Genomic DNA, 461,373 nt, shown 5'->3' with positions numbered 1-461,373 from the left:
TTAACAGCATACCGATCATATGCTCACCGACGGCATCGCGGTTTCCTTCGTTAGCTGCGATCAATTGAATGCCTCGCTTTTGGGCGGCAACTTCGTCGATATTGTCCATGCCTGCGCCTGCCCGTCCAATAAAACGAAGTTTGGGAGCACGCGCCAGAAAGTCTTCGTCTACGAAGAACTTCGAACGAATAATTAATCCGTCTGCATTATTCACTAGCTCCTCGGCTTCTTGTCGGGTGCTATCTGGTTTGTACACTAACTCCACATTAGCCGCTTGGAATTTCTCTAGTAATATCGGATGTATATCGTCTACAATAAGGATACGTAGGGTTGTCATAGAGAGGAATTAATAGTCAAAAAATCTTGCTTTAATAATTTATTGAGCGATGCCTCGCTCCATTTGGCCGGCATTGCACGCATCATGGCATTGCGGATTGGGACGAGGATAGGGTTAGACCATTGTGCGATCTTTCCAATTTGCCAGGAAGTGTCCGTGATGTAGCGCGTGCGCGCTAATCTTCGGCGCTCGAAGTGGATAAACGCCAACTCGGCGCTCTGGCTCTTCTTTAGCTCATCGGTTAATACGGCGACATCTTCCAAAGCCTGGCAAGCTCCCTGTCCCATATTTGGCGTCGTGGCATGCGCCGCATCACCGATCAGTAAGATCGGTCCATAAGCGAATTGCGAGAGCGGTTTGATATCTATAATATCATTCCAGATCAGATCTTCCTGTGCCGTCTGCCGAATGATTTCCGGAATAGGAGCATGGTAATCCCCGAAATGCCGGAGCAGGTTATCTGGCGTATAATTTTTGAATGTATCGTCTTGTGCCTTCGCATTGATACAAGCATACCAATACACCCGATTATGCACGAGCGGTGTCATGCCAAAGCGACCTTTTGTTCCCCAGGTTTCTGAACCATGTTGCAGTCCAATGCCTGTGTTATCAATGGTGGCTCGCCAGCAGGTGTATCCTGCATAGCGTGGTTTAGAAGCAGGAATAAGTTGTTGGCGAATGGGCGATTTCACGCCATCGGCCACGATAAGGTATCGACAATGGTAAGTGCTACCATCTTGAAAGAATAAGCTTATGCTATCCTTTTGCTGCTCATAACGTTGGACTCGTTTTCCAAGCAATAGTTGATCGTCTTGTATTTTTGATTGAAGAAAGCGGTGCAAATCGGCGCGATGTACCGTCAAGTTCTTTTGGTTGTACTGCGTGCCCAGGCGCTCGGTGTCTGGCGCAATTAATACGCGTCCTCGATCATCAAGTATATTATAGGTTTCCGTATAAAAGCCAATCTGCTCTGCCTCTTGCCGTAATCCCAAATAGTCGAAAGCTCGCATGGCATTGGCCGCAAGGCCAAATCCGGCTCCTATGCCACGAAGCACTTCTGCCTGCTCAAAAATGAGAAAATCTTTCGCTATGGAGCTTAATGCAATGCCCATGCTTAATCCTGCTACTCCGCCGCCAATGATGGCAAATTCACAGTCTATGCTTTTCATAATGCCGCGCCAATCTCGTTGGTGAGATCTTCAAAGTCCGACACACTCAAGCGCTCCGCCCGCAATTCATAGAGGGGATTATCGCTCATACGATCTTTTGGGATAACAGCAGAAAGGGCATTGCGAAGGGTTTTGCGGCGTTGATTAAAACCCGCTTTCACCACACGCCAAAACAATTTTTCATCACAGTCCAGCGTGGCTCGTTCGTTACGCGTCATGCGCATCACACCCGAAAGTACTTTAGGTGGCGGGGTGAAAGCACCTGCTTTTACCGTGAAAAGGTATTCTACGTTGTAGTATGCCTGTAAAAAGACACTCAAAATGCCATATTCTTTTCCACCGGGTTTGGCCACACAACGTTCGGCCACTTCCTTCTGAAACATACCGACCATTTGCACCACTTTATGGCGCTCGTCCAAAATCTTAAATAGAATCTGGGAAGAGATGTTGTACGGGAAGTTTCCAATGATAGCCAGACTTCCTGGGAAATGCTGATTGAAATCCAAGGCCAAGAAGTCGCCGTGCACCAAACGCTCTCCCAAATCTGGATACTGATTGGCGAGGTAGCTGATGGATTCGTCGTCGACATCGATGAGCCACGTTTGATAGTTTTCGTCGCGTGTTAATAAAATGTCGGATAAGACACCCATACCCGGCCCCACCTCCAGCACCTGCTGAAACCCCAACTCGGGTTGCAAGCCGTCGACAATACGCAAGGCTGCAGATTTGTCGTTTAGGAAATGTTGACCAAGGTGTTTTTTTGCGCGTACTGTACTCATAATGCTCGTTTGACGAACCAAAAGTAAGCAAAAAACTCCGGCACACCGATTTTAAATAGTTGTCATTTCCCCTTTTACTGATTACTTTTGAGGCATAAGCGCTATAAGCATTACAGGATGAAGGATAAGCTAAAAATTGGTATTACGGTAGGAGATATAAACGGAATTGGGTTGGAAGTGATCATCAAATCGCTACAAGATAGCCGCATATTGGAGTATTTCACACCGGTTGTGTATGGTAATACAAAGGTGGCTTCTTTCCACCGCAAAGCGATCAATGCCAATGAGTTTAATTTCCACGTGATTGCTTCTGCCGAGGAGGCCAATCCTAAAAAGGCAAACATGATTAATTGCTGGCAGGAAGATGTAAAGATCACTTTGGGAGAAGAAAATGAAACAGGCGGTAAATATGCCTTCATATCTTTGGAGAAGGCCTGCGAGGATTTATTAGCAGGACATATCGATGCATTGGTTACAGCGCCTATCAATAAGCATAATATACAGCAGGAAGGTTTTGAATTTCCAGGACATACAGAATATCTACAGGCCAAGTCTGGTGCTAAAGATGTGTTGATGTTTATGGTAAGTGACGAATTGAAGGTAGGCGTCGTAACGGGGCATATTCCCGTGAAAGATGTCGCTAGCTCACTCAGTCAGGATGCGATCTTGCAGAAATTACGGATGATGCATGCCAGTCTCAAGACAGATTTTTGGATTCAGAAACCAAAGATCGCGGTATTGGGGCTGAATCCTCATGCGGGGGATAATGGGCTGATCGGACTGGAAGATGGAGAAATCATTGCACCAGCAATCGAAAAGGCTAAGGCGGAAGGCATGCTTTGTTTTGGCCCCTATCCTGGAGATGGTTTTTTTGCTAGTGATGCGTATACCAAGTTTGATGCGGTATTAGCCATGTATCACGATCAAGGATTGATTCCATTCAAACATATTGCTTCTCGAGCAGGAGTAAACTACACTGCGGGCTTGCCTTTTGTACGGACTTCGCCCGACCATGGCACCGGCTATGATATCGCCGGACAAAATAGTGCTTCTGCAGACTCCTTCATGGAAGCGCTATTTTCTGCTGTGCATATTGTAGAGCGCCGCCGGGAGCAAAAGGAGCTCTCTGCAAATCCATTGACGTTTAGACGGCTTTCACGAGACCGCGATTAATAGAACGTACTATATTTTCGATCTTCTCCAAGCGTCGTCACACTTGGAGAAAAAATCGTATTTTTGCGCCTTGCAACTATGGATGATAATTTACAACACCCTATTTTTCAAATCATTGGCCAATTAGCTGATCAGGAAATGGTTTCCTGTTATGTGATTGGTGGCTATGTGCGCGATCGCCTAATGGGTAGAGCGTTTAAAAATGATGTGGATGTCGTGGTCTTGGGTAGCGGTATCGATTTTGCCACCAAGGTTGGGCTGGCATTAGGGACTAAAGTGACCATTTTCAAATCTTTTGGCACAGCTATGCTCATGCACGAAGATTTGCAGATAGAATTTGTAGGTGCTCGCAAAGAATCTTACCGCGGCGACTCTCGTAAGCCAATCGTGGAAGATGGGACATTGGAAGATGATCAAAATCGCAGAGATTTTACCATTAATGCGATGGCGTTTTCTCTAAACAAAGAGCGCTATGGGCAGTTATTGGATCCATTTAACGGATTAGATGATGTACAATCACAACTAGTACGTACACCCCTAGATCCAGATATCACGTTTTCTGACGACCCGCTCCGTATGATGCGCGCGATTCGCTTTGCTACTCAGCTTGGTTTCACGATAGATACTTCTGCTATAGAAGCCATCGAGCGCAATGTAGAACGGATACGAATTATCTCCAAAGAGCGTATTATCGATGAGTTAAACAAAATTGTGCTTTCTCCGAAGCCATCGATCGGTTTCAACTACCTGTTTGATACGGGTTTGTTACAGGAAATTTTTCCGGTCATGTGCCAGTTATATGGAGTAGAATACATCGATGGCAAAGGCCATAAAGACAATTTTTATCATACGCTAGAAGTATTGGATAATGTAGCCGATCTTTCCCACGACCTGTGGTTGCGCTGGGCGGCCATTATGCACGATATTGCAAAGCCGCCAACCAAGCGCTTCGACCCTAAAATCGGTTGGACATTTCATGGCCATGAAGATAAGGGAGCGCGAATGGTGCCTAAGCTATTTGCTGAATTGAAATTACCCCAAAATGAGAAGATGAAATTTGTTCAAAAGCTCGTTCAATTGCATTTGAGGCCTATTGTTTTGGTAAAAGATATCGTTACAGATTCTGCGGTACGAAGATTGCTGTTTGAAGCGGGAGATGATATAGATGCGCTGATGATGCTATGCTATGCAGACGTCACCACCAAAAACGAGTATAAGAAAAAGCGATATCGTGACAATTTTGAGCTGGTCAAACAAAAGCTCAAAGATGTAGAAGAACGAGACCACATTCGCAATTGGCAACCACCGGTATCCGGTGAAGATATTATGCAGACGTTTGGCGTGGAACCTGGTAGGATGGTTGGCAAGATAAAGAATGCCATTCGTGAAGCGATCTTGGAAGGAGATATCGCCAACTCACGAGAGGAAGCCATCAACTATATGAAAGCTCAGGGACAGGCGCTTGGCTTGCCCATTCAATCTGGAAACGAAGAGAAATAAATTATAATCGCTAAAATAAAAAAGAGTAGTACACCATGGCAATTTATAGATTTAAGGTAACTTTTGAAGATTACGAAGACATATATCGTGAAGTGGATATGCAATCCAAAAGTACTTTCCTCGAATTACATGAAGTTATTCACAGTACAACGGGTTATGAAGTGGATCGTTCCTCATCTTTCTACGTAAGCAACGATCAGTGGAAAAAAGGGACAGAGATCGCTCATCTTCCTAACGAAAGGAAGAAAAATAATCAGGTGCTGCTCATGGCAGATATCAAACTCAGTAAGTTTATTGATGATCCTCATCAAAAATTCTATTATGTATACAACTTTGATAGGCCTTACGATTTTCATGTAGAATTGGTCAAGATTCTTAAAGAGGAAGAAGGTAAGACATACCCAGCTGTTTTCAAATCGATTGGACAAGCGCCGAAGAATGTTGCAGCGGCTAATTTCCCGGTTACTGACGATGTAGATGAGGAAGACGAGGATTTCATTCAAGAAGGAGCGGAGGAGTATGGTGTAGACGAAGAAGATGATTTTGATAACTTCGACGAAGAAGGCGAGAAGTCCGAAGGCGGAGAAGATACTGAAAAAAGTGCTTCTGGCTACAGAGACGATTATTAGAAGCTAGTCGTCAGCGGCTGAGGAAGCACCATGAGAAAAACGCTTATATCTGTTGTAGGGCCTACTGCTGTTGGTAAAACAGCAATGGCTATTCAGCTAGCAACCTACTTCAATACTGAAATTGTATCGGCAGATTCCAGGCAGTTTTATCGGGAACTGAATATTGGCACGGCAAAGCCCGATCTGGAAGAACTTGATCAGGTGCCTCATCATTTCATTAACTCCCATCCGGTAGAGACGATATATTCTGCGGGCGATTTTGAAAGAGATGCGCTATCTGTAGTCCATGCGCTATTTCAAAAGCATGATGTGGTCGTATTGGTCGGCGGATCAGGATTGTTTGTGAGAGCGCTTACCGAAGGATTGGATGATCTTCCACAGGCACCGGCATCTATTCGTGAGCGACTGAATGCTGCTTTGATGGAGGAAGGATTATCTTCGTTACAAGAACGGTTAAAGGAAATAGATCCTGTGCACTACGCACAGATGGATTTTCAAAACCCTCAGCGCGTGGTGCGTGCGTTGGAAGTGTATGAAACTACGGGTAAATCTATCGCCGAGTACCAACAGCGAAAACAAGCAGTCCGTACATTCGACGTCATTACTATCGGACTTAACAGAGAGCGAGAAGCGCTTTATAACAGAATCAATCAACGCGTGGATAATATGATGGCGAGCGGCTTATTGGACGAAGTACAATCCTTATCCTCTTATCGACATCATCCGGCGCTGCGCACCGTTGGATATGTGGAAATTTTTGACTTTTTAGACGGAAAATGCACACGGGAAGAGGCCGTAGAAAAGATCAAGCAAAACTCGCGTCGCTATGCTAAACGACAGATTACCTGGTTTAAAAAGTACGGCAATACCCATTGGTTTGATCCAACTGAGTTCCGTAAAATACAGCGCTTTTTGCACGATTCTGGTATAGCAACTCCTCAAAATAGCTAAACTTATTCCAATACCGACTGTTGCTATAGTATGTTAGTCAGAATTTACGAAGAGAACCCGAATCCCAAAGCAATCCAGCAGGCGGTAGATATACTGAAAAGTGGTGGCGTAATTATCTACCCGACGGATACCGTGTATGGTATTGGCTGTGATATCACAAACCAGAAGGCGATTGAGCGAGTTTGTCAGATCCGAGGTCTGCAAACGCAGAAGGCCAATCTATCATTCATCTGTTATGACCTTACCGATATTTCTCAATATACTAAACCCTTTGATACGTCGGTTTTTCGTTTATTGAAAAAGGCGCTTCCCGGGCCATTTACATTTATCTTCAATGCCAGCGGGCAAGTGCCTAAATTGCTGAGCTCGAAAAAGAAAACAGTAGGTATTCGTGTGCCGGATAATAGTATTGTGCGCGAGATCGTCAGAGAATTAGGGAATCCTATAGTCACCACATCGATTCATGATGATGATGAGATTATAGAATATTCTACCGATCCAGAGTTGATTTATGAGAAGTACGGCGAAAAGGTCGATATGGTGATCGATGGAGGGTACGGCGACAATGTCGCATCTACCGTGGTAGATCTTACCAATGGCGAATTTGAAGTCATTCGTGACGGGAAAGGTGATCTGGACGCCTATTTATAGAAAAGCTATTGTTACTGCGGAATTATTGGTGGCGGTTCTGATAGCTCTTCCGCTTTTTCTTTTTTAGGTTTTTGGAAATACAATAGATTGAACCATAGTACAGACAGTAAAATCATACCATAAGCGACCATCTGTAAACTGGTGATCGGTTCGCCGAAATAGGTAATCGCCAGCGTGAAGCTGAGCAGCGGGTTGATGTATAGGAGTATGCCTACTAGAGAAGAACTCAAACCTTTTAATGCATATGCGTTCAAGAAAAGAGGAATGATCGTGAATACAATTGCGATAACCATCACCAATTCATAAAACAGCATAGATTTATTCCCACCCAACCCAACAATTCCAAATAGGGGCAGAAGTATAATGGTGCTCAGCGTGATGTGGATCGCCAAAGAAAATAGTTTGTCGATTTTTGTGTTGCTTTTTTGCAAAATCAGATATACTGCGTACGTCAATGCGATCATTAGACTATAAAACAAGTCTATAAAATGGCCAATGGATAACAGGATGCAGCTAAAGGCGCTCATCCCAACAGCCACCCATTGTCCTATCTTTAAACGCTCTCCTAAAAAGGTAGCAGCCAACGCAGTCGTGAGGATGGGGCATATCAGGTAAGCTAAGGAGGTGGCGTTGATGCTTACGGTATTCATCACATAGATAAAAACAAACCAGTTGAGCGAGAGCATGAGCGCACTCACGATGTAGTTTGCAAAAATTTTACGCTTCTCGCTGCTATTTAGTTGAGAAATAGTTCGAATAGAATCTTTGATGTACCTGCGACGGAATACCAAGTTGACGACCCAGATGCTGGCTGTGGCAAATAGCACACGGTACAGGAGAATTTCTAGCGCCGCATAATCTTGGAGAGGACGAAGTACTAAACTAAAAAGACCCCATATGACAAATCCCAGAAGGGCTGATGCATAATATTTGATATTCACTGCAATAACTGAAAAAAGGGATTAAAGGATCACAAACTCTTCGACCATCACATAACCGACATGCTCATTAATACGGCCTAATATCTGACGGCGCATCATCGCCAATTCATTTTTAATGACGGCAGATTCTACAGAAACAAATAATTTTTTGTCTCGAATATAGATGCGTTCCGTCCTGTTGGCGATCGCATTGCCAATGATCTGTGGCCAGGCATTGACAATCGAGGTCTCATCAAACTTCTGACGAAGTCGATAAACTTCCAGCATTTTCTCTACCGCTTGTTTGATCGAAATATCATCATTTCGCCGGATTTCTTCACCTCTATATTTTCTCATTTGCCGCACCTTCTTTGACATCAAAGATACGAATAGGCTTGCCGATATCTTGAAAAATCTGACTAATTCGATCGGCATCTGTATCAGTCACGAAGATTTGCCCGAAAGCATCATCAGATACCATCTGCATGATTTTTTTTGTTCGTTTATCATCGAGCTTGTCGAAGATGTCGTCTAGTAAAAGGAGTGGGGAAAAGCCCTTCTTCTCTTTGAAAAAAGAATATTGAGCCAACTTCAGTGCGATGAGAAAAGATTTCTGCTGCCCCTGCGATCCAAATTTTTTAAGGGGCATCCCTTCATGAATACTGAAATTCAAATCGTCTTTATGGATTCCTTGACTGGTGCGCTCCAAGGCGCGATCTTTATCTTGATTTGTCTCGAGCAGGTGCGCAAAGGTATCATGCAGCAAAGGTGATTCGTAGTGCAGTTCTACCATTTCCGCATGATCTGAAATATAGTCGTAATGCTTCTTGAAAAAAGGGGAAAACTCCTGCATAAATGCCTTACGTTTCGCAAAGATCTGATTGCCGACCTCTACGAGCTGACTATTGAATATCTCTAACAATCCCAAATCCAGCTGCCTGCTGGCGGCGGCCGATTTTAAAAACTGGTTACGCTGTAGGATGATTCGATTATACTGAATCAACGTATCCAGGTACCGGTTGTCGGTTTGCGAAATGACGTTGTCAATAAATTTACGCCGCTCTTCGCTGCCGTCTAGAATGATGCCTACATCATTGGGTGTGATCATTACTAGCGGGTATTGCCCGATATGATCCGCCAATCTAGGGTAATCCTTCTTATTTTTTCGAAACTGTTTCTTCTGATTTTTCTTTAAGCTACAGGAGATGCTATCCGCGACGTCGACTGTTTTTTCAAAGAGGCCTTGTACCATAAACCAGTCTTCACCCTTTTTGATATGCTGGGAGTCGATCGGGTTGAAATAAGATTTACAAAGAGATAAGTAATGAATAGCATCCAGCAAATTTGTCTTGCCAGCACCGTTATATCCGGTAAAGGCGTTCGTTGCTGGAGAAAACTCCAAAGTAGATTCCGTGTAATTTTTAAAATGAAGTAAAGAGAGCTGTTTTAGCCACATAAAGACGCGCAGTACTGGCTACTTAACTTCTTCAAAATCCACGAATTCGCCCGCAGTAGCAGGGCCACTACGCGCATCCTCTTTTGGCGGAACGTAGGCTACTTTAACCTTTCCTGTACCTTTATCTTGTCTGGTATCTTGCTGTTGTCCAAATCCCTGATATTGGAAAGGTCCATTTTGCGTATTGAAGTTTCCCTGCTGGGTCTTTTTCATGATTTTCTCCGCCATTTTTTTCATGGCATAGGGCAGCAAAAGCCGGACCCCCAACTTGAATGCATAGTAGCATGCAACTAAAATAACTACGACTTTTAAAAATTCCATGATAAATCGCTTTGTTCAAATTTAGTAAATTTCGATTGGAAAGTCCTGCAAGAATGTCAGGCCAGGATCACTTAACAAAATTTCACCCTTTTGCAGCGAGTACCGCACTAGCTAATTCTTTAGGACGCTGCGTACCGATCACATAAGTCAATCCATCTAGATCAGTTAGCCAGACCGCATGTTTACCCCCAGAATAAAAACGAATTTTTCCGTTTTTGTGCAGGTTGTACACGGGGTTATTGAACATAAAGGTGCTGTAAGGCTTTACCTCTACTTTGGAAATAGATCGCAGATCTATTTTGACCAAACTGGTTGTCCACAAGCCGCTCAGTGTGAGCTTGGTATCCTGTACCAATGTTCGGTAGCTAATCATGTAAAGCATGAGGATCGATACCAAAAGTATGCCTGCTCCAGTAATGAAGAAGAGCTGACTGGATACGATGTGATCCAGATTGAGGTAATATGCAATAAAACAGAACAGTGCCAGAATAAGACGCACACTCACCCAGGTCATATCACGCCCTAAATACTGCTTTTCTTCAAATGCAAATTGCTCTCCCATACCATCCATTAACGATACACGAATGTAGCTACTTTCTTTGTATTTTCCTTAATTCTATACCTATTATCTAACTGATAGCCGACTATCCATATGATTTCTCCATTTCCGTTAATTAACACGGGCACACGTTCTTTTTCGAGTAAAGGAACCTTTCTTTGAATAAAAAAATCGCTTAATTTCTTGGAAGAATTCATGCCTAAAGGGATAAAGCGGTCGCCCGGCATCCAACGACGAATCATTAAGGGGAAGATCAGTGCTTCGAGATCGACTTTTGCGGTATGTGGCGCAGCATCTCTTGTAGTATCTGTACTAATCGAAAAGGAAAGCGTTCTGCCTGAGATCGCTAAATAGGCATCGCCTTGCTCCAAATACTGGGTTTCCACTGGTGTATGATTGCTGCTGTAGAGCAAGAGGTGGGTTCGGTCAACCATCAGGAGGTGGCTTTCTGATTCGAACTGCGATCCCGTTTTATGGAGTCCCGACTCCGCTAGATCTGCAAGTACATTTTTTTCAAAATTATAGGGTCTAAATAACTCGAAAAGGAGTGAAGTATCATTCAAATATGGTTCTAATAGTATTTTTTCTATTTCAATACGCCCATCAATAGATATAAAAAGCTTCTCGCGCATGGCGCCTGTGAGTCGCTGCAACAGGTCATAACTGTCAGTAAACCGTTCGATATTGTCCAGCATGATCTGATCGAAATTGGCATTCAATACCCGAAATTGGGGTAGAATATCCAGTCGGACTTTGTTACGCACGTATTTATTGGAAAAATTGCTTTGGTCATCTCGATAAGGAACCTGATAGGTAGCTACTGCCTGTGCAATTTCCTGACTTGACATCCACAGAATTGGACGGATGATCTGATCTCTTTTAGAAGCGATTCCCCGTAATCCACGTAACCCGGTGCCGCGTGCCAAGTTGATGAAAACAGTCTCAATATGATCTTGCTGATGGTGTGCGACGGCAATAGCATCGAAATGATGCGTTTGGCGTAAGTTTTCGAACCATTGATAACGCAGTTCGCGGGCACTCATTTGTATGGATAACTTATGCTCCTCTGCGTGAAGTTTCGTGTCGAAATGTGTGGTGTAGTATGGAATATGATGCGTCTCCGAGAATTCACGAACCAATTGTTCGTCCAATTCGGATTCGACTCCTCGCAGTTTAAAATTGCAATGCGCAATAGCGATAGAATATCCCAGTTTCCAAAGAAGAAAAGCCATTAGCATGGAATCTTTCCCTCCGCTCACGCCCAGCAGGAGTCTATCTTGCGAAGTAAATAACTTTTCACGAAGAATGTATTGCGTGAGCCGCTCCATCGTTTCCATATCCAAAGTTAGCAAGCACAAGACGAAATTTTGTGGAATAAATCAGATAGTTTCTAGGTAAAACCCTATTGACGGTTTATTGCTCGATATTAAGCATGCTTTTTTAACATTTTTTTGGGGATTAAATGTCTATTTTTGCGCTTGTGAAACCAGTATTTGTCCTTATTATCTACCTCTTTTCTATTGCAGCGTTGCAAGCGCAGCAAGTGGGTACGTCGGCACCTGCGGATGCGATGCGTCTGGTTTCTTCCACTCGAGGTGTTATTATTGAGCAACGGGTAATGCGCCATTATAATCCGGTATACGAGCATAAAAGTAACACACTAATGGCCGACAGTGGCGATTTTTGGCGAGATGAGGTAGGTAGAGAGTTTTTTGAGGCATATGGTAATGTAGTGATCACGCAGCCCTCGGGAACGGTTATTTACGGAGACCGTTTGCATTACGAAGCGGCTACGCAGCATGCCGTGCTTACACGCAATGTGCGGGTAGTTGACCAGCAATCTGTACTCACTACGAACTATCTCACCTATAGTTTTCGGGATCAACGTGGTACATATACTGGGGGAGGTAGAATTGTTAGCGGCTTAGATACTATTACTTCGCGCAATGCCTATTACTTTGAACGTACCAAAGACTCCTATTTTAGAGAGAAGGTAGTGGTGCGATCCCCAGATGTCGTGATTTATACGGATACGATGCGTTACAACTCCATCACGCGTGACAATTATTTTTTCGGACCCACCAATATAAAAGGTCGGTCGGGAGAAAACTTGTACACGGAGCGTGGCGTTTATAACACCGGTACCGGTATTGCCAAATTCAACCTGAATAATCTGTATACCGAAGGTTCTAAGTTTCTGAAGGGAGATAGTCTGTATTACGATCGGTCTATAGGCGATGGGGAAGCCTTTCGAAACGTGGTTTTTGTAGATACCTTGGAGAAGTTTTATGCCAATGGCGGCTATGGGAAATATCGAAGTCGGGAAGAATCGATCACGATGGCCGACAAACCTTTGGTAAAGATGGTCGTAGATAACGATACGACATCGAGGACGCCTACCGATAGCATCGCTAATACAGCGCCCGATGAAGATGAAAAGTTATCTCGTCGGGAGCGAAGACAGCAGCGCCAAAGGGAACAGGCAGAACAGGAAAGTTTGGAATTGCTAACAGATTCGCTTTCCGATGCGGTCTTGCTAGATACCGTGCAAGTCGCTACGGTAAAAAATCCTGTAGATACCGTTTACTTGACGGCCGACACGATATTTTCCAGAACAATCCCCAGGGCAGAATATATTGCGCTTGATTTGGGGTTGAGTCGAGATGGTGGTCAGCTGATCGTGGATGAGGATGTCGACTATGGTGATGACGACGATATTTCGGCCAATGATAGCAATGATGCACTTGATCCAGCGATTCCTCCAGTGTCGGGTGCAGATAGTGTGACGACAAGCAATTTGGAGAATGCGGTAATCGATACGATCCCGGCAAAAGTGCCACCGCGAACAACCATTCGACCGCCAGATTTGACGAAGAAAACGGATTCACTCACCATTGCGAATACATTGAAAGCCGATAGCACGCTCCGGGATCGGGTCGTGATTCCGCAAGGAAATGAAGCTGGTAAACGCGTAGATGTTGCGATGGAGACCGTCATGCGGCCTGATTCTTTGGCTTCACCAGATTCTGTGATGGCACTTTCTGATACCGTGCGAACGCGTATTGTGAAAGCCTATCGGAAGGTGCGCATGTTTAAATCTGATTTGCAGGCGGTGGCCGATTCTGTGTATTATGGAATGCAAGATTCGATGTTTCGGTTTATGGGTAAACCCATGATCTGGTCGGACGGATCCCAGATTTCAGCAGATACCATTTTTATGCAAATGGTAAACCGGAAGTTGGACAATGCGCTGCTTAAAGACAATGCATTTATGGTCAATGCAGTGTTAGACTCCGTCAAATTTAACCAGTTGAAGGGGCGCAAAATAACCGCATTTTTTGATAAAAATTATATCGAGCGTTTATTCGTTGATGGTAATGCAGAAAATCTGGTATTCAACGTAGATGAGCCGACCGGAATTATCCGCGATATGTTTCACGATCGTGGTGCGCGGATTAAGATTGTATTTTTAGATAGAAAGGTGTTTACTTATAATACCTTTAAACCCAACCAACAGCTTTATCCGCTTAAATTAGTTACCCAGGAGAACGAAATTCTACCGGGATTTCTCTGGCGTCCTCAAGATCGACCTAAATCGTTAGAAGATATGATGATTCGTACTCGGGATACGACCACCCCGGTTACCGAGGAAAAACCATCGGAAGATGAGGGGCGCCCAATCCAACGTACAGAAAACACATCCGACGGTACAGAATAAAACATTTCGTTTATAGATTTTTTTTAAACCATTTTAGGTTTTTCGTTGTTGTGTGAGAAGACCCATCATGAGCAACTTTAAAACGATGATAAGATATATGAAAATTGCCGTAGCTGCTGCTTACGGATTATTACTATCGGCCAGTATCTATGGCTGTAATTCCAGTAACACCTCTTCCGGAGGTGATCAACAGGTGACGGATTCCACTGATGTAGTACATGAATATGGCGAGGCTATTGTGCCTCAGGAGCCTTTCGCCACCGAACCAACAAATAAATTCGCCACGATCGTTGGATGGAAAGATGGCGAGACCCCGAAAGCGCCGGCTGGTTATAAAGTCGTTAAGTTTGCGGATGGACTTAACAGCCCCAGAAATATCTATGTAGCCAAGAACGGTGATATCTTTGTGGCGCAATCTCGTACCGAAGAAGATGGTCAAAGCGATGAGTATGTCAAAGCACGCAACATCTTTAGAAGCCCCAGCCCCGACGAAATTCTCGTCTTTAAAGATAATAACGGAGACGGCACAGCGGATGACAAGAAAGTTTTCCTGAGTGGTTTGAAGCAACCTTACGGTATGCTTATTCTTGGTGATCATTTTTATGTTGGTAATACAGACGCATTGATGCGATACCCGTATAGTAGCCAAAAGGGCACGCTTTCTTCCCAGAAAGGAGAGAAGTTAGTGACCTTGCCCGCTGGCGGCTACAACAATCACTGGACACGTAATCTGATCACGAACAAAGCGGGTAATAAAATTTTTATTTCGGTAGGTTCCGGGAGTGATGTGGGCGAGAATGGTATGGAGCATGAGGTTCGTCGTGCTGTGATTCTTGAAGTCAACCCAGACGGTTCGGGTGAAAGAACGTATGGATCGGGTTTGCGAAATGCTGTAGGTATGGATATGGAACCACAGACTAATATGTTGTGGACTGCTGTAAACGAACGCGACGAATTAGGAGATGAGCTGGTGCCCGATTACATTACTTCGGTACAGGCAGAGAAATTCTATGGATGGCCCTATTATTATTGGGGGATGCACATAGAACCACGTTGGAAAGACCGCATGCCGAAAAACTTGCCAGAATCACAGACCCCTGATTATGCCGTTGGTGCGCATACGGCATCGCTGGGATTCGCGTTTAATAAAGCGCCTGGCTTTGAGACTGGAGCATTTATCGGACAGCATGGGTCGTGGAATCGTTCTGAATTCGTAGGGTATAAAGTGGCTTTTGTTCCATTCGCAAATGGCGAACCAAATGGTCCGGTTCAGGATTTCCTAACAGGCTTTATTGCCAATAAGGATAAGAAAGAAGTTAGAGGAAGACCTTGTGGTATCGCGTTTACTAAAAACTATATGTTAGTAGCGGATGATGCGGCCAATGTTATCTGGGCTATCATTCCAGAGAAAACAAACTAAGCGCATACAGCGTAAGAATGGGGCATTGTTATCTTTCACCATGGCTCAATAATACTAAAAGCGCGACCGATATCCTGGTCGCGCTTTTGGTATACATATCGTAGCAGCAACATTTTTAAAAGCCCTGGTAGTTCCTATTGAAGCCTTTTTATTGCTAACCTGAGAAACGTAAGGTGTGGCTATAGAAGAGTTATATGACGTCTTGCTTCATATATTGAGATTGCCACGTCGTACCTCCTCGCAAGAACGGTAACGTGCATACAACCGCATATTAAAGTAGCTTACGGACGATTGCCTAATTAATCTTGATGCTGTAGGTAATATCTACGCCGCCAGCAGCAAGCATATCATGTACTGAACAGTATTTTTTGACGGCTAACTCTGCTGCCTTCGCTGCTTTATCTGCGTCAACCTGGCCCTTTAATAAAAATTCTATATGAATGTTAGTGAAAATAGTGGGGACCTCATCTCTACGTTTTCCTTCGACCTGCACCTGAATATCTTCAATCTCCTGACGTTGTTTCTTCAAGATGACGGATAGGTCAAAGACGCTGCAGGAACCTAGTGCAAATAAAACCAACTCCATCGGGCGAACGCCCAAACCTTCTCCTCCAATCTCAGGAGAGCCATCTATGTGTACTTTCACGTCAGACGTGGTACTGCTGCCAGCAAAGTGCATGGCGTCATTTTCGCGTTGTAATGTTACTTTCATCGTAATACAAATATACACAATAAGCTATGAAGCAAAAAAACGCGTTAGTCTGTACAGACTAACGCGTTGCAATAAATAAATAACCTTAATTTCAGTACAATTTCTAGTTTGGCATGCGTACGCCAGAATACTGTGTAACATCTATCCTAGGGATAGAACTATTGTATTTGCTATTGATTGCTTCAATAAATGTGTTCGCTACGATCGCGTTTCCTAGTGGAGTAAGGTGTACTCCGTCTAGCGAAAAGGCATTACCACGAATGAATAGAGAACTAATCGGAATACTGTTGTATATGAAACCATCTCTTACTTGATTTAAGAAATCATGCATATCTACCAAGGCTAAGTCTTTGGTTTCTGCCATTCGCCTGATTACGGCATTGTATTGGTTTACTCTTTCTCTTACTTGTACCACTTCATCACGGTCCAGTACCATATTGTCGGGAATAGGAGAAGCAGGGTGTAGCCCGAAAGGTGCGGTCAGCGGTTGTCCCAATCTTTCCCGAGGGAATGTCAAGAAAAAATAATCTTCAGAAGTAGCTGGTCTTACTCCCGTTTTTGTGGTAATGAATATATTTTGTACCGTTGGGGCTTGCGCCTGTACCCCAGCCAAGATGGCGGCGTAGGTAACGGTAGTAAAGAAAGGAATACTGGTTACATCCGGAATGGTCGCCACAATACCCTTTCGGTTGTTGGTTGTTAGGGCATCGATATAGTTGTTATATGCTCCCGTAAAAGTTGGTACAGCTGTTAACGTCGTCGTGGGACCGGCAGCGACAGCGCCATTCATGGCGTAGCCAAGTACATCGTTATTCCCCAACCAAAAGGAAAAGAAGGTATGTTGTCTGTTAGATGTAAATCCGAAGTAAGTAGTTTGTACATCATTACCTTCAAGCAGGCGTTCAAAGTAGGGGTTGCCTGCGACAGAGCCAAAGCCTGGTGCAAACGCTAAGTCTAAGCGCATACCGGGCACGCCATAATTATGATATTCTGCTCCTTCGTATTTCGTGTATAATGGCCCACCCGTAACAGGACTTTGTCCGCGAATGGCTAAATTATTTGTGACTGGAGCGGTTACAGGATTCCCTCCTTCCAAACTAGTCAGGCGGATATAACCTGATCCATTGGCCTGATCTTCTCTAAAGAAAGGCGAGGTAAAACCTGATGCTCCACCAATCTGCTGCATCTGTGCAGAGATCAGGTTTGGGAAGGCTACACGTTGGCCTTCCAGATAGAGCCCACCGTCTGCAAAACCAGCAGTTAAGGAGTTTCCAATAGCAATGTATTTGCTGAAATCGGCCGTGGAAGTGCGTACTTCAACGTCATCGAAAGTTGGCGCGCAGGAAGCTACCGAAAAGAGCGAGGCCAGCGCGATGATATAGTTGTTAGAAATCTTTTTCATAATTGTTGGGTTTACCATTTATAGCTTAGTGAAACGCCTGGCGCATGAATGTAAGTTTCATAACGCCCTCTCAAACCTGTCGCCACGTTGGTGGTTGTACGCGGTAGAATATGCTGGAATGCGTAGGCCGCATTCAACTCCCATTTTGGAGAGATGTCATACGTAACACCTGCCGAAACGACCATTCTGTCATTATCTGGCGTTTCTGGATATACAAATCCGCCTCGTACCGGTGTACGAACATAGCCTACACCTGTACGTAGTGCCAAGCGGTCGCTCACTTGATAATTGATACCTACACGGCCAGCATAGGCGTTCTCGTAATTTTTTTCAGAAACCGTGTTGGGGATAAGGTCGGTTTCATATTCGAAGGCCAGTTGTTTGTAAATACTGTAGTTCAATATCGAACCATCAATAGCCATATCCACTTTTTCGCCTAATGGGAAAGCAATACCTAAGTTCAGAGAAGAGGGTAGGGGTAACTCAGAAGAGAATTGGGTGTCAGGGAAGTTAGCGGATACAGCATCTGGCATATCGAACCTTGCATCACCATTATTCAATCTGGTAATTACTTTTGAGCGATAACTGATACTTAAAGCAAACTGATCTTCTAGATTATAGTGTATACCCAAATTGTACCCTGTACCTGTTCCAGTGCCTGATAGGTTGGCACGCCCAGGGCTACCGTCTGGGTAGAAGGCTGGTAATGAACGGCTCAAGTCTACTGATCCAATATTATACACAAAACCACCACCGACGGAAAATTGATCCGTCAACTTAAAACTAACGGTAGGTTGGATATAGATCGCACGTAAGGATAGATGATTTAACTCGTAACGCCCTGGCCAATCATTTCCCCAATCTACGCCACCTCCAAATGGAGTATATACTGCTAGACCTGCTTTCCAGAAAGAGTTTCGTGGACCGAATGTCGCATAAGCAGCAAATGGTGGAGAGACCTGAAATCGTGTGTTGTAAGTATCCATTGATCCGGCTTCTTGGAAAGCAGATCGGAACATAATAGCACTCGCGCCTATTTGTACGGCATTATGATCCATTTTGGCCAAAGCTCCAGGGCTGTACACCATGGAGGCTTCATCGATAAACAAGGCGCTACCTGCCCCGGCCATACCTACAATCTTCTGATTCTGGGTATTGACTTGGGATCCTTGCGCAAACACTAATGCAGGTGATGCCAGCAAAAGGCCGAGTAGTAATCTTTTCATACGCTTTTATTTATACTTGGTTAGATTGTGATCTATAAATTTAATATGCTAACATAATATTTTTATCCGAAAAAACAATAATTTATTTATGATCTATTTATAGGTATAACCCTTAGTCGAATAATAATGTTTCGCGAGCCATTCTTAAATCGCTATCTTGTTGTCAACAAAAAATAATCAAAATATGGCTACAGTAACATTTAAAGGAAACGAAGTTCATACACAGGGTTCTCTACCTCAAGTTGGAGATAATGCTCCAGACTTTTCTTTGACAGGAAGTGATCTTTCGCAAAAATCATTAGCTGATTTTAAAGGAAAACATGTGGTATTGAACATCTTTCCTAGCGTAGATACCGGTACATGTGCTGCTTCTGTAAGAAAATTCAATGAGGAGCTATCGAATTTGCAAGACACGGTTGTATTATGTATCTCCCGCGACTTACCTTTTGCACAAGGTCGTTTTTGTGCTGCGGAAGGTTTGGAACAGGTTATTTCACTATCGGAATACAAGGATTCTTCTTTCTCCGATGCATATGGTGTGAAATTCTCTGATGGTCCATTGGCCGGTTTGTTGAGCCGTTCCGTTGTGGTGATCAGTCCAGAGGGCAAAATCAAATATATTGAACAGGTTGCGGAGGTTACCGAAGAGCCGAATTATCAGGCTGCTTTAGGAGCGATTTAGTAAATCATTTTATAAATACAAAGGGGATCTAAATTACTTTAGATCCCCTTTTTGTATGATGATTTGAAATTTTATAACCTTAGTCTTCGCGCTGAGCCACCTGCTCATCGTCTCCCTTCTTCAACCACATTTCCAGGTCATCGCAGGTAGCAAAATCTTGATTTACGTGAATATAAGTAGATGCGGTACGCTTTTCAAACCACTCACTTAGATATCTATTCACCTTATCCTGTTGTGCAGCTTCTTGTATCTTGGCAAAGTCTTGTCCCATATTTGCCTGATGTGGAGCTACACGTGTTTTTAAGAAATTAAACTTGTACGATTTAATCCCGTCGCGATGTGCATCGGTGACATGGGAGAACTGATATGGCTTAGAATATTGGCCTGCTTTCAACGTATCAATTGCTGCGAAAAGATCTCTTTCCAATCCGTCTACAGAAATCATTGTGGTACGCGTATAAGAGTTTTGGTCGAATACCATACCGCCATTGAATTTGGTTTCCTTTGCATCAGAATAAATTGATGCTGCCGTGTGAAAACTCATTTTACCTGTAGAAACTAGATTATAGACACTGTCGATTTTAGACTTTGCACGATCTAGACTCGCTTGCGTAGGCTTAGTCGTAATTAACAAATGTCGTACGTTTACTTCCTCTCCACGTCTTTCCAATACTTGCAAAAAGTGAAATCCAAATGGTGTTTCGAATACTTCGGATACTTCTCCTGGCTTCAATTTGAAAGCAACTGCAGAAAACTCCTTCACGTAATTATCACGGGTAGCAAAGCCTAAATCACCCCCATTAGGAGCAGATGGGCAATCGGAGTAAAAGCGAGCGACTGTACCAAAGTCTGATCCTGCCAAGACCTGTTGACGGTATACTTCCGCTTTATTTTTAAATTGTTCTTTTTCTGATTTGGTCAATACGGGCTCAATAACGATCTCACCTACCTCAATTTCAGTGTTGAAATAAGGTAGACTGTCTTTATTTAACCCTTCGAAGTAGCGATTAACTTCCTGAGGTGTAACGCTAATTTTTTGAACGATATTCCCTTGCAGGCGCTCGGCACGCATTTGCTCGGATAGTGTTGGACGAATTTCTTCTTTGTATTGCAGAACAGATCGTTTTAAGAAGCCTTCTAGGCGTTCTTGGTTACCTGCCTGGCGAACCATGCTACGCATTCTGCGGTTTAATTCGTCATCTACCTCTGCTTCAGACACTTCCACAGAGTCGATTACAGCCTGTTGCGCTAACAGTTTGGTCATTATCAGCTGTTGCAGGGCTTGGCATTTAAAATTAGGATCTGCCGGACCACCATTTGCTAAATACTGTGTGTATTGCATATCCACATCTGATTGCAAGATGATATTAGACCCTACCGTTGCCACCACTCTGTCGATTAACTTATCTTGACCATGCGCGAATTGCACCAAGGATAGCGCAAAGACAATAAATAAAACCGCGTATTTATTCATTTTTGTTGTTGATTTATTCATCCAAAGGTATTTCCCTTGTTATTAAATACAAAGGTATGGAATTAATTGCACTAAATATTAAGGACGAAGTTAGCTGTTTTTAGAGGTCTAAAATGATGCTTTAACCCTTTTTAACGTTATCGGAAGAGCTCTACGACTATTCCGTCGTTTCTTCACTGTCAGCTATTTGTCCATTAGAAGAATCCGTTTCTGGAGGGTTTTCTGCTTCTGCTTCTTCCGGATCACTTTTCAGCTCATGTGTTTCTTTGTTGTACATACCGTGCAATTCGTCAATAACGGTTTCTTTCCATAATGGTGTGCCTGTGATGTAGGCTGTTCGTGCAATCATGTGTGCTGCTACCGGTGCCGTAATGATTAGAAAGAAGATAATAGCAATCGCTTTTGTGGTTACAGATATATCATTTGGAAACATGATAGCAGCACAAATCAAAAAGAGTCCAACACCTAACGTAGAAGCCTTGACAGTGACCGATAAGCGCAAGTAAAAATCTGGCATACGGATGAGACCAATAGAAGCAAATAAGATCGATAGTGCACCGATTGTGCTCAAAAAACCTAATATAATGTTAATCATCTTTTTGTTTTTCTATGTAATACGAAAAGGCGATGGTGCCGAGAAAGGCAATGAGAGCCAGGATAATCGCTACATCCAGCAATACTTCTTCATTTTGCCGGATACTATAAATAGTAATAATACCGATACCAATAGTGATCATCACATCCAGCGCAACCACACGATCCACCACCGAAGGGCCTTTCGCGATCCGGACAAATACCAATAACACCGATAGGGTGAGAATTGGCAAGATCACGTAATCAAAATAGGTGCCTAATGTCATCGTAATACCTCCATCAATCTGCGTTCTACGCCCATTTTTAGACCATTAATAAATGTTTCTGGATCATCTAAATACATCACATGTATGTATAATGCTTTTTTGTCTTCGCTTACATCCAGAATCAGGGTGCCCGGTGTCAATGAAATAAACGTAGACAATACATTGATTTCCAAATCAGTTTTGGCACTTAGCGGAAAACGAACAACACCCGGACGGAAAAAGTATTTTGGAGTCATCACATCGTAAGCCACCTGTAGATTGGCCTTTATCATTTCGTAAATGAAATATAAAAGGAAACCAATAATCTTCGGCACGCGGTAAAAGTAACGCTGATCATACTCATTGCGACTCATGATCCAAAGCACAAAGAAGCCCAGCAGCAGGCCGAAGATGAAATTGGAATAAGAAAGTGAACCTGTAAGTGCTACCCAAATAAAGGATAATAAAAGGTTCATCAAGAAATACTTAATCATACCATGTTATCTTTTAGGCCCTAATACCGACTCGATATAAGGGGTAGTGTCTATTAATTCATTGGAAATGCGATCCGCCACTTGTACTACGCCTTCAGCATGCAATCCAATATACAGAGAAGCGCCAGCAAGTATTCCAACAGGCAATATCAACAAGATCTTTTTAAACAACGGCATGGGCTCAAACTTGTTCTCCAAGACCGATTGATCTGGTGCATCCTTCCAAAATACTTCGGTCCACATATAGGCAATGACGTATAAGGTAGCTAAACTTCCCACGATCAAAGCTGCCACGAATACATATTGTCCTTGTGCAAAAGCTTCCTGAAATAGAAATATTTTAGGCCAAAATCCTGATAAAGGAGGGATACCTACTAGCGAGAACAATACGATAGCGATCAGTAGTGATATTTTGGGGTATTCGCCATAAATGCCACCCAGTTTTCCGAGATCCATCGATCCGCGTAACTGCCGTATAACTCCCGCGATCAAAAACATATTCGTTTTCACCATGATATCGTGAATCAGATAGAAAATAGTTCCCATCAGAGCGACTTTGGTGAACATGGCTAAACCACCCATCATGAATCCAATATGACATACGATTAGATAAGAAAAAAGCCTTCGTACATTGGTTTTTACCAAAGCGCCTAACGATCCGGTAAGGATAGTCATTACCGCAATAATCAGTAATAATTGCTTAGTAAAATCATCAGGGATAAAGATCAAGCTAAATACGCGTAGCATGGCATAAATTCCTACTTTGGTAAGCAAACCACCAAAGGTAGCCGCAACAGCGGACGGCGGTGTGTGGTAGGAGGAAGGAAGCCAATAATACAAGGGAAACACCGCGGATTTGATGCCAAATCCCAAAATAAAGAAAATGGAGGTAATACCGATTAAGGTTTGATTTTTAACACCTTGGATTTTCAAAGCCAGATCAGCCATATTGAGTGATCCCGTAATGCCATACAGAATACCAATACCCGTTAGGAAAAACATCGAAGCCAGAATGTTGAGTGCCATGTACTTAATGGCACCTTCCAGTTGCGCTTTTCGTCCTCCCAAGGTCATGAGTACAAAAGAAGAGATGATGATTACCTCAAACCAAACATAAAGGTTAAAGATGTCGCCCGTTAGGAATGCTCCGATTAGGCCCATCAAAAGGAAGTGAAAAATCGGGAAATAGCCATACATCATCCGTTGCCGACTCAAACCAGTAGTCGAGAATATGGATACAGCAAAACCTGCAATAGAGGTCAATAAAACAAGGGTCACCGCCAATAAGTCGGCCACGAATACAATCCCAAATGGGGCTTCCCAATTCGATGCATTCAACGTGAGCGTACCTTCCGAATACACTTTTTCAAAGAGTCTAATCGCTACAATCAATGCCAAAAAGGTTCCTCCTACAGATAGAAAACGCTGTGTAGTAGTCTTACGCCAGGCGATTAACTGTATGATAGCAGTAATCAGGTGAACGAAAATAGCGGCTAAAATATGGTTATCTATCATATATCTTCTTCTTCGGGGGTATTGAGGTCGTCCAAATCATCCTTCTGCAACAACGCATAGGCACGCTTGAGTAATACGATCGCAAACGCAGACAAGGCAAAGCTGATGACAATTGCCGTCAATATCAACGCTTGCGGAATTGGATCAGCATAAATGTCCTGAAAGATGTTGTGATTTGGGTTGATGACCGGTGGCTTTCCTTTGGTGATGGAACCCATCACAAAGATCAAAATATTGGTGCCATTTCCCATCATCATGATGCCTAGAAGCAGCTTGATCATGCTGCGCCGAAGGATCAAGTATACCCCTGCTGCATACATCAGGCCAAGGACTAATATCAGTAATAATTCCATATGCTTAGTCTTGGTTAAGGGATATGGTAAATAAGATAGTCAATACGACACCCACTACAACGAGGTAAACGCCGATATCGAAGAATAAAGCAGTTCCGACCGAGCCAATTACGGGGAACTTCTCTTCCAGCCACAACCCCGTCATGGGTGGGTAGCCAAAAAAGGTAGGCACGATAACGCTAAAAACAGCTAAGCCTAATCCCATCGGAATGAGCGAAAGCGGTTTTCTGCGCATAATCTTCATGGATGCTTCGGCACCATTGGCAAAGCTGTGAAGCACAAAGGCAATCGAAGCGACCAATCCGCCGACAAAGCCACCTCCAGGGAAGTAGTGCCCGCGCAAAAGCAAGAACACGGAAAACAGGAGCAGTATAGGGAGCAAATACCGCGTTGCGGTTTGTAAGATCGTACTTCTCATATCAGATTATTCTTTTTCAGAAGATTTTAAACGTAATTTCAATAAACTGTACACGCCGATGGCTGCGATACTCAACACCACTGTTTCGAACATGGTGTCTATTCCTCTAAAGTCGACCAGGATGACATTTACCACATTCTTGCCTTTTGCCAACAGGTACGCATTCTCTCCGTAAAACTGACTAATGCTTTTATCAATAGGTTCGTTGATTACTTTGAGCGCAATGAGTGAAAGTATTGTTCCGAAGCCCAAGGCTACAGCAATATCTCGATAGCGACGCGTTGAACTTTCCAATTTCAGGAATGGAGGCAGTTTATATAGTACCAATACGAACAATACGGTGGTTAAGGTGTCGATCGTAAACTGCGTCATGGCTAGATCGGGCGCGCTGTAGAATACAAACATCAAACAGATACAATAGCCCACCACCGTCATCGACAAAACCGCAGTAAGTAGGTATGGTGTAGACAAGACAATCCCCATAGCACCAATCAAAATCAACACAACAGCCACTTCGTAGATCGATACCGCCGTTAAACTGGCCAAATCAAGATTGATTGGACCGCTAAGCCATAGCTTGTAAGCCAATAATGCTTCAGCAAAAAGAATGATCTTTAAATGATAAGAGCGGAGGTAACCATTGTGAACGACACTCGTATAGCTTTGTGATAGTTTCAGAAGTCCCTGCCCCAATAGGTCAAAGAAATGCTGTGGCGAAAGCACATTTAAGCGTTCAATGGCATGTAGTTTTTTACTACTTGGTTTGTTGATGAGATAGACTAGTAAGCCAGTGCCCAGCGTAGCTAAACTGAGAATTAATACCGTGTTGACGCCATGCCAGAGCGCGAGATGAAGATCTGTATTACCGCCAAAAATAGCATCTGCAGCTTGCAGAGAAAAGTAATTGCCAGTAGCACCTGGAATGATTCCGGAAATTAGACCTAGTATTCCAAGAACCAAAGGTGGTACCCAGAGTGATGCATACGGCCGATGGGTATCTTTCAGTGTTTCTGGCAGCGCGCCTGTAAAAGGTTTGATTCCTGCCATAAAACCAGCAGCAACCAAAGCGATATTAGTGCCTACTGCTAAACCGGTTAATATGATGGAGAGCGTATCGCCTCCTTTAAGGGTGGCTTCATAAATTAAATCCTTGCCGATAAATCCGAAGGTAATCGGCAATCCGGCGCTCGACAAAGCCGCAAGCATTCCTGCAACAGCAACCCAAGGCATTACTTTTCTTAATCCGGATAATTTGCTGATGTCACGCGTACCTGTCTCGTGATCGATGATACCTGTTACCATGAACAACGTCGCTTTGTATAGGGCGTGTACCAAAATAAATACGACTACTGCGATGATTGCTTCCTTGGTACCTAATCCAATTAAAAAGGTCAATACACCTAGCGCAGAGATGGTGGAATAGGCTAAAATTCCCTTAAGATCTACTCTGAATAGTGCATGAAAGGCCGCGAAGATCATGGTAAATCCACCAACAATCATCAGAGTGTAACTCCATAATTCGGTGTTGCCCAGCACGGGATTGAAACGTGCTAGTAAGTAAATACCAGCCTTTACCATGGTGGCCGAATGCAAATAAGCAGACACCGGCGTAGGAGCTTTCATCGCACCTGGAAGCCAAAAATGAAAAGGAAATTGGGCTGATTTCGTAAAGGCACCTAAGCAAATCAATGCTACGATAAGGGGGTACAACGCATGATCTATAATAAGGTCTCGTGCTGCTACCAGCTCAGAAATCTGATAGGTTCCGGCGATGTTTCCCAGTAAAGCCAAACCCGCTAAAAGAAAGAATCCTCCCATTCCGGTGACCGTCAGCGCACGAAGTGCACTTTTGCGAGAATCATCATTATCGTTGTTGAACCCAATCAAAAAGAAGGAGCTGATACTCGTAAGTTCCCAAAAAATGAATAAGGAAAAAATATTGTCTGATAGCACCACGCCTAGCATGGCTGCCATAAATAAACATAGATAGCCGAAAAAACGATCGAAATACGGATGCCCTTGAAGGTACTTGACTGCGTAGACAAATATCGCTGTGCCGATGCCAGAGATTAATAGCGCAAAAAGCAGTGATAATCCATCCAGTCTGAAGGCAAAGTTAATATCCATGGACGGTACCCAAGGAAGAATCTGGGTGTAGATCGTTCCTGTTGCTACAGCAGGAACATATTGGAGGTAATACAAGAAAATGATGGCTGGCACGAACGTCAGTAAGACGCTCCATCTTGTCTTAATTTTATTGCCAAAAGGCAACATCAGCAAAGCGCTGATTAATCCCAGAATTACCGTTAAAAGCATGTATCCGACCTAAAATGTGATGGTTGCGGATAAAATTACTAAAAATACTGCGTTTTTTTGCGTTAAACGTAGGGTTGTTTGAAGTTTCAGGTTTTTATATTATAATTGTGTTAACTAACAGTACTAATTGTTAACATCGGCGTGCAAGCGCCATCTGAAGGAGAATAATCGGATGAGATCACTCGCGATTGAGGAGGTGTTGTTTAAGAAATATTACAAACCACTATGCCATTTTGCTTGGCAGCTACTGCATGATGACGAGTCGGCAAAGGACATCGTCCAAGATGCGTTCATGATTTATTTCGATCGAAAGCATAAAATCTCGGCGAAAGATGAGGTTATTCGGCAGTTTTTGTATTCCACGGTAAAGTTTTCGAGCTTAAATCAACTTCGTCATGCAAAAGTAGATGCTAAGTATATGCTCAGCTTACCTTCTTTCGAAGATTGGTGCGATGAGGATCTTGAACTTAAATATATTCGATCCGAGGTGTTGGCCGAAGTGTATAAAGTTGTGGAAACAATGCCGGATGCCTGTAAAACCATATTTAAAAAAGGGTATTTGGAAGGGTTGTCTACGAAAGAAATTGCTGAAGAGCTTAATATTAGTGTGAATACAGTAAAAACACAGAAAAGACGCGCAATGAGAGTATTGTTTGATAAACTTGATCCAGAAGTTTTAGTGGCTTTATTCACGATTTCAAAATTTATTTAAGTTTTTTTTAATTTTTCTGTCACCCATTTTTTCGAATTAGGTTTCTTATGTATAAGAAACCATGAACAATAAGCAACCTCCTATTTCAAAGCTCATCATTAAGTTCCTTCAAGACGAACTTAATGATCAATTGGAACAGCAACAGCTCGATAGCTGGTTAGATTCGAATAGCAAAAACCGTCAATTTATTGAGGAACTAAAACGCTATGCGAATGTAGAGGAGGATGTACAAAGCATGGCTCGCTTCGATGAGGATCACGCTTGGCAAAAGCTGAATCAAACCCGCCAAAAGAGAAACTCTCGCCGTCTTTATCATTTTACATCTCGTGTGGCAGTGCTGTTGATATTCTTGTTGGCTGCTACAGCAATTTCTTACCAAGCCTGGTTTGGGAATACTAATGTTATATCGAACAAAAAGATTATAGCCGATAAAACAGGTATTTATAAAAACGATGTGTTGCCTGCCGATACTTCGGCGCAGTTGATTCTGGCAGATGGTAGCGTGATCTCTTTAGGCAATACCAATATGCACATTCAAGATGGTACTATTCATCTAGAAGACGATCATGGTATAGTTTTAAATGAAGAACTGTCTCATGATACGCCAGTATATCATACACTTTCTGTACCGCGGGCCTCTTTTTTCAAAATGATATTGCCTGATGGTACTAAAGTGTGGCTCAACGCCATGTCTCAACTACATTTTCCTGCTCAATTTCCTCAGAATGAAAGACGTGTCGTGCTAGAAGGCGAAGGTTATTTTGAAGTGGCAAAAGATGCTGAAAAACCTTTTTATGTAGAAGCGTCTGGAACCTCAATTCGCGTGCTAGGGACACATTTTAATGTTAATTCTTACAGAGGTCGCACACGCGCAACATTGATAGAAGGGAGTGTCGAAGTGCATAGTGGCGATCAGCTAGCAAGATTACTGCCAGGGGAAGAGGCAGATGTACAGCGCAACGGAATTAAAGTGTCGCTAGCGGATATCGATAAAGTTGTCGCTTGGAAAGAAGGAGAATTTCGATTTAAAGGGGATAACATTGCGACGATCGTGACTCAACTAGGGAGATGGTACGATTTGGATATCAAGTTTTCACGATCGGTAGATCTCAATAAACATTACAGTGGAAGTATTAGTCGCAAATCTACGCTAACCGAAGTGCTCGCCATGTTGACTCATGTGAGTAGCCTTCATTTCGAAGTCAATGACAAACAATTGCTAATTCATTAAAGTACATTATACCAAACACTGATCTTCAACTTATGAATAATCTACGGAACAAACCAACTTAATCGTTTTAGTGCAAAATGACTGAGACAAATTCTCAGCACCCTATTTCTAACCTGTAAAGCAGAACACTTTTGTTCGCCATTTAACTTATTAATTTTTATGAATAACAACTATAATCGATTGTTGGCATTCAAGCTCTGTGTGGTTATTATACTAACCATGATTACCGGAGCCTATGCCGCCGGTTTTGCGCAGAAAGTCTCCCTTTCTGTCAACAAGGCTAATCTGGAAGAGGTTTTCAACACGATCTCTCGTCAGACAAATTATCGTTTTTTATACAACGACGACGTGATCAGGTCTGCTGAACCTGTATCTATTAATGTAAAAGATGCTGCGGTGGAAGATGTGTTAAAAAAGGTGCTGAACAGCAACCTATACACATTCAAAGTGATCGCCGAGACCATCACAATCAATGTGAAACCAGGAGTCACTACTCCGACACCTAACAGAGCCAATCTAGAATCATGGCAAGGTACCGTCCGGGGTACGGTCAAAGGGCCAAACGGTCTGGTGTTGTCAGGTGCTACGATCAAGATATTACGTACAGGTCTGGTGCGTACGGCCGATCAAGACGGAAATTTCCAAATCGCTGCCGCTGGCAATGATGTGTTAGAGATTTCCTTTGTGGGCTATCAGAAAGCCACTGTTCGTGTGGAGAACAGACAAACGATTGCTGTCGTCTTGCAAGAGTTATCTGCTGAAATCGAAGCAGTTAATGTGATCTCTACCGGATATCAAACACTCGATAGAAAGCACTTTACGGGTGCAACTTCCCGTGTAAGTGCGGAAGAAGCAGAGCGTTTTGGCGTGCCAGACGTGTCGCGAATGCTAGAAGGACAGGCAGCAGGTGTATCTGTACAGAACGTATCGGGTACATTTGGGGCAGCACCTAAAATTCGTGTTCGTGGAGCAACTTCTATCACTGGTGACAACAAGCCGCTGTGGGTAATTGACGGTGTTATCTTAGATGACTTAGTGAATGTCTCTAACGAAGCTTTATCTTCTGGAGATCCCAATACCTTATTAGGTTCATCCGTAGCAGGTCTAAATCCAGATGATATTGAATCGTTCACCGTACTAAAAGATGCTGCCGCAACGGCCTTGTATGGAGCTGCCGCAATGAATGGGGTAGTCGTCGTAACTACTAAGAAAGGACGCAACACAGAAGGTGCAGTCAATGTAAACTACTCTGGGAACTATTCCACCTATATCAAGCCCAATTATCGTCAATTCGACATTATGAACTCTGCCGAGCAGATGTCTATGTTGATCGATATGGAGAATATGGGCTATTTCAACCACTCTGGAGTATCTCGTGCCAATACTACTGGCGTTTTTGGAAAGATGTACAACCAAATGTATGACTACAATCCAACGAATGATACATTTGCTTTGCGCAATGATGCACCATCGCGTTATGCCTTTCTACAACGCTATGCGAATGCTAATACCGATTGGTTTGATTTATTATTTCAATCGAGATTGATTCACGATCACTCCTTGAGCATCAGTGGTGGTACGGCAAAATCGCAGAACTATGTGTCCACCAGTTTTATGCATGATAAAGGTTTTACGATCGGTAATGAAGCTAAGCGCTTTACTGCTAACGTGCGTAATAACTACAATTTTAATGATAAATTGAGGGGAGAGCTATTATTTACTGGAATGATCCGAGACCAAATGGCGCCGGGAACATTGACACGAGCATCAGACCCCGTTTATGGTAGTTTCTCTAGAGATTTTGATATCAATCCCTATTCTTATGCTTTAAATACCAGCCGTATCATTACTCCTTACAACGAAGATGGTTCGCTAGAATATTTTACCAGAGAATATGCGCCATTCAATATTCTAAATGAGTTAGATAATAATTACATGCACCTCAAGCAGATGGATATCAAGGTACAGGGAGGTTTGCGGTACGATATATTGCCACAGCTTACCTATTCCGTAGATGGTATGTATCGGTATGTAAATAACGAAAACCAACATATCATGACGGAATATTCCAATGCTGCACAAGCTTATCGGGCCAATCAGGATCAAACCATCAATGGGGCTAACCGATTCTTGTATGCCGATCCAGATTTTCCAAATACAGATAGATTCGTCGTACTGCCGAACGGTGGATTTTTCAATACGAGGAATGATAATATGATCAGTTACTATGTACGTAACAACTTGGAGTACAATCAGCAGTTTGGAGATCACTCTGTACAAGGATTTGCGACATTAGAAATCCGTAAAAATGACCGTCAAAACCACAACTTTACCGGGCCGGGAATGGAATTCGATAATGGTAACTTAGTTTTGGGTAACTCGCGCTTTTACAAAAGATTATTCGAAAGTGGCGGTGCACCATTTGGTATGTGGTATGCCTTTGATCGTCAAGTAGGTTTAGCATTCCGCGGAGCGTACAACTACAAAGAAAAATACTCTTTAAACTTTACTACACGATACGATGGATCTAACAGAATGGGTAAGTCTACCACGGCACGCTGGTTGCCAACTTGGAACCTTTCAGGTGCTTGGGACATTGATCGCGAAAACTTCTTCAATCAAGATAATGGCGTGGTTTCCAGTTTGAGACTTCGCGGTACTTATGGATTAACAGCAGTAATGGGTAACGCATCTAATGCCATTGCCTATTTTCAGAACGGCCTTACCTATCGCCCGTATGAAGATGAGCGCGAAGGGAAGATCACGATTGCTGGTTTAGAAAATTCGGAATTGACTTGGGAAAAAATGTACGAAAGTAACTTCGGTACAGATATCGGGCTCTTCGATAACCGCTTGGATGTTCACGTAGATTATTATCGTCGTAACATGTTTGACCTTATCGGAGCTGTACGTACCAGTGGTATTGGCGGACAATTTATAAAGACCGCAAATTACTCCGATATGATAGGCCAAGGTGTGGATGCGGAAATTGGAGGATTTCCAATTCGCAAAGAAAACTTCCGTTGGAGAACCTCTTTAACTTACGGGTATAATAAAACAGAAATTACTAGGCTAGATGTCAATTCTAATATTTGGGATTTAGTCCGTGCAGAAGGTGGTGCTTTATTAGGTGGTCCTCACCGTGGTATGTATTCCTTGAATTTCGAAAAATTATCTGCAGAGCGGGGTTACCCGATGTTTACCGGTCCAGACGGTAGACCCGGACAGACGTATTTCTGGTTGCAGGATACCGATACCGAATTTTTGGAATATCACGGTCCAGTTGATCCGGTGCACATGGGAGGATTTTACAATAGATTTGAATACAAAAACTTCTCGCTATCCTTCTTAATGAAATTCTCATTCGGAAACTATGTTCGCTTACAACCGGCGTACTCAGCACAGTATTCTGACATATACAACGTATCAAAGGATCTGATCAATCGCTGGCTTTATAAAGGTGATGAGCGCTTAGTCGTTATACCGTCTATTATCGATGCCTATGCAAACAATGCAGAGCTGATCAGTGAAACGGGATCGCAAAATGGGGCATCTTACACGTACAATGCCTATAACTACTCGACGGAACGTGTAGCAAAAGGAGATTACATCCGCTTATCGCAAGTCACATTTGGTTATGCGTTGCCGCGTAGCGTGCTGAATACATTGAGGATGCGTACGGGAGCCGTGAATTTTGTGGCCAATAACCTATTCATTCTCTATGCGGACAAGAAGTTAAATGGTGTGGATCCTGAATTTTACAGTACAGGTGGTGTGGCGTTGCCTGTGCCGCGTCAGCTTACGCTTTCCGTAAAATTGGGCTTTTAAAAGAAAACGATATGAAAAAGAAACTAATAGCAGCTTGGAGTTGCGGAGTGATACTCCTTTCACTCTTCTCTTCATGTGAGAAATATTTGGATCAGAATCCGGATATGCGAGCCGAGTTGAATACCACAGATAAAATTAAACGCTTGGTGACTAATGCTTATCCTGGTCAAAATTACTTGGCCATGATGGAGACCTATTCCGACAATGTGGAGGATAAAGGCGTGGGTGATCTAAACGATCCTGTTAGATCGCTGTACTTTTGGGAAGATATAGCGGATAATGGCACCTCGACACCCACTTCCTACTGGAATGCGTGTTATTCGGCCATTGCGTCAGCAAATCATGCCTTGCGAGCCATAGAGCAGCAGCCAGACTTAGGCGCAGCCGTATTGCCTTATAAAGGCGAAGCGCTTGTGGCTAGGGCTTATGCGCACTTTATGTTGGTCAATTTGTTTGCGAAGGTGTACGAAATCGGTGGTGCTAATAATTCTCCCGGTATCCCCTATGCGACAGATCCTGAAACAAGCGTAATCCAAGAATACGACCGTGGTACCGTCGCTAGCGTATATGCAGCGATACGGGCAGATTTGGAAGAGGGTATTCCTCTTTTAAATGGTGGTACTTGGGAAGTGCCTAAATACCACTTCACTCCAGCGGCAGCGCACGCATTCGCTTCTCGATTCTACCTGTTTACAGGCGAGTGGGAGAAAGTAGTTTCTCACGCCAGCGCCATTTTTGCAGGTGGTGACTTTACCGGTCGTATCCGCCCGTACAATTCCACTTTCAGAACGATGTCGTTTGAAGAAACTAGAATTGCCTATACTCGGGCCAATCAACCTTTTAACTTATTGATCAACGAAACGTATTCCAATTACCAACGATTCACAGGTTCACGCTATGCAATGGGTGTTCGGATTTTTAACGAAGTGTATAACGGACAGACTGCCGCAGGAAACAGTTTCTATAATTTCGGACTTTCTTACGGGCCGCCGCACTATACTACTTACATCTGGCGAGAACACTTCCACGTAACGGATGCAGCGGCAAACATTGGATTCCCGCAATTGATGGTACCCGTACTCGTGACGGATGAAGCTTTGCTGAGCCGCGCAGAAGCGCACTTAGAGTTGGGCAATAATGCTGCGGCCTTGGCAGATTTGAACCTGATAGCAAGCAATCGCGTGAGAGACTACAATCCTTCAGCGCACGCCGTTACCGCAGAAAAATCGAAAGTACATTTCAACCTTACCGATGACAAGCAAGCGCTGATTGAAACGACATTAGAATTTAAGCGTTTGGCGTTTATTGATGAGGGCTTGCGTTGGTTAGATATCATTCGCAAGAAGCTTCCCGTACGACACAATGTAATTGATGCGCAAGAAAGAGAATCATTTATAGACTTGGGGCCTGAAGATCCTAGACGTGTGTTTCAAATTCCAGTAGATGCTAATTTATCTAATATTGCACCTAATCCAAGATAATCAATGAAAAGTATATATATAAAAGGATTTGCACTAGTAAGTATTTTGTTGCTTGGTGCTTGTCGCGACAACGAACAACTAGATATCGATTTATCAAACTACGATACGTTTGCTCCGGGGCCTGTTGATGATTGGATTCGGACCAATTTAACCGATCATTATAATATCGATGTAGTATACCGCTATCAGCGTAATATGCACGACGTGGATCGAAATGTTTCTCCTCCAGATCAAGGTAGAGTGATCCCGCAGATGTCTATCGTATTAGAAGGCTTTTTGAAACTCTACGAAAAAGTGGGCGGTACGACTTTTATCAAAACCTACACCCCGAAACAATTTGCCCTATTTGGAAGCGGTAATTACCGCCCAGATGGCGTGGTGATTGCCGGAACGGCGGATGCCGGAAGACGCATTACTTTGTATGGGTTGAATGGATTGAATGAAACCAATGCAGGATCTGTTTTGGGCAATTTGGGTGTGGTGCATCATGAGTTTGTGCACATCTTAAATCAAATTCGTTTCATCCCACCTAGTTTTGAGCAAGTCAGTCGCGGAGATTACTTCTCTAACTGGAATAGTCCTGATAATCCAGAGTCTCTGAGCCGCTCTTTGGGGTTTGTTTCTCAGTATGCGCGGCAAAACATTGGCGAGGATTTCGCTGAAACAATGTCGTCGCTGATTGTCAACGGACAGATCGGGTACAATAAGTATGCAGCAGAATCTGGAGAAGTCGGGCAAGATCGCCTAAAGCGTAAAGAAGCCGTGGTCAGAGATTATATGGAGCAAAATTTTGAGATCAATCTTACAGAGCTTCAATACGAGTTTGCGAAAATAATGAGCGAGAAGTATAATAGCTCGGCATTTACATTCAATAGCGCGTTAGCTTCTAATGCGGTTTCACATATTGTAGTGAACAACACCGCTTCGTATCACAATGAACACGGACGTTCTCAAGCATTTCAGGATCAGGTTTATGGTCCATCTAGTGCAAGTTTTGCGGCTAGTGGTCAGCCATTAAATAGATTTGAGGTACATTTTCAATCTAGCACCAAGATGACGATACGTGTTAGTTTCGGCGGATTTATGGCGTATTACGATTTTGATATTGCCAATTCAAATGGTCGTTACACCTTTACTTTTTCCGAAACGCAGGGCACTGGAACCGTGTATAACAACGGTAATGTAGGGTGGGTACTTCTTGGTGCATTCCCTATATTGGAGTATTTCTCAAACAATACTTTTATTCCTGATTGGTTCCCCCGGAATGTGGATCCAACGGTGGATACGTACTTAAAATATGCTGGATTTTCTACAGTCAGTGACCCAGCGAGTTATTTTTACGGTGAATTTATATCAAGATAAGGAGTTATGAAGAGATTATTATATATACTTGGAGCGATCATTTTCCTTTCCAGTTGTGATCGGTCAAACGAAGTCGAGTTAGTCATTGGAGAACCATCTGAACGAATAAGTGACACGTTGGCACGTGTACAATCTACTTTAATTGGCGCTCCGAATGGTTGGGTCGCCTACACGACAACGGAACGTAACGGTGGTTACGGATTTTACTTCAATTTTCAAGAAGACAATAAGCTACAGATGGTAGCGGATTTGACCAATGCTTCGGCGACAGAAATAAAAGAGTCTACTTATCGTGTGCGACAGATTATGGCTGCTACATTGGTATTCGACACCTACACCTACCTCACGATGTTACAGGATCCTGATCCAGGAAGCTTTGGTGGTACTGCAGGGCAGGGAATGGGAAGTGACGTGGAATACGAATACCAGCGCATGACCAGTGATAGTATGTTTTTTACGGGTAGAAGGTTCAAAAAAGAGCTTGTATTGGTGAAGGCCACTAGCGCGCAGCAGCAGAGCTATATGGGCGGAGAGTATTTGAGTGCAATCAATAAATTTCGCGAGTTTTTTGCTAATACACCAAATCCATATATCCCACTCGATGGATTGCGCTATGCATTGACCTCCAATCACAATAACAAGGCGATAAGTATCACCGCTTTGAATAATGGCGATGTGCTGCAGTCTGTGGAGAAATTTTATTATACGCTACAAGGAGCTGCACCAACACATACACTAGTGAGCGGCGATTTGCGCGTGAAGAATTTGTTTTTCCAAGGGAATGATTTGTACGCTACGCTGTATACTGGCGAGAATATCAAGGTAGAAAGTTCTAGCACGCCAATCCTTCCGCTACACTTAACCATGGGAATTGGTTATGTTGGAATTAGAAGCCCATGGCTGACATACTTTCAGGGAACGTCTCCTAAGGGATTGGATATTCTTAAAAGATATCACGACGGTATAGTTACCTATGCTACAGGTTATGTGCTGAATTATGGCTATCTCGATATATCTTGGAATGTGAATAATCGTCGGATTACAATTGCTGGATATTCCAGTAATGATGGCGGAGTCAATAATTTTTGGGCAACTAATGTAGTGTATGATTATGAATTGGATAATGAGACAGGTGTCTATACGCTAACATTCCGTTCGGGTCCATCTGGAGGTTATACAGCTCGCGTTCTAGATCAACTTATGACTTTCTTAAATAGTAGTCGTATACGTTTAGATTATTACGTTTCAGGCGGAGATTTGTATGGGCAAATAATTGGTGTTGATGATACGGATGTTGTTATGACATTTCAGTTGCGCTAAACAGAAACTAAATAGTGGCAAGGTAGCTATTGGAAAGTTCATCTTGCTACTATCGATTACTCCAATAACGGAGTGATCTTTAAACTTAAAAAAATACTAATATGGCATTTAGAACAATATTTTTCATTCTAGCGATGTTAATATCGCTACTCTTTGGCTGTGCCAAAGATGACTCGCCCGATTCCTCTCTAGTAGGAGAGTGGACGGCAAACGATACCCATAAAATCACGATCAATGGAGATCAAACTACGCATACTTCAGATGTCGTGAATAGGGATTTCCGCCCGAGGATAGTTTTCAATGCAAATGGTACCGGAACAAAATATCTGTTCGATGAAGCCAATGCTTCTATTCAGGAGACATTTACTTACTCTGTGAATGGAGATCACATGACCTTAGTGGAGGGGACTACAAGTTCTAATGTGATGTATTCAATTCAAACGTATAATTCTATTGTTAGATTGATTATCACCACCAATGTGGAAGAACCCAACGGTGTGAAGATCGAAACCCGAGAGCATTACATTAGAAAATAGAGCTAACTTTTTTGTATAGTTATAGATAACCCTTAGACCAATTTGGTCTAAGGGTTTCATTTTGGTGGTTAATCTACCATGTAATTGAAATTGAGTTGGATTTTTTCGTTTTCGAAAAACGAATTAAAATGCTAGAACCATTTTTAATTGTTTAAAAATGGAAGATGTGTACTTGGATAGAAGTGTTCCAAACACCTGAATGGATCTGTATTATTTGCTAACGCAACCAGAATTGGCTTGCCATTAGAAACTTGTACAAACTTCCACAGATTGTTTGATCCGAAGTGAGTAGAAGGAACGTAATAGCCGTCTGGTAAAAGTTTTTGGAGAGAAATATCCATGTAGTATCTCTGATTGGTGGGGTTATAGAATACTTGTGTAGATGGAAATGGGACATAGTGTTCACTACTTCCATTATATCTTCCGATATGACTGTGGTAGGCGGTGTAATAATAAACAGTTGATGTTAGTAGTTCTAAGCTCTCATTTAACCCTGTATTATTCACTAAGTGATTACAATTTATAGAGTGCTGTGTTACCATGCACTCTACAAATCTATATACCATGAGTGCAGTACCATAGGGGGTAGCAATGCCAATTATTAGATCGGCTAATTCTTTACCCATTGCTATAGCCTGATCTCTCGATACACCGTTCGACTTTCCGTCGAGTGCGTCCATTGCCTCTTGCATGATTGTACAAGGAATAGCAGCTTTCAGTAGACAAGTAACAAGTTTAGATGTTTGATCGCATGGTGTAGATGAACTTGTATTAGGTAGGAGTTCATATGCATTGTAAGCTGTGATTATAACTCCAAGTGCACCTATCGATGGATTGTCAAGCGAACCAAACGCATCGATGATCTGTTGATTGGTGTAGCCATAGTTGTTTCTTAATAAATTTAGTGAGTTACTTATTATGTTTTGCCCAATCAAAGTTTGCTGTTGGTAACTCAAGTTAGGAAAGTCGACACCATTTAATTGACCAAAGTTGAGAACAGCGTTCGTGATAACCTGATCATCATTGTTTGGAGGAACGGGGATGTTTGCATTGGGATCGTCGAGGTTTTTTGTATTTGAAGATGTTTCTTCTTGATTTGTAAAGTTTCCACTTTCTAGTGTTTCTCGTGAACAAGAGTTCCAGGTGATTAATAGAATGGATAATATTAAGACTTTTGGCAAGATTTTTTTCAAAACATTCATATTTGGCTATTATTTTTAAGGGGCTAGTTTTGTTAGAAATGTTAATCATTTTTCTATTTTAAATTTCAATTTAAAATTGATCAAGGCGGTATTTTTTGTAATGACGTTGTCATTTTTTTAAGTTGTTAGGTGAAGTTTAGTTTTTGACGGATAATTAGTTTTTCATTTAAAGAGGTAGCTGTTTGTTGGTTTCAATGATTTCATTTTCAGCGTCTTTTATAAATATAGGGAATTTTTCACTACTTGGGTATAAAATTTATTTTGAGAACTTTGTAGCTTTTTTACCAGATGGTTTTACTGGATTGCAAATAATCTTCGTATTCATTTTAGGCGGCAAGACTTTGTTGTCCATTGTGTAACTGGGGTAATTATTGCACGATTAAAGTAAAGGTTAAATCAATACGATGAGATCTCATACATGAATGAGATCTCACAGGATGAATACAATCTATTACTTTTAAGAACAAAGCCACCGTGTTTTTTCACGGTGGCTTTGTGTTACAGAAAGATCTACTGGATTACTCAAAATCTGGCGGTGTTTCGGTTTGCAGTTCAGCATAATTTTTAAAATTATCCAAAATGGCTTGCCAACCTGCACGCTGGAATTCTGGTTCGTGTATATCCTCAGGATCGAAAATGGTCGTCACCAAAACACCTTCGGCTGTTTCAGAGAAATGTGTATTTACCTTGCGTCCGTCGGTGATCGTATACGCTAGGTGATCTGGTGCCGATACGTCTGTGTACACCGCTTCAAAGTCAAAGCCTGTTGTCCCATCTTTTGCCTCCATACGTGCTTTGTATTCACCGCCCGGCTGTAGATCTACTGTTGCGCTTGGACAGGTCCAGTCGTCGGAAGCAAAATTCCAATAAATAATATGCTCGGGATTGGTGTAAAAATTCCAAGCTGCTTCCAGTGTGGTGTTGACGGTAGTGGAAATGGTAATAGCCGTTGTGCTCATGTCTTTTTTAAATTAATATCTTGTTCTTTTTTTCTAAAGCGAATGATACGTTCGATTAAAGCAAGGGGTAAATTATCCTTTAACGGAAATTGGACGGAGCCTTTTCCTCGCTTATAGACCGCTAAGTCTTTCGCAAAAGCTTCATGTCCGCTAGGCGTAGCATAAAATCCTATGTGATTTTTAAATGCAGCAAAATAGATCAAAGGCTTGCCATGCAATTTATAGGCCGGCATGCCATATGAAATACTTTCATCTGCATCAGGTGCTATGGTGTGAATTAAGCGACGAATCTCCGATAGCCTATTTTGTACTTCGGTAGGAAACGAGGCGATGTATTCATCCACATTAGCCCACACGGGTGTGTTCATATTGCTTTATATCTTGTGTAAAATAAGCGTGTCGAATATCATGCCTAAAATTAATTCTTATAAAAAAATAAGCCTCCCCATCTAGGGAAGGCTTATGATAAATCTAAATGGTCGATCAGGGGATATTAGACTTCGCAGATCGCCTTTAGTATTTCTAAAGCTTTTGGCCAGGTTTTGTTCATATGATCCGCATACTCGCCATCATCGCTAACCTCAACGCGTACCGTAGTTACCCCATCCTTTTGTTCGTAATAGTAGTTTTCAAATGCGTCATCCCATCCAGCGACTTCCGGACCTTCCGTGATTTTCTTTCCATTTTGCAACATACCATAATGATGAATAGAGATAAATTCATTCGGATCGTGTTCAACTATTTCGGCGAGCATGCCGTGTTTTTCACCATTCCTGTCCAATGATGTGAAGCAAATTTTGTCACCCTTATTCCAACCGCCTTCGAAGTCAGATGTCGAGCTAAAGGGCTTTGTCCATTCCTGATACGTTTTTCTGTCGATCATTGTTGCTGCGACCTTATCGATCGGCGCATGAATGTCTATAGTATAGTTTAATCTGTCCATGATCTTCTATTTTTGATATCTTTTATAGGTTAAATCGGAAAATTAATCATCCAGCGTACGCCAAATTTGTCGGTGAAAGATCCAAAATAATCGCCCCAAAACATGTCTTCCATAGGCATTTCAACTTCGCCTTCGGCGGAAAGACCAGCAAATAGGCGATCCGCTTCTTCGCGGCTGTCGGGCGTAATGGAGATATAATGGTTATTGCCTTGGTGCAGGACGTGTCCAGCACTTTTTAAGCAGTCTGATGCCATTAGGTATTGCTGCTTACCGAGCGGTATGGATGCGTGCATCACATAATTCTTTTCTTCGTCTGGGATGTCTGCATTAGGCACATCCCGCATAAACTGTAAAGTAAGTTCGCCACCGAAAACAGACTGGTAAAAGCGGAAAGCTTCTTCGGTTTTACCTTCAAAATTGAGATAAGGATTTGCAATCATTTTTTTAGGGTTTTATCGTATTTGCACTAGTGTAAAATAGGCAATCATATGTTATCTGGACAAAACTAAGCGTTTCCGAATCTTTCCCACTTGTCCTATGACAAGAAATAAATTCAACCGATGTCTTTACGGATTCGACTTAGGGAGGTGTCTGTAACGCCAAGATAGCTAGCAATTTGTTTTAGGGGGGCGTATTTGATCACCTGAGGTTTGTTTGCGATAATGTTTAAATACCGTGCTCGGGCTGACAGGGTGATGATATCGATGGATCGTTGCTTGAACTGAAAGAGTTTATTGGTCATCCACAGGCGACCCCATTCACTAAAACCGGGGATGGCATGAAATAACTCTTGAAAAATGCCGTAAGGCAACACCCATCCGCTGCCATCGGTTATCGCTTGCATATCCTCTTGAAGTGGCGTTCACTGAAATAGGGAAAGTACTTCAATAACGACTTCATGATCGCCAAAAAAATCCGTAGTTATCTCATCTCCATGGTAATCATGTGTGAAAGAACGAATGAGCCCACTTTCCAACACTAAATATTCGTTTAGCACTTTGCCGCGTTCGTAAAGCACTTCCCCCTTCGTGAAATGCCTTGGCTGATGTGCATCCATCAGCCGCTGAATATCTTCCGGATTAAGCAGGGGATGTTGATACACTTGTGATAAAATACGCTCTTTCATCTTCTTAATGGATAGTGGATTATACGAATATAAAAAAGCCTGTCCATTATTTTTGGACAGGCTTTGATAAGTTTTGAAAAACTAGCTACGCATACGAGAAAATGGCATCTTTAGACTCTAGTTCCGAATAACCCATCAGGTATTCATCCACTTTTCTGGCGCATTCGCGGCCCTCTGAAATGGCCCAAACAACCAAAGATTGACCTCTGCGCATATCGCCCGCAGCGAAATATTTAGTTTTAGAAGTCTGATATTCTCCTTCTTTTGCATTCACGTTTCCGCGTTCGTCGTAAGAGATACCAGCTTGGTCTAATAAGCCTTCGTGTTGAGGATGCAAGAAGCCCATTGCTAAGGTCACCAGCTCACAAGGAATCTCTCGCTCCGATCCTTCCACCTCGTTGAATTTGGTTGGTCGGCCATTAGCATCGGTTTCCCACGCTAAGTCGACGACTAAAGCCGCGCGCAGATTGCCCTGCTCATCACCTAAAAATTCCTTCGTGCTTACACTCCAATATCTGTCACAGCCTTCCTCGTGCGAGGTTGTCGTCTTTAACAGCATAGGGTAGGTTGGCCATGGCATTGCTGCGGTACGCTCCTTCGGAGGTTGTGGCATCAATTCAAATTGGGAAACGCTTTTAGCTCCTTGACGATTCGATGTGCCGACGCAGTCGGAACCTGTATCGCCACCACCAATGACCAATACATTTTTCCCGGTAGCCGTGATTTCTTCTACTTCGATAGGGGAGCTGCCTACTCGTTTGTTTTGTTGCTTCAAGAACTCCATGGCGTAGTGTACACCTTTCAATTCCCTTCCTGGAATGTTGAGGTTACGAGGAATAGTCGATCCGCCGGATAGTACTACGGCATCGTACTCTTCCAACTCACTCGTCGGTACGTTTTTGCCTACTTCTGCATTCGTTCTAAATTCAATGCCCGACTGCTGCATGATATCCACCCGACGGTCAATGATCGATTTGTCCAATTTAAAATCAGGTATGCCGTAGCGTAGGAGACCGCCCACTTTATCATCTCTTTCATAAACCACGACATCGTGCCCTGCTTTATTGAGCTGCGCTGCTGCAGCTAGGCCAGCAGGCCCTCCGCCTACAACAGCTACTTTTTTTCCTGTTTTCAGATAGCTCTTAAGCGGTTGCACATAACCTTTCTTAAAGGCGATTTCAATGATGTGTTTTTCAATCTCTTCTATAGAAACCGGTGGTTTGTTGATGCCTAATACGCAGGCAGCCTCACAAGGTGCCGGACAGATCCTTCCGGTAAACTCCGGGAAGTTATTGGTAGAAACTAGTATTTGGTAGGCTTCTTCCCACTTGGCATCATATACCGCATCATTGAATTCGGGGATTACATTGCCCAGTGGGCAACCGGAGTGACAAAATGGAATGCCACAATTCATGCATCGAGCCGCCTGATCATTGAGCTGCTTATCGGAATAAGGTTGTACAAATTCCTCATAGTTTTTTACGCGATTGCCTGCCGCATCTTTCTGTGGAGCGACTCTATCATATTCTAAAAATCCTGTTGGTTTTCCCATAACTTTTCCTCCGCTAAGCGACCACTAATTTTTTATTTAACACATTTTTGTATTCTCTTGGGAATACTTTAATGAACTTGTATTTTTCATTTGCCCAATGCTGCAAGATATAAGATGCTCGCGCACTATTGGTGAGATGGATATGTTTCTTCAAGAGCACGATGATCTCGTTTTCATCTTCGGTATCTAAAGGATCCAGATCCACCATCTCTTGATTACAATTATCTCGGAAGGTTTCATTGATGTCGTAAATCCAAGCGATTCCTCCGCTCATACCTGCCGCAAAGTTTCGACCGGTAGCGCCTAAGATCAATGCTCTACCTCCCGTCATGTACTCACATCCGTGATCGCCAATACCTTCTACCACTGCCGTAGCTCCAGAGTTACGCACCGCGAAGCGCTCGCCCGCTAAACCATTTATGTATAGATGTCCGGTTGTGGCACCGTAGAGTGCTACATTGCCAATGATGATATTATCTTCCGGCGTGAGTGTGCTTTCCTTGGCCGGGTAAATTGCTAGCTGAGCACCTGACAGACCCTTACCTACATAATCGTTGGCTTCGCCTTCCAGTTCGAATGAAAGCCCTTTAGCAGCAAATGCACCAAATGATTGTCCGGCAGATCCTTCAAATTTGAAATTGATGGTGTCATCAGGCAGACCTTTTGAACCATAAATTTTAGAGATCTCATTGGATAGCATGGTGCCGATTGTACGATCGGTATTCTTCACTTTGAAAGTGCCGAATACAGGATCTTTGACTTCTAAAGCGCGTTCTGCTTGCTTAAGCAATGCCCAATCCAGGATCATGCTCATGCCATGATCTTGCTCTTCGGTATTATATAATGAGTCTTCAGAGAAATTTCTGGCAACATACAGGATACCGGAAAAATCGACTTTTTGTGCTTTCCAGTGTGGGATATCTTCGCGTTTTTTCAAGAATTGTGCTTTTCCTACCATCTCATTGATAGTGCGGAAGCCTAATTCGGCCATGGTTTCCCGCATTTCTTCTGCTAAGAAGTGGAATAAATGCACCACATCTTCTGGCTTGCCAGAGAAGAGCTTGCGTAGTTCTGGATCTTGCGTAGCAACGCCTACTGGACAGGTGTTAAGGTGGCACTTGCGCATCATGATACAGCCACCCGCAATTAACGCTGCGGTAGCCACTCCCCATTCTTCAGCGCCTAATAATGTCGCGATGACCAAGTCCCGCCCGGTTTTCATCTGTCCGTCTGCCTGCAATACAATCCGGCTACGTAATCTGTTTTGCACCAAGGTTTGGTGCGCTTCTGCTAAACCAAGTTCCCACGGTAATCCAGCGTGTTTCACGGAGCTTAGCGGCGATGCACCTGTACCGCCATCATATCCAGCGATTAAGATCACATCGGCATGTGCTTTGGCTACACCCGCTGCAATAGTACCTACACCGGCTTTAGAAACCAACTTTACATTGATCCTTGCCGTGCGGTTGGCATTCTTTAAGTCGAAGATGAGCTGTGCTAAATCTTCAATAGAGTAAATATCGTGATGAGGAGGAGGAGATATGAGTCCAACGCCGGGTGTAGAGTGACGTACTTTGGCGATCCATTCATCCACTTTGTGGCCAGGTAGCTGTCCACCTTCTCCTGGTTTGGCTCCTTGAGCCATTTTGATCTGAATTTCATCGGCCTGCGTGAGGTAATTGGATGTGACACCAAAACGGGCAGAGGCTACTTGTTTTATAGCCGAGCGCATGGAATCGCCATTCTCTAAAGGAGTGTAGCGTACTTCATCTTCACCTCCCTCGCCTGTATTTGATTTACCACCAACGCGGTTCATCGCAATTGCTAAAGTACTGTGCGCTTCATGAGAAATGGATCCGAAAGACATGGCACCTGTCGCAAAACGTTTCAGAATCTCACTAGCTGGCTCTACTTCATCTAGTGGTACAGGTATGCGATGCTTCGCAAAGTCTAGTAAACCACGTAGGGTAAACATACGCTCCTGCTGATTATTGATTAAGGAAGCATATTTCTTATAAGAGGAATAGTCATTGTTACGACAAGCTTGCTGCAATAAGTGTACAGTTTGTGGGTTCCACAAATGGCCTTCTCCACGTCGTTTCCACTGGTAAATGCCGCCTTCTGGTAAAATTTCCTTTGGTACGCGACCTTGTTCGAAACTTTTGGCGTGTTTAGATAACGCCTCGCGGGCGATATCATCTAAGGTCAGTCCTCCGATCCGGGATACGGATCCACAGAAGTAGGTGTCTACCACTTCCTTATCAATACCTAATATTTCGAAAATCTGTGCACCATGATAGGATTGTAAAGTCGAAATTCCCATTTTAGAAAAGATCTTTAACAGTCCTGCACATACTGCTTTTACATAGTTTTTGCGCAGCTCATCCCAAGAAAGATCGGTATCCAGTTGTTTCTCTTCTTTCATGGTGCGAATACTGGCCAAGGCCATGTATGGATTGATTGCGGTAGCACCGAATGCTAACAGACAGGCAAAATGATGTACTTCCCAAGCATCCCCCGCTTCGACCACTAAGCCTACCGCACCACGATTACCTGTTTTGATCAGGTGATGGTGCACGGCAGATACAGCGAGTATCGATGGAATTGCTGCATGCTGAGAATCTATCGCGCGATCAGATAAGATCAATACCTCGAAACCATCTTTCACGGCATCATCCGCGTAGCGGCAAAGGCGTTCTATACCTGCTTCCAGCGAACCGGGTTGTCCGTCTGCTTTAAAATAAGTTTGCAGTGTCTTCGCTTGAAATACACCAGTATCAATAGAGCGTAATTTCTCTAATTCGCCTGATGTAATGATGGGATGCTCCAGCATTACACAGTGGCAAAACTTTTTGTCCTCAATCAAGATATTGCCGGCATTACCGATAAACGTGGCTAAGCTCATCACCAAACGCTCCCTGATAGGATCGATGGGTGGATTGGTTACTTGTGCAAAGAATTGCTTGAAATAGCTAGATAAATGCTGTGGCTGATCGGAAAGTACGGCTAAAGGCACATCAGTACCCATAGAGCCAATTGGCTCATAGCCGGTAAGCGCCATTGGGGCGATTATCGTTTCTAGATCTTCCCGTGTATACCCAAATGATTGTTGGTATTTGAAGACAGATTCTTTGGATAAATAGGTGAAAGTTACACGCGGTTCCGCTAATTCCTTCAACTTGATTTTATAGTTATCCAGCCATTCGCCGTACGGTTGCTGGCGCACTAATTCTCCCTTGACCTCTTCGTCCGTGCGCACTCGTCCTGCTTCCATATCCACTACGAAGATTTTTCCCGGCTGTTGTCTACCTTTTTCGATGATCAATTCTTCTGGAATGGGTAAGGCACCGGCTTCGGAAGATGCGACAACGCGATCGTCTGAAGTAATCGCATAGCGAAGTGGGCGCAATCCATTACGGTCTAAGGTGGCGCCGATAATTTTTCCGTCGGTGAAACATAGTGCAGCAGGACCATCCCATGGTTCCATCAACGTAGCGTGGTATTCGTAAAATGCGCGTTTCAACGGATCCATCTGTGTATTGCCATCCCAAGCTTCGGGTACCAACATCAGCATGACATGAGGAAGACTACGGCCAGAATGCAATAGCAATTCGACTACATTGTCCAAGCAGGCAGAATCAGATTGTCCTTTATCCACTACTGGAAGAAGGATATCCATCTCCTCTTTGGTAAAATAGGGAGAAGACAAGGCTCTAGCGCCGGCGTAGAACCAATTTAGGTTTCCGGTCAAGGTGTTGATCTCTCCATTATGCGCCATCATACGGAATGGCTGCGCCAAAGCCCATGAAGGGAAAGTATTCGTAGAAAAACGGGAGTGTACCAACCCGAAGGCAGATATCACGCGCGCATCATGTAAATCGGTGTAATAGGTGCCTACCTGATAGGTTGTGAGTTGTCCTTTGTAAATGATCGTTTTGCAGGATAATGACGCAAAATATAGGGGTAGGGGATATTCTTGATGTTCTTTTACCTTCTGCACAATCAGGCGGCGAAGGACATACAATTTTCTCTCGAAATCTTCTGTGTTCTTGATGCCCTCCGGGCGAGAAACGAAAAATTGCACAATCTCTGGCTCCGCGCTTAATGCCGTAGGGCCGATGCCATCCCGGTTCACCGGAACATCACGAAAGCCAAGAAATTCCATTCCTCGCTCTTTCGTTGCCTCTTCAATAAGGGATCGGCAAAGTGCATTCAGCTTCTGTTCTTTTGGTAAAAATACCATACCGGCGCCATAGTAGCCCGGTTCCTGTAACTGTATGCCCAGGCTAATACATTCCTCCCACAAGAACTCGTGTGGTAACTGAATCATAATCCCCGCACCGTCACCGCTCTCTGGATCACAACCACAGGCACCGCGGTGTTCCATGTTTTCTAACATGGTTAATGCATCTGCAACCTGATTATGCGATTTTAATCCTTTTATATGTGCAACAAATCCTACACCGCAGGCATCATGCTCAAACTCCGGATTATATAACCCGGATGCCTGCAAACTATCGTACATCATACTTCCTCTATTATTTAGTCTGCTAATATAATAATAAATCCAATATTATTTTAATCAATTTTCATTTTTAGGCTCGTTATGTTGATACAAATTTAAACAAGAACTGATTATATCGTATTATTTGTATTTTATGGTTGATTTATTGATAAAATTGAAATGACAATAAATCTCCCTCTTCTCCATGAAGTACCTGCCATATTCGCGCCAAAGCAGTTGGAGTAGGGTAGATTTTATGTATCGACAAGCTTTTCATCAAAAAAGGCTACCTTTGTTTAAAAGGATTTACCATCTTAATTTTTAATAGATCATGACGAAAAACAGAGGTCCTATTTCTCAATTTATAGAGAAAAACTACCTTCACTTCAACGCTGCGGCTCTGGTAGATGCAGCTAAAGGCTATGAAACACATTTGGACGAAGGGGGAAAGATGTTGGTTTCATTGGCTGGTGCGATGAGTACGGCAGAGTTGGGTATTTCTCTGGCAGAGATGATTCGCCAGGATAAAGTGGCCATCATTTCTTGTACAGGTGCCAACCTGGAAGAGGATGTAATGAACTTGGTGGCGCATTCGCACTATAAACGTGTACCAAACTACCGCGATCTGACTCCGCAAGACGAATGGGATTTGTTGGAAAATCACTATAATCGCGTTACGGATACTTGTATTCCAGAAGAGGAAGCTTTCCGCCGTTTGCAATCTCATTTGGAAGCGGCCTGGAAGAAGGCAGAAGCGAATGGCGAACGTTATTTTCCACACGAATTTCTGTATCAGGTGGTGCGCTCCGGTGATTTAGAGCAGTATTATGAAATCGATCCAAAGAACTCTTGGATCTTGGCAGCCGCGGAAAAAAATATTCCTATTGTCGTACCAGGATGGGAAGATTCTACTACCGGTAATATCTTCGCATCTTATGTGATCAAAGGGCAGTTGCAGGCATCTACCGTAAAATCGGGTATTGAATACATGGTTTACTTGACAGAGTGGTATCGCGAGAACTCTGGTGGTAAAGGTGTTGGCTTTTTCCAAATTGGTGGAGGTATTGCGGGCGATTTTCCTATCTGTGTAGTGCCTATGATGTATCAAGATTTGGAATGGCACGATGTTCCTTTCTGGTCGTATTTCTGTCAGATCTCTGATTCCACGACTTCGTATGGCTCTTATTCTGGTGCTGTACCAAACGAAAAGATTACGTGGGGTAAGCTTGATATCAATACACCGAAGTTTATTGTAGAATCGGATGCAACGATTGTAGCACCATTGATTTTTGCCTGGATTTTAGGTCAATAATTTTACGATGTCTAACCTGCTGACAAATAACCCCATTGCGCTAAATGCGCTGATGAGTGAAACGCTTTTCTCTGTGGATTTTACCGCGGAACAGGAGGCGTCAAATAGTTTTCAGCAGGCCGAGGCACAGCAATTCAGTACTCCTCCGGCTGGTATCACCCCGGTGATCGTTCCGGAGGAGTTTATTTACCAGGGATCGGTTGAAAAGCAGATTCTTTTTATCTTACGCTATCCCGATTACGATTACTTCTCTCCTGGAGCGCAGGACGCTTTTGAGCGAATTCTATCTGCAGTAGACCTTCGCATGGAAGATGTTGCCGTGGTCAATCTAGCCAACGCGCACAACCCTAATGATTTCAAACGAATCATGCAGTTCTTCCAGCCTACACGGATTACTTTGCTGGGTGTAGAGCCTTCTTCGTTGGTGTTGCCTCCGATTCCGCACAATGCGTATATGAAAGGAAGGGTAGCTACCGTTTTCAATACCTACAGCTTTGAAGAGATGTTTACCAATGTCGAGAAGAAAAAATCGTTCTGGCTGGAATTCAAAAAATTTATAACGAATGACTAAACTGGTATTTGCCACCAATAATGCCCACAAGCTGGAAGAAGTAAAGGCGATGTTAGGGGCAGAGTTCGATTTGCTGTCACTGGCAGATATTGGCTGTACAGCTGATATTCCAGAAACAGGAGATACGTTTGAGCACAATGCGAAGCAGAAAAGTGATTATATCCTTACGCATTTCCAAATGGATTGCTTTGCTGACGATTCGGGTTTAGAAATCGATGCGCTGGATGGGGAGCCCGGTGTATATTCTGCGCACTATAGTGGTACGAGGGATATGGAGCAGAACATTGCCCTGGTATTGGAGAATTTAGGAGATAATCTGTATCGAACAGCACGTTTTCGTACAGTCATCTCTCTTTCTATTAATGGCCAACAGCATTTCTTTGAAGGGAGTGTAGAAGGTAATATTATCAGTGATGAACGTGGTGGAGCGGGCTTTGGTTATGATCCTATCTTTATACCAAAAGGCTATGAAGAGACATTTGCCCAGATGAGTGCCGAGCAGAAGAATAAAATCAGTCATCGCGCGGTAGCAGTCAAGAAGTTGGTCGCTTTTTTACGCAGTCAACAATAATTTCAATTTCTTTTCAACGCTATTTCAGCGATAGTTTGGACGTTAATACGACGGTTTTATAGGGCATATCTTCTTTCTGTTCCATTGCTTCAAACAAAATTTCAGTAGCCTTTAGGCCTTGTTCACCGGGATACTGCTCAATACTTCCCATGGGTGGGTTGTCCATATATTGCCACAAAGGATAGTTTGCGAAGCTGATGAAAAAGATATCCTGATTTAGTGCTAATCCTTTTGTTTTAACGTAGCGAATAACGTCTAGCGTCACGAAATCGTTAAAGGAAACTACTGCGGATGGTCGATCGGGCAAATTGCAAAGTGTTTCCATCGCAGTCTCATTCCCTTCCAATGTAAGATCCGTATGAACGGTGTAGTTAGGATCAAATGGGATACCTTGTTTTTTCAAGGCCATCTCAAAACTATGTAGCCGTTGCTTTGAGGCAATCATGGTATCAGGGCCGTTGATCAAGGCTATTTTTTGATGTCCGCGACTTACAAAGGCTTCAATAGCTTCTTCCATTCCTGTCGCAAGATCGCTAAATACGCGATGTACATCGGTACGCTCGGGCACGCGGTCGAAGAATACTACGGGGATATTCGACTGGCGAAGGGAATCAACGAATGTTAAATCCGCTGTGTTTTTACTGAGGGAAATTAATAAACCATCTACCCGGTGTTTCTTAAATGTCTGGACAATGTTTAACTCCCTTTGTTCATCATCTAGGGACTGACCCAAAATGACGGTATAATCTCTTTCGCTTGCGTACTGTTCGATGGAGCTGATCGCCTCCGTAAAAAAAGGTTCGACTAACATAGGCAGTATGACGCCTATTGTGAAAGTTTTCCGTTGTTTAAAGAAGATAGCTGTTTGGTTCGGTTCGTATTTTAATTCTTCGGCCATCTTTTTCACGCGCATAGTCGTCACTAAGCCAATACTTGGATGGTCATTTAGCGCGCGAGATACCGTTGACGTTGAAATGTTTAGTTTTCGCGCTATTTCCTTAATGGTCGCTGGTTTTTTATTAGCCATGAGCTAAATTAGATATAATTATTTATATTTTTTTAACTCGCGCGGCGCTCTGGGATGCAATTCTTTTACGATTTCTATTCCGTTACTATTTCCTGTCGTATTGCGAGCTGCGCGAGCTTGTGTCGTAGCTGGGTAGGCGTTATTCAAGCTATGAAAAAGTGCAGTGAACGTCATGGACTCTCTCGGATCTCCAAAATTATACAAAATGTTGTCTTGTATAGGCGTAGGATACGTGGCAGGAATACCATCCCAATAATCTGTATAACCTCTGGCGTTGATGATTTTAAACGAAGCTGCCCAAAGATCCACTCTATTCATGATGGTCTCTGGAAAGAAGCCCATGGGTTTGCCATAGGTGCTAGGGGTTGAAGTGCCTGGTTTTACAGCCTGCTGACTGCCAATAATCTCCATCCTGCGTGATCCAGCGTCTTGGTTGCCATTTGGGTTGTAGTATGCCTGCAGCGCACTAATGACTAACTCACTGGCTGAAGCGGTATTGTTACCAATCAAAAAATAGAGTTTCCGGGGATTAAGTGTTGTGCTTTTAACAAAGTTGACATCATCGAACTCTCTAGCATATCGCCCTTGACGGAGCGCTGGGTTGGTGTCGGATTTGTACATTAATTGGCGGTCGCCTTCGGTATTGATCAAATGATTGGCCAAGTATTCTGCTGCATGCACATAACCGCCTACATTGTACCGAAAATCTACGATAATATCCTGCACCTGCTCACTATTAAAACGCGAAAATATGCCATCTAATTTTGCTCTAAATGGTGTGCCTGTTCCAGAACTGGTTCGCGTTTGTTCGAAAGATGACAGCGCGAAGTATCCGATTTTACGACCTTGCAACGTATAAATGGTGTCGGCTACTAATGGGTCTATCTCGTAATTGCCATATTGCAATTCGTGGCTAATTATCACGCCTGCACGCTCCACCACAATCGTAAAAGATGGACTTTCCAGTGCTTCGGCAACCAGATTAATAGCAGTTCGGCTTAAAATGGTACCATCATTTGATAAAGGAACTTCCAAATTTCGATTCTCGTTGATCCCAACAATCTTGTCGCCGCGTTGAATGCCTACTCGCGCAGCGGGCGAACCACCTTCTACAAAACTGATATAGATGTGTGCAACCGGCGCAGCATCAACCCGAGCCAGTGTTTCGAAGATGCCATATCCATCCGATCGGTCTGCCCGCAGGTTGGTGCCGCCTGCTGATGTTTCTTCGACAAAAGAAAATCGATCAAGTGGGCCATTATATCCCGCGTGAAAAGGCGTTTGTGCTTTCATGGCATTTAAAATGCTGCGCGCATTGGTGATCAAGTCTGCATTAGTAGCAAAAAAACGGTCAGTAAATGCACTGATCGGGTTTGCATTCTCTACAGAACTGGTCCAGTAGGATTGTTGCTTAAAATAGAAGTAAATGCTGTCCGACACCAATTGTTCTGTGGTACGTGGAACAGTGGGCTCAGGCGGTGCTGTCGGAGCAACTTCTTTTTTACAGGAAGAGGCGAAGAAGAACCCATATATCAATAGCAGAAGATAGAAGGCAAATGGGCGTACCCTCGTTAGTGGGATGAGCTGCTTCCTATCAGCTTGCAGGGTTCTCAATGGTATTGTCTTCATGTCGTTTTGGCCAGATTGCTATAGAGGTATTTACGAAAAAAAGTGATTTATGGATTTAGATGATACAAACCCTGGACCTGTTGATCCAATAGAATTTCCAGGCCATTCGCCGTATTCAAGGGAGTATTAACTCGGCCGATCCGCGCCTGTGCCGATGTCGAAGCGCTGCGGTATACACCATTTGAAATATGGTACAGCGCATCGCTGAACATTTGCTCATTTTCGCTCCCTAAGGCATCAAGATATCCATCGCGGGAGTTACTTTTTTGTCCTATAAGTCCATTATAGTAATCACCCTGTCCGGCTGCATTGGTCATCTTGAAAGACGTGATATAGAGTCTAGCTGCGTTGCTCATAACGGCGCGACCAAAAGATCCTACAGGCTTCCCGTAGGTTCCGCGGCCTTGCGTCGAGATGATTTGTACATCCATATATGGTTTTAGCGCATTGATAACCAGTTCACTGGCCGAGGCGCTGGACGACGTCACCAAAAAATACACGCGATTCAGACTGAGATTATTAGTTTTATTAATCTTGATCGGCTGAAATGGTGCGTTAGTACGGGATGGATCTGTAAAACCACCAGCCGTTAGGATATCGTTCATCACATAGCTATACATGATCTGGCCGTTATGACCGGACGGTACAATCAGATTGGTCAATAGCTGGGCAGCGCTGGTTTCGCCACCACCATTGTATCGTAAATCTACCACGAGCTCTTGAATACCTGCATTGCTAAAATCGGCAAAGGCCGCTGTTAGATCTCTATGAAAGCTGTTGGGTTGTTGATTACTGATTACGTTGATAAAGGAGGTGTACGCGAGGTAACCAACTTTCTTGCCATTGGCGGGTAGTTCAATCACTTTGTTTTCCAGAATAGGATTGAGCGTGTAGCTCGTGGTTCCGTTGATGGCCACATCTTGTTCGGCTCCCGTACTCAGGTTGCGTACCCGAACCCGAGAGACATTTCCCGTGTATAATTTGTTGACTACGTCGATATTTCCGCTAATAGAATTGTTTGCGGCTGCAGTAAGATTCAGTGCTACACCATCTACACTCAACACACGCAAGCCTCTTATTAACCCGCTTTGTGCCGCCGGAGAATTCTTTTGTACAAGGCGAATCAAAATGCCGACTTTTCTGGAGGTTTCGTCAAAAAGAATAGCCTGTAAGCTTAACCCTAGGTCGCGATAAACGCCCTGTCCAATCTGTTCTCCAACGCGGTTGGTGCGGTCGATAAAACTAAAACGATCCACGGCATTGTTGTTTGGTCCGATCGGTGGAGTCAGAGCCATTAAGGCCGAAAGAACTTCTTCAGCATTGCTGTAAGTTCTAGTAAAGTTTCTGAGATCGGCGGTTGTTTTTGGCTCCGGCATGTTTTTATTCCAGAGCGAATAAGTATAGGTGAATAAATAGGTGGAGTCCTTAAGCAAAAGCTCTTGTTCTTCGGGTTGCCCGGTGATTTCCTCATCCGGGTTGATTGATTGTTCTTTTTTACACGATTGAAAAGTAAGCCCTGCAAGAGCAAGTGCCACGAGGAAGTGAAGTGTTTTTTTCATGACAATATCCGTAATAGTTTGCGTTGATGAAATGGGGGACCAACGCTATCGGATATATTCAATCTCTGCAGTATCCACACCAAACTCATCTGCAATATAAGCAAAAGGGTCTAAATTTCTGAATACCAATTCGTCTGTAAAATAAATTTTTATTTGCCGATCCCAGCCATCCCAATCCACATGTTTCAATTTATTCAATTGCAAAATCGGATTACCTTCCGTCAGGATTGCCAATTGCTTGCCGGCACTAATCAATGTCTGGAAGTTTTCTTTGATTTCATCCAATAACAAAAGCTTCAACGGTAGATGCGCATTGGCCTGCAAACGTTCGAAATTTTCAGTATAATCTTCGTTTAATCCGAATTCCTTTTGTATGGCTTGCAGCAGTCCATCGGTCTTATTGGCTTCGAATTGCGCTTTCATGAATTGCGTGATTGCTGCTGCAACAGGCTTAGACTCTGTAAATTCTACAAACTGACCAAAGAGGTAGTAAATCTGTAAGATAAAGTCGCGCTTTGCATACAGCACATCATCCACCTCAAATAGATATAAGTGTTTATCCGTCGCTGGAGTAATTCTTTTCATATTTAGCCTTTAGATAATTACGGGTAACCATGTGTCTGCCGCTAAGGCATATACCCCGTTTTGTACCATTTCGGGTGTTGGAGTTTTATCCAATAACGAATGGCCACCGTGTGCGATCAGTAGGGGAGTGTCAGACGGGATGTGTTGTGCTATTTTTTGTTGCGCACTAATGGAAGGTCGCAGGATGGTAATACCGTACTCTTCAAACAGGATGATGGATGCGCTGAGCACCTCTATTTCGGCGACTCCCAAAGGTAGCACCAAATCGATGTTCTTATCCAGACAAAGTTTCAGTATTTCGTGTGCAAATACAGGGTTGGCGGGATTAGGGATGGATTTGTAGGTGTTAGATAATACTGTTGGGATCTCCTCATTGGAGGCTAGAACAATGCTATGGTGTGGACTCAATGCCTTGGCAATGCGCTGCGCAATAGGTCTCGTCCCATAAGTAAGTAGAATGGTCGGCATAACTATTTTTTTATTCGTAGATCAGTCCGTCTCGCATATGGATTGTGCGATCGGATATGCTGGCCAGCTCTTCATTATGTGTTACGATGATAAAGGTTTGTTGCATCGTATCACGAAGGTCGAAGAACAGGCGGTGCAAAGACGCGGCATTTTCCGAATCTAGGTTTCCCGAGGGCTCATCAGCCAGTATAATCGCCGGATTATTGATGAGTGCTCGCGCCACAGAAATTCGTTGTTGCTCGCCTCCGGATAAGGCTCCAGGTTTGTGAGAGGCACGATCAGCAATGCCGAGTCGTTCCAATAATTCCATTGCCCGTTTTTCCACCACTTTTTGTGGTGCTCCCGCAATATACCCTGGAATAGATACATTCTCCAATGCTGTAAATTCAGGTAGGAGGTGATGAAACTGAAACACAAAGCCAATGTTGCGGTTACGGAAGTCACTTAATTTTTTTTCGTTGAGCTTGTGGAGTTCCTGTCCGTTGATGAAAAGCCCGCCTTTATCGGGCCGATCCAGCGTGCCTATGATATGCAATAATGTACTTTTACCTGCTCCGGAAGCTCCCACAATTGATACGACCTCTCCTTTCTGTACCTCTAGGCTTACGCCTTTTAATATCTGAAGTTCGCCATACGTTTTATAAATGTCTTTGGCCTGTAGTATCATACTGCGAAGTTACATAAAATAGCGTGAATATGATTCGGTAAGCAATAGGCAAAATTGTCGTTTACATAACAATAACTTGCCCCTTACAAATAAAAAAACTACTTTTACTGGAAATATTGAATCAATGAATATTCACGAATATCAAGGAAAAGAAATACTTAAAAGTTTCGGAGTACGCATACAAGAAGGTATTGTAGCCGAAACCCCTGAGCAAGCCTTAGATGCTGCAAAGAGATTGAAAGAAGAGTATAACTCGGACTGGGTGGTTGTAAAAGCCCAGATTCATGCCGGAGGCCGCGGAAAAGGTGGTGGTGTGAAGCTGGCTAAAAACCATGACGAGGTAGTACAACGTGCTACTGATATCATCGGGATGCAGTTGGTTACACCTCAGACAGGTCCAGAAGGTAAGAAAGTAAGCAAAGTATTGGTAGCACAGGATGTGTATTACCCTGGAGAAAGCGAAACCAAAGAGTTCTATATGTCAGTTCTTTTGGATCGTGCTTCTGGTCGTAATATGATCATGTACTCTACCGAAGGTGGAATGGATATTGAAGAAGTAGCGGAGAAAACACCGCACCTGATCTTCAAAGAAGAAATCGATCCTAAAGTAGGTCTTCAAGGTTTTCAGGCTCGTAAGATTGCGTTTAACTTAGGCCTTTCTGGCGGAGCATTAAAAGAGATGGTGAAATTCGTGTCTGCTTTGTATAAAGCATACGACTCGATCGATTCTTCTATGTTCGAGATTAATCCAGTATTGAAAACTTCAGACGATAAGATCTTAGCAGTAGATGCGAAAGTGAACTTGGATGAAAATGCGTTGTATCGCCACGCTGATTATGCAGCATTGCGTGACTTAGCAGAAGAGGATCCTACCGAAGTAGAAGCCGGTAAATCTAACTTGAACTACGTGAAGTTGGACGGAAACGTGGGTTGTATGGTGAATGGTGCAGGTTTGGCGATGGCTACTATGGACATCATTAAATTGGCGGGCGGTGAGCCAGCTAACTTCTTAGATGTAGGTGGTACTGCAAATGCAGAAACTGTAAAAGCAGGATTCAATATCATTCTTCAAGACCCTAATGTAAAAGCAATCCTAATCAATATCTTTGGTGGTATCGTTCGTTGTGACCGTGTTGCGCAAGGTGTGATTGATGCTTACCAAGAAATTGGTGATATTCCAGTGCCAATTATTGTTCGCTTACAAGGAACGAATGCAGAAGAAGCGAAAAAACTGATTGATGGATCTGGTTTAAAAGTGTATTCAGCTATTGCTTTGAAAGAAGCGGCAGACTTAGTATCTGAAGTGTTAGAAGGTTAAGTTTAGCTTACTCAGCATATATAAAAAGCCTTTCGGAATTCCGAAAGGCTTTTTTGTGTTTTGATATTTCTCCTTCTCGCAAGGAGGTTCTATACAAGTCTCTGAAAAAGATTCAACAAATAGAAGATTAAAAATTAATCCCTTTTGTCAGGCTCTATTCCCAAATAATTATAGTGAATTTCTGTTTTGCCATGCGGCGTAGGTGTCCCCTCCTCATTTAGATTAACGAATACCAGTTTATCAATGGAAAGAATAGTTTTGCGAGTGATCTTATTGCGAACCTCGCAGCGCATCGTCAACGATGTTCTACCAAAATCAATCGCCTCGATGCCCATCTCGATGATGTCTCCGGTACGAGCTGAACTGACGAAGTTAATCTCGGAAATGTATTTGGTCACGATGTTTGGATTGCCTAACTGAACGATGGCATATATTACTGCTTCTTCATCGATCCAACGAAGTAGTGTGCCTCCAAAAAGAGATCCGTTGGGATTGAGGTCTTCGGGTTTAATCCATTTTCGGGTGTAAAAATTCATATGTTAAGTGCTTGTTAGTTTTGGTAATTATTTCATCAGCATATACTGTCTGTGGTAACACTGGATATTTCGATACGAGCCACTTACAGAAAGTTAATGTGTGTAACTGCGTCGTTGTGAAAGAATAGGCTAGAACCTTTTCTAGCTAATTAGCTAAAAAGAAAGGGAAACAATGCGTTGTTTCCCTTTCTTTATTTCTTAAAACTAAGCGTGTATTGCTCGATTGTCTGTAGCGGCCAATGCAGCTTCCTTAAAGGCTTCGGTGTACGTAGGGTGCGCATGACAAATACGACCGATATCCTCTGCTGAGGCACGATATTCCAATGCCATTACTGCTTCTGCAATCATATCTGCTGCGCGAGGACCAATCATGTGTACGCCTAAAACTTCATCGGTCTCCGCATCTGCTAATACTTTCACAAAGCCATCTGTATCGCCCGATGCTTTTGCGCGGCCTGATGCTTTGAATGAAAAGCTTCCTGTTTTATATTTCTTGCCGGCTTCCTTCAGTTGCTCCTCTGTCTGTCCGACAGCGGCTACTTCTGGCCAAGTGTATACTACACCCGGAATGGCGTTGTAATCAATATGTGGTTTTTGTCCTGCAATGCGTTCTGCTACAAAAATACCTTCATCTTCTGCTTTGTGCGCTAGCATGGCACCTTTAATGACATCGCCGATAGCATATACGCCTTCTACAGAAGTCTCCAAATGCTCATTTACCGGAATTTTGTTGCCACGCTCTTCGGTCTCGATACCAATCTTATCTAAGCCTAAGCCCTCTGTATAAGCTGTACGACCTACAGCTACGATGCAGTAATCACCTTGGAAAGATACTTCTTTGCCTTTTGCATCTTCTGCGGTTACGGTAACCTCATCACCTTTAGTGGTGGCACCCGTAACTTTATGCCCTAGGAAAAACTCAAACCCAAGATGTTTTTTCAACACACGTTGTAATTCTTTACCTAAGGAAGCATCCATAGTAGGGATGATAGATTTCGCATACTCTACGACAGAAACCTTCGAGCCTAGGCGTGCGTATACCGATCCCAACTCCAATCCGATAACGCCGCCGCCAATAACGATCAGGCTTTTCGGAATTTCTTCTAGTTGTAAAGCTTCGGTAGATGTAATGATTCGCTTCTTGTCGATAGGTAGGAACGGCAAAGCAGTTGGTTTTGAGCCGGTCGCGATGATGATATTCTTCCCTTTTATCTCTTGTGCATCTGCACCTTCTTTTTCAATTTTAATCGTGTTTTTATCCACGAAGGAACCTAAGCCCTCGAAGCTATCAATCTTATTTTTCTTGAATAAGTAAGTAATTCCGGCGGTGTTTTGCGAAATCACATCATTTTTGCGATCGATCATCTTTTTGACGTCGATTTTCAAGCTGTCTAGGCTGATGCCGTGATCCGCAAAATTGTGTGCGGCATTATGATAGTGCTCTGATGTGTCCAATAAGGCTTTGGAGGGGATACAGCCTACATTAAGACAGGTTCCACCAAAGGTGCTGTATTTTTCAATAACAGCGGTTTTTAGTCCGAGTTGAGCGCAACGGATAGCAGCTACATAGCCGCCTGGCCCACTTCCGATTACAATTACGTCATACTGCATATAGTCGTGTTTTTTCTCTGTTCAAAAATACGATTAAATTAAGAATGATCGTGTCGTATACGCATAAAATTACGCTATAATTAAAAAAAACCGACAATCTGCAGAGATTGTCGGTTTTTCGATCGTTGAGATACTACTCAGCGACGATTTTTCCTTGCATGATCCCGAAATGACCTGGGAAGCTACAAATATATGGATACACTCCAGGCTCTAGGGTGAAGCTAATCTTGTCTTCCTGTCCTGGGCCTAATAGTTTTGTATGTGCTACGATGGAGCTTAGAGACGATTTTGGAATGTAATCGTTATCTGGCGCACCAGCCGCTTCACCGCCAAACGTAGGGATATCTACACCCGATTTCAAAACAACAAGATTATGTCCCATTGATTCGATCGGCAATTCGCCTACATTTTTTAACGTAATCTCAACAGGCTCACCGGCTTTTACACGAATCAAATTAACATCAAATTTCATTTGATCATTGCCTTGAACAGTCCAACTGTTAGATAGTTCCACGTTTTCAATGCCAGGTACTGTTGCCGCTTCTGAAACAGGAGCCGCTTCTTCAGAAGGAGTATTATCTTTTTTGTCTGAATCAGTGTTGCCTCCACAAGATGCTAAGCCAAATGCTAATGCTGCGATAGGGGCAATAAATAATTTTTTCATAGTCTATTTATGTTTGTATTTCAATACGAATTTACATATTATTCATCAGAATGCACTCAAATCGCTACTGTCTAAAGTAAATTCTCTGTCTTGTTTTGCTGTACCAAACTAGCGATCTTACTGTATAAGTCGATTGGATCAAATGGTTTAACAATCACATAGCGTGCGCCCACCTCGTAAGCTGCCGCTTGCTCATGCGCCAGTACTGAAGCAGATATCGTGATAATGGGCATGCTATTTTTTTCCGGATCATCCATTGCTTTAATAGCTTTAATAGCATCGAAACCACTCATGATCGGCATGTGAGTATCCATCAAGATCAAGTCATAGGTGGTCTGCTGTACAAAATCCAAAGCCTCCTGTCCATTCTTAACGATGTCTACTTCGCACCCCCAAGCTTTGAGCATGTGGGCAAGCATAAACGCGTTCAGCTCATTATCTTCGGCTACCAGGATATGTACACCATTCAATTTTGGAAAATTGATGTAAGGTTCATTAGGCTTTTGAGTCTGTATGGCCTCGCTTTTCTGAAGCCATGCTTCAAAATAAAAACTAGAACCTTTACCGAGATCACTCTCGGATCCAACTTCTCCATTCAATAGCTCGGCAAGGCGCTTAACGATGGCCAGTCCAAGTCCTGTACCGCCATATCGTTTGGTGATTGCGCCATCGCCTTGTTCGAAAGGTTGAAATATCTTCGGAAGATGATCTGGACGAATGCCGACACCGGTGTCGATTACTGTAAAGCGAATACGGTATCCTTTTGGGCCAATTTCCATTAGCTTAATGAGGAAGGTAACCGTGCCCTGCTCCGTAAATTTGAGGCTATTAGAAATAAAATTGGTAATAATTTGCTGTAACCGTAGGGCATCAAATACGACGTTTTCGGGCAAATCTCCTTGCTTCTCTATGACAAATCTAAGGTCTTTATGATCCGCTTTAAGTTTAAACATGCGGTCCATATTATCTATAAACTTCGTGAGCGAGAAGTCTTCCATTTCGATCTTAAACTTTCCAGAGTCGATACGAGAAAGATCCAGAATGTCATTGATAATCACCAGTAAAGACTGAGAAGCATTGTCCAAAATACTCAACCATTCCAGTTGCTCACTATTCAATGGTGAGGTTTTCAACACATGAATCACGCTCATGATGCCATTAATGGGTGTCCGTATTTCGTGACTCATATTAGCCAGAAAAATCTCTTTAGATTTCCTAGCGTGTTCTGCTTCTTCCTTGGCAAGCAATAGCTCCTTTCCGGAAAGTTCCAGCGCCATTTTTTTTTGCTTTACCTCTTCCTGCAAGCGGACTTGATCTACAAAAGATTTCACTTTGGCGCGCGTAATTTCAGGATTCAGCGGCTTATATAAATAGTCAACAGCGCCACTTCGCAGGCCTTCCAGAAGGTAACGATCTTCTTTCGAGATAGCTGTAACCATGATGGCCATGATGTGGCTGGTCTTGGGATTGGATTTAAGTAAGGATACAAACTCGAAACCATTCATCTGTGGCATTTGTACATCTACCATCGCAATGGTAATATCGTGGTGCCAACAAACCTTTAACGCCTCGTTGGGGTCGGTGAGCGCTATAATATGTATGCCTTCCAACTCTTCTAACAAAGCACGAAGACTAATAATATTTTCTTCCCGATCGTCTAGAATAAGTAGATTAATTTTTTTCATGCTTAGCACTCACTGTTTGATGCGACAAAAATAATCAATTATTTTACTTTTGCTATTTACTTGCCCGCAGACAGCTGGTTTTCAAAGTGATTTGATCTGTCACGTTACTTGTTATTTGATTTTTTGGTATATGTTGTATTTCCGACTTACCACCCGGAATTTGTCTTTAATGTCGTGCTTTATCAAACTTTCTTTTGTACCCAGACAGAGAAAGCCGAAAGGAGATAATGAATCGTAAAGCAACTGGAATACCCGGTGTTGCAAGTCGAGGTCAAAATAGATCAAGACATTTCTACAGGTGATCAATTGAAACTCGTTGAAGACAGCATCGGTCGCTAGATTATGAGTGGAAAACAAGATGTTTTTACGTAAGATATTGGACATGATAGCCATATCATATTTAACCGTGTAGTAGTGACCAAAAGAACTCTCTCCATTAAATCGATTGAAATTTTCGGTATAAGTTTTGATTTTCTGTAACGGAAAAATCCCTTTCCTCGCAGTCTCAATAATGGCAGAGTTTACGTCTGTACCATAAATAAAAGAGCGGTCATATAATTTGTTTTCTGAAAGCAAAATTGCCAAGGAATAGGCTTCTTCTCCACTAGAACAGCCCGCGCTCCAAACCTTTACTCTAGGAAAAGTACGTAGGTAGGAGATCACCGATGAGTTGAGTTCATGATAAAATTCGGGGTCTCTAAACATCTCCGTAACGTTTACCGTGATCTCATGCATCAAGTAGGTCTGAAAACCGGATACATTGGTGAGAGCATTTTTGAGGTCAATGAAGTCCATGTTATCCAAGCCCATAATACGCTCCATTCGCCTTTTAAGAGATGAACGAGTGTATCCAGAAAGGTCAAATCCAGAAACCTGTTTTAGCAATACGATTATTTCCTCTATCTCCTCAAATGATATGTGAGAAGATTCGCCATCTAACTTAACCATACCTGCATCAGCGCTATTAGTTTACGAATATCTATTGGCTTGCTCACATAATCGTTAGCCCCAAGTTCTATCAATTTTTCGTGATCGCCCTTCATTGCTTTGGCAGTTACCGCTATAATAGGCAACTTCGCGTATTTACGATTGCTCCTGATGTGTTCGATGGCTTCATAGCCATCCATTTCAGGCATCATAATGTCCATCAACACGATATCAAATGCGTTATTTTCATCATAAATCAAATCCAAGGCCTCTTGGCCGTTGTTGGCGATTTCAATCTGTAGATCGTGCTCCTTTAGTGCGGTAGTTAGTGCAAACACATTGCGCATATCATCATCAACCACTAAGACACGTTTTCCTTGAAGGTTATTAAGACCTGTATACGCCGCATTGTCCAATTTTTTAATATTTCTGATCGGCTGGTAGTCGGCATCGTTAATCTTATTTAAAAACAAGTTGACTTCATCAATAAGCCGGTTTGTCGATTTGCCATCTTTATGGATCATCGATTTCGTGTAGCGTGCAATGCGTTCGGTCTGTTCGACCGTCAATTCTTGTGCGGTATTGATGATTACGGGTATGTGTTTAAGCGCCACGTCTTCTTTAATCTGTTCCAGCAAATCCAATCCAGATCCGTCAGGAAGAGAAATATCTAAAATGATACAATCAATATTTTCTTCTGTTTGTAATTTTTCTAAAGCAGATTTCTTGGTAAATGCTTGCAGTATATTGATGTTTTGCTCGGCAAAAGTGTTTTTGATGAAGTAGCTCATTACCTCTTGGTCTTCTACCAGGAGCACTTTTTTTACATCTTTGTCAATGTTGATAATAATATTGGAAAATACCCTTTCGATGTCTTTCTTGGATACTGGTTTTGAAAGAAAACCGATAGCACCTTTCTCCAATGTATCACGTTGATTGAAGTTGGCGGCAGACATCATGTGTACCGGGATGATTTGGGTGACTGGATCGGACTTGAGTGCGCTTAGTACTTTCCATCCATCAGAAATCGGCAACATCACATCCAGAATAATTGCATCTGGAAGATGGGTTTTGGCCATCTCTAAACCTTCGGCACCATCATGAGCCAACAATACGTGGAAGGTGTATTGCTCTGCGAAGTCTTTCAAAATATGGGCAAAGTTAATATCGTCTTCCACAATCAAAATCGTACGTGCCTTCCCTACATCTTCCGCAAGCTCTGTGATCTCGGGACTAATGGGCTCTTGGGATTGCTGAACGATAGCGGTTGGTAGGTATTGCTTTCCCTCTACCCGAGATTCTTCGAATGGAATCGTGAGGGTAAAAATACTACCTTTATCAAGCTCGCTTTCTAAACTAATAGTTCCCCCGAGCAGTAAAGCAATTTCACGGCTAATGGACAATCCAAGTCCTGTTCCACCATATTTTCTACTAGTGGAACCATCTTCTTGCCGGAAGGCCTCGAAGATAAGTTGCCTTTTCTCTTCAGGAATTCCCTTGCCGGAATCTTTCACAGAAAAATGCAGTTGTTCGTCACTTTGGGTCAGCTCAAGATCAATTTTCCCATTCGGGTTGGTGAATTTGAAGGCATTAGACAAAAAGTTGCGGAGTACCTGCTCCAAACGGGATTCGTCGGAGATGAAGTGTGCAGGAAAATCAGGTGCTTTTATATTGAATTGAATATTCTTCGATGTAGCGGTCTGCTTAAATAAGTTTTCCATGTTTTGTACCAGTGCGGAGGTGTTGATTTTATCAACCATCATATCCACCTTGCCTGATTCTATTTTAGCCAGGTCTAGCAATTGATTGATCAATTCTAACAGATCGGATCCGGCACTGTAGATCACAGAAGCATATTTGCGCTGATCGTCTGTCAGATTTTGAAGCTTATTATCCTGCAGTAGCTTTGCGAGAATCAATATGCTATTCAGCGGTGTACGTAGTTCATGGCTCATGTTGGCCATGAATTCCGACTTGTACATGCTGGCTTGCTCTACTTCCGCTATTTTTAATTCGATGTCTTTTTGTGCTTTTTTAAGATCCTCGTTACGGTGTTCTAGTTCCAGCGCTTTCGCATTCAACTCATTGTTTGATTGAGAGAGCTCTTCCTGTTGTACGCGCAATTCTTCCTCCGAAGATTCTAAGAGATTGGTCTTGTACACCAACTCTTCGTTAGTCATTCTTAATTCTTCTTGCTGCGTACCCAACTCCTCCGCCTGCTTTTGTGTGGTAACGAGTAGTTTTTGTACCACAGCATGGTGGTGTCCGGATTGGATAGCGGATGCAATCGTTCGCGTTGCTCGACTGAGGTATTCCGTTGTTCGTTCTAGGTTTTCTGGATCCGATTTTACGGCTAACTCAAGTAAGCCAATCACATCCAAATCAAGGGCAATCGGTACCAAAACAATCTGAGGATTGATCCGGTCGATAAAGGTAGTATAGAGCTTTATATGCTGTGCATCATCCGCTTCATAAAGTGTCTGCGAGCCATGTTGTACGGCCATCCCCAAGATGCCTTGTCCCGCTTCAAAACTGGCAACTGTATGTGCCTCCTCAAAACCCAAGGTGGAGGTTCGTATAAAGGTATTACTCTGATCGTCTTTAACGTAAATTGCTCCAGCATAAAAAGATTGCCCCATGGAGCGCATGATATTTTGAAGCGCAATACTGCCAATATCTGTTAGTTTATCAATGCCAATTAGTTCATCGTATATTTTATTGGTCCGTTCGAGAACCCAATTGATGCCTTCGAAGCGTTTGTTGGCATGTGTTAACTCTGCTTTAATATGTTTTTGTTCTCTAGCATATAAGCGCAGGTCTTCACTAATTTTGTAAGTGCTGTATAGTACATATAAGACAGCCAGTAAGGCTACTATTCCTAGTGGAAGCACGATATGAATCGCATCACTCAGTGATTTTGCCTCTTGCTCGACTTTCGCTTTCTCTAGTTGGAAAATTGCCGCAATGATCTGATCACAGGTATTGCGAATATCTTGCTCTTCACCAGCGAGTATAAAGATCTTTTCTTCGAGCGTCTTATTTTCTAACAAGGGTTGCAGCGAATCTAGATGGCTGACCTGCTTCAGCAGATCTCTCAGATTTTTTATCTCTGGTAAGCTCGCGTCATAAATCGGATTTTCTTGCACAAAGTCATTAAGATAGCCGTGTGCTCTCTGTGCAAACTCGTTGATCTGCACGATGCTATGAGATGAACCTCGCGTAATAAAATCAGATTTCAAGCGATTTATATTCAACAATTCATTCTCAAAGCTGCTTAAGATATCGGATTTTTCACGAAATACCTCGCTGAAATGCATGGTATTTTTAGCATAATCATTTTGTCTATTTAGGTAATAGATAAATGCGCCAATCAAAATGGCGTAGGCAGTAATGACACCAGTTAAAAACTGTATCTTCAAAATTTGATGCCTTCTCATAAAAATTTCTGGTAATGATTGCTAAATGATGCTCCAAATATGGATAAAATGATTTAGATGTTGAAATTAATTTGGGAATGATTAAGAATAATCAAGGTATTGGGAAAGGAACATATGTTAATCAAGTTGTGGATTGTTTTTTATATCTTTAGGTAAAATACATTTAATCTAATTATGGGATCTGAAATACAAATTGTTTTGATCATCGTAGGAGCAGTAGTTGCACTATTTTTGTTACTATATCTTTTGCCGGTCAACTTGTGGTTTACGGCACAATTATCCAACGTAAAAATAAGCTTATTAAACTTGGTGCTCATGCGTTTACGGAAAGTGCCGCCAGCACTTATTTCTAATGCGATGATTATTTCCACAAAAGCGGGTTTAAGAATTACCACTAATGAGATTGAGACACATTACTTGGCTGGAGGAAACGTAAATAAGGTGATTAAAGCCTTGATCTCGGCTGATAAAGCCAATATACCATTGGATTTCAAGTTGGCCACAGCCATTGATTTGGCAGGTAGAGATGTGTTTGATGCGGTGCAGTTATCTGTAAATCCGAATGTAATCAACACACCGCCAGTGGCTGCAGTAGCCAAAGATGGTATCCAACTGATTGCGAAGGCTCGTGTTACTGTTCGTGCTAATATTAATCAGCTCGTTGGTGGTGCAGGCGAAGAAACTATTCTAGCGCGAGTAGGAGAGGGTATTGTAACGACTATCGGTTCATCTATCGATCATAAGCACGTACTGGAAAATCCAGATCGTATTTCTAAGACGGTATTGTCCAAGGGATTGGATTCGGGTACTGCCTTTGAGATCTTATCCATTGATATTGCCGATATTGATATTGGTGAAAACGTAGGTGCCAAATTGCAAACAGACCAAGCTGAGGCCGATTTGAAGGTGGCCAATGCTCGAGCAGAAGAGCGTCGTGCGATGGCCGTAGCCAATGAGCAGGAGATGCGTGCCAAAGCACAGGAGGCGAGAGCCAAGGTGATTGAAGCCGAGGCACAAGTGCCTTTGGCTATGGCCGAAGCATTCCGTAGTGGGAACCTCGGTATTATGGATTACTATAAAATGCAAAACATACAGGCGGATACTGACATGCGTACATCTATATCCAAACCTGGCGAATCCAACAAGAAATAGTCATCACGAAAATTGATGTAAAGGCTTCCTATTAGGAAGCCTTTCTTGTTTATCGGGGAAATCTATAATCCGGCATTTATCCCTACTTTTGGATCAATATGATTTTGAGAGATTTTCAACACATTAAAGTCGTTGTGCTGGATGTGGACGGCGTGCTAACCGATGGGACTATTTTAGTGACCGAAGATGGAGATCAGCTCCGTACGTTTCACGTGCGAGACGGGTTTGCTATTCAGGCAGCTGTGCAGGCAGGTATTCAAATTTTCGTCATTAGTGGAGGTAGTTCTAGTGGTGTGGAAAAACGACTACGTGCGTTGGGTATAGAACATATCCATCTTGGAGTGGTGGATAAAAGAGCCTTATTTTTGCAGTTATGTGAGCAGTTTGCTATTGATCGCCAATGTGTGCTATATATGGGAGATGATATTCCAGACATGGAAGCGATGTTGCAGGTAGGTCTGCCGGTATGTCCAAAAGATGCTGCGGAAGAGATCAAGGCGATAAGTCGGTATATGTCTCCGAGCTGCGGTGGGCAGGGAGCTGTTCGCGATGTGTTGGAAAAAGTATTGAAAACTCAAAACAAATGGCCTGTATCATCCGCATTAAAAAGTATATAACTTCATGATATTTATCGAAAAATTAAAAGATACTCCTATTATATTAGGCTCTCAATCTCCGAGAAGGCAAGAATTACTACGAAGGTTAGACCTGGATTTCACGGTGGAGATTCCGGAGGTGGACGAGTATATCGACACCACGCTTACTCCGGAAGAAATTGTTTCTGCCATTGCGGCGGCTAAATTGACAGCCTTTTCTGCCGATGTGTATCGGGATCGGTTAGTCATTGTTGCCGATACGCTTGTCGCTGATGAGCACGGCACTATGCTAGGTAAACCGGCAGACGTGGCGGAAGCAAAAGCGGTACTTGCTAGATTATCTGGGCGCGAACATGCGGTGTATACGGGTGTTACTTTAGCATTGCGCGGGCGCGTACACCAGTTTGTGGAGCGCACTGCTGTATGGTTCGTAAAGCTGGAAGAAGAAGAGATTGATTACTATGTAGCCAACTACAACCCAATGGATAAAGCGGGGTCTTATGGTATTCAAGAGTGGATTGGTCGCATTGCCGTTGAGCGTATTGATGGTTCTTATGAGAATGTGATGGGGCTGCCAACAGCTCGTTTATATAGTGAACTCAAGCAATTTCTTTCTTAAGATCTGCCCGATTAGAATGCTTAAATAAAAAGTCCCTGAGAAGTATTTATCTTTTTCCCAGGGACTTTTGTTTGCTATTGCACCACAGCGCTATTTTATATGATACCGGATTCCAGTGTAAAACATTCTTCCGGTTATTGGGCCCCACAGCATATTGGTGTCAAAGTTGCTTCCAAAAGGCTGATCAAAAGCTAGAATAGGATCTTGCTGGAAGAAATTGCTTAGATTCTCTCCGCCAACATACACATCGAAATTCTTGTTCTTGCCAAATGTTTTAGATACTTGCGCATTCATCGTCACATAAGCTCTGGAGCGATCTTCTAATTGATATTGGATAGGGTTGCCAGTCGTTGGCGGAATCCTTTTCTGTCCGACCACATTCAGTGTGTAATCGAACGACCATCCTCCATGTGTATTGTATCCCAAATTCATAAACCCACGGTGTTTGGCGATAAGGGGTTTTTGCAAACGCCCGGTTTGATAATCTGTCTGTACATCTAAATAACGGTAGGAAAAGCGCGCTTCCAAATGTCGTGTAGGCATAAAGCGCAACTCTGTTTGAAGACTGTTAGAGAAAGATTTTCCTTCTAAGTTGTAGAAGGCTACCTCGCGTGGGTTTTCCCAATCGATGACGACCTGATTCTGGAAATTGTTGTGGAATAGTTCCACAGATACGCCAGCCTCCCGGCCAAATAATTGAAAATCCTGATCTACACTTAGTCCCGTGTTCCAAGACACCTCTGGCCGAAGGCCATAAGCGCCCGCTCCATTGACAATACCACCAAGGTTAGCAATACTTCTGCTGGATGCAAAGATCCCTAGATTTTCGGCAAAGATATTTGCGGTACGCTGTCCGCGACCAGAGCTTAAGCGCAATGTTGTATTCATTGCCGGTTGGTAGCGTACTACTGCGCGTGGCGTGGTAAACCAGCCGTATAGGTTATTGTGGTCTTGGCGTAAGCCCAAGACTACATCCAGATTATCTGCCGGGCTGTAGGTGTACTCTCCAAACACACCGGCCACACGCTCTTGCCGGCCCATTTGATATGTTATACCCGGAGAGGTATACAGCAGGTCTTCCCGGTATTTGTCGTACTGAAGTGATGCTCCCACCTTGTATTTATGTGATTCGCTACCAATCACATCTTGAAAAATTAAGTTGGCATAGCCGGATGAGTGATTGTTGTTGTACCCTGTTAAACCAAAGAAACTTTCCTGGTCATAGTTGCTGGCCGACAGTTGCAAGCCAATGCTTCGGTGTAAGTTTGTTGGAAATACATAGCCTACCTTAGCAAAACCTTCAATTCGTTTATTAATAAAGCCCAATCCATATCGGTTTGTCGTGAATTGGTCGCTACCTTTGTCAAAATCGATTTCACCACCTATGCGGTTATCATTTAGGTATTTAACTCCAAATTGTAGGATTACACCATTGTCATTCTGATAGTGCCAACGATTAACACCACTGAATAAGTTGCCGACAGGAATGTCGCGAAAACCGTTGTTACTAAAGTTCATGTGGCGATTGTACATGAAATTATCATGTAATAAAAAACCCACAGACCAATTGTCGCTTAGTTGCTGCGAGACATTGAGGTTTATATCTGTACGCCCCATGTTATTTCCATAGGCATTGAAATACAGACGATCCGTATTGTTTGGTTTCTTGAGCTCGACATTGATCTGTCCGGCCATGTTCTCAAAACCATTTACTACAGAGCCAATACCTTTGCTGATGTTGATCGACTCAATCCAGCTACCAGAAATACTATTCAAGCCTAAAGGAATGGCAAAACCTCTGGGTCCTGGCAATCCCTCTACGGTGAGTTGCGTATAAATCCCGCTGAGACCCAGCATTTGGATCTGTTTGCTACCCGTCACGGCATCGCTACTTACCACATCTACAGACGCGTTTGTCTCAAAGCTTTCACTTAGGTCGCAGCACGCTGCTTTAAATAGTTCCCGTGCAGTCAATGTTTCGACGCGAGTAGCGTTCATCCGGGAGATGTAGTTTGACTTTTGCTGACGAGACACGACTACTTCTTTTAATACGTTATTTTTCGATTGCACAACAAGCACCTCGTGCATATTCGTCACTTCCAGTGTGTCCGCTTGCATTGCTGTGTGAGAAACCACTAAACGCTTATAATCTTGCTCGTGCATGATTTTAAAAATTCCGTCTTTGTCCGTTTGTACCTTCTTCTCTTGATTTTCCAGCCAGTAAACAGTAGCACCCTGAATAGGTTTTAGACTGCCATTATCAGTTTCGTTGACCACTACGCCACGTACTTCGTGGTCATGATCATGATGCTCTGGATCGTCCGGATTAACTTGACTAGGTTTATGTTCGTGCACATCGCCCTCTTCTCCTACGCGATCGTACAGGCAGCAGGTGTGAAGAGCATTATAGACTGCATCTGGTGCTCGGAATTCGTCTGTGTCATGTCCCGCAGCTGCAATAGCTTCTTTTAATTTCGAAACGTCAGTTTTTTTTGGATCGAATGTTACTTCGGCTTTTCCGGTTTTTGGATCCCAGACGATTTGTGAGGCACCAGCGTCTTTACCAGCTTTCTCGATGCGTTGTTTACACATGCCGCAATTGCCGGCCACATCAAAAGTAGTTGTGGTCGCTTCTTGCGCGTATGCCCATTGTATCGCCGTGAAGAAAATAGCGATACAGAGATATTGTATGTTTTTCATAAATGTATTTTAATGTAGGATGAATGACACTACCAAATAGTGGTAGAATAATAGACTACACTAAAATCAAATACGGAAATTACAATGTACTAAATAAGGATTAGGGAAAGTGCCCGAAGGGGTTAAAGAGGAAAAAGATGTCTGTGCTGTCTCAGGAACTTCCAGCCAGGAATGGTGAAATACCATAATCCATGGAATAATAAATTCTGCCGGCGAAAGGGTGTTAAAATCCTTTAATAAATTGGTAACGGCCTGGTTATCGCCATTATTTAACTCCACCTCGACGTCTGTACAACAGCTATCTTTTTGCTCGCAGGAGTGATCGGATTGTTCGCAATGTTGACGCTCTTGTGAAGAAGGTTTTTCTTCACCACTACAAAAAATGCAAGAACGAACGTTCTCTTTTTTTATGGAAAGTGAAATTTGCGAATTCTGTCCACAGGTATGATAATACACCGTTGCACCTGTACTGGTCAGCGTGTATATGCACAATAGAAGTAGGGACAAAATTCTAATCATCTATCTACAAAGGTCAAGAATAAATTGCGTAACCGCAAATCTTGGGATCTTAAGGTTACTTTATCGTGTTTTGTTTAACGCGTTGGTGACATCTTCGATGATATCGTCTTTGTCTTCTAGACCCACCGAAAGGCGGATAGAGCCTGGCTTTATACCTAGATTAAGCCTTTCTTCTTCCGACAATTTGGAGTGTGTTGTAGAAGCAGGATGTGTTACGATAGAGCGATTGTCGCCCAGGTTAGAGGTACAAAGGATCATTTCTAAATGATCAATGAAGTTTTTCGCACGTTCGAATCCGCCTTTGACAACGAAGGTGACAATTCCTCCGCCTGCTTTCATTTGCTTTTTTGCCAATTCGTACTGTGGGTGCGAAGGCAAGAAAGGGTATTTGACATCTTCAATTTCTGGATTATTTTCCAACGCCGCTGCCAAAGCCAGTGCATTAGAACAGTGGCGGTCCATGCGTAAGCCCAGTGTATCTAAGCTTTTAGAAATCAACCATGCGTTAAACGGAGACATGGATGGTCCGGTATGGCGAATGAAGAACATCATAGTGTCTATGAGTTCTTTCTTACCAACGGCTACTCCGCCAAGTACGCGGCCTTGTCCGTCCATGTATTTGGTGGCCGAATGGATAGACAGGTCAAAACCATACCGCAAAGGTTTCTGCAAATATGGTGTGGCAAAGCAGTTGTCTATCATCAGTAAAATATGTGGGTATTTCTCCTTGAATTTGCCCAACCATTCTAGGTCTACTAGCTCGAGACCAGGATTAGAAGGTGATTCCAGAAATATAATTTTTGTATTTTCTTGAATGGCTTGTTCCCACTCTTCTTGGTTTACGCCATCTACATAGGTGGTGGTAACACCCCAGCGTGGGAAAAGTTGCGTAAATAGTTGATGGGTGGATCCAAAGATTGCCCGGCTAGATACAATATGATCTCCACTATGAATAAAGGCTGCGAAAGAGGCAAATACGGCGGCCATACCAGAAGAAAAGGACAGGCCAGCTTCTGCTTCCTCCATTATGCATACTTTCTGAATAAACTCATCGGTGTTTGGATTCGAATACCTGGAATATACCATACCTTCTTCCTCTTCCGCAAAGATCGCGCGTCCTTGTTCTGCGCTATCAAATATAAAGCTGGAGGTCAGGTACAAAGGCGCCGAATGTTCCCTTTTATCGGAGCGAGGAACCTGATTACGGATAATTTTGGATTCGTCTTTATGCATAGTTCGCAAATGTACATAAATGTGGTAGTCATTTCCAATGGTTAAGTGATAATTGTAGACAGATACTTATTTCAAAAAGAATATGTTAAGAATTGTAAGGGTGGGTATTTCGTAGTGCTTTATTTTTTACATTTGTAATAGTTAAAAAAGTTTGAAGCATGAAAGTTTGGAGTCGGTTGGTTTTTCTGGGAGTTGTTCTAATTACATTGGCGGGATGTCTGCGAGATGATGATGAGCCAATTGCTCCAACACGTCCGATAAGCAGACTATATATATCCACTTCGAATTTTAGCACGAATCCCGAGGTGGAGGTGATTGAAAATGTATATATAGTAGATCCTGCAGATGCAGAAGGTTTCAGTACAACCGCATTTCGTTACCGTACTGGAGCAATTGGTGGCTCTGCGATTTCTTATAGTCCCGATGCGCAGTTGCTATTCCAATCTGGGCTAAATGTTGATGTTAACTTCGCGGATAATAGCGTCCAAGTATTAAGTATTGATACATTGAGAGGTTCCCTGTCTCCGCAAGGACAGGTGAACAATGTATTGATAACGTCCGTTCGGGGTATAGCTTATCATCCTAGTAGTGATCTACTTTTTCTAGCGAATACCCGTCCTGCCGCCCAGCCTATTCCTCCTGCTATCAACCCACCCGGTATTAGCCCAACGTCGGTAATGGCTACAGTCGGACCTACCCAATCTGATGTATTTGTATATAGACGTCCTCGTGCAAGAAATCAACCCGCTTTGCCAAATTTTCGAATTCCATTTACAGACAAGATGGTAAGGGCTGTATTTATACATGATATCAGCATACAGCAAAATGATCGAAGAAACAGGATTTATTTTTCTACCGTGTCGCCAGAAAATGCACAGGCCACGATAGGTGAAGTTTTAGTATATAACGATCTTCCAGATCGATTGCTAAATAGTCCGGATTCCGTGCGAAGAATTAACCCCGATTTTACTCTTACAATTCCTACTGCTCGAAGTTTAACAGGTATGGCTTATTCTCCACGGTTAGATTTAATGGTTGCAACAGAAGCCCCACCAGCATCGGGTGCTGTGCAGGGACAAGGTAGAATTTTAATTTTCGAGAACTTCTCTACACATAGTGCTAATGCTCAAATAGCACCAGACCGTATTATTACGGGAACCCAAACACGATTAACTAATGCAGTAAGCATAGCCATTGACAATCGAGAGCGAGGAAAGTACATGTATGTCGCAGATTCAGGTTCTGGTACAGTAGGCGGCGTTGTGCTACGCTTCTTGATTACCAACGAAGGAAATGTAGAACCTGACGGCGTTTTAACTATTCCAAACCGAGTACCTGTAAGTATATCGCTTGACGCACGTGGTACAATTCCGGTGGATACTATAGCCACAAACGGAAGCAGCGGGGGATCGGCCAGAATTGGTCGGAGATAAAAAATAAAAAAGCATACATATGCTACGCAGAGCTATTATTGAATCAGTTCTAAAAGAAGCGATATGTCGTTGCGTTTCGTGCCGTTATCAATATGCTCGTACGCCGAGATCAGATTTCGGAGTACACGTTTAATAATGGCAGGATTGTCGCAAGGGAGTGTATATTCTCCAGATATTGGCAAATTCAGCTGTCTTAGAAAAGCTTGTATATCTTCCTCTTTCATGATTTGCCCACGATTAAATACGTTAATGTAGAACAACGCTTTTTGTGGCGTAGAATCATCCATGTAGGCCAACACAAAGTGTTTTGGTAAGTTTACTCCATATATAGGTAGATCCAACTTTTGAGCAACCAAAGCATAGATACAAGCCAGCGATATAGGGCTACCTTTTTTTGTCTCTAATACCTGATTGATGAAAGAATTCTGTGGGTCGTGGTAGTTACTGGTATTGCCAGATAGACCAAATTCCCGGAAGATAATGTTATTTAAAAATCTAACCTTTTCTACCGGACTCATGTCGTAGATCATCCCCATCCAAGCTGTTCTCCGCAGTTCCGCTAACTGATAGTACACCTGATCTTCATTCATATTAGGATACTGATAACGATTGATAATCATCAGGCCATCGAGTAGATCATCGCTATTATTTAGTTGCCAAAGCTGTAGTTCGTTTTTAATTTCATCGAACTGAATTTTATGTACGATGTTTTCAATGCGAGATTGAGCAAGCGGGTCAAAGGATTCTTCCCAAGATTCTTCGAGCAAAGGAATTACATCCGGTCCGCATGTAATTAGCTTGTGTTCAACTTGCTGAAAGATGTCTTGATCTGGATCGTCCAACAAGGATAATAAAGCGTTAAATTCTTTGTTGGTCATGCGTTGTGCTGTTTAGATTATTTCGGAGATACCAGCTTAAATCCTACGCCATAGACATTCTCGATCTTTACGCTATTGGATTTAGATAACACTTTCCTTAATCTAGAGATAAAGACATCCAAACTGCGACCTAGAAAATAATCATTGTCGCCCCAGATATGTATAAGAATCTCTTCTCGCTTCACAATTTGATTACGCTGTTTATATAAATACGTAAACAATTCCATCTCCCGTAGGGTTAGTGTGGTCGTAAAACCGTCTCCGATTGATATCGACAGCAATTTTAAGTCCACTTTTACATCATCGATGAAAATTTCGTTCGAAGGATGTTGCTGAGCAGCGTTTGCGTAACGCAATTGTCTATTCACAAAGTTGCGGATGCGTAACACCAACTCATCTACATCGAATGGTTTGGTCATATAATCAAAAGCCCCTAATTGCAGCCCTTGAATCTTATCTTCTTTCATATTTCTTGCCGTGAGAAATAGAAAATGAGCTTGCTCGTTAATTTGTCCGATTTGCTTGGCCAAGGTGAATCCATCGGTATCAGGCAATTGTATATCGATGATGCTGATATCATATTGCTCCTGTCCATACGCTTTCAATGCAGAGGCTCCATCCAAAGCCCAATTTACTTCGAAGCCCATCATTTCAAGGTATTGTTTGGTTACATTCCCTAGATCCGACTCGTCCTCCACATACAAAATGCGTGTTTTCATGCCTCTATATTACGAATTTTTAGGAATATCAATGACAAATTTACTGCCGACTTCGAGTACGCTTTCAACCTCGATTGACCAGCCATGTGCGATAACGCATTGTCTCACATAATATAAACCCAAACCCAGGCCACTTTTCGTGTTGGAAGCCGAACGGTAAAATTTTTGAAACACCAGTTTTAGTTCCTTATCTGCGATACCTTCCCCATTGTCTGATAAATGAATTCGCCAATAATTACCGTTATCGCTCAGCCCGACCTTAATAGATTTAGAGTTTTTATGGTTGTGCTTTTCGGCATTTTCCATTAGATTAGAAATCATTGTGGTAAAGAAAAATGGGTTCATCATAGCAGTACTTTCTTGATTCGTAAAATCAGAAAATTCGATATCCACCGCGCAATCACTGGTTTTTAATCGATAGTCATCCACCATTTCCTGAAGTAAGTTCCCAATATTTGTAGGTTCTTTCTGTAACGCATACCCGCTCATCGAAGTGATATCTAAAACCTGGGCAAATAAGCGTTGCAAGCGGCTCGATTGCCGTTGGATAACATCGGTTAGTGACAATAATGGTTTATTTTCTTGTATCATCGGCTGAGATTTCAATGTCTTATTCGCCACCTGTATGGTGGCAATTGGCGTGTTGAATTCATGCGTAATGCTATTGATAAAGTCCGACTTCATGTCGGCGAGACGTTTCTGTCTAATCCAGTTTCTGTAGGTAGCCAGATAAATTAAAATGATGGTAATAATCGCAAAAATTCCTAATAAAAATACCGGAGCGATCAGTTGGAGCAAGGCAATGGTACGGTTTTTTCGATCTGCAAAAAGTGCGAAAGATACTTGATAGCTAAAATCTTGCGTGCTGCTTACATTGATTTCGGATACCACGTTCTGTTTACGTAGCTGCTTCAGTTCGCCCCCGATACGGAACCCTTTCATACTTGGGATAGTACTTCGGTCTCCGGCAGTGATTGGCTCCGGACTATAAATATCCACCTTTCGGTCTCCCGTTAGGTTAACTCTCACCCGATTTACTACAAGGGCATATTCCCAATCGTTCCCTAGTTGAAAGGTTGTCTTGATTTGCTCGAAAACACTATCCATCGTATTGTTAGCCTTAAGATCCAACTCTAAATTATGTAATAGCGTGGCTACTGTATCTTCTAATTCTCGCTTATGGTGGCTTTCCAGGCTATCCAGCAGGTTTAGCTTAGGGTTAATGTGTGCATCGAAGATGTTTTGTCCGCCTGGATAAAGCTTATCATTACGAATCGCATTAGAATAAAACTCTTTGATTAATAGCTTCTCCGTGTTTTGATACTGCTGATCGTTAAGTATAAAGGTATTATAGGTAAGGTAAACAAGCAGGCTGATCAAGGTAATGAAACTAAAGACAGCCGCGATCTTATAAACCAGATAAATGGATGTGAATTTCATGTTCGCGTATAGCAATGTATGAAGGGAAATTATATCTGAAAACAGGCTGAATATACACAAAATCAATGGGTAATGATCTGGTGTTTAGTTTTTGTTAACAATTTGTTGGGGTTTCATTAACATCGGGATTAGGTAAATCCGATTACTTTTATTTCCAGATAGTTCACAGAACAATATCTTATCAGACACCTACATCTAAACCCATGTTAAATTATTTTAAACGCCAATCTGCGCTAAGCACCCTAACCTTAGGATTGTTTGCTGCGCTATTTCTGCCTGTTGTACTCCATGCGCAACAAATTCAAACAATTACAAAAAAAGGTTATACGCTACATTTTCTTGCGCAGAACCCTGATTTTGATATTGCACAACAAAAGCGACTGCAGGAAGTGTTTTTTACTAATTATCCTAAGTTGGTAAAAGATTATAATAAGAACTCGTTTAAGGAAGTATACATCACGATTGATACAGCTTATGATGGCGTTGCATATGCTCATAATGGTAAAATTGTGATTGCTCAAGCCTGGATGGAAAAGATGCCAGAAGATATTGACGTCGTAACGCATGAAGTGATGCACATCGTACAGGCCTATCCACCTCGAAGTGGACCAGGCTGGTTGGTAGAGGGAGTAGCAGACTACGTGCGCTATAAGTATGGTGTGAACAATAAGGCAGCCAACTGGTCTTTGCCAGCGCTTAAGGAAGACCACCGCTACACCAGTAGTTATCGGATAGCAGCACGCTTTCTGGATTGGGTAGAGACCGATAAGAAAAAAGGTGCAGTAAAGCTGTTAGATGCTGCCATGCGCAACAAAACGTATACACCAGAGATTTGGGTAAGCCTTACCGGTATGGAGCTGGATGCGCTTTGGGATGCGTATGTGGCAGCTAATAAAGTATAGAACAATTTTTTAGTATCTTCGAAATATGAACCTTCGTTATTTATTTTATTCCCTATCATTCTTGTTTTCGATAGGGGCATTATCTGCCCAACAAATTGACCAGGTGGAAAGACCTGAAGAATGGGTGAATACCTTGATGGGAACCGATTCTAAACCATCCATGTCGAATGGAAATACCTATCCGGCCATTGCTGTGCCTTGGGGCATGAACTTTTGGAGCCCGCAAACCGGTAAAATGGGTGACGGATGGATGTATACCTATGCTGCTGACAAATTACGCGGCTTCAAGCAAACACATCAACCTTCTCCTTGGATGAACGACTACGGTCAGTTTTCCATTATGCCAGGAAGTGGTACACCAGAAATCGATCAAGATAAGCGCGCTAGTTGGTTTTCGCATAAATCTGAAACGGCTAAACCTTATTACTATAGTGTTTACCTAGCCGATGCGGATGTTACGACAGAGATTACGCCAACCGAACGTGCGGCGGTATTTCGTTTTACCTTTCCAGAGAGTGATAGCTCTTTCGTTGCTATCGATGCTTTTGATAAAGGATCGGAGATTAAATTCATTCCAGAAGAGAATAAAATTGTAGGTTACTCCAGCCGCTATAGCCGTGGTAAATACGAGAACTTCAAAAACTACTTTGTGATCTACTTCGATAAAGAGGTTACCTTCACCAAGATTTGGAAAGACAGTGTTTACCAAGCTTCGTCTGCGCATGAAGCTGCGGGAAACCATACGGGTGCTATTGTAGGTTTCAAAACGAAACGCGGTGAGCAAGTGAACATGCGCGTCGCATCGTCGTTTATTAGTTATGATCAGGCGGAACTAAATCTTTCTCGTGAAGTCGGAGCTAAATCGTTTGTGACTGTTCATGATGAAGCAAAAGAGGCTTGGCATCAAACCTTGAGTCGTGTAAAAGTAGGTGGTGGTACACAGGATCAGTTGAAAACGTTTTATTCGTGTTTGTACAGAACGGTTTTGTTTCCGAATAAGTTATATGAGATCGACGCTAATAATGAACCGGTACATTGGAGTCCTTATAATGGTCAGATTCTCGCCGGCCGTATGTTTGGCGGAACCGGCTTCTGGGATACATTCCGTGCGCTATATCCATTCCTGAATCTGGTATATCCAGAGATCAACGTAGAAATGCAAGAGGGCTTAGCCAACGCGTATAAAGAAGGCGGATGGTTGCCCGAGTGGAGCAGTCCGGGTTATGCCAACATTATGGTCGGTAACAACTCTGCGTCTGTGGTATCGGATGCGCATATCAAAGGATTGCGCGGTTATGATATTGAGACCCTGTACGAAGCCTTGTTAAATGGTGCAAACAATGAAGGCCCAATGACCGCTGTTGGTCGTGCAGGTGCGCCGTACTACATTGATTTGGGTTATGTACCTTACGATGTCGGAATCAATGAAAATGCGGCCAGAACTTTGGAATATGCCTACGATGATTTTGCGATTTATCAATTAGCAAAAGCCTTGAAAAAGCCAAAAAAAGAGATCGAATTGTACCGCAAACGCAGTATGAACTATAAGCACTTATTTGATCCGGCAACTGGATTGATGCGTGGTAAAAATAAAGATGGTTCTTTCCAGTCGCCATTTAACCCATTTACATGGGGAGATGCATTTACTGAAGGAAATAGCTGGCACTATACCTGGTCGGTCTTCCATGATGTGGAAGGGTTGGCACGTTTGATGGGTGGACACCAATCATTTACCACTAAGTTGGATTCTGTATTCTCTCTTCCGCCGATTTTCGACGAAAGCTATTATGGTGGTGTGATCCACGAGATTCGTGAAATGCAAGTGGCCAATATGGGGCAGTATGCACATGGTAATCAGCCAATCCAGCATATGATCTATCTATATAATTATGCAGGCGAGCCTTGGAAAACGCAATACTGGGCACGTGAAACGATGGATCGTATGTATACACCTTATCCAGATGGATACTGTGGTGATGAAGACAATGGACAAACATCTGCTTGGTATGTATTCTCGGCATTAGGTTTCTACCCCGTGTGTCCGGCTACAAATGAGTACATCTTTGGTGCACCACTGTTCGATAAGGCAGAGATTACGCTCGCCAATGGAAATACCATATCGATAGCAGGAAAGGACAATAGTGCTGAAAACCGCTATGTACAGCAATTAAATGTAGATGGTAAAGCCCATGCGAAGAACTTTATTACACACGAACAATTGCTAAAAGGTTCGAAAATTGATTTCTCTATGGGAGCGCAACCGAATACACAACGAGGAACGGCTGCAGCGGATTTTCCTTATTCGTTGACGTTAGAAATGGAAGGAAAATATAAATAATGATAAACTTAGGTTTAGCTAAAAGAGTGCGCTGGCAGGAATGCCTGCGCACTCTTGGTGTTTTGAGCTTGCTGCACCTTGGTGGTTCGGCACAAGCGCAAGAGAAAAGATTGGTGGATTATGTAGATCCGATGATCGGGACGGCGAAGATGGGGCATACTTACCCCGGACCGACGGTACCGTTTGGTTCGGTACAGCTCAGTCCGGATACAGATACCATACCGTATGCCATGAATGGAAAATACAATGGTGATGTGTATAAATATTGTGCAGGCTACCAGTACAGTGACCCTACTATCGTCGGTTTTAGTCATACGCACTTTAGCGGTACAGGCCATTCAGATTTGGGAGATTTCTTGTTGATGCCCACCAGTGGTGCGCTCAAATTGAATCCAGGTACCGCAGATAAACCCGGTAGCGGCTATCGCTCGGCGTACAGCCATGACAACGAACATGCTGCGGCCAATTACTACAAAGTAAAACTGGATGCGCACGATATTACAGCGGAGCTGACGACCAGCGCACGGGTAGGACATCACAAGTATACTTTCAGTAAGGCAGGTGAAAGTCATATCATCTTTGATTTAATGCATGGCATCTATAACTACGATGAGAAGAATGTGTGGACGGTAGCGCGTGTGCTAGATGACCATACCATCGTAGGATATCGGCAGACGCACGGATGGGCGCGTACGCGCGTCGTACATTTTGCGATGAAATTTTCCAAGCCATTCCGTAATTATGGTACCAAGAACTTTGAGAAAGAGCAAGTTTATAAGGGATTTTGGCGCAAGTTCGACCAGACGGACAACTTCCCAGACATTGCCGGTACTAAAATTCGGATGCACTTCGACTTTGATGTCACGGCTGGTGAAGAAGTTCAGGTGAAATTGGCCATATCTCCCGTAAGTATGGACAATGCCTTAGCCAATATGGAAGCGGAAGTACCCCATTGGGACTTCGAACGTACGAAACGCGAAGGACAGGATTTGTGGGAGAAGGAACTAGAGCGTATTCAAGCTATATTGCCTTCGAAAGCCGATTATGTCAATTTCTACACCGCGATGTATCACGCGGCGCTGATGCCTACGGAATACATGGATGTGAATGGGCAGTATCGTGGTTTGGACCATCAGGTTCACCAAGCCGATGGTTTCACGAACTATTCGTCGTTCTCCTTGTGGGATACTTTCCGGGCTTTTCACCCGTATATGAACTTGATCAATCCTTCCCGAAACGCGGATATGGTGGCTTCGATGATGGCACATTATGATCAGAGCACATTGAAAATGCTACCAATCTGGTCGCATTACGGTAACGATAATTGGTGTATGAGCGGCTATCACAGCGTTTCGGTCATTGCAGATGCGGTATTGAAAGGTGTTTATAAAGGCGATGCTAATGCCGCGCTAGATGCGTGTATTGCGACCGCTAATTACCGCCGCTACGAGGGTATCGGAGATTACATCGATTTGGGTTATATACCCGATGAGAAAAATGGTACATCGGTATCCAACACCTTGGAATATGCCTACGATGATTGGTGCATTGCGCAGTTAGCCAAACACCTGAATAGGGATGCCGACTACCAAACATTTGCTAAACGCGCGGAGAACTGGCGCAATATGTTTGATCCATCTATCGGTTTTATGCGACCAAAAAATGTCGAAGGAAAATTCCGAGAGAAATTTGATGTCTTGGAAACTCATGGGCAGGGTTTTATAGAAGGGAATACCTGGAATTACAGCCTGTATGTACCGCATAATCCAGAAGGATTAATGGAATTGATCGGTGGCAAGAAGAAGCTTGCTACCTATCTGGATTCTTTGTTTACGATGCACTTGCCAGATGAGTTTTTTGCACATACAGAAGACATTACCCGGGAGGGAATTATTGGTAATTATGTGCACGGCAACGAGCCGGCGCATCACGTCGTATACCTTTATCAGTTAGCCGGTGAAGGATGGAAATCTCAAGAATGGATTCGTAAGATTCTGAAAGATCAGTATCATAATGGTGCAGATGGTCTCGGTGGAAATGATGACTGCGGTCAGATGAGTGCCTGGTATTTATTTTCCAGCATGGGCTTCTATCCGGTAGCTCCAGGTTCTCAAGATTATTGGTTAGGCAGCCCCTTGGTAAAATCTGCATCTGTGAAATTAGAAAATGGGAAAACCTTTGAGGTAACGGCTACCAATCAAAGCGATAAAAACGTATACGTACAGGAAGTACGCTTAAATGGTAAGCCTTTAAAAGGGTATATCCTCAAGCATGCCGATATCGTGAATGGAGGTAAGCTTGAATTTAAAATGGGAGCAAAGCCCAACAAAAAGGCATAGTACGATTAACTAGTTCTAAGAATGCAGGAAGCGGCATGAGATTTACTATTTCATGCCGCTTTTTTATACCATACTCGGTAAAAATACTGGTTTCCCGGGATACGATAGAAAAGCGTTTTCTTATCTATAAGCCTTATCTTAGGGTCTTAAACTGTTCCAGAGGATACTACTCCTCTTTAACCTTAAAAAAATAGATACCAATAGATATGAAAAAGATCATTTTTTTGACTGTCCTTGTTGGCTTGGCATATGGCTCGCAAGCACAGGTATTGAAAAAAGTACAACGAAGATTAGAAAATAAAGCAGAAAAAAAGATCGACGAGATGCTGGATTCGAAGAAAACCAAGCCTGCCGCTGGGTCAACGAATACGCAATTAGAAGGTGTGTTGGGCGGATTAAACCCCGGCGAACCATTTTTACGGGGCACGCAACTTATCTTTTCAGACGATTTGGCAAATGATGCGCCCGGTAGTATGCCTCGATATTGGCAGACCAATAGCACAGGGGCTGTGGTATCACTCAATGGTGTATCAGGCAAATGGCTTCAGCTTGCCGCACGTGCATCTTATCAATTAGACACCTTGCTTCAGCTACCGAAGAAATTTACACTTGAGTTTGATCTGCTCACACGCGCCAGCGAGGCCAGCGATTTGCGCGATATAGACTTTGGGTTTTCGAAGAACAATAGTACAAAAAGCTATATCTATGGCGTGGGCAAAGAGGTGAGTGTATATAGCAGTCTAAAGTATTATTATGAAACTATCACCACGGATGCGGGAAATAATAGCAGTACACTGCCATTTCCTTTGAGCAATTATGCGAATGCGACTATGCATATCTCGATATCGGTGGATGGTGAACAGATGCAGCTGTTTATAGATAGCCAAAAGGTACTAGATGCAGCGGTAATCGATATAAATGCACCCAAGCACTTCTTTCTATCCACTGATAAATACCGTAATGGTGCTCAGGCTTTTATTAGCAATTTCCGGGTATCGAGTTTTTAAGGATACGCCTACAAAAAAGCGCTATGAAGAGTGAACTTCATAGCGCTTTTTTAATGCTTTCTATTTAGTGACAGCTATTAATCTGCCTTTAACTGTCCATCCAACAAGTTGATGATACGATTGCCGTACTCTGCATTCTTCTCTGAGTGAGTTACCTGAATAATGGTGACACCTTCTTCATTGAGCTTTTTAAATAATTTCATAACGTCTTCGCCTTGTTGCGAGTTAAGATTTCCGGTAGGCTCATCTGCTAAGATGAGTTTCGGAGATCCCGCCAAAGCTCGGGCAATGCCTACAATCTGCTGCTGTCCGCCTGATAATTGATTAGGAAATAGATCTTTCTTGCCAACAATGCCAAAGCGGTCGAGCATATCGCCAACAATAGCTTTGCGCTCTGAGCCTGAAATGTTTTTATATATCAGTGGCGTCTCAATGTTTTCATACACCGTGAGCTCATCAATGAGGTGGTAGGACTGAAATACAAAGCCTACGCGCGATTGAAAAAGCTCCGCTCTTTTTCGGCTTTTAAGGGCATAAACATCTTCTTCCAAAAAATGGTAAGTACCTTCATCTGGCATATCTAAATTCCCCAATATATGCAATAGGGTAGATTTTCCAGATCCGGAAGGCCCCATTATAGAGATGAATTCTCCTTGTTCAATACGTAGGTTGATGTCTTTCAGTACAAAAGTCTTGGTACCTCCGACATTATACCATTTGAAAATATGCTTTAGTTCGATCATGTATGCAATGGCTTGTTTTGTAAAACATTTCCAAGGATGTGCCAGTGTCTTAACTCGTTGTAATACAGCGGAAAGAAGAAGGGTGTGATGTGGTTAATGTTCGGAATTGAACAGTAAATTGTCCAATTCCGAACAGCTAACGACTTTAGCGTGCCTTGTATTCTTCTAAACGATAAGCGATATATCCAAAATAGTTACCGCATAGTCGAAAGCGTGCGAAGCTCCTATTTCAGGGGGTGACTAACTCCTTCGAAGGTCATCTTGACCGGCTTAATCAAGCCTTGTTCATCAAAATGTAATTCTTCTACGCAGGTTACGCGGTCATGAGCACTGGTTTTTCCCAATGGACGACGGTGGTATACGATATAATATTTTTCTTCATTCGGCACTTTGATGACCGAGTGATGGCCTGCGCCAGTCGCAATTTCTGGATCCTGTTCTAAGATGGTGTTCACACGTTTGAATGGCCCAAATGGTGAATCAGCAATAGCATAAGCAACTTTATAATCTGGACCTGTCCAACCGCCTTCAGACCACATGAAGTAGTATTTTCCGTCTTTTATAAACATGAATGGACCTTCTACATAGTTCTCCGGGGTGACTTCTTTATAGTAGGTTCCGTCATCGAAAGGTAGTAGTCCGGTAAAGTCAGGCTTTAACTTCACCATATTACAATGTTTCCATCCTCCGTAGTACATATAGTAAGTACCGTCTTTGTCTTTGAATACAAATTGATCGATGGGCTGTGCACCGTTTACATTTTCTTGGATTAATGGTTTGCCGATCAAATCCTTGTAGGGCCCTTCGGGTTTATCTGCTACAGCCACGCCGATACCACCCACTTCACCAGGGTGTACGTCGTTTGCGCCAAAGAAAATATAGTATTTACCGTCTTTCTCCAGTACGGCTGGCGCCCACATGGCTTTGTTTGCCCACTTTACCTCATTATTGTCCAGAATACGGGAATGTTTTTCCCAGTTTACTAAATCTTTCGAAGAGAATGCGTCGAAGAATATTTGCTCCTCATAGGGAGCAGAATAGGTTGGGAAAATCCAGTACGTGTTGTTGTATACAATTCCCTCTGGATCGGCATAATTGCCCGGAAAAACAGGGTTTTGTTGTGCCAGAGCAAATGAGCTGCAACTGAGCAAAGCAGCCGCCATTAGAGAACTTAATTTATTCATGCTTTTTCGATTTAGCGTTTATATCATATAGGTAATTGTCTTCTAATATAACGCTTTTTTTTTGGATTGATGTATCGCATCTGCATGCAATGGAGATGGATTATATAGATTGTTTTCCTTCGGCGATTGCCGGGCCGCACTTGAAATGGACTTGATGAGCCTCCATAGCAAACGCGAAGCATGATAGTGCAGTACTAAACCTCCAGGTTTCGTCATTGCGAACCTGAGAGACGAAGGTGCGGCAATCCATCACCGAAGATAGTAAGTGCATGATCCATCAGGTTGTAAGGATTGCCACGTCGTACCTCCTCGCAATGACGGGCATATTCTAACTTATCCTTACCAGTGTTTTACTTCCGTCTCATATAAGTCGGACCAATTTGGATTAACCTCATTTATTAACGATTCTTTTTTTGCTCTACTACCTGCTTTAATTCTTTTTTCCTCTGCAATCGCATCTTCAATAGTGGAGAAGAAGTTGTAATATACCAGTTTATAGAGCTTATACTTTTTAGAAAATGAATTAGGAAATAAGCCGTGGATGTGCGCATATATTCTGCCTTGCAAATCGGAAGTCACCCCTGTGTATAATGTCGTGTGGGTATAATTAGTTATGATGTAAACGCAGCCGCCTCGTTCCATGATTAAAGATATTAATTTCTATTCTTTTTTCAGATCAGTTCTCTTCGAAGGTGCGGCAATCCATCATCAAAGATAGTAAGTGCATTAATCTATCAGGTTGTAAAGATTGCCGCGTCGTACCTCCTCGCAATGACGATGAGTATTAAACCTCCAGGCTTCATCCTTGCGACCCTGGGGTACGAAGGTGTGACAATCCATCACCAATGACGTAGGTCGGGCGATCCATCAGGTTGTAAAGATTGCCACGTCGTACCTCCTCGCAATGACGGTGAGTACTAAACCTCCAGACTTCGTCATTGCGAACCGGAGGGACGAAGGTGCGGCAATCTTTTAATCATCACGAAGACTACGCGTTGGATTCATCAAAGCCGCTTTTACCGATTCGTATCCTATCGTTAATAATGCAATGGTCAGAGCGATGGCAGATGCCAAGGCCGCAATCCAAATACTCATATCAATTCGATAAGCAAAGCCATTCAGCCATTGCACAGCGCCATACCAAGCGATTGGAATCGCAATAAGGATGGCTAACGCCAAGAGTCCAATGAAGTTTGTGCTTAAAAGTGTAATGATACCTACAATAGACGAACCTAACACTTTCCGGATACCAATTTCTTTAAAACGTTGTTCGGCCATGAATGCCGACAAACCGTACAAACCTAAACAAGAAATGAATATACCAAGTGCTGCAAATACCGCAAATAACTTACTTAGACGTTGTTCGCTCTCGTACAGCCGAGACAGTTCTTCATCGAAAAAGCCATAATTAAAAGGGTAGTCTGGATTTAATTCGGTATTCAGTGCTTTGACAGCAGCCAAAGTGGCTTCTAGCTTCCCGGGCTGTGTACGTATTACCGCCATCCCACCCCACTCGTTGTATTGCAACATCAGTGGCCCAACCGATTGACTAACCGGTTTGAAGTTGAAGTCCTTCACGACACCTACAATATTTCCTTTTTTGCTCCACACTGTAAAAGGCCTTCCGATAGCTTCCTCGGGCGTTAATCCCATTACTACAGCCATGCTTTCATTGATCATATAGCTGCTAGAATCCGTAAAAAGCTTAGAGAAAGTACGTCCTGCCAACAGTTCCATTCCAAAAACGGTAATAAAATCTCCGTCGACATCCATCATTGGCACTATTAATTCAGAATTGGGATCTTTGCCTTCCCACCAGTAATCTATTGTTCCACTGACCAAGTTCGAGGGCAGTGCATCGGTGATCGTGAAATTACTGGTTAAAGGATTTGCTGCTAAAGCATTCTTCCAAGTTTCTTGTTTTCTCCAAATCTCGCCACTCATGCTGACGTACAGAAGATTGGATTGATCAAAACCGTTGTCTCGGTTTTTAATGAACTCCAACTGTTTGTAAATAACGAGAGTGCCCACGAGTAAAAAGATAGACACCACAAACTGTAATACGACCAAACCATTTCTAAAAAGGCGATGACCGCTCTGTTGAGCCGTTAGAATTCCTTTTAAAATGTTGAGTGGTTGAAAGCCAGATAGGTAGATTGCCGGATAGCTGCCCGCAAATAGACCGGTAAAAATAACAATAGCTAGTAAGTACCACGCTATTTCTGAACTGAATAGCGAGATCGATAAATCTTTGCCTACCAAGACCTCGAATACCGGCAATAATAACATGACTAGTGCCAGGGCGATGATCACGGAAAGGGTAGTGATAAATAAGGATTCTCCTAAAAATTGTGTGATCAATTGCCGCCGCTCTGCGCCTACTATTTTCCGAAGACCTACCTCTCTGGCACGCCTCGCGGAACGTGCGGTAGATAGGTTCATGAAATTGATGCAGGCCACAATCAGAATAAACAGACCCACCAAGGATAGCGTGCTGACATACTGATAATGTCCATGTACGGCTACATCTACCTGAAAGTTTTGAGAATGCAAATGAATAGCTGACAATGGTTGGAGTGTGAAAATAGTTTTTGATATGGCGCCATCCACATGCGTTCTGTATTGACGGGTAATGTCTGCCGTTAAACTGGATAGAGCATCTTCCGAAGGCGTAAGATGTTCATCCAGTTGCAAATAGGTGTAGTAAATGAAATTACTCCAATTTTGACTCGGAAATTTCCAGTCACCCTCGTTCAAAGCCGAAATCGGTAGAATGTAGTCAAATTGTAAGTGAGAGTTACTTGGAAGGTCGGCTAATACTGCCGATACTTTAAAAGTTGTTTTATTATCCCGGGTCAATGTTTTACCCACTACATCTGTACTCCCGAAGTATTTGGTGGCCATCTTTTCCGTGAGCAGGATGGCGTCCGGATTTTGCAATGCGGTAGCGGGATCGCCCTTCAGCACGGTAAATGAGAAGAACGAGAGAAAGTTGGAATCGGCATAAAAACCTTCTTTCTCTTCAAACTTTTTTCCTTCGTTTTCGAATAAATGACTTACTCTATGCGTGAGGCGTAGGTAATCTTTTATGCCAGGAATTTTAGTCGCCAAGTCCTCACCTAATGGTGGAGGAGTAGTTGCGGCCACAAAATCCTTTGACACACCACTGGTCAATCGGTAGGTTTGTACGGCGCTTTCGTGGAATTGGTCGTAACTGCGCTCGTGGTTTACCCACAATAGAATCATAAAAGTGGAAGCTAACCCGATCGAAAGCCCCAGAATGTTGAGCAAAGAATAAGCTTTGTACCGCCAAAGGTTCCGATACATGATTTTGAGGTAGTTATTCCACATAGGTAGTACGTATTTCGATTTGACTATTTAGTAGCTAGTATTTATGCATGAGGTGTGTGTTGCGATTCCGCAGGATAAGCATACCTGCGGATGATTTCTTGCTTCCTATTTCTCACTTCTTTACTCATCTCTCAAACTCTTCACTGGATTTTGCAGACCCGCGCGAATGGCTTGTCCACTAACCGTTACGAGTGCAATAACCAAAGAAATAATGCCTGCAAGCGCAAAGATCCACCAGGAAATATCTATTCGGTAGGCAAATCCATCCAACCAGCGATGCATACCCCACCAAGCCAGTGGAGATGCGATTAGTAAGGCCACTAATACCAATAGGACAAAATCTTTTGATAACAATAGCACAATGCCAGATACACTAGAACCCAATACCTTCCGGATACCGATCTCTTTCACCCGTTGATTGATACTTAAAAGTGCGATCGCAAATAATCCCATGCACGATATTACGATGGCAATGACTGCTCCGCCTACGATAATATGAGCAAAGCGACGATCTCTTTTGTATAAATTTTCAGTGTTTTCATCCAGATAGGAAGCTTCACTGGACGCCTTCGGATTGATGTTTTTCCAAACTTGTTCTACCTCACGCAAAGCCACCGCCAAATTGTCGGTTTGCACGCGCACGAAGATGTATTCTATATCAAAACCAGTACTTGGATTTATGGACATAGTTAATGGCTCGATACGTTGTCTGAGGTCTTTAAAGTTAAAATCTTTGACTACACCGATTATGGTTGGTGTGCCGTCAATGTCGATCTTTTTCCCAATAATATCATTTATTCCACCTAGTGATGCCGCCATTTGTTCATTGATAATGATAGCACTCGTATCCGTTCCAAACGTGCGTGAAAAATCTCGTCCAGCCAATAAATCGATATCTAGCGCATCCAAATAGTCGTAATCGACCCGCAGAAAATGCGTAGTAACTCCGCGGCCTTCGTGGTCGAACCCAATCTTTGAATTGGAAGTACTACCATCTCGGCCACGCCCCATGTTGATATCTGTACCTGTGACATGAGTTACAAAAGGAACTTTTGCTAAGTCGGCTCGCATCCTTTCCAGCGCTTGTTGATGGTCGATGCCACTACCTATAGGTATGCTGATCACTTCTGTTTTATTGTATCCAAGCGAACGATTGGATAGGTAGCTCAACTGTGTGCTGATTACAATCGTACCAATGATCATAAACGTGGCAATGGCAAATTGTACTACGGTTAGGGTGTTTCGCAGGCCATGCTTGGTGCTGCCCGATGAGGTTCCTTTCAAAGCCTCGATCACATTAGATTGTGCATTTTTCCAGGCTGGATAGCCTCCGGCAATCAATGCAATCAATAGAAAGGTCAACGTAAATAAAGTGAGGTTGACGGAATTAAACAATTCTGCCATCTTCAGGCTGTATCCCATGTTCGCATTGTATTGGGGTAGTATTACCCAGGCCAGTAGCAACCCAAAGAGTAGCGCAGCAGCAGTTATCAAAAGAGATTCCACCCAAAATTGCGTAATTAACTGTCCATTAGTACTACCGAGCGTTTTTCTAGTGCCTACTTCGCGTTTACGAGTGATGGAATTGGCTAAAGATAAGTTGATAAAATTGGAACAGGCGATGAAAACCATCAATCCGGCAATTCCGATCAACATCCAAGGGAAAGTGGTCGATCCAGCGTCCCCTAAACCAAGATCATTCAAGTGATAATCACTAAAAGGAAGGGCTTGCAACGTGATATAATCTCCGTTTACATCCGCGGTGGCACCGTCTCTTTTCAATTCATCTGTTTGTGTTTTAAAATGGCTGTCGATAAATGGTCTGGCTTGGCTACCAAATACAGCGGTTTCTTTTATTGGCAAACCCGTCTTCACAAACACTTTGTGATCATTATGATTCCAATGTTCTATGTTATTTATGTAGTTTGGCTTGTGTTCAAAACGGATTAAAGAAGAAAATTGTAGGCTAGAATTCTTTGGGATGTCCGCTAGTAAGGCAGATATGATCTTGGTGGTCCAGGCGCCGTTGAGGTATACCTCAACGGATTGCCCTACCACATTACTTTTGCCGAATAACGAGTTGGCCAGCTTATCAGTGATTACGATGTTATCCAAATCCTTCAGTGCATTGTCTGAGCCTGACTCCAAGGCGAAGTCGAAGATGGTTAGAAAGTCGGGGTCAACAAATTTGCTATCAGAGCTTAGTTGCTTATCTCCATTCCGAAAGAGAAGCCCACCATTGTAACAGCGGGATACGCCTTCCAAACCTGTGATCTCCGCCTTTAATGTTGGAGCCAATGGCGTAGGCATGGGATCAGCGTGGGTCAAACCCTCTACAGGATTTGACTGGAAGTAAAGCATACCGATGCGATCACGATCTTGATGCTGATCGTCGAAAGACAACTCAAACATAGCCGTTAAAAACAATAGGGTAGCCACTCCAATAGCTACTCCCATGCCAAGTACATGGATCGCAGCAAAGCTTTTTTGGCGCCGAATGTTTCGCCAGGCTGTTTTGAGGTAATTTTGCATGTTGATACGGGTTTTTATAGCCAGTTTAGGTTCACTGATCCGGCAGAAGTAGTCGCCGTCACACTGTGTCCACCTCCATTTACACTGCCTTTTACTTTATCTCTTTTAGTACTTCCTGAAAAGTTTTGCAAGTTGTCGATATTCACTTTGTTGCCGCTCAAGTCCAAGTCATAGCCGCCTTTTGGCAAACTCAGGTTAATGCTTCCTGCGCTCGTGCTTAATCTCACCGGATTCGTTATTTTAGTAAGTGATGCGGTAACGCTGCCACCCGATGTAGCCGCCTGAATATCTCCTTCTGAATTTTCTAATTTGATGGATCCTCCGGAAGTAGAAGCGTCTAGCTTTCCTACGACTTGCTTTCCGGTAATTGATCCGCCAGAGGTTTTTGCTACGATAGTACCGTTCAATTGCTCCATCGTGATCGATCCTCCTGAAGTAGAAATTTGAATAGTGCCTTTTGAAGATTTTGCAGTAATGCTTCCACCAGATGTTCTGCCGTTTATGTTACCATTCAGACTGGTCAACGTTAAGCTACCTCCGGAAGTAGCGAAATTCTGGTCACCGGTTAGGTTGCTCATGCTAATGCTACCGCCAGCGGTTTTTACCTGTGAAGTCACTTTGGTAGGTACATGGATTATGTACGATACTGATAGCGGGTTGTTGCCACTACGGCCAGATTTGCGTTTCACCTTCGCGACTAATGTGCCGCCTTTCATGCCCAACTCCAGGTCGTATTCTTTTTCAAATAAAGATTTTAGATCTCCGTTTCCAGAAAGCAGCTTATTGCCGTTGGGATTCAAGATAACATCTACAGAAGCTTCTCCACTGGTGCCTTCTACACGGATGGAGCCGCCAACCGTGCTGGCGTCAAGTGATTTAATGCTTGATGCAGAAAATTTCTTCTGCGTGTAAGACAGGTTTTTTTGTTGTGCTTGTAATCCGAAAAGACTAACAAAGAAAAGCGTGGTTAAGATAAGGTAACGCATAATTTGGTGGTGTTTGTTTGAATAAAATAGTTGTTATTTATACTGATAAGTTATATGTGTTTTATTTGTCTTTCAGAGGCCATATAGAATATTCATCGGTGTTTGTGCTTGCAGAACGTGAATATTTTACTTGATGTGCCTACTCATTACGTAAGCTTTGGATTGGATTCGTGAGGGCTGCACGAAGTGCCTGCCCACTGATGGTTAATAATGCTATTAGCAAAGCAGCGAGTCCTGCTACGCCGAATACCCACCATTCTAATTGGATACGGTACGAAAAATCGGATAACCAATTGTGCATCGCCCACCAGGATATTGGTGTGGCGATGACAATTGATAAACACACCAATTTAATGAAATCTTTTGAGAGTAAGAGTACGACGCTACTTACGCTGGAACCCAATACCTTACGGATTCCAATTTCCTTGATACGCTGCTCGGCGGTAGAACTGGCCAGGCCAAATAAGCCTAGGCAGGAGATCAAAATAGCTAGTCCGGAGAACAGCCCTGTGATATTGGCCGTGCGTGTTTCATCTTTATACATGCGAGCTACATGTTCATCTGTAAATTCATACACAAATGCGCCATCTGGTACATGCTGCTTGAACACCTCTTGCACCTGATCCAAAAAAGTACTGACCTGTGCTGCCTGAAAACGAACGAATAGATATTGTTGGGACTCTGATGGCCGATTCATACGATAATAAAGGTAGCCACCAACTGATTCTTTTAGCGAAGTATAGTTGAAGTCTGTCGATACACCAGATATGATGGAACTATTAGGCCGCATTTCTGTAATGATTGGCTGGCCGATCGCATCTTCGGGATTGGCGTAGCCTAAATATTTTGATACGGTCTCATTAATTATTACATAGCAGTTGGTATCAGTCGGCGATAAATTTGCTGGCAAATCTTTTCCTGCTAAAAGGGCTAATTGGAAGGTTCCTGCTATCGGTCCATTGACACTATTTGTCAATACATCCAAGCCGTTTTTATCGGTAACTCTTTTGGAGACATTTTTTCCACTCTCGCGCATACCCATCAAGCTTTGTGCCGCTACCAAATCAGTCGTAGAAGCCAGACTACGAAGCCCGTCGCTTAAAGATTGGAATTGTGCTTTGGAAGAGACAGAATTGATGGAGACAGCAACCATCCCTTCAGGCTTGTAACCCAGGTCTTTCTGTTGAACATAGCGCATTTGCTGTGCTATGATAATAATGGAAGCTAATAGAATAATAGAAGCCGTGAATTGGCACACTACCAAAATACGGCGCATGCGATTAGCAAATACATTCTTTAGGGCGCTTTTGTTCATCAAGATGAGAGGACTAATCCTATTCATATAATAAGCAGGGTAACTACCTGCCAATAGTGTGATGCCTATCCAAAGTGCGAAGGTAATACCCAATAATTGTGGATTCCATAATGCCTGATAACTCCAGCTTGTTTGCGTAATTTTTTCGAAATAAGGAGCCAACAATAGCGCCATTCCGTACCCCAGTACAATAGCCAATAGCGTTACCAAGGCTGCTTCAGTATAGAATCTCGCAACGACCTGTTTGCCCGTAGCACCCAACACTTTAGATACACCGACATCTTTCGCATTTTTGGAAGAACGCGCTGTAGCCAAATTCATATAATTGATGCAGGCAATAAGTAATGTAATTGCAGCGAGAAGTACTGCTAGCTTTATGGTAACATGATTTCCAGAGCGTACGGAGTCCCAATCTTGTAAATCAGTGGAATACAGATGCACATTTGCCAATGGCTGTAAGAAGAGCCGCTTTAGAAAACGATTGTCTGACATGTATTTATCCAGTAAGGCATCGGTTTGCTGCTCCACTAGGCTTGGATCTGCAGTAGGGTCCAACAAGCAGTACGTGTCATAGCTGGCATTAGACCAGTACACGTTTTGGCCCATCCAGCTATCCATAATGTTGTATACCATATTGCAGTTCAAGGTGCTATTTTCTGGAAGATCCTGAAATACGCCTGCCACACGCATGGTATCTTGATTATTGATAGTCAATAGTTCATCTACTACCAAACGTTCTCCAAAAATTTTATCACGCGTGGATGCAGAAATTACTATATTTTTTGGATTATCAAACACCTGGCGTGCATCGCCCTCAATGAAATGGAAGTCGAAAATCTGGAATAGGCTAGAGTCCGCTAAATACAACGCAGACTCACTAAAGGTCTGGTCGCCTACACGAATAGAAGCAATCGTGCCGAAATCGCGTTTTACTAAGCGTGTGGTATTTTTTACTCCCGGTACTTCGGCCAGCATGGCGGGCGCAACAGAGTTGGGTAATTGAGGCGTTTTGATATTGTTGTACTCTGAATCGAATTCTGTATTTACGCGATAGATATGTCGCCAATTGTTGTGAAACTTATCGTAGCTTGTTTCTTTCCAAACAAAGGACAGGAGTAGAATCGTAACTGCAAAAGCCGTAGCCAAACCAACTATATTTAATAGACTGAAGAGTTTATTGTTGATGATATTGCGCCAGGCTGTTTTGATATGCGATGTCATGCGTCGTTATTTTCTGGTTTTTAAGTGGACGTTGCTAACTACACTTCTCGTGCAGCGCTACGCCGATAAGGTCGTACCAAATTTGACACCTAATATTTAAATAGTTGATAATTAGTTTTTTGTGTAATTTTATGGGGTTGAATAGTGTTCGATACCGGACAAATTTTCGTTCGATACCGAACAGCTGTTTGATCTCTGCCAATAATTCTGTATCTTATAGTCAATACCTAAAAAATATATGAAAGTACTCAACTTAGTAGTGATTGTAGTAGTAGCTATTGGAATCATCTTGGGATTAATGTTTGGTTTGCCACGATATAATGTATGGCAACAGGAAATGGCAGGCCGGGCTCGTTTAGCAGAAGCTACGCAATCCCGTCAGATTCTAATTGAGCAGGCGCGCGCAGAAAAGGATGCCGCACTCTTGCAGGCAGAAGCGATCAAAATCATGGGCGAGGCGGCACAGCGCTACCCCGAATACCGTAAACAAGAATTTATTGGTGCATTTGGTGAAGCCCTAAAGGCGGGCAAGATCAACCAAGTTATCTACGTGCCAACCGAAGCCAATATTCCAATTTTGGAAGCTGGTACGCGTGCCGATAGATAACTTCATGGAGTCCGTAGGTTAAGGTTTAGCTTCGCAGAGCGCCATATTGACCATGGCGCCTGCTAAGTTACCCGTATATACAGCACTAGCTACCGAACGCATTGGGTTGGAAATATCCCCACATGCATATACACCAGAAGCAGTTGTTTTTTGGAAAGCATCGACTTGTAGCAGTCCCATCTCGGTTTTACTGCAGCCGAGTTGCTCTCCAATTGTATGATGTAGATCAAATGGCACTCGTGCATACAGCGCGTCTAATGCAATCATTTCTCCATTTTCTAACCGTAACTGTTGCAAATTGCCATCTTGATGCTGAATTTTACTGATTTTTTGCGTGTTAACCTTGATATTAAGCTCCTCAAAATTCATTAGCTGCGTTGCATCAAACGGAGTGTTGCCATTGGTGAATAGGGTGACATACGAAGTAAGATTTTTGACCAAACCAGACAGATGAATGGCAGCTGTTGGATCCTCGGGCACAAGAATACCCGTGCGTTTTCTGCGAAACTCATATCCATGACAGTAAGGACAATGAATCACCGATACTCCCCAACATTCAGAGAAACCAGGGATCTCTGGCATAATGTCCCGGATACCTGTAGCTAGGATTAGCTTCCGTGTTTGATAGTGTAATCCATTCGCTGTATCAACTACAAAAAGCCCATTCAATTGGCTAGCTGTGACTACGGAGTCGGACGCAAACTCAATGGTATTATACTGTGCTACCTGTTCTCTCGCTATTGCCGAGATTTCTGCAGGAGTCTTACCGTCCTGTGTTAGAAAATTGTGAGAATGTGGCGTTTGGCGATTACAGGGCCTCCCGTTGTCAATAATTAAAACATTTCTCAACGACCTGCCTAATGCCATAGCCGCAGATAGTCCTGCATAACTTCCGCCTATTATGATGGTGTCGAATACCTGATCGTGTGTCATAATTGTTGAATTTTAACGTTTTTCGTAGTGCATCAAAGATATTCTGAATAACCATCAAATGCAATTAAATTGCTTTTATATTTTACAGGCAATTGTCATAATATGATGTATGTAGACGATTTTTTTAAATAACTCCGGTAGTTGAATGTTGAGTAGCATTTTAACAACACAAAAAAAGGATAGTCTCTTTAGAACTATCCTCTTTTTGTACCTTCATAAAGTAAGGTGCACTTATGCATGCTGACCTTTATGCTTGCCTTCGGCATACTCTTCTACAATTTTTTTGTTGAATGCCGGAAGGTCTTCCGGTGTGCGGCTGGTTACTAAACCTTGATCCGTCACTACCTCACTGTCTTCCCACTGTGCTCCTGCATTGATCAAATCTCTTTTAATTGCACCAACAGAGGTGATTTTACGTCCTTCGACTACTTCGGCATCAATTAGTACCTGCGGACCATGGCAAATGGCAGATACCGGTTTTCCTGCCGCGAAGAAGGCTTTTACAAAAGATAAGGCTGATTCATTTACTCTTAATTTATCAGGATTAATGACTCCACCCGGAATCAGCAGTCCATCGTAGTCATCGGCTGAAGCACTGTCGAGCGCTTTGTCTACTTTATAGTCTCCTTTCCATTCATCGCCTTCTTTTGCTCGTACGGAATCGCTTTTTGGAGATATAATGTGTACTGTTGCGCCTGCTTGTTCCAAAGCCTCTTTTGGACTCGTCAACTCAATCTCTTCAAAACCATCTTCTGTCAATATCGCTATTTTTTTATCTGTCAATTTTCCCATAATGTCTTATTGTTTTTAATATATACTGATCGTATTCCAATGTATCCTCAAAGGATATTTTATCTGTATTAATACTGATTTTACCGTATGCCTTTTTATGGCTATACATGTGTGATAGGCATTTATGCCTAATAACCTGATAAATTATACTAACAGCTATGGCGTAACTGGTGTTTCCGTCATCGGATTCAGAGAGTCTTCCGATAACGTGTCTCTAGCTGAAGTGTCGGTCATAGGCATGGGATTTACCTCATTTGGTGTGTGATCTAAATTATCTCCACGTTGTGCTTCGGGATTAGCGCATGATATAGCACCAAAAATACCCGTTGCTGCTATTGCTAATAAATATGATTTCTTCATAACATTCCTTGCTTTGTTTATGTATAGAACAGGAAGCGGAAAGAAATGTTACCCCCAAATTTCAATTTGGGGGTTTGTACTCAGGTGGTTACCGTATTTAGCGATGAATACTGCGTGACCTACGAAGATGCAGGATTAGGTCTCGCTTTAAGCTAAGAGGTGGTAAATGGTACCGCAATTTCCAGATTTTCCCACAGCATTTTGACGACTCCATTTTGTTCATCGATAGCTTCAATTACGTATGTAAGTCTCGGGGTCGCCTCGTGAGATTTTGGACGAATGGTCGTGCGTAGTACATCCTCATCCTCACTGTAATCATCTGCCAGATGTTGTTCGTAATTTTTATTTAGGATAAAGGTCCAGTCTTCTTTTTCAGGAATAGTAAAAATAGCATATGTGCCGGCTGGTACTGTGTGCCCATCAATCACAATGTCCGAACTAAATAGGATGCTGGTGGCCATATGGGCTCCTGTCACCCAAACCTGTCCATACGGTACTAAACCTCCCCAGATCACCCGATCCTTCACGCCGGGCGACTGATACGTGAGGTGTACATGTGTAGTCCCCACATTGGTCATGGTAACGCGTTTTGGACTTCCCTTCAACGTGTCTGGAGCGATTAAGCCTCGGTTTAAGCTATCCACATATCCTTGACTGCTGCTGGATACGGAACTTTGATGATGCTTATGAGCGTCTGCTTGGGCATCTGTATCGTTTTTTTTCTGTTCTCCGCAACTAGAAGAAAGTAAAATTAACAGAGCTGCTTGGCTAAATAGAATGGATTTATTGTAAAACATATATAAATAAGGGGTTAAGATTCTTGTTTACGGTAGCGCTCCGGAGATGCACCGGCACCTTTTTTGAAAAAAGTGTTGAAGTAGGAGGGGCTTTCAAACCCTAAGCTATAAGCAATTTCCGCAATAGAGCTGCTGGTGTATATTAGAAGCCTTTTTGCCTCCAGCAAGATACGTTGTTTAATGATCTGTCCGCTAGTTAATGCTTGTTGTCCTTTGCACAGTTTGTTCAGATAGCTCTGTGAGATATGTAATTTTGCTGCATAATAAGATGGGTTTTTATGCTGAACGTAATGTTGATCTACCAACTGTATAAACTGCATCACCTTTTCATTGTACTGCATTAACTCATTATTCTGGGCTGCTGTGCCATAACATTTTTGGGTTTCGTGAAGCAAAATATTCAAGTACGATCGTAGTGCATTTTTTCGCTGTATATCAAGCTTCTTCTCTTGCAACATAAAGGTCAGCAGGGTTCGCCACTTATACTGATTCTCTTTAGGAATTTCAAAATGATAGATTTGCCGTGTCTGGTAAAAGGCAAACTGCCGTAGCACATTGCTATTGTAGCGCAAGGAGAAAAAGCTTTCTGTAAAGCAAATCAAATAGCCTTTAGTGCCAGTCTTTAATTGCATACTGTTGACTACTAATGGTCGATTGACTAAGACATGGTAACTATTCAGTTGAATATGCTGACCTTCAGTATGTATCATAGCAGTACCTTGTAACAGCAGTAAAATGATAAAAAAGTTTGGTCGATGTACCTGCTCAAACTGCAACAAAGCATCTATCTCAACACTTAGGTCAACAAGGCAAAAGTGATCAGCACCTTGCTGTACGTTGTTAATTTCCAGTATGGGTAATGTTGGTTCCATAGCCCGTTTTTGCTCCGTATGGATTTAGTATGGTAAAAGGATTTTCCTGGCAATATTTGCCGGAGCCTTTCCTGTGTAATAAAAATAAAAAGAGGTATGTGTTATCAGAGAAATTTAAGCCAATGGCGGGCGAAATAGTCTGCTGTGAAAAGAAAATGCATACTGCGATGGAGACCACAATGACACCTCATCTTGAGGTTGATCAATGTGTTCCGGAGTAGGTAAATAGAAGTCGAATGGAGGCAAAATGTAGGTGGATACCTGCATTAGATGATTAAGTGCCTCGTCTTGCTGCTCTTGTGCCTGTTTCAATTTTTTCATCAGAATACATTCGCCGCCGCAAGCAGAATTTTTTACGTTGCGGTACGTACAAAGATTTTGTGAGATGTAATCTCTGTTCGCATAGAAGCCTGCATACACCCCCAACACAGATATACTCTGTGCAAAAAGTAGTACACTCATAATGATTACAATGCAACGCTTCACGACTACAAAGGTATTGTTTCGGCAGGAGATTTAATAATGCATACCAGAAGTTAATAAACACTCGAATGATGGGGGATGGTGTCGCGACTACTCGTGACGCAAACTTTTTACTGGATTAGCCAGTGCCGCTTTAATGGCTTGAAAGCTAACTGTTGCCAAGGTAACAGCTATCGCTAGCAGACCGATTCCCGCAAACACCCACCATGCTATCGCTATTCTGTAGCTGTAATCACTCAGCCATTGATCCATGGTATACCAGGCAATAGGAGATGCGATCAAAAATGACAATAGAATCAACAGGAGAAACTCTTTAGATAACAATACAGTAATATCTGGAACCGAGGCACCCAATACTTTTCGTACTCCAATTTCTTTCGTGCGGCTTTCGGCCGTGTAGGTAGCCAGACCAAAAAGACCGAGGCAGGAGATAACTACCGTTAACGCTGAAAATAATAAGACTAATTTATAGGTGCGTTCGGCACTGCCAAACTTTTTGGCATATTGTTGATCTACAAAATAATAGTCAAATGGATAGTCGGGGTTGTAGGTATTTAATACTTCTTCTATGGTTGCTAGGTTTGCGGCAGCGGTATGGATTGGATTTAACCGGAAGTGCATCACATTGGCGTAATAGTTTGCCGGACCACTAATCATTAACGGTGCTATCCTACTTTGAAACGGAGATTCAAATATAAAATCTTGCACGACGCCTACGATATGCATGGCACTATCCTCGCCCTTTTTCCGAACGGTTTTCCCAATGGGATCTTCTAATCGCATGGCTTTTGCCGCGGACTCATTAATGAGCAACGCCGTACTGTCTGTGGGAAATTTCCGGATATCAATATCCCGACCCGCAACAAGCGTAATTCCCATAGTGGAAACAAAGTCTGCATCGGATCCAAATAGAATGAAACTCGCGCGTTCGTCGTCGGTAGTGCTGCCATCCCATAAAAAGCCCATATTGTCGCTCCGACGCTGGGTAATAGGGCTTAAACTTTTGGTCAGGCTCAAAATGGCTTCTTTTTCCTGAAGATCATGACGGATAAGATCGGTCTTCGCATCTAGCTCACCTTCCATAAATACATAAATCAGCTGATCCCGGTCGTACCCTGCTTCGCGATCCAGACCGTATCGAATTTGCTGCGCAATAATAGCCGTAGAAATCATCAATGTAATAGCGAAAGTAAATTGCAAGGTAACCAGCACTTTCCTTGGGTTTAAAGATGACTTTGGCGCACGAAACGTGCCTTTCAGTACCTTCACCGGATTAAATGAAGAGAGATAAAATGCTGGGTAGCTGCCCGCAAGAAGTCCGGTGAATAGGACAAATCCCAATCCACCTAACCAGAAACGTATATTTTGCAACGGAAGAGTTAGCTCTTCTTGTACAAGACCATTGTAATAAGGCAGTACAAACGAAACCAAAATTATTGCAAATAAACCAGAAATTGTGCTTAAGAAAAGACTCTCTCCCAAGAATTGCGCAATTAGACCACTCCGTTTTACACCGGCTACCTTGCGAATGCCTACTTCCTTGGCGCGTCGTTCACTGCGTGCTGTGCTGAGGTTCATAAAATTGATACAAGCAATCAACAGAATAAATGCAGCAATGATGATAAACATGCGTACGGTAACTATGTTGCCTGCTACCAAGCGGCCATTCTCCGATTTGCCGTAAAGATAGTCACGGTAAAATGGCTGGGTAAAGACTTCTTGCGTAGAAGGCATGGCTGCTTCCTTGGTATGGTCTATTTTTATGGTTCTACTCTTTTGATCAAATGCGGCTTGTGACGCTCCGGACTTAAGTAATACATAGGTCTGAATGGAATTGATTCCCCAATGTTCATCATCCCAACCGAGTGTTTTCATATAAGACCAGGGAAGTAGATAGTCAAATTTAATTGAGGTGTTGGCAGGCAAATCTTCGAGAATACCACTTACAGTAAATTGATGTACACTATCAATACGAACTGTTTTTCCTACCACTGAGGCTTCACCAAATAACCGTTCGGCAAATTCTTTAGTTAGCACAATCTGTTCGGGTTTCGCTAATACATTTTCTGCATTTCCTTCCAGCAAGGGGAAGGAGAAAATCTGTAAAAATGCAGGATCTACTAAGGAACCAGAGGATTTTAGTTTCTTCTCACCGACTGTTAGTAAAAAATCGGCATCTGTTCTACGTGTAAACGCTTCTACATCTTGATAATCTGTGGCCAGCGTTGGCCCCAGAATCTTTGGTGTGGAGCTCCAGGCAAACAATTCTCCCTGATAATGATCCCGGTTATATATCAGGTACGTACGATCTGCTTTCTCGTGAAAACGATCCATGCTTAGCTCATTTTGTATCCACAAAATAATCAGTATAGCCGCCGCCATGCCGATGGAAAGACCAACGATATTGATAAAGGTATACCCCTTATTGCTAGTGAGGGTTCGAAGTGTGACTTTTAAATAATTTCTTAACATAAGTTATACAAATTAAGGCCTATTCGTCTCGCAAGCTATCTACGGGATTGGCTATTGCGGCTTGCAGCGACTGTATACTGATGGTAATTAACATCACGACTACTAAACTTATTGCCGAGATGATAAAGGGCCAGGGACTTAAATTAATTTGGTAAGCAAAGTTTTCCAACCAGCGCTTCAATAAGAAGTAACCGATGGGTATGGCCACAAGATTGGCCACGACGAAAACTTTGAGGAACGGCTTGTTGAGTAAAAAAAACAATTGCAAAATACTCGCCCCAAGTACTTTCCGGATACTTACTTCCTTTCTTTTAGAAGTGACATGGTAGGCAGTCAAGTTAAATAATCCCAACGCGGCTATGACAATGGCAATCGTAGCAAATGCACTCGACACATTTTTCAGCTGTTCTTCTTTTGCTTGTAGTTGTGCGTAGTTGTTATCCATAAAGGTGTAGTCGAGTGGTAATCTTTCGGAATTCGGGTTTTTCTTCCATTCCACATCCATAGCCGCAAGCGCTTCTTTTGTTTTACCTTTTTCAGCACGAATTAGTACATCAAGCTTGTACGAGCTAGCACCACATTCATCTTTAAAACTATAAACTGCTGGAGCTACTTTGTTTTCAAAGCCATACGCTTTGTAGTCTTTTACCACACCGATAATGGTAAAATGCGTGTCGCAGCCACTTATTTTTTGTCCGAGCGGCTGGTCGATGTCCATGGCTTTTGCCATGCTTTCATTGATTACCGCGAAATGGTTGATCGTATCCTGTTCAAATTCTACAGGCGTTAATGTATTTCTGCCAGTAACGAGCGGAATGGACAATAAGTCAAAATAATCCAGATCTACACCCACCAAATCCACTTCAGTAGTTCTCTTCGGCCCATGAAATTGCTTTTTGACGGGCGGTTGTCCTTCTGCAGGACTGTTCGAAGTAGTGGCCACATGCGTAATACTGCCACTATTTATCAAACGACTACGAAAGTCATTTTTCCAATCGTTGCCTACTTCGAAAACCAGAGACATACCCTTGAAACTAATCACTTGCTCGGTCTCAAATCCCCGTTCGGATGAACGCATATAGTCGAGTTGGCTATTGATGATGATAATGCCAGAGATAAAGATGCTGGCAATAACAAATTGAAAGGTGAGCAATACGGTGCGAAAGCCAATGCGTGTATGGGCGGTTTGCCTATTACCTCGTAACATGGCAATTGGCTTGAAGCCCGATAAAAATAAAGCGGGATAGATCCCTGCTATCGCTGTAGTCATCACGATTGCTATTCCGAGCTGCCATAGGGTATTGGTATGATAGAGGTACTCAGATAAGTCGTCATTAAACCATTTTTGCAAGGCATTGCTAGAAATAATCAATACAAACCAAGCTATCCCTGCGGCAATGAGGCACTGTATAAATACCTCCACCATAAACTGAACAATCAAAGCACTTCTCCGTACCCCGAATAACTTTTTAATACCAATTTCTTTTGCCCGATTTTCAGACTGCGCAATGACCAGATTGGTAAAGTTGATAGCCGACAAAATCAGAATGATGACCGATAATCCACCTAATACCCAGATGGTAATGTATGGCAGGGTGGAGCCATGTTTTGGTTGCAGATGAAGATTGGTCAATGGGTCCAAATACACCTTGCCATTTGCAAAGGCAGAAGATTTTACTAGATGATGTTGGGCGGTATTTTGTTCATAATAGCGGCTGATTTTTTCTGTTAATGCAGCAATATCAGTCTTATGTTCAACCTGAATATAGGTTTGAAAGGTAAAAGAGTTGCCGTGCTCTACTTCATCGTAAACAGGCTTGACTAGCAACATGTCGTATGCTAACACCGAGGGTTTACGTCTTTCTGTTATTCCATAAAATGTTTCGTAAAAACTTTGCTCTAGTGAAAGTGCTTTAAACTCAATTGGTGCTTCTGCTGTGGGCAGAGAATCTTTGTGAAACAGTAGGGCCGAAATCTCCTCATTAGCGATCGTGCCTTCTATTTTGTCCAATTCCGTAAACAATCTGCCATCCTGTGTTTTCATTTGGAAGATGGTTGCGGCGGCAGAATCCACTAAGAGGGCATTCTTTACGCGTGCGGTTTCTTTTCCGAAAATAGGATAGGAGCCATACATGTATGGCACTGCTCTACCGGCTAGCACGATTTCAGAAAATTCTTCCATAATGGCGGGCGCTAATGAAGGTGGCGTTTGATCCGTGTAATCTCCATTGTACGTTAATCCAACTAGATAGATGTTCTCCCTATTTGGATTCCAGGTATCATAGCTTGTCTCCCGATTGATGTATTGATAGGATAATATAAAACCCGCAAATCCAATGGACAATCCCAGGATATTTATCCCTGAAAAAAGACTATTTTTCTTAAAGTTACGCCAGGCAGTTTTTAGATAGCTCGTTATCATTTTTTAGCATTTAGCATTAATTACTAACTTATTCCCAAATCATCAAATCGCACTTCTCATTTCCCACCTCTTCACTCGTCTCGCAAACTATCCACGGGATTGGCTATTGCGGCTCGGATCGCTTGGTAACTAACAGTTGCTAATGCTACCAGCACAGCTAATATACCTGCGATGGCAAACATCCACCATTGAATCTCGATGCGGTACGCGAAATCTTCTAGCCATTTATTCATCGCCCACCAGGCAATAGGGGAGGCAATCAAAATAGCAATCAGTACTACTTTCATAAAATCCTTAGATAACATCGTTACAATGCCGGCAACGGAAGCGCCAAGTACTTTGCGTATGCCGATTTCTTGAATACGTAAACTGACCATATTTATCATTAAACCAAGAATCCCTAAGGCTGCTAAGAATAATGTTAATGCACTAGAGGCAGTAAATATTTGCTTTAGCTTTTCTTCTTTTTGATATTGAGCCTGTAGGGTTTCTTTTACTAGATTCATCTCTAATAATTTTTCTGGATAGAGGTCTTTCCAGACCTGTGTAATGTATCGCATTACTTGATCTTCTGCACCAGCACGGCTACGTATCAAAACAGCACTATGACGAGGGTTTTTGTAACCCACGATGACTGTTGGTACAATCGCTTTGTGTAGTGATTCGGAACTAAAGTCCTCTGTTATACCTACAGGAAGCAACGTTCTTATGCGCGGGATAACCTCACCTAAGTTAGGGTTGTCTAATAAAGTGGCGGTAGTAGCGGTCATTAGACACGGTCTCATCGCTTCGCTCTCGGCAATGAAATCATCTGCGTCAATCACATCGGTAGGCAACGATTGTTGAAGCCATCGGCCTTCACGCAATTTTAAACCTAATGTTTCGGCTAGGTTTGGTTCGCCTGCAATGTACCATAACTCGAATTTATTTTGTGGGTTTTTCGGATCTTCCACCAACCTTGTCATGTAACCTGGTCCATCAGTAGGCAACCAACTGGATAGGCTAAGGTGCATGATATTAGGATGTTCGTATAACTTATTTTTGAAGGCCTCCAGCTGGTTGTCGAAGGAAATTCCCCCAATGCTGATCAGTCCTTCGGTATCAATTCCGGTTTCCTTATTTTTCATAAAGTACACTTGACTCTGCACCACTAGCATAGCAACAAGTATAATGATGGAGAGACTGAATTGTGTGATAACCAAAGTCGAACGTAAATAGCTTTTGGAAGATTTATTTGTTTTAAGTGATTTTTTAAGTACACCGTTGGCAGCTAACCTAGTTATAAACCAAGCGGGGTATAAACCAGAAAGTAAGCTGATGACGATGACAATTAATACCATGCCCACAAAATGTGTTAGACGGTATGCAGAAGCTATTTTGTTTCCAATAAAGTGTTCTACATAGGGTAATGCGATTAGATAAAACACTATTGATATAGCCAAAGCGGCGGCAAACATAAGGAGGGATTCCAATAAGAATTGTGCTATTAGGCTATGTTTTGAAGCTCCGAGTACTTTTCTTATGCCTGTAATCTTTAATCTACTCGATGCTTGTGCCGTACTCAAATTCACATAGTTGATGCATGCCATTAACAACACTAATACGGCGATACCTGCGTAGATATAGAGATTTTGTTGGCTACCTCTGATGATCTGATAGGCACCAAAATCACTTTTTAGATAGCTGTCGCGGATGGACTGGAGCTCAAATTGGGTAGGTTTTTTGACCTCAACAAATTGAGCATACCATTGATTGATTTTTTCCTGAAAGGCAAGCTGATCGGTGCCCGGTTTTAAAAGTAAGTAATGACGGATGTACATGCCACTATCATCCTTACGAAGTTCCCTCTCTATTCTATTTTCCACGATGATCACATCGGTACGTAGATGTGAATTTGTGGGAAGATCTTGCATAATGCCGGCAATAATATACTCATTCGACCCATCGTCGTATCTGGGTACATCATAAATGGTTTTCCCGATAGCTTCTTGCCCTTTAAAATAGGTATTGGCGAAGGTTTTTGAGATGATAATCTTCGTGGCATCTTTACTGGGTGTGAGATTATCACTTTTTATGAGACGTATATCTAATAACCGTTGCACTGCAGTATCGGTGTATAAAGCGGTCACATTAATGGCAATATCTTCGTTTTTTTGCAGCTTAAAATCAATGGGACTTAGGTACAATGTGCTGTATTCTTCTATTTCTGGAAAGTTGCTTTTCAAGGCTGGCGCTACACCGCCAAATGCAGCACCATTCTTTTTTGAAAGTAAGTCTCTTTCGTCTGGTGGGATGGATATCAGACGATATAGGTCGTCTGCTCGAGCCCAGTGCTTATCATAGGACAGCTCGTCGGTCACAACCGCAGCGAGCAGCATACTTACGACAATACCTATGGAAAGTCCACCGATAGCAATTAGCGTGTTCGTTTTTCCCTGAAGCAATGTTCGTAAAGCAATTTTTAAAGCGTACATCATGGCGTTTGGTTAAATAACTTTTTTATCAGCATAAATTACTCGTCTCGCAAACTATCGACAGGATTCGCTATTGCGGCTCGGATCGCTTGGTAGCTAATAGTTGCCAATGCCACCAGCACAGCTAATAGGCCAGCGATAGCAAACATCCACCATTGGATCTCGATGCGGTACGCAAAATCTTCTAACCATTTGTTCATCGCCCACCAGGCAATAGGGGAGGCTATAAGGATAGCGATTAGTACGACTTTCAGAAAATCCTTAGACAACATCGTCACTATGCCTGACCCGGAAGCTCCTAATACCTTACGTATGCCGATTTCTTTAACCCGATTTTTCACGATAAAAGTGGTGAGTCCTAGTAAGCCTAAGCAAGCGATTAGGATCGCCAGAACAGAAAACGTCAGTGCAACAGCGCCCACTCGTTGTTCAGTACGATATATGCTATCAAAGGCGTCGTCTAAGAAATAGTAGCTAAATGGCATCGTTGCAGAAAGAGACCCCCATTTTGTATTAATCTGCTTTAGTGTTTCGGTCACTTCTGAAGCAGCTATCCGGAAAGCGCTCGCTCCGCGATTGTAGCCTAAGCGCATGCAAAGCGGACCCACTTGCTCACGTAATGAGCTGTAGTGAAAGTCTTCTATCACTCCCAAAATAGTATAGGTAGTTGCTGAGCCATCTGTATCTAACATATACATCTTTTCTCCAAGGGGATCAAGACTACCAAATAGTTTTGCCGCGGTTTCGTTGATAATAATACCGGTAGAGTCAGACCCGAGGGCTGGTGAAAAATTTCGTCCTTGAGTCATTGTCATTCCCAATGTAGGGATGTAGTTGTAGTCAATGTTCCAAATCTGTGCATTGAACACACTTTCATCATTCGAAGTCATATTTCTAGAGAATGGCATGTCACTTCTTGCCGAATTGGCAACGGGTAGGTAACCAGCAAAGCTGGCGGATTCTACGGCACTCATTTCAGATACCGTATGGCGGAATGTTTCTGCATTAGTTCCTAAAGCATTTGTATTATTTACAATCAATACTTGCTCTTTATCAAAACCTATTTTTTTCTGTTGAATAAAGTGCAATTGCTGATAAATTACGATAGTTGCACAGATAAGAACAATAGAGGTGATAAACTGGAAGATAACCAGTGAGTTTCTAAAACTATGCTTGCGCCTTCTCCCACCTACTTTTCCTTTAAGCGCCGCTATAGGATTAAAAGCCGATAGGAAGAGTGCTGGATATAGCCCCGCCAGTATACCAGCGATAACTGTAAACAGCATAAAGGGAACTAGTAGTTGTGGTCGGAAGAGATCAACCGTCTGTAGCATTTTTCCAGAGAGTGTATTAAATGCGGTAAGGGCAATGGGGGCAGCAACAAGGGCTATGACAAAGGAAATACTAATCACGAGAATTGACTCGATTAGAAACTGTATGATTAAGCGTTTCTTTTTGCTACCCAATATTTTTTGAATTGAGACCTCTTTTGATCGTGAGGTTGCCTGTGCAATGGTCAAATTCGTGAAATTTACACAGGCTAAAACCAGTATGAAAATAGCCACTAGGGAAAACATCCACACGTATTTTATATCCCCGTTTTGCCCCAGCTCGGGGTGTCGATTGGATTGCAAGTGAATGTCGGTGAGCGGCATGAATGAATAATCCAGTTTGTTGCCGGTCCGTTCAAATTCCTCCATCGAAGAAATATCCATGAGCTGCTGTGCCTGAGGGACGATATGTTTTTGGATCACTTGCGAGAAATTGTCCTGAAATTTCTGATAGTCAGTGCCATCACGCAATAGCACGTAGGTTTGGAAATTATGGCTCAAAAAATTGCCCCATGGATAGCTTATATCTAACATGGGAAAGATAAAGTCAAAATGGAAGTGCGAGGTTCGTGGCATATCTTCGAACACCGCGGTAATTCGATGCAATGGATGTGCTGGATCGTTCGTTTCTATAGATTTTCCAAGTACTTCTGTAGATCCGAAGTATTTTTTTGCAGATGATGCACTGATGATTACCGTATTCGGCTCTCGAAGCGTGGTGGCCGTATTACCTGATAACAAGGGAATGGAGAAAATATCCAGTAAAGTAGAATCTGCATATATAGTGGCCGTTTCTTCCACGAAATTACTTCCTTGCCTGAAAAGTTTTGACCGACTGGGTGTGTAAAATCGCACGAAATTCTCTACCTGTGGATATTCGCTTTTTAAGGTGGGACCCATTGGGTCACTACAAGTCGCTAAATGTAGATCTGAACCGCCAATTTTTAAGTCACTATTAATCCGATAAATACGATTAGCGTTTTTATGATGTAGATCGTACTGCCATTCGTCCATAACATATAAGCAAATCAGCAAAAAGCTGACTAAGCCTATGGCTAACCCCACGACATTAATTAATGTAAGCATTTTTTGCTTTTTTAGACTTCGCCAAGCCATTTTAAAGTGATTTCCAATCATCTGATTCTCGTTAAGATTCTACAAAAACTAACCGCATATTTTTCGTTTATATCCCTCCATTATTCATCCCGTAGGCTATCCACAGGATTGGCTATCGCGACTCGTATCGCTTGGTAACTAACAGTCGCTAAGGCCACCAGTACTGCCAGCAAGCCTGCCAAAGCAAACATCCACCATTGGATTTCGATGCGGTAGGCAAAATCTTCCAGCCATTTGTTCATCGCCCACCAGGCAATTGGTGAAGCAATTAGTATGGCTATCAACACAATCTTTACAAAATCTTTTGATAGTAAGCTGACAATGCCTGCCACAGAGGCGCCGAGTACCTTACGTATGCCAATCTCTTTGGTGCGTTGAAATGCCGTTAAGGTCGCTAATCCAAAAAGGCCTAAACAACTGATAAAAATGGTTACACCAGTCGCTAAATCAATCAATTTTGCCGTTCGATGCTCACGCTCATATAAATTTTTAATCTTCTCATCGGCAAATTGATATCCGAAAGGCGCATTTGGATAAAGTTGTTTCCATTCTCGCTCCATCACAGCAAAAGTTTTTTGCCATTGAGTTCTGTCTTTCGGAAGTTTAATATGAAAGGTTTGTAACTGACCAGACTGATTCGAGGATACCAATAGTAGGGGTTCAATCTTAGCGCGTAACGATTTTTGGTGGAAGTCCTTGAATACACCTACTATAGGAAATGAGATATTTTCGCCTTGCAGGAGGTGTTGACCAATCGCCTGCTCTGGAGACTTCAAGCCCAAGGCTTTAACACCGGCCTCACTGATTAAGACATCGCGCATTGTGTCTGTTTGCTGCAAATTGCGGCCAGCTAACAATTCAATCTCGTATAGGTCTAAAAAATCATGATCAATATATTTTCGAGGAGAGGCCAATTGGATCCGACCAGTGTCAGCTGCGAAATCATACATATTCCCCCAATGATTTTGGTTTTGGGGCTCGTGCCCCTGAGCGATTTGAACTACCTCTGGATGTTTTTGTAAGGCCTGCTTATATAACAATGGATCCACATCGGCGTTCTGGTACGATTTGTACGGCATGCGTACGGTGACTACTGCGTCGTGCGAAAAGCCCAGATCTTTCGTAAGCGTATAGTTCAGTTGATACGCCATAATTAGCGCACCAACGATAAAGAATTGAGCAATAATGAATTGAAAGACAATAAGCCCTTTGCGTAACGTTAAGCGAGTGCCTTGAATACGTGTTTCCAACTTACCTTTTAAGGTTTCTATGGCACGTAACTTATTGATTAAGTACGATGGATAAAGCCCTGCAAAAGCGGTTATAAGTAGGATAAGACCAAGAAGAAATAGGGCAATAGTCCAGAGATTGCTGTAGGTTTCTATCGCTGCAGGTAAAAACTCTGGATACAAATGACGAAAGGCAACCACCATCGGCCAGGATAGTAGGAGCGACAATAAAGAGATACAAAAGGTTTCTATCAGAAAGTTGAAGGTTAATACCGTAGGTCTTGCGCCGAGCGTTTTGCGGATGCCGATCTCCTTTGCGCGTTGTGGTACCTGTGCAGTACTCAAGTTGATGTAGTTGATACAAGCCAACGTCAATAAAAAACCTCCTATGGCAATCAGACCATAGATTACTTTTTTTTCCACCACCAATCCGTGAGTGTCGTATTGCGGTTCAAAATGTTTCTCTTGCAAAGGGAAAGAAATAAAATTCGCTTTTAATCCCATTTTTGCATGCATTTCTCCAGCAAGTTCTTGATAGCGTGTTTGTCCCACTTTTAATAGAAAATCCAAAGAAGCCTTATTACTTGTTTTGACAAATACAGTATGATTTGAGTTCATGTTTGTCCAACCTTGGTCGATCCATTCCTGATCTGCCATAGGCATAAATATTTTCGCGGGAAAACTGCTTGGGAATGGGAGGTCTTTGACAACTCCAGAGATAACATACTGCACGGTATCGGCCAGAATTACCCTGCCAGACAAGGCTGAAGGGTCATCCTTTGGGAAAAACTCTTTTGCTTTGCTCTCTGTCAACACCATACTGTGCGGATTCGAAAATGCGTTATGAGTGTTTCCAGATAACCATTGATAAGGTAGTAGATCAAAATAGCTGCTTCGTGTACTTACTACGTCTTCAGCTTCTTCCAAAATGACCGTTTCGTCGCGGTCGCTTTGCAGGGTTGATAGCCGTTCAAAATAATTACTGTAGATGGGTACAACGAGCGCATCATTTAGTGCTTGGTCTTCCATTAGTGGAGCTAGACCAAGTGGTACCCCAGCAAGTCCCGTTTCTTCCCCATGTTCTTTGCCGTGCATGACAATTTGGTATACATTTTTATATTCGGGGATGTTCTTATCGAAGGAAAGCTCATGTTGTACAATGCTAAATACCAACCAACAGGCGCTGATGCCAATGGATAGGCCAATTACATTAAGGGAGGTAAAGAGTCGGTTTCGCCAAAGATACCGAAGCGTCATTTTAATGTTATGTCTCATCATAGGTAGGATTTCTTGTAAAGGTTAATAGGTGTTATTATTATTATTATTATTATTCATCTCGCAAACTATTTACGGGGTTGGCCAGTGCTGCTCTTATCGCCTGATAACTAACTGTTGCCAATGCCACTGAAACGGAGATAAAGCCCGCTAAGGCAAACATCCACCATTGCATCTCAATGCGGTAGGCAAAGTCTTGCAGCCATTTGTTCATCGCCCACCAAGCAATCGGAGATGCGATAAGGATAGCAAGGAAAACCACTTTTAAGAAATCTTTGGATAGCAAGGTGGCGATACTTGATACGGAAGCCCCCAATACTTTGCGTACGCCGATTTCTTTTACCTTGGTTTCGGCCACGTAAGCGATCATGCCGAATAAGCCCAAGCAGGAAAGGAAAATCGCTAACAGGGAAAATGTTAAAGACAGGGAAGCGGTTTGTTTCTGATCTTTAAACTTTTCGGCATAACGTTCATCGACAAAACGATAATTAAAGGGATAGGCCGGATTATACTTTTTAAGTGTATGCTCTAATTGAACCAGCCGGTCTGTCGTACTATGCCGTCCGTCTGTCCGTACAATCATATTAAACATCCAGTCATTGGAAGCATAAATCATTAATGGCGCTACATCATCATAGGGAGATCCTGTAATGAAATCGGAAACCACACCGGTAATCACAAAGTTCGAGTCGCCCCAATTGAAGGGTTGGCCAATGGGGTTTTCCAGCCCCATCATTTTTATAGCAGCTTCATTTAATAAAATCGCATTGCTATCTGCGGCAAGTTGTGGATATTGAATGTCTCTGCCGTCTATTAATTTCAGTCCTAATGTTGGAATCATATCGGCTTGCGAACGAATCACTCGGAAAGTGGTGTTTTTGGATTGTTCAGGCGTGGCTCCAGGCCAGGAAAAATTCCCGGAAGAAGACGATCCATTCTGCGTTATTGTTGTTCCAGTGCGGGTAACGCCCGTTATCATTCCGCTGCTCAATAACTCGTCTTTGATCAATTCGTAGCGCTCGCCAGCATCTCCTTCCAATGCGATTTCTAATAATTGCGAAGTCTCATATCCTGCATTTCGTTCGCTGGCATGCTTAATTTGCATGCGCACCACCAGAGTGGAGATTATCAAGATCATCGCAATGCTAAATTGAAGTACGACTAATACGCTACGCATATTGAAACGCGATAGTGGAATAGCGCGAAGCCCTTGCAGGCTTTTTATTGGCTTGAAGGAGGATAGTACGAATGCGGGATATATTCCGGCAAATAGCCCGGTGGCCAGAACAAATGTAAACAGAGCTAACCAAATTGCATAGCCTGTCCCCGAAATAGTCAATTGCGTATTTAATAGATGATTAAAAACTGGCAAAAATAAGATACCAAGCAATACGGCAAATAATCCAGCAGCTAGGCATATAAGCATCGATTCTGTCAGAAATTGTCCAATTAAATTTCCTTTTTTAGCGCCGATTACCTTTCGAACGCCTACCTCTTTAGCACGTTTTTGACCGCGAGCGGTGCTCAGATTCACAAAGTTTATTCCGGCGACCACCAAGATTAAAAGGCCAATGATACCCACCAGACGTACCTCTTCAATTTTTCCTCCTACGGGCACACCGTTTTCAAACTTCCCATGTAAATGTTGTTTGGACAGGGGATAGAGGAAGTGATACAAGTTCTTTAAATCAGGCGCTTCGGTGGATAGCAATGACGCTATTTTTGCATTCAGGGGAGATAGATCGACATGCTTCTTCAGTCGGACATACGTATTGTAGGTGAAGGTATTCCAATTGGAAGGGTCATTTTCCAGCGGAATAAGAAATGAAAAGGTAAAATGGGTGTAAGCCGGTAAATCAGCTAATACAGCAGTCACCACATGCGGATTTTTATTGTCCACTATAATCGTCTTACCAATAGGCTCGTCATCTTTAAAGAGACTCTTTGCTAAACTTTGTGTGATCACTATACTAGATTTTTGCTTCAGTGCATCGCTGCCTTGTCCCTGAAGCAATGGAAAATCAAATACCTCTAAGAACGTCGGATCCACTCCGTTACCGATTACTTTAATACTTTCTCTGTCTTCTGCTTTCAGTAGTGTTTCAGCCGGCCAGTAGACACGAGCGGCCGCAGCCACCTCTGGGTATTGTGCTACTAGTGCATCTGCCGCGGGATAAGAGGTTACATCATGCGCACCACCTTCCGTAAAACTGGTCCATAGTTTGTAAATCTCGGATTGGTCGCGATGAAAGCTATCGTAGCGAAACTGATGTTGCACCCATAAAGCAATTAACAAGGTCGCAGTAAGGCCTATCGCCAACCCTAGAACATTGATCGCTGCAAACCCTTTGTTTTTCCAAAGATTGCGTAAAGCGGATTTTATGTAGTTCTTAATCATGTTTTTAGCACTAAATATTAATCATCAAATTCCCAAATCATTAAATTCTCCCCCTTCTTCACTCATCCCGCAGGCTATTTACCGGATTTGCAAGCGCTGCACGGATCGCCTGCCCGCTTACCGTTAGTAAGGCGATAATTAAGGCGGCTAAGTCCGCCAATGCAAACATCCACCATTGAATCTCAATGCGGTAAGCAAAGTCTTCCAGCCATTTATTCATCGCCCACCAGGCGATCGGAGACGCGATTACGATAGAAATTAGTACTAGCTTGACAAAATCTTTGGAAAGCAAGGCTACAATGCCTGATACGGAAGCACCCAGTACTTTGCGAATGCCAATTTCTTTCGTGCGTTGAAGCGCGGTTAGCGTAGCGAGGCCAAACAGACCAAGGCAACTGATAAATATCGTGATGCCTGTAGCGGCATTGACTAAGGTTTGCGTATTTCTTTCCGACTCATACAATGAGGCGATCACCTCATCATAAAATTTGTATGAGAACGGTACATCGGTATACACGCGATTCCAAGCGGTCTCGATTTGTTCAATTGCCGCAGGCCATTGTTTTGAATCACGCGGCAATTTAATGTTAAAAGCATGCAATGACTCCTTTCTTGAATAAAGCGTTGTGGGGTATATTTCTGTCTGTACGCCGAATTGATGAAAATCTGTCACTACCCCAACGATAGGGTAGGCTTTAGCTTTATTGTGCGTAAATAACAATTGCCCAATGGCTTCTTGTGGTGTATCAAAGCCGTACCCTTCTAGTGCTTTCTCGGTGATGATCAATTCACTGACGGTGTCTGAATAGTGTATATTTCTTCCTGCCAGCAATTCCATGCCGTAAAGATTGAGATAGGCTGTATCAATGTATTTAATCAATAATGACTGTTCTACTTCGGTCGTGTCCTGGCGATGAATATATCCACTCATTAACATTTTATTATGCATGGGCTTGTCGCCTAATGATACACCGCGAAGAGAGGGAACCTGCGTCAATTCGTTTTTAAGTATGGTTTCTTTTCCTTTGTTAACAGCTTGGTTGTATACTTTATAGGGCACATCTACGGTAAGAATGGCATCCTTGTCAAACCCCAAATCACTGTGTATCGAAAAATAAAGTTGCTGGCCAATGATCACAGCACAGATGACAAATACTTGAGCAACCAAAAATTGAAATACGATCAGTCCTTTGCGAAAGGATAGCCCCCCGCGTCCCACCAACTTTTCCGTTTGTCCTTTCAGAATTTTGACTGTCTGTATTTGTGTAGAGAGAAATGCAGGGTAAAGTCCTGATATAATGGAGATCGTTAGGATAAGCACAAGAATAAATACGATCATGCGTGCATAATGGATATGCTCAAACATGCCCTCAGGTAAAAACGGTTCAAAAACCTTGCTCGCGACGAAGGTCAAGACTATAGAAAAAGCAGCCGCCAGGAGGGTAACTATAAAAGTCTCGACGATGAATCGATAGACTAGGTGCTTAGGCGTACTACCCAATGTCTTGTGTACACCGATCTCTTTCGCTCGCTGCGGAAGCAATGCCGTGCTTAGGTTGATGTAGTTGATGCAGGCAAGTAACAGTAAGAATCCGCCTACAGCCATTAGACCGTACAACGTAGTTTTGCTTGCCACCCGTGTTTGTGCGCTAAATTCTGTCCCCGCGAAATGTTTTTCCGCTAAAGGCAAAGCCTCATACCAGCTTTCGTACTGATATTTTTTAAAGATTTCTGCTGAATGATCTCGATGTACTGTGTTTAAATGCGCCATAATTGGTGCAGGACTTGTCCCCCTCATTGTTTTGAAGAAAATCAGGTCAGAAGAACTTTTACTGGTCCACCAATCGTTATTCAGATCAGCATCCGATACACGACGAAATTCCAGATTGTCATGATTGAAGCTATTGGCGTAATCTAAATTAGCGACCACACCAGAAATTTGGAAAGAAACGGTATCATCATAAATAATCGTTCGACCTAAAATTTCTGCCGCCGGCAATTTTCCGAAATACTCTTTAGCCTTGCTCGTGGTAAGGACAATCTTATCTGGCGCATCCAGTGCAGTCTTCTTGTCTCCAGCCAACCAGCGATATTCGATCATGTCGAAATACTCCGGCAAAGTGGTTACGTGAGCCAACTCAACATCAAATTCTTTCGGTTTATTTGTCCTTTCATTCGGTATTTTTACGCTATTGTGATAGCGATAAAACATCGGAACCACCAATTCGACTCCACTTGTTTCATGAAGTAGCAAATTGACCGCAGGTTGAGATACGCCGCCAAATCCGCTTATCTCCGTCTCACCCTCCTCTTGATCCAGACTGATAACCTGATAGATCCGATCTGCTTCCGGTATATTTTTATCAAAACTATGCTCATAATCCGCTATCTGATAGATAATCCAGCAGGCGCTGATTCCTATCGCTAAACCCAATACATTCAACAACGTGAACAGTTTGCTTCTCCAGAGATATCGGAGCGTAGTTTTTAAGTGGTGTGTATTCATAATTTTTTTTCTAAAATAATAGGTTACTCATCCCGCAGGCTATTTACCGGATTGGCAAGCGCTGCACGGATCGCCTGCCCGCTTACCGTTAGTAAGGCGATAATTAAGGCGGCTAAGCCCGCCAATGCAAACATCCACCATTGAATCTCGATGCGGTAAGCAAAGTCTTCCAGCCATTTATTCATCGCCCACCAGGCAAATGGACCCGCAATAAATATGGAGATGGTAACTAGTTGCAAGAAATCGATGGATAGCAAGCTTACGATACTAAATGTGGACGCACCCAATACCTTACGTACACCTATTTCTTTTGTCCGTTGCTGCGCAGTGTAGGCCGCCAATCCCAGCAGTCCGAGACATGCGATAAAAAGTGCAAGCCCAGAGAAAGCGGAGAATAATCGTCTAAAGCGATAATCTGCTTCATATTGGCGATTAAAGCTATCGTCTAAGAAACTATATAGAAAAGGACGGTGTGGAGCTACGCTAGTCCAAATGTCGGCCAGTTTGGCGAGCGTTTCTGACGCGCCTGCATTTCGGATTTTAAGCGTTATGAACTTACTGCTTCGAGGTTCCAACCGTAAAGTAAGTGCTTCTATCTTTTGATGAAGAGATAGGTAGTTAAAGTCTTTTACAACACCTATGACCTGTCCTTCGCGATCCCATTGGGCAAAGCGTTTGCCAATAATCTTTTCTGGATCGGAATAGCCCCAAAGCTTGGCCGCCGCTTCGTTGATGACCAATGAATGTATAGTATCTACCGGGAATTCTCTGGAATAAGGACGACCAGCCGCCATCTGAATTTCATAGTTCGGTATAAAGTCAACATCGACCTCAAATATGGATTGAATAAATACTTTCATCTCCCCGTCGGGCAACTCTATTGCTGTGCCTGCGTCTGGGAAGTAGGAGCCAGGTATGCTGCGCGACGAGGAAACCGACACCACATCCTTCTGCTGAGCAAAAGTTTGCTTTATAGCTTCCAAATTCTGCAAAACTTGATTATCGTAATTGAAATCAACGACCAACATTTGCGTTTTCTCAAACCCAAGATCCTTTTGCTGTAAGTGACCCAACTGTGAAAACACGATATACGTGCCAGCGATCAAGGCGATTGACAAACCGAACTGGAAAACCACCAATCCTTTTCTTAGCCAAACGCTGCCAGAAGTTGCCCCGGAAGAGCCTTTAAAAACCTTGACGGGTTTGAAATTAGCCAATACAAATGCAGGATAGCTAGCTGCGACAAGGGCTGTCGTTGACACGATGACGATAAAGAAGATCAGGGTAGTGAGGTTGAATAAACTGGAAAGATCGAAGTTTTTTCCAACAAACATGCTCATAAAAGGAAATAGACAGAGTACCAGTATTACACCCGATATACTCGCGAAGAGCACCAGCAATAAGGATTCGCTCATAAACTGCAAGACGAGGTCTTTTCTGCTGGCGCCTACTACCTTGCGAACTCCAACTTCCTTTGCACGTTCCATTGATCGGGAGGTCGCAAGATTCATAAAGTTGACGCAGGCAATACATAGGATGAAAGCACCGATAACGACGAAAATATAGATATTTTGCATGCTGCCTACTGGCCCGGGTTGCCGATCTGCTTTTGAGTTTAGATACGCGCCCAGCATAGGTTCAAGATGAATGCTGTATTTACCCTCTTGTGAGGCGTGATGTCGCGCAATGAAATCCGGAAGTTGTTTTTCCAGTTTCTGGATTTCGTAGTCTTCCGGTAGTAACAGGTAGGTGTAAAAATCGACGTACTCCCATGTGTCAAATACTTCTGACCACGACTGCCGAAAAGAACTCATGGAGAGTAAAGCATCGAACGAGAAGTGAGAATTAGACGGAAGATCTTCGATAACGGCAGTAACGGTATATGTGCCCGGCGCAGCACGGCCGCCGGTCACACCACCTTCCAACGTTTGACCGATCGGATTGGTATCTCCGAAGTATTTTTTTGAAAGCTTTTCGGTCAATACAATAGAGTATGGTGCCGTTAGCGACGTATGCGGATCGCCAGCGAGAAATTGCCAACTGAATACGTCGAAAGCTGTGGAGTCCATGCAGAAAATATTTTCCTCTTGAAACGCTTTTTCGCCGTGCTTCAGTAAGATAGAGATCTGTCCTGAAAATTGTACCACCTTTTGCACCTCTGGAAAATCGGCTTTCAGAGCCGCGCCAACAGGAGCATTCCCCCAAATTTGATGTGTTTCTGAACCATCTTTTTCCTTCCAATCGTGAACTACACGATAGATTCGCTCTTTCTTTATATGATAATGGTCGAAAGAAAGCTCATCTTGAATATACAAAGCAATCAATAGGCAGCATGCAAGACCAATAGCTAGACCAAGGATGTTGATCGACGAATAACCCTTGTTTTTAATAAGATTTCGCCAAGCGATTTTCATATAGTTTTTGATCATGACTTTAGGTGTTTAGTTCTGAAATTGGGGTTGATTCTTTTCTATTCATCTCGCAAGCTTTTAACCGGATTGGCCATTGCCGCTTGGATAGCGCGTAATCCAATAGTGAGATAAGCTAATACGATGGCAATTAGTCCTCCGATAACGAATATGCTCAAGTTGACATTGGTACGATAGGAAAAACTGCTCAACCATTCATTCATTAAATACCAGGCGATTGGACTGGCTACAACGATGGAAATACAAACCAAGGCAATAAACTCTTTGCTCAATAAATGTACAAGACCTAATACGCTTGCACCAAGTACTTTTCGAATGCCAATCTCTTTGATACGAATTTGTGCAGAATAGGTGGTCAGAGCAAAAAGGCCTAAAGCAGAAATAAAGATCGCAATGCCCGAAAATATATTGAAAAGTAAACCGGTGCGATTGTCTGATTTATACAACTCATCAAACTTCGCATCTAGAAAAGAATATTTAAACGGAAAATCACTTGGGTATTTTTTGTATTGGGTCTCTACAGCCGCAATAGCCTGTTCGGCCATGCCTGGTTGCGCTTTTACGTAAAGTGCCCCACGATACCAGTGCGTCCACATCAGCATAGGGCCGATTTTCTCCTTCAACGATTTGTAATGGAAATCTTTTACCACACCAATGATTTGACCATCCATTCCATGGAAATTAAGTGTTTGCCCAGTGTAAGGCAACTTTAGACCGATTTGTTTTGCCAACGCTTCATTGATGATAAAGGACGAAGAGTCACTTGGCAGGCCGGTGAAATTATGTCCTTCCAAAAGTTCTAAATTAAGTAGTGGGAGGAAGTTTTTATCTACGTTTGCCTGCGTGACGATAATCGATTCACCAGCACTTTTGCCCGCCCATTCTAAATCGCCCGTGGCCTCGCCATGGTCAGCTAGGTTGTACACACCGGTCAACGCTGTGCTTTGAATAGCGGTAGAAGTGGCTAGTTCGTTGCTTATGGCATCATAGGCTTGCACAGCATCCCAGTCTAAATTAACCGTAAATATCTGTTCTTTGTCGTAACCCAGGTTTTTATCGCGTATGTAGTGCAATTGGTTTTTAATGACCAATGTAGCGATGATTAGCGTGATGGATATCGTGAATTGAAAGATCACCAATCCTTTTCTTAACACAGACGCGGAACTATGCTTGTTGAGTTGACCTTTAAGTGATCGAAGCGCAGAAAATGAAGTAAGTTGTAATGCGGGGTAGACACTCGCCAAAAGTAGCGTACCTCCGATAGCCATACCGATGTACCACCAGACATTGAGATTGCCGAGCGAAAAAGTCAACGATTTTCCGGCAATGCTATTGTAGCCAGGAATTAGCGCCCAAACGAATACTATGGCTAATGAAAGTGCGATGGCAAATATAAGCGTCGTCTCGAGAGCAAAGGTAGTATACAACTGGATTCGGCTGGCTCCGATTACTTTACGAATACCTACATCTTTGGCACGCTCCAATGATCGTGCAGTAGAAAGGTTGACGTAATTGATGGCTCCGATAACGAGCAGTAAGACAATAATGATGGTGAAGACTTGTACTAAACGTAACGCAGATTTGTTTCCGTCAGCAGAAACTAAATGTAGTTCCGAGAGCCTGTCCATGGAAAATAGTGTAGATGATTCGCCGTCCCTTAATTTCTTATATCCTTCAGATATCTTACCGCTAACAATGGAGTGATCGGCACCGGACTGCAATTTCACATATGTATTAAATGCATAATTTCCCAAATCTTCGTCGATGGTTTTCCAATTCATGTTGCCACCATTTTTGGTGAATTGGGCAGCATGATAGGATAGCGGTATCAATGCATCGAAATTAATGCTCGAATTTTGCGGAGCATGATCAACGATTCCAGTGACCGTAAAAGGTTCGCCTTGCCATTCCAGTGTTTCGCCGACGATGTCTTCGTTGCCGAACAGCTCGATAGCCATTTTAGGCGTAAGCAAGATATGACGTTGATCGGCAAGAAATGTAGATGACTGACCTTCTACTAAAGGGAAGTTAAAAATGGAAAAGAAGGATTCGTCCACGAAAGCGACTTTGCTGCCGAAGGACTTTGCTTTCGTTTTCCTATTTTCCAGAACACCACCGGCGTTGTATGTCACTCTGGATGCACTTTCTACCTCAGGAATAGCTCGAGCCAGTAGCGCAATTGGTCCGGGAGCACCTTCCCATACGGTGGGCGAATCACCAAACTGCATGTGAGAGCTTATTTTATAGATGCGCTCGGAATCAGGATGGAATTGATCAAAACTTCGTTCATCCTGAACCCATAGAATAATCATGATGGCAGTTGCCAAGCTTACCGAAAGTCCAAGAATGTTGACGAACGTGTAAAACTTGTTGTTCTTTAGTCTTCGCCAGGCAGTTTTGATGTTTTCCATAATAAGCTTTCCATTTTTAAGGTTCATAAAATTCAGAAGGTCGGTAGCGTTAATACGGCTACTATCCTTTTTTCCTCCTTTGGTATTCTAAATACTTATATCTTAATACTAATATCTCCATACTAAATACTATTTCTCGAGATCTTTACTCATCCCTCAAGCTATCTACAGGATTCGCTAACGCAGCTTTAATAGCCTGAAAGCTTACCGTGAGAAATGCAATGCTGATGGTTACTCCGCCTGCCAAGAGGAACATCCACCAATCTATGCTGATGCGATAGGTAAACTCCTGTAGCCAATGATGCATAATCCACCAGGTTATAGGAATACTAATGCATAATGCAATGCATACTAAAGACACAAAATCTATGGTGAGCAAGGCGACGATTCGAGCGATAGACGCTCCCAATACTTTTCGGATGCCAATTTCTTTAATCCGCCGCTGCGCAGCATAAGCAGACAAGGCGAATAGTCCTAAACAGGCAATGCAGATCGTAATAGCAGAAAATAGCCCCATTATTTTAGCGGTTTGGCGCTCATGCTTGTAAAGGGCCGCGTAGTCTTCGTCTAGAAAGTGCGATTCAAAAGGAATATCTGGTTTAATTGTTTTCCAGACGGTTCCGATAGCAACCAATGTACTGGCCATATTAGCATGTCGATCTATTTTGATGAAGATATTCCCAAAATAGTCGTACTCCGGAAATAGCACTATCGGCTGCACTTCTTCTTTCAGAGAGGCGAAATTAAAGTTTTCTACGACGGTGGTGATTTTTCCTAAACGACCATTTAAGTTCATGTGTTTGCCGATGGCCTCCTCAGGCACAAAGCCCATCGCATTTGCCGCTAGTTTATTAATAATGAAGGGGTACTCTTGAGCAGAACTGGTGTCGCGTGTACGAAGGATGTCTGCGTCGGTCAGATTTTGTCCAGCTACAATAGGAATTTCAAACACAGACAGAAAATCTTTTTCTATTGGAATGGCCGTAACGCTTATTTCTAAATCGCCGCCTTTGCCTTCTATATCAAAAGCAGTATATCCACCTTGTACTGAGACAGGAGAGTCGTAAGAAGCGGTTACCCCTTTTACAGCAGGGAGACGGAGTAGATTATTCTTCAGCGTCGTGCGGTCCGCGTCTTTAAGTACGCTACCATTTAATATAATTACTTGTTCGCGATTTAGCCCTGTATTGGTTTCCTGTAGAAATTGTAGCTGACGGGTAGCAAAAAGAGTACAGGTGATAAAGAGTAAAGAGATGCAAAATTGCAGGACGACTAATACTTTGCCCGAACCAAAACCCTCTCCAGCAGTTGCGCCTTTTACTTTTAATATCTGCAGAGGGCGAAGTTTGGATATTAACCAAGCTGGCCAGCCTCCGCCGAGGAGTGACATGAATAGAGTAAATACCAAAATGGCTAGATAGAATAGTGGTTGATTCCAAAAGTGCAAATGCATCTCCACACCAATGTACTGGCTGAATGCAGGAAGTAACAACCAAGCGCAAACTACAGCTATTGCAGTCGCTATTCCGATCATCAGTGCACATTCCAACAGAAATTGGTAAAAAATAGCATAACGAGCAGCACCCAATACTTTCTTTACGCCTACTTCTTTGGCGCGCTCAGAAGAACGAGCCAAAATTAAATTGGTAAAGTTTACGCTGGCCAGTACAATAATAGCCACAGCCAAGGCTGCGAAGATATACATGTACATTAAATTGCCCCGGCCTGCTTCTGAAAACAAATGGACCTCGGCTAGCCTTTCGATATTTACCTTGATTTGTGCAGCTTTATCCGGAGAATTTTTAAATCTTTTGTCAATAAAGGATGTAACGTGCTCTTGTAAGGGACCAAAGCTGTTCACATTGTTTAATAATAACAGCGTAACATCATTCGCCGAATGCCATACTTGCTCTTGATATCGTTTCAGGTGTTTGTTGGATAAGACGGCATGAAAGGCAAAGCGCGTATTGGTAGGAGGATTCTCTATCACACCGGTAACCTTCCAGGGTTGATCATCGATAACTAGCGTCTGCCCTAAAGCAGACTGATCATGGAAGTATTTTTTAGCTAAATTTTCTGTGATTACAATTTGGTACGGCTGTGATAACAATTCATCATGTAGTGTACCTTCTGTAAAAGGATAGTTCAGTACACGGAAAAATCCTTCGTCCCCGTATAATAATTTGGTCTCCACTACCGTTTGCGTACCTGTTTTCACGACCGATTCGCCAGAATATTCGGCTAAGCGAACCGCCTCTTCTACCTCTGCAAATTCGTTTTTTAGGGTGGGAGCAACCGCCGTTGGAGTAGTAGGAATATATTGGTACTCCGTTTCCGAATCCCCTTTGTACCCATAAGATACCCACGCGAGTCGATCGATGTTTGGATGAAAACGATCGTAATTCCATTCGTGGACGAGGTAAGCCGACAGCAGCATAAAGCAGGTGATGCCCATGGCTAATCCAAAGATATTTAACAACGTAAACCCTTTGTTTTTACGAATGGCTCGCCAAGCGGTTTTAAAGTAGGAATTGGTCATCGCGGTTCTTTTTAAACCCTTATAATTAAACGGTAGTTGTTTCCATAATCACCTGTCCGTCCAACATGCGGATCACGCGATCAGAGAATTTAGCATCATGCTCACTGTGTGTTACCATCACGATCGTTGTGCCTGCCTCGTTCAATTCCGTTAGCAGGTTCATCACCTCATTACCGTTCGAGGAATCCAGGTTACCTGTAGGCTCATCGGCCAGAATCAGTTTAGGATTATTTACCACGGCGCGTGCTACGGCCACACGCTGTTGCTGACCGCCAGATAGCTGTTGCGGGAAGTGATTCCGGCGATGCATGATCTGCACTTTCTCCAATACTTCTTCCACCCGTTTTTTGCGTTCTGCGGCTGGTACATTGGTGTAGATCAAAGGCAGCTCCACGTTCTCAAATACCGTCAGTTCATCAATCAGGTTGAAACTTTGAAACACAAAGCCGATGTTGTGCTTGCGTAAATCTGAACGCTTGCGCTCATTGAATTTGGCTACTTCAACACTGTTAAATACATAGCTGCCTTCGTCCAAATCATCTAATAATCCGATAATATTTAACAGGGTGGACTTGCCACATCCCGACGGGCCCATCACAGCGACAAACTCTCCTTCTTGCACATGGATATTCAAGTCATTCAAGGCTACCGTTTCTACCTCTTCGGTACGGTAAAATTTTTGGAGGTTAGTTATTTTAATCATTTTTTTTCAGAGTTAGTATTGAGATATGAGTATTTAGTATTTAGATGTTAGTATTTAGATGTGCGGATTGCGATATAAGTATTTAGATATAAAATATTCATGTTCTTCCAACACAAACATCCATGAATATTCCATATGACTTGTCTTTTTCTTGCTCTTATGTCTCATATCGCACTTCGATGATTGCACCTCTTCTTTATTCATTTTTCAGGGTTTTCGTTGGGTTGGCTGTCGCCGCACGTAATGCTTGTGTGCTTACCGTTAATATGGCAATTGCGATCGCTAATCCCGCTGCCAAGGCAAATACGATCCAGCTTATGTCAATCCGGTATTTGTAGTTGCCCAGCCAATCGTGCATAAACCACCAGCCCAACGGAAAGGCAATCAGACAAGATAATCCGACTAAAACGACAAATTCGCGATTCAGCATGCTGACCAAACGCGTGATGGATGCCCCTAATACTTTACGGATGCTGATTTCTTTGGCGCGTTGCTGCGCGGAAAAAGAAGCTAGTCCAAATAAGCCCAGACAAGAAATAATAATGGACAGTACCGCAAACACGGTCGCCAAATGTTGGATCATCATCACAGAGCTAAATTGGCGATCAAAGGTCTCATCGAGGAACTTATATTCAACGGGATAAGCCGGGTTATTCGCTTTTATGATCTTTTCCATTCGAACTAACATTTCAGGTAAATCAATGCCTGCCTTTGTTTTCATATAAAGCTGGCCGTAAGCGTAATCCGTAGGACTGATGATCAATGGTTCGGGACTACTGGAAAATACATCGTTGTACACGAAGTCTTTAACCACACCCACAATCATACGTGCTTCATTGTTCCAATGCAAAGTTTGCCCAGCGACCAGTCCATCCCGCTTAATCATTCGAGCCAGTGTTTCGTTAATAATTAGCGCAGTACTGTCGCCTACAAGTTGTGGTTTAAAGTTTCTCCCATCGTGCAGTTGCATGCTGAGGCTAGGAATCAAACCCTCATCACCATTTAAAATGCTAATAAGTACCTGGCTGTCTTTCGCTTTGCCATCCCAATCAAAGCCGCTGGCATTGGATCCGATATTCATGATATTGTTGTCACTCACGCCCACACTTTCGATGTCGCCCGTTGCAATAAGTTGATCTTTGATAAGATGGATCTTTTTGGCCATATCGCCCTGAAGCGACGTCGTAATGACCTGGCTACGTTCGAAACCTATATCCCGGTTTTTGGTATGCTGTATTTGCTGATAGATAATCACCGTGCAGATGACGAGTAGGATAGAGGCGGTGTATTGTACAATCACTAATCCACGGCGGATAAGTCCAGCGGTGCCTGCGTTTTGCTTCGCCCCTTTCAGTGTTTTCAACGGGTTGAACGAAGACAAGTAAAAAGCGGGGTAGCTGCCGGCCAGCAGCCCGCAAATCACCACAATCCCTAGCAAAAAATACAGATGTAAAGGTTCAAATAACCGCACTGATAAATCTGTTTTTAGCATCGTGTTGAAAGGGCCTATGGCGAGGTAAATCAAACCGATCGCAAATAGCACGGCAAAAAATGCACTGATCATAGATTCGCTTAAGAATTGTAAAATCAGCGTGTGTCTCTTGGCACCTACGACTTTTCGCATGCCGACTTCTTTGGCGCGTTTCTCCGAACGTGCTGTTGCCAGATTCATAAAGTTAATACAGGCTATCAGCAACACTACCCAGGCGATGATGCTGAATAGGCGAATGTTTTTAATGGCGCCTTCGCGCTCCATGCCATCGTTATCAAAGGAGTTATACAGTGTCCAGCGGCTCATAGGATAGAGGAAGTTTTGATAATAAGCAGTTTCGCCACTGGTTTTTAATTTTGCAAAATCTAACAGCGTGGCATTTACCGCCGACAAGGAGGCCTCAGGCTGTAATTGAACGATGGTACGTAAGCCGTTAGCATTCCAATTTTCCAACCACGGATTGGCCAGCTCGAATTTTTTAAAATTAATCAGCCAATCAAATTTGAAGCTGCTATTTTTAGGAAGATCTTTTATCACACCGGTGACGGTGTAACTCTCCTCATTATTTACCCGAACGGTTTGGCCAACAGCAGCCCCGTTTCCGAATAAGCGTTTGGCGGCCGACTCGCTTAGCACAACGTTATTTAATTCAGAAAGCGCCTGGCGTTTATCACCAGCTTTAAATTCTACGGACAGAATGTCCAATAGGCTAGGATCAGCATAATGTCCCGATTGAGAGATTCCGTTATCATCTACGGAAAATAAAAGCCAGTTGCCCCAGTCTGTGCGCGCGATATGCTTAATGCCAGAAATATCTTCTGCAGCTGCTTGAGCAAAAGGGCCTGGTGTGGACTCAAAGATGTTGGTCGCGCCATCATACTTCTGAATAGATTTGACCACATAGATATCCTTCTTGTCGGGAAAGTGGTCGTCTTTAGTTATTTGGCTTTCCACCCAAAGAAAGATGAGTGCTGCAGCTGTGACCCCTACAGCCAGGCCGAAAATGTTCAGAAAACTGTAGCCTTTGGTTTTCCAAAGATTTCGAAACGCCGATTTGAAAAAATTCCTGATCATAATAGGGAGGTCTGTTCTATTTTTTAATATTTAGTTCCTGTACTTTATCATATGTCTCGTAGCTGGATACAACCACCTTGTCTCCTGGTTTCAGGCCACCGATCACTTCGTAGTATTCTGGGTTTTGTCGGCCTAATTGTATATCCATTCTGTATGCCGTCTGTCCATCCTTGTCTAACTTAAAGATCCAATTGCCACCTGTTTGTTGATAGAAGCCGCCTTTAGCTAATAGAATGCCCTTGGTTTCGTCACTAAGCGCCAGACGTGTTTGTAAGGTCTGCCCTCTACGGATACCGGCAGGTACCTCGTCGACAAACTCCATATCTACTTGAAAACGCCCGTCTTTCACTTGTGTATATACTTTCTTAATCTCCAAACGGTAAGGTTTGCCACTGATCGTGAATTGACCTTCCAAGCCTGGGAAGATGCGGTTGATATAATGCTCATCAATATCTGCACGAACCTTAAAGCCTGTCAGCACATCTAGTTGACCGAGCCGCTCGCCCGAATTTTTATTCTGTCCGATCTCCGCATCGAAGGAGGTCAATTGCCCGTCAACCGGCGATCGTACGATCAAGTCGCCCACTTTCTGCCGCATCAATTCCAGCGCACTTTGAGTACGTTCGTAGGTTTTACGATCTTGGCCAGCCTTTTGGTTATTGGATACCTCATCTTGTTTAAGAATTTGCCGAGTAAGGTCAATACGTTGTTTCTGGTAATTGTAGTCATTTACCGATTTCTGGTAATCTTGGGAACCGATGGCTTTCTCGTCATATAATTTCTTATTCAGCGTGTACAACCGCTCCGCTTCTTTTACGGCCAGTTCTACATCGGCCATTTGGTTTCTGTTAGAAATGGTGACTTGTTGTGCGTTAGTCTGCGCGATCTGCGCTTGTGTTAATAAGTTAAGCACTTGTGTTTCCTGGTTTACCAAGCTTAACTCCAAATCGGTATTGGAAAGGCGCATAATCGGATCGCCTTTTCTCAAATGTGCTCCATCCTCTACAAACTTTTCTTCGACACGGCCACCTACAGAAGCATCTAAGTAAATACTGCTAATTGGGAGCACCGTACCGTTGATCGGAATAAATTCCTGAAAAGTCCCTTCTTTTACCTCGAAGATGCTAATACGCTCGCTATCCACGTTTAGTCGGCTGTTGCCACTAGTATAGTAGTAGCTTGCGCCGATTAATCCAACCAAAGCCAACACGCCAACGATGGTAAGTATGCGTTTAGTTCCCCACTTTTTTTTCTCAATTGCTCTGTCCATTAGTACAGCAAAAATTTAAATGTATAATATAATGTCTGCGTATTGATCGCTACTCACTTATATACAATGATGTGCCAAAAAATTAAATAGCTGATTTGGTGTGTTTTATAGTGTGATATGAGACTTTTCCTGTTCGATATCGTACACTTATTGTGCGAAGATGGACAATTGTGTTGTTGTTCAGTAGTGAACAAATATTGTTCGGAAACGAACACTATATGCTTTGTAATAAATATATAGACTTTGATAATCAGCGGGTTGTGATTTTGGCACTTGCTATGGATTGATGGATACAAACAAAAACATCCATGTGGTACAAACTTATACTTCTTATTGTCTCTATAATCACTTACGTTGCCCAGGCATTTGGTCAGCAGGATTCTGTACGGAGCCTTTCTGAATGTCTGGAACTGGCAGTGGCCAACAACCCAACCTTGGGCAGATCTGCTTTGCAACTTCGAGAAAACGAATTACAATATAGACAATCCTGGCAAAGCTTGTTGCCCAGCTTAAACGGTGATATATCGCACAGCATTAATACGGGAAGGACGATAAATCCAACCACCAACCTTTTTGTAGAGGAAATTGTAAATGCCGGGAATCTGAATCTGATTTCTAACCTTAATCTTCAGAACGGATTTCGCATACTTCACGATATTCGCCGTCGTTCTTCTGCGCGAGAAGCCGGTAAACTGGAGTTTGATGGACAAATAAATGTGTTAAAACTAGATGTGATTACGGCGTATATCAAAGTGCTTACGGGCGAAGACCTGATCATCCAGTCTCAACAGCAATTTGAGGTTACGAAAGAACGCCTACGCAATGCAGAAGTGCTTTTTCGGGAGGGGGCTGTTTCGCCAGGAGATTATTACGATATCAAGGGAGAGTATAGCCTAAACTTAAATACGATCGAACAAAACAGGCAGCTGGCCAATAACGCGCGTGCGGAATTGGCTGGTCTATTAAATATTTCGGTGGAGGAAATAGGTAGTTTGCACCGCATCGACATTCCAGCGCAAATGCAGGTGTTAGACAATAAACGTCTATACGAGCTAGCGCGTGTTCATTTGCCACAGTTTCAGGCTTGGGAATGGCGGAAAAAGGAGGCAGAGAGTTTTATCAAAGCAGAAAGATCCGGATTGTATCCAGGACTGCGTTTTGGAGCGGGCTTTAACACGTTCTACTCCAGCATCAATCCGCAATCTTACCCTATTCAGGCGCGTGATTTCTTAGGGCGTTTTGTGTCTGTTGGTTTAAGTATTCCGATATTTAACCAATTTCAGGTGCGGAATCGGATCAATCAGGCCAAGATCGATCTGGAGCGTGTGAAATGGGAAGAAGATATTGCCCTGAATGAGTTGCGCGAAAATACAGCCAAAGCGGTCTTTGATTTAGAAGTAGCGCGTAAAAATGTAGACAACTTACAGCAGCAAGAACAGAGTTATGCCGAAGCTTTTCGTGTAGCGCAGGTCCAGTTTGATTTAGGGGCAACGAACTCGGTTATTTATTTAACTGCCAAAAATAAGTTGGAAAATGCGCAAAACCAGTTAGTAGTCAGGCGATATGAATGGCTTCTGCAAAAATATGTCAATGATTTTTACTCCGGGTCGTTAGATTTATAGCTATATTTATCCTGCGCTGCATGAAATTGTGCCATGCCACTAATTACCAATACATAGTATAGCTCCGGATGATCTTTTGAGCTGACAAATATTAAATATGAAAAAGGCTTCCATACTGGTTGTTGATGATGATCAGGATCTGCTGACTGCCGTGCGGATTCTATTGCGTCCCAAAGTACAGCAGGTATTTATTGAATCTAATCCTGAACATTTATTGCATGTGCTTGCCAAAGAGCACATCGATCTGGTTTTGCTAGATATGAATTTTAAAAGTACCATTCATACCGGTAATGAGGGATTGTATTGGCTTTCTGCCATTAAAGAGAAGTATCCACAGATTCGTGTAGTGATGATTACCGCTTATGGTGCGGTAGATCTGGCAGTGAAAGCGCTAAAGCTCGGTGCTTCCGACTTTATTGTAAAACCTTGGCATAATGAGTTACTGCTTGAAACGCTGCAAAGCGCTCTTTCCGAAATAAAAGTGGCTTCCCGTCGAAGTAAGTTAGTCGATAAAAAGTCCACCGACGAGAATCCACTTATTGGAAGTTCTGCGGTGATGGAAGACCTGCAGTATAAGATGAATAAGGTGGCACCCACGGACGCCAATATTTTGATCATGGGTGAAAATGGAACCGGCAAAGATGTCATTGCGCAGGTACTACACAAGAAGTCGTTGCGGCAGGCTATGCCTTACATAAAAGTAGATGTGGGTTCGCTAACAGAAACTTTGTTTGAAAGTGAACTCTTTGGCTATAAGAAAGGTGCTTTTACCGATGCGCGTGAAGACCGCAAAGGACGTTTTGAACATGCTAACGGAGGCACATTGTTTTTGGACGAAATCGGAAATATTGGCTTACACCAACAGGCCAAGCTATTAAGCGTATTACAAAACAGACAAGTATTACCGCTGGGATCCTCTCAGCCACTACCGGTAGATATCCGACTATTGTCGGCTACCAATGTGCCCATTCGTTCATTAGCAGATGAAACACGATTTCGTAAAGATTTGATTTATCGCATTAATACCGTTGAGATCCAAGTGCCACCCTTGCGCGAGCGAGGAGATGACGTGGTTTTATTGGCCGAATATTTTCTTGCTCATTATATCACCAAATACCATAAGACGATAGAGGGTTTTGAGTCAGATGCCCTACAGAAATTGAGGCAATATCATTTTCCAGGCAATGTGCGAGAACTGCAATATAGCATTGAGCGTGCGGTGATTATGTCGGAGTATAGTGGGTTGCGTGCCTCAGATCTTTTGTTTTCACCGATAGAATCTCCTCCGCCTGTAGAAAGCGGTGTCACTGATCAGCCTCGCAATTTAGAAGAAATGGAACGCAAAGCCATTCAACAAGCTATGGATCGCTATAGTGGTAACATTAGTAAGGCTGCCCGTGAGTTGGGTTTGACACGCGCAGCGCTATATCGGAGGATGGAAAAATACGGTATATAGCGTATAGGAAAGGTTAGTATGGGGAATCTTCAATTCAAAGAATTCGTTCGGGCATTGCTACTGATGGGACTGTGCTCCGCCGCTGGCTATTTATTTTTTGCACAAGCGCTATCTTATGCTATTATAGCTGCTATACTCGCTTTAATATTAGTTTTCCAATGGTTCAACCGACATATCTGGTTACAGAAACAGATCGATGAGTTTTCGGAAGCGGTGAAATACCGCGATTTCACCCGCCGTTATGCTGTCAAAAAAACGCGTAATATCGAAAATCAGCTGTATGCTTCTTTCAATAGGATCAATGAGGCTTTCAAAGATGTGAGTGCCAAACGCGAAATTCAACATCAATACCTGACCAAAGTGATCAACATGCTCGACTCCGCACTGATTTTTTACCATGCGGATAGCGGTAAGGTGGAGTGGATAAATAGTGCATTTAAGGAAATGTTTGAGACGCCTCACTTGGGTAATATAAGGGGTTTGAAGAAGCGTCGTACGGAGCTTTATGAGAAGACCATGCAGCTCAAAATTGGTCAGCAACATATAGAAACGGCTCACTCTAGTAAGGGCCGAATTAAATTGTTGATCCAAGTATCGGAGTTTGAGACGGAAGATGGTTTGTATCGTATCGTGATGTACCAAAATGTAAACGACGCCATGGATGAAACTGAAAACCGTGCTTGGCATAAATTATTGCGGGTGCTTACCCACGAAATCATGAATTCCATCGCGCCGATATCATCCATTGCTGAAACGCTGCACGGTCGTTTGGAGCAGACCGCTTACAGCGATGAGCTGGAAGATGTAAAAGTAGGCGTTCATACGATCAAAAAGCGCAGCGAAGGTCTGCTCAAATTTGCTAAAAGCTACCGGCTAATCAATAAAGTGGACAAACCTAAGTTTACGGAAATAGCAGTCGTGCAGCTTTTTGAGAATATTTATAATTTGTTAGAGCCGTCCTTTCTCCAAAAAGGCGTGGATGTGGATATTATTCTAAAAAATACCCGAGCCGTCATACAAGCAGATCTACACTTGATTGAGCAGGTAGTGATTAACCTAATGCTTAATGCAATGGAAGCGGTTAAAGATGCGGAAAACCCGTATATCAGCATGTCGGCGTTAGAAGAAAATGGACGTGTGCAGCTTAAAATATCGGACAATGGAGAGGGAATGGAGGCAGAGATTCAGGAACAAATTTTTACGCCCTTCTTTACCACCAAAAAAACGGGTAGCGGCATCGGCTTAACACTCAGCAAACAGATTATGCTGGTTCATAATGGTAATATCTTTGTATACAGCGAGCTGGGAAAAGGTAGCACGTTTACGTTACAGTTCTAGGTTAACATGTGATTAAGCATTTCCCAGTATCTCGTATATTTGCCCGGATGTTTACTTTTTTTCAGCAACTAATACATTTCCTGCGAGCAAACAGCCGCCATGGTACACATTCTCCTTTTGTATATGCTTTAGCAGATCAAGCGGTGTACCGGTCTTCGTTGCCCGATTCGAAAGAATTAGAGGGTTTACACAAAATACCCTTGCGCTATCGCCAAGTTTTGTGGCGTCTGCTAGGGTATTGGAATAAGAAAAAGGTATATGCTAGCGAAGAAGAGCAGTCTCTTGGTGATGTGTGTTTTATTAAAGCCGAAGAACTTTCAAAAAAGATTATTTGCCAGCACCTCAACGATAAGGTGCTAATTGTTGTGGATGGGATTTATAGGAGTAAACGTACACGGCACGCTTGGCGATGTGCGCAGCAAGAAAATCAGGTAACGGTGAGCATCGACTTGTTTCATTTTGGCGTATTGATTTCTCGATCGGGTCAGGTGAAAGAAAATTTTACGCTTCGTTATCCATTTTGGATCAAGTAGCTTTTATACCTTATTTTGAATAATCTCTCAGCTAAAACGCTTCTGATAAACTCAGATAGAAACCTTTTTGTCTTTGTTCGCCGGGGCGTTTCTCCCCAATAGCGTAATCAAAACGTACCGTGGTACGGTGTTCCAGATCAAAGAAATAACGTAATCCTGCGCCAAAGCTAGGCACGAGCCGTACCTTCTGTGTATTGGAGAAGGTGCTGCCGGTACCGGCAAAAGCAGTAATGCCTACGCGCGGATGGAAGCGATAGCGTGCCTCCGTTTGCGCTCCAATAAAATTCTTATCCCGATACCTTCCCAGGTAATAGCCACGTAACATATTATCTCCTCCCAACTCATTATACACATAAAAAGGGGTATTGGGTCCATAGCTGCCACGATAGTCTAGCTGAGACGCCAGAGCGAATTTGCTAGAGAATGCATGGTAGTGCCTGAAATCAGTTTCCAATTGGTGCCCGTTGAAATTCTCACCACCGAAGAAATTAGGTGCATAACCGTATTTAATTCTACCGTACCAGCCTTGAGTGGTATATGTAGTATAATCGCGCGTATCATACAGCACAGAGGTTCCTAATATCAAATGCTTTCCGCCGGGCTTTCCGGTAAATGATTCACGTTGAAAGACACCGTCAGGTTCAGAACTCTCAAACTGGAAGTTTTCGAAGTTAGCATTCAGACCCGCATATAAGGCTGAAAATACTTTGCGCTCTACATCTACCCTTGCTCTAAATAGACGCTGTCCTAGAAACTCTTCTGCAGAATGTTGTGTCGTATTGCCTATACCATAAAAATTAAATGGCCAATCGCGGTATCGAATTTCGGACAAAATATGGTATTGATTGTCGCGTGTCCATATATCGGTATTGAGCTTTACATTTCTTTGTTTTTCTGTGGTAGCCGTTCCCATTAATGTAATGGTGGAGGTTCTGCTATTTGGATCTGTACGATCAGTGTAGAAGTTGTAAGAACTGGCAACGCCAAACTCGAGTCCGGTTTCCTGTGCGTAACCCAAAGCTGGAAGTACAAAGAAGCTCGCTGCTCTGGTAGTGTCGGTTTGTTTCGCAGCAAAAAATTTATTGAAAGTACGCCTAACCAACCCTACGTCTTGTACCTGTGCAGAGATTAGCGAGGGGAAAAACGCGATCAAAAAGAGTAATAAATATTGCCAGTAACTACAGTTCATATGTATATAAATATTTCATGAGCTCACCACGCTCGACTTACCTTTTGTAGACGATATGAAATACTCATGTGTGATTGTGCTCGAAGAATAGGAGTATTTCATACCTGTTTAAATGTGTCCAAATATAGGCAAAGATTCAAGCATACGATTAGGGTTTATTGCGATAGATATTTTATTGTGTTGCGAATCAGGAGGATGCATAAATCAGTCCAAAAAAAGGTAAAATATTTTTTGATATATCCACGCAGTCGCTATCTTTGCACCATTGAAAACGCAAACAGTTGCACGTTCAATAGTTCTTTAAAAGAAAAGTGAAATAAAATTTGCAGAAGTCAATTTAAAGTAAGATTTTTGCACACGCTATCTGAAAAGATAGTTGTCTAAATAAGCCTCCTTAGCTCAGCTGGTAGAGCAACTGACTTGTAATCAGTAGGTCATTGGTTCGATCCCGATAGGAGGCTCAAATGCGACAATACGTTGCAGGTCTGGAGGGGTTCCAGAGCGGTCAAATGGGACGGACTGTAAATCCGTTGCTTCGGCTTCGAAGGTTCGAATCCTTCTCCCTCCACCATAATTGGGTCTGTATAAAGTAATTTAATTGCCTTATACAGACTTTCAAGCGGAAGTAGCTCAGTTGGTAGAGCGATAGCCTTCCAAGCTATAGGTCGCGAGTTCGAACCTCGTCTTCCGCTCCATTTATAGAACAATGTAATGTCTCTGTCTTTATTTAGTGTAATGATCTAAAAGAGGTAGGGGCATATATCTGTAAATGAGCTTTTAGGATTGAAAGCCGAAGTAGCTCAGGGGTAGAGCACTTCCTTGGTAAGGAAGAGGTCGTGGGTTCAAATCCCATCTTTGGCTCATTTAAATAAGTTTGTTACTTTTGTAAATACAATTTAATTAAGAAATAATTTATAATTACTAATTCGCATAAACATGGCAAAAGAGAAATTTGACCGGAGTAAACCACACTTAAACATTGGTACAATCGGTCACGTTGACCACGGTAAAACAACAACTACTGCAGCTATTACTAAAGTTTTGGCTGACAAAGGTTTTTCGGAAGCTCGTTCATTTGATTCAATTGACTCTGCTCCTGAAGAGAAAGAGCGTGGTATCACAATTAATACAGCACACGTAGAATACCAAACAGAAAACCGTCACTATGCGCACGTTGACTGTCCAGGTCACGCTGACTATGTGAAAAACATGGTTACTGGAGCTGCACAGATGGACGGTGCTATCATCGTAGTTGCTGCTACTGATGGTCCTATGCCTCAAACTCGCGAGCACATCTTATTAGGTCGTCAAGTAGGTATCCCTGCTTTAGTTGTTTTCTTGAACAAAACTGACTTAGTAGATGATGAGGAATTATTAGACCTAGTTGAAATGGAAGTTCGTGAATTGTTATCATTCTACGATTATCCAGGAGATGATGTTCCAGTAATTAAAGGTTCTGCTTTAGGTGCTTTGAACGGTGAAGAGCAGTGGATTGAGTCTATCATGGAGTTAATGAATGCAGTAGATAACTATATTCCAATTCCTCCACGTTTGACAGAACTTCCTTTCTTGATGCCTGTAGAGGACGTATTCTCGATCACAGGTCGTGGTACTGTTGCTACAGGACGTATCGAAAGAGGTGTAATCAACTCTGGAGATCCAGTTGAGATCTTAGGTATGGGTGCTGAGAACTTGAAATCTACTGTTACTGGTGTAGAGATGTTCCGTAAAATCTTAGATTACGGTGAAGCTGGTGATAACGTGGGTCTATTGTTGCGTGGTATTGAGAAAACTGATATCCGTCGTGGTATGGTTATCGTAAAACCAGGTTCGGTAACTCCTCACTCTGATTTCAAAGCAGAGGTATACGTATTGTCTAAAGCTGAAGGTGGCCGTCACACGCCTTTCTTCAACAAATACCGTCCTCAGTTTTACTTCCGTACAACAGACGTAACTGGAGAGATCTCTTTGGAAGAAGGAACTGAAATGGTTATGCCAGGTGATAATGTTACGATCACTGTAAAATTGATCAACTCTATCGCGATGGAAAAAGGTCTACGTTTCGCTATCCGTGAAGGTGGCAGAACAGTAGGTGCTGGTCAGGTAACTGAAATCATTAAATAATCTATTCGATTACCGTATAGTATATTAGATAAGCTAACCAGTTATGCTGGTTAGCTTATTTTTTCAATACCTATACTTTCTTTATGTCCTGAATCACTTCTTTCGATTAGAATTTCTTCAAGTCGAAGGTCGTTTTTAAAGGCAAAAAAAGCAAATAACATTTGCTGTAATGATAGCTAAAGCCTATATTTGCAGCATTCAAAAACAAATTCTACGGGCATAGTTCAATGGTAGAATAGAGGTCTCCAAAACCTTTGATCTGGGTTCGAATCCTAGTGCCCGTGCTAAGTAACTCTTAACACAAGTAAACTAACAAATGGCAAAAGTACTTGATTTTTTTAAAGACTCTTATGTCGAGGTTACCGAAAAGGTAACTTGGCCTACATGGGCGCAATTGCAAAATCATGCGGTCATTGTGCTTGTTGCTTCTGTCATCATAGCTTTGGTGATCTTCGCCATGGATAAGGTGTCGAGTAACGTGCTAGAGCTTTTATACGGAATAAACTCTTAAATTTACAGGAATCATAAAGTATGGCGGATCAAAGTCTGAAGTGGTACGTAGTTCGTGCTGTAAGTGGTAAAGAGAAAAAAGTGAAGCAATATGTGGAGGCGGAGATCAACAGACTCGGCATTCAACATTTAGTCACACAGGTACTCATTCCCATGGAAAAGTATTATCAAATGCGCGATGGCAAGAAAGTGGCCAAAGAGCGTAACTACTACCCTGGATATGTGTTGATCGAAGCAGCGTTGGACGGAGAGATCGAGCACGCAATCAAAAACGTAAATAGTGTAATTGGATTCCTTGGTGACAAAGCTGGTAATGCTATTCCTTTACGTCCATCTGAAGTAAATCGCATCTTAGGTAAAGTAGATGAGATGGCTGAGCAAGGCGAAACCATTAATGTACCATACTATGTCGGCGAAACTGTAAAGGTAAACGACGGTCCATTCAACGGCTTTACAGGTGAGATTGAAGAGGTTCACGAGGATAAAAAGAAACTGATTGTGATGGTGAAAGTTTTTGGTCGTAAAACACCTTTAGAACTTAACTATATGCAAGTGGAAAAAGAATAACTTATATCCACAAAAATATACCAAAGCCCTTTTGCTCTTAGCAGAAGGGCTTTTTTGTTAGATTCATGCTTATCACGCTCGATATGCTTATTGATGTTTACCCCGGAATGTTCTCCCATATAATTTTTGATTTGCTGTTTTAACCCTAAACCAAAAGGCCGAGAAGTAGTGAATACTTCTCGGCCTTTCCGATTGTAATATCAATAGGAGGAGTTACATTAACTGCTTCAATAAACTTGTCCAACTTACGTTTTGTTGAATAATTTGCTGAAGCTGATCCACGCTTACACGCTCTTGCTCCATGCTATCACGATGGCGAATCGTAACGGTATTGTCTTCTAACGTTTGGTAGTCAACAGTAATACAGTAAGGTGTTCCAATAGCATCTTGACGACGATAACGCTTACCAATTGCGTCCTTCTCATCGTATTGGGTGTTGAACTCCAGCTTTAACATTGATAGTATTTCACGTGCTTTGTCTGGCAAGCCATCTTTTTTGGTCAGCGGCAATACGGCTGCTTTCACCGGAGCAATGGCCGGGTGGAATTTCAACACCACGCGGGAATCTTGCTTCTCGTCGGTAGATAGGTCTTCATGCATCAAAGAGTTGGCAAAGACCGTGAGAAACAAACGATCTAAACCAATAGAGGTTTCGATGACGTAAGGCACGTAGTTCTGATTGATCTCCGGATCAAAATATTGCAACTTCTTACCAGAAAATTTCTGATGTTGGCTCAGGTCAAAATCTGTTCTGGAGTGAATACCTTCCACCTCTTTAAAGCCGAATGGAAAATCGTATTCTATATCTACCGCTGCATTGGCATAGTGTGCTAGCTTAGCGTGATCATGATAACGGTATTTGGCGGCATCTGGGCCTAAGGCTAAATGCCACTTCAATCGAAGCGCTTTCCACTTATCATACCATTCCATCTCCGTGCCCGGGCGAACGAAGAATTGCATCTCCATCTGCTCGAATTCGCGCATACGTATAATGAATTGACGTGCTATGACTTCGTTACGAAAAGCTTTTCCGATTTGCGCAATACCGAAAGGAATCTTCATGCGGCCAGTCTTCTGTACATTCAGGAAGTTGACGAAGATACCTTGAGCTGTTTCTGGGCGAAGGTAAACCTGTTCAGCTCCGTCGGCCATAGCGCCCATCTGTGTGGCAAACATCAGGTTAAACTGGCGTACATCCGTCCAGTTTTTTGTACCAGACATCGGGCAGACGATATTATGCTCTTCAATAAGTGCCTTAAGTTTAGCTAGATCATCCGCATTCAAGGCTGCATCCAGGGCCTCTTGCAGTTGCGCTGCCTTATCGCTCTTGCCGTCTTTTTCGTAACGATCTATTTTATCCTCAATCAGTTGATCGGCACGGTATCTTTTCTTAGAATCTTTGTTATCAATCATCGGATCGCTAAAGCCATCGACGTGGCCGGAAGCTTTCCAAGTGGTAGGGTGCATGAAAATAGCCGCGTCAATACCGACTATGTTGTCATTTAATTGCACCATAGATTTCCACCAGTAGGTTTTTAAATTGTTCTTCAATTCAGAACCCAGTTGCCCATAGTCGTAGACAGCGCTGAGGCCATCATAGATCTCGCTAGACGGAAATACGAAGCCATACTCCTTTGCATGCGAAATGATATTCTTGAAAAAATCGTCTATCTGTTTGCTCATAAGAGGCAAATATAATTATTTAACGCATGGAAATCTGCATACGTGTATTTTTGTAAAGTAGTCTCTATTTATACAGGTCTCTGATCTGCTCAGCAGCATTTTTATTGTCCACTTTTTTGATGATGTGTGCGATCTTACCCTGCTCGTCAATTAAAAAGGTAGTCCTTGCCGTACCCATATATTTTTTACCATACATGTTTTTCTCCACCCAAACACCATAGTCGTTGACGATCTTTTGATCTTCATCGGCCAGTAGGTTGAAAGGTAGTTCATACTTGGCAATAAACTTTTGGTGTGATTGTTCGCCATCGATACTTACACCAACTACTTCAAAACCCTCGCTTAAAAGGCTCTGGTAATTATCTCTAAAGTTGCAGGCTTCCGTGGTGCAACCAGGCGTATTATCTTTCGGGTAAAAATATAAGATTACGCGTTTTCCTGTAAAGTCTGACAGGTGAATGGTTTCGCCTTGTTGATTCTTTGCGGTGATCGCTGGTGCTGTATCACCCACTTGTAGTGTGCTCATAACTTTTTATTTATCGTGTAAAATCTGCTTGATATACTCGCTCATTGTCTTTCCAATCCCTCACTACCAATCGAAACTGGTGCTTTCCCTTACTTAATGAGGCTTGGAAAGTATGCCAAAGATGTCTGTTTTTGGGGTCGTACTCCATCAATACCCATTCCCCGTCAATATAACCGTTGAAAGATTGGATGCCAGAAAAATTATCAGAGATCGTGAAATCAATTCTAGATTGTTGTGCTACATTTTTACCTTGACTTAGGTTTCGCGGTGTAATGTTTGGCGCCACTGTATCTACAGCCACATAGAAGGAGCCCAGGTTGCGCGTGTTTACAACTACCCAGCCATCTTCGAACTTGCCGCCTTCGGATCCAGACTGTGTGGAAGCAATAAGCGCTTTATCGCGTAATCTTTCCGGCAAGTTCGTTGGTTTAATCCGTAACTGGTATGTTGTAAATAAAGATGTCAGCTGATTGTGTACATGATGAACTTCCGAATAGCCACCTGTAGGTTTGACACTGTTGCTATAGACGAAGTCTAGATCCGTGTATAGCACGCCCTTTGGAATATCAAGCTGAATGTTTTCATTGGCAAATTTATTGTTCTTGCTATGAGGCATTAGTTGTCCTTTCACAGCATTGGCTGTTGGCCGATAGTTAGCCGAATTCTGAATCTGAAAGTTCAGTTCAGAACAATTGCCTTTCACATCTTTAATCACATACTTTACGTCATGCACTTGATCATCTTGCAACTCCAGAATACCGTCGTTTGGCAGGTGGTGAAAGATCTCAATCGGATTTCCCGGGTCTTTAAAGCTTTTCTGATATTTTGCTTTCGAACGTTTCCAATGCGCATAATCAATGTATGAATGAATGCCTCGAGAGGTGTTGAAATCTAATTCCTCAAACAATATTGTAGACATCGGCTTTCCATCTATAAACAGCTCGATGGAGTATACGCCGTTTTGAAATCCTCCGGCCCGATGCCGATCAATCGCATTAATACCCAATCCGAATTTTCCATTCACTTGTACCACAGCGTTATTGCTTAGTTTATAATCCGTAGTGCTCACAGCACGTACTGATACCGGTCGGCGAAAGGTGTGTTCATTGAAAATACCATCTTCCATATCGTACACCATCAAACCTTGTATAGTAGGCGCAAAACGATCGACAAATTGAAGGCCAAAGAGCTGCGTGTTTAAGGGGTGCTGACTTTTTGTATCTCTAATTTCGAAGTGCAAATGCGGCCCTCCAGAAGCCCCAGTATTGCCAGAATTCGCAATGACATCGCCTTTTTTGAAGCTCACGACACCTTTATCGACCATTACATCCACATCAAAGCGCTTTTGCTTGTACTGTTCAGCTCGGATTACATTTGTTAGGGCATCATTGAAGGTTTCTAGGTGTAGATATACCGATGTATAACCATTGGGATGGTCTATATAAACCGAATTTCCACCACCACCAATCTGCACGCGCACACGAGATACCTGCCCATCTGCAACAGCGTAAACGGGTAGTCCGGTGCGTTGCTGTGTACGATAATCATCTCCTGCATGAAAATGTGTGGATCGCAGTTCTCCGAAAGTGCCAGAAGCGTCTGGTGTAATGTTTAATGGCGAGCGAAAATAATTTTGAGGGTAGTCTCGCGTCGTGATGATGTCTTTGTTTTGAGCTTGTACTGCCGTACTTCCGATGAGGCAACCAAGCACACTAGTCAATATTTTTCGCATTGTTTATTTTATAGAGCAGCTGAACATTTTTTTATCCGCTAAGTAGCCGATTAGTTGATCGCCAATTTGTACCGGCCCAACGCCCTCGGGAGTACCTGTGTAGATTAAATCTCCTTTTCTTAGCGTAATGCGCGCAGATATATAAGCAATAAGCTGATCAAAGTTAAAAATAACATCTTTCGTGTTTCCGACCTGCACTATTTCACCATTCTTCTGTAGCGAAAAGGATAGGTTTGATACATTTCCCAATTCTTCTTTGGGAACCATCGGACTAATTACTGCAGATTGGTCAAAGGCTTTGGCCAATTCCCAAGGCAGACCTTTTTCTTTGTGTTTTTGTTGAATATCGCGCGCTGTGAAATCAATACCAAGGCCAATGGCATCATAATACTTGTGGGCAAACTTTTCCGCGACATGTTTTCCCTCATTGCAGATTCGTAAGACTACTTCTACTTCGTAATGAACGTCCTTAGAAAACTCTGGATAATAAAAGTCTTTGTTATCTCGCAACACGGCAGTGTCTGGTTTCAAAAATATTACCGGCTCTTCGGGAATCGGATTGTTAAGTTCTTTAGCGTGATTTATATAATTACGTCCTATAGCGACTATTTTCATGGGGTATTATTTAAATGTGATGTATGCGTTAGGTTTATGACTTAATCTCCCCTCAGAACAAATATAAACAAATCAGTTGCCAGCACAAGGACGAATGTGGGGCGTACTGTTACAAATAAGGATAGTATCGTAAAAAATACATAGAAGATTATCGATGTTGTAGGGCGGTATTTATACGGTTTTTTGTGCTTTATAGGGGGGGTGAGAACAATTTCAGGTATATAGGCTTTATAAACATTGAAAAAGTTACTACTATTGTGTAATCACTAACAATATTCGGAGACTTTTACCTAAAAACTCTTCTACTTTTATTGAATACACTAATTGCGTTTTTAAATACAAACACACACAACTACACTAACTATCTATCATGAGTAAAAAACTATTTAGTTTTCTTTTGTCGTGGCTATTTCTGGTGGGAATAGGCTACGCGCAAACCCGAACAATTACTGGGAATGTCGTTTCTGCACGAACTGGCGATGTTTTGGCAGGAGCCACTGTTCGAGTTACAGGAACCGATGTGGCAACACAAACTAATGCGCAGGGGAAATTCACTATTGATGTTCCCAGTGGCAGTTCAACGCTTACTGTTGACTTTGTAGGGATGCAGGAGCGAATCTTTACCATCGGCTCGCAAGACAATATCAATATTCAATTGGATGACGACGACCAAAGTGTAGGTGAAGTCATTGTAACGGCTTTAGGAGTTCAACGAACGAGAAACTCTTTAGGATATAGCGTACAAGCTATCAAAGGGGAAGATTTGACGATGGTACGTCAGCCCGATCTAAATACGGCTTTAGCTGGTAAAATTGCGGGTGTGCAAGTACAATCTACATCTGGTGCAGCCTTCGGTACATCTACCATCCGTATTCGCGGTATCAATTCACTCTCTGGTGGAAACCCGATTTACGTAGTTGATGGGATGATTACTGATCCGGAAGCGGTCAATATGGATGATGTGGCAGACCTTACCGTGCTGAAAGGCCCAGCGGCGACCGCATTATACGGTCAGCGTGGATCGGAAGGTGCAGTCGTTATTAAAACATTAGGAGGACGCACACGCGACGGGATTGGCGTTAACTTTAATCAGGCAACTTCTTTCGAAAGTGTTTATCTGTTGCCTAAGTATCAAAATGAATACGCGGGTGGATACTCACAAGAATGGAGTACGTATAACCACAATCCAAATATTGCTCCAGACTATCTGGCACCCTACGATGGTGTTAATATCCTGAACTATGGAGCCGACGAAAGTTGGGGTCCACGTATGGATGGAACGATGTATATGCCATTCTATGGCTGGGATCCGTCACATCCACAATTTGGTCAGTTAACGCCTTTGGTCGCTCAACCAAACAATGTACGCGACTTTTACAATACTGGCGTAAGTGCCAATACCAACGTGGCTTTTGATAAAGCAGGCGATAATTACCAAACTCGGTTCTCTTTCACCAATGTATCACGTACCGGTATTGTGCCAAATAGTAAGTTGGGAAGAAATTGGTTGTCAACTAATTCATCACTGAACCTTACCGACAGGCTGACGGTTTCTGCCAATGTGAACTTCCAGCATGAAGTGTATAATAACCGTCCGAAGGATGGATACAGCTCACAAACGACAGGCTCTTTCAATCAGTGGTTCCAGCGCCAGTTAGACATGAACACTTTACGTGACTATAAACGCCCGGATGGTACCTTCAGAAGCTGGAATATTGTTAGTCCAACCAATCCAAATCCAGCGTACTGGGATAATCCTTATACAGAAGTATTTGAGAACACACAATTTGATACATACCAGCGAATCTATGGTAATATTACTGCAAATTATCAACTGACAAATGCTTTGAGTGCAGCAGTAATAGCTAGGGGAAACTTTTTGCAGGTGGAGGAAACGGGACGTATTGCTAGTGGTACACTGCAGCAAGACAGCTACTCACAGTACATGAATAACCAAGATGAGGTAAACTACGTCGGTACATTAGCCTTCAAAGAACAATATGGAGACTTCACCGTAGATGCAGCCGCCTTTGGTGAATATCGCCGTAATCAACGTCGTTTCACGGATGCAGCTACCGCTGGCGGATTAGCTGTTCCGGGTTTATATACCTTGGAAGCGTCGATTGACAGACCAACGGTGCAAACTCGGTACTTTGACCAACGGGTCAATTCCTTGTATGGTTATGCAGCAGTCGGATATAAAGAATTTTTATATTTAGAAGGTAATATCCGTAATGATTGGTCTTCCACCTTGCCAAGAGATAATAATTCCTTCTTATACGGAGGTCTATCTACTTCATTTATCTTTAGCCACTTTATTGAGCCTAACGAGTTTTTCTCCTTTGGTAAGTTGAGAGCATCATTTGCGAAAGTGGGTACAGATACCGATCCTTATCAGATTTTACAAACGTACAGTATCCGCAACGCATATGGCAGTAATCCTTTGTTGACGGTGCCAGATGTTATTCCAAATGCGAATCTTTTGCCAACCTTATCTACCTCGTATGAGATCGGTACAGAGTTGCGGTTCTTCAACAGCCGGTTATTGTTCGATTTTAACTACTACACGCGTAGCGCTACCAATCAAATCCTTAATCTACCAGTATCCGGTACAAGTGGTTTCGCACAAAGCTTAATTAACGCGGGTCGGATTGATAACCATGGTTACGAATTCACTTTGGGAGGTACACCAATTCGCAATAGCAACTTTAAGTGGGATCTGAATGCCAATATAGGTATCAACAGAAATCAAGTCGTCCGTCTGGATGAGCAAGTAAGCAACCTGCAAATTGAGTTAGATAATACACCTTCCTCGTTTGGTTTCGTAGGTTCTCCGTTGATCACTTTAAATGCGTATGAAGGGCAGCCTTATGGTCAGTTGATCGGTATGGGTATTGTAAAAGACGAAAACGGTAACCGCGTCGTAGGTGAAGATGGTTATTACTTACGCGAAGACAACATGAATCTTGGGAGTATTATTCCAGACTTCACCGGAGGTCTTACTTCGTCCTTCTCCTACAAAAATTTCCGCGCCGGGTTTTCACTGGATTTCCAAAAGGGTGGTAAATACATGTCTATTTCTTCCATGTTTGGTAATTATACAGGCGTATTGGCGGAAACTGCTGGCTTGAACGAAAATGGCGTTCCGCGTCGCGATCCTGTCGAAAACCGCGGTGGAACCTTGTTGCCTGGTGTGAAAGAAAATGGCGAAGTCAATGACATCTTTGTAGATACGCAAAATCTCTATGAGAACGATATGTTTTCTCTGTGGGAAGAATGGGTGTACGACCGTAGTTTTATCAAATTACGCGAGGTGAACATTGGTTACGATCTTCCAACTAGATTTTTCCAAAATACACCGTTTAAATCCGCGAGTTTCTCGCTTATTGCGACTAATCCTTGGTTGATCTATGCAAAAAACCGCAATGTGGATCCCTCTATTTTAGAAACATCTTGGTTTGAAGGCGGACAGTTACCAAGCACACGTTCTTGGGGTTTTAGCCTACGTGTTGGTCTGTAAGCACAACGTGAATAATAAAATATATTAAAAAGCTCAATAACCATGAAAAGATATATAAAACAACTGAGTGCTTGTGTGATGGCTGCCACTGTACTAAGTAGCTGTACCAAGAACTTTGAATCCATCAATACAAGTCCGAACGACGCATTAAATCCGAACACCACACTATTGTTGTCTAATGCGTTGCGCTCTTTGGGCAGCCAAACGGAAGGTGTAGCCGGCTGGGCTAAAGACTTGTATCCACAGTACATGTCCGAAATTCAGTACACCAGTGAATCTCGGTTTCAAAATACGATCTACAATTTTTATCCTATCTACAATGTGCCATTGCAGGATTTGCAAACCATTATTGCACTAAACATGGATCCTGTAGCTTCTACCCAGGCTTATGTGACCGATGGTGGAGATAGCGAGAGTCAGATTGGTGTTGCTCGCGTATTAAAAGCATTCTATTTTATGCACATGACGGATCGCTGGGGCATGATCCCATATAGTGAAGCCTTGCAAGGTAGAGCAAATCTAACTCCGAGTTATGACTCACAAGAATCTGTATATAATGCATTATTTGTAGAATTGACAGAAGCACAAGAGCAGTTGGGCGGCGGTGGACCGGTTAGAGGCGACATTCTATTTAATGGTAACGTAGGCCTTTGGGCAAAATGGGCAAACACCTTACGTATGGCTGCCGCTTTGCATATCCGCAAAGTAAACCCTGAAAAAGCTCGTACAGAATTCCTAGCTGCATATGAGGCAGGAGCCATGACTACCAATGCAGATAATGCGTTATTCCGCTACCTAAACGACGCCAATAACCAAAGTCCTTTATTCAATAATTATGAAGTAACAGGTCGTGTAGATTATGCGGTTAGTGAGTATATGATCGAGCAGCTGGAATTACACAATGATCCAAGGTTACCTATTTTTGCGCTTCCTGCATTAAGTACGGGTACCTATGTTGGTATGCCATTTGGACTGATTCAAGGGCAAACTGGAGCATACAACCGAGAAAATGTTTCTTTAATTGGAGATCGTTTTACAGCACAAAATTCGGTACTACCACTTAGTACTTATGCTCAGGTAGAGTTTATGTTGGCAGAAGCCGCATTTCTAGGATGGATTCCAGATGCACAAACGCATTATTTGAATGGAATACGAGCGTCATTTTCTCAATATGAAGTGGAAGATCTAGAAGAAGCTTACACAGCGTATGTCGCTCAGCCATCAGTGGCCTACAGTACAGCTAATGGTTTAGAACGAATTATCACACAAAAATGGTTTGCTAACTATATGGCTAACGGGTATGAATCATGGACCGATTGGAGACGTACCGGTTTTCCTGTGTTAGATCCTGGGCCTGCACCGCAAAATACCAACGGCAGCTTGCCACGAAGACAGGGTTATACCACCGAGGAAGCAGGTCGTAATAGTCAAAGCTATCAAGCTGCGATAGGCCAACAAGGTCCAGACGCGCTGACTACACGTGTGTGGTGGGACGTAGAAGACTAAAGAAAGAGGTTGCCAATAGTTAGAATTGGCTATGTAAAAGGGATTACGTAAGTAATCCCTTTTGTTTTTAATATAAAGTCTGTTATAACCTAGTTTGATGCAAAATAATCGGTTTAGCTTATTGCTCTTTCAATTTTATTTGTAAATTGGGCAAATCAATTATATACATACACACAACATGAAAAGAAGAGAGGTCATCAAACAAATGTTTGTGATGGCGGGTGGTATATTGATCGCTAGTTCCTGCGATTTTAGTGGTAAGAAAGCATCCATCACCCTTCATAATGTCGATTTTTCGGCAGACGATGAAGTACTTTTGGGAAGATTAGTCGACGTCATTATTCCGGAAGATGATTCGCCAGGCGGTAAATGCCTCAATTTGCACTTGTTTGTGATGAAAATGCTGGACGATTGTGCATCTCCAGAGCAACAAGAAGCTTTTACGGTTGGTCTCAAGAAGTGCCATAGGGCAGATAAAGGAGATGATGCCGAGCTATTGAACTATCTGAAAGGTCTATCCGACGAAGATCAGTTTGCTACTATCTTGAAGGCGCGCACACTACAAGGTTACCTTAATTCGGAGTACGTGATGACGAACAAATTGATCTATGAATTAGTGCCGGGAAGATACGATGGTGCTGTGAAAATAAATGCGTAAGACAGTTATGGCAAATATAAATATTGACTCCGTCAAAGATAGAACGTACGATGCAATTGTGATTGGTTCGGGAATCAGTGGTGGCTGGTCAGCAAAAGAGTTGTGCGAAAAGGGGCTGAAAACGTTGGTACTGGAGCGCGGTCGGGATGTGAAACATATCAAAGATTATCCCACCACGAATATGAATCCTTGGGAGTTTGAGCATCGAAATGAAATGCCCTACGAAAATAAGAAGGAGAATCCAATCGTTAGCCGTTGCTATGCGTACCATGAGGATGCCGCGCATTTCTTCGTGAAAGACCAAGAACACCCCTACGTACAAGATAAACCATTTGATTGGATCCGTGGCTATCAGGTTGGTGGTAAGTCGCTACTTTGGGCGCGGCAAACCCAGCGCTGGTCAGACTTCGATTTCGAAGGGCCACAGCGTGATGGTTTTGCTGTGGATTGGCCCATTCGTTATGCTGATCTAAAACCGTGGTATGATTATGTAGAGCGGTTTGCAGGCATTTCGGGTGACAAGGATGGCCTACCCGAACTGCCAGATGGAGAGTTCCTGCCAGGCTATCCACTCAACGTGGTCGAAAAATATTTTAAACAAAAAGTGGAAGGGAAATATCCGGAGCGTAAAGTTATATCGGCTCGCTGTGCACATATCTCGAAGCCACAACCTATCCATATTGAGCAAGGACGTACACAGTGTCAGAATCGTACATTGTGCCAGCGTGGCTGTCCATTTGGAGGGTATTTTAGTTCAAATGCTTCCACACTGCCCTGGGCTGCGAAGACCGGTAATATGACCTTGCGCCCCGATGCGGTTGTGCACTCCATTCTATACGATAAAGATAAGAATAGAGCTATCGGCGTTAAAGTGATTGATAGAAATACAAAAGAGGAGATTGATTTCTTCGCTAAAGTGATTTTCGTTAATGCCGCAGCGATTAATACCAACCTAATTTTATTAAATTCCAAATCCGAACGTTTTCCAAACGGGTTGGGTAATGATAGTGGTACATTGGGCAAATACGTCGCATTTCACAATTACAGTGCGAGAATCTATGCAGAATATGAAGGATTGTTGGATTACGCTACAGCAGGCCGTAACCCGGCTGGTGGTGGTTACATACCTCGATTTCGGAACTTACACAAACAAGAAACGGATTACCTCCGTGGCTATGCTGCCGGATTTGGCGCTTGGCGATCTCAACATTCCGATCGGACTGGCTGGGGAGATGATTTGAAAAACTCCCTGCTTAATCCAGAATGGGGAAATTGGGGTGTAGGTTCACATATGATGGGAGAGACCATTCCTAAGGAGGCAAGTTATGTCGCATTAGATAAAACAAAAAATGATGACTGGGGCATTCCTTTGCTACATATCTCGGTAGATTATGATGATAATGACGCCAAGATGAAGAAGGATTATCTGGACACTATGGAAGACATGTTTACAGAAGCCGGTTTTACCAATATTCGTAGAGATGAAAACTCACAAGCGCCCGGTCTAGATATCCACGAAATGGGCGGTGCTCGCATGGGACATGATCCAAAAACTTCAGTACTCAATAAATGGAACCAAATGCACGATGTTTCCAACGTTTTCGTTACAGATGGTGCAGCCATGACCTCTACATCTACCCAAAATCCATCGTTAACTTATATGGCGTTCTCAGCCAGATCTGTTGATTATGCCGTAAAAGAACTGAAGAAAGGCGCTATTTAGCGCTTTTCTTCTTACGTATAAATCCTTTTGTACGAGGTATATTCCTAAATTAATCCAAGTATTTTTCAAAAACATTTCGCTAAATCGTTAAAGTTTTGTTAATTGCTTCGAGAACAATACAATTATAAACATCGGAGGCTTAGCTTATTCTTCACACGGTAAGCGTTTTTACCGGCCAACGTTAAAACGATTTAGCACAATTTTAAATTTTATGATGTATGAAAAACATTAACAATCCTGATGGCCGTCTGTGGACTGCGCTACTGGCTGTTGCTGCGCTAAGCTTCAATACGCTGCAAGCGGTTCCACTTAAACGCGATGGCGAGCGATTACAGATTACGCAACGTCAGGAGACGATACTGGGCCGTGTAAACGACGCCAGTACCAACGAACCAATTAGTGGTGTTACTATTACCGTTAGGGGAACCAATGTGAGTACCCAAACAGACGAAAACGGGCAATTTAGCATTGAGGCTCAAACTGGGCAAACACTGGTCGCTTCCTTTTTAGGCTACAAAAAAGCGGAGATGCGGGTTAGCTCTTCCACTGTTAATTTCTCTTTAGATACTGAAGGGGAAGATCTGGAAGAGGTCGTAGTCGTAGGTTACGGTACCATGCGTAAGTCTGACGTGACTGGATCCATTTCTGTTGCTAAAGGCGAGGAAATGGTCAAAGCACAGAACTTTAGTGCACTGGACAACTTACGCGGACAAGCTGCCGGGGTAAATGTGTATTCCAACTCTAGTCAACCAGGTGCCTATGCCAATCGTGTAGTAATCCGCGGTACGGCTACCATCAATTCGGCCTCCAATCCTTTATATGTTGTTGATGGAGTAGTGATGGAAAATTTCCACTTACTCAACCCGAACGATATTGAGCGCATGGAAGTCTTGAAAGATGCTTCTTCTGCCGCGATATATGGTGCGCGTGGTGCCAATGGTGTTATCTTGGTGACTACCAAACGAGGTAGCAAAGATGGTCGCAGAACCTTGAGCTATCAAGGATCGACCAGTATCAGCTCCCCTCAACGTTACATGGATCTCCTGAATGCCGAAGAGTGGGTACAGACCTTCATGATTGGTTTGGAAAACGAAAATCGTTACCAACCGGATACATACAATTGGTCATTAGATCGTAGGGATTGGTTCAATGACCCGAATTACTTCGATGGAAACGGAAATCCTTTATTCGATACCGATTGGCAACGTGAGGCAACCCGCACGGCTATCTCTCAAAATCACCAGTTGAATATTCAGCAGGGCGATGAAAATTCGTCTATGGGTGCCTTTATCAACTATACGGATCAGCAAGGTATTGTCAACAATACTTTTAATAAGCGTTTGAATGGTAAGTTGGCTTATGATACCAAAGTAAAAGAATGGCTTTCTGCAAGTATTAATTTAACAGCTAACCATACGTTCGGTCGTTTTACGCCAGAAGATGGCGGTGGTCAGGAAGCACGTCGTACCATGATTGAGATGCTACCTTGGTTGCCGATTTATCAACCAGATGGACAGTATTCATTTTCTGGCTCATCTAGTATCAATGGTGTTCTTGGATTTGAGGGAATGTCTAATCCCGTATCTATTCTGGATCTGCAGGAGAGAAGACGTGCCAACACCCAGATTTTTGGTAATGCAGCGCTGACTTTTCATCTGGCGGATGGATTAGATTTGAAAACTCAGTACGGTGTAGATAAGCAAAGAAGATTGTACAATGGTTATTCTTCTATTTTGTTACATAACATTTCTCGACCAAATGGTTGGGCGGAGATCGAAAACGAAGATACTTTTTACTGGCAACAAGAGACCTATTTAACGTATAACAAGCAGTTTGATAACCACCGTATCAATGCGATGGCGGGTTTGTCTTGGCAGGAACGCACACGCGATTTCAGCTTTAACCGTACAGAGGGTTTTACGAACGACTTCTTTAAGTGGAACAATATGGGAGCTGGTTCTCTACCACAGGCGCCAGAATCTGCTTACGATCGTTGGGCAATGAATTCCTACTTTATGAGAGCATCGTATACCTTAAACGATAAGTATACCGCAACGGTGACAGGTCGTTACGACGGATCATCTAGATTTGGTGCGAATAACAAGTATGCCTTCTTCCCATCTATGGGTCTTGCTTGGATTGCTTCCAATGAATCGTTTTTACAAGGAGTTTCTTGGTTGAATAATTTGAAATTCCGTAGTAGCTTCGGTATTACAGGTAACTCGGAGATTAATCCTTATCAAGCGATAGCGAGAGCATTGAATGGTACACAGGTATTAAATAACACGCGCGTACCTTATTCCTACCTACAATTCCTACCTAACCCAGACCTTCGCTGGGAAAAAACAGCTACCATCGATGGTGGTTTCGAAATGGGCTTATTTCAGAACCGTTTGAACTTTGATGTATCTTACTATAATCGTAGAACGACAGACTTATTGTTAGAAGATCCTCTTCCTTATGCATCTGGATTTAATTTCGTGATGCGCAATATTGGTGCAGTAAATAACAAAGGTCTGGATATTATGATTAGTGGATCGCCAGTGCGGAATGATAACTTCCAATGGACATCTACCTTAAACATGAATTACAACAAGAACGAGGTAATTCGTCTGGGAGACGATAATGCAGATATTTTGTTAAATAACTTCGTAGGAGCGCCAAACAGTATTATCCGTGTTGGCGAAAACTTAAATAGCTTCTATGGATACCGTCGCGATGGCATCTTTACGGTAGAAGATTTTGAGAATGGCTTGATTACCGAAGAGCAAATCGGTAGACCGAATCGTTCGGCAAACCAAGAGATCTTAGGTAAAGGTATTCCAGACTGGTCAGGAAGTTTTATCAATACGTTTGCCTATAAAGGTTTTGATATGACGGTAGATATGCAAGTGGTCTATGGCGTAGAAACATTACAACAGTTTTATCACTCTACCTACGACCGTTTTGGTATTACCAATGGCTTGCGTGATATCTTAACAGACGCGTACAGCCCATCGAATCCGAATACAATGCAACAGGCGATCTTCCTGACGAACAACGGCCATGCCGGACAAGATACTCGGGTAGACTCTTCTTGGATTGTCGACGGTTCTTTCCTTCGTTTCAATCTAGTCCAGTTGGGATATACGTTTGATTCAGAATGGGCACAGCGTTTAGGTATCTCTGCTTTGCGTGTATACGCGAGTGCAAACAACCCTTGGGTAATTACTTCTAAAGCTTTTAGAGGCTATGATCCGGAAAGTACGTCTACGGGAGATGAGAACAAATTCGGACAGAACGTTACCTTCTTCTCTTACCCAAGAGCGAAGACCTTTACGTTTGGTTTGAATCTTACCCTGTAATTTTACCACATAATATTTGACAGCGATGAACATTAAATATATAGTATTAGGCCTTTGTGGATCAGCATTGCTGACCATGAGTGCCTGTAAAGACTTCTTAGATGAAAATCCAAGAACGGAGGTTGGCGGGGATAGTTACTATCAAACGCAAGCCCAAGCATTAGAGAATATCAATAGCTTATACCGTATTGGCGGACCATCTTTGTATGGGAATGCCAACGGTGCTTACCAAGCACCATTTGCTTCTATCCCTGTAATGCTTACCGGTTATTTTACCAACAGCTACGAAGGGCAGGAGCAGATCAATCAATACTCCCGTTTGCTTACCCGTCAACAAAATACACGTGTGGTTTCCGGGCGCATGAATGATATTTGGAATAGCTCTTTTTTGGCCATTAATATTGCCAATGGAGCGATCAAAAATATTCCAAACATCGAAATGGCCGAAGATTTAAAAACACGTTATGTTGCAGAGGCCAGATTTTTTAGAGCCTTCAACTACTTCTATCTGGTAAAAATGTTCGGAGCATTACCGCTGTCCACAGAAGCTTATGATTCATTGGATCGTGATTTCTTCTTGAAGCGTAGCTCTGTTGAAGAAGTATATGCCGTGATCGAAGAAGATTTGATTGCCGCAGTAGAAGCCCTGCCGGATGGCATTTTTAACACCAGTGGACGGCGCGTTAACAGAAATGTAGCCGCTATGGCTTTGGCGAATGTGTATTTGCAACAAAGCAAATATGCGGAAGCTGTAGAGTACATCGACATCGTAATTGCATCCGGGCATACACTGGAACCGAATACCGATCTTGCAGCAAACAGTGCTTACAACAAGCTACGTACGTCTGACAATTTAGCAGAAACGATCTATTCATTTGAGTTTGATCCCGTCATTAATCCGGGAGGCTCTTGGCCGACCTATGGGTTCACGGCGTCAGCTAACTCCGTATTCGATAAGTATACCATTTTTGAACGTGCGTATGGACCGACCAATCGCTTCTTAAATATATATGAAGATGATGACCTCCGTATTAAGCCTAATCAATTTTATCATTGGACCTATACCAATCCAGATAATGGAGAAACCTGGAACGGCGGAAATGTAGCTGGTGTGTGGTATTTCGTTGAAGAAGATGCTCTTTTAAACACAGGTCGTTCTATTAAAGATCGTAATATCTACCGCTATGCGGAGGCTTTGTTGATTGCTGCAGAAGCAAAGGCCAGAGCAACTGGAGTAGCTACAGCGGCAGGTCATTTGGCTGAAATCAAAGCCAGAGCGAGCACGACCGGCGAAACGGTTGCCACGATTACTAGTCAACTACAAGGCCTGTCCGTGGAGCAGTTTGTACAGGAAGTGTGGAAAGAGCGCTTGCGCGAACTACCTTTAGAGTTTAAGATGTGGGATGATTGTTTACGTACGGGTTTATTCCCTAACATCTCTGCCACGGTAAGAGGACAAGTTACATTCCAACCATTAGTAGGTGCTGCAAACGGTTCTAATGCTGTCTTTAAACAGTCAGATTTAGTTTTCCCAATCTCTATGGATGAGTTGCAACGTAATAGAAACCTCGAACAAAATCCAGAATATCAGACGAATTAATCTTTTTGATACTATTTTAGTAAAGCCACAGCACATATGCTGTGGCTTTTTGTTTTTTCCTACTGGGTTTAATAAAGGTCGTCGTCGAAGACCAACAGTCTGCCCTGAGACATTAGATTGCATCCGATTGAAATTGGTGAACAAAGTATATAGCCGAAGTAAATATTAATCTTTGCTAAATATTTTTTGTATAATGGTGCAAATAATATCACTTCTCGAACCAACAAACTGCGTATTTTAAAAACAATGTTTGAGAAGATGACTGTGTTCAGAAGATCGTTATGAGCGTAGAGAAACAGAAATTGTACTGGCTTTCCGGACTGATAGGTACACTTATAGGTTTAGGGATAAGCAGATTTGCGTATACTGCATTGATTCCATTGGTTATTGAAGACTCTTGGGTTTCCTCATTTGATGCTGCGCAACTGGGTGTGGCTGCTCTGGTAGGATATATGATTGGTCCTATCTTTATAAACGTAACAAAAAATCTATTTAAAAGTGCTCAGCTCATTAAGGCTTCCCTGATCATTTGCTCTCTCAGTTATATCATGTTCTCGATAAATAGTTTTGGCTTTCACTGGATGTATTTCTGGCGCTTTATGGCAGGTTTTGGAGGCGCTTTGCTGATGGTTTTATCTCCGACACTGGTATTGCCATACTACCGAAATGCCGCTAACAAGGGTTTAATTTTCGGGATTGTATTTTCAGGAATAGGCATAGGTATACTCATTTCGGGCGTAGTCATTCCATTTCTTTATGAAAGGCTGGGCTTATGGTATGTTTTGTGGTTTCTGGCCCTGCTTACTTTCCTGTTGACGATGGTCACGTGGAAGAGTTGGAGTTTTCTCCAGCATGAGCAAGACAGGCAAATCGCCAATATTGCAGGAAGCCCTAAACTCTCATTTATCAGCAAGAATTTTTTGTTCCTATTATTTGCCTATTGTTTTCAGGCGATTGGGTATTTGCCGCATACGTTGTTTTGGGTGGACTTCTTGGTACGACAGATGAACAAATCATTTGCTTTTGGCGGATTTTGCTGGGCAATTTTTGGAATAGGTGCTTTATCTGGCCCCATTCTTCTAGGTAAGTTGTCCGATTTCATAGGAATAAAGCAAACTATTTTACTAGGATTTGCTTTGGAAAGCTTTGCTGTTTTTATGCCGATTTTTTTTCAAAGCGATCCGGCATTTTACATTTCCTCCTTTATCGTAGGGGTATTCACTCCCGGAATGGTGGCGCTGACCTCAGCCTATGCGCTAAGTCTTTTCGGAGATATTAATTACAAGATGGCCTGGAGTAATATAACGTTAGGGTTTTCTATCTTTCAAGCCGCAGGAGGCATGATGATGTCTATACTTGTTAAAAATGACGATTATATACCGCTATTTTATATCGGAGGCGGTCTTCTGTTGATCTCTTTCGTGTTGATTTTGGCTACTAATAACAAAAAGACATATCAACGCGATTAAAGCAACGTATCCCCGAAGTTTACATGCTAAGATTGAATAATAGGTGCAATCTGCAATTTTTAGGGTGAGCGATGTCTATTATTGATCGAATTAAAATGCCCTACATTCGCATCCAATGTAGGGCATTTTAATCATTATGATTCGCTAGGCTGTTCGACTAAACAAATGCGTTAAATGTCTACTGTAGCGTCCATTTCAAAATCTTCGTGCATTAAGTGTACAATTTCTGTCGCTTTCTCGTAGTTGGTTGATTTTTTAGAAAAGAAGTCGTGCTGTGTAGTCTCTGTACTTAATCCATTCAACACAATAGGGTTTACCTGCTTCACCTCAAAGATTGGCTCAAAAGCCAAGTTCATTAAGGCTTTATTGCCATTATAACGCACGTACTCCTTTACTTCAGCGGTAAGACCTACTACCGTATAGAGTTCTTCTGTATACTTCAACTCGTTCTCATATAAGTCATTTAAGAGCGTCAAGAAACGTGCTTTTACGGCTTCTTTATTTGGTAAACGATTAAAGACCTCTTGCGCCATTAAACCCACGAATACACCGTGAATTGACTCATCTGCGATAATCTTCTTGATAATGTCAGCAGAAGCAACCATTTGCCCTTGGCCACACAACCATAGTGGTAGGAAGAAGCCAGAGTAGAATAAGAAAGACTCTAACAATACCGATGCACCCAAGGCCATAAAAAGCTCTTCGTCCGTCACATTTTCTTTATCGATCGCACGATAGTACTGGTCAATAGTAGATGCTTTGTATTGTAAGAATTTATTTTCCGAAACCCAACCAAACACGTCATTGATCTCATTAGTAGTAGACACGGTCGTAAAGATCGTGGAGTAAGATTTGGCATGAATGGCCTCCATCATACACATGTAGGATAACACTGCCTTGTTTTGCAAAGAATTGATATGATCAATAATCTTGGGCATACCTGTATGACTTTGCAAAGTATCCAACAAAGTAAGACCGCCTAAAGCTTTCTTATAACACTCTTTCATGTCCCAGCTCAATCCCTTCCAGCTATCAATATCTTTAGAGGGAATGTATTCGGTGTCTATCCAGAACTGTCTGATATTCTGCTCCCAGAACATTAATGCGTAATCGTTATCGGGTGTGTTCCAGTTTACTGCCGTATATTGTTTGCTCATGGTTGGGTATTTAACTTAAAGAAACTGAATCGGTAAACTATGAAAGTAGTTCCGATTCAGTTCCGATTGGGATTGAATTATACTATAATAATAAATATGCTATGCCGAACACGAGATACATTCCTCGATGGTCGATTTACGCGTACGGGTATAATACAAGGATTTGAGCCCTAGTTTGTGCGCATAAATATAATACTTCGCTAAGTCGCGGGTACTGTCTTTTGAATTGGTGTGTAAGATCGTAGACACACCCTGATCAATGTGGCGCTGAATCACGGAGATCATTTTCAAGACCTTCATCTGATCCATATCGTACGCCGATTTGAAGTAGAAGTAATTGTCATTCGTCAAGTAAGGCATCGGATAGTAGGTAGTACTATCTCCGTACTCGCGTACTTCGATAATGTCTACGATAGGCATTACCGATGCTGTGGCATTCATGATGTAAGAGGTAGATTGATTAGGTGCAATCGCTAGTCGGTAAGCGTGGTAGATACCGTGCTCTTTGACCTGAGCTTTCAGGTTGTTCCAATCTTCGATAGTAGGAATGTGCACGCCTTCGAATAATTCCTTCACCTTATCTGTTTTAGGAAGGTAATCGCGATCCAAGTATTTATCGAAATACGAACCATCTGCATAAGCAGATTTTTCGAAACCGACGAAAGTACGTTGACGCTCTTTCGCAATCTCCATCGATGCTTCTAATGAATAGAAGTTCATGGTCATAAAGAAGGTATTTGCAAAATCCAAGGCTTCGGTAGATTCATACATGATGAAACTCTTAGCTAAGAAGCCATGTAGGTTCATAGCACCTAATCCTACAGAATGTAACTCACGGTTTGCTTTGGCAATAGTGGGCACCATCTCAATATCGGTGACATCTGTCACTACCGTCAACGCGCGCATAGCCGTTTTTACGGTTTCCTTGATCCGCTTGTTGTCCATAACTGTAGCTACATTTAGCGACCCAAGGTTGCAGGAAATACCGTATCGAATGGTGTCTTCTTTGCCGTAAATATTGATGTCCGACACCTCAGAGACCTGCATGATCTCCGTACATAGATTAGAGAATTTTACGTTACCCACTCCTTTTAAGGCGTGTTCTCTATTCGCGTTTTCCTTATAGAAGATATATGGATAACCCGATTCTTTCTGCGTCTGTGCGATTTTCACCAATAGGTGACGGGCATTTATCTTCTTCTTTTTAATATTCGGATTGGTGATTAGCTCATCGTACATGGCATCCATGTCCAATTCATCCAAGTATTTGCCATACTCCTGCATCACGGTGTGGGGATAAATCAAATAGCAAGCTTCATCTTTTTCCGCCAATTCCATAAATTTGTCTGGAACGATAATGCCGATAGATAGCGACTTGATCCTCACTTTCTCGTCTGCGTTGATTTTCTTGCAATCTAAGAATTCCTCAATGTCGGAGTGGAATATGTTCAAATAAACAGCACCGGCACCGGGACGTTGCCCCAATTGGTTGGCATAAGAGAAGGTATCTTCCATGATTTTCATGATCGGTAATACGCCTCCAGCACGTCCTTCTACTCCTTTAATGGCTTCGCCACGAGCACGAATTTTCGAGATGTTGAAAGATACACCTCCACCAATAGAAGACAGCTTCATCGCGGAGTCAATTGCATAGCCGATACCATTTAGGTTATCGCCAACTTCGTCTAAGAAGCAGGATACCAACTCTCCAGAACGTTTCTTGCCTGCATTTAGGAAGGTAGGTGTAGCCGGTTGATATTCTTGGCTGATCATAATTTCAGCATACTCAATCGCTTTCTTTACACCTTCTTCGCGTGCCAAGAATAAGGAAACCGCCATCACGCGATCTTCATAGCGCTCTAAGAATTTTTCACCAGAATCGTCACGCAACGCATAACTTTGAAAAAACTTAAATGCCGCCATGAATGACTGGAAGCGGAATTTTTTGGCGTATACATAATCGTACACTTCTTGGATTTCCTCGAACGTGAACCATTGATAGAAATCAATGTAGTAGTTGTTTTCGATCAGGTAATCTACCTTTTCTTTTAGGTTGTAAAAGAAAACCGTATTCTTATTGACATACTCCAGGAAGTATGCTCTAACGGCATCTTTGTCTTTATGTAAGCTAAACTCGTCATCATGTTTGATCATGATTTCGTTGTTAAGCAATATCCAGTTTTTCGCTACGTCGTTTGCTATCATAATATTGATTTTTTATAATGTCAATAAAGGCATTAATGTCTACTAGTGTCCCCGAAAGTTCGAACTTTAAACCAATGGGGAGGTCGAAGTTTTCCGCGAGTTTATCTGCTGCAACGGCGAAGTTTCTTCCCCAATTGCGGTTGCCACTTGCACTGACCGAATGGATCATATGGCTGTATTTGTCTATGAAGGCTTGTGTCTTTTCAGGCACTTTGCCAAAGTTGATGGTGTAGGTCACCAAATGTCCCATATGCGAAGGTACCGTGTCCTCTTGGATACGGGTGGCTTCCCAACCCGTTATCTGGATCACTTTACTGATAAAGCGATCTACATTTCCTGTCTTTGAATCGTAATAAATATGAATCATGGATCGTGTTTAGAGGGTCTGCGATACGGTTTACAACGCGATATGATCTAGTTCCTCTGGTTTGAATCCAATGATTCTATGTTTGATTTCGTCTTCTTCTAGTACCAATACCGTAGGCACGGTGCGTACTTTGAATTTTACAGCCAATTCTGGCTCATCAAACGGATTGATTGTTTCGTAAGATACACCCTTGTTGTCCAAGTAGGAAGATACCTGTGCACATGGTGCACAGTCATTCTTTTCAAATTTAATGATTCTTGCCATGTCTATTTAAAATCTTTTGGAGGGTAACTTTAAGCTGACTTTAGAGAGTCAACTTATGTTTGCCATAAATAAATATTCTATTGAATCGGGACTGTCATGATCCCTTTGTCTTAAACAAAGATCATATATTTTATCTCCGTGAGTGAGTCGTACTTTTCCACATGTTCCGAACAGATGGGGGTTAAAGTTCGCTTCTCGAATGCCTGATTTGGTAATCTGCTGATAGACAGGGATCGTGGTATGTGGATAACTTTGAAAAGCCGCTAATATTTTCTCTTAATATCGTTTAAATATACCTATATTTTGACCGAAAAATAACAAGAAGATGTATGGTTTTTAGTTGGTTTTTTTGAATTAATTACGTAAGGTAAATTAAAGCAGTTTTGGTGTAAGGTCATTAGGTTCAAATAGAAATTCCTCCGGAAAGTGATACCGGAGGAATTTTCGTATTTTCAAATAAGTTGTGTTGTCGCAACTAGTTATCAATAACCCGGATTTTGGTTGTAGTTCATGTTCCCGAGCTGAGTCTGCGGGATTGGAAACAACAATGCCCGAGGATCCGATGCTGGCTTTTCCTGCCAGGTATCCAGATACCTTCCAAAGCGGATGAGATCTGTGCGCCGCCGTCCCTCCCAGTAGAATTCGCGACCCAGTTCGTCCAGCATGTCATCTAGCGAGAGGCTAGTCATGACCGAGGCTTGTCGTCGTGTCCTGACCATGTTGACATATTGCAAAGCCTGTGCCTGATTGTTCATCCGTAACAGAGCCTCGGCTTTCATAAGCAAGACATCCGAATAGCGATAGAATACCCAGTCGTTATTCGCAAAGTTAGAGCCGATATTGTCGTAGTCTGGCACGTATTTTACTACGCGTATACCGGTTAATTCTAGGTTGTTACCACGTTCAATAATACTTACTTCGGGAGTAAAGATTAGGGGGTTGCTACGACGATCTTGCAATATTTCACCTGCTGAATTAAACTGCTGACCGACTATAAAGCCCATGTGCAGACCGGATCTTTCGGTCACACCTGGATAGGGGCCACCTCGGCGTTGGTCTTGCGGTTCAAATTTATCGTAAAAATTAGAGAGGGTAGTCCAGCCATTATTGCCGCTTGGGTTCATAGAATAGTGTAAAGGGATTCTGATAAAGTTAAATATTGGTCCCGAATTTGACCCACCTGTGTTAGCCCCTAAAAAGATGTTTTCTGAAGCACCACGGTTGTTTGGTGAAAAGCTATCGAAGTAGTTGTCGGTCAAGGAAAATCGACCGGAACCAATAATTTGATCGGCCAGCTCAATGACATTCTGCATATCGCTATTGTCGAAAGCGGGTTGTGCACGATTTAGGTAAACAGCCCTGTTCAGGTAGACTTTCATCAGCAGTACTCTGCCAGCATCCTGATTTGCAAATACGCTATTATTGACAGTCCATACCGGCAAGTTTGGTATGATCTCCGTAAGCTCTGCTATCAAATAGTCTAACTGCTCTTGGGCGTTGCGGACAATCGGTAAAGTGGCGATACCATCTCCAGGTTCACGGTAGGGGACTTGCCCCCAGCCGTCTAGCACGAAGTTCTGGGCAAAGGCGCGTAAGAAGCGTGCTTGCGCCGCTTGTTGTGTGTCAGGATTGTACCGCAAGATATCCGTAGCAGCATAGCTGATAGCATTAATGTCGCGGAATACTTGATTCATACGTATGTGATCTGGTTGCCAAAGATGTAGAAACAGAGCTCGCCAGGCACCATTGTCGTCCCAGTCGCCTCCCCGGGTCGGCGCGATTGCCTCGTCGGTGGTAAGTTCTTGCAATGCCCACCACGACTCGGGTGTCTGTAACGCTGCGCGTGTAGAAAAGTAGGCCCCCTGCAAAAGGGAAGGGATATCGATGTTGCCCTCATCTCGATCTGTAATCTGTCCGAAAAGCTGTTCTTCCAGCCGGGTACAGCCGCTCAGTGCGATGCTGCCAACCAGCAATATCATGGGTAAAAAATTATTTTTCATGTTGCTGAATGTATTATTTATAGTGAGAAATTTATACCAAAGTTGAATATCCTAGCCGGAGGGTATCCGATGTAGTCGATGCCTAGTGAGCCGGTTTCATTCACCCCTTTGTTGGTATTTACTTCCGGGTCGAATCCAGAATAGTTCGTAAATACGAGTAGATTGACACCGTTTAAAAACACATTTAGGTTTTTTATAGTGGAACCTACATTGCCGACCTTATAACCTATGGTGGCATTGGCCAATTTGATATAAGAGCCATTTTCAATAAAGCGTGAGGAGGGCGAGGCTGGGTTGGTGAGTAATTCTCTCGGTAGACTGTTTGCCTGATCTGCCATGGTATTTCTAAATGCGCCTAGGTTCGTGATCGGCAGTACGGAGTTTACGGTGTTGTTGTAGATATCTCCCCCCAAAAGACCATTGAAATTAGCGGAGAAAGTTAATCTCTTGTAGCTCAGCTCGGTGCTAAATCCGATTAACGCATTAGGATTGGGATTGCCTAGATATAGAAAATTAAACCCGTCATCCGTGTACATCGAGATACCTTCGGGATCTATACCCAAATACTCTCTGGTTACAATTGCAAACATCGGTAGGCCGGCTTGGATAACCTGTACGGTAGCATCGGATACGCCTTGCCCACTAAGCATGCCGGTCTGGATGATGTCGGTCGTGTTACTTACTTGGTTTCTGAGAAAAGTCACGTTGCCTTGCACGTTCCAGGTGAGGTTTTCATTTTGGATAAGCACGGAATTTAGAGCTAGCTCTATACCTTGATTGCGGACTCGCCCATCAAGGTTGGTCCACACAATAGGTGCGTTAGGCGCATTAGGGTAAAATGGAATAGTAGGGAAGATCAAATCTGTGGTTACCTTATCAAACACATCAATCGAACCGCTCAGCTTAGATCCGAATAAGCCAAAATCCATACCAATATTCCATTGTTCATCGCTTTGCCAACGTAGGTTTGGATTTCCATTGTTAACTGGGACAATGACGTTGTCATTTTCAAAACCGTATCGATTGATCGAGGCTCCAGAAGGAAATTCCTGATTACCGGTACGTCCCCAGCCTACGCGCAACCGTAGTTCCGTAAGCCAGTCCGCATCCTGCATAAAGCGTTCATTCTTAATGTTCCATGCTCCAGAGAATGAAGGGAAGTTTCCATATCGGTTGTTCTCACCGAACTTTGTGGAACCATCCCGCCGTACGGTGGCGGTCAGTAGGTAGCGACTGTCGTAATTGAAAATGGCTCGAAAGAAATAGGATTGCAGTTCGGCACTCGGATCAACAAATGAGTTGACTGTTCTGGCACCGCTGGATCCGGCCTGCAGGGCGTCGGTGTAGTCTACATCAATATCGCCATAGTTGATCCCTTGGAAGCTCATGCCGCGATACCTGAAATTCATGTATTCGTAACCTGCGATGGCATTCAAGTTCAATTTGTGGGCAATCTCGCGGTTAAATGTCAACGTATGTGTCAGTTGGCTCGTCATCAATTCGTTGTTGGCATAAGAAGCCTCGCCACCCAAAAAGTCTCCGTCTGGATCAAACTGGATGTTCATCATATTGATCCAACTTCTTGTGGAGGCACGGCGTATACCGGTGCTGTAGTTGATCGAACCCAGCATCCGGTACTCCAGCCAGTCATTAAATTTATAGTAAGGCGATATGTTAGCGAGTATGGTGCTTACGCGTGCGTGGTCGTTATTGGCTTCACTCATGCCGACTGGATTGATAAGGGATGTGCCATATTTAATATTGAAGGATCCGTCTTGATTGTATAACGGCTCTGTAGGGTTCCAAGTCAGCGCCTGCCCCACTAGACTGCCTTGAAAACCCGCGTCTTCGGTTACGGGTGCAATTTGCTCATTCGTTTGCGTCACAAACATACCCATGTCCAAACCTAATTTCTTGCTCTCCAACATGCGGAAGTTGGCATTGACTGATCCTGCAACTTTCGTGAAGCCACTGTTGATAAGGATACCTTCCATATTTTGATAGCCGATGGAGGTGCGAAACCGAGCGTCTTCACTACCACCGCTCATGGAGATGGAGTAGTCTTGGTTGATGGCTCGTCGCGTGATTGCATCCATGGCATTCACATTGCTCCCTAAGTCGCCTACCTCGGCGTCAAGCCCGTAATTGGCCAGAGCGGCGCGAAACTGGTTGGCATCTAAGATGTCGATGTTTCGCATGAGCGAACTTACGCCCGTAGTCGCGTTGACATTAACTTGTAGAGGCTGTGCTTTACCTCGTTTGGTATTAATTAAAATAACACCATATGCTCCGCGAGAACCATATATTGCCGCGGCGGAAGCATCTTTCAATACCTCCATGCTTTCAATATCATTCGGATTGAGAAAGGCAAGTGGGTTGCCTCCGGGCGAGGAACCAAATTCTGCCTGCCGCTCGGGTCGTGGTGTCCGTCCGTCTAAGGCCATTCCATCTACCACATACAAAGGACGTCCTGTGCCTGTAACGGCCGAGTTACCCCGTATCCTTACCGTGGTCTCGCCTCCGGGCTGGCCACTGTTGTTAATCATTTGGACGCCTGGAGCCTTGCCTTGAATGAGTTGATCTGGTGCTGTAAAAGGACCTTGATTAAAGTCTTTTTCGCTGACACGAGAGACCGCACCTGTCAGGTCTTTGCGTTGTACAGATGCATAGCCTACCACTTGTATTTCGCCAATATCTTCTCCTGTGGATGGCTGCAAGCTAATATTCAACGGAGGCATATTAGCGTTAACGCGGATGGTTTCCCGGTACGTTTCAAAGCCTAGGAAAGCAACGGTAAGGGTATAGCTGCCCGGGGCTATGTTCGAAAAGCTGAACGATCCGGTAGCATCCGTACCAGCGGTGCGTTCCAGCTCTATGATGGTTAACGTCGCACCTGATATGGCCTGTCCATCGCCGGTTACTCGACCATTAAACGTAGCTGTTTGTGCGTAAACGCTGTTTCCATTTAGTAGGAAAAGTACCAGTGCAAACAGCAGCATGTGAATACCTAAAAAAGGTAATTTCTGTTTCATGTTTGGTGTTTTTAAGTTTATAAAAGAGTTAATTAATGGCTATTAACCAACATGTAGTTATTATGTTGTTAATAGATATTTACTTTTGTAATTGTGTAAAATTTATAAATGGTAATCAAAATTAGAAAAAAAATAATATTTAAAAATATATTTCATATTTTTTATTTCTTTTTGAGATAATTTATAATTAAAAATGAAAATAATACTACGTATTAATTCCGATAAAAAATGAAAGCACGAGAGGGAGTAAAAACCGGCATTTTCTAGAACGTAACTGCGGGTTTGTTTAGTGGTTTTGTCTTACAATCGTAAGAAAAGAAATATTGCTCTAATGAGTAGGAAAGCAGGCTTTTAGTAGATCACAATTAAAAAAATAGCTAATCATTTAGCCGCGAAGTAATTAAGGTTTTATTGGGTTGAACCACATCAATCTTTGTTGTTTTTTCTGTGGTTTCATCGATTTCAAAGCGGATTGCAAAATCAGTAAGGTCTTTGATTTTGAAATAGTGGTTGATTTGTATTATTGTTTCCTTAAGGATGATGAAGTTAGTCGACAGCGCTAAACAAAAAACTCCTCCGGACAATGAAGCCGGAGGAGTTTTTGTGTTTTCGGATAAGCACAGCTGCAGCAGCTAGTTATTAATAACCCGGATTCTGTGGTAAATTGGTGTTACCTGATTGGTTAATCGGTATTGGGAAGACCAGATTCCGAGGGTCCGATGCTGGCTTTTCCTGCCAAGCATCCAGGTATTTGCCAAAGCGGATGAGATCTGTACGTCGACGTCCCTCCCAGTAGAATTCGCGGCCTAGTTCGTCCAGCATGTTATCCAGCGTGAGGCTAGTCATGACGGAGGCCCCTCGTTGTGTTCTGACCATATTGACATATTGTAAAGCCTGTGCCTGATCGTTCATTCTCAACAGAGCCTCGGCTTTCATCAGCAAGACATCCGCATAGCGATAAAACACCCAGTCGTTATTTGCTAAGTTAGAGCCGATGTTGTCGTAGTCTGGTACGTATTTTACCACGCGTATGCCGGTGACTTCCAGGTTATTGCCTTGTTCAATGATACTTACCTCTGGAGTTAATGCCAACGGATTGCCACTGCGGTCTTGTAACGCCACGCCTTGGAAATCAAACTGTTGACCGACTATAAAGCCCATGTGCAAACCGGATCTTTCCGTGACGCCGGCACGGGGGCCACCCCGGCGTTGGTCTTGCGGTTCAAATTTATTATAAAAATTGGACAAGGTAGCCCAGCCGTTAAAACCGCTTGGGTTCATTGCATAGTGTAAGGTGATTCTAATAAAGGTAAATATCGGCCCCGAATTTGACCCACCTGTGTTAGCTCCTAAAAAGATGTTCTCTGATGCTCCGCGGTTGTTTGGAGCAAAGCTATCGAAGTAGTTGTCGGCCAGTGCGTAGTTTCCCCCCATCTGATCTGCAAGCTGGATGACATGCTGCATATCGCTATTGTCAAAAGTAGGTTGTGCACGATTTAGGTATGCACCCCTGTTTAGGTATACTTTCATTAGTAGCACTCTGGCAGCATCTTGATTTGCTAATACCCTTGTATTAACATTCGATACCGGCAAATTTGGAATAATCTCTGTAAGCTCTGCTATCAAATAATCTAACTGCTCTTGGGCGTTGCGGACGGGAGGTATATTGGTGATGTCATCTCCAGGTTCGCGGTACGGTACTTGACCCCAACCATCTAGGATGAAGTATTGGGCGAAGGCGCGTAAGAAGCGTGCTTGCGCGGCTTGTTGTGTATCAGGATTGTACCTTAATATATCCGTAGCCGCATAGCTAATTGCATTGATGTCGCGGAATGCTTGGTTTACTCGTATGTGATCCGGCTGCCACTGATGGAGAAATAAGGCGCGCCAAGCACCATTATCGTCCCAGTCGCCGCCTCGGGTCGGCGGGATTGCCTCGTCGGTGGTAAGTTCTTGCAAGGCCCACCAAGTGTCAGGCGTCTGTAAAGCTGCACGTGTAGAAAAGTAGGCCCCCTGTAAAAGAGAAGGGATATCGATGTTGCCCTCATCTCGATCTGTAATCTGTCCGAAAAGCTGTTCTTCCAGCCGGGTACAGCCGCTCAGTGCGATGCTGCCAACCAGCAATATCATGGGTAAAAAATTATTTTTCATGTTGCTGAATGTATTATTTATAGTGAAAAATTTACGCCAAAGTTGAATATCCTAGCCGGAGGGTATCCAATATAATCAATACCTAGTGAACCGGTTTCATTCACTCCTTTGTTAGTGTTTACTTCCGGGTCGAATCCAGAATAGTTCGTGAATAAAAGCAGGTTGACACCGTTCAAAAACACATTTAGGTTTTTTATAGTGGAACCTACGTTGCCGACTTTGTAGCCAATTGTAGCATTAGCCAATTTCAGGTAGCTCCCATCTTCTATGTAGCGGGAGGACGGTGATGGTGGATTTGACAACGACTCCTGTGGGGATGTGCCTACGTATCTTGAAGCTACATTCCTGAAACCACCCAAGTTGCCGATCGGTACGACGGTATTAAATGTGTTATTGTAAATATCTCCTCCCAAAAGACCATTGAAATTAGCTGAGAAAGTAAATCTCTTGTAGCTCAGATCGGTGCTAAATCCGATCAACGCATTAGGATTGGGATTCCCAACATAAAGAAGATTAAACCCATCATCTGTATATCTAGACATACCTTCGGCATCTAAGCCCAAATACTCTCTGGTGACCATCGCAAACATCGGTAGGCCAGCTTGGATAACCTGTACGGTAGCATCGGATACGCCTTGCCCACTGAGCTGACCAGTCTGGATGATGTTTGTCATGTTACTTACCTGATTTCTGAGCAAAGTCACGTTGCCATTAACATTCCAGGTTAGATTTTCATTTTGGATGAGCACGGAATTTAAAGCTAGCTCTATACCCTGATTGCGGACTCGTCCATCAAGGTTAGTCCACACAATAGGTGCGTTAGGCGCGTTGGGATAAAGTGGAATGGTCGGGAAAAGCAAATCTGTGGTTACCTTGTCAAACACATCAATGGAACCGCTTAGTTTGGACCCGAACAAGCCAAAGTCCATACCGATGTTCCATTGCTCATCGCTTTGCCAACGTAGGTTTGGGTTTCCATTGTTTACTGGTACAATGACGTTGTCATTTTCAAAACCGTATCTATTGATCGAGGCTCCAGCAGGAAATTCCTGATTACCGGTACGTCCCCAGCCTACACGTAGTCGTAGTTCTGTAAGCCAGTCCACATCCTGCATAAAACTTTCATTTTTTATGCTCCACGCTCCAGAGAATGAGGGAAAGTTTCCATACCGGTTGTTTTCACCGAACTTTGTGGAACCGTCTCGACGCACAGTAGCGGTCAAAAGGTAACGGCTGTCGTAATTGAAAATGGCTCGAAAGAAATAGGATTGCAGTTCGGTGCTTGGGTCAGCGAAGGAGTTGACTGTTCTGGCGCCACTGGATCCTGCTTGCAGGGCGTCGGTGTAGTCTACATCAATGTCGCCATAGTTGATCCCTTGGAAATTCATGCCACGATACCTGAAATTCATGTATTCGTAACCTGCAACCGCGTTCAAGTTTAATTTGTCGGCAATCTCACGATTGAAGGTTAATGTGTGTGTTAACTGGCTTGTCATCAATTCGTTGTTGGCATAAGAAGCCTCGCCACCCAAAAAATCTCCGCTTGGATCAAACTGGATGTTTGGAATATTGATCCAGCTTCTGGTTGAAGCACGGCGTATACCGGTGCTGTAATTAATCGAACCCAACATGCGGTACTCTAACCAGTCATTAAATTTATAATAAGGTGATATATTCGCGAGTACGGTACTTACACGAGCATGGTCATTATTGGCTTCGCTCATAGCTACCGGATTAATGATGGATGTACCGTATAATATATTGAGGCGACCATCTTGATGACGCAAAGGTAATGTGGGGTTCCAGTTTAGCGCTTGACCCACTATACTTCCTTGGAAACCCGCATCTTCAGTTACCGGCGCTAATTGCTCATTTGTTTGTGTCACAAACAGCCCCATGTCCAAGCCCAATTTTTTGCTCTCCAGCATACGAAAGTTGGCATTGATTGATCCGGCAACTTTCGTGAAGCCACTGTTGATAAGAATGCCTTCCATATTTTGGTAACCAATAGACGTACGAAACCGAGCGTCTTCACTACCGCCGCTCATGGAGATGGCGTAGTCTTGGTTGATGGCTCGTCGCGTGATTGCACTCATAGCATCCACATTACTCCCTAAGTCGCCTAACTCGGCGTTTAGCCCGTAGTTGGCCAGGGCAGCGCGAAACTGGTTGGCATCCAGGATATCGATGTTTCGCAGGAGTGAACCCACACCGGTAGTCGCGTTGACATTGACTTGTAGGGGCTGTGCTTTACCTCGTTTGGTGTTGATCAACACAACACCATATGCCCCGCGAGAACCATATATCGCGGCTGCAGAAGCATCTTTCAACACTTCCATACTTTCAATATCATTGGGGTTGAGAAAGGCAAGTGGATTGCCTCCAGGCGAAGATCCAAATTCTGCCTGTCGTTCGGGGCGCGGTGTGCGGCCGTCTAAGGCCATTCCATCTACCACATACAAGGGCCGTCCTGTACCGGTCACCGCCGAGTTACCCCGTATCCTTACCGTGGTCTCGCCTCCGGGCTGGCCACTGTTGTTAATCATTTGTACGCCTGGAGCCTTGCCTTGAATGAGTTGGTCTGGTGCCGTAAAAGGGCCTTGATTGAACTCTTTTTCGCTAATACGAGAGACCGCACCTGTCAAATCTTTGCGTTGTACAGATGCATAGCCTACCACTTGTATTTCGCCAATGTCTTCGCCAGTCGAGGGCAGTAGGCTAATGTTAATGGGAGCCATGTCTGTCGTAATCCGGATTGTTTCCCGGTACGTTTCAAAGCCCAAAAAAGACACCGTAAGGGTGTAGCTGCCAGGTTTCACATTTGCAAAGTTGAAGGATCCACTTGCATCCGTACCGGCGGTGCGCTCCAGCTCTATGATGGTTAACGTTGCACCTGATATGGCCTGCCCCTCGCCGGTAACTCGACCATTAAACGTAGCTGTTTGAGCATAGGCAATAATGTTTCCATGTACTAGGAAAAGTGCGACTACCAAAAACAGCATGCGCACGCCGAAAAATGGTAATTTTTGTTTCATGTTTAGTGTGTTTAAGTTTATAATAAGTTATCGTTATACGATTGTGTATACTACTCTATTGGATTATTTTGAGTCGATATTTAAGCCTATAGTATTATAAATGGTATTCAAAGTTAATAAAAAAACTATTTGAGAAATATATTTATTTACGTTGTTTCCTGTATCAATAACTTATTGTTTTTTGTTTATACGGTTTTTATGCTGATGGCGCTTAATCAGTTTTAGCTCTCATTTATGTTAACTAAACCGATTTAAATTGTAATGAAATTTGTTACAATAATAAAAATATCATTAACTCACACTTATGAAAATCGTGTAAAAGTTACACGAACCCCTTGTAACTTTTTTGTTTCAAAATCCTCAGGATTGTGTAATAATAGCTGGAGGATCCAAAAAAGAACAGCGGACAAAGGATTGTCTGTGTTTCTGATTCAGCCAAAGGGCAGGTACGTCATCGGGTAAAGAGGATTTGAGCCATCTTCTTTCGATATTTTCATTCTGCTTTTTCTGGAATTTCATCTATCTCAAAGTGAATAGAAAAAGAAGGAAGATCCTTGATCTCGAAAAAGTAATTGAATTGTATTATTGTTTCCTTAAGGATGATGAAGTTAGTCGACAGCGCTAAATAAAAAACTCCTCCGGACAATGAAGCCGGAGGAGTTTTTGTGTTTTTAAATACGTTAGGTTGTTGTAACCTGTTATTAATAGCCAGGGTTTTGGGTTAGATTGGTGTTGCCCAACTGATTCAACGGTATCGGGAATAGGAGTGCTCGCGGATCAGACGCTGGTTTTTCCTGCCAAGCATCCAGGTACTTTCCAAAGCGAATTAAATCTGTACGACGGTGCGACTCCCAGAAGAATTCTCGACCAAGTTCATCCAATAGATTGTCTAAGGTGAGCGTAGTCAACGCTGAAGCATTGCGTTTGGTGCGCACTTCGTTGACCAGCGGTAGCCCTGCACCAGCTTGTCCCATACGAAGCAAAGCCTCTGCCTTCATGAGTAGCACATCCGAATAACGGTAAAATACCCAATCATTCTCTGCATGCCCAGCACCAAGGTTGGCATAATCTGGCACATATTTTACTACGCGGATACCAGTGACTTCCAGGTTGTTGCCTCGTTCAATAATACTTACTTCTCGAGTGAAACTCAATGGGTTGTTGCGGCGATCTACTAAGGCCGTGCCTGCTGCATTCACTTGCTGTCCTTCCAGGAAGCCCATTCGTAATCCAGAAACACTTGTAACACCCGGGTAGGTAGAGCTTCGGCGCTGATCGGTTTCTTCATATTTATCATAGAAGTCCGATAAGGTCGCAAAACCATTCCATCCACTCGGGTTCAAGTTGTAGTGCAGTGTCGTTCTGATCAAAGAATAAATATCTCCAGAATTGCTTCCTCCTGTGTTAGCACCTAAAAAGATATTCTCGGGAGACTGGTGATTATTCAGGTTGAAATTATCGAAATAATTGTCGGCCAGTGCGTAGTTGCCACTTATCTGATCCGCGAGCGTAACCACCATTTGTAGGTCGGCATTATCAAATACCGGTGTCGCCCGGTTTAGGAATGTAGCCTTATTCAGGTACACTTTCATTAGCAACATTCTTGCAGCATCTTGGTTAGCAACCTGCGGATTACCCGTCGGCAGATTGGGAATAATCTCCGTTAATTCACTAATCAAGTAGTCAATCTCTGTTTGTGCGTCGCGTACCTGAGGCATTAGTAAGATGTCGTCTCCAGGTTCACGGTATGGTACCTGTCCCCAACCATCTAATATAGAAAACTGTGCAAATGCCCGAATAAAACGCGCTTCGGCGGCTTGCGTGGATGTGGGATTGTAGCGAAGTAAATCTGTGGCTGCATAACTCACTGCGTTCAGATTCCGAAACACATCGTGGATACGCACGTGATCGGCCTGCCACTGATGCAAGAAGAGTGCACGCCAAGCACCATTGTCATCCCAATCACCTCCGCGAGTAGGCGTAATCGTTTCATCAGTGGTAGTTTGTTGTAGCGCCCACCAGCCACCGTTCCCTTGATAAGGAGAACGCATAGAGATGTAAGCTCCCTGTAATAGCGAAGTGGCATTTACTGCGCCCGGATCGCTATCCGAAATTTGACCGTTGAGCGTTTCATCGAGTTTGGTACAGCCGGTTAGTGCAATGCATCCAACCAGTAGTATGGTATATAAATTTTTTTTCATGTTGTCGAAAATTATAAAGAGAAGTTAACGCCTAGGTTAAAGGTTCTTATCGGAGGGTAGCCGATGTAATCAATGCCTGCTGACCCGGTGTTACCCACGCCTTTTGCCGTATTGACTTCTGGATCAAATCCAGAATATTTGGTAAATAGCAACAAGTTGGTGCCATTGATAAACACATTTAGGTTTTTTAAGGAAGCGCCGATATTACCTACACGGTATCCTATGGTGGCATTCGCTAGTTTGATATAGCTACCATCTTCGATAAAGCGTGAAGATGGCGCAGCGGAATTGGTCAATGATTCCTGGATAGGAGAGTCTAACAATCCGGCGGCAATATTTCTGAAGCCACCCAAGTTCGTGATCGGCAGTACCGTATTGGCGGTGTTATTATACAAATCTTGCCCCAGGGCGCCATTGAAATTAGCAGTCAGTGTGAATCGTTTATACATTACATCCGTGCTGAAACCCACCAGTACATTAGGGTTTGGGTTGCCCACGTATAGCATAGAGAAGCCATCGTCGGTATAGGTAGAAAACCCTTCCGGGCTTAAGCCTAAGTACTCTCTCGTCATCATGGCATACATTGGAAGCCCTGATTGAATGACCTCCACGGTAGCACCCGATACGCCCTGACCGCTCAATGCACCTGTTAGGATGACGTTGTTCATATTGCTTACATCATTTCTCAATAGCGTTAGGTTTCCGCCCACATTCCAGGTTAAGTGCTCTTTTTGGAGCAGTGTAGAATGCAAAGCAAGCTCAATACCTTGATTACGCACTATGCCATCGAGGTTACTCCAGATGATTGGTGCATCGGGAGCATTCGGGTAGAGTGGAATCGTCGGAAACAACAAATCTGTCGTTTTCTTTTGGAATACGTCGATGGATCCGGTCAGTTTCGTGCCGAATAAGCCGAAATCTACCCCAATATTGGTTTGCTCATCACTTTGCCAGCGTAGATCCGGGTTTCCGTTGTTAATAGGGCGAACGGCATTGTCATTGATAAACCCGTAACGGTTGCTGGAAGATCCCGCCGGAAACTCCTGATTTCCGGTACGACCCCATCCAGCGCGTAAACGCAATTCGCTTAACCATGCCACATCCTGCATAAAGCTTTCGTTGCGGATATTCCATGCTGCAGAAAATGAGGGGAAGTTTCCGTACTTATTGTTGTCCCCGAATTTAGTAGAACCGTCACGACGTACAGTACCTGTAAATAGGTATCTGTTATCGTAATTGAAAATCGCGCGGAAAAAGTAGGATTGCAATTCGGTTTTAGGATCAGCAAAGGAGTTTACGACACGGTTGCCGCTGGAACCCGCTTGAAGGGCATCTGTGTAATCGATGTTGATATCTCCATAATTGACACCCCGGAAGTCCATTCCACGATATATAAAGTTCATGTATTCGTAACCGGCGACGGCATTTAAGTTCAGCTTGTTAGCAATCTCCCGGTTGAAAGTTAGTGTGTGAGTCAATTGACTGGTAATGAGTTCGTTGTTGGCATACGATGCTTCACCACCTAGCGCACCACCAGCCTGGTCGGCCTGAATGCCTGGTATGTTGATCCAACTCTTCGTGGAAGCACGACGGATACCAGTACTATAATTTACCGCTCCGAGTACACGGTACTCCAGCCAGTCATTGAACTTATAGTATGGGGATACGCTACCAATGACTGTTGTAATCCGTGCATGGTCATTGTTTGCCTCCGACATGGCCAAGGGGTTAATGATGGATGTGCCGTATTTAATATTTAAAGATCCGTCTTCGTTGCGTAACCGCTCGGTTGGATTCCAGCTGAGTGCCTGACCCACTAGGCTGCCTTCGAAGCCGGCGTCGTTAGTGATTGGCGCGAATTGTTCATTGGTTTGGGTACCGATGAGCCCCAGATCTAATCCTAGCTTTTTACTTTCTAGCATCTTGAAGTTTCCATTCACGGAAGCGGCCACTTTTTTTAGACCGCTTTTATTCAAAATACCCTCTATGTCTTGGTAACCGATAGAAGCCCTAAACTTCGCATCCTCGGTACCACCGGCCATGGAAACTGCATAATCTTGCACGATGGAATTACGCGTAATCGCTCCTAATGCATCTACATTATCACCGAGATCACCTCCGGTGATACCATACTTATTCAACGCGCCGCGGAATTGGTTTCCATCTAGAATATCTATTCGGCGCATTAAAGATGCCACACCCGTAGAAGCATTGACATTAACCTGCAAAGGGCCGGCTTTACCGCGTTTTGTGTTGATCAACACAACACCGTATGCTGCTCTGGCACCATATATTGCTGTAGCAGAGGCGTCCTTTAATATCTCCATGCTCTCAATGTCGGGCGTATTTAAGAAGATTAGTGGGTTTCCTCCTGGAGCTGATCCCAGATTTGCGCTTCTGCCAGGAAGCGCCGTACGCCCATCTAACGCGATACCATCTACCACAAATAAGGGCTGTCCGCCGCCACTTACCGCGGAGTTACCACGTATGCGAAAAGTCGTGGCAGCACCTGGTTGTCCACTGTTGTTAATCATTTGGACACCGGGAGCTTTACCCTGAACCAACTGATCGGGAGAGGTAAAAGGCCCTTGGTTAAAGTCTTTTTCACTCACCCGTGTTACTGCACCTGTTAAGTCTTTCCGTTGTACGGAAGCATATCCTACGATGGTAATTTCACCGATATCTTCTCCGGTAGATGGTTGCAGACTAATATTCATCGGCGTCATATCTGCTGTCACACGAATCGTCTCGCGGTAGGTTTCAAAGCCTAGGAAAGATGCTGTTAGCGTGTAGCTACCCGCGGCCACATTAGGGAAGCTGAACGAACCGGTTGCATCCGTACCAGCGGTACGTTCCAGCTCTACGATAGTTAGTGTTGCACCGGATATGGGCTGTCCATCGCCGGTAACCCTACCATTAAACGTAGCTGTTTGGGCATAGGCAATGTTTCCATGTAATAGGAAAAGTACCACTGCCGACAATAGCATACGCATACCTAAAAAAGGTAATTTTTGTTTCATGTTTAGTGTGTTTTAAGTTTATAAAAAGTTGTTTTTCACCAGTTAAAGGAAACAGCTTGATTATACTGCTCCTTGATGTTCATTTTCTAAGTTTATATTTTTTACAAGTGGTGATCAAAATTAACAAAAAATGCTACGTTTGGAATATAAATCTGGTTTTTATTCCGTTTTGAGAAAATTTATTTTTAAAAATAAGGAGTTTTTTATCGACTAACCTGCGAGGAAAAATATAGCTGCAAAAGGTAGTATGCCTGTTGTTTTTGTGGGGTAAACACAGGTCTTTATAGGTGTATTATTGTCACTAATTTGAGAAATTTACTTGATTTTGTAAACTACGAATGAGGGGTATTTGATTGTTCCGTATCAGAAGATCTAACTAATCATTTATCCGAGCAGCGGAAAAGGTTCCGTTTGGTTGAATTAAGTTAATCTTTGTTGCTTTTTCCGTGGTTTCATCGATTTCAAAACGGATTGCAAAACCAGTAAGGTCTTTGATTTTGAAATAGTGATCGCCTTGCGCTATTGTTTCATAATTTTTTTGGCCGGGTACATCCATATAGACGATGTCGTTGCTTACCGTGATCTTAATTTTCATATTGCCTACGGAATACCTACCCACATAAGCACTTAAATCTTTAGTGCTTACTTTCTTGGCAGGTGCTTGTCGTGCAAATTCAAACGACTCTGGAAGCTCTAACTCTGCACTTTTGATATCTCCATCGAAGCTGGTATGAAAAGTGATTTTCTGCCCTTCGTCATCTTTTTCCTTCTCTTTGTCTGTACCCAGTTCTCGTAGAACAAATGTGTCATAATGATAATGTTCTAAACACAGATTCTTTGTCGCTAAATGTGTTTTAAGCGTATCATTTTCAAGACGTATTTCGAACTGTCCATATGCTGAATGATGATATTGTCCAACATAATCCGCCAACAGGTGTGATGGCTTAGTGCCTTTCACCTGTCTTAAATCTTCTGTAGCAGGCTTTACTGCCGTTTCAACACTATCTTTTTCCACACCACGGGTATTCCAATTCACGAAAGATAACCCCAATAATTCATCGGAAAGGACGTTACGGACTACGCCGGGAACTTCAGAGCCATTTTGATTAGTCAGCACGACGATTCCTAAAGAATCGGTAGGGAAGAATGCTACTGAAGCGGAAAACCCATCTATATTGCCACCGTGCTCTACCTGATAGTGGCCTCGATAGGAACCGATCATCCAACCTAAACCATAATTTTTCAAATGTACATCTGGTTGCTTGACAGAGGGTAAGGCTGATGCGATCACCATCTGTGAACTTAATGCTTCTTGTACATAATTTGCTGGTAGAACCTGCTGGCCTTTGAACTTTCCATTGTTCAACCAGGCTTTCACCCAATTGGCCATCTCCGCTACACTGCTATTGATGCTGCCTGCTGGCCCCATACCTCTGATATGATAATAGGGAATATATTGGATATTCTTTTCTCCATCTACCATATATCCAAGTGAAGCGTCTTTATTTTGCAGCATATCAGCAATAGTGAGGTTGCTCTGCTTCATTCCCAGAGGATTCATAAAATGCGTGCGAATATTGTCCTCCCAGGATTTTCCAGTTAACTTTTCGGCGATCATTCCTTGTGCCAGATACATAAAGTTGTTATATAGCCAGGAAGCGCGCAGATCAGAACTTGGTTTCATATGTTGCACGCGCGCAATTAAGCTGTCGCGGGAATCGGTGTTAAAGAGATACCAAGAAAAGTCGTAACGGGAAAGACCGGTGCGGTGTGCCATTAAATCTCGTACGGTGACTTGACTTTCACGCCCATCCTGAAAACGTAAGGCAGGCAGATGTTGCGTTATTTTGTCATCTAAAGAAAGGCTATCTCCAAAGAGTTTGCCTATTAATCCTGCTGTGAAGGCTTTGGTCGAAGAGCCAATAGCATACAAAGTTTGAGGAGTAGCGGGCAGCTTTTGCTCATAATTGCGATAGCCATACCCTTTGCTATACAACAAGCTATCTTTGTGTACTACAGCCACAGAAAAGCCAGCTACTTGGTAATCTACTCTTACTTTTTCAAGTAGAGAATCGATTTTTGTCCAATCGATGGAAGCTTTGTTTTGTGCCGTTGTTAATTGTACGGATACGTTCAATAATAGCAGCAATATGGTAATAGATTTACGCATAAGAATAGATTCTTGGTATAGCACTAAGGGCTAAAGTATCGGTTTGTAATAAATTCTTCTTAAAGATACGAACTTATTCAATTCCGCTAGGCTTTTTGGAGGTTTTGCCTAGCGGAATTAATTTAGAGCATGGTATTACACCAAATACTCAAACAAAGTCTGATCTTTATTGATTTCAATAAAATCAAACTTATAGGCTTTGAGCCGCCCTATCAGGCTGGTGTAATCTTTAGCGGTACCTAGCTCGACACCAATGAGTGCCGGGCCGCGTTCGCGTTCGGTCTTTTTAATGTACTCAAACCGGGTAATATCATCTTTCGGCCCCAACACTTCGGTCACCAAAAGCCTTAACGCGCCAGGGCGCTGTGGGAAGCGAACGATGAAGTAGTGCTTAATACCTTCGTACAGTAAGGACATCTCTTTGATTTCGCCCATACGATCAATATCGTTGTTTCCACCGGATACGATACAGACGACTTTTTTTCCGCGGATTTCGTCTTGGTGAAAATCTAAGGCAGCGATGGATAAGGCTCCTGCTGGTTCGGCGACAATGGCATCTTTATTATATAATTCCAGAATAGTGGTACATATTTTACCTTCTGGAACGGATCGAACGCTGTCTAGCAATTGGCTACTAATGGCGAATGGCAGAACTCCGATTTTCTTTACCGCGGCGCCGTCTACGAACTTATTAATAGTTTGTAGTTCTATTGGTCCGCCATTGTTCATGGCGGCTTGCATAGAAGCGGCTCCTTCGGGTTCTACGCCATACAATTTGGCATGTGGTGCATGTTGTTTCATGTAGAAGCTTAATCCGGAGGATAGACCACCACCACCTATAGGCATAATGACGGCTTCCACATCCGGGAGGTCTTCCAATATCTCTACGGCAACAGTACCTTGCCCTTCAATGATCTTAATGTCGTCGAATGGTGGAATAAATACCATACCATGTTCAGCGGCGTACTCTAATGCTGCCATCTGGCAGTCGTCAAAAGTATCACCAGTCAGTACAATTTCAATATTGCCATTGCCCCACATTTCGGTTTGTGTAATCTTTTGCCGTGGAGTTGGTCCGGGCATAAAAATCACACCTTTGATATCTAATTTTTTGCACGATAATGCCACCCCTTGTGCGTGATTGCCTGCACTGGCACAGACCACACCACGCTTCAAATCATCCGCCGATAGGCTACTAATCTTATTGAATGCGCCCCGCAATTTGTAAGAGCGCACGACTTGCAGATCTTCACGTTTTAGGTAAATCTCCGCACCGTACTTTTCAGACAAGTGATGATTGTATTGTAAGGGCGTACGAAAAACGACCTCTTTTATGCGTTCTTTTGCTGCTAAGCAGTCGATTTCCAACGTGGATAAATTCATCAATCGTTTATGTTGTTTAGGTGTGATGGGATTATTTGACTAATGTCAACAAATCCTCATCCGCGATGTCTTTTTTGGCATCTGCCAGCACGAGAAAACGCTCGTAAGTAGATGCTAATGCTTCTTTATCTAGTGTGTAACCCAAGCGCTCCAGATGATGTTTTAAGGCATGGCGACCGGAGCGAGCGGTCAAGATGATACCGGCTTCATGTAAACCTACGTCTTCGGGGCGAATAATTTCGTAATTCTCCCGGTGTTTCAAGAACCCATCTTGGTGAATGCCAGAGCTGTGTGCAAAGGCATTTTTACCGACTATGGCCTTGTTCGGTTGTACCGGCATACGCATCATAGCGCTCACCTTTTGAGAGATCGCCGTAAAAAGCTTGCTGTTGATGTTAGAGGTAAGACCAGGGAAGTGCGCTGCGTGTACTTTCAAAATCATCGCTACTTCTTCCAAAGAGGTGTTTCCAGCGCGTTCGCCAATACCGTTGATCGTACACTCTACCTGACGGGCACCATTTTGAATAGCGGCAATGGAATTAGCTGTAGCCAAACCCAGATCATTATGGCAATGTGCCGAAATGATTGCTTGATCGATGTTTTTGACATGCTCCTTCAGGTACTTGATTTTCGCGCCGTACTGATCGGCCAGACAATATCCGTTGGTGTCTGGAATATTTACGACAGTCGCGCCCGCCGCAATAACGGCTTCGATCATCTGTGCCAGATAGGGTAGGTCGGCACGGCCGGCATCTTCTGCATAGAATTCTACGTCTTCCACATGGCTTTTAGCATGTTTTACAGCGGCTACTGCACGGTCCAAGATTTCTTCGCGCGTGCTATTGAACTTGTATTTGATATGCATGTCGGACGCACCGATGCCAGTGTGAATGCGCGGACGTTTTGCGTATTTTAGGGCTTCGGCGGCGACGTTGATGTCATTTTCATTGGCGCGCGTTAGCGCACAGATAATCACGTTGTCTACCGCTTTGGAAAGCTCCACGACAGACTGAAAATCGCCAGGACTGGATACCGGAAAACCCGCTTCAATAATATCCACGCCTAGTGTTTCCAGATCTCTGGCTATTTCGATTTTTTCCGGAGTGGTTAGTTGGCAGCCGGGTACTTGTTCGCCATCTCTTAGCGTGGTGTCGAAAATGTACAAATGATTCGGATCGTGTAACATAACTATTAAATTAAAAAGTTAAAATTAAAAAGTCAAAAACCAATGCTATGTAATCGCATTGCTGACTTCCCTTGTTTTACATGATTATTTCTTCAAAAAATCAATGACCTTTTGTCCCATGGCCACCGTGCCTAAAATGCGATCAGTAGCTGTATTTTTATCGGCAATATCGGAAGTTCTCCAACCTGCTTTCAGTGTCTGATCTACCGCGTCAGTTACTGCTTTCGCTTCGTCTTGCAAGCCAAAAGCAATATCTAACATAAGCGCAGCAGATAGGATAGATGCCAGCGGATTGGCTTTGTCCTGGCCAGCGATATCGTGTGCAGATCCATGAATCGGCTCAAAAAAACCAGTACCATCACCAATAGAAGCAGAAGCCAACATACCCATCGAGCCCGCAATCTGAGAAGCTTCATCCGTGAGGATATCTCCAAATAGATTTGCAGTTAAGACCACATCAAATTTCTTTGGATTCTTAACCAACTGCATCGCAGCGTTATCAATAAACATGTGTTCCGTTTCCACGTCCGGATATTCTGTAGCTAGCTCCTGTACCACCTCTCTCCAAAGGCGAGATGTTTCTAATACGTTGGCTTTGTCTACCGAACAAAGGCGCTTTCCGCGTGTTTGTGCCGCCTCAAAGGCTTTGCGAGCGATACGTTCTACTTCGTAGCGGTGGTAGTTCATCAGGTCGGAGGCAAAGGTATTGTCTGCGTTGCGTAGCTTCTCTCCGAAATAGACGTCGCCAGTCAACTCCCGGAAGAATAGAATATCTGTACCACGAAGAATTTCTGGCTTCAAGCTAGAGGCATCCAACAACTCATCGAATAACAGGATTGGGCGTAGATTAGCATATAATCCAAGCTCTTTACGGATTTTTAGCAGACCCTGCTCTGGACGCACTTTGGCAGACGGATCATTGTCGTATTTGGCGTGACCAATCGCCCCAAATAAGATCGCATCGGATGCTTTGGCTTTTTCCAATGTTTCATCGGGCAATGGATTGCCTGTAGCTTCAATGGCTGTATGCCCCATGATGGCTTCATCGAAAGCGAATTCGTGATCAAATTCGGCCGCAATAACTTCCAACACTTGCTTACCCCATTGGGTTACCTCTTGCCCGATACCATCTCCGGGGATGATTAATATATTCTTCTTCATGTTATGTCGTTGCTTGTCGAGTTTTATACTCGCTCTTCTAGTATGTGTTTATGTTGTGTCTTAATTACTTGGCCTTTCTCTAGCACCAAACGATGATCTATGCATTTGGGTAGTTGACTCTCGTAATGTCCGACATATAGTAGCGTTTTTCCGTATGCACACAACTCGTCTACGACGTCGTTGAAATACTGTGTTTGGGCTTGATCTAGGCCTTGGCAGGGTTCGTCTAACACCAATAAAGGCGGGTTTTTGATGACCGTTCTGGCAAGTAATGCTAGCCGTTGTTTGCCCAATGGCAATGTTTGTAATAATTCGTTTCTATCCGTAAATAGATCGAAAAAGTGCAGTAGCTCGTCCACCTGCTTTCTCTGCTGAAAAGATGTTTGTGAAAATAAGCCGATGCTATCGAAAAAGCCGGAAGCGACGGTATGCCATACGGTAGCACTTTGGTCGAAATACCAGTGCATTTCGGGGGATATTAATCCAATCTTTTGTTTGATGTCCCAGATGCTTTCGCCGGATCCACGTTGGTTGCCAAATAAGCGTATATCCATCCCGTAAGCTTGCGGATGATCACCATTGATGAGACTGAGCAAGGTAGATTTTCCCGATCCATTAGATCCCTGTATCACCCATTTGTCGCCTCGGTTTACTGTCCACGATATATCTTCCAGCACGGTCTTATCCCCATAGCGCACCTTCACCTGATTCATTTGAATGATTTGGTCACCGATTGATTCAGGATCAGCTTTCAGAAAAGAAGGTAAAGTACCTGATTGACGCGGTTGATTGGTGATAAAATCTTCAACGCTCTCTACTGCTTTTAACTGACCGTCCTGTATACATGCGAAAGCGCTAATACATTTCGGTAGGTTGGGGTCATTAGTTAGCAAAATTAGGTGTACTCCTGTATCCGCTAATTCGTCGATGCACTTGTTTAGCGCTATTCTCGAGGCTTTATCTAGGCCGGTGTACGGCTCATCGATGATCAAGAGCTGCGGTTTGCGCCATAAAGCTTTTACCAGCTGCAACTTCTTGTGCTCGCCGCTGGAAAGTTCAATAAGCTGTGAATCCATTTGCCCCTCAAGACCTAAGACTTGCACATAGGGTAATGACTCGTTGAGCGATAGGTTTTCCTGTTCCGCAAAGTGTGCCAGTTCGCCAGCTACTGTTCTCGTATCTCTTCCCTGATGTGTGTTATAGCGTTGCTGATAATAAAAGTTACGATCGCCTTCTAAGTTAGTAAACTGATACCAATTGGGTATGTAGAGAACGGATTGCCGCTTAGATCCACTTTCTGCAGATTTGTAACTCGGCAAATTTAGGGCGATCGATCCCTGATATGGGATTTGTTTGGCTAAGGCGCGCGCTAACGATGTTTTACCGGATCCGCTTTCTCCGCCGATAGCCCAATTTATTCCCTCTTGATAGGTCCACGCCAAGTCTTGCAATACCGTTTTTGAACCGTATTGCACACATAAATCTTGTATGTGGACCAAGGGTTTAGACATAGCTAAATGGGCGGGTTTTTTCGAAGTCTTCGACCTCTGATCGGTGACTTAATATATAATCTATGTCGTCATAGCCATTAATCAGGCAAGACTTTTTATACGCATTGATCTCGAAAGTGAACGATTCATTGGTGTCTAGAATGGTCACTGTCTGTGCCTCCAAATCTACCGATAGTTTGGAGGTAGGGTTTTGAAAAGTGGCAGCAAATATTTTTTCGAGAAACTCTTCCGTTACCTGAATAGGTAGTACACCATTATTCAGCGCATTGCCTTTAAAAATGTCAGCAAAAAAAGAGCTAATAACCACGTCAAAACCATAATCTTGAATAGCCCATGCGGCATGCTCACGGGAGGAGCCACAGCCAAAGTTTTTACCTGCGGCCAGCACTTTGCCGGAGTAGGTAGCATCATTCATTACGAAATCTGCTTTAGGTTGATTTTCGCCATCAAAGCGCCAGTCGCGGAATAGGTTGTCGCCAAAGCCATCCCGGGTAGTCGCTTTTAGAAAACGAGCCGGAATGATCTGATCGGTGTCAATATTTTCTATCGGCAATGGTACTACCGTAGAGGTTAAAGTTTCAAATTTTTTCATATTATGATTTTAATATTGCTCTTACTTCTCTCAGTTTCATGGTCATGCTGATAGCATCGTGATCAGTCCAATGATTATAATCTTGAATGGCTTCTAAACGGTTTTGTTCGGAAATATAACCTTCGTCAACCATTTGTTTGGAACTGGCTACCTGCGACCAAACTTTGATTTTGTCTATATGCAAAGGATTGTTGCCTTCGTAATGTTCATCGGCGTTAATAACCTCAATTTGTCCGAATCCATGTTCTTCCAGCAATTCTGCCAGATCATAAGCAATTCTATTGTTCATACCAGCATCTTTTCTCCACATCAAAAACATATGATAGAAGTTGTCCATACTCTTTGGAATGGGTGGATTCCAGCTGATGGCTTCGTGATTATAATCAAGAATAGAAACCTGTCCGTTAGGTTTTAGTAAGTGCTTTAGTTTATCAATAGCTGTATTTAAAGTTGAAATCCATTGAAATGTGCGTGCCGATACGATGAGATCAAATTGTTGATCGCTCTCAAAATCTAACAAATCGCAGTGTAGGAGTTCCAGATTTTGAATATCAGCATACTGTTTTTTTCCGTCTTCAATAAATGATGCGGTATTGTCAATTCCGACAACATAGCCAGTAGGTCCTACGATATTAGCAATGTCTTTTGTGATTGCTCCAGTGGAACATCCGATATCTAAGACACGCAAACCTGGTCTCAAGGCCGATTTTAACGTTCGATAATCTTGTTCGAGTGTTCTTCGGTTGAAAACTGTAGTTGCACCTTGCGATGCTCTATCGATTATTTTATTTTCTGAGGCTGTCGCGGTCTCGCAGATATTACACATATTTCGAAGTCTAAAAAATAAAAGATCTATACGACCTCTTCTGCACCTAAAAACTCGCGTACATCTGTAATCTTACCGGTAATCGCAGCAGCAGCAGCCGTCAGTGGACTGGCCAGCAAAGTACGCGCATCTGGTCCTTGTCTGCCTTCAAAGTTTCTGTTGGAGGTGGATATACAATATTTTCCGGCGGGAATTTTATCTTCATTCATCCCTAAACAAGCGGAACAACCGGGTTCACGCAATATAAAACCTGCTGATTCTAACACCTTATCGATACCTTCTGCTTTGGCCTGCGCTTCTACCTGTTTTGATCCTGGAACAATCCACACTTCTACCTGCTCGGCTTTTTGCTTGCCACGCACGAAGTTGGCTACTTCGCGTAAGTCTTCAATACGGGAGTTGGTACAACTACCGATAAATACATAGTCGATTGGGCGACCTAAAAGCGGCTGATCGTCTTCAAATCCCATGTAGTTCAAGGCTTTTTTGTAAGAAGGTCGTTCGGATTCTGGCTGTGCCTCTATGGCTGGAATGTGCTCGGTTACGCCCATGCCCATGCCCGGGTTGGTACCGTACGTTACCATGGGCTCGATATCTTCTGCTGCAAATTCCAATACTGCATCAAAAGTGGCATCCTTGTCAGAATACAAGGTTTTCCAATACGCTAGTGCCTCGTCCCATTTTTTATCTTTAGGTGCAAATTCACGTCCTTTGATATAGTCAAACGTGATATCATCGGGAGCAATCAATCCTCCACGGGCACCCATTTCAATGCTCATGTTACAGATCGTCATCCGTGCTTCCATACTCAATTCACGAATGGCAGAACCAGCATATTCAATGAAATAACCAGTACCACCAGCAGCAGAGATTTTGGCGATAATGTATAAAATAATGTCTTTGGCACCTACGCCCGCGCCTAGCGTTCCGTTTACCTCAATCTTCATGGTTTTCGGTGCTTGTTGCAACAGACACTGTGTAGCGAATACTTGTTCTACCTGCGATGTGCCAATCCCGAAAGCAATCGCACCAAATGCACCATGTGTAGAAGTGTGGCTATCGCCACAAACCATGGTTTTGCCTGGTAAGGTGATGCCCAATTCTGGACCGATGACGTGTACGATGCCTTGGTAAGGATGGCCTAGTCCGTAAAGCTCCACACCAAATTCGCTGGTGTTTTTGCTCAGCATATCCACCTGGTATCTTGACAACTCTTCTTTGATCGGTAAGTGCTGATCTATTGTTGGCACATTATGATCTGCTGTGGCCACCGTCTGATTCGGTCTGAACACGGGTAAATTGCGCTTACGTAAGCCGTCGAAGGCTTGTGGCGAAGTTACCTCGTGGATAAGGTGTGTATCGATATACAGGATGTCTGGAAAACCTTCCTGCCGTTTCACAACGTGCGCATCCCAAATTTTTTCTACTAATGTTTTTCCCATTATGCTCTCTCAAATTGTGGTATTATGGATACGGGTCAAATTAACATATCGTCAATTTGACCCGTGATATGTCTATCAAAATTACGAAAATTTTAACGGATTATCCTGTTTTTGCGTTTAGGCAGTTTTAATCGTTTTCATGGCCTTCATTGCCTTACGAAGTTCACGTCCAACGACTTCCACCGGATGGTTGCGTAGCTTTTCGTTGATAGAAACCAATTTTACATTGTCTACTGCACCGTCTTTGCCCTCGTTGAAATTTCTTCCAACTACGTCTGTATCTATCGTTCTAATAAAGTCTGCCAACAAAGGTTTACACGCTTGATCGAATAGGTAACAGCCGTATTCTGCGGTGTCGGAAATCACGCGGTTCATCTCGAACAATTTCTTGCGAGCAATGGTGTTGGCGATTAATGGGGTTTCGTGCAATGATTCGTAATAGGCACTTTCTGGTTTGATACCTGCTTCTACCATCACTTCGAAGGCCAATTCTACACCAGCACGTACAAAAGCGACCATCAGGGTATAATTGTCAAAATATTCTTGCTCATTGATGTTTACATCGCCAGCAGGCGTTTTCTCAAAAGCCGTTTCTCCGGTTTCAGCGCGCCATTTCAAAAGGTTGGCATCGCCATTTGCCCAGTCTTCCATCATGGTTTTGCTGAACTGGCCTGAGATGATATCATCCTGGTGTTTTTCGAACAAAGGACGCATGATGTCTTTTAGCTCTTCGGATAGTTCGAAGGCTTTTACTTTTGCCGGGTTGCTTAAGCGATCTAACATACCGCTAACACCACCGTGCTTCAAGGCTTCGGTAATTACCTCAACGCCATATTGTACGAGTTTGGAAGCATATCCTGCATCAATGCCTTTTTCTACCATTTTATCGAACGATAGGATAGACCCAGTTTGTAATAAACCACATAAGATGGTTTGCTCACCCATTAAATCGGATTTTACTTCGGCTACGAAAGAAGATTTTAATACACCGGCTTTATGTCCCCCTGTTCCTACACAATATGCTTTTGCTTCTGCCCAACCTTTTCCTTGCGGGTCGTTTTCTGGGTGTACGGCAATCAGCGTAGGTACGCCAAAACCACGTAAGAATTCGGCACGTACTTCAGAACCTGGAGATTTAGGTGCAACCATAATGACGGTCAGGTCTTTACGTACCTGTAATCCTTCTTCTACAATGTTAAAACCGTGAGAATAAGACAAGGTAGCGCCTTCTTTCATGAGTGGTTGTACAGCGTTTACTACATTGGTATGTTGCTTATCCGGTGTCAGGTTAATGACTAAATCTGCCGTGGGAATCAATTCCTCATAGGTGCCTACGACAAAGTTGTTATCGGTGGCATTTTTCCAAGAGTCTCTTTTCTGTTCGATGGCTTCCTTACGCAAGGCGTAAGAAACATCTAAACCACTATCGCGCAGATTCAAACCTTGGTTTAAACCTTGTGCACCAGCACCCACAATAACGATTTTTTTGCCTTTCAAAGCATCTACACCATCATTGAAATCGGCGGCATCCATAAATTCAGCCTGACCTAATTGGGTTAACTGCTCTCTGAGCGATAGGGTATTAAAGTAATTTGCCATTGTTATTTATTTATATTTTTTTGATATCAATTGGGTTTATTTAATTAATCTTTTCTGTGCGATAGCATAGCCAAAATGTAAGTTGTCGTGTCCGGCCGTTGTGATGATGACTTCTTCAATGCTGCTCAACGTAGATTTGTAGGTACTGGTCTCAAATGGCTGAAAGCCTTCGAAAGCGTTTGCTTCGTAGTCCTGCTCTATCACCTCTATAGTGCTTAATGCCAGCCCTTTTAAAGCGTCTACTTCCGCCTGGTCTACGAAATAACTGGGCTTGCTGCCTTTGGCATAAGCAGATAAATAGGAGATTTGACTGCTGTCTGGTCGAACACCCGGGCGGACATAACATAGCCCTTGTGTTGAGACAACGATATGGCCAAAATTCCAGATAATGTTGTTGTTAAAGCCTGTCGGAATTTCGTTGAGTTGTTCCAGCGTTAGCGTATCTAAAAGTTCAATAAATGCACGGCGTGCATCGCGGATAAAGTGAAAAACATCCTTCATATCTGTTCTTTAATTACATGGTGAAAACGCCATCTTGCTGATCAAGGAATTCATTTTCCACGACGTCAGGTGATGGTTCTTGTTTTTCAAACTCTTTCAGTTTTTGGTGGAAACCGGCGCTTTCTTTGATAATAGCGATGCGCGCTCCGCGCACAAACTCGATCAAATTGTATTTGGTGAGCTCGGCTGTCAATCGATCTATTTCTTCGCGATGGCCTGCCGTTTCAAACACGATGTAATCATTGCGGATCGCTACCGCTGTGGCGCCGTATTGTCTGAGCAAACGCTCTACGTAAGCTTTCTCGGCAATCACATCGGCAGGCACTTTGTAAAGCGCTTGTTCTTGCCATACCAACTCATCGTTGGTATTATAATAGGCTTTCAATACTTCCACTTGCTTTTCGATCTGCCGGCACAACTTACGCACTACCTCTTCGCTTTCGCTGATTACAATGGTAAAACGGTGTATGCCTTCCACTTCAGAAGGGGAGGTGTTGAGACTCTCTATGTTGATCTTACGTCTCGAGAAGATGATCGAGATACGTCCGATCATCCCGATGGAATTTTCGGTATATAACGTGATGGTGTATTCTTGCTTTTCCATTTTAAAAAATTAATTCAGAAGTTAGAATTAAGAAGTGAGAAATCCTTTCAGAATTCTTAATTCTGACTTTTAACTTCTAAATTCTTACTTCTAAGTATAATTGCTACTAATATTCTTATTATCTCATCCGTTTCTTTCAGTAAAGAGTTTATATCAGAATGCTCCTCAACCACTAATGTTTCTTTAATAAGTTTCAACCAATATTCTGTTTCGTTGGCTGATTTTAGGGCTATGATGTAAAACTTTAAAAAGTCGTTTTTAGAAGAGCCTGCTTTTCCTTCTGTAATATTTGCGCCAATAGATGTGGCACTTCTTATCAATTGGTCGAACAAGGAGTGAAAGATACGGTTGAATTTGAAGTCCTTGACATACAGAATTACACTTTTGGAAAACTCAAAAGTTCGTTCCTTTATGTCGTATATCTTTCTTTCGTTTTCCATTTCCTACTTCTAATTTCTCACTTCTCACTTCTCACTTCTCACTTTTATTTCAAACGTATTTCTGAGACCGACGTGCCTTGCGCTACCATAGGGAAAACATTGTTTTCTTTGCCTACCATCACTTCGAGTAGGTAAGCGCCATCGTGATCCAACATCGTCTTCAGTGCAGGTTTCAGGTCTTTCCGTTCTGATATTTTGTTTCCGTCGATGTAGTATCCTTTCGCTACCGCCACAAAATCTGGACTAGTGATGTCTACAAATGAATAGCGACGCTGATGGAAGAGTTGTTGCCATTGGCGCACCATACCTAGAAACTCATTGTTCAGGATCATGATTTTTACCTTAGCGCCAAACTGCATGATCGTGCCCAGTTCCTGGATAGTCATTTGGATGCCGCCATCACCGATAATAGCGACTACATCGCGATGAGGAGCACCATACCAGGCGCCAATAGCGGCTGGTAGGCCAAAACCCATGGTGCCTAAGCCTCCAGAGGTTACATTGGATCGGCTGGAGTTAAACTTGGCGTAACGACAGGAAACCATTTGGTGCTGGCCGACGTCGGTTACAATAATCGCATCGCCACCGGTCAATTCATTTAAGGTTTTCAATACTTCTCCCATTGTCATGATATCTGTCGTAGGGTTCAGCTCGTCTTGGATCACTTCTTTGATCTCTTCCTTCTCCAATTCTCGGAACTCTGTCACCCAAGCGTTATGATCTTTTTCTTGCAACAGCTCGGTGAGCAAGGGAAGGGTTTCCTTACAATCTCCCCAAACAGGAACCGTTGTTTTAACATTTTTATCAATTTCCGCCGGGTCAATGTCCAGGTGTACGATTTTCGCCTGTTTTGCATATTTATCGAGTCTTCCGGTTACGCGGTCATCGAAACGCATTCCGATAGCGATTAGTACATCGCACTCGTTGGTCATCACGTTGGGCGCGTAGTTGCCATGCATGCCTAGCATACCTACGTTTAAGGGGTGATCAGTTTCTAATGCACTTAATCCCATCACAGTCCAGGCTGCCGGAAAACCACCTTTTTCAATAAAGGCTTTGAATTCGGCCTCGGCTTTGCCCAGTATAACGCCCTGTCCAAATAAGACAAAAGGTTTTTTCGCTTGATTAATGACTTCTGCAGCTTGTGTGATATATTCTTTACGGATGACTGGCTTCGGACGATAGCTGCGAATATGATCACATTTTTTATATCCTAGGAAATCAAAAAGTTGCAATTGCGCATTCTTTGTAATGTCAACTAACACAGGTCCTGGACGGCCTGTTTTGGCGATATAAAATGCTTTCGCCATGACTTCTGGTATTTCGTTTGCATCCGTTACCTGATAGTTCCACTTCGTAACTGGTGTAGTAATGTTAATGACGTCTGTTTCCTGAAAAGCATCGGTACCTAATAGTGCGGCGAACACCTGTCCAGTGACACACACTAGTGGAGTACTATCAATCATCGCATCGGCCAGACCTGTTACGAGGTTAGTGGCGCCTGGTCCGCTGGTAGCGAAAGCTACGCCTACGTTGCCAGAGGTACGTGCATAGCCTTGCGCGGCGTGGATGCCACCCTGTTCGTGACGTACGAGGATGTGCGTTAATTTTTCGCTATAGTCATACAAGGCATCGTAGATCGGCATGATCGCGCCACCTGGATAACCGAAAATAGTGTCTACTCCCTCTTGAAGCAAAGCTTCTAGCACTGCCTGCGAACCGCTAAGCTGTGTGGTTGTAGACGTTTCTTTTTCTAACTCCGTTTTTTCTAATGTGCTCATTGTTTTTAAGTCAAAAGTAAAAAGCAAAAAGTCAAAAAACTGGTTGACGTTCTACCATTTAAATTTTATTTTTTGCCTTTTAATATTTTACAAATCCGTTACACAGCCTTCGGAAGCGTCGGCCACTGTCTTTGCATATTTATATAATACTCCTTTGGATACTTTTAATGCAGGTTGTTGCCAACGTGCTCTACGCTCGGCAATCACTTCGTCCGATAGCAATACATTAATCGTGTTGTTTACCGCATCAAGCACGATATGATCATTGTCTTCTATCAGACCAATCAAGCCACCAGCATACGATTCTGGCGTGATGTGTCCAACTACAAAGCCATGCGTGCCACCAGAGAAGCGACCGTCGGTTATTAAGGCTACCGATTTCCCTAAGCCAGCGCCAATAATAGCGGACGTCGGCTTTAGCATTTCGGGCATACCTGGTGCGCCCTTGGGTCCAGCATTGGTAATAACCACGACATCGCCCGGCTTTACTCTTCCAGAAGAAATACCCTGAATAAGGTTTTGTTCGCCATCGAATACGCGCGCAGGTCCTTCAAAACGTTCTCCTTCCTTGCCGGAAATTTTTGCTACAGAGCCTTTTTCTGCGATGTTTCCATACAATATCTGCAGATGGCCGGTCGCTTTGATCGGATTATCCAACGTGTGGATAATGGGTTGATCGTAATCCATAATGGACTTCACGTCTGCTAAATTCTCGGCTACTGTTTTTCCGGTCACGGTGAGGCAATCTCCATGAATTAAACCTTGATCAAGCAGGTATCGCATAACAGCTGGCGTACCACCATATTGATGTAAATCTTGCATCAGGTACTTACCACTAGGCTTAAAATCTGCCAGTACTGGTGTTTCATCGCTCATGCGTTGAAAATCATCTTGCGAAATATCAACGCCTATAGCTTTACCAATGGCAATGAAGTGCAATACGGCATTTGTACTACCTCCTAATATGACGATGCTACGTATGGCGTTCTCAAATGCCTTGCGCGTCATGATATCGGATGGTTTGATATTTTTTTCCAGTAGGATACGGATGTATTTTCCGGCATCCAGACACTCTTGTTTTTTCTCCTCACTTACGGCAGGGTTAGAAGAAGAATAGGGTAGGCTCATTCCCAGTGCTTCAATAGCAGATGCCATCGTGTTAGCTGTATACATGCCACCGCAAGCGCCGGCACCTGGGCACGTGTTTTTTATCACTCCTTCGTAATCTTCATCCGAGATATTGCCACAGATTTTCTGTCCCAGAGCTTCAAAAGCAGACACGATATTGAGTTCTTCTCCTTTGTAATGTCCTGGCGCGATCGTGCCGCCATACACCATCAAGGAAGGACGATCCAATCGTGCCATGGCCATGATGGCACCGGGCATATTTTTGTCGCAACCTGGAATAGCGATTACACCGTCGTAATATTGTCCACCACAAATGGTTTCAATACTATCTGCAATAACATCTCGGCTTACTAAGGAATAACGCATGCCATCGGTTCCATTACTCATACCATCACTTACTCCGATGGTGTTGAAAATCAATCCTACCAAATCTTCCGACCAAACACCTTTTTTTACCTGTTTTGCCAGATCATTGAGATGCATATTACAGGTGTTGCCATCATATCCCATGCTGGCGATGCCGACCTGTGCCTTTGCCATGTCCTGGTCTGTTAATCCGATACCATAAAGCATCGCTTTGGCGGCTGGCTGTGTGGCATCTTGCGTGAAGATGCGGCTATATCTGTTTAACGTGTGCTCGTTCTCAGATGATGACTTCATAATTCTCTTGCTCTAATACTAATTTTTTGTATGTACGTTGTATGGACGAACCTATCGTATTTTCCCAATCTTCTGGATAGGTTGTGTCGTCAATTTGTTTAATCCCAATAATGCCTGCTGCGGTGCCACATAAAAAGGCACTATCTGCTTCATATAAATCCGATACAGTTAGACGCTTTTCGACGACCTCGAAGTTTAAATCTTTACAGATGTCGATCACCGTCTGGCGTGTAATTCCAGGGAAAACATGTTGCATCGGGGGAGTATATATCTTGAAATCTTTTTCTAAAAATAGATTTTCACTGGCAGCTTGCGCAACGAAACCGTCCTGGTCTAGCATCAATGCTTCGTCAAATCCGTTGCGTATCGCGTCGCTGGTAGCGCGAATGGCATTGATGTATTGGCCAGAAATTTTGGCATCAATTTGAAAGGCTTTAGGGTGAGGTCTGCGAATATCAGAAAGACATACATTCAGCAAATTTTGACCAAGAAATGGTCCCCATTCCCATGCAGCGATCATGATGTTAGCAGACGACGCAGCCGTAAGGTGCATATTGGTTCCGGACGATACTAAAGGACGGATATAAGCTGCGCGCATGTTATTACGTTCCAATAGTTCATAGGTTCGTTCCACCAATTCGCGTGTAGACCATGGGAAAGGAAGGTTAATCGATTCGCATGATTTTCGTAAACGATCAAAATGTGCTTCAGCTTTGAATATACGAACGCCATTGTGTGTGCTGTAAGCACGCAAGCCCTCGAAGGCGCCATAGCCGTAATGCAAAGCCTGTCCGAAAAAATCCGTGCCGGCCTCATTTGCTTTCACAAACTCTCCATCCAAAAATATGTAGGTGTCCTGATTATAATACTGCATAGCTATTCCGATTTTGTTGTCCTCTGTTTGGTATCATCATCACAACAGAGACAGGTCTTCTCATTTTGTTTCTGTAAGATAAAGCGAATCCAATTTTTAAACAATAGCGAGTATAAAAATTTTGTAAAAGTTTTTTATTTTGAATACATGCAAAACATGGCTATATGTTGTTAATTAATATGATTATTTCAAATTTTAATTTGGCGTAAAGTAGACTGATATTAAAATTAGTCTACCCTTGCGGAATTCATATTTTTTGCTAGGCGAGCAGTTTTCTGCTTAAAACACCTGTTTTGGGTATTAAGCTTATAAAAAAAGCCTCTTAAAACTAGACGTTTTAAGAGGCTTTTGACTGGTTGTTCTTTTCAGATACTAACTCTCAGCGATACCCTCTGCCAAGACAATAATAATATTGTCTTTAGCTTCCACTACACCACCTTTGATTTGGAATACCTCTTCTGAAGTACCCGTATTAATGCTTACTTTACCATCTTCCAATGTAGATACGATAGCGGCATGGTCTTTCAAGATCTGAAAAGAACCAGCACTGCCAGGAACGGTAACTGCCGTCACTTCGCCTTCGTATGCTAACTTATCGGGAGTTATGATTGTTAATTTCATATTAAACAGCTTCTGCTATTAGTTTTTTACCTTTTTCAATAGCATCTTCAATGGTACCGACCAAGTTGAAAGATGCTTCCGGATATTCATCTACCTCACCATCAATAATCATATTAAAACCTTTGATCGTGTCCTTGATATCTACCAACACACCTTTTAGACCGGTGAACTGCTCTGCTACGTGGAAAGGTTGTGACAAGAAACGTTGTACACGACGAGCGCGTGTAACGGTTAACTTATCTTCGTCAGATAGCTCATCCATACCTAGGATGGCAATGATATCCTGTAGTTCTTTGTAGCGTTGCAAAATTTCTTTCACACGTTGTGCGGTATTGTAATGCTCATCACCTAATACTGCTGGCGAAAGGATACGGGAAGTAGAGTCCAAAGGATCTACCGCTGGATAAATACCTAATTCCGCAATTTTACGAGACAATACAGTAGTAGCATCTAAGTGAGCAAAAGTTGTTGCTGGTGCCGGGTCAGTTAAGTCATCGGCAGGTACATAAACTGCTTGCACTGAGGTGATAGATCCGTTTTTAGTTGATGTAATACGCTCTTGCATCAAACCCATCTCTGTAGCCAACGTAGGTTGGTAACCTACTGCTGATGGCATACGGCCTAAAAGAGCAGATACTTCAGAACCAGCTTGTGTAAAACGGAAGATATTGTCGATAAAGAAAAGAACGTCACGACCTTGGCCTTCACCTTCTCCATCGCGGAAATACTCTGCGATAGTAAGACCAGAAAGGGCTACACGTGCACGTGCACCTGGAGGCTCGTTCATTTGTCCGAAAACGAAAGTACATTTAGACTCTTTCATCAACTCATGATCAACCTGGTCCAATGGCCATTGACCTTTTTCCATGCCTTCCATGAAATGGTCGCCATATTTGATAATGCCAGACTCTAGCATCTCACGGAGTAAGTCATTTCCTTCACGTGTACGCTCACCGACACCTGCAAATACAGATAGACCACCGTGTCCTTTTGCGATATTGTTGATCAATTCTTGAATTAATACAGTTTTACCAACACCGGCACCACCGAATAAACCAATTTTACCACCTTTTGCATAGGGCTCTAGTAAGTCGATTACTTTAATACCTGTAAATAGCACTTCTGTTTCTGTCGACAAATCTTCGAAACGAGGAGGTACATTATGGATACTGCGACCGTTTTCTTTATCGACATTTTGGATACCATCGATAGCATCTCCAACGACGTTAAATACACGACCTTTAATACCTTCTCCAATAGGCATTTTAATTGGCGCTCCGGTGTCAATTACTTGCATACCACGAACCAAACCTTCTGTAGCATCCATCGCAATGGTACGAACACGTTCTTCACCTAAGTGTTTTTGAACTTCCAAAACTACACGCTGACCATTTTCTTTCTCAATGTACAGAGCGTCAAAAATTTTCGGAAGATTTTCATTGTCGGCGAAGTTGACGTCAACAACAGGGCCGATAATCTGCGCTATTTTACCAATATTGGGCATATTAACAGGACTAAATATAATTATTCATTCATATACAGCCACTTCTATCGTGGTGTATTTTGGTTTGCAAAAATAGCTTTTATCCGTTGAAAACCAAAACATAAAAAAAGAAAATAGTACTTTGAGGCTGCTGCGTGAAAAATGGCTAATACACGGACTGTTAGGTTACGATGTGCAAGCAAAACCAATCCATATCGCGAGAAGACTTATTAAGACGCTGCTAAGAACGTAAATGATAGCCATTAGTATTTGGCCGGATTGCAGAAGGGCCAAGTTTTCGGCTGTGAAGGCAGAAAAAGTAGTAAATCCGCCACAAAAACCAGTCATCAAAAATAGACGCCACTCGGGAGAATCTGCCTGATGATGATTGAATGTAGACAAGATGATTCCTGCGAAAAAAGAACCGATAACATTAACGGCAAATGTACCCCAAGGAAATGGAGAGGAAAGATAACGGCCTACTCCGAGAGAAATAAGAAAGCGGAGGATGCTTCCTGCACCTCCGCCAATACCTATAAGTAGCAAAGTTCGCCACATAATGTTTCAGTTATCTGCTTGTAGACAGACTAAGAGTTTCTTTTAAGTTGCTCATCGAGTAATTGTCTTTTAAGCAATTGCTCTTTCTCCATCGATTTCTTTTTGAATGATTGCAATTCATCTTGTAATTCATTGGCAGTTTTCTGATGCTCTACCGTATCTATTTTAGATTTTTTGTAGGCAAAGAAGCTGGCGATGAATGCAATGGCAAATACAAAGATCATGACCCACACCATGGTGTGATACGTGCTTTTTTGAAAATCTATGCCCAAAAATGAGATGCTATCCGTACGATCACGTTCCACACGTAAGTCGCTTTCTAAGGTGCTAACCGAATCCCGTAAGCTTTGCGTCGTCGATACGGAGGAAGAACTAGCCTCATTAAGGTTGGTTATTTCCTGTTTTAAACGATTGATCGTATCAGAAGTGTTTTTACGCAGGATCTCTAAGTTTGTTTTTCGAATTAATTTAGTGTCAGCATCCTGATTACGCGACAAGGTGTTGATAAAATAAAACTGAGAATCTATAGCACCTTTTAATGCATAAGGTAACATTGGTCTATTTTGTCCAAACGAAAAGAAAACGCAAAAAAGAAGGGCTGTAGTAAGAAAGGCTTTAGACATAATTCGATAAAACTTTTTGATGTTTTTATGTATGATAAAGTCAATTTTAGTCATAATATTGAACATAAACAAGATTTCTGTTTATAAAGAGGTCCTCTTTTCATACCTTTATTAAGGGTTTTAACTCAAAAATTATAAACTTTATGACAGATAAAACGGTGTCAAGCGCGCTTGAGGCCATACATGATGTACAATCGGGTATGACCATTGCCGTCGGAGGTTTTGGCCTTTGCGGAATTCCAGAAAATTTAATACAAGCATTAATTGAAAGCAATGTAAAGGATTTAACCTGTATTAGTAACAATGCAGGGGTTGATGACTTTGGACTTGGCCTTCTACTACAACGTAAACAAATTAAAAAAATGATCGCTTCCTACGTGGGTGAAAATGCGGAGTTTGAAAGGCAGATGTTGAGTGGTGAGCTTGAAGTAGAGTTAGTACCGCAAGGCACACTGGCTACACGTCTAATGGCCGCCGGCTATGGTATGCCCGTTATTTATACACCCACTGGAGTGGGTACAGAAGTAGCCGAAGGTAAGGAAGTACGACGGTTTACCTTTCACGGGGTAGAAAAAGATTACTTAATGGAGTACGCCTTTGAGCCAGACTTTGCTTTCGTGAAGGCTTGGAAAGGTGATCGTATGGGGAACCTTGTTTTTAGAGGTACGGCGAACAATTTTAATCACGCTATGGCGCTGTGCGGTAAGATCACTATCGCAGAGGTAGAGGAGTTGGTAGAGCCGGGAGAATTAGATCCGAATTACATTCATACCCCAGGTATTTACATTAGCCGAATTTTTCAGGGGGAACGTTATGAAAAGCGAATAGAACAACGTACATACAGCACAAAAGAAAATTAATAGCATGCAGAACACAACAAAAAAAGTATTTATCGTAGCGGCTAAGCGTACACCGATTGGTGGCTTTGGCGGTGGGCTATCATCACTAGCAGCGCCCGAATTAGGGGCAAAAGCCATTGATGCGGCATTAAAGCAGAGTGGTGTGGCTCCAGATCAGGTAGATGAGATTCTGATGGGAAATGTATTGTCGGCTAATCTAGGTCAAGCACCAGCACGCCAGGCATCCCGGAAGGCGGGGCTTCCAGACCATGTACCTGCTACGACTATTAATAAAGTATGTGCAAGTGGTATGAAAGCGGTATCTCTTGGTGTACAGCAAATTTTATTGGGAGATGCCGACATCGTCATTGCTGGCGGAATGGAAAGTATGAGCCAAGTGCCCTACTATGATGCCTCAGCACGTTGGGGTGCTAAATATGGACACCAAAACTTAGTAGATGGTTTGCAAAAAGATGGACTGACAGACGCTTATTCCGAGCAGGCTATGGGCAATTGTGGCGAATCGTGCGCAGCTAAGTATGCTTTTAGTCGGGAGCAACAAGATGAATATGCAATTTCTTCTTACCAACGCAGCAAACAGGCGTGGGACGGAGGGAAGTTTTCATCGGAAGTAGTGGAAATAACAGTGCCCGGAAGAAGGGGAGATACCATTATTTCGGAAGATGAAGAATTCCGCCAGGTCAATATTGATAAAATTCCACAACTCAGACCATCATTTAATAAGGAGGGAACGATTACGGCGGCAAATGCTTCCACACTGAGCGATGGTGCTGCTGCATTGGTATTGGCGAGTGAAGAGAAAGTAAAAGAACTCGGACTACAGCCTATTGCAGAAGTGATTGCTTATGCAGATGCAGAACAAGATCCAGAGTGGTTTACCACAACACCAAGCATTGCAACGGAGAAGGTGCTTAAAAAAGCGAATCTAACCAAGGAAGATATTGATTACTTCGAGTTCAATGAAGCTTTTTCTGTCGTTGCATTGGCCAATTCGAAAATATTGGGGTTATCTACCGAACGGATCAATGTATACGGCGGTGCAGTTGCGCTAGGACATCCACTAGGTTGCAGCGGTGCACGTATACTGGTCACATTGAGTAATGTGCTACATCAAGAAGGGGGCACTTACGGCCTTGCTGCGATCTGTAATGGCGGTGGAGGTGCGAGTGCGATGATCATCAAAAAATGCAAATAATATGCTGGATAAATATGGAATTGCAAAACGGATTGCCAAAGAGGTAAAGGATGGCTATTACGTGAATTTGGGAATAGGAATACCGACGTTAGTCGCTAATTATATACCTGATGAGATTGATGTGGTATTGCAAAGTGAAAATGGACTGCTAGGTATGGGGCCATTCCCCTTCGAAGGAGAGGAAGATGCTGATTATATCAATGCCGGTAAGCAAACGATCACAACCTTGCCGGGTTCCGCTTTCTTTGACTCCGCGATGAGCTTTGGCATGATTCGCTCCCGCAAGGTCGATTTGACCATTCTCGGTGCAATGGAGGTATCTGAATATGGCGACATTGCCAACTGGAAAATTCCTGGAAAGATGGTGAAAGGGATGGGTGGTGCGATGGATTTGGTGGCGAGCGCTCAAAATATTATTGTAGCTATGCAGCACGTTAACCGCCAAGGTGAATCCAAACTGCTTCCTTCTTGCTCGCTTCCGTTAACCGGTTTGCGTTGCGTCAAAAAGATTGTGACAGAGTTGGGCGTTTTTGATGTAGTACCCGAAGGTGGCTTTAAGATTGTAGAACTGCACGAAGGAGTAACGCTAGAACAAGTGCGCACCAGTACAAAAGGAAAGCTGATTGAGTAATTAAATGCATTGGATAGGTAGAATGGTTTTTGCTATCCAAACGAATTCACATATAAAAGAGGGAAAGCATATGCTTTCCCTCTTTTATATGTGAATTAATCCTCGAAAGCCACGGGCCGCGTAATACGATTCTGCACCATTGTGATAGACAAATACGCGACCAAAACGATAATCTCCAAATAAGGCCCCTCCCAGATCGCGCACTTCAGCAGGTGTGCGGAGCCAGCTGGAAGTTTTTGTATCAAACTTACCGACTCGCTGGAGTTGGCGGTACGCTTCCTCGTCTAAGATTTCAACTCCCATGCCGCGCGCTACTTCTACCACGTTATCAGCAGGTTTATTTTGTTTTCGGGATTCCAACGCCTCTTGATCGTAACAGAGACTGCGCCTGCCTTTTGGACTTTCGGCAGCACAATCGCAAAAGATAAAAGCTTTGGTTTTTAAATCGATACCGATGACATCTGGTTCACCTTCGCTTTCTTCCATGGTGAATAAAGCATAGATTGCTTTTTCGGTCGCCTTCTCCAAACGTATTAACACATCTTTCCAGGAAATAGTAGCATGTCTTACTTCATTTGCCTTAAATCGTTTTTCGAGACTTTCTAACAAGTGTTCTTTCTGCTCTTTCGTTACTGTTTTCATGATGAGAATTAGGAATCTTTAGCATTTCTTTTAACCATCTCTTCTATCCAGATCGGGGCAAATGGCGAGGTACACCCTTTGGAAACGGGATAATCTCGGTATAGCCCCATATTTTCACCCAAGTTTATTGCACGTTGTCTGAGTGTAGGGTAGTGGATACCAATCTGAGCCAAGGTGCCATTCATAGTCCACTGCACTTCAGGAACAGCTGTAGGAAGCATGTCGGAAATATCTGCCAGGATTTTATCGAGATCAAAATCATATTCTTTTCTGGTCAGAAATCCAGATAACAAGCTCCAGGCAGCCCGTTGTGCCCACGTGTTTTCATATTCAATCCAGCGTTTGTACAAGGATAATTTATCGGTACGATCTTTCAGTATATAAGCTTGGAACCAATCAGCCACTTGCGAAAAATGAATCGTCTGAACCATATTATCCAGTTCATCTTCCGTGAATTCTTTGGGTTTGGAGATCAAAGTACCTAGTAGTTGTGCTTCGGCGATGCCGGTATTCCATAGTAGCAGGGCTGTAGCATTATCTTTTCTAACAGAATTTGCAATTTTACGAATATCCCCCAGTTTCACTCCATACTGCTTTGTAGCGCCGTATTTGGTGTTGTGCGCATAGGTGGTTTCGTTGCGCAGCGATTCTAATGAATGTAATAACTCTTGCATAGACCTGTTGCATTTTACAGATTTTGCTGTGCTAATAAAATAGCATAGCAAACGAAATTACAGATATTTTATGAATATTTTTTCCATAGAAAAGGGGCAAGTATTTAGTGCTTGCCCCTTTTCTATGGAAACGCAAAATTTAAATTTGTGCGTCACTTGCATGAATAAAATATATATTATCGACGCGCAGGATATTGTTTAAATATTCCATGGACAATTTCTGGCAATCTATTGATGGCACGTTCCGGGTTACGAACTTCTCTGGATCCACGTGCTTGCCACACAACTGCATCAGCCTGGCGATCTACTGCCTCGACGATGATGTGAGCATAGCGATAGCCTTCGCGACCAACTGGTTGTGACCAGCCGCCTCCCCAGCCCATGCCCCAGCCCCAGCCGCCGCCCCAACCCCAGGGACCCATTCCCCAGCCGCCGCCCCAACCTGGATTAGACCATATTAGACGACTTTTATTATTGACAATGGCTATATAACGAAATAGAATATCTGGATTCTCTTTAGAATAGGTAAGACCCAGCTTTTCGATTTCAGTATTTGCGGCGATCATGATATTCTCGCGAGCGATGTCGTTAGAAAAATAATCTTTTGATAAAGAATCAATTGGTTCCAACCAGCCGTAAGTACGGAACTGTGAAAAATCTTTATTCATCACCTTCGTGGTGTTGAATTTATTGGTCCGGCACGCTGAAAATAATAACGTGACCGCCAATAAAAGGCTAATGTGAAGTAAATATCTTTTCATGACTTCTATATGCTAACAAGTGTTTATCTGTGCTATTTGACAAATTAGGGTACAAAAGGTTTAATAGTTATGCCGTAAATTATTAGCGCATAAGTGGGAAGGGTAAAACTTGAATCCACCTCTTTAGTAGATTTAGCTGTTTTCTCGTATCCCAATTCATTAAAAAGCCTAACAGACTATGAGATAAATAGTTTGTTAGGCTTGTTGGCATGTAATTATCGAACGGCTTATCTTAAGCTTTATACACCTGCTACTGAGAAGTGACAGAGCTTGAAAGTCTAGAGGCTGCCGCCTGATCTACCAGAAACAATACATCTCCCGCTGTAGGGCTTAGTAATTGAGAAGGATATTCTTCTGGGTTACGTGCGCCCTCCAACACCTCGCGCAATGCCGGTGCTTTTTTTTCACCAAAGGTAATGACGATAATTTGTTTTGCTTTGTTAATCAAAGGAGCCGTCAGCGTAATACGATGCATCTGCTGCGGAGTAAGATAATAGGCATCCACCCATTTGGTTTTCTCCTGTAGTACTTCCGTATGGGGGAATAAAGATGCTGTATGACCATCGTCGCCCATGCCTAGTAGGATCAAATCAAATTGTCCTTCAGCGCCAAGTACGTCACGCAACTGCTGCTCGTAGATGGCTGCAAATTCTTTTGGAGAGCGATCTATGTCGTACATTGGGAAGATATGATCTTCCGGTAGCGGAACCTGATGCAGCAATGTTTCGAAAGCCATCTTGGCATTGCTTAAGGAGTCGGAAAGTGGTACCCAACGTTCGTCGCCCCAAAACACGAAAACTTTGGTCCAGTCTAACTGATCGATATAAGTTGGCGTAGCCAGAAGTTTGTAAAGCTCCACTGGCGAAGATCCGCCAGTAAGCGCCACGGTAAAGCTTCCTTTTTCTGCTATCGCTTTTTTTGCTGCTGCGACAAAAAGATCGGCAGCTATAGGATGAATATCGGATGGTTGTGGATATATCTTAATCACAGTTTTCTTCTTTTGATTTTGGTTTGTGTAAGGCATTGATCGCCCACACATGTCCTTGTTGTGCGACCAACACTTCTGCTGTTTCTGGCCCCCAGGTGCCAGAAGCGTAATTAGGAAAATCCAGAGAATCGCGACTTTCCCAAGCTTCTTGTATTGGCGTGATTACGTCCCAAGCTTCATCCACCTGATCGGAGCGCATAAATAGTGTTGCATCACCATTCAAGGCATCTAATAGCAACGTTTCATAAGCTTCTGGAGATTGCGTGGAGCACGTGTCGTAGTCGAAGATCATCTCTGAAGGATTCAAGCTCATGCTCAAGCCAGGCTTCTTGGTCATAAACCGCAGGCGGATGTCCATCTGTGGTTGTATATTGATGGTTAACCGATTTGGCATCAGGTTATCTGCTTGTCCATTAGAAAAAGTAGAATGCGGCACCGGCTTAAATTGTATGGTAATAGACGAATGTTTCTCCTGCATGCGTTTGCCGGTGCGCAGGTAGAAAGGTACTCCCTGCCAGCGCCAATTATCCAGATAGAACTTGATAGCAGCATAAGTTTCCGTATTGGATTGCGGGTTTACACCCAGTTCTTCGCGATAACCGGGCACTTTTTTGCCTTGCATCCAACCTTCGTGGTATTGCCCGCGCACCGCATAACGAGATACTTCATCAGGTTTGATACGACGGATCGCACGTAGTACGTCTACCTTGCGGTTACGGATTTCTTCTGCTTTGAAAGAGGCTGGTGCTTCCATCGCAACCATACAAAGAATCTGCAGCAGATGGTTTTGAATCATATCTCGGAGTGCACCCGCGCCTTCATAGTATTCGCCCCGATTTTCTACACCTACTTGTTCTGCAACCGTGATTTGTACGGAGTCAATGTAGTTACGGTTCCATAATGGCTCGAAGAGCGCATTACCAAAACGAAATGCGAGAATATTCTGTACCGTTTCCTTGCCCAGATAGTGGTCAATTCGATAGATTTGATGTTCCTGGAAAGTTTGCGTGAGCAGTTGATTTAATTCTACCGCTGTTTTTTTGTTGTAGCCAAATGGCTTTTCGATCACGATACGATCTTGCTCAGGCATGTTGGCCAAGCCAGCAGCATTGATGTTTAAAGTGGCAGCACCAATGAAGCGCGGCGCAACCGACAGATAAAACAAGCGGTTTGCCCGCTCGCCCCATTCGGCATCCAAAGCATCCAGCTGCGTAGCCAGGCTATGATAAGATTCCGGCGTGTCAATATTGGACTGGAAGTAAGTCACATTTGGGTTGAATACGGCCCATTTATCTGCTTCGGGCGCACCCGTCCGTGAAAAGGAGGTGAGACCTTCCTTCAAATGCTCGCGGTATGCATCATTATCAAGGGGTGTTCTTCCTAAGCCAATGATCGCAAACTTCTCTGGCATCCAGTTGTCTATAAAAAGATTATAGAAAGCGGGAATTAATTTCCGCTTAGCCAGATCGCCAGTCCCTCCAAATATGACGATAATCGCTGGTTTCGCTTTTTTGCTAGTTTTCATGTGTAGACGGATAAAACAGGTAGCGTTAGCCCCATTGTGTATGGAAGGTGCCTTCCTGATCAATACGTTCGTAGGTGTGCGCTCCAAAATAATCGCGTTGTGCTTGTATCAGGTTCGTCGGTAAGTTGGCCGAACGGTATGCGTCAAAATAGACCAAAGCATTCATCAGCCCAGCAATCGGAATACCTTTCGCCACGGCGAAGCCAATCACCGAGCGAAAATTGTGCTGTAACGCTAATAATTGTTCTCCAATTTTTGGGTCTAACAAGATGTTGCGTAATGCCGGATCGCGTTGATATGCCTGTCTGAAATCTTCTAAAGCTGCCGCACGAATAATACACCCACCGCGCCAGATTTTAGTGACTGTTTCCAACTCCAACCCGTAGTTGTAGGTGTCTGATGCCACTGTAAGCTGTGCTAATCCTTGCGCGTAGGTGATGAGCATGGCAAAATGAAACGCATCTTTCAATTGCTTCAATAACTGATCTTCTGCAACATCGGAAGAGGAAGAAGCTTCCCAAGGTAATTGCTTAGCTGCTTCGATACGTTCTGGCTTGTATTTAGAGATGTCACGCATGTTTACCGCGGCATCAATGACCGGCACAGGCACTTGCAAATCCATCGCATTTTGGGAGGTCCATTTTCCAGTACCTTTAGATTTTGCCCAATCGGAGATTGCATGGATGAGTGGGGTGCCGTCTTCGTCTTTTTGTTTAAGGATCTGGCCTGTAATCTCGACCAGAAAGGATTGCAGCTCAGTTTCGTTCCACTGTGTAAAAGTCTGCTGAATTGTTTCATCTGCAATACCTGCTCCACGTTTCATCAAGTCATACACTTCTGCCAGTAATTGCATAATGCCATACTCGATACCATTGTGCACCATTTTTACATAATTGCCGGCAGAGCCACTACCTAGATAGGCTACGCAGGGATCGTCGTTCACTTTTGCGGAGATGGCTTCGAAGATGGGGCGCAAACGTTCATAAGCTACCTTATCTCCGCCAGGCATCATGCTCGGTCCGAATCGGGCACCTTTCTCTCCGCCAGAGATTCCCATTCCAAAGAAATGGATATTCTTTTCCGAAAGGTATGTATAGCGTCTTTCGGTATCCGGAAAGTAAGAGTTTCCGCCATCAACCAAGATGTCGCCTTCTTCCAAGTGCGGTAGCAGACTGTCGATCACGCTATCAACAGGCTTGCCTGCAGGAACTAATAACATGATGGCTCGTGGCTTGCGAATAGCAGCTACGAATGTAGCCGCATCGGTGGTGGCTTTGATTTGGTGTTCTGCTGCAGCTTCAGCTTGTAGAGAAGCTGCCTTCTCGGCGTCTAAGTCTAAGCCAGCCACGGCAAAAGAATGATCGGCCATGTTCAGCAACAGGTTTCTTCCCATTACTCCAAGGCCTACTATACCAAAATCGTATGATTCCATAAACTATGTTCTGTTTTTGATGAGGATATATGTTTCTCATTTTGTGCCTAATGCCCACTCAGGCGTACACAAAAGCAAACGTGGTTTCAAAGATAAAATTTTTCCTAAAAAACAGATGGTTAATCTGTTGAAATGACTTGCGATTAACGGAGTTAGGATATGCTTAGTGTATGTAGTGGGCTGTATTCAATAAATAACAGCCCTTAAAATGTAACCCAAATAGGTGCCAAACGCAGCTATTGTGCACTAAACATTGCTAACAGCTTTAAAATGTAGCACTGTCAGCAAGGTTTGGTTATGCCGGATATTTAGCAACTAAAGGAATAGCCCGACCGGGACCAAATGCTTTTGGACTTACCCGTAGAATAGGTGGTGCCTGGAAACGCTTGAATTCTGCTCCGTTGAGCAACTTAGCAACACGCTTGACCATTTCTTCTTCGAAGCCCAGTTGTATCACCTCTTGGCCGGATTTCTCCTGTTCTATGAATTGATACAGAATACTGTCTAAAAGCTCATAATCGGGTAGGGAGTCGGAGTCTTTTTGATCAGGCCTTAACTCCGCCGAAGGCGGTTTCACGATCGTGTTGGTCGGAATGATTTCATGATGGCGATTGATGTGTTCGGCTAGCTGATACGCTTGCGTTTTGTATACATCACCTATAACGCTGATGGCACCCGCCATATCACCATACAAGGTACCATAGCCTACAGATGCTTCACTTTTATTGGAAGTGTTGAGCAAGATATGACCAAATTTATTAGCTGTGGCCATCAATACGGTGGCACGAATGCGCGCCTGTATATTTTCTTCGGCAATATCGGGTTTTAAGCCACTGAAAAGATCGCCTAAGGCTTCATCATACGCATCAACCATGCTATGTATGGGCACAATCTGATGACTGCATCCGGTATTGGATACTAAATCTAAGGCATCTTTCAACGAATGATCAGAGGAATATTTGGAAGGAAGCAATATTGCCAATACATTATCTGCTCCCAACGCTTCGCAAGCCAAAGCAGCTACAATTGCGGAGTCCAATCCTCCGGATAGACCCAACACTGCTTTTTTGAATCCTGATTTAGTGAAATATTCTTTTATACCAAAGACCAGTGCATCATGGATCTGGGCTATTTCCGATCCTGGTTGATACTTTTCTCGATCGCCTTTTAGATGAAAAATATCCTTATCTAAGGTTAACTCTGCAAAATCTTCTTCAAAGGCATGCATTACCATTACGACATCACCATTCTTGTCCAACACAAACGATCTTCCATCGAAGATAATATCTGCGTGCGCTCCCAGCTGATTCAGATAGATTAGTGGTGCATGTGTTCTCAACACAGCGCGTCTCATAATGTCTAAACGCGTTTGATGATGGGTGTAGGAAAAGGGAGATGCAGCGATATTAATAATCAAATCCGGTTTCTCTAAAGCCAAATCCTGAATAATGTCGCCCATATAGGTGTTGTCTACACCATTGTCCCACAAATCTTCACAGATAGTAAGTGCAATTTTTGTGTCGCCTACCATGACACAATGAACATCCTTATTCGGTTCGAAATAGCGATATTCATCAAAAACATCGTAATCCGGAAGATACGTTTTCTTGACAGTATGCTTGATCTCGCCATGCTCGATGACCAGCGCTGCATTGAAAAGGTGCTTTCCTTTCGAATGATTTCGGATCGGTGCACCAATAACGCACGCAATATCACAACATGCACCTGCAATTTCGTGCAAGGCTTTTTCGCAATTATTTAGATAGGTCTGATTTCGCAGTAAATCCTTTGCCGGATAGCCGCCAATAGCGAGTTCCGCGAAGATAATCAGTTCAACGCCATGCTTTTTGGCTTTTTGAATGGACTCGATAATCTTTGCCGTATCCGTTTCAAAGTCTCCAATATGATAGTTGAGTTGAGCTAATGCGATTTTCATGTGTAGTATGTTAAAATAATAGACCGATCTGGAGTGCTACGTACGATATCTTGGGCTCACCACCGTTTCGGATAGCACGAGTAAAGCCATTATTGTACGAGGCGCCCGTCAGCAATCCAAGATTTCCTCCCAAATTCCATTCCACTCCTGTGCCGATCTGTAATCCTAACCGGACTAAATCAGTGCCAGAAAGTGATTGGAAGTCTGCATCAGGCAGTTCTCTTCTTTCTCTGGCCGACACCCGCACACCCGCTGTCACGCCAAACTGACCGTATATCCGACCAAAGTTTCTTTCTTCGGTCTTCAGTTTAATCGTAAGGGGTACTTCGGCATATTTCAGGCTTACGGTGTTGTTTACAGTGGAAATAATATCACCACTTTCAACCTGGTGCATTTCCTGCGCTCTCAGATCATTAATGATCAATCCGGTGGAGAAGTAATAATTTCTGGCAAATCCAAAATCTGCTAATAGACCGTAACCAAATCGATACCCCGGGTTGCCACTGTATTGTGCATTATCAAAATTAAACCAGCTGATATTAGGATTGATGACCAATCCTAACCGCATATTTCGCTCGTAAGGATACCCTCCGTATTGTGCTTGTGTAGTTAATGTCGTGCAGATAAAAGCGAGAATACATATTGCGGCCTTCGAACTTTTTCGAAGAAGTGGATGGGATAGTCTAAGCATGAGTTATTGTTTAAAAGAAAAGCACCTATCGAGGTGCTTTTCTTCTTGTTAATATCGATTTATCGTTTTTCAAGTTCTACGACGTCTCTCTTCGTTTCGCCAGTATAAATTTGTCTTGGGCGACCAATAGGCTCTTTATTTTCGCGCATTTCTTTCCACTGTGCAATCCATCCCGGTAAACGGCCTAATGCAAATAATACCGTAAACATCTCCGGCTTGAAGTTCAGGGCACGGTAGATGATACCTGAATAAAAATCTACGTTTGGATATAGTTTACGATCAATAAAGTACTGATCGTTCAAAGCTGCTTCCTCCAAACGGATAGCGATATCTAAAACGGGATCATCAATACCTAACTTCTCTAAAATATCGTCACATGCTTTTTTGATGATCTTGGCTCGTGGATCAAAGTTTTTGTACACACGGTGTCCGAAGCCCATCAAACGGAAAGGATCATTTTTGTCTTTTGCTTTCGCTAAATATTTGTCTGCATCTCCGCCATCATCCTTGATTGCTTCCAACATTTCAATTACTGCCTGGTTTGCACCGCCGTGCAATGGTCCCCAAAGGGCGTTTATACCAGAAGCAATAGAAGCATATAGGTTTGCATTAGAAGAACCTACCATACGTACGGTCGATGTAGAACAGTTCTGCTCGTGATCCGCATGCAGGATCAGTAGCTTTTGCATCGCACTGACGATAGCTGGGTCGAACGAACTTTCTGCCGTCACATCGGAGAATAACATGTTCATGAAATTCTCTACGTAGTTCAGGTTTTTCTTAGGGTATACTATTGGATGGCCAATAGATTTTTTGTGAATCCAAGAAACGATCGTAGGCATTTTTGCCAATAGGTTGATAATGGTTTTATTATCTTCCTCTTTCGTCGCATTTGGATTCAATGACTCTGGGTAGAAGGCGGATAATGCTCCTACTAGACAAGATAGCTGTCCCATTGGATGAGATTTCGAAGGGAAACCTGCGAAGAAATTTTTCATGTCTTCGTGAATCAATGTTTGCTCTTTGATCTCGGCGCGGAAGCTTTCTAACTCCTGCTTAGTTGGCAATTCGCCATATATTAACAAATAGGCAACTTCTAGAAATAAACATTTTTCTGCGAGTTGCTCAATTGGATAACCGCGGTAATGTAATATACCGTTTTCACCATCTAAATACGTGATTGCACTTTTAGTAGCGCCCGTGTTTTTATAACCTGGGTCTAATGTGATGAATTCGGATTGATCTCGCAGTTTGGAGATATCTATTGCTTTCTCATTTTCGGTTCCCACGATTACGGGAAGCTCGTAGGATTGCCCATTTAAGTTTATTGAAGCTTTATTATCTGACATAATTTTCTGACTCGATTTCTACAAATGTATAAAAAATCAAAAACAGTTCGGCTGTCGATAAGCATTAAATTAACATGAAATCGTCATTTATGATGAGGTACACAAACTTCGCGAAAAGCGAAAAAAGGCACATCTACGATTTTTTCGTAAAAAAATTCAAAAAGGTTTTTTGTTTCTACGAACTTTTCGTAACATTGTCTAATCGATTGATACAGATATGGAAAAACTGACAATACAAGAGGAAGAAGCGATGCGCGCAATATGGGATTCAGAAGGCGGATTTATCCGAGACATCCTGGCTAATTTGCAGTCTATAGAAGAAATGCCTTACACTACGTTAGCATCAACCGTTCGCAACCTGGAAAAAAAAGGCTATGTAAAAGCGGTGAAATCGGGTAATGCAAAACGCTACGAACCGCTTATTTCAGCGCAGGAATATAAAGGGAAGTTTATGAATAGTTTTGTGGGAGACTACTTTCATAATTCCTATAAGGATATGGTTTCTTTTTTCATCAAAGAGGAACGCTTGTCTTCTGCGGAGTTAGAAGAGATTTTGGATATGATCAAAAACAATAAAAGCTCGTAGCATGGAAAATCTATTAATCTATATTCTTCAGGTAAACGTATTGTTGAGTATCGTCTACCTTGGTTATTTGGTATTACTGAAAGGGCTTACGTTTTACAATCTGAATCGCAGTTACTTCATTATCGGTATGCTCTTTAGTTTTATATATCCTTTTCTGGATATTAAAAGTTGGTTTGTGCGAAATATAGAGCCGATTGGCGAATTAATGGACTATTTGCCTTTTTATGAACCAGCTCCGGTTCAAGACGATTTGTATAGCGTCAATAATTTGTTTCTTGCCTTTATGGCGGCGGGTGCTACTTTCTTCTTTTTGCGTTTGCTGATGCAATCCGCCAGTGTATTACGTATTCATTGGAATTCTTCTTCCGCATTATGGCATACCTTTTCGTACCGTAATGTTCGCTTTCCAGTCGCGCCATTCTCTTTTCTGCGCCAGATCTATCTGTATCGCAAACAGCATGATGAGCAAGAGCTTACTCATATTTTTAAGCACGAGTTGGTACATACCAATGGTTTGCATTCGCTGGATGTGTTATTGACAGAGTTAGTGCATATCATCTGTTGGTACAATCCCCTCGTGCATCTTATGCGTAAGGCTATTCACCAAAACCTGGAATTTTTGACCGATCAGCAGGTGCTTGATTTAGGAATTGATCGGCAATCTTACCAATACAATCTATTGCATGTTAACAGAACGGGATTAGCTACCCCGATCACTAATAAGTTTAATTTTAAAATGTTAAAACAAAGAATTATGATGATGAACAAAAAGCGCTCCTCCAAAATAGAGTTGAGCAAATATGCCATGCTTATACCCGTTCTGGTGCTGGCATCCGCTGCCTTTACTATAAATCAGGTAGAAGCCAATATTCAAGATGTGGTAGAAAAAGGGAAAATGTCTCTCTCTATCAGCGAAGTTTCTATGGAGAGAAATGCTATTGAATCGGATACCATTAAACCGGATACCACTGAAGTGGTTCTAGAAGCTTTAAAAGCAGATACCACTAATCCAGTATTTGTATCCGACGGTGAAAATCCAAAAGAGATAAGACTTGTTAAATCACAGTCCCGAGACACCACGAAAAATGATTTAAAAGGCGAAGTCAAAGGCGTAGTAGTTAGGGGTGTGAAAGGAGATAGTTCGACAGTCTATTACAAGTTCGATAAGAATGCGATAGAAAGACAAAGAAGTGGCCCACAGCCTTTAATGATTGTGGATGGAGTACCGCAGGACGAAGACTCAATGGCGAAAATAAACCCGAATCAAATAGAGTCGGTATCAGTGCTTAAAGATAAGAGCGCGGAAGCGTTGTATGGCGAAAAAGGAAAAAATGGCGTGGTTTTAATTACCACGAAGAAGTTTGCCGATCATTTGGATCATCCGGTGGAAAAATTAGATAATCGCCCGTCTGAAATCATCATTAGGGGGGTCGCGAATACAACAAAGTCAGGCAAACATCCGTTAGTTATAGTTGACGGAGTGGTTAAAAAAGAGGGGTTTGATGTAAAGACACTTGATCCGAATACAATAGAGTCTATGAATGTATGGAAAGCCGAGACTGCTACAGATAAATATGGAGAAAAAGGAGCAAACGGTGTTGTTGAAATAACGACCAATGCTAAAGTTGCGGCAGAAAAAAGCGACAACAAAAAATAACCCTAGAACATCACCACATCTACTACCAACGGATCAACGCCGATCCCCACGTAAAGCCAGCACCAAAGGCTGCAAAGCATACGAGATCGCCCTCTTTGATTAACCCTTCCTGCCACGCTTCTGAAAGCGCAATCGGGATGGAGGCGGCCGTGGTATTGCCATAACGTTGGATATTGCTGTAGATTTTTTCATCAGGCAAGCCGAGTGTCTTCTGCACAAATTGCGAGATACGAAGGTTTGCCTGATGTGGTATTAGCAGGTCGATGTCCGAAGTTTTCAGGTTGTTTTTTGCCAGAGCCTCGTGAATTACTTCTGGAAACTTTACTACCGCCTTTTTGAAGACTGCTTGACCATCCATGTTTGGGTATGCCGTGCCATCTTCCAGCATTTTTGAGGTCATCAACATGCCACCTAATTCCTGATCCGGCCATTCGGGTGGGTTTTCCAAACCAAAGCCTGCCGAAGCTCCCGGGTAATACATGGCTAACTTCTCTGCTTCCGCTCCATCGGAATGCAGGTGTGTGCTCAACACTCCTTTTCCAATTTCTGTAGTTGGCTGCATCACCACGGCACCAGCGCCATCTCCGAATATCACGGATACGTGGCGGCTTCGCGTCGAAAAATCCATCGCGAACGATTGCTTCTCCGACCCTACAACCAAAATGTTTTTATACATCCCAGTTTTGATAAATTGATCTGCTACTGAAAGTGCATAGACAAAACCCGAACATTGATTGCGGATGTCCAACGCGCCAATCTCAGCCATACCCATTTCTCGTTGCAATAACACACCACATCCGGGGAAGTAATAATCTGGCGACAACGTCGCAAAGATGATGAAGTCTACATCGGCGGCTGTGATACCTGCTCGCTCTAAAGCAATTTTGCTGGCCTCAACCCCCATAGAGGTAGTTGTCTCGCCGATGCGATCGGCATAGCGACGCTCCTGAATGCCGGTGCGCTCCTGAATCCAGGCATCACTGGTGTCCATGAACCGAAGCAAATCTTCGTTTTTATAAATATTCTTTGGAACGTAATGCCCTATGCCTGCAATCTTTGACTGATACATACTTGTGTTTTTCTTGCAAATGAAATCCCGACAAAAGTAGCCAATTTTCTAAAATTTACCTTATTTTTGCTGCTATGGGCACGGAGACGGCAACAGAAACATTTACACTCGAAGAGATTTTAGCAGCGGCTAAAGACGGGCATAGGCTAATCTTATGGAACGACGATACCAATACCTTCGATCATGTTATCCATTGCATGATGCATCATTTGCAATACTCCGAGGGAGAGGCCTCCAGGATTGCATTTAAAGTTCACACAGAAGGGAAGTGTGCCGTTCTAGAAGGTTCCTACACCGAAATGGAAATCTATCGGAAAATTCTCAAGTCTGAAGGTCTTTCGGTTAGCGTAGAATAGCAGAATCCGGCAAGGTAATAATACGGTTACGTGTACCTAGTTTCGATAGCAAATCCTCACATTTGCTTTACGAAACTTTATCCGCATGCTTTTGAAAAAAATTCTTGGCGCTAGCTTATTACTTCTACCGATCTTATTACAAGCGCAACAAAAGGCGCAAATACAAGGCATTGTTGTCGATGCAGCAACAAAACAACCTGTGTCTGGCGCAAGCATCAATATACTCACCCAAACAACTAAAGCGTATTTACGTGGACAACAAAGTCAGGAGGATGGAAAATTTCGGGTGGAGAACCTGGATGCTTCAACCTATGCGTTGCGTGTTACTAACGTAGGGTATGACGAATACCTGCAAGAAAATATCACCCTAGCGCAAGGTCGACAACTCACTGTAGATACGATCTTCCTTCAAACGGAAAATCGAGTAATCGAAGACGTAGTAGTTAACGCCAGAACACCCGACATGCAAATTGGTATTGACCGGAAAATTTTTGATGTATCTCAATCCTTAGTTAGTGCGGGCGGTACAGCAAGTGAATTGCTAGCCAACGTGCCCACACTTCAGGTAGATCAGGAAGGTACCGTTAGCCTACGTGGATCATCCAATGTACGCATATTGATCGATGGCAAAGAGTCTGCGATGGCCGGTTCGGATATTGGGGCGCTCCTGCAAACGCTACCTGCGGAAGTCATCGATAAGGTGGAAATTATGACTAATCCTTCTTCAAAATATGATGCGGAAGGTCAGTCTGGTATTATAAACATCGTGCTGAAAAAGAATGCACGGATTGGTTTTAATGGCTCTGTGAATGCATCTGGCGGCTCTTTTGGCAACGCGATGGCAGGCGCAACATTAAACTACCGTAATGATAAATTCAATCATTTTGGAAACTATAACTTCAACCGCCGCGTAAATCGTGGCGATGGGTTCAACGAAAACATTATCTATCGCGACACCTCAGGTATACTAGATCCATCGCGTCGGATATTTTCTACTAACGACACTCGTCGGGCGGGTAATAATCATACACTTCGCTTAGGAACAGACTACTTTCTATCTGAAAAGACGACCCTAAGTCTAGCAGGTAATCTAAGTCTGCGGGAAAATGATCGTCGCCAAACATTGATGTACGAGTACCGAAATGTACCGGGCAATGGCCCTACCGGTGATCGCATTTCCCAGCAATTTGAGGATGATCTGGGCTTAGATCTGCAATTCGACTTTCGGCAAAGACTACGCAAGGAAGGGGAGGAGCTAACTGCTAATGTGTCCTTTGGTTACGATACAGAAGAGGGAACGAACGACTTTAACGAAACATTTGCTGGATCGCGCGCCGATATCTTGCGAAACAACCAGACTAGCGAGATGGGTAGAAACTGGAATATGCAATTGGATTATGTATTGCCGTTAGGAGAGAATCATAAATTTGAAACCGGATATCGGTCTATCATACGTACATCAGAAGATGCGCAGTACTCTTTTGTAAGTCGAGATGGTTCGGGAAATCTGTTGCCTGATTACTTTTTGAGTAACGAGTTTGATTTGAAAAATGAAGTACACGCTTTGTATGTAAACTACCAACGTATGTTGACTTCCAGATTGGGAGCACAGTTTGGTTTACGCGGGGAGCAAATGAACCTAACCTCCACTTACTATAACCTAGATCCTGCTGCGCCAGTCGATCAGCGCGCAACAGATGGTGGCTACGATTTTCTGCGACTCTTCCCGAGTGCTTACTTAACCTACGAAATCGGAAATCAGGGCGATAAAATTCAACTGAGTTACTCTCGCCGTGTTCAGCGCCCAAGAGGCTGGCAGGTAAATCCATTTATCAGTGCCGCCGATGAATCGAACTTACGTCAGGGTAACCCCAACCTCCGGCCAGAGGATATTCATGCTGCTGAGATGGCCTACTCCAAATCGTATAATCGTTGGAACTTTGTGAGTACTTTATTCTACCGTCGTACCAACGACATGATTAATCCTTTGCAGGTTGATCCGTCCACGGCAGATTTACCCATTGAGTTTCAAAATGCGTCTTACTTCCTTTGGGAAAATGTAGGTACCTCCAATGATCTCGGTCTGGAGTTGATCTCAAAAGTAGACCTGGCGAGTTGGTGGGATATCACGGCCAACGTAAATATCTTTAATAATCGCATATCGCCTACAATAGAAGGAGTTGGGTTAAATCGTGTAAACACGGTAAACTGGGATGGAAATTTGATGACCAATGTCAAGTTTATGCCAACCTTATCATTACAGGCGCGGGGTGATTACCGTAGTGGTCGTGAGCGTCCGCAGGGGAATATGAAGGCTATGTACGGGATGGATCTTGCGTTAAAGAAAGACATACTACGTAATCGCGCGAGTATCTTATTTAATGTGCGAGACGTGTTTAATTCCCGTCGATTTGAAATGGAAAGCTTTTTGCCAGATCGTTACATTGGTATGGCCAACCGTTGGAACCGTCGTATGTTGACATTAACCTTTACTTATCGTTTTGGTATTCAGGATCTTTTTAAACGAGATGAAAAAAGAAGTGATGCGCCTACTGGTGATATGGGTGGTGGAGAGTTTTAAGTTTAATTTCCTTTTTCGGATCGCTTTCCTTACTTTAAATAAAATTTTAAGAATCTATGAATAAGACCAAGATTTTCGGTGTATTGGGAGCCGTAGTTATGATGATGTCGCATTCGGCATGTTCATCTAAGAAAAGTATGACAGGCAATGAAAATGTGCCGGAGTATGAGGTACTCGATTTGCCGATGGTAAATATTAAGTCGTTCAAGAAAAATTCTGATGGCGCACATGTTATCTTTGATGGCGCCTCATTGGAAGGATGGCGTGGGTATGCAAAAGATCATGTGCCAAGCAAATGGACTATTGACAATGGTACTTTACATTTTAATCCAAAGCCTGATGGCGTACAAAATCCTGAAGGTGGCGATATCATTTTCGCATCTGACTTAAAGAACTTCGAGTTCGAATTTGAGTGGAAAGTGGCAAAATCAGGTAACTCTGGTGCATTCTTCCTGGCGAAAGAAGTAAAGGGACAACCCATTTACATCTCTTCTCCAGAATATCAATTGTTGGATAATGAAAACCATCCAGATGCAAAAATGGGCGTAGACGGCAATAGAAAGTCTGGTTCGTTGTATGATATGATCCCTGCAAAACCGCAAAATGGTTTTCCGTTCGAACAGTGGAACAGAGCTAAAATTGTGGTAAACAAAGGTAAGGTAACGCATTACCAGAACGATGAAAAAGTCGTAGAATATTCATTATGGACTCCAGAGTGGACACAAATGCTGCAAGCGAGCAAATTTAGTCAAGAGAAATGGCCTTTGGCATTTCATCTGTTGAATAATGTTGGCGGTAAAACTAAGTCTGGTGTTGTTGGTTTCCAAGACCATGGCGATAAAGTATGGATGAGAAACATTACCGTAAAAGTATTGTAATCCTCCGATAAAAATCATAAAAGAGGCCTCTTCATCCTAGAATGAAGAGGCCTCTTTTATGATATAAGTTAGCTCTTCGCTTTACTAAAGAAGTGCTTGTAGGTCTTTCAAATCAGAGATACTATGCACAATATCATTAGGCACAACTGCTGCAAGTGGATTGAAAAATACAGCATCCATACCGAAGTTTTGCGCACCGCGCACATCGGCGTCTAAATTGTCGCCGATCATCATGGAAGTGCTTTTGCTCGCATTTCCTTCTCGCAGAGCATGTTCGAAAATTCGTGAATCCGGTTTATTAATCCCTACTATTTCAGATATGGTGATGGTGTCGAAATATCGCGATAGCTGACTTCCAGCTAATTTACGCTCGCAGGCTTCCTGAAAACCGTTAGAAATAAGGTGCAGGGTATAACGCTCTTTTAAATAAGCTAGTGTTTCATGGGCGTGCGGGAACAAGTGTGTTTTATTTGGGCAAGATGCGAGGTATTCTTCCTCAAAATCCCATGGAAACAAATTTGGATCTATACCCAACTGCGTAAATGTATCTTCAAATCGTAATCGTCGTAGCGTAGGTTTATCAATTTTATGATGATGATACAAACCCCAAAGTCGATGATTATTGCTGGTGTAAGCGCTGATAAAGGCATCGGGAGTAGCCTGTCCACACAGTTCTTCGAATTTATATTTTAGATACAGCTCTTCTAGAGTCTCGGTCGCGTTGCGGTCGAAATCCCAGATGGTATGATCCAGATCAAAGAAGATGTCTTTTTTATTCATAAACATAGTGCAAAGATACATCAGTCGTGCAAAATGCACGATGTTGCTATCTGTTCTTTCTGTCATAAAGCGTGGCTGATTTTCTTATGATCGCATATTTAAGTATTTTTGTAACTGTTCAATTATTTAGATGAAGAGAGCTCTTTTTTGGTTGTATGTATTAGCCTTTTATGCCTTGTGCCAGCTCATTAGCTGGGGCTATATTTTTACTAAATATGTACCCGAGCGTATGGGGATGATTATTGGAGAAGGCATGATCTTTCTGGCCATCTTTATTATGGCGGTTATTCGTCTCAAAAATCATCTGGAACGTGAGCGTAATTATCAGCAGCAACAGCAAAATTTTTTACTATCCGTCACGCATGAACTGAAGTCGCCTTTAGCTTCTGTCAAGCTTTATTTGCAGACTATCCTTAAAAGAGATCTGGACAGGGAGCAACAACAAGTTTTTCTGGGTAATTCTTTAAAAGATATTGAACGACTCGATTATTTGGTAGAAAATGTATTGTTGGCCACGAAGTTGGAAAGCAGGACATTCAGTTTTCCAAAAGAGAATTTTGAGCTTACCGAGATTGTAAATAATGTGGTAGATCGTTTGCAAAAGAATGCCTGTAAGTCGCAGCAAGCAATCGTAGCGACAGTAGAGCCTAATCTGATGATCTATGCGGATAAATTTGCTATCACGAATGTGGTGAGCAATCTGGTGGAAAATGCCATCAAGTATTCTCCACCATGTGCGCATATCAATGTGATATTAGAGAAAAGGGAGGAAGGTATTGTATTTGAGGTGGCTGATTTTGGAGAAGGTATCTCCGACACTGAAAAGAAGTTGATATTCAATAAGTTCTATCGGGTGGGTAATGAGGCGACTCGTAAAACCAAAGGAACCGGATTGGGTTTATATATAGTGAAATCGGTATTGCAGAAGCATGAAGCTAGCATCCGTGTGAAAGACAATATACCGAATGGAAGTGTTTTTGAAGTAAATTTTGGGAATTATGCAAGTTAAGCAACGTATATTATTGGTCGAAGACGAAGAGCATTTGTTGGAAGCTATCAAACTAAACCTGGAATTGGAAGGGTACCGGGTTACTACCGCTACAGATGGAAAAAAAGCGTTGAAGATCTTCAAAGAAGAACGATTCAATCTTATTATTTTAGACGTCATGATTCCGGAAATCGATGGTTTTCAGGTAGCGGAGACTATTCGCCTGCAAAACACCGTGGTGCCAATTATGTTTCTTACCGCAAAAAATAGCAGTGAAGACCGCGTAACAGGATTAAAAAAAGGTGCCGATGATTATTTGGTAAAACCGTTTAATTTGGAGGAGCTTATTCTTCGTGTTGGCAATTTGATCCGTCGGGTGATGAAAGGAGACGATCTGAAAGAACTAAATTCTTATGTGATCGGCGACAAGACTATCTATTTCAATTCGTACGAATTGCACCATGCGGATGGTAGCATTACCTCGTTGACCAAGAAAGAAACGATGTTGCTTAAGTTATTGATCGAGCGTCGTAATGAAGCGGTATCTAGGGAGCAGATCTTGGAGACGGTATGGAATTACGACGTGTATCCATCTACGCGTACGATTGATAATTTTATCCTGACTTTCCGTAAATATTTTGAGCCAGATCAGAAACGTCCAACATACTTTCACTCTATCCGTGGGGTAGGGTACAAGTTTATGGATCAATAAGCTACAAAGGTTATTTATGAATACCAGAGGGAGGCTAATCGCTGCGGGAATCGTATTCACATTTATCGTGTATGCGATCGCGGTGCAGCAATACAACATTATTGTATACTTGGCAGGGGCATTGGCTTATCTGCTATGGAGTCATTTGCGTGAGGGAACAGTATATCTGGCTACGCAGGCTTTTCACCGCCAAGATTACGAAACAACAAAAGCATTACTCGCCGAGATTGATAACCCAGATCGGCTACGCAAAGGCCGTCGCAATTTCTACGAATTTATGATGGGTAATATCGCACTGAAGGAAGAGCGCTATGAAGAGGCAGAATATCACTTTCAACTGGCCTCTCGCTTGCCTTGGAGAAAGGATTACGAGAAAGGCATGGTGTTGGTAAATCTGGCCAACATCAACTTGCGAAAAAAAGAATATGAACGCGTTGTTACCTACTTGGATATAGCGGAAGAATTGAAACTGACCGCACGCCAAAAAAGTATTGTAGAAAAAATAAGAATCGAAGTTAATAAACATATATAAGTGAAAGACACCTTACAAAACGATTTGCTAATCCGTGCTGCATGGTCGCAGCAAACTGAACGTCCACCCGTGTGGATGATGCGCCAAGCTGGGCGATTTATGAAAGAATACTGGGCGATTAAGAACAAGTATTCATTTCTGGAAATGTGCAAGACACCGGAAATCGCTGCCGATGTGACGATGTTGCCGGTAGATTTATTAGGTATAGACGGCGCTATTCTATTTTCCGACATCTTAGTTACAGCAGAAGCGATGGGTGGAGATTTATCATTTGAACAAGGTGTAGGTCCACGATTTGCGAATCCTGTACGCTCTGTAGCAGATATGGAACGCTTATCGGTAGATTGTCTGGATCGTTTACAATATGTAGCAGATGCCATCAAGGTGATTCAACAGCGCTTAGATAAACGTATTCCATTGATTGGTTTTGCAGGGGCTCCGTTCACTATTTTGAGCTACTTGGTGGAGGGTGCTTCCTCCAAAGATTTTAAAAGAACCAAGTTAATGCTTAATAACGAGCCGGAATTGGCGCATGCTATTTTGCAAAAGGTGGCCGATGTAACGGTAGAATACCTGAATATGCAGATCGCAGCTGGGGTAAATGCCATCCAACTTTTTGATAGCTGGGCACAGGCACTGTCGTGGAATGATTATCATGAATTCTCTCACCATTACAACAAATACATTATCTCTAGACTGAACAGACAGGATATACCCGTTATTTCTTTCTGTAAGGGCAGTTCGGTGTTTGCGCCAGTGATGGCAGAAGCACAGCCGGATGTAATCTCTGTAGATTGGAATGCTGACTTGTTAAATATTAAGCAAGCCCTACCTGCTAATATTGCGGTGCAAGGTAACTTAGATCCATTCGTATTGTATGCGGACAAGAAAGTGATTCGCGAGAAAATCTTGCAACTTTTCGAACGCATGCGTGGAGTGGATGGCTTTATCTTCAATCTAGGACATGGCATTATGCCTGATATTCCATTTGATAATGTGAAATACGCTATCGAAGTCGTTAAAGAATTTAGATATTAGGCGTTTCGTACAAACGACTTTTTAAAATTATTGTTATACCAACGTGGGGTGCTTGTGTGATTGGCCGGCCGATTAGTGTACATAAGCACCCCACGTTGCACTTTGAAACAGGGTCATGATATACCTTTACGCTAAGTCGATACACATTATCTTCGTGGTTTGCTGGATGGCGGGCTTGTTTTACATGCCACGTCTATTTATCTATCATACGGAAGCGAAGGCGCAACCGACTGATGCCTATGGCGTTTTGCACCAGCAATTTCAAATCATGGAGCGAAGGCTATGGTGGGTGATTACCACGCCGGCGATGTATATCGTACTTGCCTCTGCTTTAGTAATGCTTTGGGCAAATCCAGGGCTGCTTTCCATGGGCTGGATGCAGATAAAGCTTGCTTTTGTCGGTGGCTTGGCTGTGTATCATTTTACTTGCCAGCGTATGATGTATGCTTTGGCGAGTGAAAAGCTGACTTGGACGTCGGCACAGTTGCGTTTGTGGAATGAGGTATCTACGGTATTTCTGTTTGCAATCGTATTTTTGGTTGTGCTTAAATCTGCATTTCAGTGGCTGTATGGTGTAGTAGGCTTGGTGGGACTGGCCATTTTACTCATGATCGGCATAAAAACTTATAAAAGATATCTGGCGCGGAAAGCACAAGATAAAAACTAAATAACATGAAAAAAATAATACTACTATTGGTCGCTATTGCGGCATTTTCGACGGTGCAAGCACAGGAGCACGATTGGGCTTTTGGCTTTTACGGAGATATGAATCTACAAGCACCAGAATTTGGCGAGCGGGGTAGAGGTAGCTTTGGTATTCAGGGTAAATACGATTTTGCACTTCATCATGGCGTGCAAGCTTTGGTACACGGGCAAAAAGATTTCGTAGCTTTTGGAGCGGATTATATTTATACCTTTTTAGATCGTACGGCAAACAACTGGAATGTGTTTGCTGGAGGCGGTGCATCTAGTGAATATGATCGTATCCTTAGCTTTGATGAAAATAATATTCGTAACGAAGATTTTAACCAACGTACGACGCTCAATGCACAGGCTGGCGTGAGTTATTACGTTCCTGATGTTGCTCTATCGCTGTACGCAGGTTATAAAATAAAATCAGAAGTGCGATTTAAAGATGATCGGCCGCATTTCGTGATGGTTGGCTTAAGATACCATATTTGGTAAAAAAGAAAAACACCTTTTTGGTGTTTTTCTTTTTTATTTCCCATAGCTAATGTATTTTACTTCAAGGTACTCATCCAAACCGTGGTGAGAACCTTCTCTTCCAACGCCGGACTGTTTCACGCCACCAAATGGCGCGGATGCATCAGAAATTACTCCGGTATTTATTCCCACCATTCCTGATTCTAATTGCTCGCTTACACGATGGCACCGCCTTACATTTTCACTATAGAAATAGGCCGCTAGTCCGAATGGTGTATCATTGGCTGCATCTATTGCTTCCGCTTCAGTGGCAAAACGGAATAGGGCACATACGGGGCCAAATGTTTCCTCAGTTGCGATTAGACTATCTGGATGCACATCTATCAGCACGGTAGGGGAAAAGAAGTTGCCTTCCAGATGAGATCCTCCGGTTTGTATTTTTGCACCGCGACCTACCGCATCTTCCACATGTTTTTTTACTTTCTCTACCGCTTTCTCATTGATTAAGGGGCCTACTTTCACACCGTCGTCCATGCCATTTCCGACTTTCAACTGGCTTACCTCTTTCGTAAGTGCCTCGGCAAACTGTTCATATACATCGTCATGCACATAGAAACGATTGACTGAAACACAGGTTTGTCCGGCATTTCTGAATTTTGCGGCAACGGCACCTGATACCGCCGCTGAAATATCGGCGTCATCAAATACGATGAAGGGAGCGTTTCCACCTAACTCCATCGAGGTACGTTTGATCGTGCTTGCGGCCTGTTCCATCAGCGTTCTGCCGACAGCGGTAGAGCCAGTAAAGGAAATTTTGCGGATAAGCTCACTGGTGGCCAATAATTTGCCGACACCTTGGCTGTTGGTAGAGGTGATTACCTGAAATACACCTCCTGGAATGCCGGCATGCTGTGCTAATTTGGCGAATGCCAAGGCCGTGAATGGTGTTTGGGAAGCTGGCTTAAGTATAACTGAACAGCCCGCGGCTAATGCAGGGGCTACTTTTCGCGTCAGCATCGCGAGTGGGAAATTCCATGGGGTGATGGCGGCTACCACACCCACGCTTTGTTTGATCGTGAATAGCTTATTTTCACTGCTCACAGCGGGAATGGTATCCCCATATGCACGTTTCCCTTCTTCTGCAAACCATAGGATAAAAGAAGCGGCGTAATCTACTTCGACTAACGATTCCTGCAAAGGCTTGCCACTCTCTAACGTCATCACGTGTGCAAGCTGCTCACGATGCTCTAGCGTGAGCTGATACAATTTCTGCAATAGCTTGCTACGTTCGCCAATTGGTGTGGTTTTCCATGAATTCCATGTTTTATCCGCATAAACGATTGCTTGTTCCACCTGTGCCAACGGTATATCTGGCACCTTGCCGATAGAATCGTTCGTAGCGGGATTGAGCACATCAAACTTTTTTTCGGCATCTATAAATTCACCACGTAAGTAGGCTTTTTCAATTAACCATGTGTTATCCATCTTCATTTTTCTATTATTTTATGGTTCCAATAAGCCGCAGGTTCTATAGCATCGGTATGCATCGGCTATAAATTAAAAAAGGACGCTAGCGTCCTTTTTGTTTTGATTATATATTTTTTAGGCTGTGCCCCATACGGTCTCGCTTTGTTTTGAGATAGAATTCATTATGCGAATTAGGTTCTATTTCGATGGCTACATTTTCTACTACCTCTAGACCATATCCAATCAGACCAGCACGTTTGGTGGGGTTGTTAGACAACAACCGCATTTTTGTTACCCCCAAAGAGCGTAGAATCTGCGCACCAATTCCGTAATCTCGAAGATCAGGCTTAAAGCCGAGTTGCAGATTAGCATCTACGGTGTCAATACCTTGTTCCTGCAATTTGTAGGCATGAAGCTTATTGATGAGGCCAATGCCACGCCCTTCCTGGTTCATATATACGATGACGCCTTTCCCTTCTTGTTCGATGAGTTCCATCGATTTATGTAATTGCGGGCCACAATCACAGCGGCAGGATCCGAAGATGTCTCCCGTAATGCAGGAGCTATGTACTCGTACCAGAATTGATTCATCCGATTCCCACGTACCTTTGATTAATGCAAGATGTTCTTCGCCTGTGTTTTTTTGACGATATGCCTGTAGCTGAAAATCTCCCCAAGCAGTCGGCATCTGTACTTCCACAACTTCTTCGATGAGGGAATCATGTTTCAAACGGTACTCTATAAGGTCTTCAATGCTGATGATTTTCAGATCGAAGCGTTTAGCCACTTCAATAAGATCTGGCAGGCGAGCCATCTCACCGTCGTCTTTCAGTACTTCTACTAAGACACCTGCTGGTTCGAAGCCTGCTAGACGCGCTAAATCTACCGCGGCTTCTGTATGACCGGTACGGCGAAGTACACCACCATCTTTGGCGATCAATGGAAAAATATGACCCGGACGGCCCAATTCTTCATTTTTAATATCGGGGTTGATGAGAGCAAGTATTGTTTTGGAACGATCTGAAGAAGAAATACCGGTGGTACATCCGTAGCCTTGTAAATCTACAGACACGGTGAAATTCGTCTCATACACTGCGGTATTGTTATTTACCATTAAATGTAGGTCGAGCTCCTTGCAACGTTCTTCCGTAAGTGGTGCACATATTAGTCCGCGACCATGTGTAGCCATGAAATTAATTATCTCTGGAGTAGCATTACGCGCTGCTGTCACGAAATCACCTTCATTTTCACGGTCTTCATCATCCACAACGATAATGACTTTGCCAGCTTGGATATCCGCAATGGCCTCCTCTATGGTATTTAATTGTACTTTCATGTTGTCGATTAAAAAAAAGGCAGTTAGGGCGGAATCGCACCTCTTTAGCCTATACACACAAAGTTAGTAGTAATTCGAAGATATTCTATAAGGATGCTGTCATAATCTTTAATGCGATGTTTTCGCACCAGAGGTTGGCTTATTTCTATCCTGAAATTTCTCCACCTTTTCTTTCAGTCGGTTGAAGATTTTCTGTGCTTTAATTTTGTACTGATCAACATCGAATAGCGCGGAGTCACTAGTAGATTTATAGGTGAGGAATATTGCCAACGGTGTTAGAACGATGATCGCCATCCACATGCCTATCAGTGGCTCGAGACTGCCATCTTTTGCTGCTTTCTCCGAAATAGTGAAAATTACATGATAGATCAGGAAAAATACAATGGCCATGACGACTGGAAGTCCTAATCCGCCTTTACGGATAATAGCACCTAGCGGTGCACCAATTCCGAAGAGTAGTAAACAGGATGCTGCCAACGTAAATTTGCGGTGCCATTCTATATCATATCGGATATCTTTCTCTATATACAGCTTGTATTCCTGTCCTCTGTTTTGTGCAATATCTTTCACATAGTTTACTTGGCTACTGGCATTGCTAATGATGTTACGTTTATTGCTATTCATGGTCTGCAAATCAAGATCAGGATAGCTGTAATCGCCGGTAGCGACCAATGTTGTCTTCAAAGAATCTCGCTTCTGATTATAATAGTTGGTGAAGTAGTTGATGTTCCGTTTGGCATCTGCAGCGATTGTACGACCAATACTATCCAACTGCATATGGTTAGAATCTGAGTAGTGTTTCAATTGCTTCAAATTAAGCATCTGATGATGGGATTTGAATAGGCTGGCATCCGTTTTTTGCGCTCCGAAAGACTCCATGCTAAATTTTTTTGTGGATTCTTTAAAGCGGAAACGGGTAAACTGCTGCCGTTCATCGTAGCGCTTGGCATTCTTCGCTCTGGCATCTTCATATTGGACACCATCTTTGAGCTGCAGTACCATGTATTTATTGTCTACTGAGTTGTGCATATATCCTTCCTTGGCAATAAGGATGTTAGTAGCTTTGCTACTGGTGGTATGATTGTAGATCAGTAGGTCGTGCAAGACCGTGCCATCGGCGCTCTTGCTTCTTGCTCGGATTGAATAACCGGGAATGCTGTTATTGAATACCCCAGGTTTGATCAGGAAATCGGCTTTTTGGTTTCTAATGTCCAATAGCATAGTTCCCATTTTTAGATTTACGACAGGAAGGGTATAGTCTGAAAATATAAAAGAAGCACCCGCAAAGATACCTACGAGAACAAATAATGGTGCCATGGCATTTCTCAGCGATACACCGGCAGCCTTGATGGCCACGAGTTCGTAGCTTTCCCCCAGATTTCCAAAAGTCATGATAGAAGACAATAACATGGAAAGTGGCAAAGCCATGGTCAGTTGGACAATACATTGATAACCTAGTAATTCTAGAATCGTATACCATTCTAGCCCTTTACCGATAAGATCATCGATGTACTTAAACAAAAAAAGCATCAATAAGACAAACATCACAATCGTAAATGTGACGAGAAATGGTCTTATAAATGCATGTAATATGAGTAAGTGTATCTTCTTCATTCTCTACCAACCGCCTAACATTCTTAATAGACTATGCGAATAGCTAAAAGTAAAGACAAAGGTACAGAAATTTAGGCGCCAATCACACTTTGCAGATAGCTGATCGAATTATTCCAAATCATCTTACGCTCCTCCAGATTGTCCTCCTTTACGTAGTCTGTAATACTAAGCGCAACGTCATTGGTCAGTTCATCTAAAACAATTTCAATCTCGAAATAATAAGGTTCGTCTTCCAACCATTTGTATTTTACACACTTGTTTTCTTTGGAATAAATGAGTTTTGCTTTGAAGGCTTCATCGTCCCAAACAAATTCGTAAATCCCTTCAGAATAGTTTACATCGTCGGCAAACCATTGCGCCAACTCATTCGGTTCAGAAAGGTATGGGAATAATATTCTAGGGGATGAATTAACTACATATTCTAAGGTTAACTTTGATTTTTCTGCCATATACTCGGATAAATTATTTAATACACTTTAGCGAACGGTTATCAATCAGATTTTTCGATCGAAGGCATGGTCGTGTCCGCCCGTAATAATACACAAATAATCTGTTAAACAAAATATATTGTATGCGATATTATTGCTATTAGAGCTTTAATATCGGAAATTATTACATGAGCCCAATTTGTGCTAAGAAGTATTGAAATTTGCGAATTTTGCTTTGATAATAATTCCTAATTACTATATTTGCATCACGAAAACGGCGGGGTAGCTCAGATGGTTAGAGCGCAGGATTCATAACCCTGAGGTCGGCAGTTCGATCCTGCTCCCCGCTACCAAAAAAGCTTCAAGGAAACTTGAAGCTTTTTGCTTTTAGAGCCATTCCAGCTACTTTTTTTAGTTATTGTACCTCTTCTGTCGGTAACAAGGCAGCCGCTACACCGATCGCGCCCAATACTAAAACAGTGCCAACAACAGCTCCTGTATTACTTGTCTCACTAAATCCACTCATATCCGAGCGTGTGTCCAGCATTCTTCTAAAACTCTTTGATCCAACATCTCGGATTCGAGTAATATTGGAGGTGTAGAAATTTTGGACATTAATTGCATGATGCAATGGTTTATTTTCACGATCCAGCATCGCGTAGCTTATATGGCTACGTAACTTCAATGGTGAATTTACGGCATTGTATTCCATGAATTTTGCTGGGAAATAAGCGGTTTCTATAAATATTTGACTCTTTTTGCCCTCAAAATTCTCCTTAAATAGGTGTCTTACGTCAGTATGCATCCCCAAATAAGAGCCTTCAGCAAAAGATTTTGCAGGAATAAAGATGGCATCTTCATCTTTATAAATTGTACCACTGTAACCGCCACGAATAGTGCTCTCCTGAAAACTGCCATTATTGGAGAGATCGATTGTAGTTGCTTGGGCTCCCAATCGTCCTTGAACGAATGATTTTCCGTCGATGAATCCATAGGATCGTCCATTTACAATTAACGCTGATTTTGATAAATCTACCATCATGGGTTGTTCGGTGTAATTTTCGAAACGTATTCGTACGGAGCCATCCTGATTGTTGAATGCATAGGACATACCAAGCGTGTCAGTTCCGCTATAAAACGTGCTATCTGTCTCATTTTTTTCCATATCGAGACTTTGCATTGTGGCTAGATAGTGTGTAGAACAGCTAAAGAACAAAGGAAGAATGAGCATGGCAATCCAGCGTTGTCTGATCAGAATAGTCATATTTCGAAAGTTTTTGGAGTTATTGGCGTAATTGTTAATAGGTACTGATTTGATCGATTGGAAGATGGCTATAGCGCAGCTTAGGACTAGCCTTTGATTCGAATAACTTGCGACTAATAGGGTAATTGATGAATATCCTCGACATAGTATTTGTACTTGATTCTTTTCCTAAGATAGCGAATAAATTAGATTTATACTGAAGGGTTCGCATACTTAGTTTTATTTTTTTTGCGCCGATAATATGTGCTAAATGATGCTCATAATGCCAAGCGTAAATTCCTATGTTGGTTTTTAAGGACACTTTCTGCTGATTTTCCGCGTGTAGGAATTCTTTTTCAAATTCTTTGTCGGCTAGGTTTTTCATCAAATCAACCCATCGCTGGTGCAAACCTTCAATAATTTTTAGAGAACTTTCAATTGGGGTAGCTTTGGGAATCATATAATTCTGCCCACAGATTTTCCAATCGCGTATTGTAGTTTTTTGATGTTTGTGGGCATTTGTTGATTATTTGAAGTATATTCTTCAGGACAAATTCTGGTCTTGTGGTAATATCCCTCCAAATCTAAAGTATGGATACAGATCTAGCCATAATCAAGTTGTGTTTTCTGCGAGATGTAACTTTAGAATGAATATCTACCACGTGTTGTGTACGTCATCAATTGGGTTACTAAAAATTAGTGTAGTAAAGAAGACGTCTCATTCCTCAAATACATGGCGTGCAGTCCCATTTCTTGATTCGTGGATACAGCCACGGAAAAGGATTGATCAGCTGCTTCAAAAATGTACATATCGCCAATCTTTCCGGACAGCCGGTATCGTTCGGCATAAAACCGAGCAACGTCCGATGCGATGTCCAGCTCCTGCATATTAAACATGAGGATGCATGATTTCAATTCTCCATCCTGAAACGCGTAAAGTAATTCTTTCTCTTTCACACTTTGGCCAGCATACAAAATACCACCTGCATTCTCGCGCAAAAGGCCTCTGGTCTCAAAAGATTTGATGTGACACTTTCCATGGCCGAAGTCTACGAAAGGTTCCATAATATCATAGACTTTTTGCTGAACCGCTATTTTTGCCATAATCTTATTTTTATGCTATTTATTTAATTGCTTTGGCAGGGCGCAGCCCCATTGTGTTTGTTTTTATGAACTAATCAGCTCTTTTTGTTCCTATTTCTAGTAATCGCCGGATATTATAGAGATGAGCCGGCGTTTGATATTATTCATGCAATTTATTCAGAAGGAATGTGAGCTATGCCTTTTGCCAGAATGGAATCGGGTAAACTTAAAAACGAAGTTTGAGCTTATTACGCGTCTTACTTAATCGCGTATCACTTTTACCTGTTCGTAAGAATTTATTTTTTCAAAAAGGTTTAATTAAATGTTTAAACTTTTTTTGATAATCAAGATAATCCGTGTAAAAATACGCTACAGCGGCTTTGAGTCAACAATTCTTATTTGTAACAATTAAGTCAACTCGTACCTATCTATACTACGTTTCGGTGTTCAAAATTATCGTTTGAGCTATCTTATGAAGTATAATTATATCCCCTATGTTGATCTTTGTAGTAGTATAAAAAATATTTTTAGATATGAATTGGTTAGCTTTGGTCTTTGCAGGACTTTTCGAAATAGGGTGGCCCATTGGCCTCAAGATGGCACAAAACCCTGGTGCCAACAAACTTCCCTGGATATTCTTGGCGGTGTTTTCTATGGCGGTGAGTGGCACACTACTGTTTATGGCACAGAAGACGATCCCAATCGGCACGGCATACGCCGTATGGACCGGCATTGGTGCAGTAGGTACACTTATCGTAGGCGTACTGTTCTTTGGTGATTCGGCCAGTATACCTCGCATGTTGTCGGCGATATTTATTGTGGCCGGTATTATAGGTTTAAAGTTGTTTTAGCACAGCATATAGCCAAAAATAAAAGCGGCTTATCGTTGTAACGATAAGCCGCTTTTAAGCGTAAGACAGCAGTAGGTATTATGCACCCAACTGTACGCGTTTGAAAGCAGTAACTGTCAAACCTTTGTTTACGCTATCTAAGAATTGCGCGATTGATTTCGAAGAATCTTTCACAAACTCTTGATTCAACAAGGTGTTGTCTTTGTAGAATTTATTCAATTTTCCAGCAGCGATTTTTTCAATCATTTCCTCTGGTTTACCTTCTGCGCGGATTTGCTCTTTTGCAATTTCCAATTCGCGCTCAATTGTTTTAGAATCTACACCATCTTTATCGATCGCTACCGGATTCATTGCTGCGATTTGCATGGCTACATCTCTACCAGCTTCGTCAACACCAGCAGCATCAGCAGAAAGTCCTACCAATACGCCCAAACGATAGTTTCCGTGGATGTAAGCAACTACTTTATCAGCAGACACTAACTCATATTTAGAAACGTCGATTTTTTCGCCAATTACACCAGTTTGTTCGATCAAGTATTCGGCTACTGTACGTCCTTCCAATTCAAGACCTTTCAACTCTTCTGTAGAAGCAGGTTGACTAGTCAATGCCAAGTCAGCAATTTTTTCAGCAAAGGCTACGAAGTCTGCATTCTTAGCTACGAAGTCAGTCTCACAGTTTACTTCTACGACGATACCTGATTTACCATCAGCGGTAGATTTAGCAATGATGACACCTTCGTTAGAATCACGATCCTGACGGCTTGCAGCTACTTTAGCACCTTTTTTACGAAGGTAATCTACTGCAGCTTCGAAGTCACCGTTAGCCTCTACTAAAGCTTTTTTACAATCCATCATACCTGCGCCGGTTTGTTGACGCAATTTGTTTACATCTGATGCAGAAATTTGTACTGACATGATATGTTTATTTTTAAGTTATAGACATTTTTCGAAGCTAACAAAATAGTCTATTGGTATAAACTGATTGTTAGCCTAACAATAAATAAGTAAAAACCGGAGAGGCAAGCTAGTTTAAAGAAGCAGAAGCTTCCAGAAACGAGCACTTGTCTGTCCGGCTTTAGTCGGTAGAATATTATTCTACGTCTTTTGCTTTACGAGTGCGTTTTCCGGCAGTTGCTTCTTCAGCAACTTCTGCGCCGTTGTCGATTGCCGCTTTAGAAGCTGCTGCTTCTTTTTCAGCCTCGTCTTCTTTATCGCGTTTACGCTCATCAAGACCTTCTTGGATTGCTTTACCAATTACTTCTGCAATTAGGTTGATCGACTTAGTCGCATCATCATTCGCAGGGATTGGGAAATCAATGTTAGTAGGGTCAGAGTTGGTATCTACCATCGCAAAAGTAGGAATGTTCAATTTCATTGCTTCTGCAACTGCAATGTGCTCTTTCTTAACATCTACGATGAATAATGCCGCAGGCAAACGATTTAGGTCAGCAATACCTCCTAGAAGGTTTTCTAACTTGATACGCTCGCGCTGAATCATTAATTTCTCTTTTTTAGATAGTACGTCGTAAGTACCGTCTTTTTGCATCTTGTCGATGTTACCCATCTTCTTGATAGACTTACGTACTGTTGCGAAGTTGGTAAGCATACCACCTAGCCAACGCTCTGTAACGAAAGGCATACTAACATCTTTCGCTTGTTGTGCGATGATTTCTTTAGCCTGTTTTTTAGTCGCTACGAATAGTACTTTACGACCTGATTTTACGATTTGTTTGATAGCTGAAGCAGCTTCTTCCAATTTCGTAAGTGTTTTGTTCAAGTCAATGATGTGGATGCCATTACGCTCCATGAAAATGTACTTAGACATTTTCGGATCCCATTTACGGGTAAGGTGACCAAAGTGCACACCTGCATCCAATAAATCTTGATATGTTGTTCTTGCCATTTTGTGATCCTCCTTTGATTAACGTTTACTGAATTGGAATCTTCTACGAGCTTTGCGACGTCCTGGTTTCTTACGCTCAACCATACGGTCGTCACGTGTCATTAAACCTTTAGCACGTAAAGCCGGTTTTACTTCCGGGTCTAACTCTACCAATGCTTTAGCAATTGCCAGACGCACAGCCTCTGCTTGTCCTTTAACGCCTCCACCTTGTACGTTTACTTTAACATCAAAGTTGGCCAATGATTCTGCTACATTCAAAGATTGAGTAGCAATGTATTGCAATGGCAATGTCGGAAAATATACCGTGTAGTCTTTACCATTCACGGTAATGTTACCGCTACCAGCAGCTAAGTAGATGCGGGCAACAGCCGTTTTTCTTCTGCCTGAAGTATTAGTTGTTGACATAATGAATCTCCTTAAAATTTAACAGTTTTTGGATTTTGTGCCTCATGTTTGTGCTCAGAACCAGCATAAACAAAAAGGTTTCTAAATAGCTCACGGCCCAAACGGTTTTTAGGCAACATACCACGTACCGCTTTCTCAATGATGCGCTCTGGGTGCTTAGCCATTAATTCTTTTGGAGAAACAAAACGCTGACCACCTGGGTAGCCTGTGTAGCGAACATATACTTTGTCGCCCAATTTGTTTCCTGTCAACTTAATTTTGTCTGCGTTGATAACGATTACATTATCGCCACAGTCTACGTGTGGGGTGAATGTAGGCTTGTGTTTACCACGGATTACTTTCGCAATCTGGCTTGCCAAGCGCCCCAAAATCTCTCCTTCAGCGTCAACAACGATCCATTCCTTGTTTACGGTGTTTTTGTTAGCAGAGACAGTTTTGTAACTTAACGTATTCACTTGCTTTTGTTTTTATAAATTAATTAATAAACCTGTCCTTTTTGTACTCTCTACAATAAGGTCTGCAAAGGTAAGTAATATTTATCATACCATATAATGAATTTTTCATTTCGACATTTAGAGATAATATAACAAACTATTTACAACAATTAATTCAATGAACGATATGAAATATTGAATCCGTATTATTATATTGGTTTAATTTATTAATCCTAGCTTACATAAGTCGTTGATGTAGGCTATGCTAATTATATGCCGTATTAATTGCGAGTGATATAGATTACACCTCGCGTCTAACTAGGTAAAAGTAACCAAAGCTATAAAATATGAAGTTTATTATTAGTGCTTTATTTGTGGTCTTTGCATGCCAAATCAGTTTTGGACAAGGATCCTCAGAGTATGAATCCGGATTTAAATACAACCTAAACGATGACGGAACGAAGTTTATGCGTTTTGTCATTTGGAATCAAATCTGGGCTAGATCCACCCAGAATAATCCCGGCTCCATGATCAACGGCGAAGAGGCAGATCATAGTATGGATATTGGCAATCGCCGGTTGCGTATGTTAATATACGCACAGATATCGCCACGCTATATGATTTTTACTCACGTAGGAATCAATAATCAGACTTTCGTAAACGGCGGTGCTGCTGGTTCGCAAGGTACCGGAGCAAACGGTGCTGGTAAGAAGCCAGGCTTATTTTTCCATGATGCTTGGAATGAATACGCCGTGGTATTACCCGATAAAGATAAGAAATTCAGCCTCTCTGTAGGTGGTGGTTTACATTACTTTATGGGCTTGTCCCGACTCACGATGACATCCACGCTAAATATCCTAACTATCGATGCGCCGATTTTCAATTGGCCTCTGATCGAGAATTCCGATCAGTTTGCTCGACAGATGGGACTTTTTGCCAAAGGTAAGTATGGACAGTTGGAATATCGATTTAGTGTTAATAAACCTTTTGCAACAAATTTGACCCCGGTTGATGTTGTAAACGCTGATCAAGCCATTGCAGTAGATAATAATGGAAATAGCCGTTTATCTACTGCGGGCTATGTAGAGTACCAGTTTTTTGACAACGAATCCAATCTACTGCCATTCAAAGTCGGATCTTATTTAGGTACTAAGAAAATGTTTAATGTGGGAGTTGGGTTTTTTAATTCTCCGAAAGCGACGCGTAGTGCAGTAGGAGGGAATATTCGACGACACGACATGAGTTTGTATTCGGCGGATGCTTACCTAGATTTGCCAGTTGGAACCCCTCATCGTAGAGCTGCCCTAACTGCTTACTCGGTATTTTATAATTATAATATGGGGCCAAATTATCTGCGTAATATAGGTATTATGAATTTGGCAGTAAATGATGAAAACTATTCCGGACCACGTGCACTCGCCGGCCCTGGTAATGCGCAAGCAGTCATTGGTACAGGTAACATATGGTACACGCAGGCAGGTTATCTTTTGCCAACAAGTAGAGAAAAGCCTAAAACCCGATGGCAGCCATTTGCTGCTTACACCTACAAAGATTTTGAAAAGCTACAGTCGCCCAGTTCGCAGTTCGACATAGGTGCAAACTTGTTTTTAGATGGTCAACATGCAAAGGTTACTGGTCAATATTCAACACGTCCCGTATATCATGGTGTAGGAGATAGAGATGGTTCACGTGGCGAATTTATTCTTCAATTGCATATTTATCTATAAAATTCGCGGAATACACCATAAAGATTTAATAACTTTATAATAACCAAAAACTAAATTTTATGAACACCAGCAATCCGCAAAAGCCTAGTGGAATATGGAGCGTTATCACGGCTTCTTCTATGGGTACTTTAATCGAATGGTATGATTTTTATATATTCGGGAGTCTGGCCGTAGTTCTTTCTACCAAATTTTTTCCATCAGATAACCCTACCGCCGCATTTCTCTCCACCTTAGCCACCTTTGCTGCGGGCTTTGTTGTTCGCCCCTTTGGAGCTTTATTTTTCGGACGGTTAGGTGATATCATCGGTAGAAAGTACACTTTTATGGTCACTTTATTATTGATGGGAGGAGCAACCTTTGTAATCGGTTGTGTGCCTAGTTTCGAAACGATCGGATATGCGGCTCCTGTTGTAGTGCTTATTATGAGGCTTTTACAAGGCTTGGCTTTAGGAGGAGAGTATGGTGGTGCCGCTACATATGTGGCAGAGCATGCGCCCAAAGGACAAAGGGGATTTTGGACATCCTGGATTCAAACAACTGCTACCGTCGGTTTATTTATCTCACTTTTAGTGATTTTATTTACCAGAACGATGCTTACACCAGAGCAGTTTGATTTGTGGGGGTGGCGTATCCCTTTTTGGGTGTCGATTCTGATGGTGTATGTGTCGTATTTGATTCGTAAAAACATGAGTGAATCTCCAGCGTTCGCCAAAGCAAAATCCGAAGGCAAAACATCATCCAATCCGCTCAAAGAAAGTTTCGGAAATCGTTATAACCTAAAGTTTGTACTGTTGGCATTGTTTGGTGCGGCTATGGGTCAGGGCGTGATCTGGTATACCGGACAGTTTTATGCGATGAGCTTCTTAGAGCGTGTTATGTCGGTTAATCCGGAGCAGGTAATTACCATTTTGGTACTTGCGCTGTTGGGCGGTACGCCTTTTTTCATATTCTTTGGGTGGTTAAGTGACAAGATTGGCCGAAAGGCGGTGATGATGTCAGGCATGCTTATCGCTATTTTATCGTATCGTACCATTTATGAAAAGATGTATCAAACTACGAATCTCGAGCATAAAGTGGAAATGGTGGAACGCCGAACGGAAACAGCCACACTCAAGCAGCTGGGGGCTGTTCAGGATTCGGTGTTCACTACGATTCGGTATTTTGAGGATGGAACTCAGGTCAAAGAAATTGAAACCCTACACCTGGAACACGGTGTAGCGAAAATAGTCAGCGGCAAAACACAAATTGCACAGTCTAAATCTATCGAAGTGAATACTGCGGACAAATGGCGATTGACTTTTCTAGTGTTTATACAAGTGCTATTTGTGACGATGGTATATGGCCCTATTGCGGCCTTCTTGGTCGAGCTTTTTCCGGTACGTATCCGTTATACATCCATGTCGCTACCATACCATATTGGTAATGGCATCTTTGGTGGGTTATTGCCGGCTATATCTACTTATTTTGTTTCTAATGCGCAGAGCGAAGGCAAGAGTGATTTTTATCTAGAAGGGCTTTGGTATCCGATCATAATTGCAACCATTTGTTTTGTAATCGGTGTTATTTATATCACCAAAAAGATGACTACGCGGTATACGGATTAGCCAAATGCTATTATTAATTGTTGAATTTTAAGAAATTGATATGAATACGATAAAGAGAATTTTAGGTATAGTTTGGATTCTTCTGGCACTAGGTATGGGCTACTTCTTGGTTAGTTTTGGCTGGCCAAAATTCGTGTCTGGTACGCAGGATGGTCTCGTATTCGGGATTATCATTCTATTTGTGCTTCTGCCGTTAATTGTAATTGGTCTGGGGGTATTCGGCTATTACGCACTGATTGGAGAGTACACCCAGGAAGAGTGAGTGAATCGGGTGCAGCACCAATCGCGGTGTTGCACCCAATTTTCTTCTTAAGGATAACGTGCCTATGCGAATCCAGTGCATTGTTAAACACGTATTTTTAGGCTATTTGTTAATTTTTTGCTAAACCAAAAAACAGTCCGTTTTTTAGAACATTATTATTTTACTTTTGTTTAAACTATCTTTAAGATGTTTTAATTAGCAAGATTCCCACATCATTAGTTTATTCAAATATGTTTTCAAATTCTTTTCAGAGAATTCTTCTGTTATCGTTCCTGTTCGTGTTTTCCTTATTCACCCGGTTGGGAGCGCAGCAAGTGTCTCCAGATACTGCTTATCAACAGAAGTTAATCGAATTTCAACAATTACTGCAAAGTGGGCAGGTGAATGAGGGTGCTGAATTTTTGGATAACCTTATTAAAGAATATCCAGATTACTCAGAAGCCTATTATGCAAAATCGTTATTGTATGCGCAATTGGGAGATTTGGAGACCAGTCTGCCACTGGCCAAAGAGGCGATACGCTTAAAACCTAAAGATCTCACCTATAATAATCACCTCTTAGGTTTGTATAAATCTATGGGAGATGGAGAATCTATTGTACGTACACTGAACGAGCTTTTACAATATTATCCTAATAATCCTGTGATTCTTCGTGAAAAGATCTTGATGTTACATGCTTCCAATCAGTCGGAGCAGGCATTGGCTGTATATGATGAGGCCATACAGACGATTGGCGATTCTGATACGCTCGATGTAGTAAAGGCAGAGGTATTGATTGATATGGGCAAGCTCAAAGAAGCGCGTACTTTACTGGAGAAATGGTATCGACAGCGTTCGCCTATTCGTGAGGTTTATGGCACATTGGGTTTTTTACATAATAACCTAGGACAGCCAAAGCAAGCAGTACAAGTAATAGAGGATGGTTTAGCATCTACTAAAAATGACTATTTGTATTTTGATCTTGCGGATGTTTACAATAATCAGAAGAAGCCTGAGCGTGCCTATATGGCGTTACAGCAAGCATTTCGTTCTGAAAGTATTCCATATCCTGAGAAACATCGGGTTATGGCGCAAATTGCTGCCAGTCCAGATATGCTTAGTTTGCCGCAAAAACAAGATCTGGCAAACCTATTAGTACTGAAATACCCACGTATTGCGGAGAATTATAATTTCAAAGCAGATATCCTCTGGCAAGGACAAAATCTGGCGGAAGCCAAATCCTTATACCTTACTTCGCTGGGCATAAACCCACGACAGGCGGATACCTGGAGAAAATTGATTAATGTAGAGTTGGCTGCGAATCAACTCAGTGAGAGTATTTTACACGGGCAGGAAGCTTTGATTCATTTTCCAGACAATGCCATCCTTTTTTACTTCACGGGTGTAGCTTACTTTCTTAACAACGATACGACGGAAGCACGTGAGTACTTGGAGGCAGCGCTGGATAATAGCGAGAACGAAAACGATTATGTCAAGTCAATGATCTATGGTTCTTTGGGAGATTTGTATCACTCGTTAAATATGGTAAAAGTTTCCGATGCGGCCTATCAAGAGGCAATATCGCTAGATAGTACCAATTCATCGGCATTAAATAATCTAGCATATTACTGGTCGCTTCGAAAACAAAATTTGGATCAAGCTGCAGAATATGCTCGCCAGGCAACGGAGCTAGATCCTGCATCCACTACCTTTATGGATACCTATGCATGGGTACTATTTCAGCAGGGAGAATATCAACAGGCACAAACTTGGATGGAGAAAGCCATGAGAGGTGAAAAACCTTCTGCTGTGATGCTGGAGCATTACGGTGATATCTTATCTAAACAAGGTAAAACTAAGAATGCAATAACACAGTGGCAAAAAGCATTAAACCTAGTCAATGGCGACAAGTCTGTAGATGTAGATAAATTAAAAGAAAAGATTCGTGAGAAAAAGTTTATTGAGTAAATACCTTTGCGCGCTATTGGCTGTAGCCTTGGTCGCATCCTCGTGTTCATCACGCCGTAAGACAGTTAAAGGTGGGCAAGCGCCAGCTACGGAGATCTCGGCCGATAATTCGATCAAGACTTTCGAGATGAGTAATCTCGATTATTTTACATTTTCTGGTAGGGCAAAAGCAAAAGTGACGATGGATAAAAGCACCCACGATGCAACGGCTCATATCCGGATACAACGGGATAAGGCGATTTGGATTTCTGTTACAGCATTGTTGAACATTGAGGTGGCGCGTGTATTGATTACACCCGATAGTATCAAGATACAAACCAAGTATCCTAAAAAGGAACTGATCGCCCGTCCATTTTCTTATATATATAATTACATCAATCCTAGTCTTACATTTAAATCGCTGCAAGACATTCTGGTAGGCAATCTTTCTGCCGAGCTTTTGCGTTCGTCACAAGTACAGGTCGCCAGTAGTGGAGATGATGTGGTGGTTGTCGGTGTTAAAGATAATCTGATGTTTCAATACGGGATGAATCCTCAGAATCGACCTTATGCTACAAAAATTGAAGACAAACAGTTAGGTCAATTGCTGGATGCAGCTTACGACCAGTACGCATCTTTTGAAGGACATATTTTCCCTCAGCGTTTTATCCTCAACGTGCAGGGAGACGGATTGCAAGTGAAAGCAGATTTGCAATACAATAGGCTGATGTTCAATGAAAAGGTAGAAATGCCTTTCTAAACAGCCTACAGATGCGTTGTGTTAAATTTCGTAAAATGTCAAAAAAAGAAGGGACGCTTTGTCAGCTTAACTGATTAATATCCTTAATTTTGCCTCTTTACAAATGATTGGATAGCTAGTTCCGGTAAACTCTTATGATCAAAAAAATAATCTTCAGTATCGCTTTCGTCTGTTTCGCAGTAGTCATGTCTTTCGGGCAGAGTAGTGCTGAGCTGAAGAAGCAAAGAGAAAGAATAGATGCTGAAATTGCCGCTTTGCAGAAGGGATTGCGTGCCAAATTGCAGGAGAAGTTACTTTCACAAAATGAAGTATCTGCTTTGAGTAAACAGTTGAACTTGCGGGAAGATAAAATTGGAACAATCAATAAGGAGCTGCAACTTATCAGTAACCAAATATCTAAAAATACACGCGATGTTGCTGCCCTGGAAGCAGAGTTAGAAAAGATGCGTCGTGATTATGAGAAGATGGTGCTGTTCGCATTCCGTAATAAGAATGCTTATAATAAGATGATGTTTATCTTTGCTTCCAGAGATTTCAACCAAGGTTTTAAGCGTGTGAAATACCTCCAGCAATTCAATGATGCCCGAAAAATAAAGGCTGCTGAGATTGAAGAAACGCAAAAGCAAATTCAGCTGAAGCTTGCACAATTAGAGCGGGATAAAGAAACACAAGCGAAGCTGTTGAAGGAGCAACGTGCCGAGCGCGATGTGATTTCTAAAGATAGATCCAATCACCAGCAAGAATTAAGTAAACTGGTGCGTGAGGAACGCGGCTTCCAAAGTCAATTAACAGGTAAGCAGCAGGAGAAAAAACGACTGGATGCCGCGATACGTAATGCCATTGCACGGGAAGTAGCCGCTGCAAAACGTTTGGAAGAAGAGCGCCGCCGCAAGCTGGCAGAAGAAGAAGCGAAGCGATCAGGAACCACGGTGGTAGAGGCAGAGAAAAAAATCGAAGCAAAAACAGGGTCAAATGTGTTGAACAGCACGCCAGAGGCTACCCGTCTTTCTGCTGACTTTAAATCTAATCGTGGTCGCCTTCCTTGGCCAGTAGGGCAGGGTAATATCATCAGCGCTTTTGGTCGGAAAACGGTAGAGCGCGGGGTAACGGTAGATGATTTGGATGTCGGCATTCGTACAGGGTCTAATGCATCTGTACGAGCAGTCTTCGACGGAGAAGTGGCACAAGCACTGCCAGGACTCGTAGTAATCCGGCATGGAGAATTCTTTACCACATACTCTAACTTGAAATCGCTTTCTGTGCGTCGAGGAGAGAAAATCTCACGCGGACAGACGATTGGTACGGTAGATGATGATCCCGATCGCGGATTCCCAGTATTAAACTTTGGAGTGTACCAAGGGCAGAATCCACAGGATCCTTCCGGATGGTTGGCACGGTAGAAAATTGACCTCGAGTAACAAATTAATTGAAATATTAGTATTATTCCCTGATAGTGACTACATTTGGGAATAGTGTTATGGGTATTTAGGAACAGATATTATGTATACAGCACAGTTAGCGTTTATAGGAACGCAGGAAATCATTATTATTGTCGTCATCATTCTACTTCTATTTGGAGGTAAGAAAATTCCTGAGTTGATGCGGGGTTTGGGTAGAGGAGTAAAGGAATTTAAAGAGGGGCAGCGTGACGAGCCTACTGCTGAGGATACTGATCCTAATCCAGGTCAACCAAGAAGAAATGACTCGATCAACGATCCAAGATAATCGGATCCTTCGATAGATAACGACCAGAAAGTTCTGCTAGCAAATCGCTAGCAGAACTTTCTGGTTTTTTTATATACGGTGTTAGCATATATGATTATGTCGCTTCACCGATTGAAATTCATCATATTGATTCACGATGGACAATAAGATAAGTCTACTACTATTGGTATTGGCGATGGTCTTCCAAACGACTACGGCGCAAAAAAGAACAAGAAATGTATTGCGAAAGCCGATGCAGCAATCCATACAAAAGCAGCTCGAACAGGAGAGAGAATCGGTTGTTATCCATCTCGATTCCATCAAAGGTATACCAGGGAATCAAGTCGAATTTTCATACGATGATGTATTGATCGGACAGCGTATTCAGCGCATGCAGAAGACAATTCCATTAGAGTACAACCATCTAGTTAAAGCTTATTTGGATAAGTACATCTCGAGAAACTATAAGCCATATATGGAAAAACTGCTTGGCTTGAGCCAGTATTATTTTCCTATCTACGAACAGATCTTTGAAGAAACTCAAGTGCCTGATGAAATCAAATACTTATCTGTCGTAGAGTCATCACTGAATCCGCACACCTTATCTACTTCTGGAGCGCTGGGGCCATGGCAGTTTATCTATGGCACGGCTAAGGGATACAATCTCGCTATGGATAGCTATATAGACGAGCGAAAAGATGTATATCTATCCACCTATGCTGTCTCTAAGTATCTAAGTGATGCCCATGACGAATTCAATGATTGGCTATTGGCACTGGCATCATACAATTGCGGTCGCGGCTGTGTACGTCGCGCTATACAACGATCTGGAATGACGACGCCTACCTTCTGGGAGTTGTCGCCCTATTTACCACAAGAGACGCGCAATTACATTCCCAAATATATTGCCATGTCTTATGCTTTAAAATATGCAGAAGCGCATCAGTTATCTGCACAGGCAACAGATCTACAGTCTCCTTACCGCATAATGATGGTAGATAGGTATGTCGACCTAAATCAAGTGGCACAAGCAGTAGACTGTTCTATGGAAGTCATGGAGGCCTACAATCCAGCATTCAAGAGAAAGCAAATAAATGGCTCGCTAGAATATCCAAAGAGACTTATTGTACCTATTCAGGGCAATATGAATGATTCCCTACTTTATGCAGCATTGCATCAGCAAGTAGCACCACCTATCGAAAAAAAATTAGCCGGGGTACATTATACGGTTAAAGCTGGAGAAACACTCGCCACCATTGCAAGAAAACACGATGTATCCGTTTCAGAATTACTCGCGTGGAATGATCTTTTGTCCAAGAGTGTGACTGCGGGAAAGACGCTGTGGATTGAAAAAGAAGAAGCTCAGCGCGTCGATACGCGATTGGCATCGAATGTCGGCAAAGCAAAAGCAACTGTTGCGCCGGTGAAGCAAACTGCTTATGTGGTGCATACGGTGAAGAAAGGAGATACTTTAACGGGTATTGCGTCACGTTATAAAGGCGCATCTATTACGCGTTTGAAAGCAGATAATAACATTAAAAGCAATCACCTGTCGATTGGTCAGAAAATCAAAGTTTCACAGACTACAGGTAGTATATAATCGATGTTACGATAGGTAAGCGGCATCAGCCGTCACCCCATCATGCTCCTCAAATTTTACCTCCACGTGTTCTTTCAGAATGGTCGAAAGCTTTACGCCATAATAATCGCTAAAGATTGGGAATGAATGATGGCTGCGGTCTATTAATACGGCCGTGCGCATCTTTTTCAATGGGATATTTAAGAATAAACCTAAGCCGTAGGCTAATGTTCGGCCACTATTTAGGACATCATCCACCAATATGATCACCTTATCTTGTGCGATCGTAATATCTTGATCTGTACTCGCGTCCAGCTGGCGTTTAAGCTTATTAATCTCCACCCGCATTAGCTGAATGTTTATTTGAGGTGCAATCTCAATCAGTAGCTTCTGTAGACGCTGCGCAAAAATATATCCTCTATCGGCAATTCCAACAAGTACAATATCCGTTTCATCAAAATTATCTTCAATGATCTGATAAGCGATACGCTTAGATTTTTGGTGAATCTGTTCTTTGTTTAAAATTAGGGTCTTCGTTGCCGACATAGTGTATATGGTATTGAAGCTATAAAAATAGCAAATCTTTCAAATAAAAAAGTCTGAATGTGATGTACATTCAGACTTAACATATTTTAAAAAAACTCCGAGGGAGAGTAGTTTAGTTTAAGTTGTCTTCTTCTTCGCTACCCATGTTAGCCATCATCACGCGATCTTGATCTACTTTAGGGCGTCCGCCACTGAAGTAATAACGACGCCAATATGCTTCTCCAAGGTTGCTTACCATCACACCTTTACTAGATGAGGCGTGAGCAAATTGATCATCTCCTAAGTAAACACCTACATGTGTAATGCTTTTACTGCGAATCTTGAAGAATACTAAATCACCTGGTTGCAAGTCATTTTTTTGTACCGTCGTCACATTGGCATACTGATTGCGACTATTATAACCGATGGTCGTATTGAATACGTTTTCATACACCGCTAACGAAAACTTAGAACAATCGATACCACGTTTGGAGTCACCGCCTAATCGATAAGGCGTGCCGATCCATTCGTATACGAATTGATAAAGCTTGGTGTTGGTAGTAGCATTTACAGCGACGCCCATAATTTGTGAAAAGTACTCTTTCGCCAGATTATCGGGGTCAGAGGATTTTGTTTGATTGGTTTGTGCCTGCGACACTAGACATAAGCCTATGAAAAGCATTACTGCTACTAGTTTCTTTGTTTTCATTAAATCGCGTTTTCGCTGATGCATAAATGGATTGCCAGGTGTAAATCCCCTAACTCTCTATGTATTTATCACAAATGTAATGTATAGATACGCGAGTTCCAAGGGAAATTATTTCATTTCTATGATAATTCTTGCAAACAGGTAGTTATCCCGAATCCATGCTAAAAAGAATTAGTTAGAGCCAGTGTGTTAAGTAATTGTTTATTTTTACGTTATATGTTTGGATTATTTAAAATAATATCCTTTATTTGTTGTAAGAATTTTATTTGACATGCAATCATCGATCACAATTATTACAATTACCACCACCGGGATTAGGTCTCCGGAGGAAGTTTTTGTATGGTAACGATCGAACGTACTTAATTATACAGAAGCCTTCCTCCAATACGGGGAAGGCTTTTTTTATGGTGTTATTTATCACATATTTATATGAAAGTTTTAAAATTTGGAGGTACATCTGTAGGCTCGATAGAAAGTATCCGCTCCGTTCTGGCGATTATCAAAAGATCTCACGAAAATGGGGAAAACCCACTCGTTGTCTTATCGGCGATGTCTGGAATCACTAATACTTTGCAAGCGATGGCGGAAGATGCTGCTTCAGGAAATTCTTTCGAGGCTGGATTATCTGAGATGGAATCCCGTCATTTTGAAGTGGTAAAAAACCTAATACCTGTCAAGTTTCAAAACCCTGTACTGACCCGTTTGAAGCTTTTGTTTAATGAAATTGATGCGCTGTTACAGGGAGTTGCCGTGCTGCAGGAACTCAGTTTGCAAAGTAAAGACTTATTGATTTCCTATGGTGAGCGGTGTGCCAGCTATATGGTGTCTAAAATAATGGAACTAGAGATTCCGCAAGTAGCTTTTATCGATGCATCATTGTACATCAAGACCGATTCGAAATTTGGACAAGCTAATGTCGATCAGGAACGGACAATTCCATTAATTCAGGCATTGAACTACACCCATGCCGATGAGTTGCTCTTTGTGACGGGTTTCATCGGCTCGAACGAAGCCGGCCGTGTCACGACCTTGGGTCGCGGGGGTTCCGATTACACGGCGGCTATTTTTGGTGCCGCACTAGATGCCGAGCGCATTGAGATCTGGACAGATGTAGATGGTATGCTCACCGCAGACCCTCGCATTGTATCCAAAGCCTTCTCCTTATCAACGCTATCCTACACCGAAGCGATGGAGCTTTCCTACTTCGGAGCCAAAGTCATTTATCCGCCAACCATGTTGCCGGCCTTTACGAAGAAAATACCAATCGTAATTCGTAATACTTTCACGCCAGAATTTGCAGGTACGGTTATTCAGTTCGAAAGCGAAAAATCAGCTTATCCTATAAAGGGAATTTCATCTATTGGAGATATCTCGGTGATCAATATGATCGGCAGCGGCATGATCGGCCGAACAGGTTTCAGTGGCAGATTATTCAGCTTACTGGCGCGCGAACAAATTAATGTCATACTGATCACGCAATCCTCTTCAGAACATAGCATTACCTTTGCGGTGAGCCCGCAAGACTCGCGAAAAGCAAAGCAATTGATCTATCAGGAATTTGAGTTGGAGATAGGAGCAGGCAAGCTGGTGTTGCCAGAGCCGGAAGGAGGTCTTTCTGTACTTGCCATCGTAGGCGAGAATATGAAACGTACCCCAGGTATGTCTGGAAAGCTTTTTCAGGCCTTGGCACGTAATGGAATCAATGTGCGAGCAATCGCTCAGGGATCTTCGGAGTTAAATATTTCTGTCATCATTGATAAGGAAGATTTAGGAAAAGCATTGAATGCAGTACACGACGCATTCTTTGCAACACTGAATAAGACATTACACGTCTTTAGTCTTGGCACAGGCAATATCGGTGCAACGTTGTATAGGCAACTTCGCGAGCAGCATGATTTTCTGGTAGAACACAATGATATTGACATCAAAGTAGTGGGCATCGCGAATTCAAGAAAGATGCATTTCGATATTGCCGGCATCGATCTTTCCCAATGGCAGTGTGCGTTGGAGGAGCAGGGAGAGGTGTCTGATTTGGCTGTTTTTGTGGAGCGGATGAAGCTGCTTAACCTACCAAACTGTGTTTTTATTGATAATACCGCCAGTGCCTTGCCAGCAACTTACTATGAAGATATTTTTAAATCCAGCATCTCTGTAGTAACCTGTAATAAGATTGCGAACTCAGGTTCCTTCGCGAATTACAAGCTGTTGCGAGATACCGCGCGTCGCTTTGGTGTGGATTTCTACTATGAAACCAATGTCGGTGCTGGTTTACCTATTGTGCGCGTGCTCAAAGATTTGATGATGAGTGGCGACCGACTGCTAAAAATTGAAGCTATTCTTTCGGGTACGATCTCTTATATCTTTAACAATTTTGTGGACGGCTCTTCTTTCTACGATGTGGTCAAACAAGCGCAGGAGCTAGGCTATACCGAGCCGGATCCGAGAGATGACTTAGGAGGAGTAGATTTTATGCGGAAGATGCTGATCCTCGCTCGCGACGCCGGACATGAAATCGAGCCTACCGACGTAGTCCTAGGAAATATCCTGCCAGAATCCTGCCTTGCAGCGACTTCGGTGGCAGATTTTTATGAAGAACTTCAAAAATCAGAAGCTTATTTCAATGCGTTGCGCGATCGTGCGACATCCGAAAACAAAGTATTGCGCTACATCGGTAAGTTGGCGCAAGGCAAGGTACTTATCGAGTTGGAAATGGTCGGTGCCGATCACCCGTTTTACTCCCTGTCTGGTAGCGACAATATTATTTCCTTTACCACGGAGAGGTACAAGGTGCGCCCTTTAGTGGTAAAAGGACCGGGGGCAGGTGCGGAAGTGACTGCCGCAGGTGTGTTTTCGGACTTGGTGAATATTGGTGCATAAATTAGAAGAGTAAAATTGATACTATAAAATAAACGATATGAACGATGATAGAAGTGCTGAGCCAATGATCGATCAGCGGATAAATAGGGATAATATATTAGAGCAAGTACGCGTATTCGCGCCGGCGACTGTCGCCAATATGATCTGTGGATTTGATGTATTGGGCTTTGCCGTGGACGCACCAGGAGATGAGGTAACGATGACTAAGGTAGATCGTCCGGGCGTGCGTATTAACTCTATTGAAGGCGACGATGGCCGCCTTCCGCTAGATCCAGACCAGAATACGGTGAGTGCCTGCGCGATGAAAGTATTGGAAGATCTGGGACTTGCCGATGAGTTTGGGATTGAAATAGAATTGGTAAAGCACATGCCAATAGGGAGTGGATTGGGATCTAGTTCGGCGAGTACCGTTGCCGGAGTTTATGCGATCAATGCCTTGCTAGGAAATCCATTGAGTAAAGAAGAATTGTTGCCATATTGCATTGAAGGTGAAAAGATTGCATGTGGACACGGCCATGCAGACAATGTAGCGCCAGCACTGATGGGGGGGATTACCCTAATCCGATCCTACGATCCGTTGGATATTATCGCTTTGCCCGTGCCGGAAGGAATGTATGCTGGAATAGTATTCCCGCATGTAGATGTACCAACTAGAGATGCTCGCCAATTAATTAAGGAGCGCATAGCACTCAAAGACGCGGTGGTGCAATGGGGCAATGTAGCAGGTTTAATTGCAGGGCTTTATCGGAACGATTTTTCGCTTATAGGTCGCAGTATGCAAGATGTAATTATTGAGCCCGTGCGGGCTATCTTGATTCCGCAGTTTGCAGAGATGAAAGAAATTGCCATGGCAAATGGTGCTTTGAGTTTTGGTATTTCTGGATCCGGACCTTCTGTAGTTGCCATTACGCAGAGCGAAGAAGTAGCACAGACAATTACCAATGAAATTAAGAAACATCTTGATAAGCAAGAGATAGAATCTAATACCTATGTTTCATCCGTGAATGTAGAAGGCCCAAGAATATTAAATTAACACGATCGAAGATGAAATTTTATAGTACAAATAATAAAGCGCTGCGTACCGACTTTAAAAATGCCGTATTCAATTCCCTACCGGCAGATAAAGGATTGTATATGCCGGAGGAGATTCCGAAACTAGATCCGCTATTCATTAAAAATATCACGCACTATTCACTGCAAGAAATTGCATTAGAAATTGCCAAAATCTATGTTGGTGACGATATTCCTGCAGCGGCGTTGAAAAACATCGTCGAAGATGCGATCAACTTTGAAGCTCCGATTCGATTTTTAGATAGCGAAACAGGCGTGCTAGAACTGTTTCACGGACCATCCTTCGCATTTAAAGATTTTGGAGCACGCTTCATGAGTAGGATCATGGGATACTTCTCCCGAGAGGATGATCAGCTTTTGGACGTATTAGTAGCCACATCGGGCGATACAGGCGGTGCCGTCGCATTGGGTTTTCTCGGCGTCCCCGGCACTCGCGTAACGATTTTATATCCAAAGGGTAAAGTCTCTAAAGTACAAGAACAGCAATTGACCACCAATGGACAAAATATTCGAGCCATAGAAGTAGAAGGAACTTTTGACGATTGCCAAGCATTGGTAAAGCAAGCGTTCAATGATCCAGAAGTCAATAAACAAATGCGGCTTACTTCGGCAAATTCCATTAATATCTCTCGGCTTATTCCACAAACATTTTATTATTTCTGGGCCTATGCGCAATTGCGTGCGCAGGGCATATCGGATGTGGTATTCACGGTGCCAAGTGGTAACTATGGAAATATCGGAGCAGGATTGCTAGCCTATAAAATGGGTTTGCCCGTTACAAATTTTGTTGCGGCCACCAATGCCAACGATACCGTGCCGCGATTCCTCACTTCGGGAACATACGAGCCTAAGCCGTCTGTGCAGACATTGGCAAATGCCATGGATGTAGGAGATCCAAGCAATTGGGTACGGATTCAGGATCTTTTCAATTATGATCTTTCCGCTTTGCAACATCTTATTTGCACCTACACCTATGATGATGAAGCTACATTGGCAGGAGTACAGGAAATGTATGACCAATATGGTTACGTAGCATGTCCGCATACGGCGATCGCGTATTTGGCATCCAAAGCGTATCGGGCAGCACATCCAGGCACATATGCATCCATTCTGTTGTCTACCGCACATCCTTGCAAATTTCCAGATGCCATACCACCAGCATTATTTAAGCAGGTAAAGGTACCGGCAGGAGCAGATTATTTAGCACGTGGGGAAAAGCAGGCAGTGCCTATGCAAGCAAATTACGACGCATTCAAAACGTATTTGATTGCGCATAAATAACAGGATGGTTTGAAATTATGGTGACGCCAGCTGCATCAATAAGGCCGTAAGCCATCCGGCATACGTGCCTATGGCGTAGCTGAAAACGCATAGAAGAACCGCCGCAGAGATCAAGGAAGGGTGGAAAGCCGAAGCCGTAACGGAGGCAGAAGCTACGCCACCGACATTCGCCATACTGCCTAACGCAAAATAGAAGAACGGTATTTTAAAATACCGGCCAACGAAAAACAGCAGCAGCGCATGAAAAAATAGCCAAAGAAAGCCCACAAGGAATAATCCAGGATTGTCACTGATTGCCAGAATATCCATTTGCATGCCGATCGTAACGATAAGCATGTACAACAAAACGGTGGCTAGCTTAGACGCTCCCGCGAATTCCAAACGCCGAGCCGCGGTGAAGGAAAGTCCGATGCCGATAAGGGTAGCAAATAATATAATCCAAAAGTAGGTGTTAGTTAAAGATAAATTGGCTAATGATGGATGGTGAATTTGAATATACTCGGCAATCGGCTCGGCCAAAAAGGTGGCCAAACCCGTGCCGCCAAGTGCAAAACTTAGCATAAGAATAAAATCCTTTACCTCTGGGCTGCGCTTATTTTTCAGCTCCTTTTGCTGCATTTTTGTAGTAAGTAATGCTACATCGGCACTATCGGCACGGAACCAACGATCTACCTGCTCAAATCGTGAAGCACCATACAGCAGCAGCGCCATCCATAGATAGGCAACAAACACATCTACTGCAATGATAGCAGAAAAAAGTTTCGTAGAAGGCTGTACAATTTCCCGAACAGCTAGCTGATTGGCACTGCCACCAATCCACGAGCCGGCTAATGTACCCAATCCACGCCAAACAGCATCCGGCCCAGCTCCACCTACGGTTTCTGGAGAGATCATTGCGGTAATCCAGACGGCGATCGGCCCGCCTAATACAATACCTATAGTTCCGGTAATAAACATGATGCCGGCCCTTTTTCGTAAAGACCAAAGCTCCTTAAGGTCGAGATTTAGTAAAAAAAGAATGAGACATGATGGCAACAAATATCTACTACCCACCTGAGCTAGTGGCGAGTTGGCTCCGTCAAACACGCCCGCAGAATTAAATATACCAGGCAAAAAATAACATAATAGCAGTGGTGGAATCACCTTGAAAAATCCCAGAACGTATTTGTTCTGTAGTGCAGCCGTATAAAAAACGAATCCCAGAATCGTCATTAATATTCCCAGAATGACCACTTGATCAGTAATGATTGGTGCCGCGTGTAGAATCGGGTATTGCATGGGTAGCAGAATTTAGCTAATTTGTTCTGAATGTAAGCATTTCTGTCGATTTCTTCCCGTATGATTCGGCTTACAACAATGAAAATCACATAAAATTCGAAGGATATGAAGAAAGTATTTATTACCAAGGATATTCCGGCAAGAGGTATTGAAGTATTAGAAGAGGCTGGTTTGAAAGTTATCGTACACCCGGAAGATACGACACTTTCCGAGGCCGAATTGATAGACGCTTGTCAAGATGTGGATCTGCTCCTGAACGTTGGACAACTGCCTATGCAGAAATCATTTCTGGAAGCTTGTTCACATTTGAAAGGAATTGCATTAGCCAGCGTAGGATACGACCACATCGACTTAGAAACAGCTACTGCCTTAGGCATTCCGGTATCCAATACGCCAGATGTGTTGAGCGGTGCTACAGCCGATGTGGCTTTTCTATTGATGTTGGCGGTATCGCGAAAAGCATTCTACCGATCACGAGAAGTGGTGAATGACCAATGGAAAGGGTTTGGATTCACACAAGAATTGGGTGTAGAATTAAACGGGAAAACGCTGGGAATCTTGGGACTTGGACGTATTGGTGTCGAACTGGCCAAAAAAGCGAAAGGCGCTTATAATATGGATATCATCTACCACAACAGAAATCGTAATACAGAAGCCGAAGAGGTATTGGATGCCAAATACGTTGATTTCGACGAGTTGTTGGCACAAAGCGATGTGCTTTCAGTACACACTAATCTTTCGGATGAAACAAGGCACAAATTTAATAAGGACGTATTTGAAAAAATGAAATCATCGGCCATTTTTATCAATACTGCTCGCGGGGCGATCCATCATGAAGGAGATCTTACAGATGCCTTACGTAGTGGCCAGATTTGGGGCGCAGGCCTTGATGTTACTGATCCAGAGCCCATGTCGGCAGATAGTCCGCTATTACAGATGTCAAATGTTTGCGTTTTACCTCACATCGGGTCTGCTACCATCGAAACACGGACAGCGATGGCCGAGATGGCGGCAACAAACTTGTTAGCAGCATTGCACGGTGAGCCTATGCCGCAGATTGTAAATTCAGATATTTACAAATAAAGTTTAAAAATAAATTATAAAGAAATATATTTACGCAATTATTAATTTCGTGAATTATGTTTCGCCTGCTAGCTTTTCTGCTTTCTATATCGCGAATCGCGGCGCAATCATTTCAAACTCCTGCGCTGCTGGGCATGGGAAATACGATGGCTGCGCATCCCGGTGTGTACAGTGCTATGGGCAATCCAGCGGGCATCGCTGGCATACATACCTTTTCAACGGGTAGTGCCTATCAAATGCACTACCTACAGTCAGATCTTTATACATACGGTATTTATGCTGTGTTGCCCACCTTCAAACTGGGAGCTCTAGGGCTGCAATTCCATCAATACAATAGCGCAAACCTCTTACAGCAAACGGTCTGGCAATTAAACTATGCCTATCCAATTACAAGATACTGGAGCGCTGCTTTAGGTTTGCAACGACACCGAGTACGGTGGGAGGTAGACACGTTTCCTAGCGCTATCAGGATAAATATAGGTGTTCAGTATCATAGAGAAAACCTCTCCATAGGTGGATTTGTCAAACAGTTCAGTTTGGCAAATTCGGAAAATGTGCTCTTGCCTTCGTCCGATTTTGAAATGGCTTTAGGTGTGAATTACTTATTTTCCGAACAAATCTATTTAGCAACAGATATCTTCTGGGATGGCCGCGAAAGACCTGATCTGCGCACCGGTATGGAATACCGTCTACTCCGTAATTTCCGTCTGCGTGGTGGTGTTTCATCTTTTCCACTCCAATATTATTTGGGGCTAGGCTTGCTTCGAAAGAAGATGCACATCGACCTAGCAGCTTCCATACATCGTGAATTAGGCCCCTCGCCGCAACTTGGTATAGCCTATGTATTCTAGGCGAATCACACTCTGGGCGCTATTTATAATATTGCTGCCAATCACTACGCAGGCACAGGTATTGGAAGAAGCTTTTATGGAAGAGCAGTTGCTGGAATTGTTGGTCGAGGACCTCGCACCCGACTTAGACGTAAGCGAAATCTTGGAAAGGCTTCGGCAATACCTGATCCATCCGCTTGATCTCAATCGGGCAACGGAGCAAGACTTTGCTGCCTTGGTTTTTCTGAGTCCACTGCAAATCAATAACCTGTTGAACCATCGTAAACAAAGCGGTCACTATCTTTCGGTATTGGAACTGCAGGCGGTAGAAGGATTTGATATACAGGCGGTGCGTTTGTTGCAACGATTTGTCCGTGTGGGTGTGCAAAGCGATGGAAAGAGACTCTCTGTCCGTGATGTCGTACAGAAAAGTCGTTATGAAGTCATGGTGCGGTATGGTCGTATTTTGGAATCGCAACAGGGCTATCAGATTACCGATGAAAGTCGTTCAAGGTACTTAGGATCGCCTGATCGGGTGGCCACGCGCATCCGCATAAATTACGATAATCGCCTGGAGATAGCCGTAAATATGAATAAGCAAGCTGGTGAACCATTCTTCCGGTATGCGCAGCGCTATGGCTTTGATTTCTACTCAGGTAGTATCCTCCTCAAAGATGTGGGAATTTTCAAACGCATCATTGTTGGTGATTATGCACTACAACTGGGGCAAGGTTTGATCTTGTGGAATGGACTTCAATTTGGTAAGGGTGCTTGGATCGGTAGTGTGGCCCGGCAGGGAGTTGGTTTATTACAGTACAAATCACTCAATGAGAGCAATTTTATGCGAGGAACATCCGCCGTGATCGCACATAGGAATTGGTATGTCATTCCTTTTGTAGCTTGGAATAAACTTTCTGGTAATGTCATGGAGGTAGATGATCAAAGAGAGATTCGTACTATTAACTATTCTGGAAACCACCGCACTCCCACAGAGCAAAATTACCGACGAGCGATTAATCAGTATGTGTATGGAGTAAGTACCTATTATCAACGAGATCGTTTTAAATTGGGGGCTACTTGGCTATCGACCACATTCGATGGCTACATTCGTCCTAATAATGAATTGAGAAATCTTTTTTCTTTCGAAGGAAGACAGCTCAATAATATGGGAATTTTCTATAATTATACCTATCGCAACACCTACTTATACGGGGAGGTTGCGCAAAGCGTGGGCAGCGGATATGCTACCAATAATGGGTTAATGGCTAGTCTGCATCCCAAACTCACGGTGCTCATCAACCACCGTTATTATGCGGCAGATTATTATCACTTCTTTGCACAATCTATCGGAGAACAATCTGGTTTGGGTAACGAACGGGGACTGTACACTGGTTTGATGTACCATCCATCACGTAAGATAGAATGGGTAAACTATCTAGATGCTTTTAGCTTCCCTTGGTTACGATTTCGAGCGGATGCACCATCTTCAGGAATGGATTTTCTGTCTCAGTTTTCTTATATCTGGTACAGAAAAGGTCGTTTGATTTTTCGCTTCAGGCACCGCCTTCGGCCAGAAAATTTCACGGATCCAGCTCGGTCAGAAAATCTGCAGGCCGATATGATACGCAATCAAGGACGTGTAGATTTTCAGTACAAGCTCAATGAGAACTGGTCAATAAGATCCCGAGCCGAGCTTTCCTATTATTTTAAAGAACTTACCTCCCGGGAATTTGGCGTGTTGCTTTTTCAGGATGTATTGTGGAGCAGTCGAAGTAGTAAAATTTCCGGTAACACACGCATTGCTTATTTTTCTACAGAATCTTACGACTCGCGTATCTACGCCTATGAACAAGATGTGCTCTATGCTGCTTCCTTTCCATTGTATTATGGAATAGGTTGGCGCAGCTATGCCAATGTACGTTGGCAGCTTTCTCGAAAGGTAGATCTTTGGGCACGATATGCAATCACCAAGCTGCCTGGCGTGGAAAGTATCGGTTCGCAATTGGATAGGATTGACGGTGATAAGCGTAGTGAAATGCGTTTACAAATACGCTTCAGATGGTAATTCGGCCAGTTATATCATTGGAAGTCGGTTTTATGCCGTTTTTGAAGGTGCTGTTGGGATACTTGACGGGAATTATTCTTGCAAAGGTATTTTCGTGGAATTACGCATTAGTTATTTTCATGACTGGGGTTTCTTTTAGCTTCCTGTTGCTACTACTGGTCGCACTAGTTCATCAGCTTCCTTCCAAAGCAATAATTCTTTTTTTATACGGGAGTTGGATTTCTATAGGCCTTTTGCAATATGGCCAATCGCTGCCAGAAGCGAAGAGAGAATACTTAGCAGATCGAGATTTTAGTCAATTAATCGGAGATGTGGTAGAAGAACCTTTGCATAAAGAGCGTTCTACTCGGCTGCGTATAAAATTGCAGGCTGGAATTGATTCTTTGCACACGACGCATGAGGTATCGGGGTATTTGTTACTTACGGTGTATACCGATAGCAGTATTTCCCACTTGGTACAATATGGAGATCGGGTGCAGTTTCCAGCAAATGTACAGCGCGTGTCGCCACCGTATAACCCGAACGAATTTGATTACCGGCAATATCTGGCAAACCGGGGTATTTACCATCAACAACGACTGCCAGCCGCGCAGCTTATCGTGCTTGAAACACAAACAAATTGGTATACTTATATATTGAATTTAAAAGAACGCGTTGTAACGCAGTTTCGATCGAATATCTCCGATCAAACTGCTTTTTCCGTGGCGTCAGCACTAGTTTTTGGCTATCGTGCGGAGATGGATCCAGAGGTAAACACCGCATTTACCAACACAGGAACCATACATATCCTCAGTGTTTCGGGAATGCATGTCAGTATGGTCTTTCTATTGCTCACCTTTCTTTTGAGGCCGCTGGATCGGTGGACTTATGGCAAATCATTCCGCTTCGTGATAGTATTGTTTTTTATTTGGATGTATGTCATGCTGACCGGAATGGCCCCACCTATACTTCGAGCTGGAATCATGATTAGCTTTTTTGTATTCAGTCAATGGATTGGCCGACGACAACAAGGGTTAAATGCGCTTTTTGCATCGGGATTCTGCATTCTATGCTACGATCCAAGTATGCTATTCGATGTGGGGTTCCAGCTGTCGTATCTAGCTATGTTGGGTATATTTCTAATTTTTCCTCTGCTGCGGTCGTTGTATCTTCCCCGAAATCGCTGGCTAAGAATCATGACAGAGTATAGCTATATCTCCATTGCAGCTCAGTTGGTTACGACACCACTCACCTTGTATTACTTTGGTCAGTTTCCTAACTACTTCCTGTTGGCCAATCTACTCATTACGATTCCGGCTACGGTAGTGATGTATCTTGGTGTAGCACTCATGGTACTGCCGATTCCTCAGATTGCTCCACTAATCGGGGTGTTGGAAAATATGGCGGTCAATAGTATGGTATCCATGTTAAAACGGATTGCTAACCTACCTGGGGCGACCTCGCAAGGCATTACATTTATTCTGCCTCAAGTGATTATCCTGTTTTTTGCGCTGGGATCATTTTTTGTCGCCTTGAATTATCGGTTGAAATATGCGTTATACAGCCTGTTTGCGGCATTGTTTTTTCTTGTTAGCACAAGTCTTTTGCGATGGAATACACGCGTACACTATCGTGGATTGCATATCTACCAGCTAAGGCAACATATTGCGATAGCCTGGTACGAGAAAGGTCATGTTTTCCTTTTTAGTACATTAGATTCACTAACGCATCCTAGCATTCAGTATGCCGTGATGCCAGATATAAAATCCTATCGCGCACTACATCAAATGAAACTGGTAAAGATTCCCCAGCAGCAGAACTACCTATTGACAATAGGCAACAAGGTGTTGTATGTATGGAATGAAGGAGATTATGAGCCGCCCGAAGACGTTGGGCTAGTACTCGTGCGAAACAATCGGAGATTACCGCAACCGCATCAATGGAAAAATACCATGCATGTGCTTGACGGTAGCAGTAGTGCGTATTATGTAGAGAGGAATTCCGCTGAACTAGATGCTCAACAGGTCGCCCACTATACCTTAAAGGATAATTTTGCTTATGTTTGGAAGACAGAATAAATGAATCCTACCAGCCTTTCCATATTAAAACAGTATTGGGGATACGACCAATTCAGACCACTTCAAGAGGAAGTTATCCATGCCGTAATGTTGCGGCAAGATACCCTTGCGCTAATGCCTACCGGCGGCGGCAAATCCATTTGCTTTCAGGTTCCTGCGATGCTTCAGGAAGGAATATGTGTTGTCATCTCTCCTTTAATAGCACTGATGAAAGATCAGGTGGAGCGACTGCGTAAGCAAGATATTTCTGCAGTGGCGATCTATTCTGGAATGACTAAGCGTGAGGTAGATATCACATTGGACAATTGTATCTTCGGAAATATCAAATTCTTGTACCTATCGCCCGAACGGTTGTATTCGGATATCGTTTGGGAACGGCTTCGCCATATGAAAGTGAACCTTTTCGCTATAGACGAAGCTCATTGTATATCGGAATGGGGATACGACTTTCGACCTTCTTATCTGCAACTGCATCGGCTTCGGGAGCTGCATCCTGAAATACCCTTTCTGGCATTGACAGCGACGGCTACTGAACGCGTGATCGTGGATATTCAGGAGAAGCTTTTGTTTGCGAAACCAAATGTATTAACTAAAAGTTTTCGCCGCGAAAACCTGGGCTATATGGTGTTGCCTGAGGAAGACAAGATGGGAAGGATGTTGCGGGTGATTCAAAAGATTGGTGGCAGCGGAATTGTCTATGTACGTAACAGGCGCGAAACGCAAGAAGTGTCTCGGTATTTGATGAATCAAGGTATTTCGGCCGATTTTTATCATGCGGGCTTAGACATGCTCACGCGTGCCGACAAGCAAGAACGATGGGCCAGCAATGCTATCCGCGTCATTGTTGCCACCAACGCTTTTGGTATGGGCATTGATAAGTCTGATGTGCGATTTGTCATTCATCTGGATATTCCTGATTCGTTGGAAGCCTATTATCAGGAAGCAGGTAGGGCAGGTCGCGATGGCAAGAAGGCTTTTCCGGTGCTTTTATATAATCAAGAAGATCGAGATCGACTATGGGCAAATCTGGAAGCTTCTTTTCCGGATGTCGCTTTTATTCAACAAGTGTATCATCAGCTAGCTAACTATTTTCAGATTGCCTATGGTGCAGGCATGGCTACGGTACTGTCTTTTGACGTAGTCGACTTTGCTAAAAAATATCAATTTGGCGTATTGCCCACTTTAAGCGCTTTGAAGTTTTTGGAGCGGGATGGATGGTTGAGTCTTTCCGAAGCCGTGTTTATCCCCTCCCGATTGAAGTTCGAAGTGGATTATCAGGAATTATACAAATTTCAAGTACAATCTTCCAAGTTTGATCCGCTCATAAAACGTATACTAAGAAGCTACGGCGGAGCTTTTGACTTATTTGTTCCGATTAATGAATATGAATTTGCGAAGGCTCTGCGTGTACCTTATCAGGAAGTTGTGCATATGCTGCAAACGATGCAACAAATGGAACTGCTCACCTATATGCCGAAAACAGACGCGCCGCAATTGCAGTTTTTGCGACCTAGGATTGATCGGAAAAACCTACACGTTGATACCTCGTTTATCAGAGAACGACGCCGTATCAAGGAAGAACAGACTAAGGCAATTTATCATTATTTGGATACGGAAAACTGTCGCAGTATCGCTTTGCTAACCTACTTTGGTGAGTCAAAATCGGCACCCTGCGGTGTATGCGATCTCTGTTTGGTACGTGCTCATCGCGGAAAGGTGTCGACACAGGTTGCGCTTCAGATCAAAGAATTGCTATTGGACAAACCATTACCTCTGAAGGAGCTGATCGATCAAATCAGTATAGGTTCCGAAAATGCAAAACTCGAAGCATTCAGAACCTTACTGGATGAAGAGCAGATCATTGTGAAGGAGAATCTCTACTATTGGAACGTAGGATTTTAATTTTTCATAATCCTAGATCCCGATTACCTGTTTCAATCTTGCATAACCGGATTTGCTGATATTTACCTTGTCGCCCGAATGCAGAATGGCAATGTAACTGTCCTTCTCCATCGGCTCGATCTTCGCCAATTGATCTACTTTTATCATAAAAGAGCGATGTATACGGACAAATTGTTTCGCATCTAGCTGTTTCTCAAACGAACTCATCGTTTTATTCTTTAAAAACATGCCATCGGTCGTGTGGATCTTTACATAGTCGTCGTAAGCTTCTAAGAAATTGATCTGCTGTATCGGGATGATTTTAATCTGTGAACCATTTTTCACCACAATTCTTTCTAGGCTTTGCTCTTCCATAGATTCCTGCAACTGCTCACTGGTTTTCTTGATTTTGGTTTCCGTTGAACCGGTAAAGTTACTTTTAAATTTATCCAAACTTTTCTCGAACCGGTCAGGACTAATCGGTTTCAGCAAGTAATCTATGGCATTTTTTTCAAAAGCTTTGATCGCAAACTCATCAAAAGCCGTTGTAAATATGATTTGAGGTTGATCATCCAGTAACTCCAACATTTCAAAACCGGTCAATTTGGGCATTTGAATGTCCAAAAAAACCAGATCTGGCTTATGTTGTTGTATCGCTTTGACGCCCTCAAACCCATCATTACACTCTGCTACTACATCAAAATCTGGGTGTGATTGCAAGTATTCTAATAAAATGCTTCTTGCTAAAGGTTCGTCGTCAATTAAAATAGTTTTAATCATATTGAGGTATTCTAAGGGTTGATATAAAGGTGGTATTATCGGTACTTGTAGTTAGCAGATCGGTTCGGCCAAATAATAGGTATAGCCGTCTTTGTATACTGGTAAGACCAAATCCGGTGCCTCTCTTATTTTCAAATTGATCCACATCAAAGGGGTTGGTAATTACAATAACCAGCATGTTTTCTTCTTTATACGCATCGATGGTAATCAACACGTCGCCGGTCACATTATACAAACCAAATTTGATGGCATTCTCCAGTAAAGGCTGAATGATCATGACCGGTACTTGCGACAATAAAATCGACTCGTCATAGTCGAAGATCGTCTTAAGTCGATGGCCAAAACGCACTTTTTCTATATCCAGATAAAGACGTAGATGTTTTAGTTCATCTTCCAATAGGATAAATTGCTTCTCATCCTTTCGCATCGTACCGCGTAGAAAATCAGATAGTTGAAAGGTCATGCTCCTGGCTTCCTGCGGTTTGCTGCCGATCAAAGCAATAATAGAATTCAAGCTGTTAAATAAGAAATGTGGTTGCAATTGCTGCCGTAAGTTGTAGAGCTCGGCGTCGCGCACCATGCGCTCCGACTGCTGTTTGCGCTCCTTGTTCTCTTCGTATTCTTCCTGAATATTCCAGAATATGTTAATGATCATGATACAAGTAATAACCAGAAAATTAATCACGAAACGAAATGGCATACTGAACGTCAGGTAGATCACCTGCTCCGGAGAAAATACCTGTAGCAAGCAAAACCGTGTGCAAAATACACTAAGAGCACTAAATATAATGGCGAAGCTAAACAGTTTCCAAAACTGCTTATTCTTCGGGAGATAGTATTGTAGAGAGGTATAGATTAAGTAAGAAGTTCCGGTAATTACCAATGCGCTGATGGCTCCATCGTAAAGAATCGTCTCATATGGAACTTTCACCCACCACAGTAATCCATAAACGACCAGGAAATACAAAACACAAATAATCCACGATGAAGTGTGGATCAGCCATTTTTTCGATTTAGGGTACTGCGTTTGCGTCATAAGAGGTTATTATCAGTTATTCTTAATCGTCAATCCGCCAAAAATGGAAGTTCCAGTGATATAAATCTTTTTGTTCTTATCGGTTGTAATATCGAACATTGGTCTGCGATCATCCAGCTCACCAAAGATAGAAGCCACATTGCTCGAAACTTGCCAATGCGGTGGAATAATAATTTTGGTGCTGCCAAAAAGTTGGAAGGTATCTAACACGACAGCCTGTTTGATGTCGGCCTGCAAGAAGTTGACTTTAGTGCTGCCAAAAACACTTGTAATAGTACCGCCAAGGAAATTAGTGGTTAACAACGATTTTTTTGTGTCGCTGAAAAACGTGTCTACTTTCAGGTAGCTATCGTGCTGTGCGCTGTAATTGGCATAAGGACCAGAACCTGTAGACGCCGAGGCGTTTACAGGTTGCGTGTCTTTTGGGTTGCCACTATCAGCGGTGTAATCGTTGTCTACCGTATAAAAATGATCTACTCGTTTATCCCAGTCGTACTCATCATCCGGACGAGTAGGGTCCTCGGGTGGGAGTGGTGGCACAACGCGGTTGCGTTTGATTAAGTAAATACCCATCGCGATTACCATAGCTGGGATAAAAAACTTTCCGAAAGACATGCCAACTAGGTCTTTTAGTAAGAAAATAGAGCCGATGGCGATTAGAATGACAGAAGATTTTTTTTGAAACCTGGAGTTAACTCCGATTACCAAACCGATGACAATCAGGATCATTTCCCAACCAAAGATCCAGCGAGGGAAGATGTCTAGACGCATATTCTTCATGAGAAGAGCGAGTCCAAATAGAATAATAAACGCACCAGCGAAATTTGTCGTGTTGTTTGACTTTGGCGGTCGACTGTCGTTATTTGTGTTTTGTGTATTCATGACGTTGTGTTTTTGTTCCTTTGATGATTCGAAAGTAGATCGAAATATTCAGCTAAACGAGCTGAAATAGGCATCTTAGGCAATTTTTTCGGTGAACGAGCGCTATTACTCGGTGAAACAAATTTCACCTTGTCATTCACCAAAGTCATTTCAATAACGCGAATATGTAAAAATTTATTTACTTTTTTTCTGACGAAATTTGGGCTGATGATTTTATTTATTATATATTTATAACAGAAAATAGAGCATAAACTTAATTTATTGACTAATCCAATGGGAGATTTTGAAAACAAAGAACGCGAAGAGGTATTTTCAAAAAAGGTGAGAGCAGGAAAACGTACTTATTTTTTTGATGTCAAAGCAACTCGGTCCAACGACTATTATGTGACCATTACAGAAAGTAAGAAACGTTTTGAGGATGGGCAGTTCATTAAGCACAAGATTTTCCTGTACAAAGAGGATTTTGAAAAATTTGCAGAAGGTTTACAAGATGTCGTAAGTTATATCAAAAATAACCAAGATGTAGTCGAGAAAAGGTATGAGGGAGGTCAGGAAGAAGGTGTGTACGAAAGAACGGGCACTTTTGGCGATACCAAAGAAAACTTTTCCTTTTAAGACATGATTTTGAAAAATATATAGCCACACCTTCTACGTGTGGCTTTTTTTGTGTAACTATATTTAGGCAATGCCTACCGCAGTGCCATATTTTTTCTATTTTCGTAGCAGAACGTAAAATCTCATTATGTACAAATTGTCTTCGATAGCGGCAGTCATGCTGTGTTTTCTTGCTGTTGGTAAAACTGAAGCCCAAACGCGGAAACTAAATTATGCACAATCCTGGGGTCAAGAAGCTTCCCTCACCAATCCAATACGGCAGTACAGGGGTTGGGCAGATGCTGATCACTATATTGTGAGTGAGAAGAATGTGCTTTCTAAAGTAAACGTAAAAACTGGAGCGGAAGCTGCTTATAGCTATCCTGCTGATGAATCTACCAAAGTATCGGTTGACAAAAAAGATGTAGTCATCACTTTTGCTGACGGCCAATCGCGGCAACTTACCCAATCGCCCGATATCGAAGAGAAGAACCCTACTTTATCTCCCGACGGCAAGTTTGTTGCCTTCACCAGAGACAATGATCTATATGCAGTTGAGGTAGAATCTGGTAAAGAAATGCGGTATACAACGGATGGTTCTGACGTCGTTTACAACGGTTGGTCGTCTTGGGTATATTACGAAGAGATTTTAGGTCGATCTACAAATTACAAGGCATTTTGGTGGTCGCCTGATAGTAAGCGTTTGGCTTTTATGCGATTTGATGATTCACAAGTGCCTATGTTCCCAATCTATGCATCACCAGGGCAGCACGGCTATGTAGAGAAAACACGTTATCCTAAAGCCGGTGACAAAAATCCTGCTGTGCGTGTTGGGTTTGTAGAAGTAGCGGGCTCTCCAGTGGTTTGGGCTGCCTTCAATGAGGAGGATGATCAGTACTTTGGTCAACCGTATTGGAGCTTCAACAGCCAATCGATTATGGTACAGTGGATGAATCGGGATCAGACAAATCTGAAATTCTATCAGGTAAATCCAATAGACGGTTCCAAAGTAGCCACATACGATGAGATGCAGCCAACTTGGATCAACCTAGATCACGATGAGCGGATCACCTACCTAGCCGATAACAAGCACTATATACTGAAATCCGATAAGACCGGATGGGCACATTACTACCTGTATAACCTAGATGGGAAGCTGGTGAATGCCCTTACTAATGGCGACTGGCAGGTAAGCAGCATCGCACATATTGATGAGAAGAATAAAGTATTCTACTTTACGGCTCGAAAAGAAAATTCAGCGACCTCTGATCTGTATCGAGTGAATTTCAACGGGAAGAATTTCAAACGCTTAACCTTTGGCAACTATACACACCGGGTTAAAGTATCACCAAATGGCAAGCATTTCATCACAGAATATTCTAATGTGGAGACGCCGACTAAGGTGGCTTTGGTAGATATGAACGGCAAAATGATTCGGGAGTTGGAAGATAGCAAGTCGGCAGATTTTGACCAATATACTATCGGTAAAACGGCTTATTTTACCATCCCATCTGCAGATGGGCAATATGACTTGCCTGTTATTGTGACTTATCCGACAGACTTTGATGAAACCAAAGAATACCCTGTTATTATGAGTATCTATGGCGGTCCGGATGCCGGTAGCGTGCGCAATACTTGGAAAGGCACTGCAAAGCAATACTGGGCAAATGAAGGTATTATCCAAATTGAGTGTGACCACCGCGCTTCGGGTCATTTTGGAAAAGAAGGGGTCGCGTTGATGCACCGTAAATTGGGACATTGGGAATTGATTGACTATGGTACTATCGCTCAATGGCTGAAAGCCAAACCTTGGGTGGCCAAAAACAAACTTCTGATTACAGGACACAGTTATGGTGGCTATGTCGTGTGTATGGCCTTGACCAAGGGTTCTTCTGATTTTGATTATGGTATCGCTGGTGCACCTGTTACGAGCTGGGAATTGTATGATTCGCATTACACCGAGCGTTGGATGGATACGCCGCAAGATAATCCTGAAGGTTATAAGGATGGATCGGTGTTGACGCATGTGAATGGATACAAAGGTGTTCTGCGTTTGATGCACGGTGACTTGGACGATAACGTACATTTGCAAAACTCCATCCAATTGGTAGACGCATTGACCGATCGGGATATACCGTTTGAGTTTATGATCTATCCTGGAAGCAGACATGGTTTTGAACGTCGCAAGTCAGCGTATGACTTCAAAGAACGCGTTCGTTTTTATTATGAATATTTATTGGAAAAACCAGTTCCAAAAGAACTGAAATAGCCCACGATTAGACGTCAATTATGTCTATGTTACAATTTTTAAAGGAGAGCACTTTTCGTGCTAACGATGTCTTTACTCGTAGTATTGGTATCTTGAGCCGGCATTATATCTCTATTGCGGGCTTGTGTCTGTTATTGTTTTTGGTATCCAACCTTTCTACTCTTTTATCGATTTATTTTGATGGATACGCAAACTTACTAAAAGTAGGTATGCTGCTGCTATTTGTATTTTTATATTTCAGCCTGCAGCTTGTCTTATTAAAGCGGGCAGTTCATCTCGTAAAAGAGGAGCCATCTATTGGTGTTTGGAAATACCTGCCCTCATTTTGGCAGTTTTCGCAATATATCGGCGGCTTAATCGTGTATTCTATATTAGCAGGCTTTGTTTACCTATTGATGTATGTACTGTGCTTTCCACTGTTATATCTAGGAATAGATATAGATACCGTAAGAAATGAGATACACCCTTTCCTTACTGGTATTGTAATGCTTATCGTCGTGCTGCGTACGATATTTTACCCATTTTTTATCATCGAACAACAGGCAGGGACGTTCAAAGCATATAAGTTTAGCGTGGCACTCACTCGAGGTAATGTTTTTCGTTTAGCGATGATCGTTTTTACGGTAGCCTTTACACACTTATTAATGGTGAGTGCAGAGTATTTCGATTATTTTTTGATTGCTAAAATTTTCAGTGTGATTAACTCTTTTGTTATGATTCCTATGGTGAGTGTTGTCATGTCTGTAGTATATGTAGATATGATGAAAAATTATGCAGGAAGTGACGATCCTTCGTTGATCGATAATTTAATTTAGTGTTGGACGATTTGAAGAATAAAAATATTGCCATTTTAGGCTCAACCGGCAGTATAGGCACACAAGCACTAGAAGTCGTGGATGCATTTCCCGATTATTTTACAGTAAGTGTACTTACGGGTGGTCGCAACATTGACTTATTAGTTACACAAGCTATACGGTACAAGCCTAAATATGTGGTTGTATCACAGGCTGATGCGGTACATCAAGTGAAAGCAAATCTTTCTGGTTTGGATATCATCGTTCTTTCCGGGAAAGAAGGGTTGATAGAGGTAGTACAAGATCCTGCTATAGATTTGGTGCTGAATGCCATTGTAGGATCAGCCGGCTTGGAACCGACGTGTAAAGCCATTTGTAGCGGCAAAGATATCGCACTGGCCAATAAAGAAACGCTGGTCGTAGCAGGAGAGCTGGTGATGGGTTTGGTCAGAGAACACGGCGTACGCATGTTGCCTGTAGATTCGGAGCACTCGGCCATTTTCCAATGTTTAGTAGGAGAAGCAATGAATCCGGTAGAGAAGATTTACCTTACGGCTTCAGGAGGCCCATTCCGAGGTAAAGACCGTACTTTCTTGGAGCAAGTAACGAAAGAACAAGCGCTGAAACATCCGAACTGGAGCATGGGTGCAAAAATCACCATTGATTCAGCTTCGCTGATGAATAAAGGACTGGAAGTAATCGAAGCCAAATGGCTGTTTGATCTTAACGCTGATCAAATCGACGTGGTCGTACATCCGCAATCCATCATTCATTCTATGGTGCAATTTCAAGATGGCTCTATTAAAGCACAACTAGGGCTGCCCGATATGAAGCTACCCATCCAATACGCGATGACTTTTCCCGTTCGGGCAAGTAACAATTTCGAACGATTTGACTTTGCTAAATACGGATGTTTGGATTTTCATAAGCCGGATATGGAAACGTTTCGTAACTTGCAACTGGCTTTTACCGCTATGGAAAATGGAGGTAATCAGCCCTGTGTATTAAATGCAGCAAATGAAGTAGTGGTTGAAGCTTTTCTGCAAGATCGCATCTCATTTTTGGGTATGAGTGACGTAATCGCAAACACCTTGTCTAAAATTGGAAATCAATCTACAACCACGCTGGAGGATTATCTATTATGTGATCAGGAAGCAAGACGAGTAGCACATACCTTTTTAGATTAAAATACGTTATTAATGTTGATTCGGCCTTACGAGTAGGTTACAATATGATTTTAAATTTTCAATGGGAGTATTAGTAATGATCGGACAAGTCCTTTTAGGGCTGTCTTTGTTAATTGTGTTGCATGAGTTAGGACATTTCCTTGCTGCACGTGCATTTGGTATCAAAGTAGAAAAGTTCTACTTATTTTTTGATGCTTGGGGAGTTAAATTATTCAAGTTCAATTATAAAGGCTGTGAGTACGGGATCGGATGGCTTCCACTGGGCGGATATGTGAAGATCGCCGGCATGGTGGATGAGTCAATGGATACAGAGCAGTTAAAGCAAGATCCGCAACCTTGGGAATTTCGATCTAAACCAGCTTGGCAACGTCTTATTGTGATGTTAGGTGGTATCATTGTCAATGTGATTGTCGGTGTGTTTGTATTCTGGATGCTTACTTTTCATTATGGAATATCGGATATTGACAATACAAAATTGGTTGATGGTGTGGTGCCCGGTATTGTTGGGAAAGCGGTTGGCATTGAGCCTGGTGATCGCATTTTGAAAGTAAATGGGCAAGTGCCTCAGCACTTCAACCAAGATTTGCTGAACACAGATGTATTGTTTGGCGGCGCTTTACTTACTGTGGAGCGTGGAGGGAAAACGATAGATATACCCATGCCAGCTGATATGGGTAATATGGTGGCAGAGTATAAGAAGAATGAGTTTGTGCAGCCGCGTGTCCGCATTACGGCAGTCGATCAGGTTGTTGCAGATTACCCCGCTGCAAAAATGGGAATCTTGGCAGGTGACAGCATTATAAGTCTGAACAATAAAGCAGTTCTCTACCAAGATGAAGTGCTCAGTACGCTGAAAGCGTTAGCCAACAAACCGGTCCAAGTAGGTGTCTTTAGAAGTGGTCAAGAACTTGCTTTGTCTGGAACTGTATCTGAGGAAGGGACGTTAGGTATACAATACAATATGAACTCAATTTCATTGCCTTTCGTGAAGTATAATTATGGCTTCTGGGAGGCATTACCTATAGGTTCGCAAAAGGCATTCGGTGTGATTACTGACAACATCAAAGGTTTTGGAAAAATCTTCCGTGGCGATTTGAAGGCCGACAAAGCATTATCTGGTCCAGTTGGTATTGCAACTATGTTTGGTACCGAGGTAGATTGGGCACGTTTCTGGAGTTTAGTTGGTCTGATTTCTATGGCGCTGGCTTTTATGAATTTGCTTCCTATTCCAGCTTTAGATGGCGGGCACGTAGTCTTCTTATTGGTTGAGATGATTCAGGGCAAACCATTAAGTGATGCTTTTCTAGAGCGAGCACAAATGGTTGGCTTCTTTATCTTGGTAGCCTTGATGATCTTCGTGTTCGGGAATGATATCTTTAAACTAACTCAGTAGACAAATGTTCGCCTTTGTTTGAAGGCGTGATCTTTACCGTAACAAAAAAGTGCCGATCTTAATCGAAGATCGGCACTTTTTTGTTACTAGTCATCTAGTAAATCTGGTCTTCGTTCGGTGGTACGCTGCAGCTGTTGCTCGTGGCGCCAGGTGGTGATCTTCGCCTCATTGCCACTTAATAGAATATCCGGTACCCGGTGTCCGCGCCACTCGGCCGGGCGAGTATAGATCGGAGCATCCAATAATCCGTCTTGAAAAGAATCAGAGAGAGCGGAAGTTTCGTCTGATAACACTCCGGGGAGCAACCGCACTACAGCATCTACCACAATAGCTGCCGGAAGTTCGCCGCCTGATAATACATAATCTCCAATAGATATTTCCTGCGTTACAAAAATATCTCGAATCCGTTGGTCTATCCCCTTATAGTGACCACACAAAAGCATCAGATTCTTTTTAGCAGAAAATGAATTGGCCATATCCTGATTTAGGGTCTTACCATCTGGCGTCATGTAGATAATCTCATCGTAGGTGCGCTCTGCCTGTAACTTCTCTATACAGTTAGCAAAAGGTTCAATTTGCATCACCATACCCGATCCGCCTCCGTAGGGATAGTCATCTACCGATTTCTGTTTATTGCTGGAGTAGTCACGAAGATTGTGCACGTGGATCTCAGCCAAACCTTTTTTCTGTGCACGTTGTAAAATAGAGTGTGCAAAAGGACTGTCTAGTAAACTAGGTAATACAGTGATGATATCAAATCGCATGTTGCAAAGGTAGATCAAATATGCAGTAAAAAAAGGTGTGAAAATAAGTTTTGTTACAGAAATAGTAATGGATTTTGAGAGAAATAAAAAAATAATTTATTTAAACATTCAATCCGACATTCAATGGAATTTTGAATCTAATGCCGCTTTAGTGGCTGATATGACCAATTGGAACTTACCACATTGTTGTTTTTGACTTTTTGATAAACAACGTTGAAAAGAAAGCAACGTGTTTAACATTTTTTTACAAATTTAATTTTTCCTATAATTGCACAATTCTAACTATTAAATAATACAAATACACACTAATCACACGATGAAGCAAAAATTACTCAGCTTTCTTGTGCTGTGTTCGATCTTTATTGGATCAGCAATAGCACAAAACCGAACGGTGTCGGGTAGAGTGACGGCAGTGTCAGGCGGAGATGCCCTGGGCGCAGTGACGGTCACAGTCGTTGGATCGACTACTTCCACACAAACAGACGGCAATGGAAACTATTCCATTAACGTATCAAATGGCGCGATGTTGCGCTTTTCACTAATTGGCTATTCTACGCAAACTGTCTCTACTGGAGATCGTAGCGCCATCAACATCCAGCTTGCTGGCGAAGATGAATCTATTGAAGAAGTTGTAGTTACTGCTCAAGGTATTCAAAGGACAGCAAAATCCATTGGATACGCTACACAACGCGTTGGAGGAGATGATTTGGTGCAAAAATCTGAAACGAATGTCCTAAATTCTATGCAAGGTAAAGTAGCTGGTGTTAATATCTCCAGTTCTTCTGGTCAGCCGGGATCCTCTACGAACATCAATATTCGTGGTATTACTTCATTCGGAGGAAACAATCAACCACTTATTGTAGTAGACGGAATTATCTTTAGTAACGATACGGATAATAGCCAGAATACCCTTTTTGGTTCTCAGCCATCTAACCGTTTAAACGATATTCCACCCGATAATATCGAGTCAATCTCTGTATTAAAAGGACCAGCGGCATCGGCTTTATATGGTTCTCGTGCTTCAGCGGGCGTCTTGATGATAACAACTAAAACTGGTAAAGGTATGCAAGGAAAAACAGAAGTAACTTTAAACTCTTCTGCCAACTTTCAAAATGTAGCTTACTTACCAAAGTTTCAATCTTTGTATGGACAGGGTACCCAGAACATCTACAATAACCAAAGCACCAATTCTTGGGGACCTGCTTTTGGTAGTTTAGATCAGGTAGTACAGGGAGGTACTGGTTTAACAGTTCCTTATCAAGCTTACCCAAATAACATTCGTGATTTTTATAATACCGGCGCTTTTTATCAAAACTCGGTCAATCTAGCTGGAGGTGATGAGAAAAGTAACTTTACAGCAGGCGTATCCAGTACAATTCAAAATGGTGTGGTGCCAAATAGTAAGTACAATAGACATACTGCGAATGTAGGCGGTAATCGCTCGTTGAATAATGGCGTAAAGATCGGCGGTACATTAACGTATTCCAAAACAAGTCAACGTGGTGCAACCATGGGTAACGGAGGTAGTGCTTTTGGTCAGATTACCCGTATTCCAGTCTCTTATGATTTAAATGGTACGCCACTTTTGAATGAAGCTGGTGAGCGGCAATATTTCTTGCCTGGACAAAATAGTCCATTGTGGAGTGTTGAGAATGAGTTCTTCGAATCGGACGTAGATCGTGTATTCGGTAATTTAAATATTGGTTACGATTTCACAGATTGGTTAAATGTAAGCTACCGGGTGACTGGTGATACTTATTTTGATCAGCGGAATCAAATTTTAAGAAATGGTTCAGCACGTGCACCCCTGGGAGCAATTGATGCAGACAACCGATTCCGTTCAGAGCTAAATGGTGACTTGATGATCACTGCTAAGCAAGAGGACATATTTTTTGATGGATTGAATGCCACTTTACTCTTAGGGCAGAATATCAATAGCAGAGATTTCCGTGAGTCTGGTATCGTATCCAGTGGTCTATCTATGTTTGGGTTTGACAATGTTGCAAATGCTTCTGTCTTTACAGGATCTTATTCTAATAGATTTCAAAGAAGATTGATAGGTCATTACGCACAGTTAAGCTTGGGTTATAACGATTATCTATTCTTGGAGTTAACAGGTCGTGCGGATAAATCTTCGACATTGCCGACATCTAATAACACCTATTTTTACCCATCGGCTTCATTGAGTTTCGTTCCGACATCTGCCTGGGAAGGTCTTCGTTCGGACGTATTATCGTACTGGAAGTTGAGAGCGAATGCTGCTCGGGTAGGTCGTGATGCAGATCCTTATTTATTAAGTACCTTGTACAGTATTGGATCATTCGGTAACAATACGGCAAGTATTCAATTTCCGCTTAATGTAGGCGGTTCTAGTATCCCTGGGTTTGCTATTGGCAGTCGCATTGGTAATCCAGATTTGAGACCGGAATTTGTATCTTCTTTCGAGATCGGTACACAGTTTGGATTGTTTAACAATCGTATTGATTTAGACTTTACCTATTTCAGCACACGTAGCTCAAGTCAAATATTTGATGTAGCTGTTTCTAATTCATCAGGTTTCAATACACGTACATCTAATATTGGTGAGATGACAAACAGAGGTATTGAGGTTTTATTGAGTGGTTATCCAATTCGTAACTCTAACTTCAGCTGGAATGTTAACTTAAACTTTACCCGTATTCGTAACAATGTGGTGTCGATATTTGGTGATCAACCAGTTGGTGGTGATGAGCTGACAAGTAGTGTAATTCCTGGTATCAACTCCTTCATCGGTATCGCACCATCTATTGCAGAAGGATTCCCGTACGGCGTAATCGTTGGAGCTCAAACTCCTAGAAATGAAAACGGAGATCTTTTAATTAATCCAAATACAGGTTTGTTTATGCCAGGTATTGGTAATCGTGTGATTTCAAATCCTCAAAAAGATTATACTTTAGGAATTTCAAATACCTTTACTTATAAAGGCGTCAGTCTCATGGCTTTGGTAGATATTCAAAAAGGCGGTCAAATTTTCTCTTTCTCCCAAGTAGATATGCGCTCCGGCGGGATGGTAGACATTACAGGTGTGGATCGCACGCAGCCAAGAATACTGCCTGGTGTAATTGATAATGGTGATGGCACTTACCGTCCCAATGATATTCAAGTATCGGCTCAATCATATTGGCAAGGTTTAGGTGGTATCGGCTCAGAAGCGGCAGTTTTCGATGCTACATCTTATCGGTTGAGAGAGCTTACTATTAACTACAGCCTTCCGCAGAGCTTATTGCAAAACTCGCCATTTGGTCAGATTTCAGTAGGATTTAGTGGACGTAACCTATTTATGTTTGCCCCTGGATTCCCTGGTGATCCAGAGGTCAATACGCAAGGCGCTGGAAATGTACAAGGCATGGATCTTAACGGCGTGCCTACTACAAGAAACTATGGATTCAACCTTCGGGCGTCATTTTAATCTGAATAGAAATGAAAATTATAAAACACAATATATTTAAGCTGTCCATCGTGGCGTTAGCACTTTCCGCTACATCTTGTAATAAATTTCTAGATGTAAACGATACCCCTAACAACCCACTAGAAGTGCCTGCGGCCACGTTATTGCCTGTTGGCCTTTCTGGGACAGCCTTTGCTAATTCGAATGAATTAAATCGCTTTGCTTCCACCATTATGAGTGTCACGGCAGGTGTGTCTGGTAGTCCGGCAGGATATGATATTTACGAAGTATTTGGGGATGATTTTGGTAATCAATGGAACTTCGAAATCTACGGAGGAGCGCTAATCAACTACAAGAAGATGCTCGAGGAAGCTGAAAAAGCAAATAGTCCAGTGTATGCTGGCGTGGGCAAGATTATGATGGCTTTTACCTTTGCTATGGCTACCGATGCGTGGGGAAATGTGCCATACTCCGAAGCTTTGTTGGGAGATATGGAGCTGACCAGCCCACGGTTAGATAGCCAACAGGATATCTATTTAGGAAATGAGGCTCAAGGTATACAAAGTCTATTTGATCTGATTAGAGAAGGTTTGGAAGACTTGGATGGTGAAAGTATATTGACCATTGGAAGTGATGATATCGTATATGGCGGTGACTTGGCTAAATGGAAGAGAGCAGGAAATTCACTAATGTTGCGCTTAGCGATGCAGATTAGCTCTGTTGAGCCACAAATCGCGACACAGGTTATACAAGAAGTGATGAATCGCAATATGTACATCAATGCAAATGATCAAAATTTGGCCGTTCGATTTGGAGGGCAAGTTGGTAGTCAAGCTCCATTGTGGACCTTGACACGTAATTCTTCTTTTCAAAATGAATTATTGATCAGTACACGTTTTGTGAATAAGCTTCAAACTCTAAATGATCCTCGTTTACCATTGTTTGTGACACGTCCAACAGGTCAGTATGTAACTATTGATAATGGATTTAGAGGTACGCCACCCGCTGTTGCCGGTCGCTCTGTTTATAATTCTTATGCGATAGGTATAGGAGGTGAGGGACCAGTGAGATTGTTAACTAATGCACAGACTGCTTTTATATTAGCAGAAGCAGTAGTTCGTTTGGGTGTTGCTGGCAATGCGTCTGAATTATATCAAAGAGGTATTCGTGCTTCAATGCAGGATGCCGGCGTGGCTTCTGCCGATATTGATGCCTATTTTACAGCCAATCCTACTGTTGTGACATTGACCGGTACATCTGATCAGCAGATTGAGCAAATCATTAATCAGAAGTACATATCCTTGTTTTCTAATGGTTTAGAACAGTGGAATGACTGGAGACGTACAGGATATCCAACATTGGCGGATCATCAGAATGCGCAGGGTATCGACGGAACAAGGCCAGTAAGATTGATCTATTTGTTCACAGAACAACAACGAAATCCTAATTTCCCTCAAGGCGATAATGCACCTCAGTCCAATGTGCCTGTATGGTGGGATATAAACTAATAACATAAGAGATAACATGAGAAATTTAATCATAACACTTACAGCTCTTTTGGTAATTCTTATGAGTTCATGCGAAAAGGACTACACGGAATTCTATTCAGATAATAGACCAGAGATACCGGTCACATTTGAGGGAGCAACTACCCATGGATTTAATCCGTATATAATTGTACCATTGAGTAATGGCAACATCAGTTTCACTCTGACAATACCCGAAACTTCTGGTAGAACAATTGCTTCGATATCACGTGTGCATGCTGGTGCAACTAGTATCAATGCCGGAGGAGTACGTGCTGCGACTTATCTAACGGAACCTATCGCAGGTAACGGTACGAGAGCAACATTTACCACGTCGATAGACGAATTTCGTTCAAAGAGCGCTGCGAATAATACGTTAATTCAAAATTTTATTAACAATGCAACGCTTACTCAGTTAGAAATCGCATACATGTTTTTAGTAACATTAGATAATGGACAGGAAATTATCCCTGTTCAGACTCGAGTATGGATTCGCAAATAATTCTTACATATCAAGTGTAAATCGTTCCTTTGGAAGGATTTAACCTACCGTTTTAAATAGAGCTGCTTCTTCATGAAGCAGCTCTATCTGTTTTATGGTCACTCATCGGAAGCTTCACACAAACAAGCGGCATCTTGAGATTGATTTTATAGTTTTAACTTTTCCTTTAGTCGACAAGCGTCAAAATTGCCTTATCAATTTTGATGTGGGTAAATGATTGAACAAATCATGACAATTTAAGTTCGAATTATATTTAAAAAATCTAGAAATATCGTTTTAGCAATATATAAGTATAAATTAAGTCTTGCCTTGTGGTTATCTTATTGTGGTTTTAATTAGAAGGCCTAGTTGGATTCCTCCTTGATTATTTTTCACCTCCCCAAATAGGAAATTATTAAATTATTTGACTCTATTTTGTTAAAAGTTGAATTTAGTGTCTGTGTTAATATATTTATATTAATATCTATCTGTTTGAACACGATGTTGACGTGACATAAACACCAGATTTAATAAAAAAGTAAAAAAAAATATATCAATTAAAATAAATTTTTAGTTTTTAATTTTAACTAAAAGGAGTGTTTTGCTTGTGAAAATGCAATTTATGTGTCGTCAAAAAAATGATTTTGAAACTTATGCAATAAGTGTTCCAAAAATACCCGATAATGAGTATTTAACACTTTTTTGCATTATTAATTTTAATGTCTACTATTGGCCATTATTAACTAAACACACACACACTTATGAAAAAACATTTACTCAGTTTTTTTGTGCTTTTTACATTCCTTACCGGAGCGGTATTTGCACAAAATCGAACAGTGACGGGGAAGGTGACATCGGCAATTGACGGATCGGCGCTCAGTGGTGTCACAGTATTGGTTGACGGAACAAGTCAGGGGACCCAAACCAGAAGCGATGGAACGTATACAATACTTGCTACTCAAGGTTCTACGCTGAACTTTCGATACATTGGTTATACGGGGCGCAGTGTAAAAGTTGGCGCAACAACAACATTAGATGTTGAGCTATCTTTAGACGAAAGTTTAGAAGAGGTTATTGTTACCGGTTATGCCAATATTACGAAAGAGAAATTCACGGGATCTGCAAAGGTAATAGGAAAAGAGGCTACAGAAAACTTACCCATAGGGTCTTTTAATCAAACGCTTCAAGGCCGTGTACCGGGACTTTTGATGAATTCTGGATCCGGACAACCTGGGGCTAATGGTTCTGTTACTATTCGCGGTATTCAATCTATTCAAGGAGCTGGGGTGCAACCACTATACGTTCTCGATGGAATTCCGGTATCACAGGATCAATTCCGTGCATTAAACAATAATGACATTGAGTCTATTACAGTATTGAAAGATGCGAATGCAGCCGCGCTTTATGGAGCTCGCGGAGGTACTGGAGTTATCGTTATTAAAACGAAAAGAGGTAAAGAAGGTACCACAGACATTAATGTTAGCTCTCAGTTTGGTATTACCTTGGCTCCAGATTTCTCACGTCTTAACTTGATGTCGACATCCGAGCTTTTAGCCTACGAAGAACGACTTGGTTTGGCAGGATACGCTAATAATCTACCAGGTTGGTTTTACAGTAGACAAAATCCTAGAAATGCAAACCTTTCAGCTGCTGGATTGGCGGATATTGATCGCAAACTAGACAGTACCCGAAACATCAATACCGATCTTAGAGACGTGTTTTTCAGGACAGGTTTAAGTCAAGATCACGGTATCAGTGTTCGTGGTGGAAATCAAGACACAAAATATTTCCTTTCTACTGGCGTGTTTAAACAAGAAGGTATCGACAGAACATCTGGTTTGGATAAATACACCATGCGCTCAAATATTTCGCACAATTACAAAGGATTGTCGATTGATTGGAACACGATGATAGGCTATTCACAGCTGAAGACAGCTGTTGGTGATTTGTATGGGAATAGTCCTATAAATCCTTTTCAAATGATTTACAGAGCTAGACCGTATGACAATCCTTATAGATCAGACGGCACGTTAAATAGCGGAGGTGGCAGTTCTACAATAAATTTGAAACAAGTAGCGAATGTGTTGGAGCGAAATGAGAATTCACGCGTATCGCAAAATACCATTACCATCAATACAGGATTAAACTTAGCGTATAAAATTACTGATGATTTAACGGTAAGAAATGTATTAGGTGTAGATGCATATAGTAACAGAGGCGAAAATTACATAAATCCAGATTCATACAGTGGTTCGTTGCAAACGTATCAGAAGGGTTTTGCTCGTGAAAACTTGTACAACTATGCTCAAATCATTAACACAACAAGTTTAAACTATCATAAAACTATTAACGATTTGCACGAGTTTGATGCAGGAGTCTATTTTGAGGGAATTCGTACTTATCAAAAAGGTTTGGGATTTACCTTGTATAACTTGAACCCTACACTTCCTTGGACAGGTCAAGGCGCCGCTCCATTACCGACAGATGGTAATGCTACTATGCCGCAAAATGCCTCTAGTGTAAGTACTGGTTATGGTATTCGCTCATATTTTGCGACAGCAAACTACACTTATGACAGTAGGATTAGTGTCAACGCCAACATCAGACGTGATGGTACGTCCAGAATTGTAAATCCTCAGAACAAGGAGATTACCACTTGGTCTACTGGTTTGAACTGGAGCTTACATCGTGAAGCTTTCTTGGAAGATGTTTCGTTTCTAGACGCTTTAAATCTGCGTGCATCTTACGGGGTAATTCCAAGTATTGGATCTATTGCAACAACCCTATATCAGTTTCACGGACTAGCACTTCCAAATTATGCCGGCAGCCAATTGCCTGCGTTCGGAACTGGATCCTACACGGGATCCACTATTCCAGGTATTGTACCAACTGCACCTGGTAATCCTAATTACCAGATTGAGAAAGTGAACAAAGCCAATATTGGTGTCGATGTTTCTTTTTTGGAAAGTCGTGTGAATTTATCGATTGACGTTTACAAAAACGTAACTAAGGATTTATTTGTAAGACAGCCATTAAGCGGCACCACAGCATTCCCAAATTTGGATGTGAATGCTGGTCAAATGTCTAACAAAGGAATTGAAGGTGATTTAAAAATTAGAGTGTTGGATCGTCCAGAGAACCGATTGACGTTAGACATTGGTGCCAACCATGCTATCAATGTGAATAACATAGATGATTTGGGAACTGTTGAGGAGTATTTCTTAGGGACGTTTTTAATCCGGGAAGGATTGCCATATGGGTCGCACTATACTACGAAATATTTGGGTGCTAATCCAGCAGACGGTAGACCTAGGTTTGAACAAGAAGATGGAAGTATAGTTACTGATGCTGCCGCTGCAAGCCGCTTTGCAACATTTGGTACTTATCTACCAAAACATATCGGTGGATTTAATATAGATTTTGGTTACAAAGGATTTTTTGTAAACTCACTATTCTCTTACCAGTTTGATGTAGTGCGTAGTAACAACACCAGAAACTGGATCACCGACGGAACTTTGGGTTACATTAATGCCGTTACTCCGTCTAGGGAATTGCTAGACAATCAATGGATGAATCCTGGCGATGAGAAATTTTTCAATTCACCAGGAGCGAGTCGTGGTTTCACGTCATCAGATTTGCAAAATGCGAAGTTCTTAAGATTCCGTCAATTGCAGGTGGGGTACAACATTCCTGAGATCAAATCCAGAAGTGGAAATTCGATCATTAAAAGAGCCAATGTTTACGCTACATTCCACAACCTAGCTGTTTGGAGTCCTTGGCAAGGTGTGGATCCTGAAGATGATAACAACATCAGTTTAGTGGAATATCCAAACCCAAGAATGATCGTGTTTGGTGTAAACCTAACGTTCTAAGTAATGGTTTAATTAATAATCGATTAAGATTAAAGAAAATGAAATTATATAAGATAAAAACAATTACAGCCACTCTATTGGTTTCGACATTTTTGATGTTTTCTTGTCAGAACTTGTTGGATATCAGAGAGACAGACTTTATTGGTGGAGATAATGCACTTCGTACTGTTGCAAACAATGAGTCTTTACTCATGACTGCATACTCTGTACTGCCTAATATGCCAATTTTTTTCAACGGAGAGTTGAGTGACGAGTTGAAACAGGGTAGTTTTTACGCAGCTCAGAGCACACACGAATGGTTATTTGCGTCCGATGATATACGGATAAGAGATGAATTTACGGCAATCACACCGTACTATCAATCCATTGATCGGGTAAACAGAGTTTTGTCCGCTTTGCCGAATGCCGTAGCTGAAGGTCAAAATGATGAAGCATTACGTGCAAAATTAAGAGGAGAGGCACTTTTTCTTAGAGCTTATACACACTTTGAGTTGTTCCGTTTTTATTGTAAAAACTATGATCCGAACGGTTTAGCAATGCCTTATTCAGAAGTGTCTACTTTAGAAAATCAGGCAAGAATAGACATGGGTGAGTATTTTTCCAAAATTTCACGGGATTTAACGGAGGCAAAAAGCTTACTAGCAAATAGCAACTCCGATGTATTTAGAACAAATGGAATTGCTGTATCAGGACTACAGGCTCGTGTTGCTTTATACACTAGAAATTGGAATGAAGCAGTTACTTTTAGTACGGAATATATCTCGGCTTTACCTTTGGCTACTAAGACTGAATTTGGAGATATCTGGACTGATGCTAATACTACCGAGGTGGCGTGGAAGCTGCATAGAACTACCGCTAACCGTATAGGGAATTATTACAGAGGACTATTCACGCGTCCAGGGGGCGTTCTTACTGCTCCAAATGGTGTGAGCTGGATTCCGACTGATAAGCTATGGAATTCTTTTGATGCAGCTAACGATATTCGTTTCGCCCAGTATTTCATTGACGAACCAGTTTTAGCAGCCGCACAGTTGCCGTCTAAAATCGTTAATAAATATAGAGGTAGTGGTTATGCCACTAATAACGAAAATGTTGCTCATGTGAAAGTGTTTAGGACTGCAGAGATGTATCTAATCCGAGCGGAGGCACGTGCAGAATTAAATGTAATTAACGGTGGGAACAGTGCTCAAGAGGATCTAAATGCTTTGAGAAGTGCGCGTATTAATAATTATGCAAATGTATCGCTGGCTTCGAAAGAAGAGGCAATCTCTGTTATTATTCAAGAGCGTTATAAAGAATTAGCATTTGAAGGCCATCGTTTTTGGGATTTGAAGAGAAGAAATCTTCCAGTTTCGAGAATCGCTAGTGATGCACCTAATCCTGGAGCCGCTACTTTACAAGCTGGCAACTTTAGATTTGTTCTGCCAATTCCACGTACAGAGATTCAGGCAAACCCTCTGATGGTTCAGAATGATGGTTACAATGATTAATTAGAAAGTTTTTTCTAAGTTACAAGGAGGCTATCTTATCAGAGATAGCCTCCTTTTTTGCATTTCAACTTCGGTTCTTTTCTAATATCACCACACAAATTTTAGAACCTAATTTTTCCTTACCTCGCACACAGCGTATTCAAGGGACAAAAATATTAAAGCAATATCGGGGTTTACCATCCATGATTAGAGTGTGCAAAGATCCGAGGTTATTTTTGATAAACTTGGAAAGTGGTGTAATGAAGCATAGATAACCCTAGTATTTATACAGTCAGGTCGGCCAATACAGAATATGTATAAAACAATTGATGAGAGGTAGTTTGACAAAGAGTTCTTTCGAATCCTATTTTGGTCGTACCCGCCAAAGCTGCACTAGTAGATATGTTTTAGGTTGAACTTTACGTCTTGATAAATTTTTCGCTATGCCATGGGGCATTTAAGTTTGTTTTCTTACTAGGTACATCATTAGGTTGAATAATCTCGGTAGAAGACTTTTATCTCTTCCTTTATTAGTGATCTAGAGAATCTTAGTATTTAGGTGATATTATGGAATATAGATCTGGTCAAAATGAGTGAATTGCCTCAGGAAATATGTTGGCTGATCTCTTATCGCATCAATCTTTTGGGCCAACATTTGACAGCCAATCAAACCTTGGAAATTCGAATAGATGCTGAAAGTTCGACCGCGGTAGAAGGCGTGCATTACCGCTTGCCTAACGGACCGAATGCAACCTTGGCTGCTAATTAGAGCTTTGCCAATCTGAATGTCGAAATCCTTAGCTTGTCTAGGACAAAGTACTGGTGCAGCAACCGCTTTAGTGGTTTTCGAAATTGTGGGCAATGAGATTGTAACGCCTAGTGAGAACCGCAAAAAGTATAGGTGTTCAGATTAACTTACGGTAGTAAAATCGAACTAAACCATGACGGGCTGTTATTCCAAAATACAGCCCCTTTTTTTGAAAGTTGAGTCGACCTTATCTTGGGAATGAACTCATAAATCAACTCACCATTTCTTTATTGTAATAATTATATTGTGTTAGTATATTTATTTAGACTTATTTAAATGTAAGTTGTTTAATTTGTGAATAGTTAATTAATTTAGTGATCAATTTAATTTATAATAACATATAAGTCATTAATTATCACATTAATTTTACATGAAAAGAAATCTACTCACATCTTTGGTGATGTTTGCATTGTGTATAGGCAGTATTTATGCACAACAGCGAACGATCCGTGGCCATGTGACATCATCTATTGATCGCCAACCATTAGCCGGCGTAACAGTTACAGTTAATGGGTCGTCTGCGGCAACCAAGACTGATAAATTTGGATATTACATTCTAAGCAATGTGCCAGCTGACGCACAAACTTTAACTTTTTCATTCTTAGGGTTTAATCGTATTAATCTGGAAATCAGTCAAGAATCAGTGATTAATGTCACGTTAAAATCGCAGGAGTCCGAGCTTTCAGAAGTCGTAGTAGTAGGTTATGGTACACTTCGACGCACAGATCTGACAGGATCTGTATCAAAAATTAAAGGAGAAAATTTTCAGGATAAGGCCATACCATCATTGGATAAATTTTTGCAGGGCCAAGCAGCGGGAGTACAAGCGACGACTCCAAGTGGTGTGCTGGGAGCTGGAGCACGTGTCCGTATCCGTGGTACTAACTCTATTTCTAATAGCTCCGATCCCCTCTATGTCGTTGATGGTGTTCCTTACATGTCCAGAAATACAGGTATCTCAACAGAAACAAATCCACTAGTAGATATTAACCCCAATGATATTGCTAGTGTGGAGATTCTAAAAGATGGAGCTTCTACCGCAATTTATGGATCAAGAGCGGCAAATGGTGTTGTGTTGATTACTACCAAACGAGGGCAAACTGGAGTTCCGAAATTGGAATATAACAATTGGTTTGCAGCAGCAAGCCCGTCTAAACGCTTTGATTTGCTAAATGCTAATGAATTTATTGAAGTAAGTAACGAGAAGCTAAGAAATGCAAATTTGGCCGAATCGGCTTTCCCGACACCTATTCCTGGTCAAGAAAATCAATTTTACGACACCGATTGGCAAAATATAGTTTTTCGAACAGGATTTCAGCAAAATCATGCACTATCACTAGGGGGAGGTACCGATAAGACAAATTACTTCGTATCCATGGGATATACCGATATGGAAGGTATCATTAGGCCAAATCATTTAAGACGCTTTTCATTGCGGACTAGAATAGAACAAAAAACCTTTAATGATAAGCTTACAATTGGAGTCAACAACTCCGTGTCACATACGACGAATAATTCTCTAAATACCAGCGGGAACGGTACCTCTAGTTTTATTCAAGGTGTTATATTTGCATTCCCAAATGTCCCTGCTAGGTGGTCAGATGGATCTTATAACCTGAGTGATGATCAATTCACATTAGGACAGGGAGGGAATACACGACCAGTGAGAGGCAACGTTAACCAAGCCTTTGTAATCGATAATAATATTTACCAAAACCAACAGTTAAATCTCACAGGTAATGCCTTTGCGGAATTAAACATTATCGATGGATTGAGTTTTAGAACACAGATCGGGATCAATTATTTATTAGGAGAAGATTATTTGTATTTCGATCCCAGGCACGGCGATGGTAGGTCGGTCAATGGTCGTGTTGCACAATATAGCTTGCCTAGATTTAGATATAATTGGCATAATTTAGTGACATACAATAAGATACTAGGGAATCATAATATTAATGCTGTTATCGGGCAAGAAATGCAAATGACAACCGAACGGTTTTTTGCAGCAGCAGGTACAGGGCTATCGTCTACTTATTTCGGTGAAAATGCTAATGTGATTACAGGTACTCTTAATAATCAAGTCGTGACGGGTAGTGCGAGCCAAAATGCATTTGAATCCTTGTTCGGAAGAGCACATTACATTTATAAAAAACGCTATTTGATCAGCGCTACTTTAAGGAATGATCGATTGTCTGCTTTGCCATTTGGCAATCAGTCGGCTACCCTGCCAGGAGCATCATTGGGATGGAATATCTCCGAAGAAGATTTCTTTAGCTCATCATTTATCAGCGATTTAAAAATTCGCGGTAGCTGGGCAAAGGTAGGGAATACGGAAATTGGAAATTATCCTTTTGCCGGAGTTTTTGCCGGAACTATTTATGGTACCGCCAATGGAATTCGCTATGCCCAGATCGCTAATCCTGATTTACGATTCGAGACCAGCCAAAAGATGGATGTAGGAATAGACGTTAGCTTTTTCAATAATAGACTATCAGTCGTGGCTGATTATTTCAATAATAATATCGATAATCTCATCTTGGCAGCTCCGACACCGCCTTCATTAGGTGTTCCGTCCAATCAAATCAATAGAAATATCGGAGCAATGTATAATAAGGGTTTTGAATTTGCGATTAATTCCACCAACATTGATCAAGCTAACTTTATCTGGAGGACCAATTTTAACATAACATTTCTGAAAAATAGAGTACAAAGATTGGTGGATAACCAACCCATCAACTATCTTTTCCACACTGTGAGAGAAGGAGAAGCTTTCGGTTCCTTCTTTGGGTATGTAAGTCATGGAGTAAACTCCGCAAATGGAAACCCGTTGTTTGAGAAAGCTGATGGTACCATTGTACAGCGTGCATTTGGTAATAATGGGGCTTGGAGTGTATATAATCCCGAAAATGGTGCTGATGAATCGCAAGTTACCGATGGGCTTACACTCGCCGATAAGCGCGTGCTTGGCGGATCTCTCCCAACGTGGTATGGAGGTCTTAACAACACCTTTAGTTATCGAAATTTTGATGCCAATATCTTCTTGACTTTCTCGGGTGGCAATATGGTGTACAACAGAACAAGACAAGAATCACTCAACCAACAAGGATTTGCTGGTGCAGGTAGAGAGTTATTGGATCGCTGGACGACACCAGGCCAGATTACCGATGTACCGACGCTATACTTCAACTCCGATAATTATGCATTACAAGCGGGAAACCTTAACAGCCGATTTTTAGAAAATGGCAACTTCATACGTGCTCAAAATATCTCGGTCGGATACAACTTCACTCCGGAGTTTTTATCGAGTATACGATTTAATAGTCTGAGGATATTTGCACAAGTACAAAATGCATTTGTTATCACCAATTACAAAGGTTTGGATCCAGAACTATCTAATCTTAACGGAGCTAACTTCTTAGCAGATGACGTACAAAGTCGCAATATCCAATATGGTTTAGACTTTAGCGCTAACCCAATTCCTAGAACTTATACGTTTGGATTGAATGTCGGATTTTAAATATAAAAACATGATTCATAAATATATAACAAAACAAAGTAGTGTATTATTGCCTTTGATCATCGCATTCTCGATATTGAGTGGATGTAGCCAATTTATTGAACTTCAACCATTGGATAACCTCTCAGAAGAGGTTGCATTTGACACACCTGGAAATATTGAGTTGGCGATCAATGGAGTATACCGAGCGGCCACTATCGGAGAGTTCGAAGGAGGAGGTGGAAGGGGATTCCCATTTGGGTCAGCATCTATACAGCAAGGTGAAATGAGGGGCGAAGATATGATTAACTTACAACAAAGCTTTACCACTACTTATGAAGGTGCACATAGTACGGTAAGTGTACTAAATAAAAATCATTGGGAACAATTATACAAAATGATTAATGAAGCAAATGTATTCATTGATGGAGTTCGTAGAGCGGTTGAAAATGGAGTAATCGTTGCAGAAGTAGCATTAGCTTATGAAGGTGAAGCTCGGTTTCTCAGAGCACTAGCTCATCACGAGCTTTTGCTTCACTTTTCCAGGCCTTTTGCGGATGATAATGGCAATAAACCGGGCGTTCCATATCGTACAGTTGCTATTACTTCAAATGGTGCTATTGATAATAATGTCACGGTAGGTAGAGGCACCGTTGCGGCAGCTTATGAAAATATACTTGTCGATTTGGATTTTGCAGAAATCAACTTGCCTAATACACGTGCGGTAGTTGGAGTTAGTATTTCGCGTGCTACTAGCGGAGCAGCGATAGCACTGAAAACAAGGATTAAATTGCATCAACAAGACTATTCTGGTGTAATAGCAGAAGCAAATAAGTTAGGCGCTATTGGCACTTCAAATTTTAGTAGTCCTATCGGAGCATATACGCTATCTATATCTCCAGACGAACCTTTTGTGAATAATGGTGGCAATTCGGAGTCTATTTTTTCATTTGCAATGAGTGGATTGGCAAATCCGGGTGTCACTAATTCTCTGTCTTCCACTTTCGGAGCATCTACAGCTAATCCCGATCCTGGAGCAAGTGGAGGGCGTAATCAAGTATCCACAAGCCCTATACTTTGGAATGTTTCCTACTGGCTAGAAGATGATCTCCGCCGAACATTATTGCATTTTAGGCAGGTAAATAGTGACGGTGGATATCGTTTAGTGTACAATAACAAATATCGGAGCTTTCTTATATTTTCGGATTGGGCGCCAATATTACGATATGCAGAGGTACTGTTAAATGCCAGTGAGGCACATGCCAGACTGGGCAACAATGCACAATCTCTTAGCTTACTTAATGCTGTGCGTGATCGCTCTGTGCCCAATGGAGCAAGCTTCGGAACCACGGCTCCAGAAGATCTCATTCAAGCTGTGTTGAATGAGCAGAGAATAGAATTTGCGGGAGAGGGAAGAAGATGGCCGAATATTCATCGATTAGCACTTGATGCTACTTATGGAACAAATGGAATACCTGCAAAGATTGAATTTGCCTCCTTAGATGATCAAAATAGTTTTGATCTGGCGCAGCCTCCTAATATTTCAAGGAATATCGTAGCATTACCCTATAATAGTAATCTGTTTTTGTGGCCAATCCCAGAAAGTGAAGTGCTATCTAATCCAACATTGGCAGCGGAGCAAAATCCAGGCTATTAATATTCCTTAGCAAAGAAGCTTAGAACAAGGACGGCCGTTTTTGTTTTATTAAACTTTAAATTACTCTAGAAAAGTGATTATAAAAGAAATGAATATTTTAAATCAATAAGGTAAAGATAGTTTTTTTGAATTAAAATTAAACGCAGTAATAAGTAGTTTGAAAAGTCTTGATCCAATCCCATGGTTCTAGAAAATGCATATATCTTTTTTATAGATTTTATATGAAAGTGATCTAAGCCAGATAAGTTATTTCGTGTAAAATCATATTTTTAGATATCATTGGTGTTTCTTCTATATTTACTTCTTTATCTCTATTGAAAATCAGAAATGTGATGGATAACTGTTTTAGTTTTCACATATATGTTAAAAAAAAAGTCAATTATAGATATTTTAAGAAAAAAAATATCTATAATTGACTTTTTACTAACTAAACACACACACACACTTATGAAAAAACAATTACTCAGTTTTTTTGTGCTTTGTGCTTTCCTTATTGGGGTAGCGAATGCGCAAAATCAAAGGCTGTCTGGAACAGTCACTTCATCTGTTGATGGTTCTCCATTGGGAGGGGTGTCGATATCAGTACAAGGATTGGCTGTAGCCACTCAATCAGACGGTAGCGGAAATTACAACATCACAGTCTCTCCAGGTGCTACCCTGCAATTTTCCTATGTTGGTTACACGAGCATAAACAGACAAGTTACTGCTGGAGCTCAACGCCTCAATGTCGTACTAGAGCCGTCTGAAGGCTCATTAGAACAAGTAGTGGTTACTGGATACGGTGTACAATCGAAACGCGAGTTTACAGGAGCTTCTGCTCGCGTAAGTGGAGCAGCCATTGCCGACAGACCCGTACAGAGTTTTGCGCAAGGCTTAACAGGACAGGCAACTGGGGTTAACATTGTACAACCAAACGGCTTGCTAAACAACCCGCCAGTTATTCGTGTAAGGGGTTTGAGTTCTATCTCACTGAGCTCGTTTCCATTAATTGTGGTAGATGGAATCCCAATTTCTTCCGGAGATGTTTCTGCAAACTCTGTGCCTAATAATCCTCTTGCCGATATCAATCCTGCCGATATTGAATCTATCGATATCTTAAAAGATGCTGCATCCGCTTCTATTTACGGATCACGTGCAGCTGCAGGTGTATTGGTAGTAACCACCAAACGTGGTAAACAAGGTAAGGCTCGTGTTAGTTATGATGCATGGGTAGGCGTGAACAATGCCGTGCGCTTGCCGAAGATGTTGGACGCGCAGCAATTTATGGATTTTAAAAATGCTGCCATCGATAATGCTTTGGTTAACAATCCTAATTACACGGGCGCACCTAGAAATACATTTTTGCCAAGCTTCGATGAAAATGGAAATTTAGTCGATGTCGATTGGCAAGACGTGGTTTACAGAACTGCAGTTTCGCAAAACCACAACGTGTCAGTTTCAGGGGGAAGTGACAAAACGGTCTATTATTTCTCCGCTGGTATATCCGATCAGGATGGTTTTTTGGAAGCCAATAATTTCAAGAGACGTTCAGGACGTTTCAATATTGACCACCAAGCGACTGACTGGTTAAAATTATTTGGAAACGTAAGCTACAATAATACCGTCAACAATGCCCCAAATAGTGGTTCCATTGCTGGCGGCGCTTTTAATTCTTCGGGTTTAGGACGTATAGCGATGACACAAGCGCCTAACGTGCCTATCTATAACGCGGATGGTAGCTATAATATAGAACAAAATGCGATCGGACGTGGTGCCAATCTTCTTGCTCTACAATATTCGAACCCACAAGTGTTAATTGATTTGGACAGAAATTCTTCGGAAACGAATAGATTGCTGGCTAACCTTGGAACAGAGTTGAAATTGGCAGAAGGTTTAACATTTAAATCAACGTACACTTGGGATTTTCGTCAGACGGAAAACATCCAGTTTTGGAATCCAATCAACGGGGATGGGAGGTCGTTTAATGGTCGGGCGTATAACAACCACGCTCGTGCAGATAACTGGAACTGGATAAATACATTGCAGTATATTACCAGCATTAACGATGTGCACAATTTCAACTTCTTGATTGGTTCCGATGTTCAAAAAACAAGAGTAACCAACTGGGGAGCAGCTCGCGAAAACTTAGCAGACGACTTCTTCGATCAATTCCAAGGTACATTTGTTACCAATGTTGCTGCGGGGAATGCGATTAGTGATCTAGCATTTGAAGCGTATTTGGCAAGTGCAAGTTACAACTACAAAAACAAATACTTTTTAAGTGGAAATTTCCGTCGTGACGGAAATTCAGCGCTGTCTCCAGGGAACCAATGGGGTAATTTTGGAGGAGCATCTGTAGGATGGACCTTATCTGAAGAAGACTTTTTTCAATCAAGTAGTATATCCGAAGTGGTTAACAATTTCCGTCTTCGGGGTAGTTGGGGTCGTACAGGTAATGGTAATCTAACGAGTTTTTATACTGCCTATAACCTTTACTCGCTAGGACTTTACGGTGCCTCTGCCTCATCTTTAGTTTACTCTCAAGCTGGTAACAGAGAACTGAAATGGGAAACAAGTCAACAAACGAATATTGGATTGGATGTAGGATTCATAGACAATCGTTTGAATTTCGAAGCCAACTGGTACCGCAAAAATGTAGATAACATGATTTTGGGAGTTCCTCAAGCACCATCTAAGGGAATTCCGGGCGATGCCAACACCATCTTGTTAAACGTGGGATCCATGTACAACAAAGGTTGGGAGTTTGCGGTCAATGCAGTGCCGGTTAGAACCCAGGATTTTACTTGGTCTACTAACTTAAACTTCTCTACACTTAAGAATGAGGTTACCTCTTTGGTAGATGATAATACGCCAATATTAGGATATACAGGCGATTTGGAATTGTCTAATATTACCCAAGTTGGACACTCTGCTTCTCAAATTTATGGTGTTAGAACGAACGGTGTCAATCCGGAAAATGGTGCCCGTATATTTATTGACAACCAAGGGAGAGAGGTACAATACCAACACTTAAGGGGAGCAAATAGCTACACGTTGGTGGAAAATGGACAAGCAGTTAGTGCAACCAGTGTTACTTCCGCTACCGAATTGTTAGGGAACACCATTCCTACTTGGTTTGGAGGTTTCAATAATACCTTTGCCTACAAATCTTGGGATATGGCGTTGAACTTTACATTCTCCGGAGGTAATTACATCTACAATGGTTCTAGAGCAGGTTTATTAGATCAACGTATTTGGAACAACTCTACCGAGGCGCTTAATGCCTGGACTCCAGAAAATACAAGTACGGATATTCCAAAAGCAGTATACTCAGATAACGTATCGAATGGTTCCGCTTTTTTAATTGATGCAAATGTGGAGAAAGGAGATTTCTTACGTCTACAAACAGCTACATTAGGTTATAGACTTCCGCAATCTGCTTTCGGACGATCAGGCATCTCTTCTGTAAGATTCTATGTGCAGGCAAATAACCTTTTCTTATTGACAGGGTATACTGGTGTAGATCCGGAGATATCGTCTAACGGAAACTCGAATGTATCATCAGGAATTGAAAGAAACTCTATTCCTCAAGGTCGTCAGTTCAGTTTAGGTGTTAACGTTGGCTTTTAATACTTTAGATACAAAAAGATGAAAAATATATTTAATAAAACAAGACATACATTCGTTGCGGCACTTCTTTTTGCTTCAATACCGACGGCAGGCATTATTTCTTCCTGTTCTGACGACTTTCTTAGATATCCTCCTGAATTAAGTATTCCAGAAGAGAATGCTTTTGAGAATCCAGAGCGGGTGGAACGGCAAGTAGTTGGCTTGTACGCATCCGCGAAAGCTGGTCAATTATTTGGTGGTCGCTATTTTATCTATAACGATATTCGTGGTGAAGAATTTATAAACCGAACTTCTAATAATGTTACCGGATATTCCAGCTATCAGTTTACGAACGATCCAAGCGATACCTATATCGCAAACTTTTGGCGTTTCTCGTACTTAACGATCAATAGAGCGAATAAGTTTTTAGCTGATTTTGATGCCAATCCAGGCGTAGTGAGCGCGGAAGTGGAAGCGAGATACCGCAGTGAAGCAAAATTCTTACGTGCTTTATGTTACCACGCGCTAATTCAATTGTTTGCAAAGCCATATACTTTAGATAATGGCGCTTCTACGGGTATTCCTCTTCGCTTGCAACCTGAAACGAGCTCGGCAAATAATAACTTGGCTCCTAGTACTGTTGCAGAGATTTATGCACAAATACTCACGGACTTAAATGATGCAGAATTAGGGTTAGCAGACGATAATGGATCTGCAAACAATAATACAACACGTGCGCATAAGAATTCGGCTATCGCGTTAAAAACACGCGTACTATTGGCAATGGGCAGATATGCCAACGTCATTACCGAAGGGAATAAAATTGTGTCTACTGCTGCACCGTTCACTTCTCCTAACCGGGTTGCACACGCGTTGCAAGCTAATGTAGTGAATGTATTCAGAACCTATAACACAACGGAAAGTGTATTGTCCTTTCCAATGGCGGATACTAACCCTCCGGGAACACAAAACCAATTGGGCTATTATTACAACGTTGGAAACATCGAATATTACCTGAATCAAAGCGCGCCTGGAATTTATGCGAATACCGCTGCGTGGCCAGAAACAGATGCTCGTCGTAGCGGGTTAACATCTCCTTACTCCGCAGCTTGGCATATTGTCACAAAGTGGAGCGGTGCATCACCATTTATTGATTGGGTACCAATTATTCGCTATCCAGAAGTGCTGCTTAACCTAGCGGAGGCTGAAGCTGAAGCAGGTAGTTTGACAAGAGCGACTGCTCTTTTGCAGGCGGTGCGTAGCCGATCCGATGCAAACTATACCTTTTCTGGGTTGAATAGTTCTTCTGCTGCGGTTCAAGCTATTTTATTGGAAAGACGTATTGAGTTGTTGGGTGAAGGATTTAGAATTCCAGATTTACAACGTCGTAACACACCTATAACTTCTGTTGGAGCGGGTAACTCTATACCGGTAACCGATAGTCGCTACGTTTTCCCTATTCCTACTTCGGAAGCGCTTACAAATAACGATATCTAAAGAAGTAAGCGGCCGTAAATGATAAGTGCGGCCGCTTCTTTTTTGATAAAATCATGTTGTTATTTAACAAGGAAAATATTGGGTAACCTAAATCTTTCTAAAATGATAAGGGCCGTTGATGATCAACGGCCCTTATCATTTTAGAAGTTAATAGTGAGAATTACCCTTTCACCATCGCGATGAAGTCATCAAAAAGATAACGAGAATCGTGTGGGCCGGGAGAAGATTCCGGGTGATATTGCACCGAGAATGCCTTCTTACCTTTCACGCGGATTCCTTCGATCGAATTATCATTGAGATTGATGTGTGTTACCTCTACCGCATCCGAGTTTTCAATATCTTCACGGATCACACCAAACCCATGATTTTGAGACGTAATCTCACATTTATCCGCAATAATATTCTTTACCGGGTGGTTGATACCTCTGTGTCCATTGTGCATTTTTTCAGTACGGATATCATTTGCTAAGGCTAAAATCTGATGACCTAAACAGATTCCAAACATCGGCTTATCCGCCGCCAAAATTTCTTTTACCGTATGGATGGCGTAGTCCATCGCTGCAGGATCTCCAGGACCATTAGAGATAAAATAGCCATCCGCTCCCCAAGCTTCCATTTCTTGGAAAGAAGTCTTAGCTGGAAAAACTTTTGCATATACCTGGCGTGCATCAAAATTGCGTAATATATTTTTCTTGATTCCAAGGTCTAGTACTGCGATACGCGTCGAAGCATCTTCATCGCCAAAATAATAGGGCTCTTGGGTAGTTACATGGGAGGATAACTCCAGGCCGGCCATGGAAGGTACTTCAGCAAGTTGTTTTACTAAAGAATCTACGTCTAGGTTTTCAGAAGAGATAATCGCATTCATCGCACCTTTGTCTCGGATGTAACGCACTAGAGAACGTGTGTCGATATCAGAAATGCCGACTAGATTCTCCTCTTCAAAATAGTTTTGGATGGAACCATCCGCCATCTTGCGACTGTAGTTTACATTGTAGTTTTTACATACCAAGCCAGCAATCTGGATTTTTTTAGATTCGGTATCTTCCTCATCTACCCCATAATTACCAATGTGGGCATTTGTCGTTACCATGATTTGCGCATAGTAAGAAGGGTCTGTAAAAATCTCCTGGTATCCAGTGGTACCCGTGTTAAAACAGATTTCGCCAGTTGTAGTGCCGATTTTTCCTGCTGCCTTTCCGTGAAAAGCTGTGCCATCTTCGAGTACTAATACCGCGGGTAATTTGCTGTAGTTGGTCATTGTTGTATAAAATAACGATAGTTAAACACTTAAAAGTAGATCTTCTGCTATCCTTTCTTGGCCTATATACATAAAAAAAGCCCAAATGGGCTGCAAATTAATTTCGTACATGACCAATGAAAATCATTGGTAAAAAGGCGTCAGATAGGTACAGATTTTCTTTCATTTTCTGGGATACAAAGGTATAGATAAAAACAGTAAATGTGAAATATCGGAGCTAATTTTTTTTACTAATACCCTCTTGATCCAAGAGGGTATTAGTAACATATATTTATTCTTTTTCAAAAAATGTGGGCTGATCCAGCTTTACGGCAATGCGATACGCCGCATTGACCAAGCCCACATGACTATAAGCCTGTGGGAAGTTGCCCCATTGGCTACCATCATTTTCGCTTACATCCTCACTAAATAACATTAAGTGATTGCTATACTGCATTAGCTTTTCAAAAATATCTTTCGCCTCATCAATGCGTCCGACGCAGGCTAGCGCCTCCACATACCAGAAAGCACAAACTAGGAAAGTTGACTTTGGCTTGCCGAAATCATCCTTGTGCAGATAGCGATAGAATAAACCATTTTCCGCCTTCAATTCTTTTTCCAAACTTTCCAAGTGCTTGCGCGCCTTTTCGCTGGATGGATCCAGGTAGTTCATCATGATAAGCTGCAAGGTACTTGCATCCAGATTTTCGCTGTCAATCGCGTTGGTATAAACCTGAGCCTCTGGATCAAAACATCCCTCTATGTGTTCGGATGCACGTTTTTTAAGACGTTGTGCTTCTTCCGCGATATCATCCAGACCATACATACGCGCGATCTTTAACGCCGCGGTACTTCCGGCCCATTGGAATAGGTTGGAATAGCAATGGCGTTGTTCAAAATTCCTGAATTCCCAGATTCCGGCATCCAATTCATCAATTGTGGCTCCGATTTTCTTCAAGATAAAGGAAGTCCATTCCCGGACATTGATCTTCAATTCGTGATTATAGCGGCTGTCTGTCAGCAAAGGCAGCAAAGCGATGAGTGCCTGTCCATATACGTCATTTTGGATATGTTCGTGTGCTTGATTGCCAATCCGCACCGGTTGTTCACCAAGATATCCATCTAGATAATCCAATGTGCTTTCGGTCAATTTATGTTGCCCGAAAATGCCATAAAGTGGCTGTAGACGATCCAGATCAGTATGCGTAATATTGGCAATGTACGATGCATATTTCTCCATTTCTTCAAACTGACCGATGTGACTGAGTGCCGTCAGTACGTAGTAGCTATCACGAAGCCAGCAGTAGCGGTAATCCCAATTTCTTCCTGATCCCGGATGTTCTGGCAAGCTGGTGGTGCTTGCAGCGATAATCGCACCTGTATCTTCGTATTGATGTAACTTGAGCACTAGCGCGGAGCGAATGACTTCCTTTTGATAAAAAGTTGGGATGGAGGCTTTCTTAATCCATTTTTGCCAATAATGCTGTGTTCTAGTTTGAAACTCTTCTGCGGTACGTTCTATTGGCGCTTCAAATGCACTTCCATAAGTCAAAATTAAGTACACCGTTTGGTTTAAAAGAAAAGGCACTTCATTTTCGAAGAAATGACTGATTGGCATATTAGTCGCCAAGCGCATGTGCGTATCTGCCGAGTGGTATTGCACATGATTACTGCCACGGTCTTTTTTGAAAGTCTGTTTTCCGTAATCGTATGTTGGTTCACAGTTAACCCTAATTTTTGGATGACCGGATAATGGTTCTACCTTGCGTATGAGCATCAGGGGCTTATAATAGCGCTCGTACTGCTCAAACCTTGGTGCAAAATCGGTAATTCGATAAGATCCATCTTCACTCGTGATCTCCGTACACAATACGTTGGTATTGTCTACATAATATTGTCTGCTTTGCAGGATTTCTCCCGTTGGTCGGATGGAAAATTCTCCACCTTTCTCTGCGTCCAATAACGAGCCGAATATAAAGGAGTCTTCAAAAGATGGCCAACATAACCAATTGACGTTGGTGTCTTTGCCCACATGGGCAATATAGGAGCAGTTACCTATGATACCGCTTTCGTAACGATGTTTTTGCGACATATAAAGCTTATTCTATATATAAGTTATTTGGGTTGATTTTGCTGAATTAGTCCTGCAATAGAATGCAATAATTGTATTGCATCCTGCTGGCTATCTACATAATATTTTGCAGCAGATTTTTTACTGCCCACTTTTACCGAAACGGTCTCTGCAGGCAATTCATGAAACATATCCTCATCAGTGGCATCGTCGCCCATAGCAAAGATAAAATCAGGTTGCAGTTTTTCAACAATGCCGCTGGCTGCCTTACCTTTATTGACCTCGGAGTTCTTCACTTCGATGACCTTATCTCCATACAAAAGTTGCAAGCCATGATGCGGTATAAGGTATCGCAGGCTATCCATCAGCTCTTGCGCCCGCAGCCTGCCCAGTCCCGACTGCACTTTGCGGTAATGCCAAGCCATAGAGTATTCTTTCTCTTCAACAGAAGATCCAGCGGTGCGGTTGGCAATTTTATTCATGATACGCTTTACCGATGGTTTCCAGCGATCCGATAAGTTGGATTTACTCCTCCAGGCTTCACCCGGTAATTTTTTCCACACGCCGTGCTCACCTACTAAGGTGTAACCGCGATTGCCAAACCACTTATCCAGCGTTTGATGCGGTCGACCACTAATAATCACGACGGTATTATTCGGGTCAGATTGTAAGGTGTCCAACAGTTCGTACACTTCGTCCGTAGGTGTAGCTTTATCCGCTTCATTGTGGAAGCCAATTAATGTGCCATCATAATCAAGGAAGAAGATTCTTTTCGTTGTGCTTTGGAATTTGGCCGCAATGGCATCGTTATTTTCTGGCTGGATTTTGCGGGCAAACTCCTTCCGTTGCTGAATTTTGATCTCCTTCATTCGGGCGAAGAAAATCTCCACCCAATGGTGAATGTTAAACTTCTTGACCAAAGCAAAGTTGGCGTTCATCCGGTTGAGTTTTTCTTCTTCCGACATGTGCAGCGCAAAATGTAATGCGTGGCTGATCTGATCCACAGAGTTCGGGTTTACATGCACTGCGTCAATTAATTCTTTTGAGGCACCTGCCAATTCGCTGAGTACCAATACACCCGAAGTTTCTTCTTTGCTAGCAATGTATTCTTTACTCACGAGGTTCATACCGTCGCGGATGGAGGTGATCAAGCATACATCTGCCGCCACATACAAGGAAGATAGTTCTTCGACAGGGTAGGAGTTATAGAAGTAAGCAATCGGCGTCCAGTCGGTAGATCCATACACTGAATTGATATTGCCCACTCTGCGATCGATTTCATCGCGCAGGCGTTTGTACTGCTTCACCTTGTCACGTGATGGCACTACTAGCATATACAATACCACCTGATCACGCAATTCTGGATGATTTTTCAGTAGCTCCTCGAACGCCACAATACGTTGTATGATACCTTTACTGTAGTCTAGCCGATCGATCGACAGAATGATTTTGCGTTGTTTAAAGTAGGATTTGATCTCCAATGCTCTTTCCTTCACCGCCGGTTCCTTCGACAAAGTATTAAACTTGTCGAAATCGATTCCCATGGGATATACCTCCACATAGGCACTGCGTCCGCGGATCTGCAAGTAGTTGTTGCGGATCGGAATGTTCAGTATATGTGTACAGGCATCTAAGAAATGTTGGGTGTCGTTGAAGGTATGGAAAGCGATCAGATCTGCTCCAAGTATACCGAGTAGCAATTCATTCCGCCAGGGAATACTTCTAAACACTTCATCTGGTGGGAATGGGATGTGCTGAAAATACCCAATGGATAACTTCTCGTACTGTCTGCGCAGTACATTGGGAAGTAGCATGAGTTGATAGTCGTGGATCCAAACGGTATCCTCACTATCAATGTATTCCCGAACAATCTGTCCAAATTTTTCATTGACCTGCACGTAGGTATTCCAGTTGTCCGTGTCGTATACCGCATAACTTGGACTATAGTGGCAGATAGGCCACAGCACTTCATTAGAGAAACCTTCGTAATAACCTAATATTTCTTCTTCGGTCAGGAAAACCGGAACGAGGTTGAGCCGGCGTAATTCTTCTGTGATGAAAGCCGTTTCCGCTTCATCTTGTGGGATGATGCCTGGCCAACCAACCCATATATTATTTCCTTCATTGTAGATGGATCCCAGACCGGTTGCTAACCCGCCTTCACTTGGGCTAATTACTAATCCATCTTCTTTTCTTTCAATCTTTACGGGTAGTCGATTCGAGACAATGATTACTTTATTATTGTTTTTCGGATTCATTCTTATTGTTTCGGTAATGACTTCAACTCTGTGGGTTTTTAAACGCATTTATCCGCGCCGAGTCTACATTTTATTCACTGTTCTTAGAACGTAATAATACGGGAAATGTTTGCTTAAAACCTTTTTTTAATTTATTCTTCCTGTCGATTAGTATTATCCATAAATAATATTATATTTGTTGCTCTATGTCGAATAATGCAACATATCAATTATGGTGGTGGCCGGGTGCAAACAGCGTCGGCAGGCATAATTATTGGTGTGTATAATATATAAGATATATGCTATTTAAATGAGGCCCGACGCGAACGTCGGGCCTCATTTGTTTTAAAGAACAAATTTACCACATCAGAAAAATGCGTATTCATGTCCTATACATTTAAAACGAATCATAAGAAGATCTTGGCAGATACAACCACACCGGTAAGTATCTATCTACGCTTGCGCGACGTGTTTCCCAATAGCCTGCTATTGGAAAGTTCGGAGTACCAGAGCCGCGACAATAACATCAGTTATATCTGTTGCCAGCCTATCGCCGGGATTGTATTGAATCGGGAAGGATTGCACATTTCGTATCCGAATCGTCCGAAGCAAAGTAAGCCGGTAGAAGGAATCAACTTAAAGCAAGAAGTGTCGAATTTTCGGGATTCTTTTCATTCGGAAGCCGTGCCTGAGGTCAATCTGATATCCAATGGCCTGTTTGGTTACTTTTCGTTTGACGCGGTAGCGCATTACGAAGATATTAAGCTGACTACGCCGAAAGATCCCAAACGAGACATACCACCCATGCAATACCATGTCTATAAGTACGTAATTGCTATAGATCATTTCCGAAATCAGTTATTCCTTTTTGAGAATTTGCTGGAACATGAAACTTCCGATTTGGATCGACTGGAATACATTATCCAAAATCGAAATTTCCCAGAATACGCCTTTAAAAAACAAGAGAATGAAGGCTCAAATATGAGCGATGAAGAGTTTCGAGAATTGGTACGGAAGATGAAAACGCATATTCAGCGTGGTGATGTATTTCAAATCGTACCTTCCCGTGCATTTTCTGTTGGATTCACAGGAGATGAGTTTAATGTATACCGGGCTTTACGCTCTGTAAACCCATCCCCTTACCTGTTCTATTTCGATTATGGCGACTTTCGAATTTTTGGTTCATCCCCCGAGGCACAGTTGACGATACGTAAAGATGAAGCCACTATTTACCCTATCGCAGGGACATTTAAGCGGACCGGTGACATGGAGCTGGACGAGCAGATCGCCGAACAACTCAAACAAGATCCTAAGGAGTCTGCAGAACATGTAATGCTGGTAGATTTAGCACGAAATGATCTAAGCCGGCATTGTACCAACGTACATGTCAAATCCTACAAAGAAGCACAATACTATTCTCATATTATCCACCTGGTATCCAAAGTAACGGGCAAGCTGCACGCAGGAGTCAATCCATTTGATGTGGTGGGCGATACGTTTCCGGCAGGTACGCTATCTGGTGCGCCAAAACACATGGCGCTGACGCTGATCGATCGTTACGAGGGTTTGCAGCGATCGTTTTATGCTGGCGCAATAGGTTACATGGGCTTCAACGGAGATTTTAACCACGCCATCATGATTCGCTCTTTTTTAAGCAAAGGCAATCTGTTGCATTATCAGGCGGGTGCCGGTATAGTATTGGATTCCGATCCGGAAAGTGAATTACAAGAAGTGAATAACAAAATTGCGGCCTTGCGCCGTGCATTAGATTTAGCGCAAACAATATGATCAGACCATTAGAATATTGCGAGAATACCGATCATCTGAAAGATTCGTTGCAGACGATCGAGCATAGAATAGCCGAGTTGATCGAACTACGGAATGCCTATAGAGCCAAAGCAATTGCTTTGGAAGAGGAAATACCTACAATAGCACTTACATCAGATACCGAATTGCCTCATGCACAATAATAAAATACTAGTCATCGATAATTACGATTCTTTTACCTACAACTTGGTGCACCTCTTGCAGGAGCTTGGTCGGGATTACGACGTAGTACGTAACGACAAATTTGCGTTGGATGATGTAGAACCGTATCATAGCCTGTTGTTATCTCCCGGGCCTGGAATTCCTAGCGAGGCAGGCTTATTGATGGATGTAATTCGTCGCTATGGCAAAAGCAAACAAATTTTGGGTATTTGCTTGGGTCAGCAGGCCATTGCTGAAGTATATGGCGGTTCCTTATTCAATATGAAGAAGCCATTACATGGTGTGGCTACCGATATTCATGTGCTGGATCCAGCGGAGCGCTTGTTTCGGGATTTTCCTGAAAGTTCTCAAATAGGTAGATACCATTCGTGGGCAGTACAGCGCGAAAATTTGCCGGATTGTCTGAGGGTAACGGCGGAGGATAAAGACGGAATTATTATGGCATTATCCCATACCGAGTACGACGTGCGTGGCATGCAATTCCATCCGGAATCTATCTTAACAGACAACGGACGAATGTTAATTGCTAATTGGCTTTCCTAAACCTTGTTGGTTAAGGAGAGACTGTTAATCAAAACACAAATCATGACAATATTAGACACAATTATAGATCGAAAAAAGATAGAAGTGGCGGAAGCTAAATCAAAAGTAACCGCTGCGGAACTAGAAGCGTACCCAATGTTTGGTAGAAGCTGTTATCGCCTGCGCGACTTTATGTTGGACGGCGTGCATACAGGAATTATTGCAGAGTACAAACGTGCTTCGCCTTCCAAAGGGCTGATCAATGGTCAGGCGACCGTACGGGAAGTGGTAAAAGGTTACCAAGATGCAGGTGCTTCTGCTGTTTCTGTATTGACCGATGTCGACTTTTTTCAAGGTAGTTTGGCCGATCTCACGGCTGCACGAGAAGTGCTAAGCATTCCGCTGTTGCGCAAAGAATTTATCATCGATCCGTATCAGATCACAGAAGCGAAAGCATACGGTGCCGATATTATTTTATTGATTGCTGCGTGTTTAGACGTAGAAGCTATTCAATCGCTATCTGCCTATGCACAATCGCTCGGGTTGAGTGTATTGCTTGAAGTGCATAATGCCGAAGAACTGAGCCGTAGTTTGTTTGATAGTATTGATGCTATTGGTGTCAATAACAGAAACCTGAAAGATTTTAGTGTATCGCTGGATCACTCCTATGAATTGGCCACTGAGATTCCTGATCAATACATCAAAGTTTCGGAAAGCGGTATATCTGATCCTGCTACGATTCGGGAACTGAAAAAGGTGGGTTACTCCGGATTTCTGATTGGAGAAAACTTTATGCGTACGGATGATCCGGCAAATTCGATCCGGCTTTTTGTAGAAGAACTGTAGCGATCGCCTGAGAACGTATGCGCTTCATCTTTACCAAGTTATCTTTTTGTTAATCCTTGGAGGGCTATGGATAATTCCTATCTTTGAAAAACTTAGGTAAAGTTTTGTATCTTAGTGTTTTTGATACACTATGTGTGAAAGCATATTTTTAGTTAACCATATACGATAAAAATGAGTTTAATAATCGATGTACATGCGCGCCAAATACTAGATTCGCGCGGAAATCCAACCATTGAAGTTGATGTAACCACGCAAAATGGTTTTGTGGGTCGTGCGGCTGTTCCTTCTGGAGCATCTACAGGTGCCCACGAAGCGGTTGAATTGCGCGATGGCGATAAAGCAAAATATTTAGGAAAAGGGGTATTAAAAGCGGTAGAGAACGTAAATACGAAAATCTCTGAGGCTTTGCAAGGTGTGGATGTATTCGAACAAAATGCCATTGACAAAATCATGATTGATTTGGATGGTAGCGAGAACAAAGGCAACTTGGGTGCTAATGCTATTTTAGGGGTATCTCTAGCGGTGGCCAAAGCTGCTGCACAGGAGAGCCGTCAGCCATTGTACCGCTACATTGGTGGTGTAAATGCAAATACGTTACCTATTCCGATGATGAACATCATCAATGGTGGTTCTCACTCTGATGCGCCTATCGCATTTCAAGAGTTCATGATCATGCCAGTAGGAGCAACTTCTTTCTCAGAAGCATTACGTTGGGGTGCAGAGATTTTCCATACGTTGAAAAAAATCTTACACGATCGAAACTTATCTACTGCAGTAGGTGATGAGGGTGGTTTTGCACCTACATTTGACGGTACAGAAGATGCGATCGAAACCGTGTTGAAGGCGATCGAACAAGCAGGTTACAAAGCAGGTTCAGACGTATTCTTAGCGTTGGATTGTGCATCTACAGAATTCTTTGAAAACGGTAAATACGATTACGCAAAATTCGAAGGCGAAACTGGAGCAGTGCGCACTACTGAAGAGCAAGTAAACTACTTAGCAGAATTGACAGAGAAATATCCAATCATCTCTATTGAAGATGGTATGGGTGAAGATGACTGGGCAGGCTGGAAATTATTGACCGAGAAAATCGGTGATCGTGTACAGTTAGTAGGTGACGATTTGTTCGTAACGAACACAAAACGCCTTCAAGAAGGTATCGATACGCACACCGCGAATTCTATCTTGGTAAAAGTAAACCAAATCGGTTCTTTGACAGAGACAATCAATGCGGTTTCTCTAGCGCAACACAACGGTTATACATCGGTCATGTCTCACCGTTCTGGTGAAACTGAAGACAATACCATTGCTGATTTAGCGGTAGCATTGAACTGTGGTCAGATTAAAACAGGTTCTATCTCTAGATCAGACAGGATTGCAAAATATAACCAATTGCTTCGCATTGAAGAAGAATTGGGTAGCAATGCAAAATACATCGGTAGCAAATTTAAATACGCTACAAAAAAATAATCCAATTCTGGATTATTTTCTAAAAGGCTATCAAAGCACTTAACTGCTTTGATAGCTTTTTTATTTTTTGATCTACTGAACACAAATTAAGATTGCCGCAGCCTCTTGCCTCGGCTTCGCAAAGACGACAACTTCGTCATTACGAGGAGACACGATGACCGCCGAAGGCAGCTCCGAAGGAAACTAATCTTGATTCTATGGGTTGATAAAGTTGATTTTGGTTGATAATGCGATGATGTTATGTTGCCGCAGCTTCGCACCAATCGTCCCTCGGGTTTCAATGACCGAAGTGCGGAATTTATTTTTCATGAACGGCCTCATTTTAACGCGATAATAATATCTTTGTATCTATGGAACGCTTCGTCAATGTGGTTCGAAACAAGTATTTGATTGCCGTTGCGGTGTTTATCGCCTGGATGGCTTTCTTTGACCGTTATGACCTAACCACACAGTACAACTATCAACAGGAAAGAAAGAAACTGGAAGCCGAAAAAGAATATTACACGCGCGAGATTTCCACAATTTCTACCGCGATCAAAGATGTCAAATCCAATCCAGACATCATTCAAAAGATCGCCCGCGAAAAATTCAAAATGAAAAGAACCAATGAAGATGTGTATATTGTTGAGGAATCGACAGTAGATTAATCCTACGCATCTATTGTCATTTTTATAAAACCATCTTATTTATCAATATAGTGCTTTTCCCGATTCTGCTTAGCGGTAGCTACTTACATCATTCTTTTTAATTTTTGCTCCGTACGGAGTATGCAAATAAAGCTTCCTATAAAGAACATAGCCATCGAGATGGGAAGTATCATAGAAGATTTTGAGCTCAAGTCATGATCAGTAAAGTATATCAATAAAACTTGAACGACGATGATTACGGGGGATAAAAGCATCCATTGTTTTGAAAAATACCGTTGTGCAAACCGCCAATTGTCGATGTTGTTTGTTGAACGATTTGTTCTATAACCATAAAAAGAATTGATATTCTTGGGCGGAAAAAAATACAGCACCAGAGGGACTGCTAATATAAATAGGTCGATCAGAATAATGTCTATAAATTCTTTAGGCATGCTCAGCAAGTTCCTGTTCTTGGCTTAGATCCTTTAATATAACAAAAAAAGCACCCAAACAATGTTTGAGCGCTCCATAAACTTTCTATAGACTTGTTGTCTTACGCAAACAACGACCAAGTTTTCCAAGGAATACGTGACAGAAAAAGAATCAAACCGATGATGTAGAAAATGAATACCGTTTGATTTGCTTTCCAATCTTCATTCATTCGCTTCGCTTTAGAATATCCAATGGTAATCGCGACCACACCTAATATCATGACAAGTGGGTGCTCAATGACTTTGAAGCGCATCAAGCTATCTTTCATAACTGCTCCTGAAAACATGCTGTAGTATTGAAGCGTGATGAAATAGATGATTCCTATAAGCATCTGCATGTGTCCGCTGATCAAACCGATCAACGCAATTTTTCGGTTGTATGGGCGATATTTTAAGTAATTAACCAGTGTAATCACAATAGAAATTACCAAAGCGATGAGCAATACTACAGCAAGTGTAGAGTGTAAATGTTTCATTCCAGTTATCATAAAAAATTAGTACTTCAATACATTATCTCCGCACAAATATACTATTTTGATAGTCGTTTGTCGCCTAATTCTTTGAATTCCGACTTAGGCTTGAAATTTGGAAATACCGTATCCATACTGAGTGTATATCCAATATCAAAGAACAGGCGAATATCGGCCAAGATGCCCCCTAAATCCCAATTTTCGTTGTATTCATCCGCGACGGTATGGTAGGTTCCGGCCAAAGCTTCCTTGCGCTTATTCAGCGCTATGGTATCTGTTTCCAGATAATCACCTCCGCTTCCCATAAACAATCCTGGTACGCCCATTTTCACGAAATTGAAATGATCTGAACGGTAAAATCCACCCGAAGATGGACTTCCAGCATCTACGATAACACGGTCAAATTTTGCAGCAGACCGCTCCACATAATCTTCTAATTCCGTCTGGCCACGTCCTACGATAGATACACCTTTTGTTGCGCCGACTGCATTAAACGCATCCATGTTTAAGTTTCCAACGGTCTTTTTTAACGGAAAAATGGGGTGTTCTGTGTAATACTGTGATCCTAACAAGCCCTCTTCTTCGGCTGTTACTGCCATAAATACGATGGTTCGTTCTGGTTTTATTTTCGCAGCTTGGAAGGCTTTCGCGATCTCGAACAGTGCGGATACACCAGCCGCATTATCGATAGCACCGTTAAAAATAGAATCGCCATCCACCGCTTCGCCTACGCCCAAGTGATCCCAGTGTGCTGTGTAAATAATTACTTCATCCGGACGTTTCGTACCTTTCAACTGTGCTACGACATTGTTCGAAGTAGATTTTCGGATTTTGTTTTGTAAATCAACACTCGTTTTTATGCCCATAGCATGTGCTTTGAAGCCCGGCTTCTTAGCTTCCTCCATGATGCTCGCATTGATGTCACTAATGGCAAACAGTTGGTTCGCAACAGGGGTTGTTATCCAACTCTGAAATTGCACATTTTTCACACCCTCCGCTGGAACCAGACTGAGCTGCGGGCCAGACCAACCCGAGCGTACCACGTTCCAACCATAGCTGGCAGCTGCAGTTTCATGGATCAATATTACTCCTGTTGCCCCTTGTCGTGCGGCTTCCTCATATTTGTAATTCCAACGCCCATAGTAGGTCATCGTATCGGCTTTAAACAGGTTTTTATCGTATCGACCGGGGTCAGAAACCATCGCCACCACCGTTTTTCCTTTTACATCCACGCCAGCATAATCGTTCCAGTCAAATTCGGGCGCTACGATACCAAATCCTACAAAGATCAATTCCGAATCTGATACCTGAATTTGGTCATCCATTTGTGGTGTAGAAATCACAAAATCATCCAAGTACGTTGCATTAACCTGTCCTTTCGGCCCACTAAATGTCCACTTGGTATTGGTTGGTCTAGCATCAATTTGTACCATAGGTACCTCCTGAAAATAGGAGTCGCCATTTCCAGGTTCCAGTCCCAACGCTTTAAATTGTTTCTCGATGTACTGTACCGCCAAAGTATCTCCTTTCGTGAATGGTTTTCGACCCAGAAACTCATCAGATGATAGTTCGGCGACATAGGCACGATAGCTTTCTTCGGAAATAGCAGACAAAGCAGTGGAATCTAATGTAGAAGGATCGTATTTTTCGGTCTTTTGATTACACGAAACCAATGCGAACAGTGATAATGCCAGAATAGATAGTGATTTATACATAATTCAAATATAAGGGTTCTTTGGGAAACCCGATTTATATACTCTCTGTACTTTTAACCGGAATTACTTCTGCAATAGGATGAATGAGGTAGTAACGACCAGTAGACAGTTCCACGCACTTAAACCTCTTCCGTAATTTTTCTTTTTTTTGAAAAATGCGCCCATTTTTCAAAGAGAATACACTGTTTGCGGGAACCGACTCCACCGTGATCAATTCACCACTAGCAAGATCATATTTTTTTAAGGTGCGATACAAGTTTAAATCCGTGCAACTCGAAGCCGCTGGATTGTCCATGTACTGCAACAGCGCAGTGGTGACATCATGAGGCAGTACCTGCAGTTTAAAGAAAGGAGCCATCAAGTCTTTGAAGTTGTTTTTCCACTCGCGGCCATGGGGTTTTACCCGATCTTTGTGCTGCGTCCAGGTTTTTAAATGGGCAAATTCATGCACTGTGGTGATCAAGAAAGCGTAAGGATTCAAATCGTGGTTTACGGAGATTTGATGCGTTTTTCCTTGAAACGGCGCACGATAATCTCCTAGCTTTGTGCTACGGGATTTGGCGACCCGAAAACGACATCCGGTATCCAAAATCCATTGTGAAACAATCGGCGCCGCCGCTTCGGGCATATATCGAGATAGTGACTTGCTAAAATCAGGCATTATACAAAAATACGGATTTCCGATACAATACGTAGTGGGGTATCAACGTATGTAATAAATCCTTTTTATCTTTGGTAACATCATCATAACGGACAACGCATGCTACGAAAGCTCCTGATTAGAAATTACGCCTTGATAGATTCTTTGGATATCGAGTTTGATGACAAACTAAACATCATTACTGGAGAAACTGGTGCTGGTAAGTCCATCATTATGGGAGCATTGGGATTGATTTTGGGCAATAGGGTAGAAGGGAAGTACGTATTCAACGAAGGTAGTAAATGTATCATAGAAGGATATTTTGACATTCGCAGCTATGCACTAAAAGATCTATTTGAGGAGCAGGATCTTGATTACGAAGGAGAAACTATCATTCGGAGAGAAATTAGCGCGGAAGGAAAATCCCGCGCATTTGTCAACGATACCCCCGTGACACTTCAAGTGTTGAAATCGCTCAGTGAGCGATTAATCGATATTCACTCGCAGCAAGCGACCACACAGATTAATACCGAAGATTTTCAATTTCTGGTGGTGGATAGTGTTGCTGACAATGCAGTGCCATTGGGTCAATATAAAGCGCAGTTGAAGGCATATAAAACTGCCGTGTCAGCATTGCGGCAGTTGGAAGAGCAGATGGCAAAATCCAATGCCGAACTGGATTATAACCAATTTGTGGTAAATGAACTGGATACAGCACAGTTGGCCGAGGGCGAAGTACAGGAGTTGGAGGCAGAGCAATTACAATTAGAGCATGCTGAAGACATTAAGAGAGGATTGCTCGCATCAATTCATTTGCTGGAAGAATCCGAGCAAAGTGTATTGCAGGGCCTGAGAGATGCGCAACATGAAATGCAACGGGTTACGACATTTTTGCCCGATGGCGAAGAGTTGCTCGCCCGATTAAATAGCAGTCTGATCGAGATGAAAGATGTTGTTGCAGAATTGGTGCAGCAGGAGCAGACCATCACGGTAGACGAAGAACGGCTGCAATTCGTGACGGAACGCTTATCTACGCTCTACGGCTTGGTACAAAAATACCGCGTTGCTGATGTTACGGAATTAATTGCACTGGGAGTTACGCTACAAGAAAAGATAAAATCGCTAAACGATCAGGAAGAGGAAGTCACTCACTTGACCGCGGAAGTGGCGCAATCCGAACAAAGCACGCGCGAAGCAGGCTTCGTATTATCCGACAAACGGAAAGCGGTGCTGGATCAGATCAAACAAGAAATAGAACAAACCCTGCGGAAGGTAGGAATGCCGAATGCTGTATTACAGATTGATTTGACATCTGGCGAACAGTTCCATGCGCAAGGAATGGACAAAATAGCCTTTTTATTTTCTGCTAATAAAGGACAAACGCCTCAACCTATTCACAAGGTCGCTTCTGGCGGTGAGCTTTCGAGAGTTATGCTGGCGGTAAAGTCGTTAGTAGCACGATCTTCCGCTCTACCAACGATTATCTTTGATGAGATTGATACTGGTATCTCTGGAGAAGTAGCTTTGCAGGTCGGCGACGTGATGCATGCTTTAGCTTCACATATGCAAGTGATTGCGATTACACATCTTCCACAGATTGCTTCCAAAGGCAAAAGACATTTCAAAGTCTACAAGGAAGATCGTGACGAGCGCACGCACTCGAGAATCGAGGCCTTAGCAACCGAGGAGCGCATCTTAGAAATCGCCAAGATGCTGAGTGGCGCTCAGCCTGGAGATGCTGCGCTGCAACATGCCAAAGAATTAATTGCCGGATAACTCAACGCTTCAACACAACAAAAACAACGATAAATGACGTATACAAAAAACATGTTGGGTGCTTTTTTGGTGATGAGCATCACCATAGGGCATGCACAAAATCTAAAAGATGTGCCACAAAGAATCAAACGTACGAAGAACACCGAGTTGGTCAATATTTCCTCCGATCGCCAGGCATTAACGGCAGAAAATCTGTGGAAGCTAGGTCGTGTATCTGGTGAACAACTTACACCAGATGGCAAACAGGTGATCTACGGTGTAGCACAGTACAATTTTGAAACAAATAGTGCAGAGCGCAATCTTTTTGCCGTGCCTGTGCTGGGCGGCAGTCCTACGCAACTTACTACTGAGCATGGCTCAGAAACCGTATTGGACATCACCCAGAAAGGGGAGATCATCTACCTGTTTAAGGGCGATCTATGGAAAATGCTTGCCGACGGTCGCCAAAAGGTCAAAATCACAGAAACCGACGGCAAGCTATCCGATGTGCGGCTTTCTCCCGATAAAAAACATATTCTATACAGCAAATCGGTTCTGGTAAATGCTTTTCACAGTCCAGATAAACACAAAGACTTGCCTAAAAGCGATGTGTATGTATATGATGATCTGGATTATCGGCATTGGGATACGTTCAACGATGGCCGATACACGCATCCGTTTGTAGCCAGCTATTCAGACGGTAAGCTCGGAGAACCGATAGACCTGTTGGAAGGTAAACCGTATTACAGTCCGCAGGCGCCATTCGGCGGAGCGGAAGATTTTGCCTGGTCTCCAGACAGCAAAGCCGTTTTGTATGTCACTAAGAAAAAATCAGGCAAAGAGTATGCGCTAAGTACGAATACCGATATCTATCGGTATGAACTGGCCACTGCACAGACTAGCAATTTGACGGAAGGACTGAATGGTTACGATACCAGCCCGACATTTAGCCCAGCTGGGAACAGATTGGCTTGGCTAAGCATGAAAACCGACGGATACGAAGCGGATAAAAATGATATTATTTTACAGGATCAAGACGCTAGGAACCAATTGAACCTTACCGCTCATTGGGACGAGACAGTCAACTCCTTCGTCTGGAGTAAGGATGGTAAGAAGATTTATTTTACCGCTCCGGTCAAAGGCACAGTACAACTATTTGAGGTGACCGTACCTACTAGCTTGGCAACAAAAGCAACTGCAAAGATTACGCAGATCAGTGAAGGAGAGTTCGACGTAACAGGCATTGTTGGCGAATATGATGGAGGTTTAGTAGTCACATCCACGCGCCTTACCCGCGCTACCGAGATTTATCGTTATGACTTTAAAACTCGTCAGCTTAGCCCAATCACTAAAGTGAATGACGCCGCCTACGCGCAGATTGCTGAAACACCTGTAAAGGGTCGTTTTACCAAAGCGACTGATGGGGAAGATCTCTTCTCCTGGGTAGTTTATCCGCCTAATTTTGATCCTACCAAGAAATATCCGACCTTACTGTATTGCCAAGGTGGGCCGCAATCAGCTGTTACACAGTCCTATTCTCTGCGTTGGAATTTGCAATTGATCGCTTCTCAAGGTTATATCGTAATTGCACCAAATCGCCGTGGAATGCCGGGCTGGGGTACAAAATGGAATGAGGATATCTCTGGTGATTGGGGTGGTCAGCCTATTCGCGATTATCTATCTGCCATTGATGATTTATCCAAAGAATCTTATGTAGATACTGCCCGTTTGGGTGCCGTAGGTGCGAGCTATGGTGGATATTCTGTATTCATGCTGGCGGGTGTACACGAAGGGCGATTCAAGTCATTTATTTCGCATTGCGGTTTATTCAACATGACGTCTTGGTATGGTACCACCGAAGAGTTATTCTTTGCTAATAAAGATTTAGGTGGCCCATACTGGGATCCAGCAAATGAGCAGACCTACACCGAGTTTAATCCCATCAAACACATCGACAAGTGGGATGCTCCGATTATGGTGATTCAGGGAGGTAAAGATTTCAGGGTGCCTGTGGGGCAAGGTCTGGAAGCATTTCAGGCAGCACAACTAAAAGGTATCAAAAGCCGTTTGGTGTATTTGCCAGGAGAAAATCACTGGGTAGTTTCCGGTCACAACGCACAAGTATGGCAACGGGAATTCTTCCGATGGTTAGAAGAAACCTTGTAAAGTATTCAACGGTGTAAAAAGAATAAGCCAGCGCATTGCGCTGGCTTATTCTTTTTATAGGATATTCAAACGGATTTCTACTTCGTGTCTTTCTTTCCAAACAGACTTAAGCGAAGATAGCGTCCCGGGTTTTCCTTCAAATCTTTTACCAAATTATCCAGATTAAGTGAAGCATTATTCAGGTTGTTGTACAACTTGTCATCATTGATAAGCAAGCTCAACGAGCCATCACCATTTTGAATCTTCTGTGTGATCACATGTACTTCCTGCATGGCTTTATTAGCATTATCTACCGTTTCCTTAATCTGTACCTGAGCCAAGTTATTTGACATGGTATCCAAATTAGTTAGGATAGAATTGATTTGTCCGTCGTAATTTTTGAAATTGCTCGTGATGGATTCTAAATTCATCATGATTTTTGTCAGTCGCACACGTTCGGAACCTACTAGTCCTTCTACATCATTGGTGATTTTCTCCACATTACCCAAAGACACGGATATACTTCTAAGACTCTGTTTGAAGTCGCGCTGAAATTCATCATCCAATGTGGTATTCACAGCAGATAAAACAGAGTCTAGCTTTACGACAAGATTCTCTACTTTATGTTGTAAAGGCTCTACTTTCTCCATCAAATTAGCCTGAATATCCGAAAGCAACGGGTCTCCGTCTCTAGCCATCGTAGTGCTGTTACCTAACTCAAATACGATCGCCTTGCTTCCGAGAAGATCGGCACTTACAATACGAGCTACAGTATTAGAGGGTATAGCGTAGTCATTTTTTATTTTAAACTCTGCACGGATTTTGCCATTGTCCTGCATCTTCAGGCTGGATACACGCCCGATCTGATAGCCATTCACCATCACAGGTTTTGATGCTGATAATCCATCTACATTATTATACTCCGTATAATAGGTGTTTTCAGAAGTAAATACATCATTGCCCTTTAAAAAACTATAGCCAATAAATAGCAATGCAATCGCGATGGCAGTAAGTGCTCCGACTTTAGTTTCGTTAGAAATTTTCAAAATATGTAGACTTTAAATGATAACGTAAGATTGATGCTTTTGTATGTTAACATTCTAATATAAGAAAAGTTTAGCGTTCCATATTTTTTCTGTACGTATTTATCGCATTGAATAGGTTGTCTACTATTTCTTGCTGTCCTTGTGCAGACATCATATATCTTTCTTCTTCTGTATTACTGATAAAGCCAACTTCCGTGAGTATCGCTGGCATTCCTGCTGTTTTCAGCACTGCCAGAGGAAGTTCTTTGACGCCACGATTCACTCTACCCGAGCGGGCGTATTCTGCTTGGACATAACTTGCCAATTTGATGCTTTGGTCTCTATACATTTTTTTTAGATACTTAAAAACGATGTATGTGGAAGGGTCATTTGGATCAAATCCGTCATAATTCTCTTCGTAATTGTCTTCTAATAAAATAGACGCATTTTCGCGCATAGCGACATCTTGATTGTCGATGCTGTTGAAACCTAAGACAAATGTTTCAGTACCTTTCGCTGATCTACTTGATTGGCGACCAATAGAATTCAAATGAATGGATATAAACAAATCGGCATGATGTTTATTAGCCAAAGCAGGGCGTTCGTATAATTTTGGATAACTATCGTTATCCCTTGTGTAAATTACCTTTACGCCATCCATTTCGCGTTCAATCTTTTTACCTAGTTTAAGCGTTATTTGCAAGGCGATGTCTTTCTCCCGAGATTGTGCTCCGACAGCTCCGGGATCTTGACCGCCATGACCTGCATCCAATACAATGGCTTTGATTTTTTGAGGTGGCTTATCTGTTATTGGTTTTCGAAAACTTCCCAAAAGAATGGCGGATAGACCAGCTAATAATATTAAAAATAATGACTTTTGAATTTTTTGAGGCGTGGTGGTCAAGTTCCGTCGGATCATCAAAATACTATAACTTATTAAATAATTGTTATCTAAATACTGCGAATTCGCGTGTCACCTACATCAATTAGCGTTCCACACTTGTCTTAAACCGCTTAATTGCAGTAGTTAAGTTACTTACTATTTCTGTTTGTCCGGCTGGAGAAAGCATAAAATTCTCTTCATCAGGACTGCTAATAAAGCCAATTTCTGTAAGCACAGCAGGCATGCCTGCTGTAGCGAGCACTGCTAATGAAAGCTCCTGAACGCCACGATTACCGCGGCCGGATTGTACGTATTCCTCTTGCATCATCGTGGCCACCTTAATACTCTGATCGCGATATTTTCGCTTCATTAGTGAAAATACAATATAGCTAGAAGGATCGTTGGGATCGAATCCATTATAATTCTCTTTGTAATTGTCTTCGAGTAAAATATCGGCATTCTCGCGAATAGCAACATCCTGTTGCCCTAAGCGATTGTAGCCGCACACAAATGTCTCCGTGCCTCTCACGTTAGGTCGTCGGGTAACTTGTGTAGTATATCGTCCGTTGCGTCCTTTAACGCGGCGCTCAGAGTCCGCAGAATTACAATGTACGGATAGAAAAAGATCAGCATGATTATTATTTGCTAATGCCGTTCGTTCATAAAATGGCACATCTACATCAGACTCGCGAGTAAGTAATACTTTTACACCAGGCATTTCCTTTTCGATGGATTCTTTTAGCTTTTTGGACACCTGTAGCACCACATCTTTTTCTGCAGAAATACGTCCTCGTGCTCCCGGTTTGTCCCCACCATGTCCTGGGTCAATAACAATTAGTGAAAAAGGCTTATTCACTTCATTATCCGCAGCATAATTATCGTCATTTTCGGAAGGATTCGCATTTGCGTAAAAGAGTCCTGCACATAAGATGCAGGATAGGAAAATTAATCCGGTCGAAGATTTAACATTTTTTAGCAAACTCATCTGTCTTATAGTTTAGCAATATGCCCGTTTAACCTTAAAAACCGCAATAAAATGGGAGTCGTTAAGAATGTTAAAAACATCCATAGTATCGGTTTTTTGACTATTTTTGCCCACGAACATATCAACTTTTATACAAAAATAACATTCATAATCTATTTTGAGAGCGTCTACTCCTCTTTTCGGTATGCTTATCCTTTTGTTTGTGAATGTCCTTTTGGCAGGTGCGCAGAATTTAAGGCCCGCGCAAGACACCATTCCACTACGAGATTCTTCCTTAGTAGATACCCTTCAAACAGATACAATACAGAACGATTATAAAGAGGTGACAGGGCAGGACACCGTGGTGATGAAAAGTTCGGAGAGCGATTTGGAAACGGTGGTGACCATTGTTGCGAACGATTCTTCTGTGAATGAGGTAAGTCTAAATATCTTACACCTCTATGGTGGGGCTAAGGTGAAATACCAGGATTTTGAGTTAGCTGCAGATTATATTCGGCTGGACAGAAATACAAATGTTTTATTTGCTTCTGGAATTACCGATCACAATGGTAAATATGCCGGAAGACCCGTTGTTATTATGCCAGGTGAGGGTCCCATCGCAGTGGATTCCCTGATTTATAATTACAAGACCCAAATTCCAAAAACTTACGGCGTTATGACGGAGGTAGATGGTGCATTTATACAGGCCAAAGTAGTACGTCGTAATATTTATGAAGAGATGTCTTTGTTCGATGGTTTGTACAGTACCTGTGATCTGCCCGAACCACATACACATTTTGGGATCAAGATATCTAAAGGCCTGGTCGTAAAAAACCAGATTATTGCCGGCCCATCTTACCTTGTAGTACAAAATATACCCTTGAAATTTGTGGCCATTCCCTTTGGTTTCTTTCCCAAGCAAGACAAACCCGCTTCGGGTATGCTTTTCCCATCTTTTGGCGAAGACGCTACGCGAGGATTCGCCATGCGCGACTTGGGTTGGTATTTAACATTTAATGACTATTGGGATACCGAGTTTCGAACAAATATTTATTCCAGAGGTGCTTTTGAAGCGTCCATGCGCACGCAATATGTCGTAAATTATAAATTTAACGGTGGGTTCAACCTACGGTACGGTTCTACGCCAACAGGTATAGAAGGTACAGATAGCTACAATCGGGCACAGGATTTCAACGTAACCTGGAATCATACACAACGCCAAGAGGCGAATCCCGGAACTTCATTTTCTGCATCGGTAAATTTTGGTACGAGTTCGTACTTCCGGAATACCGCAGCAAATGGTACAAATGATTTTCGTCAATTGACGCAGAATAATATGTCTTCCAACGTGAGTTATGGCCGCGTCTTTGCCGATGGGAAAGTCAATTTTACTTCGACCTTAGGTCACCGTCAAAATATAGCGACTGGAGAGATCGATTTAGAGTTGCCTACTTTTAGCCTAAACGTTTCTACGTTTAATCCTTTCAAATTTGGCGATGGTGTCGGTCAGCAAAAATGGTATGAGCGTATCACGGTAGGGTATAGCGTACAGGGTACAAACAAACTTACTACAGTAGATTCTTTATTGTTTCGGAAAGAAACATTAAGCAATTTTACCAATGGTATTCAGCACACTATTCCGATAGCACTCTCCCTGCAGGTGATGAAGCATTTCCAGTTTAACACCGCTGTTAATTACACAGAACGATGGTATTTGCAAAGTATTCGAAACTTCCGAGAGAATGATCCAATTGGATATCGGGATGTAAGGGATACAGTGCAGGGCTTTCGTCGTGCTTACGATTACTCTATGTCTACTGGTCTTTCTACGAAAGTTTATGGTCAGTACCCAAAGATTGGTAAGATAGAAGCGATACGTCATGTAGTAACACCATCGATCAACCTAAATTACCGGCCTGATTTTAGTGATCCGAGCTACGGCTACTATCGGGACTATATTAATCCTCAGGGACAGCTTACACAGTACTCTATTTTTGAAGGTGCTATCTTCGGTGGTCCAGCCCCCGGACGTTCGATGGGGATAGGCTTTTCGGTAGATAATAATATCGAAGCAAAAATCCGGTCAGATAAGGACACCACAGGATCCGGTATTAAGAAGATTCCAATCCTTCAAGGACTTACTTTTAGTGGTAACTATAACGTCGCTGCCGATTCCTTGAAGCTCTCTCAAATTAGTTTTTCGGGTCGTACCACATTATTCAACGAAAAGATTAATCTCAATTTCAATGGGTCTTTTGATCCCTATACGTACGACAGGGTGACAGGGGCACGCATAAATAGGTTTGCGTTACGTGAGGGAAGTTTAGCACGTCTTACTAATTTCGGTTTATCTTTCGATTACAGCTTCAACCCAGATGCCTCTCAAAGTCGAAATGACAATATTGATTCACTGCGTAATAATATGCCTGGCATGACCCAACAGCAAGCTGATGCTTTGGCGCGGGTGAGTCGGGATCCCAATGCTTTTGTAGATTTTAATATTCCTTGGAATTTATCTGGCTCATTTAGTTTTAACTATAATAGCGTCTTTAATACCCAAGAGTTACGGATGGGTAGCAATATTACAAGTACTGTACAATTGCACGGTGATTTCAACGTTACCCCTAAGTGGAAGGTACAATTCAACGGTGGATACGATTTTGGGCAGATGCAGGTCGTTATACCCCAGTTTAGCGTATACCGTGATCTACACTGTTGGGAGATGTCGTTCTCCTGGGTTCCTATAGGCCAGTTTCAGAGTTATAATGTAACCATACGGGCAAAGGCCGCCATACTGCAAGATCTGAAGTTGATGAAACGACAAAGTCATTACATTTTTTAGCATTTAATCCCCTTCCTATGGCAACTAAGATAGAAATCATTACGATAGGTGACGAGATTCTCCAAGGCCAGATCATTGATTCGAATTCTGCGTGGATAGCACAACAATTATTACTTTTAAATTTGGGTGTTGTGCAGATTACCACGATCGCCGATCGCGAAGAAGCCATAGTGGAAGCATTCGACCAAGCAAAGCAACGAGCTGATGTTATTTTAGTAACAGGGGGTTTAGGTCCTACCAAAGATGATATTACCAAACATACTGCGGCGGAGTATTTTGGTACCCAACTGGTACGCGATGAACAAGTCTTAGCACATGTTAAGGCAATATTCGAACAGCGCAAACGAGAAATGCTCGCCATCAATGAGATGCAAGCAGATGTATTCGAAGGTGGTGACGTATTATTCAATGAGCTGGGTACTGCGCCCGGTTTATGGTACGATTATGAAGGGAAATCATTTGCCTTCATGCCGGGCGTACCGTTTGAAATGAAACACATCATGTCCGTACAAGTATTGCCCAGGCTAGCGCGCATTGCAAACCAAGGTCATATCGTCAATATGTATATTCTGACTGCCGGTTTAGGAGAGTCTTACGTAGCAGAATCAATCAAGGATATTGAATCCGACTTACCCAAACACATTCGATTGGCCTACCTGCCTAAGTTGGGGATTGTGCGGCTTCGCCTTACTGGCACGAGTATGGATGCCAATGCATTACGTGCCGAAATGGAAGTATTCGCGACCAGAATTAAAGAACGTGTCAACGATCATTTTGTATCTTTTGGCGATATGGATTTAGAAGGAGCCATACTTCCGCTTATGAACTCCAACGGATATACCTTAGCCACAGCAGAAAGCTGCACGGGCGGTATGATTGCTAGTCGTATTACTGCCATACCAGGAGCGGGCGATGTATTCAAGGGATCAGTAGTGTCTTATACCAACGAAATAAAAAATAAACTACTAGGTGTCAGCGAGCAGGATTTAGAAGAATTCGGCGCAGTAAGTGAGCAGGTCGTTAGTGCTATGGCTACCGGGGCGATAAAGATATTTGATGTAGATTTTGCACTGGCAACGAGCGGCTTTGCCGGCCCGGATGGCGGCAGTGAGGATACGCCGGTAGGTACCATATGGATTGCATTGGCTACTAAAACCAAAGTATATACGCAGCAGTTTCATTTCCATAATGATCGTAACATCAATATTGAGCGGGCAACTACACACAGCTTTCTATTATTGTGGCACCAGCTGCGCGCTGCGCTCAGCATAGAATAATATTTTGTTTTTTGTTGGAAGTAAAATATTATATTTTGAGTTATTCTTCTTTTAGCCGATATTGACTATATTCGTAGATCACTTCAAAAAAGTACACAATGGCACTACATAAACTTACTCTTCCAAAAATGGGTGAAAGTGTTACGGAAGCAACCGTGACCAACTGGTTAAAGGAAATTGGAGATTCTATTCAGGAAGACGAGTCTGTATTGGAAGTGGCTACAGACAAAGTAGATTCAGATGTCCCTTCGCCAGTACAGGGCGTGCTCAAAGAACGCCTATTCCAGGAAGGTGATGTGGTACAGGTAGGAGACGTCATTGGCCTAATCGAAAGCAGTGGTCAAGGTGATGAGCAAGAACAAAATTCCGAGTCACACTCCACAAATCATGAAGATGATATCCCGGTTGAAGTAAAGGATGTACCCGGTTTGACAGATTTAGAGACGGTCGAAGAATCTTCTACAGCGCCTTCGAATTCTGAGCCAAAACCACAAGCGGATAGCTCAGATCGTTTTTACTCGCCATTAGTGCGGAGTATTGCACAAGAGGAAGGAATTTCTTTCGAAGAGCTTGATCAGTTAAGCGGAAGTGGAGCCGAAGGTCGGGTAACCAAAGACGATGTGCTTAAGTATATTGCACAAAAGCAGGACAATCCAGCTATACAATCTGTAACAGACGAGGATTCAAATAACACCTCCGCTGATAGTGAAAAGAGTAACCTACAGAACCAATCCGAAAAGAGATCTCCAGTAGCAGAACTTCCCAAAGCGGCAGCTAAACCAGTGACGGTAGCGAAGGGCGAAGGAGATGAGATTATTGAGATGGATCGCATGCGTCGACTGATTGCAGATCACATGGTAAGTAGTGTACATACTTCACCTCATGTATTCTCCGCGGTAGAAGCAGATGTTACTAACTTGGTGAATTGGAGAAATCGGATTAAAGAAGGATTTAAAAAGAGGGAAGGGGAAAATATAACATTCACCCCGTTAATTATAGAAGCTATTTCGAAAGCATTGAAAGATTTTCCAATGATCAATGTTTCAGCAGATGGCTACCAAATTATCCGTCGCAAACATATTAATATCGGAATGGCTACGGCCTTGCCGAATGGAAATCTTATCGTTCCTGTGATCAAGAATGCAGATCAATTGAGTTTGGTAGGGATCAGTCACGCGGTGAATGATCTAGCACAACGCGCTCGGAACAACAAATTAAAGCCCGATGATACGCAGGGTGGTACTTTCACCTTTACCAATATTGGTGCTTTTGGAAATATTTTTGGCATGCCAATTATCAACCAGCCGCAGGCTGCAATTCTGGCTGTTGGAACGATCAAGAAGAAGCCGGCAGTAATCGAAACGGCAGATGGAGATTTGATCGGCATTCGCCACTTTATGTACATCACCATGTCGTACGATCACCGCGTGATTGATGGCGCCTTAGGCGGCACATTTATCAAGCGTGTAGCAGATTACCTGGAAAACTGGGATCTGGATCGTACGGTATAGCACCCCACATTTAATTGATTGTGTTAAGCACCGTGCGTTTGCAAGCGTACGGTGCTTTGCATTTTCTGGCGAATAATCGTTTTGTATCTCCAGTATAATAGTGCCGTGGATGTCAGTAAGCCAAGCGTCAACCCGTACCACACTCCTTGGATGCCCCAGCCAAATACTAGACCCATTACGTAGGCGCTAGGCACGCCAACAATCCAGTAGGCTATAAATGTGATGGCAGTCGGTACGTTCACATCTCCCATCCCACGTAATACGCCCAGCCCTACCACTTGCGTGCCATCAAACAATTGGAACATACCGGCAATAATCAATAAACTCGCTGCAATGGCGATGACTTCCGAATCCTGCGTAATTACAATCGGTAAATATTGATTGAACAACGCGAATATCAATGCCCAGAATATCATAAAGACCAACACCAAGCGGTAAGATACCGTCGCAAACTTTTGCAAACGCTGGAAATTGGCGGTGCCAAAGCTATTTCCGGTCTTTATGGTAGCGGCAGAAGCAAGTCCGCTCGCCATCATATACGTCATGGCCGCTAAGGTAATCGCCACCTGATGAGCCGCCTGTTCCAATGCGCCAATTTTTCCGGCAATCAATGCAGCAGTAGCAAAAGCACCAATTTCAAAAACATATTGCATGGCCACCGGCGCCCCGATTTTAAAAATACTTTTGATGCGTGTGCGGTCTATAAAACGAATGGAAAAATCCAGCAGATAACGTTTGAAGTTCTTCGATTTTAATACATAGGCAGCCATCACAATCATCATTAGGATACGGTCTACCAAGGTAGCGATACCCACACCGCGAATGCCCATCTCTGGAAAGCCAAACATGCCGCGCACGAGTACCAGTGCGATGATGATATTCAAAACATTACCCCAAATGGTGATATTCATCGCCTGTTTTGTAAACCCTAAACCTTCGGTAAACTGCTTAAACGCATTAAAAATCATCAACGGCAGAATAGATAGCCCTAAGATGAAAAGGTAAGGTTTGGCGGTTTCTACCACCAAAGGATCCTGATCCGTGTGTTGCATCGCATACATCGATCCCCAATACACAGCGCAGAAAAGCAGTATGCCGGTTAGCACATTCAGCCAGATACTATTAGAAAGCAATTTAGCACATTCCTTATAGTCCGATTTTCCATTGTACTGTGCAATTAGCGGCGTGATGCCATAAGCAATGCCCAAGCCAATCACCAACACTACCATGAAGACGGCATGTACCAATGATACCGCTGCTAATGGTATACGACCAGCAAATTGGCCTACAATGATGGTGTCGGCAGTATGTACCATCGTATGCCCTAACTGGGATACGACAATGGGCGCAGCGAGCGCTATCGTGCTAATGTAGAAAGCTTTATCTTTCCGTATGGAAGCGAACATGTAAAAATAATTATGGCCAAAGGTAAATAGAACCCGGTAAAATCCCTCTATTAACTTTTGAACAAAAGCCCTACAAGATCTTTACAAGGATTAGTCTGTTAAATTCTGAACTTTTACGTACATTAGCATCTTTAATAAACTGGTATCAAAGACATGACTTTAGCGTTTTTAAACATCGGGACACAAGAAATGATGTTGATCATCATTGTCATCCTTTTTTTGTTTGGAGGAAAGAAATTGCCAGAATTGGCGCGTGGTTTGGGAAGAGGGATTCGCGAATTCAAAGATGCTTCTGAAGGTATCAAGCGTGAATTGTCGGATCAGATTAATAATTTTGAGAAAGATCTGGATGTTGAGGTCGAAGAGCCTAAGAAACTTCCAGCGTCGACTACTACAGCAACAGCATCTTCCATGTCTGAGCAAATGCGTGCCCATGCTGAGCCTAAGCAAGAATCTACTTTGCCAAAATTCGCTCCGCCTGCCGGAACGCACCAACACAATCCTAGTACGAAGATAGCAGATGTGCCTTTGGCGACTCCGACTACCGATGAACCATCAGAGTCTAAGGAAGCGTAAACAGCGGTATATCTTCTTTTCCAAAACCCATCCTATATCATCCGATTTTTTGGCCTAGCATTGCTATGCCCTAATTTGATATTTCCTAACATTTAACTTATTTACCCATATGTTGTCTCCCGAACATAGTATAGCACAAGAGCTGAATATTCAAACTAAGCAAGTGCAGACCACCATTCAATTGCTGGATGAAGGCGCCACGATTCCTTTTATATCCAGATACCGTAAGGAAATGACCGGAAGTTTGGATGAGGTACAAGTGGCTGCTATTCGGGATCGTATGCAGCAACTTCGAGAACTAGACAAACGAAAAGATGCGGTGCTTAAGTCTATCACGGAACAGGGTAAACTAACCGCACCTTTGGAAGCCCAAATTCGGGCAGTGGCAACGATGTCTGCTTTAGAAGACATCTATTTGCCCTTCAAACCCAAACGCAAAACACGTGCGTCCATCGCCCGGGAAAAAGGCCTGTTACCATTGGCAGAAGTATTATTGGCACAAGATATTCGCCAGATACAGTCCCATGCGAAAGCTTTTGTAGATGTTGAAAAAGGAGTTGATTCCATAGATCAGGCTTTGGCCGGTGCACGGGATATTGTAGCAGAAATTATTAACGAAGATGCGGATGTACGCAATACGGTACGTCGTGTGTTAGAGAAAAAAGGAAAATTTGTGTGTCGGGTTGTTGCTGGTAAAGAAGCCAGCGCGCAGAAATACAGAGATTACTTCGAATGGTCTGAGTGGATCAAAGACGCGCCATCGCATCGCGTATTGGCCATGCGTCGCGGCGAGAAAGAGGAATTGCTGCATCTGGATATCGCCATAGATGAAATGGATGTACTACCACAAATAGAAAAAAAATATATTAAAAGCGTTGGCGAGGTGGCAGATCAGCTTCGTTTGGCAGCACAGGATAGCTACAAGCGTTTGTTAAAGCCCTCCATGGAAACAGAAATGCGTGTCATTACCAGACAAAAAGCAGATGACGAAGCGATCCGTGTTTTTGCAGAAAATGTCCGCCAATTATTATTAGCTGCTCCTATGGGAGCGGTCTCTTTAATCGCGATCGATCCAGGGTTTCGAACAGGTTGTAAAACCGTCGTGCTCAATGATCAGGGAAACCTTTTAGAGAATACCGCCATTTTCCCTCATAATGGCTCAGGAGGAGAAGCAGAGGCGCAAAAGAAATTAATGCACTTAGTATCTAAATACCATGTCGGTGCTATTGCCATTGGTAATGGTACCGCGGGGCGGGAGACAGAAACGTTTGTGCGGAAGTTGTCACTTTCCATCCCTATCGTCATGGTCAACGAAAGTGGTGCATCTATTTATTCGGCATCAGAGGTGGCACGAGAAGAATTTCCTGATCATGATATCACGGTACGTGGCGCCGTGTCTATTGGCCGTAGGCTGATGGATCCACTAGCGGAGTTAGTGAAAATTGATCCTAAATCCATCGGTGTAGGGCAGTATCAGCACGATGTGGATCAACATAAATTACAAGGCGCCTTGGACGATACCGTCGTATCTTGCGTCAATGCGGTAGGTGTGGAGCTTAATACTGCTTCTAAGCAGATTCTGGCTTATGTGTCTGGATTAGGCCCTGCACTGGCACAGCAGATTGTGAACTATCGACGTGAAAACGGTCCGTTTACCTCCCGGAAAGAATTAAAGAAGGTACCTCGATTAGGCGCTAAAGCCTTTGAACAGTCTGCTGCATTTTTGCGTATCCGACAGGCGAAACATCCGTTGGATGCATCTGCTGTGCACCCAGAGCGGTATGCATTGGTAGAATCAATGGCTAAAGATTTGAAGGCAACCGTGCAGGATCTTTTACGGGATGCCCAATTGCGGCAACAAATTGATCCAAAGCGATACATATCCGAAGAAGTCGGCTTACCTACATTACACGATATTCTTGCCGAATTGGCCAAGCCAGGATTAGATCCGCGAGATGAGTTTGAGCAGTTTTCTTTTACAGACGGCATTAACAGTATTAAAGATCTGCGAGTGGGTATGCGTCTTCCAGGAATTGTGACGAACATCACCAATTTCGGAGCATTCGTCGATATTGGTGTGCATCAGGATGGTATGGTGCACCTTAGCCAATTGGCAGATCGTTATGTGCAGGATCCGCGAGAAGTAGTGAAGGTGCAACAAAAAGTAGAGGTTACGGTGATGGAAGTCGATGAGCAGCGAAATCGTATCAGTTTAACCATGAAAACAGGCGATTCAAAACCTCGTAAACAGCCAGATCGTTCCGAACGCCAGCCAGAAAAGCGAAATGATCGCTCGAATAATAGCAAAAAGCAACAAAGTGAAGTCGGCGATTTGGCGACTAAACTTGCTCAACTGGCTAGTAAATTCAAGTAATACGACCCTAATTTTTCAGTGATGATGAAAACCCTAACAGTATTCAAACATAGCTTGGCAGATACAGCTCCATCTAATTCCTGGTCTGCACCCTTAAAAGCACTTTGGTACGATGGTAAAGGAGATTGGAATACAGCACATGCCTTAGTAGACCAACTCAACGATCAGGCTGCTGCGCATGTACATGCTTATTTGCATCGGGTAGAGGGCGATCAATGGAATGCGAATTATTGGTATGGACGAGCAAAGCAACCACCCTTCGAAGGATCTCTTGCTCAGGAATGGGAAGCATTGGTCCAATCCTTCTTATAATATGAGTCTGCTCTACTTAGATATCGCTGCTGGGGTGGCAGTGGTATCCTGTGGCACGGTAAGATCTATAGCCTCTTCTTCTTTCTTTTTAAAAGTCAACAACTGCTTGAAGAATTGATGGAAGGTGTTGAATTCTTTTCGATAGACCAGCCCCACTGCATTGATGTAATCATCTGTCGGGGTAAATAGGATGTTGCGCGTATTCAAGCGATTGTAAGCTCTAAACATTAGACTTCCATCACGACGGATGCGATAAGTGAGTTCCGCATCGGTCGCTACTCGGTTGGAAATAAGCGTTAAGTCTGAAGTTTGCAAATTCCTCCGGTCACTGACGCCCCCCGTCAATATCAGCCGATCGTCGAACAAACGAAGCGAGGCAGAAGCATCGTTCAAAGAACGAATATTTAAATCTAGAAAGTTGACATTAAGCGATTGAGAAATGATGGTATTTAACTGATTGAAAGCAAATTCGGTACCTGCTGATAGGAGCGTATTATTCACCTCTCGTCCAAACTCATTACTGGTATTGGTAGCAGTGAAGCTTCGCCGAACAATTAAGCTCAAGGCTTGCTGATTGATGTTGTTGGCGTCACTGAAGTATGCCTGCAACTCATCTTTTACGTAAGGCGTTAGCGGAAAACTAAGATCAAACGTAATGTCCGGACTGCTTAATGTACCTCGGATAATCATGTCGGCTTGTGCCAATACACGTTCCTCATTATTCTCTCTTCCTGCCGCATCATACAATGCACCTAAAGAGGTGCGCTGCTGGTACAAGGCAATGATATCCAGTTGTGCTTGTGCAGGATCACCCGTCCAACGTATGGTGCCACCCTGTTTGATGTCGAAATACTTGTTGATAAAATCTTGCGCCACAAAATTAAACTTACCCGAATTCACACTATAATCTCCAAACATTTCAAAATCACCTCTACTGGAAATCTTGAGGCTCACTTCACCATCGCCTGTACCGCGTAGTGAGCCAATGTCAGTCTGTAAGTTTACCTCCGCATCTGGCGTAATTTTGATGTCCATGTTCATAGTTAAGCCCTGAAAGAAATATTGATTTTGTCGAGCTGTCGTCTTTGTATCATCGGCTTCCACCATGTAAATGAAGTCGCTGTCTGATATAGTCATGGCGGCATCCAGCGGGATCGTGATTACTGTATTGGGATTGGATGAAGCCGTAATATCAATATTAAGATTAGAGGTTCTTCCTGCGAATTTAAAGATACCTGTTGCGTAGGCCGTACCGTAATAGATATTGTTTTCCTTATACGTAGTATTTAATACTAAAAGATTATTAGCACGTGCTTCCACTTGGATGTCGGGATCGCTGAGTTGGTTCAGGTCAAGATAGCCAGAAGCTGCCGCTTCATGTCTTTGCGGATCAAACAGACGTAAGTTATCAAACCGCACCACATTATCCGCCACCAATATAGCCTGTTCAGCCAGTTGATAGGGTGTGTTGAGGTATTTTACCGTAAAAGCAGCCTGTTGTATCTTTAGGGTACCAGAGATTTTTGGAGCAATAAATGTTCCTCTTATCTGGATGTCGGCACTACTTTTTCCATCCAAACCATTAACGAGCTCTTTCAAGAAAGGCTGAAACAAGACCAACTCGATTTCGCGGATCTCGCCACGAAGTCGCAGTGCATTATCTTCATCCGCCAAATTATATGTGCCCTCCAATTGGAAACCGCGACGTAGCGCGTCCAATAGATTGATCTTTACGTCGATTAATTTGCTGTCCGGATTAAAATTTGCATCAAAATTGAGCTGACCAATGGGGATCGTATTGTATACGATAGGTGTTGTCGTGATGCTAGCTTTGAAACGTGGAGATTGTAATACGGAGGTGATCGTTACTTCTCCATTGAGTTCTCCGCGAAGCTGAATGCCTAAAGGATTGGTAATAGCTTCCAAGGACTTCAAGCCAAAACGATTGAAACCAATCCGTAAATCATCGTCCTCGTTAGATAAAATCCCATTGAATTCTACATTTTCATTGTTCTGTACGAAGCGGAATTGTTCAAAATATAGCTTACCCTTAGATACTCGAATCTGGGTATTGGTCTGAATTTCCCACGGCTCGTTGTTGAGCACAATAGTCGACTCGTTGAAATGAATGTAGGCAGGTTTATTATGTTCAAAATGGATGTATCCATGCAGGCGCAGTCGATCGCGCGCATTATCTTCCGCAGCATGAATCGCAAAAGTTAAGCTATCATTCGTCAGAATATTTTCTATGGATACCTTATTAACGAAGATGCTGTCGCTGATGGAAAGGCGATCTGCCAGCAGTCGAAGTGAGAAGTTCTTGGCATCGGTTTGTTCTTCGATGCGTAGGTTGGCCAACTTCAAGCCATTGTACGCCACCGTGGGACTAGAAAAAACAAAGTTACCGATGTAATCGTCTGAGGAGAAATTAGCCTCCAATGTGGCGCCATCGTCCAGCTGTAAAGGCAAGTCCAAAAATGCCGACACCGGTTCGAAAGATTTTACCGCTACTTTCAGGTCAAAATTCTGATCATTGTACGGGCGCCTCTCCAAACCAATGGCAGGAGCATATTGCACAGCCAAGGATTGAAAATAGGCCACTATCGTGTTAAGGTCGATCGTACCGGTCATATCGGCATCCACCACATTAGATCGTAATTGAAGATTCCGGTTCAGTTGATCACCCGAAGACTCAAATCGAAAATCCTTAATCTCAAAAACACCTTCCATCGTGTGGAGACTGATATCTGTCGCCGCGAGATATCCAGACAGATTATTGATGTCGGTGCCTAGGAAGTCAGCCTCGAAATCTGTTTGCTGTACGATTATACTATCTTTTTCCAATAGCTGGAAAGTGCTGAGGTTTAACCGATCTATATGAGCGGTAAGTTGATAGTTTGGTGTTTCTTGAGCGAAGTCAATAGCAGCATCATAGTCCAATGTAGCTTCATGATCCGCTACCTGCCCTTGTATTTGCAGTTGTTCATTTTGCAGGTTAGCATGAAATTGCATCTCCTGCAGGGAATGTTCCTTCAATTGGAACTGTCGCAGATTGCCATCAAGTTCTATTTCCAGTTGTGCCAGATCGGTATTACGCCCTTTAAAGTCTAGCTCAATGCCCGTTTTGCCCAATAAAGCACTATTGGATAACGCGCCTATATCCAAAGAGGACGACGTCAAATGTCCACTATAAACCAATTCTGGTCCGATAGCGATGGAGGTGCGTGTCTGCACATCTCCAATATCAGTGATAAACTTACCTTCTACCTTAAAGTCGTCATATAAACCAACAAAGCTGCCATCAAAGGTAATCGAACCTAATTTGGTGATTTGATCTGGAAGAGAAAACCGAGGATTGTTTGAAAGCTCCTGCACTAATTCGGTCACCTCTTCGGGGTGGGATTTTAGCGTGACTCTTGAAAAATCAAAAACTGTTCGTTCAATATCTGGCAGACCGGTTACCTGAAATTGGCCTTGTAAAGAGGTGTTTCTTTTCGTCTTTAATAAAACGTCTTTCGCCTGCATATCAGAGATAGTACCAGCAAGCGATGCAGTGTGTATACTCGTAAGAAATTGCACGAAGCGCATATCCGGCGCAAAAAAGGCGATGTCTTTAGAATCGACGACGGCATTCTCGATGCGTGCTGTGATATTCACCTTATCCAGGAAATCTTCAAAATCTCCTAATTCGTTGAAATCAAATCGTACAAAATTGGTTAATATAGAACGATTGGTGCGTAGCAAGACGTCTTCGAAGATCATTGATTGTGGCTCCAAAGTAGCCGATGCACTCAACTCTTGTAAATGAAATCCAGATTTTTCCCGGAAGCTGAGTTGTTTGATGTTGATATGTTGCGAAGGCGTGTCTAGGGAAATATTGTCGAAGATACCCGAGAAATCGGTCAGCTCCATCTGGGAGAAATCGATGCCTTTATTATGGTGTTTTTTGGTAGCGTCAGTAAATAGAAAATGGCAATCTGCCAACTCGATACGTCCTAAAGTCAGCTCCATGCTTTTTTTAGGCTTCTTTCCCGATTTTTTCTTCGGGGAGAAATAGTTGATCAGGAAGTCGAAGTTTGAGCTGTCTTTAAACAGTGTATAGTTTACATAAGCTTGACTGAGGCGAATATCTTGAATGTCTATTTTGTTTTGTACCAGTCCTGATAGGGAAAGCCCAACAAAGAGTCGTTTGCTGGAGCCAATCCGATTGCCAGCAGGATCATCTAAGGTGAAGTCATGCAGAATGAGTGCCGAAAAAGGCTTGAAATAGATGGCAGATAAGGAGACATTGGCATGGAGCTCTTTAGAAAGATACCTCGCTGCTTTTTTTGCTACAAAGGTTTGTACAGATGGGAATTGTAACGATAGCACAAATATCCCGACACTCACGATGATAGTGGTCAGGACATAAGCGATTATTTTAAATAATTTTTTGATAATTTTGTACTATAAAATAAGTGCGACTCCTGCTATGACTGTCATCCTTGGTATAGAATCTTCCTGCGACGAGACTTCAGCATCTATCTGCATAGATGGCAAAATTAAGTCAAATATTATTGCGAACCAACTCGTGCATGCGAAGTATGGTGGCGTTGTCCCAGAGGCGGCTTCTAGGGCTCATCAGCAGAATATAATCCCTACGGTAAATGAAGCGATCAAGCGGGCTAATATCTCTAAAGAGGATATCAGTGCTGTGGCTTTTACCCGCGGACCAGGCCTATTAGGCTCTTTATTGGTAGGAACTTCTTTCGCCAAATCTTTTGCATTAGCACGCAATATTCCTTTGCTGGATATCAACCACATGCAGGCACATATTCTGGCACATTTCATAGAAGATCCTCAGCCACAGTTTCCATTTCTATGTCTTACTGTTTCTGGTGGCCACACGCAGATTGTATTAGTAAAAGATTATTTCGAGATGGAGCTCATCGGAGAAACATTGGACGATGCTGCGGGCGAAGCTTTTGACAAGACGGCCAAAATTTTAGGCTTGCCCTACCCAGGAGGGCCATTAATTGACCAATACGCTACTCATGGCGATCCACGTGCATTCTCCTTGCCAGAGCCTCAAATTGAAGGCTTAAACTTTAGTTTTTCGGGGTTAAAAACCGCTATTTTGTACCTGGTGCAGCGAGAGATGCGGCAAAATCCAGACTTTTTGAAGCTTAGAATCGAGGATCTTTGTGCTAGCGTGCAGGATCGTATTGTTTCCATCTTATTAAACAAGCTCAAAAAAGCGGTTAAACAAACGGGTGTTCGTCAGGTTGCGATTGCAGGCGGCGTGTCGGCTAATTCTGGCTTGCGTAGCCAATTGCTAGTGTTGGGAGAGCAGCTTCGCGCGGACGTGTTTATCCCTAAGTTTGAATACTGTACGGATAATGCTGCCATGATTGCGATCGCTGGTTACCATAAATTTTTAAAGGGAGAATTTGTAGGGCAGGATATCGTACCCATGGCGCGGATGGCGGTTGGTTAAGGTTTAGAACTGAATCTTCCATTCCACCAATTCATCTTTACGCCCTTTAATCCAATTTGGACCGTTTTTCAGAATTCTGATCGCTTCCTCATCTTGCCGTCTGTTGCCACTGCTTTTTTTCAAGCGAATATTGATTGGTTTGCCTTGTGCGTTGATGGAAAATAAGAGCGTCACGTCGCCAACTCCCAGTCCACTGGCTTTAGCTAAACTATCTATGTGTAACCGATACGCCTTCAATCCCATTTCCGGGCGGCTGTTTTCTGACTTATCTTTTGGTACAGAACTATTTAAAGTGGTTGCGGATTTGCTGCCTTGCTTGCGCTTCAGCGCGATACGCATCGCACCGTTTGCCACATGATCAGCACTTTCAAAGCCGGCAGATTGGACATTTAATACTGGTTTTTCGGAGTTTGAGCCTACAATAAAGCGTCCGGTCGAGTCCGTCTTCACGAGAACTTTCATCTGTAGATCGCGAATCGTCGCTCCTGAAATTGGTCGTTGCGTTTCTCCATCAATCACTATTCCGGTCGTGATCGATTTTACATCTTCCAGTGCTATAGGTTGTAAACCAGTCACCATTTGCTGTCCTGGCAATATCGTTTGTGCTGCACGTGCACTGGTCTTGGAATACGCAGTCGTATGATCACCTGCAATCAATGCTTGATGTTCATCGAAAAGACTCCGCGAGACCAATTCTTCGGTATTGGAAGGGATAATCTGGATTGGGATGGTATCCAAGGCGGCTGGCCGAGATGCCGTTTTGTTTTTCTGTCGTGCTGCCGTAGGTGCTTCGACCTTGCTGTACGCTAATGTCTTTTCCTGATTACTGCTCGGCCTTACGGGCTTTTTATCTATACCTGCAATACTCATTTCGGACGATGATGACGGTGATGGTACCGTATCCTGCTCATAAGGTGCCTCCTCCGCTGTATTTTGTGTAAGTTGTTGTTCCGCGCGTTCCGGTTCTAAAAAAACGTACATACTGATGCCGAGTACCAGTAGCAGGGAAGCTGCCAGCCCGACCCAACGATAATAAAGTGGTTGAACAGGGCGTGGTCGCGGTTTGCTGCGCTTTTGGATCTGTTGTTGCAGTTCGGGCAGGGCTTCAGCATTAACGCCTTGGGCATATTCTGCTTCCATTCCGATAAGCACATCCATCAGCAACTCATCCGCTTCCGCGGCTCTTTCAATCTCAAACATCTCCTGTGGCGATAGTTCACCCCGCACGTAACGACGAATAAGTGCTATGTCTGGCTTGTTATGCATCCTGCTCCCTTTCTATACAATGCTTTAAATTGCGTTTCCCATTTTGTATATAACTTTTCACCCCATCCATGCTATATCCTGTCAGGATCGTGATGTCTTTATAACATTTCTCCTGTAAGAAAAACAATTCTACAGCACGTTTTTGTTTCTCCGGTAGTTTTTCAATACAACGCTCCAATGCTTGCAAACGATCTTCTTTGGTGGTATAATCTTCTTCTGGATGCGGAGCCACCGAGAATTCCACAAAACTTTCAGAATATTCTTTATGCCTCGCTTTATCCGAACGCAAGGCCATCAAACAATGGTTCTTCGCTACTACATAGATCCATTTTTGAAAATTCTTGATCTCCTGACGATCTATTTTGTGGATCAATTCCTCAAAAATCTGCATTACCGCATCCTTACTGCGTTCGCTATCCTTGAAATAACGGAAGCAGACGTAGTAGATCATCTCTGTATGCCGCTGATACAAATCGCCCAATAGCCCTAAATCTTTGCTTTCATGATAATGTAAAAGCAATAATTCGTCCGGTTTGTCGTCGCTCCCTGATGATTTGAATAGCCCCATGCTGTTTCACAAAATAATTTTTTTTATCCAGTTATGGAAATCAATGATCATATGCATCCCTTGTCAAAAATAGTTCATCGGAGGTGCCCCATCTACATGAAAGTAGGAGATAACCTTAGGTGAGGCACTTAAATGTTAAACATTAAACAATAAGCATATGAAAGTAAATCAGGTGAAAAGCGTATTAATCTTGATCGTGCTATTCGCGATCCAGTCGGCTGCGGCCAAGCAAATAACGGGTTATGTTAAAGTAAAAGGTTCTAATATCGCGCTACCCGAGGTATTAGTTCAGATAAAAGGGTTGTCTACACAAACTAAGACAGGTAAAAATGGCTATTACGAGATTCAGGCTGAAAACGGGCAAACCTTGGTTTTTTCCATCGTAGGGTTTGAGAGTTTAGAAAAGGTAGTTGATAAGGGAAATAGGATAGATGCTGCATTGGAGCCAGCGCAGATCGTGAGCGCAAACGACCTATTGATGGATCAACATACATTGACGGCACATAATACCACGCAATATACACCCACCATGCAGAAAGAGGCAATGGTTCGGGTTGGTGGGGTGCACGTGCGGCCGATGTATCGATCAGCTACGTTCAATCAATCAGAAAGCTATAAAAAAGTAAATGAAAACACATTCCTGCGCGCTGTTCAGGAACCGCTATCGACATTTGCAGCAGATGTAGATGCCGCATCGTATAGTAACGTGCGCCGTTTTATTAACCAAGGTCAACTTCCGCCTGTAGATGCCGTCCGTGTGGAAGAGATGATTAATTATTTCTCTTACGACTTGTCTGCTCCGACAAATGGTGACCCCGTGCGTGTGGTTACCGAAGTGACTCAAGCTCCATGGAATACGAAGCATCAGTTACTTCGCGTGTCGCTCAAAGCAAAAGATATATCCAGTGCGAAGCTCCCTGCTGCTAATTTTGTTTTTCTGATTGATGTATCGGGATCGATGGGTAGTCCCAATAAATTACCACTCGTGAAAAGTTCGTACAAGATGTTGGTGGATCAGCTTCGTGAGCAGGACCGCGTCGCGATTGTGACCTATGCCGGAGCGGCTGGTGTCGCGATGGAAAGCACATCAGGAAAAGAAAAAAGAAAAATTAAAGATGCAATCGATGCATTGCAGGCCTCGGGAGCGACTGCAGGTGGAGCGGGATTGCTCAAAGCTTATCAGATTGCTCGGGCTAATCTCGTAAAAGGTGGTAATAATCGCATCATCATGGCTACAGACGGTGATTTCAATGTAGGCGCGTCTACCGATGAAGATATGGAAACGCTGATAGCTAAGGAGCGCAACGGTGGCGTATTTATTTCCATCTTAGGTTACGGCATGGGGAATTATAAAGACAGTAAGTTAGAAGCGTTGGCCAATAAGGGACATGGTAATTATGCTTATATCGATAATATTTCGGAAGCCCGGAAAGCAATCATCACCGAGTTTGGAGCTAGTTTGTTTACCGTGGCAAAGGATGTAAAGATACAAGTAGAGTTTAATCCTTATTTCGTGCAATCGTATCGTTTGGTTGGATATGAGCATAACCTGTTGGAGGCAGCTGATTTCAATAACGACGAGAAGCTTGGCGGTGATATGGGTGTTGGTCATACCGTGACCGCCTTGTACGAGATCATTCCGCAAGGTGTAAAAAGTAATTTTGACGGATCCGTAGATGGTTTGAAATATCAGGAAGACATCAGGCCGAAAACAACAACCAACAAGCAAGAACTGGCTACGGTAAAATTTAGGTATAAAGAGCCAGATGGCGACGTCAGTAAGCTGACTTCTCACGTGGTCAATCCGAAGATTATACCATTGGCAAATGCTTCTAACGACCTCCGGTTCGCTACTGCCGTAGCGGAGTTGGGAATGCTGATTCGAAACTCGGATTACAAACAGCAAGCAGATTTTGATCAATTGATTGCTCGGGCAAAAGATTCCCAAGGAAAAGATGAAGAAGGGTATCGCGCTGAGTTTGTCCGATTAGCGCAGGATGCACAAGCGCTGTGGAGGGCAGATCAATAGACCTGCCAAAAGGCTAATGCTATACAACTAGGATCGTGGAGCGTAGTAGATAATGGAGACACCAATAAGTGCGATCAATCCACCAATGATATCGTATCGATCTGGCTTGAAATCATCAAATATCATTGCCCAAATGATGGACAGCACGATAAAAATGCCTCCATATGTAGCATACACTCGAGCGAAATCGGCAGATTGCCATGTGGCTACCACACCGTAAAAGACAAGAATTATGGCTCCAAGCAAGGCAAACCACCACGGTTTGTCGGCGCGGAGCCATAACCATATCAAATAACCGCCTCCAATCTCACAGAGACCAGCCAACAGAAATATAGGAATTGATTTAAGATCCATATCCAACAAATATACTCGGTTTTTTAATTTTTTTTTGGGACATTTGTATCGCTTTGGAATGGAGTTTTCCACGGTGTGAATCAACACTTCAGAAGTATGCCAACGTAGTATGTTGTGCCTTCTGAAGTAATATCAAACAGTTTTTATAATCTAAAATCATAAGTTGTACTATGATTAACATTACTCTTCCTGACGGTAGCGTCCGTCAGTATGAAAAAGGGACCTCTGCCATGCAGGTGGCCTTATCAATCTCAGAAGGTCTAGCTAGAAATGTATTGGCAGCTGAAGTCGATGGTGAAGTATGGGATGCATCCCGCGCAATCGAGCAAGATGCTAAAGTTAAACTCTTGACCTGGAATGATGAACAAGGTAAATCTACGTTCTGGCATTCTTCGGCCCATTTATTGGCCGAAGCATTGGAAGCATTGTATCCCGGCATTCAATTCGGTATAGGCCCTGCCATTCAAACCGGATTTTATTATGATGTGGACTTTGGCGATCAGGAATTTTCTTCTGACGACTTCAAGAAAGTCGAAGACAAAATGCTGGAATTGGCCAAACAGAAGGAAGTATTCGAACGGCGTTCGGTATCCAAAGCAGAAGCTATTGCTTATTTCGAGGAAAAAGGCGATGAGTATAAATTAGATCTAATCAAAGACCTGGAAGACGGTAAGATTACGTTTTACTCGCAAGGGCAATTCACGGATCTGTGCCGCGGACCACATATCCCGCAGACAGGCGTTATTAAAGCTATCAAGCTCACTAACGTTGCAGGAGCCTACTGGCGGGGAGATGAATCCCGTAAGCAATTGACTCGTATCTATGGTGTCACCTTTCCGAAAGCTTCAGAGCTGACCGATTATCTGAAAATGATCGAGGAAGCCAAAAAACGCGATCACCGCAAGCTGGGTAAGGAATTGGAGCTATTTGCCTTCTCCGAAAAAGTAGGGATGGGCTTGCCACTTTGGTTGCCAAAGGGAGCGGCCTTGCGTCAGAAGCTGATGGATTTCTTACAAAAGGCACAGTTGAAAGCAGGTTACGAACCGGTGGTAACACCACATATTGGACACAAACAGTTGTATGTGACTTCTGGTCATTACGAGAAATATGGTGAGGATGCTTTCCAGCCGATCAAAACACCAGTAGAAGGAGAAGAGTTCTTCTTAAAGCCGATGAACTGTCCGCACCATTGCGAGATTTATAAAACCAAACCACGATCGTATAAAGATTTGCCGGTGCGCTTTGCAGAGTTTGGAACAGTATATCGCTATGAACAGTCGGGTGAGCTACACGGACTAACCCGTGTGCGTGGGTTTACGCAAGACGATGCGCATTTGTTTTGTCGCCCGGATCAGGTAAAGGAAGAATTTAAAAAGGTAATTGATCTGGTTCTGTATGTCTTTGGAGCTTTAGGTTTCGAAGATTATACTGCTCAGATATCGCTACGCGATCCGGCCAATAAAACCAAATATATTGGTACAGAAGAAAACTGGACATTGGCAGAGCAAGCCATTATTGAGGCTACGGCAGAAAAGGGTTTGCCATCTATCATAGAATACGGTGAAGCGGCTTTCTATGGCCCTAAGCTGGACTTTATGGTGAAGGATGCATTAGGACGTAAATGGCAGTTGGGTACGATCCAGGTGGACTACAATCTTCCTGAGCGTTTTGAATTGGAATACACGGGTAGTGATAACCAAAAACACCGTCCGGTGATGATTCATAGAGCACCTTTCGGATCTTTGGAACGCTTCGTGGCGGTGTTGATCGAGCACTGTGCTGGTCAATTCCCGTTATGGCTTGCTCCTGAGCAATTTATCATTCTTCCGGTTTCTGAAAAATACGAGGAATACGCGCAAAATGTTTTAAATTTCCTAAATAATTCCGATATTCGCGGACTGATTGACTTACGTGATGAGAAGGTAGGTCGTAAAATCCGTGACGCCGAGATGAAAAAACTGCCTTATATGTTGATTATAGGGGATAAAGAGATCGAAAGTGGCACGGTATCTGTTCGTAAGCATGGGTCAGTCGATCTGGGTTCAATGACCTCAGAAGCATTCAAAGATTTATTAATTAAAGAAATAACGGTTTAAATTATAAAAGCATTTGGCAAAAAGTAGCAATTTTGGTAATAGAGGTAGAGGGCCAATCCGTAAGAAGGAACCTGAACACCGCATCAATGAAAACATCCGCGTACCTGAGATACGTTTAGTCGGTGATAATATCGAGCCTGGGATTTATCCCACTCGCAAAGCGGTAGAACTTGCTGATGAGTTGGAGTTGGATTTGGTGGAGATTTCTCCAAATGCCACGCCTCCCGTTTGTAAAATCATTGACTACAGTAAATTCGTTTACGAGCAAAAGAAAAAACAAAAGGAAATAAAGGCAAATGCGAAACAAACCGTGATCAAAGAGATCCGTTTTGGACCCAACACCAGCGACCATGACTTTGAATTTAAGTTGAAGCATGCGATGAAGTTTCTAGAAAGTGGCGAGAAAGTACGCGCTTATGTACACTTCAAGGGTCGTGCGATTGTGTTTAAGGAACAAGGGGAGATCTTATTGCTCCGTTTTGCACAAGCATTAGAAGACTATGGTAAAGTAGAATTGCTACCCAAATTAGAAGGTAAGCGTATGTTCTTGACCTTGGCGCCTAAGGTAGCAGCTAAAAAATAAACATCTAACAGATTGATATATAATTTATAATATTATGCCAAAAGTAAAAACCAATTCCAGCGCAAAGAAACGCTTCAAGCTAACTGGAACAGGTAAAATTGCAAGAAAAAGTGCCTTCAAAAGCCACATCTTGACTAAGAAAACGACTAAACAGAAACGTAACTTGACACAAACTAGTTATGTTCATGATGCAGATATGGGCAATGTGAAACGCATGCTTGCTATCGGTAAATAAGTCAACAATACATTCAATATTTTTTAACCAGGTAACAGGTTGTAAGATTGCTGAAAAACGTAACGCCTTATACCAAATTAAATTTACAACATTATGCCACGTTCGGTTAACGCAGTAGCTTCGAGAAGAAGAAGAAAAAGAATCATGAAAATGGCCAAAGGCTATTTTGGTTCACGTAGCAAAGTTTATACTATTGCTAAAAATACAATTGAAAAAGGTTTACAGTACGCTTACCGCGACCGTAAAACCAAAAAACGCGAGTTCAGAGCTTTATGGATCCAGCGTATCAATGCGGGTGCCCGTCAACACGGTATCTCGTATTCTCAACTAATTGGTAAATTGAGTGCTAAAAACATTGGCTTGAACCGTAAGGTATTGGCTGACTTAGCATTAAACAATCCAGATGCTTTCAAAGCAGTTGTAGACGCAGTAAAATAGAGTTTTAACCCGATATCAATTTGTTAGAGATATGAAAAAGGAACCTTCGGGTTCCTTTTTTTTGTTATACGCTGTGTTACAATATTCGATATTAGATTTATCGAATTAGCGGATATGCTCAGCTTGATTTTACAATTATTATCACTTAAGGTAAAATATGCTTTTATTTTTAACTTAACTTTATGTAGTGTTGCCAGTGGCACATGTCTTTTCTTCATATTTTTAATTGGGTTTAGATATCGCAGTAGCAGGGTTTTCTAATTGTATAACGTATGAGAAGTGCATATAAATACCTAATTATATTTCTAATGACTCATATAGTCTCTTTATTGTGTAGCGCCCAAACGGCTGTTATTAAAGGGGAGTTCGAAGGTACAAATGTTTCCAGCATATTAATTGGCATCCCGATTGACGGTCAGTTTTACAATAGAGATATGAAGACTAGCCATCCGCTCAAAAAGCAGGATAAGACGTTTAGAAAAGAAATTATTTTAACGTCGCCTGCTTTGATACCTATTGAAGTTGGACAGTTATATGGTGAATTTTACCTAGAACCTGGTAAAGAACTAGATTTACGTATAGTGAATTCTAATGGGAAAAAGCTATTAACAGATCGTGGAGTTTTCGCAAAAGGGAATGGTTTACTCAATGAAGTGATAGAATCTTTGTACAAAAAATCCTTTGAAAAAAGGCGATATATCCAGCTGGCCAGACATGCGGAAAGATTTTATGAAAAACCTGTAAGAGAACAATCTTTGTTTCTTGATAGCTGCAAGCAATTTCATCAGGAAGTGTTACAATCTTGGAATAAGATACATGGAACCGGTGGATTATCTGATAAGCAATATCAACTGGGATATGCCGCTTTAACAAATCGCGCTTTAGTTTTTCCTTTATTTATCTTCGTCAATAATATCAAAACTTTTGACCAACTGAGCAAATCTGAGCGACAAATGTTTTTCTACACAGCAGATGGTATAACCGACATGTTTGGCTCGATTGAAGGCTGGTTTACAGGAATAGACCTATCTAGTTTCCTTTTCAATTATACACTCATTTTAGCTAGGCGAGATACGGCTGAAATTACAAATGATTTCTCCTCTATAAACAAACAGCTAGCTCGTTATGCAAAGTTGCCTGCGCCCTTTGATCGTTGGCGTATTGCACAATCCATAAAGGGTAATTTCAAATCCGGCTTTGAGCAATATAGCTACCAAGATGTGATGGCTATCTACGAGAAGCATTATCCCAAAGATGGCTTATACTTTATGTTGGATAGCTTACATAAGGTAGCCGAAGGTAAGCGTATCCGCTATACGGATGGCTTCGGCCTTTATCCAGACAGCTTGTCCACCTATAAGTTCTACTACGAGAATGGATTACCCACAGTGGGTTATGTGGCTAATTTTTCCTCTTTTGAATCGGTCTTAGCCACTAGTAGCAGGAGCAAGGCTATCTTTGTAGACTTGTGGGCAACTTGGTGCGAGCCCTGTATCAAGCAATTCGCACACAGTAAGGAGCTAAACCGTCGTTTACGCGAACGCGATATATTTACAGTATATGTATCCATTGATGCCGCTGATAAACGTGATGTGTGGGAATATACTGCCCGTGGTCATGCATTAGAAGGTTCTCACGTGCTATTATCCCCAGAGTTGAAAAAAGAGTTAAAGCAGAAATATAAACTCAACACCATCCCACGTTATATGCTAGCTACCGCCGATGGCCGAGTGTTGATCCCTGATGCTTCAGCTTCACCTTCTGATATGGATGCGCTGATGAACGAAATTGATGCGTTTTTGAAAACCGAATAATTCTTGTAGGAACGATTAGTAATTTTTGATATATTCGCTATTACGATAATATTTTGTTCCATATACTTGGCATACGTAGATATTTTTTCTGTAAATATCGTTGTATAGAGCAATATCTGTAGAACATAAAAAATAACACACCTCTAAAATACTATGTGCGAACTATAGTAGAATAAATAAAAAGATAACATTACACCTTTAACCTATAATAATAATGAAAAAAATCAATGTAAACACATTAAATCTACATAGTGTAGGTTTATTGTCGAGAAATGAAATGAAAAATATCTCAGGAGGAGGATTTTATCGATGTACCTGTGCCGGCACTCCGGCAACGGCAGAAACCTTTATCATCAATATAACAGGTGAACCATCGGACGATCAGCTTAGAGATATTTGCAACTACGCACATGATCGTGGGGATAAATGTGAAGGGGAGTTTGTATTATAATTTCGGTGATCACGAGTCGCTATTAATCATCATTTAGGTTGATACCTATTCAGCTTTATTGCGTATTTTATACCATAGATCCGTATTATAAGTGAAAATGCGGGGTTGTATAAATAGTGCTTCTGTAAATAAGCGACTATTTTCATCTTAAAAAAATGGGAGGTAAATCACTATCTTCCATTTTAAAGGAAGCTTAAGCATTTTCGTGATGCGTCGGAGAAACAATAAGTTTGGCATGAACGAAATTGATGCGCTGTTAAAGCTTTAGTAAGAAACGTTTTTGATCTCTTCTGAGACGGTGGCATGAATATCTACTTTACTTCCTTTCGGTGACCCATCCCGAATTCATTACGGCAGTCTGAAGACTGTTCATTCGGTCGATTTTTTGTTATCGAATAGCCTTGCAGTAGTGTTCTGTGATATTTTCTAATATTAAGATCTAATTTTTAGGATTTTGAACGTAATCTTTTAAAGCCATTTGATTGTATTGTAGCGTATAGTAAGGGTTATACGTTTCTTTTGGAGAAGTACTTATTAACTTTACCAATAACCCGTTATGACTTATGCTTAAAAATATAATCATCATTTGTCTGTTGATCTTTGCCTCTTGCAACAAGCAAGATATTCATTCTAAAGAACAGGATGAGCTACTGCTGCAACAGAACCTGGCGAAGATTCTGGAAATAGCTAATTCAGTGCCCTGTACAAATCCCACTGACTGGAAGTATATCGCGCTTGGACAAAAAGCATGTGGAGGCCCTAAGTCTTATATTGCTTACTCAGTCGCTATAGACACTGCCGCTTTTATTAAAATGGTTATGGATTATAATAGGGCTGATGGTACTTTTAATGTAAAATACGGAGTGAATTCGGATTGTGCTTACGCGATACCTCCGCAAGAGATAATCTGTCGTGATGGAAAGGCACAGCTTCTATATAAAGATACTCATTATTAGGGCTAAACACTAAGGTTTGAATGCGATATTTCAATTTTAGCGTGGGGTTTTCTATTATCAGGATAGTACTTTAGCCATTAATTACTTTCGCCTAAGCGTTAATACCGTAATTTCCGGCCACACACCAATTCGTCCTTTTAAGCCGTGGTAACCAAAACCTCGGTTTACATAGAGGTATTTTCCTTCACTCTCATATAAGCCTGCCCATCTACTATAAAAGTACTGGATAGGACTCCATTTAAATCTGAACGTATTTAGATATCTAAAAGTGATGGATCATCATGTTTCATTACTTTTTTATTCTTCCAATATCTATAAACAAATAGGTGTTTTGCTAACTAGAAATAAGATATTATTTTTCCTTTTTTCCATATAACGTTTGAAATTCAATAACTGCGTGAAAATTTCAAAACTATTTCTATATTTGCGGACCAAATCAATTTATTATGAAGAAGAAAATCGCGATTTTAGTTGCGACATTCCTTGTGCAATGGGGTTTTGCACAAACTTATGACGATGGTTCATTAAAGGCAAAAAAGGGAAATTTTTTGACCGAATTAAACGTCAATCCATTTAAGGCTAACCTTAGCTTAAACAATTCCCTTAATCAAATCAAAGGTCGGTATTTTATTAAGGATGATTTGGCGTTACGCTTAGGAGTGTCTGTCAATGTGGTAGACTCCACAGGGAGTTACGGATCCCCATACGGCTCTCAAAGTTATTTTATTTCTACCTCTACAAAGCAAAGTTCTACCGATTTCAACTTCGGTATAGAAAAGCATTTCCGTGGTACAAATCGCCTATCTCCTTATATCGGTGTAGATGTCAGTTGGGGTAGACAGCGGTCCCGAAATAATGTAACCACTAATGCAAGTACTGTAGACGTTAAAAATGGCTATTTAGAACTCATGCCTGTGTATGATAACAATGGTTATGGCAATCACTTTACTTTGACACCCGACGGATACACGCGCTTCGGTGCTATGGCGATTGCAGGATTTGATTTCTATATGGCCAAAAGCTTTTTCGTAGGCTATGAGTTTAATCTCGGATACAGCAATTTCAAATACAAAACACCAGAAGTAACCGGTTTGGGCGACGACAGCAGAGGCATATTTAATTCAATCAGCAATAAAAGTGTGACAAGCTTTAAGCCATCGTTGATGAATGGGATAAGAATTGGATATACTTTTTAAAGCCTAAGTAAATGAAAAATATAATTAGATTAATTGTACTGGCGACTGCAGTACTTCTTGCCGGGTGTGAGAAAGAAATTTTTTCTGCACCAGAGACCCAAACTATTAAAGTTGAAGTGTTGTCTACCACATCTGCGAGCTTTAGGGCAAACATTTCAAGCCTGGGTACAGACCAGATTGTAGACCATGGTTTTTTGTATGGATATACAGCGGACCTTAACGAGGCAAATAGTGAGAAAATTTCTTTAGGAAAGGAAGTGGTGTTAGGGGAATTCTCAACCAACGTAGACGACCTGATTCCTAATACTTCAAGAAACTATACGGACAGAATTTTTGTAAAGTCTTATGTGAAGGATCAAAGAGGTACGGTTTATGGTTCCACGATTACCGCCATGCTTCCTGTGCCTACCGCAGGCAGGATAACTCCTGCTCAGGCAAGTGCTGGCGATACGGTGCGTATAAGTGGTAAGTTTTTTTCTCCTAATATTCTTCGTACAGGAGTGGTTATCGGAGACAAATCAGCCGCAGTTGTGTCTGCATCGGATACGCTGATTACCGCTGTAGTACCATCAGGAATCTCTGGCAGTCACGGTTCGAATGTGCCAGTAGTCATAAATCTGGGTGGCACCTCTACGTCAAATTACCAGGGTATTACGGTTATTGCCAGATTTACTGATTTTATGCCTAAAACAGGTCCGGTAGGTACGGTTGTAACTCTGCAAGGTGATAACTTGCCGCAGTATTATTCGAGTAATATGGGGTTGACGGTAAAATTAGGCGCTGAGAACCTATCGTTAAATTGGGATAGTAAGTTTTCTGTGCCATTTAGTGCTGCTATTGAATCACCGCTGACGATTACGATGAATGGTCGTGTGCATGAACTGCCAGGAAAATTTACCGTGACGCCGCCAGAGATTGTTTCTTTTGGATCTAATGCCGTTTTTGCAGGCCGCCAAGCTATAATACAATTGAATAGTAGCGCAATCGCTAGCCCAAACACTAATGTGGGTCGACCACAGGTGAAGATCGGATCAGGATCTTATATAGATGTATCTTGGTATAATAGGGAAGTAATTTTTACAGTTCCTACTAATACCCCCGAAGGAGATCATACCGTTTACTTCAAAGTGGGGCCACATGAAATCCAATCACCGACAAAATTGAAAGTGGTTGGATACAGCGTAACTAGCTTCAAGCCCGCTGTTGGCGCGGTTGGCACCAGTGTAGAGATAACGGGTACTTTTATCGCTGGAGAGTACTACACGGTTTACTTTGGTTCAAGAGGTGTTTCCGGTTATGCAAAGTCGTCTAGCATTGTAACCGCAGAAGTTCCCTCCGGTGTTGACTTAGGCAAATTGAAAATATCTGTGCAGACATCTTCCGGCAGGATAAGCGTCCCAGGAGAGATGGAAATTCTTGGTCCGTCACTTACTTCTGTTTCTCCTTTATCCGGCGTACCCGGTACAAAGATAACGATACGAGGAAGCGGATTTAGTGCAAGCTCATGGAACAATTATGTCTCTTTCGGATGGAATTATGTAACACCTGAAGTTATTGATGGAAATACGATGGTAGTTTATGTGCCATCCAATATAGGTCGGGGAGGCATGACTTTATCGGTCGTTATCGATGGTCAGACGTTGACATACAAAGATAACTTTACCATTTTGTAGTCCAATCTAAACGATAGGTCTATTGGTGAAAACCCTTCGCTAAGGTTTGAATGCGATATTTCAATCCTAGCGAAGGGTTTTCTGTTTGAGCATGTCGGTGTGAGAAGGTAATAACTGCCTTATCTACGCCTAAGCGTTAATACCGTAATCTCCGGCCACACACCAATTCGGCCTTTCAAGCCGTGGTAACCAAAACCTCGGTTTACATAGAGGTATTTTCCTTCACTCTCATATAAGCCTGCCCATCTACTATAAAAGTACTGGATAGGACTCCATTTAAATCCAAACAACTCGATGCCGAATTGCATGCCGTGTGTATGCCCAGCGAGCGTCAAATGCACATGCTGCTCTTTATCAATACTCACGTTGTCCCAATGAGAAGGATCGTGCGACATCAATATTTTAAAGATCCCATTAGGAAGAGAAGCGGTTGCCTTGCGCAAATCGCCATATTGTTGAAAGCCCTTCTTTCCCCAGTTTTCGACCCCCACCAAAGCGATTGATTCACCGTCTTTTTTTAGGAGATCTGCTTGATTCAAGAGAAGTCGAAAGCCCATTTCCTGGTGCACCACTTTTAACCTTTCCAGGTTGGCGATTTTAGCTGTTTGGCTTTCCCACTGTATATAATCTCCGTAGTCATGGTTGCCTAACACCGAGTATTTACCATAGGGCGCATGTAACTGAGAGAATGCTGGAATCCAAGGATCCATCTCAGAAGCAGCATGGTTTACCAGATCACCTGTAAAAAGGAGGAGATCACTTTTCTGTGCATTGGCCAGGTCGATGCCCTTTTGTACTTCTTTCGTGTTCGTAAAGCTACCGACATGGATGTCTGAGATCTGAGTAATGGTAAAGCCGTCAAATGCTGCAGGTAGATCTGTAAAATATAATGTTTCTCTGCGTACGCGATAAAAGTGTCTGCCTCGGGTTAGTCCAAAGATGACTACCAGCAATACCGCTAAAGCGATGAACAATACCAGTTCGCTTACATATACGCTTCGGGCGGGAAATCCGCGAAAAAGACGTGAAAGATCTTCCAGCAGGAGTAGTGGCGTAGAAAATAGTTTAGGAATGGCCAGCGATAATAAGATTGTTAACATTGCAGTCAGCAGGCGCTGCGAATGGCGGACTTTTCTTCCAGCGAAAAATACCCCCAGCATCCCAGAGATCAGTAATACATCAACCATCCAGTACGCCAAATGGATATACCTATTTTTTGTCACCGTAACTACTGCTTGGTAAAAATAGATATCCACTACGAGGAAAAGTAGCAAGAATAATAGGAGTCTTCTGGCCATGTCGATTATTTTATTGATCAAAAAAAGCCGAGCATCAAATGCTCGGCTTCCTAATATACGTTATAAATCCGAAGACGAATTATTTCGCTAATTCTTCTGCGATTGCGATACCAATTTCAGCTGGAGATTCTACCACGCGAATTCCACATTCTGCCATGATTTTCATCTTAGCAGCAGCAGTATCATCAGCACCACCTACGATTGCTCCAGCATGACCCATACGGCGTCCCGGAGGCGCAGTTTGTCCAGCGATAAAGCCAACGACAGGTTTAGTACCGTGCTCTTTAATCCAACGGGCAGCTTCCGCTTCCATGCCACCACCGATTTCACCAATCATGATGATGCCTTCTGTTTCTGGATCGTTCATCAACAATTCAACGGCTTCTTTAGTGGTTGTGCCAATGATTGGGTCACCACCGATACCAATAGCAGTAGTAATGCCTAATCCAGCCTTTACAGTTTGATCTACGGCTTCATACGTTAAAGTACCTGATTTAGATACAACACCTACATTACCTTTTTTGAAGATGAAACCAGGCATAATACCGATTTTTGCTTCTTCTGCCGTGATAATACCCGGACAGTTTGGTCCGATAAGACGAGAATTCTTATCACTTAGGTATGATTTTACTTCAATCATATCTTTAGTGGGGATACCTTCAGTAATACATACAATTACGCCAACACCAGCAGCTGCAGCTTCCATAATCGCATCTGCTGCAAACGCAGGAGGTACGAAGATGATGGATACATTTGCTCCAGTCTCATCTACGGCATCTTGCACAGTGTTGAATACGGGACGATCAAGGTGTTTTTGTCCGCCTTTTCCTGGAGTGACACCACCTACCAAATTGGTTCCGTACTCGATCATTTGAGTAGCGTGGTACGTTCCTTCGTTACCAGTGAACCCCTGTACAATAACTTTAGAATCTTTATTGACTAATACGCTCATTTTTCAGTTTTGATTTTGCCTAGCAAAGCTACTATTTTGTCGGGACTTCTGAAAACATTGCTTTGGGCATTTTATATTATTTCTTATTAAATTTTATCTTGGAGATAAAGTCCCACAAAACAATACCCATCGTAACGGAGACGTTAAAGGAGTGTTTTGTTCCAAACTGTGGGATTTCCAGGCAGGCATCGGAGGCACTGATAACTTCTTCCTCTACGCCATGCACCTCGTTGCCAAATACGAAGGCATACTTCTTTGTGTGTTCCGGTGCAAAGTCCTGCAGTTGTACGCTGCCAGATGCTTGTTCTACAGAAAGAATACTATAACCTGCAACACGTAATTTTTTAACCGCTTCGGCTGTGGTGGGTTCATGCGACCACGCGACAGATTTAGTGGCACCCAAAGCTGTTTTCTCAATCTCCCGGTGCGGAGGTGTACCTGTTATGCCACATAATACGACCTGTTCTACATTCAAAGCATCTGCCGTGCGAAATGCCGAGCCTACATTATGCATGCTCCGCACGTTGTCCAGAACCAGTACCACAGGCAATTTATCTTGCTGCTTAAACGTGTCAATATCTACTCGGTTTAACTGTTCAAGGGATAATTTTTGCATGATCCAAAAGTAAGGAGTATTATGAAAAGATAAAAAGATTTTGAATATTGGATAATCTATGTTATTTTTGCATTCCAAATTCAGTACAGAAATAATAAAAATACTATAGCTAAGATGGCAAATCATAAATCATCGATCAAAAGAATTAGATCAAACGCTGCGAAGCGCCTGAGAAACCGTTACCAAGCAAAAACGACACGTAACGCAATCAAGAAACTACGTACGACTACTTCTCAGGAAGAAGCAAAAGCTTTATTGCCTCGTGTAATTTCTATGCTGGATCGTTTGGCAAAGAAAAACGTTATTCACAAGAAAAAAGCTTCTAACAACAAGTCTAAATTGACGAAATTCGTTAATAAGTTAGCGTAACTTTTAGCTTTTTTATAAGATAAAAAAGGGTGTATTTTCATACACCCTTTTCTTGTTTGTCGGCCAGCTAATCAGATCAGCAGTTACTTCTTTTTCTGCTGAATATGTTTGACGATACGTTCAATATCTGCCGGACTATCTTTGTAGGCGCTTAGATCATACAAATCCACCTTTCGGAAATCTATCGGATGACTTTCGCTTTGTAAATAAATGTATCCGCCGGTCAGGGCTTTTCCATCCTGTTTTTGTTTTGGATCATACGGTTCTACGTTATCACCCCCTATCTGAGTTTTGGAATAAGCCATCACCACATTATCTTCCAAAATATGCTGTATAACCGAATCACCGAGTACCAAAAAATCAGCGGTTACCCATTGATCGCCGTGGTAAGTTTTTGAGGTAGAGTTGATGCAATGCGCTGTATATAGTTTTTGATCAATAACCACATGGGTACCTGGGGTGCAGAGATTAGATGTAGTACGTGTGGTGGTACCATCACCTCCTAAAAATTGTCCTTCAACAGAGATCGGGAAATCTTGATCTTTCAGCATTGTTTCTGGTTTCTGCCCATGAAGCATTACCCCCGAATTTCGCCAAGCCCAGCCTTCTCCACCTTTTGCTTGTTCGTCTACAAAACGGTACTCTATACGTAAATAATAATAGCTATAAGGCGTGTTGTATCCAATATGTCCATATTGCTGATTGAAATCTTCATAGCCATCATAGCGTACTTTCAGTAGGCCATCTTCGACTCGAAACGTGTTGGCATAATTGTCACCGACCTTATGCAGACGAATCTTGGGAGTCCAATCGTTCATGTCTTTTCCGTTGAATAGGGTAATGACTTCTGGAATAGAGTCTTGGGTGGTGGTCTTTGTTTTGGAGGTGCTTTGCATGTTACACGATAGCAAAGCAGTCAATCCGGCGAGCATAGCGCCCATTTTAAGCTTCATATAATGGTAGTTTAGTTTAAAAATTATATAATTGATTCTCTGTTTTTGACATATTCACTGGGGCGAACACCTACAATCTTAAAAAAAGTATTGCTAAAAGTCGGTAAGCTGCTGTAGCCGACCCGAGCGGCTACTTGTTGTACGCTCATTTTTTCGTTTAACAAATATTTCAGTGCGGTTAACATTCTCAAGATGGTATAGTACTGTATAAAGGACATGCCCAGATCTTTTTGGAACAATCGTGCCAATGTACGTTCGCTAAAATGGAATTTATTTGCCAGATCCTTAAAGCTGATTAGTTCGGATATATGTTCTTCCAGAAACGAGACCATTTCACGTAGTTTCGTGTTTTTTGGATAAGGCAGTGATAAGGATAAGTTAGAACTTGACAGTTCTGGCAAGAGCAGTTTAAAGGCCTTAGCTATGGTGTAGTTTTTCTTATCTTCTGGAAGTATATGACCATTCCATCGATTCGTATACATGATCAACTCCATCAACAAATCGTTGACGGGGTAAATGCCTACCTGGTTAAAAAAAAGACCATCCGTATCAAAGCTTGGAAAATAGAGATTACGCATGATAACTTCTGGACTGCTGGGGTGAATACTGTGTTTCACACCCGCTGGAATCCAGATATAATGTCTGGCTGGTAGGAAATACGATTTTTCAGCTGTTTTGAGGAAGACCATGCCACCCTCCGTGTATAAAAACTGTCCCTTTCGATGGTCGTGTGTGTCGATGAATTCTTCCCCCATTACGGCATGATGACAATAAATACTATTTAAGTCGACATCTACTTCGGTTATGTAGTATTTATTCACGTAGCTGTTTGTCATACGATGGGTTTTAATAGGCTTAAATATCCCTTTTTTAGTTGAAATTATCAAATAACACCGTGTTGCGTAGTAGGAGCTATGGCTAGGTATGTTATCTGGTATCCGATCTAGTCAAAGTGTTATCGTAAGGTGTAATTCGCGATTTCAAGAGTGGTATTTGCGTAGTAATTGCGTAAATTTATGTGATCCCATACGGTTTGTAGAGCACGAATAAAGGGGAATAAAAAATGTCATAATATAATACACGATGATAGAGCGAATAAGACTCGAAAGTCTTCGAGATAAAGTAATGAGTGCTGAAGCCGCTGCGGAGTTTATCCAGGATGGTATGATCGTTGGTGCCAGCGGATTTACCAAGGCAGGGGATAGCAAAGCCGTATTGCCGGCATTGGCAGAGAAAGCAAAGCGAGAGCCATTTAAGATTACCTTAATCACGGGAGCTTCGCTCGGTCATGACACTGATGGGAAGCTGGCTGATGCCGGGGTGTTAAGCAAGCGCATGCCCTTTCAGGTGGATCGTGCCTTACGCAATAAGATCAATTCTGGCGAAGTACTGTTCATAGATCAACACCTGAGTGAGAGCGCCGAACTGTTACATCAACAATTGAGACCCGATGTTGCGGTGATCGAAGTTGCTTACATTGATCGGGATGGAAGTATTGTTCCTACCACATCGGTAGGCAATTCTGTCGCATTTGCTTCTCTAGCAACAAAAGTGATTTTGGAGATTAATACGGCTGTGCCGGAAAATGTATATGGTATACATGATATCTATCAGGCGGAAAACTATCCTCATCGGAATGTGATTCCCATTGTCGCTCCATGGAACAAGATTGGTCGAAAAACTATTGCACTCGATCCGAGTAAAGTGGTGGGAATTGTTTTTACAGATATACAAGACAGCCCCGCAGATATTTCGGATCCTGATGAGAAAACATCTGCTATCGCACAGCATATTCTCGAATTTTTTGAAAACGAAGTGCGTATTGGTAATCTAACAGATCGCTTACTTCCTATACAAGCGGGCATCGGAAAAGTGGCCAATGCGGTATTAATGGGTTTTAAGAATAGTAATTTTTACGATCTGACGATGTTTTCAGAAGTCTTGCAAGATAGCACCTTTGATTTAATCGATAGTGGTACGTTGAGCTTCGCATCTGCCTCTTCTGTTACCGTGTCTAAAGATTGTTATGATCGTGTATTTGGAAATTTGCAACGTTATCGAGACAAATTTGTCCTGCGTCCGCAAAATATTTCCAATACGCCGGGGCTCATTCGCCGATTAGGCGTTATCGCTATCAATACCGCGATTGAGTTTGATATTTATGGCAATGTAAATTCCACACATATTGGTGGGACTAAAATTATGAATGGTATTGGCGGGTCGGGCGATTTCGCGCGCAACGCCTACCTCAGTATTTTTGTGACGCAGGCCGCATCCAAGAACAATGTGATCTCCCATGTACTCCCTATGGTATCGCATACCGATCATACGGAGCATGATGTTGATATTCTGGTTACCGATGTAGGTTTGGCCGATTTGCGTGGATTGGCGCCGCGAGAGCGAGCACAAAAGATTATTGACAACTGTACGCATCCAGATTACCGCGAAGAGTTGCAATCTTATTTCGATCGGGCTTGCGAGCGCGGAGGGCATACACCGCATTTGCTAGAGGAAGCATTTAGCTGGCATCTGCGATTTCAGGAATCTGGTAGCATGAAAGAGAAAATCTAGTTCCATTAAAAAAGGTCTTGAATAACATTCAAGACCTTTTTTAATACCTATCATTAGCTCAAACTAGCGCGCACGTCCTGGCAAGTAGATTTGAAAACCTACACTTACACCTAAACCGTTAGCACCGCCACCTGAGTTAAGGTTAGCTTTGCTGTAGTTGTATCCTAACGTGGTTTCCAATGCTACGTTACGCGTAATAAAGTGCGCATAACCACCAGCAATACCTGCTTCGAAGGAAGCTCCGCTACCAATTGAAGATCCACCGATACCTACGTTACCATGGCCAAAGAAACGGCCTGTTGAACTTGATCCTTCTGGGAAATAATAACGAACAAATGGTGCGATACCATAGTTCCATACATTGTCTCCTCCGCTAACTGTTTGTAAACCTAAAGCTGCTTGCGCACCAATAGCAATACCGTCAGAAATAAAATAACCCGCACGTGGATTCAATTGGATGTTGAAATTTTCACCTTCAAAGCTATAACCAAGGCTACCTACGGAACCACCTACCATCCAGTTACCTTGACGGATTGGATCCATGCCCACATTCTCAGAAGTTTGAGGTAGAGTTTCCACACGCTGAGCGAATGAACCAAAAACAATACCTAATGCGAATAAACCAGATAATAAAACTTTTTTCATAATATACAAATTTAGTTACGTTTCACAAGTATGCAACTACTATGCCACATTATGTAGCTTTCTTTCTAAAGGGAATAAATAATCTCTTAACGCAATAAAGATCAAGTAATTTTTAAATTTTTAGACTGTTATTTTTGCTGTAGGAGTATGGCTGTTAACTCTGGAATCGATGTGTGTAATTGGTCAACCGCGATGTGTGCTTTTTGATAATGTGGCGCCCGTTCATCGAGTTTTTCAGTAATAAATTGCAGTAGTTTATCTCCTGTTAAGCCTTTTAATGCAGGGCGTTTATTGACGTCTGAGGCATTCAGTCGCGCCCATAGTGATTTTGGACTGTGCTCCAAATACACCACTGTGCCATGCTGTACAATCCAGTCCATATTGTCATAAAAGCAAGGAGTGCCACCGCCTGTTGAGATGACGACATTTTGAAGAATATTTTTCTTAAGGAGCTGACTTTCAACTTTTCTAAATTCTTCTTCCCCATATAAGGAAAAATAAGCGGGTATAGTCATGCCTACGTGTTCTACTAACTGCTCGTCCAAATCAATAAAAGTTCGTTGCAGTGCCTTCGCTAGTTTCTTGCCCCAGGTGGTTTTGCCACTACCCATAAAGCCCACAATAAATATCGGTTTAGACATGCTTAATTAGCTGATGGCGTAAATTGCTTGTTGATGAATTTTGATTCCAGATCCTCCTTGTTCGGAAAAGTATGCTTCGACCATTTTTTAATTACGGTCCCATTTTGCATCAGCATGACACCCGGATTAGAGCGAACCATACTTTTTAGTGGAACCAGGTCTGCGTTGAATGTTTCCAATACAAGATTGAGCTGGTCGTTTACAAACACGACATTCTGTGGTGAACTGGCTGTCAGTAGCACCGCACGAATAGGATAATCTTCCGAAATTTCCCGAATTGTTGTATTGATGCGGTCCAATGCCAGCAAATCTACCGAGGATAATTTAGTCACGTCGGTGCTTACTACAATAAAATTAAAATAAGGATTGGTCAGAATTTCTTGTGTGACATCATTTCCTTCCAAATCACTAATAATAAGATCTGCAATAGCCGGTTCGAATCCTTTTTTAATCAAGGTAGATTTAGGATCTCCTACGATTTCCCAATTTTCATCTTCCCAGATCTTCTCCTCCATATATTGTTTGTCATTGACCGTTTTGGATTCGCCAGTCGATTTATTTTTCAACGTATAGATATGTTCATATTCATCCGCTTCAGCATCGTCTGGGATCATCATTTGTTGCGGCAGATTGCTTCCTTCCCGGTAAGGTAGAAAATCGATAATTGGCAGAAAGTTCATGGTATAAATTCCTACACCAAAAGACAGCATAACAATCAGAATCGCTAATAGATTATTGCTGAATCGACTTTTAATTAGTGGCGTAATCTGATGTCTAAAACGTACTATGATCAGAATTAAACCAAGCAACACCAAGTCTTTAATGAAAGACTGCCAAGGTGTAAGAGGTATGGCGTCGCCAAAACATCCGCAAGAAGTCACCACCTCAAAAAAGGCAGAGTAGAACGTCAGGAATGTAAAGAAAATGGTTAGCACAAGCAGTCCCCAACTCACCTTATTGCGGGCAAGGCCCAACAACAATAACGCGCCAAGTATAATTTCGAACGCACATATACACACAGCAATCCACGTACTATATTCATCCAACATGGATAAATTAAAGACCTTAAAATATTCTTCCAGCTTGTAGCCAAAACCCTTTGGGTCATTGGCTTTAATCAGTCCAGAAAATATAAAAAGACATCCTACAAGAATCCTAGATAGGATTAACAAGATATTGGGACGCTTTTTTAGCGGTTTTGCAGTGGTGTATAGGGCAGCAGTGTTCATTATCACAGTGTTTTAGCAGGTAGTCCTAATTTAATTAATGCGAATACGGCATAGTTAAGCATGTCTTGATAATTGGCTTGCAGCCCTTCAGATACCAGTGTTTGGCCATTGTTATCCTCAATTTGCTTGACGCGATGTAGTTTGGTAAGAATCAAATCGGTCAACGACGAAATACGCATATCTCGCCAGGCTTCACCATAGTCGTGGTTCTTAGCCAGCATCAACTCACGGGTTTCTCTAATCTTTTCATCATAGCGATTTTCTGCTTCGCGAGTTTCCAAGTCTAAGTTGCCTTCTACACCCAGATCCAACTGCACCATAGCGATTACACAATAGTTTACAATGCCAATATATTCCTCGATCACACCTTCTCCAACCTTCGAAACTTTTTTCACTTCAAGTGTGCGAATACGTTGCGCTTTGATAAAAATCTGGTCGGTAATCGAAGTGGGGCGCATTACCCTCCATGAAGTGCCGTAGTCAATTGTTTTTTTTATAAATAAAGTGCGGCAATGATCTATTATCTGATTGTATTCTGTGCTTGTATCCATATCATATTTTCGCTATTGATAGCGTCGTACAAAAGTAGGAAACAATATACAAATAGTATTTATTCTGTCGAAATGGATTTTATTCCCTTTTGTGGGTAGGGCTGTTTCGTTACAGTTTACTATTCTGGAAATATTTATCTTCGTAGAAAGTAAGGGCATTTTTTCAAGATTACTATTCGTATAAGCAGTTTGCGCTTGCATAGATTTGTTACATAAACACCGCTTTATTCCATGAATATAAAGAAACCAGAGATACGTGAAGTAGAAATCATCCGGTATGTAATGCCGTTTCGGGAAGGGGGATCATTGCCTGCCTTGGTAGATGCCGATGATGATTTCAGTTACGTGATTAAATTTCGCGGAGCAGGGCAGGGAAAGCGTGTTCTGGTGGCGGAGCTCATTGTAGGCGAAATCGCTCGATGGCTCGGTTTGCGTATGCCGGAAATGGTATTTGCCGAGTTGCACGAAGCATTCGGCAGAACAGAGCCCGACGAAGAAATTCAGGATCTTTTGAAATTTAGTGTTGGCAAAAATTTAGGTGTACACTATTTGAATGGCGCCATTACTTTTGATCCTAATGTAGAGCAAATCACCGCCATGGAAGCTTCCAAAATAGTGTGGTTGGATGCGTTGATTATGAACGTAGATCGAACGGTGCGCAACACCAATATGTTGATCTGGAATCGGGAGCTTTGGCTAATTGATCATGGCGCTTCGCTCTACTTTCATCACAATTGGGATCATTGGGAAGATCAGGTGGCAAAACCTTTTATCCAAATCAAAGACCATGTATTGTTGAAGCAGGCAACTCAAGTTCGGGAAGTGGATGTACAGTTTCGGGCCCTGTTTACGGAAGAAAACTTGTGGAAGGTATTATCTGCCGTACCAGATGAGTGGTTACAGGAAGAGGGACGATCGGCTACGGCAGATGAAGTTCGGCAGATATATGTTACTTTTCTTTCCCAACGCGTACAACAGTCAATCCTATTTTTAGATCAAATCGATAAAGCGCGTGAAGGTAGAATATGAGTATTCGGTGATTCGTTATGTACCGAGGGTAGAGCGAGAAGAATTTATAAATGTGGGCGTGCTGCTGTATTGCAAACGTAAACGTTATGCGGCAATACGTTGGGCGGTTGACGATGCGAGATGCCAGTGTCTTTCTGTAGAAGCGGACGTAGCGTACCTAAAAGCATACTTGCAATCACTGGAAGGAATTTGTGCAGGTAATCCAGACGCAGGGCAGTTAGCACTATTAGAACAAGCTGAGCGTGTGCGTTGGATTACGGCCAACCGAAGTACCTGGATACAGTGCGCACCGGTACACGTAGGACTGTGTACTGATCCGGAAGAAACATTACAACAGTTATTTCATCGATTAGTTCTATAAGGTTGATCGATTATAAAGTATATTTGTGTGGTTAATGACGAAGGAAATGGAAGAAGAATTTTATCAGCATCTCTTTTTAAAGCAGCAAGAAGCCCAGAACATGCCGAGTAATGTACGGATATGGGAGTGGGCGCGCGATATATTTCGTTTGCTTTTTCCAGAACGAAATCCAAAGAAGATGTATTCTGTGGATGTACTGAAGGCTAGCTTTAAGCAGTTGGAAAACGAGTTTTATGATCTGTTGCAAGGCAGTAAGGATTGTGGCAACTGTAACCATCGGGCTATTGTAGAAGATTTCTTTAGCGCATTACCCAAATTATATGAATTGATGCTTACTGATGCACAGGCCATTCTGGATGGCGATCCTGCGGCACAGAGCTTACGCGAAGTGGTGCGTACTTACCCCGGGTTTCTGGCTATGTGTATGTATCGGATGGCGCATCAGCTCTGGCTCTACGAGCTCCCTTTAATTCCACGCGTTCTAACGGAGTATGCACATGAAAGAACAGGGATCGACATTCATCCCGGCGCAAACATCGGAGAATACCTGCATATTGATCATGGTACTGGTGTCGTGATCGGAGAGACCACGATAATCGGTAATCATGTTAAATTATATCAAGGGGTTACATTGGGCGCATTGAGCGTAGAGAAGGTGCTTGCCGGCAAACAGCGTCATCCGATTATTGAGGATCATGTCATTATCTATGCGGGTGCTACTATTTTGGGAGGAGAAACACGTATTGGCCATCATTCTATTATCGGTGGCAATGTGTGGCTTACCAGTAGTATTGAACCATATACCACCGTTTATCATCAACCAAACACCAAATTCTTCGAATCAAAACCAATCCTATAATGGGCAGTATCATTGACACTATTGGCAACACGCCGCTCGTAGAGATTACTTCTTTTCATACTAATCCTGCTGTGCATATCTACGCGAAAATGGAGGGTAACAATCCGGCAGGTTCTGTTAAAGATCGCGCCGCACTAAATATGATCCGTTCTGCATTGGAAAGAGGAGATATTAGCCCCCAATCTACCTTGATAGAAGCAACCAGTGGGAATACGGGCATCGCGCTCGCCATGATCGCAGGGATGTATAAAGTACCTATCGAGTTGGTCATGCCTTCCACATCTACGCGCGAGCGTGTGCTCACGATGGAAGCTTTCGGTGCAAAAGTAACCTTGTTGGAATCTATGGAAGCAAGTCGGGATTATGCAGAGGAGAAATCGCAAAAATCGGGTTACTTTTTATTAAATCAATTTGCAAATCCAGATAACTATAGAGCGCATTATCAAACTACTGGACCCGAAATATGGAAAGATACGAACGGGCAGATCACGCATTTTGTCAGCGCCATGGGTACTACAGGTACGATAATGGGTTGTTCTAGGTTCTTCAAAGAAAAAGACCCGGCTATTCAGATTGTTGGATGTCAACCCACGGATGGTTCATCCATTCCAGGAATTCGGCGATGGCCTCAAGAATACCTGCCCAAGATATTTGAAGCTTCCCGAGTAGATCGTGTAATCGATATCGACCAGCAAGATGCCACTATGCGCACGCGCGAGCTAGTAGCGAAAGAAGGTATCTTCGTTGGTATGAGTACAGGCGGAGCATTTCATGCTGCACTACAAGTGGCGCATGAAATAGAGCAGGGAACTATTGTATTTATTGCGTGCGATCGTGGTGATCGCTACTTGAGTTCCGATCTCTTCACTGCATAAAAAATATTAGCTCCCCTTATTATTTTATCTCTCTAGACCAAACTTCGTGAATCTTATCTCCTTTTGAGCTGAGACCTTTATGATGCCATTGTCCATCTTTGATTTCTCCATCAAACTGCAATGAGGAACCTATACGCGTATTGTCACGAGAGAAGAAGAGCAGGTGTTCGGCATATTTATTATTTTTGAATGTGTACTGTCCACCGCCTGTGCCGTAGAATCCTCGCTGTGCCGGGTTGATAGCGATCCACTGGAAGTAACCATCTACTAAAAGCTTGATGGTTTTTCTATCACCACGTTTCATAGTCGTCATTTCATTGTCTTGCTGCCTTCCTGTGATACGCCAAAGTCCATTCAATTCCTGAGATTCGGCCTCTTGTTTCACCCAGATGCTACCGGACTGATCTTTTATATTTTCGCCTTCCATGCTAATCACATGCTGGATTGATTTTCCTACAGCGATTGAATCGATATCGTTATATTCTGTTTTTATGCTTATCGTAGACCCGTCGAAGGAGAAAGGACCTCCCATAGTAGAAAGGTATACTTTATCGTTGTAATGCGTCATGGAACTATAGCCATCCACGAATAACCACAAGGTATAGGCATCTTCGTGTTTCATGAGGTATGCACCCTGTAATTTCGTAGTCTGAGCCTGCGAGATTGTAATTGTCAGGATGAGTAAGAAAAAAGGAAGCACATATCGTCTCATATCTAATCGCGTTTAGGTTTGCTATGATAATCAACAAATTGTATTCGTAAAAGTTTGATTTATAGCCTCATTGAGCATTCTGTTACAATCGTGACCAGTAAACTGCTGGTGTTCTATACTTTTGGCTTATTATTTGGTCATTAACTTTAGTGTGCATCATGATGAAAGACGAGCACACATTTATATTAACCCACATGATCTTCATACAAGACAGTCAAACCCAGTATATAACGCATCCTGCTATTGGAGAAAAAGCAAAGGGGCTCTTTATGCTAAAGCAATTTGATCTTGACACACCGCGATGGGTGGTGTTGCCTGCAGATTTTATGGCCGAAGCATTTAAGAATCTTTCTTCTCTCTCTAATACTAGAGATTTACTCCGCGCGATAGATGATTATGTATTCCCGGCTTCTGTAGAAGCCGAACTTGCACTCTTTTTCTCGCATGATGCGCATCTTGCGGTACGACCTTCGGCTTGGTTAGAGCATGGTCATGAAGATGCTTTTGTCGGTCAATTTGATAGTTTTCTAGCCGTACCACGTGCGCATGTTCTTCAAAAAATCAAGGCGATTTGGCGATCCATATTTTCAGAAAAAGTACTTTCTTATCGTGCAGCGCACCGTTTGGGGCCAAGTTTGGGCATTGCAGTGATCATTCAAGAGGTGGTTGAGGCTCAATCCTCTGGAATCGCTTTTGGCTTGCATCCCACACGTGGTAGTCGGAAAGAGAAATTTGTCTCTGCCGTGTTTGGAATCGGTGGAATTGTCTCTGCTGATTTGGAGGCCGATACATATAGCGTTACAGAAGGAGGTATAGATCGACAAATAGTGCGAAAGCGAGAGAAGTTGACTGTCCAGAAAGATGGTACGATAACTACTGACGAAGTTTTAAGGATTCATCAACATGATCAGGCGGTAGCAGATGAACACCTGCTCACGTTGTCCAAAGCACTGGACAATCTCCGAGAAGAAAATCAACAGTTTTATCAACTGGAATTTGCGATACGCGACGAAAAATTGTACATCCTGCAAGCACAGCCAATCTGGCGATTGGATAAGCTGCCGGATACGTCCGGAGAATATACCATATGGGATAATGTTGCCTATGCTGAACATTTTGCTGGTGTTACTACACCATTAGCCTTTTCCTGCATTAAGACCTATACAGAGGCAGATCAGAAGATTAGAGCCTCTTTCTTCGGCGCTTCAAAGGCGACCTTGAAAAGATATAAAGGGATCTTCTCCAGTGCAGTGGGGCTAATTAATGGTCGTCTCTACAGCAATTTGCGCGCGCACCAAACTTTAGAAGCCATGCTGCCAAGTAGTCGCGTTGATGTCCATTTCCTACCTTCTAAGCGCCGTACAGCACACGATTTCGGTACCGCAGAAATTTATCCTGGATCTGCAAATGAAGCCTGGTGGAACCTGGTGCTATTGATGGGAAAAATGGTGAGCCGCTACCGTTCGCTTTCTCGCGAAGGAGATGAGTTTAGGAAATATGTAGAAAAAGTGATACGCAGATATCAAAATCTGGATTGGCAGATGAAGAATCCGCACGAACTAATGCAGCTTTATCTTCAATTAGAGCGTACTTTACTCACCAAATGGGATATTCCTTTCCAAGTAGATTTCTTTTTTCAGGTACATTTCGGGTGGCTTCAAAAGCAAATAATGCCCTTTTCTATACATTCAAATCCGGTGGTGGCAACTGATTTATTGCTGGATGCCAAAGCCTTGGCGACACATTATCCGTTGCAACGTAGAATAGAAATAGCACAAAAAATTCATGCTTCCGCCTTCTTAAAGACATTGTTTGAGACCGAGGGTACAAAGCAGATATGGCATTTCATTCAACATGATAATCGGGAAGAGACAGTAGGATTACGGCACACCATTGAAGATTATTTGGCACATACAAATACGCATAATATGGTGTCAAAACATTCCCATTTTTATGTCGATCATGATAGTCCTGATGATCTGATTGCCACATTGAAATATTATTTACACCGCCATATCAGCGACTTGGATCATGCAAGACACGTAGAAGCTCAAGTGCAGGCCGCTGCAGAAGAAAAAGCAAATCACCATTTTCGGCGAAGCCCTATTAAACGATGGTGGTACAATAAAACCTTGCGCAAGACCCGCGAAATGCTTCGCATGAAAGAGGATTTTCAGTATGATTATATACACGTGTTGGGCATCGTTAAACAGGTGTTTTCGGTCATAGGCAAAAGGTTTTCGGAAGAGGGGATATTAGAGTTTGAGAGCGATATATTCTTCCTTAGTAAAGAAGAAATTTTTGCATTTATTGAAGGAAGCAGTATTACCACAGACCTCAATGGCCTAGTGGCGGTTCGAAAAGAAGAATACGAACGATTCCAGTCCATGCCTGCGCCTGCTTCTCCAATAGCCACATTTGGTATACCCTACAAGAGCAATGACTTTTTTGCGGCAGCAAAGGAGTTTGTGCAGCACGACAAGCTATGTGGTGTGGTAAGTTGTCAGGGAAAAGTGCAGGGAACCGTTAGAATATGGAAAGGTGATGAAGATTTTGTAATGGCAGAAGGGGAGGTTATCGTCGCGAAATCTGCTCATTGGAGGATAGAAAAAGAACTTTCTGGCGCTGGCGCCTTGCTATTGGAAAAGGGATCTGTATGGAGTCCGCTCTCCGTATTAGCCCGACAATTGAATGTGCCTTCCGTCGTAGAAATTGATGGTTTACTAAGCTATCTGAAGGATGGTGATCTGGTGGACGTGGACGCGATAAGTGGAGAGATCAAGAAGATTGAAAAATAATTTCCGTAATTCAATTATCATAAATAAAATGGGCCTATTTGTGAAAATAGGCCCATTTTATTTATGATTTGTTGGAGGATGATATCACATTTTCGTCATCCAGCTTTTCAATTTTTTCTCTCTGACCTGTATCCGGATCGTATTCATATTCTCTTTGCTCAATGACTACAGCAAATGATGAGGGCTGTATACCGTGACCATAGCGTATCGCATATCGTTTTGTGAATTCTGCACCAAAGAAGATAATAGCCGAGGTGTAATATACCCAACTTAATAGAATGATGATGGATCCAGCTGCACCAAATGCACTAGCTGTTGCATTGTTCGAAAGGTAAACCGAAATGCCCCACTTACCAAGCATAAATAGTAAGGATGTAAATATAGCTCCCCCCAGAATATCTTTAAAGCGCACTTTGGCATCGGGTAATACTGAAAATATAAAGCCGAATAGGGTGCCTATTACCACAAAGGTTACTGCTGTGTTTACCCAATCAATAAGATCGATATTGATCCAAGAAAAGGTATTGCCTATTTGTGTGGATAATAAACCAATAACACTACTCAAGATTAGTGATGCCATCAGTAGAAAGGCTAAGCCCAAAATCATGGAAAAGGACAATAATCGGTTAATGATCATCTTCAGCCATCCTTTTTTTGGTTTTGGTTTCACATTCCAGATGGTGTTAATCGATTGTTGTATATTGACAAAGATGGTGGTCGATGTAAATATCAAAGTACCTATACCGATAATGAAGCCAATGTTTGACTGAGAATCAGCAGATATCTTTTGGATTGCTGACTCTAACATCACAGCGATATCTGCACCAAATAAAGCCGTAAGTTCTTCCATCACTTCGGTCTGTGCCCCGTCATTGCCACCAATTTGGTTTCCGTAGAAAAAGCCCAATGTCCAGATCAGGATCATGACTAGAGGGCCAATAGAAAATACGGTATAATACGATAGCGCAGCGCTCATCTTGAGACAGTCGTGCTCCATGAAACCCATGGCAGCATCATAAACCAGTCTGAAATAATCTTTAATCTTTTGCAACATAAAACCTGAGAAATAAATAAATATTCAAATATGGCATCAGGTATTTAGGGATGTACACGCTATTCTTCCCCGGCGTAGATTTCGTTGACTACTTTTTCAGATTTCTCCAAAATCACTTTACGTCGCAAGCTCAATTTTGGAGTAAGTTCGCCGTTATCTATGGTCCACTCTTTGGGTAGAAGTACGAATTTTTTAACTTTTTCCCATTTTCCAAACTTGGTCATTGCCGTATTTATGATCTGATCATATTTTTCAATAACCTCTTTCTGGGCGATCAATTCTTCTCTGGAAGAGAAAGATATGCTCTTATGTTCAGCCCATTTTTCCAGATCTTCAAAATTTGGAATTATCAATGCACTCGGAAAGCGGCGGTTTTCCCCAATTACCATCACCTGACCAATAAACGGAGATTCCATCAATTTGTTTTCCAAAACTTGTGGCGCTACATATTTTCCACCTGCAGTTTTAAACATTTCTTTTTTACGATCTGTGATTCGTAAGAATCCATCGGATGTAAGCTCACCAATATCACCAGTATGGAAATAGCCGTCCTGATCAAAAACTTCCTGCGTTGCCTTATCGTTTTTATAGTATCCCTTAGAAATACTAGGTCCTTTAACCATGATCTCTCCATCTTCTGCGATCTTCACATCCAAATTAGATAGTACATGCCCAACGGAACCAAATTTCACACCGGAATCATCTGAGGAGTTTACGGAAATCACCGGAGACGTTTCTGTCAATCCATATCCTTCCAATACACGAATATCTGCAGCCCAGAATACGCGAGCGAGCCTTTCTTGCAACGCAGCACCACCAGATACGATGATCTTTACCTCACCGCCCAATGCCTGTTGCCATTTAGAAAAAATCAACTTGCGTGCAATGTTGAGTTGTATATTGTACCACAAGGAATTTTTAGCGGGTTCCTGATATTTGTGTCCCAGATTTAGGGCCCAGAAAAATAGCGCTTTTTTGATCCCAGTAAGATCCTTGCCTTTTGCCACAATCTTATCGTATACTTTCTCCAATACACGCGGTACCGTCGTAAAGAATTGTGGTTTCACTTCATTGATGTCTACCACAATATTATCCAAGTTCTCCGCATACCAAATTTGGATCCCTTTTGAAAAGTATAAATAGACCACCATGCGTTCAAAAATGTGCGATAATGGTAGAAAACTTAGCGATTTCTTGTATGCATCTGGCACCAGGTGTTGACAAGCAAGCACATTACTAATAAGATTCTTATGAGAAAGATAAACTCCTTTTGGTGTACCCGTAGTTCCCGATGTGTATATCAAGGTCAATAAATCGTCTTCTTGTACAGCATCATTATGAACGCTCAGGTCTACACTATCTTGCTCCCTGCCCACCGCGATCAAATCATGTAGGGAAGATTCACCATCTACCTCGTCAATGGTGAAAATTGACAAGTCAGGATGTTGTTCACTGATGGCTTCTTTAATTTTATCCAGAAGGTCCCGATTACTTACAAACAATGCTTTAATTTCGGAATCACCAATAATGAATCCCAAATCTTTAACAGATAAAGTGGGGTACAATGGCACCGTCGCTACGCCAATCTGGTTACATGCGAAGTCAATCATGTTCCATTCAGGCCGATTGCCCGACATTAAACCAATACGATCTCCTTTCTTTATTCCCTTTGCCAGCAAACCTTTACTGGTAAAATCCATGTTCTGGACAAACTCGTCTGTGGACATGGTTTTCCAGGAATCACCTTTTCTTCCGGCCACCATTATTGGCTTTGCGTGATTGTCACGATAATGGTGAATAATATCAAATATTCGCTTAAAGTCGCTCATCGTTTTGAAGGGTAAATTTGTGGTTTATAACAATTTGTGGCTCAAGTATGTTTACGAAGTTACTGTTTTTTGCTAGAAATAATAAGTTTTAATATAGGTTAAAGGTGAAATAACGTTAAATTTGCTTTTTTGTATGATAAACATTCGTATAATCGCAAATCATTAACAATAGTAAAGAACACTATGACATTAAGCACAAAATTTTATCTGCTATTATCACTAACATTCTTGTTTTCAGCCAGTGCATTTGCACAGCTCAGTTCACAACATGCAGCGGGTGTTCGCTTCGGTAGTGCTACGGGGTTTACCTATCGCTATGCATTAAATGATGTGAATGCTGTGGAAGGAATTTTAAGTGTGCAGAGCAATTCTACTTCTAGTCGCTTTCGCCTGGTTGGTTTGTATCAATACCACCAGCCCATTAATGAAGATTTTAGCTGGTATTGGGGTTACGGTGGTAGTATTGGCTCTTATACCACAAAAGCTTTTCAAACCCAGCAACCAGACGGATCGGTTAATTTGCACCCGCGCAGTTCGGAGTTAGCATTAAGTGTTGATGGTATTGCCGGGGTAGAATATAATATACCAACCACGCCAATCGCTGTCTCGCTGGATATCAAACCGTATTTTGACTTTTTGCAATCATCTAGTTTTCGTATAATAGATACCTTCGGGTTTTCGGTGCGTTATCAATTCTAGCACGTGGTCAACTGAGTTGATTCACCATAATTTTATTCTATGAAAACAGTTGCATTTTTCGGTATGCTTGTACTTTCTCTGATTTTAAATCCGCCAGCAGGTACAGCGCAATCTTACGATATGTTTGTCGGCACCTATACCAGCGGTACGGGCAGCAAAGGAATTTATAGATTTAACTTCGATGCAGCGACAGGAGATGTTAGGCCTGTCTCTACCATGGAATCTCCGAATCCATCCTTTCTAGCGAGATTTGAGAATCGCTTACTTGCCGTAAACGAGGGGGACGGGGAGCAAGCGACGCTTTCGCTTTTTGATATTTCGACTGCCAAAGAAAAATTATTAGATAAATCCACGACTTTAGGAGACCATCCTTGTCATGTCGCATTCGATCCAGCGGGAAACATAGCGCTGGTATCTAATTATTCTGGTGGTTCACTAGCATTGTTTAGTCTGGTCGATAATCGTAGCAAATTAATCTTACACGATTTATTAGAATATGAGGGAGGCGGGCCGGATACGGATCGCCAGAAACAAGCCCACATACATTCCGCATTTTTCAATGATGAGTTAGCTTATGTGTCAGATTTGGGAAGTGATAAGATTCATGTGTATAGTTTAAGCCATGATGGTACAGATTTACGCAATGGTGCACTAACGCTCAATGAGCAGAGCATTATCCATACGATCAAAGGGGGAGGTGCTAGGCATTTGACCTTTAGTGCTGATGGGCATACATTGTACACAATACAAGAACTCACTGGACAAATTGCTGTTTTTAGGAGAGAAGAAGGAGAATGGATGCTTAAGCAAGTAGAGTCTCTATACGGCGATGGCTTTGAAGGAAAGCAGGGGGGAGCAGACGTGAAAATCTCTCCGGATGGTGGTAGTTTGTATGCCACAAACCGAGGAGATGCAAATCTTATTTTGCATTACACGGTATTGCCAAACGGTTTGCTGGAATGGCGAAACAAATACAGCGTACAAGGAGCTGGCCCAAGAAATTTTGCTATTACTCCCGATGGCGCTTATGTGCTAGTTGCCAATCAGCAAACGAACCGAATTGTCGTATTCAAGCGGGATGCTTTTACCGGTGATTTGGAAGATACCGGCAAACGCATCGAGGTACCTGCACCCGTATGTATTATATTTTAATGATCAGCTGTTTCAGAATTGATCTGCAGATGGTCGAACTGTTTACCGAAAAGCGATTTTTCTGATATTTTTGAAAAGCCTGTATTTAAATATAGGCTTTTTGCTTTTGGATTCTCTTTGTCTACTAACAAGCCGATAGTCGCTTTCCGCTGCCTTACATAAAAATCAATAATATGCTGTAGCAAGAGCTTGCCTATGCCCATGCCTTGTGCGTGTGATGCAACAGCAATCGTGTCCAGATAGATTTCCCCAGATGCTGTTTCGTCAAATACATCCGGGCTATGTTGGTACTGCTGGTGTATAAATTCCAATACAGGAGTTCTTAGCCGATTTAGATCAGTACCGTCATATAAACAAGCCTGCCCCAAAATATCTCCATCTACTTCCGCTACCCAGATGTTCTCGTAGGAGTATTGATTATCCGGTTGAGCGATCAAATAAGTTAAGAACTTAATGGCTTTTTCTTCTTCTTTTGAGCCAATTAAATAATCGACAACCTCTGCCATTGCTAACCTTAGTATGGTAGCTAATCTACTGGCATCCTCTGGAGTAGCTTTTCTGATTTGTACTTTCATAATAAGTGCTATAAACTATGTGTAAAATGAAAAATGCCGACGTTTGTTTGACGTCGGCATTTTGTGATTTATTAGATAAGCGATTTGCTTATTTATCTAATTGTTCAAATTTATCGTAGTCAATTTTTGTTGATTTCAATTTGATGACACCTTTCAAGTAATCGAATACTTTCAATGCTTTTGCTTCTTCAAACAAACGGTTAGCTTGTTCTCTGTCTTGAAGCAATTGCATAGCGAATTGATTCAATTGCTCATCTGTAGGCTCCTCGTTGATGTTGTACATCTTGATTTGCGAATAGATACGTTCTTTAGCTAAAGCAACTACTTCATCGTATTTTACTTCTAAGTTATTCGCCGTTACGATGCGGTTCTCGATCAATGTCCATTTCAGGTTTTTCAAGAAATCTTCGAATCCACCTTCCAACTCTTCGTCAGAGATTTCTGGATTCGTTGCTTTCAACCAACGCTTTAAGAATGGCTCTGGGAATGAAGCTTCTACTTTGTCCATACCAAAAGTATAGATATCGTTACGCAATCTTTGATCAGAGTTTTGTTTGAATAGGTTTTCCACCTCTTCCTTCACTTTTGCTAGAAATTGCTCTTCTGTGGTTACTTCACCAGCAGGGAAAAGCTTGTTGAAGAATTCTTCGTTCAATTCTGCTTCTTCCAGTCGGTTGATGTTTTTCACGGTCAACTCAAATTCTGTTACCTCTAAATCTTTTGCCTCATCTTCTGTGATGCCTAGCAAGCGAGCGATGTCGGCTACTTTGAAAGCTTTTTTGATGTCGAATTTAACCGTGTCATCTTTCTTCAAGCCGATTAAAGATTTTTTGATGGCAGCATTTTCTACTAAATCTGTACGTACAGATGTTGTTTTCTCTATACCGTCTTCTTTGTTTTGTTTTAAAGCAGCATATAATACATCGCCTTCTTCGGAAACCTCTGGATTGATCATCTTTCCGTAGCTTCTACGCAGATTTTTTACGCGTTCTTCTAAGGTAGCCGTATCTGCAGCAATATCATATGCTACGAATTCTGTATCTGCTGAAAACGGAACGTCGAAAGCAGGAGCTAAGCCGATCTCATACTCAAAAGAAAAAGCATCATTGAAGTCCCAGTTGTACTGAGTAGACTCTTCCTCATCTTTTGGAAGTGGTTGACCTAGTACTTCCAGCTTTTGCTCAGTGATATAGGTATTGATTTGATCACCTACCAAACGGTTAACTTCATCAAACAAAATTGATTTTCCATACGTACGTTTGATATGGCTTGTAGGTACCATTCCTGGACGGAATCCTGGTAACTTTGCTTTTTTAGCCTGATCTTTAATGGCTTTATCTACTTGAGGATTGTAATCTTCAGGTGCCAAGTCAACCGTAATGCTGGCGTTGATGTCGTCTATTTTCTGGTGTGAAATATTCATACTCTTTTTGTAGCGTAGTTTTAAAATCGCATTAATAAAAAAATCCTCCCGATATGTATTGGTCGGGAGGATTTTGAGTGCGGAAGAAGGGACTCGAACCCCCACGCCTTGCGGCGCCAGATCCTAAGTCTGGTGCGGCTACCAATTACGCCACTTCCGCAGTTAGGATTTTTTATTGTGCCACAAAGATAAGGCGCGGATTGATATTTGTCAAGTGTTTTTGTGTTTTTATTTGTTGAAAATTAGTGTGTGTTCTGTAAATGCGTGGTAATGATGTGCTTAAATTGCTATATTTTTTGTCCGGAGAAATAACAAGCACGGCATCTGGGTTCGTAACTTTCTTTTTCACCCAGCATCACGCGCTCCTCGCGTTCATTCAAGCGATACGAATAGGCTGCGGGTACCCCGCATCGCACACAAACTGCATGCACCTTAGTTACATGCTCTGCGATAGCCATTAACGCGGGTATAGGGCCAAATGGCTGGGCTTTGAAATCCATATCCAATCCAGCCACTACCACGCGAATCCCTCGGTTTGCCAATTGCACACACACATTAGGAAGCTCCTCATCAAAAAACTGCGCTTCATCGATTCCTACAACTTTGGTATCGGCACTGAGTAAAAGGATGGCGGAAGAATGTGCCACTGGAGTGGAGGGGATGCTATTGCTATTATGCGAGACGATGAGCTGTTCATCATAGCGAATATCTACCTCTGGCTTGAAAATCTCTACAGGCAACTTCGCAAACTGTGCTCTTCGTAGTCGACGAATCAGTTCTTCCGTCTTGCCAGAAAACATGGAGCCTGTGATTACCTCAATACTTCCGATAGGAGAAGTACGATGTTGCGTGAAATTATGTTCAGAGAAAAGCATCATCTAATGAGCATGTTTTAAGTAAGGGTAAGTGAAGTTTTGCGTAGGCAAACCAGTGTGCTAATATCGAAATTAAATGTTATTTTTGACGAACAGGAGCGAGCCTAAAAAAGCAAGGATGTCAGTTTCAGTTTTTTAATTTTTGACTAAACTTTTGATACCGTGTTCTGTTACCTGATAGGTATAATTATTATAAAAACAAATATTTCGTCTATGTCGTATTCAGAGAACGATGTTCTAGCAAAAGTGGGAGACTTACTCGTTGAGATCAATGAAGAATATGCAGCCGTGCAGGAGCAAGATGGGGAGTTCGCAGCTATAAAATTTGGGATGTTAGCTGCAAAAGCTAAGTACCTGGCAGCACACTTGGATCTCTTAAGTCAATTAGGTGCTCAGAAATCAGATGCGACAACGACTTCCGTAAAATCGGCATCCGACATAACGTTCACTCCAGCTACTGAACAGTTAGAAGAGGAGGATAATATGCCTGAAATCCAAGGCCAGAAAACTTTATCAAATGAGTCATCGGATAACGAAGAAAAGACTCCTGAGCCTGAGCCGGAAGAGGAAGAACCAGCGGTAGAAGAACCGGAGCCAGAGGAGGAAGAACCAGCGGTAGAAGAGCCAAAGGAGGAGGAAGAGAAACCCGCCAATCAGCAAGCTGAAGCGGAGGAAAAGAAACCTGCCCAAACACCCAAAGAAGAAGTTTCTATTAGCGAATGGCGAACATCTGCTGAAAAAAATGAAACAGAAAAGCAGGGGAATGACGGAGAAGCTGTGGTCAAATCCGTGATAGAAGAAAGCCGTACGGTAGAAGTGAGCCAGCCTGAGCGAAAAGAGCCAGAAGCTCCGGCAGCAAGCAGTCGTCCATTAACATTAAATGAGATGATTCAGCAACAGCGACGTGCCGGGTTGACCAATGCTAATCAGTTTAAGACGCCTGCTAGTAAGACAGAGCAAATTGTCGATCTTAAAACAGCCGTGAGCTTGAATGATAAACTGTTGTTTATTAAAGATTTATTTAATGGTTATAGCTTAGCCTATACAGAAGCGATTGAGCTATTAAACCGTTTTGATAATATGGCAGAGGCTGATGCATTTTTACAAGCCAATTACTCCTTAAAGAATAATTGGGCATCAAAACCGCAAACGGTTGAAAAGCTATACTATATTTTACAAAAGAAGTTTTCCTAAACACCATAAGGTGCTTGCTTAATTTTAGCGGAGATCAAACTGCACCCAATCCTGGCCATCGTGCCCATAAACAAAGTATTTGGCCTGTATGATCTCTGCAAATATCTCTACTTGCTTCAAAAAAGCATTCGCAGAAGCATTTTCAAATACATCCTGTTGTATAATGTAGAGTTCGTTGTTAATGATTGCGGGAGATTGTGCAAGGGAATCTTCTTCCAATACCACCGGTAGATCGGCGTACAACAATTCGTTTTGCTGAACCACGATAATTTTGTCGGCCTCACTAATGTGGAGACTGGCTTGCCAGCTACCGCCTGCAATTTCTAATGCTTCCTTAGTCAATAGACTAAAATCCTGTGAAAGATCCCGAATATTACTCACCAATGCCACACGCGGGCGCGACTCCATCGGAATAAACTTAAGCTTGTGATAGACAATGTCTACTTCTTCCACCAACCGTTCATAAGCAGAGGTGTCTGTCACTTTTAATGTCTGTAGTAATTTTTGGTATTCGCTTTCTCTCTCCATAGTGGCTTGTATTCCAAATTTTGCCAAAGGTACAGAAGCCAACTTAAAAAGCGAGACAACTAGTGATGATTGGTTCGATATTTGATGATTTTTACGGAGAAAAACTAATAAGGAGAGCTATGTTTGATAAATTGTTTCAGGCCCAACAAAAAGCCCAAGAGATTAAAGCGCGTTTAGACAATATTTCGGTATTTGGAGAAGCAGAAGGAGGAAAGATTAAGGTGGTCGCAACAGCTAATAAGGAAGTGAAAGAAATCGCGATTGACCCTATTTATATGGAAAATGCAGACCGCGAAGAACTGGAGGAACTACTAGTCGTAGCAGTTAATAAAGCCTTAGTGCAGGCCGAACAGATTAGTCAAGGAGAGATGCAAGCTGCAACGCAGGATGTGTTAGGCAATCTAGGCGGTCTGGGAGATTTATTTGGTAAAGGATAAGTGACATCCCCATGCTTTGCCTATTGGCTCAGTAAGCAGCGATAGATTGGATAACATATCACAAACAAAATTTTTATAGATGAAAGTAACTTATTACGGACAATCCTGTGTGGAATTTGATTTCGATGGTACAAAGGTTCTGCTGGATCCATTCATATCACACAACCCATTGGCCAAAGAAATCGATCTAGATCGCATTAAGCCAGACTACATTTTCCTAAGTCACGCACACGAGGATCATGTGGCAGATATGGCACATATTCAAAAGCAAAGTAATGCGACAGTAGCTGCTATTGTGGAGACCGCAACCTGGGTGAAAGCTCAAGGAGTGCCGGAGGATAAAGTTATCGATTTTAACTTTGGCGGTACGTTAGATTTGCCGTTCGGAAAAGTCAAGATGGTTTATGCATTGCATACCAACAGTACTCCAGATGGACAATACGCCGGCGTGGCTGCTGGATTCGTATTCTTCGTCGGGGGCAAAAAAATCTACTTTGCGGGCGATACCGCATTAACGTTAGAAATGAAACTATTGGCTGATTTGGATATAGACTGGGCATTCTTACCTATTGGTGGGCACTATACCATGGATGTGGACGACGCCTTGCGAGCAGCGAGTTTCATTAACTGTAAGAACGTGATCGGTGTACATTACAATACTTTTCCTCCTATTTCGATTGATACCGAACAAGCGGCTGCCACATTCAGCGCACAAGGAAAGAAGTTGTATCTACCTTTAATTGGTGGCGAAATCTTGTTGTAGTCTATATCTAGAGTAGATACTAAAAAGGGTGACTTACATAAATGTAAGTCACCCTTTTCTATGCTAGCAAGGCGTATATTATCCTTTGCTAATATGGTAATCTACCAAATCATCAATTGGAGAGCGTAAGATCTTTCCTACTGCCATCCCGTATTGTTTGGCTTTGTCCGAAAGTACGTTTCTGAAATTGTATCCTACAGATCCGATACAGTTAAAAGAGTACGATTGATAATCAGGATATTTACTAACCAGGTTGGAAAAGAAAGCTTCGAAGGCATCATCTACTATAGATCTAGTATATTGTAGGTTTACATTATTATCGTAAACAAATTTACTGAAGCTAGCGCAGAAACGATTTGCCAACGGCTTGGTGTACACGTTATCCATGATCTCATCTGGTGTTAGTTTGTACGTATTGAAGAACACCTCGGCGACATCCTTTGGCATCAAACCACGGATGAAATCCGTTAACAGTTTTTTGCCAATGTAGCTTCCGCTACCCTCGTCGCCTAGAATATACGCTGCCGAATCGATATTATGCGTAATCTTCGACCCGTCATAGATGCAGCTATTGGTTCCGGTACCCAATATGGCAGCAAAGCCAGCCTCAGATCCTAATAAAGCGCGTGCAGCAGCCAATAGATCATGGCCAACTTCTACTTGAGATTGTGGGAATACCACTTGGATAGCATCTTTCACAATATTGGCTTTTTCCTCATTGTGTACACCTGCTCCATAGTAATACACTTCTTTTATTTCTTGAAAAGGAATGTCGTTCGGAAGTCCTTTTTTTAGAGAGGATACAATGTAATTACTATCCACGAAATAGGGGTTGTATCCTTCCGTGTTAAAGTAAATTTTCTTTTTTGAATCGTCCAACAAACACCAGTTTGTCTTGGTAGAACCACCATCAGCAATAACAATCATTATATCGATGTTTTGATTTTAGATATTTGTGTTAGTAATCTTGTGCTTAATATTTTCACCGACGTAGGTTCGTTTCCGCGTCAATGTTTCGCAAAATACATTATTAATCTTTAAAACAATAACAGTTATGGTAAATAAATCCCATCTGCTAGTCGAGATCTATATTCTGAAATTCAAAAAGGCCTTCAATGTGATTTTGAAGGCCTTTTTGAATGACTAAGTAATAAAGTTACTTAGTGTATAATTTACAATTTGTTGAGTGCTTAATGACTGCCTTCTACTTCTATTTTTTCCATATCTATACCTTGTTTTTTCAAGAAGCCTTTTACCATAATAGCAAATAGTATGATATATAAGAATCCGAATACTGGCACGATATAAGAATTGTGGATACCAATGATATCCGCAAGCTTTCCTTGGATAGGAGGCAAGATACCACCACCCAAGATCATCATCACTAAGAATGCAGAGCCTTGTTCTGTGTATTTTCCAAGGCCAACGATAGAAAGGCTGAAGATAGAACCCCACATGATAGAACAAGCTAGACCACCTGCTAAAAACGCATAGATAGCTACCGTTCCTGCGGTAAGCAAGCCAACAACCATGGCAATCAAACCGAAAGATCCGAAAATTACTAAAGTACGGATAGGGCGATCTTTACTAAAGAAGAATGCCGCAATCTGAATGAAAACACAGATTACATAATAATATAATACCGACATATCAAAGCCTGCAAGACTGTTTACACCGATAATTAGCATAAATGCAATTAATGGTACAATCACGATCAGAATCTTTTTGGTATTTGTCATCAGATTAAATGCACTTAATGCACCAGCCCAACGTCCGATCATCATACTACCCCAGTACATCGAGATATATGGTGTGATTTCTGACGATTGTAGATTTCCAAATTCATCCAGCGTTAATAATTCTCCTAAGTTACTGCCGATAGCCACCTCGATACCTACGTAAAGAAATAAGGCTAGCATACCTAATACCAATTGGGGGTATTGCATGGCACCCCATCCTTCCGGTTTCTTCTTCGCACGATTATACGCAAATACCAATCCGCCGACCATCACTACCAACGCAGCAGATAACCAAGCCATGCGTTTCAATTCAAGAGGGTGTCTTAAAGCATCTATTTGGGCAGAAATAGCGGTTTGAGACGTTACATCAATCGCATTGTTCCATTGTTCCTGTAAAGCTTCAATCTGCAGTGCTGCCTCGCTTTTATAGCTTAAAAATACAGGGGCGAAAGCGCAAAACAACAAAACCGTCATAACGATAAGTGTCGTTCTGGCTTTATTAGCAGACTCCATAGGTTCTAGATTGTAGCCTGCGGGTACTTTTTTAGAGAAATAAAACATGGCTGCGGCCAATAGAAATAAGAAGCCCACGCCGATATATAGATACACTACCTTACTCAATGGTAGGTTAGCAATATCTGCATCAGAAACTGTTTCAAAGGTGCCGAATAAGGCAAATCCAATGATTAGCGGGCCGATTGTCGTTCCTAATGAATTGACACCACCACCAAGGTTAACACGAGAGGCACCCGTTTTTGGATCGCCTAAGATCACGGCAAACGAATTGGCTGCTGTTTGTTGTAAAGAGAATCCAAGTGCCACAATGAAAAGGCCAATTAACATGGCCGTATATAAATTGATCTCTACAGCACCAATCATCGCTGCGGCACCCAAAGCAGAAAACAATAACCCATAAACGATACTCCTTTTGTAGCCCCATTTTCCAACCAGATCTTTTCCGGTAAGTGTGCCAAAGATGAAGAGTAATAAAGCACCTGTATAGTATGCAGAGTAATAAGCAAAGTCAATAAGTTGAGACTGAAACTGGTCTAAACTGAAATAGTTTTTACAAAAAGGGATAAAAATACTGTTTCCCGCAGCAATAAATCCCCAGAAAAAAAACACTGTAATCAAAGTATACAGCGCAGGATAGTTCGTTTGTATAGGTTTGTTGTTCATAATATTTTTTTGACGCTGATAAACATACACATAAATTTGAGTTATTACCAGAGATTATTGAGAACATTCGATTTAGCATAGCTAAAAACAAGCTTTAATATATGCTATAACATATATCCTTAGAAAAAACGTTTTTAAAATTTTGAATTGCCGCTGGGATTGATTTTCTTTGTAGCAGTTCTAAGTTTATCCTTACTGGAAAAAGAAGCCTCAAACAGTTTCGTCCTTTCCAACGTTCTAGCAAAAAGAGAGAGTTTTAAGTGTTAATGACGAAAAAGGATAAAATTCGATAATATAATCCTGTATTTTGTACATATAAATTAATGGAGATCAAAGAATTGAATACTAAGCTCGTGTCTGAATTGCGCGAGATAGCTAAAGTATTGGGGATCCCTGATACAGAAAAACTAAGAAAACAAGAGTTGATTGATCGCATTTCTGGCATTGCTGCAAACTCCAAAGAGAGTGCAACAGAGCAGGAAGAGGAAGTGGAAGAGTCTGTTGAAACAGATGCTGCACCTCGTCAGCGTAAACGCACACGTACCATTGGTGTGGCGGAGCCGGTACCTGTAGGTCGCCGTTCGGCGGATGATACACTAGTTGCTGAGCGGGAAAGACCTGTTGTATCCGAAAGGACTACTGAAACTTCAACAACCCCTACAGTAGAACAGCCTGCTAGCAAACCTGCTGCAGCAACAGCTACCGATTTTGATAATGTTATTGTAAATGAAGGTGTTTTGGAAATTATGCCTGATGGCTATGGCTTCCTTCGTTCTTCTGATTATAATTATTTAACATCTCCAGACGATATCTACGTATCGCAATCGCAAATCAAGCTTTTTGGCTTGAAGACTGGAGATAATATTCGTGGATCTATCCGTCCACCAAAAGAAGGCGAAAAGTATTTCCCTTTGGTGCGGGTAGAATCTATTAATGGACAAAATCCAGCAGAAATTCGTGATCGTGTTCCTTTCGATTATTTAACGCCTTTATTTCCAGACGAGAAATTGAACCTAGACCTTGGTGTAGGCAATTACTCTACACGGATTATGGATCTTTTTACACCGATTGGTAAGGGACAACGTGGCTTGATCGTTGCACAACCTAAGACGGGTAAAACCAACCTCTTAAAAGAAGTGGCTAATGCCATCGCGAAGAATCACCCTGAAGTTTATCTCATCATTTTATTGATTGATGAGCGTCCGGAAGAGGTGACTGATATGGCGAGAAGTGTACGCGCGGAGGTAATTTCTTCCACATTCGATGAGCCTGCTGATCGCCACGTTAAAATTGCTAATATCGTGTTGGAGAAAGCAAAGCGCATGGTGGAATGTGGTCATGATGTCGTGATTTTGTTAGATTCCATTACCCGTTTGGCGCGTGCGTACAACACAGTTGCTCCTGCATCAGGTAAGATCTTATCTGGTGGTGTTGATGCAAATGCTTTGCACAAACCAAAAAGATTCTTTGGTGCAGCGCGTAACATAGAAGATGGTGGATCTTTGACCATTCTCGCAACAGCGCTGACCGATACAGGATCGAAGATGGATGAAGTGATCTTTGAAGAATTTAAAGGTACAGGTAACATGGAGTTGCAGCTTGATCGCAAGCTTTCCAACAAGCGTATCTTCCCTGCTATTGATTTAACAGCATCTAGTACGCGTCGCGATGATCTATTGGTAGATCGTGAGCAACTACAAAGACTATGGGTATTGAGAAACCATTTGGCAGATATGAATCCTCAGGAATCAATGGAATTCTTATTGAGTCAAATGCGCGGTACCAAGTCCAATGAAGAGTTTTTAATTAGCATGAATAGCTAATCTCACTCGAAATTTATAATTTTAGGCCACCTTCGGTATCGGAGGTGGCTTTTATATTTTTACCAGAAATCATGAAACGATTTATTCCAAATACCATTACCACACTCAACTTATTGACCGGGTGCGTTGGGGTTTCCTTTGCGTATCAAGGAAGGTTTGATTGGGTATTGTATTGTTTAATTGCTTGTGGGGTATTCGATTTCTTAGACGGTACTGCCGCTCGCTTATTACAGGTTCGGTCTGAGATTGGTAAAGAGCTAGACTCCCTGGCCGATGTCATCAGTTTCGGCTTCTTGCCCGGTACGATTCTCTTTATGATGCTGCAGGAAACTACCACTTCTGCTTTTCTACCTTATGCAGGTTATTTGGTAACGGCCTTCTCCGCACTGCGATTAGCTAAGTTTAATGTGGATACACGTCAGACTACCGATTTTATCGGTGTGAATACGCCTATGAATAGTTTTGTGATTATCTCTTTGCCATTTATTGCAGCGCATTTCCCAGTACTCTTTTCCCAAAGCTACCCACTAATTGCGATCATTGCTTGCAGTTCTTACCTGTTGATCTCAGAAATCAAACTGTTTTCTATGAAAGTAAGTAACCTCTCCTGGGAGAGCAATCGTTATAAGTACCTCTTCTTACTAATTAGTGTCATATTCCTTGCGATCTTCCAATATCTGGCTATGCCACTTATTCTACTCGCTTACATTGTCTTTTCCAGTTTGCATTTCTCCGAAGCAGGCGCTAAGAATTGAGTGTTACGCTAAGGTGTTATAAAAATGATCCAGTTCTTGCATCATAGCATGAAAGTTTATTTTCAATGTTTGAAAAATTGGCATAATCACGGCTAACTTCACTCCGGTACGGGCGGATGACTCCAATTCATGAAACTGTACATGAAGGTCATTTGCTCCGATATATGCCATTGTGGGCTTTATGTGATGTGCCTTAGAAGCGATTGCTGCCAAATCTTTCTGATCGATTGCTTGGCTAAGGTTTGAGAAATCCGTTTGGCAATGGGTTAAATACATCCCAATAAAAGTCTTGATCATCTGCTCGTCGCCCAGCATATTGGTCTTGATCATCTCGGGTTTGATATAGGTATAACTATTCATAAAACTTGGTGAACTAAAGATGTATCATTACTTTGCCTAAGCAATTCAAAATTTGTTTTGTTTAACATAGGGTGGATATAATTCGGTGCGATCTCAACCAATGGGACTAATGTAAAATTTCTTTCGCTGATATAGGGGTGAGGAATTGTTAAATGCACCTCTTCCACGATGTCATGGTTGAAATACAAGATATCAATATCAATCACACGAGCCCCCCATTTTATCTCTCGTACACGACCCAATTTGTTTTCAATATGCTGGCAGGCTGCTAATAGTTCATTTGCCGATAAGGTAGTTTGTATGAACAAAACCTGGTTCAGAAATGTAGGCTGATCCTCAATACCCCATGCGTCGGATTGGTATAAACTGGAAGCTTGCATCATCTGGCCAATCTGTGCTTCGATTTCGATTCGAGCTGCCTGTAGCTGCTGCGTAGGATTTCCCAAATTTGCCCCTAACAATAAGTATGTGCTATTCATTTCTTTTAACTATATGTAAAGTTAAGAAGGATAAGTGAAAATCTATTTACAATTTTTTATAATACCAGTCCATATCAAACGAATTTCCTTTTATTATTTGCGCTTTTCTTTTAGATTTACCACACATTCACGTCAATCCGTATGAAGCAATTTTTTAAGTATGTACTCGCCACGGTAGTTGGTGTTATTATTTCGTCCATTCTAGTGGTGATTGTATTTGTGGGCATTATTACAGCCATGGTATCTTCATTAGGTTCTGGCGGCGAACCTACGGTTTCTGCCAACTCGGTGTTGCACGTTACATTGGATCATCAGATTACGGAAAAAACAGTGCCTTCTCCTTTTGAGGATATCAATATCCCCGGTAGTCCAGATACGCGCTCCATAGGCTTGAACGATATCGTGTCACGTATTAAAGCCGCTAAAACAGATAGTAACATCAAAGGTATTTACCTCAACGTGTCTACCGTCAATGCTGGTTTCGCAACCTTACGTGCCATACGCAATGCCTTGATAGACTTCAAAGAGTCGGGCAAGTTTATAGTTTCTTATAGTGACGTGATGACGCAAAAGGCTTACTATGTATCTTCTGTGGCCAACGAAATCTATATTAGCCCAGTTGGTTCCGTCGATTTTCGAGGTTTATCCAGCTCGGTGATGTTTATGAAAGATGCATTGGACAAATTGGGCGTAGAAATGCAGGTGGTGAAAGTAGGTACCTATAAAAGTGCCGTCGAACCGTTTATCCTTAATGAAATGAGTGCGGCCAATCGCTTGCAAGTGAATGCATACCTAAATAGCCTGTACGACAGCTTCGTAAGCGATATCGCTACATCACGCTCTTTGGACGAGCAAGCGGTTCGCCAAGTGGCCAACGATTACTTGATCCAATTCCCTGAAGATGCCGTAAAACAACAGTTTGTAGATAGTCTACTTTATCGCGATCAATTGTTAGCCAAACTAAAGGAAAAAGTGGGTATAGACCAAAAGAAAGATTTATCCTCTATTTCTTTACTCGAATATCGTAAATCGGCTGACGCAGGTAGTTCTGCTGGATCTGGCCGTATCGCGGTATTATACGCTTTTGGAGATATTGTGGATGGTAATACGTCAGGTGCTGAACAAATTGGTGGGGAGTCTTTATCTCGTGAATTGCGTAAGCTTCGGGAAGATGATAAGGTAAAAGCGATTGTCTTACGCGTTAATTCTCCAGGAGGATCCGCTTTGGCGTCTGATTTAATCTGGCGCGAAGTGAGCCTAGCTAAGCAGGCGAAACCTGTCATTGTATCCATGGGTGATTATGCCGCTTCAGGAGGTTATTATATTTCTGCGGCAGCAGATTCTATTTTTGCTGATGCAGGTACCCTTACGGGCTCTATCGGGGTATTTGGATTGATCCCTAACTTACAAAACCTATTCAACAACAAACTAGGTTTGCATTTTGATGTCGTAAAAACCGGCCCTTACGCAGATGTGAATGTGGATCGTCCGATGACTTCGGAAGAAAGAACAATTATTCAAGGCGGTGTGAATCGTATTTACCAACAATTTATGCAGCGCGTGGCGGATGGTCGTGGACTGACGGTAGCGCAAGTGGATAGTATTGGACAAGGGCGTGTATGGACAGGCACACAGGCTATCGAATTAGGTTTAGTGGATCGCTTAGGAACCTTGGATGACGCCATCAAAAGCGCAGCAAAAATGGCTAAACTAGAAAATTACAAAGTATCAGAATACCCACGCACAAAAGATCCATTCGAATCGATATTCAGCAGCTCTAAAGAAAAGGTGAAAATGTGGTTATTGAAGGATGAATTAGGGGAGCACGTACGCTACGTAAATGATTTGAAACGTGTGATGCAAAATACGGGCATACAGGCTCGTATTCCTTACGAAATAGAAATATATTAAGGCATGAAGGTGACGCTAATATGCGTAGGGAAGACAGACGAAAAATATATTGAAGAGGGGATAGCAAAGTATACCAAACGGCTGATTCACTACGTTAAGTTTAATATCATGGTGATTCCAGATGTTAAGAACAGCAAAAATCTGAGTCAGGATCAACAAAAGGAGAAAGAAGCAGATCTTATCTTGAAACAAGTAGATAATTCAGACACTTTAATGCTGCTCGATGAGAAGGGGCAGCAATACCGATCTGTCGATTTTTCAAAACTTCTGGAAAGAAACATGGTTAGTAATGTACAGCACATGGTCGTCGTGATAGGTGGGCCTTACGGATTTAGCGAGAGAGTGTATGCACGCGCTAACGGCTTATTGTCTTTATCAAAAATGACTTTCTCACACCAGATGATTCGCCTTTTTTTTGCAGAACAGCTATATCGTGCTTATTCTATTATGCGTGGGGAACCGTATCATCACGAATAATTTTTGTGGAATCATACTATTTATTTCATCTTATATAAAAGGAGGTAAAAAATGGATTTAGATAAATATAAAAGAGAGTATAAGTTTAAAAGCCAAGAAGGAGCGCACGGCGGTGGTGTAAATAAATGGATCATCATTATTGGCGGTGCTGTAATTGCGCTGCTGGCTTATTTAACCTCTTAATTAAATTTGAGGTGGCCACATATAAGTGTGGTACATGTATTAACAAGAGCCTCGCCGATTTCATCGGCAAGGCTCTTGTTATTTACGTCCTTGCGAACAAGAGGCACGAGGGTGCGGCAATCTTTTTCTATAGCTGTAATTAAAATAGATTGCTTTGTCGTTCCTCCGCGCAATGACGGCGTGACAGGAGAACGAGAATCAAAAAGAAAGCCACGTCCTTGCGAACCGGAGGAACGAGGGTGCGGCAATCTAAAGTATCAACTTTCTCAACTCTATCAACTCAATTATTAACTCCTTATCTAACTCAAGCTAGCCAAACTTTCTTCCAAAATCTGCAGCTTGGTAATTGCATCAGACTTTTTGTTTTGCTCATTCTGCACCACATCTGGTTTGGCATTTTGCATAAAGCGCTCATTGCCCAACTTCTTATCTACTGATATTAGGAAGCCCTGCAGGTAGGCAATCTCTTTGGTAATGCGTTCCCGTTCTGCATCCACGTCAATATTGTTTTCTAGCGCGACGTAACATTCGTCTTTGCCCGCTAGGAAGCTCACAGCACCAGACACCTTTTCTTTTACAAACGTCAGTTCAGCAATGTTAGCCAACTTGGTAATACTTTCGCTGTACCGCTTGAAGTCTATATTAGTCGCATTGATCGCTAATGGCAATCCTATTTTAGGAGAAATGCCTTTCGCATTTCGGATGTTGCGCACTTCAGAGATAATCTGCTGTACGGTGGCAAATTCTTTGATAAGGATCTCATCTATTGCTCCTACTTCTGGGTACGAAGCGACGATAATGCAGTCCTGAGGCGCACGTTCACCAAATAGCTCATCATGCCAAAGTTCTTCTGTTAAGAAAGGCATAAAAGGATGTGCCAACGTCAGAACGCGTTCAAACAATCGCTTTACCGTATCCAATGTTTCTCGCTCTATCGGCGCTTGATAGGCTGGTTTTACCAGTTCCAAATACCATGCGCAGAAATCATCCCAGATCAGTTTATACGTCGTCATCAAGGCATCAGAAAGACGATAATGAGCAAAATGATCCTCGATCTCTACCAACGCCTGATTGAAGCGGTTTTCGAACCAATCGGCAGCCAGTTTTTGCGCATCAGTCGCTGGGCTATCGGTGGTTTCCCATCCCTTCACCAGGCGAAAGGCATTCCATACCTTATTCGCGAAATTTCGTCCTTGCTCACAATACGATACATCAAACATTAAGTCGTTGCCCGCTGGCGAAGACAACAACATGCCGACTCGCACGCCATCCGTACCATACTGCTCCATCAATTCGATTGGATCCGGCGAATTGCCCAACGATTTGGACATTTTGCGACCTTGCTTATCCCGCACTATCCCGGTAAGGTATACATTGCGGAACGGTGGTTTTTGCGTGTAATCGTGGCCTGCGATGATCATACGTGCTACCCAGAAAAATAAAATCTCCGGTGCGGTGACTAAATCGTTCGTAGGATAATAGTAGTTAAACTCCGCATTATCAGGATTGCGCACACCGTCGAAGACCGACATCGGCCACAAAGCAGATGAAAACCAGGTGTCCAATACGTCATCCTCTTGGCGTAGTCCATCCGTTGATTTACCTTCTTTAGCAAATGCGTCTTTCGCGCCTTCTTCCGTTTTTGCAACTACCCACTCGTTGCGGTCGTTGTACCAAGCCGGAATACGCTGACCCCACCAAAGTTGGCGAGAGATACACCAATCTTTCACATTCTCCATCCAATGTTTGTAGGAGGCAAAAAACTTATCTGGTATCAGGTTTATCGTGCCATCCTGCACATAATCCAAGGCAGGCTTAGAGAGGTTTTCCATCTTCAACCACCATTGCATGGATAATTTTGGCTCTATAGCGGCGTCGGTACGTTCCGAAAAGCCTACCTGAGAAACGTAATCTTCCACTTTTTCTAACTGACCAATCTCGTCCAGTTGCTTGGCTACCTTTTTGCGTGCGATAAAACGATCTTCACCGACGAAGATTTCTGCTTTTTCATTCAGCGTACCATCATCATTCAAAATGTCGATCACCGGTAGATTGTGTTTTTGTCCCAGTTCATAATCGTTAAGATCATGTGCTGGAGTTACTTTCAAACAACCTGTTCCAAAATCCATCTCCACATATTCGTCCAATATAACCGGGATTTCTCGGTTGATGATCGGTACGAATACCGTTTTTCCTTTTAGGTTTGCATAGCGCTCGTCGTTCGGGTTGATACAGATCGCCGAATCGGCCATGATGGTTTCCGGACGCGTCGTGGCAATGACAATATGCTCTTCGCTATCTTTGATCTGATAGCGGATATAATACAATTTTTGGTTGACTTCTTTGCGGATCACTTCCTCATCCGAAAGGGCGGTTTTTCCTTGTGGATCCCAGTTTACCATCCGTACACCACGATAAATATAACCGGCTTCGTACCACTTGATGAAGGTATCCAGAACGGCCTCAGAAAGATCAGGATCCATCGTAAACTTGGTGCGGTCCCAATCGCAGGAAGCACCCAGTTTTTCTAATTGTTTGAGGATAATGCCTCCGTATTTCTCTTTCCACTCCCAAGCGTAGTTCAAAAAGTCTTCGCGGGAGATGTCTTTTTTATTAATGCCTTTCTCTTTCAGCATCGCGACTACTTTCGCTTCCGTCGCGATAGATGCATGATCTGTACCAGGCACCCAGCAGGCATTCTTACCCTGCATACGTGCTTTACGGATCAATACATCTTGAATCGTATTGTTTAACATATGTCCCATATGAAGCACGCCAGTCACATTAGGAGGAGGCATCACAATCGTGTACGGCTCTCTATCGTCGGGTACAGAACGGAAAAATCCATTCTCTTTCCAGTAGGCGTACCATTTGTTTTCGGCTTCTTTAGGACTATATGTTTTCGCTATACTCATCTTTGATTATGCATAAAAATAAAGCAACAAAAATAGGGATTAATCTTGATTTATGCGATGTGCAATACGATAGTAGGCTCCATATTTTAGCGTAAAATTCTATATTTGTACCACGAAAAAAGAATCAGCATGAAGATTTCCTATAATTGGCTTAAGAATTTTATCGATATCACTCCATATACACCCGAAGAGCTGTCTCTGATATTGACCGATATTGGTCTGGAGGTAGAGGCGGTAGACAAAGTGCAAAGTATTCCTGGCGGATTGGAAGGGCTGATAGTAGGCGAAGTATTAACCTGCGAGCGCCATCCTAATGCTGATAAGTTGCAAATCACCACGGTGAATGTGGGTGCAGCCGAGCCGCTTCATATTGTATGTGGAGCGCCCAACTGTCGCGCTGGATTGAAAGTGATCGTAGCGCCTCCGGGAGCAGTATGCCATCCAAGTAACGGCGAACCATTTAAGATTACAAAATCAAAAATCCGTGGAGAAGTATCCGAAGGGATGTTGTGTGGAGAAGACGAAGTAGGCTTGGGTACATCTCATGCCGGCATTGTCGAATTGCCAGAAGGAACTGTTCCTGGTTTATTGGTAAAGGATTTCTATCAGATGGAAGACGATTTTTGTTTTGAAATCGGCTTGACACCGAACCGTGCTGATGCAGCCTCACATCTGGGTGTTGCACGCGATCTGGCGGCTTATTTCCGTAAAGGATTACTGCCTATCAATACAACTTCTGTCGAAGAATCGCAAAATGTAAGTACGGTGGTAGAAGTGCGCTCACCGGAAGATGCGCCACGTTACGCAGGCGTCAATATAACCGGTATCACCGTGGCGGAATCTCCAGCCTGGTTGAAAGAAAAATTACAGACTATTGGTGTCCGCCCGATCAATAATGTGGTCGACATCACGAATTATATATTGCATGATCTGGGGCAGCCTTTGCATGCTTTTGATCAGGCCAAAATTACGGGTAACCAAATTGTCGTGCGCAAAGCTAATGCAGATGAGTTATTTACGACCTTAGATGATGTGGAGCGCAAATTATCTACGGATGATCTGGTCATTGCTGATGCCGAAAAACCCATGTGTATTGCGGGGGTATTTGGCGGCGCAGCATCTGGTGTTTCTGAAGCGACCACGGATATTTTCTTAGAATCGGCCTATTTCCATCCGGTTACGGTGCGCAAAACGGCCAAGCGTCATGGCTTAAAGACAGATTCGTCGTTTCGTTTCGAGCGTGGTACAGATCCAAACATGCCGGTGATCGCCTTACACAAAGCAGCTGCCTTGATTCAAGAGGTTGCTGGTGGCCAAGTTTCTTCGGTTATTACCGATTTATACCCAGCTCCGGTAGAAGCGTTCCGTTTTGAAGTGGATTACAGCCGAGTGCAACGTTTGATCGGCAAAGCAATTCCGGTAGAAGAGATTCGCTCGATTATACAGTCGCTCGGCATCGGTATTGAACACGAAACGCCAGAAACGTTGGAAGTCGCAGTCCCGCCGTTTAAAGTAGATGTTACGCGCGAAGTAGACGTTATCGAAGAAGTTTTAAGGATTTACGGATATAACAATATTGAGCTGGGTACACAGATCAAAGCATCTCTCAATACCGTACAAAAACCGGATAAAGAAGTTATTCTGAATCAGGTAGCAGATCTTTTGATCGGCAATGGTTATCGGGAGATTTTGTCTAATTCCTTAAGCAAAGAAGCGTATGCCGAGAATGTAGATACGGCGGTGAAGTTATTGAATCCGCTGAGTACCGACCTGGATACCATGCGCCAAAACCTGTTGTTCTCCGCCCTAACTGCAGTAGCCTACAATCAGAAGCGCAAAAGTGCAGATTTGAAAGTATTCGAGTTCGGCAAATCTTATCACCTGGTAGAAGACAAGTATCAGGAAAAACATCATTTAGCAATTACGATTACGGGCAGGCAGGCTCCTGAGCAATGGAATCACGCTGCTGGTCAGGTTAATTTCTACGGTGTCAAAGCCGTTGTTGATGGTATCTTGAAACGATTGCGCATCGATGGTGTTCGTGTGGAGGAAACCACATCGAGCTATTTCAGCTACGGATTGACGTATAAGAAAGGCGAAAAGGTGTTGGTCACATTTGGAGAGGTCTCTAAAGAGAATCTCAAAAAAGCCGATGTAGAACGTACCGTGTTCTTTGCTCAGTTTGATTGGGATGCTGTTTTAAAGATGATCCGTAAGCAAACGATCAAGTTTCAAGAGATCTCGAAATTTCCGGCAGTACGACGCGACCTGGCCTTGTTGCTGGATGATAAAGTACCATTTGAACAACTTCGGCTGCTGGCACAAAAAACGGAACGCAAACTGCTTAAAGACGTAGCCATATTTGATGTGTACAAAGGCGATAAATTGCCTGCTGGAAAGAAATCCTATGCGCTTAGTTTTACGCTTCAGGATGAAAATCAGACCCTAACGGATAAACAAATTGATGGCGTAATTCAAAAATTAATTGTTAACTTTGAGAAGGAAGTTGGCGCTGAGGTGCGCTAGGTGAATAATATTTGATATAATCGCGAAATATGGCGTCTTTATCTGCGCAAATGGATCTTATCGTCGAGAAGGCGACAAATTTAATTCAATTGTGTGAAGCATACCAGGAGGAAAATGACTTGTTGAAATTGGAAGTACAATCTCTTCAAGTAGCCTTGGGTACGAGCTCAGAAAAAGTAAAACAACTGGAGGAAAGAGTGAAAGCATTAGCGGTCGCTAAAACCTTTGAAAATTCTGAGGCAGATACGGCAATAAGTGAAAAAGTACTTGACACGAAACAAAAAATTAACGATTTTGTCCGTGAAATAGATAAATGTATCAACCTGTTGAAATAGCCTAAGGCAGTCAGCATGGATAGTATACATTTTTAAGCTCAACGTAATGGGAGACATTTCCATAAAAATAAATATCGCAGACCGGGTGTATCCGTTGCGCGTAGAAACGGAAGAAGAAGAGGTGATACGTTACGCTGCGAAATTGATAAATGAAAAAATAAAAGAATTGCAAGACAATTATGCAGTTCGTGATAAGCAGGATTTATTGTCCATGTGTGTATTGCAATATGCTACAGGGATGATTAAAGCAGAGCGTAATGCACAGGATCAAGGCCAGGGCATTGAGCAATCCGTACACGAATTAGACAAATTGCTTTCCGATTTTTTCAATAAATAAAACATACGTTCTTTATTTACGGGCTTAAAACAACGAATTTGCCGCAGTTAAATTCGGGTTGTCACTATTTTAAACTTAACGCTTCAATATCACGAGCAAAACAAGATGTAGGCCATTTTGCGAAAGCCATCTGGGTCATGATCATACGCTCAAATCATGTGAATTCGAAGTTTAATAATACATGGAACCTGGTTATTTAATTGCGGTTTTTTTTTGACTGAATTTTAATTAATTACTCTTTATACAATGTATATATCTATTACTATATCAATCATCATATCGCTCGTAATAGGCATCGTCATCGGACGATACTTATTGCAGATGTTACTCAAGAAGCAGGAGCAAGCTGCTAATGAAAAGGCAGAAAGCATTATAAAGGAAGCCGAGAAACAAGCTGAGCACGTAAAAAAGCAACGTCAGCTGGAAGCGAAAGAAAAATTTCTGCAACTAAAATCCGAGCACGAGAAAGAAGTCAGCCAGCGTAACAATACGGTCGCTCAGAAAGAAAACTCCATCAAGCAAAAAGAACAATCTCTCAACCAAAAGTTAGAGAATGCCAATCGCGATAAGCAAGAGCTGGAAACACGTAGTAAAAAGCTGGAGCAGATGGTAGAAATTCAGGACAAAAAACGGGAGGAAGTAGAAGCTTTGAAAAACCAGCATATCAAGCAGCTGGAAACCATTGCCGGACTTACCGCTGATGAAGCCAAAGAACAATTGGTTAGCTCGCTACGAGAAGAAGCGCGCTCGCAAGCAATCATGCAGATTAAAGATATTGTCGACGAAGCAAAACTAACGGCATCTAAAGAGGCAAAAAAAGTCGTTATTCAAACGATCCAGCGTACCGCTACGGAGTCCGCTATAGAAAATACAGTGTCAATTTTCAATATAGAAAACGACGAAGTGAAAGGTAGGATCATTGGTCGTGAAGGGCGCAATATTCGTGCGTTGGAAGCTGCCACTGGCGTGGAAATCATCGTAGATGATACACCAGAAGCAATCATCCTTTCTGGATTTGATCCAGTGCGTCGCGAGATTGCGCGTTTATCCCTCCACCGTCTGGTAACAGATGGTCGTATACACCCAGCGCGTATCGAAGAGGTAGTTGCCAAAACACGCTCACAGATTGAAGATGAAATTGTAGAAATCGGAGAACGGACTGCCATCGACCTAGGTATTCATGGATTACATCCAGAGCTAATCCGTATGGTCGGGCGTATGCGTTATCGTTCTTCTTACGGACAGAATTTGTTACAGCACTCTCGTGAAGTGGCCAACTTCGCGGCCACTATGGCGGCAGAATTAGGCTTAAATGTAAAACAGGCGAAGCGCGCCGGACTCTTGCACGATATTGGTAAAGTGCCTGACGATAACCCAGAACTGCCACACGCTATTTTAGGTATGCAATTGGCAGAGAAATACAAGGAACACCCAGATGTATGTAATGCGATCGGAGCTCACCACGATGAAATCGAGATGACGTCTATGATCTCTCCGATTATTCAGGCATGTGATGCGATCTCTGGTGCACGTCCTGGTGCGCGTAGAGAAGTAGTGGAAAGTTATATCAAACGCTTGAAAGAGCTGGAAGACCTGGCGCTATCTTATCCAGGTGTAGAAAAGACTTTCGCCATCCAAGCGGGACGTGAATTGCGCGTGGTTGTAGAAAGCGAGAAGGTAAATGATACGGATGCAGAAATTCTGGCAGCAGACATTTCCAACCGTATCCAGACAGAGATGACCTATCCGGGCCAGATCAAAGTAACGGTAATTCGGGAGACTCGATCGGTTTCGTTCGCAAAATAAATTGATAGCAGCGTTTTTCCGCGTTGCTTGTATTTAAAATCTGATTAAGGCAGGCCAATTCTTTGGTCGGCCTTATTTTTTATCACCGCTTGGAAGTGTTATTTTTATGGGTTTAATAATTGTTGTTTTAAGTAATTTGCGATCAATTTCATGAAAGAATCTAATACTAAACAGGGAAATAAAGCTACTGGTATATCACGCACATTAGTTTGGCTAATGGCTATTATCTCAGGCCTTGTTGTAGCCAACAATTATTACAATCAGCCGTTATTGGCGTTAATTGCAGATGAGCTGCGTGTTTCGGAAAGTGCGGCAGGGAGAATTTCGGTGCTTACTCAGATAGGTTACGCGTTGGGATTGCTATTGGTCGTGCCCTTGGGAGACAAGCTATTACGAAAAAGACTTATTCTTATCGATTTGCTTTTGGTTATTGCTGCCTTGTTGTGGATGACTTTTGCTCAAGAATTATGGATGCTCTATGCAGCCAGTTTGCTAATTGGAGCTACTTCGGTCATCCCGCAGCTGTTTGTGCCAATCGCAGCACAGCTTTCGAATGATCAAGAAAGATCGGCTAATATTGGATTGGTGATGTCTGGCTTGTTATTGGGAATCCTTTTGTCACGCTTTTTCGGTGGCATCGTGGGCGAATTGTGGGGTTGGCGTTCTATGTTTGGTATCGCAGCAGGAATAATGGTTTTTGTTTGGGTTATTGTTTACAAAATGATTCCCGAAATGCATCCTAACTTTTCAGGAAGCTACAAGCAACTCATGGTATCTGTAGCGCGCTTAGCGAAGACGCAACCCGTCTTGCAATTAGCTTCTTTTCGGGGTGCCATGGCTTTTGGTTCTATGTCAGCACTGTTTACCACATTAGTATTTCATATGGAACAACCGCCATTCAACGTTGGGGCTTCTGTCGTAGGGAGTTTCGGATTAGCTGGTGCAGTAGGAGCTTTAGCAGCAGCCAAAGTCGGCAAATTACAATTGAAGATTGGAACAGATCGTACTATCTTTTACTCCTTAATAGTTTTGATTGGTAGTTGGGGATTTACGTACTTTGGTGGAGAAACTTATTGGGGACTGATTGCAGGTGTCATTCTGGTGGATTTAGGTGTACAAGCAAGCCATATTATGAATCAAACCAGTTACTTCGCATTAAAATCAGATGCCGTCAACCGGCTTAATACAGTGTATATGGTTTCCTATTTTGTCGGTGGATCGCTCGGCACATGGTTGGCTTCGATCGCTTGGCAATACGCACAATGGTCGGGCGTCTGTGCTGTAGGTGTGGTATTTGGTCTTTTGGGCTTAGTGGCACATTTATTATTCAGTAAAAAAATACGTTTAACACCATATAAAGTATAATAGCTGAGTTGTAACGTTAGTGTAATAAAGATCGATGCTCTAAAACTTATATTTTTGAGCATCGATCTTTAAGTGAATAGATTATTGATATGACCATACAGCTAGTTCATTTCCTGATGGATCTAGGAAATGAAAGCGATGTCCTCCCGGAAAGGAGAATATATCCTGCGTGATGGTGCCACTGGCTTGAATCACATTTTCTTTTGCCAATGCTAAGTCTTCGTGGTAAAGAACCACCAGTACGCCGTTGATTACATCCTCGTCGGTTTGTTCAAAACCACCCTCTACGCCACTTCCTGCAAATGCGACGTAACTTGGCCCATAATCTGTAAAATTCCATGCAAAAGCCTTGGTATAAAACGCTTTAATAGCCAGTAGATCCTTGGCTCTGAATTCAATGTAATTGATGTGGTTGTTTTTCATGCTGTAATGTATTTACTGGGAAATGATCTATTATTGTGATCTAATTACCAAAGGAAACATTAAGACTGTGCTTCTCCGCATAATCTTGTCCTAGAGTCAGCAGAGTAACATATTTCTCTTCATAAGCCGATCCATATGTTGCAATAATTTTTTCAGACTCCGCCATAACTTCCTCTTCTGACTTCTTTTGATCACACATCAATGCCAGATTTTTATATTCTTTCTGGTATACTGGTAGTACAAATTTGAAGAGATCCAATGCTTTTTCCTTGAGCACTTTGCCATCCTCGTCCGTAGCCGTGCTATCTTCAATCTTTTTGATCGTCTGCTCTATGTAAGCAATTTTGTTATCCACAATTTGTTGTGCTTCGTCACCCTTATTCTTGGTACTGGGCATATCCGGAAATTCAACCGTTTCCGCTAATAACGATTTGGCAAAACGTTCGGAAGCAAATTCGTTAAGAATATTGGTATTTAAGACTGTGGTTTGAAAGAACTCATCTGGTGACGGGCGGTTACAGCTTATCAATAGGATAACGGCTAAGGAGGTAAGGGATAAAAGTAGATTGAATTTCATAGGTATTTATTTGTGTTTAATAGTGTGCTTATTGTCCATGTGTGATGTCCAAATATGTCTATTTAAGATGACAAAATATGGAACTGTCAAAAATATAATGCTGGGTCTTGAAGTATACTAGAATTAAGGTTTTGATTGTGCCAACCAATCTTCATAAGCTACCACACCCAAGCTTGGCTTAGGCGTACCATCGAGCAAAGCCAAGAATTCCAATTGATTCCCATCTGGATCGTTGAAGTAAATCGCTAAGGCCGGCATCCAACAAAAAACCATCGGTTGTACAGATCCATCTTTCAAGAAATTGTAAGGTTGCAGCTTATGCTCTTGCAGAAAATCTACCGCATGGTATAGTATAAAATCTTTGTCACAATAGAATGCAAAATGACGCGGTTGCAAGTTGGTGGTTTCTTCCCAAAGACCCAACATGCTCGTTTTATCATTGCCGGGCATGTACAGAAGAGCATTTCTGCTCTCCGGAGAGAGCTTTTGGTAGCGTTCTACTTGTTCGATCAAGATGTCCATATGCTCTGTCGTATAGGAATCTCAAAGGTAAGTTATATCCGCTTCATATTCTTCTCCGCTGTCAATCCACTATGCTGCTTTGTGCACAAGCACTATTTCAGCCCGTTTTTATTATCTTCGTGCATAGCCCGATATGATTCGTTGCGGTTTGTAGGCAACAGTTCTCGGTCGTGAAACTTATTCCAATCCATTCTATGCAAATCTTACTTGTTGAAGATGATACCCGAATTAGCAGCTTTCTGATAAAAGGACTGGAAGAAGTTGGCTATTCTGTGACGCTTTCAAAAAATGCAGAGGAGGTACTCGATCATTATATAGAGATGTCGTGGGATTTGATGATTGTAGATGTGATGCTGCCTAAGATGGACGGTATTCAGCTGGTCCAATCGCTTCGTTACAAGAAAATCATGGTGCCGGTATTGATGCTGAGTGCGTTACAAACTGTCAATGACAAAGTTTCAGCGCTGGATTCCGGAGCAGATGATTATATGACCAAACCTTTTCATTTTGCAGAGCTATTGTCGCGTATTCATGCATTAACGCGCCGCCAGCAAAGCCCCCAAATCACGCTAAGATCGAATGTGGTGGAAGTGGCCGATTTGCAGATCGACCTGAACCAATATCAGGTAAGTAGAGGAGGGGTAGCTATTGAGCTTTCGCCACGTGAATTCAAACTATTTAAATACCTAGTTGACCACAAAAATATGGCACTCAGTCGGCTACAAATTCTAAATGCGGTCTGGAACATCCATTTTGATAGCCAAACCAACGTAGTAGACGTGTACATATCGTATCTCCGCAATAAACTGGAAACTGCCGACACGAAGTATATTTACACCGTAAAAGGCATTGGTTATATGTTTAAAAGCTAGCGTTGCCGGTATGAAATTAAGATCGCGTCTTTCGTATTATTCTTTATTTATTTTCGGCGTACTTTTCGTCTTTACCTCCATCGTAATCTACACGCTATTCTACCGGTGGGCAAGACAAAATGAATACAAGAATCTGCAAAATACAACACTGGTTTCTGCGGTCTATTACCTAGAAAAAGATGAACAAACGCATGCGGAACATGTGAGTGTGCGGAATGAATTACAGCGATTAATTTCGCAGACCAATATCGCAGTGTATGATAGTACGGACAAGCAAGCTTTTGGAAAAATGGATCACGATGTGATGATTTCACCAGAGGTACTGGCAAAAACACGGGCAGATGATTATCATGTATTCGAATCCAAAACCGATTTTTATGCCGGCATACATTATCACGACAATCAAGGAGATTTTGTGGTCTTCACACGAAGTAGCAAAGCAAGTTTTAAGGAGCTGATGTACGTATTATTAGGTATCCTTTCTGCCGTGTTTGTATCAAGCTTATTGATCATATTGGTGTTTTCCAGATGGTTGGGTACCATTGCCTATCAGCCCATACTGCGGATTATTGAACAAGTTAATGCCCGAAATCATCAGAACCTCACTGTACCTATTGCGGTTGATCGTAGTTATGAAGAGGTAGATGAACTTATTCAGACGTATAATCGTTTTATTAAGCGAATTGGGCAGACATTTGATATTCAGAAGAATTTCATTGACTATGTTTCCCACGAGTTGCGGACACCGATCACGGCTCTTTTGGGAACGCTTGAAGTGACCAATCAGAAAAATAGGTCTGTTGAAGAGTACCAAGGCATGGTAAAGCAACTCGACGAATACATTCACGACCTGCAAGCAACACTGGATCACATGATGCTGCTCACTGGCGCCAAAACCAGTTTTGAGTTTAAGCCTATGCGGATCGATGAAGTGCTTTGGGAAGTGGTGGAACATGCCACCATGTACCATGAGGCGCAGATTGAGGTACGCATAGATGTAGAAGATAATCAGTTGTTGGAGATGAATGGCAACGACAAACTGCTGGAACTGGCCATCAATAATCTGGTGGAAAATGCCATTAAATATTCTGATAACCAAGTGGTGCATTTAATCCTGCATGAAAACGATGGCCATTTGAGCATTCAAATCGTGGATCAGGGAATAGGGATTCCGGCGGAAGATTTGGAGCGTTGCACACAAAATTTCTTTCGCGGACAGAATACCTCGGCTTACCAAGGTAAAGGCATTGGCCTATCCATGGCGAGTATTGTTTTCTCTTTACACAGCATTCAGATGGATATTGCTTCCAGCAACCAAGGTACAACCGTCACATTACTGTTTCTTAAAGCCTAATAGTGCCGTAAGCCGTCACTTCTAATCGAATTCTAATCTTTATCGCAAATAGGCTTAATCTACGCCTAGTACCTTTGAGGCTTTATAAAACTCATCATAGGTAGTGAAAATATTATATATCCTGCTGTTATCTGGCATTCTTTTTTCTCAGTCCGGAAGAGCGCAAACCTATTCTTTAGCGCAATTGGAAGCGGCATTCTTAAAGAACAATTACATGCTGATCGCTTCTCGGTTTCAGGTCAATCAGGCCGATGCAGAGATTATTCAAGAGAAACTTTGGGACAATCCAACGCTGAGTATCAGCGAAGTGAATCTGTGGAGCAATCAAACTAGTGAACAATATCCTCCGCTATTGGGTAACTATGGCCGTACGCAGCAAGTGGCAGTAGAATTAGAGCAGTTAATTGAGACGGCGGGTAAGCGGAAAAAGCGTGTGGCGATCCGGTCGCTGGAGAAAAATACAGCGGTATTCGAGTATGAAGAACTGATGCGCGAGCTGCGAAAAGATCTTCGTCAGGCATACAATGAGTTGTATGTGATCAGTAATGATCTCGAGAAATTGCAGGAATCTGTCGCGGTATTTGCCAACTTAAGAGAAGTGTTTAAAAGGCAGGCCGCTACTCAAAATGTATCCAGAGCAGACTGGTTACGTGTACAGTCCGAGTTGGTCACCATGGAAAAAGACCAAGTTGATTTGCAGGCTGAGCTGATCGAAGCAATAGGTGTAATCCAAGCGTTAACCAACATGCCGGCGATGACGATCGAACAACTATCTTTTGAAGACATGCCGCAGCGTCTTCACCGTAATGTGCCACTTACTGCCCGGGAGATGGCTTTCGAAAATAATCTGGGTATTAAGAAGCAAAAAAACCAACTTCTTATCGCAGACAAGGAGCTGGAGTTAGAATTGGCCAACAGAAAGCCAGACCTCACCGTACAGATGAATTACGATCGTGGCGGAAATATCATGCAGGACTTCTTTGGATTAGGGGTGAGTTTGGATCTTCCTTTATTCAATCGAAATAAAGGAAACATTAAAGTGGCTCAGTATCAGATTGAGGAACAACGCGCAAATCGATCGGCATTAGAAATAGCATTGGATACCCGGTTGTCTAGCCTTACGGCGCAATTGATGCGATACCGCCAGACACTGGATCGTTGGTCAGACCTAGATAGAGACGCAGAAAGCAAAATGTTGGAAAATTATCATAAGAACATGCTTTCTAGACAAATCACCTTACTTGAATTTATCGATTTTACCCAAGCATGGCGAGCATCCTACCAATCGATGTTGGAGCTACAGAAGAATTATTTAAACACCTACGAGGAGCTACAGTTTGTAGTCGGCAATGACTTTTAGCATGATGAATAAGCGATTAACCTATTACGTAATTTTGGCCGGCATGGCCGTATCTGCTTGTGCTGGAAGCACAAGCGAAAATGCTTCTGATGAGCAACAGGCAGATTCAACGCAAGTATATTGCCTCGATGATCAACTTCGTTCTAGCACCTCGATTATTGAAATTCAGGAGCGCCCAATAACAGAGCAATTAGCACTATCTGGAAAAATTGAATACAATGAAAATGACTTGGTAGCTTTTCAGAGTTTGCTGGTCGGAACAGTAGAGCAAGTGAAGTTCGAGCTAGGTGATTTTGTCCATAAAGGACAGGTGCTAGCTACGGTGAAATCCAACGAAATTCAAGATCTCGTGCAACAACGCCGCTCTTACCAAAGTCAAATTCAGGTACTAGAAAATCAAGTGGAAACCAAGCGGGAGCTATTAGAAGATGGCCTCGCGTCAAAACCGGAAGTACTAGAAGTGGAAAGTGAATTGGCCAGTGCACGCATCGAATTAGATCGTGTATCTCAGTCGCTACAACTTTTTAAAGCTGTAGGACCGGGTACATTTCAAATCCTGGCTCCAAAAGATGGATACATTATACAAAAAGCGATCAGTATGGGGCAGAGTATTACCGAAGATAACGAACCGCTATTTTCTATATCCAATCTAAAACAGGTATGGGTGATGGTAAATATCTATGCACGAAACTTGCGCTACGTGAATAATGGTGATCCGGTTAAGGTGAGAACTGTGGCGTATCCCGATCACTTATATACAGGTAAAATTGATAAAATTTACCATGTTTTTGATAATGAAGAACATGTGCTCAAGGCGCGTGTCGTGTTAGATAATCAAAATCTCAACCTCATGCCTGGATTGAGTGCAGATATCATTATAGACCGCAAAAGTACGGCAGAAAAAGCCTTTGCAATTCCTAATACTGCCAAGGTGTTTAGCAACAATAAAGAGTATGTCGTGATTTATAAAGGCGATTGCCAGATGGAAGTGCGGCAAATCACCGCTGTCGCTAGTAATGAGGAGTATACCTACGTGCACGAACGTTTTGCAGACGATGAAAAAGTAATTGGATCGAATGCACTGCTAATCTTCGAACACTTAAATCACTAAGTTACCTATGAAGAAGTTTGTACAACAGATTGTTACCTTTTCACTGCGTAACACCACGCTCATCTTATTTGGTACGATGCTACTGCTTTTTGCAGGTGTCTATGCTTTACGTCATACACCGATAGAAGCATTTCCAGATGTGACTAATACACGTGCCCGCATCATCACGCAATGGCCCGGCAGAAGTGCGGAAGAGATGGAGAAGCTTGTCACTTTGCCCATTTCCAAGGAAATGAACAGTATTCCAAAGAAGTCACACATACGCTCTATCTCCTTGTTTGGTCTTTCGGTAGTCACCGTACAGTTTGAAGATGGTGTAGATGATTTTTATGCACAACAATATGTCGCGAATAAATTGAATGGTGTAAATCTGCCAGAGGATGTAGATGCGGAAATTGAACCACCTTCTGGCGCAACTGGAGAGATATTTCGCTATGTAATCAAGAGCGACCTGCCCATTAAGGAAGTTTCGGCTATACAGGATTGGGTGATCGAAAGAGAGCTTCTTAGTGTATCAGGCGTCGCTGATGTAGTCAGCTTTGGGGGCGAAGAAAAGATTTATGAAATCAAGATCAATCCGACGGAATTAAAAAACTTTGACCTTTCTCCACTGGATGTTTACGAAGCCGTAGCGCGCTCCAATATTAATGTCGGTGGAGACGTTATACAGCGAGGAGACCAAGCCTACGTAGTTCGTGGTGTAGGGCTCTTGGACAAGATCGAAGATATTGGAAACATCACCATCAAGTTGAACCGCTCCACACCGGTATTGATCAAGAATGTCGCTGATGTAGTCGTTTCAAATAAGCCGAGATTAGGGCAAGTCGGCTATAATGACGAAGATGACCTAGTGCAGGGTATTGTAATTATGTTGCGCGGAGAGAATCCGAATGAAGTAATCGAGCGATTAAAAACAAAAATCGAAGAACTAAACACCCGCATCCTCCCAGAAAACGTACATATGGAAACGGTTATCGACCGTACCAAACTAGTTGATAACACGGTCCATACTGTATCAAGAAACCTGATTGAAGGCGTGCTTCTCGTATCGCTGATTGTGTTCATATTCCTGTATAATTGGAAGTCCACCTTCATTGTCGCATCCGTTATCCCATTAGCTTTTCTGTTTGCGATTATCATGCTCAAGATTCAGGGTCTGCCTGCCAATCTGATCTCTATGGGATCGCTGGATTTTGGCTTGTTGCTGGAGGGTACCCTGGTAATCGTAGAAACCGTATTTGTTGCCTTAGCAACCGTGTCTCATAGGGTGGGTAGAGAGCGCTTTGCGAAGATGAGCAAAATGGGAATCATTAAGAAAAGTGCAGGGAGTGTAGCATCCTATATTTTCTTCGCATTGCTCATTTTGATCGTTGCCTTGCTGCCGATATTCTCTTTCCAGAAGGTAGAAGGTAAGATGTTTTCTCCTTTAGCGTTTACGCTTGGCTATGCGCTGTTTGGCTCTCTAATTTTGAGCTTAACCTATGTGCCAGCGATGTGTAAGTTGTTATTTACCAAGCATATCGAAGAAAAAGAAAATACGATTACACGCTTTTTTCAGCGAAATATATATGGCTTATACGATGCTGCATTCCGTTATAAGAAGGCAACGATAGCCATCTTTATTGGTATTTTGAGCTTATGCGTCTTGAAGTTTATGCATTACGGTTCCGAATTTTTACCACAGCTCAATGAGGGAGCGATTTATATTCGAGCTACGCTACCTAACAGCATCAGTCTGAAAGAATCAACCAGACTCACCAAAGAAATGAAGCAGATCATGCGCGAAAGTTGTCAGGAAATCGATTTTGTACTCACGCAAACAGGTCGGCCCAATGATGGTACAGATCCCACTGGTTTTTTCAACATTGAATTTAATGTACAACTCAAGGATGAAAGTGATTGGGAAGGTGGTGTATCCAAAGAACAGATCATTCAAAATCTACGAGAAAAACTTAATCGCTATCCTGGAATTAATTTCGGTTTTAGCCAGCCCATACAAGATAATGTAGAAGAATATGTGGCCGGAGTGAAAAGTTCGTTGGTGATTAAAATTTTTGGGGATGAGCTTAATGATTTGGAAAGCTATGCCAATCAGGTAGCTGCGTCTATTGAAAAGGTAAGAGGCATTACGGATATTAACGTGTACAAGAACATTGGACAGCCGGAGTTACGCATCCAGCTTCACGATTCTGAAATGGCCAAATATGGGGTGTTTACAGACGATGTGCAGGCCGTAATCGCGATGACTATTGGCGGGCAGGCAGCTACCAAATTCTATGAAGGAGATAGGCAGTTTGATGTAGTTTTACGTTTCGAAGAAGGCTATCGTGATACACCAGAAAAAATCCGTAACATATTAATTCCTACCAGTAACGGGCAAAATATTCCACTGCAAGAGATTGCTACCGTAGATTATCATACTGGTCCGGCTTTTATTTATCGTGAAGGCAATAGCAGGTACATTGGTGTAGGCTTTAGCATAGAAGGACGCGATCTCGGTAGCACTATCGAAGAAGCCAAACGCGTCGTAGCGCAAGAGGTAAAGCTACCTAAGGAGAATCACATGGAGTGGGCCGGAGAATTCGAAAGTAAGGAGCGTGCAGCTCAGCAATTGAGCTTGGTAGTGCCTGTGTCGCTGGTGCTGATTTTACTATTGTTGTACTTCAACTTTGGCAACTTTACCGATACCGCTGTGGCTGCACTCACGTTGCCGTTCGCTTTTATTGGCGGCTTTATTTCCCTTTGGGTTACGGGCACCATTTTTGGAATTTCTGCCGGAATAGGATTTATCATTTTATTCGGCGTAGCCACTATTGATGGTATTGTACTGATTGGTGTAATTCGGGACAATCTGAATCGGCGATACAGTCTTATCGAAGCGATTCAACAAGGAGTGAGAAGTCGTATTCGTCCAGTGGTAATGATTGCGTTGATGGGTTCTATGGGTTTACTTCCGGCAGCATTGTCTACAGGCATGGGATCAGAAATACAAAAGCCGCTGGCCATTATGATTGTTGGAGGTTTATTGATTTGCTTGATTCTTTCGTTTACCATTCTACCAGTAGTTTTCTATTTTGCCCATCGTAAAACGCATCGATAGCGGGCTATTTATAATGATTTTGTTATCTTTAGGGCAATTACAAAAAAGATACTATGTCATCTAAAATTATTTATACAAAAACAGACGAAGCGCCATTGTTGGCCACTTATTCATTCCTGCCGATTGTTCAAGCATTTGCGAAAACAGCCGATATTGAGGTAGAATTGAAAGATATTTCCCTTGCAGGAAGGATCTTGGCACATTTCAATGATTCTTTGTCCGAATCTCAAAAAACACCAGATGCTTTAGCAGAGTTAGGCCAACTGGCTACAACGCCAGATGCTAATATTATCAAATTGCCTAATATTTCTGCTTCGGTACCTCAGCTTAAATCTGCGATTACCGAGTTGCAAAAAGCAGGCTATGCTATTCCGAATTATCCAGATGCTCCTGCGAATGCAGAAGAGGAAAAAATAAAAGCAACCTATGCCAAGGTGTTAGGTTCGGCGGTAAATCCAGTGCTGCGAGAAGGAAACTCTGATCGTCGCGCACCGAGAGCGGTAAAAAACTACGTGAAAGCGAACCCACACCGCATGGGAACTTGGGCCAATGATAGCAAGACGGAAGTGACTTCGATGTCTGAAGGCGATTTTTATGGCTCCGAAAAATCGATCACGTTGGATCAAGATACCTCCTTCAAAATTGAATTCGTGGGAATAGATGGCGGCACGAAAGAGCTAAAAGGTGCTGCAAACCTAAAAGCCGGTGAAGTCATTGATGCTTCGGTGATGAGTGTATCTAAATTGAAGATTTTTGTACAAGCTGCAATGGCGGAGGCGAAAGCTTCTGGTATTTTGTTGTCGGCACATTTGAAAGCGACGATGATGAAGGTTTCTGACCCAATTATATTTGCCGCTATTGTAGAAGTATACTTCAAAGATGTATTTGATCAATTTGGATCATTATTCGCGGAATTGGGTGTAAATACCAATAACGGTTTGGGTGAAGTGTATAGCAAGATTGCTGGTCACGCACAGGAGAGTGAAGTGAAGACAGCTATCGAAGCAGCAATCACGGCGGGGCCCGATTTGGCGATGGTGAATTCAGATAAAGGAATTACCAACTTACATGTACCATCAGATGTAATTGTAGATGCATCCATGCCAGCTATGATTCGTATTGGCGGTAAGATGTGGGATAAATCGGGTGCAGAACGCGATACTTTAGCGATTATTCCTGATCGCTCTTATGCGGGAGTATATAAAGCAGTTATTGAAGATTGTAAAGCCAATGGCGCATACGACCCCACTACGATGGGATCAGTTCCCAATGTGGGTTTGATGGCGCAAAAGGCAGAAGAATACGGATCGCACGATAAAACTTTCCAAGCATCAGAAAAAGGGACTATCCGTGTGGTCAATAGTGAAGGGGTCGTATTGTTGGAGCAGGCTGTAGAAGAAGGCGATATCTTCCGCATGTGCCAAACTAAAGATGCTCCTATTCAGGACTGGGTGAAGCTAGCGGTAAACCGAGCAAGATTATCGGATACGCCAGCAGTATTCTGGTTGGATAAAGACCGCGCACATGATCGTGAGATTATTGCGAAAGTAGAGCTTTATCTGAAAGATCATGATACCAGCGATGTAGATATACAGATATTGGCACCTATCGAAGCCACGAAATTCTCTGTGGATCGTATCCGCAAAGGAGAAGATACCATTTCCGTAACGGGCAACGTATTACGGGATTACCTAACGGATTTATTTCCAATTTTAGAGTTGGGTACTTCGGCCAAAATGCTTTCTATCGTACCATTGATGAATGGTGGTGGTCTGTTCGAAACAGGTGCAGGCGGTTCAGCACCGAAACATGTAGAGCAATTTGTAGAAGAAGGCTATTTACGCTGGGATTCTTTAGGTGAATTCTTGGCTTTGCAGGCATCATTCGAGCACTTGGCGCAGACACAAGGCAATAAAAAGTCTCAGGTATTAGCAGATGCTTTAGATGAAGCAAACGCGAAATTCTTAGCGAATGACAAATCGCCGGCACGTAAGGTAGGTCAGTTAGATAATAGAGGATCACACTTCTATCTAGCCAGCTACTGGGCAGAGGCTTTAGCCAAGCAAACAAAGGATGCGGAATTAGCGGAGCGTTTTGCTAACATCGCGAAAAATTTGTCGGATAACGAAGCGAAGATTAATGAAGAATTGATCGCTTCGCAAGGTAAAGCACAGGAGATCGGCGGATATTACTATCCAAATGATAAGCTAGTTTCAAAAGCGATGCGCCCTTCGGCCACCTTGAATGAAGCGATTGATAATCTGTAGATTATTGTGATATTTTATGAGGTTTGTTACTTGTATCATGTAGCGATTACTCTGATAATAGACGTAAGAAGTCCGGCGATATCGCCGGACTTCTTTATTTATATCTGTTTAAGAAACCTTGCTAATAATTTCCTTTTGTAGCTAAAATATGTATCTTCGCGACTAATACTAACAATTATTAAACAATTATGAAGAAACTATTATTGACCATCTCCGCGCTAGCTGGATTCGCTCTCATTGGTACGGCTCAGGACTTTGGATTTCAAAAAGGAAACGTAATTTTAGAAGGAAGTTTTCAATCTAGCACCGTCAATGACCGGCTTGCTGGTAGAAAGGAATCTTCTTTTAATTTTACTCCGAAAGCGGGCCTATTCTTGAGTGATCGTTTTGCACTTGGATTATTTTTAGGGATAGGAAGAGAAAAACTAACTGAGCGTGTAGGAGCGGTTTCGGAAGAGCAGGACAAACTTAATGCTTTTGAATTAGGAGTATTCGGTCGATACTACTTTTTGGAAGTAGGAAGCCGTTTTAAAACATATACGGAGCTTAGTACTGGTTATGGAAGCCACACTTACTTCTATAACGCTATAGGGTTTAATCCGTTGGAAAGCAAAAAAAGGGGGTTTGGAGCCAATGCGGGGATTGGGGCAAATTTCTTCCTTACAGAGCGCGTCGCAATTAATTTCTTATTTGCTAATGTGCTCTCATATGCCACATTTAAGCCAACAGAGAATTATGGGAATAACCAAGGTACCTCTACGTCTACTTTCGATACCAATCTCAATGTCTTTGACAACTTTTTCGAGACAGCAAGCTTCGGTCTGACGTTTAAGTTTTAATACAATCTGTAAAGTTTTTTAGCAAGGAAAGCCCAGCTAAAATAATAGCCGGGCTTTCCTTTTTATCGCTTCATACTAATATCCCGGATTCTGTGTTAATGTTGCTGAACCATTGATGACACTTAAGTCAATTTGATTCTGTGGAATTGGGAAATAATTCGTGCGAGATATGGCACTTGCACCCCGAACATCAGTTGTAATGGTACCCTCATATTGATAGATGGCATTCATTGCTGTCTGCAAAATACCCCAACGAGATAAGTCAAAGAAACGATGTCCTTCCATAGCCAACTCTAACTTGCGCTCAAAATAAATCGCGTTCAATGCTAATTGCTGCGAACTGAAATACCCAGCCGGATAAGGATTAACTACATAATTTGCTGCCGGTGTATTGTTAAATCCTGCCAAAGGCGCGCTGTTGTTAATATAACTATACAACCATCCAGCAGGGTCTGCAGCACGTGTTCTAACCCGGTTAACATACGTCAACGCCTGATCTAAGGATCCGCTTTGTGCCTCCGCCTCAGCAGCCATTAACAACACGTCCGCAAAGCGAATTACCAACACATTAATCGCAGTACCGGGGGCCCAAGAGCTTTGGTCTGAATAGATATCCTGTGTGGCCTGCCAGTAAATGTTCTTTTTATTACTATACGGCCCCGCACTCACTTGCTCCCTAATCCAGCTACGTCCAGGATGCAGTCCCCAATCATGAAATGGGATGCCTCTTCTACCCACAGTCCAGTCCAGTCGAGGATCGAGTGTTGTAACATCTGGTGTGAATGCACTAGTAGATGCTATGCCCATATCATTCTTCACTGCTGTGCTATTATAGTTCTCCAGATATGGAAGACCTGTTGTAGGCGAGGTACGATAAGAGTTCACCAAATCTTGTGTTGGCTGATAGAATCCGCAACAGCGAAAAGGACTTTCGTACGGAAAGTTTAGCTTTCCTCCAGAATTGGCAAAAGTGATCGAATTGGTGCCATCATTAGCGACCATCTGAATGGCAAAAACCGATTCAGCGTTGTTCTTTGTGGCTGCATCAAAGTTGTTTTTAAAAGGCACTAAGTCATAGCGAATGCCGTTTACAGTCACCCCATTAGTGATTACATCTGTAAATACGGTACGAGCCTCCGCAAATTTTTTCTGATACAACAGTGTTTTACCTAAATATGCAGCTGCAGCCCACTTGTTGACACGACCCACCTCCGCAAATGTGGCCGGGAGGTTCGCGAAAGCATATTCAAAATCTGCCTGTATTTGTGGCCAAATGTCCGCGGTGTTGGGCTGGTAGTAGCTTTCACTGTTCTCATCCACCCACGGCACCTGATTAAACATCTTTTTCAAATCAAAATAGAAATGTGCACGTAGAAAGCGAGCCTGAGCCGAAATTTCTAGTCTTTCCTGATCCGTAAGATCGGTGGCAAGATCTAAGAATCGTAACGTCTGGTTGGCACGACTCACCCCTTCAAAAGAGGATTTCCATTTGTTGTTGAAAAATCCGTTGCTGGCGTCTTGTGTTAATCGTGCAATTTGGTTGATGGCAGGTTGATCGCCGCCATCACTTCCTTTATGCGCTTCACCGCCGGCGACACTGCCATAAATCCAGTTGTCTGGAGACGATTCCCATGGGCCACCGCCACCTAAACCATCGTCGTTTCGTGCAGCTGCTAATGCAGAGTAGGCACCGGTTAATAAAGAGTTGACTCCCACTTTATTGCTGAGCTGCTCTTCACTCAATTCTCCCAAGGGAGCTTGCTCTAGGAACGATTTGCTACAACCTGTAATCAACAGACTGGTGCATACTCCCCATTGTATAATTGATAATAATTTCGTTTTCATAATACCGTGTGTTTAAAACCCAACATTTAATCCAAATAGTATTTGGCGTGGCGTGATGTATGTACCCTGATCAATACCAAAAGCCGTGGTTGAACCAGAAATTTCAGGATCTGGACCCGAATATTTCGTTAACGTGAAAATATTGGCCGCTTGTACATACACACGTACGCGCTTCAATTTGGCACGTGTTAACCACTCCTCTGGAAGGGTGTAGCCTAAAGCCGCATTGCGTAGGCGCAGATAATCTCCCTTCTCCACGAAATAGGAGTTAGGTACGTCTTTCGTACTGGCATAACTGGTTAACTCTTGTATAGGTGCTTTCGCGTTCATGTTCTCTGGTGTCCATGAGTCATAGACCGCGGTATTACTGTTTGCGCTACCATTAAACGAAGAATAGAAGTCGGTGTACCAACGCACGTTGTTCCAGATGTCGTTCCCAGCGACCCCATAGAAAAATGCAGTAAAATCCCAATTTTTGTAAGTCAACCCTAAATTCAAACCATAACTCATGGTTGGATTCGGATTGCCTAGCACGGTGCGATCGTTAGCGTCTATGATACCGTCTCCATTGACGTCTGCATAGCGGAAGCGACCAACGCCAATATCTGTTTGATAGAGCGCTTCTGGATTGCCTGAGGATTCTCTAGCTCTCGCATTTGCCGCATTGACCTCCTCCTGTGAGTTCCAGAAGCCGTCTGTTTGATAACCAAAGAAAGAACCCATCGGGTTTCCTACAGAATTCCGTACTACATAACTACCATTAAAGCGGTATTGTGATCCAATTACATCGAAATAATCACTGTTTTGAGAAACGCTTTGGATCACATTTTTGTAGGTCGTTAAGGTACCTGTGGTGGTTAATTTTAAATCTGGTCCTAGATCAAAATTTCCAGTAATTGCCACGTCTAATCCGGAGTTTTTCATACGAGCCACATTGGCAAATGGCTGTGTAGCGCGTCCAGCTGTGCCCGGTAGCTCGGGGTTGTACAATAGGTCGTCAATAACTTTGGTGTAATAGTCTACGTTTAATTCTAGACGAGAAAATAAGGTCGCATCGAAACCAACATTGGTATTGATGTTTTTCTCCCAACGTGCATCAGGATTGCCGATACGAAATGGCTGTACGCCCAATACTGTACTGTTTCCAGAACCCGTGATATCATAATAAGACGAGCGGCGCACGCCCACAAAAGTGTTAAAGGAATTGCGGGAGTTGACATTGAGTTGATTTCCCATTACCCCATATCCACCTCGAATCTTGAAGTCATTTAACCAGCTTTTCGTTTCCGCCATAAAGTTTTCGTCCGATATGCGCCATCCTGCACTTACTGCAGGAAACCAACCCGATTGGTTATTTAGGAATTTGGAGGATGCGTCACGGCGTAATGTTAATCCCAACAGATATTTTTGTTTGAAGTTGTAATCAACACGTCCAATTAAAGAAGACAACATCGAAGCATCCCGTGCAGATCGTGCAGTCTGTGCACCAAACCCAGTGTTTAGATCGACAAAATCACGATCGAATGTTAAATATCCCTGTGTAGTGGCTTCCATAAAACGAAAATTCTCCTGATACGCTTCCGTACCTAATACTACAGAGATGTCATGAATATTGTTGAAGTTTTGCTTATAGTTGATGGTGTTAGTCCAGGTCCAGTTCCACGCATTCACAGAATTTTCCGTGTAGGCATTAGCTACCTCATTTTCCAAGTTTTCGTATTGTGGAAATATGAAACGCTGTGAATGTCCGGAATTGATCTCCCCTCCAAATACAGTACGAGCTGTGAAGTTTTTCCAAAGATCTACCTCAGCAAATACATTACCGATGAGGCGGTTATTTTGGCTGCGGTTATTACGCGTACGATCGGCGATAGCCACTGGATTTCGTGCATTGCCCAATCCACCGCCAGCCGTTCCGGCATAATTTCCCATAATATCATACACCGGAATGATGGGAGCCTGACGAAAGCTCATTCCAATTGAACTACCTTCGTCCAATTCTCCTATACCATCATTTCCTAATCCGTCAGTAAGAGACCCTTCTTCCGTTTGTGGAGATCGGCGCAACGCGTAGGTAATGTTCTCTCCAATGCGTACTCGGTTACCAATTTTGTAGTTGGAGTTTGCCCGAATCGTATAACGGTTCATATACGTGTTTTTCAGCACACCCTCCTGATCGAAATAATTGGCGGAGAAAAGAAATGCTCCTTTTTCATTTCCATGGCTCACAGCAATATTGTGACTCATAATAGGCGCATTGCTGAAAATTTCGTCTGCCCAGTCTGTACCGGCATGGTTAGCACGATTAATCCTGTAGAAACCTCCGGGGTTTCTATCGAAATAATTAGGATTGACATTGTAGAGTGCTGGATTGACTCTGGGATCGCCCTCCATCGCTCCTTGTGGAGCAATGTAATCTGGCAAACGTGGCTCAGCACCAGTTCCATATAAATCATTGCCAACTGCTACACCACTGTTGCGCTGAGCCTGAAATGTTAGGCGAGCATTATCCAATGGGGAAGCGATGTCCCAAATATTGCCTCGGATCGGGCGCTGGCTGCCGTAGAACATGTCGTAATTGACGCGTACTTCTCCGTCCTGCTTTCCTTTTTTAGTAGTAATGATAATTACTCCATTGGCAGCGCGGGCTCCGTATATCGAGGCCGAACCGGCATCTTTCAACACTTGCATCTGATCAATGTCGTTCGGGTTTAAATCGACAATATTTTGGATCGGAATTCCATCTACTACGTATAAAGGCGAGTTATTGCCAAACGTATTGATACCGCGAATACGGACTTCCGGTTCCCGTCCTGGTTGTCCGGAGCCGACCACTGTAACACCAGATGCCTGTCCTTGCAGCTGATTGTTAATCTGGCCAGATGGCTGGCGGTTCATTTCCGAAACATTCACTACCGAAACAGCACTGGTGAGGTCTTTCCGCCTTTGTGTAGCGTAACCCGTTACCACAACTTCATCTAAGTTACTGGTAGACTCGTTAAGCTGTACGGTATAACTCTCGGTCGCAGATGTTACAGGAACATCTTTTTGGGTATAACCTATATAGTCAAATACGAGTACGTCGCCGACCTTTGCCACAATCTCGAAGCTCCCGTCTTCTTCTGTGCGTGTACTGATGTTAGTGCCTTTCACGGTGATTCCAACACCTTGAATTGCTTGCTTACTCGTAGCATCTACTACTTTTCCGCGGATACTGCTTTGTGCTGTACTCCGCATCAATAAGATTTTTTCTTTTTCTAATTTGTATTGGACGTTCAAGTCAGCCTGTATCTGATTTAGTAGCTGCCCCAGCACCCAATCTGTGGTCTTCAGATCGAGCATACGCGTTGTTTGTAGTACCGATGGGCTATAGACAAATTGGATTTGTGTCTGCTTTTCGATTTCATTAATCGTGCGTTGCAGACTGATTTTTTTCTCTGTCAGCGTCACTTTTTGGGTGGTTGGGTTTTTGCTTTCCGCAGCTTGCGTGTTTGCCCCGACCACCAGCGCCATGAATAGCCAGCCACAGAGGAGTGCTGTGCTATACATTGCGTTCCTTTTGGAACTGTATTTTGTGAAGTTCATAATGATTGGTTTTGATGTTTACCACTCGGATTTCTCGGTCAGATATATATCTGTTGGTTTGCCATTTTCTCGGCAGATAAGAGGACTGCCGGATAAGATTTGAGTTTCTGTTTTTATCATAAGTATGTGTTTATTTGTTAGTGGTTTATAGAATGGAGATTTTACGATCGTGAATTACATAGCGTGTGGCAGTAACGGCACAGATCAGATCCAGTTGTTCGAAGAGCGTCAGGTTATCCAAATCACCCGTGAATGTGGTGCTCCTATGGGGTGGTGTTACCCGAATATCTAGCTCATAGATTTTACTAAGTTTGTTGGCCAATACGGCAAGATCAACAGCCTGATAACGCACTTGTGCAAGTATTGCCTGATCTGTAACTACTACCTTTGGTTTTTCTACGATGGTCGCTTGTAATGTTTCTCTTTTCTTATTAAATACTGCGCGGTGATTTATGGTTAGCTCTACGGGCCTAGGTTTTGTGAAAATGCGTTGCACTAGAGATACGTCCCGGCAGGTATGCGTTACTTGTACCTTGCCAGAGTATACGATCACTTCACTTTCGTCTGTATCCATATCCTGTATGAGGAATTCCGTGCCTAATACTTCAGTGGTCATTTTTCCGTGCAAGACGGAAAAGGGGCGAAGTGGGTCGGAAGCGACATGGAAAATGGCGCTACCCACGAGAGCTACTTTTCTTGGTGAAAAGTTAGCGGTGTAGCTTAGTCTAGCCCCTTGCAGCAACCTTATTGTAGACCCATCTGGTAGATCTACCTGCAGTGTGTCTGTTCCCGCATTGCTTACCACTTCCAAAGGAGAGGCTGGCCACCAAAATGTAAATACCAGCACAGGAAGTAAGATAGCTGCTGCCACAGCGATCCAATTGGACGATTTTTTCGGCATCTTGATGATAGGCTTGGAAATTGGGGTGGCTTGAGAAATCTTTTGCCAAAGACGTTCTTCCATTGCTTGGTAATCTTCTTTGCTTAAAGATAATTTTTCTTTTTCGGGCAGCATGTCATACCATTTCTCTATCATACGCGTCTCATCGAGCGTACAAGTACCTTGCAGATACCGCTGCAAAATGTCTTTAAATTGTTTACGACTCATCAGAAAAGTCAGTTTATAATGTGTAAAGGTCAGTGATGACATATCAAGATCTTGCCATCTACACTATAAGTAGCACAGGAAAGGTATATCCCTAAAAAAAGAAGATAATTTTTTTATTTCTTTTAATCAGGAAAATAGATAAGGTGCGCTGATCCAAATGGTGAGCGCACCTATGGTTAGGTAATCGCGCAATACTATGCGTAATGCTTTTAAGGATTTCGTAATGTGGTATTCGACCGCTTTTTCAGAGAGCTGTAAAGCGTGGGCAATTTTTTTGACAGATTGGTATTCAATTCGGCTCATCACAAAAATCTGCCTAGTTTTGGGCGGTAATTGTTTTAATCCGTCGTATAATTGTCCCATTAGTTCTTTAGCAGAAAGCGGGTCAATACAGTTGTTTTGCTGTTGCGGATCATCTTCTGATTTCTTAAAGTGGGCAAAACGTTCTGCCTTGATCACCGATTTGATATGATTGATGAAGCTAAAGCGCGCTGCCGCGTCGAGGTAGGAGGGTAGGTGTTGAATATTCAGTTCTGCTCGCCGTTCCCAAAGGGAGACGAAGATTTTTTGCGTCAGCTCCTCGGCTAATTCCATATTACCGGATTTAGCATGAAGCTGCCTGAATAGTGATCGCCAATAGCGCCGGTAAATCTCTTCGAATGCGCCGTGATCGCTTTTTTTTAACAAGGACAGCAGCGTTTGATTGGTTAGATCGCAGGTCTGCATAAGTAGTTTATAATTACGTAGTGATAAATATATATAATATTTGTTACAAACTGCAAATACCTATATACGAAAAAAGCTCCCAGTTGGACTGGAAGCTTTTAGTTTTTTCAGATTGAAAATCGATCACACTTTGATTTCCACTTCAACGCCTGAAGGCAATTCAAGTTTCATCAATGCGTCAACAGTCTTAGAGTTCGAAGAGTAGATATCCAATAGTCTTTTGTAAGCACTTAATTGGAACTGCTCACGCGCTTTTTTGTTAACGTGTGGTGAACGTAAAACGGTATAGATTTTTTTCTCTGTAGGCAATGGAATAGGTCCGCTTACTACAGCACCTGTAGGTTTTACTGTTTTTACGATTTTCTCAGCTGATTTGTCAACCAAGTTGTAATCGTAAGATTTCAATTTGATTCTGATTCTTTGGCTCATTGTATGTTGTTTAATTGTTTAAAATGATCGCCAATTAGAGCTATTAACAACTGGCGATCGGGTTTATTTTGAAAGGCTGTATTATTCTACAGATCCTTTAACTTTACCTTTTGATTTCGCGATTACATCTTCCATGACGTTACGCGGAGCTTCTGCATAGTGATCAAACTCCATAGTAGATGTTGCACGACCAGAAGTAATGGTACGCAATTGCGTTACGTAACCAAACATTTCAGAAAGTGGTACTAACGCTTTGATTACTTGTGCACCATTACGAGAATCAAGACCTTGCATCTGACCACGACGACGGTTTAAGTCACCCATTACGTCACCCATGTTCTCTTCTGGAGTTAATACCTCAATTTTCATGATAGGCTCCATCAATACTGGAGAACATTTTGGCAATGCCTCGCGATATGCTTGGCGACCAGCTAGTTCGAATGATAGAGAGTCTGAATCGACTGCGTGGAATGATCCATCAATCAAACGAACTTTCATGCCTGATAATGGGTAGCCGGCCAATACACCGTTTACCATCGAAGTTTCGAATCCTTTTTGAACAGAAGGGATAAATTCTTTAGGGATTTTACCACCCACGATTTCGTTGACAAACTGAAGTGGTGACTTTGTTAAGTCATAATCTTCGTCTGCTGGAGAGATAACCACTTTGATATCCGCGAATTTACCACGACCACCAGATTGTTTCTTGAATACCTCACGGTGTTCTGTAGTACCGTTGATAGACTCTTTGTAAGATACCTGAGGAGCTCCTTGATTTACCTCTACTTTGAATTCACGTTTCAAACGGTCGATCAAGATTTCTAAGTGAAGCTCACCCATACCAGAGATTACTGTTTGACCAGTTTCTTCGTCCGTTTTTACAACGAATGTAGGATCCTCTTCCGCTAGTTTACCAAGACCGATACCCAATCTATCCATATCAGCTTGCGTTTTAGGCTCAATAGCTAATCCGATAACTGGCTCAGGGAAGTTCATAGACTCTAACACGATAGGGTGTTTTTCATCACATAAAGTATCACCTGTTTTGATGTCTTTGAAACCAACTACAGCACCAATATCACCCGCTTCGATTTGTGGGATAGGGTTTTGTTTGTTCGCGTGCATTTGGAAGATACGAGAGATACGCTCTTTATTGCCTGAACGTGTGTTCAAGACGTAAGAACCTGCATCTAACTTACCAGAGTAAGCGCGGATAAAACATAGACGACCTACGAATGGGTCAGTAGCGATTTTGAAACCTAATGCTGCGAATGGCTCTTTCACATCTGGCTTACGCACTAATTCTTCGCCCGTGTCAGGATGAGTTCCTTTAACACCTTCTGAATCCATTGGTGAAGGCAATAATTCCATCACTAGATCCAACATGGTTTGAACACCTTTGTTTTTGAAAGATGAACCACATACCATTGGTACGATGGAGTTATCTAAAACGGCTGCACGCAATGCATTTAAGATTTCGCGTTCTGTTAGGGAATTAGGATCTTCGAAGAATTTCTCCATCAAAGTCTCATCATAACCAGCTACCGCTTCTAATAATTTTTCACGATACTCAGCTACTTCATCCAACATATCATCAGGAATTGGCACTTCGGTAAAGGTCATTCCTTTATCATGCTCATTCCATACAATACCACGGTTGTTAATCAAGTCAACTACACCAGTGAATGTATCTTCTGCTCCGATAGGCAATTGTAATGCTACTGCATCAGATCCTAACATGGATTTTACTTGGCCAACCACTTTCAAGAAGTCAGCACCAGAGCGATCCATTTTGTTGACGAAACCGATACGAGGCACTTTGTAGTTATCCGCCAAGCGCCAGTTAGTTTCTGACTGTGGCTCTACTCCATCCACTGCGGAGAATAAAAACACTAATCCGTCTAATACGCGCAAAGAACGGTTTACCTCTACGGTAAAATCCACGTGACCTGGTGTATCAATAACGTTTACTTGGTATTTTTTATCGCGGTAGTTCCAGAATACGGTCGTCGCAGCTGAAGTGATCGTGATACCACGTTCTGCTTCTTGCTCCATCCAGTCCATGGTCGATGCACCTTCGTGTACCTCACCGATTTTGTGGTTTACGCCAGAGTAGTATAGAATACGCTCTGTTGTCGTAGTTTTACCAGCATCGATGTGGGCAGCGATACCGATATTTCTAGTTAATCTTAAATCTCTTGCCATAATAATTTTAAAGCGATAGGCCTATGCCTGTATTGTTGTTCAATGTTTTTAAATAAGTACACCGGCTTTGTCAAACCCTTGCGAGATGTCAAAGCCGGCGTATGCCTTATTAGATTCTGCTAGTTTTCACAGTTAGAATCTGAAGTGTGAGAACGCTTTGTTAGCTTCCGCCATCTTGTGCGTATCTTCTTTCTTCTTTACAGCTGCACCTTCACCTTTAGAAGCTGAGATGATTTCTCCTGCTAGTTTTTCGAACATGGTTTTTTCACCACGTTTACGAGCGTAAGAGATTAACCATTTCATACCCAAAGCGATTTTACGATCTGGACGAACTTCCATAGGAACTTGGAAGTTAGCACCACCTACACGACGTGATTTTACCTCTACGGCAGGCATCACATTGTTCAATGCTTTTTTCCAAGCTTCAAGACCGCTCTCTTGTGTTTTTTGCTCTACTAATTCTACTGCATCGTAAAAGATAGAGTACGCGATAGATTTCTTACCGTCGAACATCATGTTATTTACGAAACGCGTTACCTGAACGTCATTAAACTTCGGATCAGGTAAAATGATTCTCTTTTTTGGTTTTGACTTTCTCATTTTAATTTCCTCCGTTTAATTATTTCTTTTTGCCTTTTGCAGGAGCTGCTGCCGCTTGTCCTGGTTTAGGACGTTTTGTTCCGTATTTCGAACGACGTTGGTTACGTCCAGCTACACCGGATGTATCTAGCGCACCACGGATAATGTGGTAACGTACACCTGGTAAATCTTTCACACGACCACCGCGGATTAACACGATCGAGTGCTCTTGTAAGTTGTGGCCTTCACCAGGGATGTAGGCATTCACCTCTTTACCGTTTGTTAAACGGACACGAGCGACTTTACGCATTGCTGAGTTTGGTTTTTTAGGGGTAGTAGTATATACACGTGTACATACACCTCTTCGCTGTGGACATGAGTCCAACGCTGGTGACTTACTCTTGTCAACCAGAGCTACTCTACCTTTTCTAACTAATTGTTGGATAGTAGGCATTTACCTGTTCTAGTTTTTTAATTCGTTTAAAATTAATTTTTAAAGTCCGCAAAGATACTTATTTCCATTTGAATATTAAATAGTTAGTGAAGAAAGTTTGAATGTTTTTTCGTTGCCAAGAGGAGCCTAACATAAATTATATATGACACCTAGCTTATTAGCGCATGGTGAGGTTCACATTTTTTAGATACATGTAATTGATTATTTATATTGCTAAAATGTTTTTCTTTACCATTATTGTATTTATTTGGCACATATTTTGCGAATAGCACAATAAATTATAAAATTTAAACATTATCTATTAAAACTATGAAAAGTACTTGGGTTTCCGCCATTGTGTTGGCGCTAGTGGCATTTTTATTCGTTGGATGCTCTAAAGATGATAATAGTCCTTCGGGAGGTAGTATTGATGCGGCTGTGGGTACTTTTCAGGGGAGTTTGGAGGTTACCGGACAAGATGCAAGATTTAATCAAACGATTGTCGTGACCAAAGTTTCTAACGAGAGAATTAGGGTGAAGGTGGGTGACGCTTCGTTGAATTTACCTGATCGCGAATTTAATGTTACCAACAACGCTAATATAGCTATTCAATCTGCATCAATTTCTACAGGAGGCGACTTTATATACGATGTCAGAGAGCAGAGTGTAATCTACCAATCTGCTCCTATGGCAGAAGGTGAAGTTTTATTTACTTTCAAGGGAAATAAGCAATAAACTTATTTATTTAGGGTTACATGATAAAGCCAGATCTATATTAGATCTGGCTTTATTGCTATGTATTTAATTGATCAGCGTGAAATGGATCTACTTAGATCTAATAAGATGGTTTGTTATTCTACATGAGCTTTTGGTGATTTATAATAATAAGCGTTCGTGATTAGAAGAATACCTTTCCTCCTCTATCAACACATGTAATTTTTTCTCATTTATTTTTAAAATGGAATCGTAACTATTAAAAAATTATTTTCATAAATTTGGTTGTAACATTTGAAATTTCAGTTCGATAAACCATGCTGAAGAATGCAAACAAGGAACCAAGCCATTCGCAATTATCTTCCTATTGGGCAAGGTCTGTAGAGGAGCTATTAACCGAACTTAATTCAGCACAGGGAGGTATTTCAGAAGAAGAGGCCGCGTCTAGATTGGCTATTTATGGCCCGAACAGCCTAAGCAATAAAAGTGAAACCAGCGCTTATTTATTGTTTCTGCAACAGTTTAAAAGTCCAATCACCCTGATACTCATCGCTGCCGCCATCTTGTCATTTTTACTTCAAGACAGGACAGACGCAATTATTATTTTGTCTATTGTTTTGGTTAGTAGTTGTTTAGGCTTCTGGCAGGAGTATGGAGCTTCGAATGCTGTCGCTAAGTTATTGAAACTTGTTCAGGTGACTGTAAAGGTCGTTCGAGGAGGTGATGTGATGTCATTATCAACGGCTTTAGTTGTTCGTGGTGACATAGTGGTTCTTTCTGCCGGTGATATTATTCCGGCTGATTGTATCATAATGAATTCCCAAGATCTCTTTGTCGACGAGGCAGCCTTTACGGGTGAAAGCTATCCGGTAGAAAAACAAGCAGGAGTGTTGGCGGAGGATACCTCTGTTTCGAAACGTTCCAACATGTTATTTATGGGGTCGCATGTTATCAGTGGAAAGGCATCCGTAATTGTAGTTTCTACGGGAATGTCTACGGAGTTTGGTAAGATATCGGATCGCCTTCAACATAACGCTCCTGCAACGGAATTCGAGGTGGGAATCAAAAAATTCGGCTACATGTTGATGCAGATTACACTGGTCTTGATACTCATTATTTTTGCGTTCAACGTATTGTTGCATAAACCTATTCTGGACTCTTTTCTTTTTTCATTGGCTCTGGCTGTGGGTCTCACGCCTCAACTGTTGCCTGTAATTATCACGGTAAACCTTGCCTCAGGAGCCAAGAAAATGGCTATACAGAAAGTAATTGTTAAGCGACTCTCGGCAATTGAAAACTTTGGAAGTATGAATGTTCTCTGCTCGGATAAGACAGGTACAATCACAGAGGGAAAGGTGAAATTGTACAAAGCATTTGGATTTGATGGAGTAGATGATGAAAAGGTTAGTCGGTACGCATTTTTCAATGCAGTAATGCAGAAGGGATTTAAGAATCCAATAGATGAGGCAATCATAGATGTTTTTGCGCAAAGCAATTTTCAACTACCCGAATTATTGGGGGAAGTGCCGTATGATTTTAGTCGTAAACGGCTGAGTATAGGCGCCGTTGTTGATGAAAATACTACTCTTATTACAAAAGGTGCTTTCCAACAGATCCTTTCTATATGTAAGCGGGTACAGGTCGGCCCTAAAAATATTGCAGATTTATCTGATGATAGAAAATCTAGTCTCTTAGACTTGTACGAACAATATAGCAAGGAAGGTTATCGGACACTCGGGCTTTGCTACAGAATCATAGATAATGCTGCCATAAGTAAGCAAATAGAAGAGGATATGGTATTTCTCGGTTTTGTAACCTTTTATGATCCGCCTAAGGAAAGTGCGATTTCTGCGATTGCAAACCTGGAAAAATTGGGGGTGAAGCTGAAAATAATTACCGGAGACAATGCCTTAGTTGCAGAGAGCCTTGCCAAACAGGTGGGTATACTAAATCCGGTCGTAGTTAGTGGAGAGTCTTTAAGAGAAAAGAGCAGCGAGGCGATTCAAGTAGCGGTTTTGCAGGCTGATATCTTTGCAGAGGTAGAACCCAGCCAAAAGGAACAAATCATTTTGGCGCTTAAGAAGTCAAAGAACGTAGTTGGTTTCATGGGAGATGGCATTAATGATGCAGCGGCACTTCATGCGGCGGATGTGGGTATTTCTGTAGATACTGCCGTTGATGTTGCAAAAGAAGCTGCTGATCTGGTGCTGATGAATCAGAATTTGGAAGTACTCATCAATGGTGTTAAGGAAAGCAGAAGGACGTTCGCCAATACGATGAAATATATTTTTATGGCTACCAGTGCTAACTTTGGCAACATGTTTAGTATGGCAGGCGCTTCGCTAATCCTCCCGTTCCTCCCATTATTGCCCAAGCAAATACTACTGACCAATCTGCTCACAGATGTTCCCGAAACAACAATCGCTACTGACAATGTCGATGAAGAGTATATTAATTCTCCACATCGGATAGATATCGGCTTTATCAAAAAGTTTATGTTTGTTTTTGGACTGCTCAGCTCCCTATTTGATTTTTGTACGTTTGGTCTATTGATTTTAGTGCTCCGAGCCAATGAACAGCAATTCCAGACAGGCTGGTTCTTAGAGTCCGTAGTATCTGCCTCTCTGATCGTATTGGTCATGCGTACTCGCCTGCCGTTCTTTAAAAGTAAACCAGGGTGGGCTCTGCTGTTTGCAAATTTATTAATTATCATTACTGTATTGATATTGCCTCTTACCCCTTTAGGAAGTGTGTTTGGATTCGTAGCGCTTCCAATCCAATTCTATATCTATATGTTGCTTATTGTGGCGGTATATGTTCTTATAGCGGATTATGTTAAAAGGTGGTTTTATAGGAAAGTGGCTCCCGGATATTGATTTAGATATAAAGGAACTACCAAAATCTAATGCCCATATATTTTCAAAAATCGAAAATATTATTTACTCTGATTTTGATGAAAACAACAAAAACATCGCCACATATTTTAAACACGTCTGCAAATCTTTTAGGTTTTTGCTTATTTGTGATCACTGCTTTGCATGTGAATGATAAACACGAAGGGACAATAATGGATGAGTTCACTTCCGTAATAGCATTGTTATTGGCTCTATCATCACTGCTGTCCTTCTTTTCTATACGAACTGAAAATGCTACCCGGCTCTCCGGCCGGCTAGAGGATATTGCAGATGCGTTGTTCATCATCTCTCTGGTTGCCATTGTGCTCCTTATCCTTTTCATATTTTTATATTTTTTATAAATAGTAGATGTCCATATGATTCTTTTCAAAACCGGATATAGTTTAGTTAGAATGAGATCATGGCTTGCCATAAAGGACAATGGCTCGAAAATAATTCAAGTATCCTTTTCATTACTATGCATTATTTTGGTGTGGTGGTTCTTCAGGCATGAAAAATCAGAATTGAGCCATGTTCCAGAAATGCTCAGCCAATCAAATCCGTACTGGATTTGTAGCGGAATTGCTTTGGCCGTACTATACATTTTTGTACAGGCCATGATGTACCGCATGGCGTTCAAGGCCACCCGTTCTAATACGAACATTTCCGATATGGCAGCTCTTTTTCTGAAAAGAAATCTTGCCAGTGTGTTTTTGCCGGCAGGCGGTGTCTCTTCTCTCGCTTTTTTTGGGCAACCGCTGGAGAAAAAGGGCGTGAGCAAATCTAGTATCCGTATGGCATCTGCTTTATACGGGTTTGCGGGGATCGTATCCATTCTGCTCGTGGCCATACCTGCATTTATTAGTGCTTTTTTCTATGTATCGCTTGGTTGGACATCCTGGCTTGCACTAGCATTGACGCTATTACTTACCCTAGGAATTCTACTTGGCTATCGTGCTATTCGCCAAGGCGGATCTTTAAAGGATTGGCTGGAGGACAAACTTCCTGTACTTCGCACCATTTTGGAAGATGCTTCCAGCAGTCTACTCGAACGGCGGTATATATTTTTGACCATTTTTTACAGCATATTGGTAGAATTGTGTGGCATCGGACATCTTTATATAGCTATGAAGGCACTTGGGGTAGCGCCTCTTTTTATGGCAGCTGCAATCGGCTACGTCGTTGCAGTTATTTTTATGCTGATATCTCCTTTTTTGCGGGGTCTGGGCGCCGTTGAGCTATCTATGGCTTTCCTTCTTGCCAAATTTGGGTATGATCAAGGTGCAGCACTTTCCATGACAATGTTGTACCGAGTTTTCGAATTCTGGTTGCCTTTGCTGGCAGGAGTGATTGCTTTTGTTTTGCCTTGGAATAAAATTGTATTGAGAATCGTTCCTTCTGTATTATTGATGCTGTCTGGTATTATCAATATCCTATCAGTACTGACACCTGCAATTGTGGAAAGAATACGGATTATTCGGGGTTTCATCTCAATAGATATTTCACATGCTTCCAACTTCCTGGTTTTTGCAACAGGTATTTTTATGTTAGGGACGGGTCTATTTCTATTGCGTGCCCAGCGCAGTGCTTGGATATTTGCATGTCTTTTATGTTTCGTCTCAGTCGTTGGAAACCTCTTAAAGGCCTATGACTATGAAGAGGCGGCGCTGTCACTAATTGTGCTTTTTTGTTTATTGGTGACCCGTAGGCAATATTTTGTGAAAGGAGCAACTTCTTGGCATACAAAAGGAAATTTTCTGACATTGGGTGTCTGTATGGCTATGATATTAGTGTATGGTATGCTTGGATTTTATCTGATGAACCCGGCCCATTTCCAGAGGGATTTTACATGGTACGAGTCTTTGGTGTATACCATTCGCGAGTTTTTCCTTTTGGATAATGATATGGTATATCTTGATTCTTCAGGTCGCATGTTTTTGAAATCTATAAACCTGTTGGGCTTCACATTTTTTTCTTTCCTATTATATACGGTATTTAAGTCCTGGCTTTCTCAAACGAAATGGGCAAGAAGTCAACTGCTAGATGAAGCAATTGCTTTTACGCAAAAATATGGAGCAAGCGCCATAGATTACTTCAAATATTACTGGGATAAACAGCTCTTTTGGTCGGCCAATAAAAAAGCATTTATATCATTCAAGATTTCGGGCAGGTTTGCCGTGGTCCTGGAAAAACCTGTTGCTATTGATGTAACGGAGAGTAAAAAATGTCTGTTAGAGTTTGAAGATTACTGCAATGGGCTAGGTTATTCTGCGGTCTATTATCGAGTGGGAGAGAAAGATCTTGGGCTTTTTGAAGAGATGGGTAGGAAGCGATTCTTTTTAGGACAGGAAGCAATAGTCGATCTTCATGATTTTTCTCTGGATGGCAAAGAAAAGAAGTCGTTGAGAAATGCTGTAAACAAGTTAAAATCTACCGGTTATGTTTTGAATATTTACCCTTCACCATTATCAGCAGATTTGGTGGATCGCTTAGAAGAAGTTTCAGAATCGTGGCTACATGAGAATGGAAAGACGGAAATGCTCTTCGCGGAGGGAATGTTTGTTAGGCATGAAGTCGCCCGTAATGATGTGATTGTGTTGGAGCGTGATGGTGAGGTGTTCGCATTTCTGAACATTATTCCTGATTATGTTTTCAATGAAGGAACCTATGATCTTATCCGTAAAAAGAATACTGCTCCCAATGGTGCTATGGATGGGCTAATCCTTCAAATGTTTCGCTATTTTCAGGAAAGAGATATTAGGTATGTAAACCTTGGTATGGCACCGATGTCTGGGCTAGATAAGGCTTCAGGCGTCGGAGAGCATGTTATCAAGTTTGCCTATGAGCATGCTTCGAGATATGGTCATTATAAGGGGCTTCGGGAATTCAAAGAAAAGTATCATCCCATTTGGCAGAATGTATATCTTTTGTACTCCGATGATCTCCAATTGTTCGGCATACCACAGGCTTTAAAAAACGTGATGAAGGATTAGGATGAGATCTGTCAAAATAAATTAGAAGAATTTATATCTCAAAGATTTGTCGCAGATCGGATTACTCCTTACAGAGACGACCTCCTGCGCCAGGAGGTCGTCTCTTATTTTCTATCCTATCAAACGGTAACTGTATAAAATTATCCGTGCATGCTTCTTGATATTGATTGCTTAGGTGATCAGTGTAAAGTCGATTTGCCGTTTTTCTAAATCTACTTTCTTTACCTTGATCTGCACTTCATCGCCCAGTTGATATACCTTTTTCTTGCGCTGGCCTATAATGGCATAATTCTTTTCATCCAAAGTATAGAAGTCGTCATTGATGTCGCGTAGCCTCACCATACCTTCACATTTATTCTCCTCAATCTCTACATACATGCCCCATTCTGTTACGCCAGAGATCAAACCCGTATATTCTCTTCCAATCTGATCTTGCAGGAATTCTGCTTGCTTATACTTAATAGATGCACGCTCTGCTTCTGCGGCTTTCTTTTCCATCTGAGAGCTGTGCTCACATAGCTTTTCGTAATGTTCTGGATTTACTTGTTCGCCACCATCTAGATAGAATTGCAACAGACGATGAACCATCACATCCGGGTAGCGACGAATAGGGGAGGTGAAGTGTGTGTAGTAATCAAAGGCTAATCCATAATGCGAAGTATGTTTGGTGGTGTAGATCGCCTTAGCCATCGAGCGTACCGCTAGCGAGGTCAGTATGTTTTGCTCTTTTTGCCCTTCAATTTTTGTCATCAGTGCATTCAGCGATTTGGCGGTCTCTTTGTCTGTCTTTGTGTTCATTTTATGTCCAAATCGCGAAGCGAATTGCGAGAAGGAGGCCAGAGCATCGGGTTTTGGTACGTCGTGAAAACGATACACAAAGGTCGGCTTATTCTTTCCTTTACCACGCTTTCCGATGAATTCAGCCACGCGTCTGTTGGCTAATAGCATGAAATCTTCAATTAGCTTATGCGCATCTTTACGGACTTTGGTATACACACCGGTAGGTTTGCCGTTTTCGTCGAGGTGAAATTTCACTTCTTCGGACTCGAAGCTGATGGCGCCGCTTTTGAATTTGCGTTCGCGCAGGATGTATGCCAGTTCATTCAGCTTAAGAATTTCTTCTGAGAAATCTCCGGCTTTATTTTCAATCACTTCCTGAGCTTCTTCGTAGGAGAAGCGACGGTCGGAATGGATCACGGTGCGACCAAACCATTCGTTTTGAATCTGCGCTTGGTCGTTCAATTCAAATACAGCCGAGAAACAAAGTTTGTCTTCCTTTGGACGAAGTGAGCAGAGGTTGTTGGATAAGCGCTCGGGCAACATCGGGATCACACGATCTACCAGATATACCGAAGTGCCGCGGTCAAAAGCTTCTTTATCTAACGGAGAATCTGGGATCACGTAATGGGATACATCCGCGATGTGAACACCGATTTCATAGTTGCCATTTTCCAGTCGTTCGAAGGAGATAGCATCGTCAAAATCTTTTGCGTCAACAGGGTCAATAGTGAAGGTAATTTTTGATCTGAAATCACGTCGTTTTGCGATCTCTTCAGAACTGATTTCTGTGGAGATATTCTTGGACTCTTCTTCCACATCATTGGGGAAACTTAATGGGAAACCATAGTCGGCCAAGATGGCATTCATCTCAGTATTGTTTTCACCTTTTTTGCCCAATACGTTCTTCACAATTCCGATAGGATTCTTGGCGCTTTTTGGCCATTCCAAAATCGAGACCAATACCTTTTCTCCATTCTTTGCACCGTTCAGATTATCCAGCGGAATAAAGATATCATGATGCATCTTTCGGTCGTCAGCCATGAAGAAAGCATAACTTCCAGAAACGTCAATAGTACCTGTAAAATCGGTCTTGGCACGCTGCAAAATCTCTACTACTTCTCCTTCTTTTTTGCGGCCTCCCTTGCGTTCGAAAACGTGTACTTTTACGATGTCTCCATGTAGGGCTTGGCGTAGTTTTCTCGGGGCTACAAAGATGTCTCCATCTTGTGAATCTTCTGGAACGATGAACGCCGATCCGTCGGCAGTCATGTCTACTTTTCCAGTGATGTACGCCTGCTCTGATTTAAGTTTGAACTTGCCTCGGTCATGTTGAACAAATAATCCATTTTTAGATTTGTCTGACAAGATGTCTCGTATCGCCTCTTTTGCCTCATCATCTTCCAAGCTTAGCTTTGCGCCTACTTGTTTATAGTTAAGTGGCTTGTTATTTCCTTTTTCAAAAATCTCCACGATCAGTTTTGTAAAAACGTCTTTGTAGATTTTGTCTGTTTTATTTTTCATTGTTTTGTGTCAAATTATTAGAACGACCTGATCTCGCAAATAGCTGATGTATATCGCCCGTATATACTCTAAGGTAACCTTTTTTTTTGGCATATACAAGGTGTAAGGGTAGGGGATGGAGAGGGCGATTTGTTATGTAAATAAAATTATTATTTTAGCTTAATTATGTATTTCATTTTTAGGTATTTATATATTTTTTTGCTAAATTTTATGTGTTTATAATATGAGTTCTTACTGATTGTGGCAACTAAATGAAAAAGCCATCAGTATATGATGGCTTTGCTAAATTTTTTTATGTAAATAAATATATTATAATAAATTATTTAAATATTTAAAATTCAATGTTTTAATTTTATTTTGCTAAAATTTTTACTTGACTGTTTTTGATGAATCTCAATGGTGTGGTTTTGAATGTGGATTAGTTTATTGCTGGCATTTATCACAAAGTCCAACAGCATTCACTGCGACAGATTGCAAAGCAAAATTCTTGGGAACTTTGATATTAGGAATCGAAATTTCTTCTAGGCAAATTACGCTGTTGCAAGACGAACATATGAAGTGTATATGCTGGTCTTCGTGTTTGTGTTCTGTGCAATGGTGTGAGCAAGTAGCATAGGTAGCGGTACCGTGTAAGTCGAAAATCTTATGTAATATTCCTTTCTCCTCGAAGCTAGCTAGAATCCGATATAGCGTCACTCTGTCAGTTTCTTTCCCGAGTAATTTTTCCAATTCAGGTTGTGATATTGCCCTTTGTTTTGCAGAAATGATCTCCAAAACACGTAACCTTGGTTGGGTTACTTTCAGTTTGTTTTCCCGAAGTAAGGTTTTGAAACCCGCTATATCTGTTGCGCCTGTAAGGCCTGTCTGCTCGTCTTTCATACGGTATAAAAGTACGTATTATAAGTGCAAAAAAAAACCGTTGCCATGGGTTATGACAACGGTTTTACAGCGCCCTAATATAGGGCAAATATTATTTACCAGCAGCCTTACTATAGTCTGCCAAAAATTGAGCAAGTCCGCTATCAGTTAAGGGATGTTTCAATAAAGAAAGCATCGCCGAAAGTGGTCCGGTCATCACGTCTGCACCTAGTTTAGCACAGCCCAAAATATGTGCGCTGTGGCGTACAGATGCCGCTAGAATTTGCGTCTCGAAAGCATAGTTGTCATAGATCAAACGGATCTCCTCAATGAGCGCCAAACCATCTACAGAGATGTCGTCTAGGCGGCCGATAAATGGAGATACATAAGTCGCTCCAGCCTTTGCCGCAAGCAATGCTTGACCAGCAGAAAATACCAAGGTGCAATTGGTTTTGATGCCTTTGTTTGAGAAGTATTTAATGGCCTTAATACCGTCTTTGATCATAGGTACTTTTACCACTATTTTAGCATTTAGTGCGGCTAGTGCTTCCCCTTCTGTGATCATCTCATCATAGGTAGTAGCGATCACTTCTGCACTAACGTCGCCATCCACAATATCGCAGATTGCTTTGTAGTGATTCAAGATGTTTTCCTGTCCAGAAATACCTTCTTTAGCCATAAGGCTCGGGTTGGTGGTTACACCATCCAATACGCCCAAATCCTGCGCTTCCTTAATTTGCTCCAGGTTTGCCGTGTCGATAAAAAACTTCATATTCGATGTCTTGATTTTTAGTGTATTATGATATTGGAAAACTAACAAACGGGTTAGTTGTTCCAAAGTTAACCATAAAAAAGACAAACAGTAAAAGGTAATTCTTAAATTCGAACCATATCTTGATAGATGAATATTTTTAGATCGTTGCAATACCCCAATTTCAGGCTTCATGTCATTGGACAAGCTATTTCTCTAATGGGCACATGGATGCAACGTGTAGCAATTAGTTGGATGGTGTATTCGCTGACCAACTCCGTCTTCTGGTTGGGATTCGTATCCTTTATTTCTCTCTCTCCATCACTGTTTTTGTCTCCATTCATTGGTTCTTTCATCGATAAAAGGAAGAAATATGATTTGGTCAGAAAAACGCAGTTTGGGTTGATGTTGCAGGCAGGATTACTCACGCTTTTAGTTTACCTTGGTTTGGAATCTGTATTGTTGTTATCAATTTTGGGATTCATGCAGGGCGTTATTAATGCGTTCGATGTCTTAGGGAGACAGTCTCTCATGGTCTCACTGGTCGACGATAAAAAGGATTTGCCGAATGCCATTGCCTTAAATTCCTCTATTTTTAATGCTGCCCGAATGGTTGGTCCAGCAATAGGGGGGATTTTATTGAGCACATATGGTGAATTATTTTGCTTCGGCGTAAACTTCCTGAGTTTTATTCCGGTGATTATTTGTTTGATGCTTATGCGTGTTACGGAACAGACTTTCACTTACAAAAAAGAAACGACCTGGGAAGGCCTGGTGGAGGGATTTGACTACCTTAGACGTTCGCCGCACATTGCTTCTCTCGTTATTGTACTAACATGTTCTAGTCTTCTGGTGATTCCTTATACCTCGCTGTTGCCTGCGGTAGCGCGTGAGCTCTTTAATGGTGATGAAGCGACGTTCTCTTGGTTCGAAAGTATGGCTGGCTTAGGCGCAATGATCGGTGCTGTAAATATGGCGCGACTTAAGTCGGGGCAGAATCTTCGCTACAGAGTCATGTTTTCGGCCGGAATTATGGGGATTGCTTTGCTCTTTCTTGCCTATGCGCACTATTTGCCCTCAGCATTGTTGTTTACCGCATGTGTTGCTTTTGGTATGATGATGCAAAACTCGTCTATTAATACTTATATACAGACACATGCAATACCAGCCTATCGAGCTCGTGTGATGTCGTATTATATCATGGCTTTTCAGGGGATATTCCCCATAGGAAGTTTACTGATTGGCAGCGTGGCGCAGGCAGCGGGTTTGAAAAATACGTTATATATTATGGGAACCTGTGGAGTTTTGATATCGCTCGGATTTTATCTTTATTTACGTTTGCATATCAAGCGACGGTTATTCAAGCGGCATTGGCAGTCTCCGGAATAACTCTTTCTCGCGTGCTAGAAGAAGTTGCTGCCAATACATTCTAAATACGCTAGCCTCTACTCACTTTGTGCTGCTGAGGGTCGGATTGCTACTTTAGTTTTTTTATCTTTTTTAGGGATTGAAATAACTCTTTTGCGATTGTTCAATTGCAGGGTGGCTTTCCGATAATCGATGACCGCACCGTAAGTATGTAAGATATCGCCACCAAGAACACCTACCACTGGCTGTAGTCTCATTTGTCTATATGCTGCGTTGATACTGCTAAGATCTAAGACAGCAAAGTCAAAATTCTTAATGTACCAATCGCTAATATTCGCTTCCGGGATGTGTACAAAAAAACTTTGCATGTTATTAGTGCCCAACCCGGTGGAGAGTACATTGGTGCCTTGTAATGCAGCGGCATCTATGCCTGATGCTAAAAGTGTTTCTTTATCTAACACCGTCTTCGATGCACCGGTGTCGACGACCATTTTGAACGTTTTCTGGAGTAATTTAATCTCCACAAGTATATGAAAACCATCTGGCTGAAGCCGGATAATTTCCAAGGGAATCTTAGTCATCTAATGGGAGTTAAGCCAATCTATAAATGATAGCCATGCGTATTTGTATGAAAGTAGGGACGGGCTAAGAAAACTTAAATAATGCCCTCATCTACCAATACTTTATTCATTGCGCGTACCGCATCAGCACTTTTTGTAAATAGTTCTTCTTCTTCGGGAGCCAAGTCGAGTGGAATAATACGATCCCATCCTTTGTTATTGATGATTACGGGTACACCAAGCGTAATATCTTGCTGTCCAAATTCGCCGTCCAAATATACGGACGCGGTAAACAACTTGCCTTGATTGCGCACTATACTCTCTACCATAGCAGCCGCAGCTGCGCCAGGAGCATACCAAGCAGATGTGCCAATTAAACTCGTAAGCGTAGCGCCTCCGACCATTGTTTTTTGTACGATATCTGCTTCTTCCTCTTCGGATAGGAAATCAGACACCTTCACGCTATTCCAGGTAGCGTGTTTGATTAATGGAATCATGGTGGCATCGCCATGTCCACCGATCACAATGGCATTAAGATCTGTAGCAGCAGCATTTAATTTTTCACTGATTTGGTATCTAAACCGGGCTGAATCCAATGCACCTCCCATCCCAATAATTCTATTTTTCGGAAGTCCGCTGGATTTAAGCGCGAGATAAGTCATGGTATCCATTGGGTTGGAAACGATCAGAATGATGATATCTGGAGAATGTTTTACCAGATTCTCTACTACTGTCTTAACGATATTGGCATTGGTACCGATCAATTCCTCCCGAGTCATGCCCGGCTTGCGAGGGATGCCAGAAGTAATTACGGCTACGGTAGAACCAGCCGTAGCGAGGTAATCGTTAGTGACGCCTTTGATTTTAGATTCGAAGCCAAGTAGGGCTGCCGTTTGTGACATATCCTGTGCCTTGCCTTCGGCAAAACCCTCTTTAATATCTAACAAAACAAGCTCTTCGGCAATATTTCTTCGGATAATGTTATCGGCAGTCGTTGCGCCAACAGCGCCTGCACCAACTACAGTTACTTTCATGACTTAGTGGATTAGTGATTCACTTAAAGATACATAAAATACACCAGACTTCCCGATATTCTTAGAATGGATATCCGATAGCCAGATTAAATACAAGGTTGCGACGTCTCCATTCGCGATCACCAAAATCGATCTGGTTAAACACCCAACCGCTATTCGACTGTACGTATGGCTGGCGAAATGGAATAGCCAAATCCGTACGAATGACCAGAAAATCAATATCGACCCGTAAACCCAAACCACCACCAACAGCTAGCTGTTCGTAGAAGCGATTGGTCAGCTCCGCACCAGGTCTGGTTTCATCTCGGCGTTGTAACCAAATATTACCAGCGTCCACAAAAGCGGCCCAATTGAAGATTCCAGAAATTGGAGCGCGATACTCGGCGTTGAGTTCCAATTTGAAATCACCGGTTTGATCGGCAAAAAAATCATCAGGTACATAGTCTGCTGCATTGACCAATCCTGGTCCGACAGAGCGTGCACGGAAAGCGCGCATACCATTCGGGCCGCCTGAGAAAAATTGTTTAAGGTAAGGCAATTGGATAGAGTTTCCATAAGAATGACTCACTCCGATCATCGCGCGTGTCACGAAAGTGGATTTTGGCGTTATTTTCCAATAATGTCTGAAATCAGCTTCACCACGAAGAAACTGCGCATAACGTGTACCAAATAAATAATCTGGATTATCAGCTGACGCATTCGCACCTTGTATCAATCCAAGCACATTGCCTGAAGTGTTTAATGCACTTCGCACAAAATACGTGTGGGTACGATCCTCCATGCTGTTTTGGAAGGTATACACATAGTTAGGACCAAAGGAGAACTGGGGCTCTATGATATGTAGCAAGGAAGGAAATGTTACGGCTTGATTCCGGTATTGTTCCGTCACATTTCGGGGTTGGGCGTAGATAATCTCCGCTACCGTCAAGTCATGAACTTTACGCTCATTTTCCTTCCAGGAATAACCGAAGTTAAAAGTCAGGGAGTTTAAGCTATAAAACGCGCGACGATCCAAAAACTCGTAGCGTAAACTAGCAAAGGTACGTGGAATATACCTCCGGGAGGGTGCCCATTTATAAGGAGAGAGCAAGCGTGGCCAGCTGATAGCCGCTTCGGCACCATAGCGAATAAAATTAGAGTTCAAAGCTGCACCACCTACCTGCGTTTCAAAGCCAGCAAAAGTGGTTAAAGTTAGTGTCTCGAAGCCTTTAAAAGCGTTTTTTAAACTCCAGTTTACACTTCCTTCGATACCATTGTACACCGTTGCCGTCTTACCGATGAGCTCAGTACGCAACGCCCTTGGCTTCATAGGCGTCAGGTAATAATAGACATCCATCGTGTTGGCCGAATCCGGACTATCTACAAAGTCATTCTTTACAAATTGGAAAGTATTCATATTGACCAGGTGGTTGATGGTCATGTTGTGATCCTCGCGGTTATATGTCTTGCCACGATGGAAGAACAAGTGGTTTGCCAAAACCTTGTTCCTAAATTTGTTTTCCGGGTCATAGATGTAATATTCGCCCTGATAGGCTTCCGTACCGGGAGGAATCTCGCGGGTATAGCCATCTGCCGTCTGTCGGTAATCTGGGAATACCACAATTTTTCCGATACGCTGAGGCTGTTTCGCGCGTTCTGCCGTCTCCGGCTTTACGGTCATAAACATGTCTACCTGATGCTGCCCTACAGTGCTATCCACATCCAGCAACATATTGTCTGCATTGAAATAGTAGTAGCCTTTGTTTTTCATGGCTACATCGATGCGTTCCCGCTCGTTAATCACCACATCTAGGTTGTAGTTATTACCGCGGCGCAGTAGCGTAGCGTCCTTGGTGCTAGCCATATCCTGGCCCCATTGTTTTGTAGAATCTACCTCATAGGAAACTTCTCTGATTTTGTAGCCCGGGCCAGGAAATGCATCGAATTGCACTGTGGCTTTCTTACCATCAATCAATGTGTCGGAAGTAACTTGCGCCTGAAAAAAACCGAGGTTCTCCAAGCGATTTCGCAACAGATTCTCATTGTATTCGTAATTCACCTCACTCAACAGTACCGGGGCTTTACCCTGGCGCTTGATGAAACGTTTGATAAATCCGACCGTCGTATCCGGTCCACCACCCATATTCCAAAGCGCTACCTTTAATTTAGAGGTGGGCTCTGGGCGTACAAAACTTTGCAGGCGACTTTCAAATAATTCTTTCCGATCTTTATCTAGGGTGTCATTTTGAATATTGACCGTAGCCTCTTCAAAAAGGTGTTCTCCGTCGGCAATATGCTTAGTGGCGTTACAGCCCACTACCAGAAGCAGTGACGCGGTAGCTATTAAAAGGTGATTATTTTTCATTAGACTCCCTTTCTTCTTCCTCATTTCTTATGGCTGTATTTTCTTTTCTTTTTACGGTATCTTGTTTGCTGCGTGGTCGTGCACCAAAATTGGTTACGCCATTGTTGCTTACACTATCACGTGTTTCCGCAGGTCTGCGTGATGACATGTTGTAGCGACGGTCTCTGTTCAGTCGAAGTTCCAGACTATCTTGAATAATCGTTCGTACACTATCTCGGTATACGGAATCGGTCTCCACTCGATCCACGTCAAACCGTCTACGGAAATTCGCATTATTCGTGTTGTAGTAGTTGTCTATCGACCTGGCACTCATAAATATCTCGCGGAACTTATCGTACGTCATATTGGCCACGATACCGATTCCCGTTTCAATAAACTGCCCCTGCAACGTAGGCTGATATTGGTTATTTCGGAATACTCGGCCAATATAGCGACCGTCTTGGGATAAGCGGTATTCCAGAGACACATCGCCCGCTATGTTAGATGTTTTTTCCCCTGGTCTAGCATTGCCCTCCACTTCAAAATTGGATCCTACAGTAACCTTAAGCCGATCATCAAATAGCGTCCTGGATAGACCAACGTTCAAGTCGGTACGGTTCTGCGCACTTCCGGTAAGGAAGTCCTGTTCAGATTGCAAGTTAAAGTCGATGTCTACGCCGCGAATCAGATCGGAGGTCAGGTTATTCAACTGCCCTGTAAGGAAGTTACTCAGCGTGCTGCGAGCCATGCCCTCTACACCGCCACCACCAGACAAACTTTCAAAAGGATTTGCCGACATAAAGCGACCAAGCGCGATCAAAGAAAATACTTGTTTGTTCAATTCTGCTGGATCATTTCGCATATTCGCTAGTGCGATATTTACGTTGTTCGTTACATCCTGAGGCACCATGGTGCTATTGTCGTCCAATTGTATATCAAAACTCAGGTCAGGAGTAAATAACGCACCTGATAACTTCAACAAGACATTAAAAGGAATACGCTGTCTATACAAATTTTGAGCCTGTTGGTCTACTTGGCCCTGAACCAGTTCCAAGGTTGGGAATCGATTGGTGTATACCGCCGTTATGTTCATATTAGCGTCTAACGGATCGCCGCCCCAAGTGATTACGCTTCCTTTCTGGAAGGTAAAACGACGGGACAACGGACCTAAAGGAACCGTGTATTCACCCTTTTCTATCGTGTAGGTACCCGACATAGTGATCTTTTCGCTGGCATCAATTCCGGCGGTCAATTCGGCTATACCTTGAATATGCAACTCATCCTGAGTACCCGGATCAAGCACAACGGTAAAACGTGCTTCAGGATCAGTTTGTAATTTCAAACTGATATCCATACCAGTAAGTGCAGCAGGTGCAGTTGTGATGGAATCCAGCTGGGCAAATATATTTCTGGCTGATGTGTCACTTCGATTAACGAATTTTACGACACCCTCGCGATCTGCTACACCTGGATTTTCATTAGGTACTACGAAGTAGAAGTCTGTATTGTCGTTCACACGGATATTACCGTCTACACGTGGGCTGTTCATATCACCCCTTACCTGTAGATTCGTTGTAAGATACATTTTTCCATAAAATAGGTCATTATCTTCCATAGAAGAGTTCATCGCTTCAAAATCGTTCATCGCCAAGTTCAGATTAAACCCAAAGTCGCTGTAGTCGGTCGTGAGCACGCGGCCATCAATACGCGCAGTATTGTTTCTGGCGTCACGTATTTCAAACTGCCGGAATTGGATGCCCTGATTATTAAACGATATAGTTTGGTTGTTAATAAACATTTTGGAATTTAACATCGCCACATTCATCTGGCTGTTGTTAAAAGTGATCCCGCCGGTAATTCTAGGCGCTGCTGTAGTGCCCGCGATATCTATTTTTCCAGTGATTGTACCTTCAGTATTTTTTAGGTTACCCAAACTAAATGCTTCCAATGTTTTCATCATCATGGGCTTTAGTTCAAGTGATGCGTTGATCTGCGCATCACCCTCAGGAGGGGAGATGAAGGTCCCCAATAGTTGTACCTCATTACCATTACCGGTGATGGCGATATCGGCAGCGAATGTATTCTGCTGCTCGTTGTTAACTTTGATGCTGATATCTCCCACTTGTTGCTTCGCAAAAGCAAACTCATTGATCATTAAATCGGAAACGAATACCGGGCTGCTTTCCAAGCGTGAGATCGTAGCGGTACCGTTGATACCGCCGGCGACATCCAGATTTTCAGAATCAACCATGCGACTGATGGTTTCAATGCGGAAGTTATTGAAATTAACGGCGATAGGTGCATTAAAGGTAGAGTCTTGAGACTGTATAGAAAGTTCCTGACCTTCTTGCCGAAGGATGAAATCCCGGACTAATACCCCCGTATCACCAAAAGCGATTTGGTTGTTTGGCATCACGTTCCAAGTATCATAGTTTAGCATAAGACCATCTTCCATCAGGCTGAATAGGAAGTTGTTATTATCTGCATTCATCTTTGCGCCGAGATGATACTGAGGTTTGCTTTCTTTATCCCGAATCCACAGGCCGAAGTTGACATTGTTTTCAATGACATCACCACTAATGATGGTGTTGATCAATTCTATGTCACCCACTGCTATACGGTTTATCAGGGTGTTATAATAAAGTGTGCTATCGACTGTAATAATATCGGCACCCACATTTTCTACCTCTGTACCTGCATATATCAATTTTGGAGCAAGAATTTTAGCGATCAATGTTTTCGTTTCGCTGTCGAAAGTTCCATCTAGCGTAACGTCGCGCATCTCTTCCAAATCAGGCACCAATTCACGGATAATGCGAGAATGGTTGACACGCGCACTAAATTCGAAGCGCTGCGGTGAATAAGAAGTGGTGTCTGTAACATTAGTTGGGTTGTAATAAACGCGGATGATATCTTGGATAGATGTGCCTAGCTCCGATAGTCGGTAATTACCCACCAAATGCGCACTGAGAAATTCCGAATTAAAAAGGATCTTATTGCGGTCTTCGGTTGTAACTGCGGTTAAAGCAAGTGTGTCCAGGTAATAACGGTCGTCGTTATGCGCAATATTAGAATTCAATACTTTTAGTGACCCATTTAGATAGTCGATATCCAATGTCTCAAAATCGGCTACTATACGCCCATGATAGCGGAAATCATCATCCATTAACTTCAAGTTTTGTAGATTGACGCTATCCACCATCAGCGTTGCCGTTAGGCGAGGATAGGTACCGTGCATGTTCGCATCCAGGTCTAAGTCGAAGCGTACATTGGGATCCGGACTATTGATGTTTCCGCGAATGTCACCACGGTTGGCCTCTAAGTCGAGGGTAATATCTCGGTAAGAGTAGCCCATCGCATCAGCCCGATTAACGGTACCTTGTACCTGTGCTAACATGGTCTTTGGATCCAGTCCTGTACCTTTTATATGTGCTTCCGCGGCGATAATGCCTAATACAGAATCCTGCTTAAGAATTTGCCCGATGTTCAGGTCATTGATGGCTACGCGCAAGTCGTATGTCGTATCGCGCGCCATGCGCATGTTACCATTTACACTAGCATTACCCTGTTCAGTAACTAGTTTTAAGTTCGTGGCAAAAGCCGTCATGCCACCTTTAAATTTACCAGCTAAGCTAATAGAATTCGGTAGCTGTATACTATCAGGCAACATAGAAGGAGCCACTAGGCGCTCAATATCTCTACGTCCGGTAGTAAACTTACGAAGGTCTAAGTCTACATATAGTTTCTCCATGTCGGGTAGGCCTTTAATGTGTGCCTTCGCCAACATATGTGTGTTGTCTAGTGTTTTAAATTCAAAGTTTGGAATATGCAAGTCGTTCACGCGGCCATACACCCGCCCATCGATATAAAATTTTTTGTTTAGCAACGGACGCATGGATTCTTCTTTCTCTAAATCAGGAGCCAAGAAACGCAGGTCTGACATATCGATATGGCTCTTTTTAATGTTCGCCTCAATCTGTACGGAATTTAAGTCATTCGATAATGCATCCAAAGATGGGTAGCTCACCTTCACGTAGTCTCTGATCAGACTCTTAGAGGTTTCCACATACAGATTTTCTATCAATGCACCTGTATTATGATAAGCAAAGTTGGCCGTTACTTTTTTCAATAAAAAACCAGAATGATCTTTTACAGTTAGGTTTTTAAGAGAGCCGGAAATCGAGTCTGCCGAGTAATAGAGATCCTGCAAATCAGTTTCGAAGTCAGAAAGGCGCATGTTGAAAAAATCCAGCCCTTTAGTACGAGGTTGGTTTTCATCTTTAAACCAGAAGTTTGTTTTCTCTACATTTAGTTTGCCTAGGGTTACTATCCATTTCATCGGTTCCGCCTCTGTTGTGGTGGTGTCCGATGTTGTAGGTTTTGACGAGACGGCTGGTTGAGCGGTCTTCCCAAATAAAACATAGGAGTCGGATTCCTCTAAGGTCACATCCTTAATGCGCACCACTTCCTTATTTAAATCCATCTCCTCGATGTTCGCGATGAATTTACGTAAGTCAAATTTGGTATCCATACCGGCGGCTTCATCATCATATTTGATATGAATGTTGCTCAGGTTAATCGTATTTATAGCCAACGCAGGCATTGCAGAACTGGCAGAAGTATCCGCGGTAGTAACGCCAAAATCGCTGGCATTCGGGGCATCACTGCTATTAGCTACAGCCCACTGTCGAATATTGGCTTGCACGCCATCCAGATTTATGGTAGGAAGCTCAAAGGCCATGTCGCCAGATAAATCAAATTTCTTAATGCGTGTGCTGAAATGTTGTAGATTTAACTCCGCTGCGGTACCAATAACTTGGTCGTCGTATACGAAGCGGATACGCTCGAACAAAACCTTATCTAGATCAAAAACCATCGTTGATTCAGATTCTTCTTGTTTAGGTTGTGTTTCTGGAGATGCAAAAGCATTAACAATATAATCAAAGTTAAAGGTACTATCTGGAAGGGTTCTATTAATTTTCGCAGTTACACCTTTTATCTCCAACTCTTGCAACTCCACGGTGTTATCCAATAGCCGCCACATGTTGATGTCTACTAAAATACTTTCTCCGGATAAAAGCGTGTCTCTGGACTGGTCTTCCAGATAAATATTTTCTAATACAAGTTTCTTTGGGAAAGCAATGTTAATGTAGCCTATGCGAACTGGGGTGCCAATTTTACCTTCTACGTAATTGGTGACTTTGCCCACCACGAAATTCTGCACCGAAGGGATGCGAATCAGGACAATAATCAATAGAAGCAAAAAGATGACAGAACCAATGATCCATAGGAGAGTCTTTAGTGCGATTTTTCCGAACCTATTCAAAATATGAGTGTATATGTGTTAAATACTATCTATGCGTGTTAATACTAAACTGAAAACACGTTGCTATATATTATGTTTGTTGCAAAGTTAGAAAGTTGAGCTTCAAACGCATATATTTCGCGAGAAAGATACGATATTAATAATTGCAGCATTATTTTTGTTAAGACTTTTACAGTGCACAAAAAACGTTCCTTTCTGCTTTTATAGGCTGATTTTTTTGTTAACCCCACAAATTAATTTATGAAAATCTTGATTATAGAGGATGAATTAGACCTTCAACAGGTGATGGTGGATTTCTTATCAAAGGAGGGATATCTAACGGAGGTTGCAGATCGCTTTGAGATTGGTCGGGAAAAGATTTCTTTGTACCAATATGGCTGTATATTGCTCGATATCGCGATGCCCGGTGGAAATGGGATGCAATTGTTGCAATTACTTCGGGAGCAAGGAGACACTACACCTGTTATTATTATATCTGCAAAAGGAGCGATTGATGATCGAGTGGAAGGGCTTAATCTTGGCGCAGATGATTATTTGCCAAAGCCATTTCATTTGGCGGAGTTACATGCAAGGGTTAAGTCGGCTATTCGACGACATCATCAACATGTGGATAACCGTATTATGTATAAAAATGTAGTGTTGGTACCAGATGATCGTAAGGTGCTAATTAATGAAGAAGAGGTGCAACTCAATCGCAAAGAATTTGACGTATTTTACTATTTCATCATCCGCCCGGAAAAGCTCGTGCAAAAGGCTCTATTAGCGGAGTCCATTTGGGGGGATGCGGTAGATCAGGTGGACAATCTAGATTTTATTTATTCGCAAATAAAGAATCTACGAAAAAAATTGCGCGACCATGGAGCGTTGGTAGATATTCAAGCAGTCTATGGTGTAGGCTACAAGTTAGTGTAGGTAGACATGGGCAAGGCAGTCTCTTTAAAACAATATACAATGCGACACCTCGTTGTCGCGATATTTGCTATCATGACGGTTTGGGCACTTCTTTTCTATGCCTATATTTTAGATGAAGTGTACGATAATGTGGATGATGGACTGCGTGATCACAAAATTACGATCCTTCGTGCTGCATATGAAGATACTACACTGCTTACTCTGTCTGATTATGGCGTGAACCAGTTTAGAATTACGCCCGCAGACCATGTGGCATTTAACGAGCGAAATACATTTTCGAATCAGTTTTTCTATATGCCTTTTGACGATGAAGAAGAGCCTTATCGTGTACTTACTACTATGTTTTTTGGTCCCGACAAGCGATCCTATCAATTGGAGATAAGGGCATCTACCGTTGAGCGAGATGATTTAATAATAGATCTGTCCACAGCTCTGCTGGTGCTCTATATAGCTATGGTGTTGAGTATATACCTTCTCAAAAAGTATATTCTTACCAGAGCATGGCGGCCATTTAAGAAGATATTGGATGACTTGGATGCCTATAATGTAGGCCGTACCACTACACTGGCGCCAGTCGAGACAGATGTGTTCGAGTTCCACCAGCTGCACCAGCATATTGGGTCTATGGTCGAGCGGAATGCGGCTGTATTTGCCGATCAAAAGCTGTTTATTGAAAATGCTTCTCATGAATTGCAAACTCCCTTGGCCATTACTATTAATAAAATCGATATGATTATGGAGGATAATGAAACGCCTCCACCAATACTGGTTAAACTAGCTGAGGCGAAAAAATCCTTACAGAGACTTATCGATTTGAACCGATCGTTGCTATTCTTGTCCCGTATCGAAAATAGGCAGTTTTTGCAAAATGAGGAAGTAGATCTCCATAAATTGACGCAGGAATTGGTAGAGAATTTTAATGACATTGCAGCGCACAAAAACATCAGCATAGAGGTTCAATCGAAGGCACTACTTCTGGTGAAAGGGAACCGCACATTATTAACAATGGCGTTGTCCAACTTGATTCGAAATGCTATTCGTTACACAGAGCCAGCGGGGAGTATCTATATCATGATTTCCGCGAACTGTTGGGAAATACGGAATAGCAGTACAGCGGGAGCCCTGCCTGACAATTACATTTTCAACCGGTTTTATAAGGGTTCGGATAGCATTCAATCCAACGGATTAGGCTTGTCTCTCGTGAAATCAATCCTCCAGATGACACCTGGAGGAAATATTCAGTATACATTCGATCAAAAGTTTCATATTTTTTCTGTTATTTTCAAAAATTCCTAAATCTTTCCTAAATAGGTTTCGAGTTTTGTTGTAAGTTAAATGAATTAGCAAGGCAATGAGACCACAGGTGCGCTATTTGATGATCTGCTTTGTATCGACCTGCTACACTAGTATGGTTTGTGGACAAAGCAAAAGTATTTCGGTCCGTGACTTGCCTCAAAAGGCGAAGCACTTTCTTCAAGTTTATTATTCTCGCACAGGTGTAGCATCGATTAGCTCGGATGTCGAGTCGTGGTTTAGAAGCGATGCGTACCATGTTCTGCTACAAGATGGAAAAAGAATAGAATTTGACGAACAAGGAAATTGGCGAGAAGTCGATGGCCACCGAAAACCTTTGCCGATAGCGCTCGTCCCGGAGCAAGTGCTTACCTATCTTGCGCGCAGCTTTCCAAAAACTGATGTGGTTAGGATGAGGCGAAAAGCAGAAAAATACCTGGTTGCGATATCAAATGGTTTGGAACTTGAATTTAACAAAAAAGGAGAATTTATAAAAATCAATCAACAATAACTCTACACTACAACAATGAAAAATGTTATCTTAAACACCCTGGTTCTAATTACAATGGCTGTCGCTACCATGTCTTGCGACAAAGAGGAAACCATTCAGTCCGATGAGTTGCCGGTAGCAGCTAATGCCTTTCTCACCACTCATTTCACAGATGTTCGCATTTCTAATGTAAAAAAAGAAAGAGAAGGTCTTTCTGGTCGTGAGTATACGGTATACCTAAGTAACGGAACCGAGGTTGTTTTTGATAAAGATGGAAACTGGACAGATGTTGATGGCCCTAGAAATGAGCCTATCCCATACAGCTTTATTCCAGCACCTATCATTGCCTATGTCGCAGAAAACTATCCAAGTGAAAAGATTACGAGTATTGAAAAAGATCGGAACGAAATCGATGTGGAACTAACGAATGGTTTCGATCTGGTCTTCGATTCCAATGGCGCATTCAAGCGTATGGACTAAAGTGCATCGGAGCTCTTTGTTTGAGAAACAGAGAATTTTTAGTAATGCCAAAACCTTGACTGTTTAGTTAAGGTTTTTTTGTGTTTAGGTGGATAGTAGCTAACCTTATCAGGTCTTATTGATTTGTAAAGTAAAAAAGTCTTCGACAGATTTTAAGTACGCCAAAAGAGGGTAGAACCCTTGACCGACGGTTTGTGAAACATATAAAATAAAGTTTTTAAAAAGCCTTATTGCTGTCTTTTAAGGCTTTTAGACTCCGTCCAGTGCTTCCGTTCGAACCCTCACAACACAAAAAATCCCTCATCATGTGATGAAGGATTCTTTGTGCGGAGAGTGAGGGATTCGAACCCCCGGACCTGTGACAGTCAACAGTTTTCAAGACTGCCGCATTCGACCACTCTGCCAACTCTCCGCGACAAAAGTAGAAATTCTGGACAGATTCGCAAAATTTAATTTTAAAATATATTAGTACATAAATAGGCTATTAGGTCACAAATAAAATAATGCGCTGGATAGCAGTGTAATACAATTTATTGCATAGCTCAAAATAATTTTATTGCACGATAAATTACGTCTATCGTGACTTAGAGGAGCCTTAGCGTAGATCATTTGCTATAAAAATTGATAAAATAATTTGGCAATACTACGGCAATTAGCTACTTTTGCTGCACTGTAAAACGCGCCAATAGCTCAGTTGGATAGAGCAACGGTTTTCTAAACCGTCGGTCAGGGGTTCGAATCCCTTTTGGCGTACAAAAAGCCGTCGACAGATCTGTCGACGGCTTTTTTTGTTTCGCAAATTCATATAAGGACACTCAATTGATCGAATAGGTATTCATAAGTTTAGGGATGTGCGTGGGTGAGTGCGAATAAATCGACCCTTTAGGCTCGGCAATCCTATACATATTGCAAGAATCAAAAAAAGAAGATATATTCGATTTTTACAAATCCCCGATGAGCGCCACAACAATTAAGGAATTCTACCAGCATATTCTCGGCGAGGCCTGCCCAGAAGTGACCAGCTTCCTGACGGAGCGTGTAGGTAAGGATATCGGCAACTTCAATGTGTTCGATATTTCAGAGCTGTACCGAATGAATAAGCAAGGGCCAAAAATGCCATACAATAGGAGGTCTTACTACAAAGTCAGTCTTATTCACGGCAAAAACAAAGTCGAGTATGCCGACAAAACATTAGAAATCAAAACGTGTGCAATACTCTTCGCATCGCCAAAAGTACCCTACCATTATCTCCCATTGGATACCGATCAACGCGGCTATTTCTGTGTGTTCACAACAGATTTTATTTCCAAGTCCACCATCGGGATGGATATCGATCAGTTGCCGATCTTTTCCTCCGAAAGTGATTTCGTGTTTCAGATTTCAAATGACGAATACCGCGTTGCTGAAGAAGTTTTTATCAAGATGAGGCGCGAAATGTCTTCAGATTATACCTACAAATATGATTTGCTACGCAATCTCTTGATGGAGTTGGTGCATTTTGGACAGAAGCTGAGGCCTATTCCAACATTAGATACCACCAAGACTGCTGCCAGCAGGACTACTGCATTATTTATTGAGTTGCTAGAAGCACAATTTCCATTGGACAACCTTAGCCAATCGCTGCAAATGAAGGTTCCGGCCGACTATGCTAAAGTGCTAGGTGTACATGTCAATCACCTCAATCGGGTTTTGAAGGAAACTACTGGAAGGACAACGGGTGAAATCATTCGTGGCCGAATTTTTCAAGAAGCAAAGATACTCCTCAACCAAACCCATTGGAATGTTTCAGAAATCGCTTTCGCCCTCGGTTTTGATGAATTGTCCTCGTTTTCCCACTTCTTTAAGAAGTTTTCTGGGCAATCTCCAAATGGATACCGATTGTTGCCTGTTGTTTGATTACTACAAACTTCGGTTTGATATAGACAAACTCATTATCTTGTTTATTGCTGAATTTTGTACTATAAATTAATAGACGATATGATAAACGAACAGCAAAAAATAGCATTGGTAACTGGGGGTAGTCGCGGGCTTGGAAAAGATACCGCACTGAGATTAGCGGAAAAAGGCTTCCATGTTATCCTTACCTATCACTCACAGCAAGAGTTTGCAGATCAAGTAGTGAAGGAAATAGAGAAATTAGGAACAAAAGCATTCGCTCTTAAATTGGACCTTTCGAATACTAAAGATTTTGATCACTTTGTGATCAAAGTACAAGGGCTTCTTGATACGGAATTCGGCGCTGCGAAATTAGATGCTTTGGTCAACAATGCAGGAGTGGGTATCAATGTGCCTTTTGCAAGTACCACAGAGGAAGAGCTAGATGCAATGACTAATATACATTTCAAAGGCCCCTATTTTTTAACTCAAAAACTACTGCCGTTATTAAAAGATGGAAGTAGCGTAGTGAATACCTCTTCCGGTCTAGCGCGCTTCTCATTCCCCGGCTACTCGGCCTATGGCGCTATGAAAGCAGCCGTCGATTCGCTTTCTCGGTACCAAGCTTTGGAGTTGGGAAGCAGGAAAATCCGGGTAAATTCCGTGGCACCCGGAGCGATAGCCACCGACTTTGGTGGAGGGGCCACACGGGATAATGCAGACTTTGGTAAGTTTCTGTCTTCCGAAACCGCCTTGGGTAGAGTCGGAATGCCGGATGATATAGGTAGTGTGGTAGCTTTTCTTTGCTCTGAAGAATCTAAGTGGATTAACGCACAGCGTATCGAAGTATCCGGCGGTTTTAAGATTTAGATCGTAGGATCAGCACGAGAGCTTGTCTTACCACATGTGTCTGATAAGCTCTCCTGATAGATATGTTACCTTATTTTCCAGGTACTTTTACTCTTTAGCGAACCAATTGTCTATATCAGTGAAATTTCAATGTACTAACCGTTTATAGAGGATTTTTTTGGTAGAGTAGGTATGTTTACCCCAATTTTATAAAATTGGGGTATTTTATTGAGAAAATACGGATACATAACGGATTCATCTGATTAGATGTTTTGTAGCTTTATGAGAATTCCATAGCACAATTCAAACAATCCTCCCGGCTCCGGACGTATCGACCAAACCGCTAGAATGATCAATTCTGGTAGTACAAATATGATCATGTTAAAAGTAGCAAATTCTTCTGAATGAATCTTTTCCAGAAAGTGAAAAAACTATTGGAACGAACACCATAATAAAACTATGATTGATGAGATAAATGCACTACCTACTTTGGATATTCAAAATCAACCCTACAAATCCTGAAAAGGATTACTACTACATGGTGTAAAGCTGGAAAAGGATTACGCAAAAAGTCAAGCAAAAATCCTTACCGAACGAAAGAACATATCGTATTAACAGTCCCCAAATAAGTAAAAACTTTTCATTACTAGGTAATTAACAGGTCCAGTCAATGAAGGTTATTGGCTAGCATATGCTTTTCTTTAGATTGCCAACATTCCGAATTTATCAACTTGAGGAAATATCTAACCAAATAAGTGCAAATATTATTATAGGTAATACATTTTTCAGAACTCAAAATGGTTCTTTTATAATTTGCTCTTTATACCTGTTTTTAAACCATTAGTTTGTATTCTTTCCTATTTACTTGGATATATGTTTATTCGAAATATTATAGAGTTTATTTTGATTCTTGTCCGTCATCCTAGAGACGGAACGCTTTCCTCTGCAAAGAAAATGAATAAATTTCTCAAGTCTAGTTAATTTTTAGATTCGTTTTTCTGGCGTATAGCGCAATTTTCTTTATAAAAATTTTAAGAAGATGTCGTTATTTTAAAAATATGTTATTATCTTGCTGTCAGAAATTATTAACAAACCAAATCTTATTAGCGTGTAGCTTTTGCTGCACAACCTTTATTATATACCATGGCAAAATATCTAAGCCAAATAATGAGGTGTCTTTCGATTGACCGAGGACATTCTATTGCGGAGCTGTCTCAATTGATCAACAAAAGTATTCCCAATGTTACAGGGGAAATCAACTGTTTGATGAATTCAGGGTTAGTTATAGAACAAGGATTAGCTCCGTCTACTGGTGGAAGAAGGGCGCAACGCTTTGCAATGAACGTAGCACAACTACCTTATGTATTTTCTATTGCTATTGACCAATATTATACTTCTTTTGCATTATTAGATATTTCAGGCCATCTGGTAGGTACGATCCACAATCAGTATAATCCACTAAAAGATACAGAATCTGCCTATGGGCAATTGCTAGAGTCTTGCCACAGAATTATGGCAAAGCATAATGATAAGCATATCTGTACCATAGGAGTATCTATGCCCGGATTCATCGATTCGCAAACAGGTACCAATAACTCTTACCCCATATCAGATTCGTTTCATAATCTTAAACAGGGATTAGAAATTGCTTTCGATATACCAGTCGTAATTGAGAATGATTCGGCCGCCATAGCCATGGCAGAAAAATCATTTGGTGAGCAGAAGTCTGCAAGAGATCTATTGGTGGTCAACTTAAATTGGGGAGTTGGCTTGGGCATCATTATAGACGGCAAGCTCTTTAAAGGCCACAGTGGTCATGCAGGTGAGTTTAGTCATATCCCACTGGCAGATACCGAATTGCTATGTTCTTGCGGAAAACGGGGCTGCTTGGAAGTTAGTGCATCGCTTAAAGTGGCTCTTGCAGCGGTAAAGCAAAGAATGGACCGGGGCGAGGCATCTTCACTGAGGGCTACCTATGATCAGAATGATGTTATTTCTATCGATGAATTCATTTATGCTGTTAACAGTGGTGACCAACTCGCGGTAGAAGAAGCACAAAAAATCGCTGGTATGCTGGGTAAGGGAATCGCTACTTTGATTCATATTATTAATCCAGAGTACATCATCATAAGTGGACGTGGTGCCAAAATGGACGCTATACTACTACCTGAAATACAAATTGCCATACAGAAATATGCTATACCGCGCATTGCCCGATTTACCAAAATAATCATTTCTACCATGGAACATCCACAACTCATCGGAACCTATGCGGTTGCTATACAGGAGTTTGATTTCTCTACCTTAACGGCTCACTCATTAGCCACAATATTACCAAATCAATAATAATTATGAATCAAATCAATCTTAGAACATGCAGCTTGCTGGTGCTTTTGGTGTTTGCCTTCGGGACACTGTTTGCACAACAGCAGCCACCCATCACCGGTACGGTGAAGGACGCGAATGGACCATTAGTTGGCGTTACGGTCATCTTGGTCGGGACAAACCGAGTAGCCCAGACAGATGGGCGTGGGAGGTTTACCATTACTGCCGCAGCAGGAGATCGTTTACGCTTCTCCAGCCTTGGCTACAATTCTGCAGAATTTCAAGTCGGTTCTGCGCCTACTATCGATATACAGCTACAAGCCGATGCTGGAAATATCGACGAAGTAGTAGTTACAGGTCTTGGTGAGCAACGCGAGCGTAGGCAGCTTGGTTACGCCATGACGCAGATTTCGGGTGACCAGATCAGACAAACCAATGCGATCAATCCTATTGCAGCATTGCAAGGTATGGTACCCGGACTGCAGGTAAACGTAGGAACAGGTGGACCGCAATCATCGCCACGGTTTCTAATTCGTGGTGCTGGCTCGTTGGATCCATTTGGAAACACACCATTGATCGTGGTAGATGGTATCATCATGGATGAAGAGGTGGTATTGCCTCACCGTGGTGGTGATCAAGATTTTGGTAACATTCTGAAAAACATCAACCCGGATGATATTGAATCTATTTCGGTACTCAACGGTGGTTCGGTTACGGCATTGTACGGTAGTCGCGCCAGTAATGGTGTGATTATGATTACGACCAAGAAAGGCTATTCACAGCGTGGCTTTGGAATTGGATTTACACATACGCAAGGTTTTGATCAACCTTATGCCACCATGGATTTTCAGGATATCTATGGTCCGGGAACAAACCCTAATGCACAATATGTGGTAGGGGCAGATGGTATTGAACAAATACCAACCACCAATTATGCCTATAGTTTTGGTAAAAAATTCGACGGCCAACCTATACGTGATGTAGATGGCCGAGTTGTACCTTTTCAAGTAAATAATCATCCATTGGATATCTACGAGACTGGTCGCTATACCAATACCAACTTGTCATTACAAGGTGGAAATGAGCGTACTACATTCCGCTTCTCCTATTCCAATGCTTATGCCAAAGGCGCGTCACCTAATAATAGATTAGATCGGAATAACTTCAATCTACGTGCAACGCAACGTCTAGGCAATGCGATTCAATTAGATGGAGGTGTTACTTATGTAAATAGTGCTGCTTTTAACCCGCAATATGGTGGAGATCGTTGGAACATGAATAACAATTTGCTCTACCGCTTATCGTTTGGTCTACCAAGACATTATGATCTATTGTACTGGAGAGATAATTATATCGATCCAATCAATGGTGGTGTAAATACAGATGATGCATCTGGTCGCTCTTCGTTGCTTTTCAATCTTTATGAACAAAAGCAGATGAACACGGAAGATAACTTTAGAGGTAACTTGAATAGCCGGATCAATTTTACGGAATGGCTTACCTTGGAAAGTAACTTTAGTGCCAACTTGTTTGCTACTAACAGGCAGATTATGAATCGTGGTTTTGAAGACCGCTTTGAGGGAGGAAACTATAGTAATTATTCTTCCAGAGTATTGCAAACACGGTATATCAACAGTTTGCGCGCTACGAGAACGTTTGGAGATTTTGATGTAATGGGACAGGCCGGTTTGGAATTGAATCATTCGTCAAGAAATGGTATAAATGCAAGAACAGATGGTATGCTAATTCCAGATGTATTCAGATTAAGCAATTCTCGTTTGCGTCCTATCGTAAATGAGGATAAACCTAATCAGCAGCGTACAGTGTCGGCTATTTTTCAGACAGCGGTCGATTACAAAAATGGATTAACGCTCAACTTATACGGACGTAATGATTGGGATTCTAGCTTGGTGTATCCAGATGGAACTGGTAACTATTCCTACTTCTACTACGGAACGGATGCGGCTTGGGTATTTTCGGATATGTTAGGCCTTACCGGAGATATTCTATCATTTGGTAAATTGCGTGCATCCTTCAATCAGGTGGGTAAAGGAACTAATGTATACAACGCGATGACAGGCTTCTACACGCCTCGCGATCCTTATACGGCGGGTATCTCTGTGTATAACTTTGACTCCAAGCGATTAGGAAATAGTGATCTTCGCCCAGAACGGAGTAGCACTTGGGAAGTGGGAACAGAAGTGAAAATGTTTAACAACCGCTTTGGTATTAATGCCACCTATTATAGTCGCGATACACGTGACCAGATCATTGACCTACCTGTATCTCGCGAAAGTGGTGTAACAAGAGCGTTGATCAATAGCGGACACATTCGTAACTACGGGGTGGAGCTTGGATTACACGGCACGCCAGTAAAAATAGGTGATTTCTCTTGGGATACTTTCTTCAACTTCACACGTAACCGCGATAAGATATTAGCATTGGCTCCTGGCGTAGATGTTCACGAGTTAGAGTCGGATGATGGTATCCGTACCATTGCTAAAGTAGGCGGATCGTATGGGACGATGGTGTCTAATTATGGTCACGCGCTTTTCCAAGCACGTGACGCTAGTGGCAATCCGATTGATCATGTGAATAATGGTAAAAATGTGATGACACTGTTAGGAACTAATACCGGAAGGTTTGTCCGCTCACAAGATTATGCATCAGGATTAGAACGCGAAAAGGTTATTGGTTCGGTCTTGCCAAGCTTTATGGGAAGTATTATCAATCGATTCAACTACAAGTCATTTTCGTTTAGTTTTATGCTAGATGCTAAATTCGGCGGTTATGTATACTCTCCAACTTACAACTACGGTATGCAGACTGGTCAAATCGCAAGTTCGCTGTATGGTAGACCGGGAACTGAAGGTAGTGTAGAATTTACGAATGCAGCCGGAAATCAAGCTTGGGGTATCATTCCTGACGGTGTTTTTGCACAAGGTACGCGTATCGGAGGTCAAGATGTAGGCGGCTTAACGTATCAGGAGACTGTCGATAAAGGTGTAACAGTGCCTGTCAGTGATGTGAACTTTTATAATTCGTCTTACGGGTGGGGTACTGGTATTCGGGAGCGTTCGGCATTTGAATCATCATGGATTATGGTGCGTGATGTATCTGTAAGCTACGATTTGCCACAAACTGTAGCAAACAGGCTTAAACTGAACAATTTGAGATTGACTGTCAATGGTCGCAACTTAGGCTTCCTATACAATTCATTGCCTGATAATTTGAATCCAGAAGATTTGAGATCTACCTCTGCGGCAGCATCTATGTTAGGTGGTGGTTCGCCGTTAATGAGAAATTTCAATTTCACTATCAACACCAATTTTTAATAACAGCGTTATGACAACATTAAAAATATTCAAGTACTTTACATTTGCGCTGGTGGCTCAAGCAACCATTATGGGGTGCAGCCGCGACAAGTTTGCAGAGTACAATACAGATCCCGATGCGGTGCTAAATCCGCCGGTAGATTATTTGTTTACCCAGGCCGTCATCATGAGTCAAGATAATGATATGGAGGCCTTTTATGATAATTATAGCTACGTCAGCAGATGGTCACGGGTCTTTTTACAGGTTACTGGAAATAGTCTGGGCGTGACGGACAATGCCGCCAACGCGAACAATCGCTACGGTAAGTTTTTTGAAGATGTAGGTCCATTATTAGAAGACGTACAACGGATGATCGATCGTATGCCGGACGACGAAAGAGCAAGAAATACGTATAAAAGAGCAATTCCTAGCGTAGTAAAAGCATGGCAAGCATGGTATGTGTCTGACGTGAACGGTAGTATTCCATATACAGAAGCGTTCCAATCGCGCTATGGCGGTACCTTACGGCCTAAGTACGAAACTCAAGATGAGCTTTTTACCATTTTTGACCGTGAGCTGAAAGAAGCGGCAACCATATTGAGCACGCCACAACCTGTAGAACAATTCAGCTACGGCAATCAGGATCTTTATTTTGGAGGGGATGCTGCCAAATGGGCAAAAGCGGCCAATTCATTGCGATTGATGATCGCTTTGCGCCTCATGAAGCGTGATCCTGCAAGATTACAAGCTATTGTGCAGGATGTGTTGAGCCACCCTGCCGGATTGATCTCAAGTAGTGAGGAAGACTGGAGTTTGAAAGCTCGAATCAACTTTACTCAAGGCGGAAACTGGAACATTACAGGTAATGGTCGTCTTTTCGTGGGCGAGTCGGGTGTAGTGGATTATATGTGGAATAATGAGGATCCAAGATTGCGTTTCTTCTTCCGGCCAAACCAGTGGAGTGAGTTGAATTTTCAACGTGCAAAAGATCAGGGTGTTATTCCAGCGACAGCGGTATTCAACCCAAGAAGGTATTACGGACAATTCTCCAATCCAGAAGCAGCAGAAGATCCAACGAAAGCACGTTTCTTTGCACCACTGCAGATCCGTGATGGCGAAAATACCATTACGCTAGATACCGTTTCGCGTATACAGGACCGCCTATTTCAACCAGAAAATGATGGTGGAACGGGTGTTGGTATCTTTCCAGTACTTACCTATGCGGACCTTTGCTTTATCAGAGCAGAAATCGCACAACGAGGATGGTCTAATGAGAATGCTGGGGAATGGTATACTAAAGGTGTCGAAGCATCACTTCGCTTTTACGATAAGCTGGCTGAATCGACACACATTGTGGATTATGTACCCTTGACAGATGCAGAAATCAATGCCTTTAAGACTAAACCGGGTATAGCTTATAATGCAGCAACGGGCTTGGAGCAAATTGTTCTGCAATCCTATTTGAATTATTATCGTAACTTCAACGAGGCATGGGCTTTAGTGAAACGGACTGGAATGCCAAATAAGACTACGGCATTGGTATTCGAAGATTGGACCAATACGGGTAGCGTTTCGCAAATGCCACGTCGTTTCAATATCGGCTTTCCGGTAACAGGAGAGTATAATTTTGATAATAAGAAAGCCGCATTGGACGAGATGATGCGCGATCCAGATTTCGGAGAGCCATCCAATATTCTTGGAAGAATCTGGTGGGATAAACAATAAATTAACTACTAGCAATAGCACCGATATACTTATCGGTGCTATTATTTTACCTATTTTAAACTTCACGCGTACATCGAATAGTATGACGATGCATAGATTTTTATATTACTTGTTACTAGCTGTTTGTTTTTCATTATTTTTCTGCGGTACCAGTTACGCTCAGAAAAATAATTTGCATCAACATCAATTGTTGGATATAAATACCAACCAAGGATACACGATTCAGACAGACGAACCGATGGTGTTGCTCTTTCTGTCTCCAGAATGTCCGCTATGTCAAGGTTATACACAGACGATCAATCAACTGCAGCGCCAATTTGGTTCAGAGGTAAAATTTATGGGGATATTTTCTGGCAAGTCGCATCGAAGTGATGATATCAAACAATTTGCTGATAAATACAAACTAGGGATACCGATGTATCTAGATCCAGATTTTAAACTAACTCAAGAAGTTGGAGCATCGGTAACTCCCTCAGCTGCATTGTATACTAAAGGCGTACTGCAGTATATTGGTGCCATTGACAATGCTGTGCCCGAGCTAGGGAAGAAGCGAGTAGTGGTGACACAATTTTATCTACAGGATGCGGTAGAAAGTGTACTGCATGGTCGCCCGATTCTGATCACTAAAACCGAAGCGAAAGGCTGCTATATACATACGCGATAATTATGATACGACTCCCTATCCTTATTTGTTGGTTGCTTGCACTATTAGGACATAGTGCGGTGTCTGCACAAACTTATGTGCAGGATGTAGCGCCTATTATACAAAGCAAATGTGCAGGATGCCATCGCGATGGGGAAGCCGCACCCTTTAATTTGTTGACGTATGAGGACGTCGCTAAACGTGCCTCATTCATTAAAGAAGTCGTTCAGTCTAGATACATGCCACCTTGGCGGGCAGATAATGATTACGTGCATTTTGATAATGATCGTACACTTTCAGAAAAAGATATTCAGACGATTGTATCTTGGGTAGATGCTGGTGTAAAAGAAGGAAAAAGAAAAGGGCGTGAAAAAAATCAAGCAATAAATCGATCAACCGACTATGGTCGTGCCGCCGATATGACATTGGTCACTGCGGATACCTTTTTAGTAAAGGGCAATAACCGCGAACGATTTGTAGAATTTAAAATCCCATTTGAATTAGACCAATCATTTGATGTGGAAGCGATAGAATTCTATTCCAATAATAAAAAACTAATTCACCATGTTAACTATGCGGTACAGGTTATTGAAGATCTTACGGTAGATATTAATGCTGCACCCGCTATGGCAAACCACACCGATGGTGAGGTGAGATATACTGATCCTTATAAAAGATTTAAGCAAAAAATGGCGTACTATGGAGGATGGATTCCAGGCGCGGCCGCGGAGGCTTATCCTCCAAAGGTAGGTTGGAAAATGCCAAAACGTGGCGTGATTCTGCTCACGGTACATTTTTCCGCTACACCGATCGATGAATTTTCGGTAAATGGCGTTCATTTATTTTTTACAGATGTTCCAGTCGAACGAGAAGTAAAGGTAGTCAGCTTTGGATCTGGTGGTATTGGGGAACTTGATATACAGCCGTCATTTTTTATGATTCCGGCAGATAAGGTAAGTCATTACACTCTGAAATTTAAAAATCCAGGGGAAGATCTGTCACTCTTATATATCTGGCCACACATGCATTACATCGGCAAATCATTTAAGGTCTATGCTACGCTAGAAAATAACGATACTATCCCGCTTGTCAATATCCCTGATTGGGACTATCGATGGCAAGAAATGTATCGCTACAAGCATTTTAAGAAAATTCCAAAAGGAGCAGTTATTCACATGGAATGTGCCTACGATAACACGGCGAACAATCCATTCAATCCATTTGTACCGCCACAAAATATATTCTCTTATTCAAATATGAAGTCCGATCAGGAAATGATGACCCTTTTAATGATTTATTTACCCTATCAGCCGAACGACGAAAAGCAACTCACTTCATTGCGGCACTTACCGTAATGATTAACCATAAACTATCTATGAATACAACACGCATTTGGGACTTAGCCATCTTTAAGCCCACCCTGACATGGATCTGTGCTGTCGGTCTGGCTCTTTCCGTTCAAGCACAGGAAAAACACATCTTTACCGAAGGACTTTTACTCCAGGTTCCATTTAATTATGGACGTGAAGCGGTATATGCCGACCCTTTGTTAGGACAGTTTTATCAACAAGGTTTTAGTAGCCCGGCAGAAGGACAGGCTTGGAGCAAATCTGCCGAAGAAGGCAATTCTTGGATGAAGATCTCGGCAGACACGTCAGGCTTCTTTCGTCCACAACGAAATGCCGGAGGCAATCTCAACAACCCAAACAATCCGCCCGGCCCAGGACGTATCGACCAACAAACTGCCAGAATGACCAATGCTAGTTCGACAACGCCGCCACCACAACGTCGTGGCTTTGGTTCGGGGTATTTGTACCTGACATATGATGCCTTGAAAAGTCAGGACGCGGTGCTCAATATTAAAGGCAATAGTGCCGTGTTGGTCAACGGAGAATTACACGCCGGTGACCCTTACCGCATGGGTTGGTTGCATATCCCGGTACGTCTTAAGAAAGGAAAGAATGAATTCTATGTGCGGGGCGTATTGGTAGCGGCAGAGTTGTCTTTCCCAGAAAAGCCACTATCGCTGGCTATGGAAGATGTTACGCTAGCAGATATCGTAAAAGGGCAGTATAATTCGGCGTTGAAAATCGGAGTGAACGTGGTCAATTCCTCGGGAAGGCCAACAACGAAAACGATCATTAGAACTACCGTAGGCGAGAAGATTTCTGAACAAGAGATCCCTGCTATTGCGGCGCATAGTGCTAGAAAAGTACTTGCAACGATTGATGCGTCTGCCGTGAACGAACTAGGAGACATCCCAGTATCTATTGCCTTAGTGCAAGCTGGGAAAGTGCAGGATGAGCAAATGCTACAGTTACGATCCGTAGAGAAAAATCAGTCCTATCGACAGACTTTTATCAGTAGCATTGATGGCAGTTTGCAGTATTACGCAGTGAATCCAGCGAAGGGTGGCGATGCCCAGGAGAAAGCTTTATTTTTCTCTGTGCATGGAGCTGGCGTAGAAGCACTCGGCCAGGCACAGGCCTATGAATCTAAAGAATGGGGGACGCTGGTAGCTCCAACCAATCGCAGACCAAGAGGCTTTAATTGGGAAGACTGGGGTCGACTGGACGCATTGGAAGTGTTGGGTTTAGCACAAAAAACAATACAACATGATCCGGCACGAGTTTATCTGACCGGTCACTCGATGGGTGGACACGGTACTTGGTTTCTGGGCGCTACATACCCTGACAAATGGGCGGCCATAGCACCCTGTGCTGGTTACCCAACCTTGAAAGGATATGGATCGGCAGATGGCATAATTCCCGATCAGGGCAGAAATGTGATGGAAAACACCTTGTTGAGATCCAGTAACCAAAGTGATGTAGTCGCTTACGCAACGAATTACAAACCATTAGGCGTATACGTGCTGCATGGAGATGCAGATCGTACTGTACCGGTTCATTATGCCCGTCAGATGCGTGACATATTAGGTGGTTTTCATCCGGATTTCAATTACTACGAGTACCCGGGGGGATCGCATTGGTATAGCAACGAAAGCGTAGACTGGAAGCCGCTTTTTGATTATTTCAAATGGCACAAGCGTAAATCTGCGGATGAGGTGCAGGAAATAGATTTCAAGACATCTAACCCAGGCATTTCGGCCAGCTATTATTGGGCAGCAATCCACCAGCAGCAAAAGGCTTTGGCATATTCTCACATCCAATTGTGGCGTGATCTCGAAGGCAAGCAAATTACCGGACGTACGGATAACGTGGCATTGTTGAAATTGGATATCTCGGGTTTTGGTCGAGAAGGGGTGTTGGTCTTGCATTTGGATAGTTTGGATGCATTAGAGGTACCTTTGTCGAAGCAACAAGATGGCACTATCTATCTTAAAAAGCAAGCAGAAGCATGGCAAATCGCCGATGCGCCAAGCTTAAGGGAAAAAGGCCCAAATCGGAATGGTACCTTTAAAGATGCTTTTCAACATACTATGGTTTACGTTTATGGCACGAAGGGCACCGCAGAAGAGAATGCTTGGGCTTGGGAAAAGGCACGCTATGATGCGGAGTCTTGGTATTATCGGGGAAATGGTGCTTTTGATATCGTGTCGGATAAGGATTTTGATCTGAAAGACTATGCAGATCGTAATATTATCCTGATCGGAAATGCTAAAACAAACAGTGCCTGGAACTCTTTGCTGGCTGATTGTCCTATTCAAGTTAGAACCGGAGAATTGAAGATGGGAGAGAAGGTGCACACAGCCAACGATCTGGGTGGTTATTTTGTATGGCCAAGGTCAGGAAGCGATATTCATTCGGTAGGTGTGATTACTGGAACCGGTATACAAGGTATGAAAGCGGCCACAGCAAATCAATACTTTGCCGGCGCCAGCGGATTCCCTGATTACATGTTTTTCTCTGTCGATATGTTAACTAATGGCGCGTCGGGATTGATTAATGTGGGTTTTTTCGATAACGATTGGTCGTTAAAGGATAGTGATTAATTACAACTATAGAATTAAATAGTGTACGAAGAAAGGCCATCTGTTAAGATGGCCTTTCTTATTCTAAACAGATCTTACATAGTTTAAGGCGTCGATTTTGAACTTTAACCGACATAAAAAAAGGCATCCTTACGAATGCCTTTTGCCTCTATTAAGATAGAAATTTTATGCTAATGTTGCAAAGGCGTCTTTAGTGAATCCTTTCAGTTTGTCCGTACGATTATTTTTAATTTTTTCAACCCAATTTGGATCTGCTAACAATGGGCGGCCAACAGCAATTAAATCAAAATCACCACGATCCATTCTGCGAACCAATTCATCTAAAGAACTAGGTTGCGAACTCTGTCCGGCAAAAGCACCAAAAAAGTCACCGTCTAAACCGACAGAGCCAACAGAAATAGTGGCTTTACCTGTAATTTTTTTAGCCCAACCTGCAAAATTCAAATCAGAACCTTCAAATTCAGACTCCCAAAAACGACGTTGTGAACAATGGAAAATATCAATTCCGGCACTTGACAATGGTGTTAACCACTGTTCCATTTCTTTTTCGTTTTTAGCCAATTTAAAGTTGTAGTCAGAAGGTTTGAACTGCGACAAACGAATGATTACCGTAAAATCTTCGCCAACACGTTTTCGTACTTCTTTGATGACCTCGACTGCAAAACGTGAGCGTTCCGCCAGGGTTTTACCTCCATAAATATCCGTACGGGTATTAGTACCATCCCAGAAAAACTGATCTATCAGATACTGGTGTGCACCATGGATCTCTACCGTGTCGAAACCTAACGCTTTTGCATCGGCCGCTGCTTGTCCGAATGCGGAGATGGTGTCGGCAATTGCAGCGTCGCTCATAGGAACGCCATTCTCAAAGCCGGGTCTTTGTAAACTAGAAGGTCCTTCGAAAGGTGTAGATGGCAGCCATCCTGATGCGTGATTTTCCATCACGCCCTGATGCCAGATTTGGGGCCCCATTTGTCCTCCCGAAGCATGCACGTCGTTGATTACTTTCTGCCATCCTGCTAATGCCTGATCACCATAAAAATGTGGAATATTCGGATCAGCAGATGAAGAAGGACGATTTATTACCGTTCCTTCAGATAAGATTAAGCCTACTTCGGCAGCGGCTCTCCTCGCATAATATGCAGCAACATCATCCGTAGGTATGCCATTTGGAGAAAACGATCTGGTCATGGGTGCCATCACGATTCTATTTTTTATGTTCAAAGATTTTAATTTGAACGGTTTAAATAAACTATCTGTATTCATATTACGCTATTTTTTATAATTCCGTATTAACAATTTTGCTTAAATTTTCTAATCCGATTTTATTACGTTTATAATATGTCCATTGTCCAACCCGGGACGCAATGACCAAATCTGCACGTTGTAGAATAGAAAGATACTCGGATACCGTACTTTGGGATAAACCTGTCTTTGCCTGAATCTGACCAACGCACACGCCGACCACTTCAAAGTCTGCGTTTGATTGATGTGGAAAATGTTCCGCAGGTGCTTTAAGCCAATTCAAAATATCTAATCGTGTTTGATTTGATAGGGCTTTAAATACTTTCACTCGATCCATATGACAAAGATATATCGACCTTTCCCGATATTCCAATATTATATTTAAACTTTACATTGCTGTGTAGATAGCTGCGAAAAAAGCCCATCTATCGAAGATAGATGGGCTTGACTGTATATTATTGGGTAACGTTAATTACTGCTTTTTCGCCCACCAAAGAGGGGTAAGTACAGCATCTGGTCCACCAAGTGCAGCCACAGCCTGATTATATCCAGCTTCGTTGTTATTACGTAAGGTAGATGGATAGTTTACACGTTGTGGGAAGAACCGCACACTACTCGTCATAAAATTGTTAGCGTTCAAATCGGGCATGGTTATAATAGGTTGCTCGACAGCTGGATTTTCGAAGAATGGCAATCCCAGACGACGATGATCACTCCAGGTTTCCAGTGGCAAATATGGATTTTGCGCAATGAATTTTTGAGTAATAATTTTTGTCAATTGGTCATTCCGAAATGCACCATCACGATACAAACCATTTGATGGATAGCGAATCTGTACTGTTCCCGTAGCACCACTTTCTCCATTGACGAACTGCATCGCGTGTGTATTTCCTGGCTCAACAGTATGTGCCCAAGCGACAGATGTTCCGACACGGTTGTATCCAGTACTGGTTAGGTAAGTCGCCGCATGTGTCGACAGGTTCCAGTAATTGAAATTGGCGGTAACACCTGCTTCATAGGCCGCTTGAGCAGACATAGGTACTGTCCAGCCGCGAACGGCTGCTTCTGCAATTAAGAAATTAGACTCCCAATTGGCAAAAAATACACGACGCTCAGATCCATTTCTAAATTTATTGATTAGACGTGGCATGGTACCTGGCCAAGATCTGACCTGGTTACGCGAAGCTTTGGCTGCCCAGTCGCCTGGAGCAAAAGCATTCCAGGTAAATGAAGCATTTATGGCGCGGAAAGTCGTCGTTCCATCGTTGTTCAGCAAATTACGTGTCGTCGCACGCGCTGTTGCTTGATCTGGATTGAAATTGAATTGCGCGTTATTGAAGTCGCCTGGAATCGCAAAGCTGGCATAAGCACGCGGATCAATCACGGCTGGTAGGCCATCCAACCAATACCCCGCTGATGGATCATTCGTTGCGGTAGCGAAGTGATTAGGATAGTAAATCCCAATATAATTTTCTGGTTTAATATGCTCTGCATACGAAGCTCCCAAAGAAGTGGATGTATTGATGCCCCCAAGACCAAGGTATAAATTATTTAGTGTGGAACTTAGTACAAATGGATTCCAAGTACGTGTCATAACTCCTGCTAAAGGACTGTACGCAGTACCCAACTCCGCAACAGCAAACATGTCATCTGCAGCGGTAATATACGGTTGAGAAGCTGCTGCCTCGAATTCACTGCGTGCTTTGGCCGCGTCAACCTCAGACATGCGCATTGCCAAACGCATGCGCATGGAATTCGCATATTTCTGCCATTTAGCGAAATCAAATTCGTAAGCGGGATCGAATCGACGTATATTAGAAGGTACCACCACTGCTGTATTCAGTGATTCGCTGGCTTCTCTCAATTCGGTCAGCAAAAAGCTATACACATCCTGCACACTGGAATAGCTGGGATTTTCACCTTGCCATCCGTCTAGAGGAATAGGGCCAAACGTGTCACTTAATTCGCTCATCAAATAAGCGCGCCAGATCCTGGCCACTTGCAACATATTTGCTGTGTAAGTTTGTTGCGTACCTGCCGCCGTCTGCTCATTAGCAACGGTAATAGCACTATTAATTCCAGCCAACCATCCAGACATATAGCTGCGGCCATAGTAATCGGAAGACCACCCATCGTTATGAGCACCATTCACGATGCCACCACCCAATTGTTGGCGTCCTGCTGTTTTCCAGTATAGTACAAATATCCGTTCGGCGATGTGGGGGTCCTGTTGCGCACCAATAATAGAACCGTTGATAAAGTATTCTACTTGCACCTGTTGAGAATTTGCTCCATTGGGATCAATGTTCAATTCCTCAAAATCTTTACAGGAGGACAGTAATGCTAGCGATGCTAACATCGAAACCATTCCTCTTTTTATTGTTATTTTCATATCAAAATCTCTTTAAACCATTAAAACCCTAGTGAAAAACCGAAGATAAATGAGCGCATTGTTGGAGGAGCACCATTTTCAAAGCCAATGGCGTTGGAGCCAGTAGCAAAGGTAGATTCCGGATCTATACCGTCTGTCTTACTGTGGATCATCCAAACATTATTGCACGACGCGAACACGCGTGCACTTTGAAATACAGAATTACCTAATACCTTTCTAGGAAAATTATAGTTCAGTTGCACATTACGTAAGCGGATATTTGTTGCGTCATATAGGTATTCCTCATGTATACCTAAGTTATTAGCGGTCGCGATGGCATTGTAATATTGTTGAGGAGTTACAGAGGTTTCATTTGGGGTATAGTTGCCATTAGATCCTACTACGCCTGGCACAACAAAATTTTCCCTAGCGCCATTAGCTGCAGTGATCTCGGCAGTACCCACACTTTGCATCCCCCGATGCGTCCCAAGATACATCATCCCTCCAAATCGCGCATCCACTTGAAACGACAATCCAAAGTTCTTGTAGGAGATATTGTTAATTAAACTAACCATTTCTCGTGCTTGTTGCTCCCCCAAATATTCAGGATCTTGTGCACGGATTGGGAGTCCTTGAGCGTTCAGCAAGAGCTGTCCCGCATATTGACTTGCCACGTCGTCAACCCGACGATAGCGGTGTCCCCAAATCTCCCCGTACATTCCACCGGTTCTGGCAATAAAAGCTAAATCGTCAAATCCTCCTATCGGATAACGATCTATATCAAATTCTGCTGCGATATCCTCTACAGAGTTAATGTTACGGCTTAGATTGAGTGTAGCATCCCATCGAAATGAACTTTCTCTATTTATAATGTTAGCGTTGGCCATCAACTCCCAGCCCTTGTTCTGGATATTTCCACCATTAATTTTCCGACTTTCGAAACCGCTTGACGGATCGAGTGGTAAATTGATCAACTGATTGAATGCATTGGATTTATACCAACTTAAATCTAACGATAAACGGTTGTTAAATAGACGCAATTCTCCACCAAATTCAATATTACGAATCAGCTCACTTCTTACCATTGGATCATAAAAAACTGACTGTGGATTAGCGGTAACATTGCCATTAGGATCACCTCCGATACCATATACATTATACAATTGGTATGGCCCCATATCGTTACCCACCTCGGCGTATGACGCACGTAATTTCGTGAAACTTAACCAAGAAGGAAGGTTTCCACCTGCTTTGGTGATTTGTTCGCTTAACACATACGATAGGTTGAACGAAGGGTAGAAGAAGGAACGGTTGTCTGGATGCAAGGTAGAAGTCCAGTCATTTCTAAGTGTTGATTCTAGGAAAATAAAGGAATCGTAATTAATTCCGAACGACCCGAACACCGAGTTGATTTTTCGTTCAGAATAAAATGGCGATATGCTTGGCGCTCCAACAGAATTGTTGGGAGTGAATAGGTTTGGAATTTGCAATTCACCCACATTGACATTCAGACCGTCAGACTTTTGATGCATTAAGTTGCCTCCAAAAGTGGCATTACCTCCGAATTTTCCAAAGATATTATCCTTTTGAGCGATAAGTAACGCTTGATAGTTAGTCTCTCGGAATACATTTTTTCCGGTACTGAAGCTTCCATTTACAGAGGATGGTCCACCAGCACGCACGCGCGTTTGTGTGTTATTGGTATACAAATCGGCTCCTGCCTTAAATTCACCTTTTAACCAATCATTGAACTGATATCCCAAAGATCCGTTTAATAGGAAACGATCGCGTTGATCTTCGTTGCGATCATTATCTAAGCGCCAGTAGGGGTTGAAAGTGGCTGCCCCGCCTCTGTACCAGATCATCTGGCCGAATTCATTGACATTGTCTTCAAAATCCAGAATATTCAATGATCTAGGCATCATTTGTAAAGCATAAATACTACTCCAGTCACGACCATTAATCGGGCGATTTACTCCTTGTGTATTACTATATTGTACCTTTACATCCGTCGTCCAACGTTCATCAGCACCAAATTTAGTTCCCATCCGAGTTGTTAAATTTGTTCGAGTGAAGCGGTTTGTTGGCAAGATGCTGCGATTGTCAAGCCTGTTAATAGCAGTATAGACACTGGTGTTTCCGTACTGCTGTTGAAATGCCACATTGTGGTTTTGTGTAGTACCATTTTGCAGATAGGCATTCAAATTGTCGCGAGCTGCTAATGCTTCCTCCTGCCCATTCCATTTTGTGACCGTCTGCCCTTCAATACGTGGACCCCAGCTTAAAGGACTTGTAGGGTCAAAAGCCCCAGCATCTCCCTGGCCAAAAGAGTTTTGAAATTTTGGTTGCATAAAAATTGTCTCGACCCCCATGTTGGACGAAGCCGTAATGCCCAATCCAGCTTTTGTGCGACCAGATTTAGTGGTAATTAAAATGACGCCATTACCTGCGCGCGTGCCATACAAAGCTGCCGCTGATCCACCTTTTAGTACGGTCATACTTTCAATGTCATCAGCGCTAATATCGCCTAAGCCATTCCCCATATCCAGGCCTGCTCCGAAATAGCCGTTTTCTGTCGTTCCGGTAAAGTTATTCATCGGAATACCATCGACTACAATTAGGGGTTGATTGTCGCCCGTAAGAGAACTAAAACCACGTAGGACAATCTTTGCAGACCCTCCAGCTCCGTTGCTCGAACGAGCGACCTGCAAGCCTGCAGCTTTACCAGAAAGCGCATTGGCCAAATTGGCTTCGCGCGTTTCCAATAATTCAGCACCACCGATTTCTTGCACGGCATAGCCTAGAGATTTTCGCTCACGTTTGATGCCCAATGCGGTAACGACTACTTCCCCGATGTCGCCCGTATCCTCGCTAAGCAATACATCTTGCCTTGTCGATGTTATCATTACTTCTCTGGCTGAATAACCCAGTCTGGAAAACCGAACGACTGAACCGTTGGCAGCTTGGATACTATAATTGCCATTAGCATCTGTTTGTGTTTGCCGATCCGTGCCAGTGATACTCACTGTGACACCCGCCATCGGTCCATTTGCATCTGTCACCCTCCCAGTAACAGTTTGCTGTGCATAGGCGGCTGATATGCTAATAAGCATAACGAGCAGCATGTTGCAACAAGTGATGTAAAATTTACTCATATTGATTATTGTTTGGTATAGTTAAGTTCTTTTTCAATTACAAACTTTGAAAGTCTGCGTTTTCTATGGCCAGGCAGGCACCACCCAATATTTGAGGGTTTTCTATTTCCGACATAGAAAATTGTGTCTGCATCCGCAGTCGTTCTATCGTGTACTTTCTTAAGGAAGTTTGTATCGTACCAGGAAGAATATCTCCTAACCGAGCTCCTCGGCCGCTAAGAATGATATGTTCTGGGTTAATGATGTGGATTAAGGTTGCTAACCCTTTACCAATAGCATAGGCGATCTGATCTACAGCAGATAAAGCCAATTGATCACCTCGTTTGGCGGCATCAATGATACACTCACCCGTTATATATCCTCGGTGAGTATATGCTTCGGCTAGTAGAGATGGTTCGCCGTTTGCTAGTCGCTCAGTGGCGTAACTGACTGCAGAAAGAAGGGATGCTTCTACTTCCAAACAACCTCTCTTGCCACAAGAGCAAAGTGTGCCTTTGTCGGAAAGGGGAATATGACTGAATTCTCCAGCAAAACCACTATGTCCCCGAAAAAGCTTTCCATCGATGATCATACCTAAACCTATACCCCAGTTTAAATTGACCACAAGAATATCTTTCGATTCCCGATTCCGACCAAAACGTTTTTCGGCAATAGCTATTGCCGCAGAATCGTTCTCTAACAAAGTCTGTATACCGAAGGTCTTTTCTAGTTGTTTTTTGATATTATGAAATGGATTCCCTGGAGGATAAGATGCGTTAATTCCTTGATCAGCATTCACAAAACCAGGAGAAGTTAACCCGATTGCGAATATTCTACGGGAACCAGCGATCGCTTTCACTTCGGTAATTAGGGATACTAGCTTATCATAAGCTAAAGGATCAGTCAGTGCATTTTTTATCGTTTTTACAGGGCTGAAGTACGAATGGTCGAAATTCAAAAGTGCGACACTGCTGTAATATTGATCAATTGCTACCGATAGAATAAGGGGGAGCTGATTTACCTGGAGTTGGTATTGCAAGGCACGTCTACCCCCAGTAGATGGACCCAATCCAACCGTGTCTACTAAGCCCTCTGTAGCCAATTCATTTAAAATCTTGGTCGCACTAGGGATACTCCGATCTATGGTCGAGGCAATTTCGCTTACAGATTGTAAGGGTCGAAAGCATAAGGCTTTCATAATGGAGATTTTGGTTTGACTCACAGATATAGGGTCTTAGCTTAAAGACAATTCATTAATAACGGTTGTAACAAAACTATTGATAAATCTTATAAATCAAAACGCTATTTAAAAATTTTAAGAAGTTTATGACCTCGTATATGGGAATTTTATAAAAGTTTGCGAGACTATTTATAATACGGGTATATTTTTTTTAGATCAGATGGAGCATAGTGAAGGCTTATTGATCTTGTAAAAGGAAGCAGTAAATTGAGGTATAAATAGTATAAAAGGGATCTGTTTCCACACAAGCACCGTAGTAGAATACAGTACAAATGCATTTAACACAAAAAAGGAGCATCTATAGATGCTCCTTTTTTGTGTTAAATGCTATAGGCGTTTTATTCGGATGTTTCGGAAAAAAACTTCCGATCCGTGGCCTAGAAAGCCGAGGTGTCCTTTACTATTTTTAAGGCCTGGATGGTCTTTCCCATCTAGCGTTCCGTTTTTGGAAGCTTCGGCAAGGTCGCCTTCTAAGATTACCTGGCCATTCAGTGTCACCGTTATCTGATTGCCCTTCACATAGATTTCTTGCGTATTCCATTCGCCAAGGGGTTTCATCCCTTCACGTTTTGCGGTAATGATTCCGTAAGCAGATCCATGATATTGATATTCTTTCAAATTCTTATAGATATCGGCATCATTGTCCAAAATTTGGATTTCCGTACCTACATAGGCTGCATCTCCTTCTAAAGGTGTACGAATACCTACACCATTATTGGCGCCTGGTGTCAACTTAAAATCAAAACGGTACACGAAATCTGCAAACTCTTCTTTGGTGTACAAGTTTTTTCCAAACTTGGCATCTGGATTAGCACGTAGATAACCTTCTGGGGTGATTTCATAAGCGGTGGATTCGGTCCATTTATCTAAGTTCGTGCCATCAAACAGCATCTCAAAGCCCTCTTGCTGTTCAATGCCTGTTACCTGAAATATTTCTTTACGTGGCAGCTCTTTTAAATAGATGTCCCGATACCAAACTTTAGAGCCGTGAGCCTGCAGTTCAATTTGTTCCATTGGAAAAATAGGTTTGCTTCGATCCCAGTAGTTTTCCAGTACGGTACTGTCTACAACTTGTTCGCCGTTTAACCAAACCCATACCTTATCGCCCACCATCTTAATTTTAAAGGTGTTCCATTCGCCAAGGGGATTATCGGCCACTTTTAACGGATCTTTTGCGTGCGATTGGTTATTATATAATCCGCCAGAGCCTACCTGCGCTCCAACGTTCACGCGAGAAGTATCCCAAATTTGTACTTGAGGTGTTCCACGGAGGTAGATGCCTGCATCGGGTTCTTCTCCTTGAGGATCAAGCTTCCAGTCTACTAACATCTCGAAATCACCGTATTGCTTATCTGTCGCGATATTGTCGCCTTTACCACGAAAGACTAACATGCCCTTTTCGGCAGTCCAGTTGGCTCGCATATCCTGATCCGCTGCCGTCTGCTTTTTGGCCAACTCTTGGGCAGATAGGGTATTTCGTTTAACTGGATTTTCAACCAACCCTTTCCAACCTTTTAAATCCTTTCCGTTGAACAACTTGGAGTAACCTTCTGTGGAAGGCATTTCCGCCAAGTGGCGCTCGATTGCTGCAGAAAGATAAGCACTTTCATCGCCCGCCAGATTAGTCATTGCTTGAGTCAACAGTTCTTTAACAATCGTTCCCGAAAATTGACGATTATCCAATGCAATATTCATCACCGTACCAGTCGCCTGGCGTTTTAATTCGGGGTCGGTTAAAAATTGACCCGCAAAGACTAGGGCTTGGAATGTACCGGTTGCTTGTAAGCTTTGCAAGACCCTACGTTTTTGAGCGCTGCTTTCTGATCGCTCGAAAGCGTCCTTCAAATAAAGGGTTTTCTGGTCAGGTGTGGCGGAGCTGCGGTTAATTTGATGAATTAAACCCGTTAAAACTAGATCAAGCGATGCTCCTTTTTCCTGACGGGAGAGTGTAATCAAGTCCGGTAAAGTAGTTGGTGCAGACCAACTAGCTAAGGTTTGTATTGCTATTTTACGGGTTTGTGGTTGGTTTAACGCTTGTTGTACACGCGATAGGGCATGATCATCACCAACACCGGCAAATACAGGGAAGAGGAGAGACATATGTGCCTGATCTTCCAAGGAAACGTTTGAGGCTAATTGTTGTATTTTTTCCGCTTTATCAGGACGCGCCTTCAGCGAAATCACCAATGCCTCTTGCACATAAGGAAGATCCTTTGCAGAAACATGGTTGAAAAGCGACAGAAGCGTATCTAGATTTTCAGCTCTTGCTAATGAAGGCAATGTTTTGTAGGCCTCTTGGTGTACCAGGGAATCTGTCGAGGAAAGTAATGGTAATACAGCTAGCGTGGATTCTTCGTCCGAGCGAGTAGACAAAAACTGCAACAAAATAACCTGTGTTTTTGGATCTGCATTAGGCAGCGCAGCTTGTACCGCTTGTACTGTCGTTGGATCTTGGACACTCAAAAGTAAACCTTTTATGGCTGCTTTGCCTTCCTGATCCACCTGTGGCAATTGCTGAATCATCAGCTTTGCTGCTGAGGCATTTTCCAACCGGGATAGCGCATGTAAAGCAGCCACCTTCGGACGGCTATCTTGGATGTTGCGGAGGTTGTCTTCTATTTGTTTGCCATATTTTACTTCTCCTTGTCGACCTAGATAATTGTATAAGCTTTCCTGCACATCGGGCGAGGCATTCTTTGTCATAGCGAGCAATGCACGGTTTTCTTTGTCTTTACCGTATTTATGCAACAAGTTTAGTGCAATATCGCGGTACATGGCATCAGGAGATTGAACTCCAAGCAATATTTCTTTTTTAGCTTTTCCATAGTTTATCGAGCTAGCTATGGCTAATGCTCGTCCTTTCAGTGCTGTTGATGTCGTACTATTCGCTTTTTGGAAGATGGTATTCGTTATTCTTTCAGCGCCTTTCTTATCCCCTTCAGCTAGGCGATTTGCCGCATAGTCTAAGCTGAGGGAAGCTACATTAGTCGGCTCATACGCGTATACAGCTTCTGCCGCTTTATCCAAAAACAATTTTTCGGATTGTTCACCAGCGATTTTGCTCAGCGCGATGTAAGCATTGCGCCGAAAAGTGGTATTATCGTACTGATTAATGCTGGCGATGATATCAGATTCTGCTTGCTTCGCTTTTAGATCACCCAACGCAGTTATTGTGGCGGTGGCTTGCTTTTCGTTTTTGGCATTTTGCAAAGCTGTCATCAGCGCATCTACAGCTTCGGGGGTACCGATAGCATGAAGTGCAAGCGCGGCATCATCGACCAACTTGTCGTCAGACAAATAGGGAGCGATAGCGGGTATATTTACTGAATTGGCAACCTTTTTCAATAACTCCAATACAAATGCTTTTTTCTCGTCTTGCTTCAATAGCGCGAGGCCCGAGCACAGTCCGTCTGCATAGACCTTCCGCGAGCTTTCTTTGCCCTCTTGCATCACATAATAAGCATAGGAGTTGAGCGCGTAAGTGATGGGGCTAATGTTCGTGTTTTTGCTTTCGATCTCTTGCACCATGCTCCCGATTTCTGCCGCCGTAAAATGCTCCATCTCTTGCATTGCTGTGGAGAATGCAACTTGGTCTTCGGCAGGCTGCTGCATGAGTAGGTCAGCTATCTTGGTGGCTGTTGTTCTATCTTTAGGAAGTTGCGCATTGGCCACTGTACTTAACAACAGGAATACGAGTAGGGTATAGTTAATTCTTTTCATGAGTGTCTTTTAAATAGTCCAAGGTCCTCGCATCGGTTGATTAATCAGGCGATTTGCACCTGGATCTCCTACAAATTCTTGTTTGTCGGAATCGTAATGTAGGGTACGGTTCAATCGTAGTGCGGCCAATCCAAGATTAACCAGCGTGGCCGAATAGTATCCGTTTTCCTCATTCAGTGCGAACTTCTGTCGCGATCTACAAGATTCCATAAAATCATCTACCTGTGGAGCGGGATCTGGATACTGTGATAACTTCCGCTCTAAGTCAGGAATATCGGAAACAAAACCTTTGAATAGTTTTCCATCCGGGCCTTCTATATACGGTTTTCCTACTTCTGATCCTGCTCCGTCCAAGATAATCTGGCAACCATCAGCATAAGTGTAGATGATTTTCCGCCAGGTGCCGACGGCATCGTAGTGCTGTTGTGGTGCATCTACTTCAATCTTGATCGGACTCTCATTGTCTTTTCCTAAGAAATATTGTACTGGATCTAAATAATGCTGCCCCATATCGCCGAGACCGCCACCATCGTAATCCCAATAACCGCGAAAGGTAGTATGTACGCGATGCGCACTGTATGGTTTGTAAGGCGCTGGCCCCAACCATAGGTCATAATCTAACTCTGCTGGTACGTTTTCTTCTGGCAGATTTTCATTGCCCACCCAGTAAAACTTCCAGTCAAAGCCGGTGTGCTTACTGATTGTTACCTTTAGTGGCCATCCTAACATACCGGTATCGACCAGTTTTTTAATTTTTTTGACAGGTACCTGCATGCCATAGAAATCTCTATCGTATCGAAACCAGGTATTCAAACGAAACATATTGCCATGCTGTGCGATGGCTTCTTTTACTTTTTTTCCTTCGCCAATAGTCCGCGTCATTGGCTTTTCACACCAGATGTCTTTGCCTGCGCGTGCGGCATCCACCGCCATGATACCATGCCAATGTGGCGGTGTAGCAATGTGTACAAGATCCACTTTGGAGTCTTGAATGAGATCGCGATAATCCCGGTATTCGGTTGCCCGATCTTTCAATTGTTTTTGGGCGATGGCTAGATGGCGTGTGTCTACATCGCATATGGCTACCGTCTTGGTGCCGGCATAATCAAAATGTCCGCGACCCATGGATCCCACACCAATTACTCCTTTAGTAAGATGATCACTTGGCGCCAGAAAACCATTACCTCCCAGTACGTGGCGGGGTATGATGGTGAATGCCGCGGCACCTACCAATGCTTTTTTGATAAAATCGCGTCTTATTATTTTCGTTGATGTCATGTTTTAGATATTTTGCGAACATA

Annotated in this window: 356 protein-coding genes and 9 tRNA genes (1 of these 365 running past the window's edge); 166 read left to right on the top strand and 199 right to left on the bottom strand. The window is 42.5% G+C overall.

The features are described 5' to 3' along the window. The 3 genes in view from M8998_RS09585 to rsmA are tightly spaced (each overlapping or abutting the next) and all read right to left on the bottom strand, a layout consistent with a single transcriptional unit that may run on beyond the window. A protein-coding gene (locus tag M8998_RS09585; protein ID WP_249992347.1) for an NAD(P)-dependent oxidoreductase crosses the window boundary here: on the bottom strand, window positions 1-337 show its start. The gene continues 596 nt to the left of window position 1, outside the view; 337 of the gene's 933 nt are visible here — the first part of the coding sequence; the start codon lies at window positions 335-337; the stop codon falls past the left edge of the window. Then, window positions 334-1,506, bottom strand: a complete 1,173-nt coding sequence (locus M8998_RS09580; protein WP_249992346.1) for an FAD-dependent monooxygenase — start codon at window positions 1,504-1,506, stop codon at window positions 334-336. The genes M8998_RS09585 and M8998_RS09580 overlap by 4 nt, the downstream gene beginning before the upstream one ends. Further along, window positions 1,503-2,285 carry a 16S rRNA (adenine(1518)-N(6)/adenine(1519)-N(6))-dimethyltransferase RsmA gene (gene rsmA / locus M8998_RS09575; protein ID WP_249992345.1) on the bottom strand — a complete coding sequence of 261 codons (783 nt, stop codon included), beginning with the start codon at window positions 2,283-2,285 and terminating at the stop codon, window positions 1,503-1,505. The genes M8998_RS09580 and rsmA overlap by 4 nt, the downstream gene beginning before the upstream one ends. Window positions 2,286-2,402: 117 nt before the next feature. Here rsmA and pdxA point away from each other — a divergent pair, with 117 nt between their 5' ends. The 5 genes from pdxA (at window position 2,403) to M8998_RS09550 (ending at window position 7,189) form a co-directional block, all read left to right on the top strand. Continuing rightward, entirely contained in the window at window positions 2,403-3,458 is a 1,056-nt protein-coding gene (pdxA, locus tag M8998_RS09570) for a 4-hydroxythreonine-4-phosphate dehydrogenase PdxA (RefSeq protein WP_249992344.1), read from the top strand. Between the two features lie 78 nt (window positions 3,459-3,536). Next, entirely contained in the window at window positions 3,537-4,958 is a 1,422-nt protein-coding gene (locus M8998_RS09565) for a CCA tRNA nucleotidyltransferase (RefSeq protein ID WP_249992343.1), read from the top strand. Between the two features lie 35 nt (window positions 4,959-4,993). Further along, window positions 4,994-5,587 carry an IS1096 element passenger TnpR family protein gene (locus M8998_RS09560; protein ID WP_249992342.1) on the top strand — a complete coding sequence of 198 codons (594 nt, stop codon included), beginning with the start codon at window positions 4,994-4,996 and terminating at the stop codon, window positions 5,585-5,587. Between the two features lie 30 nt (window positions 5,588-5,617). Further along, the gene (gene miaA, locus M8998_RS09555) at window positions 5,618-6,538 is read left to right on the top strand and encodes a tRNA (adenosine(37)-N6)-dimethylallyltransferase MiaA (RefSeq protein ID WP_249992341.1); all 921 of its coding nucleotides are present in this window, start codon (window positions 5,618-5,620) and stop codon (window positions 6,536-6,538) included. 30 nt (window positions 6,539-6,568) lie between these two features. Next, window positions 6,569-7,189 carry an L-threonylcarbamoyladenylate synthase gene (locus tag M8998_RS09550; protein WP_249992340.1) on the top strand — a complete coding sequence of 207 codons (621 nt, stop codon included), beginning with the start codon at window positions 6,569-6,571 and terminating at the stop codon, window positions 7,187-7,189. 11 nt (window positions 7,190-7,200) lie between these two features. On the opposite strand, the gene M8998_RS16290 is transcribed toward M8998_RS09550, so the two are convergent. The 6 genes from M8998_RS16290 to tilS form a co-directional block, all read right to left on the bottom strand. After that, on the bottom strand, window positions 7,201-8,130 hold the full coding sequence (locus M8998_RS16290; RefSeq protein WP_249992339.1) for an EamA family transporter: 930 nt from the start codon (window positions 8,128-8,130) through the stop codon (window positions 7,201-7,203). A gap of 21 nt (window positions 8,131-8,151) precedes the next feature. After that, window positions 8,152-8,466 (bottom strand): DciA family protein, encoded by a 315-nt coding sequence (locus tag M8998_RS09540; protein WP_249992338.1) that lies wholly within the window; start codon window positions 8,464-8,466, stop codon window positions 8,152-8,154. Then, complete coding sequence (gene recF / locus M8998_RS09535; protein WP_249992337.1) at window positions 8,453-9,565, bottom strand: DNA replication/repair protein RecF; 1,113 nt, start codon at window positions 9,563-9,565, stop codon at window positions 8,453-8,455. Before recF ends, M8998_RS09540 begins: the two co-directional genes overlap by 14 nt. 18 nt (window positions 9,566-9,583) lie before the next feature. Then, window positions 9,584-9,886, bottom strand: a complete 303-nt coding sequence (locus M8998_RS09530; RefSeq protein WP_249992336.1) for a DUF4834 family protein — start codon at window positions 9,884-9,886, stop codon at window positions 9,584-9,586. A gap of 82 nt (window positions 9,887-9,968) precedes the next feature. After that, a complete protein-coding gene (locus tag M8998_RS09525) occupies window positions 9,969-10,448 on the bottom strand; it encodes a hypothetical protein (protein WP_249992335.1) in 480 nt (159 codons plus the stop codon). A gap of 8 nt (window positions 10,449-10,456) precedes the next feature. Then, window positions 10,457-11,782: a tRNA lysidine(34) synthetase TilS gene (tilS, locus tag M8998_RS09520; RefSeq protein WP_249992334.1), complete on the bottom strand. Its 1,326-nt coding sequence runs from the start codon at window positions 11,780-11,782 to the stop codon at window positions 10,457-10,459. Window positions 11,783-11,925: 143 nt separating this feature from the next. Between tilS and M8998_RS09515 the strand changes: the two genes are divergently transcribed. Both M8998_RS09515 and M8998_RS09510 read left to right on the top strand, forming a co-directional pair. Beyond that, window positions 11,926-14,163, top strand: coding sequence for an OstA-like protein (locus tag M8998_RS09515; RefSeq protein ID WP_249992333.1), 2,238 nt, complete (start codon window positions 11,926-11,928; stop codon window positions 14,161-14,163). 97 nt (window positions 14,164-14,260) lie between these two features. Continuing rightward, window positions 14,261-15,583: a PQQ-dependent sugar dehydrogenase gene (locus M8998_RS09510; protein ID WP_249992332.1), complete on the top strand. Its 1,323-nt coding sequence runs from the start codon at window positions 14,261-14,263 to the stop codon at window positions 15,581-15,583. A gap of 295 nt (window positions 15,584-15,878) precedes the next feature. Here the strand turns inward: M8998_RS09510 and M8998_RS09505 are convergent, their stop codons facing one another. The 3 genes from M8998_RS09505 to M8998_RS09495 form a co-directional block, all read right to left on the bottom strand. Beyond that, the gene (locus M8998_RS09505) at window positions 15,879-16,295 is read right to left on the bottom strand and encodes an OsmC family protein (protein ID WP_249992331.1); all 417 of its coding nucleotides are present in this window, start codon (window positions 16,293-16,295) and stop codon (window positions 15,879-15,881) included. A 103-nt stretch (window positions 16,296-16,398) separates the two neighbouring features. Then, window positions 16,399-17,697 carry an SGNH/GDSL hydrolase family protein gene (locus M8998_RS09500; protein ID WP_249992330.1) on the bottom strand — a complete coding sequence of 433 codons (1,299 nt, stop codon included), beginning with the start codon at window positions 17,695-17,697 and terminating at the stop codon, window positions 16,399-16,401. Window positions 17,698-17,708: 11 nt separating this feature from the next. After that, complete coding sequence (locus M8998_RS09495) at window positions 17,709-18,923, bottom strand: OmpP1/FadL family transporter (RefSeq protein ID WP_249992329.1); 1,215 nt, start codon at window positions 18,921-18,923, stop codon at window positions 17,709-17,711. A 184-nt stretch (window positions 18,924-19,107) separates the two neighbouring features. Between M8998_RS09495 and tpx the strand changes: the two genes are divergently transcribed. Then, window positions 19,108-19,605, top strand: coding sequence for a thiol peroxidase (gene tpx / locus M8998_RS09490; RefSeq protein WP_249992328.1), 498 nt, complete (start codon window positions 19,108-19,110; stop codon window positions 19,603-19,605). 79 nt (window positions 19,606-19,684) lie between these two features. Here the strand turns inward: tpx and M8998_RS09485 are convergent, their stop codons facing one another. The 8 genes from M8998_RS09485 to M8998_RS09450 form a co-directional block, all read right to left on the bottom strand. Then, the gene (locus tag M8998_RS09485; protein WP_249992327.1) at window positions 19,685-21,100 is read right to left on the bottom strand and encodes a peptidylprolyl isomerase; all 1,416 of its coding nucleotides are present in this window, start codon (window positions 21,098-21,100) and stop codon (window positions 19,685-19,687) included. A 136-nt stretch (window positions 21,101-21,236) separates the two neighbouring features. Beyond that, the gene (gene mnhG, locus M8998_RS09480; protein ID WP_249992326.1) at window positions 21,237-21,674 is read right to left on the bottom strand and encodes a monovalent cation/H(+) antiporter subunit G; all 438 of its coding nucleotides are present in this window, start codon (window positions 21,672-21,674) and stop codon (window positions 21,237-21,239) included. Next, entirely contained in the window at window positions 21,667-21,939 is a 273-nt protein-coding gene (locus M8998_RS09475; RefSeq protein ID WP_249992325.1) for a monovalent cation/H+ antiporter complex subunit F, read from the bottom strand. The genes mnhG and M8998_RS09475 overlap by 8 nt, the downstream gene beginning before the upstream one ends. Then, complete coding sequence (locus tag M8998_RS09470; protein WP_249992324.1) at window positions 21,936-22,412, bottom strand: Na+/H+ antiporter subunit E; 477 nt, start codon at window positions 22,410-22,412, stop codon at window positions 21,936-21,938. The genes M8998_RS09475 and M8998_RS09470 overlap by 4 nt, the downstream gene beginning before the upstream one ends. A 6-nt stretch (window positions 22,413-22,418) precedes the next feature. Further along, on the bottom strand, window positions 22,419-23,927 hold the full coding sequence (locus tag M8998_RS09465; RefSeq protein WP_249992323.1) for a proton-conducting transporter transmembrane domain-containing protein: 1,509 nt from the start codon (window positions 23,925-23,927) through the stop codon (window positions 22,419-22,421). Beyond that, window positions 23,924-24,280, bottom strand: a complete 357-nt coding sequence (locus M8998_RS09460) for a Na+/H+ antiporter subunit C (protein WP_249992322.1) — start codon at window positions 24,278-24,280, stop codon at window positions 23,924-23,926. Before M8998_RS09460 ends, M8998_RS09465 begins: the two co-directional genes overlap by 4 nt. A gap of 4 nt (window positions 24,281-24,284) precedes the next feature. After that, a complete protein-coding gene (locus M8998_RS09455) occupies window positions 24,285-24,698 on the bottom strand; it encodes a Na+/H+ antiporter subunit B (RefSeq protein WP_249992321.1) in 414 nt (137 codons plus the stop codon). Between the two features lie 6 nt (window positions 24,699-24,704). Continuing rightward, window positions 24,705-27,014 (bottom strand): putative monovalent cation/H+ antiporter subunit A, encoded by a 2,310-nt coding sequence (locus M8998_RS09450; RefSeq protein WP_249992320.1) that lies wholly within the window; start codon window positions 27,012-27,014, stop codon window positions 24,705-24,707. Window positions 27,015-27,186: 172 nt separating this feature from the next. On the opposite strand from M8998_RS09450, the gene M8998_RS09445 reads away from it, so the two are divergent. The 7 genes from M8998_RS09445 to M8998_RS09415 all read left to right on the top strand — a co-directional run bounded on the left by M8998_RS09445 (window position 27,187) and on the right by M8998_RS09415 (window position 37,484). After that, window positions 27,187-27,726 (top strand): RNA polymerase sigma-70 factor, encoded by a 540-nt coding sequence (locus M8998_RS09445; RefSeq protein ID WP_249992319.1) that lies wholly within the window; start codon window positions 27,187-27,189, stop codon window positions 27,724-27,726. Window positions 27,727-27,787: 61 nt separating this feature from the next. Continuing rightward, the gene (locus M8998_RS09440) at window positions 27,788-28,957 is read left to right on the top strand and encodes a FecR family protein (RefSeq protein WP_249992318.1); all 1,170 of its coding nucleotides are present in this window, start codon (window positions 27,788-27,790) and stop codon (window positions 28,955-28,957) included. A 159-nt stretch (window positions 28,958-29,116) separates the two neighbouring features. Beyond that, window positions 29,117-32,785 (top strand): SusC/RagA family TonB-linked outer membrane protein, encoded by a 3,669-nt coding sequence (locus M8998_RS09435; protein ID WP_249992317.1) that lies wholly within the window; start codon window positions 29,117-29,119, stop codon window positions 32,783-32,785. Between the two features lie 11 nt (window positions 32,786-32,796). Then, window positions 32,797-34,266, top strand: coding sequence for a RagB/SusD family nutrient uptake outer membrane protein (locus tag M8998_RS09430; RefSeq protein ID WP_249992316.1), 1,470 nt, complete (start codon window positions 32,797-32,799; stop codon window positions 34,264-34,266). 3 nt (window positions 34,267-34,269) lie between these two features. Then, entirely contained in the window at window positions 34,270-35,628 is a 1,359-nt protein-coding gene (locus M8998_RS09425) for a substrate import-associated zinc metallohydrolase lipoprotein (protein WP_249992315.1), read from the top strand. 6 nt (window positions 35,629-35,634) lie between these two features. Next, window positions 35,635-36,948 carry a DUF4302 domain-containing protein gene (locus tag M8998_RS09420; protein ID WP_249992314.1) on the top strand — a complete coding sequence of 438 codons (1,314 nt, stop codon included), beginning with the start codon at window positions 35,635-35,637 and terminating at the stop codon, window positions 36,946-36,948. Window positions 36,949-37,049: 101 nt separating this feature from the next. Then, window positions 37,050-37,484, top strand: a complete 435-nt coding sequence (locus M8998_RS09415) for a lipocalin family protein (protein ID WP_249992313.1) — start codon at window positions 37,050-37,052, stop codon at window positions 37,482-37,484. Between the two features lie 143 nt (window positions 37,485-37,627). On the opposite strand, the gene M8998_RS09410 is transcribed toward M8998_RS09415, so the two are convergent. The 9 genes from M8998_RS09410 to gltB all read right to left on the bottom strand — a co-directional run bounded on the left by M8998_RS09410 (window position 37,628) and on the right by gltB (window position 47,794). Then, window positions 37,628-38,686: a hypothetical protein gene (locus M8998_RS09410; RefSeq protein WP_249992312.1), complete on the bottom strand. Its 1,059-nt coding sequence runs from the start codon at window positions 38,684-38,686 to the stop codon at window positions 37,628-37,630. Between the two features lie 518 nt (window positions 38,687-39,204). Beyond that, window positions 39,205-39,645: an SRPBCC domain-containing protein gene (locus M8998_RS09405; protein ID WP_249992311.1), complete on the bottom strand. Its 441-nt coding sequence runs from the start codon at window positions 39,643-39,645 to the stop codon at window positions 39,205-39,207. Next, a complete protein-coding gene (locus tag M8998_RS09400; RefSeq protein WP_249992310.1) occupies window positions 39,642-40,013 on the bottom strand; it encodes an iron chaperone in 372 nt (123 codons plus the stop codon). The genes M8998_RS09405 and M8998_RS09400 overlap by 4 nt, the downstream gene beginning before the upstream one ends. Window positions 40,014-40,138: 125 nt before the next feature. Next, the gene (locus M8998_RS09395) at window positions 40,139-40,588 is read right to left on the bottom strand and encodes an SRPBCC family protein (RefSeq protein WP_249992309.1); all 450 of its coding nucleotides are present in this window, start codon (window positions 40,586-40,588) and stop codon (window positions 40,139-40,141) included. Window positions 40,589-40,617: 29 nt separating this feature from the next. After that, window positions 40,618-41,028, bottom strand: a complete 411-nt coding sequence (locus M8998_RS09390) for a VOC family protein (RefSeq protein ID WP_249992308.1) — start codon at window positions 41,026-41,028, stop codon at window positions 40,618-40,620. A 113-nt stretch (window positions 41,029-41,141) separates the two neighbouring features. After that, window positions 41,142-41,432, bottom strand: coding sequence for a Crp/Fnr family transcriptional regulator (locus tag M8998_RS09385; RefSeq protein WP_249992307.1), 291 nt, complete (start codon window positions 41,430-41,432; stop codon window positions 41,142-41,144). Between the two features lie 18 nt (window positions 41,433-41,450). Continuing rightward, a complete protein-coding gene (locus M8998_RS09380; RefSeq protein WP_249992306.1) occupies window positions 41,451-41,714 on the bottom strand; it encodes a Crp/Fnr family transcriptional regulator in 264 nt (87 codons plus the stop codon). An 85-nt stretch (window positions 41,715-41,799) separates the two neighbouring features. After that, window positions 41,800-43,266: a glutamate synthase subunit beta gene (locus M8998_RS09375; RefSeq protein ID WP_249992305.1), complete on the bottom strand. Its 1,467-nt coding sequence runs from the start codon at window positions 43,264-43,266 to the stop codon at window positions 41,800-41,802. 13 nt (window positions 43,267-43,279) lie between these two features. Beyond that, window positions 43,280-47,794, bottom strand: a complete 4,515-nt coding sequence (gltB, locus tag M8998_RS09370; protein WP_249992304.1) for a glutamate synthase large subunit — start codon at window positions 47,792-47,794, stop codon at window positions 43,280-43,282. A 307-nt stretch (window positions 47,795-48,101) separates the two neighbouring features. Between gltB and M8998_RS09365 the strand changes: the two genes are divergently transcribed. The 3 genes from M8998_RS09365 to M8998_RS09355 are packed head-to-tail and all read left to right on the top strand — an operon-like array spanning window position 48,102 to window position 50,224. Continuing rightward, the gene (locus tag M8998_RS09365) at window positions 48,102-49,082 is read left to right on the top strand and encodes a deoxyhypusine synthase family protein (RefSeq protein WP_249992303.1); all 981 of its coding nucleotides are present in this window, start codon (window positions 48,102-48,104) and stop codon (window positions 49,080-49,082) included. Between the two features lie 7 nt (window positions 49,083-49,089). Continuing rightward, on the top strand, window positions 49,090-49,653 hold the full coding sequence (locus M8998_RS09360; protein WP_249992302.1) for a hypothetical protein: 564 nt from the start codon (window positions 49,090-49,092) through the stop codon (window positions 49,651-49,653). Then, window positions 49,646-50,224, top strand: coding sequence for a non-canonical purine NTP diphosphatase (locus tag M8998_RS09355; protein WP_249992301.1), 579 nt, complete (start codon window positions 49,646-49,648; stop codon window positions 50,222-50,224). Before M8998_RS09360 ends, M8998_RS09355 begins: the two co-directional genes overlap by 8 nt. Window positions 50,225-50,243: 19 nt before the next feature. Here M8998_RS09355 and M8998_RS09350 read toward each other — a convergent pair whose 3' ends face one another. The 6 genes from M8998_RS09350 to M8998_RS09325 are packed head-to-tail and all read right to left on the bottom strand — an operon-like array spanning window position 50,244 to window position 56,159. Further along, window positions 50,244-51,251 carry a LacI family DNA-binding transcriptional regulator gene (locus tag M8998_RS09350; RefSeq protein ID WP_249992300.1) on the bottom strand — a complete coding sequence of 336 codons (1,008 nt, stop codon included), beginning with the start codon at window positions 51,249-51,251 and terminating at the stop codon, window positions 50,244-50,246. 18 nt (window positions 51,252-51,269) lie between these two features. Next, on the bottom strand, window positions 51,270-52,880 hold the full coding sequence (locus M8998_RS09345; RefSeq protein WP_249992299.1) for a S41 family peptidase: 1,611 nt from the start codon (window positions 52,878-52,880) through the stop codon (window positions 51,270-51,272). A 47-nt stretch (window positions 52,881-52,927) separates the two neighbouring features. Further along, entirely contained in the window at window positions 52,928-54,439 is a 1,512-nt protein-coding gene (locus M8998_RS09340; RefSeq protein ID WP_249992298.1) for a S41 family peptidase, read from the bottom strand. 45 nt (window positions 54,440-54,484) lie between these two features. Beyond that, on the bottom strand, window positions 54,485-55,024 hold the full coding sequence (locus M8998_RS09335; RefSeq protein ID WP_249992297.1) for an HAD hydrolase-like protein: 540 nt from the start codon (window positions 55,022-55,024) through the stop codon (window positions 54,485-54,487). Window positions 55,025-55,033: 9 nt separating this feature from the next. Beyond that, window positions 55,034-55,492 (bottom strand): hypothetical protein, encoded by a 459-nt coding sequence (locus tag M8998_RS09330; RefSeq protein WP_249992296.1) that lies wholly within the window; start codon window positions 55,490-55,492, stop codon window positions 55,034-55,036. 10 nt (window positions 55,493-55,502) lie between these two features. Then, a complete protein-coding gene (locus M8998_RS09325; protein ID WP_249992295.1) occupies window positions 55,503-56,159 on the bottom strand; it encodes an ABC transporter ATP-binding protein in 657 nt (218 codons plus the stop codon). A 124-nt stretch (window positions 56,160-56,283) separates the two neighbouring features. Between M8998_RS09325 and sucC the strand changes: the two genes are divergently transcribed. After that, window positions 56,284-57,477: an ADP-forming succinate--CoA ligase subunit beta gene (gene sucC, locus M8998_RS09320; protein WP_249992294.1), complete on the top strand. Its 1,194-nt coding sequence runs from the start codon at window positions 56,284-56,286 to the stop codon at window positions 57,475-57,477. A gap of 134 nt (window positions 57,478-57,611) precedes the next feature. Here the strand turns inward: sucC and M8998_RS09315 are convergent, their stop codons facing one another. The 6 genes from M8998_RS09315 to M8998_RS09290 all read right to left on the bottom strand — a co-directional run bounded on the left by M8998_RS09315 (window position 57,612) and on the right by M8998_RS09290 (window position 66,337). After that, complete coding sequence (locus M8998_RS09315; RefSeq protein WP_249992293.1) at window positions 57,612-58,013, bottom strand: acyl-CoA thioesterase; 402 nt, start codon at window positions 58,011-58,013, stop codon at window positions 57,612-57,614. A gap of 204 nt (window positions 58,014-58,217) precedes the next feature. Next, window positions 58,218-59,624 carry a dihydrolipoyl dehydrogenase gene (lpdA, locus tag M8998_RS09310; RefSeq protein WP_249992292.1) on the bottom strand — a complete coding sequence of 469 codons (1,407 nt, stop codon included), beginning with the start codon at window positions 59,622-59,624 and terminating at the stop codon, window positions 58,218-58,220. A gap of 133 nt (window positions 59,625-59,757) precedes the next feature. Continuing rightward, window positions 59,758-60,288 (bottom strand): plastocyanin/azurin family copper-binding protein, encoded by a 531-nt coding sequence (locus M8998_RS09305; RefSeq protein WP_249992291.1) that lies wholly within the window; start codon window positions 60,286-60,288, stop codon window positions 59,758-59,760. 71 nt (window positions 60,289-60,359) lie between these two features. Beyond that, window positions 60,360-61,973 carry a hybrid sensor histidine kinase/response regulator gene (locus M8998_RS09300; RefSeq protein WP_249992290.1) on the bottom strand — a complete coding sequence of 538 codons (1,614 nt, stop codon included), beginning with the start codon at window positions 61,971-61,973 and terminating at the stop codon, window positions 60,360-60,362. Between the two features lie 111 nt (window positions 61,974-62,084). Beyond that, window positions 62,085-62,921, bottom strand: coding sequence for a CheR family methyltransferase (locus tag M8998_RS09295; RefSeq protein WP_249992289.1), 837 nt, complete (start codon window positions 62,919-62,921; stop codon window positions 62,085-62,087). Continuing rightward, window positions 62,909-66,337 carry a response regulator gene (locus M8998_RS09290; protein ID WP_249992288.1) on the bottom strand — a complete coding sequence of 1,143 codons (3,429 nt, stop codon included), beginning with the start codon at window positions 66,335-66,337 and terminating at the stop codon, window positions 62,909-62,911. The genes M8998_RS09295 and M8998_RS09290 overlap by 13 nt, the downstream gene beginning before the upstream one ends. 174 nt (window positions 66,338-66,511) lie before the next feature. Between M8998_RS09290 and floA the strand changes: the two genes are divergently transcribed. From floA to M8998_RS09275, 3 genes are all read left to right on the top strand, one after another. Continuing rightward, the gene (gene floA, locus M8998_RS09285; RefSeq protein WP_284040250.1) at window positions 66,512-67,489 is read left to right on the top strand and encodes a flotillin-like protein FloA; all 978 of its coding nucleotides are present in this window, start codon (window positions 66,512-66,514) and stop codon (window positions 67,487-67,489) included. 98 nt (window positions 67,490-67,587) lie between these two features. Continuing rightward, on the top strand, window positions 67,588-68,106 hold the full coding sequence (locus tag M8998_RS09280) for a KdsC family phosphatase (protein ID WP_249992287.1): 519 nt from the start codon (window positions 67,588-67,590) through the stop codon (window positions 68,104-68,106). A gap of 4 nt (window positions 68,107-68,110) precedes the next feature. Further along, on the top strand, window positions 68,111-68,704 hold the full coding sequence (locus tag M8998_RS09275) for a Maf family protein (RefSeq protein ID WP_249992286.1): 594 nt from the start codon (window positions 68,111-68,113) through the stop codon (window positions 68,702-68,704). Between the two features lie 90 nt (window positions 68,705-68,794). On the opposite strand, the gene M8998_RS09270 is transcribed toward M8998_RS09275, so the two are convergent. From M8998_RS09270 to M8998_RS09260, 3 genes are all read right to left on the bottom strand, one after another. Continuing rightward, window positions 68,795-71,404: a TonB-dependent receptor domain-containing protein gene (locus M8998_RS09270; protein ID WP_249992285.1), complete on the bottom strand. Its 2,610-nt coding sequence runs from the start codon at window positions 71,402-71,404 to the stop codon at window positions 68,795-68,797. Window positions 71,405-71,470: 66 nt separating this feature from the next. Continuing rightward, a complete protein-coding gene (locus M8998_RS09265; RefSeq protein ID WP_249992284.1) occupies window positions 71,471-71,923 on the bottom strand; it encodes an HYC_CC_PP family protein in 453 nt (150 codons plus the stop codon). A gap of 60 nt (window positions 71,924-71,983) precedes the next feature. Next, window positions 71,984-73,156, bottom strand: a complete 1,173-nt coding sequence (locus M8998_RS09260) for a trans-sulfuration enzyme family protein (protein WP_249992283.1) — start codon at window positions 73,154-73,156, stop codon at window positions 71,984-71,986. 158 nt (window positions 73,157-73,314) lie between these two features. Between M8998_RS09260 and M8998_RS09255 the strand changes: the two genes are divergently transcribed. Beyond that, on the top strand, window positions 73,315-74,589 hold the full coding sequence (locus tag M8998_RS09255) for a hypothetical protein (protein ID WP_249992282.1): 1,275 nt from the start codon (window positions 73,315-73,317) through the stop codon (window positions 74,587-74,589). A gap of 35 nt (window positions 74,590-74,624) precedes the next feature. Here the strand turns inward: M8998_RS09255 and M8998_RS09250 are convergent, their stop codons facing one another. Genes M8998_RS09250 through M8998_RS09240 form a run of 3 tightly spaced genes read right to left on the bottom strand, consistent with a single transcriptional unit; the run spans window position 74,625 to window position 77,626 of the window. After that, window positions 74,625-75,467 carry a transglutaminase-like domain-containing protein gene (locus tag M8998_RS09250; RefSeq protein ID WP_249992281.1) on the bottom strand — a complete coding sequence of 281 codons (843 nt, stop codon included), beginning with the start codon at window positions 75,465-75,467 and terminating at the stop codon, window positions 74,625-74,627. 17 nt (window positions 75,468-75,484) lie between these two features. Then, window positions 75,485-76,186, bottom strand: coding sequence for a response regulator transcription factor (locus tag M8998_RS09245; RefSeq protein WP_249992280.1), 702 nt, complete (start codon window positions 76,184-76,186; stop codon window positions 75,485-75,487). 9 nt (window positions 76,187-76,195) lie between these two features. Further along, window positions 76,196-77,626 (bottom strand): sensor histidine kinase, encoded by a 1,431-nt coding sequence (locus M8998_RS09240; protein WP_249992279.1) that lies wholly within the window; start codon window positions 77,624-77,626, stop codon window positions 76,196-76,198. A gap of 203 nt (window positions 77,627-77,829) precedes the next feature. On the opposite strand from M8998_RS09240, the gene M8998_RS09235 reads away from it, so the two are divergent. From M8998_RS09235 to M8998_RS09220, 4 genes are all read left to right on the top strand, one after another. Further along, complete coding sequence (locus M8998_RS09235; RefSeq protein ID WP_249992278.1) at window positions 77,830-78,528, top strand: basic secretory protein-like protein; 699 nt, start codon at window positions 77,830-77,832, stop codon at window positions 78,526-78,528. A 25-nt stretch (window positions 78,529-78,553) separates the two neighbouring features. Continuing rightward, window positions 78,554-80,866, top strand: coding sequence for a GH92 family glycosyl hydrolase (locus M8998_RS09230; RefSeq protein WP_249992277.1), 2,313 nt, complete (start codon window positions 78,554-78,556; stop codon window positions 80,864-80,866). Then, complete coding sequence (locus tag M8998_RS09225) at window positions 80,866-83,205, top strand: GH92 family glycosyl hydrolase (RefSeq protein ID WP_284040247.1); 2,340 nt, start codon at window positions 80,866-80,868, stop codon at window positions 83,203-83,205. The genes M8998_RS09230 and M8998_RS09225 overlap by 1 nt, the downstream gene beginning before the upstream one ends. 206 nt (window positions 83,206-83,411) lie before the next feature. After that, complete coding sequence (locus tag M8998_RS09220; RefSeq protein ID WP_249992276.1) at window positions 83,412-84,212, top strand: hypothetical protein; 801 nt, start codon at window positions 83,412-83,414, stop codon at window positions 84,210-84,212. Between the two features lie 77 nt (window positions 84,213-84,289). On the opposite strand, the gene M8998_RS09215 is transcribed toward M8998_RS09220, so the two are convergent. The 7 genes from M8998_RS09215 to M8998_RS09185 form a co-directional block, all read right to left on the bottom strand. After that, complete coding sequence (locus M8998_RS09215) at window positions 84,290-84,955, bottom strand: ABC transporter ATP-binding protein (RefSeq protein WP_249992275.1); 666 nt, start codon at window positions 84,953-84,955, stop codon at window positions 84,290-84,292. Between the two features lie 224 nt (window positions 84,956-85,179). After that, entirely contained in the window at window positions 85,180-86,139 is a 960-nt protein-coding gene (locus tag M8998_RS09210) for a glycoside hydrolase family 43 protein (RefSeq protein ID WP_249992274.1), read from the bottom strand. Between the two features lie 339 nt (window positions 86,140-86,478). Next, complete coding sequence (locus tag M8998_RS09205; RefSeq protein WP_249992273.1) at window positions 86,479-86,781, bottom strand: GIY-YIG nuclease family protein; 303 nt, start codon at window positions 86,779-86,781, stop codon at window positions 86,479-86,481. Window positions 86,782-87,111: 330 nt separating this feature from the next. Beyond that, window positions 87,112-89,490, bottom strand: coding sequence for an ABC transporter permease (locus M8998_RS09200; RefSeq protein WP_249992272.1), 2,379 nt, complete (start codon window positions 89,488-89,490; stop codon window positions 87,112-87,114). Between the two features lie 120 nt (window positions 89,491-89,610). After that, window positions 89,611-92,022: an ABC transporter permease gene (locus M8998_RS09195; RefSeq protein ID WP_249992271.1), complete on the bottom strand. Its 2,412-nt coding sequence runs from the start codon at window positions 92,020-92,022 to the stop codon at window positions 89,611-89,613. Between the two features lie 14 nt (window positions 92,023-92,036). Further along, a complete protein-coding gene (locus M8998_RS09190; protein ID WP_249992270.1) occupies window positions 92,037-93,008 on the bottom strand; it encodes a DUF4097 family beta strand repeat-containing protein in 972 nt (323 codons plus the stop codon). Between the two features lie 139 nt (window positions 93,009-93,147). Continuing rightward, window positions 93,148-95,544: an ABC transporter permease gene (locus M8998_RS09185; RefSeq protein ID WP_249992269.1), complete on the bottom strand. Its 2,397-nt coding sequence runs from the start codon at window positions 95,542-95,544 to the stop codon at window positions 93,148-93,150. A gap of 238 nt (window positions 95,545-95,782) precedes the next feature. On the opposite strand from M8998_RS09185, the gene M8998_RS09180 reads away from it, so the two are divergent. After that, the gene (locus tag M8998_RS09180) at window positions 95,783-96,151 is read left to right on the top strand and encodes an SPFH domain-containing protein (protein ID WP_249992268.1); all 369 of its coding nucleotides are present in this window, start codon (window positions 95,783-95,785) and stop codon (window positions 96,149-96,151) included. Window positions 96,152-96,169: 18 nt separating this feature from the next. Here the strand turns inward: M8998_RS09180 and M8998_RS09175 are convergent, their stop codons facing one another. The 19 genes from M8998_RS09175 to M8998_RS09085 form a co-directional block, all read right to left on the bottom strand. Next, window positions 96,170-97,084, bottom strand: a complete 915-nt coding sequence (locus M8998_RS09175; protein WP_249992267.1) for an NAD(P)/FAD-dependent oxidoreductase — start codon at window positions 97,082-97,084, stop codon at window positions 96,170-96,172. Between the two features lie 231 nt (window positions 97,085-97,315). Further along, window positions 97,316-97,876, bottom strand: coding sequence for a type 1 glutamine amidotransferase domain-containing protein (locus M8998_RS09170; RefSeq protein WP_249992266.1), 561 nt, complete (start codon window positions 97,874-97,876; stop codon window positions 97,316-97,318). Between the two features lie 156 nt (window positions 97,877-98,032). Further along, window positions 98,033-98,236, bottom strand: a complete 204-nt coding sequence (locus M8998_RS09165; protein ID WP_249992265.1) for a hypothetical protein — start codon at window positions 98,234-98,236, stop codon at window positions 98,033-98,035. A 152-nt stretch (window positions 98,237-98,388) separates the two neighbouring features. Next, window positions 98,389-99,033, bottom strand: coding sequence for a DUF2911 domain-containing protein (locus tag M8998_RS09160; RefSeq protein ID WP_249992264.1), 645 nt, complete (start codon window positions 99,031-99,033; stop codon window positions 98,389-98,391). A 14-nt stretch (window positions 99,034-99,047) separates the two neighbouring features. After that, the gene (locus M8998_RS09155) at window positions 99,048-99,905 is read right to left on the bottom strand and encodes a helix-turn-helix domain-containing protein (protein ID WP_249992263.1); all 858 of its coding nucleotides are present in this window, start codon (window positions 99,903-99,905) and stop codon (window positions 99,048-99,050) included. Between the two features lie 114 nt (window positions 99,906-100,019). After that, window positions 100,020-100,367 carry a hypothetical protein gene (locus M8998_RS09150; protein ID WP_249992262.1) on the bottom strand — a complete coding sequence of 116 codons (348 nt, stop codon included), beginning with the start codon at window positions 100,365-100,367 and terminating at the stop codon, window positions 100,020-100,022. Window positions 100,368-100,478: 111 nt separating this feature from the next. Then, entirely contained in the window at window positions 100,479-102,860 is a 2,382-nt protein-coding gene (locus M8998_RS09145) for an ABC transporter permease (protein WP_249992261.1), read from the bottom strand. Window positions 102,861-102,879: 19 nt separating this feature from the next. After that, on the bottom strand, window positions 102,880-105,282 hold the full coding sequence (locus M8998_RS09140; protein WP_249992260.1) for an ABC transporter permease: 2,403 nt from the start codon (window positions 105,280-105,282) through the stop codon (window positions 102,880-102,882). 71 nt (window positions 105,283-105,353) lie between these two features. Further along, complete coding sequence (locus M8998_RS09135) at window positions 105,354-107,759, bottom strand: ABC transporter permease (protein ID WP_249992259.1); 2,406 nt, start codon at window positions 107,757-107,759, stop codon at window positions 105,354-105,356. Between the two features lie 35 nt (window positions 107,760-107,794). After that, complete coding sequence (locus M8998_RS09130) at window positions 107,795-110,173, bottom strand: ABC transporter permease (RefSeq protein WP_249992258.1); 2,379 nt, start codon at window positions 110,171-110,173, stop codon at window positions 107,795-107,797. Between the two features lie 110 nt (window positions 110,174-110,283). Continuing rightward, the gene (locus tag M8998_RS09125; protein ID WP_249992257.1) at window positions 110,284-112,710 is read right to left on the bottom strand and encodes an ABC transporter permease; all 2,427 of its coding nucleotides are present in this window, start codon (window positions 112,708-112,710) and stop codon (window positions 110,284-110,286) included. A 49-nt stretch (window positions 112,711-112,759) separates the two neighbouring features. Beyond that, window positions 112,760-115,105 carry an ABC transporter permease gene (locus tag M8998_RS09120; RefSeq protein ID WP_249992256.1) on the bottom strand — a complete coding sequence of 782 codons (2,346 nt, stop codon included), beginning with the start codon at window positions 115,103-115,105 and terminating at the stop codon, window positions 112,760-112,762. 58 nt (window positions 115,106-115,163) lie between these two features. Continuing rightward, window positions 115,164-117,611 carry an ABC transporter permease gene (locus M8998_RS09115; RefSeq protein ID WP_249992255.1) on the bottom strand — a complete coding sequence of 816 codons (2,448 nt, stop codon included), beginning with the start codon at window positions 117,609-117,611 and terminating at the stop codon, window positions 115,164-115,166. A 23-nt stretch (window positions 117,612-117,634) separates the two neighbouring features. Beyond that, a complete protein-coding gene (locus tag M8998_RS09110) occupies window positions 117,635-120,040 on the bottom strand; it encodes an ABC transporter permease (protein WP_249992254.1) in 2,406 nt (801 codons plus the stop codon). A 41-nt stretch (window positions 120,041-120,081) separates the two neighbouring features. Further along, window positions 120,082-122,451 carry an ABC transporter permease gene (locus M8998_RS09105; RefSeq protein WP_249992253.1) on the bottom strand — a complete coding sequence of 790 codons (2,370 nt, stop codon included), beginning with the start codon at window positions 122,449-122,451 and terminating at the stop codon, window positions 120,082-120,084. A gap of 145 nt (window positions 122,452-122,596) precedes the next feature. Continuing rightward, complete coding sequence (locus tag M8998_RS09100) at window positions 122,597-124,990, bottom strand: ABC transporter permease (RefSeq protein WP_249992252.1); 2,394 nt, start codon at window positions 124,988-124,990, stop codon at window positions 122,597-122,599. Window positions 124,991-125,015: 25 nt separating this feature from the next. Beyond that, window positions 125,016-125,693 (bottom strand): ABC transporter ATP-binding protein, encoded by a 678-nt coding sequence (locus M8998_RS09095; protein ID WP_249992251.1) that lies wholly within the window; start codon window positions 125,691-125,693, stop codon window positions 125,016-125,018. A 196-nt stretch (window positions 125,694-125,889) separates the two neighbouring features. Continuing rightward, a complete protein-coding gene (locus M8998_RS09090; protein WP_249992250.1) occupies window positions 125,890-128,259 on the bottom strand; it encodes an ABC transporter permease in 2,370 nt (789 codons plus the stop codon). A gap of 16 nt (window positions 128,260-128,275) precedes the next feature. Then, on the bottom strand, window positions 128,276-129,529 hold the full coding sequence (locus tag M8998_RS09085; RefSeq protein ID WP_249992249.1) for an efflux RND transporter periplasmic adaptor subunit: 1,254 nt from the start codon (window positions 129,527-129,529) through the stop codon (window positions 128,276-128,278). A gap of 308 nt (window positions 129,530-129,837) precedes the next feature. Here M8998_RS09085 and M8998_RS09080 point away from each other — a divergent pair, with 308 nt between their 5' ends. From M8998_RS09080 to M8998_RS09065, 4 genes are all read left to right on the top strand, one after another. Then, window positions 129,838-131,151, top strand: a complete 1,314-nt coding sequence (locus M8998_RS09080; protein WP_249992248.1) for a TolC family protein — start codon at window positions 129,838-129,840, stop codon at window positions 131,149-131,151. A 97-nt stretch (window positions 131,152-131,248) separates the two neighbouring features. Next, window positions 131,249-132,607 carry a sigma-54-dependent transcriptional regulator gene (locus M8998_RS09075; RefSeq protein WP_249992247.1) on the top strand — a complete coding sequence of 453 codons (1,359 nt, stop codon included), beginning with the start codon at window positions 131,249-131,251 and terminating at the stop codon, window positions 132,605-132,607. An 18-nt stretch (window positions 132,608-132,625) separates the two neighbouring features. Then, window positions 132,626-133,945 (top strand): sensor histidine kinase, encoded by a 1,320-nt coding sequence (locus tag M8998_RS09070; RefSeq protein ID WP_249992246.1) that lies wholly within the window; start codon window positions 132,626-132,628, stop codon window positions 133,943-133,945. An 8-nt stretch (window positions 133,946-133,953) separates the two neighbouring features. Then, complete coding sequence (locus tag M8998_RS09065; RefSeq protein ID WP_249992245.1) at window positions 133,954-134,478, top strand: hypothetical protein; 525 nt, start codon at window positions 133,954-133,956, stop codon at window positions 134,476-134,478. A gap of 31 nt (window positions 134,479-134,509) precedes the next feature. On the opposite strand, the gene M8998_RS09060 is transcribed toward M8998_RS09065, so the two are convergent. Beyond that, entirely contained in the window at window positions 134,510-135,667 is a 1,158-nt protein-coding gene (locus tag M8998_RS09060; protein ID WP_249992244.1) for a BamA/TamA family outer membrane protein, read from the bottom strand. Window positions 135,668-136,055: 388 nt separating this feature from the next. Between M8998_RS09060 and M8998_RS09055 the strand changes: the two genes are divergently transcribed. From M8998_RS09055 to nusG, 8 genes are all read left to right on the top strand, one after another. Continuing rightward, a tRNA-Thr gene (locus tag M8998_RS09055) sits at window positions 136,056-136,128 on the top strand. Window positions 136,129-136,154: 26 nt separating this feature from the next. Continuing rightward, window positions 136,155-136,238 (top strand) — tRNA-Tyr (locus tag M8998_RS09050). 48 nt (window positions 136,239-136,286) lie between these two features. Continuing rightward, window positions 136,287-136,362: transfer RNA gene (locus M8998_RS09045), tRNA-Gly, on the top strand. A 94-nt stretch (window positions 136,363-136,456) separates the two neighbouring features. Then, a tRNA-Thr gene (locus tag M8998_RS09040) sits at window positions 136,457-136,528 on the top strand. Between the two features lie 75 nt (window positions 136,529-136,603). Next, complete coding sequence (gene tuf / locus M8998_RS09035; protein WP_249992243.1) at window positions 136,604-137,791, top strand: elongation factor Tu; 1,188 nt, start codon at window positions 136,604-136,606, stop codon at window positions 137,789-137,791. A 213-nt stretch (window positions 137,792-138,004) separates the two neighbouring features. Continuing rightward, window positions 138,005-138,075, top strand: a tRNA-Trp gene (locus M8998_RS09030). 32 nt (window positions 138,076-138,107) lie between these two features. Continuing rightward, a complete protein-coding gene (gene secE, locus M8998_RS09025; protein WP_249992242.1) occupies window positions 138,108-138,302 on the top strand; it encodes a preprotein translocase subunit SecE in 195 nt (64 codons plus the stop codon). A 20-nt stretch (window positions 138,303-138,322) separates the two neighbouring features. Then, window positions 138,323-138,868, top strand: coding sequence for a transcription termination/antitermination protein NusG (gene nusG / locus M8998_RS09020; RefSeq protein ID WP_066756857.1), 546 nt, complete (start codon window positions 138,323-138,325; stop codon window positions 138,866-138,868). 213 nt (window positions 138,869-139,081) lie between these two features. On the opposite strand, the gene M8998_RS09015 is transcribed toward nusG, so the two are convergent. The 4 genes from M8998_RS09015 to M8998_RS09000 all read right to left on the bottom strand — a co-directional run bounded on the left by M8998_RS09015 (window position 139,082) and on the right by M8998_RS09000 (window position 143,424). Beyond that, complete coding sequence (locus M8998_RS09015) at window positions 139,082-140,551, bottom strand: glycine--tRNA ligase (RefSeq protein ID WP_249992241.1); 1,470 nt, start codon at window positions 140,549-140,551, stop codon at window positions 139,082-139,084. A gap of 64 nt (window positions 140,552-140,615) precedes the next feature. Further along, the gene (gene bcp, locus M8998_RS09010; protein ID WP_249992240.1) at window positions 140,616-141,077 is read right to left on the bottom strand and encodes a thioredoxin-dependent thiol peroxidase; all 462 of its coding nucleotides are present in this window, start codon (window positions 141,075-141,077) and stop codon (window positions 140,616-140,618) included. A 10-nt stretch (window positions 141,078-141,087) separates the two neighbouring features. Continuing rightward, on the bottom strand, window positions 141,088-142,809 hold the full coding sequence (locus M8998_RS09005; protein WP_249992239.1) for a M23 family metallopeptidase: 1,722 nt from the start codon (window positions 142,807-142,809) through the stop codon (window positions 141,088-141,090). A 3-nt stretch (window positions 142,810-142,812) separates the two neighbouring features. Further along, on the bottom strand, window positions 142,813-143,424 hold the full coding sequence (locus tag M8998_RS09000; protein ID WP_249992238.1) for a fumarylacetoacetate hydrolase family protein: 612 nt from the start codon (window positions 143,422-143,424) through the stop codon (window positions 142,813-142,815). Window positions 143,425-143,794: 370 nt separating this feature from the next. On the opposite strand from M8998_RS09000, the gene M8998_RS08995 reads away from it, so the two are divergent. The 7 genes from M8998_RS08995 (at window position 143,795) to M8998_RS08965 (ending at window position 157,244) form a co-directional block, all read left to right on the top strand. After that, on the top strand, window positions 143,795-146,944 hold the full coding sequence (locus tag M8998_RS08995; RefSeq protein ID WP_249992237.1) for a SusC/RagA family TonB-linked outer membrane protein: 3,150 nt from the start codon (window positions 143,795-143,797) through the stop codon (window positions 146,942-146,944). Between the two features lie 42 nt (window positions 146,945-146,986). Further along, window positions 146,987-148,450: a SusD/RagB family nutrient-binding outer membrane lipoprotein gene (locus M8998_RS08990; RefSeq protein WP_249992236.1), complete on the top strand. Its 1,464-nt coding sequence runs from the start codon at window positions 146,987-146,989 to the stop codon at window positions 148,448-148,450. Window positions 148,451-148,628: 178 nt separating this feature from the next. Further along, window positions 148,629-149,108, top strand: coding sequence for a gluconate 2-dehydrogenase subunit 3 family protein (locus M8998_RS08985; protein WP_249992235.1), 480 nt, complete (start codon window positions 148,629-148,631; stop codon window positions 149,106-149,108). A gap of 7 nt (window positions 149,109-149,115) precedes the next feature. After that, entirely contained in the window at window positions 149,116-150,831 is a 1,716-nt protein-coding gene (locus M8998_RS08980) for a GMC oxidoreductase (protein ID WP_249992234.1), read from the top strand. A gap of 218 nt (window positions 150,832-151,049) precedes the next feature. Beyond that, window positions 151,050-154,175, top strand: a complete 3,126-nt coding sequence (locus tag M8998_RS08975) for a SusC/RagA family TonB-linked outer membrane protein (RefSeq protein ID WP_249992233.1) — start codon at window positions 151,050-151,052, stop codon at window positions 154,173-154,175. A gap of 25 nt (window positions 154,176-154,200) precedes the next feature. Then, window positions 154,201-155,775 carry a RagB/SusD family nutrient uptake outer membrane protein gene (locus M8998_RS08970; RefSeq protein ID WP_249992232.1) on the top strand — a complete coding sequence of 525 codons (1,575 nt, stop codon included), beginning with the start codon at window positions 154,201-154,203 and terminating at the stop codon, window positions 155,773-155,775. A gap of 281 nt (window positions 155,776-156,056) precedes the next feature. Further along, window positions 156,057-157,244: a YbfB/YjiJ family MFS transporter gene (locus M8998_RS08965; protein WP_249992231.1), complete on the top strand. Its 1,188-nt coding sequence runs from the start codon at window positions 156,057-156,059 to the stop codon at window positions 157,242-157,244. 170 nt (window positions 157,245-157,414) lie between these two features. Here the strand turns inward: M8998_RS08965 and nrdF are convergent, their stop codons facing one another. The 29 genes from nrdF to M8998_RS08820 form a co-directional block, all read right to left on the bottom strand. After that, the gene (gene nrdF / locus M8998_RS08960; protein ID WP_249992230.1) at window positions 157,415-158,401 is read right to left on the bottom strand and encodes a class 1b ribonucleoside-diphosphate reductase subunit beta; all 987 of its coding nucleotides are present in this window, start codon (window positions 158,399-158,401) and stop codon (window positions 157,415-157,417) included. Window positions 158,402-158,500: 99 nt separating this feature from the next. Further along, on the bottom strand, window positions 158,501-160,606 hold the full coding sequence (nrdE, locus tag M8998_RS08955; protein WP_249992229.1) for a class 1b ribonucleoside-diphosphate reductase subunit alpha: 2,106 nt from the start codon (window positions 160,604-160,606) through the stop codon (window positions 158,501-158,503). Continuing rightward, a complete protein-coding gene (gene nrdI / locus M8998_RS08950; protein WP_249992228.1) occupies window positions 160,566-160,973 on the bottom strand; it encodes a class Ib ribonucleoside-diphosphate reductase assembly flavoprotein NrdI in 408 nt (135 codons plus the stop codon). The genes nrdE and nrdI overlap by 41 nt, the downstream gene beginning before the upstream one ends. A 30-nt stretch (window positions 160,974-161,003) precedes the next feature. Beyond that, window positions 161,004-161,237, bottom strand: coding sequence for a glutaredoxin family protein (locus M8998_RS08945; RefSeq protein WP_066756813.1), 234 nt, complete (start codon window positions 161,235-161,237; stop codon window positions 161,004-161,006). A 482-nt stretch (window positions 161,238-161,719) separates the two neighbouring features. Further along, window positions 161,720-163,237 (bottom strand): RagB/SusD family nutrient uptake outer membrane protein, encoded by a 1,518-nt coding sequence (locus M8998_RS08940; protein WP_249992227.1) that lies wholly within the window; start codon window positions 163,235-163,237, stop codon window positions 161,720-161,722. 17 nt (window positions 163,238-163,254) lie between these two features. Continuing rightward, a complete protein-coding gene (locus tag M8998_RS08935) occupies window positions 163,255-166,269 on the bottom strand; it encodes a SusC/RagA family TonB-linked outer membrane protein (protein WP_249992226.1) in 3,015 nt (1,004 codons plus the stop codon). 639 nt (window positions 166,270-166,908) lie between these two features. Further along, window positions 166,909-168,420: a RagB/SusD family nutrient uptake outer membrane protein gene (locus tag M8998_RS08930; protein ID WP_249992225.1), complete on the bottom strand. Its 1,512-nt coding sequence runs from the start codon at window positions 168,418-168,420 to the stop codon at window positions 166,909-166,911. Between the two features lie 17 nt (window positions 168,421-168,437). Next, window positions 168,438-171,455 (bottom strand): SusC/RagA family TonB-linked outer membrane protein, encoded by a 3,018-nt coding sequence (locus M8998_RS08925; protein WP_249992224.1) that lies wholly within the window; start codon window positions 171,453-171,455, stop codon window positions 168,438-168,440. Between the two features lie 701 nt (window positions 171,456-172,156). After that, window positions 172,157-173,656, bottom strand: coding sequence for a RagB/SusD family nutrient uptake outer membrane protein (locus tag M8998_RS08920; RefSeq protein WP_249992223.1), 1,500 nt, complete (start codon window positions 173,654-173,656; stop codon window positions 172,157-172,159). 11 nt (window positions 173,657-173,667) lie between these two features. Beyond that, window positions 173,668-176,676 (bottom strand): SusC/RagA family TonB-linked outer membrane protein, encoded by a 3,009-nt coding sequence (locus M8998_RS08915; RefSeq protein WP_249992222.1) that lies wholly within the window; start codon window positions 176,674-176,676, stop codon window positions 173,668-173,670. Between the two features lie 376 nt (window positions 176,677-177,052). Further along, window positions 177,053-178,846, bottom strand: a complete 1,794-nt coding sequence (locus tag M8998_RS08910; RefSeq protein WP_249992221.1) for a serine hydrolase — start codon at window positions 178,844-178,846, stop codon at window positions 177,053-177,055. Between the two features lie 135 nt (window positions 178,847-178,981). Further along, a complete protein-coding gene (gene ilvA, locus M8998_RS08905; protein WP_249992220.1) occupies window positions 178,982-180,229 on the bottom strand; it encodes a threonine ammonia-lyase IlvA in 1,248 nt (415 codons plus the stop codon). A gap of 31 nt (window positions 180,230-180,260) precedes the next feature. Next, window positions 180,261-181,415, bottom strand: a complete 1,155-nt coding sequence (locus tag M8998_RS08900) for a 2-isopropylmalate synthase (RefSeq protein WP_249992219.1) — start codon at window positions 181,413-181,415, stop codon at window positions 180,261-180,263. Between the two features lie 84 nt (window positions 181,416-181,499). Beyond that, window positions 181,500-182,576: a 3-isopropylmalate dehydrogenase gene (gene leuB, locus M8998_RS08895; protein WP_249992218.1), complete on the bottom strand. Its 1,077-nt coding sequence runs from the start codon at window positions 182,574-182,576 to the stop codon at window positions 181,500-181,502. Between the two features lie 23 nt (window positions 182,577-182,599). Continuing rightward, window positions 182,600-184,087 (bottom strand): ATP-binding cassette domain-containing protein, encoded by a 1,488-nt coding sequence (locus M8998_RS08890; protein ID WP_249992217.1) that lies wholly within the window; start codon window positions 184,085-184,087, stop codon window positions 182,600-182,602. Then, window positions 184,080-184,679, bottom strand: a complete 600-nt coding sequence (leuD, locus tag M8998_RS08885) for a 3-isopropylmalate dehydratase small subunit (protein ID WP_249992216.1) — start codon at window positions 184,677-184,679, stop codon at window positions 184,080-184,082. Before leuD ends, M8998_RS08890 begins: the two co-directional genes overlap by 8 nt. Before the next feature lies 1 nt (window position 184,680). Then, window positions 184,681-185,505 (bottom strand): methyltransferase domain-containing protein, encoded by an 825-nt coding sequence (locus M8998_RS08880; protein WP_249992215.1) that lies wholly within the window; start codon window positions 185,503-185,505, stop codon window positions 184,681-184,683. Between the two features lie 26 nt (window positions 185,506-185,531). Then, window positions 185,532-186,947, bottom strand: coding sequence for a 3-isopropylmalate dehydratase large subunit (gene leuC, locus M8998_RS08875; RefSeq protein WP_249992214.1), 1,416 nt, complete (start codon window positions 186,945-186,947; stop codon window positions 185,532-185,534). A gap of 117 nt (window positions 186,948-187,064) precedes the next feature. Further along, window positions 187,065-188,546 carry a ketol-acid reductoisomerase gene (gene ilvC / locus M8998_RS08870; protein ID WP_249992213.1) on the bottom strand — a complete coding sequence of 494 codons (1,482 nt, stop codon included), beginning with the start codon at window positions 188,544-188,546 and terminating at the stop codon, window positions 187,065-187,067. 36 nt (window positions 188,547-188,582) lie between these two features. After that, a complete protein-coding gene (locus M8998_RS08865; protein ID WP_249992212.1) occupies window positions 188,583-189,047 on the bottom strand; it encodes a DinB family protein in 465 nt (154 codons plus the stop codon). Window positions 189,048-189,060: 13 nt separating this feature from the next. Next, a complete protein-coding gene (gene ilvN / locus M8998_RS08860) occupies window positions 189,061-189,651 on the bottom strand; it encodes an acetolactate synthase small subunit (protein ID WP_249992211.1) in 591 nt (196 codons plus the stop codon). Window positions 189,652-189,707: 56 nt separating this feature from the next. Then, window positions 189,708-190,091 (bottom strand): four helix bundle protein, encoded by a 384-nt coding sequence (locus M8998_RS08855; RefSeq protein WP_249992210.1) that lies wholly within the window; start codon window positions 190,089-190,091, stop codon window positions 189,708-189,710. 44 nt (window positions 190,092-190,135) lie between these two features. Further along, the gene (gene ilvB / locus M8998_RS08850; protein WP_249992209.1) at window positions 190,136-191,872 is read right to left on the bottom strand and encodes a biosynthetic-type acetolactate synthase large subunit; all 1,737 of its coding nucleotides are present in this window, start codon (window positions 191,870-191,872) and stop codon (window positions 190,136-190,138) included. Between the two features lie 87 nt (window positions 191,873-191,959). Continuing rightward, on the bottom strand, window positions 191,960-193,660 hold the full coding sequence (gene ilvD, locus M8998_RS08845; RefSeq protein ID WP_249992208.1) for a dihydroxy-acid dehydratase: 1,701 nt from the start codon (window positions 193,658-193,660) through the stop codon (window positions 191,960-191,962). Further along, complete coding sequence (gene ilvE, locus M8998_RS08840; RefSeq protein WP_249992207.1) at window positions 193,644-194,534, bottom strand: branched-chain-amino-acid transaminase; 891 nt, start codon at window positions 194,532-194,534, stop codon at window positions 193,644-193,646. The genes ilvD and ilvE overlap by 17 nt, the downstream gene beginning before the upstream one ends. 372 nt (window positions 194,535-194,906) lie before the next feature. Next, window positions 194,907-195,155, bottom strand: coding sequence for an ATP synthase F1 subunit epsilon (atpC, locus tag M8998_RS08835; RefSeq protein WP_249992206.1), 249 nt, complete (start codon window positions 195,153-195,155; stop codon window positions 194,907-194,909). A gap of 1 nt (window position 195,156) precedes the next feature. Beyond that, window positions 195,157-196,659, bottom strand: coding sequence for a F0F1 ATP synthase subunit beta (atpD, locus tag M8998_RS08830; protein ID WP_249992205.1), 1,503 nt, complete (start codon window positions 196,657-196,659; stop codon window positions 195,157-195,159). 165 nt (window positions 196,660-196,824) lie between these two features. Beyond that, window positions 196,825-197,196, bottom strand: coding sequence for a fluoride efflux transporter CrcB (gene crcB, locus M8998_RS08825; RefSeq protein WP_249992204.1), 372 nt, complete (start codon window positions 197,194-197,196; stop codon window positions 196,825-196,827). 29 nt (window positions 197,197-197,225) lie between these two features. Further along, a complete protein-coding gene (locus M8998_RS08820) occupies window positions 197,226-197,750 on the bottom strand; it encodes a hypothetical protein (RefSeq protein WP_249992203.1) in 525 nt (174 codons plus the stop codon). 212 nt (window positions 197,751-197,962) lie between these two features. Here M8998_RS08820 and M8998_RS08815 point away from each other — a divergent pair, with 212 nt between their 5' ends. Genes M8998_RS08815 through M8998_RS08805 form a run of 3 tightly spaced genes read left to right on the top strand, consistent with a single transcriptional unit; the run spans window position 197,963 to window position 200,505 of the window. After that, the gene (locus M8998_RS08815) at window positions 197,963-198,679 is read left to right on the top strand and encodes a CoA transferase subunit A (protein ID WP_249992202.1); all 717 of its coding nucleotides are present in this window, start codon (window positions 197,963-197,965) and stop codon (window positions 198,677-198,679) included. 4 nt (window positions 198,680-198,683) lie between these two features. Beyond that, window positions 198,684-199,874 (top strand): acetyl-CoA C-acyltransferase, encoded by a 1,191-nt coding sequence (locus M8998_RS08810; protein ID WP_249992201.1) that lies wholly within the window; start codon window positions 198,684-198,686, stop codon window positions 199,872-199,874. 1 nt (window position 199,875) lies between these two features. Further along, a complete protein-coding gene (locus tag M8998_RS08805) occupies window positions 199,876-200,505 on the top strand; it encodes a 3-oxoacid CoA-transferase subunit B (RefSeq protein ID WP_249992200.1) in 630 nt (209 codons plus the stop codon). Window positions 200,506-200,589: 84 nt separating this feature from the next. Here the strand turns inward: M8998_RS08805 and M8998_RS08800 are convergent, their stop codons facing one another. The 9 genes from M8998_RS08800 to M8998_RS08760 all read right to left on the bottom strand — a co-directional run bounded on the left by M8998_RS08800 (window position 200,590) and on the right by M8998_RS08760 (window position 210,503). Beyond that, window positions 200,590-201,147: a DUF4256 domain-containing protein gene (locus M8998_RS08800; protein WP_249992199.1), complete on the bottom strand. Its 558-nt coding sequence runs from the start codon at window positions 201,145-201,147 to the stop codon at window positions 200,590-200,592. Window positions 201,148-201,155: 8 nt separating this feature from the next. Next, a complete protein-coding gene (locus tag M8998_RS08795; RefSeq protein WP_249992198.1) occupies window positions 201,156-201,821 on the bottom strand; it encodes a DNA alkylation repair protein in 666 nt (221 codons plus the stop codon). 176 nt (window positions 201,822-201,997) lie between these two features. Beyond that, the gene (locus tag M8998_RS08790) at window positions 201,998-202,549 is read right to left on the bottom strand and encodes a DUF4136 domain-containing protein (RefSeq protein WP_249992197.1); all 552 of its coding nucleotides are present in this window, start codon (window positions 202,547-202,549) and stop codon (window positions 201,998-202,000) included. A 283-nt stretch (window positions 202,550-202,832) separates the two neighbouring features. Next, window positions 202,833-203,570 carry a 6-phosphogluconolactonase gene (gene pgl, locus M8998_RS08785; protein ID WP_249992196.1) on the bottom strand — a complete coding sequence of 246 codons (738 nt, stop codon included), beginning with the start codon at window positions 203,568-203,570 and terminating at the stop codon, window positions 202,833-202,835. After that, a complete protein-coding gene (zwf, locus tag M8998_RS08780) occupies window positions 203,563-205,095 on the bottom strand; it encodes a glucose-6-phosphate dehydrogenase (RefSeq protein ID WP_249992195.1) in 1,533 nt (510 codons plus the stop codon). The genes pgl and zwf overlap by 8 nt, the downstream gene beginning before the upstream one ends. 25 nt (window positions 205,096-205,120) lie before the next feature. Beyond that, a complete protein-coding gene (gnd, locus tag M8998_RS08775) occupies window positions 205,121-206,527 on the bottom strand; it encodes an NADP-dependent phosphogluconate dehydrogenase (RefSeq protein ID WP_249992194.1) in 1,407 nt (468 codons plus the stop codon). 295 nt (window positions 206,528-206,822) lie between these two features. Continuing rightward, window positions 206,823-208,463: an NAD+ synthase gene (locus M8998_RS08770; RefSeq protein ID WP_249992193.1), complete on the bottom strand. Its 1,641-nt coding sequence runs from the start codon at window positions 208,461-208,463 to the stop codon at window positions 206,823-206,825. A gap of 10 nt (window positions 208,464-208,473) precedes the next feature. Beyond that, on the bottom strand, window positions 208,474-209,154 hold the full coding sequence (locus M8998_RS08765; RefSeq protein WP_249992192.1) for an outer membrane beta-barrel protein: 681 nt from the start codon (window positions 209,152-209,154) through the stop codon (window positions 208,474-208,476). Between the two features lie 59 nt (window positions 209,155-209,213). Beyond that, window positions 209,214-210,503: a citrate synthase gene (locus tag M8998_RS08760; protein ID WP_249992191.1), complete on the bottom strand. Its 1,290-nt coding sequence runs from the start codon at window positions 210,501-210,503 to the stop codon at window positions 209,214-209,216. A gap of 217 nt (window positions 210,504-210,720) precedes the next feature. Here M8998_RS08760 and M8998_RS08755 point away from each other — a divergent pair, with 217 nt between their 5' ends. Then, window positions 210,721-211,089 carry a BlaI/MecI/CopY family transcriptional regulator gene (locus M8998_RS08755; RefSeq protein WP_249992190.1) on the top strand — a complete coding sequence of 123 codons (369 nt, stop codon included), beginning with the start codon at window positions 210,721-210,723 and terminating at the stop codon, window positions 211,087-211,089. A gap of 1 nt (window position 211,090) precedes the next feature. Beyond that, window positions 211,091-212,746 carry a M56 family metallopeptidase gene (locus M8998_RS08750; protein ID WP_249992189.1) on the top strand — a complete coding sequence of 552 codons (1,656 nt, stop codon included), beginning with the start codon at window positions 211,091-211,093 and terminating at the stop codon, window positions 212,744-212,746. 22 nt (window positions 212,747-212,768) lie between these two features. On the opposite strand, the gene M8998_RS08745 is transcribed toward M8998_RS08750, so the two are convergent. Next, window positions 212,769-213,815, bottom strand: a complete 1,047-nt coding sequence (locus M8998_RS08745; protein ID WP_249992188.1) for a 3-oxoacyl-ACP synthase III family protein — start codon at window positions 213,813-213,815, stop codon at window positions 212,769-212,771. Between the two features lie 74 nt (window positions 213,816-213,889). Between M8998_RS08745 and M8998_RS08740 the strand changes: the two genes are divergently transcribed. The 3 genes from M8998_RS08740 (at window position 213,890) to M8998_RS08730 (ending at window position 217,630) form a co-directional block, all read left to right on the top strand. After that, window positions 213,890-214,171, top strand: coding sequence for an ATP-dependent Clp protease adaptor ClpS (locus M8998_RS08740; RefSeq protein ID WP_249992187.1), 282 nt, complete (start codon window positions 213,890-213,892; stop codon window positions 214,169-214,171). Window positions 214,172-214,256: 85 nt separating this feature from the next. Continuing rightward, complete coding sequence (locus M8998_RS08735; protein ID WP_249992186.1) at window positions 214,257-216,752, top strand: TonB-dependent receptor; 2,496 nt, start codon at window positions 214,257-214,259, stop codon at window positions 216,750-216,752. A gap of 56 nt (window positions 216,753-216,808) precedes the next feature. Next, on the top strand, window positions 216,809-217,630 hold the full coding sequence (locus M8998_RS08730; protein ID WP_249992185.1) for a 3-keto-disaccharide hydrolase: 822 nt from the start codon (window positions 216,809-216,811) through the stop codon (window positions 217,628-217,630). Window positions 217,631-217,714: 84 nt separating this feature from the next. On the opposite strand, the gene M8998_RS08725 is transcribed toward M8998_RS08730, so the two are convergent. Continuing rightward, window positions 217,715-218,416, bottom strand: a complete 702-nt coding sequence (locus M8998_RS08725; protein ID WP_249992436.1) for a YjjG family noncanonical pyrimidine nucleotidase — start codon at window positions 218,414-218,416, stop codon at window positions 217,715-217,717. Between the two features lie 124 nt (window positions 218,417-218,540). Between M8998_RS08725 and M8998_RS08720 the strand changes: the two genes are divergently transcribed. The 6 genes from M8998_RS08720 to M8998_RS08695 all read left to right on the top strand — a co-directional run bounded on the left by M8998_RS08720 (window position 218,541) and on the right by M8998_RS08695 (window position 222,865). Beyond that, the gene (locus M8998_RS08720) at window positions 218,541-219,419 is read left to right on the top strand and encodes a sensor histidine kinase (protein WP_249992184.1); all 879 of its coding nucleotides are present in this window, start codon (window positions 218,541-218,543) and stop codon (window positions 219,417-219,419) included. Further along, window positions 219,409-220,110 (top strand): response regulator transcription factor, encoded by a 702-nt coding sequence (locus tag M8998_RS08715; RefSeq protein ID WP_249992183.1) that lies wholly within the window; start codon window positions 219,409-219,411, stop codon window positions 220,108-220,110. Before M8998_RS08720 ends, M8998_RS08715 begins: the two co-directional genes overlap by 11 nt. A 16-nt stretch (window positions 220,111-220,126) precedes the next feature. Further along, the gene (locus M8998_RS08710; RefSeq protein ID WP_249992182.1) at window positions 220,127-220,642 is read left to right on the top strand and encodes a hypothetical protein; all 516 of its coding nucleotides are present in this window, start codon (window positions 220,127-220,129) and stop codon (window positions 220,640-220,642) included. Then, window positions 220,643-221,680 (top strand): uroporphyrinogen decarboxylase, encoded by a 1,038-nt coding sequence (gene hemE / locus M8998_RS08705; protein WP_249992181.1) that lies wholly within the window; start codon window positions 220,643-220,645, stop codon window positions 221,678-221,680. It abuts the gene before it with no gap. Window positions 221,681-221,795: 115 nt separating this feature from the next. After that, window positions 221,796-222,347, top strand: a complete 552-nt coding sequence (locus M8998_RS08700; RefSeq protein ID WP_249992180.1) for a CopD family protein — start codon at window positions 221,796-221,798, stop codon at window positions 222,345-222,347. A 5-nt stretch (window positions 222,348-222,352) separates the two neighbouring features. Next, a complete protein-coding gene (locus tag M8998_RS08695; protein ID WP_249992179.1) occupies window positions 222,353-222,865 on the top strand; it encodes a putative outer membrane beta-barrel protein in 513 nt (170 codons plus the stop codon). A gap of 33 nt (window positions 222,866-222,898) precedes the next feature. Here M8998_RS08695 and M8998_RS08690 read toward each other — a convergent pair whose 3' ends face one another. From M8998_RS08690 to M8998_RS08675, 4 genes are all read right to left on the bottom strand, one after another. Then, window positions 222,899-224,335, bottom strand: coding sequence for an NAD-dependent succinate-semialdehyde dehydrogenase (locus tag M8998_RS08690; RefSeq protein WP_249992178.1), 1,437 nt, complete (start codon window positions 224,333-224,335; stop codon window positions 222,899-222,901). Window positions 224,336-224,435: 100 nt separating this feature from the next. Next, a complete protein-coding gene (locus M8998_RS08685) occupies window positions 224,436-225,647 on the bottom strand; it encodes a bifunctional 3,4-dihydroxy-2-butanone-4-phosphate synthase/GTP cyclohydrolase II (RefSeq protein ID WP_249992177.1) in 1,212 nt (403 codons plus the stop codon). A 108-nt stretch (window positions 225,648-225,755) separates the two neighbouring features. Next, the gene (locus M8998_RS08680) at window positions 225,756-227,261 is read right to left on the bottom strand and encodes an LptF/LptG family permease (RefSeq protein ID WP_249992176.1); all 1,506 of its coding nucleotides are present in this window, start codon (window positions 227,259-227,261) and stop codon (window positions 225,756-225,758) included. A gap of 71 nt (window positions 227,262-227,332) precedes the next feature. Next, window positions 227,333-227,710 carry an START-like domain-containing protein gene (locus M8998_RS08675; RefSeq protein ID WP_249992175.1) on the bottom strand — a complete coding sequence of 126 codons (378 nt, stop codon included), beginning with the start codon at window positions 227,708-227,710 and terminating at the stop codon, window positions 227,333-227,335. A 255-nt stretch (window positions 227,711-227,965) separates the two neighbouring features. Between M8998_RS08675 and M8998_RS08670 the strand changes: the two genes are divergently transcribed. Then, window positions 227,966-228,042: transfer RNA gene (locus tag M8998_RS08670), tRNA-Met, on the top strand. A 62-nt stretch (window positions 228,043-228,104) separates the two neighbouring features. Here the strand turns inward: M8998_RS08670 and M8998_RS08665 are convergent. From M8998_RS08665 to M8998_RS08655, 3 genes are all read right to left on the bottom strand, one after another. Then, window positions 228,105-228,953 (bottom strand): hypothetical protein, encoded by an 849-nt coding sequence (locus M8998_RS08665; RefSeq protein ID WP_249992174.1) that lies wholly within the window; start codon window positions 228,951-228,953, stop codon window positions 228,105-228,107. Between the two features lie 34 nt (window positions 228,954-228,987). Then, entirely contained in the window at window positions 228,988-229,392 is a 405-nt protein-coding gene (locus M8998_RS08660) for a DinB family protein (RefSeq protein WP_249992173.1), read from the bottom strand. A 236-nt stretch (window positions 229,393-229,628) separates the two neighbouring features. Continuing rightward, complete coding sequence (locus M8998_RS08655) at window positions 229,629-230,036, bottom strand: hypothetical protein (protein WP_249992172.1); 408 nt, start codon at window positions 230,034-230,036, stop codon at window positions 229,629-229,631. Window positions 230,037-230,548: 512 nt separating this feature from the next. On the opposite strand from M8998_RS08655, the gene M8998_RS08650 reads away from it, so the two are divergent. Beyond that, window positions 230,549-230,866: a DMT family transporter gene (locus M8998_RS08650; RefSeq protein WP_249992171.1), complete on the top strand. Its 318-nt coding sequence runs from the start codon at window positions 230,549-230,551 to the stop codon at window positions 230,864-230,866. A gap of 78 nt (window positions 230,867-230,944) precedes the next feature. Here M8998_RS08650 and tsf read toward each other — a convergent pair whose 3' ends face one another. The 4 genes from tsf to rplM all read right to left on the bottom strand — a co-directional run bounded on the left by tsf (window position 230,945) and on the right by rplM (window position 233,629). Next, the gene (tsf, locus tag M8998_RS08645; RefSeq protein WP_249992170.1) at window positions 230,945-231,781 is read right to left on the bottom strand and encodes a translation elongation factor Ts; all 837 of its coding nucleotides are present in this window, start codon (window positions 231,779-231,781) and stop codon (window positions 230,945-230,947) included. Window positions 231,782-231,956: 175 nt separating this feature from the next. Beyond that, entirely contained in the window at window positions 231,957-232,769 is an 813-nt protein-coding gene (rpsB, locus tag M8998_RS08640; protein ID WP_249992169.1) for a 30S ribosomal protein S2, read from the bottom strand. Window positions 232,770-232,787: 18 nt separating this feature from the next. Next, window positions 232,788-233,174, bottom strand: coding sequence for a 30S ribosomal protein S9 (rpsI, locus tag M8998_RS08635; RefSeq protein WP_116774197.1), 387 nt, complete (start codon window positions 233,172-233,174; stop codon window positions 232,788-232,790). Between the two features lie 11 nt (window positions 233,175-233,185). Next, window positions 233,186-233,629: a 50S ribosomal protein L13 gene (rplM, locus tag M8998_RS08630; protein ID WP_249992168.1), complete on the bottom strand. Its 444-nt coding sequence runs from the start codon at window positions 233,627-233,629 to the stop codon at window positions 233,186-233,188. A 326-nt stretch (window positions 233,630-233,955) separates the two neighbouring features. On the opposite strand from rplM, the gene M8998_RS08625 reads away from it, so the two are divergent. From M8998_RS08625 to M8998_RS08590, 8 genes are all read left to right on the top strand, one after another. Further along, window positions 233,956-235,335 carry a hypothetical protein gene (locus M8998_RS08625; protein WP_249992167.1) on the top strand — a complete coding sequence of 460 codons (1,380 nt, stop codon included), beginning with the start codon at window positions 233,956-233,958 and terminating at the stop codon, window positions 235,333-235,335. Between the two features lie 59 nt (window positions 235,336-235,394). Beyond that, window positions 235,395-236,939 (top strand): MFS transporter, encoded by a 1,545-nt coding sequence (locus tag M8998_RS08620; RefSeq protein ID WP_249992166.1) that lies wholly within the window; start codon window positions 235,395-235,397, stop codon window positions 236,937-236,939. A gap of 40 nt (window positions 236,940-236,979) precedes the next feature. Next, the gene (locus tag M8998_RS08615; RefSeq protein WP_249992165.1) at window positions 236,980-237,201 is read left to right on the top strand and encodes a DUF6814 family protein; all 222 of its coding nucleotides are present in this window, start codon (window positions 236,980-236,982) and stop codon (window positions 237,199-237,201) included. A 278-nt stretch (window positions 237,202-237,479) separates the two neighbouring features. Beyond that, a complete protein-coding gene (locus M8998_RS08610; protein WP_249992164.1) occupies window positions 237,480-239,147 on the top strand; it encodes a tetratricopeptide repeat protein in 1,668 nt (555 codons plus the stop codon). After that, window positions 239,125-239,886 (top strand): lipoprotein insertase outer membrane protein LolB1, encoded by a 762-nt coding sequence (gene lolB1 / locus M8998_RS08605; protein ID WP_249992163.1) that lies wholly within the window; start codon window positions 239,125-239,127, stop codon window positions 239,884-239,886. Before M8998_RS08610 ends, lolB1 begins: the two co-directional genes overlap by 23 nt. A gap of 134 nt (window positions 239,887-240,020) precedes the next feature. Further along, entirely contained in the window at window positions 240,021-241,286 is a 1,266-nt protein-coding gene (locus M8998_RS08600) for a murein hydrolase activator EnvC family protein (RefSeq protein WP_249992162.1), read from the top strand. A gap of 100 nt (window positions 241,287-241,386) precedes the next feature. Then, entirely contained in the window at window positions 241,387-241,611 is a 225-nt protein-coding gene (locus tag M8998_RS08595) for a twin-arginine translocase TatA/TatE family subunit (RefSeq protein WP_249992161.1), read from the top strand. A gap of 136 nt (window positions 241,612-241,747) precedes the next feature. Continuing rightward, window positions 241,748-243,190, top strand: a complete 1,443-nt coding sequence (locus tag M8998_RS08590; RefSeq protein ID WP_249992160.1) for a lytic transglycosylase domain-containing protein — start codon at window positions 241,748-241,750, stop codon at window positions 243,188-243,190. Between the two features lie 6 nt (window positions 243,191-243,196). Here the strand turns inward: M8998_RS08590 and M8998_RS08585 are convergent, their stop codons facing one another. After that, window positions 243,197-243,715 carry a phosphoribosyltransferase family protein gene (locus M8998_RS08585; protein WP_249992159.1) on the bottom strand — a complete coding sequence of 173 codons (519 nt, stop codon included), beginning with the start codon at window positions 243,713-243,715 and terminating at the stop codon, window positions 243,197-243,199. Between the two features lie 112 nt (window positions 243,716-243,827). Continuing rightward, complete coding sequence (locus M8998_RS08580; RefSeq protein ID WP_249992158.1) at window positions 243,828-244,403, bottom strand: C40 family peptidase; 576 nt, start codon at window positions 244,401-244,403, stop codon at window positions 243,828-243,830. Between the two features lie 429 nt (window positions 244,404-244,832). Here M8998_RS08580 and thrA point away from each other — a divergent pair, with 429 nt between their 5' ends. From thrA to thrC, 3 genes are read left to right on the top strand one after another with little or no spacing between them, the layout of a single operon-like run. Continuing rightward, window positions 244,833-247,280 carry a bifunctional aspartate kinase/homoserine dehydrogenase I gene (thrA, locus tag M8998_RS08575; protein WP_249992157.1) on the top strand — a complete coding sequence of 816 codons (2,448 nt, stop codon included), beginning with the start codon at window positions 244,833-244,835 and terminating at the stop codon, window positions 247,278-247,280. Between the two features lie 37 nt (window positions 247,281-247,317). Further along, on the top strand, window positions 247,318-248,313 hold the full coding sequence (locus tag M8998_RS08570) for a homoserine kinase (RefSeq protein WP_249992156.1): 996 nt from the start codon (window positions 247,318-247,320) through the stop codon (window positions 248,311-248,313). A gap of 11 nt (window positions 248,314-248,324) precedes the next feature. Continuing rightward, the gene (thrC, locus tag M8998_RS08565) at window positions 248,325-249,632 is read left to right on the top strand and encodes a threonine synthase (protein ID WP_249992155.1); all 1,308 of its coding nucleotides are present in this window, start codon (window positions 248,325-248,327) and stop codon (window positions 249,630-249,632) included. A gap of 15 nt (window positions 249,633-249,647) precedes the next feature. Here the strand turns inward: thrC and M8998_RS08560 are convergent, their stop codons facing one another. Then, entirely contained in the window at window positions 249,648-250,910 is a 1,263-nt protein-coding gene (locus tag M8998_RS08560; RefSeq protein WP_249992154.1) for a DUF819 family protein, read from the bottom strand. A 105-nt stretch (window positions 250,911-251,015) separates the two neighbouring features. Between M8998_RS08560 and M8998_RS08555 the strand changes: the two genes are divergently transcribed. The 5 genes from M8998_RS08555 to M8998_RS08535 are packed head-to-tail and all read left to right on the top strand — an operon-like array spanning window position 251,016 to window position 258,847. Beyond that, entirely contained in the window at window positions 251,016-251,993 is a 978-nt protein-coding gene (locus M8998_RS08555) for a 2-hydroxyacid dehydrogenase (RefSeq protein ID WP_249992153.1), read from the top strand. Window positions 251,994-252,049: 56 nt separating this feature from the next. Further along, window positions 252,050-252,844: a hypothetical protein gene (locus M8998_RS08550; RefSeq protein ID WP_249992152.1), complete on the top strand. Its 795-nt coding sequence runs from the start codon at window positions 252,050-252,052 to the stop codon at window positions 252,842-252,844. After that, on the top strand, window positions 252,834-254,888 hold the full coding sequence (locus M8998_RS08545) for a ComEA family DNA-binding protein (RefSeq protein WP_249992151.1): 2,055 nt from the start codon (window positions 252,834-252,836) through the stop codon (window positions 254,886-254,888). Before M8998_RS08550 ends, M8998_RS08545 begins: the two co-directional genes overlap by 11 nt. Next, window positions 254,882-256,945, top strand: coding sequence for a ComEC/Rec2 family competence protein (locus M8998_RS08540; protein ID WP_249992150.1), 2,064 nt, complete (start codon window positions 254,882-254,884; stop codon window positions 256,943-256,945). Before M8998_RS08545 ends, M8998_RS08540 begins: the two co-directional genes overlap by 7 nt. Next, window positions 256,946-258,847: a RecQ family ATP-dependent DNA helicase gene (locus M8998_RS08535; protein ID WP_249992149.1), complete on the top strand. Its 1,902-nt coding sequence runs from the start codon at window positions 256,946-256,948 to the stop codon at window positions 258,845-258,847. A 12-nt stretch (window positions 258,848-258,859) separates the two neighbouring features. On the opposite strand, the gene M8998_RS08530 is transcribed toward M8998_RS08535, so the two are convergent. The 3 genes from M8998_RS08530 to M8998_RS08520 are packed head-to-tail and all read right to left on the bottom strand — an operon-like array spanning window position 258,860 to window position 261,524. Then, on the bottom strand, window positions 258,860-259,606 hold the full coding sequence (locus M8998_RS08530) for a LytR/AlgR family response regulator transcription factor (protein WP_249992148.1): 747 nt from the start codon (window positions 259,604-259,606) through the stop codon (window positions 258,860-258,862). Next, a complete protein-coding gene (locus M8998_RS08525; RefSeq protein WP_249992147.1) occupies window positions 259,599-260,642 on the bottom strand; it encodes a sensor histidine kinase in 1,044 nt (347 codons plus the stop codon). The genes M8998_RS08530 and M8998_RS08525 overlap by 8 nt, the downstream gene beginning before the upstream one ends. A gap of 12 nt (window positions 260,643-260,654) precedes the next feature. After that, entirely contained in the window at window positions 260,655-261,524 is an 870-nt protein-coding gene (locus M8998_RS08520) for a LiaF transmembrane domain-containing protein (RefSeq protein ID WP_249992146.1), read from the bottom strand. Between the two features lie 273 nt (window positions 261,525-261,797). Here M8998_RS08520 and M8998_RS08515 point away from each other — a divergent pair, with 273 nt between their 5' ends. The 5 genes from M8998_RS08515 (at window position 261,798) to rseP (ending at window position 267,761) form a co-directional block, all read left to right on the top strand. After that, window positions 261,798-262,139 carry a DUF3276 family protein gene (locus tag M8998_RS08515; protein ID WP_249992435.1) on the top strand — a complete coding sequence of 114 codons (342 nt, stop codon included), beginning with the start codon at window positions 261,798-261,800 and terminating at the stop codon, window positions 262,137-262,139. Between the two features lie 127 nt (window positions 262,140-262,266). Continuing rightward, complete coding sequence (locus M8998_RS08510; protein WP_249992145.1) at window positions 262,267-264,387, top strand: S9 family peptidase; 2,121 nt, start codon at window positions 262,267-262,269, stop codon at window positions 264,385-264,387. Window positions 264,388-264,413: 26 nt separating this feature from the next. Continuing rightward, window positions 264,414-265,202: a hypothetical protein gene (locus M8998_RS08505; RefSeq protein WP_249992144.1), complete on the top strand. Its 789-nt coding sequence runs from the start codon at window positions 264,414-264,416 to the stop codon at window positions 265,200-265,202. Between the two features lie 11 nt (window positions 265,203-265,213). Further along, the gene (locus tag M8998_RS08500; protein ID WP_249992143.1) at window positions 265,214-266,368 is read left to right on the top strand and encodes a 1-deoxy-D-xylulose-5-phosphate reductoisomerase; all 1,155 of its coding nucleotides are present in this window, start codon (window positions 265,214-265,216) and stop codon (window positions 266,366-266,368) included. 61 nt (window positions 266,369-266,429) lie between these two features. Next, the gene (gene rseP, locus M8998_RS08495) at window positions 266,430-267,761 is read left to right on the top strand and encodes an RIP metalloprotease RseP (RefSeq protein ID WP_249992142.1); all 1,332 of its coding nucleotides are present in this window, start codon (window positions 266,430-266,432) and stop codon (window positions 267,759-267,761) included. Window positions 267,762-267,847: 86 nt separating this feature from the next. On the opposite strand, the gene trmD is transcribed toward rseP, so the two are convergent. Beyond that, window positions 267,848-268,525: a tRNA (guanosine(37)-N1)-methyltransferase TrmD gene (trmD, locus tag M8998_RS08490; RefSeq protein WP_249992141.1), complete on the bottom strand. Its 678-nt coding sequence runs from the start codon at window positions 268,523-268,525 to the stop codon at window positions 267,848-267,850. Window positions 268,526-268,841: 316 nt separating this feature from the next. Between trmD and M8998_RS08485 the strand changes: the two genes are divergently transcribed. The 10 genes from M8998_RS08485 to M8998_RS08440 all read left to right on the top strand — a co-directional run bounded on the left by M8998_RS08485 (window position 268,842) and on the right by M8998_RS08440 (window position 290,346). Then, window positions 268,842-271,973 carry a SusC/RagA family TonB-linked outer membrane protein gene (locus M8998_RS08485; RefSeq protein WP_249992140.1) on the top strand — a complete coding sequence of 1,044 codons (3,132 nt, stop codon included), beginning with the start codon at window positions 268,842-268,844 and terminating at the stop codon, window positions 271,971-271,973. A gap of 11 nt (window positions 271,974-271,984) precedes the next feature. Then, window positions 271,985-273,460 (top strand): SusD/RagB family nutrient-binding outer membrane lipoprotein, encoded by a 1,476-nt coding sequence (locus M8998_RS08480; protein ID WP_249992139.1) that lies wholly within the window; start codon window positions 271,985-271,987, stop codon window positions 273,458-273,460. Window positions 273,461-273,521: 61 nt separating this feature from the next. Beyond that, on the top strand, window positions 273,522-273,980 hold the full coding sequence (locus tag M8998_RS08475) for a hypothetical protein (RefSeq protein ID WP_249992138.1): 459 nt from the start codon (window positions 273,522-273,524) through the stop codon (window positions 273,978-273,980). Window positions 273,981-274,720: 740 nt separating this feature from the next. Then, on the top strand, window positions 274,721-277,831 hold the full coding sequence (locus M8998_RS08470) for a SusC/RagA family TonB-linked outer membrane protein (RefSeq protein ID WP_249992137.1): 3,111 nt from the start codon (window positions 274,721-274,723) through the stop codon (window positions 277,829-277,831). A 113-nt stretch (window positions 277,832-277,944) separates the two neighbouring features. Continuing rightward, on the top strand, window positions 277,945-279,321 hold the full coding sequence (locus tag M8998_RS08465; RefSeq protein ID WP_249992136.1) for a RagB/SusD family nutrient uptake outer membrane protein: 1,377 nt from the start codon (window positions 277,945-277,947) through the stop codon (window positions 279,319-279,321). A 568-nt stretch (window positions 279,322-279,889) separates the two neighbouring features. Beyond that, the gene (locus tag M8998_RS08460) at window positions 279,890-280,069 is read left to right on the top strand and encodes a hypothetical protein (RefSeq protein WP_249992135.1); all 180 of its coding nucleotides are present in this window, start codon (window positions 279,890-279,892) and stop codon (window positions 280,067-280,069) included. A 409-nt stretch (window positions 280,070-280,478) separates the two neighbouring features. Next, window positions 280,479-283,625, top strand: coding sequence for a SusC/RagA family TonB-linked outer membrane protein (locus M8998_RS08455; protein ID WP_249992134.1), 3,147 nt, complete (start codon window positions 280,479-280,481; stop codon window positions 283,623-283,625). A gap of 10 nt (window positions 283,626-283,635) precedes the next feature. Next, entirely contained in the window at window positions 283,636-285,261 is a 1,626-nt protein-coding gene (locus tag M8998_RS08450) for a RagB/SusD family nutrient uptake outer membrane protein (RefSeq protein ID WP_249992133.1), read from the top strand. 447 nt (window positions 285,262-285,708) lie between these two features. Next, window positions 285,709-288,870 carry a SusC/RagA family TonB-linked outer membrane protein gene (locus M8998_RS08445; RefSeq protein WP_249992132.1) on the top strand — a complete coding sequence of 1,054 codons (3,162 nt, stop codon included), beginning with the start codon at window positions 285,709-285,711 and terminating at the stop codon, window positions 288,868-288,870. 18 nt (window positions 288,871-288,888) lie between these two features. Beyond that, window positions 288,889-290,346, top strand: coding sequence for a RagB/SusD family nutrient uptake outer membrane protein (locus M8998_RS08440; protein WP_249992131.1), 1,458 nt, complete (start codon window positions 288,889-288,891; stop codon window positions 290,344-290,346). Between the two features lie 160 nt (window positions 290,347-290,506). On the opposite strand, the gene carA is transcribed toward M8998_RS08440, so the two are convergent. From carA to M8998_RS08425, 3 genes are all read right to left on the bottom strand, one after another. Next, the gene (gene carA / locus M8998_RS08435) at window positions 290,507-291,607 is read right to left on the bottom strand and encodes a glutamine-hydrolyzing carbamoyl-phosphate synthase small subunit (protein ID WP_249992130.1); all 1,101 of its coding nucleotides are present in this window, start codon (window positions 291,605-291,607) and stop codon (window positions 290,507-290,509) included. Window positions 291,608-291,878: 271 nt separating this feature from the next. Next, a complete protein-coding gene (locus tag M8998_RS08430; protein WP_249992129.1) occupies window positions 291,879-293,678 on the bottom strand; it encodes a glycoside hydrolase family 15 protein in 1,800 nt (599 codons plus the stop codon). Window positions 293,679-293,701: 23 nt separating this feature from the next. Further along, entirely contained in the window at window positions 293,702-295,915 is a 2,214-nt protein-coding gene (locus M8998_RS08425; RefSeq protein ID WP_249992128.1) for a bifunctional alpha,alpha-trehalose-phosphate synthase (UDP-forming)/trehalose-phosphatase, read from the bottom strand. A gap of 363 nt (window positions 295,916-296,278) precedes the next feature. Between M8998_RS08425 and M8998_RS08420 the strand changes: the two genes are divergently transcribed. The 6 genes from M8998_RS08420 (at window position 296,279) to M8998_RS08395 (ending at window position 301,368) form a co-directional block, all read left to right on the top strand. Next, the gene (locus M8998_RS08420) at window positions 296,279-297,682 is read left to right on the top strand and encodes an anthranilate synthase component I family protein (RefSeq protein WP_249992127.1); all 1,404 of its coding nucleotides are present in this window, start codon (window positions 296,279-296,281) and stop codon (window positions 297,680-297,682) included. Further along, the gene (locus M8998_RS08415) at window positions 297,679-297,864 is read left to right on the top strand and encodes a hypothetical protein (protein ID WP_249992126.1); all 186 of its coding nucleotides are present in this window, start codon (window positions 297,679-297,681) and stop codon (window positions 297,862-297,864) included. The genes M8998_RS08420 and M8998_RS08415 overlap by 4 nt, the downstream gene beginning before the upstream one ends. Continuing rightward, on the top strand, window positions 297,854-298,426 hold the full coding sequence (locus M8998_RS08410; protein WP_249992125.1) for an anthranilate synthase component II: 573 nt from the start codon (window positions 297,854-297,856) through the stop codon (window positions 298,424-298,426). Before M8998_RS08415 ends, M8998_RS08410 begins: the two co-directional genes overlap by 11 nt. 42 nt (window positions 298,427-298,468) lie before the next feature. Continuing rightward, complete coding sequence (gene trpC, locus M8998_RS08405) at window positions 298,469-299,251, top strand: indole-3-glycerol phosphate synthase TrpC (protein WP_249992124.1); 783 nt, start codon at window positions 298,469-298,471, stop codon at window positions 299,249-299,251. Between the two features lie 171 nt (window positions 299,252-299,422). Further along, the gene (eno, locus tag M8998_RS08400) at window positions 299,423-300,721 is read left to right on the top strand and encodes a phosphopyruvate hydratase (protein ID WP_249992123.1); all 1,299 of its coding nucleotides are present in this window, start codon (window positions 299,423-299,425) and stop codon (window positions 300,719-300,721) included. Window positions 300,722-301,071: 350 nt separating this feature from the next. Next, a complete protein-coding gene (locus M8998_RS08395; protein WP_249992122.1) occupies window positions 301,072-301,368 on the top strand; it encodes an FtsB family cell division protein in 297 nt (98 codons plus the stop codon). Between the two features lie 83 nt (window positions 301,369-301,451). Here M8998_RS08395 and M8998_RS16360 read toward each other — a convergent pair whose 3' ends face one another. The 4 genes from M8998_RS16360 to M8998_RS08380 all read right to left on the bottom strand — a co-directional run bounded on the left by M8998_RS16360 (window position 301,452) and on the right by M8998_RS08380 (window position 304,684). Further along, complete coding sequence (locus M8998_RS16360; protein ID WP_502957358.1) at window positions 301,452-301,799, bottom strand: SdpI family protein; 348 nt, start codon at window positions 301,797-301,799, stop codon at window positions 301,452-301,454. A gap of 101 nt (window positions 301,800-301,900) precedes the next feature. After that, window positions 301,901-302,314 (bottom strand): hypothetical protein, encoded by a 414-nt coding sequence (locus M8998_RS08390; protein ID WP_249992121.1) that lies wholly within the window; start codon window positions 302,312-302,314, stop codon window positions 301,901-301,903. A 53-nt stretch (window positions 302,315-302,367) separates the two neighbouring features. Beyond that, complete coding sequence (locus M8998_RS08385; RefSeq protein ID WP_249992120.1) at window positions 302,368-304,023, bottom strand: M28 family metallopeptidase; 1,656 nt, start codon at window positions 304,021-304,023, stop codon at window positions 302,368-302,370. Window positions 304,024-304,057: 34 nt separating this feature from the next. Beyond that, window positions 304,058-304,684 carry a SprT-like domain-containing protein gene (locus M8998_RS08380; RefSeq protein ID WP_249992119.1) on the bottom strand — a complete coding sequence of 209 codons (627 nt, stop codon included), beginning with the start codon at window positions 304,682-304,684 and terminating at the stop codon, window positions 304,058-304,060. A gap of 99 nt (window positions 304,685-304,783) precedes the next feature. On the opposite strand from M8998_RS08380, the gene recN reads away from it, so the two are divergent. Further along, window positions 304,784-306,439 carry a DNA repair protein RecN gene (gene recN / locus M8998_RS08375; protein WP_249992118.1) on the top strand — a complete coding sequence of 552 codons (1,656 nt, stop codon included), beginning with the start codon at window positions 304,784-304,786 and terminating at the stop codon, window positions 306,437-306,439. A 33-nt stretch (window positions 306,440-306,472) separates the two neighbouring features. Further along, window positions 306,473-308,584 (top strand): S9 family peptidase, encoded by a 2,112-nt coding sequence (locus M8998_RS08370; protein WP_249992117.1) that lies wholly within the window; start codon window positions 306,473-306,475, stop codon window positions 308,582-308,584. Window positions 308,585-308,661: 77 nt separating this feature from the next. On the opposite strand, the gene M8998_RS08365 is transcribed toward M8998_RS08370, so the two are convergent. From M8998_RS08365 to M8998_RS08355, 3 genes are all read right to left on the bottom strand, one after another. Continuing rightward, window positions 308,662-309,609 carry an MlaD family protein gene (locus tag M8998_RS08365; RefSeq protein WP_249992116.1) on the bottom strand — a complete coding sequence of 316 codons (948 nt, stop codon included), beginning with the start codon at window positions 309,607-309,609 and terminating at the stop codon, window positions 308,662-308,664. Window positions 309,610-309,679: 70 nt separating this feature from the next. Then, a complete protein-coding gene (locus M8998_RS08360; protein WP_249992115.1) occupies window positions 309,680-310,507 on the bottom strand; it encodes an N-acetylmuramoyl-L-alanine amidase family protein in 828 nt (275 codons plus the stop codon). 67 nt (window positions 310,508-310,574) lie between these two features. After that, window positions 310,575-311,456 carry an N-acetylmuramoyl-L-alanine amidase family protein gene (locus M8998_RS08355; protein ID WP_249992114.1) on the bottom strand — a complete coding sequence of 294 codons (882 nt, stop codon included), beginning with the start codon at window positions 311,454-311,456 and terminating at the stop codon, window positions 310,575-310,577. 184 nt (window positions 311,457-311,640) lie between these two features. Here M8998_RS08355 and M8998_RS08350 point away from each other — a divergent pair, with 184 nt between their 5' ends. The 3 genes from M8998_RS08350 to M8998_RS08340 all read left to right on the top strand — a co-directional run bounded on the left by M8998_RS08350 (window position 311,641) and on the right by M8998_RS08340 (window position 317,065). Beyond that, window positions 311,641-314,277 (top strand): putative LPS assembly protein LptD, encoded by a 2,637-nt coding sequence (locus M8998_RS08350; RefSeq protein WP_249992113.1) that lies wholly within the window; start codon window positions 311,641-311,643, stop codon window positions 314,275-314,277. Between the two features lie 17 nt (window positions 314,278-314,294). Then, complete coding sequence (locus tag M8998_RS08345) at window positions 314,295-315,554, top strand: competence/damage-inducible protein A (protein ID WP_249992112.1); 1,260 nt, start codon at window positions 314,295-314,297, stop codon at window positions 315,552-315,554. Between the two features lie 98 nt (window positions 315,555-315,652). After that, window positions 315,653-317,065, top strand: coding sequence for a dihydrolipoamide acetyltransferase family protein (locus M8998_RS08340; RefSeq protein WP_249992111.1), 1,413 nt, complete (start codon window positions 315,653-315,655; stop codon window positions 317,063-317,065). A 23-nt stretch (window positions 317,066-317,088) separates the two neighbouring features. Here M8998_RS08340 and M8998_RS08335 read toward each other — a convergent pair whose 3' ends face one another. Then, complete coding sequence (locus M8998_RS08335) at window positions 317,089-318,471, bottom strand: MATE family efflux transporter (RefSeq protein WP_249992110.1); 1,383 nt, start codon at window positions 318,469-318,471, stop codon at window positions 317,089-317,091. Window positions 318,472-318,624: 153 nt separating this feature from the next. Between M8998_RS08335 and M8998_RS16220 the strand changes: the two genes are divergently transcribed. From M8998_RS16220 to M8998_RS08320, 3 genes are all read left to right on the top strand, one after another. Beyond that, complete coding sequence (locus tag M8998_RS16220) at window positions 318,625-319,047, top strand: Sec-independent protein translocase subunit TatA/TatB (protein WP_284040208.1); 423 nt, start codon at window positions 318,625-318,627, stop codon at window positions 319,045-319,047. Between the two features lie 109 nt (window positions 319,048-319,156). Then, complete coding sequence (locus M8998_RS08325) at window positions 319,157-321,421, top strand: Tex family protein (RefSeq protein WP_249992109.1); 2,265 nt, start codon at window positions 319,157-319,159, stop codon at window positions 321,419-321,421. A 21-nt stretch (window positions 321,422-321,442) separates the two neighbouring features. After that, window positions 321,443-321,733: a hypothetical protein gene (locus M8998_RS08320; RefSeq protein ID WP_349665652.1), complete on the top strand. Its 291-nt coding sequence runs from the start codon at window positions 321,443-321,445 to the stop codon at window positions 321,731-321,733. Window positions 321,734-321,745: 12 nt separating this feature from the next. On the opposite strand, the gene M8998_RS16285 is transcribed toward M8998_RS08320, so the two are convergent. Continuing rightward, on the bottom strand, window positions 321,746-326,122 hold the full coding sequence (locus M8998_RS16285; protein WP_249992108.1) for a translocation/assembly module TamB domain-containing protein: 4,377 nt from the start codon (window positions 326,120-326,122) through the stop codon (window positions 321,746-321,748). Window positions 326,123-326,204: 82 nt separating this feature from the next. Between M8998_RS16285 and tsaD the strand changes: the two genes are divergently transcribed. After that, window positions 326,205-327,209 carry a tRNA (adenosine(37)-N6)-threonylcarbamoyltransferase complex transferase subunit TsaD gene (gene tsaD / locus M8998_RS08310; RefSeq protein ID WP_249992107.1) on the top strand — a complete coding sequence of 335 codons (1,005 nt, stop codon included), beginning with the start codon at window positions 326,205-326,207 and terminating at the stop codon, window positions 327,207-327,209. 3 nt (window positions 327,210-327,212) lie between these two features. Here the strand turns inward: tsaD and M8998_RS08305 are convergent, their stop codons facing one another. Further along, window positions 327,213-328,475 carry a TonB family protein gene (locus tag M8998_RS08305; RefSeq protein WP_249992106.1) on the bottom strand — a complete coding sequence of 421 codons (1,263 nt, stop codon included), beginning with the start codon at window positions 328,473-328,475 and terminating at the stop codon, window positions 327,213-327,215. After that, window positions 328,468-329,043 (bottom strand): RNA polymerase sigma factor, encoded by a 576-nt coding sequence (locus tag M8998_RS08300; RefSeq protein ID WP_249992105.1) that lies wholly within the window; start codon window positions 329,041-329,043, stop codon window positions 328,468-328,470. Before M8998_RS08300 ends, M8998_RS08305 begins: the two co-directional genes overlap by 8 nt. Before the next feature lie 157 nt (window positions 329,044-329,200). Between M8998_RS08300 and M8998_RS08295 the strand changes: the two genes are divergently transcribed. After that, complete coding sequence (locus tag M8998_RS08295) at window positions 329,201-331,072, top strand: YfbK domain-containing protein (protein WP_249992104.1); 1,872 nt, start codon at window positions 329,201-329,203, stop codon at window positions 331,070-331,072. Between the two features lie 27 nt (window positions 331,073-331,099). On the opposite strand, the gene M8998_RS08290 is transcribed toward M8998_RS08295, so the two are convergent. Continuing rightward, window positions 331,100-331,426 (bottom strand): YnfA family protein, encoded by a 327-nt coding sequence (locus tag M8998_RS08290; RefSeq protein ID WP_249992103.1) that lies wholly within the window; start codon window positions 331,424-331,426, stop codon window positions 331,100-331,102. 170 nt (window positions 331,427-331,596) lie between these two features. Between M8998_RS08290 and thrS the strand changes: the two genes are divergently transcribed. From thrS to M8998_RS08245, 9 genes are all read left to right on the top strand, one after another. Next, window positions 331,597-333,522, top strand: a complete 1,926-nt coding sequence (gene thrS, locus M8998_RS08285) for a threonine--tRNA ligase (RefSeq protein WP_249992102.1) — start codon at window positions 331,597-331,599, stop codon at window positions 333,520-333,522. A 13-nt stretch (window positions 333,523-333,535) separates the two neighbouring features. After that, on the top strand, window positions 333,536-334,105 hold the full coding sequence (infC, locus tag M8998_RS08280; RefSeq protein WP_249992101.1) for a translation initiation factor IF-3: 570 nt from the start codon (window positions 333,536-333,538) through the stop codon (window positions 334,103-334,105). 34 nt (window positions 334,106-334,139) lie between these two features. Further along, window positions 334,140-334,340, top strand: coding sequence for a 50S ribosomal protein L35 (gene rpmI, locus M8998_RS08275; protein ID WP_066752870.1), 201 nt, complete (start codon window positions 334,140-334,142; stop codon window positions 334,338-334,340). Window positions 334,341-334,433: 93 nt separating this feature from the next. After that, window positions 334,434-334,778 (top strand): 50S ribosomal protein L20, encoded by a 345-nt coding sequence (gene rplT, locus M8998_RS08270; RefSeq protein ID WP_249992100.1) that lies wholly within the window; start codon window positions 334,434-334,436, stop codon window positions 334,776-334,778. A gap of 308 nt (window positions 334,779-335,086) precedes the next feature. Beyond that, window positions 335,087-336,592: a TlpA family protein disulfide reductase gene (locus tag M8998_RS08265; RefSeq protein ID WP_249992099.1), complete on the top strand. Its 1,506-nt coding sequence runs from the start codon at window positions 335,087-335,089 to the stop codon at window positions 336,590-336,592. A 214-nt stretch (window positions 336,593-336,806) separates the two neighbouring features. Continuing rightward, window positions 336,807-337,043: a hypothetical protein gene (locus tag M8998_RS08260; protein ID WP_249992098.1), complete on the top strand. Its 237-nt coding sequence runs from the start codon at window positions 336,807-336,809 to the stop codon at window positions 337,041-337,043. A gap of 563 nt (window positions 337,044-337,606) precedes the next feature. Next, entirely contained in the window at window positions 337,607-337,999 is a 393-nt protein-coding gene (locus M8998_RS08255) for a hypothetical protein (protein WP_249992097.1), read from the top strand. 446 nt (window positions 338,000-338,445) lie between these two features. Further along, window positions 338,446-339,195, top strand: coding sequence for a BT1926 family outer membrane beta-barrel protein (locus M8998_RS08250; RefSeq protein WP_249992096.1), 750 nt, complete (start codon window positions 338,446-338,448; stop codon window positions 339,193-339,195). 11 nt (window positions 339,196-339,206) lie between these two features. Further along, window positions 339,207-340,868, top strand: a complete 1,662-nt coding sequence (locus M8998_RS08245) for an IPT/TIG domain-containing protein (protein ID WP_249992095.1) — start codon at window positions 339,207-339,209, stop codon at window positions 340,866-340,868. Window positions 340,869-340,987: 119 nt separating this feature from the next. Here M8998_RS08245 and M8998_RS08240 read toward each other — a convergent pair whose 3' ends face one another. The 3 genes from M8998_RS08240 to M8998_RS08230 all read right to left on the bottom strand — a co-directional run bounded on the left by M8998_RS08240 (window position 340,988) and on the right by M8998_RS08230 (window position 343,734). Beyond that, window positions 340,988-342,166, bottom strand: coding sequence for a metallophosphoesterase (locus M8998_RS08240; protein ID WP_249992094.1), 1,179 nt, complete (start codon window positions 342,164-342,166; stop codon window positions 340,988-340,990). A 79-nt stretch (window positions 342,167-342,245) separates the two neighbouring features. Next, a complete protein-coding gene (gene sucD / locus M8998_RS08235) occupies window positions 342,246-343,118 on the bottom strand; it encodes a succinate--CoA ligase subunit alpha (RefSeq protein WP_249992093.1) in 873 nt (290 codons plus the stop codon). A gap of 76 nt (window positions 343,119-343,194) precedes the next feature. Continuing rightward, window positions 343,195-343,734 (bottom strand): RNA methyltransferase, encoded by a 540-nt coding sequence (locus tag M8998_RS08230; RefSeq protein ID WP_249992092.1) that lies wholly within the window; start codon window positions 343,732-343,734, stop codon window positions 343,195-343,197. 114 nt (window positions 343,735-343,848) lie between these two features. On the opposite strand from M8998_RS08230, the gene rpsT reads away from it, so the two are divergent. After that, entirely contained in the window at window positions 343,849-344,103 is a 255-nt protein-coding gene (gene rpsT / locus M8998_RS08225; RefSeq protein WP_249992091.1) for a 30S ribosomal protein S20, read from the top strand. A gap of 83 nt (window positions 344,104-344,186) precedes the next feature. Here the strand turns inward: rpsT and M8998_RS08220 are convergent, their stop codons facing one another. Further along, entirely contained in the window at window positions 344,187-345,056 is an 870-nt protein-coding gene (locus M8998_RS08220; protein ID WP_249992090.1) for a 3-keto-disaccharide hydrolase, read from the bottom strand. 23 nt (window positions 345,057-345,079) lie between these two features. Continuing rightward, complete coding sequence (locus tag M8998_RS08215) at window positions 345,080-345,892, bottom strand: AraC family transcriptional regulator (protein WP_249992089.1); 813 nt, start codon at window positions 345,890-345,892, stop codon at window positions 345,080-345,082. Between the two features lie 247 nt (window positions 345,893-346,139). On the opposite strand from M8998_RS08215, the gene scpC reads away from it, so the two are divergent. Further along, on the top strand, window positions 346,140-347,627 hold the full coding sequence (gene scpC / locus M8998_RS08210) for a succinyl-CoA:acetate CoA-transferase ScpC (RefSeq protein WP_249992088.1): 1,488 nt from the start codon (window positions 346,140-346,142) through the stop codon (window positions 347,625-347,627). 63 nt (window positions 347,628-347,690) lie between these two features. Here the strand turns inward: scpC and M8998_RS08205 are convergent, their stop codons facing one another. The 4 genes from M8998_RS08205 to M8998_RS08190 form a co-directional block, all read right to left on the bottom strand. After that, window positions 347,691-348,272, bottom strand: a complete 582-nt coding sequence (locus tag M8998_RS08205; protein WP_249992087.1) for a hypothetical protein — start codon at window positions 348,270-348,272, stop codon at window positions 347,691-347,693. 128 nt (window positions 348,273-348,400) lie between these two features. After that, complete coding sequence (locus M8998_RS08200; RefSeq protein WP_249992086.1) at window positions 348,401-348,913, bottom strand: shikimate kinase; 513 nt, start codon at window positions 348,911-348,913, stop codon at window positions 348,401-348,403. A 2-nt stretch (window positions 348,914-348,915) separates the two neighbouring features. Continuing rightward, the gene (locus tag M8998_RS08195; RefSeq protein ID WP_249992085.1) at window positions 348,916-350,142 is read right to left on the bottom strand and encodes a BT_3928 family protein; all 1,227 of its coding nucleotides are present in this window, start codon (window positions 350,140-350,142) and stop codon (window positions 348,916-348,918) included. Between the two features lie 2 nt (window positions 350,143-350,144). Continuing rightward, complete coding sequence (locus M8998_RS08190) at window positions 350,145-350,693, bottom strand: DUF1599 domain-containing protein (protein WP_249992084.1); 549 nt, start codon at window positions 350,691-350,693, stop codon at window positions 350,145-350,147. Window positions 350,694-350,924: 231 nt separating this feature from the next. Here M8998_RS08190 and M8998_RS08185 point away from each other — a divergent pair, with 231 nt between their 5' ends. Genes M8998_RS08185 through cysM form a run of 4 tightly spaced genes read left to right on the top strand, consistent with a single transcriptional unit; the run spans window position 350,925 to window position 353,817 of the window. Continuing rightward, window positions 350,925-351,722 carry a HipA family kinase gene (locus M8998_RS08185; protein ID WP_249992083.1) on the top strand — a complete coding sequence of 266 codons (798 nt, stop codon included), beginning with the start codon at window positions 350,925-350,927 and terminating at the stop codon, window positions 351,720-351,722. Then, window positions 351,706-352,083 carry a DUF3037 domain-containing protein gene (locus M8998_RS08180; protein ID WP_249992082.1) on the top strand — a complete coding sequence of 126 codons (378 nt, stop codon included), beginning with the start codon at window positions 351,706-351,708 and terminating at the stop codon, window positions 352,081-352,083. Before M8998_RS08185 ends, M8998_RS08180 begins: the two co-directional genes overlap by 17 nt. A gap of 46 nt (window positions 352,084-352,129) precedes the next feature. Beyond that, entirely contained in the window at window positions 352,130-352,942 is an 813-nt protein-coding gene (locus M8998_RS08175) for a serine O-acetyltransferase (protein ID WP_249992081.1), read from the top strand. After that, a complete protein-coding gene (gene cysM / locus M8998_RS08170) occupies window positions 352,942-353,817 on the top strand; it encodes a cysteine synthase CysM (RefSeq protein WP_249992080.1) in 876 nt (291 codons plus the stop codon). The genes M8998_RS08175 and cysM overlap by 1 nt, the downstream gene beginning before the upstream one ends. Window positions 353,818-353,836: 19 nt before the next feature. Here the strand turns inward: cysM and M8998_RS08165 are convergent, their stop codons facing one another. Then, entirely contained in the window at window positions 353,837-354,529 is a 693-nt protein-coding gene (locus tag M8998_RS08165; protein WP_249992079.1) for a hypothetical protein, read from the bottom strand. Between the two features lie 158 nt (window positions 354,530-354,687). Between M8998_RS08165 and M8998_RS08160 the strand changes: the two genes are divergently transcribed. Then, on the top strand, window positions 354,688-357,327 hold the full coding sequence (locus M8998_RS08160) for a PEP/pyruvate-binding domain-containing protein (protein ID WP_249992078.1): 2,640 nt from the start codon (window positions 354,688-354,690) through the stop codon (window positions 357,325-357,327). Between the two features lie 61 nt (window positions 357,328-357,388). Here M8998_RS08160 and M8998_RS08155 read toward each other — a convergent pair whose 3' ends face one another. Together M8998_RS08155 and M8998_RS08150 are read right to left on the bottom strand one after the other, a co-directional pair. Further along, on the bottom strand, window positions 357,389-358,381 hold the full coding sequence (locus tag M8998_RS08155; protein WP_249992077.1) for a YihY/virulence factor BrkB family protein: 993 nt from the start codon (window positions 358,379-358,381) through the stop codon (window positions 357,389-357,391). A gap of 59 nt (window positions 358,382-358,440) precedes the next feature. Next, window positions 358,441-360,210: an AMP-dependent synthetase/ligase gene (locus tag M8998_RS08150; protein ID WP_249992076.1), complete on the bottom strand. Its 1,770-nt coding sequence runs from the start codon at window positions 360,208-360,210 to the stop codon at window positions 358,441-358,443. Between the two features lie 183 nt (window positions 360,211-360,393). On the opposite strand from M8998_RS08150, the gene M8998_RS08145 reads away from it, so the two are divergent. Both M8998_RS08145 and M8998_RS08140 read left to right on the top strand, forming a co-directional pair. Then, window positions 360,394-360,909 carry a hypothetical protein gene (locus M8998_RS08145; protein ID WP_249992075.1) on the top strand — a complete coding sequence of 172 codons (516 nt, stop codon included), beginning with the start codon at window positions 360,394-360,396 and terminating at the stop codon, window positions 360,907-360,909. Between the two features lie 39 nt (window positions 360,910-360,948). Beyond that, window positions 360,949-362,061 (top strand): lactonase family protein, encoded by a 1,113-nt coding sequence (locus tag M8998_RS08140; RefSeq protein WP_249992074.1) that lies wholly within the window; start codon window positions 360,949-360,951, stop codon window positions 362,059-362,061. On the opposite strand, the gene M8998_RS08135 is transcribed toward M8998_RS08140, so the two are convergent. The 4 genes from M8998_RS08135 to M8998_RS08120 all read right to left on the bottom strand — a co-directional run bounded on the left by M8998_RS08135 (window position 362,058) and on the right by M8998_RS08120 (window position 364,934). Next, entirely contained in the window at window positions 362,058-362,636 is a 579-nt protein-coding gene (locus M8998_RS08135) for a GNAT family N-acetyltransferase (RefSeq protein ID WP_249992073.1), read from the bottom strand. The two genes, M8998_RS08140 and M8998_RS08135, sit on opposite strands and share 4 nt — an antisense overlap. Window positions 362,637-362,724: 88 nt before the next feature. Continuing rightward, on the bottom strand, window positions 362,725-364,059 hold the full coding sequence (locus tag M8998_RS08130; RefSeq protein ID WP_249992072.1) for a trigger factor: 1,335 nt from the start codon (window positions 364,057-364,059) through the stop codon (window positions 362,725-362,727). A gap of 78 nt (window positions 364,060-364,137) precedes the next feature. Beyond that, window positions 364,138-364,219, bottom strand: a tRNA-Leu gene (locus M8998_RS08125). Between the two features lie 127 nt (window positions 364,220-364,346). After that, window positions 364,347-364,934, bottom strand: a complete 588-nt coding sequence (locus M8998_RS08120; protein ID WP_249992433.1) for a thymidine kinase — start codon at window positions 364,932-364,934, stop codon at window positions 364,347-364,349. A gap of 213 nt (window positions 364,935-365,147) precedes the next feature. On the opposite strand from M8998_RS08120, the gene M8998_RS08115 reads away from it, so the two are divergent. Beyond that, window positions 365,148-366,128: a DUF8457 domain-containing protein gene (locus tag M8998_RS08115; RefSeq protein ID WP_249992071.1), complete on the top strand. Its 981-nt coding sequence runs from the start codon at window positions 365,148-365,150 to the stop codon at window positions 366,126-366,128. A 24-nt stretch (window positions 366,129-366,152) separates the two neighbouring features. Here M8998_RS08115 and M8998_RS08110 read toward each other — a convergent pair whose 3' ends face one another. Further along, window positions 366,153-366,656, bottom strand: a complete 504-nt coding sequence (locus M8998_RS08110; protein WP_249992070.1) for an ABC transporter substrate-binding protein — start codon at window positions 366,654-366,656, stop codon at window positions 366,153-366,155. Between the two features lie 119 nt (window positions 366,657-366,775). On the opposite strand from M8998_RS08110, the gene M8998_RS08105 reads away from it, so the two are divergent. Together M8998_RS08105 and M8998_RS08100 are read left to right on the top strand one after the other, a co-directional pair. After that, on the top strand, window positions 366,776-367,093 hold the full coding sequence (locus M8998_RS08105; protein ID WP_249992069.1) for a YbaB/EbfC family nucleoid-associated protein: 318 nt from the start codon (window positions 366,776-366,778) through the stop codon (window positions 367,091-367,093). 79 nt (window positions 367,094-367,172) lie between these two features. After that, entirely contained in the window at window positions 367,173-367,856 is a 684-nt protein-coding gene (locus M8998_RS08100) for a metal-dependent hydrolase (protein ID WP_249992068.1), read from the top strand. A gap of 78 nt (window positions 367,857-367,934) precedes the next feature. Here M8998_RS08100 and M8998_RS08095 read toward each other — a convergent pair whose 3' ends face one another. Next, complete coding sequence (locus M8998_RS08095; RefSeq protein ID WP_249992067.1) at window positions 367,935-368,783, bottom strand: N-acetylglucosamine kinase; 849 nt, start codon at window positions 368,781-368,783, stop codon at window positions 367,935-367,937. Between the two features lie 263 nt (window positions 368,784-369,046). After that, entirely contained in the window at window positions 369,047-370,774 is a 1,728-nt protein-coding gene (locus tag M8998_RS08090) for an MFS transporter (protein ID WP_249992066.1), read from the bottom strand. Between the two features lie 323 nt (window positions 370,775-371,097). On the opposite strand from M8998_RS08090, the gene rho reads away from it, so the two are divergent. Next, a complete protein-coding gene (gene rho, locus M8998_RS08085; protein WP_249992065.1) occupies window positions 371,098-372,597 on the top strand; it encodes a transcription termination factor Rho in 1,500 nt (499 codons plus the stop codon). Window positions 372,598-372,668: 71 nt separating this feature from the next. Then, on the top strand, window positions 372,669-373,352 hold the full coding sequence (locus tag M8998_RS08080) for a CDP-alcohol phosphatidyltransferase family protein (protein WP_249992064.1): 684 nt from the start codon (window positions 372,669-372,671) through the stop codon (window positions 373,350-373,352). Between the two features lie 3 nt (window positions 373,353-373,355). Here M8998_RS08080 and M8998_RS08075 read toward each other — a convergent pair whose 3' ends face one another. Then, on the bottom strand, window positions 373,356-373,712 hold the full coding sequence (locus tag M8998_RS08075) for an Hpt domain-containing protein (protein ID WP_249992063.1): 357 nt from the start codon (window positions 373,710-373,712) through the stop codon (window positions 373,356-373,358). Then, the gene (gene folK, locus M8998_RS08070; RefSeq protein ID WP_249992062.1) at window positions 373,709-374,191 is read right to left on the bottom strand and encodes a 2-amino-4-hydroxy-6-hydroxymethyldihydropteridine diphosphokinase; all 483 of its coding nucleotides are present in this window, start codon (window positions 374,189-374,191) and stop codon (window positions 373,709-373,711) included. Before folK ends, M8998_RS08075 begins: the two co-directional genes overlap by 4 nt. Window positions 374,192-374,332: 141 nt before the next feature. Between folK and sppA the strand changes: the two genes are divergently transcribed. The 3 genes from sppA to M8998_RS16210 are packed head-to-tail and all read left to right on the top strand — an operon-like array spanning window position 374,333 to window position 376,762. Then, window positions 374,333-376,102 (top strand): signal peptide peptidase SppA, encoded by a 1,770-nt coding sequence (gene sppA, locus M8998_RS08065; protein WP_249992061.1) that lies wholly within the window; start codon window positions 374,333-374,335, stop codon window positions 376,100-376,102. A gap of 3 nt (window positions 376,103-376,105) precedes the next feature. Next, complete coding sequence (gene rlmH / locus M8998_RS08060; RefSeq protein WP_249992060.1) at window positions 376,106-376,579, top strand: 23S rRNA (pseudouridine(1915)-N(3))-methyltransferase RlmH; 474 nt, start codon at window positions 376,106-376,108, stop codon at window positions 376,577-376,579. Between the two features lie 51 nt (window positions 376,580-376,630). Continuing rightward, window positions 376,631-376,762 carry a hypothetical protein gene (locus tag M8998_RS16210; RefSeq protein WP_284040191.1) on the top strand — a complete coding sequence of 44 codons (132 nt, stop codon included), beginning with the start codon at window positions 376,631-376,633 and terminating at the stop codon, window positions 376,760-376,762. A gap of 299 nt (window positions 376,763-377,061) precedes the next feature. On the opposite strand, the gene M8998_RS08055 is transcribed toward M8998_RS16210, so the two are convergent. Further along, window positions 377,062-379,677 carry a valine--tRNA ligase gene (locus M8998_RS08055; RefSeq protein WP_249992059.1) on the bottom strand — a complete coding sequence of 872 codons (2,616 nt, stop codon included), beginning with the start codon at window positions 379,675-379,677 and terminating at the stop codon, window positions 377,062-377,064. Window positions 379,678-379,806: 129 nt separating this feature from the next. Between M8998_RS08055 and pheT the strand changes: the two genes are divergently transcribed. The 5 genes from pheT (at window position 379,807) to M8998_RS08030 (ending at window position 386,046) form a co-directional block, all read left to right on the top strand. After that, window positions 379,807-382,203: a phenylalanine--tRNA ligase subunit beta gene (pheT, locus tag M8998_RS08050; protein ID WP_249992058.1), complete on the top strand. Its 2,397-nt coding sequence runs from the start codon at window positions 379,807-379,809 to the stop codon at window positions 382,201-382,203. A gap of 29 nt (window positions 382,204-382,232) precedes the next feature. Beyond that, window positions 382,233-382,538: a hypothetical protein gene (locus M8998_RS08045; protein ID WP_249992057.1), complete on the top strand. Its 306-nt coding sequence runs from the start codon at window positions 382,233-382,235 to the stop codon at window positions 382,536-382,538. 46 nt (window positions 382,539-382,584) lie between these two features. After that, window positions 382,585-382,875 (top strand): cell division protein ZapA, encoded by a 291-nt coding sequence (locus M8998_RS08040; RefSeq protein ID WP_249992056.1) that lies wholly within the window; start codon window positions 382,585-382,587, stop codon window positions 382,873-382,875. Between the two features lie 246 nt (window positions 382,876-383,121). Continuing rightward, on the top strand, window positions 383,122-384,681 hold the full coding sequence (rny, locus tag M8998_RS08035; protein ID WP_249992055.1) for a ribonuclease Y: 1,560 nt from the start codon (window positions 383,122-383,124) through the stop codon (window positions 384,679-384,681). Window positions 384,682-384,831: 150 nt separating this feature from the next. Next, window positions 384,832-386,046 carry an MFS transporter gene (locus tag M8998_RS08030; protein ID WP_249992054.1) on the top strand — a complete coding sequence of 405 codons (1,215 nt, stop codon included), beginning with the start codon at window positions 384,832-384,834 and terminating at the stop codon, window positions 386,044-386,046. Between the two features lie 81 nt (window positions 386,047-386,127). Here the strand turns inward: M8998_RS08030 and M8998_RS08025 are convergent, their stop codons facing one another. From M8998_RS08025 to M8998_RS08015, 3 genes are all read right to left on the bottom strand, one after another. Further along, a complete protein-coding gene (locus M8998_RS08025; protein ID WP_249992053.1) occupies window positions 386,128-386,469 on the bottom strand; it encodes a VOC family protein in 342 nt (113 codons plus the stop codon). A gap of 40 nt (window positions 386,470-386,509) precedes the next feature. Beyond that, window positions 386,510-387,046, bottom strand: coding sequence for a hypothetical protein (locus tag M8998_RS08020; RefSeq protein WP_249992052.1), 537 nt, complete (start codon window positions 387,044-387,046; stop codon window positions 386,510-386,512). Between the two features lie 123 nt (window positions 387,047-387,169). Then, window positions 387,170-387,568: a VOC family protein gene (locus M8998_RS08015; RefSeq protein ID WP_249992051.1), complete on the bottom strand. Its 399-nt coding sequence runs from the start codon at window positions 387,566-387,568 to the stop codon at window positions 387,170-387,172. A gap of 194 nt (window positions 387,569-387,762) precedes the next feature. On the opposite strand from M8998_RS08015, the gene M8998_RS08010 reads away from it, so the two are divergent. The 7 genes from M8998_RS08010 to M8998_RS07980 all read left to right on the top strand — a co-directional run bounded on the left by M8998_RS08010 (window position 387,763) and on the right by M8998_RS07980 (window position 398,471). After that, window positions 387,763-388,440 (top strand): response regulator transcription factor, encoded by a 678-nt coding sequence (locus M8998_RS08010; protein WP_249992050.1) that lies wholly within the window; start codon window positions 387,763-387,765, stop codon window positions 388,438-388,440. Window positions 388,441-388,450: 10 nt separating this feature from the next. Next, complete coding sequence (locus M8998_RS08005; protein WP_249992049.1) at window positions 388,451-389,794, top strand: sensor histidine kinase; 1,344 nt, start codon at window positions 388,451-388,453, stop codon at window positions 389,792-389,794. Window positions 389,795-389,897: 103 nt separating this feature from the next. Next, a complete protein-coding gene (locus M8998_RS08000) occupies window positions 389,898-391,154 on the top strand; it encodes a TolC family protein (protein ID WP_249992048.1) in 1,257 nt (418 codons plus the stop codon). Window position 391,155: 1 nt separating this feature from the next. Next, window positions 391,156-392,265 (top strand): efflux RND transporter periplasmic adaptor subunit, encoded by a 1,110-nt coding sequence (locus M8998_RS07995; RefSeq protein ID WP_249992047.1) that lies wholly within the window; start codon window positions 391,156-391,158, stop codon window positions 392,263-392,265. 7 nt (window positions 392,266-392,272) lie between these two features. Further along, the gene (locus M8998_RS07990) at window positions 392,273-395,365 is read left to right on the top strand and encodes an efflux RND transporter permease subunit (RefSeq protein WP_249992046.1); all 3,093 of its coding nucleotides are present in this window, start codon (window positions 392,273-392,275) and stop codon (window positions 395,363-395,365) included. Window positions 395,366-395,418: 53 nt separating this feature from the next. Beyond that, on the top strand, window positions 395,419-397,632 hold the full coding sequence (locus M8998_RS07985) for an NADP-dependent isocitrate dehydrogenase (RefSeq protein ID WP_249992045.1): 2,214 nt from the start codon (window positions 395,419-395,421) through the stop codon (window positions 397,630-397,632). A 188-nt stretch (window positions 397,633-397,820) separates the two neighbouring features. Then, the gene (locus M8998_RS07980) at window positions 397,821-398,471 is read left to right on the top strand and encodes a hypothetical protein (RefSeq protein WP_249992044.1); all 651 of its coding nucleotides are present in this window, start codon (window positions 397,821-397,823) and stop codon (window positions 398,469-398,471) included. A 75-nt stretch (window positions 398,472-398,546) separates the two neighbouring features. Here M8998_RS07980 and M8998_RS07975 read toward each other — a convergent pair whose 3' ends face one another. From M8998_RS07975 to rpsL, 8 genes are all read right to left on the bottom strand, one after another. Then, window positions 398,547-400,316 (bottom strand): RagB/SusD family nutrient uptake outer membrane protein, encoded by a 1,770-nt coding sequence (locus M8998_RS07975; protein WP_249992043.1) that lies wholly within the window; start codon window positions 400,314-400,316, stop codon window positions 398,547-398,549. A gap of 12 nt (window positions 400,317-400,328) precedes the next feature. After that, window positions 400,329-403,901: a SusC/RagA family TonB-linked outer membrane protein gene (locus M8998_RS07970; protein ID WP_249992042.1), complete on the bottom strand. Its 3,573-nt coding sequence runs from the start codon at window positions 403,899-403,901 to the stop codon at window positions 400,329-400,331. Between the two features lie 145 nt (window positions 403,902-404,046). Beyond that, window positions 404,047-405,009, bottom strand: coding sequence for a FecR family protein (locus tag M8998_RS07965; RefSeq protein ID WP_249992041.1), 963 nt, complete (start codon window positions 405,007-405,009; stop codon window positions 404,047-404,049). Between the two features lie 126 nt (window positions 405,010-405,135). Beyond that, window positions 405,136-405,735 (bottom strand): sigma-70 family RNA polymerase sigma factor, encoded by a 600-nt coding sequence (locus tag M8998_RS07960; protein ID WP_249992040.1) that lies wholly within the window; start codon window positions 405,733-405,735, stop codon window positions 405,136-405,138. A gap of 123 nt (window positions 405,736-405,858) precedes the next feature. Then, window positions 405,859-406,164 (bottom strand): 30S ribosomal protein S10, encoded by a 306-nt coding sequence (gene rpsJ / locus M8998_RS07955; RefSeq protein WP_066753028.1) that lies wholly within the window; start codon window positions 406,162-406,164, stop codon window positions 405,859-405,861. 81 nt (window positions 406,165-406,245) lie between these two features. After that, the gene (gene fusA, locus M8998_RS07950) at window positions 406,246-408,369 is read right to left on the bottom strand and encodes an elongation factor G (RefSeq protein ID WP_249992039.1); all 2,124 of its coding nucleotides are present in this window, start codon (window positions 408,367-408,369) and stop codon (window positions 406,246-406,248) included. Window positions 408,370-408,501: 132 nt separating this feature from the next. Beyond that, on the bottom strand, window positions 408,502-408,969 hold the full coding sequence (gene rpsG / locus M8998_RS07945; RefSeq protein ID WP_249992038.1) for a 30S ribosomal protein S7: 468 nt from the start codon (window positions 408,967-408,969) through the stop codon (window positions 408,502-408,504). 19 nt (window positions 408,970-408,988) lie between these two features. Next, entirely contained in the window at window positions 408,989-409,402 is a 414-nt protein-coding gene (gene rpsL, locus M8998_RS07940; protein WP_002993550.1) for a 30S ribosomal protein S12, read from the bottom strand. Window positions 409,403-409,711: 309 nt separating this feature from the next. Between rpsL and M8998_RS07935 the strand changes: the two genes are divergently transcribed. From M8998_RS07935 to M8998_RS07920, 4 genes are all read left to right on the top strand, one after another. Then, window positions 409,712-410,116 (top strand): hypothetical protein, encoded by a 405-nt coding sequence (locus M8998_RS07935; protein ID WP_249992037.1) that lies wholly within the window; start codon window positions 409,712-409,714, stop codon window positions 410,114-410,116. A gap of 296 nt (window positions 410,117-410,412) precedes the next feature. Further along, the gene (mgtA, locus tag M8998_RS07930; RefSeq protein WP_249992036.1) at window positions 410,413-412,971 is read left to right on the top strand and encodes a magnesium-translocating P-type ATPase; all 2,559 of its coding nucleotides are present in this window, start codon (window positions 410,413-410,415) and stop codon (window positions 412,969-412,971) included. Between the two features lie 77 nt (window positions 412,972-413,048). Next, a complete protein-coding gene (locus tag M8998_RS07925; RefSeq protein ID WP_249992035.1) occupies window positions 413,049-413,351 on the top strand; it encodes a hypothetical protein in 303 nt (100 codons plus the stop codon). Between the two features lie 51 nt (window positions 413,352-413,402). Continuing rightward, entirely contained in the window at window positions 413,403-415,982 is a 2,580-nt protein-coding gene (locus M8998_RS07920) for a phosphatidylglycerol lysyltransferase domain-containing protein (protein WP_249992034.1), read from the top strand. A 171-nt stretch (window positions 415,983-416,153) separates the two neighbouring features. Here the strand turns inward: M8998_RS07920 and rnr are convergent, their stop codons facing one another. The 3 genes from rnr to fsa form a co-directional block, all read right to left on the bottom strand. Continuing rightward, on the bottom strand, window positions 416,154-418,283 hold the full coding sequence (gene rnr / locus M8998_RS07915) for a ribonuclease R (RefSeq protein WP_249992033.1): 2,130 nt from the start codon (window positions 418,281-418,283) through the stop codon (window positions 416,154-416,156). A 423-nt stretch (window positions 418,284-418,706) separates the two neighbouring features. Next, window positions 418,707-419,162, bottom strand: a complete 456-nt coding sequence (locus tag M8998_RS07910) for a Fur family transcriptional regulator (protein ID WP_249992032.1) — start codon at window positions 419,160-419,162, stop codon at window positions 418,707-418,709. 91 nt (window positions 419,163-419,253) lie between these two features. Further along, window positions 419,254-419,913: a fructose-6-phosphate aldolase gene (gene fsa, locus M8998_RS07905; protein WP_249992031.1), complete on the bottom strand. Its 660-nt coding sequence runs from the start codon at window positions 419,911-419,913 to the stop codon at window positions 419,254-419,256. Window positions 419,914-420,042: 129 nt separating this feature from the next. On the opposite strand from fsa, the gene M8998_RS07900 reads away from it, so the two are divergent. Further along, on the top strand, window positions 420,043-421,281 hold the full coding sequence (locus M8998_RS07900; protein WP_249992030.1) for an MFS transporter: 1,239 nt from the start codon (window positions 420,043-420,045) through the stop codon (window positions 421,279-421,281). A 56-nt stretch (window positions 421,282-421,337) separates the two neighbouring features. Here the strand turns inward: M8998_RS07900 and M8998_RS07895 are convergent, their stop codons facing one another. From M8998_RS07895 to M8998_RS07880, 4 genes are all read right to left on the bottom strand, one after another. Next, entirely contained in the window at window positions 421,338-421,841 is a 504-nt protein-coding gene (locus tag M8998_RS07895) for a retropepsin-like aspartic protease (RefSeq protein WP_249992029.1), read from the bottom strand. A 74-nt stretch (window positions 421,842-421,915) separates the two neighbouring features. Further along, window positions 421,916-422,854, bottom strand: a complete 939-nt coding sequence (locus M8998_RS07890; protein ID WP_249992028.1) for a malate dehydrogenase — start codon at window positions 422,852-422,854, stop codon at window positions 421,916-421,918. Window positions 422,855-422,915: 61 nt separating this feature from the next. Then, window positions 422,916-425,198 (bottom strand): translocation and assembly module lipoprotein TamL, encoded by a 2,283-nt coding sequence (gene tamL, locus M8998_RS07885; protein ID WP_249992027.1) that lies wholly within the window; start codon window positions 425,196-425,198, stop codon window positions 422,916-422,918. Further along, window positions 425,188-430,503 (bottom strand): translocation/assembly module TamB domain-containing protein, encoded by a 5,316-nt coding sequence (locus M8998_RS07880; RefSeq protein ID WP_249992026.1) that lies wholly within the window; start codon window positions 430,501-430,503, stop codon window positions 425,188-425,190. The genes tamL and M8998_RS07880 overlap by 11 nt, the downstream gene beginning before the upstream one ends. A gap of 240 nt (window positions 430,504-430,743) precedes the next feature. Here M8998_RS07880 and M8998_RS07875 point away from each other — a divergent pair, with 240 nt between their 5' ends. From M8998_RS07875 to M8998_RS07860, 4 genes are read left to right on the top strand one after another with little or no spacing between them, the layout of a single operon-like run. Next, the gene (locus M8998_RS07875) at window positions 430,744-431,415 is read left to right on the top strand and encodes a response regulator transcription factor (RefSeq protein WP_249992025.1); all 672 of its coding nucleotides are present in this window, start codon (window positions 430,744-430,746) and stop codon (window positions 431,413-431,415) included. 6 nt (window positions 431,416-431,421) lie between these two features. Next, a complete protein-coding gene (locus M8998_RS07870; RefSeq protein WP_502957357.1) occupies window positions 431,422-432,711 on the top strand; it encodes a sensor histidine kinase in 1,290 nt (429 codons plus the stop codon). A 55-nt stretch (window positions 432,712-432,766) separates the two neighbouring features. Beyond that, window positions 432,767-433,219 carry a PepSY-like domain-containing protein gene (locus M8998_RS07865; RefSeq protein WP_249992023.1) on the top strand — a complete coding sequence of 151 codons (453 nt, stop codon included), beginning with the start codon at window positions 432,767-432,769 and terminating at the stop codon, window positions 433,217-433,219. A 15-nt stretch (window positions 433,220-433,234) separates the two neighbouring features. After that, window positions 433,235-433,678: a PepSY-like domain-containing protein gene (locus tag M8998_RS07860; protein WP_249992022.1), complete on the top strand. Its 444-nt coding sequence runs from the start codon at window positions 433,235-433,237 to the stop codon at window positions 433,676-433,678. Between the two features lie 327 nt (window positions 433,679-434,005). On the opposite strand, the gene M8998_RS07855 is transcribed toward M8998_RS07860, so the two are convergent. Further along, a tRNA-Ser gene (locus M8998_RS07855) sits at window positions 434,006-434,090 on the bottom strand. A gap of 267 nt (window positions 434,091-434,357) precedes the next feature. Between M8998_RS07855 and M8998_RS07850 the strand changes: the two genes are divergently transcribed. The 9 genes from M8998_RS07850 (at window position 434,358) to M8998_RS07810 (ending at window position 448,362) form a co-directional block, all read left to right on the top strand. Then, window positions 434,358-434,431 (top strand) — tRNA-Arg (locus tag M8998_RS07850). Window positions 434,432-434,632: 201 nt separating this feature from the next. Further along, a complete protein-coding gene (locus tag M8998_RS07845; protein ID WP_249992021.1) occupies window positions 434,633-435,574 on the top strand; it encodes a helix-turn-helix domain-containing protein in 942 nt (313 codons plus the stop codon). 81 nt (window positions 435,575-435,655) lie between these two features. Continuing rightward, window positions 435,656-436,423, top strand: coding sequence for an SDR family NAD(P)-dependent oxidoreductase (locus M8998_RS07840; RefSeq protein WP_284040181.1), 768 nt, complete (start codon window positions 435,656-435,658; stop codon window positions 436,421-436,423). Window positions 436,424-437,569: 1,146 nt separating this feature from the next. Further along, window positions 437,570-438,748 (top strand): ROK family protein, encoded by a 1,179-nt coding sequence (locus M8998_RS07835; RefSeq protein ID WP_249992020.1) that lies wholly within the window; start codon window positions 437,570-437,572, stop codon window positions 438,746-438,748. A gap of 5 nt (window positions 438,749-438,753) precedes the next feature. After that, complete coding sequence (locus tag M8998_RS07830; protein ID WP_249992019.1) at window positions 438,754-442,062, top strand: SusC/RagA family TonB-linked outer membrane protein; 3,309 nt, start codon at window positions 438,754-438,756, stop codon at window positions 442,060-442,062. Window positions 442,063-442,072: 10 nt separating this feature from the next. Then, on the top strand, window positions 442,073-443,767 hold the full coding sequence (locus tag M8998_RS07825) for a SusD/RagB family nutrient-binding outer membrane lipoprotein (protein WP_249992018.1): 1,695 nt from the start codon (window positions 442,073-442,075) through the stop codon (window positions 443,765-443,767). 88 nt (window positions 443,768-443,855) lie between these two features. Further along, window positions 443,856-444,431: a redoxin domain-containing protein gene (locus tag M8998_RS07820; protein ID WP_249992017.1), complete on the top strand. Its 576-nt coding sequence runs from the start codon at window positions 443,856-443,858 to the stop codon at window positions 444,429-444,431. A gap of 2 nt (window positions 444,432-444,433) precedes the next feature. Continuing rightward, window positions 444,434-445,765 (top strand): c-type cytochrome, encoded by a 1,332-nt coding sequence (locus M8998_RS07815; protein WP_249992016.1) that lies wholly within the window; start codon window positions 444,434-444,436, stop codon window positions 445,763-445,765. A gap of 20 nt (window positions 445,766-445,785) precedes the next feature. Next, window positions 445,786-448,362 carry a carboxylesterase family protein gene (locus M8998_RS07810; RefSeq protein WP_249992015.1) on the top strand — a complete coding sequence of 859 codons (2,577 nt, stop codon included), beginning with the start codon at window positions 445,786-445,788 and terminating at the stop codon, window positions 448,360-448,362. A gap of 165 nt (window positions 448,363-448,527) precedes the next feature. Here M8998_RS07810 and M8998_RS07805 read toward each other — a convergent pair whose 3' ends face one another. The 7 genes from M8998_RS07805 to M8998_RS07775 all read right to left on the bottom strand — a co-directional run bounded on the left by M8998_RS07805 (window position 448,528) and on the right by M8998_RS07775 (window position 461,350). Further along, a complete protein-coding gene (locus M8998_RS07805) occupies window positions 448,528-449,628 on the bottom strand; it encodes an NADH:flavin oxidoreductase (protein ID WP_249992014.1) in 1,101 nt (366 codons plus the stop codon). A gap of 13 nt (window positions 449,629-449,641) precedes the next feature. Continuing rightward, entirely contained in the window at window positions 449,642-449,944 is a 303-nt protein-coding gene (locus M8998_RS07800; RefSeq protein WP_249992013.1) for an ArsR/SmtB family transcription factor, read from the bottom strand. A 135-nt stretch (window positions 449,945-450,079) separates the two neighbouring features. Further along, window positions 450,080-451,999 carry a SusD/RagB family nutrient-binding outer membrane lipoprotein gene (locus tag M8998_RS07795; protein ID WP_249992012.1) on the bottom strand — a complete coding sequence of 640 codons (1,920 nt, stop codon included), beginning with the start codon at window positions 451,997-451,999 and terminating at the stop codon, window positions 450,080-450,082. Window positions 452,000-452,019: 20 nt separating this feature from the next. Then, on the bottom strand, window positions 452,020-455,133 hold the full coding sequence (locus M8998_RS07790; RefSeq protein ID WP_249992011.1) for a SusC/RagA family TonB-linked outer membrane protein: 3,114 nt from the start codon (window positions 455,131-455,133) through the stop codon (window positions 452,020-452,022). A gap of 37 nt (window positions 455,134-455,170) precedes the next feature. Further along, a complete protein-coding gene (locus tag M8998_RS07785) occupies window positions 455,171-456,310 on the bottom strand; it encodes an ROK family transcriptional regulator (RefSeq protein ID WP_249992010.1) in 1,140 nt (379 codons plus the stop codon). A 369-nt stretch (window positions 456,311-456,679) separates the two neighbouring features. Continuing rightward, complete coding sequence (locus M8998_RS07780) at window positions 456,680-460,072, bottom strand: DUF1080 domain-containing protein (RefSeq protein ID WP_249992009.1); 3,393 nt, start codon at window positions 460,070-460,072, stop codon at window positions 456,680-456,682. Between the two features lie 9 nt (window positions 460,073-460,081). Further along, window positions 460,082-461,350, bottom strand: a complete 1,269-nt coding sequence (locus M8998_RS07775) for a Gfo/Idh/MocA family oxidoreductase (RefSeq protein ID WP_249992008.1) — start codon at window positions 461,348-461,350, stop codon at window positions 460,082-460,084. Window positions 461,351-461,373: the final 23 nt, after the last annotated feature.

This window comes from Sphingobacterium sp. lm-10 (assembly GCF_023554555.1).
Lineage (GTDB): Bacteria > Bacteroidota > Bacteroidia > Sphingobacteriales > Sphingobacteriaceae > Sphingobacterium.
The sequence above is the reverse complement of the archived record's forward strand: the minus strand, read 5'-3'. Positions and strand labels throughout refer to the sequence as shown.

What these genes read in the sequence shown, in the direction of transcription:
- M8998_RS09110 (WP_249992254.1), bottom strand. Translation starts at nt 120,040, where the DNA reads ATGATCAAAAACTATATGAAAATCGCTTGGCGAAATCTTATTAAAAAC.
- M8998_RS09250 (WP_249992281.1), bottom strand. Translation starts at nt 75,467, where the DNA reads ATGACCAACAAAGAATTTAACGCTTTATTATCCTTGTTGGACGATCCA.
- M8998_RS09135 (WP_249992259.1), bottom strand. Translation starts at nt 107,759, where the DNA reads ATGATGTACGCTTTAAAAATTGCTTTACGAACATTGCTTCAGGGAAAA.
- M8998_RS08025 (WP_249992053.1), bottom strand. Translation starts at nt 386,469, where the DNA reads ATGAAAAACAACCACATCAATTACATTGAATTCAGAGCCAAGGATCTA.
- M8998_RS08455 (WP_249992134.1), top strand. Translation starts at nt 280,479, where the DNA reads ATGAAAAGAAATCTACTCACATCTTTGGTGATGTTTGCATTGTGTATA.
- M8998_RS08335 (WP_249992110.1), bottom strand. Translation starts at nt 318,471, where the DNA reads ATGTTCGCTTCCATACGGAAAGATAAAGCTTTCTACATTAGCACGATA.
- M8998_RS08010 (WP_249992050.1), top strand. Translation starts at nt 387,763, where the DNA reads ATGCAAATCTTACTTGTTGAAGATGATACCCGAATTAGCAGCTTTCTG.
- M8998_RS09170 (WP_249992266.1), bottom strand. Translation starts at nt 97,876, where the DNA reads ATGGGAAAATTGACAGATAAAAAAATAGCGATATTGACAGAAGATGGT.
- M8998_RS09425 (WP_249992315.1), top strand. Translation starts at nt 34,270, where the DNA reads ATGAAAAGTATATATATAAAAGGATTTGCACTAGTAAGTATTTTGTTG.
- M8998_RS08190 (WP_249992084.1), bottom strand. Translation starts at nt 350,693, where the DNA reads ATGGATACAAGCACAGAATACAATCAGATAATAGATCATTGCCGCACT.
- M8998_RS08185 (WP_249992083.1), top strand. Translation starts at nt 350,925, where the DNA reads ATGAATATAAAGAAACCAGAGATACGTGAAGTAGAAATCATCCGGTAT.
- M8998_RS09115 (WP_249992255.1), bottom strand. Translation starts at nt 117,611, where the DNA reads ATGAATACACACCACTTAAAAACTACGCTCCGATATCTCTGGAGAAGC.
- M8998_RS09470 (WP_249992324.1), bottom strand. Translation starts at nt 22,412, where the DNA reads ATGATTAAGTATTTCTTGATGAACCTTTTATTATCCTTTATTTGGGTA.
- M8998_RS07995 (WP_249992047.1), top strand. Translation starts at nt 391,156, where the DNA reads ATGATGAATAAGCGATTAACCTATTACGTAATTTTGGCCGGCATGGCC.
- M8998_RS09405 (WP_249992311.1), bottom strand. Translation starts at nt 39,645, where the DNA reads ATGAGCACAACGGCTATTACCATTTCCACTACCGTCAACACCACACTG.
- M8998_RS08660 (WP_249992173.1), bottom strand. Translation starts at nt 229,392, where the DNA reads ATGATTCCCAAAGCTACCCCAATTGAAAGTTCTCTAAAAATTATTGAA.
- M8998_RS07845 (WP_249992021.1), top strand. Translation starts at nt 434,633, where the DNA reads ATGAGCGCCACAACAATTAAGGAATTCTACCAGCATATTCTCGGCGAG.
- M8998_RS09395 (WP_249992309.1), bottom strand. Translation starts at nt 40,588, where the DNA reads ATGGACAGATTAAACTATACTATAGACATTCATGCGCCGATCGATAAG.
- M8998_RS09530 (WP_249992336.1), bottom strand. Translation starts at nt 9,886, where the DNA reads ATGGAATTTTTAAAAGTCGTAGTTATTTTAGTTGCATGCTACTATGCA.
- M8998_RS08095 (WP_249992067.1), bottom strand. Translation starts at nt 368,783, where the DNA reads ATGATTGTTATTGCTGATGGTGGTTCTACCAAGACAAACTGGTGTTTG.
- ilvC (WP_249992213.1), bottom strand. Translation starts at nt 188,546, where the DNA reads ATGGCAAATTACTTTAATACCCTATCGCTCAGAGAGCAGTTAACCCAA.
- recN (WP_249992118.1), top strand. Translation starts at nt 304,784, where the DNA reads ATGCTACGAAAGCTCCTGATTAGAAATTACGCCTTGATAGATTCTTTG.
- M8998_RS08030 (WP_249992054.1), top strand. Translation starts at nt 384,832, where the DNA reads ATGAAAGAATCTAATACTAAACAGGGAAATAAAGCTACTGGTATATCA.
- M8998_RS08685 (WP_249992177.1), bottom strand. Translation starts at nt 225,647, where the DNA reads ATGAAAGTACAATTAAATACCATAGAGGAGGCCATTGCGGATATCCAA.
- M8998_RS07800 (WP_249992013.1), bottom strand. Translation starts at nt 449,944, where the DNA reads ATGGATCGAGTGAAAGTATTTAAAGCCCTATCAAATCAAACACGATTA.
- atpD (WP_249992205.1), bottom strand. Translation starts at nt 196,659, where the DNA reads ATGCCCAATATTGGTAAAATAGCGCAGATTATCGGCCCTGTTGTTGAC.
- zwf (WP_249992195.1), bottom strand. Translation starts at nt 205,095, where the DNA reads ATGAAAACTAGCAAAAAAGCGAAACCAGCGATTATCGTCATATTTGGA.
- M8998_RS09560 (WP_249992342.1), top strand. Translation starts at nt 4,994, where the DNA reads ATGGCAATTTATAGATTTAAGGTAACTTTTGAAGATTACGAAGACATA.
- M8998_RS08165 (WP_249992079.1), bottom strand. Translation starts at nt 354,529, where the DNA reads ATGAGACGATATGTGCTTCCTTTTTTCTTACTCATCCTGACAATTACA.
- M8998_RS09220 (WP_249992276.1), top strand. Translation starts at nt 83,412, where the DNA reads ATGAAAAAGATCATTTTTTTGACTGTCCTTGTTGGCTTGGCATATGGC.
- M8998_RS08440 (WP_249992131.1), top strand. Translation starts at nt 288,889, where the DNA reads ATGAAAAATATATTTAATAAAACAAGACATACATTCGTTGCGGCACTT.
- rseP (WP_249992142.1), top strand. Translation starts at nt 266,430, where the DNA reads ATGGGAGTATTAGTAATGATCGGACAAGTCCTTTTAGGGCTGTCTTTG.
- M8998_RS08925 (WP_249992224.1), bottom strand. Translation starts at nt 171,455, where the DNA reads ATGAAACAAAAATTACCATTTTTCGGCGTGCGCATGCTGTTTTTGGTA.
- M8998_RS08910 (WP_249992221.1), bottom strand. Translation starts at nt 178,846, where the DNA reads ATGCGTAAATCTATTACCATATTGCTGCTATTATTGAACGTATCCGTA.
- M8998_RS09215 (WP_249992275.1), bottom strand. Translation starts at nt 84,955, where the DNA reads ATGATCGAACTAAAGCATATTTTCAAATGGTATAATGTCGGAGGTACC.
- M8998_RS08395 (WP_249992122.1), top strand. Translation starts at nt 301,072, where the DNA reads ATGGAACGCTTCGTCAATGTGGTTCGAAACAAGTATTTGATTGCCGTT.
- tilS (WP_249992334.1), bottom strand. Translation starts at nt 11,782, where the DNA reads ATGGAAACGATGGAGCGGCTCACGCAATACATTCTTCGTGAAAAGTTA.
- M8998_RS09270 (WP_249992285.1), bottom strand. Translation starts at nt 71,404, where the DNA reads ATGAAAAACATACAATATCTCTGTATCGCTATTTTCTTCACGGCGATA.
- M8998_RS09540 (WP_249992338.1), bottom strand. Translation starts at nt 8,466, where the DNA reads ATGAGAAAATATAGAGGTGAAGAAATCCGGCGAAATGATGATATTTCG.
- M8998_RS09145 (WP_249992261.1), bottom strand. Translation starts at nt 102,860, where the DNA reads ATGTTAAGAAATTATTTAAAAGTCACACTTCGAACCCTCACTAGCAAT.
- sppA (WP_249992061.1), top strand. Translation starts at nt 374,333, where the DNA reads ATGAAGCAATTTTTTAAGTATGTACTCGCCACGGTAGTTGGTGTTATT.
- leuB (WP_249992218.1), bottom strand. Translation starts at nt 182,576, where the DNA reads ATGAAGAAGAATATATTAATCATCCCCGGAGATGGTATCGGGCAAGAG.
- M8998_RS09375 (WP_249992305.1), bottom strand. Translation starts at nt 43,266, where the DNA reads ATGGGAAAACCAACAGGATTTTTAGAATATGATAGAGTCGCTCCACAG.
- M8998_RS07910 (WP_249992032.1), bottom strand. Translation starts at nt 419,162, where the DNA reads ATGAAAGACGAGCAGACAGGCCTTACAGGCGCAACAGATATAGCGGGT.
- M8998_RS08040 (WP_249992056.1), top strand. Translation starts at nt 382,585, where the DNA reads ATGGGAGACATTTCCATAAAAATAAATATCGCAGACCGGGTGTATCCG.
- ilvB (WP_249992209.1), bottom strand. Translation starts at nt 191,872, where the DNA reads ATGAGCACATTAGAAAAAACGGAGTTAGAAAAAGAAACGTCTACAACC.
- M8998_RS08325 (WP_249992109.1), top strand. Translation starts at nt 319,157, where the DNA reads ATGTTGTCTCCCGAACATAGTATAGCACAAGAGCTGAATATTCAAACT.
- M8998_RS08970 (WP_249992232.1), top strand. Translation starts at nt 154,201, where the DNA reads ATGAACATTAAATATATAGTATTAGGCCTTTGTGGATCAGCATTGCTG.
- M8998_RS08535 (WP_249992149.1), top strand. Translation starts at nt 256,946, where the DNA reads ATGAATCCTACCAGCCTTTCCATATTAAAACAGTATTGGGGATACGAC.
- M8998_RS09090 (WP_249992250.1), bottom strand. Translation starts at nt 128,259, where the DNA reads ATGATCAGGAATTTTTTCAAATCGGCGTTTCGAAATCTTTGGAAAACC.
- M8998_RS09550 (WP_249992340.1), top strand. Translation starts at nt 6,569, where the DNA reads ATGTTAGTCAGAATTTACGAAGAGAACCCGAATCCCAAAGCAATCCAG.
- M8998_RS09385 (WP_249992307.1), bottom strand. Translation starts at nt 41,432, where the DNA reads ATGCAAGCGATAACCGATGGCAGCGGATGGGTGTTGCCTTACGGCATT.
- M8998_RS08620 (WP_249992166.1), top strand. Translation starts at nt 235,395, where the DNA reads ATGAACACCAGCAATCCGCAAAAGCCTAGTGGAATATGGAGCGTTATC.
- M8998_RS09500 (WP_249992330.1), bottom strand. Translation starts at nt 17,697, where the DNA reads ATGAAAAAGATTTCTAACAACTATATCATCGCGCTGGCCTCGCTCTTT.
- M8998_RS09120 (WP_249992256.1), bottom strand. Translation starts at nt 115,105, where the DNA reads ATGATTAAGAACTACATAAAATCCGCTTTACGCAATCTTTGGAAAAAC.
- M8998_RS08530 (WP_249992148.1), bottom strand. Translation starts at nt 259,606, where the DNA reads ATGATTAAAACTATTTTAATTGACGACGAACCTTTAGCAAGAAGCATT.
- M8998_RS08555 (WP_249992153.1), top strand. Translation starts at nt 251,016, where the DNA reads ATGAAGAAAGTATTTATTACCAAGGATATTCCGGCAAGAGGTATTGAA.
- M8998_RS07895 (WP_249992029.1), bottom strand. Translation starts at nt 421,841, where the DNA reads ATGACTAAGATTCCCTTGGAAATTATCCGGCTTCAGCCAGATGGTTTT.
- rho (WP_249992065.1), top strand. Translation starts at nt 371,098, where the DNA reads ATGGAGATCAAAGAATTGAATACTAAGCTCGTGTCTGAATTGCGCGAG.
- gnd (WP_249992194.1), bottom strand. Translation starts at nt 206,527, where the DNA reads ATGGAATCATACGATTTTGGTATAGTAGGCCTTGGAGTAATGGGAAGA.
- thrA (WP_249992157.1), top strand. Translation starts at nt 244,833, where the DNA reads ATGAAAGTTTTAAAATTTGGAGGTACATCTGTAGGCTCGATAGAAAGT.
- M8998_RS07925 (WP_249992035.1), top strand. Translation starts at nt 413,049, where the DNA reads ATGAAAACAACAAAAACATCGCCACATATTTTAAACACGTCTGCAAAT.
- M8998_RS09255 (WP_249992282.1), top strand. Translation starts at nt 73,315, where the DNA reads ATGAAAGTTTGGAGTCGGTTGGTTTTTCTGGGAGTTGTTCTAATTACA.
- sucD (WP_249992093.1), bottom strand. Translation starts at nt 343,118, where the DNA reads ATGAGCGTATTAGTCAATAAAGATTCTAAAGTTATTGTACAGGGGTTC.
- M8998_RS08520 (WP_249992146.1), bottom strand. Translation starts at nt 261,524, where the DNA reads ATGAATACACAAAACACAAATAACGACAGTCGACCGCCAAAGTCAAAC.
- M8998_RS08155 (WP_249992077.1), bottom strand. Translation starts at nt 358,381, where the DNA reads ATGTTGCAAAAGATTAAAGATTATTTCAGACTGGTTTATGATGCTGCC.
- M8998_RS09275 (WP_249992286.1), top strand. Translation starts at nt 68,111, where the DNA reads ATGATATTTATCGAAAAATTAAAAGATACTCCTATTATATTAGGCTCT.
- M8998_RS09130 (WP_249992258.1), bottom strand. Translation starts at nt 110,173, where the DNA reads ATGCTTACATTAATTAATGTCGTGGGGTTAGCCATAGGCTTAGTCAGC.
- recF (WP_249992337.1), bottom strand. Translation starts at nt 9,565, where the DNA reads ATGTGGCTAAAACAGCTCTCTTTACTTCATTTTAAAAATTACACGGAA.
- M8998_RS08200 (WP_249992086.1), bottom strand. Translation starts at nt 348,913, where the DNA reads ATGTCTAAACCGATATTTATTGTGGGCTTTATGGGTAGTGGCAAAACC.
- M8998_RS08755 (WP_249992190.1), top strand. Translation starts at nt 210,721, where the DNA reads ATGGAAAAACTGACAATACAAGAGGAAGAAGCGATGCGCGCAATATGG.
- M8998_RS07805 (WP_249992014.1), bottom strand. Translation starts at nt 449,628, where the DNA reads ATGAATACAGATAGTTTATTTAAACCGTTCAAATTAAAATCTTTGAAC.
- M8998_RS09365 (WP_249992303.1), top strand. Translation starts at nt 48,102, where the DNA reads ATGACGAAAAACAGAGGTCCTATTTCTCAATTTATAGAGAAAAACTAC.
- carA (WP_249992130.1), bottom strand. Translation starts at nt 291,607, where the DNA reads ATGACCAACTACAGCAAATTACCCGCGGTATTAGTACTCGAAGATGGC.
- M8998_RS08105 (WP_249992069.1), top strand. Translation starts at nt 366,776, where the DNA reads ATGTTTGATAAATTGTTTCAGGCCCAACAAAAAGCCCAAGAGATTAAA.
- M8998_RS08715 (WP_249992183.1), top strand. Translation starts at nt 219,409, where the DNA reads ATGCAAGTTAAGCAACGTATATTATTGGTCGAAGACGAAGAGCATTTG.
- M8998_RS16210 (WP_284040191.1), top strand. Translation starts at nt 376,631, where the DNA reads ATGGATTTAGATAAATATAAAAGAGAGTATAAGTTTAAAAGCCAAGAA.
- M8998_RS08300 (WP_249992105.1), bottom strand. Translation starts at nt 329,043, where the DNA reads ATGGGGCTATTCAAATCATCAGGGAGCGACGACAAACCGGACGAATTA.
- M8998_RS09295 (WP_249992289.1), bottom strand. Translation starts at nt 62,921, where the DNA reads ATGGTTAAGTTAGATGGCGAATCTTCTCACATATCATTTGAGGAGATA.
- M8998_RS08580 (WP_249992158.1), bottom strand. Translation starts at nt 244,403, where the DNA reads ATGAAAACAAAGAAACTAGTAGCAGTAATGCTTTTCATAGGCTTATGT.
- mnhG (WP_249992326.1), bottom strand. Translation starts at nt 21,674, where the DNA reads ATGATTAACATTATATTAGGTTTTTTGAGCACAATCGGTGCACTATCG.
- cysM (WP_249992080.1), top strand. Translation starts at nt 352,942, where the DNA reads ATGGGCAGTATCATTGACACTATTGGCAACACGCCGCTCGTAGAGATT.
- M8998_RS08245 (WP_249992095.1), top strand. Translation starts at nt 339,207, where the DNA reads ATGAAAAATATAATTAGATTAATTGTACTGGCGACTGCAGTACTTCTT.
- M8998_RS07935 (WP_249992037.1), top strand. Translation starts at nt 409,712, where the DNA reads ATGAAAAGTACTTGGGTTTCCGCCATTGTGTTGGCGCTAGTGGCATTT.
- M8998_RS08935 (WP_249992226.1), bottom strand. Translation starts at nt 166,269, where the DNA reads ATGAAACAGAAATTACCTTTTTTAGGTATTCACATGCTGCTGTTTGCA.
- M8998_RS09225 (WP_284040247.1), top strand. Translation starts at nt 80,866, where the DNA reads ATGATAAACTTAGGTTTAGCTAAAAGAGTGCGCTGGCAGGAATGCCTG.
- M8998_RS09290 (WP_249992288.1), bottom strand. Translation starts at nt 66,337, where the DNA reads ATGAGAAGGCATCAAATTTTGAAGATACAGTTTTTAACTGGTGTCATT.
- M8998_RS09450 (WP_249992320.1), bottom strand. Translation starts at nt 27,014, where the DNA reads ATGCTTTTAACGGTAATTCTGGGATTAATCAGCGCTTTGCTGATGTTG.
- M8998_RS09440 (WP_249992318.1), top strand. Translation starts at nt 27,788, where the DNA reads ATGAACAATAAGCAACCTCCTATTTCAAAGCTCATCATTAAGTTCCTT.
- M8998_RS07835 (WP_249992020.1), top strand. Translation starts at nt 437,570, where the DNA reads ATGAGGTGTCTTTCGATTGACCGAGGACATTCTATTGCGGAGCTGTCT.
- M8998_RS08585 (WP_249992159.1), bottom strand. Translation starts at nt 243,715, where the DNA reads ATGTCGGCAACGAAGACCCTAATTTTAAACAAAGAACAGATTCACCAA.
- M8998_RS09325 (WP_249992295.1), bottom strand. Translation starts at nt 56,159, where the DNA reads ATGATACTACAGGCCAAAGACATTTATAAAACGTATGGCGAACTTCAG.
- M8998_RS08135 (WP_249992073.1), bottom strand. Translation starts at nt 362,636, where the DNA reads ATGAAAGTACAAATCAGAAAAGCTACTCCAGAGGATGCCAGTAGATTA.
- M8998_RS07785 (WP_249992010.1), bottom strand. Translation starts at nt 456,310, where the DNA reads ATGAAAGCCTTATGCTTTCGACCCTTACAATCTGTAAGCGAAATTGCC.
- mgtA (WP_249992036.1), top strand. Translation starts at nt 410,413, where the DNA reads ATGCTGAAGAATGCAAACAAGGAACCAAGCCATTCGCAATTATCTTCC.
- M8998_RS08295 (WP_249992104.1), top strand. Translation starts at nt 329,201, where the DNA reads ATGAAAGTAAATCAGGTGAAAAGCGTATTAATCTTGATCGTGCTATTC.
- M8998_RS07795 (WP_249992012.1), bottom strand. Translation starts at nt 451,999, where the DNA reads ATGAAAATAACAATAAAAAGAGGAATGGTTTCGATGTTAGCATCGCTA.
- M8998_RS08720 (WP_249992184.1), top strand. Translation starts at nt 218,541, where the DNA reads ATGAAGAGAGCTCTTTTTTGGTTGTATGTATTAGCCTTTTATGCCTTG.
- M8998_RS08205 (WP_249992087.1), bottom strand. Translation starts at nt 348,272, where the DNA reads ATGAAAAAAGTTTTATTATCTGGTTTATTCGCATTAGGTATTGTTTTT.
- M8998_RS08145 (WP_249992075.1), top strand. Translation starts at nt 360,394, where the DNA reads ATGACATTAAGCACAAAATTTTATCTGCTATTATCACTAACATTCTTG.
- M8998_RS08250 (WP_249992096.1), top strand. Translation starts at nt 338,446, where the DNA reads ATGAAGAAGAAAATCGCGATTTTAGTTGCGACATTCCTTGTGCAATGG.
- trpC (WP_249992124.1), top strand. Translation starts at nt 298,469, where the DNA reads ATGACAATATTAGACACAATTATAGATCGAAAAAAGATAGAAGTGGCG.
- M8998_RS08680 (WP_249992176.1), bottom strand. Translation starts at nt 227,261, where the DNA reads ATGAAGAAGATACACTTACTCATATTACATGCATTTATAAGACCATTT.
- M8998_RS08080 (WP_249992064.1), top strand. Translation starts at nt 372,669, where the DNA reads ATGAAACGATTTATTCCAAATACCATTACCACACTCAACTTATTGACC.
- M8998_RS08120 (WP_249992433.1), bottom strand. Translation starts at nt 364,934, where the DNA reads ATGCTTTTCTCTGAACATAATTTCACGCAACATCGTACTTCTCCTATC.
- M8998_RS08795 (WP_249992198.1), bottom strand. Translation starts at nt 201,821, where the DNA reads ATGCAAGAGTTATTACATTCATTAGAATCGCTGCGCAACGAAACCACC.
- M8998_RS07900 (WP_249992030.1), top strand. Translation starts at nt 420,043, where the DNA reads ATGAATATTTTTAGATCGTTGCAATACCCCAATTTCAGGCTTCATGTC.
- M8998_RS08615 (WP_249992165.1), top strand. Translation starts at nt 236,980, where the DNA reads ATGAATACGATAAAGAGAATTTTAGGTATAGTTTGGATTCTTCTGGCA.
- M8998_RS09390 (WP_249992308.1), bottom strand. Translation starts at nt 41,028, where the DNA reads ATGATTGCAAATCCTTATCTCAATTTTGAAGGTAAAACCGAAGAAGCT.
- rlmH (WP_249992060.1), top strand. Translation starts at nt 376,106, where the DNA reads ATGAAGGTGACGCTAATATGCGTAGGGAAGACAGACGAAAAATATATT.
- M8998_RS07875 (WP_249992025.1), top strand. Translation starts at nt 430,744, where the DNA reads ATGAAAATCTTGATTATAGAGGATGAATTAGACCTTCAACAGGTGATG.
- M8998_RS09315 (WP_249992293.1), bottom strand. Translation starts at nt 58,013, where the DNA reads ATGAATTTTTACACCCGAAAATGGATTAAACCCGAAGACCTCAATCCC.
- fusA (WP_249992039.1), bottom strand. Translation starts at nt 408,369, where the DNA reads ATGGCAAGAGATTTAAGATTAACTAGAAATATCGGTATCGCTGCCCAC.
- M8998_RS08940 (WP_249992227.1), bottom strand. Translation starts at nt 163,237, where the DNA reads ATGAAAAATAATTTTTTACCCATGATATTGCTGGTTGGCAGCATCGCA.
- M8998_RS09345 (WP_249992299.1), bottom strand. Translation starts at nt 52,880, where the DNA reads ATGAAGACAATACCATTGAGAACCCTGCAAGCTGATAGGAAGCAGCTC.
- M8998_RS07975 (WP_249992043.1), bottom strand. Translation starts at nt 400,316, where the DNA reads ATGAAAACGAAATTATTATCAATTATACAATGGGGAGTATGCACCAGT.
- M8998_RS08320 (WP_349665652.1), top strand. Translation starts at nt 321,443, where the DNA reads ATGATGAAAACCCTAACAGTATTCAAACATAGCTTGGCAGATACAGCT.
- tsaD (WP_249992107.1), top strand. Translation starts at nt 326,205, where the DNA reads ATGACTGTCATCCTTGGTATAGAATCTTCCTGCGACGAGACTTCAGCA.
- M8998_RS08690 (WP_249992178.1), bottom strand. Translation starts at nt 224,335, where the DNA reads ATGAAGATGGATAACACATGGTTAATTGAAAAAGCCTACTTACGTGGT.
- M8998_RS08355 (WP_249992114.1), bottom strand. Translation starts at nt 311,456, where the DNA reads ATGAGTTTGCTAAAAAATGTTAAATCTTCGACCGGATTAATTTTCCTA.
- M8998_RS08655 (WP_249992172.1), bottom strand. Translation starts at nt 230,036, where the DNA reads ATGGCAAAAATAGCGGTTCAGCAAAAAGTCTATGATATTATGGAACCT.
- M8998_RS08805 (WP_249992200.1), top strand. Translation starts at nt 199,876, where the DNA reads ATGCTGGATAAATATGGAATTGCAAAACGGATTGCCAAAGAGGTAAAG.
- M8998_RS09430 (WP_249992316.1), top strand. Translation starts at nt 32,797, where the DNA reads ATGAAAAAGAAACTAATAGCAGCTTGGAGTTGCGGAGTGATACTCCTT.
- M8998_RS09525 (WP_249992335.1), bottom strand. Translation starts at nt 10,448, where the DNA reads ATGGGAGAGCAATTTGCATTTGAAGAAAAGCAGTATTTAGGGCGTGAT.
- M8998_RS09330 (WP_249992296.1), bottom strand. Translation starts at nt 55,492, where the DNA reads ATGCCGACCATTCTACTTACTTATGGGACGAGACCTATTGCGCAGCGC.
- tpx (WP_249992328.1), top strand. Translation starts at nt 19,108, where the DNA reads ATGGCTACAGTAACATTTAAAGGAAACGAAGTTCATACACAGGGTTCT.
- M8998_RS08450 (WP_249992133.1), top strand. Translation starts at nt 283,636, where the DNA reads ATGATTCATAAATATATAACAAAACAAAGTAGTGTATTATTGCCTTTG.
- M8998_RS08350 (WP_249992113.1), top strand. Translation starts at nt 311,641, where the DNA reads ATGCTTATCCTTTTGTTTGTGAATGTCCTTTTGGCAGGTGCGCAGAAT.
- M8998_RS08130 (WP_249992072.1), bottom strand. Translation starts at nt 364,059, where the DNA reads ATGAATATTTCACACCAGAAAATAGACGACATCAACGCCAGCATTACG.
- M8998_RS07840 (WP_284040181.1), top strand. Translation starts at nt 435,656, where the DNA reads ATGATAAACGAACAGCAAAAAATAGCATTGGTAACTGGGGGTAGTCGC.
- rpsI (WP_116774197.1), bottom strand. Translation starts at nt 233,174, where the DNA reads ATGTCAACAACTAATACTTCAGGCAGAAGAAAAACGGCTGTTGCCCGC.
- M8998_RS09190 (WP_249992270.1), bottom strand. Translation starts at nt 93,008, where the DNA reads ATGCGTTACCTTATCTTAACCACGCTTTTCTTTGTTAGTCTTTTCGGA.
- M8998_RS07810 (WP_249992015.1), top strand. Translation starts at nt 445,786, where the DNA reads ATGAATACAACACGCATTTGGGACTTAGCCATCTTTAAGCCCACCCTG.
- rnr (WP_249992033.1), bottom strand. Translation starts at nt 418,283, where the DNA reads ATGAAAAATAAAACAGACAAAATCTACAAAGACGTTTTTACAAAACTG.
- M8998_RS08595 (WP_249992161.1), top strand. Translation starts at nt 241,387, where the DNA reads ATGTATACAGCACAGTTAGCGTTTATAGGAACGCAGGAAATCATTATT.
- crcB (WP_249992204.1), bottom strand. Translation starts at nt 197,196, where the DNA reads ATGTGGCGAACTTTGCTACTTATAGGTATTGGCGGAGGTGCAGGAAGC.
- M8998_RS07830 (WP_249992019.1), top strand. Translation starts at nt 438,754, where the DNA reads ATGAATCAAATCAATCTTAGAACATGCAGCTTGCTGGTGCTTTTGGTG.
- M8998_RS09495 (WP_249992329.1), bottom strand. Translation starts at nt 18,923, where the DNA reads ATGAAAAGATTACTACTCGGCCTTTTGCTGGCATCACCTGCATTAGTG.
- M8998_RS08815 (WP_249992202.1), top strand. Translation starts at nt 197,963, where the DNA reads ATGACAGATAAAACGGTGTCAAGCGCGCTTGAGGCCATACATGATGTA.
- M8998_RS08015 (WP_249992051.1), bottom strand. Translation starts at nt 387,568, where the DNA reads ATGGACATCTTGATCGAACAAGTAGAACGCTACCAAAAGCTCTCTCCG.
- rplT (WP_249992100.1), top strand. Translation starts at nt 334,434, where the DNA reads ATGCCACGTTCGGTTAACGCAGTAGCTTCGAGAAGAAGAAGAAAAAGA.
- M8998_RS08980 (WP_249992234.1), top strand. Translation starts at nt 149,116, where the DNA reads ATGGCAAATATAAATATTGACTCCGTCAAAGATAGAACGTACGATGCA.
- M8998_RS08540 (WP_249992150.1), top strand. Translation starts at nt 254,882, where the DNA reads ATGGTAATTCGGCCAGTTATATCATTGGAAGTCGGTTTTATGCCGTTT.
- M8998_RS08975 (WP_249992233.1), top strand. Translation starts at nt 151,050, where the DNA reads ATGAAAAACATTAACAATCCTGATGGCCGTCTGTGGACTGCGCTACTG.
- bcp (WP_249992240.1), bottom strand. Translation starts at nt 141,077, where the DNA reads ATGAGCACACTACAAGTGGGTGATACAGCACCAGCGATCACCGCAAAG.
- M8998_RS08430 (WP_249992129.1), bottom strand. Translation starts at nt 293,678, where the DNA reads ATGTCGCAAAAACATCGTTACGAAAGCGGTATCATAGGTAACTGCTCC.
- M8998_RS08930 (WP_249992225.1), bottom strand. Translation starts at nt 168,420, where the DNA reads ATGAAAAATAATTTTTTACCCATGATATTGCTGGTTGGCAGCATCGCA.
- M8998_RS08995 (WP_249992237.1), top strand. Translation starts at nt 143,795, where the DNA reads ATGAGTAAAAAACTATTTAGTTTTCTTTTGTCGTGGCTATTTCTGGTG.
- M8998_RS09510 (WP_249992332.1), top strand. Translation starts at nt 14,261, where the DNA reads ATGAAAATTGCCGTAGCTGCTGCTTACGGATTATTACTATCGGCCAGT.
- M8998_RS07825 (WP_249992018.1), top strand. Translation starts at nt 442,073, where the DNA reads ATGACAACATTAAAAATATTCAAGTACTTTACATTTGCGCTGGTGGCT.
- ilvA (WP_249992220.1), bottom strand. Translation starts at nt 180,229, where the DNA reads ATGAATTTATCCACGTTGGAAATCGACTGCTTAGCAGCAAAAGAACGC.
- M8998_RS08290 (WP_249992103.1), bottom strand. Translation starts at nt 331,426, where the DNA reads ATGGATCTTAAATCAATTCCTATATTTCTGTTGGCTGGTCTCTGTGAG.
- nrdF (WP_249992230.1), bottom strand. Translation starts at nt 158,401, where the DNA reads ATGAGCAAACAATATACGGCAGTAAACTGGAACACACCCGATAACGAT.
- M8998_RS08425 (WP_249992128.1), bottom strand. Translation starts at nt 295,915, where the DNA reads ATGAATCCGAAAAACAATAATAAAGTAATCATTGTCTCGAATCGACTA.
- tamL (WP_249992027.1), bottom strand. Translation starts at nt 425,198, where the DNA reads ATGAAAAATAATCACCTTTTAATAGCTACCGCGTCACTGCTTCTGGTA.
- M8998_RS08765 (WP_249992192.1), bottom strand. Translation starts at nt 209,154, where the DNA reads ATGCTTAGACTATCCCATCCACTTCTTCGAAAAAGTTCGAAGGCCGCA.
- M8998_RS09475 (WP_249992325.1), bottom strand. Translation starts at nt 21,939, where the DNA reads ATGACATTAGGCACCTATTTTGATTACGTGATCTTGCCAATTCTCACC.
- nrdE (WP_249992229.1), bottom strand. Translation starts at nt 160,606, where the DNA reads ATGATAGCAAACGACGTAGCGAAAAACTGGATATTGCTTAACAACGAA.
- floA (WP_284040250.1), top strand. Translation starts at nt 66,512, where the DNA reads ATGGGATCTGAAATACAAATTGTTTTGATCATCGTAGGAGCAGTAGTT.
- M8998_RS08370 (WP_249992117.1), top strand. Translation starts at nt 306,473, where the DNA reads ATGACGTATACAAAAAACATGTTGGGTGCTTTTTTGGTGATGAGCATC.
- rny (WP_249992055.1), top strand. Translation starts at nt 383,122, where the DNA reads ATGTATATATCTATTACTATATCAATCATCATATCGCTCGTAATAGGC.
- M8998_RS07985 (WP_249992045.1), top strand. Translation starts at nt 395,419, where the DNA reads ATGTCATCTAAAATTATTTATACAAAAACAGACGAAGCGCCATTGTTG.
- M8998_RS09085 (WP_249992249.1), bottom strand. Translation starts at nt 129,529, where the DNA reads ATGGACAGAGCAATTGAGAAAAAAAAGTGGGGAACTAAACGCATACTT.
- M8998_RS07960 (WP_249992040.1), bottom strand. Translation starts at nt 405,735, where the DNA reads ATGCAGACCTGCGATCTAACCAATCAAACGCTGCTGTCCTTGTTAAAA.
- M8998_RS08570 (WP_249992156.1), top strand. Translation starts at nt 247,318, where the DNA reads ATGAACGATGATAGAAGTGCTGAGCCAATGATCGATCAGCGGATAAAT.
- M8998_RS09360 (WP_249992302.1), top strand. Translation starts at nt 49,090, where the DNA reads ATGTCTAACCTGCTGACAAATAACCCCATTGCGCTAAATGCGCTGATG.
- M8998_RS08150 (WP_249992076.1), bottom strand. Translation starts at nt 360,210, where the DNA reads ATGAGCGACTTTAAGCGAATATTTGATATTATTCACCATTATCGTGAC.
- M8998_RS08265 (WP_249992099.1), top strand. Translation starts at nt 335,087, where the DNA reads ATGACTCATATAGTCTCTTTATTGTGTAGCGCCCAAACGGCTGTTATT.
- M8998_RS09180 (WP_249992268.1), top strand. Translation starts at nt 95,783, where the DNA reads ATGAAAGTACTCAACTTAGTAGTGATTGTAGTAGTAGCTATTGGAATC.
- M8998_RS07890 (WP_249992028.1), bottom strand. Translation starts at nt 422,854, where the DNA reads ATGAAAGTAACTGTAGTTGGTGCAGGCGCTGTTGGCGCAACGACTGCC.
- M8998_RS09305 (WP_249992291.1), bottom strand. Translation starts at nt 60,288, where the DNA reads ATGAAAAAATTATTTATTGCCCCTATCGCAGCATTAGCATTTGGCTTA.
- M8998_RS08160 (WP_249992078.1), top strand. Translation starts at nt 354,688, where the DNA reads ATGATGAAAGACGAGCACACATTTATATTAACCCACATGATCTTCATA.
- M8998_RS09155 (WP_249992263.1), bottom strand. Translation starts at nt 99,905, where the DNA reads ATGGAACCAACATTACCCATACTGGAAATTAACAACGTACAGCAAGGT.
- M8998_RS09580 (WP_249992346.1), bottom strand. Translation starts at nt 1,506, where the DNA reads ATGAAAAGCATAGACTGTGAATTTGCCATCATTGGCGGCGGAGTAGCA.
- M8998_RS09125 (WP_249992257.1), bottom strand. Translation starts at nt 112,710, where the DNA reads ATGATGAGACATAACATTAAAATGACGCTTCGGTATCTTTGGCGAAAC.
- M8998_RS08525 (WP_249992147.1), bottom strand. Translation starts at nt 260,642, where the DNA reads ATGACGCAAACGCAGTACCCTAAATCGAAAAAATGGCTGATCCACACT.
- M8998_RS08240 (WP_249992094.1), bottom strand. Translation starts at nt 342,166, where the DNA reads ATGGCCAGAAGACTCCTATTATTCTTGCTACTTTTCCTCGTAGTGGAT.
- M8998_RS08855 (WP_249992210.1), bottom strand. Translation starts at nt 190,091, where the DNA reads ATGGAAAACGAAAGAAAGATATACGACATAAAGGAACGAACTTTTGAG.
- M8998_RS08475 (WP_249992138.1), top strand. Translation starts at nt 273,522, where the DNA reads ATGAGTTCATGCGAAAAGGACTACACGGAATTCTATTCAGATAATAGA.
- M8998_RS08460 (WP_249992135.1), top strand. Translation starts at nt 279,890, where the DNA reads ATGAGTGAATTGCCTCAGGAAATATGTTGGCTGATCTCTTATCGCATC.
- M8998_RS08410 (WP_249992125.1), top strand. Translation starts at nt 297,854, where the DNA reads ATGCACAATAATAAAATACTAGTCATCGATAATTACGATTCTTTTACC.
- M8998_RS09335 (WP_249992297.1), bottom strand. Translation starts at nt 55,024, where the DNA reads ATGAAAAGAATTACTCCAGCGACGGATAAACACTTATATCTATTTGAG.
- M8998_RS09205 (WP_249992273.1), bottom strand. Translation starts at nt 86,781, where the DNA reads ATGGAACGAGGCGGCTGCGTTTACATCATAACTAATTATACCCACACG.
- M8998_RS09195 (WP_249992271.1), bottom strand. Translation starts at nt 92,022, where the DNA reads ATGCAAAATTACCTCAAAACAGCCTGGCGAAACATTCGGCGCCAAAAA.
- M8998_RS08990 (WP_249992236.1), top strand. Translation starts at nt 146,987, where the DNA reads ATGAAAAGATATATAAAACAACTGAGTGCTTGTGTGATGGCTGCCACT.
- M8998_RS09200 (WP_249992272.1), bottom strand. Translation starts at nt 89,490, where the DNA reads ATGTGGAATAACTACCTCAAAATCATGTATCGGAACCTTTGGCGGTAC.
- M8998_RS08965 (WP_249992231.1), top strand. Translation starts at nt 156,057, where the DNA reads ATGAGCGTAGAGAAACAGAAATTGTACTGGCTTTCCGGACTGATAGGT.
- M8998_RS08735 (WP_249992186.1), top strand. Translation starts at nt 214,257, where the DNA reads ATGCTTTTGAAAAAAATTCTTGGCGCTAGCTTATTACTTCTACCGATC.
- M8998_RS08415 (WP_249992126.1), top strand. Translation starts at nt 297,679, where the DNA reads ATGATCAGACCATTAGAATATTGCGAGAATACCGATCATCTGAAAGAT.
- M8998_RS08545 (WP_249992151.1), top strand. Translation starts at nt 252,834, where the DNA reads ATGTATTCTAGGCGAATCACACTCTGGGCGCTATTTATAATATTGCTG.
- M8998_RS08485 (WP_249992140.1), top strand. Translation starts at nt 268,842, where the DNA reads ATGAAGCAAAAATTACTCAGCTTTCTTGTGCTGTGTTCGATCTTTATT.
- folK (WP_249992062.1), bottom strand. Translation starts at nt 374,191, where the DNA reads ATGAATAGCACATACTTATTGTTAGGGGCAAATTTGGGAAATCCTACG.
- M8998_RS09005 (WP_249992239.1), bottom strand. Translation starts at nt 142,809, where the DNA reads ATGCGAAAAATATTGACTAGTGTGCTTGGTTGCCTCATCGGAAGTACG.
- M8998_RS08945 (WP_066756813.1), bottom strand. Translation starts at nt 161,237, where the DNA reads ATGGCAAGAATCATTAAATTTGAAAAGAATGACTGTGCACCATGTGCA.
- M8998_RS08100 (WP_249992068.1), top strand. Translation starts at nt 367,173, where the DNA reads ATGAAAGTAACTTATTACGGACAATCCTGTGTGGAATTTGATTTCGAT.
- M8998_RS07790 (WP_249992011.1), bottom strand. Translation starts at nt 455,133, where the DNA reads ATGAGTAAATTTTACATCACTTGTTGCAACATGCTGCTCGTTATGCTT.
- M8998_RS09185 (WP_249992269.1), bottom strand. Translation starts at nt 95,544, where the DNA reads ATGACATCGCATATCAAAACAGCCTGGCGCAATATCATCAACAATAAA.
- sucC (WP_249992294.1), top strand. Translation starts at nt 56,284, where the DNA reads ATGAATATTCACGAATATCAAGGAAAAGAAATACTTAAAAGTTTCGGA.
- M8998_RS08005 (WP_249992049.1), top strand. Translation starts at nt 388,451, where the DNA reads ATGAAATTAAGATCGCGTCTTTCGTATTATTCTTTATTTATTTTCGGC.
- M8998_RS09445 (WP_249992319.1), top strand. Translation starts at nt 27,187, where the DNA reads ATGAGATCACTCGCGATTGAGGAGGTGTTGTTTAAGAAATATTACAAA.
- M8998_RS08725 (WP_249992436.1), bottom strand. Translation starts at nt 218,416, where the DNA reads ATGTTTATGAATAAAAAAGACATCTTCTTTGATCTGGATCATACCATC.
- M8998_RS09260 (WP_249992283.1), bottom strand. Translation starts at nt 73,156, where the DNA reads ATGCATAAAGACGAATCCAAAATTATCCGTAATCAGGTTCCTCGCTCC.
- nusG (WP_066756857.1), top strand. Translation starts at nt 138,323, where the DNA reads ATGGCGGATCAAAGTCTGAAGTGGTACGTAGTTCGTGCTGTAAGTGGT.
- M8998_RS09015 (WP_249992241.1), bottom strand. Translation starts at nt 140,551, where the DNA reads ATGAGCAAACAGATAGACGATTTTTTCAAGAATATCATTTCGCATGCA.
- pdxA (WP_249992344.1), top strand. Translation starts at nt 2,403, where the DNA reads ATGAAGGATAAGCTAAAAATTGGTATTACGGTAGGAGATATAAACGGA.
- M8998_RS08810 (WP_249992201.1), top strand. Translation starts at nt 198,684, where the DNA reads ATGCAGAACACAACAAAAAAAGTATTTATCGTAGCGGCTAAGCGTACA.
- M8998_RS09230 (WP_249992277.1), top strand. Translation starts at nt 78,554, where the DNA reads ATGAACCTTCGTTATTTATTTTATTCCCTATCATTCTTGTTTTCGATA.
- M8998_RS08745 (WP_249992188.1), bottom strand. Translation starts at nt 213,815, where the DNA reads ATGTATCAGTCAAAGATTGCAGGCATAGGGCATTACGTTCCAAAGAAT.
- M8998_RS08505 (WP_249992144.1), top strand. Translation starts at nt 264,414, where the DNA reads ATGTTACAATTTTTAAAGGAGAGCACTTTTCGTGCTAACGATGTCTTT.
- M8998_RS08700 (WP_249992180.1), top strand. Translation starts at nt 221,796, where the DNA reads ATGATATACCTTTACGCTAAGTCGATACACATTATCTTCGTGGTTTGC.
- M8998_RS16360 (WP_502957358.1), bottom strand. Translation starts at nt 301,799, where the DNA reads ATGCCTAAAGAATTTATAGACATTATTCTGATCGACCTATTTATATTA.
- gltB (WP_249992304.1), bottom strand. Translation starts at nt 47,794, where the DNA reads ATGATGTACGATAGTTTGCAGGCATCCGGGTTATATAATCCGGAGTTT.
- M8998_RS08115 (WP_249992071.1), top strand. Translation starts at nt 365,148, where the DNA reads ATGTCGTATTCAGAGAACGATGTTCTAGCAAAAGTGGGAGACTTACTC.
- lpdA (WP_249992292.1), bottom strand. Translation starts at nt 59,624, where the DNA reads ATGCAGTATGACGTAATTGTAATCGGAAGTGGGCCAGGCGGCTATGTA.
- M8998_RS08510 (WP_249992145.1), top strand. Translation starts at nt 262,267, where the DNA reads ATGTACAAATTGTCTTCGATAGCGGCAGTCATGCTGTGTTTTCTTGCT.
- M8998_RS09465 (WP_249992323.1), bottom strand. Translation starts at nt 23,927, where the DNA reads ATGATAGATAACCATATTTTAGCCGCTATTTTCGTTCACCTGATTACT.
- M8998_RS09105 (WP_249992253.1), bottom strand. Translation starts at nt 122,451, where the DNA reads ATGGAAAACATCAAAACTGCCTGGCGAAGACTAAAGAACAACAAGTTT.
- rpsB (WP_249992169.1), bottom strand. Translation starts at nt 232,769, where the DNA reads ATGGCAAGAACAACATATCAAGATTTATTGGATGCAGGTGTGCACTTT.
- ilvE (WP_249992207.1), bottom strand. Translation starts at nt 194,534, where the DNA reads ATGCAGTATTATAATCAGGACACCTACATATTTTTGGATGGAGAGTTT.
- M8998_RS09380 (WP_249992306.1), bottom strand. Translation starts at nt 41,714, where the DNA reads ATGAAAGAGCGTATTTTATCACAAGTGTATCAACATCCCCTGCTTAAT.
- M8998_RS09075 (WP_249992247.1), top strand. Translation starts at nt 131,249, where the DNA reads ATGAAAAAGGCTTCCATACTGGTTGTTGATGATGATCAGGATCTGCTG.
- miaA (WP_249992341.1), top strand. Translation starts at nt 5,618, where the DNA reads ATGAGAAAAACGCTTATATCTGTTGTAGGGCCTACTGCTGTTGGTAAA.
- M8998_RS08075 (WP_249992063.1), bottom strand. Translation starts at nt 373,712, where the DNA reads ATGAATAGTTATACCTATATCAAACCCGAGATGATCAAGACCAATATG.
- M8998_RS07970 (WP_249992042.1), bottom strand. Translation starts at nt 403,901, where the DNA reads ATGAACTTCACAAAATACAGTTCCAAAAGGAACGCAATGTATAGCACA.
- M8998_RS08625 (WP_249992167.1), top strand. Translation starts at nt 233,956, where the DNA reads ATGAAGTTTATTATTAGTGCTTTATTTGTGGTCTTTGCATGCCAAATC.
- M8998_RS08175 (WP_249992081.1), top strand. Translation starts at nt 352,130, where the DNA reads ATGGAAGAAGAATTTTATCAGCATCTCTTTTTAAAGCAGCAAGAAGCC.
- rpsL (WP_002993550.1), bottom strand. Translation starts at nt 409,402, where the DNA reads ATGCCTACTATCCAACAATTAGTTAGAAAAGGTAGAGTAGCTCTGGTT.
- eno (WP_249992123.1), top strand. Translation starts at nt 299,423, where the DNA reads ATGAGTTTAATAATCGATGTACATGCGCGCCAAATACTAGATTCGCGC.
- M8998_RS08140 (WP_249992074.1), top strand. Translation starts at nt 360,949, where the DNA reads ATGAAAACAGTTGCATTTTTCGGTATGCTTGTACTTTCTCTGATTTTA.
- M8998_RS08515 (WP_249992435.1), top strand. Translation starts at nt 261,798, where the DNA reads ATGGGAGATTTTGAAAACAAAGAACGCGAAGAGGTATTTTCAAAAAAG.
- M8998_RS08710 (WP_249992182.1), top strand. Translation starts at nt 220,127, where the DNA reads ATGAATACCAGAGGGAGGCTAATCGCTGCGGGAATCGTATTCACATTT.
- rpsG (WP_249992038.1), bottom strand. Translation starts at nt 408,969, where the DNA reads ATGAGAAAGTCAAAACCAAAAAAGAGAATCATTTTACCTGATCCGAAG.
- M8998_RS07965 (WP_249992041.1), bottom strand. Translation starts at nt 405,009, where the DNA reads ATGAGTCGTAAACAATTTAAAGACATTTTGCAGCGGTATCTGCAAGGT.
- scpC (WP_249992088.1), top strand. Translation starts at nt 346,140, where the DNA reads ATGATAGAGCGAATAAGACTCGAAAGTCTTCGAGATAAAGTAATGAGT.
- M8998_RS09240 (WP_249992279.1), bottom strand. Translation starts at nt 77,626, where the DNA reads ATGAAATTCACATCCATTTATCTGGTTTATAAGATCGCGGCTGTCTTT.
- M8998_RS09245 (WP_249992280.1), bottom strand. Translation starts at nt 76,186, where the DNA reads ATGAAAACACGCATTTTGTATGTGGAGGACGAGTCGGATCTAGGGAAT.
- tsf (WP_249992170.1), bottom strand. Translation starts at nt 231,781, where the DNA reads ATGTCAGTACAAATTTCTGCATCAGATGTAAACAAATTGCGTCAACAA.
- M8998_RS08675 (WP_249992175.1), bottom strand. Translation starts at nt 227,710, where the DNA reads ATGGCAGAAAAATCAAAGTTAACCTTAGAATATGTAGTTAATTCATCC.
- M8998_RS09140 (WP_249992260.1), bottom strand. Translation starts at nt 105,282, where the DNA reads ATGATAACGAGCTATCTAAAAACTGCCTGGCGTAACTTTAAGAAAAAT.
- fsa (WP_249992031.1), bottom strand. Translation starts at nt 419,913, where the DNA reads ATGAAGTTTTTTATCGACACGGCAAACCTGGAGCAAATTAAGGAAGCG.
- M8998_RS07815 (WP_249992016.1), top strand. Translation starts at nt 444,434, where the DNA reads ATGATACGACTCCCTATCCTTATTTGTTGGTTGCTTGCACTATTAGGA.
- M8998_RS08055 (WP_249992059.1), bottom strand. Translation starts at nt 379,677, where the DNA reads ATGAGTATAGCGAAAACATATAGTCCTAAAGAAGCCGAAAACAAATGG.
- rpsJ (WP_066753028.1), bottom strand. Translation starts at nt 406,164, where the DNA reads ATGAGCCAAAGAATCAGAATCAAATTGAAATCTTACGATTACAACTTG.
- M8998_RS08900 (WP_249992219.1), bottom strand. Translation starts at nt 181,415, where the DNA reads ATGTTACACGATCCGAATCATTTGTACATTTTCGACACCACGCTAAGA.
- M8998_RS08665 (WP_249992174.1), bottom strand. Translation starts at nt 228,953, where the DNA reads ATGACTATTCTGATCAGACAACGCTGGATTGCCATGCTCATTCTTCCT.
- M8998_RS08560 (WP_249992154.1), bottom strand. Translation starts at nt 250,910, where the DNA reads ATGCAATACCCGATTCTACACGCGGCACCAATCATTACTGATCAAGTG.
- M8998_RS08230 (WP_249992092.1), bottom strand. Translation starts at nt 343,734, where the DNA reads ATGCAAAAATTATCCCTTGAACAGTTAAACCGAGTAGATATTGACACG.
- M8998_RS08760 (WP_249992191.1), bottom strand. Translation starts at nt 210,503, where the DNA reads ATGTCAGATAATAAAGCTTCAATAAACTTAAATGGGCAATCCTACGAG.
- M8998_RS08695 (WP_249992179.1), top strand. Translation starts at nt 222,353, where the DNA reads ATGAAAAAAATAATACTACTATTGGTCGCTATTGCGGCATTTTCGACG.
- M8998_RS09165 (WP_249992265.1), bottom strand. Translation starts at nt 98,236, where the DNA reads ATGAAGAAATCATATTTATTAGCAATAGCAGCAACGGGTATTTTTGGT.
- M8998_RS09455 (WP_249992321.1), bottom strand. Translation starts at nt 24,698, where the DNA reads ATGAGAAGTACGATCTTACAAACCGCAACGCGGTATTTGCTCCCTATA.
- M8998_RS08020 (WP_249992052.1), bottom strand. Translation starts at nt 387,046, where the DNA reads ATGAAATTCAATCTACTTTTATCCCTTACCTCCTTAGCCGTTATCCTA.
- M8998_RS09150 (WP_249992262.1), bottom strand. Translation starts at nt 100,367, where the DNA reads ATGAGTGTACTACTTTTTGCACAGAGTATATCTGTGTTGGGGGTGTAT.
- M8998_RS09100 (WP_249992252.1), bottom strand. Translation starts at nt 124,990, where the DNA reads ATGACCAATTCCTACTTTAAAACCGCTTGGCGAGCCATTCGTAAAAAC.
- M8998_RS08880 (WP_249992215.1), bottom strand. Translation starts at nt 185,505, where the DNA reads ATGTGTAATATCTGCGAGACCGCGACAGCCTCAGAAAATAAAATAATC.
- M8998_RS08345 (WP_249992112.1), top strand. Translation starts at nt 314,295, where the DNA reads ATGGCAACTAAGATAGAAATCATTACGATAGGTGACGAGATTCTCCAA.
- rsmA (WP_249992345.1), bottom strand. Translation starts at nt 2,285, where the DNA reads ATGAGTACAGTACGCGCAAAAAAACACCTTGGTCAACATTTCCTAAAC.
- thrS (WP_249992102.1), top strand. Translation starts at nt 331,597, where the DNA reads ATGATTAACATTACTCTTCCTGACGGTAGCGTCCGTCAGTATGAAAAA.
- M8998_RS09420 (WP_249992314.1), top strand. Translation starts at nt 35,635, where the DNA reads ATGAAGAGATTATTATATATACTTGGAGCGATCATTTTCCTTTCCAGT.
- M8998_RS08090 (WP_249992066.1), bottom strand. Translation starts at nt 370,774, where the DNA reads ATGAACAACAAACCTATACAAACGAACTATCCTGCGCTGTATACTTTG.
- M8998_RS08770 (WP_249992193.1), bottom strand. Translation starts at nt 208,463, where the DNA reads ATGAAAATCGCATTAGCTCAACTCAACTATCATATTGGAGACTTTGAA.
- M8998_RS08915 (WP_249992222.1), bottom strand. Translation starts at nt 176,676, where the DNA reads ATGAAACAAAAATTACCTTTTTTAGGTATGCGTATGCTATTGTCGGCA.
- M8998_RS08920 (WP_249992223.1), bottom strand. Translation starts at nt 173,656, where the DNA reads ATGAAAAAAAATTTATATACCATACTACTGGTTGGATGCATTGCACTA.
- M8998_RS08650 (WP_249992171.1), top strand. Translation starts at nt 230,549, where the DNA reads ATGAATTGGTTAGCTTTGGTCTTTGCAGGACTTTTCGAAATAGGGTGG.
- secE (WP_249992242.1), top strand. Translation starts at nt 138,108, where the DNA reads ATGGCAAAAGTACTTGATTTTTTTAAAGACTCTTATGTCGAGGTTACC.
- M8998_RS16220 (WP_284040208.1), top strand. Translation starts at nt 318,625, where the DNA reads ATGACTTTAGCGTTTTTAAACATCGGGACACAAGAAATGATGTTGATC.
- M8998_RS08380 (WP_249992119.1), bottom strand. Translation starts at nt 304,684, where the DNA reads ATGCCTGATTTTAGCAAGTCACTATCTCGATATATGCCCGAAGCGGCG.
- M8998_RS09350 (WP_249992300.1), bottom strand. Translation starts at nt 51,251, where the DNA reads ATGGCTAATAAAAAACCAGCGACCATTAAGGAAATAGCGCGAAAACTA.
- leuC (WP_249992214.1), bottom strand. Translation starts at nt 186,947, where the DNA reads ATGGGAAAAACATTAGTAGAAAAAATTTGGGATGCGCACGTTGTGAAA.
- rpmI (WP_066752870.1), top strand. Translation starts at nt 334,140, where the DNA reads ATGCCAAAAGTAAAAACCAATTCCAGCGCAAAGAAACGCTTCAAGCTA.
- M8998_RS08740 (WP_249992187.1), top strand. Translation starts at nt 213,890, where the DNA reads ATGGGCACGGAGACGGCAACAGAAACATTTACACTCGAAGAGATTTTA.
- M8998_RS09080 (WP_249992248.1), top strand. Translation starts at nt 129,838, where the DNA reads ATGTGGTACAAACTTATACTTCTTATTGTCTCTATAATCACTTACGTT.
- M8998_RS08985 (WP_249992235.1), top strand. Translation starts at nt 148,629, where the DNA reads ATGAAAAGAAGAGAGGTCATCAAACAAATGTTTGTGATGGCGGGTGGT.
- M8998_RS08470 (WP_249992137.1), top strand. Translation starts at nt 274,721, where the DNA reads ATGAAAAAACATTTACTCAGTTTTTTTGTGCTTTTTACATTCCTTACC.
- M8998_RS09415 (WP_249992313.1), top strand. Translation starts at nt 37,050, where the DNA reads ATGGCATTTAGAACAATATTTTTCATTCTAGCGATGTTAATATCGCTA.
- M8998_RS07865 (WP_249992023.1), top strand. Translation starts at nt 432,767, where the DNA reads ATGAGACCACAGGTGCGCTATTTGATGATCTGCTTTGTATCGACCTGC.
- trmD (WP_249992141.1), bottom strand. Translation starts at nt 268,525, where the DNA reads ATGCGATTTGATATCATCACTGTATTACCTAGTTTACTAGACAGTCCT.
- M8998_RS09340 (WP_249992298.1), bottom strand. Translation starts at nt 54,439, where the DNA reads ATGAAAAAAACACTTCACTTCCTCGTGGCACTTGCTCTTGCAGGGCTT.
- M8998_RS08260 (WP_249992098.1), top strand. Translation starts at nt 336,807, where the DNA reads ATGAAAAAAATCAATGTAAACACATTAAATCTACATAGTGTAGGTTTA.
- M8998_RS08220 (WP_249992090.1), bottom strand. Translation starts at nt 345,056, where the DNA reads ATGAAGCTTAAAATGGGCGCTATGCTCGCCGGATTGACTGCTTTGCTA.
- M8998_RS07780 (WP_249992009.1), bottom strand. Translation starts at nt 460,072, where the DNA reads ATGAAAAGAATTAACTATACCCTACTCGTATTCCTGTTGTTAAGTACA.
- M8998_RS09265 (WP_249992284.1), bottom strand. Translation starts at nt 71,923, where the DNA reads ATGATTAGAATTTTGTCCCTACTTCTATTGTGCATATACACGCTGACC.
- thrC (WP_249992155.1), top strand. Translation starts at nt 248,325, where the DNA reads ATGAAATTTTATAGTACAAATAATAAAGCGCTGCGTACCGACTTTAAA.
- M8998_RS07920 (WP_249992034.1), top strand. Translation starts at nt 413,403, where the DNA reads ATGAGATCATGGCTTGCCATAAAGGACAATGGCTCGAAAATAATTCAA.
- M8998_RS08390 (WP_249992121.1), bottom strand. Translation starts at nt 302,314, where the DNA reads ATGAAACATTTACACTCTACACTTGCTGTAGTATTGCTCATCGCTTTG.
- M8998_RS07820 (WP_249992017.1), top strand. Translation starts at nt 443,856, where the DNA reads ATGCATAGATTTTTATATTACTTGTTACTAGCTGTTTGTTTTTCATTA.
- M8998_RS09070 (WP_249992246.1), top strand. Translation starts at nt 132,626, where the DNA reads ATGGGGAATCTTCAATTCAAAGAATTCGTTCGGGCATTGCTACTGATG.
- M8998_RS09210 (WP_249992274.1), bottom strand. Translation starts at nt 86,139, where the DNA reads ATGAATAAATTAAGTTCTCTAATGGCGGCTGCTTTGCTCAGTTGCAGC.
- M8998_RS09505 (WP_249992331.1), bottom strand. Translation starts at nt 16,295, where the DNA reads ATGAAAGTAACATTACAACGCGAAAATGACGCCATGCACTTTGCTGGC.
- pheT (WP_249992058.1), top strand. Translation starts at nt 379,807, where the DNA reads ATGAAGATTTCCTATAATTGGCTTAAGAATTTTATCGATATCACTCCA.
- ilvD (WP_249992208.1), bottom strand. Translation starts at nt 193,660, where the DNA reads ATGAAGTCATCATCTGAGAACGAGCACACGTTAAACAGATATAGCCGC.
- M8998_RS07980 (WP_249992044.1), top strand. Translation starts at nt 397,821, where the DNA reads ATGAAGAAACTATTATTGACCATCTCCGCGCTAGCTGGATTCGCTCTC.
- M8998_RS08865 (WP_249992212.1), bottom strand. Translation starts at nt 189,047, where the DNA reads ATGAAGGATGTTTTTCACTTTATCCGCGATGCACGCCGTGCATTTATT.
- M8998_RS08800 (WP_249992199.1), bottom strand. Translation starts at nt 201,147, where the DNA reads ATGAAAACAGTAACGAAAGAGCAGAAAGAACACTTGTTAGAAAGTCTC.
- M8998_RS08590 (WP_249992160.1), top strand. Translation starts at nt 241,748, where the DNA reads ATGGACAATAAGATAAGTCTACTACTATTGGTATTGGCGATGGTCTTC.
- M8998_RS09435 (WP_249992317.1), top strand. Translation starts at nt 29,117, where the DNA reads ATGAATAACAACTATAATCGATTGTTGGCATTCAAGCTCTGTGTGGTT.
- M8998_RS09280 (WP_249992287.1), top strand. Translation starts at nt 67,588, where the DNA reads ATGATTTTGAGAGATTTTCAACACATTAAAGTCGTTGTGCTGGATGTG.
- M8998_RS08305 (WP_249992106.1), bottom strand. Translation starts at nt 328,475, where the DNA reads ATGCATAACAAGCCAGACATAGCACTTATTCGTCGTTACGTGCGGGGT.
- M8998_RS09060 (WP_249992244.1), bottom strand. Translation starts at nt 135,667, where the DNA reads ATGAACTGTAGTTACTGGCAATATTTATTACTCTTTTTGATCGCGTTT.
- atpC (WP_249992206.1), bottom strand. Translation starts at nt 195,155, where the DNA reads ATGAAATTAACAATCATAACTCCCGATAAGTTAGCATACGAAGGCGAA.
- M8998_RS08750 (WP_249992189.1), top strand. Translation starts at nt 211,091, where the DNA reads ATGGAAAATCTATTAATCTATATTCTTCAGGTAAACGTATTGTTGAGT.
- M8998_RS08420 (WP_249992127.1), top strand. Translation starts at nt 296,279, where the DNA reads ATGTCCTATACATTTAAAACGAATCATAAGAAGATCTTGGCAGATACA.
- M8998_RS08045 (WP_249992057.1), top strand. Translation starts at nt 382,233, where the DNA reads ATGGCGTCTTTATCTGCGCAAATGGATCTTATCGTCGAGAAGGCGACA.
- M8998_RS08820 (WP_249992203.1), bottom strand. Translation starts at nt 197,750, where the DNA reads ATGTTACCTTATGCATTAAAAGGTGCTATAGATTCTCAGTTTTATTTT.
- M8998_RS09300 (WP_249992290.1), bottom strand. Translation starts at nt 61,973, where the DNA reads ATGAAAAAAATTAATCTACTTATTCTAGACGATCGGGAAGAAAATATT.
- M8998_RS08195 (WP_249992085.1), bottom strand. Translation starts at nt 350,142, where the DNA reads ATGAACACTGCTGCCCTATACACCACTGCAAAACCGCTAAAAAAGCGT.
- M8998_RS09175 (WP_249992267.1), bottom strand. Translation starts at nt 97,084, where the DNA reads ATGACACACGATCAGGTATTCGACACCATCATAATAGGCGGAAGTTAT.
- M8998_RS07775 (WP_249992008.1), bottom strand. Translation starts at nt 461,350, where the DNA reads ATGACATCAACGAAAATAATAAGACGCGATTTTATCAAAAAAGCATTG.
- rpsT (WP_249992091.1), top strand. Translation starts at nt 343,849, where the DNA reads ATGGCAAATCATAAATCATCGATCAAAAGAATTAGATCAAACGCTGCG.
- M8998_RS08215 (WP_249992089.1), bottom strand. Translation starts at nt 345,892, where the DNA reads ATGACAAACAGCTACGTGAATAAATACTACATAACCGAAGTAGATGTC.
- M8998_RS09235 (WP_249992278.1), top strand. Translation starts at nt 77,830, where the DNA reads ATGTTAAATTATTTTAAACGCCAATCTGCGCTAAGCACCCTAACCTTA.
- M8998_RS09400 (WP_249992310.1), bottom strand. Translation starts at nt 40,013, where the DNA reads ATGAACACACCCGTGTGGGCTAATGTGGATGAATACATCGCCTCGTTT.
- M8998_RS07860 (WP_249992022.1), top strand. Translation starts at nt 433,235, where the DNA reads ATGAAAAATGTTATCTTAAACACCCTGGTTCTAATTACAATGGCTGTC.
- ilvN (WP_249992211.1), bottom strand. Translation starts at nt 189,651, where the DNA reads ATGGAAAAGCAAGAATACACCATCACGTTATATACCGAAAATTCCATC.
- M8998_RS09460 (WP_249992322.1), bottom strand. Translation starts at nt 24,280, where the DNA reads ATGGAATTATTACTGATATTAGTCCTTGGCCTGATGTATGCAGCAGGG.
- nrdI (WP_249992228.1), bottom strand. Translation starts at nt 160,973, where the DNA reads ATGATTCATATTTATTACGATTCAAAGACAGGAAATGTAGATCGCTTT.
- M8998_RS08445 (WP_249992132.1), top strand. Translation starts at nt 285,709, where the DNA reads ATGAAAAAACAATTACTCAGTTTTTTTGTGCTTTGTGCTTTCCTTATT.
- M8998_RS08600 (WP_249992162.1), top strand. Translation starts at nt 240,021, where the DNA reads ATGATCAAAAAAATAATCTTCAGTATCGCTTTCGTCTGTTTCGCAGTA.
- M8998_RS09565 (WP_249992343.1), top strand. Translation starts at nt 3,537, where the DNA reads ATGGATGATAATTTACAACACCCTATTTTTCAAATCATTGGCCAATTA.
- M8998_RS08480 (WP_249992139.1), top strand. Translation starts at nt 271,985, where the DNA reads ATGAAAATTATAAAACACAATATATTTAAGCTGTCCATCGTGGCGTTA.
- M8998_RS08385 (WP_249992120.1), bottom strand. Translation starts at nt 304,023, where the DNA reads ATGTATAAATCACTATCTATTCTGGCATTATCACTGTTCGCATTGGTT.
- M8998_RS09410 (WP_249992312.1), bottom strand. Translation starts at nt 38,686, where the DNA reads ATGAATGTTTTGAAAAAAATCTTGCCAAAAGTCTTAATATTATCCATT.
- M8998_RS08730 (WP_249992185.1), top strand. Translation starts at nt 216,809, where the DNA reads ATGAATAAGACCAAGATTTTCGGTGTATTGGGAGCCGTAGTTATGATG.
- M8998_RS09485 (WP_249992327.1), bottom strand. Translation starts at nt 21,100, where the DNA reads ATGAATAAATCAACAACAAAAATGAATAAATACGCGGTTTTATTTATT.
- leuD (WP_249992216.1), bottom strand. Translation starts at nt 184,679, where the DNA reads ATGAAAAAATTTGAAACTTTAACCTCTACGGTAGTACCATTGCCGATA.
- M8998_RS08550 (WP_249992152.1), top strand. Translation starts at nt 252,050, where the DNA reads ATGTTTCGCCTGCTAGCTTTTCTGCTTTCTATATCGCGAATCGCGGCG.
- M8998_RS08340 (WP_249992111.1), top strand. Translation starts at nt 315,653, where the DNA reads ATGGCACTACATAAACTTACTCTTCCAAAAATGGGTGAAAGTGTTACG.
- M8998_RS09095 (WP_249992251.1), bottom strand. Translation starts at nt 125,693, where the DNA reads ATGATTAAAATAACTAACCTCCAAAAATTTTACCGTACCGAAGAGGTA.
- M8998_RS07990 (WP_249992046.1), top strand. Translation starts at nt 392,273, where the DNA reads ATGAAGAAGTTTGTACAACAGATTGTTACCTTTTCACTGCGTAACACC.
- M8998_RS07870 (WP_502957357.1), top strand. Translation starts at nt 431,422, where the DNA reads ATGGGCAAGGCAGTCTCTTTAAAACAATATACAATGCGACACCTCGTT.
- M8998_RS09355 (WP_249992301.1), top strand. Translation starts at nt 49,646, where the DNA reads ATGACTAAACTGGTATTTGCCACCAATAATGCCCACAAGCTGGAAGAA.
- M8998_RS09000 (WP_249992238.1), bottom strand. Translation starts at nt 143,424, where the DNA reads ATGAAAATAGTCGCTATAGGACGTAATTATATAAATCACGCTAAAGAA.
- tuf (WP_249992243.1), top strand. Translation starts at nt 136,604, where the DNA reads ATGGCAAAAGAGAAATTTGACCGGAGTAAACCACACTTAAACATTGGT.
- M8998_RS08255 (WP_249992097.1), top strand. Translation starts at nt 337,607, where the DNA reads ATGCTTAAAAATATAATCATCATTTGTCTGTTGATCTTTGCCTCTTGC.
- M8998_RS09160 (WP_249992264.1), bottom strand. Translation starts at nt 99,033, where the DNA reads ATGTTTTACAATAAATCCATTCTATTTAGCCAAGCAGCTCTGTTAATT.
- M8998_RS08110 (WP_249992070.1), bottom strand. Translation starts at nt 366,656, where the DNA reads ATGGAGAGAGAAAGCGAATACCAAAAATTACTACAGACATTAAAAGTG.
- M8998_RS08360 (WP_249992115.1), bottom strand. Translation starts at nt 310,507, where the DNA reads ATGATCCGACGGAACTTGACCACCACGCCTCAAAAAATTCAAAAGTCA.
- M8998_RS08890 (WP_249992217.1), bottom strand. Translation starts at nt 184,087, where the DNA reads ATGTCTAAACCCTTGGTCCACATACAAGATTTATGTGTGCAATACGGT.